The 453669-nt window shown below is 63.8% G+C and carries 418 protein-coding genes, 5 tRNA genes, 3 rRNA genes, 4 pseudogenes and 1 CRISPR repeat array (2 of these 431 only partly in view); of the genes and pseudogenes, 162 read left to right on the top strand and 268 right to left on the bottom strand.

Going from position 1 to position 453669, the window contains the following annotated elements:
• Nucleotides 1-519 (bottom strand): IS5 family transposase gene (locus ACZ46Y_RS03785; RefSeq protein ID WP_407650536.1). Its coding sequence is split into 2 segments (ribosomal slippage): nt 1-204 and nt 204-519, totalling 753 coding nucleotides (it extends 233 nt beyond the left edge of the window); the frame shifts between segments, so codons are not numbered across the junction.
• 207 nt (nt 520-726) lie between these two features.
• Between ACZ46Y_RS03785 and ACZ46Y_RS03780 the strand changes: the two genes are divergently transcribed.
• The 3 genes from ACZ46Y_RS03780 to ACZ46Y_RS03770 all read left to right on the top strand — a co-directional run bounded on the left by ACZ46Y_RS03780 (nt 727) and on the right by ACZ46Y_RS03770 (nt 3345).
• A complete protein-coding gene (locus ACZ46Y_RS03780) occupies nt 727-1731 on the top strand; it encodes a glutathione S-transferase family protein (RefSeq protein WP_311957667.1) in 1005 nt (334 codons plus the stop codon).
• Nucleotides 1732-1837: 106 nt separating this feature from the next.
• Nucleotides 1838-2266, top strand: a complete 429-nt coding sequence (locus ACZ46Y_RS03775; RefSeq protein ID WP_311957669.1) for a DoxX family protein — start codon at nt 1838-1840, stop codon at nt 2264-2266.
• Between the two features lie 113 nt (nt 2267-2379).
• A complete protein-coding gene (locus ACZ46Y_RS03770; protein WP_311957671.1) occupies nt 2380-3345 on the top strand; it encodes a pirin family protein in 966 nt (321 codons plus the stop codon).
• 573 nt (nt 3346-3918) lie between these two features.
• Here ACZ46Y_RS03770 and ACZ46Y_RS03765 read toward each other — a convergent pair.
• The 3 genes from ACZ46Y_RS03765 to ACZ46Y_RS03755 form a co-directional block, all read right to left on the bottom strand.
• Entirely contained in the window at nt 3919-5166 is a 1248-nt protein-coding gene (locus ACZ46Y_RS03765) for an NAD(P)/FAD-dependent oxidoreductase (protein WP_311957673.1), read from the bottom strand.
• Entirely contained in the window at nt 5163-5957 is a 795-nt protein-coding gene (locus tag ACZ46Y_RS03760) for an aspartate/glutamate racemase family protein (RefSeq protein ID WP_311957675.1), read from the bottom strand. Before ACZ46Y_RS03760 ends, ACZ46Y_RS03765 begins: the two co-directional genes overlap by 4 nt.
• Nucleotides 5958-6195: 238 nt before the next feature.
• Nucleotides 6196-7596 (bottom strand): sodium:solute symporter family protein, encoded by a 1401-nt coding sequence (locus ACZ46Y_RS03755; protein ID WP_311957678.1) that lies wholly within the window; start codon nt 7594-7596, stop codon nt 6196-6198.
• Between the two features lie 108 nt (nt 7597-7704).
• On the opposite strand from ACZ46Y_RS03755, the gene ACZ46Y_RS03750 reads away from it, so the two are divergent.
• On the top strand, nt 7705-8658 hold the full coding sequence (locus ACZ46Y_RS03750; protein ID WP_311957679.1) for a LysR family transcriptional regulator: 954 nt from the start codon (nt 7705-7707) through the stop codon (nt 8656-8658).
• Between the two features lie 88 nt (nt 8659-8746).
• On the opposite strand, the gene ACZ46Y_RS03745 is transcribed toward ACZ46Y_RS03750, so the two are convergent.
• Nucleotides 8747-9498, bottom strand: a protein-coding gene (locus tag ACZ46Y_RS03745; protein WP_407650536.1) for an IS5 family transposase whose coding sequence is annotated in 2 segments (ribosomal slippage) — nt 8747-9183 and nt 9183-9498 — 753 coding nt in all. Because the reading frame shifts where the segments join, the coding sequence is not laid out codon by codon here.
• Between the two features lie 526 nt (nt 9499-10024).
• On the opposite strand from ACZ46Y_RS03745, the gene ACZ46Y_RS03740 reads away from it, so the two are divergent.
• Nucleotides 10025-10774, top strand: coding sequence for an IS5 family transposase (locus ACZ46Y_RS03740; RefSeq protein WP_464380033.1), 750 nt, complete (start codon nt 10025-10027; stop codon nt 10772-10774).
• Between the two features lie 117 nt (nt 10775-10891).
• Here ACZ46Y_RS03740 and ACZ46Y_RS03735 read toward each other — a convergent pair whose 3' ends face one another.
• The 8 genes from ACZ46Y_RS03735 to ACZ46Y_RS03700 are packed head-to-tail and all read right to left on the bottom strand — an operon-like array spanning nt 10892 to nt 19216.
• On the bottom strand, nt 10892-12301 hold the full coding sequence (locus ACZ46Y_RS03735) for an NADH-quinone oxidoreductase subunit N (protein WP_311954351.1): 1410 nt from the start codon (nt 12299-12301) through the stop codon (nt 10892-10894).
• The gene (locus ACZ46Y_RS03730; protein WP_311954348.1) at nt 12301-13797 is read right to left on the bottom strand and encodes a complex I subunit 4 family protein; all 1497 of its coding nucleotides are present in this window, start codon (nt 13795-13797) and stop codon (nt 12301-12303) included. The genes ACZ46Y_RS03735 and ACZ46Y_RS03730 overlap by 1 nt, the downstream gene beginning before the upstream one ends.
• A 15-nt stretch (nt 13798-13812) precedes the next feature.
• On the bottom strand, nt 13813-15741 hold the full coding sequence (locus ACZ46Y_RS03725) for an NADH-quinone oxidoreductase subunit 5 family protein (RefSeq protein WP_311954345.1): 1929 nt from the start codon (nt 15739-15741) through the stop codon (nt 13813-13815).
• A 4-nt stretch (nt 15742-15745) separates the two neighbouring features.
• On the bottom strand, nt 15746-16051 hold the full coding sequence (gene nuoK, locus ACZ46Y_RS03720; RefSeq protein ID WP_311954342.1) for an NADH-quinone oxidoreductase subunit NuoK: 306 nt from the start codon (nt 16049-16051) through the stop codon (nt 15746-15748).
• A 12-nt stretch (nt 16052-16063) separates the two neighbouring features.
• Nucleotides 16064-16693, bottom strand: coding sequence for an NADH-quinone oxidoreductase subunit J family protein (locus ACZ46Y_RS03715; RefSeq protein WP_311954339.1), 630 nt, complete (start codon nt 16691-16693; stop codon nt 16064-16066).
• Nucleotides 16690-17628: a complex I subunit 1 family protein gene (locus ACZ46Y_RS03710; protein WP_311954336.1), complete on the bottom strand. Its 939-nt coding sequence runs from the start codon at nt 17626-17628 to the stop codon at nt 16690-16692. Before ACZ46Y_RS03710 ends, ACZ46Y_RS03715 begins: the two co-directional genes overlap by 4 nt.
• Complete coding sequence (locus ACZ46Y_RS03705) at nt 17613-18878, bottom strand: NADH-quinone oxidoreductase subunit D-related protein (protein ID WP_311954333.1); 1266 nt, start codon at nt 18876-18878, stop codon at nt 17613-17615. Before ACZ46Y_RS03705 ends, ACZ46Y_RS03710 begins: the two co-directional genes overlap by 16 nt.
• A complete protein-coding gene (locus tag ACZ46Y_RS03700; RefSeq protein ID WP_311954329.1) occupies nt 18869-19216 on the bottom strand; it encodes an NADH-quinone oxidoreductase subunit A in 348 nt (115 codons plus the stop codon). The genes ACZ46Y_RS03705 and ACZ46Y_RS03700 overlap by 10 nt, the downstream gene beginning before the upstream one ends.
• Before the next feature lie 341 nt (nt 19217-19557).
• Between ACZ46Y_RS03700 and ACZ46Y_RS03695 the strand changes: the two genes are divergently transcribed.
• The gene (locus ACZ46Y_RS03695) at nt 19558-20043 is read left to right on the top strand and encodes a cytochrome c (protein ID WP_311954327.1); all 486 of its coding nucleotides are present in this window, start codon (nt 19558-19560) and stop codon (nt 20041-20043) included.
• A gap of 107 nt (nt 20044-20150) precedes the next feature.
• Here ACZ46Y_RS03695 and ACZ46Y_RS03690 read toward each other — a convergent pair whose 3' ends face one another.
• Nucleotides 20151-21023 carry an ATP-binding protein gene (locus ACZ46Y_RS03690; protein ID WP_311954322.1) on the bottom strand — a complete coding sequence of 291 codons (873 nt, stop codon included), beginning with the start codon at nt 21021-21023 and terminating at the stop codon, nt 20151-20153.
• 129 nt (nt 21024-21152) lie between these two features.
• On the opposite strand from ACZ46Y_RS03690, the gene ACZ46Y_RS03685 reads away from it, so the two are divergent.
• Together ACZ46Y_RS03685 and ACZ46Y_RS03680 are read left to right on the top strand one after the other, a co-directional pair.
• Nucleotides 21153-21965 carry a M48 family metallopeptidase gene (locus tag ACZ46Y_RS03685; RefSeq protein WP_311954316.1) on the top strand — a complete coding sequence of 271 codons (813 nt, stop codon included), beginning with the start codon at nt 21153-21155 and terminating at the stop codon, nt 21963-21965.
• 61 nt (nt 21966-22026) lie between these two features.
• Nucleotides 22027-22287 carry a hypothetical protein gene (locus ACZ46Y_RS03680; RefSeq protein ID WP_311954313.1) on the top strand — a complete coding sequence of 87 codons (261 nt, stop codon included), beginning with the start codon at nt 22027-22029 and terminating at the stop codon, nt 22285-22287.
• A 16-nt stretch (nt 22288-22303) separates the two neighbouring features.
• Here the strand turns inward: ACZ46Y_RS03680 and aroE are convergent, their stop codons facing one another.
• From aroE to ACZ46Y_RS03655, 5 genes are all read right to left on the bottom strand, one after another.
• A complete protein-coding gene (aroE, locus tag ACZ46Y_RS03675; RefSeq protein WP_311954311.1) occupies nt 22304-23125 on the bottom strand; it encodes a shikimate dehydrogenase in 822 nt (273 codons plus the stop codon).
• A gap of 3 nt (nt 23126-23128) precedes the next feature.
• Nucleotides 23129-24082, bottom strand: coding sequence for an oxygen-dependent coproporphyrinogen oxidase (gene hemF, locus ACZ46Y_RS03670; protein ID WP_311954308.1), 954 nt, complete (start codon nt 24080-24082; stop codon nt 23129-23131).
• Between the two features lie 66 nt (nt 24083-24148).
• The gene (tsaC, locus tag ACZ46Y_RS03665) at nt 24149-24733 is read right to left on the bottom strand and encodes an L-threonylcarbamoyladenylate synthase type 1 TsaC (protein WP_311954303.1); all 585 of its coding nucleotides are present in this window, start codon (nt 24731-24733) and stop codon (nt 24149-24151) included.
• A gap of 68 nt (nt 24734-24801) precedes the next feature.
• On the bottom strand, nt 24802-25923 hold the full coding sequence (dprA, locus tag ACZ46Y_RS03660) for a DNA-processing protein DprA (protein WP_311954297.1): 1122 nt from the start codon (nt 25921-25923) through the stop codon (nt 24802-24804).
• 44 nt (nt 25924-25967) lie between these two features.
• Complete coding sequence (locus ACZ46Y_RS03655; protein WP_311954294.1) at nt 25968-27044, bottom strand: LysM peptidoglycan-binding domain-containing protein; 1077 nt, start codon at nt 27042-27044, stop codon at nt 25968-25970.
• Between the two features lie 174 nt (nt 27045-27218).
• Here ACZ46Y_RS03655 and def point away from each other — a divergent pair, with 174 nt between their 5' ends.
• The 8 genes from def to ACZ46Y_RS03615 all read left to right on the top strand — a co-directional run bounded on the left by def (nt 27219) and on the right by ACZ46Y_RS03615 (nt 35569).
• On the top strand, nt 27219-27731 hold the full coding sequence (def, locus tag ACZ46Y_RS03650; RefSeq protein WP_311954286.1) for a peptide deformylase: 513 nt from the start codon (nt 27219-27221) through the stop codon (nt 27729-27731).
• Nucleotides 27732-27842: 111 nt separating this feature from the next.
• Entirely contained in the window at nt 27843-28829 is a 987-nt protein-coding gene (gene fmt, locus ACZ46Y_RS03645) for a methionyl-tRNA formyltransferase (protein WP_311954275.1), read from the top strand.
• A complete protein-coding gene (gene rsmB / locus ACZ46Y_RS03640) occupies nt 28826-30157 on the top strand; it encodes a 16S rRNA (cytosine(967)-C(5))-methyltransferase RsmB (protein ID WP_311954272.1) in 1332 nt (443 codons plus the stop codon). Before fmt ends, rsmB begins: the two co-directional genes overlap by 4 nt.
• A 45-nt stretch (nt 30158-30202) precedes the next feature.
• Entirely contained in the window at nt 30203-30406 is a 204-nt protein-coding gene (locus tag ACZ46Y_RS03635; RefSeq protein ID WP_311954269.1) for a dodecin, read from the top strand.
• Nucleotides 30407-30514: 108 nt separating this feature from the next.
• The gene (gene trkA / locus ACZ46Y_RS03630) at nt 30515-31888 is read left to right on the top strand and encodes a Trk system potassium transporter TrkA (RefSeq protein WP_311954267.1); all 1374 of its coding nucleotides are present in this window, start codon (nt 30515-30517) and stop codon (nt 31886-31888) included.
• Nucleotides 31889-31951: 63 nt separating this feature from the next.
• Complete coding sequence (locus tag ACZ46Y_RS03625) at nt 31952-33400, top strand: TrkH family potassium uptake protein (RefSeq protein ID WP_311954265.1); 1449 nt, start codon at nt 31952-31954, stop codon at nt 33398-33400.
• A gap of 37 nt (nt 33401-33437) precedes the next feature.
• Complete coding sequence (locus ACZ46Y_RS03620) at nt 33438-34673, top strand: TraB/GumN family protein (RefSeq protein ID WP_311954262.1); 1236 nt, start codon at nt 33438-33440, stop codon at nt 34671-34673.
• A 5-nt stretch (nt 34674-34678) separates the two neighbouring features.
• Nucleotides 34679-35569 (top strand): DMT family transporter, encoded by an 891-nt coding sequence (locus ACZ46Y_RS03615; RefSeq protein WP_311954259.1) that lies wholly within the window; start codon nt 34679-34681, stop codon nt 35567-35569.
• A 24-nt stretch (nt 35570-35593) separates the two neighbouring features.
• On the opposite strand, the gene ACZ46Y_RS03610 is transcribed toward ACZ46Y_RS03615, so the two are convergent.
• Nucleotides 35594-36547 (bottom strand): bile acid:sodium symporter family protein, encoded by a 954-nt coding sequence (locus ACZ46Y_RS03610; protein ID WP_311954358.1) that lies wholly within the window; start codon nt 36545-36547, stop codon nt 35594-35596.
• Nucleotides 36534-37277, bottom strand: a complete 744-nt coding sequence (locus tag ACZ46Y_RS03605) for a tRNA-uridine aminocarboxypropyltransferase (protein ID WP_311954255.1) — start codon at nt 37275-37277, stop codon at nt 36534-36536. The genes ACZ46Y_RS03610 and ACZ46Y_RS03605 overlap by 14 nt, the downstream gene beginning before the upstream one ends.
• A 193-nt stretch (nt 37278-37470) precedes the next feature.
• Between ACZ46Y_RS03605 and bioB the strand changes: the two genes are divergently transcribed.
• The 6 genes from bioB to bioA all read left to right on the top strand — a co-directional run bounded on the left by bioB (nt 37471) and on the right by bioA (nt 43263).
• Nucleotides 37471-38532, top strand: a complete 1062-nt coding sequence (bioB, locus tag ACZ46Y_RS03600) for a biotin synthase BioB (protein WP_311954251.1) — start codon at nt 37471-37473, stop codon at nt 38530-38532.
• A gap of 106 nt (nt 38533-38638) precedes the next feature.
• Nucleotides 38639-39697, top strand: a complete 1059-nt coding sequence (gene bioF / locus ACZ46Y_RS03595; RefSeq protein ID WP_464380084.1) for an 8-amino-7-oxononanoate synthase — start codon at nt 38639-38641, stop codon at nt 39695-39697.
• Entirely contained in the window at nt 39694-40467 is a 774-nt protein-coding gene (locus tag ACZ46Y_RS03590) for an alpha/beta fold hydrolase (protein ID WP_311954246.1), read from the top strand. The genes bioF and ACZ46Y_RS03590 overlap by 4 nt, the downstream gene beginning before the upstream one ends.
• Nucleotides 40464-41261, top strand: coding sequence for a methyltransferase domain-containing protein (locus ACZ46Y_RS03585; protein WP_311954243.1), 798 nt, complete (start codon nt 40464-40466; stop codon nt 41259-41261). Before ACZ46Y_RS03590 ends, ACZ46Y_RS03585 begins: the two co-directional genes overlap by 4 nt.
• Nucleotides 41258-41965: a dethiobiotin synthase gene (bioD, locus tag ACZ46Y_RS03580; protein WP_311954240.1), complete on the top strand. Its 708-nt coding sequence runs from the start codon at nt 41258-41260 to the stop codon at nt 41963-41965. The genes ACZ46Y_RS03585 and bioD overlap by 4 nt, the downstream gene beginning before the upstream one ends.
• Nucleotides 41962-43263: an adenosylmethionine--8-amino-7-oxononanoate transaminase gene (bioA, locus tag ACZ46Y_RS03575; RefSeq protein ID WP_311954237.1), complete on the top strand. Its 1302-nt coding sequence runs from the start codon at nt 41962-41964 to the stop codon at nt 43261-43263. The genes bioD and bioA overlap by 4 nt, the downstream gene beginning before the upstream one ends.
• Here the strand turns inward: bioA and ACZ46Y_RS03570 are convergent.
• Complete coding sequence (locus ACZ46Y_RS03570; RefSeq protein ID WP_311954233.1) at nt 43260-44159, bottom strand: prenyltransferase; 900 nt, start codon at nt 44157-44159, stop codon at nt 43260-43262. The two genes, bioA and ACZ46Y_RS03570, sit on opposite strands and share 4 nt — an antisense overlap.
• Before the next feature lie 220 nt (nt 44160-44379).
• Between ACZ46Y_RS03570 and ACZ46Y_RS03565 the strand changes: the two genes are divergently transcribed.
• Both ACZ46Y_RS03565 and ACZ46Y_RS03560 read left to right on the top strand, forming a co-directional pair.
• Entirely contained in the window at nt 44380-45519 is a 1140-nt protein-coding gene (locus ACZ46Y_RS03565) for a NapC/NirT family cytochrome c (RefSeq protein ID WP_311954230.1), read from the top strand.
• Nucleotides 45519-47984, top strand: a complete 2466-nt coding sequence (locus tag ACZ46Y_RS03560; protein WP_311954228.1) for a molybdopterin guanine dinucleotide-containing S/N-oxide reductase — start codon at nt 45519-45521, stop codon at nt 47982-47984. Before ACZ46Y_RS03565 ends, ACZ46Y_RS03560 begins: the two co-directional genes overlap by 1 nt.
• Before the next feature lie 27 nt (nt 47985-48011).
• Here the strand turns inward: ACZ46Y_RS03560 and ACZ46Y_RS03555 are convergent, their stop codons facing one another.
• The 3 genes from ACZ46Y_RS03555 to ACZ46Y_RS03545 form a co-directional block, all read right to left on the bottom strand.
• Nucleotides 48012-48740 carry an SIR2 family NAD-dependent protein deacylase gene (locus tag ACZ46Y_RS03555; RefSeq protein WP_311954223.1) on the bottom strand — a complete coding sequence of 243 codons (729 nt, stop codon included), beginning with the start codon at nt 48738-48740 and terminating at the stop codon, nt 48012-48014.
• Nucleotides 48741-48775: 35 nt separating this feature from the next.
• Nucleotides 48776-50524 carry a bifunctional isocitrate dehydrogenase kinase/phosphatase gene (gene aceK / locus ACZ46Y_RS03550; RefSeq protein ID WP_311954220.1) on the bottom strand — a complete coding sequence of 583 codons (1749 nt, stop codon included), beginning with the start codon at nt 50522-50524 and terminating at the stop codon, nt 48776-48778.
• A gap of 78 nt (nt 50525-50602) precedes the next feature.
• Nucleotides 50603-51118, bottom strand: coding sequence for a CIA30 family protein (locus tag ACZ46Y_RS03545; RefSeq protein ID WP_311954217.1), 516 nt, complete (start codon nt 51116-51118; stop codon nt 50603-50605).
• Nucleotides 51119-51399: 281 nt separating this feature from the next.
• Here ACZ46Y_RS03545 and ACZ46Y_RS03540 point away from each other — a divergent pair, with 281 nt between their 5' ends.
• Both ACZ46Y_RS03540 and ACZ46Y_RS03535 read left to right on the top strand, forming a co-directional pair.
• On the top strand, nt 51400-52587 hold the full coding sequence (locus tag ACZ46Y_RS03540) for a DcaP family trimeric outer membrane transporter (protein WP_311954213.1): 1188 nt from the start codon (nt 51400-51402) through the stop codon (nt 52585-52587).
• Between the two features lie 186 nt (nt 52588-52773).
• Nucleotides 52774-53406 carry a class I SAM-dependent methyltransferase gene (locus ACZ46Y_RS03535; protein ID WP_311954209.1) on the top strand — a complete coding sequence of 211 codons (633 nt, stop codon included), beginning with the start codon at nt 52774-52776 and terminating at the stop codon, nt 53404-53406.
• Here the strand turns inward: ACZ46Y_RS03535 and ACZ46Y_RS03530 are convergent.
• The 5 genes from ACZ46Y_RS03530 to ACZ46Y_RS03510 form a co-directional block, all read right to left on the bottom strand.
• Nucleotides 53372-53539, bottom strand: a complete 168-nt coding sequence (locus ACZ46Y_RS03530; RefSeq protein WP_311954205.1) for a hypothetical protein — start codon at nt 53537-53539, stop codon at nt 53372-53374. The two genes, ACZ46Y_RS03535 and ACZ46Y_RS03530, sit on opposite strands and share 35 nt — an antisense overlap.
• A gap of 35 nt (nt 53540-53574) precedes the next feature.
• Complete coding sequence (locus tag ACZ46Y_RS03525; protein WP_311954201.1) at nt 53575-53790, bottom strand: DUF1653 domain-containing protein; 216 nt, start codon at nt 53788-53790, stop codon at nt 53575-53577.
• A 2-nt stretch (nt 53791-53792) separates the two neighbouring features.
• Entirely contained in the window at nt 53793-54674 is an 882-nt protein-coding gene (gene tcdA / locus ACZ46Y_RS03520; protein WP_311954198.1) for a tRNA cyclic N6-threonylcarbamoyladenosine(37) synthase TcdA, read from the bottom strand.
• Nucleotides 54675-54698: 24 nt separating this feature from the next.
• On the bottom strand, nt 54699-55466 hold the full coding sequence (locus tag ACZ46Y_RS03515; RefSeq protein ID WP_311954196.1) for a pseudouridine synthase: 768 nt from the start codon (nt 55464-55466) through the stop codon (nt 54699-54701).
• 72 nt (nt 55467-55538) lie between these two features.
• Complete coding sequence (locus ACZ46Y_RS03510) at nt 55539-56612, bottom strand: alpha/beta hydrolase (protein WP_311954194.1); 1074 nt, start codon at nt 56610-56612, stop codon at nt 55539-55541.
• Nucleotides 56613-56797: 185 nt separating this feature from the next.
• Here ACZ46Y_RS03510 and sodC point away from each other — a divergent pair, with 185 nt between their 5' ends.
• Nucleotides 56798-57331, top strand: coding sequence for a superoxide dismutase [Cu-Zn] SodC (sodC, locus tag ACZ46Y_RS03505; protein WP_311954191.1), 534 nt, complete (start codon nt 56798-56800; stop codon nt 57329-57331).
• A gap of 127 nt (nt 57332-57458) precedes the next feature.
• Here the strand turns inward: sodC and bfr are convergent, their stop codons facing one another.
• The 5 genes from bfr to lptF form a co-directional block, all read right to left on the bottom strand.
• Nucleotides 57459-57944 (bottom strand): bacterioferritin, encoded by a 486-nt coding sequence (gene bfr / locus ACZ46Y_RS03500; RefSeq protein ID WP_311884627.1) that lies wholly within the window; start codon nt 57942-57944, stop codon nt 57459-57461.
• Nucleotides 57945-58182: 238 nt separating this feature from the next.
• The gene (locus tag ACZ46Y_RS03495) at nt 58183-58389 is read right to left on the bottom strand and encodes a (2Fe-2S)-binding protein (RefSeq protein ID WP_311954188.1); all 207 of its coding nucleotides are present in this window, start codon (nt 58387-58389) and stop codon (nt 58183-58185) included.
• 90 nt (nt 58390-58479) lie between these two features.
• On the bottom strand, nt 58480-59040 hold the full coding sequence (locus ACZ46Y_RS03490) for an RDD family protein (protein WP_311954186.1): 561 nt from the start codon (nt 59038-59040) through the stop codon (nt 58480-58482).
• Nucleotides 59041-59069: 29 nt separating this feature from the next.
• A complete protein-coding gene (gene lptG, locus ACZ46Y_RS03485; protein ID WP_311954183.1) occupies nt 59070-60134 on the bottom strand; it encodes an LPS export ABC transporter permease LptG in 1065 nt (354 codons plus the stop codon).
• On the bottom strand, nt 60134-61210 hold the full coding sequence (gene lptF / locus ACZ46Y_RS03480; RefSeq protein ID WP_311954181.1) for an LPS export ABC transporter permease LptF: 1077 nt from the start codon (nt 61208-61210) through the stop codon (nt 60134-60136). Before lptF ends, lptG begins: the two co-directional genes overlap by 1 nt.
• A 108-nt stretch (nt 61211-61318) precedes the next feature.
• Between lptF and ACZ46Y_RS03475 the strand changes: the two genes are divergently transcribed.
• The 11 genes from ACZ46Y_RS03475 (at nt 61319) to ACZ46Y_RS03425 (ending at nt 76847) form a co-directional block, all read left to right on the top strand.
• Entirely contained in the window at nt 61319-62839 is a 1521-nt protein-coding gene (locus ACZ46Y_RS03475) for a leucyl aminopeptidase (RefSeq protein ID WP_311954178.1), read from the top strand.
• 159 nt (nt 62840-62998) lie between these two features.
• Entirely contained in the window at nt 62999-64078 is a 1080-nt protein-coding gene (locus tag ACZ46Y_RS03470) for a branched-chain amino acid aminotransferase (RefSeq protein ID WP_376717575.1), read from the top strand.
• Between the two features lie 23 nt (nt 64079-64101).
• Nucleotides 64102-64533 carry a DNA polymerase III subunit chi gene (locus ACZ46Y_RS03465; protein WP_311954172.1) on the top strand — a complete coding sequence of 144 codons (432 nt, stop codon included), beginning with the start codon at nt 64102-64104 and terminating at the stop codon, nt 64531-64533.
• Nucleotides 64534-64575: 42 nt separating this feature from the next.
• Complete coding sequence (locus ACZ46Y_RS03460) at nt 64576-65775, top strand: MFS transporter (RefSeq protein ID WP_311954169.1); 1200 nt, start codon at nt 64576-64578, stop codon at nt 65773-65775.
• A gap of 102 nt (nt 65776-65877) precedes the next feature.
• Nucleotides 65878-68724, top strand: coding sequence for a valine--tRNA ligase (locus ACZ46Y_RS03455; RefSeq protein WP_311954167.1), 2847 nt, complete (start codon nt 65878-65880; stop codon nt 68722-68724).
• 223 nt (nt 68725-68947) lie between these two features.
• Entirely contained in the window at nt 68948-69967 is a 1020-nt protein-coding gene (locus ACZ46Y_RS03450) for an aminoglycoside phosphotransferase family protein (RefSeq protein WP_311954164.1), read from the top strand.
• Nucleotides 69968-69995: 28 nt separating this feature from the next.
• A complete protein-coding gene (locus tag ACZ46Y_RS03445) occupies nt 69996-71243 on the top strand; it encodes an ABC transporter substrate-binding protein (protein ID WP_311954160.1) in 1248 nt (415 codons plus the stop codon).
• 2 nt (nt 71244-71245) lie between these two features.
• Nucleotides 71246-72943, top strand: a complete 1698-nt coding sequence (locus ACZ46Y_RS03440; protein ID WP_311954157.1) for an ABC transporter permease — start codon at nt 71246-71248, stop codon at nt 72941-72943.
• Nucleotides 72936-73520: a TIGR04283 family arsenosugar biosynthesis glycosyltransferase gene (locus ACZ46Y_RS03435; RefSeq protein WP_311954154.1), complete on the top strand. Its 585-nt coding sequence runs from the start codon at nt 72936-72938 to the stop codon at nt 73518-73520. Before ACZ46Y_RS03440 ends, ACZ46Y_RS03435 begins: the two co-directional genes overlap by 8 nt.
• A 40-nt stretch (nt 73521-73560) precedes the next feature.
• Nucleotides 73561-75705, top strand: a complete 2145-nt coding sequence (locus ACZ46Y_RS03430; protein WP_311954151.1) for an FAD-dependent oxidoreductase — start codon at nt 73561-73563, stop codon at nt 75703-75705.
• Entirely contained in the window at nt 75702-76847 is a 1146-nt protein-coding gene (locus tag ACZ46Y_RS03425) for an FAD-dependent oxidoreductase (protein WP_311954149.1), read from the top strand. Before ACZ46Y_RS03430 ends, ACZ46Y_RS03425 begins: the two co-directional genes overlap by 4 nt.
• Nucleotides 76848-76850: 3 nt before the next feature.
• Here the strand turns inward: ACZ46Y_RS03425 and ACZ46Y_RS03420 are convergent, their stop codons facing one another.
• The 9 genes from ACZ46Y_RS03420 to rho form a co-directional block, all read right to left on the bottom strand.
• Entirely contained in the window at nt 76851-77336 is a 486-nt protein-coding gene (locus ACZ46Y_RS03420) for an META domain-containing protein (protein ID WP_311954146.1), read from the bottom strand.
• A gap of 21 nt (nt 77337-77357) precedes the next feature.
• Nucleotides 77358-77798: a lactoylglutathione lyase gene (gene gloA / locus ACZ46Y_RS03415; RefSeq protein WP_311954137.1), complete on the bottom strand. Its 441-nt coding sequence runs from the start codon at nt 77796-77798 to the stop codon at nt 77358-77360.
• 64 nt (nt 77799-77862) lie between these two features.
• Nucleotides 77863-78615 (bottom strand): MliC family protein, encoded by a 753-nt coding sequence (locus tag ACZ46Y_RS03410; protein WP_311954131.1) that lies wholly within the window; start codon nt 78613-78615, stop codon nt 77863-77865.
• A gap of 69 nt (nt 78616-78684) precedes the next feature.
• Nucleotides 78685-79200, bottom strand: coding sequence for a DUF3087 family protein (locus ACZ46Y_RS03405; RefSeq protein WP_311954126.1), 516 nt, complete (start codon nt 79198-79200; stop codon nt 78685-78687).
• A 30-nt stretch (nt 79201-79230) separates the two neighbouring features.
• Nucleotides 79231-80334, bottom strand: a complete 1104-nt coding sequence (locus tag ACZ46Y_RS03400; protein ID WP_311954121.1) for a 3-deoxy-7-phosphoheptulonate synthase — start codon at nt 80332-80334, stop codon at nt 79231-79233.
• Between the two features lie 532 nt (nt 80335-80866).
• On the bottom strand, nt 80867-80992 hold the full coding sequence (locus ACZ46Y_RS03395; RefSeq protein ID WP_311954118.1) for a hypothetical protein: 126 nt from the start codon (nt 80990-80992) through the stop codon (nt 80867-80869).
• A 107-nt stretch (nt 80993-81099) separates the two neighbouring features.
• Nucleotides 81100-81843: an FAD-binding oxidoreductase gene (locus tag ACZ46Y_RS03390; protein ID WP_311954114.1), complete on the bottom strand. Its 744-nt coding sequence runs from the start codon at nt 81841-81843 to the stop codon at nt 81100-81102.
• A gap of 49 nt (nt 81844-81892) precedes the next feature.
• The gene (gene ubiD / locus ACZ46Y_RS03385) at nt 81893-83392 is read right to left on the bottom strand and encodes a 4-hydroxy-3-polyprenylbenzoate decarboxylase (RefSeq protein ID WP_311954110.1); all 1500 of its coding nucleotides are present in this window, start codon (nt 83390-83392) and stop codon (nt 81893-81895) included.
• Between the two features lie 68 nt (nt 83393-83460).
• Nucleotides 83461-84720: a transcription termination factor Rho gene (rho, locus tag ACZ46Y_RS03380; protein ID WP_311954106.1), complete on the bottom strand. Its 1260-nt coding sequence runs from the start codon at nt 84718-84720 to the stop codon at nt 83461-83463.
• Nucleotides 84721-85301: 581 nt separating this feature from the next.
• Here rho and ACZ46Y_RS03375 point away from each other — a divergent pair.
• Entirely contained in the window at nt 85302-86336 is a 1035-nt protein-coding gene (locus ACZ46Y_RS03375; RefSeq protein ID WP_311954102.1) for a Ppx/GppA phosphatase family protein, read from the top strand.
• On the opposite strand, the gene tilS is transcribed toward ACZ46Y_RS03375, so the two are convergent.
• The 18 genes from tilS to rpsB all read right to left on the bottom strand — a co-directional run bounded on the left by tilS (nt 86263) and on the right by rpsB (nt 106982).
• The gene (gene tilS, locus ACZ46Y_RS03370; protein WP_311954095.1) at nt 86263-87588 is read right to left on the bottom strand and encodes a tRNA lysidine(34) synthetase TilS; all 1326 of its coding nucleotides are present in this window, start codon (nt 87586-87588) and stop codon (nt 86263-86265) included. The genes ACZ46Y_RS03375 and tilS overlap by 74 nt on opposite strands.
• A complete protein-coding gene (locus ACZ46Y_RS03365; protein WP_311954092.1) occupies nt 87569-88525 on the bottom strand; it encodes an acetyl-CoA carboxylase carboxyltransferase subunit alpha in 957 nt (318 codons plus the stop codon). Before ACZ46Y_RS03365 ends, tilS begins: the two co-directional genes overlap by 20 nt.
• Nucleotides 88526-88645: 120 nt before the next feature.
• Nucleotides 88646-92146: a DNA polymerase III subunit alpha gene (gene dnaE, locus ACZ46Y_RS03360; RefSeq protein ID WP_311954089.1), complete on the bottom strand. Its 3501-nt coding sequence runs from the start codon at nt 92144-92146 to the stop codon at nt 88646-88648.
• 45 nt (nt 92147-92191) lie between these two features.
• Nucleotides 92192-92827, bottom strand: a complete 636-nt coding sequence (rnhB, locus tag ACZ46Y_RS03355; protein ID WP_311954087.1) for a ribonuclease HII — start codon at nt 92825-92827, stop codon at nt 92192-92194.
• A complete protein-coding gene (lpxB, locus tag ACZ46Y_RS03350; protein ID WP_311954082.1) occupies nt 92820-94025 on the bottom strand; it encodes a lipid-A-disaccharide synthase in 1206 nt (401 codons plus the stop codon). The genes rnhB and lpxB overlap by 8 nt, the downstream gene beginning before the upstream one ends.
• 52 nt (nt 94026-94077) lie before the next feature.
• Nucleotides 94078-94845, bottom strand: coding sequence for an acyl-ACP--UDP-N-acetylglucosamine O-acyltransferase (gene lpxA, locus ACZ46Y_RS03345; protein ID WP_311954079.1), 768 nt, complete (start codon nt 94843-94845; stop codon nt 94078-94080).
• On the bottom strand, nt 94842-95285 hold the full coding sequence (fabZ, locus tag ACZ46Y_RS03340; RefSeq protein ID WP_311954074.1) for a 3-hydroxyacyl-ACP dehydratase FabZ: 444 nt from the start codon (nt 95283-95285) through the stop codon (nt 94842-94844). The genes lpxA and fabZ overlap by 4 nt, the downstream gene beginning before the upstream one ends.
• Before the next feature lie 137 nt (nt 95286-95422).
• Nucleotides 95423-96454 (bottom strand): UDP-3-O-(3-hydroxymyristoyl)glucosamine N-acyltransferase, encoded by a 1032-nt coding sequence (gene lpxD, locus ACZ46Y_RS03335; RefSeq protein WP_311954072.1) that lies wholly within the window; start codon nt 96452-96454, stop codon nt 95423-95425.
• Nucleotides 96455-96500: 46 nt separating this feature from the next.
• On the bottom strand, nt 96501-96998 hold the full coding sequence (locus tag ACZ46Y_RS03330) for an OmpH/Skp family outer membrane protein (RefSeq protein WP_311954070.1): 498 nt from the start codon (nt 96996-96998) through the stop codon (nt 96501-96503).
• A gap of 78 nt (nt 96999-97076) precedes the next feature.
• The gene (gene bamA, locus ACZ46Y_RS03325) at nt 97077-99422 is read right to left on the bottom strand and encodes an outer membrane protein assembly factor BamA (protein WP_376717573.1); all 2346 of its coding nucleotides are present in this window, start codon (nt 99420-99422) and stop codon (nt 97077-97079) included.
• Between the two features lie 99 nt (nt 99423-99521).
• Nucleotides 99522-100880: an RIP metalloprotease RseP gene (rseP, locus tag ACZ46Y_RS03320; RefSeq protein WP_311954068.1), complete on the bottom strand. Its 1359-nt coding sequence runs from the start codon at nt 100878-100880 to the stop codon at nt 99522-99524.
• Nucleotides 100881-100909: 29 nt separating this feature from the next.
• Nucleotides 100910-102118 (bottom strand): 1-deoxy-D-xylulose-5-phosphate reductoisomerase, encoded by a 1209-nt coding sequence (ispC, locus tag ACZ46Y_RS03315; protein WP_311954065.1) that lies wholly within the window; start codon nt 102116-102118, stop codon nt 100910-100912.
• On the bottom strand, nt 102115-102927 hold the full coding sequence (locus ACZ46Y_RS03310; RefSeq protein WP_311954063.1) for a phosphatidate cytidylyltransferase: 813 nt from the start codon (nt 102925-102927) through the stop codon (nt 102115-102117). The genes ispC and ACZ46Y_RS03310 overlap by 4 nt, the downstream gene beginning before the upstream one ends.
• Nucleotides 102920-103615, bottom strand: a complete 696-nt coding sequence (uppS, locus tag ACZ46Y_RS03305) for a polyprenyl diphosphate synthase (RefSeq protein WP_376717574.1) — start codon at nt 103613-103615, stop codon at nt 102920-102922. The genes ACZ46Y_RS03310 and uppS overlap by 8 nt, the downstream gene beginning before the upstream one ends.
• A 167-nt stretch (nt 103616-103782) precedes the next feature.
• Complete coding sequence (gene frr / locus ACZ46Y_RS03300) at nt 103783-104337, bottom strand: ribosome recycling factor (RefSeq protein WP_311954058.1); 555 nt, start codon at nt 104335-104337, stop codon at nt 103783-103785.
• A 5-nt stretch (nt 104338-104342) separates the two neighbouring features.
• Nucleotides 104343-105128 (bottom strand): UMP kinase, encoded by a 786-nt coding sequence (gene pyrH, locus ACZ46Y_RS03295; protein ID WP_311954057.1) that lies wholly within the window; start codon nt 105126-105128, stop codon nt 104343-104345.
• Nucleotides 105129-105248: 120 nt separating this feature from the next.
• Nucleotides 105249-106127: a translation elongation factor Ts gene (gene tsf / locus ACZ46Y_RS03290; protein ID WP_311954054.1), complete on the bottom strand. Its 879-nt coding sequence runs from the start codon at nt 106125-106127 to the stop codon at nt 105249-105251.
• A 90-nt stretch (nt 106128-106217) separates the two neighbouring features.
• On the bottom strand, nt 106218-106982 hold the full coding sequence (gene rpsB / locus ACZ46Y_RS03285; protein WP_311954052.1) for a 30S ribosomal protein S2: 765 nt from the start codon (nt 106980-106982) through the stop codon (nt 106218-106220).
• Between the two features lie 401 nt (nt 106983-107383).
• Between rpsB and map the strand changes: the two genes are divergently transcribed.
• Genes map through dapE form a run of 4 tightly spaced genes read left to right on the top strand, consistent with a single transcriptional unit; the run spans nt 107384 to nt 113073 of the window.
• Entirely contained in the window at nt 107384-108175 is a 792-nt protein-coding gene (map, locus tag ACZ46Y_RS03280; RefSeq protein WP_311954049.1) for a type I methionyl aminopeptidase, read from the top strand.
• On the top strand, nt 108175-110847 hold the full coding sequence (locus ACZ46Y_RS03275; protein ID WP_311954047.1) for a [protein-PII] uridylyltransferase: 2673 nt from the start codon (nt 108175-108177) through the stop codon (nt 110845-110847). The genes map and ACZ46Y_RS03275 overlap by 1 nt, the downstream gene beginning before the upstream one ends.
• Nucleotides 110848-110891: 44 nt before the next feature.
• Nucleotides 110892-111917, top strand: coding sequence for a 2,3,4,5-tetrahydropyridine-2,6-dicarboxylate N-succinyltransferase (gene dapD, locus ACZ46Y_RS03270; RefSeq protein WP_311954044.1), 1026 nt, complete (start codon nt 110892-110894; stop codon nt 111915-111917).
• Nucleotides 111904-113073, top strand: coding sequence for a succinyl-diaminopimelate desuccinylase (gene dapE, locus ACZ46Y_RS03265; RefSeq protein ID WP_311954041.1), 1170 nt, complete (start codon nt 111904-111906; stop codon nt 113071-113073). Before dapD ends, dapE begins: the two co-directional genes overlap by 14 nt.
• Nucleotides 113074-113243: 170 nt before the next feature.
• On the opposite strand, the gene pdxR is transcribed toward dapE, so the two are convergent.
• A complete protein-coding gene (pdxR, locus tag ACZ46Y_RS03260) occupies nt 113244-114740 on the bottom strand; it encodes a MocR-like pyridoxine biosynthesis transcription factor PdxR (RefSeq protein ID WP_311954038.1) in 1497 nt (498 codons plus the stop codon).
• Between the two features lie 122 nt (nt 114741-114862).
• On the opposite strand from pdxR, the gene ACZ46Y_RS03255 reads away from it, so the two are divergent.
• Together ACZ46Y_RS03255 and pdxK are read left to right on the top strand one after the other, a co-directional pair.
• A complete protein-coding gene (locus ACZ46Y_RS03255) occupies nt 114863-115672 on the top strand; it encodes a YggS family pyridoxal phosphate-dependent enzyme (protein WP_311954035.1) in 810 nt (269 codons plus the stop codon).
• The gene (pdxK, locus tag ACZ46Y_RS03250) at nt 115669-116592 is read left to right on the top strand and encodes a pyridoxine/pyridoxal/pyridoxamine kinase (RefSeq protein WP_311954032.1); all 924 of its coding nucleotides are present in this window, start codon (nt 115669-115671) and stop codon (nt 116590-116592) included. Before ACZ46Y_RS03255 ends, pdxK begins: the two co-directional genes overlap by 4 nt.
• 59 nt (nt 116593-116651) lie before the next feature.
• Here pdxK and ACZ46Y_RS03245 read toward each other — a convergent pair whose 3' ends face one another.
• The gene (locus ACZ46Y_RS03245) at nt 116652-117848 is read right to left on the bottom strand and encodes an IS4 family transposase (RefSeq protein WP_311882096.1); all 1197 of its coding nucleotides are present in this window, start codon (nt 117846-117848) and stop codon (nt 116652-116654) included.
• Between the two features lie 414 nt (nt 117849-118262).
• A complete protein-coding gene (locus ACZ46Y_RS03240) occupies nt 118263-118829 on the bottom strand; it encodes a cold-shock protein (protein WP_311957626.1) in 567 nt (188 codons plus the stop codon).
• Between the two features lie 156 nt (nt 118830-118985).
• On the opposite strand from ACZ46Y_RS03240, the gene ACZ46Y_RS03235 reads away from it, so the two are divergent.
• On the top strand, nt 118986-119234 hold the full coding sequence (locus ACZ46Y_RS03235; RefSeq protein WP_311957628.1) for a SlyX family protein: 249 nt from the start codon (nt 118986-118988) through the stop codon (nt 119232-119234).
• Between the two features lie 26 nt (nt 119235-119260).
• Here ACZ46Y_RS03235 and ACZ46Y_RS03230 read toward each other — a convergent pair whose 3' ends face one another.
• The 5 genes from ACZ46Y_RS03230 to radC form a co-directional block, all read right to left on the bottom strand.
• Entirely contained in the window at nt 119261-120451 is a 1191-nt protein-coding gene (locus ACZ46Y_RS03230) for a class I SAM-dependent rRNA methyltransferase (protein ID WP_311957630.1), read from the bottom strand.
• Between the two features lie 31 nt (nt 120452-120482).
• Nucleotides 120483-121304 (bottom strand): bifunctional DNA-formamidopyrimidine glycosylase/DNA-(apurinic or apyrimidinic site) lyase, encoded by an 822-nt coding sequence (gene mutM, locus ACZ46Y_RS03225; RefSeq protein ID WP_311957632.1) that lies wholly within the window; start codon nt 121302-121304, stop codon nt 120483-120485.
• Nucleotides 121305-121419: 115 nt separating this feature from the next.
• Nucleotides 121420-121575, bottom strand: a complete 156-nt coding sequence (gene rpmG / locus ACZ46Y_RS03220; RefSeq protein WP_189518268.1) for a 50S ribosomal protein L33 — start codon at nt 121573-121575, stop codon at nt 121420-121422.
• Between the two features lie 78 nt (nt 121576-121653).
• A complete protein-coding gene (gene rpmB / locus ACZ46Y_RS03215; RefSeq protein WP_311957635.1) occupies nt 121654-121890 on the bottom strand; it encodes a 50S ribosomal protein L28 in 237 nt (78 codons plus the stop codon).
• A 221-nt stretch (nt 121891-122111) separates the two neighbouring features.
• Nucleotides 122112-122786, bottom strand: a complete 675-nt coding sequence (gene radC, locus ACZ46Y_RS03210) for a RadC family protein (protein WP_311957637.1) — start codon at nt 122784-122786, stop codon at nt 122112-122114.
• 131 nt (nt 122787-122917) lie between these two features.
• Between radC and coaBC the strand changes: the two genes are divergently transcribed.
• The 6 genes from coaBC to ACZ46Y_RS03180 all read left to right on the top strand — a co-directional run bounded on the left by coaBC (nt 122918) and on the right by ACZ46Y_RS03180 (nt 128587).
• Nucleotides 122918-124210, top strand: a complete 1293-nt coding sequence (coaBC, locus tag ACZ46Y_RS03205) for a bifunctional phosphopantothenoylcysteine decarboxylase/phosphopantothenate--cysteine ligase CoaBC (RefSeq protein WP_311957641.1) — start codon at nt 122918-122920, stop codon at nt 124208-124210.
• Nucleotides 124207-124671: a dUTP diphosphatase gene (gene dut / locus ACZ46Y_RS03200; protein ID WP_311957644.1), complete on the top strand. Its 465-nt coding sequence runs from the start codon at nt 124207-124209 to the stop codon at nt 124669-124671. The genes coaBC and dut overlap by 4 nt, the downstream gene beginning before the upstream one ends.
• A 77-nt stretch (nt 124672-124748) precedes the next feature.
• On the top strand, nt 124749-126155 hold the full coding sequence (locus ACZ46Y_RS03195) for a phosphomannomutase/phosphoglucomutase (protein WP_311957645.1): 1407 nt from the start codon (nt 124749-124751) through the stop codon (nt 126153-126155).
• A gap of 34 nt (nt 126156-126189) precedes the next feature.
• Nucleotides 126190-127089 carry an acetylglutamate kinase gene (gene argB, locus ACZ46Y_RS03190; RefSeq protein ID WP_311957646.1) on the top strand — a complete coding sequence of 300 codons (900 nt, stop codon included), beginning with the start codon at nt 126190-126192 and terminating at the stop codon, nt 127087-127089.
• A 20-nt stretch (nt 127090-127109) separates the two neighbouring features.
• On the top strand, nt 127110-127718 hold the full coding sequence (gene slmA / locus ACZ46Y_RS03185; protein ID WP_311957648.1) for a nucleoid occlusion factor SlmA: 609 nt from the start codon (nt 127110-127112) through the stop codon (nt 127716-127718).
• A gap of 119 nt (nt 127719-127837) precedes the next feature.
• Nucleotides 127838-128587 carry an IS5 family transposase gene (locus tag ACZ46Y_RS03180; protein WP_311881913.1) on the top strand — a complete coding sequence of 250 codons (750 nt, stop codon included), beginning with the start codon at nt 127838-127840 and terminating at the stop codon, nt 128585-128587.
• A 131-nt stretch (nt 128588-128718) separates the two neighbouring features.
• Here the strand turns inward: ACZ46Y_RS03180 and ACZ46Y_RS03175 are convergent, their stop codons facing one another.
• From ACZ46Y_RS03175 to ftsY, 5 genes are all read right to left on the bottom strand, one after another.
• Nucleotides 128719-129759, bottom strand: a complete 1041-nt coding sequence (locus ACZ46Y_RS03175) for a group II intron maturase-specific domain-containing protein (protein ID WP_460540356.1) — start codon at nt 129757-129759, stop codon at nt 128719-128721.
• A gap of 542 nt (nt 129760-130301) precedes the next feature.
• Nucleotides 130302-131174 carry an RNA polymerase sigma factor RpoH gene (rpoH, locus tag ACZ46Y_RS03170; RefSeq protein ID WP_311957423.1) on the bottom strand — a complete coding sequence of 291 codons (873 nt, stop codon included), beginning with the start codon at nt 131172-131174 and terminating at the stop codon, nt 130302-130304.
• A 267-nt stretch (nt 131175-131441) separates the two neighbouring features.
• Nucleotides 131442-132494, bottom strand: coding sequence for a permease-like cell division protein FtsX (gene ftsX, locus ACZ46Y_RS03165; RefSeq protein WP_311957431.1), 1053 nt, complete (start codon nt 132492-132494; stop codon nt 131442-131444).
• Nucleotides 132491-133159, bottom strand: a complete 669-nt coding sequence (ftsE, locus tag ACZ46Y_RS03160; protein ID WP_311957434.1) for a cell division ATP-binding protein FtsE — start codon at nt 133157-133159, stop codon at nt 132491-132493. The genes ftsX and ftsE overlap by 4 nt, the downstream gene beginning before the upstream one ends.
• Nucleotides 133156-134463 (bottom strand): signal recognition particle-docking protein FtsY, encoded by a 1308-nt coding sequence (ftsY, locus tag ACZ46Y_RS03155; protein ID WP_311957435.1) that lies wholly within the window; start codon nt 134461-134463, stop codon nt 133156-133158. The genes ftsE and ftsY overlap by 4 nt, the downstream gene beginning before the upstream one ends.
• 138 nt (nt 134464-134601) lie before the next feature.
• Here ftsY and rsmD point away from each other — a divergent pair, with 138 nt between their 5' ends.
• Together rsmD and zapB are read left to right on the top strand one after the other, a co-directional pair.
• Complete coding sequence (rsmD, locus tag ACZ46Y_RS03150; protein ID WP_311957437.1) at nt 134602-135234, top strand: 16S rRNA (guanine(966)-N(2))-methyltransferase RsmD; 633 nt, start codon at nt 134602-134604, stop codon at nt 135232-135234.
• Between the two features lie 203 nt (nt 135235-135437).
• Nucleotides 135438-135626, top strand: coding sequence for a cell division protein ZapB (zapB, locus tag ACZ46Y_RS03145; RefSeq protein WP_311957439.1), 189 nt, complete (start codon nt 135438-135440; stop codon nt 135624-135626).
• On the opposite strand, the gene ACZ46Y_RS03140 is transcribed toward zapB, so the two are convergent.
• The 10 genes and pseudogenes from ACZ46Y_RS03140 to ACZ46Y_RS03095 all read right to left on the bottom strand — a co-directional run bounded on the left by ACZ46Y_RS03140 (nt 135623) and on the right by ACZ46Y_RS03095 (nt 146882).
• Entirely contained in the window at nt 135623-136147 is a 525-nt protein-coding gene (locus ACZ46Y_RS03140; RefSeq protein ID WP_311957440.1) for a GNAT family N-acetyltransferase, read from the bottom strand. The genes zapB and ACZ46Y_RS03140 overlap by 4 nt on opposite strands.
• Nucleotides 136140-136946, bottom strand: a complete 807-nt coding sequence (locus ACZ46Y_RS03135; protein WP_311957441.1) for a hypothetical protein — start codon at nt 136944-136946, stop codon at nt 136140-136142. Before ACZ46Y_RS03135 ends, ACZ46Y_RS03140 begins: the two co-directional genes overlap by 8 nt.
• Entirely contained in the window at nt 136943-137251 is a 309-nt protein-coding gene (locus ACZ46Y_RS03130) for a BolA family protein (protein ID WP_311957442.1), read from the bottom strand. The genes ACZ46Y_RS03135 and ACZ46Y_RS03130 overlap by 4 nt, the downstream gene beginning before the upstream one ends.
• 76 nt (nt 137252-137327) lie before the next feature.
• Nucleotides 137328-138727: pseudogene (locus tag ACZ46Y_RS03125) on the bottom strand (MFS transporter).
• 93 nt (nt 138728-138820) lie between these two features.
• Complete coding sequence (locus ACZ46Y_RS03120; RefSeq protein ID WP_311957444.1) at nt 138821-139207, bottom strand: hypothetical protein; 387 nt, start codon at nt 139205-139207, stop codon at nt 138821-138823.
• A gap of 118 nt (nt 139208-139325) precedes the next feature.
• Entirely contained in the window at nt 139326-140837 is a 1512-nt protein-coding gene (lysS, locus tag ACZ46Y_RS03115) for a lysine--tRNA ligase (protein WP_311957446.1), read from the bottom strand.
• A gap of 50 nt (nt 140838-140887) precedes the next feature.
• Nucleotides 140888-141986, bottom strand: a protein-coding gene (prfB, locus tag ACZ46Y_RS03110) for a peptide chain release factor 2 (protein WP_376717601.1) whose coding sequence is annotated in 2 segments (ribosomal slippage) — nt 140888-141910 and nt 141912-141986 — 1098 coding nt in all. Because the reading frame shifts where the segments join, the coding sequence is not laid out codon by codon here.
• Nucleotides 141987-142120: 134 nt separating this feature from the next.
• Nucleotides 142121-143572: an OmpP1/FadL family transporter gene (locus ACZ46Y_RS03105; RefSeq protein ID WP_311957452.1), complete on the bottom strand. Its 1452-nt coding sequence runs from the start codon at nt 143570-143572 to the stop codon at nt 142121-142123.
• Nucleotides 143573-143801: 229 nt separating this feature from the next.
• A complete protein-coding gene (locus tag ACZ46Y_RS03100) occupies nt 143802-145004 on the bottom strand; it encodes a c-type cytochrome (protein WP_311957455.1) in 1203 nt (400 codons plus the stop codon).
• Nucleotides 145005-146882 (bottom strand): FAD/NAD(P)-binding protein, encoded by a 1878-nt coding sequence (locus tag ACZ46Y_RS03095; protein ID WP_311957458.1) that lies wholly within the window; start codon nt 146880-146882, stop codon nt 145005-145007.
• A gap of 114 nt (nt 146883-146996) precedes the next feature.
• On the opposite strand from ACZ46Y_RS03095, the gene ACZ46Y_RS03090 reads away from it, so the two are divergent.
• The 3 genes from ACZ46Y_RS03090 (at nt 146997) to ACZ46Y_RS03080 (ending at nt 150944) form a co-directional block, all read left to right on the top strand.
• A protein-coding gene (locus ACZ46Y_RS03090; RefSeq protein ID WP_407650535.1) for an IS5 family transposase occupies nt 146997-147748 on the top strand; the annotation gives its coding sequence in 2 pieces (ribosomal slippage) (nt 146997-147329 and nt 147332-147748; 750 coding nt in all).
• Nucleotides 147749-147927: 179 nt separating this feature from the next.
• Nucleotides 147928-148341 (top strand): MerR family transcriptional regulator, encoded by a 414-nt coding sequence (locus tag ACZ46Y_RS03085; protein WP_311954826.1) that lies wholly within the window; start codon nt 147928-147930, stop codon nt 148339-148341.
• Complete coding sequence (locus tag ACZ46Y_RS03080; protein ID WP_311954827.1) at nt 148338-150944, top strand: heavy metal translocating P-type ATPase; 2607 nt, start codon at nt 148338-148340, stop codon at nt 150942-150944. The genes ACZ46Y_RS03085 and ACZ46Y_RS03080 overlap by 4 nt, the downstream gene beginning before the upstream one ends.
• A gap of 141 nt (nt 150945-151085) precedes the next feature.
• Here the strand turns inward: ACZ46Y_RS03080 and ACZ46Y_RS03075 are convergent, their stop codons facing one another.
• The 11 genes from ACZ46Y_RS03075 to ffh form a co-directional block, all read right to left on the bottom strand.
• The gene (locus ACZ46Y_RS03075) at nt 151086-152282 is read right to left on the bottom strand and encodes an MFS transporter (RefSeq protein ID WP_311954828.1); all 1197 of its coding nucleotides are present in this window, start codon (nt 152280-152282) and stop codon (nt 151086-151088) included.
• A 47-nt stretch (nt 152283-152329) separates the two neighbouring features.
• A complete protein-coding gene (locus ACZ46Y_RS03070) occupies nt 152330-154126 on the bottom strand; it encodes a single-stranded-DNA-specific exonuclease RecJ (protein ID WP_311954829.1) in 1797 nt (598 codons plus the stop codon).
• Nucleotides 154126-155514, bottom strand: a complete 1389-nt coding sequence (gene thrC, locus ACZ46Y_RS03065) for a threonine synthase (protein ID WP_311954830.1) — start codon at nt 155512-155514, stop codon at nt 154126-154128. Before thrC ends, ACZ46Y_RS03070 begins: the two co-directional genes overlap by 1 nt.
• 4 nt (nt 155515-155518) lie before the next feature.
• Nucleotides 155519-156835 (bottom strand): homoserine dehydrogenase, encoded by a 1317-nt coding sequence (locus tag ACZ46Y_RS03060; protein WP_311954831.1) that lies wholly within the window; start codon nt 156833-156835, stop codon nt 155519-155521.
• Between the two features lie 107 nt (nt 156836-156942).
• Entirely contained in the window at nt 156943-157677 is a 735-nt protein-coding gene (locus ACZ46Y_RS03055; RefSeq protein WP_311954832.1) for a DsbC family protein, read from the bottom strand.
• A 6-nt stretch (nt 157678-157683) separates the two neighbouring features.
• Complete coding sequence (gene xerD, locus ACZ46Y_RS03050) at nt 157684-158565, bottom strand: site-specific tyrosine recombinase XerD (protein WP_311954833.1); 882 nt, start codon at nt 158563-158565, stop codon at nt 157684-157686.
• A gap of 117 nt (nt 158566-158682) precedes the next feature.
• Entirely contained in the window at nt 158683-159036 is a 354-nt protein-coding gene (rplS, locus tag ACZ46Y_RS03045; protein ID WP_311954834.1) for a 50S ribosomal protein L19, read from the bottom strand.
• 181 nt (nt 159037-159217) lie between these two features.
• Nucleotides 159218-160003 carry a tRNA (guanosine(37)-N1)-methyltransferase TrmD gene (trmD, locus tag ACZ46Y_RS03040; RefSeq protein WP_311954835.1) on the bottom strand — a complete coding sequence of 262 codons (786 nt, stop codon included), beginning with the start codon at nt 160001-160003 and terminating at the stop codon, nt 159218-159220.
• A gap of 2 nt (nt 160004-160005) precedes the next feature.
• The gene (rimM, locus tag ACZ46Y_RS03035) at nt 160006-160575 is read right to left on the bottom strand and encodes a ribosome maturation factor RimM (RefSeq protein WP_311954836.1); all 570 of its coding nucleotides are present in this window, start codon (nt 160573-160575) and stop codon (nt 160006-160008) included.
• 32 nt (nt 160576-160607) lie between these two features.
• Complete coding sequence (rpsP, locus tag ACZ46Y_RS03030) at nt 160608-160856, bottom strand: 30S ribosomal protein S16 (protein ID WP_311954837.1); 249 nt, start codon at nt 160854-160856, stop codon at nt 160608-160610.
• 203 nt (nt 160857-161059) lie between these two features.
• A complete protein-coding gene (gene ffh / locus ACZ46Y_RS03025) occupies nt 161060-162520 on the bottom strand; it encodes a signal recognition particle protein (protein WP_311954838.1) in 1461 nt (486 codons plus the stop codon).
• 237 nt (nt 162521-162757) lie between these two features.
• Between ffh and ACZ46Y_RS03020 the strand changes: the two genes are divergently transcribed.
• Both ACZ46Y_RS03020 and ACZ46Y_RS03015 read left to right on the top strand, forming a co-directional pair.
• Nucleotides 162758-163555 (top strand): cytochrome C assembly family protein, encoded by a 798-nt coding sequence (locus ACZ46Y_RS03020; RefSeq protein WP_311954839.1) that lies wholly within the window; start codon nt 162758-162760, stop codon nt 163553-163555.
• Nucleotides 163556-163659: 104 nt separating this feature from the next.
• A complete protein-coding gene (locus tag ACZ46Y_RS03015; RefSeq protein ID WP_311954840.1) occupies nt 163660-164925 on the top strand; it encodes an HlyC/CorC family transporter in 1266 nt (421 codons plus the stop codon).
• Here the strand turns inward: ACZ46Y_RS03015 and ACZ46Y_RS03010 are convergent.
• Together ACZ46Y_RS03010 and ACZ46Y_RS03005 are read right to left on the bottom strand one after the other, a co-directional pair.
• Nucleotides 164922-165575 (bottom strand): 1-acyl-sn-glycerol-3-phosphate acyltransferase, encoded by a 654-nt coding sequence (locus ACZ46Y_RS03010; protein WP_311954889.1) that lies wholly within the window; start codon nt 165573-165575, stop codon nt 164922-164924. The two genes, ACZ46Y_RS03015 and ACZ46Y_RS03010, sit on opposite strands and share 4 nt — an antisense overlap.
• A gap of 26 nt (nt 165576-165601) precedes the next feature.
• Nucleotides 165602-166216 carry a TetR/AcrR family transcriptional regulator gene (locus tag ACZ46Y_RS03005; RefSeq protein WP_311954841.1) on the bottom strand — a complete coding sequence of 205 codons (615 nt, stop codon included), beginning with the start codon at nt 166214-166216 and terminating at the stop codon, nt 165602-165604.
• Between the two features lie 200 nt (nt 166217-166416).
• Between ACZ46Y_RS03005 and ACZ46Y_RS03000 the strand changes: the two genes are divergently transcribed.
• A complete protein-coding gene (locus tag ACZ46Y_RS03000) occupies nt 166417-167091 on the top strand; it encodes an SOS response-associated peptidase (RefSeq protein ID WP_311954842.1) in 675 nt (224 codons plus the stop codon).
• Between the two features lie 14 nt (nt 167092-167105).
• Nucleotides 167106-169976, top strand: a complete 2871-nt coding sequence (locus ACZ46Y_RS02995) for an insulinase family protein (RefSeq protein ID WP_311954843.1) — start codon at nt 167106-167108, stop codon at nt 169974-169976.
• A 242-nt stretch (nt 169977-170218) separates the two neighbouring features.
• Here ACZ46Y_RS02995 and ACZ46Y_RS02990 read toward each other — a convergent pair whose 3' ends face one another.
• The 6 genes from ACZ46Y_RS02990 to minC all read right to left on the bottom strand — a co-directional run bounded on the left by ACZ46Y_RS02990 (nt 170219) and on the right by minC (nt 176714).
• Nucleotides 170219-171097: a group II intron maturase-specific domain-containing protein gene (locus ACZ46Y_RS02990; protein ID WP_311954844.1), complete on the bottom strand. Its 879-nt coding sequence runs from the start codon at nt 171095-171097 to the stop codon at nt 170219-170221.
• 841 nt (nt 171098-171938) lie between these two features.
• The gene (locus ACZ46Y_RS02985; protein WP_311954845.1) at nt 171939-172982 is read right to left on the bottom strand and encodes an IS110 family RNA-guided transposase; all 1044 of its coding nucleotides are present in this window, start codon (nt 172980-172982) and stop codon (nt 171939-171941) included.
• 277 nt (nt 172983-173259) lie between these two features.
• Nucleotides 173260-174753, bottom strand: a complete 1494-nt coding sequence (gene sbcB / locus ACZ46Y_RS02980; RefSeq protein ID WP_311954846.1) for an exodeoxyribonuclease I — start codon at nt 174751-174753, stop codon at nt 173260-173262.
• An 18-nt stretch (nt 174754-174771) separates the two neighbouring features.
• A complete protein-coding gene (gene minE / locus ACZ46Y_RS02975) occupies nt 174772-175023 on the bottom strand; it encodes a cell division topological specificity factor MinE (RefSeq protein ID WP_311883150.1) in 252 nt (83 codons plus the stop codon).
• Nucleotides 175020-175838, bottom strand: coding sequence for a septum site-determining protein MinD (gene minD / locus ACZ46Y_RS02970; protein WP_311883152.1), 819 nt, complete (start codon nt 175836-175838; stop codon nt 175020-175022). Before minD ends, minE begins: the two co-directional genes overlap by 4 nt.
• 99 nt (nt 175839-175937) lie before the next feature.
• Nucleotides 175938-176714 carry a septum site-determining protein MinC gene (gene minC / locus ACZ46Y_RS02965; RefSeq protein ID WP_311954847.1) on the bottom strand — a complete coding sequence of 259 codons (777 nt, stop codon included), beginning with the start codon at nt 176712-176714 and terminating at the stop codon, nt 175938-175940.
• Between the two features lie 194 nt (nt 176715-176908).
• Here minC and ACZ46Y_RS02960 point away from each other — a divergent pair, with 194 nt between their 5' ends.
• The 3 genes from ACZ46Y_RS02960 (at nt 176909) to ACZ46Y_RS02950 (ending at nt 180368) form a co-directional block, all read left to right on the top strand.
• Complete coding sequence (locus ACZ46Y_RS02960) at nt 176909-179737, top strand: DUF349 domain-containing protein (protein ID WP_311954848.1); 2829 nt, start codon at nt 176909-176911, stop codon at nt 179735-179737.
• Between the two features lie 38 nt (nt 179738-179775).
• Nucleotides 179776-179852 (top strand) — tRNA-Met (locus ACZ46Y_RS02955).
• 249 nt (nt 179853-180101) lie between these two features.
• Entirely contained in the window at nt 180102-180368 is a 267-nt protein-coding gene (locus ACZ46Y_RS02950; RefSeq protein WP_464380072.1) for a proline racemase family protein, read from the top strand.
• A gap of 41 nt (nt 180369-180409) precedes the next feature.
• Here the strand turns inward: ACZ46Y_RS02950 and ACZ46Y_RS02945 are convergent, their stop codons facing one another.
• On the bottom strand, nt 180410-181342 hold the full coding sequence (locus tag ACZ46Y_RS02945; RefSeq protein WP_311954849.1) for a DMT family transporter: 933 nt from the start codon (nt 181340-181342) through the stop codon (nt 180410-180412).
• 384 nt (nt 181343-181726) lie between these two features.
• Here ACZ46Y_RS02945 and ACZ46Y_RS02940 point away from each other — a divergent pair, with 384 nt between their 5' ends.
• Complete coding sequence (locus tag ACZ46Y_RS02940; protein WP_311954850.1) at nt 181727-182161, top strand: universal stress protein; 435 nt, start codon at nt 181727-181729, stop codon at nt 182159-182161.
• 157 nt (nt 182162-182318) lie between these two features.
• Here ACZ46Y_RS02940 and tehB read toward each other — a convergent pair whose 3' ends face one another.
• The gene (gene tehB, locus ACZ46Y_RS02935; protein WP_311954851.1) at nt 182319-182885 is read right to left on the bottom strand and encodes a tellurite resistance methyltransferase TehB; all 567 of its coding nucleotides are present in this window, start codon (nt 182883-182885) and stop codon (nt 182319-182321) included.
• Between the two features lie 239 nt (nt 182886-183124).
• Between tehB and ACZ46Y_RS02930 the strand changes: the two genes are divergently transcribed.
• From ACZ46Y_RS02930 to ACZ46Y_RS02915, 4 genes are read left to right on the top strand one after another with little or no spacing between them, the layout of a single operon-like run.
• The gene (locus tag ACZ46Y_RS02930) at nt 183125-184561 is read left to right on the top strand and encodes a DUF3375 domain-containing protein (RefSeq protein ID WP_311954852.1); all 1437 of its coding nucleotides are present in this window, start codon (nt 183125-183127) and stop codon (nt 184559-184561) included.
• Nucleotides 184562-184618: 57 nt separating this feature from the next.
• Nucleotides 184619-185251, top strand: a complete 633-nt coding sequence (locus tag ACZ46Y_RS02925) for a DUF4194 domain-containing protein (RefSeq protein ID WP_311954853.1) — start codon at nt 184619-184621, stop codon at nt 185249-185251.
• Nucleotides 185251-188628: an ATP-binding protein gene (locus ACZ46Y_RS02920; protein ID WP_311954854.1), complete on the top strand. Its 3378-nt coding sequence runs from the start codon at nt 185251-185253 to the stop codon at nt 188626-188628. Before ACZ46Y_RS02925 ends, ACZ46Y_RS02920 begins: the two co-directional genes overlap by 1 nt.
• A complete protein-coding gene (locus ACZ46Y_RS02915; protein WP_311954855.1) occupies nt 188625-189785 on the top strand; it encodes a DUF3322 domain-containing protein in 1161 nt (386 codons plus the stop codon). Before ACZ46Y_RS02920 ends, ACZ46Y_RS02915 begins: the two co-directional genes overlap by 4 nt.
• A gap of 165 nt (nt 189786-189950) precedes the next feature.
• On the opposite strand, the gene ACZ46Y_RS02910 is transcribed toward ACZ46Y_RS02915, so the two are convergent.
• Nucleotides 189951-190838, bottom strand: coding sequence for a LysR family transcriptional regulator (locus ACZ46Y_RS02910; protein ID WP_311954856.1), 888 nt, complete (start codon nt 190836-190838; stop codon nt 189951-189953).
• A 137-nt stretch (nt 190839-190975) separates the two neighbouring features.
• Here ACZ46Y_RS02910 and ACZ46Y_RS02905 point away from each other — a divergent pair, with 137 nt between their 5' ends.
• The 4 genes from ACZ46Y_RS02905 to ACZ46Y_RS02890 all read left to right on the top strand — a co-directional run bounded on the left by ACZ46Y_RS02905 (nt 190976) and on the right by ACZ46Y_RS02890 (nt 196342).
• Entirely contained in the window at nt 190976-192208 is a 1233-nt protein-coding gene (locus tag ACZ46Y_RS02905; protein ID WP_311954857.1) for a Zn-dependent hydrolase, read from the top strand.
• Between the two features lie 108 nt (nt 192209-192316).
• Entirely contained in the window at nt 192317-193780 is a 1464-nt protein-coding gene (locus tag ACZ46Y_RS02900; protein ID WP_311954858.1) for a sodium:solute symporter family protein, read from the top strand.
• 20 nt (nt 193781-193800) lie between these two features.
• On the top strand, nt 193801-195432 hold the full coding sequence (locus ACZ46Y_RS02895; RefSeq protein WP_311954859.1) for an amidohydrolase: 1632 nt from the start codon (nt 193801-193803) through the stop codon (nt 195430-195432).
• On the top strand, nt 195419-196342 hold the full coding sequence (locus ACZ46Y_RS02890) for a CobW family GTP-binding protein (protein WP_311954860.1): 924 nt from the start codon (nt 195419-195421) through the stop codon (nt 196340-196342). The genes ACZ46Y_RS02895 and ACZ46Y_RS02890 overlap by 14 nt, the downstream gene beginning before the upstream one ends.
• 229 nt (nt 196343-196571) lie before the next feature.
• Here the strand turns inward: ACZ46Y_RS02890 and ACZ46Y_RS02885 are convergent, their stop codons facing one another.
• The 9 genes from ACZ46Y_RS02885 to nhaC form a co-directional block, all read right to left on the bottom strand.
• Entirely contained in the window at nt 196572-197951 is a 1380-nt protein-coding gene (locus tag ACZ46Y_RS02885) for an L-serine ammonia-lyase (protein ID WP_311954861.1), read from the bottom strand.
• A gap of 13 nt (nt 197952-197964) precedes the next feature.
• A complete protein-coding gene (gene purU, locus ACZ46Y_RS02880; protein ID WP_311954862.1) occupies nt 197965-198834 on the bottom strand; it encodes a formyltetrahydrofolate deformylase in 870 nt (289 codons plus the stop codon).
• Between the two features lie 45 nt (nt 198835-198879).
• On the bottom strand, nt 198880-199224 hold the full coding sequence (locus tag ACZ46Y_RS02875; protein WP_311954863.1) for a cupin domain-containing protein: 345 nt from the start codon (nt 199222-199224) through the stop codon (nt 198880-198882).
• Between the two features lie 61 nt (nt 199225-199285).
• Nucleotides 199286-199936, bottom strand: coding sequence for a sarcosine oxidase subunit gamma (locus ACZ46Y_RS02870; RefSeq protein ID WP_311954864.1), 651 nt, complete (start codon nt 199934-199936; stop codon nt 199286-199288).
• Nucleotides 199929-202970, bottom strand: coding sequence for a sarcosine oxidase subunit alpha family protein (locus ACZ46Y_RS02865; protein WP_311954865.1), 3042 nt, complete (start codon nt 202968-202970; stop codon nt 199929-199931). The genes ACZ46Y_RS02870 and ACZ46Y_RS02865 overlap by 8 nt, the downstream gene beginning before the upstream one ends.
• Nucleotides 202967-203389 carry a sarcosine oxidase subunit delta gene (locus ACZ46Y_RS02860; RefSeq protein ID WP_311954866.1) on the bottom strand — a complete coding sequence of 141 codons (423 nt, stop codon included), beginning with the start codon at nt 203387-203389 and terminating at the stop codon, nt 202967-202969. The genes ACZ46Y_RS02865 and ACZ46Y_RS02860 overlap by 4 nt, the downstream gene beginning before the upstream one ends.
• 12 nt (nt 203390-203401) lie before the next feature.
• The gene (locus ACZ46Y_RS02855; protein ID WP_311954867.1) at nt 203402-204652 is read right to left on the bottom strand and encodes a sarcosine oxidase subunit beta family protein; all 1251 of its coding nucleotides are present in this window, start codon (nt 204650-204652) and stop codon (nt 203402-203404) included.
• 24 nt (nt 204653-204676) lie between these two features.
• The gene (gene glyA, locus ACZ46Y_RS02850) at nt 204677-205975 is read right to left on the bottom strand and encodes a serine hydroxymethyltransferase (protein WP_311954890.1); all 1299 of its coding nucleotides are present in this window, start codon (nt 205973-205975) and stop codon (nt 204677-204679) included.
• Between the two features lie 162 nt (nt 205976-206137).
• Nucleotides 206138-207649 carry a Na+/H+ antiporter NhaC gene (gene nhaC / locus ACZ46Y_RS02845; protein ID WP_311954868.1) on the bottom strand — a complete coding sequence of 504 codons (1512 nt, stop codon included), beginning with the start codon at nt 207647-207649 and terminating at the stop codon, nt 206138-206140.
• A 461-nt stretch (nt 207650-208110) separates the two neighbouring features.
• Here nhaC and ACZ46Y_RS02840 point away from each other — a divergent pair, with 461 nt between their 5' ends.
• The gene (locus ACZ46Y_RS02840; protein WP_311954869.1) at nt 208111-209319 is read left to right on the top strand and encodes a M24 family metallopeptidase; all 1209 of its coding nucleotides are present in this window, start codon (nt 208111-208113) and stop codon (nt 209317-209319) included.
• A gap of 86 nt (nt 209320-209405) precedes the next feature.
• Here the strand turns inward: ACZ46Y_RS02840 and ACZ46Y_RS02835 are convergent, their stop codons facing one another.
• Nucleotides 209406-210284, bottom strand: coding sequence for a LysR family transcriptional regulator (locus ACZ46Y_RS02835; protein WP_311954870.1), 879 nt, complete (start codon nt 210282-210284; stop codon nt 209406-209408).
• 185 nt (nt 210285-210469) lie between these two features.
• On the opposite strand from ACZ46Y_RS02835, the gene ACZ46Y_RS02830 reads away from it, so the two are divergent.
• The 3 genes from ACZ46Y_RS02830 (at nt 210470) to ACZ46Y_RS02820 (ending at nt 213343) form a co-directional block, all read left to right on the top strand.
• A complete protein-coding gene (locus ACZ46Y_RS02830; protein ID WP_311954871.1) occupies nt 210470-210604 on the top strand; it encodes a hypothetical protein in 135 nt (44 codons plus the stop codon).
• A gap of 5 nt (nt 210605-210609) precedes the next feature.
• Nucleotides 210610-212070 (top strand): sodium:solute symporter family protein, encoded by a 1461-nt coding sequence (locus ACZ46Y_RS02825; protein ID WP_311954872.1) that lies wholly within the window; start codon nt 210610-210612, stop codon nt 212068-212070.
• A gap of 232 nt (nt 212071-212302) precedes the next feature.
• Nucleotides 212303-213343, top strand: coding sequence for a GlxA family transcriptional regulator (locus ACZ46Y_RS02820; protein ID WP_311954873.1), 1041 nt, complete (start codon nt 212303-212305; stop codon nt 213341-213343).
• A 43-nt stretch (nt 213344-213386) separates the two neighbouring features.
• Here the strand turns inward: ACZ46Y_RS02820 and ACZ46Y_RS02815 are convergent, their stop codons facing one another.
• Nucleotides 213387-214574: an MFS transporter gene (locus tag ACZ46Y_RS02815; protein ID WP_311954874.1), complete on the bottom strand. Its 1188-nt coding sequence runs from the start codon at nt 214572-214574 to the stop codon at nt 213387-213389.
• 86 nt (nt 214575-214660) lie between these two features.
• Here ACZ46Y_RS02815 and ACZ46Y_RS02810 point away from each other — a divergent pair, with 86 nt between their 5' ends.
• The 8 genes from ACZ46Y_RS02810 to hydA all read left to right on the top strand — a co-directional run bounded on the left by ACZ46Y_RS02810 (nt 214661) and on the right by hydA (nt 222296).
• A complete protein-coding gene (locus tag ACZ46Y_RS02810; protein ID WP_311954875.1) occupies nt 214661-215452 on the top strand; it encodes an AraC family transcriptional regulator in 792 nt (263 codons plus the stop codon).
• Between the two features lie 379 nt (nt 215453-215831).
• The gene (locus tag ACZ46Y_RS02805; RefSeq protein ID WP_311954876.1) at nt 215832-216833 is read left to right on the top strand and encodes a TRAP transporter substrate-binding protein; all 1002 of its coding nucleotides are present in this window, start codon (nt 215832-215834) and stop codon (nt 216831-216833) included.
• Nucleotides 216830-217387, top strand: coding sequence for a TRAP transporter small permease (locus tag ACZ46Y_RS02800; RefSeq protein ID WP_311954877.1), 558 nt, complete (start codon nt 216830-216832; stop codon nt 217385-217387). Before ACZ46Y_RS02805 ends, ACZ46Y_RS02800 begins: the two co-directional genes overlap by 4 nt.
• Nucleotides 217384-218664, top strand: coding sequence for a TRAP transporter large permease (locus ACZ46Y_RS02795; protein ID WP_311954878.1), 1281 nt, complete (start codon nt 217384-217386; stop codon nt 218662-218664). Before ACZ46Y_RS02800 ends, ACZ46Y_RS02795 begins: the two co-directional genes overlap by 4 nt.
• A gap of 43 nt (nt 218665-218707) precedes the next feature.
• A complete protein-coding gene (locus ACZ46Y_RS02790; protein ID WP_311954879.1) occupies nt 218708-219463 on the top strand; it encodes an aspartate/glutamate racemase family protein in 756 nt (251 codons plus the stop codon).
• Nucleotides 219464-219593: 130 nt separating this feature from the next.
• On the top strand, nt 219594-220298 hold the full coding sequence (locus ACZ46Y_RS02785) for a GntR family transcriptional regulator (RefSeq protein WP_311954880.1): 705 nt from the start codon (nt 219594-219596) through the stop codon (nt 220296-220298).
• 96 nt (nt 220299-220394) lie between these two features.
• Nucleotides 220395-220805, top strand: coding sequence for an allophanate hydrolase-related protein (locus ACZ46Y_RS02780; protein WP_311954881.1), 411 nt, complete (start codon nt 220395-220397; stop codon nt 220803-220805).
• 60 nt (nt 220806-220865) lie between these two features.
• The gene (gene hydA / locus ACZ46Y_RS02775; RefSeq protein ID WP_464380071.1) at nt 220866-222296 is read left to right on the top strand and encodes a dihydropyrimidinase; all 1431 of its coding nucleotides are present in this window, start codon (nt 220866-220868) and stop codon (nt 222294-222296) included.
• Here hydA and ACZ46Y_RS02770 read toward each other — a convergent pair.
• Together ACZ46Y_RS02770 and ACZ46Y_RS02765 are read right to left on the bottom strand one after the other, a co-directional pair.
• Complete coding sequence (locus ACZ46Y_RS02770; RefSeq protein ID WP_311954882.1) at nt 222293-222742, bottom strand: PACE efflux transporter; 450 nt, start codon at nt 222740-222742, stop codon at nt 222293-222295. The two genes, hydA and ACZ46Y_RS02770, sit on opposite strands and share 4 nt — an antisense overlap.
• 70 nt (nt 222743-222812) lie before the next feature.
• Nucleotides 222813-223526 (bottom strand): haloacid dehalogenase type II, encoded by a 714-nt coding sequence (locus tag ACZ46Y_RS02765; RefSeq protein ID WP_311954883.1) that lies wholly within the window; start codon nt 223524-223526, stop codon nt 222813-222815.
• A gap of 156 nt (nt 223527-223682) precedes the next feature.
• On the opposite strand from ACZ46Y_RS02765, the gene ACZ46Y_RS02760 reads away from it, so the two are divergent.
• The 3 genes from ACZ46Y_RS02760 (at nt 223683) to ACZ46Y_RS02750 (ending at nt 226850) form a co-directional block, all read left to right on the top strand.
• On the top strand, nt 223683-224255 hold the full coding sequence (locus tag ACZ46Y_RS02760) for a hypothetical protein (protein WP_311954884.1): 573 nt from the start codon (nt 223683-223685) through the stop codon (nt 224253-224255).
• 80 nt (nt 224256-224335) lie between these two features.
• Nucleotides 224336-225313 carry an NADPH:quinone reductase gene (locus ACZ46Y_RS02755; RefSeq protein ID WP_311954885.1) on the top strand — a complete coding sequence of 326 codons (978 nt, stop codon included), beginning with the start codon at nt 224336-224338 and terminating at the stop codon, nt 225311-225313.
• 64 nt (nt 225314-225377) lie between these two features.
• Nucleotides 225378-226850 (top strand): phospholipase D-like domain-containing protein, encoded by a 1473-nt coding sequence (locus tag ACZ46Y_RS02750; protein WP_311954886.1) that lies wholly within the window; start codon nt 225378-225380, stop codon nt 226848-226850.
• A 13-nt stretch (nt 226851-226863) separates the two neighbouring features.
• Here ACZ46Y_RS02750 and ACZ46Y_RS02745 read toward each other — a convergent pair whose 3' ends face one another.
• Both ACZ46Y_RS02745 and ACZ46Y_RS02740 read right to left on the bottom strand, forming a co-directional pair.
• Nucleotides 226864-228330: a peptide MFS transporter gene (locus tag ACZ46Y_RS02745; protein WP_311954887.1), complete on the bottom strand. Its 1467-nt coding sequence runs from the start codon at nt 228328-228330 to the stop codon at nt 226864-226866.
• A gap of 246 nt (nt 228331-228576) precedes the next feature.
• Nucleotides 228577-228813 carry a hypothetical protein gene (locus ACZ46Y_RS02740; RefSeq protein ID WP_311954888.1) on the bottom strand — a complete coding sequence of 79 codons (237 nt, stop codon included), beginning with the start codon at nt 228811-228813 and terminating at the stop codon, nt 228577-228579.
• Nucleotides 228814-229004: 191 nt separating this feature from the next.
• Between ACZ46Y_RS02740 and ACZ46Y_RS02735 the strand changes: the two genes are divergently transcribed.
• The 4 genes from ACZ46Y_RS02735 (at nt 229005) to ACZ46Y_RS02720 (ending at nt 231960) form a co-directional block, all read left to right on the top strand.
• Nucleotides 229005-229754 carry an IS5 family transposase gene (locus ACZ46Y_RS02735; RefSeq protein ID WP_311881913.1) on the top strand — a complete coding sequence of 250 codons (750 nt, stop codon included), beginning with the start codon at nt 229005-229007 and terminating at the stop codon, nt 229752-229754.
• 109 nt (nt 229755-229863) lie between these two features.
• Complete coding sequence (locus ACZ46Y_RS02730) at nt 229864-230613, top strand: IS5 family transposase (RefSeq protein ID WP_311881913.1); 750 nt, start codon at nt 229864-229866, stop codon at nt 230611-230613.
• A gap of 105 nt (nt 230614-230718) precedes the next feature.
• A complete protein-coding gene (mgrA, locus tag ACZ46Y_RS02725; RefSeq protein WP_311957563.1) occupies nt 230719-231747 on the top strand; it encodes an L-glyceraldehyde 3-phosphate reductase in 1029 nt (342 codons plus the stop codon).
• Nucleotides 231748-231960: a DUF3565 domain-containing protein gene (locus ACZ46Y_RS02720; protein WP_311957562.1), complete on the top strand. Its 213-nt coding sequence runs from the start codon at nt 231748-231750 to the stop codon at nt 231958-231960.
• Between the two features lie 10 nt (nt 231961-231970).
• Here the strand turns inward: ACZ46Y_RS02720 and ACZ46Y_RS02715 are convergent, their stop codons facing one another.
• Together ACZ46Y_RS02715 and arsC are read right to left on the bottom strand one after the other, a co-directional pair.
• Nucleotides 231971-233281 (bottom strand): arsenic transporter, encoded by a 1311-nt coding sequence (locus tag ACZ46Y_RS02715; protein ID WP_311957560.1) that lies wholly within the window; start codon nt 233279-233281, stop codon nt 231971-231973.
• A 52-nt stretch (nt 233282-233333) separates the two neighbouring features.
• Nucleotides 233334-234086, bottom strand: coding sequence for an arsenate reductase (glutaredoxin) (gene arsC / locus ACZ46Y_RS02710; RefSeq protein WP_446497139.1), 753 nt, complete (start codon nt 234084-234086; stop codon nt 233334-233336).
• Between the two features lie 200 nt (nt 234087-234286).
• On the opposite strand from arsC, the gene ACZ46Y_RS02705 reads away from it, so the two are divergent.
• Complete coding sequence (locus ACZ46Y_RS02705; RefSeq protein WP_311957558.1) at nt 234287-234574, top strand: hypothetical protein; 288 nt, start codon at nt 234287-234289, stop codon at nt 234572-234574.
• Nucleotides 234575-234681: 107 nt separating this feature from the next.
• On the opposite strand, the gene ACZ46Y_RS02700 is transcribed toward ACZ46Y_RS02705, so the two are convergent.
• Nucleotides 234682-235707 (bottom strand): zinc-binding alcohol dehydrogenase family protein, encoded by a 1026-nt coding sequence (locus ACZ46Y_RS02700; RefSeq protein ID WP_311957555.1) that lies wholly within the window; start codon nt 235705-235707, stop codon nt 234682-234684.
• 302 nt (nt 235708-236009) lie between these two features.
• Here ACZ46Y_RS02700 and ACZ46Y_RS02695 point away from each other — a divergent pair, with 302 nt between their 5' ends.
• The 4 genes from ACZ46Y_RS02695 to ACZ46Y_RS02680 all read left to right on the top strand — a co-directional run bounded on the left by ACZ46Y_RS02695 (nt 236010) and on the right by ACZ46Y_RS02680 (nt 237728).
• Nucleotides 236010-236150, top strand: coding sequence for a hypothetical protein (locus ACZ46Y_RS02695; protein ID WP_311957553.1), 141 nt, complete (start codon nt 236010-236012; stop codon nt 236148-236150).
• Between the two features lie 207 nt (nt 236151-236357).
• Complete coding sequence (locus ACZ46Y_RS02690; RefSeq protein WP_311957551.1) at nt 236358-236819, top strand: DUF4870 family protein; 462 nt, start codon at nt 236358-236360, stop codon at nt 236817-236819.
• Nucleotides 236816-237406 carry a cytochrome c oxidase subunit 3 gene (locus ACZ46Y_RS02685; protein ID WP_311883237.1) on the top strand — a complete coding sequence of 197 codons (591 nt, stop codon included), beginning with the start codon at nt 236816-236818 and terminating at the stop codon, nt 237404-237406. The genes ACZ46Y_RS02690 and ACZ46Y_RS02685 overlap by 4 nt, the downstream gene beginning before the upstream one ends.
• A 28-nt stretch (nt 237407-237434) precedes the next feature.
• Entirely contained in the window at nt 237435-237728 is a 294-nt protein-coding gene (locus ACZ46Y_RS02680) for a cytochrome C oxidase subunit IV family protein (protein ID WP_311957549.1), read from the top strand.
• A 130-nt stretch (nt 237729-237858) separates the two neighbouring features.
• On the opposite strand, the gene ACZ46Y_RS02675 is transcribed toward ACZ46Y_RS02680, so the two are convergent.
• The 8 genes from ACZ46Y_RS02675 to ACZ46Y_RS02640 form a co-directional block, all read right to left on the bottom strand.
• Nucleotides 237859-238074 carry a hypothetical protein gene (locus tag ACZ46Y_RS02675; RefSeq protein WP_311957547.1) on the bottom strand — a complete coding sequence of 72 codons (216 nt, stop codon included), beginning with the start codon at nt 238072-238074 and terminating at the stop codon, nt 237859-237861.
• 16 nt (nt 238075-238090) lie between these two features.
• Nucleotides 238091-240034, bottom strand: coding sequence for a nitric oxide reductase activation protein NorD (locus ACZ46Y_RS02670; protein WP_311957546.1), 1944 nt, complete (start codon nt 240032-240034; stop codon nt 238091-238093).
• Between the two features lie 35 nt (nt 240035-240069).
• Nucleotides 240070-240882, bottom strand: a complete 813-nt coding sequence (locus ACZ46Y_RS02665) for a CbbQ/NirQ/NorQ/GpvN family protein (RefSeq protein ID WP_311957544.1) — start codon at nt 240880-240882, stop codon at nt 240070-240072.
• Nucleotides 240883-240970: 88 nt separating this feature from the next.
• Entirely contained in the window at nt 240971-242326 is a 1356-nt protein-coding gene (locus ACZ46Y_RS02660; protein ID WP_311957542.1) for a cbb3-type cytochrome c oxidase subunit I, read from the bottom strand.
• Nucleotides 242327-242344: 18 nt separating this feature from the next.
• Nucleotides 242345-242797, bottom strand: a complete 453-nt coding sequence (locus ACZ46Y_RS02655) for a c-type cytochrome (RefSeq protein WP_311957540.1) — start codon at nt 242795-242797, stop codon at nt 242345-242347.
• A gap of 146 nt (nt 242798-242943) precedes the next feature.
• Complete coding sequence (locus ACZ46Y_RS02650; protein WP_311957538.1) at nt 242944-244098, bottom strand: cytochrome P450; 1155 nt, start codon at nt 244096-244098, stop codon at nt 242944-242946.
• 141 nt (nt 244099-244239) lie between these two features.
• On the bottom strand, nt 244240-244653 hold the full coding sequence (locus tag ACZ46Y_RS02645; protein ID WP_311957536.1) for a MarR family transcriptional regulator: 414 nt from the start codon (nt 244651-244653) through the stop codon (nt 244240-244242).
• Nucleotides 244654-244727: 74 nt separating this feature from the next.
• A protein-coding gene (locus ACZ46Y_RS02640; protein ID WP_464380070.1) for an IS5 family transposase occupies nt 244728-245479 on the bottom strand; the annotation gives its coding sequence in 2 pieces (ribosomal slippage) (nt 244728-245164 and nt 245164-245479; 753 coding nt in all).
• A 191-nt stretch (nt 245480-245670) separates the two neighbouring features.
• On the opposite strand from ACZ46Y_RS02640, the gene ACZ46Y_RS02635 reads away from it, so the two are divergent.
• Nucleotides 245671-246237: a YIP1 family protein gene (locus ACZ46Y_RS02635; protein WP_311956425.1), complete on the top strand. Its 567-nt coding sequence runs from the start codon at nt 245671-245673 to the stop codon at nt 246235-246237.
• Here the strand turns inward: ACZ46Y_RS02635 and ACZ46Y_RS02630 are convergent.
• On the bottom strand, nt 246221-247381 hold the full coding sequence (locus tag ACZ46Y_RS02630) for an NnrS family protein (RefSeq protein WP_311956424.1): 1161 nt from the start codon (nt 247379-247381) through the stop codon (nt 246221-246223). The two genes, ACZ46Y_RS02635 and ACZ46Y_RS02630, sit on opposite strands and share 17 nt — an antisense overlap.
• 123 nt (nt 247382-247504) lie before the next feature.
• Nucleotides 247505-249295 (bottom strand): formate--tetrahydrofolate ligase, encoded by a 1791-nt coding sequence (locus ACZ46Y_RS02625; protein ID WP_311956423.1) that lies wholly within the window; start codon nt 249293-249295, stop codon nt 247505-247507.
• Nucleotides 249296-249506: 211 nt separating this feature from the next.
• Here ACZ46Y_RS02625 and ACZ46Y_RS02620 point away from each other — a divergent pair, with 211 nt between their 5' ends.
• Nucleotides 249507-250553, top strand: a complete 1047-nt coding sequence (locus ACZ46Y_RS02620; RefSeq protein WP_311956422.1) for a GlxA family transcriptional regulator — start codon at nt 249507-249509, stop codon at nt 250551-250553.
• 36 nt (nt 250554-250589) lie between these two features.
• Here the strand turns inward: ACZ46Y_RS02620 and ACZ46Y_RS02615 are convergent, their stop codons facing one another.
• Nucleotides 250590-253157 carry a GcvT family protein gene (locus tag ACZ46Y_RS02615; protein WP_311956421.1) on the bottom strand — a complete coding sequence of 856 codons (2568 nt, stop codon included), beginning with the start codon at nt 253155-253157 and terminating at the stop codon, nt 250590-250592.
• A 266-nt stretch (nt 253158-253423) separates the two neighbouring features.
• Here ACZ46Y_RS02615 and ACZ46Y_RS02610 point away from each other — a divergent pair, with 266 nt between their 5' ends.
• Both ACZ46Y_RS02610 and ACZ46Y_RS02605 read left to right on the top strand, forming a co-directional pair.
• A complete protein-coding gene (locus tag ACZ46Y_RS02610) occupies nt 253424-254620 on the top strand; it encodes a glycine cleavage T C-terminal barrel domain-containing protein (RefSeq protein ID WP_311956420.1) in 1197 nt (398 codons plus the stop codon).
• A 3-nt stretch (nt 254621-254623) separates the two neighbouring features.
• A complete protein-coding gene (locus tag ACZ46Y_RS02605; RefSeq protein WP_311956419.1) occupies nt 254624-255532 on the top strand; it encodes a methylenetetrahydrofolate reductase in 909 nt (302 codons plus the stop codon).
• 29 nt (nt 255533-255561) lie between these two features.
• On the opposite strand, the pseudogene ACZ46Y_RS02600 reads toward ACZ46Y_RS02605, so the two are convergent.
• A pseudogene (locus ACZ46Y_RS02600) lies at nt 255562-256448 on the bottom strand (IS30 family transposase); the annotation flags it as partial.
• A 320-nt stretch (nt 256449-256768) separates the two neighbouring features.
• On the opposite strand from ACZ46Y_RS02600, the gene ACZ46Y_RS02595 reads away from it, so the two are divergent.
• Nucleotides 256769-257152 (top strand): DsrE family protein, encoded by a 384-nt coding sequence (locus ACZ46Y_RS02595; protein WP_311956418.1) that lies wholly within the window; start codon nt 256769-256771, stop codon nt 257150-257152.
• Nucleotides 257149-257616, top strand: a complete 468-nt coding sequence (locus tag ACZ46Y_RS02590) for a glycine cleavage system protein H (protein ID WP_311956417.1) — start codon at nt 257149-257151, stop codon at nt 257614-257616. The genes ACZ46Y_RS02595 and ACZ46Y_RS02590 overlap by 4 nt, the downstream gene beginning before the upstream one ends.
• Nucleotides 257617-257791: 175 nt before the next feature.
• Here the strand turns inward: ACZ46Y_RS02590 and ACZ46Y_RS02585 are convergent.
• The 8 genes from ACZ46Y_RS02585 to ACZ46Y_RS02550 form a co-directional block, all read right to left on the bottom strand.
• A tRNA-Sec gene (locus tag ACZ46Y_RS02585) sits at nt 257792-257887 on the bottom strand.
• Between the two features lie 22 nt (nt 257888-257909).
• Nucleotides 257910-259835 carry a selenocysteine-specific translation elongation factor gene (gene selB, locus ACZ46Y_RS02580; protein WP_311956416.1) on the bottom strand — a complete coding sequence of 642 codons (1926 nt, stop codon included), beginning with the start codon at nt 259833-259835 and terminating at the stop codon, nt 257910-257912.
• Nucleotides 259832-261271, bottom strand: a complete 1440-nt coding sequence (gene selA, locus ACZ46Y_RS02575) for an L-seryl-tRNA(Sec) selenium transferase (RefSeq protein ID WP_311956415.1) — start codon at nt 261269-261271, stop codon at nt 259832-259834. The genes selB and selA overlap by 4 nt, the downstream gene beginning before the upstream one ends.
• Complete coding sequence (fdhE, locus tag ACZ46Y_RS02570) at nt 261268-262200, bottom strand: formate dehydrogenase accessory protein FdhE (protein WP_311956414.1); 933 nt, start codon at nt 262198-262200, stop codon at nt 261268-261270. Before fdhE ends, selA begins: the two co-directional genes overlap by 4 nt.
• A 76-nt stretch (nt 262201-262276) precedes the next feature.
• Entirely contained in the window at nt 262277-262903 is a 627-nt protein-coding gene (locus ACZ46Y_RS02565) for a formate dehydrogenase subunit gamma (RefSeq protein WP_311956413.1), read from the bottom strand.
• Between the two features lies 1 nt (nt 262904).
• Nucleotides 262905-263828, bottom strand: a complete 924-nt coding sequence (fdxH, locus tag ACZ46Y_RS02560; RefSeq protein ID WP_311956412.1) for a formate dehydrogenase subunit beta — start codon at nt 263826-263828, stop codon at nt 262905-262907.
• A gap of 1 nt (nt 263829) precedes the next feature.
• The gene (fdnG, locus tag ACZ46Y_RS02555) at nt 263830-266265 is read right to left on the bottom strand and encodes a formate dehydrogenase-N subunit alpha (protein WP_464380069.1); all 2436 of its coding nucleotides are present in this window, start codon (nt 266263-266265) and stop codon (nt 263830-263832) included.
• A 48-nt stretch (nt 266266-266313) separates the two neighbouring features.
• The gene (locus tag ACZ46Y_RS02550; protein ID WP_464380068.1) at nt 266314-266904 is read right to left on the bottom strand and encodes a molybdopterin-dependent oxidoreductase; all 591 of its coding nucleotides are present in this window, start codon (nt 266902-266904) and stop codon (nt 266314-266316) included.
• A gap of 340 nt (nt 266905-267244) precedes the next feature.
• On the opposite strand from ACZ46Y_RS02550, the gene modA reads away from it, so the two are divergent.
• The 8 genes from modA to ACZ46Y_RS02510 all read left to right on the top strand — a co-directional run bounded on the left by modA (nt 267245) and on the right by ACZ46Y_RS02510 (nt 276057).
• Nucleotides 267245-268072, top strand: coding sequence for a molybdate ABC transporter substrate-binding protein (gene modA / locus ACZ46Y_RS02545; RefSeq protein WP_311956410.1), 828 nt, complete (start codon nt 267245-267247; stop codon nt 268070-268072).
• A 44-nt stretch (nt 268073-268116) separates the two neighbouring features.
• A complete protein-coding gene (gene modB / locus ACZ46Y_RS02540) occupies nt 268117-268827 on the top strand; it encodes a molybdate ABC transporter permease subunit (protein WP_311956409.1) in 711 nt (236 codons plus the stop codon).
• Nucleotides 268824-269915: a molybdenum ABC transporter ATP-binding protein gene (gene modC / locus ACZ46Y_RS02535; RefSeq protein WP_311956408.1), complete on the top strand. Its 1092-nt coding sequence runs from the start codon at nt 268824-268826 to the stop codon at nt 269913-269915. Before modB ends, modC begins: the two co-directional genes overlap by 4 nt.
• Nucleotides 269916-269960: 45 nt before the next feature.
• Complete coding sequence (locus tag ACZ46Y_RS02530) at nt 269961-270806, top strand: TOBE domain-containing protein (RefSeq protein ID WP_311956407.1); 846 nt, start codon at nt 269961-269963, stop codon at nt 270804-270806.
• Between the two features lie 99 nt (nt 270807-270905).
• Nucleotides 270906-272174 (top strand): imelysin family protein, encoded by a 1269-nt coding sequence (locus tag ACZ46Y_RS02525; protein ID WP_311956406.1) that lies wholly within the window; start codon nt 270906-270908, stop codon nt 272172-272174.
• A gap of 95 nt (nt 272175-272269) precedes the next feature.
• Nucleotides 272270-273697, top strand: a complete 1428-nt coding sequence (locus tag ACZ46Y_RS02520; RefSeq protein WP_311956405.1) for a di-heme oxidoreductase family protein — start codon at nt 272270-272272, stop codon at nt 273695-273697.
• 203 nt (nt 273698-273900) lie between these two features.
• Entirely contained in the window at nt 273901-274950 is a 1050-nt protein-coding gene (locus ACZ46Y_RS02515; RefSeq protein ID WP_311956404.1) for an imelysin family protein, read from the top strand.
• A 3-nt stretch (nt 274951-274953) separates the two neighbouring features.
• Nucleotides 274954-276057 (top strand): DUF1513 domain-containing protein, encoded by a 1104-nt coding sequence (locus ACZ46Y_RS02510; protein WP_311956403.1) that lies wholly within the window; start codon nt 274954-274956, stop codon nt 276055-276057.
• A gap of 37 nt (nt 276058-276094) precedes the next feature.
• On the opposite strand, the gene ACZ46Y_RS02505 is transcribed toward ACZ46Y_RS02510, so the two are convergent.
• A complete protein-coding gene (locus ACZ46Y_RS02505; protein ID WP_311956402.1) occupies nt 276095-276967 on the bottom strand; it encodes a LysR substrate-binding domain-containing protein in 873 nt (290 codons plus the stop codon).
• A 120-nt stretch (nt 276968-277087) separates the two neighbouring features.
• Here ACZ46Y_RS02505 and ACZ46Y_RS02500 point away from each other — a divergent pair, with 120 nt between their 5' ends.
• Entirely contained in the window at nt 277088-277963 is an 876-nt protein-coding gene (locus ACZ46Y_RS02500) for a DMT family transporter (protein ID WP_311956401.1), read from the top strand.
• On the opposite strand, the gene ACZ46Y_RS02495 is transcribed toward ACZ46Y_RS02500, so the two are convergent.
• The gene (locus ACZ46Y_RS02495) at nt 277960-278673 is read right to left on the bottom strand and encodes a TVP38/TMEM64 family protein (protein ID WP_311956400.1); all 714 of its coding nucleotides are present in this window, start codon (nt 278671-278673) and stop codon (nt 277960-277962) included. The genes ACZ46Y_RS02500 and ACZ46Y_RS02495 overlap by 4 nt on opposite strands.
• Nucleotides 278674-278792: 119 nt before the next feature.
• Between ACZ46Y_RS02495 and ACZ46Y_RS02490 the strand changes: the two genes are divergently transcribed.
• A complete protein-coding gene (locus ACZ46Y_RS02490) occupies nt 278793-281042 on the top strand; it encodes a glycosyltransferase (protein ID WP_311956399.1) in 2250 nt (749 codons plus the stop codon).
• Here ACZ46Y_RS02490 and ACZ46Y_RS02485 read toward each other — a convergent pair.
• Nucleotides 281039-284092, bottom strand: a complete 3054-nt coding sequence (locus ACZ46Y_RS02485; RefSeq protein ID WP_311956398.1) for an efflux RND transporter permease subunit — start codon at nt 284090-284092, stop codon at nt 281039-281041. The two genes, ACZ46Y_RS02490 and ACZ46Y_RS02485, sit on opposite strands and share 4 nt — an antisense overlap.
• On the bottom strand, nt 284089-285237 hold the full coding sequence (locus tag ACZ46Y_RS02480) for an efflux RND transporter periplasmic adaptor subunit (protein WP_311956397.1): 1149 nt from the start codon (nt 285235-285237) through the stop codon (nt 284089-284091). Before ACZ46Y_RS02480 ends, ACZ46Y_RS02485 begins: the two co-directional genes overlap by 4 nt.
• 240 nt (nt 285238-285477) lie before the next feature.
• Here ACZ46Y_RS02480 and ACZ46Y_RS02475 point away from each other — a divergent pair, with 240 nt between their 5' ends.
• Entirely contained in the window at nt 285478-286449 is a 972-nt protein-coding gene (locus ACZ46Y_RS02475) for a tetratricopeptide repeat protein (protein ID WP_311956396.1), read from the top strand.
• Between the two features lie 3 nt (nt 286450-286452).
• On the opposite strand, the gene ACZ46Y_RS02470 is transcribed toward ACZ46Y_RS02475, so the two are convergent.
• Complete coding sequence (locus ACZ46Y_RS02470) at nt 286453-287622, bottom strand: MalY/PatB family protein (RefSeq protein WP_311956395.1); 1170 nt, start codon at nt 287620-287622, stop codon at nt 286453-286455.
• 167 nt (nt 287623-287789) lie between these two features.
• Here ACZ46Y_RS02470 and ACZ46Y_RS02465 point away from each other — a divergent pair, with 167 nt between their 5' ends.
• The 4 genes from ACZ46Y_RS02465 (at nt 287790) to ACZ46Y_RS02450 (ending at nt 290282) form a co-directional block, all read left to right on the top strand.
• The gene (locus tag ACZ46Y_RS02465) at nt 287790-288092 is read left to right on the top strand and encodes a hypothetical protein (protein ID WP_311956394.1); all 303 of its coding nucleotides are present in this window, start codon (nt 287790-287792) and stop codon (nt 288090-288092) included.
• A gap of 71 nt (nt 288093-288163) precedes the next feature.
• A complete protein-coding gene (locus ACZ46Y_RS02460; RefSeq protein ID WP_311956393.1) occupies nt 288164-288685 on the top strand; it encodes a DUF501 domain-containing protein in 522 nt (173 codons plus the stop codon).
• Between the two features lie 52 nt (nt 288686-288737).
• Nucleotides 288738-289286: an LOG family protein gene (locus ACZ46Y_RS02455; RefSeq protein WP_311956392.1), complete on the top strand. Its 549-nt coding sequence runs from the start codon at nt 288738-288740 to the stop codon at nt 289284-289286.
• A gap of 24 nt (nt 289287-289310) precedes the next feature.
• The gene (locus tag ACZ46Y_RS02450; RefSeq protein WP_311956391.1) at nt 289311-290282 is read left to right on the top strand and encodes an NAD(P)H-quinone oxidoreductase; all 972 of its coding nucleotides are present in this window, start codon (nt 289311-289313) and stop codon (nt 290280-290282) included.
• Here the strand turns inward: ACZ46Y_RS02450 and ACZ46Y_RS02445 are convergent.
• Complete coding sequence (locus ACZ46Y_RS02445) at nt 290266-290772, bottom strand: 3'-5' exonuclease (RefSeq protein ID WP_311956390.1); 507 nt, start codon at nt 290770-290772, stop codon at nt 290266-290268. The two genes, ACZ46Y_RS02450 and ACZ46Y_RS02445, sit on opposite strands and share 17 nt — an antisense overlap.
• Before the next feature lie 59 nt (nt 290773-290831).
• Nucleotides 290832-291320: a tetratricopeptide repeat protein gene (locus tag ACZ46Y_RS02440; RefSeq protein WP_311956389.1), complete on the bottom strand. Its 489-nt coding sequence runs from the start codon at nt 291318-291320 to the stop codon at nt 290832-290834.
• Between the two features lie 257 nt (nt 291321-291577).
• On the opposite strand from ACZ46Y_RS02440, the gene yaaA reads away from it, so the two are divergent.
• Nucleotides 291578-292366 (top strand): peroxide stress protein YaaA, encoded by a 789-nt coding sequence (yaaA, locus tag ACZ46Y_RS02435; protein ID WP_311956388.1) that lies wholly within the window; start codon nt 291578-291580, stop codon nt 292364-292366.
• A 9-nt stretch (nt 292367-292375) separates the two neighbouring features.
• On the opposite strand, the gene ACZ46Y_RS02430 is transcribed toward yaaA, so the two are convergent.
• From ACZ46Y_RS02430 to tyrS, 6 genes are all read right to left on the bottom strand, one after another.
• On the bottom strand, nt 292376-292951 hold the full coding sequence (locus ACZ46Y_RS02430; protein ID WP_311956387.1) for an isochorismatase family protein: 576 nt from the start codon (nt 292949-292951) through the stop codon (nt 292376-292378).
• 154 nt (nt 292952-293105) lie between these two features.
• Nucleotides 293106-293300 carry a hypothetical protein gene (locus tag ACZ46Y_RS02425; RefSeq protein WP_311956386.1) on the bottom strand — a complete coding sequence of 65 codons (195 nt, stop codon included), beginning with the start codon at nt 293298-293300 and terminating at the stop codon, nt 293106-293108.
• Nucleotides 293301-293694: 394 nt separating this feature from the next.
• Nucleotides 293695-293810 (bottom strand): 5S ribosomal RNA (gene rrf, locus ACZ46Y_RS02420).
• Between the two features lie 104 nt (nt 293811-293914).
• Nucleotides 293915-296904: ribosomal RNA gene (locus tag ACZ46Y_RS02415) — 23S ribosomal RNA — on the bottom strand.
• A 235-nt stretch (nt 296905-297139) separates the two neighbouring features.
• Nucleotides 297140-298672: ribosomal RNA gene (locus tag ACZ46Y_RS02410) — 16S ribosomal RNA — on the bottom strand.
• The 16S, 23S and 5S rRNA genes sit together here, the layout of an rRNA operon.
• A gap of 508 nt (nt 298673-299180) precedes the next feature.
• The gene (tyrS, locus tag ACZ46Y_RS02405) at nt 299181-300380 is read right to left on the bottom strand and encodes a tyrosine--tRNA ligase (protein ID WP_311957065.1); all 1200 of its coding nucleotides are present in this window, start codon (nt 300378-300380) and stop codon (nt 299181-299183) included.
• 120 nt (nt 300381-300500) lie between these two features.
• On the opposite strand from tyrS, the gene ACZ46Y_RS02400 reads away from it, so the two are divergent.
• Nucleotides 300501-301640, top strand: coding sequence for an anhydro-N-acetylmuramic acid kinase (locus ACZ46Y_RS02400; RefSeq protein WP_311957066.1), 1140 nt, complete (start codon nt 300501-300503; stop codon nt 301638-301640).
• On the opposite strand, the gene ACZ46Y_RS02395 is transcribed toward ACZ46Y_RS02400, so the two are convergent.
• On the bottom strand, nt 301637-302806 hold the full coding sequence (locus ACZ46Y_RS02395; RefSeq protein WP_311957068.1) for a PilT/PilU family type 4a pilus ATPase: 1170 nt from the start codon (nt 302804-302806) through the stop codon (nt 301637-301639). The genes ACZ46Y_RS02400 and ACZ46Y_RS02395 overlap by 4 nt on opposite strands.
• Before the next feature lie 65 nt (nt 302807-302871).
• On the bottom strand, nt 302872-303906 hold the full coding sequence (locus ACZ46Y_RS02390) for a type IV pilus twitching motility protein PilT (RefSeq protein WP_311957069.1): 1035 nt from the start codon (nt 303904-303906) through the stop codon (nt 302872-302874).
• A gap of 31 nt (nt 303907-303937) precedes the next feature.
• Here ACZ46Y_RS02390 and ACZ46Y_RS02385 point away from each other — a divergent pair, with 31 nt between their 5' ends.
• From ACZ46Y_RS02385 to ACZ46Y_RS02360, 6 genes are all read left to right on the top strand, one after another.
• Nucleotides 303938-304630, top strand: coding sequence for a YggS family pyridoxal phosphate-dependent enzyme (locus ACZ46Y_RS02385; protein ID WP_311957071.1), 693 nt, complete (start codon nt 303938-303940; stop codon nt 304628-304630).
• Nucleotides 304631-304660: 30 nt separating this feature from the next.
• Nucleotides 304661-305488, top strand: coding sequence for a pyrroline-5-carboxylate reductase (proC, locus tag ACZ46Y_RS02380; RefSeq protein ID WP_311957072.1), 828 nt, complete (start codon nt 304661-304663; stop codon nt 305486-305488).
• 67 nt (nt 305489-305555) lie between these two features.
• Nucleotides 305556-306149: a YggT family protein gene (locus tag ACZ46Y_RS02375; RefSeq protein ID WP_311957074.1), complete on the top strand. Its 594-nt coding sequence runs from the start codon at nt 305556-305558 to the stop codon at nt 306147-306149.
• Between the two features lie 43 nt (nt 306150-306192).
• The gene (gene metX / locus ACZ46Y_RS02370) at nt 306193-307392 is read left to right on the top strand and encodes a homoserine O-succinyltransferase MetX (RefSeq protein WP_311957076.1); all 1200 of its coding nucleotides are present in this window, start codon (nt 306193-306195) and stop codon (nt 307390-307392) included.
• Entirely contained in the window at nt 307392-307988 is a 597-nt protein-coding gene (gene metW / locus ACZ46Y_RS02365) for a methionine biosynthesis protein MetW (protein WP_311957115.1), read from the top strand. The genes metX and metW overlap by 1 nt, the downstream gene beginning before the upstream one ends.
• A 58-nt stretch (nt 307989-308046) precedes the next feature.
• The gene (locus tag ACZ46Y_RS02360) at nt 308047-308499 is read left to right on the top strand and encodes a DUF4426 domain-containing protein (RefSeq protein ID WP_311957078.1); all 453 of its coding nucleotides are present in this window, start codon (nt 308047-308049) and stop codon (nt 308497-308499) included.
• Here the strand turns inward: ACZ46Y_RS02360 and sfsA are convergent.
• Nucleotides 308496-309254 (bottom strand): DNA/RNA nuclease SfsA, encoded by a 759-nt coding sequence (sfsA, locus tag ACZ46Y_RS02355; RefSeq protein ID WP_311957079.1) that lies wholly within the window; start codon nt 309252-309254, stop codon nt 308496-308498. The two genes, ACZ46Y_RS02360 and sfsA, sit on opposite strands and share 4 nt — an antisense overlap.
• A gap of 175 nt (nt 309255-309429) precedes the next feature.
• Here sfsA and dksA point away from each other — a divergent pair, with 175 nt between their 5' ends.
• From dksA to ACZ46Y_RS02330, 5 genes are all read left to right on the top strand, one after another.
• The gene (gene dksA / locus ACZ46Y_RS02350; RefSeq protein ID WP_311957081.1) at nt 309430-309867 is read left to right on the top strand and encodes an RNA polymerase-binding protein DksA; all 438 of its coding nucleotides are present in this window, start codon (nt 309430-309432) and stop codon (nt 309865-309867) included.
• A gap of 90 nt (nt 309868-309957) precedes the next feature.
• The gene (gene gluQRS, locus ACZ46Y_RS02345) at nt 309958-310887 is read left to right on the top strand and encodes a tRNA glutamyl-Q(34) synthetase GluQRS (protein ID WP_311957082.1); all 930 of its coding nucleotides are present in this window, start codon (nt 309958-309960) and stop codon (nt 310885-310887) included.
• Nucleotides 310888-310889: 2 nt separating this feature from the next.
• Complete coding sequence (locus ACZ46Y_RS02340; RefSeq protein WP_311957085.1) at nt 310890-311066, top strand: hypothetical protein; 177 nt, start codon at nt 310890-310892, stop codon at nt 311064-311066.
• Complete coding sequence (locus tag ACZ46Y_RS02335; RefSeq protein ID WP_311957090.1) at nt 311056-313992, top strand: ATP-binding protein; 2937 nt, start codon at nt 311056-311058, stop codon at nt 313990-313992. The genes ACZ46Y_RS02340 and ACZ46Y_RS02335 overlap by 11 nt, the downstream gene beginning before the upstream one ends.
• Nucleotides 313970-315373 carry a sigma-54-dependent transcriptional regulator gene (locus ACZ46Y_RS02330; RefSeq protein ID WP_311957093.1) on the top strand — a complete coding sequence of 468 codons (1404 nt, stop codon included), beginning with the start codon at nt 313970-313972 and terminating at the stop codon, nt 315371-315373. The genes ACZ46Y_RS02335 and ACZ46Y_RS02330 overlap by 23 nt, the downstream gene beginning before the upstream one ends.
• A 225-nt stretch (nt 315374-315598) precedes the next feature.
• Here the strand turns inward: ACZ46Y_RS02330 and ACZ46Y_RS02325 are convergent, their stop codons facing one another.
• A complete protein-coding gene (locus tag ACZ46Y_RS02325; protein ID WP_311957094.1) occupies nt 315599-315961 on the bottom strand; it encodes a hypothetical protein in 363 nt (120 codons plus the stop codon).
• A 457-nt stretch (nt 315962-316418) separates the two neighbouring features.
• On the opposite strand from ACZ46Y_RS02325, the gene pcnB reads away from it, so the two are divergent.
• From pcnB to ACZ46Y_RS02295, 6 genes are all read left to right on the top strand, one after another.
• Nucleotides 316419-317750, top strand: a complete 1332-nt coding sequence (gene pcnB / locus ACZ46Y_RS02320; RefSeq protein ID WP_311957096.1) for a polynucleotide adenylyltransferase PcnB — start codon at nt 316419-316421, stop codon at nt 317748-317750.
• A 9-nt stretch (nt 317751-317759) separates the two neighbouring features.
• Nucleotides 317760-318245 (top strand): 2-amino-4-hydroxy-6-hydroxymethyldihydropteridine diphosphokinase, encoded by a 486-nt coding sequence (gene folK, locus ACZ46Y_RS02315; protein WP_311957098.1) that lies wholly within the window; start codon nt 317760-317762, stop codon nt 318243-318245.
• Nucleotides 318246-318405: 160 nt separating this feature from the next.
• On the top strand, nt 318406-319197 hold the full coding sequence (gene panB / locus ACZ46Y_RS02310; protein ID WP_311957101.1) for a 3-methyl-2-oxobutanoate hydroxymethyltransferase: 792 nt from the start codon (nt 318406-318408) through the stop codon (nt 319195-319197).
• 44 nt (nt 319198-319241) lie between these two features.
• Complete coding sequence (gene panC / locus ACZ46Y_RS02305) at nt 319242-320093, top strand: pantoate--beta-alanine ligase (protein WP_311957103.1); 852 nt, start codon at nt 319242-319244, stop codon at nt 320091-320093.
• A 128-nt stretch (nt 320094-320221) separates the two neighbouring features.
• Nucleotides 320222-320602 carry an aspartate 1-decarboxylase gene (gene panD / locus ACZ46Y_RS02300; RefSeq protein WP_311957106.1) on the top strand — a complete coding sequence of 127 codons (381 nt, stop codon included), beginning with the start codon at nt 320222-320224 and terminating at the stop codon, nt 320600-320602.
• Nucleotides 320603-320652: 50 nt separating this feature from the next.
• On the top strand, nt 320653-321828 hold the full coding sequence (locus ACZ46Y_RS02295; RefSeq protein ID WP_311957108.1) for an acetyl-CoA C-acetyltransferase: 1176 nt from the start codon (nt 320653-320655) through the stop codon (nt 321826-321828).
• Here ACZ46Y_RS02295 and ACZ46Y_RS02290 read toward each other — a convergent pair.
• From ACZ46Y_RS02290 to rlmE, 17 genes are all read right to left on the bottom strand, one after another.
• Entirely contained in the window at nt 321825-323021 is a 1197-nt protein-coding gene (locus tag ACZ46Y_RS02290) for an MFS transporter (protein WP_311957111.1), read from the bottom strand. The genes ACZ46Y_RS02295 and ACZ46Y_RS02290 overlap by 4 nt on opposite strands.
• A gap of 132 nt (nt 323022-323153) precedes the next feature.
• Nucleotides 323154-325304 carry a polyribonucleotide nucleotidyltransferase gene (gene pnp, locus ACZ46Y_RS02285; RefSeq protein WP_311957113.1) on the bottom strand — a complete coding sequence of 717 codons (2151 nt, stop codon included), beginning with the start codon at nt 325302-325304 and terminating at the stop codon, nt 323154-323156.
• 190 nt (nt 325305-325494) lie between these two features.
• A complete protein-coding gene (gene ltrA, locus ACZ46Y_RS02280) occupies nt 325495-326883 on the bottom strand; it encodes a group II intron reverse transcriptase/maturase (RefSeq protein ID WP_311947021.1) in 1389 nt (462 codons plus the stop codon).
• A gap of 535 nt (nt 326884-327418) precedes the next feature.
• Nucleotides 327419-327688, bottom strand: a complete 270-nt coding sequence (gene rpsO, locus ACZ46Y_RS02275; RefSeq protein ID WP_311956426.1) for a 30S ribosomal protein S15 — start codon at nt 327686-327688, stop codon at nt 327419-327421.
• Between the two features lie 70 nt (nt 327689-327758).
• Nucleotides 327759-328727, bottom strand: coding sequence for a tRNA pseudouridine(55) synthase TruB (gene truB / locus ACZ46Y_RS02270; RefSeq protein WP_311956427.1), 969 nt, complete (start codon nt 328725-328727; stop codon nt 327759-327761).
• Nucleotides 328727-329146 carry a 30S ribosome-binding factor RbfA gene (gene rbfA / locus ACZ46Y_RS02265; RefSeq protein ID WP_311956428.1) on the bottom strand — a complete coding sequence of 140 codons (420 nt, stop codon included), beginning with the start codon at nt 329144-329146 and terminating at the stop codon, nt 328727-328729. The genes truB and rbfA overlap by 1 nt, the downstream gene beginning before the upstream one ends.
• A 17-nt stretch (nt 329147-329163) precedes the next feature.
• Nucleotides 329164-331686, bottom strand: coding sequence for a translation initiation factor IF-2 (gene infB / locus ACZ46Y_RS02260; RefSeq protein ID WP_311956429.1), 2523 nt, complete (start codon nt 331684-331686; stop codon nt 329164-329166).
• A 27-nt stretch (nt 331687-331713) separates the two neighbouring features.
• Entirely contained in the window at nt 331714-333231 is a 1518-nt protein-coding gene (nusA, locus tag ACZ46Y_RS02255) for a transcription termination factor NusA (protein ID WP_311956430.1), read from the bottom strand.
• A 66-nt stretch (nt 333232-333297) separates the two neighbouring features.
• Nucleotides 333298-333759 (bottom strand): ribosome maturation factor RimP, encoded by a 462-nt coding sequence (gene rimP, locus ACZ46Y_RS02250; protein ID WP_311956431.1) that lies wholly within the window; start codon nt 333757-333759, stop codon nt 333298-333300.
• Nucleotides 333760-334036: 277 nt separating this feature from the next.
• Nucleotides 334037-334113 (bottom strand) — tRNA-Met (locus ACZ46Y_RS02245).
• Nucleotides 334114-334261: 148 nt separating this feature from the next.
• Nucleotides 334262-334348: transfer RNA gene (locus ACZ46Y_RS02240), tRNA-Leu, on the bottom strand.
• A gap of 44 nt (nt 334349-334392) precedes the next feature.
• A complete protein-coding gene (secG, locus tag ACZ46Y_RS02235) occupies nt 334393-334767 on the bottom strand; it encodes a preprotein translocase subunit SecG (protein WP_311956432.1) in 375 nt (124 codons plus the stop codon).
• Nucleotides 334768-334771: 4 nt separating this feature from the next.
• On the bottom strand, nt 334772-335521 hold the full coding sequence (tpiA, locus tag ACZ46Y_RS02230) for a triose-phosphate isomerase (RefSeq protein ID WP_311956433.1): 750 nt from the start codon (nt 335519-335521) through the stop codon (nt 334772-334774).
• Nucleotides 335522-335594: 73 nt separating this feature from the next.
• Nucleotides 335595-336944: a phosphoglucosamine mutase gene (gene glmM, locus ACZ46Y_RS02225; protein ID WP_311956434.1), complete on the bottom strand. Its 1350-nt coding sequence runs from the start codon at nt 336942-336944 to the stop codon at nt 335595-335597.
• Nucleotides 336941-337840 (bottom strand): dihydropteroate synthase, encoded by a 900-nt coding sequence (gene folP, locus ACZ46Y_RS02220; protein WP_311956435.1) that lies wholly within the window; start codon nt 337838-337840, stop codon nt 336941-336943. Before folP ends, glmM begins: the two co-directional genes overlap by 4 nt.
• 109 nt (nt 337841-337949) lie before the next feature.
• Entirely contained in the window at nt 337950-339944 is a 1995-nt protein-coding gene (ftsH, locus tag ACZ46Y_RS02215; RefSeq protein WP_311956436.1) for an ATP-dependent zinc metalloprotease FtsH, read from the bottom strand.
• Nucleotides 339945-340195: 251 nt separating this feature from the next.
• A complete protein-coding gene (rlmE, locus tag ACZ46Y_RS02210) occupies nt 340196-340843 on the bottom strand; it encodes a 23S rRNA (uridine(2552)-2'-O)-methyltransferase RlmE (RefSeq protein ID WP_311956437.1) in 648 nt (215 codons plus the stop codon).
• 115 nt (nt 340844-340958) lie between these two features.
• Here rlmE and yhbY point away from each other — a divergent pair, with 115 nt between their 5' ends.
• A complete protein-coding gene (gene yhbY, locus ACZ46Y_RS02205) occupies nt 340959-341285 on the top strand; it encodes a ribosome assembly RNA-binding protein YhbY (RefSeq protein ID WP_311956438.1) in 327 nt (108 codons plus the stop codon).
• Between the two features lie 243 nt (nt 341286-341528).
• On the opposite strand, the gene greA is transcribed toward yhbY, so the two are convergent.
• The 8 genes from greA to grpE all read right to left on the bottom strand — a co-directional run bounded on the left by greA (nt 341529) and on the right by grpE (nt 352686).
• The gene (greA, locus tag ACZ46Y_RS02200; protein ID WP_311956439.1) at nt 341529-342005 is read right to left on the bottom strand and encodes a transcription elongation factor GreA; all 477 of its coding nucleotides are present in this window, start codon (nt 342003-342005) and stop codon (nt 341529-341531) included.
• Nucleotides 342002-345232, bottom strand: a complete 3231-nt coding sequence (gene carB / locus ACZ46Y_RS02195) for a carbamoyl-phosphate synthase large subunit (protein ID WP_311956440.1) — start codon at nt 345230-345232, stop codon at nt 342002-342004. The genes greA and carB overlap by 4 nt, the downstream gene beginning before the upstream one ends.
• Before the next feature lie 93 nt (nt 345233-345325).
• Nucleotides 345326-346474, bottom strand: a complete 1149-nt coding sequence (carA, locus tag ACZ46Y_RS02190) for a glutamine-hydrolyzing carbamoyl-phosphate synthase small subunit (RefSeq protein ID WP_311956461.1) — start codon at nt 346472-346474, stop codon at nt 345326-345328.
• Between the two features lie 338 nt (nt 346475-346812).
• Nucleotides 346813-347622: a 4-hydroxy-tetrahydrodipicolinate reductase gene (gene dapB / locus ACZ46Y_RS02185; protein WP_311956441.1), complete on the bottom strand. Its 810-nt coding sequence runs from the start codon at nt 347620-347622 to the stop codon at nt 346813-346815.
• 88 nt (nt 347623-347710) lie between these two features.
• Nucleotides 347711-348592, bottom strand: coding sequence for a DMT family transporter (locus tag ACZ46Y_RS02180; RefSeq protein ID WP_311956442.1), 882 nt, complete (start codon nt 348590-348592; stop codon nt 347711-347713).
• A gap of 83 nt (nt 348593-348675) precedes the next feature.
• Nucleotides 348676-349824: a molecular chaperone DnaJ gene (dnaJ, locus tag ACZ46Y_RS02175; protein ID WP_311956443.1), complete on the bottom strand. Its 1149-nt coding sequence runs from the start codon at nt 349822-349824 to the stop codon at nt 348676-348678.
• A gap of 112 nt (nt 349825-349936) precedes the next feature.
• Nucleotides 349937-351865, bottom strand: a complete 1929-nt coding sequence (gene dnaK / locus ACZ46Y_RS02170) for a molecular chaperone DnaK (protein WP_311956444.1) — start codon at nt 351863-351865, stop codon at nt 349937-349939.
• A gap of 152 nt (nt 351866-352017) precedes the next feature.
• The gene (grpE, locus tag ACZ46Y_RS02165) at nt 352018-352686 is read right to left on the bottom strand and encodes a nucleotide exchange factor GrpE (protein ID WP_311956445.1); all 669 of its coding nucleotides are present in this window, start codon (nt 352684-352686) and stop codon (nt 352018-352020) included.
• 212 nt (nt 352687-352898) lie between these two features.
• Between grpE and recN the strand changes: the two genes are divergently transcribed.
• Entirely contained in the window at nt 352899-354572 is a 1674-nt protein-coding gene (recN, locus tag ACZ46Y_RS02160) for a DNA repair protein RecN (protein ID WP_311956446.1), read from the top strand.
• A gap of 199 nt (nt 354573-354771) precedes the next feature.
• Here the strand turns inward: recN and ilvN are convergent, their stop codons facing one another.
• The 5 genes from ilvN to rluD all read right to left on the bottom strand — a co-directional run bounded on the left by ilvN (nt 354772) and on the right by rluD (nt 361915).
• Nucleotides 354772-355263 (bottom strand): acetolactate synthase small subunit, encoded by a 492-nt coding sequence (ilvN, locus tag ACZ46Y_RS02155; RefSeq protein WP_311956447.1) that lies wholly within the window; start codon nt 355261-355263, stop codon nt 354772-354774.
• Entirely contained in the window at nt 355263-356987 is a 1725-nt protein-coding gene (locus ACZ46Y_RS02150) for an acetolactate synthase 3 large subunit (RefSeq protein WP_311956448.1), read from the bottom strand. Before ACZ46Y_RS02150 ends, ilvN begins: the two co-directional genes overlap by 1 nt.
• A gap of 453 nt (nt 356988-357440) precedes the next feature.
• Complete coding sequence (gene clpB, locus ACZ46Y_RS02145) at nt 357441-360044, bottom strand: ATP-dependent chaperone ClpB (protein WP_311956449.1); 2604 nt, start codon at nt 360042-360044, stop codon at nt 357441-357443.
• 121 nt (nt 360045-360165) lie between these two features.
• Nucleotides 360166-360939: a peptidoglycan editing factor PgeF gene (gene pgeF, locus ACZ46Y_RS02140; protein WP_311956450.1), complete on the bottom strand. Its 774-nt coding sequence runs from the start codon at nt 360937-360939 to the stop codon at nt 360166-360168.
• Between the two features lie 16 nt (nt 360940-360955).
• Nucleotides 360956-361915, bottom strand: coding sequence for a 23S rRNA pseudouridine(1911/1915/1917) synthase RluD (gene rluD, locus ACZ46Y_RS02135; protein WP_311956451.1), 960 nt, complete (start codon nt 361913-361915; stop codon nt 360956-360958).
• 138 nt (nt 361916-362053) lie between these two features.
• Here rluD and ACZ46Y_RS02130 point away from each other — a divergent pair, with 138 nt between their 5' ends.
• Nucleotides 362054-362857: an outer membrane protein assembly factor BamD gene (locus ACZ46Y_RS02130; RefSeq protein ID WP_311956452.1), complete on the top strand. Its 804-nt coding sequence runs from the start codon at nt 362054-362056 to the stop codon at nt 362855-362857.
• Between the two features lie 108 nt (nt 362858-362965).
• On the opposite strand, the gene ACZ46Y_RS02125 is transcribed toward ACZ46Y_RS02130, so the two are convergent.
• Nucleotides 362966-364600, bottom strand: coding sequence for an NAD+ synthase (locus ACZ46Y_RS02125; protein WP_311956453.1), 1635 nt, complete (start codon nt 364598-364600; stop codon nt 362966-362968).
• A gap of 183 nt (nt 364601-364783) precedes the next feature.
• Here ACZ46Y_RS02125 and ACZ46Y_RS02120 point away from each other — a divergent pair, with 183 nt between their 5' ends.
• Both ACZ46Y_RS02120 and ACZ46Y_RS02115 read left to right on the top strand, forming a co-directional pair.
• Complete coding sequence (locus tag ACZ46Y_RS02120; RefSeq protein ID WP_311956454.1) at nt 364784-365050, top strand: PP0621 family protein; 267 nt, start codon at nt 364784-364786, stop codon at nt 365048-365050.
• A gap of 178 nt (nt 365051-365228) precedes the next feature.
• Nucleotides 365229-365750 (top strand): GspH/FimT family protein, encoded by a 522-nt coding sequence (locus tag ACZ46Y_RS02115; protein ID WP_311956455.1) that lies wholly within the window; start codon nt 365229-365231, stop codon nt 365748-365750.
• A gap of 18 nt (nt 365751-365768) precedes the next feature.
• Here ACZ46Y_RS02115 and trxB read toward each other — a convergent pair whose 3' ends face one another.
• Nucleotides 365769-366719, bottom strand: a complete 951-nt coding sequence (trxB, locus tag ACZ46Y_RS02110; RefSeq protein WP_311956456.1) for a thioredoxin-disulfide reductase — start codon at nt 366717-366719, stop codon at nt 365769-365771.
• 353 nt (nt 366720-367072) lie between these two features.
• On the opposite strand from trxB, the gene acnA reads away from it, so the two are divergent.
• Complete coding sequence (acnA, locus tag ACZ46Y_RS02105) at nt 367073-369838, top strand: aconitate hydratase AcnA (protein WP_311956457.1); 2766 nt, start codon at nt 367073-367075, stop codon at nt 369836-369838.
• 115 nt (nt 369839-369953) lie between these two features.
• On the opposite strand, the gene ACZ46Y_RS02100 is transcribed toward acnA, so the two are convergent.
• The 16 genes from ACZ46Y_RS02100 to rpsT all read right to left on the bottom strand — a co-directional run bounded on the left by ACZ46Y_RS02100 (nt 369954) and on the right by rpsT (nt 386108).
• The gene (locus ACZ46Y_RS02100; RefSeq protein ID WP_311956458.1) at nt 369954-371630 is read right to left on the bottom strand and encodes an NAD-dependent malic enzyme; all 1677 of its coding nucleotides are present in this window, start codon (nt 371628-371630) and stop codon (nt 369954-369956) included.
• A 218-nt stretch (nt 371631-371848) separates the two neighbouring features.
• Nucleotides 371849-373072 (bottom strand): YeeE/YedE family protein, encoded by a 1224-nt coding sequence (locus ACZ46Y_RS02095; protein WP_311956459.1) that lies wholly within the window; start codon nt 373070-373072, stop codon nt 371849-371851.
• A gap of 61 nt (nt 373073-373133) precedes the next feature.
• Nucleotides 373134-374156 carry a tryptophan--tRNA ligase gene (locus ACZ46Y_RS02090; RefSeq protein WP_311956460.1) on the bottom strand — a complete coding sequence of 341 codons (1023 nt, stop codon included), beginning with the start codon at nt 374154-374156 and terminating at the stop codon, nt 373134-373136.
• Between the two features lie 241 nt (nt 374157-374397).
• Nucleotides 374398-375149 (bottom strand): IS5 family transposase gene (locus tag ACZ46Y_RS02085; protein ID WP_407650536.1). Its coding sequence is split into 2 segments (ribosomal slippage): nt 374398-374834 and nt 374834-375149, totalling 753 coding nucleotides; the frame shifts between segments, so codons are not numbered across the junction.
• Between the two features lie 52 nt (nt 375150-375201).
• Nucleotides 375202-376263, bottom strand: a complete 1062-nt coding sequence (locus ACZ46Y_RS02080; RefSeq protein ID WP_311955954.1) for a PilX N-terminal domain-containing pilus assembly protein — start codon at nt 376261-376263, stop codon at nt 375202-375204.
• A gap of 63 nt (nt 376264-376326) precedes the next feature.
• Nucleotides 376327-376767 carry a PilW family protein gene (locus tag ACZ46Y_RS02075; RefSeq protein WP_311955950.1) on the bottom strand — a complete coding sequence of 147 codons (441 nt, stop codon included), beginning with the start codon at nt 376765-376767 and terminating at the stop codon, nt 376327-376329.
• Nucleotides 376764-377207 (bottom strand): type IV pilus modification PilV family protein, encoded by a 444-nt coding sequence (locus tag ACZ46Y_RS02070; protein ID WP_311955947.1) that lies wholly within the window; start codon nt 377205-377207, stop codon nt 376764-376766. The genes ACZ46Y_RS02075 and ACZ46Y_RS02070 overlap by 4 nt, the downstream gene beginning before the upstream one ends.
• 164 nt (nt 377208-377371) lie before the next feature.
• Nucleotides 377372-377656, bottom strand: coding sequence for a pilus assembly FimT family protein (locus tag ACZ46Y_RS02065; RefSeq protein ID WP_311955945.1), 285 nt, complete (start codon nt 377654-377656; stop codon nt 377372-377374).
• Nucleotides 377656-378066 (bottom strand): type IV pilin protein, encoded by a 411-nt coding sequence (locus ACZ46Y_RS02060; protein WP_311955941.1) that lies wholly within the window; start codon nt 378064-378066, stop codon nt 377656-377658. The genes ACZ46Y_RS02065 and ACZ46Y_RS02060 overlap by 1 nt, the downstream gene beginning before the upstream one ends.
• A 75-nt stretch (nt 378067-378141) precedes the next feature.
• Complete coding sequence (ispH, locus tag ACZ46Y_RS02055; protein ID WP_311955933.1) at nt 378142-379158, bottom strand: 4-hydroxy-3-methylbut-2-enyl diphosphate reductase; 1017 nt, start codon at nt 379156-379158, stop codon at nt 378142-378144.
• Nucleotides 379159-379178: 20 nt separating this feature from the next.
• A complete protein-coding gene (gene fkpB / locus ACZ46Y_RS02050) occupies nt 379179-379664 on the bottom strand; it encodes an FKBP-type peptidyl-prolyl cis-trans isomerase (RefSeq protein WP_311955930.1) in 486 nt (161 codons plus the stop codon).
• Nucleotides 379665-380198: a signal peptidase II gene (lspA, locus tag ACZ46Y_RS02045; protein WP_311955927.1), complete on the bottom strand. Its 534-nt coding sequence runs from the start codon at nt 380196-380198 to the stop codon at nt 379665-379667.
• A complete protein-coding gene (ileS, locus tag ACZ46Y_RS02040; protein WP_311955926.1) occupies nt 380191-383031 on the bottom strand; it encodes an isoleucine--tRNA ligase in 2841 nt (946 codons plus the stop codon). Before ileS ends, lspA begins: the two co-directional genes overlap by 8 nt.
• A 7-nt stretch (nt 383032-383038) precedes the next feature.
• Nucleotides 383039-384091 carry a bifunctional riboflavin kinase/FAD synthetase gene (gene ribF / locus ACZ46Y_RS02035; protein WP_311955925.1) on the bottom strand — a complete coding sequence of 351 codons (1053 nt, stop codon included), beginning with the start codon at nt 384089-384091 and terminating at the stop codon, nt 383039-383041.
• Nucleotides 384092-384183: 92 nt separating this feature from the next.
• Nucleotides 384184-385764 carry a murein biosynthesis integral membrane protein MurJ gene (gene murJ, locus ACZ46Y_RS02030; RefSeq protein WP_311955921.1) on the bottom strand — a complete coding sequence of 527 codons (1581 nt, stop codon included), beginning with the start codon at nt 385762-385764 and terminating at the stop codon, nt 384184-384186.
• 77 nt (nt 385765-385841) lie between these two features.
• Entirely contained in the window at nt 385842-386108 is a 267-nt protein-coding gene (rpsT, locus tag ACZ46Y_RS02025; protein ID WP_311955919.1) for a 30S ribosomal protein S20, read from the bottom strand.
• 538 nt (nt 386109-386646) lie between these two features.
• Between rpsT and nhaD the strand changes: the two genes are divergently transcribed.
• Nucleotides 386647-388119: a sodium:proton antiporter NhaD gene (gene nhaD, locus ACZ46Y_RS02020; protein WP_311955917.1), complete on the top strand. Its 1473-nt coding sequence runs from the start codon at nt 386647-386649 to the stop codon at nt 388117-388119.
• A gap of 22 nt (nt 388120-388141) precedes the next feature.
• On the opposite strand, the gene ACZ46Y_RS02015 is transcribed toward nhaD, so the two are convergent.
• From ACZ46Y_RS02015 to ACZ46Y_RS02000, 4 genes and pseudogenes are all read right to left on the bottom strand, one after another.
• Nucleotides 388142-388807: a glutathione S-transferase gene (locus ACZ46Y_RS02015; protein WP_311955914.1), complete on the bottom strand. Its 666-nt coding sequence runs from the start codon at nt 388805-388807 to the stop codon at nt 388142-388144.
• Between the two features lie 52 nt (nt 388808-388859).
• Nucleotides 388860-390011 (bottom strand): annotated as a pseudogene (locus ACZ46Y_RS02010) (metallophosphoesterase family protein); the annotation flags it as partial.
• Nucleotides 390012-390139: 128 nt separating this feature from the next.
• Entirely contained in the window at nt 390140-391513 is a 1374-nt protein-coding gene (locus ACZ46Y_RS02005; RefSeq protein ID WP_311955912.1) for an IS1182 family transposase, read from the bottom strand.
• A 35-nt stretch (nt 391514-391548) separates the two neighbouring features.
• Nucleotides 391549-392400 carry a hypothetical protein gene (locus ACZ46Y_RS02000; protein ID WP_311955911.1) on the bottom strand — a complete coding sequence of 284 codons (852 nt, stop codon included), beginning with the start codon at nt 392398-392400 and terminating at the stop codon, nt 391549-391551.
• Between the two features lie 51 nt (nt 392401-392451).
• On the opposite strand from ACZ46Y_RS02000, the gene ACZ46Y_RS01995 reads away from it, so the two are divergent.
• Nucleotides 392452-393456 carry a DUF1853 family protein gene (locus ACZ46Y_RS01995; protein ID WP_311955909.1) on the top strand — a complete coding sequence of 335 codons (1005 nt, stop codon included), beginning with the start codon at nt 392452-392454 and terminating at the stop codon, nt 393454-393456.
• 9 nt (nt 393457-393465) lie between these two features.
• On the opposite strand, the gene proB is transcribed toward ACZ46Y_RS01995, so the two are convergent.
• The 4 genes from proB to rplU form a co-directional block, all read right to left on the bottom strand.
• Complete coding sequence (gene proB / locus ACZ46Y_RS01990) at nt 393466-394614, bottom strand: glutamate 5-kinase (protein WP_311955907.1); 1149 nt, start codon at nt 394612-394614, stop codon at nt 393466-393468.
• A 43-nt stretch (nt 394615-394657) separates the two neighbouring features.
• Nucleotides 394658-395848 carry an Obg family GTPase CgtA gene (cgtA, locus tag ACZ46Y_RS01985; protein WP_311955906.1) on the bottom strand — a complete coding sequence of 397 codons (1191 nt, stop codon included), beginning with the start codon at nt 395846-395848 and terminating at the stop codon, nt 394658-394660.
• A gap of 192 nt (nt 395849-396040) precedes the next feature.
• The gene (rpmA, locus tag ACZ46Y_RS01980; RefSeq protein WP_311955905.1) at nt 396041-396298 is read right to left on the bottom strand and encodes a 50S ribosomal protein L27; all 258 of its coding nucleotides are present in this window, start codon (nt 396296-396298) and stop codon (nt 396041-396043) included.
• A 31-nt stretch (nt 396299-396329) separates the two neighbouring features.
• Entirely contained in the window at nt 396330-396641 is a 312-nt protein-coding gene (rplU, locus tag ACZ46Y_RS01975) for a 50S ribosomal protein L21 (RefSeq protein WP_311955903.1), read from the bottom strand.
• Nucleotides 396642-396996: 355 nt separating this feature from the next.
• Here rplU and ispB point away from each other — a divergent pair, with 355 nt between their 5' ends.
• Complete coding sequence (gene ispB / locus ACZ46Y_RS01970) at nt 396997-398010, top strand: octaprenyl diphosphate synthase (protein ID WP_311955901.1); 1014 nt, start codon at nt 396997-396999, stop codon at nt 398008-398010.
• A gap of 99 nt (nt 398011-398109) precedes the next feature.
• Nucleotides 398110-398186 (top strand) — tRNA-Pro (locus ACZ46Y_RS01965).
• Nucleotides 398187-398251: 65 nt separating this feature from the next.
• On the opposite strand, the gene ACZ46Y_RS01960 is transcribed toward ACZ46Y_RS01965, so the two are convergent.
• The 16 genes and pseudogenes from ACZ46Y_RS01960 to ACZ46Y_RS01885 all read right to left on the bottom strand — a co-directional run bounded on the left by ACZ46Y_RS01960 (nt 398252) and on the right by ACZ46Y_RS01885 (nt 411171).
• Nucleotides 398252-399367 carry a tyrosine-type recombinase/integrase gene (locus tag ACZ46Y_RS01960; protein WP_311955899.1) on the bottom strand — a complete coding sequence of 372 codons (1116 nt, stop codon included), beginning with the start codon at nt 399365-399367 and terminating at the stop codon, nt 398252-398254.
• A gap of 116 nt (nt 399368-399483) precedes the next feature.
• Nucleotides 399484-399591, bottom strand: a pseudogene (locus ACZ46Y_RS01955) (hypothetical protein); the annotation flags it as partial.
• A gap of 12 nt (nt 399592-399603) precedes the next feature.
• Nucleotides 399604-400107, bottom strand: a complete 504-nt coding sequence (locus ACZ46Y_RS01950) for a siphovirus Gp157 family protein (RefSeq protein WP_311955897.1) — start codon at nt 400105-400107, stop codon at nt 399604-399606.
• Nucleotides 400108-400147: 40 nt separating this feature from the next.
• Nucleotides 400148-400438 (bottom strand): hypothetical protein, encoded by a 291-nt coding sequence (locus tag ACZ46Y_RS01945; RefSeq protein WP_311955896.1) that lies wholly within the window; start codon nt 400436-400438, stop codon nt 400148-400150.
• 123 nt (nt 400439-400561) lie between these two features.
• Nucleotides 400562-401383, bottom strand: a complete 822-nt coding sequence (locus ACZ46Y_RS01940) for a hypothetical protein (protein ID WP_311955890.1) — start codon at nt 401381-401383, stop codon at nt 400562-400564.
• Nucleotides 401373-401552, bottom strand: a complete 180-nt coding sequence (locus tag ACZ46Y_RS01935) for a hypothetical protein (protein WP_311955888.1) — start codon at nt 401550-401552, stop codon at nt 401373-401375. Before ACZ46Y_RS01935 ends, ACZ46Y_RS01940 begins: the two co-directional genes overlap by 11 nt.
• Nucleotides 401553-401618: 66 nt before the next feature.
• Nucleotides 401619-401963, bottom strand: a complete 345-nt coding sequence (locus ACZ46Y_RS01930) for a hypothetical protein (RefSeq protein ID WP_311955885.1) — start codon at nt 401961-401963, stop codon at nt 401619-401621.
• A gap of 1386 nt (nt 401964-403349) precedes the next feature.
• Nucleotides 403350-403826, bottom strand: coding sequence for a hypothetical protein (locus tag ACZ46Y_RS01925; RefSeq protein WP_311955882.1), 477 nt, complete (start codon nt 403824-403826; stop codon nt 403350-403352).
• Nucleotides 403827-403934: 108 nt separating this feature from the next.
• A complete protein-coding gene (locus ACZ46Y_RS01920) occupies nt 403935-404888 on the bottom strand; it encodes a hypothetical protein (protein ID WP_311955880.1) in 954 nt (317 codons plus the stop codon).
• 359 nt (nt 404889-405247) lie between these two features.
• On the bottom strand, nt 405248-406024 hold the full coding sequence (locus ACZ46Y_RS01915; protein ID WP_311955879.1) for a DUF4417 domain-containing protein: 777 nt from the start codon (nt 406022-406024) through the stop codon (nt 405248-405250).
• Between the two features lie 84 nt (nt 406025-406108).
• Nucleotides 406109-406345: a hypothetical protein gene (locus ACZ46Y_RS01910; RefSeq protein WP_311955878.1), complete on the bottom strand. Its 237-nt coding sequence runs from the start codon at nt 406343-406345 to the stop codon at nt 406109-406111.
• A gap of 101 nt (nt 406346-406446) precedes the next feature.
• Nucleotides 406447-407136, bottom strand: a complete 690-nt coding sequence (locus ACZ46Y_RS01905; protein WP_311955877.1) for a hypothetical protein — start codon at nt 407134-407136, stop codon at nt 406447-406449.
• Nucleotides 407137-407152: 16 nt separating this feature from the next.
• Nucleotides 407153-408220: a helix-hairpin-helix domain-containing protein gene (locus ACZ46Y_RS01900; protein ID WP_311955875.1), complete on the bottom strand. Its 1068-nt coding sequence runs from the start codon at nt 408218-408220 to the stop codon at nt 407153-407155.
• 17 nt (nt 408221-408237) lie between these two features.
• On the bottom strand, nt 408238-408741 hold the full coding sequence (locus ACZ46Y_RS01895; protein ID WP_311955874.1) for a hypothetical protein: 504 nt from the start codon (nt 408739-408741) through the stop codon (nt 408238-408240).
• Between the two features lie 21 nt (nt 408742-408762).
• Entirely contained in the window at nt 408763-409764 is a 1002-nt protein-coding gene (locus ACZ46Y_RS01890; protein WP_311955872.1) for a restriction endonuclease, read from the bottom strand.
• Between the two features lie 309 nt (nt 409765-410073).
• Nucleotides 410074-411171: a DNA cytosine methyltransferase gene (locus tag ACZ46Y_RS01885; RefSeq protein WP_311955870.1), complete on the bottom strand. Its 1098-nt coding sequence runs from the start codon at nt 411169-411171 to the stop codon at nt 410074-410076.
• Between ACZ46Y_RS01885 and ACZ46Y_RS01880 the strand changes: the two genes are divergently transcribed.
• Both ACZ46Y_RS01880 and ACZ46Y_RS01875 read left to right on the top strand, forming a co-directional pair.
• Complete coding sequence (locus ACZ46Y_RS01880) at nt 411170-411547, top strand: helix-turn-helix domain-containing protein (RefSeq protein WP_311955868.1); 378 nt, start codon at nt 411170-411172, stop codon at nt 411545-411547. The two genes, ACZ46Y_RS01885 and ACZ46Y_RS01880, sit on opposite strands and share 2 nt — an antisense overlap.
• On the top strand, nt 411528-412610 hold the full coding sequence (locus ACZ46Y_RS01875; protein ID WP_311955866.1) for a restriction endonuclease, SacI family: 1083 nt from the start codon (nt 411528-411530) through the stop codon (nt 412608-412610). The genes ACZ46Y_RS01880 and ACZ46Y_RS01875 overlap by 20 nt, the downstream gene beginning before the upstream one ends.
• Nucleotides 412611-412612: 2 nt before the next feature.
• Here the strand turns inward: ACZ46Y_RS01875 and ACZ46Y_RS01870 are convergent, their stop codons facing one another.
• The 9 genes from ACZ46Y_RS01870 to ACZ46Y_RS01830 are packed head-to-tail and all read right to left on the bottom strand — an operon-like array spanning nt 412613 to nt 417877.
• A complete protein-coding gene (locus tag ACZ46Y_RS01870; RefSeq protein WP_311955864.1) occupies nt 412613-413167 on the bottom strand; it encodes a thermonuclease family protein in 555 nt (184 codons plus the stop codon).
• Between the two features lie 5 nt (nt 413168-413172).
• Complete coding sequence (locus ACZ46Y_RS01865; RefSeq protein WP_311955862.1) at nt 413173-414297, bottom strand: metal-dependent hydrolase; 1125 nt, start codon at nt 414295-414297, stop codon at nt 413173-413175.
• A complete protein-coding gene (locus tag ACZ46Y_RS01860) occupies nt 414297-415238 on the bottom strand; it encodes an AAA family ATPase (RefSeq protein WP_311955860.1) in 942 nt (313 codons plus the stop codon). The genes ACZ46Y_RS01865 and ACZ46Y_RS01860 overlap by 1 nt, the downstream gene beginning before the upstream one ends.
• Complete coding sequence (locus ACZ46Y_RS01855; protein WP_311955858.1) at nt 415184-415816, bottom strand: TolC family protein; 633 nt, start codon at nt 415814-415816, stop codon at nt 415184-415186. The genes ACZ46Y_RS01860 and ACZ46Y_RS01855 overlap by 55 nt, the downstream gene beginning before the upstream one ends.
• The gene (locus ACZ46Y_RS01850) at nt 415813-416076 is read right to left on the bottom strand and encodes a hypothetical protein (protein WP_311955856.1); all 264 of its coding nucleotides are present in this window, start codon (nt 416074-416076) and stop codon (nt 415813-415815) included. Before ACZ46Y_RS01850 ends, ACZ46Y_RS01855 begins: the two co-directional genes overlap by 4 nt.
• A 14-nt stretch (nt 416077-416090) precedes the next feature.
• Nucleotides 416091-416534, bottom strand: coding sequence for a VRR-NUC domain-containing protein (locus ACZ46Y_RS01845; RefSeq protein ID WP_311955854.1), 444 nt, complete (start codon nt 416532-416534; stop codon nt 416091-416093).
• A complete protein-coding gene (locus tag ACZ46Y_RS01840) occupies nt 416531-416842 on the bottom strand; it encodes a hypothetical protein (protein WP_311955851.1) in 312 nt (103 codons plus the stop codon). The genes ACZ46Y_RS01845 and ACZ46Y_RS01840 overlap by 4 nt, the downstream gene beginning before the upstream one ends.
• A complete protein-coding gene (locus ACZ46Y_RS01835; protein WP_311955849.1) occupies nt 416784-417686 on the bottom strand; it encodes a helix-turn-helix domain-containing protein in 903 nt (300 codons plus the stop codon). Before ACZ46Y_RS01835 ends, ACZ46Y_RS01840 begins: the two co-directional genes overlap by 59 nt.
• Nucleotides 417686-417877: a helix-turn-helix domain-containing protein gene (locus ACZ46Y_RS01830; protein ID WP_311955847.1), complete on the bottom strand. Its 192-nt coding sequence runs from the start codon at nt 417875-417877 to the stop codon at nt 417686-417688. Before ACZ46Y_RS01830 ends, ACZ46Y_RS01835 begins: the two co-directional genes overlap by 1 nt.
• A 121-nt stretch (nt 417878-417998) precedes the next feature.
• On the opposite strand from ACZ46Y_RS01830, the gene ACZ46Y_RS01825 reads away from it, so the two are divergent.
• Complete coding sequence (locus ACZ46Y_RS01825) at nt 417999-418409, top strand: helix-turn-helix domain-containing protein (RefSeq protein WP_311955846.1); 411 nt, start codon at nt 417999-418001, stop codon at nt 418407-418409.
• 341 nt (nt 418410-418750) lie between these two features.
• Here the strand turns inward: ACZ46Y_RS01825 and ACZ46Y_RS01820 are convergent, their stop codons facing one another.
• The 5 genes from ACZ46Y_RS01820 to argE all read right to left on the bottom strand — a co-directional run bounded on the left by ACZ46Y_RS01820 (nt 418751) and on the right by argE (nt 423090).
• A complete protein-coding gene (locus ACZ46Y_RS01820; RefSeq protein WP_311955844.1) occupies nt 418751-419749 on the bottom strand; it encodes a diaminopimelate dehydrogenase in 999 nt (332 codons plus the stop codon).
• Between the two features lie 54 nt (nt 419750-419803).
• Nucleotides 419804-421006, bottom strand: coding sequence for a nicotinate phosphoribosyltransferase (gene pncB, locus ACZ46Y_RS01815; protein WP_311955842.1), 1203 nt, complete (start codon nt 421004-421006; stop codon nt 419804-419806).
• 157 nt (nt 421007-421163) lie between these two features.
• On the bottom strand, nt 421164-421496 hold the full coding sequence (locus tag ACZ46Y_RS01810; RefSeq protein WP_311955840.1) for a hypothetical protein: 333 nt from the start codon (nt 421494-421496) through the stop codon (nt 421164-421166).
• A gap of 95 nt (nt 421497-421591) precedes the next feature.
• A complete protein-coding gene (locus ACZ46Y_RS01805; protein WP_311955839.1) occupies nt 421592-421912 on the bottom strand; it encodes a GIY-YIG nuclease family protein in 321 nt (106 codons plus the stop codon).
• Nucleotides 421909-423090 carry an acetylornithine deacetylase gene (gene argE, locus ACZ46Y_RS01800; protein WP_311955837.1) on the bottom strand — a complete coding sequence of 394 codons (1182 nt, stop codon included), beginning with the start codon at nt 423088-423090 and terminating at the stop codon, nt 421909-421911. The genes ACZ46Y_RS01805 and argE overlap by 4 nt, the downstream gene beginning before the upstream one ends.
• 213 nt (nt 423091-423303) lie before the next feature.
• On the opposite strand from argE, the gene ugpB reads away from it, so the two are divergent.
• The 3 genes from ugpB to ACZ46Y_RS01785 all read left to right on the top strand — a co-directional run bounded on the left by ugpB (nt 423304) and on the right by ACZ46Y_RS01785 (nt 426193).
• Nucleotides 423304-424632, top strand: a complete 1329-nt coding sequence (ugpB, locus tag ACZ46Y_RS01795) for a sn-glycerol-3-phosphate ABC transporter substrate-binding protein UgpB (RefSeq protein WP_311955834.1) — start codon at nt 423304-423306, stop codon at nt 424630-424632.
• Nucleotides 424633-424746: 114 nt separating this feature from the next.
• Nucleotides 424747-425274, top strand: a complete 528-nt coding sequence (locus ACZ46Y_RS01790; RefSeq protein WP_311955833.1) for a YqiA/YcfP family alpha/beta fold hydrolase — start codon at nt 424747-424749, stop codon at nt 425272-425274.
• 34 nt (nt 425275-425308) lie between these two features.
• A complete protein-coding gene (locus tag ACZ46Y_RS01785; RefSeq protein WP_311955831.1) occupies nt 425309-426193 on the top strand; it encodes a ChaN family lipoprotein in 885 nt (294 codons plus the stop codon).
• Here the strand turns inward: ACZ46Y_RS01785 and ACZ46Y_RS01780 are convergent.
• From ACZ46Y_RS01780 to cas8c (ACZ46Y_RS01750), 7 genes are all read right to left on the bottom strand, one after another.
• The gene (locus tag ACZ46Y_RS01780) at nt 426190-426699 is read right to left on the bottom strand and encodes a DUF4124 domain-containing protein (RefSeq protein WP_311955830.1); all 510 of its coding nucleotides are present in this window, start codon (nt 426697-426699) and stop codon (nt 426190-426192) included. The two genes, ACZ46Y_RS01785 and ACZ46Y_RS01780, sit on opposite strands and share 4 nt — an antisense overlap.
• A gap of 22 nt (nt 426700-426721) precedes the next feature.
• Nucleotides 426722-428128 carry a glutamate--ammonia ligase gene (glnA, locus tag ACZ46Y_RS01775; RefSeq protein WP_311955828.1) on the bottom strand — a complete coding sequence of 469 codons (1407 nt, stop codon included), beginning with the start codon at nt 428126-428128 and terminating at the stop codon, nt 426722-426724.
• A gap of 554 nt (nt 428129-428682) precedes the next feature.
• A CRISPR array of direct repeats spans nt 428683-431149; the repeat unit is 33 nt; unit sequence GTTTCTATCCGCGCGACCCGAGCGGGCCGCGAC.
• A 188-nt stretch (nt 431150-431337) separates the two neighbouring features.
• Nucleotides 431338-431628: a CRISPR-associated endonuclease Cas2 gene (gene cas2, locus ACZ46Y_RS01770; RefSeq protein WP_311955825.1), complete on the bottom strand. Its 291-nt coding sequence runs from the start codon at nt 431626-431628 to the stop codon at nt 431338-431340.
• A gap of 138 nt (nt 431629-431766) precedes the next feature.
• Complete coding sequence (gene cas1c / locus ACZ46Y_RS01765; protein ID WP_311955823.1) at nt 431767-432807, bottom strand: type I-C CRISPR-associated endonuclease Cas1c; 1041 nt, start codon at nt 432805-432807, stop codon at nt 431767-431769.
• Between the two features lie 5 nt (nt 432808-432812).
• On the bottom strand, nt 432813-433451 hold the full coding sequence (gene cas4, locus ACZ46Y_RS01760; RefSeq protein ID WP_311955809.1) for a CRISPR-associated protein Cas4: 639 nt from the start codon (nt 433449-433451) through the stop codon (nt 432813-432815).
• A 9-nt stretch (nt 433452-433460) separates the two neighbouring features.
• Nucleotides 433461-434330, bottom strand: coding sequence for a type I-C CRISPR-associated protein Cas7/Csd2 (gene cas7c, locus ACZ46Y_RS01755; RefSeq protein ID WP_311955806.1), 870 nt, complete (start codon nt 434328-434330; stop codon nt 433461-433463).
• Entirely contained in the window at nt 434330-435082 is a 753-nt protein-coding gene (gene cas8c, locus ACZ46Y_RS01750; RefSeq protein WP_311955802.1) for a type I-C CRISPR-associated protein Cas8c/Csd1, read from the bottom strand. The genes cas7c and cas8c (ACZ46Y_RS01750) overlap by 1 nt, the downstream gene beginning before the upstream one ends.
• Before the next feature lie 64 nt (nt 435083-435146).
• Between cas8c (ACZ46Y_RS01750) and ACZ46Y_RS01745 the strand changes: the two genes are divergently transcribed.
• Complete coding sequence (locus ACZ46Y_RS01745) at nt 435147-436160, top strand: IS630 family transposase (protein ID WP_464380050.1); 1014 nt, start codon at nt 435147-435149, stop codon at nt 436158-436160.
• Here the strand turns inward: ACZ46Y_RS01745 and cas8c (ACZ46Y_RS01740) are convergent.
• The 3 genes from cas8c (ACZ46Y_RS01740) to cas3 are packed head-to-tail and all read right to left on the bottom strand — an operon-like array spanning nt 436083 to nt 439808.
• On the bottom strand, nt 436083-437207 hold the full coding sequence (gene cas8c, locus ACZ46Y_RS01740) for a type I-C CRISPR-associated protein Cas8c/Csd1 (RefSeq protein WP_376717589.1): 1125 nt from the start codon (nt 437205-437207) through the stop codon (nt 436083-436085). The two genes, ACZ46Y_RS01745 and cas8c (ACZ46Y_RS01740), sit on opposite strands and share 78 nt — an antisense overlap.
• On the bottom strand, nt 437204-437872 hold the full coding sequence (cas5c, locus tag ACZ46Y_RS01735) for a type I-C CRISPR-associated protein Cas5c (RefSeq protein WP_311955958.1): 669 nt from the start codon (nt 437870-437872) through the stop codon (nt 437204-437206). The genes cas8c (ACZ46Y_RS01740) and cas5c overlap by 4 nt, the downstream gene beginning before the upstream one ends.
• A 34-nt stretch (nt 437873-437906) precedes the next feature.
• Complete coding sequence (cas3, locus tag ACZ46Y_RS01730) at nt 437907-439808, bottom strand: CRISPR-associated helicase Cas3' (RefSeq protein WP_311955960.1); 1902 nt, start codon at nt 439806-439808, stop codon at nt 437907-437909.
• 80 nt (nt 439809-439888) lie between these two features.
• Between cas3 and ACZ46Y_RS01725 the strand changes: the two genes are divergently transcribed.
• Nucleotides 439889-440906, top strand: a protein-coding gene (locus tag ACZ46Y_RS01725; RefSeq protein WP_311955963.1) for an IS630 family transposase whose coding sequence is annotated in 2 segments (ribosomal slippage) — nt 439889-440278 and nt 440280-440906 — 1017 coding nt in all. Because the reading frame shifts where the segments join, the coding sequence is not laid out codon by codon here.
• Here ACZ46Y_RS01725 and ACZ46Y_RS01720 read toward each other — a convergent pair.
• Nucleotides 440862-441248 (bottom strand): CRISPR-associated endonuclease Cas3'', encoded by a 387-nt coding sequence (locus tag ACZ46Y_RS01720; RefSeq protein WP_311955967.1) that lies wholly within the window; start codon nt 441246-441248, stop codon nt 440862-440864. The genes ACZ46Y_RS01725 and ACZ46Y_RS01720 overlap by 45 nt on opposite strands.
• Nucleotides 441249-441498: 250 nt before the next feature.
• Between ACZ46Y_RS01720 and ACZ46Y_RS01715 the strand changes: the two genes are divergently transcribed.
• The 4 genes from ACZ46Y_RS01715 to ACZ46Y_RS01700 are packed head-to-tail and all read left to right on the top strand — an operon-like array spanning nt 441499 to nt 444235.
• Complete coding sequence (locus tag ACZ46Y_RS01715) at nt 441499-441666, top strand: hypothetical protein (RefSeq protein WP_311955969.1); 168 nt, start codon at nt 441499-441501, stop codon at nt 441664-441666.
• The gene (locus ACZ46Y_RS01710) at nt 441666-442376 is read left to right on the top strand and encodes a metal ABC transporter ATP-binding protein (RefSeq protein ID WP_311955973.1); all 711 of its coding nucleotides are present in this window, start codon (nt 441666-441668) and stop codon (nt 442374-442376) included. The genes ACZ46Y_RS01715 and ACZ46Y_RS01710 overlap by 1 nt, the downstream gene beginning before the upstream one ends.
• A complete protein-coding gene (locus ACZ46Y_RS01705) occupies nt 442369-443256 on the top strand; it encodes a metal ABC transporter permease (protein ID WP_311955978.1) in 888 nt (295 codons plus the stop codon). The genes ACZ46Y_RS01710 and ACZ46Y_RS01705 overlap by 8 nt, the downstream gene beginning before the upstream one ends.
• A 31-nt stretch (nt 443257-443287) precedes the next feature.
• Nucleotides 443288-444235 (top strand): metal ABC transporter substrate-binding protein, encoded by a 948-nt coding sequence (locus ACZ46Y_RS01700; protein ID WP_311955982.1) that lies wholly within the window; start codon nt 443288-443290, stop codon nt 444233-444235.
• A gap of 18 nt (nt 444236-444253) precedes the next feature.
• Here ACZ46Y_RS01700 and ACZ46Y_RS01695 read toward each other — a convergent pair whose 3' ends face one another.
• From ACZ46Y_RS01695 to ACZ46Y_RS01685, 3 genes are read right to left on the bottom strand one after another with little or no spacing between them, the layout of a single operon-like run.
• A complete protein-coding gene (locus ACZ46Y_RS01695; RefSeq protein WP_311955985.1) occupies nt 444254-444625 on the bottom strand; it encodes a DUF6164 family protein in 372 nt (123 codons plus the stop codon).
• Between the two features lie 2 nt (nt 444626-444627).
• Nucleotides 444628-445161, bottom strand: a complete 534-nt coding sequence (gene gloA / locus ACZ46Y_RS01690) for a lactoylglutathione lyase (protein ID WP_311955986.1) — start codon at nt 445159-445161, stop codon at nt 444628-444630.
• A gap of 53 nt (nt 445162-445214) precedes the next feature.
• A complete protein-coding gene (locus ACZ46Y_RS01685; protein ID WP_311955987.1) occupies nt 445215-445739 on the bottom strand; it encodes a hypothetical protein in 525 nt (174 codons plus the stop codon).
• Between the two features lie 177 nt (nt 445740-445916).
• Here ACZ46Y_RS01685 and ACZ46Y_RS01680 point away from each other — a divergent pair, with 177 nt between their 5' ends.
• From ACZ46Y_RS01680 to thiE, 3 genes are all read left to right on the top strand, one after another.
• A complete protein-coding gene (locus tag ACZ46Y_RS01680) occupies nt 445917-446192 on the top strand; it encodes a hypothetical protein (protein ID WP_311955988.1) in 276 nt (91 codons plus the stop codon).
• A 140-nt stretch (nt 446193-446332) separates the two neighbouring features.
• Nucleotides 446333-447151 (top strand): hydroxyethylthiazole kinase, encoded by an 819-nt coding sequence (gene thiM / locus ACZ46Y_RS01675; protein ID WP_311955990.1) that lies wholly within the window; start codon nt 446333-446335, stop codon nt 447149-447151.
• Nucleotides 447141-447797, top strand: coding sequence for a thiamine phosphate synthase (thiE, locus tag ACZ46Y_RS01670; RefSeq protein ID WP_311955993.1), 657 nt, complete (start codon nt 447141-447143; stop codon nt 447795-447797). The genes thiM and thiE overlap by 11 nt, the downstream gene beginning before the upstream one ends.
• On the opposite strand, the gene ACZ46Y_RS01665 is transcribed toward thiE, so the two are convergent.
• From ACZ46Y_RS01665 to rpsD, 6 genes are all read right to left on the bottom strand, one after another.
• A complete protein-coding gene (locus ACZ46Y_RS01665; RefSeq protein ID WP_311955996.1) occupies nt 447794-448666 on the bottom strand; it encodes a DMT family transporter in 873 nt (290 codons plus the stop codon). The genes thiE and ACZ46Y_RS01665 overlap by 4 nt on opposite strands.
• Before the next feature lie 49 nt (nt 448667-448715).
• Nucleotides 448716-450032 (bottom strand): D-alanyl-D-alanine carboxypeptidase, encoded by a 1317-nt coding sequence (locus ACZ46Y_RS01660; protein WP_311955999.1) that lies wholly within the window; start codon nt 450030-450032, stop codon nt 448716-448718.
• 253 nt (nt 450033-450285) lie between these two features.
• Nucleotides 450286-451461: an RNA-guided endonuclease InsQ/TnpB family protein gene (locus ACZ46Y_RS01655; RefSeq protein ID WP_311956002.1), complete on the bottom strand. Its 1176-nt coding sequence runs from the start codon at nt 451459-451461 to the stop codon at nt 450286-450288.
• A gap of 235 nt (nt 451462-451696) precedes the next feature.
• Nucleotides 451697-452080: a 50S ribosomal protein L17 gene (gene rplQ, locus ACZ46Y_RS01650; protein ID WP_311956005.1), complete on the bottom strand. Its 384-nt coding sequence runs from the start codon at nt 452078-452080 to the stop codon at nt 451697-451699.
• A 39-nt stretch (nt 452081-452119) separates the two neighbouring features.
• Nucleotides 452120-453115: a DNA-directed RNA polymerase subunit alpha gene (locus ACZ46Y_RS01645; protein ID WP_311956008.1), complete on the bottom strand. Its 996-nt coding sequence runs from the start codon at nt 453113-453115 to the stop codon at nt 452120-452122.
• Between the two features lie 106 nt (nt 453116-453221).
• Nucleotides 453222-453669, bottom strand: the 3' portion of a protein-coding gene (gene rpsD / locus ACZ46Y_RS01640) for a 30S ribosomal protein S4 (RefSeq protein WP_311956011.1). The gene runs 173 nt beyond the window's last position; the window shows 448 of its 621 coding nt (coding positions 174-621); its start codon lies beyond the right edge, outside the window; the stop codon is at nt 453222-453224.

Below are 453669 nucleotides of genomic sequence, written 5' to 3'. Positions count from 1 at the left end.
TGGAGTCATACCCCTTGTCGCCCAGCACCGCTTGCGGGGAAAAACCTTCCAGTAGAGCGGGAGCAGCACCATACTCCGACGCCTGGCCCGGTGTGAGAACCAATCGTACTGGGTTACCTAACGCATCGACTGCGGCATGAATTTTGGTGCTCAATCCGCCTCGAGATTTGCCCATGGCTTCGACGTCTTGCGTGTTTTTTTTGACGCTCCATGCTGGTGCACCCTGACGATGCTACCGTCGATCATCAGCTGCTCTAGATCGGGATCGTCGGCTACTGTGTCAAAAATACGCTGCCAAACGCCCTTTCGTGACCAACGGTTATACCGCATGTAGACGGTGTGCCAGCGCCCAAAAGATTCGGGAAGATCACGCCACGGGGCGCCGGTCCGAGCGATCCAGAGCACGGCTTCCACGAACAGGCGATTGTCCTTGGCAGTTACCCCACAGTCTGAGGCTTTGCCGGGGAGCAGGTGCTCGATTCGCTCCCACTGATCATCGCGTAACTTCAACCGACTCATGGCCCACCAAAATCTATGAATACTAAATCAGTTTAAACGAAACTAATGATTGTTAACACACCCTAAGTTCAGTCGCTAAGTTCAGTCGCTAAGCTCAGTTTCTAAGCTCGGCCGCTAAGTCCGAGTGGTGGAGGGAGGGCAGCGCTCTCCCTCACGGCTTCTGGCCTGACACCCCACCCAGATAATTTGCATACGGAGTGAATCACCATGGGTCTTTTGATCAACGGCGAATGGCACGATCAGTGGTACGACACCAAAAAGCACGGCGGCGAGTTTGTGCGCGAATCCGCCAAGCTGCGCGACTGGGTGACGTCGGACGGTCAACCTGCGGCGGATGGTCACCCTGGTGTGGCAGCCGAGGCGGACCGCTTTCATCTTTATGTGTCACTGGCCTGCCCCTGGGCGCATCGCGTGCTGATCATGCGCAAACTCAAGGGGCTGGAGCCGCTGTTCGGCGTCTCCCACGTAAGCCCGCTGATGCGAGAAAAGGGCTGGACCTACCACCTGGACGAAGGCTCCAGCGGCGATGCGGTCAACGGCGTTGACTATCATCACCAGCTCTACACCCTGACCAACCCGGAGTACACCGGGCGGGTGACAGTGCCGGCGCTGTGGGACAAGCGCGACGGGCGCATCGTCAACAACGAGTCGGCGGAGCTTGTGCGCATGCTCAACGGGGCGTTTGACGGGCTCACCGGTAACCGGCTCGATTTCTATCCGCAAGAGTTGCGCGAGACCATCGATGGCGTCAATGCCGATGTCTACGATCACATCAACAACGGCGTCTACAAGGCGGGTTTTGCCACCGAGCAGGACGTTTACGAGACGCACGTCGTGGCCCTGTTCGAGGCGCTGGACCGCATGGAGGCCCGGCTTGCCGAGCACCGTTATCTTGCCGGCGAGTGGCTGACCGAGGCCGATATTCGCCTGTTTACCACCCTGGTGCGCTTTGACGCCGTCTACCACGGCCACTTCAAGTGCAACCTGCGCCGGATTGAAGACTACCCGAACCTGTCCCACTACCTGCGCGAGCTGTACCAGTGGCCGGGGGTCAAGGAGACGGTGAACTTCGATCATATCCAGCGCCACTATTACATGAGCCACGACACCATCAACCCCAACGGCATCGTGCCCAAGGGGCCGCTTCTTGACCTTGATCGTCCCCACGACCGCGAGCGCCTGACGGGGCGGGGCGTGCGCACGAAGACCTGAGCTATCAGTGGTGATAGCAGCCTTGCACCATCGGCGGGCCCGGGCTGAGCAAGGCCCGGGCACACCAGCGTTTCTTAACCTATTTCAACAGCATAAGGAAAAGATAATGACCACCTTCTTCTCGACGTGGCAACCGCATGTTCTGAGCCTGCTTCGCGCCGTGACCGGCCTTCTTTTCATGCAGCACGGGGGCCAGAAAATCCTTGGCTTCCCGGTCGATCAGCGTGCCCCCTTCGATCTGTTCTCGCTGAGCGGAGCTGCCGGCATACTCGAGCTGGTGGGCGGCTTTTTGATCCTCATCGGCCTGCTCACTCGCCCCACCGCTTTTGTGCTTTCGGGCTTCATGGCGGTCGCCTATTTCATGGCGCATGCACCGCAGGATTTCTGGCCATTGGCGAACGGTGGTCAGCTGGCAGTCTTTTACTCTTTCGTGTTTCTCTACCTGTTCATCGCCGGCGGTGGTGAATGGAGCCTGGATCGACTGCGGACCAAACATGACCCTGAGTCCAGGGCTGCCAAACCGAACGCTGGCTGACTGTTGGGTTATCGACTGACGATAAGTTCTTAATACGAAGCCCTTAATACATGGTTGAGCCAATCATCCGGGTCGGCAGCTGAGCTGAGCGATCTATCCAGGACACCGATGCCATGAGCAACACCGAATCAAACCCTGCGCTGTTCGAATCGCGCGAGTGCCCCGTCATTGACGGTCAACGGCTGATTCAGCACCTCGCGTCGCGTACGGCTGAGGTAGGCGGCATTCCCATCAATCGGGTTCTGCCCCAGCGCGGGCGACGCCTGATCGGGGCCTGGTGCTTTCTGGACCACGCCGGGCCTGCGGTATTTTCCGTGGACAGTCAGGGCATGCGCGTCGGCCCGCATCCGCATACCGGGCTGCAGACCTTCACCTGGATGCTGGCCGGCAACATCCTGCACCGTGACAGTCTCGGCAGCGAACAGGTCATTCGCCCGGGCGAAGTCAACTTGATGACCGCCGGTCGCGGCATTGCGCACACCGAAGAATCGCTCGCGAGTGAATCCCGGCTGCACGCGGCGCAGCTATGGGTCGCGCTGCCCTACGCCCATCGGCACACCCAGCCCCGCTTCGATCATTATGCCGACCTGCCACGGTGGCAGGAACAGGGCGTCGATATTACCCTGCTCACCGGCGCGCTCAACGGCCGGGAAGCGCCTATCCTCGCCTTCTCGCCGCTGGTTGGCGCCGATCTGTTCGCTGACGCCGAGGCGACCGTCCGCCTGAACCTGCACAGCCACTACGAATACGGCGTGCTCGTGCTCGAGGGCGGGCTGCGCATCGGTCAGGATAGATTCGCGCCAAACGAACTGGCCTATCTGGGCTGCGGGCTCGACGATATCGCGCTGGAACTCGACGCCAGTACCCGCGTGCTGCTGCTGGGCGGCGAGCCGCTGAACGAAGAGATCTTCATCTGGTGGAACTTCGTCGGGCACAGCAAAGTCGAGATTTCGCAGGCGCAGCAAGAATGGGTGGCCGGCGCTGCGCGATTCGGCGAAGTTCCCGAATTCGACGGCGACCGGCTGATGCCGCCGCCCCTTCCCTGGCGCTTGGCAGCTGACAAGAGGACCAAGCGATGAAACTGACCATCATTCTAACCAGCACTCGTCCCGGCTGGGTCGGCAAGCACGTTCACGCCCCCGGCGCTTCATGAGCAGAGCGCGCAAACCCTGCTTGAGACCCTGGCCCGGTGGGCCAAAGCGCTGAAAACCATGCGCTGAGGCTATATCACGCGCTTGTAATTGTTATAAATAAGCACCCTGAATAATGTCAACAGGAAGAGGATGCTAATGCTTAAAAAGCTGCCCGCTGTGTTCGCGTCTGCTACCGTGCTAACAGCTTGTGACGCCATGGCCCATCAGGACGACAGCCGTACCTCGAGCAACCCGCATCACCACGGCCACGATAGCCAGCACCAGCATCACCACAATGACAGTCGGCACAGGCAGCATCGTAATCACCACTGGCAGGAAAATAACACAGCACAGGCACCAAGACCGCGGCGGCGACCGCTTCTAGCTGCATGGTCCCGTCAGTGATGGAAGGGGTCATGCACGTTGGTCCTCGGACCACAGCCTTCTGCCACAACTTGCTATTTGGCACCAAAGCACAACACCCAGAAAATACCGTTTAGTATTTGCTGGTCATTTCGCCTAGTGTGGTCCCAGGAATCGCGTGGGTGATAGTGCTTGAGCATATTCCGGCAGGGCTTCACCATCAATTAGCCCTCCTACCAGCCGACCCGTTTGAGCCGACAAGGTAAGACCCAGATGACCATGGCCGTAAGCCAGGATCAGTCCTGGATGCCCTGGTACTTCTCCAATAACCGGCAGACCATCCGGCGTCGAATGACGCACCCCTACCCACTCCTGCTCAACCTCAACCGATCGGCCGAACAGCGTGGTTCCCCAGTCAGCGAGCTGAGACCAGCGTCGGGCGTTCGGCGCCTTATCCGGTCGGCAGAACTCCGTAGTACCGGCCATCCGTATTCCTTCCTGCATGGGCGTAGCATAGAAATGGTGGGTCAACCAACCAACCGGTCGGTTGAGGGACGGTGGTGTCTTAAGCATAATGTGATAACCACGTTCACTAACCACAGGCAGCCGGGTGCCAAGTTCCTTGAGCAGGCCATTATTGGCGATACCGGCACATAGCACCACGCGGTCTACGTCTAAGTAGCTCTCTCCAGCTTTCAAGCGCCATCCTCCCTCCTTAAGAGGCGTTAGCGATTCGAGACGTGCGACCATATGGGTTAGACCCTCGCCTCGCAGGCGCTGGTACAGGCATTGACTTAGGCTCAACGGGTCGCGTAGTGAGCGTATCTCGGGAAAGTAGAGCGCTCCTCGGAGACCTTTGCTTTTCAGCTCAGGCTCCAACTCTCGCACTTCCCCAGGTGAAAGAGCCTCACAGGCTATGCCATCAGCCCGCTTTGTTGCAGCCATGGCCTCTAGCGTCGACGCTTGGCATCGGCTGTCACGGACAATCTGCAGGCAACCATTTGCGTGGTACAGACGCTCGCCACCCAAAGTGTCAAGCAATGTATGCTGGGCGGCGACCGCCTCACGGATCAATTGCACCAAATCGGCCTTGTGGCGCGCGAAATTCGCCGGTATGGCGGCTCGCAGAAACCGCCAACCGAAGCCGGCCAAGGTCGGCATATACCTGGGATCAATAGCGATAGAACGGTCAGGTTGCGCTAACATAGCCGGCATCTGTCTGAGAGTCTGCAGACTAGCCATAGGCGCTGTGGCGTAGTTGGCGATCAGTCCGGCATTGCCGAATGAGGCCCCTCCCCCCGGCGGCTCGGGATCAATAAGCCTGACGTCATGCCCTCGAGCTCGTAGCGACCGACTAACGGCAAGACCAACGATACCGGCACCAATCACGGCGATAGTGGTCATATAGAATAATCCTTGTGAACCGCTGAATGCCCCAGGCTTGCAGCTATCAAATCAATTGCCTGGATGATGTCATATACTGGTAAACCAGAGACTTTCCTGACCACGCCCGAGAAGGCAGAAAGATCCGTGCACTCAAGCACGATAGCGTCAAGAGGGCCACTTGCCAGCAGCCGGCGGGCAGCCGCAGCGACCTCGTTAATCATAGCTTCCATGTTAAGATCATGGCGTCTTCCTTTCAGGATGACCTCACGAAACTCGGGAGCTTGTTGCAGCCCCTCGATACTGAGCGCCGACATTTCTCGCTCCCATCCTATACCTCGCAGATGTTCCTTACCGAGTGCATTAGCATCCGCAGTCAGGAGCCCCAGCCCTGCCGTGCTGCCATACACGAGTTCCAGCCAAGGCAAAAGAGCCAGACTAGATAGCACAACTGGCACAGATACTGCCTCGGCAACCTGCCATTGATAACGCGCCATGAAGCCGCAACTCCCGGCTATTATCTTAATACCCTGGCTTTCAAGACAGAGCGCGCGATCAATCATTGATTTCAGCAACTTATCGTTAGGAGCATGCAGGAGTTCTGGAATACCGACACCCCCCATGACTTCATAGACCACTGGGTAGTTAAAGCTTTGTGGATTACGTAGGTGGCCGCGTGGCTTAGTAAACCACGACTCTAGGCAAAGTACGCCCAATGGCGTATCGCCGTAGTGATGCCCGCTGGAGTGGTTTCTATGTTGCATTCTCAAAATCCCAACAAAGTTCAAGGCACTGAGCAGAAACCTGGCCATAACGCTTATCTATTCTCACGATGGCCAATTCAGCGGTCGTTGCGAGGCTATACAGCGGCGCATTACGGCATGGGGAAAAGTGTCGTGGCTGCTGCAAAGTGCCTAGCGGATAGAACTTAGTTGTCACGATAAAAGCGCCAAGAGGCGATACCTACGCCAACCGCGGTCATCATGATGATCCCGCTGGCGGCATAGAGAGCGAAGGCATAAGCAGTCATAGTTATCACCTTTAATGATATTAGTGATTAGTGTCGGGCATGGTGCCGCGGAAGCGGCGATATACAAGGGTGAATACCGCAAGGTTGGCGATCACGCCAGCAATCAGAGCGGTAAGTCCAGTGATAGCCTGAAGATCCAAGGGTCCCCACTCCCAAACGATGGTCACCAAGGCCCCGCTCAGCATAGCGGCAACTGCCGAGCGCGAGCATCGCAGGTCGAAGAGTACGGCAAACACAAATGGTAGTAAGATAGTCGGCGCCCAAAGGGAATAGCTCATCAGAAGCGCATCAATGATAGAGGTAGCATAGAGAGCAAAGACTATTGCGCCGATGCCGATTAATAAGTTTACCAACCGTTCTATCCACAACCGTTTCTTATCGCTAACGCCTGGCTCAATAAAGGGCTTGTAGATATCACCAACGAAAATAACTGCCGCTGAGTTGAGATAGGAGTCTGCAGTAGACATAACTACAGCCAATAAGGATGCTAGTACTAGGCCGGTAATACCGATTGGCAATGCATCACGAATCAAAGCCGGCATAGCCTGATCGGGAGAAATATCCGGATACAGCACTAGAGCAATTAGCCCAATAGTGGCACTGACGAAGTAAAACAGTAGACCGAAGCCACCAGCTACCGAATAGCCGATGCGGGCATGACGGGAATCCGGTGCCGACAAAGCTCGCTGAGTATAAGGTGGCACCAAGGACTCGCCGAGCAAAAAAGCGACGAAAATGCCCACAAACATACCGACGGAATAGTCACCCATCAGGCTGAAGTGCGCATCGGGTAGTTGCTCCACTAAGGCCGAGGGCCCACCCAGATCGTGGATGCCAATTAACATGGTCAGCGGCAGGAACACCGCTAACATCAGAAACTGCACAACGTCAGTCTGAATTACTGCCCACATACCACCGACAGTGGAGTACAAAAGCACCACCGACATACCCAGAAGAATGCCAGTGGAGACCTCAATGCCGAGGATAGTATGGAAGACGGTGCCCACGGCCAGCGCCTGAGCACCGAGAAGGCTGACACAGAATATCAGCGAAAAGATACCGGTAAACAATCGCGCACCACTACCAAAATGATGCGCCATGATATCACCCATTGTTTGGGCATTTGCGTAACGCTTTAAACGTGGCGCAACAAAAAGACCGGCTAAAGCTGTAGCTATAGGAAAGGCCGATGCTGCGAACATAAAAGCGTAACCTTCTTTAAAGGACTCGCCAGCACGGCCCATAGAAGCACCGCCACCCAAAAAGGATGCGGCCAGAGTAGCAAATAACACTGGCCAAATAATTTTATTACCTGCCACAGCGAAATCGGCACTATCGGAGACTTTTCTGGCGCTACGATAACCAATCGCGATTAGTATTGCGAAATACACTAGAAGCCCGAGGAGGTCAATCGGATTCATGGAGCCACCTTTATTACTGTTGTAGGTTTTCCCAGCATCGTTGGGCTATGCTATAAAAACAACTGAATCAAACCTATGAAGTCATAAACAGCATTTAGAGTCTTTACCATGGAAATTCGGCACAACCTGCGGCAGCTACAGATTTTCCAGGCGGTGGCGCGAACCGGCAGCTTATCCAAGGCAGCACGCCGATTAGACCTCAGTCAGCCAGCGGTCAGTATCGCTATTGCCAATCTCGAGCAGGAGGTGGGCTTCCTGCTCTTTCGGCGCAACCACTACGGCACCGAGTTGACGCCGGAGGCCCGGCACCTAGCCGAGGGGGCAGATAAAGTACTGGCCTCAGTAAAGCATCTCGGCGAACTATCAGAAGGCCTACGTCAAGGACAGGCTGGCAAATTAATGCTTGGATGCATGCCTGGGCTCTCGCCCTCAGCCATGCCGCAGATCATGGCCAACTACCTCCACGATCATCCCACCAGCCAGCTCTCCCTGCAGACCTTCAGTTCGACAAAGGTCCGCGACTGGGTAGCCGAGGGCCAATTCGACCTAGGAGTCGTCGAGTTTCAGGACGACCTACATGCGCTGGATGTCACTCCTTACCAACTCCGTATGCACATGGCCTTGCCGCCCACAAGCCCCTTGGCCGAGCATGGCGTAGTAACGGCGGCTGACTTAAATAACCTGCCGCTGATTACCTTGGATGAGCACCACCAAAGCACCCTCAAACTGAGACAAATCTTTCACGCTGCAGGCGCACGCTTTCAGGTCATGATTGAGACCCATCTGTTCCCCTCGGCCATCAGCTTGGTCAATGCTGGTCTCGGTCATGCCCTAGTGGATCCAGTATCAGCTGACAGTTTTCTCCAACGGCGCGATTGCCACGTAACGATAGTCCCCTTCGAACCAGCCATTGACCTAGAGATTGCCCTGATTACCTCACGCTTTCACCCACCATCACGACATTGTCAGCGGTTCATTCCTTATCTGGACGCGGGGCTCAAAGCCTGGCAACAGCGCTCGCGCCAGCGTCTCTTTCAAGTCGATATAGATGGCAAATGCTGAAAACTGAATCGCCTAGTATTATATTTTTAGATTAATAAGATATAGCGAATATTATTGATATGAAGGCAGCCCTAGGGGGCGTTAACAATTAGGCCAGCCATATGGCGGCTGACACGAGGCAGAGGAGTGACTGGTAGTTTCTTGCCAGTCGCTCATAGCGTGTAGATAACCGCCGGAACTTCTTGATTTTCTGAAAGAACCTCTCCACCAGATTGCGATCTTGGTAACAGTGCCAGTCTACTTCAATGCGCGCCAAACGATTCTTTTTCGGAGGAATCACCGGCTCGGCACCTGCGGCCTGAATCATGTCCCGCAGAGCAGTGGAGTCATACCCCTTGTCGCCCAGCACCGCTTGCGGGGAAAAACCTTCCAGTAGAGCGGGAGCAGCACCATACTCCGACGCCTGGCCCGGTGTGAGAACCAATCGTACTGGGTTACCTAACGCATCGACTGCGGCATGAATTTTGGTGCTCAATCCGCCTCGAGATTTGCCCATGGCTTCGACGTCTTGCGTGTTTTTTTTGACGCTCCATGCTGGTGCACCCTGACGATGCTACCGTCGATCATCAGCTGCTCTAGATCGGGATCGTCGGCTACTGTGTCAAAAATACGCTGCCAAACGCCCTTTCGTGACCAACGGTTATACCGCATGTAGACGGTGTGCCAGCGCCCAAAAGATTCGGGAAGATCACGCCACGGGGCGCCGGTCCGAGCGATCCAGAGCACGGCTTCCACGAACAGGCGATTGTCCTTGGCAGTTACCCCACAGTCTGAGGCTTTGCCGGGGAGCAGGTGCTCGATTCGCTCCCACTGATCATCGCGTAACTTCAACCGACTCATGGCCCACCAAAATCTATGAATACTAAATCAGTTTAAACGAAACTAATGATTGTTAACACACCCTAGGATTGAGGTTTATCGTTGTCACCAGCGCCCTGTTGCATCAGATCCTTCAGTATTGGCACCACGCTCCGCTTGAGCATGCGATGCAGTCCAGATATGACGACGAGGGGCAAAGCTCAAGCGCTACGATGAGGAGATCATCCAGGCCAAGACGAAAGAATTGAAGAGCCGCAAGCAGCACCTTCCCCTACCCAAAAGTGAGCGTGGTCAGTAGATATGTGGCGTGCATGCGGTCGGCCATGGACGTCGTCACGGCACCGCCAGCGCCGTTTTACCGAGCGTACGGAGAACTTTCACACCCAGGTTATCCCGAGGCACCACCCTCGGGAACAGCATCCGTCAGGCACTGGAGCCATGTCTAACGCAGGCTAGGGTCTGTTGACGTTTCATGGCAGGGGTATTGGCAGGATAGGGGCAAGCTCGCAGAATAAAGGTTCCTACGCCAACAAACTGCAAGCCTGCCATGCCCCGACAAATGCTCACGGATGAACACTGGTCGAAGCTGAAACTTATCCTGCTTCAACAAGGTATTTATGACAAGGCCGACTTGCGTACCACGGTGGAAGGCATCCTTTATCGGATGCGCACTGGCTGCCCGTGGCGAGACCTACCAGAGGTGTTTGGCCTTTGGAACACGGTCTACAAGCGTTTCAACGCCTGGTCAGCGAGTGGAAAGCTGATGAGGATTTTCAGCTCTCTGGTGGAAGATCCTGATGTTGAGTGGCTGTTCATTGATGGCTCCTACGTCAAGGCTCACCAAGACAGCACTGGAGCTGCCACGGAAGACGCAGAAGCCATTGGCAAAAGTCGTGCAGGCAATACCAGCAAGATCCACTTGGCCGTGGATGCTTATGGGTTGCCGATCGCCTTCAGAATAACCGGGGGTGAAGTGCACGACAGCACGGAAGCCCAGGCATTGATTGACGGTTTGCCGGCAGGTGACGCGCTGGTGGCTGACAAAGGCTATGACAGTGAACGTATCCGTGAGCAGGTCGAAGCCAAAGGAATGGCTGCCGTCATTCCACGCAGGCGTAACTCGAAAAAAGGAAATGCCAATCTGGACAGAGGGTTATATCGCTACCGGCATCTGGTTGAGAATGCCTTTGCTCGATTGAAACCGTATCGCGCCATTGCGACGCGCTACGATAAGCTCAAACGAAATTACGAAAGCATGGTGGCCTTGGCATGCGGCTTTTTATGGCTACCAATGTGAAACGTCAACAGGCCCTAAATGAAAATTTCTTATTTTTTTCATTGAAGTGTAAATTAAGAGCTCTTCGACGTTTCATGTGGGTTTAGCCTGAACCTCCGGCACCCTACATATAAAAACCTATGGCGCAGCCAGGGCTATCGGCTCAAGCGCATCAAGCACCCATTCAAAGCCCAGGCTTATCACCACCAAAAGCGCTAGCGTGATAAATAGCGTCACCCCGGACCAGCGGCCCAGCACATGCACCTCGCCCCGGGGCTCCTTGAACACGGTCACCGCTATCACTCTGAGGTAGTAGTAGAGAGATATCAGCGTATTAAGCGCCGCCGCCACGGCAAGCCAGATATATCCCGCCTCGATGGTGACCTCGAAGAGCAGAAACTTGCCGAAAAAGCCGACCAGGGGCGGGATGCCGACCAGGGACAGCAGAGAGACAATCAGTGCGGCGGTAACCAGCGGCCGGCGATAGGCCAGGCCGTGATAGTGCTCGATGTCCGTCCGCCCCCTAAGGTGGGTGACAATAGCAAAAGCCAGCAGGTTGGCCAGCGCATAGGCCACCAGAAAAGCCAGCAGTGCCGGCAGCGCGCCGCCACCGCTTCCGACGACGACAATGGCCATTAACATATAGCCGGACTGGGAAACGCTCGACCAGCCCAGCAGCCGCCTGAGGTCTGTCTGGGCAAGCGCCGCCAGGTTGCCCAGCGTCATGGTGGCCGCGGAGATCAGCGCGACAACGCCCGGCCACATCAGGGTGTCAGGCAATAGCATCACAAACCGCGCAAGGGCCACCGCCGCCCCGATTTTGGGCACCACGGTTAGAAACGCCGCCACGGGGGCCGGTGCCGCCTGGGCCACATCCGGCATCCAAGCGTGAGCCGGCACCGCCCCGAGCTTATAGGTCAGCCCCATGATGATGCAGGCCACCGCTACGCTGAGCGCTATCGAGTCCGTGCCGGCTTGAAAGACCTCTGCGGTCTGAACATAGTCGGTATCCCCCACCAGGCCAAACAGAATCACCACGCCAATGGTCAACAGCGCATTGGCCAGAGCCCCAATCAGAAAATACTTCATCGCCGCTTCCAGCGCCGGGGTGAAGCCACGATGGTAGGCCGCTAGCGGATAGCTGGCGGCGGAAGACAGCAGCACCCCCACCACCAGCTCCATGGCGTCATGGGCAGACGCCATCATGATCGCACCCAGCAGCGAAAACAGGCACAGCGCGTAATATTCGCCGTGGCGAGGATCGCTTCGCATCCAGTCCGGCGACAGCGCCACCACCACCGCGGCGCTGAAAAGCATCAACAGCTTGGCGAAAATGGCCATGCCGTCCAGCGCCCATACGCCGGAAAATATCAGCCCGGCCGGCGACTCCCACTGGGCAAGCGTCGTCACTCCTGCCACCAGCAGCGTCGCCAACGCCAGCGCTGCCGCCCAGACCTGACGGTGCCGTGGAGCAAAAGACGCCAGCAGCACAATCGCCACCGCGCCCAGCAGCAGCGCAATTTCGGGAAGCAGACTACCGAGGGGCATTAGCGGCCTCCGGTCAGTAGCACGCTGGCGCTATCGATGACTTCCAGCAGAAAACCGGGATACACCCCGATCGCAACAACACCCAGCCCCAGCACGCTAAGTACCGTGAACTCAATGCGGTCGAGCTCCTTGAACTGGTCCAGAGAGGCAGGCAGCTTGCCGAAAAACAGCCGGCGCAAAATGTCCAGAAAAAGCGCGGCGGTCACCAGAATCCCCACTACTGCCGGCACGGCAAGCCAGGGATAGACGGCAAAAGTGCCGGCAAAGATCTGAAATTCCGCCACAAAACCGGCCAGGCCGGGCATACCCAGGCTGGCAAACGCCAGCAGTATGGTCAGCCCCGCAAGCCTGGGGGCCCTGTGCGCCAGACCACCGTAGCCGTCCAGATCATAGGTGCCGGTGCGATACCAAAAGCTTCCACAAATGAGAAATAGACCGCCGGTGATCAGGCCGTGGGCGACCATTTCCACCGTGGCCCCGGTCAGCGCCAGCTGCTTCGCCATCAGGTTGTCGCTGAAGCTGGCGGCTATCGCAATGCCCAGCACCGTATAGCCCATGTGATTGATGGACGTGTAGGCAATACGCCGTTTGAGATTACGCTGGCCAAGCGCCACCAGGGCCCCGTAGAGAATCGCCACCAGCGCGAGCAGACCGACAAGTAACGCATAGCGCTCAAACGTCGCCGGCAGCATGGCCAACGGCAGGCGTATCATGCCGTAGGTGCCCATCTTCAGCAGTACGCCGGCAAGAATCGCGGAGGCAGGGCCTGGCGCATCCACGTGCGCCTGGGGCAGCCAGGTATGTAGCGGCACCAGCGGTGTCTTGATCGCCAGCCCCAGCATCAAACCGAAAAACACGAGTCCCGCATAGAGGCCGCCGCCCGCCAGCGGCTGCTGTTCGATGAGCAGGCGTATATCAAAACTGGGCGAATCCAGCGAGAGATACAGGCCAATGATCGCCAGCAGCAGCGCCAATGAGCCGGCAAAAGTAAACAGAAAGAAGGTCAGGGCAGACAGCTGCGGCCGACCGTGCCCCCAGCGCCCGATGAGGAAATACATGCCCACCAGGCTTAAATCAAAAAACACGTAAAACAGCAGCAGGTCCAGCACCACAAATACCGCCAGGGACGTGGCCATCAAAAACAGCATCCAGCCGTAGTACTGATGCGCTTGCGACCGCTGACTGTCTTCCCGGGTATCGAGCGGATAGGCAATGGCCGCCACAAAAATCAGAGCGCTCATGGTCACCACCGCCAGCGCGATACCGTCGACCCCGACCCGATAGGCAACGCCGATGGACGGCACCCAGGGGACTTCCCACACGTGCTGAAACAGCGGGCCGTCGGGGTCGAAGCCAAACCAGGCCCCTATCAGGATCAGCAATGAGATTACGGCGATGAGGGTCGCAAACGCGCGTGCGTTGCGCTCCGTCCAGCGCGGTACAAACGCCAGCAGTAACGCACCCAACAGCGGTAAGCACCAGGCCAATGTCAACATCGCGGGGTTTGCTCCTTACAGCGCATCGCCGAGTAACAGCAGGGTCAATAAAACGGCAAAGCCGATGGCCATACCGGCGTAGTAATGATGGGTCTGTCCGGACTGGGCCTGGCGCGCCCGGCCGCCCCCGCGATTCACCAGCCCGGAAAGGGAACCGGGCAGCCGCTCCGACAAGGCTTCGCCGGCGGTGGCACCAAAATCTGCTATCCGCGTTACGGCAGAAGCGCTGCCGTACAGGCTGGCATCGACGCCGTCCGCATCGCGCCGGGCCAGGGCAGAAGCGGTCTGCGACGCTTGCCTCGATAAAAGGAGCGTGGCCCTTTCCAGCACGTCGCGATCAAAGCGCGCCAGGCGAGCGCTCAGCTTCACCAGGGTGGCACCCACGCCAAGCGTCAAGGGTTCAAGCCCCCACCAGCAAAAAGCGGAGCGCCGCCACCCCTGATGCCCGTCAAGCTGACCACGCTGAACCAGCACCGCGCCGAGGGCCATGCCCAGCACAACCAGCACCAGCGACGCCGCCAGCAGCCAGAGATGAACGTCGGCAAGCTCCCACCCCGGCTGCTGCTGTAGCCAGCGCTGGACCCCGGGCCACCAGAAAAGCGATAGCCCCAGCGTCAGCGCGGCGAGACCGCTCAGCGCCAACAACTCAAGCCGGCAAGCGCCTGACAGCGGCGGCCTGCGCTGCTGGGTACGCCCGAACCGAACGGGGCCAAACATAGCGAGCTGAAACCGGGTGGCATAGACGGCACTTAGCCCGCCGGCCAGCGCCACGCCGGCCGTCAGCCACGGCGACGCCGCATAAGCCACCGAAATAATCTGCTCTTTGGTCCAGGCAGCCCCCAATGGCACCATCCCGGCAAGCGCCAGAGCAAAGATGCCGCCAAGCAAGGCGCTACCCGGCAAGCGGCCCCCTAAACGCATATCCTCAAGCTGATAGCTCTCCGCCTGCCGCTCGGCTACCCCGGCGGTCAGAAACAGGCCGGCCTTGAAAAAGCCGTGGCTCAGAAAATGCAGCAGGGCCACGCCGGGAAATCCGGCACCTATCGCCACCCACATCAGCCCGTACTGTGCCGAGGTCGACGCCGCCAGCAGCTTTTTGGCGTGGCCCTGCACCAGGCTTACCACCCCTCCCAGCAGCGCCGTCGTCAGCCCGATCAGCATAATCGCCGGCATGAGCCAGGCGACGTCTGCCAGCAGCGGCTGCAGCCGTGCCAGGACGTACATCCCGGCGGCCACCAGCGTGGCCGCGTGCAGCAGAGCGGATACCGAGACCGGGCCGGACATGGCGGCAAACAGCCAGACCGAGAAGGGCACCTGCGCCGACTTGGCCATGGCGGCCAGTAAAATACCCGCGGCCGCCACCTGCATCAGGCTGCCGTCCAGCCCGGCAAGCTGCGAATAGCCAAAGCCACCGCTACCCGCAAACACGGCCGCGGCCGCTATATAAAGCCCCAGGTCGCCAAAGCGCGTGACCAGAAATACCTGAACGGCATTTTTCACCGTATCCCTGTCCCGCCAGTAATGAGACACCAGCGCCCACGAACAGGCCCCTATCAGCTCCCAGGCGACCAGCAGGGTCACCATATCCTGCGCCAGCACCAGCAGCTCCATGGCACCGACAAATGCCACCATGATCGCCAGTAGCCGCCCGAGCGGGGCCTGTTCATGTACGCCGGCGAAGAGCAGCACCGGAAGCGCCATGATGGGTATGGCCAGCGCCACGAATTGACTTGACGGTACCAGCCCCACCTGCAGCACCAGCGCGGCGTTCAGCGCGTAGCTCCCCTGCCAGTCATTGGCCATCGCCAGGGCTAGCGCACCGATAACCGCTATCAGCGCGGATAGCGCCAGCAGCGTCACCCCGGTACACCCTTCCCGGCGGCCGCTCAGATAGATCAGCGGTGCCATGAGCACCGGCAGTAATGGCACTATCCACAGCATCATGTTTTCAGCCCTTCAAGTCCGCGATAGACTCCGTGACATCCGCCTGCTTGCCCCGATAAACCGCCACCACCAGGGCAAACCCCATGGCCATTTCAATCGCCATCACCGCCATGACCACAATGGCCAGCAGCTGCCCTTCGGGCGCGCCGGCACCGCTCATGGCCCAGAAACCGATAGCCGCCAGCATCACGCCGTTAAGCATCAGCTCAAGCCCCATCATCAGCATCACAAAGGACTGCTGGGAAAGTGCGCCGTAAACGCCGATACCGATCAGGGCGGCTGCCAGCAGCAATACCGCGGTCAAGGTCATGGTCAGCTCCTTTTAATGGCAGTGGTGATGGCCGTGGTGGTGATGCCCGCCGGCTTCTTCATCGTCGTCGGGCATTCCCGCCGGATCACCGCCGGGTTCGAGCCCGGGCGGCATCGAGCCGTGCTCGGCCGAGCCAAAGCGCCCTCGCTGGCTCGATAGCACCACCACGCCAATCATGGTGGCCAACAGCACCACACCGGCGGACTCAAAGATCAGCATGGAATCTCCCAGCAGCTCATTGCCCAGAGCCACCACGGGCTCCAGGTCATCCGGCAGGGGGCGCTGGGGGAAGCCGGCCAGCAACGCCATCGCCGCCAGTATCACGAAGCTGGCAATGCCCGCACCGATGGAAAGCCTGTGCTGGTGCACCATCATCATGGGGTTGAGGCCTGCCGGGTTCATCATGAACATCACCATGAACAGCGCCATGACCATCATCTCGACGCCCATCATGAAAAACATCGCCACGCCCAGGTACACCGCCGACAGCAGCAGCATGATCACGCCGACGGCAATAAAGGAAAGCAGAAGAAAAAACGAGGCTCGCACCATGGAGTCGGTGCGAAATACCCGCCACCCCGTATAGACGGCAAACACCGCGAGCAGCCAAAAGGCCACATCAACAACGACGGACGTATTCATAAAAGCGCCACCACTCCCGCCCAGATAAGGTCGATAAACGCCAGCGGCAAAAGAATGAGCCACATCAGGCTCAGGCAGCGGGACGGCGTGATGACGGCAAACCAGCGCCCGAGCCAGGCCTGCACGGCGAGTATCGCCAGCATCTTGAGCATGACCCACAGCGGCCCGGGCAGCCACGGCCCCAGCCAGCCGCCCAGAAAGACGGTGGCCGCGATGCCGCTAAAGGCCACCAGCATGGCGCTGCGCGCCAGCTCCCAGACCAGGCGCGGAGGGCCCGAGACCTCGACGCTGGTACCGCCGGCAAGATCCTGGCTATCGGCCAGATTGAACGGGCCGCGAAAGGTGAGCGCCAGCCCCACCAGCAGAAACAGCGGCAGGCCCAGCGGCTGGCGCACTACGTTCCAGACGTCCTGCTGAGACGCCACTATCCGGGTAATTGCCAGCGACTCCGCCGGCAGCGCCACCCCAATCAGAACGAACATGCTGATGAGAATATAGGAGAGTCCCAGCGCCACGTAGCGGTAGGCGCCCATCAGGGCAAAATGGCTGTTGGCTGACCAGCCCTGCAGAAAAATCACCACGGTGGCAAGCGCCTCCACGCTCCCCCACAGCACCAGGCTGGTTGCCAGATCCGTTGCCACCCAGTCCCGGGACCAGGGCACCAGCGCCAGCCCTACCGCTGCCAACGCCAAATAGAGCGCCGGCGCCAGGCGCCAGCCCCAGCGGTCAGGTGCCTCGGTATTATTGGACTGCTGGATCAGCAGCCAGGCGCCTCGGCTCAAGGGCCGCTGCCAGACGCTTTGCGCCCGGGGCAAACCGAAAGAGCGCGCTGCCAGGCCGTCGAGCACCGCCCAGAGATAGACCCCGCCACCCAAAGCGGCAAACACCATCGCCAGCGGCCAGACCAGCTGCTCAAGCATCACGGATGCGGCCATGGGGACACCTCCGCTACGTCAAGACTTGCCAGGGTGGCCAGCGCTTCGCTCCACTCAAGCCCCGGCAGCAGGTTTTCCAGCAGGTTATCGGCATTACCGGCACCGCGGGGCAGTTCTATCGCCTCGGTCGAGGCCGTGACGGCGTCGCTCTGCTGCGCGCGGGCGATCAGCGCCAGCGACTGCTCCACTTCGGCCAGGCGCTGCCGCCACCGCGCCGGCACGTCGCCGGCCTGCTGGGTAATCACGGAGAACCCCAGGCGGCGATAGCCTTCGTCCGCCTGGCGCGCATCGTCTTCTACGCCGGCCGCCCGGGCAGCAAAGCCGGCCAGGGTACGGGCGTGCTCGCTATCCAGCGTGCCGCCTTTCGGCAGGTAGAGGGCAAAAAAGCCGCGGCGGGCAAGCGCGCGCGCAAATGCCTTAAAGGCCTTGCCCAGCTTCTCCACCGGCCGGCTATCGCACTCTTCCGCCAAGCCCAGCGCGCGCCAGGCAAGATCCGGCAGGTGCGCCAGGCGCAGGGCGTGAAATAAAGCGCGCAAATGGTATTGCATGCGCTTGCGTTCCAGCCGCGCAATGGCAACCGGCCTGCTTTGCGCCTCAAGGAAGACCGACGGCACGGCGCGGGGATACGGCGCCGAAAGCACGGAAAACTGCTGCACGATATCGCCCTGCAGCGTCACCTCGGCTTCGAGCCCCGCCGGCCAAAGCGGAAAAAACGGCCCCAGGCGAACCGTCAGAATATCCAGCGCCAGGCCGTCACGCAGATCCGGCGCCGGCGGCATGGCCATGGGCCGGCCGTAAGGCACCCCGCCCATCATGCCCTCGCCGCCGCGGCCATCGTCTCCCAGCCCCTGCCACGGGTTGGGCGGCGTGTCCGGCAGCAGCCGGGAAGCCGTGCCCTGCTCGCCCGCTATTACCCGGCGCCAGGTATCCATGACCGCACCGGGCAGAGCTTCCAGATCATCCATTTTCCCGATGCCCGGCTGCTGCAGCTCCAGCAGCGGCTCGCTTTGATACCAAAGCGTGGCAAACGGGGCCGGCAGCTGGTCGTGCACCCGGCGCAGTGAGTCGTGGAAGTGTGGCGGCACGCCGCCGGCCACCAGCAGAATCGTGGCGTGGCGCGGGGTGTCAACCAGCGTTATGCCAGGCGCCTGTGCCAGCCGGTAAACGGCCTCTTCCCCGTGCATTCCCAGGGCAGGAAACACCGTTGCCGGGCCGCGCATGGCCAGACGCGAAAGCCAGCCTACTGCCACTTGAACACCCCCTCTCGCCAGCCATAAAGAATGCCAACGCCGAGGATGGAGAGAAACATCCCCATTTCCGCCACCGCTATCAGGCCCTGCTCTACATACACTACCGCCCACGGGTACATGAACATCATTTCCATCTCGAAGGCGATCAGCAAAAGCGTCATGGGATAGTAGCGAATATGATAGCGGCTCCAGGCGTGGGTATCTGGCGTGCCTCCGCCCAGAAAAGGAGCGCGTTGCGGATACGTAGGCACAGTTTGACGGTGGCCTGGCCACCGCTGAATCAACAAACCACCACCCAGACTCATTAACAATATAAGTAGAAGGGCGAACAGTTCCATGATAATGCCTTCTCCCTGAATAAGTGGCTCTTTTATATATAGCCTGTTTTACTTAAATCACCACGGGAGGCACCCTAGCACCTGTGAGCCGCCCCAAGGTCAAGGCATTAATGGGAGGATATCTGGCGCATGGCGCCTGATACCTGACAAGAGAGCTATGCGGCAAGGCCGAGCCAGAGCGCTAACGGTACTTTTCCTGTCTTATCGCCTCGCAAGCAGTTTGATCCGGCGCATATCGCGCCCCCTGCCAGGCTCATGCTATAACTTTGACAACTATGCCCACGCCTAATAGCTTTATTTTTAATCATGACCGCTGGTTCATTAACCAAAAGGTGAGCAAGATGAGAACGACGCTATTAGCCATTGCCTTGGCGATACCGGGGCTGGGCACTTTTACCGCCGCCAGTGCCGAAGATACCACCACCGATGCCGAAGAATCGGGCGGGATTAACGTTGGGGAACAGCTGCCGCCAAAGGTTCGGGGGCTGCTGATCGAGGAAATGCAGGGAATCCTTGCTGCCAGCCAGGAAATTCAGGCGGCCATTGTCCAGGGCGACCACGAAACCGTGGCCCAGGAAGCCCAGGCGATTCATGACAGCTTCATCATGGAGCAGGAAATGACCGAGGAGGACGAGCAGGCCCTCCTCGCCGCCGTGCCGGATGAGTTTCTCGAGCAGGACCAGGCGCTCCATAAACTCAGCGAGACGCTGGCCGAAGCCGGCCGCGACCAGAATACAGCGCTTCAGCTGCAGCAGTTTAATGAATTGATGGAAGGCTGCGTACGCTGTCACGGCGACTATGCCTCTGCGCGTTTTCCCGACTTATAAATAGCGCATCACAAGCATTCTTCGCCCGCGACGCGAATACGTGAAAGCCGGAGACAGGCACCTCGTCTCCGGCTTTTTTCATGATTAAGCCAGGAACAGCCGAAACCTTACCGCTCTGCCGCGTGCAGGCGACGGGTGCCGATCCAGTGGTTGGCAAACTGCCAGGCCACCCGGCCGCTGCGCCCGCCGCGCAGGGTGGCGTAGCGTACGGCTTCGGCCCGGGCGGCGTCGTCCCAGTCCGCCGGCGTTCCCAGCTGGCTCACCCAGTGCGCGCAGGTCTGCAGGTACATATCCTGGTTGAAAGGGTGCAGCCCCAGCCACAGGCCGAAGCGGTCGGACAGCGATATGCGCTCTTCCACGGCGTCGCCGTGGTGCAGCTCGTCTCCCACCAGGTGCGACTCGCGGTTGTCATCCATGGATTCCGGCAGCAGGTGGCGACGGTTGGACGTGGCGTACAGCAGCACGTTTTTCGGCGGGCCGGTAAGCGCGCCGTCGAGCACGCTCTTGAGCGCCTTGTAGGCGTCGTCGTGGCCTTCGAACGACAGGTCGTCGCAGTACACTACAAAGCGGTGCGGCAGCGTGCGCAGCTCTTCCACCAGCGCCGGCAGGCGGCCAAGATCGTGACGGTCGACCTGAATCATGCGCAGCCCCTCGGGCGCCAGCGAGTTGAGCAGCGCCCGCACCAGCGACGACTTGCCGCTGCCCCGCGCGCCCCATACCAGGGCGTGGTTGGCCGGCAGGCCCTGCAAAAAGGCCCGGGTATTATCCACCAGCGCCAGCTTCTGGCGCTCGATCCCCAGCAGGTCGTCCAGGGTCACACCGTCGCGCACGGGCACCGGCACCAGCCGCCCGCCCAGAGGGTGGCGCTGCCACAGGGCGGCCACGTGGATGTTCCAGTCTACCTGCTCGGGGGCCGGCGGCAGCCAGTGCTCGACGCGGTCCAGCAGCTGGGTCAGTCGATGCGTCAACTCGGCATCCATCGAATTTCCTCCGTTGTCGATTATGCTAGCGTTACACTCGCTGATTGGTATCCTGCGAGTCTGTTCGTATCTGGCAACTGCTGATAGGGCCCACCCGCCCACCGTTTACTGACCGAGAAGGAAACGTTTATGCGCTGGTTTCGTCCCCTTGCCGTCACCGCCCTTTGTACCACCCTGCTGACGGGGCTTGCCGCCTGCACCACCTCACCCACCGGCCGCTCCCAGCTATTGCTGATGTCCGACGACCAGCTCGGCGAGATGGGCGCCAAGGCGTTCGACCAGTATCAGCAGAAGCTGCCCGCCGCCGACGCGCAAAGCCAGCGCTACGTGCAGTGCGTGGCCCAGGCGATCGTCGCCGAACTGCCCGCCGAGCAGCGCCGGCAGAACTGGGAAGTGGAAGTGTTTCAGGCCGATGAACCCAACGCCTTTGCTCTGCCCGGCGGCTACATGGGCGTGAACAGCGGCATGCTCAAGGTCGCCGAGAACCAGGCCCAGCTGGCCACGGTGCTGGGCCACGAGGTCGGCCACGTGCTGGCCAACCACGCCAACGAGCGCGCCTCCACCGAAAATGCCACCGAGCTTGGCCTTTCGGTCCTGTCGAGCGCCTCCGGCGTGGAGTCCGCCGGCGGCGAGCAGCTGATGGGCCTGTTGGGCATGGGCGCGCAGTACGGTATCCTGCTGCCCTTCTCCCGGCGCCACGAAAGCGAAGCCGACACCATCGGGCTTGAGCTGATGGCCAACGCCGGTTTCGACCCGCGGGAAAGCGTGACGCTGTGGCAAAACATGCAGCGCGCCGGCGGCGGTGCCCCGCCCGAGTGGTTGTCCACTCACCCAAGCCAGGGAAGCCGCATCAGCGGGCTTGAAGCCAGCATGCCCCAGGCGCTCGACGCCTACGAAAACGCCCGTAGTGCCGGGCGCACGCCGGACTGCCCGCGGCCCTGAGCCGGCCCGGGCTCGGCCGCTCGGCGCTGGCAGCGTCGCCCGCTCTTGATTCGAGGACCTCATGATTCGCTTAGGTTTACTGCTACTGATTGTGCCGCCGCTGCTGATGCTCGGCCTTTATTTCTGGGAGCTGGCTGACGTTCGCGCCTGCGAGCTCGACGGCGGCCACTGGGACTACGTGGCCAGCGTCTGCCGCGACTCGGCCCAGGACTTTGCGCCCTGGGTCGAGCGCGCGCCGTTTTTGGTCAACGGCGGCATGATGACTTCAATCGTCGGCCTGCTCTTGTGCATGGTCGGGCTCGCCCAGCGGCGCAAGCGGTAACCCCAGGGTTCAGACGTCAGGCCTCTGCCAGCGTCCGGCGCAGGGTGGCGCGTACGGCGGCGGTCTCCGGGCGCACGCTGCGCCACAGGAAAAACGACTCCGCCGCCTGCTCGACCAGCATCCCCAGCCCGTCCACGGGTCGTGCCCCCCGGGCCTCGGCCCAGCGCAAAAACACCGTGGACGCGGCGCCGTACATCATGTCGTAGGCGGTGGCGCCCTTGGCGAAGAGGGTATCCGGCAGCGGCGGCATGTCGCCGGCAAGGCTTGCGCTTGAGCCGTTGATGACCACGTCAAACGCGCCATTGATCTCTTCAAAACCGCCGCCGCTCACGCGCCCGGCGTCGCTGAACGCCTCCGCCAGCGCCGTCGCCTTTGCCGCCGTGCGGTTGGCAATTACGACCTCCCCGGGCTTTTCGGCCAGAAGCGGCGCGAGTACCCCGCGCACTGCACCGCCGGCCCCCACTATCAGCACCCGCTTGCCCTTCAGCGCCACGTCGTGATGAGCAAGGTCCCGCGCCATGCCGACGCCGTCGGTGTTATCGCCGTAAAGGCGCCCGTTGCCGCCCACGATCAGCGTATTCACCGCCCGGGCCTGGCGCGCGCGATGGCTTACCGTATCGCACAGGGCGTAGGCATCGCCCTTGAACGGCACGGTGATGTTGGCGCCGCGCCCGCCTTCCCGGGCAAAGCGCTGCCAGGCGCCGGCAAAGTCATCCGCGGGGGCCTCGACGGCGGTATAGGTCAGCGCCTGGCCGGTCTGCTCGGCAAAGGCAGCATGGATCAGCGGCGACTTGGAGTGCGCCACCGGGTTGCCGAATACGGCGTAGCGATCGGCCATGATTTACTCCGAATCCTGAGGGGTCTGGTCAAAAGAGCGGCCGGGCGCTTCCGCCAGCCAGTCCCGGGGGGTCAAAAACGCTTCCAGCTCGGCTTCTGCGCTAGCTTCTTCGGGGGCGTAGGCGTATTCCCAGCGCGCCAGTGGCGGCATCGACATCAGAATCGACTCGGTGCGTCCGCCGCTTTGCAGGCCAAACAGGGTGCCGCGGTCCCATACCAGGTTGAACTCTACGTAACGCCCCCGGCGATACAGCTGAAAGTCGCGCTCGCGCTGGCCGTAGGGCGTACCCCGGCGGCGCTCGACAATGGGCAGGTAGGCGTCGAGGAAGCTGTCGCCCACCGCGCGCAGAAAGGCGAAGCACTCGTCAAAGCCGCCGGCAGTGACGTCGTCGAAGAAGAGCCCGCCCACGCCCCGGGTTTCGTCGCGGTGCTTGAGGTAAAAGTAGTCGTCGCACCACGCCTTGTAGCGCGGGTAGACGTCCTCGCCGAACGGCTCGCAGGCGGCCCTGGCCACCCGGTGCCAGTGGCATACGTCCTCGAGTACGGGGTAGAACGGCGTCAGATCGAAGCCGCCGCCGAACCACCACACCGGCGTTTCGCCGGCCTTCTCGGCGATGAAAAAGCGTACGTTGCCGTGGCTGGTGGGCACGTGGGGGTTTTCCGGGTGCAGCACCCAGGACACGCCCACGGCGTGAAAGCTGCGCCCGGTAAGCTCCGGCCGGGCCGCGGTGGCCGAGGGCGGGAGCGTATCGCCGTAGACGTGGGAGTAGTTGACCCCGCCCTTCTCGAACACGGCGCCGTTTTCGACCACCCGGGAACGGCCGCCGCCGCCGGCTTCGCGGTTCCAGCTGTCTTCCTGGAAAGTCGCCCCGCCGTCGGCGTCGGCGATGCCGTCGCACAGGCGCTCCTGCAGGTCGAGAAGGTAGCGTTTTACGTCGTCAAGGTGTTCATGAGCCACGGTTTGCTCCAGGGAACTGGCAGAATGAAACGGAAAGGATAGCCGGTAACGGCAAGGCGCCGGGCGTCAGTCGCGCAGCACGCGCCCGCTTGCCAGATCGCGGATCTGGCTGGGGCGCTCGTGCCCGCCGAGCCTGCCGGGTACAACTCCACCCAGCGCCTCGCCAAACATCGCGCCCGCCTCGTCCGCGGTCATGGCCGGGGGCTCGCCGGCGCGGTTGGCCGAGGTGGACACCAGCGGGCCGCCGAAGGCGTCGCACAGCGCCTGCATGCCGGGGTGGTCAGTCACCCGCAGGGCCACGCTATCGTGCTCGCCGCGCACCAGCTTGGGCGCCGTGCCGTTATCCGGCACCAGCCAGGTTACCGGCCCCGGCCAGCTCGCCCGCAGGGGCGCATACAGCGCCTTGTCGAGCCCTTCAAGCCAGGGCGCCAGCTGGGCCATCCTGGCGGCCACCACGATCAGCCCCTTGGCCGGATCCCGGGCCTTAAGCCGCAGCAGCCGGGCGACCGCCGCCTCGCTGTGCGGATCGCAGCTAAGCCCCCATACGGCCTCGGTGGGGCAGGCAATCACCTGGCCCGCGCGCAGGGCGCCTGCGGCCTTGGCAAGCGCGGTGGCGTCAGGGGTATCAGGGTGGCGGTCAGCCGTTGGCATGGGCTCTCCTCGCGGCATCAAACGGGCGGCGGCCATCGTATCATAGCAGCACCCGCCATCGCCTCGCCTCAGCGGCGCGCCCAGCCGCCGGCCTGGTGGCCCACCAGGCCGTCAAGTTCGAGCATTAGCAGCCGCTGCTGGCATTCGCCCACCGTCAAACCGACCTGCTCCACCAGCACGTCGATAGGCACGGGATTCGCTCCCAGCGCAGCCAGCAGCGGGTCGGCCGGTTCTGCGGGTGTTGCCGGCGCCTGGGGCGCCTGCTTCAGCAGCGCGGGTCGCCCCCCGGTATCCGGCCGGCAGGCGGCGTAGTGCCCGCCCCAGTGGGATAGCTCGGCGACGATATCTTCCGCGTCGCGCGCCAGGCTGGCGCCGGTACGCAGTAGCTGCAATGACCCTCTGGCCTGGACGTTATTGAGCGAGGCCGGCAGGGCAAAGAGCTCGCGCCCCTGCTCCAGCGCCAGCCTGGCGCTTACCAGCGAGCCGCTTTTTTCGGCGGCCTCCACCACCAGCGTGCCCAGCGAAAGACCGGTCACGATTCTGTTGCGCCGGGGAAAAAACGCCGGGTGGGCGCGCGTCCCCGGCGGGTGCTCGGCCAGCAGCAGCCCGCCGGGCGTATTGCCCAGCTGCTGATAGAGCTCCCGGTGGCGAGCGGGGTAGATGACGTCGATGCCGGTGGCGAGCACGGCAATGCTGGCCCCGCCGGCGTCCAGCGCGGCGCGCTGGGCCTCGGCGTCGATGCCCAGGGCCATGCCGCTGGTCACGCAGAATCCGCGCCGGGCAAGCTCCCGGGCAAAGGTGCGCGCGTTAGCCGCGGCTTCCCCCGTAGGCCGGCGGCTGCCCACCACGGCAATGCCGGCCTGGCTCAGCGCGCCGAGATCTCCCTGGGCCCAAAGCACCGCGGGCGGGTCGGCAATCTCGCCCAGCAGCGGCGGGAAGTCCGGATGATCGCGGTGCAGGATCGCCCGCCCCGGGGCCGCCCGCTCCCAGTCAAGGTTCGCCTCGACGGCGGGCGTCAGGGGGCTTCTCGCCGGATGATCCAGCCACAGGCGCAGCGCAGCCGCCGCCTGGCGCGGTAATAGCGCCAGCCAGCCTTCGGGCCACGCCGGCGCTCGCTCCTGCAGTTTGGCCAGGCCCTGGGGGCCCAGCCCCGGCAGGAAGAACACGGCAAGCCAGTCCCGGGTATCCACTGCGGCTCCTTGCGGGCGCTACCCGCTCAAGTTTTTCGCCCCAATCAGCGCGGTGGGTGGACAGCATCCCCCACCGCCAGCGTGCTGGTGGCTTCCATGACGATAGCGTAGCTCACCCGGTCGTAGGGGCGGAACACTACCAGCGTGCCCTCTACCTCACCGGGCAGGCGAACCTGCTCTTCCGTGCGCGGGTCCACAACGCGCTCGCCCTGCTGTTCGATACTCAGCACGTGCCCGGGCTGAATGCCGTCTTCGGTCCCCAGGTCAACGGCGACCACCTGCAGCCGGCCGATAAAGCGCACGCCGCCGGGCACGCCAACGATATGGCCGGCCACGTCACGCTGGGGCACCCGGGGGTCCATCTCTGCCGCGTCGAGGCGCGTTTCCAGGGGCAGGATGATGTCGTTGCTGCGCACTTCCTGAGAAGATTGCTTCACGTTCATGCGCATCATGTCAGCGCTTTTACTGGCCAGCACGCCCTCGCCGATGCTGATCAACTCAAGCCCCAGGGGCTCGCCGGCGGCGTCGCGGTACACCTCGCCCCGGCGGAAAATGCCCAGCCGCTGGCCGCTTTGAAGCTCGGCCGTCGCCGAGGCCTCCACGGGTCGAACGAATATCTGATCCCCGGCGCCGCTGATCAGGCGCTTGTTTTCCGTACCGACGACGTAGGCCAGCTCGTCCAGCGACTCCGGCTTGTCGACCACGCGGTGCTCGCGCAAAAAGGCCTTCAGCACGCTCATGGGCAACGGCAGGACTGCCTCACGGCGCGGCAGCGCGCGCATTTTCGGCGTCATTTTTACCACGTCCTGGCCGCGCTCGAGACCCAGGCAGGGGCGGCCGTCGCAGTCGCGCAGCGTGATCCGGTCGCCGGGGTAAATCAGGTGGGGATTGTCGATCTGGGGATTTTTCTGCCACACGCCGGGCCAGCGCCAGGGGGCGTGCAGAAAGTGGCCGGCGATGTCCCACAGGGTATCGCCGCTTTTCACCGTATAGCGCGCCGGCGCGTCCTGGCGCCAGCGCACCTCGTCCGCCACGGCCGTACCGCCTACCAGCAGGGCGATGACGGCGGCAGCCGCCAGCCTTAGCACCCGGCCGCGGCGCGCTCCCTCAGATCCTTTCATGCTTCTGCTTCTCCCTGTGATGGCTCATGCGGCGCCTGGCGCCCGCTGTCGGCATGCCCGGACGACCGTGATATAATGGCCGGCAGCAAAGCGCCCCAACCGGCCTTCCCCCGGACAGCAACGCACAGCGCCTGGGCGCCTTACCCGAATCAGCATAACGGTACACATAACGCTATGGCTAAACTACCTATATTGACCTTTCCTGACGACCGGCTGCGGACAAAAGCCGCGCCCGTCGAGGCCGTCGATGACGAGGTGCGCGCGCTGGTCGACAGCATGCTGGAGACCATGTACGACGCCCGCGGCATCGGCCTTGCCGCCACCCAGGTGGACGACCACCGCCGGGTCATCGTGATGGACGTCAGCGAGTCGGGCAACGAGCCCTTGGTGCTCATCAACCCCACCTACGAGCCGCTGGGCGATGAGCAGGCGCCGATGTCTGAAGGCTGCCTGTCCATCCCCGAGTACTACGCCGAGGTGCCCCGCCACCTGCGCGTCAGGCTGAGCGCCACCGGCCGCGACGGCGAGCCCTACGAGCTCGAAGCCGACGACCTGCTGGCCCACTGCATTCAGCACGAATGCGACCACCTGGAAGGCGTGCTGTTCGTCGACTATCTGTCGCCGCTCAAGCGCGAGCGCGTGCTGAAGAAAATGCAGAAGCGCCAAAAACAGCTGCTGGACGCTTAGCCCGCGCCGTCTCGCCGAGCCGGATCACCTCGCACCGCGCGGTTTTCCGGCTTTTCGCCGTCGGCCCCGGCGGCCGAATCTATCCGCACCTTTCGCTTCAGGGACATCACCATGTCATCACTGCGCGTCGTCTTCGCCGGTACGCCGGACTTTGCCGCCTCGAGCCTGCGGGCGCTGCTGCAAAGCCGCCACCGCGTGGTGGGCGTTTATACCCAGCCCGACCGCCCTGCCGGCCGCGGCCGGCGGCTGGCCCCGAGCCCGGTGAAAGCACTGGCTCTGGAGCAGGGGCTGGACGTCTACCAGCCGGCCACGCTGAAAGACGCCGACGCCCAGGAAGCGCTTGCCGCGCTCGACGCCGACGTCATGGTCGTGGTCGCCTACGGCCTGCTGCTGCCCCGGGCGGTGCTGGACCTTCCGCGGCTTGGCTGTGTCAACGTCCACGCCTCGCTGCTACCGCGCTGGCGGGGCGCCGCGCCCATTCAGCGCGCCATCGAAGCCCAGGACGCCGAAACCGGGGTGGCGATCATGCAGATGGACGCCGGGCTTGATACCGGCGCGGTGTTCGCCGAGGCGCGCACGCCGATCACCGATACCACCACCGGCGGCGAGCTCCACACCACCCTGGCCGACCTCGGCGCCGAAACCCTCGCCACCACCCTTGACGCCATGGCGGAAGGCCGCGCCAGCGCCACCCCCCAGCCCGAGGAGGGCGTGACCTACGCCGCCAAGCTTTCCAAGGCCGAAGCCGAGCTCGATTTTACCCGCCCCGCCGCCGAGCTTGCCGCCCGGGTGCGCGCCTTCAACCCCTGGCCGGTGGCCTGGTGTACGCTTGGCGATGACGACGCCCGCCTGCGGCTGCTGATGGCAAGCGCCGATAAAGCCGCCGGCACGGCCCAGCCGCCGGGGACGCTTTTGCCCCCGGACGCCGACGCCCTGCGCATCGCCTGCGGCGAGAACGGCGATCAGGTGCTGCGCGTAACCCGGGCCCAGCTGCCCGGCGGCAAGGCGCTTGCGGTGCGCGAGCTGCTCAACGCCCAGTCCCCGCGCCTGGCCGAAGGCAACCGCCTGGGCCGCTACGCCAAAGGAGCCACGTCATGACTCGGGAAACGCCCGCCGGCGCTACCGGCACGGACGTTCGCGCCGCTGCCGCCCGCGGGCTGGCGCCGGTGCTCAAGGACCAGGGCTCGCTTGCCGGCCTCAACGAGGCAAGCGTTGCCCCCCGGGACCGCGCCCTGCTCAAGGAGCTGTGCTTCGGCACCTGCCGCCACCTGCCGCGTCTGGAGGCGCTGGCCGGCGAGCTCTTGCGCCAGCCGCTAAAAAAGCGCGATCAGGACGTCCAGGCGCTGCTGCTGCTGGGGATTTACCAGCTGTTGTACATGCGCATTCCCGCCCACGCCGCCGTGGGCGAAACCGCCGGCGCGGCGAGGCTCCTGGGCAAGGCCTGGGCCACCCGGGTGCTCAACGGCTGCTTGCGCCGCCTGCAGCGCGAGTCCGCCGCGCTCCAGGCCAAGGTCGACCGCACGCCAAGCGTGGCGCTGGCTCACCCCGAATGGCTGCTGGACGCCTTCAGAAGCGCCTGGCCCGAGCAGTGGCGCGCCCTAGCCGAAGCCAACAACCGGCCCGGCCCTATGACGCTGCGCGTCAACGCCCGCCACGGCCACCGCGAAGCCTACCTTGCCGCGCTTGCCGAGCGGGGCATGACAGCGCGGGCCTGCGCCCACGCCCCGGACGGCATCACCCTGGTCACCCCCTGCGACGTCGCCGCCCTGCCCGGCTTCGAGGCAGGCCATGCAAGCGTCCAGGACGAAGCCGCCCAGCTCAGCGCAGTGCTGCTCGGGCCTACGCTTGCCCCGCGCCCGGGAGCCCGGGTGCTGGACGCCTGCAGCGCCCCCGGCGGCAAGACCGCGCACCTGCTCGAACAGTTCGACATCGCCCTGACCGCGCTCGACAGCGACGGCGAACGCCTGGCCCGGGTCGACAACACCCTGGAGCGGCTGGGGCTCAATGCCGAACTGCACCACGCCGATGCGACCCGGCGCGGCGACTGGAGCCAGACCGAATTCGACGCCATCCTGCTCGACGCGCCCTGTTCGGGCACCGGCGTCATCCGCCGCCATCCGGACATCAAGCGCCTGCGCCGCCCCTCGGACATCGTCAAACTTGCCGCCCTGCAGGCGCGCATTCTCGACAACCTCTGGCCGCTGCTGGCCCCCGGCGGCACCCTGCTCTACGCCACCTGCTCAGTGCTGCCGGAAGAAAACGCCGACCAGATCAGCGCCTTTCTTGCCCGCACCCCGGACGCCCGGAACACCACGCCCGACGACGTGGCCTGGGGGCAGCCCAGCGGCGGTGGCCGCCAGCTGTTGCCGCTCGATGACGGACACGACGGCTTTTTCTATGCCAGACTCGTGAAAGCGGCCGCCTGAGCGGCCCATCACCAAGCGCTATTCGGTTCGTAAAGGAGAGTAGAAATGAGCAACGTTTACAAACACGTCGAGCTGATCGGCACCTCGGAAAAAAGTATCGAAGACGCCGTCCAGCGCGCCCTTACCAAGGCCGCGGAAACCCTGCACAACATGCGCTGGTTCGAAGTCGTCGAAACCCGGGGGCACATCGAAGACAACCGGGTCGCGCACTGGCAGGTTACCGTCAAGGTCGGCTTCACGATTGAATAACCGCCCCGCCAGGGCGGCCTGCTCTTTCCTCCGCGGCCGGTTCAGGCCGGCCGCCTTACCCGGGACGGCGCGAAAGCGCCGTCCTTTTGCTGCAGACGCTGAGACGCGATGAAGATCATCATTCTCGGGGCCGGCCAGGTCGGCGGCACCCTGGCGGAACACCTGGCCCGCGAAGAAAACGACATCACCGTGGTGGACACCGACGGCGAGCGCCTGCGCGGGCTGCATACCCGGCTCGACATCCGCACCGTGGTCGGCCCCGGCTCCTACCCCAACACGCTGCGCGAGGCCGGCTGCGAGGACGCCGACATGCTGATCGCGGTGACCAACACCGACGAAATCAACATGATCGCCTGCCAGGTGGCGCACACCCTGTTTCGCACCCCGACGAAGATCGCCCGGGTGCGCACCACGGCGTACCTCACGCGCAAGGGGCTTTTTGCCCACGAGGCCATTCCCATCGACGTGCTGATCAGCCCCGAGCAGGTGGTCACCGACCACGTCCGCCGGCTGATCGAGCATCCCGGGGCGCTTCAGGTGCTCGAGTTTGCCGGCGGGCTGGTCCAGCTGGTGGCGGTCAAGGCCTTCTACGGCGGCCCGCTGGTGGGCCAGAACCTGGGCTTTTTGCGCCGCCACATGCCCAACGTCGATACCCGGGTGGCCGCCATCTACCGGCGCAACCGGCCGATCATCCCCCGGGGCGACACCGTCATCGAGGCCGACGACGAGGTTTTCTTTCTCGCTGCCCGGCGGGATATCCGCGCGGTGATGAGCGAGCTGCGCCGCCTCGAGCGTACTTTCCGCCGTATCGTCATCGCCGGCGGCGGCAACATCGGCGAGCGTCTGGCCGAACATCTCGAGCACAACCACCAGGTCAAGATCATCGAGCATAACCTCAAGCGCTGCACCCAGCTCTCCGAGCGCCTGGACCGCACCGTGGTGCTTCACGGCGGCGCCACTAGCAAGCGCCTGCTGGAAGAAGAAAACATCGAAGACTGCGATATCTTCTGCGCGCTGACCAACGACGACGAGGTCAACATCATGTCGTCGCTTCTGGCCAAGCGCCTGGGCGCCAAGAAGGTGCTCACCCTGATCAACAACGCCGCCTACGTCGATCTGGTTCAGGGCGGCGAAATCGACATCGCCATCTCGCCCCAGCAGGCCACCATCGGCAGCCTGCTCACCCACGTACGCCGGGGCGACATCGTCAACGTCCACTCCCTGCGTCGGGGAGCGGCCGAGGCCATCGAGGCCATCGCCCACGGCGACAAGCAGTCGTCCCGGGTGGTGGGCCGCAGCATCGGCGAGATCGACCTGCCCGAAGGCACCACCATCGGCGCGGTGGTGCGCCGCCGCAAAGTGATGATTGCCCGGCGCGACGTCGTGATAGAGTCAGGCGATCACGTCATCCTGTTCGTCATCGACAAGCGCCGCATCCGCGACGTCGAGCGCCTGTTCCAGGTCGGGCTGACCTTTTTCTGACATGCCGTTTTCTGCCATGCCACACGTGCTGCGCCACCGCGATCACAAGGAGCCGCGCCGACCATGAGCCTGCGGGTGATTCTGCGTATTCTGGGGCTGTTGCTGATGCTGTTCAGCCTTACCATGCTGCCGCCGATGCTGATCTCGCTGTGGTTTCGCGACGGCGTGTGGAATGCCTTCAGCCTGGGGATCGCGATCACCGTGTTCACCGGCCTGGTGCTGTACCTGCCCAACCGCCGCGCGCGCAAGGAGCTGCGCATCCGCGACGGCTTTCTGATCGCGGCCATGTTCTGGGCGGTGCTCGCGCTTTTCGGCTCGCTGCCGCTGATGCTGTTCGGCGAAGGGGCGCTGTCGTTTACCGATGCGGTATTCGAGTCGTTTTCCGGGCTCACTACCACCGGCGCCACGGTGATCACCGGGATCGACTTTCTGCCCGAGTCCGTCCGCTACTACCGCCAGCAGCTGCAGTGGCTGGGCGGCATGGGCATCGTGGTGCTCGCCGTCGCCATTCTGCCGACCCTTGGCGTGGGCGGGATGGCGCTTTATCGCACCGAAATACCCGGCCCGCTGAAGGACTCCAAGCTCACCCCGCGCATCACCGAGACCGCCAAGGCGCTGTGGTACATTTACGCCACCCTGACCGTGGCCTGCATGCTGGCCTACATGGCCGCGGGCATGGGCTGGTTCGACGCCCTGGGGCACAGCTTTTCTACCGTGGCCATCGGCGGGTTCTCCACCCACGATGCCAGCATCGGCTTTTTCGACAGCGCCGCCGTGGAGCTGATCTGCGCCGGCTTCATGCTGATTTCGGCGTTCAGCTTCAGCCTGCACTTTATTGCCTGGCGGGAAAAGCGCCTGCTGCACTATTTTCAGGATCCCGAAGCGCGGTTTTTGATGCTGTTCCTGCTGGGGCTGGTCAGCATCACGGTGTTCACCCTGTGGCTGACCCAGACCTACCAAAGCCCCCTGGGGATGCGCCACGCGCTGTTTGAGGTGGTATCGGTTGCCACCACCACCGGCTTTTCCGTGGCGGACTTCTCCACCTGGCCCGGGGCGCTGCCGTTTCTACTGTTCGTGGCGGCCTTTGTCGGCGGCTGCTCCGGCTCCACCGCCGGGGGGATGAAGGTCATCCGCATCATCTTGATCCTGAAGCAGGGCATGCGCGAAATCATGCGGCTGATTCACCCCAACGCGGTGATTGCGGTGAAGGTGGGCAAGGTCAGCGTTCCCGACAGCGTGGCCCAGGCGGTATGGGGATTTTTCTCGGTCTATGTGATGCTGTTTTTTCTGATGATGGTGGGCGTCATGGCCACCGGAGTCGACCAGATTACCGCCTGGTCCGCCGTGGGCTCGGCGCTCAACAACCTGGGCCCGGCGCTGGGCGAGGCCAGCACCCACTACGGCAACCTGCCCGGCTTTGCCAAGTGGGTGCTGGTGCTGGCCATGCTCCTTGGCCGCCTGGAAATCTTTACCGTCCTGGTTTTGTTTACCCCCGCTTTCTGGCGCCGCTAGCGGCGTCGTTCATTTGTCGACGATTGAGACCTCCTGCATGAGCGAAGATCACGTTCTGTCACCCGCGCCAGAGGCGCTGCCCGCGACCAGCGGGCCGCTGCACACCGTCACCGTGGGCAACACGCACTACACGCTGCTGGGCACCGCCCACGTCTCCCGGGAAAGCGCCGACGACGTCGAGGCGCTGCTTGCCACCGGGGCCTTCGACGCCGTGGCCATCGAGCTGTGCGCCGCCCGCCACCAGAGCCTGACCCAGCCCGACGCCATGGGCGAGCAGGATCTCTTCCAGGTATTCAAGCAGGGCAAGGCCGGCATGGTGGCGGCAAGCCTGGCGCTGGGCGCCTTCCAGCAGCGCATTGCCGACCAGTCGGGCATTCAGCCCGGCGCGGAAATGCGCGCCGCCGTGGAGCAGGCCGAGCGCACCCGGCTGCCGCTGCTGCTGATCGACCGCGACGTGGGCACCACACTCAAGCGGGTGTATCACAGCGTGCCCTGGTGGCAGCGTTTCGGCCTGCTGTCGGGGCTTCTCGGCAGCGTGCTGTCGCGCCAGAAAATTTCCGGCGAAGAGATCGAAAAGCTCAAGGAAAGCGACGTGCTCGAGGCCACCTTCAGCGAGTTCGCCGCCGAGTCCGAGGCGCTCTACACGCCGCTGATCCGCGAGCGCGACCGCTACATGGCCCTGCGCCTGGCCGAAACCGCCCCGCCCGGGCGCTACGCTAACGTGCTGGTGGTGCTGGGCGCCGGCCACCTCCAGGGCACCGAAGAGCACCTCTCGGCGCCGCTGCCGGAAAGCCCGGCGGAAGAGCGCGAAACCCTGGAGGCCACTCCGCCGCCGTCGAAGCTCTGGAAAGCGCTGCCCTGGGTGATCTCGGCGCTGGTGATTGCCGGCTTTGCGCTGGGCTTTTCGCGCAATACCGAGCTTGGCTGGCAGCTGGTCAGCGAGTGGTTTTTGATCAACGGCGTGCTTTCTGCCGGCGCCACCGTTGCCGCCCTTGCCCACCCGGTGACCGTGGTGGCGACGTTCTTCGCCGCGCCGCTCACCTCGCTCAACCCCACCATCGGCGCGGGCTTCGTTGCCGCCGGGGTGGAGCTCTATATGCGCCGGCCCAAGGTGCGCGACTTCGCCACCCTGCGCCACGACGTCACCCGGCTCAAGGGCTGGTGGCAAAACCGGGTCTCGCGCACCCTGCTGGTGTTTCTGCTCGCGACCCTGGGCTCCGCCGCCGGCACCTGGATCGCCGGCTTCCGCATCGCCGGCGCGCTGTTCGGATAACGCTGATGCAACGCCCCCGCACGCTATGGCAGGCCGATGCCCTGCTGCTGCTCGTCACCATGATTGCCGCCGCCGGCTGGATTTTTTCCAAGGAAGCGCTGGCCGGGATGCCGCCGGTGGGCTTTATCGGCACGCGCTTTTTACTGGCGGGCCTCCTGCTGGCCGGCATGGCCTGGTCGGGGCTGCGGCAGCTGTCCCGCTCCGCGCTTTATCGCGGGCTGCTGGTGGGGCTTCTGTTCAGCGCCGCCATTGGCTTCTGGGTGCTCGGGCTTGCGCACTCGAGCCACCTGGGCGAAAGCGCCTTTATCAACAGTTTGGGCATCCTCATGGTGCCCGTGGTCGCCCTGCTGCTGTTCGGCGAGAAGCCGCCGCGCCCCACCTGGGTCGCGCTGCCGGTGGCCCTCCTGGGTTTTTCGCTGCTGTCGCTCAACGCCGGCTTCCGGCTCGAGGCGGGCCAGCTGTTCATGCTGTGCTCGGCAGCGTGCTTTGCCCTGTTGATCAACGCCAACATCCGCGTGGTGCGCCACCTGCCGGCGCTGCCGCTCACCGCCCTGCAGCTGCTGGTGGTTGGCGTGGTTCTCACCCCGACGTCTCTGCTCCTGGAGCACGGGAGCTACCAGCTGACGCCGGCCGTTCTGGGCTGGTTTCTGGCTAGCGCCATCCCCGCCACCGCGCTGCGGTTTTTCCTCCAGATCAAGGGGCAAAGCCTGACCACGCCAAGCCATGCCTCGGTCATCCTGATGCTGGAAGCGGTGTGGACGGCGCTGTTTTCCGCCCTGTGGTTCGGCGAGACCATGACTGCGCTGCAGCTTGGCGGCTGCGGGCTGATTTTTGCCGCCCTGCTGATCAGCCGCTGGCGCCGGATCGTCTCGGCGCTGCGCCGCAGCCCGGCGTAAAGCACTGCTCGGCGCTGGCTTTGCTCACTCCCCCGGCGCGCCGGCGCCCGGCTCCTCTGCTTTAGGCACCGGGCGACGCTTCCACCAGCCGGCGAGCACCGAACCCGAGACGTTGTGCCACACCGAGAAAATGGCCCCCGGCAGCGCCGCCCCAGCGGTAAAGAACTGGCTCGCCAGGCTGACCGCCAGCCCCGAATTTTGCAGTCCAACCTCAAAGGCAATGGTGCGCGCGGTGCGTTCGTCAAAGTGCGCCGCCTTGGCCATGCCGTAGCCGCCGGCAAGCCCCACGCCGTTGTGCAGCACCACCGCCAGCGCCACCGTCGGCCCCAGCGTTAGCAAGCGGTCGGCGTTCAGCGCCACCACAATGGCGATAATCAGCACGATGGAAAGCATGGCAAGCGTCGCAAGGCCCGGCTCTACCGCCCGGATACGCGCCCCCAGAAAGTGGTGCACCACCACCCCGGCCGCCACCGGTATCACGACCAGCTGGGCGATGCTCGCCAGCATCCCCAGGGTCGGCACGTCGACGCTGTGCCCGATCAATAGCAGCGTCAACAGCGGCGTAGCAACCACCGAAACCAGCGTTGACACCATGGTCATCGATACCGATAGTGCCACGCGCCCGCCGGCAAGCCAGGCCATGACGTTGGACGAGGTGCCGCCGGCCGTGGCGCCCACCAGCACCATGCCCAGGGTCAGCTCGGGCGAGAGCGAAAGCAAAAGCGAGATTAAAAGCGCCGCCAGCGGCATGATCAGAAACTGCAGCGCCACGCCCACCAGAATCGGCGCGGGGGATTTCACCACCCGGGCAAAGTCGCACCCGGAAAGCGTCAGCCCCATGGAAAACATGATCACCGTCAGCAGCAGCTGGATCTGCCCCGACATGCCCGTAAACCAGTCCGGCACTACGGCCGCAACGGCGGCCAAGAGCACCGCCCAGACGGGGAAAAGCCGGTTAAAGCGCTCAAAATACTGCATTATTGCTGTCATCCTCTACTCGGGTTTGCCTCGCCAGCAGCCGCTGCATGGCGGGGCTGGGCGCGTCGATTTTGCGGTGGCCGCGGCTGGCGGCGTAGCTTTCGTTAAACGCCTCGAAGTAGTCGTCGAGGGCGCTGGCGGCCTCACTATCGCCGTTCTGGCGCAACAGCTCCGCGGCGACTTCGGCGGTGCTTAAATGCTCGGCCAGGGCGGATTTGCGCAGCCGGTAGCGGCTTTGCCGCGCGGTGCGCAGCGGCAGCACCGGCAAGGCGTCCAGATAGGGGCTTTTGCGAAAGATCCGCCGGGCCTGGCGCCAGGTGCCGTCGAGCAGGAGATACACCGGCACGCGGCCCTCTCTCTGCGCCTTGCCGACCGCACGATTATCCACCATCCGGTCATTATCGTAGTCGGGCTGATCGTCGGGAAATACCACAAAGGGCGCGTAGCGCTCGTCTTGCAAAAGCGCCAAAAGCTCGGCGTCGGGCTCGGTACGATGCCAGGTAAACACCCGGGTATCTTCCAACACGTCGCCGATCAGCCGGCCGGTGTTGGTGGGTTTGTAATGCTCCATGCGGTGGGTTAAAAGCCACACCCGAGCACGGCTTGGGGCGCTCACCCGGTAGGGGCAGAGGCAGTTGAGCGCCGGCAGGTTGCAGCCCTCGCAGCGCACCACGAAGCTGCCCCGCGCCTTGAATTCGCCCCGGGTAAAGGTGGCGTCGGGCGTATTCATACGGCCTCCGAGTCGGCAAAAGACTCGCAGTATAAAGCAGCCGCCCCAGCGTGACGACGCTATTAGCACGCGGCCTGTTCGCATCAGCCGTATCCATGGCTCGCTATGTAAACCATTTTATTTTTTCGGGTTGACACGGAATACGGCGCATCGCTAAAGTTCCGTCAACTTTAAATACGAAAAAGGTTTACTCATGCCCGCAACCGCCTCCCGGCAGCGCCATGACTGGTCGATTGACGAGATCAGCGCGCTGTTCGCCCTGCCGTTTAACGATCTGCTGCTGCGCGCCCAGCAAACTCACCGCGCCCACTTCGAGCCCAACGCGGTGCAAATTTCCACGCTGCTGTCGATCAAGACCGGCGCCTGCCCGGAAGACTGCAAGTACTGCCCCCAGTCCGGCCACTACAACACCGGGCTGGGGAAGGAAAAGCTGATGGAGGTGGACAAGGTCGTGACCCAGGCACGGGCGGCCAAGGCGGCCGGCGCCAGCCGTTTCTGCATGGGGGCAGCGTGGAAAAGCCCGCGCGAGCGCGATATGCCGGCGGTGGAAGAAATGGTCCGCCAGGTCAAGGCGCTGGGGCTTGAGACCTGTATGACGCTGGGTAGCGTCAGCGACAAGCAGGCCGAAAAGCTCGCCGCGGCGGGGCTCGACTACTACAACCACAACCTCGACACCTCGCCGGAATACTACGGCGAGATCATCACCACCCGCACCTTCGGCAAGCGGCTGGAAACCCTCGACCACGTGCGCAGCGCGGGGATGAAGGTCTGCACCGGCGGCATTCTGGGCATGGGCGAAAGCCATCGCGACAGAAGCGCTTTGCTTCAGCAGCTGGCAAGCCTTAACCCGCACCCGGAGTCCGTGCCCATCAACATGCTGGTCAAGGTGCCGGGCACGCCGCTGGAAAACGTCGAAGACCTCGACCCGCTGGAGTTCGTCCGCGCCATTGCCGTGGCACGGATCATGATGCCGCAAAGCCACGTGCGGCTGTCTGCCGGGCGCGAGAACATGAGCGAATCGACCCAGGCGCTGGCGTTTATGGCCGGGGCCAACTCGATCTTTTACGGCGACAAGCTGCTGACCACCGACAACCCTCAGGCCGACCGCGACCGCGCGCTGTTTCACAAGCTCGGCCTGCACCCGGAAACCCGCGACGCCGTCCACGCCGGCGCAGACGACGCCGAGGCCGCCCAGCTGGCCCGGCAGCTGCACCTGGCCAAAGCCAACGCGCTAGCGGTGGACGCCAGTGCCTGAGCCAGTCGCAGAACGCCCCGCTAGTGCCCCGCAGCCGTGGCATGAGCACCTCGCAAACGCCCGACACCAGCGCCAGCAGGCCAACCGCTGGCGCACCCGCCGGGTGATGCTGGATGCCGCGCTGGACTTTGCCGGCAACGACTACCTCGGCCTTGCGCTTGAACCGAGAGTGCGCGAAGCCACCGCCGAGGGAGCCCGCCGCTTTGGCGCGGGCGCGGGGGCCTCGCACCTGGTCAGCGGGCATTTGGCCGTACACGAAACCCTTGAGCGCAAGCTGGCCGAGTGGCTGGGGCGCGAGCGGGCGCTTTTATTCTCCACCGGCTACATGGCCAACCTCGGCGTGATTCAAGCGCTGGCCGACCGCGACACGGCGATTTTTCAGGATCGGCTCAACCACGCCTCCTTGATCGACGGCGCGGCCCTTGCCGGCGCGCGCTCGCGGCGCTTTCACCACCGCGACGGCAAAGATCTTGAGCGGCTGCTGTCGCGCAGCGGTGCCGCACGCAAGCTCGTCATCAGCGACGGCGTGTTCAGCATGGACGGCGATATCGCCAACGTGGCCGAGCTGGCCGCCACCGCCAAGCGTCACTCAGCCTTGCTGATGGTCGACGATGCCCACGGCGTCGGCGTGCTGGGGGAGTCCGGCGGCGGCTGCACCGAAGGTATGGGTGCGGCTGAGGTGCCGCTACTGGTGGGCACCTTCGGCAAGGCGCTGGGCACCGGCGGGGCCTTTGTCGCCGGCGACGCCGGGCTGATCGAGCATATTACCCAGTTCGCCCGCAGCTACGTGTACACCACCGCCCAGCCGCCCGCCGTCACCGCCGCCACCCTTGAGGCGCTGAATATCGTGCGCGGCGAGCCCGAGCGTCGGGCGCGCCTTGAGGCCAACGTCGCGCTCTTCCGCCGCGAAGCCGCGCGCCTGAACCTGCCGCTGGCCGACTCCATCACGCCCATTCAGCCGCTGATGCTGGGCGATGAAGCGCGCACCCTGCGCTGGGCCGCCGAACTTGAAGCCGCCGGTTTAGCGGTCGGCGCGATTCGCCCGCCCACGGTGCCAAAGGGCCAGGCGCGGCTGCGCATAACCTTAAGCGCGCGGCACACCGGGGCCGATATCAAGCGGCTGCTTGACGGCCTTGGGCGCTGCCGGCGGGAGGACGCCCCATGAGCCAAGGCTTAACGCTTACCCTACTCCACGGCTGGGGCGTGGACGCCCGCGTCTGGCAGCCTTTGCAGCCCCACTGGCCAGAAGGCGTGGGCGTCGCTGCCCCCAACTGGCCGGGATACGAAAGCCACCCTGCCCTTGCCGACCCGGCCGAACTTTCTACCACGGCCGATCTTTCTGCCAGCGCCGATATTGCCGCCACGGCCAGCGCCATGGCCGCGAGCCTTCCACAAAACAGCGTGTGGGTGGGCTGGTCGCTGGGCGGGCTTTTGGCCGTGGCCATGACCGACCACCTGCCGCCGCCCCAGGGCATTATTCTGCTCGGCGCCGGCGCACAGTTCTGCTCGCCTAACGGCGTTACCCCCCAAGCCCTTGCCGAGTTTACCTCCGCCTTTCAGCGCAGCCCCAGCGCCGCCTGGCGGCACTTTCTGCGCTGGCAAAGCAGCGGCGAGCCCGAGCCCCGCACCGCCCTAAAACGATTGCACGCGCTTTTAGGCAAAACCCCGCCGGCGGATACCCCCACCCTTGCCGCGGGGCTTGGCTTTCTGGAAACGTTGGATAACCGCGAACGGCTGCAAACGCTGCCCTGCCCCGTGGCCACGCTTGCCGGGGAAAACGACCCCTTCCTAAATCAGCCGCCCGCTGGTGAGACGACGGCAGGCGAGCAAATGGCTCAAGCCGGCCACTGCCCGATGGTTTCCCAGCCCGCGGCATTAGTGGACGCGCTGTGCCGCATCGCGGCTGAAATGACCCAGCCTGGGGAGGCCTCATGAGCACCCTTGCCTTATTGGACAATACCACCAACGCACCCAGCGGCGACTGGCAGGCGCGCGTGGCCCGGGCGTTTTCCCGCGCGGCCGAGCTCTATGATGAACGCGCCAGCGCCCAGCGCCGCATCGGCGAGGGGCTGTGGCAGCGCCTGCCGGGCACGGCTCAAAGCGTGGTGGACGTGGGCTGTGCCACCGGCGGCTGGACGCGAAGGCTGGCCGAGCGCTACCCAGCGGCAACCGTGACCGGCGTGGACATCGCCCCGGGCATGCTCGCCCAGGCGCGCAAGCGCGGCGGGCGGGTACGCTTTCGCGAAGGCGGCGCCGAGGCCCTGCCGGCAGGCGACCAGAGCGTCGAGCTGATTTTTTCCAACCTCGCGCTGCAGTGGTGCCGGGACATTGACGCGGTCATGGCCGAGTTCGCCCGGGTGCTCGCCCCCGGCGGGCGTGCGGTATTCACTACCCTGCTGGCCGGCACGCTTGAAGAAATCGGCGCGGCCTTCAATCGCCCCGGCGCATTACTCGACTATACAAGCCGGGCCGACCACCGTTGTGCCGCCGATGCCGCAGGGCTCAGGCTGACCCGCGAGCGCACCCACCTTGAGCGCTTTTACTACCCGGACATGGCCGCGGTGATGGCCTCGATCAAGGGCGTGGGCGCGCAAATCGCCCGCCCGCAAAGCAAGGGACTAACCCGTCGGGATCTCAAGGCGGCCACCCAACGCATGGAGCAGCGGCGCACGCCCGAAGGTCTGCCCGTCAGCTACCGCTGCTTAACGCTTACCTTGGAGCGCCCGTGAACGCCTACTTTGTTACCGGCACCAACACCGACGCGGGCAAAACTCTGGTCACCAGCGCGCTGCTGTGCGCCGCTCGGCAACAGGGTTTGAGCACGCTGGGGCTCAAGCCCGTGGCCTCGGGCAGCGACGCCACCCCGAGCGGCCTGCGCAACGCCGACGCGCTGGCGCTGCAGGCGCAAAGCGTGCCGGCGGTGAGCTATGACACCGTCAACCCCCACGCCTTTGCGCCGGCTATTGCCCCGCATCTGGCGGCGGATGAGGCCGGCTGCACGCTCAGCGCCGGCGGTTTGGCCAACGGCCTACACAGCACCCTTGAGCGCCACCCGCGGGACTTGTGCCTGATCGAAGGCGCCGGCGGCTGGCGGGTGCCGCTCAACGAGGCCGAAGACTTCGCCGACCTGGCCGCGCGGCTGGATCTTCCGGTGATTCTCACCGTGGGGCTAACCCTTGGCTGTATTAACCACGCGCGGCTCACGGCGGAAGCCATCGCCGCCGACGGTCTGACCCTTGCCGGCTGGGCGGGCAGCGTATTGGAAGCCGATTTTGCCGCCGACACGCCGCGCTTTAGCGCCAACCTTGAGCTGCTGGAAGACCGGCTCGGCGCGCCGTGTCTCGGCGTGATTCCCCACCTTGACGCCCCCGGCGCCGAGGCGGCCTCTCACTATCTCAGCCTTTCTTGTCTGACCGCACAGGAGCCCGCATGACCTCCCCCGTTTGGCACCCCTACCAACGCCTGAGCCATTCCACCGATCAGGCCGCTACGCCACCCAAGGTAGTCGGCGGCGACGGCGTCTATTTTGAGCTTGAGGGCGGCGAGTGGCTGCTGGACGCCTGCTGCTCCTGGTGGTGCATGATCCACGGCTACCGCCACCCGCGGCTAACCCGCGCCATCGCCGAGCAGGCCGAGACGCTAAGCCACGTGATGCTCGCGGGGCTGACCCACGATCCCGCCGAACGGCTCGCTCGAGCGCTGGTGCGCGTCACGCCCGCGGGGCTCCACCACGTATTTTTCATCGACAGCGGCTCGGTGGGCATGGAAGTGGCGATGAAAATGGCGCTGCAGTACCACATCCTCACCGGCAGCCCGCAAAAAACCCGCATGCTCGCGCTCAAGCGCGGCTACCACGGCGATACCAGCGGCTGCATGGCGGTGTGCGATCCGGACAACGGCATGCACAAGCTGTTCAGCCCGCTGCTGCCCCAGCACCATTTTGCTCCCGCGCCCACGGCCCCCTTTGACGCCGCGCCCGAAGGCGTCGAGAGCGACCTGGCCGCGCTGCGCGAAGTGCTGGAATCCCACCATCACGAGATCGCCGCGCTGCTGATGGAGCCTTTGTTGCAGGCCGCCGGCGGGCTCAACATGACCTCGCCGCACTACCTGCGCGGCGCGCGCAAATTGTGCGACGAGTTCAACGTGCTGCTGGTGTTTGACGAGGTAGCCACCGGCTTTGGCCGCACCGGCAAGCTGTTCGCCGCCGACCACGCCGAGGTGACGCCGGACATCATGGTGCTGTCCAAGGGGCTCACCGGCGGCTATCTCGGCCACGCCGCGACCCTGGCCACCGACCGCGTACACGACGCCTTCAGAGGCGAAAGCGACATCCACGCCTTGATGCACGGGCCGACCTTCATGGGCAACCCGCTGGCCTGCCGGGTGGCGTTGGAGAGCCTGGCGGTGTTTGAGGAGGAGAACTATCTGGAGAAGATCGCCCGGCTAAGCGCGGTGCTAACCCGGGAGCTTTGCGAAGACGCCGAGCTTGCCGCGAATCCCGCGGTAGCGGACGTGCGCGTGCTGGGCGCGGCGGCGGTGATCGAGGTCCACGACGCGGCGGATCTCGACGGCCTGCGCGACTTCGCTCGAGCGCGCGGCGTGTGGCTGCGGGCCTTTAACCGCTACCTCTACACCATGCCCGCCTACATCACCACCGAAGCGCAAATGACGACCATTACCGACGTGATGAAAGCCTGGTTTTTGGCGCACCGCGATCGACCGGCCGGCTAGACAAAGCCGAGCACGATCCCCAGGTTCAGCAGCGCCAGCGTGCCCAGCAGCGTGGCCACGTTGATGCCCATCCAGAACGGCAGCCGGGACGGCGCGTCGCAGTCGGCGCTGATCCCGTGCCCCAGCCACACGGCGACCGGCAGCGGCAGCAGCGCGACGGCTGTGGGCCACGGCAGCCACCCCAGCAGCAGCCCCAGCGCCACCACCGCATAGCTTGCCAGCAGCATGGCCGTGACCCAGCGCGAGGCCCGCCGCCGCCCCAGCAGAATCGGCAAGTGGCGCCGCCCGTGATCCTCGTCGGCTTCGACATCGGGAAACTGGTTGACCAGCAAAAGCTCGCTGGTCAAAAGCCAGGCCACCAGCGCCACGCAGGCAGCGGTGGCGTCGAGATGCCCGCCCAGCGCCAGCACGGTACCGACGACCATGACCGGGCCAAAGCCCAGCCCCGGCGCCAGCAGGCACAGCGCCGGCGAGCGCGTCAGCCAGCGGGTATACGCCACCACCAGCGCAATACCCAGCACCCCCGGGTAAAGCAGCGCCGCCCCGCGCAGCCAGATAAAATAGACGCCGATCAGCACCACCCCCAGCAGGCTGAGCGCGCCGGCCGCAAGCACCCAAACGGCCGCTGACGGCATTGCCGGCAGGGTCCCGCTGCCCCCGGAAAACGGCGTGCGCGCGGTGGTGAAGTCAAGCCCCGAACGATAGTCGTCGTACTCGTTGAGCCAGTTGACGGCGGCGTGCCCCAGCAGACCGCCCAGCATCACCAGCGCTATCTTCTGCCCGGCGGGGGCCGCTCCCTGGGCCACCGCCACGACCACTCCCAGCAGCACGCACAGCGGGGCCAACACAAGAAAGCTGGGGCGCGACGCCTGCCAGATGGCGGCAATGTTTTGCATGGACTCTCTCCGGTTGCGGCCGCGATAAAACGGTATTCAATCCGCCCAGGGCGGAATCGGCGTGGCAGGATATCCCAATAAACAACGCCCAACCGCTTTTAACGTCGGGAATACGCCGTGTTACGACGCAAGTCTGACATAAATCAATCTATATTTTCATATAAGCTGATATATTGTTAATAAACAGAGTCAGTCCGTGGCACAGCATGAAGGAAAACACATGAAAGAAAAAAAACCCCGCCGCAAGAGCTTCGTGTGGGGGGCCGGCCTGCTCGCCATCGGCGCCTGCATCGGTGCAGCAGCCCTCTACGGCACGCAGTGGTCGCTCAAGGCGACCTCGACCAACGAGTTCTGCGTCAGCTGCCACTCCATGGACGTTCCCTACGAGGAGTGGCAAGGCACCAACCACTTTGCCAACGCCAAGGGCATCCAGGCCGGCTGCGCCGACTGCCACATTCCCCACGAGGGCTTCGCCTATCTGGAAAAGAAGATGACCAGCGGCATCAGCGACGTGATCGCTGAAATGAGAGGCGGCATTTCCGACGCCGACGCTTACGAGCAAAAGCGCGCCGAGATGGCGAAAAAGGTGTGGGCCGAGATGGAGGCCAACGACTCGCGCACCTGCCGCAGCTGTCACAACAGCGAGCACTGGGATCTCTACGAACAGAGCCCCAAGGCGGCAAGCGAACACCGCTCCATGGCGGACAGCGGCGACACCTGCATCAGCTGCCACCGCGGCATCGCGCACTTTCCGCCTGATCTGGGCGACGAAGCCAAGGCAGCGTCGGGCAAGCTCAGCCAGCTGGCCGCCAACCTGCCGAAAAGCCCGGATACGCTCTATCCCATCCGCCAGCACGCGCTGTTCGAGCACCGCGATGACAACGCGCCAATGGCCCGCATCCTGCCGAGCACACCGCTTGACATCCTCGAGCAGGACGGCGACTGGCGCCAGGTTCGCCTCAAAGGCTATCAGCCGCCGGATGCCGACCGGGTTCTTTATCGCCACCCCGGCAAGCGCATTCTTTCGGCCTCCATCGCCGATGCCGGGCAGCAGCGCCTGAGCGTTGAGGCGGATGACAACGACGCCGGCTGGAAGCACGCGCAGCTAACGGGCTGGGTCCAGCCCGACGCCATGGTCGCAGACGCTCAGGCGATCTGGGACTACGGCGAAGAGCTCAACAACGCCTACTGCGGTAGCTGCCACTCCGTCAAGGGGCCCAAGGACTACACCGCCAACCAGTGGCCAAGCATGGTTGACGCCTACGCCGATCGCACCTCGATCAGCGACGACGACAAAGCCCTGTTGACGTTCTATCTGCAAATCCATGCCAACGACATGCCCAAGCAGGAGACTCACTGATGAATACCCTCTGGAACATGAAGCGACGCACTTTTCTCAAGGGCGGCAGCAGCTTCGTCGCCGCGGCCGCGCTTGTATCACCCGCCAGCGCCCTGCGCGCCTTTGCCCAGGAGCCGGCAAAAACCGTCATCACCGCCGCGCACTGGGGGCCGCTTAAAGTCACCGTCGAAAACGGGCGGATCACCGAGTCGGGGCCGGCGCTGGCTGACCGCCGGGAAAACTACCTGCAGAGCGTAGTCGCCGACCAGGTACACCACCGCGTGCGCGTCAAGCAGCCGATGGTGCGCAAGGGCTTTCTCGACGGCCTCGACGACGTCGAAAACCCCGATGGAAAGCGCGGCAAGGACGAGTTTGTCGCCGTGAGCTGGGAGCGCGCCTACGACCTGGTCGAGCAGCAGCTGCGCCGCGTACGCCAGGAGCACGGCGCCAAATCGATCTGGGGCGGCTCCTACGGCTGGTACTCGTCGGGCAGCCTGCACGCCGCCCAAACGCTCCTGCAGCGTTTTCTGCGGCTCACCGGCGGCTACGTCGACCGCGTCAACTCCTACTCCACCGGCGCGATCAGCGTGATCATGCCCCACGTGATGGGCAACGCCGAAACCACCGTGCCGCAAACCACCTGGCCGGTGATCCTCGAGCACTCGGACGTGGTCATGATCATGAGCGCGAACCCGATGAACACCCTCGAGATCGCCTGGACCAGCTCCGACGAGAAAGGCCGGCTGTATTTCGAAAAGCTGCGCGACAGCGGCAAGCGCATCATCATCGTCGACCCCATGTACTCGGAAACCGCGCGCTTTTTCGGCGACCGCGCCGAGTGGATAGCGCCCAACCCGACCACCGACGTGCCGCTGATGCTGGGCATCGCCCACGAGCTTTTGACCACCGAGCGCCACGACCCGGCCTTCCTCGACGAATACACCGTGGGCTTCGAGCGCTTCGCCGCTTACCTCCGCGGTGAGGACGATGGCACCGAGAAAACGCCGGAATGGGCCGCGGCCATCTGCGACGTGCCCGCCGACAAGATCCGCGAGCTGGCCGCGCTGTTTGCCGACAACCGCACCATGCTCATGGCCGGCTGGGCGATGCAGCGCGCCGACAAGGGCGAGCAGCCCCACTGGACGCTGGTGACGCTTGCCGCCATGCTCGGCCAGATCGGCCTGCCCGGCGGCGGCTTCGGCTTCAGCTACCACTATTCCAACGGCGGCGTCCCGCCCCACGAAGCCATCGTCGTACCGGGCATCAGCGCCACGCCCGACGCGCCGCACCTGGCCGACCAGATCGAAGACACCAGCGAATACACGCTGCCGGTGGCGCGCATTGTTCACGCCCTGGAAAACCCCGGCGAGCAGATGGACTACAACGGCGGCAAGGTGACGCTGCCCGACCTCCGTCTGATCTGGTGGTGCGGCGGCAACCCCTTCCACCACCACCAGGACACCAACCGCCTGCGCCAGGCCTGGCAAAAGCCCGAGGTGGTCATCGTCTCCGAGCCCTACTGGACCGCCACCGCCAAGCACGCCGATATCGTGCTGCCGATCACCACCAGCTACGAGCGCGACGACATCACCATGACCGGTGATTTCTCCAACATGCACATCGTGCCGATGAAAAAGGTGGTCGAGCCCCAGCACGAAGCCCGGGACGACTACGAAGTGTTTCGCGAGCTTTCCGCGCGGTTCGGCGTTGAGCAGGAATATAGCGAAGGCCGGACGCAAATTGGCTGGGTCAAGCACTTCTATGAACAGGCGGCAGACGTTGCCCGCGCCCAGCGCGTGCGGATGCCGCGCTTCCAGCAGTTCTGGGAAGAAAACGCCATTATCAAGAACCCGGTCGATTCGAGCCGCGCCGACTGGGTGCGCCACGCCGATTTCCGCGAGGACCCTATCCTCAATCCGCTGGGCACGCCTTCCGGCAAGATCGAGATCTTTTCCGAGACCATCGACGCCATGAACTACGACGACTGCCTGGGCCACGCCTCATGGCTCGAGCCGGTGGAGTATCTGGGCAATGCCACGCCGGAGCATCCGGTCCACCTGATGACTCCGCACCTGGCGTATCGGCTGCACTCCCAGCTCAACTACACCCGCCTGCGCGACGAGTACGCCGTGGCCAACCGCGAGCCGGTGTTCCTCCACCCGGACGACGCCGCCGAGCGGGACATCGCCGACGGCGACCTGGTGAGGGTGTACAACGACCGCGGCCAGATCCTCTGCGGCGCGGTGCTCGATGAGGGCATCAAGCGGCGCGTGATCGCCATACACGAGGGCGCCTGGTACGACCCCGCCGACGACAGCGACAACGCGCTGTGCAAGAACGGCAACATGAACGTACTGGTCGTCGACCGCGGCACGTCCAAGCTCGCCCAGGGCACCTGCGGCTATACCGCGCTGGTGGAGTTCGAGAAATTCACCGGTACCGCCCCCGAGCTTACCGCCTTCGACCCGCCGACCGGCGCGGCCTGACCCCGGCACGCCCTGGAAAAGGGCGTGCTACTTCCCGTCTGCTGTTGGCAGCGCCAGGCTTCCCGCGCGCTGCCACTGCTCAACGAGCGCCGGCACGCCCTGCCCGGCGGCGGCGCTTATCGGCGCCACGCCCGGCGGGCTCAGCGCGTCGGCGCTCGGGTCCACCAGCGCGCAGGGCACTTTCGGTCCCAGGTAGTAAAGCAGCGTGGCCGCCGGCATCACCGCCAGGGAGGTGCCCACCACCAGCAGGAAATCTGCCTCGGCCACCAGCGCGCAGGCCTCCTCAAACAGCGGCACGGCCTCGCCGAACCACACCACGTCCGGGCGCAGCTGGCTGCCCTTGTCGCACAGATCACCCAGAGCAATGCCGCCCTTGGCGAGCGGATAGCGCATGCGCTCGTCCACGCTCGAGCGCGCGTTCAGTATCTCGCCGTGCAGGTGCAGCACCTGCTGCGAGCCGGCACGCTCGTGCAGATCGTCGATATTCTGGGTAATGACGCTGACGCGAAACCCCGCGGCCTCAAGCTCGGCAAGCGCTCGGTGGGCGGCGTTGGGCTGCGCCTTGCGCACCTGCTCCCGGCGGCGGTTATAAAACTCGAGCACCAGGGCCGGGTCGCGCTCGAAGCCCTCCGGGGTCGCCACGTCTTGCACGTTATGCTCTTCCCAGAGGCCGTCGCTTGCGCGAAACGTCTTGATGCCGCTTTCCACGCTGATCCCCGAACCGCTGAATACCACCAGATGCGGCGCTTTGCTCATGGTTATCTTACGCTCCCGTTGATGGTTGACGGCGGTCAGTGTACCAGCGCGTCAGCGCCGCCGTTAAACCGCTGCTTGTTGCGGTAGGGGTATACGTCGATCACCCGGCCGTCGCGCACGTCCTGCTGCAGCCCCTGCCAGTAGGCCGGATCAAAAAGCTCCGGGTGCAGGCGGTAGAAAAGCGCCCGGCGCTCCGGGTTGGCAATCATGAAAGGGCCGAACTCTTCAGGGAAAATATCGTAGGGGCCGATGGACAGCCCCGAGGCGTCGGCCAGCTGCCCGCCGGGGGTGCGCGGCATGGCGCGGAAGCAGCAGTCGGTGAGATAGCTGATTTCGTCGTAGTCGTAGAAGATGACCCGGCCGTGGCGGGTCACGCCGAAGTTTTTCAGCAGCATGTCGCCGGGGAAGATATTGGCCGCCGCCAGCTGCTTGATGGCGTTGCCGTAGTCGTTGAGCACGGTGCGCACCTCCTCTTCGTCGCACTGCTCCAGGTAGAGGTTGAGCGGCGTCATCATGCGCTCGGTATAGCAGTGGCGGATCAGCACCTTGTCGCCCTTCATCGAAACCTTGGAGGGGGCAGTTTCCAGCAGGTGGTCAAGACACTCCGGGTCGAAGTGATCCTTGCGGGTAATGAAGTTGGAGAACTCCTGGGTGTCGGCCATGCGCCCGACCCGGTCGTGGCGCTTGACCAGCCGGTATTTTTCCCGGACCCCCTGATGGGTAATGTCCTTGGCCGGATCGAAGACGTCGCGGATAATCTTGAACACCGTGCGGTGGGACGGCAGCACAAACACCGCCATCACCATGCCGGGGATCCCCGGGGCGAGAATAAAGCGGTCTTCGCGCCGGGCTACCTGGCGGTTGAGCGTGCGGAAAAACTCGGTCTTGCCGTGCTTGAAAAAACCGATCGCCGCGTAAAGCTCGCTTGCCGACTTGCGCGGCATCAAATCCTGCAGGTAGCTGACGAACTCGCCGGGCACGGGGACGTCGACCTGGAAATACGCCCGGGTGAAGGAAAACAGAATCGAGACTTCGTCGGGCTCGATAAGCACGGTATCCAGCTTCAGGCGGTGCTGCTCGTTGGGAGCCCCATCGTGGAGCACCGGCAGCGCCAGCGGCACCTGCTCGCCGCCGCCGCGGATCCGCCCCACCAGGTACGCGCCCTTGTTGCGGTAAAATACGCTGTGCAAAAGCTCAAGCTCGGCATCGTCCGCCCCGAGAATGGCCGGGGGCAGATGCTCGCGCAGAAAGGCCGCGCCAAGGCCGGTATCCCGGGAAAGATCGGCAAAGGGCAGCGCCAGCGGCGCCTCGTCAAGCGCCCAGACCAGCGCCGCCTGCCAGTCGCCGTCGACCCGCCGCCGCCGGCAAAGCTCGATCCCCGAGCGCCGCGCCGCATCAACCCGGGAACTGTAGACAAACACCCAGTCGTTGCGGATGTGGCGATGCTTGAAAACGGCGCAGAACAGCGAGTTGAAAAACGTTTCGGCAAGCTCGTAGTCAAGCCGCTGGCTGATCAGCTCAGCGTAGTGGCCGCGCGCTTCGCGCCAGTATTCGCAGTCGGTCAGCACGTCCCGGCTGAAGGTGCGCTGCAAACGCTCCCGGGTGCCGTCCACCTTCTCTCTGTACAGGTTGATGCGCTCGGCGCTGGCGCGCTGGGTTTCCTGCCAGGCGGCGGTGCAAAAGCGCCGGCTGGCGTCCCGGGTAATGGCCTGAAAGCGCGCGCGGTATTCGTCAAAGCCGTGGAGCACGGTCGCGGCAAGGCGATAGGCAGCGGAAAGTTTCACGGGCGCCTCCTGTGCGTTTCCTAAAGCTTCGCCGAAGCGGCGCTCGCGTACGAGACGACTTTGGTGGCACCGAAAGCGTCAGGCCACAGCCGCGATGTGCGCCAGGCGCAGGCAGAACGCGCCGGCCCGGCGGTCGGCGATCAGCAGACCCAGCTGATAGATGTCGCCCGGCGCCAGCGCCGGCGCATCGCTTAGGTGCTTGCCCCGGCGGACGGCTTCGAACTCGTGCCAGGCAAAGCGCCACGTCTGCCATTCGCCGGCCTCCGGGGTAAACGCCACGCGGTAGGCGCTGCCCTCGTCCAGGGCGCGGCTTTTCAACCGCAGCTGGTAGGTGCGGCCGTCGCCGTAGACGCGTAGTGCCACGCCGCCGGCGCCTGCCAGCGACGGCTCGAAAGCCGTCGGCTCCCGGCGGATCGAGGCAAAGCCGCCGCCGTTGGCAAGCGAGGTTTCGCCCACAAAGCGCCCCTCCCCCTGTGCCACCTGAAAGCCGCTTTTCGATTCGCCGCCCATCACGCCGTCGTTGACCGCGTACCAGCGCCGGGCCTCTTCCTCAGCCGCTTCCCCGGCTAGCGGGGCAAAATGCAAGTCGCTCATGCGGCCTCCTCGCCGTCTATTTACGTTCGCGCCGATGCTATCGCAAGCGGATAATAATCGGCGGTTAACGTCGCCTTTATCGGCGCCTTCTTAAAACAAAGTCGTAAAACAGTTTATAAAAACACGATTTGTAAAACATGGGATAAAAAAACGGCTTTTAAAGCGTTTGTTAAAACACGACCCTTGAAACATAAAAAAACTTCGTTAGGCTATCTATATTACAAAAAGACATAATAAATCATTCTAACTCCACAAAACAGAAGGAAAAGGGAACGATAACCATGCCAAAGACCATGCCAAAGAAGAACACGCTCAAGTTCGCCATCCAAACGGCCGCTGTTGCGACGGCACTTGGTTTCGCCGGCCAGGCCAGCGCCGTTGACCTGAACGTCACCGATGACACGGAGGTCAGCCTCTACGGCTTCGCGCGCCTGAACATGAGCTACGACTTTGACGGCGACAACGCGGTAAGCACCCGCGCCGGCACCTTCGACATGGACAACGACGACAAGGGCCACTTCGGCGCTGACGCTTACCAGAGCCGCCTGGGCGTCAAGGTCAAGCACGCCACGGGCGTCGACCTCACCGTAGAGGGTGGCTTCCGCGGCGGCGACGGCGGTGACTTCCGCCTGCGTCACGCCTACGGCGAATACCGCGGCTTCCTCGCGGGCCGGACCTGGTCCAACTACAACAGCTTCGTCGGCGCTACCCCCACGCTGGACTTTGACAGCCTGGCGGGGCTTGCCGGCCTCCAGGACCGTACTGAGCAGGTCCGCTATACCACCGGCCCGCTGTCCTTCTCCCTGGAGGACGCCGTACGCGGCCCCGATATTGCCGCCGGCACCCCAGGCCCGGATAGTGAACTGGACCGCGAAGGCGTTGCAAACTTCGCCGACACCCGCCAGTCGGCGCCGGTGCTCACCGCGCGCGTTGAAGACTCCGCCGGAGCGGTGTCCTACTCCGCCGCGGGCCTGGTCAACCGCGTAAGCGCCGACGACGCTACCAGCGACGACAGCGCCATCGGCTACGGCGTCTTCGGCGCCCTGACGCTCGACCTCAACGACATGATCGCGGTGCACGGCGCGGTGAACGCGACCGACGGCGCCAACGACTACCTGTACCGCTCGGGCAACAACTTCTACGGCTCCAGCGCCTACGTTGACGGCAGCGACATCGAAACCATCAAGGGCTACGGCGGCTCGCTGGGTACCAGCCTGGATCTTGGCCAGGGCCGCAGCATCAACCTGGGCTACGGCATGACCAAGCTGGATCTGGACGACGCGGTGTCCGCCGGCGCCATGACCAATGAGGCCGCCGAAAAGAACCAGAACGCCATGCTCAACTACCAGTGGACGCCGGTGAACAACGTCATGATGGGCGTCGAGTACGGCTACTATCACCAGGAAACCCGGGGCGGCGATACCAGCGAAGCCAACCGCGTGCTGTTCGCCACCCAGTATGACTTTTAAGCGGCAAACCGCCTGACAGGGCGCTAGCCTGCTGTTTGACGTAGCAAGATCGAATGCCTCGCAGCAAGACACCCCGCTAGCCGGACGCCCCGTTCGGCCTTCGGGGTTTTTTACGTCTGGGGTTCACCCCGACGCTGGGCTAGACTCGACCCGACGTCACACTTCCGGCCTTGAGGGTCTCCTGCCATGTTCAACACCACCGCCTGGAATCGCCTGCGCTATACCGCCTACGCCCCGGTTTACGACGCGGTGGCGGCGCGGGTGCTGCAAAAGCCCCGGGAAGCGGCGCTGAGCCAGGTGGCCTGGGAGCCGGGCATGCGCGTGCTGCTCACGGGCGCGGGCACCGGGCTCGATCTGCCGCTGCTGCCGCCAGATACCCGAGTGCACGCCACCGACCTGTCGGCGGCCATGATCAAGCGCACCGCCGACCGGGCGGCGCGCCTGGGCCGCGACCTGGACTGCGAGGTGATGGACGCCGAGGCGCTTGACTATCCCGACGCGTACTTCGACGTCGTGGTGATGCACTTTATCCTCGCGGTCATGCCCGACCCGGCCCGCGGGCTGGCGGAGGCGTACCGGGTGCTCAAACCCGGCGGCCAGCTTTGCCTGCTGGACAAGTTCCAGCCCGATCACCGCCCCGCCGGGGCCGGACGGCGCCTGCTCAACGCCGCCACCTCGGCCATCGCCACCGACATTACCCGCCGGGCCACGCCGCTGCTCGAGGACGCCGGCTTTACCGTCAAGCGCGACACGCCGGTGCTGATGGGCTCGGTGGTGCGCGCGCTTATCGCCACCAAGGCGCCGCCGGCAGCGCGCTAGCGCACGCCGTCGCGTCGGCTATCGCCATGCCTGCTCGGGCGTCGCTGTCCTCGGCAAAGAGGCTTAACAGCACCATGATGACCAGAGACACCAGGATGTAGAAGGCAAGGCGCTTCCAGAAGCTGATCCGCATGACAGAATCCTTGATAAAAATCGGGGCCAAAGCCGTTAAAACGCCTTTTCCAGAGCAAAGCGCGGCTGCCGCCTGCCGTCTTTTTCCACCGTTTCGTTGAACATGGCAAGCGGGCGCACCCAGAGGCCGTAGTCGCCGTAAAGCGCGCGGTAGACCACCAGCCGCTCTTCGGTTTCGCTGTGCTGCGCGCCGCCCAGCACTTCGTACAGCGGCCCCTTGTAGTGACGATAAATACCGGGAACCGGGTTCATGGCTACCCCTCTACCGACAGAGTGGATGAAGCACCGGCCGTCGCCTCGCCTCGGGCCCGGGCGTTTTTGGCCAGCCGAGCAAGCACCCGGGAGGCGGCCGTAAAGCCGAAGGTGCCGGTCACGAAAGTAGCGGCGCCAAAGCCGCTGGCGCAGTCAAGCCGCATGGACTCCCCGCCGGCGGGCTTTTGCCCGCACACCTCGCCGTCCGGGGCCGGGTAGGTCAGCTGCTCGTCGGAGTAGACGCACTCGACCGCAAAGCGCCGCTTGGGATTGCGCGAAAAGCCGAACTCCCGGCGCAGCCGGGCGCGGGTTCTGGCCAGCAGAGGGTCTTGCTGAGTGCGCGCCAGATCCGCCACCTGAATCCGCGTGGGATCCGTCTGCCCGCCGGCCGCGCCGGTCACGGTCAGCGGTATTTTGCGCCGCTTGCAAAAGGCAATCAGCGCGGCCTTGGCGACCACGCTGTCGATGGCGTCGACCACGTGGCTGGCGCCTTGGGGAATGCGCGCTTCCAGGTTGGTCGGCGTGGCAAAGGCGGCATCCGCCACCACTTCGATCTCGGGAGCGATCAGCCGGCAGCGCTCGGCGAGCACCTCGACCTTGGGCCGGCCCACGGTGCCGTCCAGGGCATGCAGCTGGCGGTTAACGTTGGACACGCAGACGTCGTCCAGATCAATCAGGGTGAGCTTGCCCACCCCGGAGCGGGCCAGCGCCTCGACCGTCCAGCAGCCGACGCCGCCCACGCCGACCACGACCACATGGGCGTGGCGAAAGGCCTCGGCGGCCCGGGTGCCGTAAAGCCGGCGGATACCGCCAAAGCGCAGGCTATAGTCATCGGCCGGCGCCGGCGCTTCAACGGGCGCCGGTATTGTCTCGGTTGCAGCCATTGGGGTTCTCATGACGTAGTGACGTTAAACGTGAAGGTCGCGGGCCGGTATCGGCGCCAGGCGCTGGCGGTCAACCGGCAGGTGGCCGGCCCAGCCAAAGTGCGCAAACAGCGCGGCCATGGGGGCGTCCAGGGCGCACTCAAGTATCAGCTGCTGCTTTAATACCGGGTGTTCAAACGCCAGCCGGGTCGCCGCCAGCAGCAGCCGGGGCGCCTCCAGGTGGCGGGCAAAAAAGCGGTTGTGCACGCTTTTGCCGTGCTTGGTATCGCCGATGATCGGATAGCCGCGCCGAGACAGGTGCCGACGGATCTGATGATGCCGCCCGCTCAGCGGCCGCGCCTCCACCAGCGAATAGCGCGCCTGGGGGTAGCGATCCACCTGCACCGGCAGCTCGACGCTGTCCAGCCGGGTGATATCGGTCACCGCCGGCATCGCCGGCATTTCCGCCTTGGGGCGACTGCCGTTTTCCTCGCGCAGCGCGTAGTCCAGCCGCTCGCTCTCCGGGGCCACCCCGCGCACCACCGCCAGATAGCGCTTGTCGAGTTGCTGCCCGGCAAAGGCCTCGCACAGCCGCGCGGCGATGTCTGACGTCAGCGCAAACACCATCACCCCGGACGTCGGCCGGTCCAGCCGGTGCACCGGGTAGACGCGCTGGCCGATCTGGTCGCGCAGACGCTGGAGCAAAAACTCGCGCTCGCCCCGAGCCAGCGCCGTGCGGTGGACCAAAAGCCCCGCCGGCTTGTGCACGGCAACAAGGTATTCGTCCTGATACAGCAGCGTCAACGAGGGCATGGCAACTCCGGGAAAGCAGAGGGCTATTGTCGCGGCTTGGCGAGCGGATGTCACCTCTGCGCCGGCGGCTAGCTACGCCTGCTTCGCCTCCATCTGCGCGACAAAGGCGGCCACCTCGGCAAAGGCCTCGTCGGCCTCGGGCAGCAGCGGGGCAAAAATCTGCCAGACGTGCACCATGCCGGGCCAGAGCTGCAGCGTGACAGGCGAGCCCTCAGCGGTAGCCCTGGCGGCGTAGCGCCGGGCGTTATCCACGAGCATTTCGTCGGCGCTTGCCTGAATCAGCGTCGGCGGCAGGCCGGCCAGCCTACCGCGTAGCGGCGACGCCTGAGGGTGGGTCGGCGACACGCGAAACAGCGCCAGTACGGCCCACCACACCAGCGGCCGGGGCAGCCTGGCGAAGCGGCCAAACATCGGCCCCAGCAGCCAATCGGTGGCAATATTGCGGCGGTTGCTGGGCGCGGTCAGCGTCAGGTCCGTGGAGGGGGAAAACGCCACGGCGCCGTCGGCCTGGCGCAGGCCGCTGTCGCGCAGCCAGGCCAGCAGCCCCAGGGTGTGGCTGCCGCCGGCGGAGTCGCCGGCGACCAGCATGAATTCGGCCTCGGCGGCGCCCTCGGGGCCGTTGTCGAGCAGCCAGCGGTAGGCCTCGCGGCAGTCTTTCACGCCGTCCATGAAGCGGTGCTCCGGCATCAGCCGGTAGTCCACGGCGAACACCGCGGCCCGAGTGGCCCGAGACAGCCGATCGGTGATCGCCCGGTGGCTGCGTGGGCTGCCGGCGGTCCAGCCGCCGCCGTGAAGATACAGCACTCGCCGCCGGGTATCCGCCTCTGGGGCAACCATCCATTCGCCTTTCGGCGTTTCCTGAAGCCGCAGCGCCGAGTGCAGCACCAGGTCATCGCTCAGCGCGTCCATATGGTCGCGCAGCGCCACTATTCCGGCTTTCCCGGCGCGGCTTTTGGCGACGCCGTGCGCCTGTTCGACAAGCTCGCGCACCCGTTGATTCTCGGGGCCCGGCGACTGCTGCCGGACGGCATACGCCTGCCGGTCCAGCGCCGACAGATCCTTCAAACGAAACGTTAGCCGCGTGGCAAGCGCGGCAACCGCCGCCAGGCCAGCCAGCGCGGCCAGGGTAAGATACAGCCAGAACATTGAGCACCTGTTTGCTTGAATGGCAGGACCGCCGGCAGCCGCAGGGGGATTCGCCCGGGGGAAACCGGCTCCGGCATTTCGGTGCGGCATTGGGTCACGGAGCAAAACTTTGCTAGGCTCGAAGCAGGCTTTCAAGCCAACGCTGCCCCCTGCGGGCAGTATTTTATCAGCAAGGAGGTAACCTCATGCGCTACATTGCACCGCTTACCGGTATTGCCGCATCGCTGCTGCTCGCTGCCTCGGCCCACGCCGCCGATACGCTCGACGTTGACGTTCACAGCGTCAGCGCCGACGGCGTTGGCGACGCTATGGGCACCGTCACCCTCGAGCAGACCGATCACGGCCTGCTGCTGACGCCCTCACTTGAAGGCCTGGAAGCCGGCATCCACGGCTTTCACGTCCACCAGAACGCCAGCTGTGACCCCAAGGAAGACGACAACGGCGAAACCGTTGCCGCGCTGGCGGCGGGTGGCCACTACGATCCTGAATCCACCGAGACCCACCAGGGCCCCTACGGCGACGGCCATCTGGGCGACCTGCCGGCACTCGCCGTCGATGACAGCGGCGAGGCCAACCTGCCCACCCTGGCACCGCGCCTGAGCCTTGACGACATGGACGGCCGCAGCCTGATGATCCACGCAGGCGGCGATAACTACTCCGACGAGCCCCATCTGGGCGGCGGCGGCTCCCGCGTCGCCTGCGGCGTAGTGGAACAGTAAGCGTAGAACAGTAACTCACGCCGTCATCGCCGGCCCGCCGGCGGTCGCACTACGCAAAAACGGGCAGGCCCCATAGCGGCCTGCCCGTTTTTTTGATCCTTTGCTGCGCGCAGCGCAGCAAAGAAAATTACTCTTCGTCGCCGGCCATCTGCATCTGGCGCTGCAGGTAGTTCTGGATACCTACCTGCTCGATCAGGTGCAGCTCGGTTTCGATGTGGTCGATGTGGTCTTCTTCTTCGGCCAGCAGGTCGCGCAGCAGATCGCGGCTAACGTAGTCCTTGACGCTTTCAGCGTAGGTAATCGCTTCGATGTAATCGCGGCGACCGTCGTGCTCGATCTTGAGATCGCTCTCGAGCATTTCCTTGACGTTCTCGCCGATGTAAAGCTTGCCCAGGTCCTGAAGGTTGGGGATGCCTTCGAGGAAGAGGATGCGCTCGATCAGCTTGTCGGCGTGCTGCATCTCTTCGATGGACTCGTCGTACTCCCACTTGGCCAGCGCCTTGAGGCCCCAGTCCTTGTACATCTTGGCGTGCAGGAAGTACTGGTTGATCGCTACCAGCTCATTGCCCAGCGCAATGTTCAAATGTTCGATAACTTTCGGATCGCCTTTCATGACACACCTCTTGGTTGAACGTTGCAGGTCATAACGCCGTCGATAACGCGCCTGACGGAGCATGACACCGCCGTCAAGGCTTAAGCAACCAGGAGACAGGGCGCAACAAGCCTACTCCCGGAGATGCCGAGAGTATAGGCTAAAATAACGAAAACTCAACTAAATCAAAATGTTGCTAAAGGCAACAAAAACAAGAAAGATTCGCGTCACAGGGCGTCGGGATCAGCGCCCCCAACTGTCAAATGGCGTAGGCCAGCCCCATGTCGGCGTCGGCCCGCGCATCGCTTAGCGCCTCACGGGTAACGGCCTTGGCCGTACAGGCGCACTTGCCGCACTGGGTGCCGCAGCCGGTGGCTTCGCGGACTTCCCGCCAGCTGCGCGCGCCGTCATCGACCTCACGGCGGATCCGGTGATCCGTGACTCCCTTGCACATACAAACGTACATGGCACACCTCGCTCAATACACGAGGTTAATGTAAATGATTCCCATAGTTAATCGCAATAGCAACGGCTCTTATTTTTACCCTCCGCCTTTTTACCCTCCGCCGTTGTTCTGCCCCTTTTGCGCTGCCTGCCACTGCTTTTTTCGCCGCCCGCCGGCCTTTCTCGGCGACTCGCCCTGCCCTTTCTTGGGCAGCACCACCGTTTGCGTCCCGGAAGCGATATCCGGCCAGCTCCTTTTCTGGGGGTCAAACAGCACCCACCAGTACCCGAGCCCCAGCGCGGCAAGCGACACCCAGGCCGCCATGCAGCGGATCAGGCTCTGAGCCAGGCTGATCGGCGCTCCCTGGGCGTCCTGCACCCGGAGCCGCCAGGCCTGCATCCCCAGGGTCATCCCCCCCCGGCGCCAGCAGTAGGCAAAAAATGCCGCCGTCGAGCACACCAGCAGCAGCCGCAGCGTTGCCACAGCCAGGCTTCCGGTGCCGATGCTTTCGGCGCTGCGGCCGAGCACGAAGCGCATGAAAGCCGTGTGCGCCACCGTGACCAGCAGCCAGATGGCGAGCACCAGAAAGCCGTCGTAAAGCATCGCCGCCAGCCGCCGGGGCAGCGTCGCCGGGGTTACGCTATCCAGCTGGGTAAAACGTCGTTGGGTCATGGGTCTCTCTCGAAAAACGTGGCGTCGCCTCAGCCGTTGCGGCGCAAAAGGAAAAGCCCCGCCGCCGCGCAGGCCAGAATGGGCACCAGCACCGCCCATACCGGCGAAAAGCCGAAGATGGTCGACGCCGGGGCGAGCAGGTCCTGGGTATATTTGAACAAAAGCCCGGTAATCACGCCGTAAAACACCCGGGTGCCGGCGGCTACGGTGCGCAGCGGGCCAAACACGAAGGAGGCCGCGATCAGCACCAGCGACCCCATAGTCAGCGGCAGCAGCATTTTCTGCCAAAAGTACAAAAGCGGCTGCTCGGCGCTGCGCCCCTGGGACTCGAGAAACTGCGCATAGGCATAGAGCTCGCTTGGCGACTGGCTTTCGACGTCGCGCAGCAGTCGCTCAAGCTGCTTGGGCGTGAGCGCGGTCTCCCAGCGCTCGCTTGAGCGGTTAGCGGCCTCGGTATGGTCGGGATAAAACCGCGTGGTCGAGACGTTGCTCAGGCGCCACTCGCCGTTTTCCCAGTAGGCGCGCTCGGCGTAGGACGCCTCGACCAGCTGGCGGTCGTCAAAGCGGTAGCGCAGCAGGTCGAGCACCACGTTGTCGGCACGGATGGCCCCGAAGCGATAAATGCTGTCCTCCTCGATCTGCCAGGCGCTGCGGCTGGTCAGCAGCGCGCCCTCGCCCCGGCGCTGCTCGAACTGCCAGGCCTCGGCAAACTGCTCGGTGCGCGGGCTGACGAACTCCGCCACCAGCAGCACCGCCACCACCACCAGCAGCACCGGCTTCATCACGCCCCAGACAATGCGCGATAGCGAACGCCCGGCGGCGCGCATCACGGTCAGCTCGTTGCTCGAGGCCATGCTGCCAAGGCCGATCAGCGCGCCGATCAGCACCGCCACCGGGGCGTACTGGTAAAACCGCCAGGGCAGGCGCATGCTCAGATACAAAAGCACGTCCAGGCTTGAGTAGGCGCCCTGGACGTCGTCCAGGTCGTCGATATAGGCGATGATCAGGTCAAGCCCCAGCAATACGACCTGCACCACCAGAATGGAGGCCAGCACGTTGCGTGCGATATAGCGGTCCAGACGATCCATCAGCATTAGCGCATCCCCTTGCGTTGCGAACGCCATAAAAGCCCCAGCCCCAGCGCCAGAAAGGCGCCGTGAACCGGCCAGACGCCAATCGCGGCGGGCAGGGTTGCGTTACCCACGGCGTCCACCGCAGCCAGCAATAAGCTAAGATAAGCGACATACAGAAACACCGCCGGCAGCAGTTTGGCAAAGCGCCCCTGGCGGGGGTTGACCCGGGAAAGCGGCTGGGCGATCAGCCCCAGCACGAAGACCATCAGCGGCACGCCCATGCGCCACTGCCATTGGGCCATGGCCTCGGGCTCGCCGCTTTGCCACAGCGAGGCGGTGCTCTGAAACTCCGCCGCATCCAGCTCCTGACGATCGCCGCTTACCCCCAGCCGGATGGTATAGCGCTCAAAGGCCAGGTGTTCGGCCTGGTGCTCACCCGGCGTCACGCCAAAGCGATCGCCGCTTTCCAGCACCAGAAAGCGGCTGCCGGTCTCGTCGCGCACCTCCTGATGGCCCTGCTCGGCCCGGGTCACGTAGTTGGGCACCTCTTCGCCGCGGCTGCCGAGCTGATGGACGAACACGTTCTGCATCTGCTGGCCGTCCCGGGAAAAGCCGCTGATGTAGGCCGTGCGCCCCTGGCCGAAGTTCTGAAAGCGGCCCGGCGCCAGTATCGAGGCATCCAGCCGGCTGCGCTGCTCCTGAATCACTTCCTCGTTGAGCATGCTGCCCCAGGGCGTCAGCCAGATACTGCACAGGCCCACCAGCAGGGCCACCAGCAGCGAGGGCAGCAGGGTAATCTGTAAAAGCTTCCCCGGGCTTACCCCGCAGGCCACCATGACGGTGATTTCGCTGTTCATGTAAAGCTGGCCGTAGGCCAGCAGTATCCCCAGAAAAAACGCCAGCGGCAGCACCAGCTCCATGAACCCCGGCAGATGAAAGAGCATCAGATTGCCAAGCACCGTCACCGGGAAGTCGCCCTCTGCCGCCTTGCCAAAATAGCGGATAAAGCGCCCGCCCATGACCACCAGCAGCAAAACGCCGGCCACTGCCGACATGGTGAGCAGCACTTCACGGGTCAGATAGCGAAATAAAATCAACGTGATCTCCGGCCAGTCTTGCGGGATGCCATGCAATGCGCCCACGGCTTGGGTACACTGGCGGGCATTATCCTGAATCTCTCGATGCTTGTCTTGTTTGGAGACGCCATGCAATTTTCCGTTCAGACCGCCAACCCCGCCAAAGCCGAAACCGCCTGCGTCGTCGTCCCGGTGTTTAAGGACGGCGAGCTGCTGCCCGCCGCCGCCAGGCTGGACGACGCCAGCGAGCGGCTGATTGGCCAGCTGATGGAGCGCGGCGACTTCGACGCGGCCCTGGGCAACGTGCTGATGGTGCCTTTCGCCCCCGGCCTTTGCACCGAGCGGCTGATGCTGGTGGGTCTCGGCGAGCGGAAAGACTGCCGGGAAGCGGCCTTCCTCAAGGCGCTGGACGCCGCCAGCGAAGCGTTGATCAAGCTGCCCGCCGACGACGCCGTGATCGCCTTTGCCGACGTGCCGCTCGACGAGCGCGACAGCGCCTGGAAAGCGCGCAAGGTGCTCGAGGCCGTGCTCGGCGCCGGCTACCGCTTCGACCGCTTCAAGACGTCGCCGGCCGAGTCTCCCGTTCTTGAACGGGTCGCGCTCTGCGCCCGGGACAGCGACGAAGCCGCGCTCATCGAACAGGGAGCGGCCATCGGCCGCGCCATTGGCGAAGGCATCAACCATACCCGCACGCTTGCCAACCTGCCCGGCAACGTCTGCACGCCGCGCTACCTGGCCGCCGAGGCTGAAGCCCTGGCGGCCGAGTCCGACGGCGCGCTCACCGCCGAGATCCTCGACGAAGACGCCCTTGAGGCCCTCGGCGCCGGATCGCTGCTTTCGGTGGGGCGCGGCAGCGTCGAGCCTACGCGGCTGATCGTGATGCACTATCGGGGCGCCGACAACCCTGACGAGGCGCCCCACGTGCTGGTAGGCAAGGGCATCACCTTCGACTCCGGCGGCATTTCGCTCAAGCCCGGCGCCGGCATGGACGAAATGAAATTCGACATGGGCGGTGCGGCAAGCGTATTCGGCACGGCCAAAGCCATGCTCGGCATTCGCCCCGCCATGAACCTCGTGTTCATCGTCGCCGCGGCGGAAAACATGCCCGGCAGCGCGGCCACCAAGCCCGGCGACATCGTCACCACCCTCAAGGGGCTCACCGTCGAAGTGCTCAATACCGACGCCGAAGGCCGCCTGGCGCTGTGCGACGCCCTGACCTACGCCGAACGCTTTGAGCCGGCAAGCGTCGTGGACATCGCCACCCTCACCGGCGCGGCGATCATCGGCCTTGGCCACCACGCCAGCGGGCTTCTGGCCAACGACGACGACGTCGCCCTGGACGTGCTCGACGCCGGGGAAACCGCCTGGGACCGCGCCTGGCACCTGCCGCTGTGGGACGAATACCAGGAGCAGCTGGACTCCAACTTCGCCGACCTGGCCAACATCGGCGGCAAGCCGGCGGGCACCATTACCGCAGGGTGCTTTCTCTCGCGCTTCACCCAAAGCTACCCCTGGGCGCACCTGGACATCGCCGGCACCGCCTGGCACTCCGGCAAGCAGAAAGGCGCCACCGGCCGCCCGGTCGGGCTTTTGACCCAGTACCTGCTGGATCGGCAAAACGAGGCTGACGTGGAAGACGTCGAGCGCTAACATGGAAAGCCCCAGGGCTTGCCGGTCCTCTGTGCCGGCAAGCCCGCGCCGGCTTTTCACTCCGGTTTTACGCCCGTCTTTTATCCGCCAGCCCCGCGCTGGTTTTCAGCGGAGAACACGCCCGTGCCTTCAGACTCATATCCTGCCGACGCCTTTCAACTGGTACCGTCCAACCAGCCCGTGCCCGACAACGTCCGCGACAGCATTCTTCAGGCCCCGGGGTTCGGCACCCACTTCAGCGATCATATGGCGCACATCCGCTGGACGCTGGAGGCCGGCTGGCACGCCCACGGCATTTCTCCCTACGGCCCGCTGACCCTGGACCCGGCCGCCGCGGTGCTGCACTACGGCCAGGAAATCTTCGAAGGCATCAAGGCCTACCGCCACGCCGACGGCTCGGTGTGGACCTTCCGCCCGGAGAAAAACGCCGAGCGCTTTCGCAAAAGCGCCCGCCGCCTGGCGCTGCCGGAGCTCTCCGACGACGACTTTATCGGCGCGCTCAAGGCGCTGCTCGCCCAGGATCACGCCTGGGTGCCCACCCCGGCCGACGCCGCCGACGAGTGCAGCCTTTACCTGCGCCCGTTCATGATCGCTACCGAAGCGTTTCTCGGCGTGCGCCCCTCCCACGAAGTGGACTTCTACGTCATCGCCTCGCCGGCGGCGGCCTACTTCAAGGGCGGCGTGGAGCCGGTGTCGATCTGGCTTTCCAGCCACTTTAAGCGCGCCGCCCCGGGCGGCACCGGCTTTGCCAAGTGCGGCGGCAACTACGCCGCCTCGCTCGCCGCGCAAAAGCAGGCCGAAGCCCAGGGCTGCAGCCAGGTGGCGTTTCTCGACGCCGCGGAGAACCGCTGGATCGAAGAGCTGGGCGGCATGAACCTGTTTTTCGTCTTCAGCGACGGCCGCCTGGTGACCCCGCGCCTGACCGATACCATCCTCGAAGGCGTCACCCGGGACTCGGTGCTGACCCTTGCCCGGGACGAGGGCCTGACCCCGGAAGAGCGCCCGGTGAGTCTCGACGAATGGCGCGAAGGCGCCGAGTCCGGCGAGATTACCGAGGTCTTTGCCTGCGGCACGGCGGCGGTGATTACCCCGGTCAGCGAGCTGGTTACCGAGCACGAGCGCATCCGCCTGACCGCCGGCGGCGACAACGCCGTGGCCAAGCGCCTGCGCACCCAGCTGCTGAACCTGCAGTACGGTCGGAGCGAAGACACCCGCGGCTGGCTGACCCGGCTGGTATAAGCGCCGGCAGCGCAGGAGCCCCTATGGCGCGTATCGACTTCTACATTCTGCCGGACACCACCCTGGACGCGCGGCTGGCGTTTGCCTGCAAGCTTTCGGATACTATCTGGCGCCGAGGCTACCGGCTGCACCTGCACTGCGAAGACCGCGCCCTTGCCGAGCAGGCCGACGCCGCGCTGTGGGACTTTCGCCCGGACGCCTACCTGCCCCACGCGCTGGAAGACAGCGAAATGGCGGCAGAGGTGCCGGTCACCCTGGGGTGGGGCAACCTGCCCGCCCCCAAGGGAGAAACGGCGCTTTTAAACCTGCACCCGGATATTCCCGAGGGCTTCGAGCGCTACGCCCGGGTGGCCGAGATCATCAACCAGCACCAGGCCGTGCTCATGGCCAAGCGCGCCTGCTGGCAGCGCTACAAGGCGCTGGGCCACGAGGTGGTACCGCACCAGCTGGGCTAACGGCCGGCTGGGACGCCATTCGCTTTTCTTTGCGGTGAACCTATGCTGCGGCTTGCTCGCTTTCCGCTGGTGACCATCGTCATCGCCCAGCTCTTCGGCACCTCGCTGTGGTTCAGCGTCAACGGCGTCGGCGAGGCGCTGAAATGGGCCGCGGAATTCACCGACGGCGACCTGGGGCTTTTGACCATTGCGGTGCAGGCGGGCTTTATTAGCGGCACCCTCGCCATTGCCACCACGGGCCTTGCCGACCGGGTGCGCGCCAGCCGCCTCTTCGCCAGCGCCGCGCTTGCCGGCGCGCTGGTCAACGGTGCTTTTATCCTCACCGCCCACCAGCTGGCGCTCGGCGTGCTGCTGCGCTTTCTCACCGGGCTGTGCCTGGCTGGCATCTACCCGCTGGGCATGAAGCTGGTGGTCAGCTGGACGCCCCGCCAGGCGGGTGCCGCGCTGGGCTGGCTGGTCGGCATGCTCACCCTGGGCACCGCCTCGCCGCACCTGCTGCGCGGGCTCACGTTGGCTCTCCCCTGGCAGTGGCCGCTGCTGCTGGCCTCGCTGCTGGCGGTGGTCGCCGCCGCGCTCATCCTGGCGCTGGGCGTGGGGCCGCACCTACCGGAAAAGGCGCCCGCCGGGCCGCCCTGGGCCGGCGCGCGCGCCTTCAAGCAGCGCCCTTTTCGCGCCGCGGCGCTGGGCTACTTTGGCCACTCCTGGGAGCTTTACGGCTTCTGGGCGCTGGTGCCGCTGCTCGTCACCCGGGAGCTTGAGCGCCTTGACGCTCCGCTGGCGGGCGTGGCCTGGCTCAGCTTCGCCGTTATGGCTCTGGGCACCCCGGGGTGCATTCTGGCCGGCCGGGCCAGCCGCCGCTACGGCAGTCCGGCGGTCGCCCGCGCGGCGCTGGCCACCTCCGGCGCGCTGTGCCTGAGCTATCCGCTTCTGGGCAGCGCCCCGCCGCTTTTGCTGATCGCGCTGCTCGGCGTCTGGGGGATCAGCGTGATTGCCGACTCGGCGCAGTTTTCCGCGCTGGCCTCCCAAAGCGCCCCGCCGGAGCGGCTGGGTGCGGCCCTTGCCGGGATGAACGCCATCGGCTTTGCCCTGACCATCCCCGCCATCGCGCTGGTCACGACGCAGTGGGCCGATCACGGCCCGGCCGTGCTCTGGTGGCTATTGCCCGGCCCGGCGTTCGGGCTTCTCGCTATGGGCGGCAGCGCCCGCCGGCCGGGAAGCCACTGCCGCGGGGGCGAGGCCTGACGCCGGACGGCCTCAGGGGTTATACTCGACGCCATTTTTCGCCTGCTGCCCCACAACATCAATGCGATGCCCCGGCGCGGCATCCTTGCTATGAGTGAACCCATGGAAAAGACCTACCAACCCGAAAGCATCGAAACCCGCTGGTATCAGCGCTGGGAAGCCGACAACCGCTTTGCGCCCTCCGGCAGGGGCACGCCGTTTTCCATGATGATCCCGCCGCCCAACATCACCGGCAGCCTGCACATGGGCCACGCCTTCCAGGACACCATCATGGATACCCTGGCCCGCTACAAGCGCATGCAGGGTAACAACACCCTGTGGCAGATCGGCACCGACCACGCCGGCATCGCCACGCAAATGCTGGTCGAGCGCAAGCTCGCCGCCGAGGAAGGCAAGACCCGCCACGACCTCGGCCGCGACGCCTTCATGAACAAGGTCTGGGAGTGGAAGAAAGAGTCCGGCGGCCACATTACCCGCCAGCTGCGCCGCATGGGTGCAAGCGTGGACTGGTCCCGGGAGCGCTTCACCATGGACGACGGCTTCTACCAGGCCGTCCAGGAAGTCTTCGTTCGCCTGCACGAGGACAACCTGATCTACCGCGGCAAGCGGCTGGTCAACTGGGACCCCACCCTACACACCGCGATTTCCGACCTGGAAGTGGAAAACCGCGACCAGCAGGGCAGCTTCTGGCACTTCCGCTACCCGCTGGCCGACGGCGTCAAAACCGACGCCGGTCAGGACCATCTCGTCGTTGCCACCACCCGCCCGGAAACGCTGCTGGGTGACACCGGCGTGGCGGTCAACCCGGAAGACCCGCGCTACGCCTCGCTGGTGGGCAAGTTCGTCGAGCTCCCGCTGGTGGGCCGGCGCATCCCCATCGTCGCCGACGAGCACGCCGACATGGACAAGGGCTTGGGCTGCGTGAAGATCACTCCGGCCCATGACTTCAACGACTACGAAGTCGGCAAGCGCCAGGGGCATCTTTTGATCAACGTTTTCTCCCAGGACGCCACCGTCCTTGAGCGCGCCGAGATCTACGATCTCAAGGGGCAAATCCAGCCCGGCGAAGACTCAAGCCTGCCGGCCAAATACGCCGGGCTCGACCGCTTCGAGGCACGCAAGCGGATCGTCGCCGACATGGACGCCGCGGGCCTTCTGCAGGAAGTCGAAACCGTCAGCAACACCCTGCCCTTTGGGGACCGCTCCGGCGACCTTATCGAGCCGCTTTTGACCGACCAGTGGTTTGTCGCCGTGGAGGAGCTTGCCAAGCCCGCCATCAAGGCGGTGGAAGACGGCGATATCGAGTTTGTGCCCAAGAACTACGAGAACATGTACTTCTCGTGGATGCGCGACCTGCAGGACTGGTGCATCTCCCGCCAGCTGTGGTGGGGCCACCGTATTCCCGCCTGGTACGACGAAAGCGGCCGCGTCTTTGTCGCCCGCACCGAGGCCGAAGCCCGGGAGAAGCACGGCATCGCCGCCGATGTCACCCTGACCCAGGACGACGACGTGCTCGACACCTGGTTCAGCTCGGCGCTGTGGACCTTCGGCACGCTTGGCTGGCCCGAGCAGACGCCGGAGCTTGCCACCTTCCACCCTACCAGCGTGCTGGTCACGGGCTTTGACATCATCTTCTTCTGGGTCGCGCGGATGATCATGATGACGCTCAGGTTCACCGGCGAAGTGCCGTTCAAGACGGTCTACGTCCATGGCCTGGTGCGCGACGGCCAGGGCAACAAGATGTCCAAGTCCAAGGGCAACGTGCTCGACCCCATCGACCTGATCGACGGCATCAGCCTCGACGAGCTCGTTGAAAAGCGCACCGGCAACATGATGCAGCCGCAGAAGGCCAAAGCCATCGCCAAGGCTACCCGGGCCGAGTTCAAGGACGGCATCGAGCCCCACGGCACCGACGCGCTGCGCTTTACCTTCCTCTCCCAGGCGACCACCGGGCGCGACATCAAGTTCGACATGAGCCGTCTCGACGGCTACCGCAACTTCTGCAACAAGCTGTGGAACGCCTCGCGCTACGTGCTGATGAACGCCGACGGCGAAGACTGCGGCGTGGATGGCGGTGAAGTGACGCTGTCGCTGGCCGACCGCTGGATTCTCTCGGCGCTGCAAAAAACCACGGCCAGCGTCACCCGCTACATCGACGACTACCGCTTCGACCACGCCTCCCAGGCGCTTTACGACTTCGTCTGGAACGAGTACTGCGACTGGTACCTGGAGCTGTCCAAGCCGGTACTTTGGGGTGAACAGGAAAGTATTGAGGCCAAGCGCGGCACCCGCCAGACGCTGGTGCGCGTGCTCGAAGCCGTGCTGCGCCTGGCGCACCCGATGATGCCCTACATCTCCGAAGAGATCTGGCAGCGCGTGGCCCCGCTCGCCGGCACCCACTCAGGCGACGGCGATTCCATCATGGCCAAGGCCTGGCCCGAGGCCGACGAGGGCCTGATCGATGACGCCGCCGCGCGGGACATCGAATGGCTCAAGGGCGTGATCGTCGCGGTGCGCAACGTCCGCGCCGAGATGAACATCGCCCCGGGCCGGCAGATCGACGTACTGCTGACCAAGGGACGCGCCGAAGACGCCGCGCGGCTTGAGCAAAACCGGCCGTTTCTGATGAAGCTGGCCAAGCTTTCAAGCGCCACCTGGCTTGACAACCCCGACGACGCGCCGCTTTGTGCCACCCAGCTGGTAGGCCACATGGAGGTGCTGGTGCCCATGGCCGGGCTCATCGACAAGGACGCCGAGCTTGCTCGGCTGGACAAGGAAATCGCCAGGCAGAACAAGCAGATCGACGGCATCGAGAAAAAGCTCGGCAACGAGGGCTTTATCGCCAAGGCCCCCGAAGCCGTGGTGGAAAAGGAGCGCGGCAAGCTCGCCGAGGTGCGCGCCGCCCGGGCTCTGCTGGAAGAGCAGCGGCAGAAAATCGACTCGCTCTAACCCTCTCGGCCACAGCTGCCCAGGCACAACGCCCGCTCCGCGCGGGCGTTTTACCGTCCCCCGAGCCAACGGGTGGCGCTTTCGGCGGCGCCGTGACGAAAGCGTTGAAAGCCCGGGCGCCGCCCGGCGCCTCAGCGTGTATACTATGTGCAACTCTTGTATCATAATCGTCAAGCCATAAAAGCCTCGCCGGACACGCTCAACCCCCTGCCAGGGAGCGCTTATGACTATCGCCATCAAGCCGCTTGAGGCGGCGCTGGAGCACGCCGGAATCGCCTGGCATCACCTTGAGCCCATGGCCGATACTGGACTTGCCCACGATCACGTTTGGCTTCGCGACGACGGCGTCGACGACCGGGTGATACGCCTGCCCAAACCGGGCCGGCTGGATTCCACACCCGAGGCCCGCCTGGCGCACCAGGCCGCGTGCTACCGGCGAGCCGCGGAAAGCGGGCACGCGCCGCATCTGCATGCGGTACTGCCCCCGGACGACCACCTGCCCCAGGGCGGGCTGGTGGTCGACGCCGTGCTCGGCCGGCCGGCCGCGCTGCCCGACGACCTGCCCCGCATTGCCGCAGCGCTTGCCGCGCTTCATAACCTGGCACTGCCCGCGCCCGAGCATCGCCCGCCGCTGCCCGCGCCGGCCAATCCGTGGCGCGCCCTGTACCGCGAGATCGCCGAGCAGTCGCTGTTCGTGGATACCGCCCAGCTGCCCGACGCCGTCAGCCGGCGCATACACCGCGCGTTTAAGGCGCTGCCAACGAAGCTTTACTACGCCACCCCCTGCCTGATCAGCTTGGCAGCCCACCCGAGCAACTTTCTCATCGACGAGCGGGGGCGCGCCCTGTTCCTCAACCTGGACAGCTGCCGCTACGGCCTCGCCGGGTTCGACCTGGCCCACGCCAGCCTGGCTACCTCGACCCCCTGGGATACCGCCAGCTACGCCGTGCTCACGCCGGAAGACGTCGCCGACTTTTATCAGCGCTGGCAGCGCAAAATGAGCGCCACCCAGGGCGAAAATATCCCCAGCGTCGAGACCCTGCTCGCCTGCCGCCGGGCCATGTGGCTGCGTTCGCTGACCTGGTGTGCCAAGTGGCGCACGCAGCGTTTACAGGCGCGCGGCAGCCCGCACGATCCGGCGCAGGGCGAAGACGTCCGCGATCGCGTGGAGCACTATCTGTCGCTGCCGGCCATTGACGCCGCGGAGAACGAGCTCGCCTACCTGGACGACGTGCTCTATTGACTGCTGCCGCTAATACCAAGGACCCCGCATGACCGAGCCTTACCGCCGCCGCTCGCTGGCCACCGCCGGCCTGCTGGCCATGCTCTCGCTGCCCGCTTTTGCCGCCGCGCCGGCGGCACCCGACCCCGACGACTGGCGCGCGGTGCTCAAGCGCGCCGAGGGCCAGACGGTGTACTGGAACGCCTGGGGCGGGGACTCCCGCGTCAACCGCTACGTCGACTGGGTCGCGGGGCAGATGCAAGCGCGCTTCGGCGTTAACGTCGAGCACGTCAAGCTTGAGGACACCGGCAGCGCCGTTGCCCGGGTGCTGGCGGAAAAGCAGGCGGGCAACGACGAAGACGGTAGCATCGATGCCATCTGGCTCAACGGCGAAAACTTCGCCGCCATGCGCGAAAGCGGCCTGCTGTTCGGCCCCTTCGCCGAGTCACTGCCCCACTTTGCGCTGACCAACCCCGCGGACAACCCCGAGGTGGCCACCGACTTCACCCTGCCCGTTGATGGCTTTGAGTCGCCCTGGGGCCGCGCCCAGATCACCTTTTACTACGATAGCGACGCGCCGGGCTTTAGCGCGGATCAGGCGCCGCCGGGCAGCATGCACGAGCTGCTCGGCTGGGCCAGAGAAAACCCCGGGCGCTTCACCTACCCGCGCATTCCGGACTTCACCGGCAGCACTTTTCTGAAGCAGGCGCTGATCGAGCTCACCGATAGCGCTGAGGCGCTCTATGCGCCGGTGACGGAAAGCGACTTTGACAGCGTCACCGCGCCGCTGTGGGACTACCTTGACGCGCTGCACCCCACCCTGTGGCGCGAAGGGCGGAGTTTCCCCGCCTCCGGCCCCCGGCTGCGCACTCTGATGAGCGACGGCGAGCTATCGCTGGCGTTTTCCTTCTACCCTACCGACGCCGCCGTTGCGGTGAAGGAATATCAGCTGCCGCCGAGCGTGCGCAGCTACGTCTTCGACGGCGGCACCCTGGGCAACGTGCACTTCGTCGCGATCCCCTACAACGCGCCGCACAAGGCCGGCGCCATGGCGCTGGCCAACTTCCTGCTCTCCCCGGACGCCCAGGCGCGAAAGCAGTCGCTGGACGTCTGGGGCGATCGCACCGTGCTCGACCTCACCCGGCTGAGCGAAGACGACCGGGCGCTATTTCGAACGCAAAACGATAGCCCCGCCCTGCCGCCTCCTGGCGCGCTGGCCAACACCCTGGCCGAGCCCCACCCCAGCTGGACGGGCGCGCTGCAGGACGCCTGGCTTAAGCGCTACGGAGTGAACTAGCCGTGCTGCGGCTGGCGCCCGTGCTGGTGATCGCCCTGCTGACGCTACCGGTGGTGGCGGGACTTACCATGATTGTGCTCCCGGCCTTTGGCTACCTGCCGGCGCTGGGCGGGGAAACGGTCAGCCTCGCGCCCTGGCGGGAGCTGCTTGACCAGCCGGGGCTCGGGCGCTCGGCGGCGCTGAGTCTGGCAAGCGGGCTGGTCACGCCGGCCGTCGCCCTTGCCGCCGTGGTGCTGTTTCTTGCCGCCGGGCAAAGCGGCCGACTGGCGCGCAGCGTGCGCCGGCTGGTGTCGCCGCTGCTCGCCGTCCCCCACGCCGCGCTGGGCTTTGGCCTGGCGTTTCTCATCGCGCCGTCGGGGCTTGCCATGCGCCTGGTATCGCCCTGGCTTACCGGCGCCGAACAGCCGCCGGACGCGCTGATCGTCAACGACCCGCTGGGGCTTTCGCTGATGGCCGGGCTGATCCTCAAGGAAATCCCGTTTCTGCTGCTGATGAGCCTTGCCGCCCTCGAGCGGCTGCAGCCGGAAAAGCGCGTGGAAATCGCCCGATCGCTTGGCTATGCGCCCACCCTTGGCTGGCTCAAGACCGTACTGCCGGCGCTCTACCCGCTGATCCGCCTGCCGCTGTATGCGGTCATCGCCTACGCCACCGCCAACGTGGACATGGCGCTGATCCTCGGCCCGGCGCTCCCGCCGACGCTTGCGGTGTCGATCCTTGAGTGGTTCAACGACCCGGACTTAAGCCAGCGCTTTATGGCCTCGGCGGCGGCGGTGCTGCAGCTGGGCGTAACGCTTGTCGCCCTTGCCATCTGGTGGCTCGGCGAGCGGCTTGTCACCCGGCTTTTGCGCCCCTGGCTGACCGGGGGCGGCCGCCGGCGCGGCGAGGCGACGCTGCGCGTGATCGGCCGCGCGGGGTTAGCCGGCGCGAGCCTTACCGCCGTAGCCGCTCTCGCCGGGCTGGTGCTGTTTTCCTTCGCCGGATTCTGGCGCTTTCCGGATGCCCTGCCACAAACGCTGACGCTTGATCACTGGCGGCGCTTCACCCCGATGCTCGGCGAGGCGCTTGTTAACACCGCCGGGATTGCGCTGGCGGCCACGCTGCTGGCCACCCTTTTGGTACTCGCCGTGCTGGAAAACGAGCACCGGCGCAACATAAAGCCCTGGCGAGCGCTGTGGCTTTTGTACGCGCCGCTGCTGGTACCGCAGATCGCCTTTCTCTTCGGCCTGGTGGTAGCCGCCGAAAGCGCCGGCATCGGCCCCAATCTCGGCCTGGTGATTGCCGGGCACCTGCTGTTTGTGCTGCCCTACGTCTACCTGTCGCTTGCCGAGGCCTACCGGCGGCTCGACCCGCGCTGGCTGGAAATCGCCCGCACGCTCGGCGTCTCGCGCAACGCCGCCTTCTGGCGGGTGCGCCTGCCGCTGCTGGCCGCCCCGCTTGCTACCGCCTTCGCCGTGGGGCTTGCCATCAGCATTGGCCAGTACCTGCCCACCCGGCTTCTCGGCGCGGGGCGGGTCGAGACCGTCACCACCGAGGCCGTGGCGCTGGCGTCGGGCGGCAACCGGCGGCTGATCAGCGTCTGGGCGCTGGTGCAGGCCGCCCTGCCGCTGGTGGGCTTTACCCTCGCCGCCACGCTGCCCGGGCGCCTGGGCGCGGCAAAGCACACGACACAGACTGTTAAAGAGGACGCTACGCTTGGCTGACACCGCGACACTCAACCCGGCCCACCTCAGCATCGTCATCCCGGTGCTCAACGAAGCAGCGACCCTTGCGGCAACGCTTGAAGGCCTGCAGCCTCTGCGCCGCCGGGGTGCGGAGCTGGTGGTGGTCGACGGCGAAAGCACGGATCGCAGCGCCGCTCTGGCCCTGCCGCTGGCCGATACCGTGATGACCGCTCCGCCCGGCCGCGGCGCGCAGATGAACCTCGGCGCCAGCGCCGCAGGCTTCGACACGCTGCTGTTTCTCCGCGCCGACACCCGGCTGCCGGACGGCGCGCCGGAGCGGATCCAGCAGGCGCTTTCTACCCACCGCTGGGGCCGCTTTGACGTCTCCCTGACACACCGGCCCGGCGTCATCGCCGCGCTGATCAACGCGCGCTCGCGGCTCACCGGCGTTGCTACCGGAGCCCAGGCCATGTTCATGACCCGGGCAGCCTTCGCCGCCGTCGGGGGCTTTCCCGAACGGCCGCCACGAGAAGACATCGCCATGAGCCGACAGCTGAAAAAGCAGGGCAGGCCCGCCTGCCTCAAAGCCCGGGTCACAAGCGCGGGCCACCGCTGAATACGCCTTACCCACGACACCCCACTCGCCGGAGATATCCGTGAACCGACAACGCCTGCTGATCGCCGCCCTGCTTTTGCTCGCCATCGGCGCCTTTTTTGCCACCGGCGCCCACCAGTGGTTCAGCCTGGATACGCTCAAGGCCTACCAGAGCGACTTCCAGGCGGCGTTTGACCGCCGGCCGTGGCAGATCGCCGGGACCTTTTTTGCCGTCTACGTGATCATCACCGCGCTGTCGCTGCCGGGGGCGGCGATTCTTACCCTGCTCGGCGGGGCGCTTTTCGGCCTGCCCCTGGGCCTTTTGCTGATCTCCTTTGCCAGCGCCATCGGGGCGACGCTTGCGTTTCTGATTTCGCGCTACCTGCTGCGCGGCCCCATCGAGCGGCGCTTTCCCCGCCGTCTGGCGGCGATCAACCGGGGGGTGGACCGCGACGGCGCGTTTTATCTCTTCAGCCTGCGGCTGGTGCCGGCGTTTCCGTTTTTCGTCATCAACCTGGTGATGGGGCTGACGCGAATCAAGGCGCGGACGTTTTACTGGGTCAGCCAGGTGGGCATGCTTCCCGGCACCGCGGTGTTCGTCAACGCCGGCGGCCAGCTGGGCGAAATCGAGCGCCTGGGCGACGTGGTCTCCCCGGGGCTTCTCGCCTCCTTTGTGCTGCTGGCCTTCTTTCCCTGGATCGCGCGGAAAATTATGCGCCTGGTTCAGCGCCGCCAGGTCTATCGGGGCTTTACCCGCCCAAAGCGCTTTGACTACGACATCCTGGTCATCGGCGCTGGCTCCGCGGGGCTTGTGAGCGCCTATATCGGCAGCGCGGTCAAAGCCAAAGTGGCGCTGGTGGAAGCCGGCGACATGGGCGGCGACTGCCTGAACACCGGCTGCGTGCCTTCCAAGGCGCTGATTCGCGCCGCCCGCGCCGCGCACGAGGTGCGCCACGCCGAGCGCTTTGGCATTCTCGTAGGCCACGCCGGCACGCCCGCGGTGGATTTCTCCCGGGTGATGGGCCACGTACGCAAGGCTATTGCCACCGTCGCCCCCCACGATAGCGTCGAGCGCTATACCGCGCTCGGCGTCGACGTGCACAAGGCGCACGCTACGCTCGCTACGCCCTGGGAGGTCGAGGCCGGCGGCAAGCGCCTGAGCGCCCGGCATATCGTCATCGCCACCGGCGCGCGGCCGGCCATCCCGGCGCTTCCCGGCATCGACGAGGCCCGGGTGCTGACCTCGGAAAACCTCTGGCAGCTTGAAGAATTGCCCGGGCGGCTGGCGGTGCTCGGCGGCGGCGCCATCGGCTGCGAGCTCGGCCAGAGCTTTGCCAGGCTTGGCAGCCGGGTCACGCTGGTCGAAGGCGGCGAGCAGCTGCTGGGCCGCGAAGACGCCGAGGTGGGCGAACACATGGCCAACACCCTGGAGCAGGACGGAGTGGCCGTGCTGACCCGCGCCCGCGCCGAGCGCATCAGCCACGACGGCGGCCAGCGGCTGCACCTGAGTACCGCCGCCGGCGGCGAACAAAGCGTCGAGTTTGACTATCTGCTGGTGTGCGTGGGCCGCCGTGCCAACGTCGAAGGGCTGGGGCTCGAGGCGCTGGGGATCGCAACCGATACTGGCACTCTGGCGCTCAACCGCCAGCTGCAAACCCGCCTGCCCAACGTCTGGGCCTGCGGCGACGTCGCCGGCCCTTACCAGCTCACCCACGCCGCCGCCCACCAGGCCTGGCACGCCGCGGTCAACGCGCTGTTCGGCGAGCTCAAGCGCTTCAACGTCGACTATCGATTTATCCCCGCCGTGGTCTACACCCAGCCGGAAATCGCCCGGGTGGGGCTCAACGAGCGCGAGGCCAAAGAGCAGGGCATCGCCTATGAGCTGACCCGCTACGCCATGAATGAGAGCGACCGCGCCATTGCCGAGGGCGCCACGGAGGGCTTTATCAAGGTGCTCACCGTCCCCGGCCGGGACAAGATTCTGGGCGCGACTATCGTGGCCGAAAACGCCGGCGAATGGCTCGGCGAGTTCAGCCTGGCGATGAAGCACAACCTGGGCATGAACAAGCTGTTGGGCACGGTTCACCCCTACCCCACCCTGAGCGAGGCGGCCAAGGCCACCGCCGGGGCATGGAAAAACGCCCACAAGCCCGAGCGCGTGCTCAGCCTGCTTGAGCGCTACTTCGCCTGGCGTCGCCACGTATGAACGCAGGAGCGAAAAAAGAGCTGGTGCTGATCGGCGGAGGCCACGCCCACGCCTTGGTGCTCGAAGCCTTCGCCCGCCGCCCGGAACCCGGCGTTCGCCTGACGGTGATCAGCGAAGGCCGCTTCGCGGCGTATTCCGGCCGGGTGCCCGCCTGGCTTGCCGGGAAATGCACGCTTGCTGATACCCAAATCGACCTCGCCGCGCTGTGCCGCCGGGCCGGCGCCCGGCTGATCGAGCAGCGCGCGACGGCGTTCAGCGCCGAGACGCGGGAAGTGACGCTTGCCGGCGGCGAACGCCTGGGTTTTGACGCGGCCTCGATCAACGTCGGCGCAACGCTTTATAAACCCGAAACAGCGGCGCAGGCGCCCAACGTGCTCGCCCTGCGCCCGCTTGCCAAACTGCCGTCGCGCTGGCAGGCGCTGTGCGCGCGGGTTGACGCCCTGCCCGCCGGCAGTCGGCAAAGCGTCGTCAGCGTTGGTGGAGGCGCCGCCGGGTGCGAAACCCTGCTCGCGGTGCTCGCGGCGCTGCGCGCGCGCCGCTCGGACGTGCGCTTTGACGGCGCGCTGATCAGCGGAGGGCAAACGCTCTTACCCGACGCGGGCCGGCTGCCCCGAGCGCTTTTGGCTCGGGCGCTGAAAAAAGCCGACGTGACGCTGCGCACCGGCGTGCGCGTAAGCGAGCTTGGGGAAGAGGCAGTGATGCTTGAACAGGGCGCGCCGGTGCCGGCAGATATCGTGCTCTGGGCCACCGGTGCCATCGGCCACGGCTGGCTGAAAGAGAGCGACCTTGCGCTTAACGAACGGGGGTTTATTGAGGTGGGCAAAAGCCTTGAGGCGCGGGGCGCGCCCGGGGTGTTCGCCGCCGGAGACGGCGCGGCGTTCACCCCCGCCCTGCCCAAGGCCGGCGTCTACGCGGTGCGCATGGGCCCGCCCCTGGCGGCCAACCTGCGCCGGGCGTGCCGGGGCGAGGCCCCGAAGGACTGGCGGCCGCCCCGGCGCGTGCTTTCGCTGATCGGCACCGGCGACGGCCGCGCGGTGGCAAGCTACGGCCCGCTCGGGGCGGCCGGGCGCTGGGCGTGGCGCTTAAAAGAGCGCATCGACGGGCGCTTTATCGCCCGCTTTAACCCTGACCCGAAGCGCTGACGGCTAGTTTGCCTTGCGCCAGCCGCCGATGACCCGGCTATCCGGGCCGAAGAACACCAGCCGGTCGTGGTCGATCAGGTAGCGGTAGGCGTTTTCCAGCATATCGGTCACGCGCTTTGCATCGTCAAGCTGGGGGCAGGCCTTGCGCGTGGTGGCAAGCTCCTCGATGCTGATGCGCTGCTTGTCGCCAAGCGATGCCTTGCCGGTAAAGCGGTTGCAGCCGTCGCTGCCGCTGATGCGGCCGTCCGGCGCGATGCGAAAGTGCGCCGATTCGGGCAGGTCCAGGCGCTCGTGGGTGCCGATGAGCAGCAGATTCCAGCGCTGGTCGACCACCTCGCCGCTGAGCGGTTTGCCGCCGCCCGCCTCATCGGGCGTTGATGCCGGCGGGGTGCTGGAACAGGCGGCCAGCAGCGTGACGGCCGCCGCCAGGGCGCCGGCGGCCGACCAGCGGCGGGTAAAAAAGGAAGGCTTCGAGACGGGGGGCGTCATGTGGTTTCCTCGTTGCGGCGCCTACCAGGTGCCGGTGTTGTCCATGGAGGCCCAGGGCTCGGCGGGCGCCAGCGGCTCGCCCTTTTGCAGAAGCTCTACCGAAATGCCGTCCGGGGAGCGCACGAAGGCCATGCGGCCGTCCCGGGGCGGGCGGTTGATGGTGACGCCGTTATCCTGGAGGTGCTGGCACAGGGCGTAAACATCGTCCACCTCATAGGCCAGATGGCCGAAGTTGCGCCCGCCGTCGTAGGTTTCCGGGTCCCAGTTGTGGGTCAGCTCGATTTCCGGCGCCTGCTCCTCAGCCGAGCGGGTTTCGTCTTCGGGTGCTGCCAGAAATACCAGGGTAAAGCGGCCCTTGTCGTTGTCCTTGCGGCGCATTTCCTTGAGCCCCAAAAGGTCGCAGTAGAAATGCAGCGCGGCGTCCAGGTCGCTGACCCGGACCATGGTGTGAAGATATCGCATGACTCTCCTCAACGATAAAGTGCAAACGCTTAAAGGCTAACGCCGCGGCCGATACTTAACAAGCTCAGGGCGCGATGCCTTCGCCGCAGCCGCTGTACTGCTCGCCGTCGATGGAGAGCGTCACCCGGGCCGGATGAGGATTGCCGCTCATGTCGTCAAAGCAGGCGGCGGCCTCGATGCGCACGCGGAAAAACCGCCCGGCGTTGGCGTTTTCCAGCACTACACGACCGGCGTCGTTGTCCATGACGCTCATCATATAAGGCAGCGTTTCTGTGGTGTCGCCGTAGTCGGTGGAAAGCGTCAGCAGCGGCTCGTGGTTGTCCAGCTCGACGGTCCAGCCCGGCTCGTTGCCGTGGGCGAAAAACATCACGCCGGGGTGATTGTCCCGGGTGCGCGCGTCGCGGCTGTGCGCCAGCTGGCATTTAAGCTGGCCACGGGGCGTTTCCACTTGGGCCTTGTCGCCGCGGTTCCAAAAGCTGATCTCGCCATTCTGGTAGCGCGCGCCGCTGGCGACGACCGCCTGGGGCAGCTGCCAGGCGCCGTGCAGCGACCAGAGTTTGAGCGTCTCATCGCCGAAGGCGGTGACCATATGCTGGTTGGCCGGCGCACACCGCCAGGCCTCGAAGCCTTCGCCCTCGCCGGGAAAGAGCGCCGGCGGCAGCAGCGGCGCGGTGGAGACGTCGGCGCCCAACGGCTTGCCTGACGTGCTCTCCGCCGACCCACCGGTAGCAGACGGCCCGGCGCCCGGGGCAGCACAGCCGCCAATGAGCAGCGCGCCGGCCACGGCCGCCGGCCAAAAGTCGCGATAGGTTCCCATCCAGTCTCCCTGATCCTTGGTTTTACAAACAGTTTTACAAACGGTTTTGGTAACGCGCGCGGCCGGCGTTCACGCGCGCCGGTAGCGCCGCAGGTCGTCGGGGTTGAAGCTTGCTACCGCCTCGGGCAGGTCGAGGGCTTCGCGCTTGAGCCTGACCTGCATCTTTTCCGCCAGCCTTTCGGCGTCGTCGTCGGTGGTACGGCCGTTGAGCTCGGCCAGCTGCTCCATGCCCTGATGATAAAAGGTGAGGATATCCAGCGCCGTGGTGTCGTCCTGCTCAACGGCCGGGCGCAGGGTGACCAGATATCCGCTGACCTGGCCCAGGTGGTGCTTGAGCTGCCAGGCATAGCGCACTTCGTTCATCCAGGGGCGATCCTTGAGCACGGCAAACATCGCGCTGGTGGCCAAAAGCCCCAGCACCATGCCCAGGGCATTCAGCGCCAGGCTTGAGCCGAAGGCCGCCGTCAGCAGCATTGCAAACAGCATGCCCAGCACGGCAAACTGCCCGGCCATGACCAGGCTGATGATACGCGATTTGCGCCGGTAGGCGTGGGCATCCTGGTGCTGCAGTGTAAAACGCGCCATGGGGCGGCCTCTTGTGTCATGCGTAAAACGTTATGCCAACCGTTCGGCGGCGGTTTTGAGCAGCCGCTCGGTGGTCTCCCAGCCGATGCAGGCATCGGTGATGGAGACGCCGTGGCGCAGCGCGCCGGGGGTCAAGGGCTGCCTGCCTTCGTGGAGAAAGCTTTCCAGCATCAGCGCGGCCAGGTTCAGGTTGCCCGCCTCGCGCTGGGCGAGCACGTCAAGCATCACCTCGCTCTGGCGGCGGTGGTCCTTGCGTGCGTTGGCGTGGCTGCAGTCGACCATCAGTCGCGGGTTCTGCCCGGCGCTTTCCAGCGCCGCCGTCGCCGCCCGAACGTGCTCCGCTCGGTAGTTGGGCTCGCCGCTGCCGCCGCGCAGTACCAGGTGGGTATCCGGATTGCCCGGCGTCTGCGCCACCACCGGGCGGCCGGCGGCATCCATGGCGAAGCGCTGGTGCGGGTGGGCCGCCGCGCCCATGGCGTCAACGGCAACCTGAACGCCGCCGTTGGTCGCGTTCTTGAAGCCAACCGCGGCGTTGAGACCGCTGGCAAGCTCGCGGTGCAGCTGGGACTCGGTAGTCCGGGCGCCAATGGCCACCCAGCTCAGCAGGTCTTCCAGGTACGGCGCCAGCATGGGCTGCAAAAGCTCGGTGGCGACCGGCAGGCCGCATTCGGCTACGTCGCGCATCAGCTCCCGAGAAAGCGCAAGCCCCCGGGCGATATCGCCGCGGCCGTCGAGGTCCGGGTCATAGGCAAGGCCCTTCCAGCCAACGGTAGTGCGGGGCTTTTCCACGTAGACGCGCATCACCGGCACGATCTGCCCGGCGACTTCGTCGGCCAGGCGCGCCAGGCGCTCGGCGTATTCCCGCACGGCGCGGGGATCGTGGGCGGAACAGGGTCCGACCACGAGCAAAAGGCGCGAATCTTCGCCCGAGAGGATGCGCTTGACCGCCGTGCGCCGGGCTTTGATGCCCTCGCGCAGCGCCGGGCTTAGCGGATACTCGGCGTGCAGCGCGTCCGGGGCGGGCAGCGCCCGCGGGTCGGCCGGCGCGGCGGGCTTACGGGCGGTGACGGCGTCGGGCGCCGTCGCCGTTTGCGGGGCAGTGGCGGTCTTGAGGATAGTGGCAGTCGCATTCATCGGTTATCGCTCCGTCGGCAAGGGACATCGTGGGCTCTCGCCACCGCGGTGAACACGGCCGGAGGTGGCAGCTGCTGCCGGCCGCGCGGGGCTAAATCGCCACCCGTAGCCATACGCCGGATAGCCGTACAGGGCGGGGGTAGCGATGTTGGCCGGTGCGCGGTAACTCATGGTGCAGCTCCTGTGTAACGTAAGCGATCTAGCGTGATAGCGGCTCAACTGCCGCAATGAACCGGGATTCTTAAACGCGAAAAGCCCCGGCGGGGGTTTACCCACCGGGGCTTTTCGCGGCAGGCAACCCGGCGGGATGCCCGTTGGCGCGGCTCAATCGCCGGCCACGGCCATCCCCTGGCTAAACCAATCACCATAGCCATAACCGCCGCCAGGCGCGGTGCCGTGCACCGATGAAATGCCTGCCGTGTAGGGAAATGCTGCGGTATGCATGGGGTTTGCCTAATCAGCCGGGTTGTCGTGATATATCGTGTAGCGAAAGTCAGGGTAGCCCGATAACGGGCTGCCTGACAAGCGGCCATCAGCCGGTGAACGTCTGGATCCAGGCGATGGTCGCCGGAAGGCAAGCCATGCCGACCAGCACGACCAGCCCGGCCAGTATGGCCAGAAAGCCGGTATCGTCGTAAGAGTTTTCGTCGCGGGCCATACAAACCTCCTCGGTGTCCTGTCATGCGCGAACTGCGTAGCGCGTAGACGCAATCGGCGTTGATATCGTCAATACACGCCCAGTCTAGCAAATTCCCCGCCGCCGTTTCAGGCTTTATCCCGCGGGGCATAGCTGAAGACGTCGGAAAACACCCGGGCCTCGTCGATGCCCTTGTCTTCCAGAATATCCAGACAGGCGTATACCATGCCCGGCGATCCGGAGAGATAAATATCGCACTCGACGGGATCCAGGTCCGCCGCTTCCAGCGCTTCGTCGATGCGGCCCTGGTGGTGAATCAGGCGCTCGCCTTCCGCCAGCGGCTCGGCAAGCGGAAACTCGGTCACCGCATGAAACGTAAACTGCGGATACGTCTGCGCCCAGTGCGTGGCGAGCGGCTCAAGATACAGCTCGCGATGCTCCCTTGCGGCCCACCAGAGGTCAATCCGGCGCTCGGGATGGCGCGCCAGCGCCGCCTCAATCAGCGCCTTCATCTGGGCAAAGCCGGTGCCGGCGGCAATCAGCAGAAGCGGCCGGGTGCTGTTTTCCTCCAGCACGCAGTCGCCGCCGGGCAGGCGCACGGTCAGCTGGCCGGTTTCCCGGAGCAGCTCGCGCAGCCGCGCGGAGTTACTGCGCTCGGGCCAGTGCTGCACGTGAAGCTCCAGCCGGCCGTCGTCGCGGTTGCCGCTGGCAATGGAAAACGGCACCCAGGTGGACTCGTCCAGCTCAAGCTCCAGATACTGTCCCGGCGCGTGCGCCAAGGCCTCGGCACGCCCTTCCAGGGTAACGCCAAAGACGTCGGGATTGAGATCCTCCACTTCGGTGACCCGGCAGGTCATCGTCCTTGCGCTCATGCAAACCTCTTGTTCAGCGTCCCATCGAGGCGATGCGACGGGGTGAATGTCAGTTGCCGCCGCTTCGCGCCGGCGGCAGCGGTATACCGATGCCAAGCGATTCCCAGCGCTCGTCGACCCGCGCCTTGACCGCGCTGTCCATGGCGATGGGCTCGCCCCACTCGCGGTCGGTTTCGCCGGGCCATTTGTTGGTCGCGTCAAAGCCCATCTTGGAACCCAGCCCCGACACCGGCGAGGCGAAATCCAGGTAGTCGATGGGCGTGTTCTCCACGGTGACGGTATCCCGGGCCGGGTCCATGCGCGTGGTCATCGCCCAGATGACGTCTTCCCAGCGGCGGGCGTCGACGTCGTCGTCGAGCACCACCACGAATTTGGTGTACATAAACTGACGCAAAAAGCTCCACACCCCCATCATCACCCGTTTGGCGTGGCCGGGGTACTGCTTTTTCATGGTCACCACCGCCATGCGGTAGGAACAGCCTTCCGGCGGCAGGTAAAAGTCGACGATCTCGGGGAACTGCTTGCGCAGGATGGGCACGAAGACTTCGTTGAGCGCCACGCCCAGTATCGCCGGTTCGTCGGGCGGGCGGCCGGTGTAGGTGGAGTGATAGATGGCATCCCGGCGCCGTGTCAGGCGAGTGACCGTGAACACCGGAAACGTCTCCACCTCGTTATAGTAGCCGGTATGGTCGCCAAAGGGGCCTTCCGGGGCCGTGTCGTCGGGGTAGATGTAGCCCTCAAGGATAATTTCCGCCGATGCCGGCACCTCAAGCTCGGCGTGGCCGCACTTGACAAGCTCGGTGCGCGAGCCGCGCAGAAGCCCGGCGAAGGCGTACTCCGAGAGCGTATCCGGCACCGGGGTGACCGCGCCGAGGATGGTGGCCGGGTCCGCGCCCAGCGCCACCGCCACGGGGAAGGGCTCGCCGGGGTGGGCCTTCTGGAACTCCTGAAAGTCCAGCGCGCCGCCGCGGTGGGAGAGCCAGCGCATGATCAGACGATTCTTGCCGATCTTCTGCTGACGATAAATCCCCAGGTTCTGGCGCTCCTTGTGCGGGCCTTTGGTCACCACCAGCGACCAGGTCACCAGCGGGGCGGCGTCACCGGGCCAGCAGTGCTGAATGGGCAAGCGGTCCAGGTCGACGTCGTCGCCCTCTTCCACCACGTCCTGCACCGGCGCGCGCTTGACCGTTTTCGGCCCCATGCTCAGCACCTGGCGGAAAATCGGCAGCTTTTGCCAGGCGTCCTTCAGGCCTTTGGGCGGGTCGGGCTCCTTGAGAAACGCCAGCAGCTTGCCGATCTCACCCAGCGCTTCGACCGAGTCTTCGCCCATGCCCATGGCCACCCGTTCGGGCGTGCCGAACAGGTTGCCCAGAAGCGGCATGTCGTGGCCCTTGACGTTGTCAAACAGCAGCGCCGGCCCCCCGGCGCGCAGGGTACGATCGCAGATTTCGGTGACTTCCAGATAGGGGTCGACCTCGGCGCTGACACGCTTGAGCTCGCCCCGAGCCTCAAGCGCCTGGATAAATTCGCGAAGATCGCGGTATTTCACGGCAGGTCTCCCTTGTCCTCGGCACTTTTCTCAGCACTCATCTAGGCACTCACCGGCAGCTCAGCGCCCTAGCGGCGCTTCATGGCCTCGAAGAATTCCAGGTTGGTCTTGGTATCCTTCAGGCGGTCGATCAGGAACTCGGTGGCGCCGATATCATCCATCGGGTGCAGCAGCTTGCGCAAAATCCACATGCGCTGCATTTCCTCTTCCGAGGCGATCAGGTCTTCCCGGCGGGTGCCGCTGCGGCGGATGTTGAACGCGGGGAAGACGCGTTTCTCGGCCAGCTTGCGGTCCAGGTGGGCTTCCATGTTGCCGGTGCCCTTGAACTCTTCGAAGATGACTTCGTCCATCTTCGAGCCGGTATCCACCAGCGCGGTGGCGAGAATCGTCAGGCTGCCGCCCTCTTCGATGTTGCGCGCGGCGCCGAAGAAGCGCTTGGGCTTTTCCAGCGCATGGGCGTCAACGCCGCCGGTGAGCACCTTGCCCGAGCTTGGCACCACGGTGTTGTAGGCCCGGGCCAGGCGGGTGATGGAGTCGAGCAGAATCACCACGTCCTTTTTGTGCTCGACCAGCCGCTTGGCCTTTTCGATGACCATTTCGGCCACCTGAACGTGGCGCGCCGGGGGCTCGTCGAAGGTCGAGGCCACCACTTCGCCGCGCACGGTGCGCGACATCTCGGTGACCTCTTCCGGGCGCTCGTCGATGAGCAGCACGATCAGGTGGCATTCGGGATTGTTGCGCGTGATCGAGGTGGCGATGTTCTGCAGCATCAGCGTCTTGCCCGCCTTGGGCGGCGATACCAGCAGGCCGCGCTGGCCCTTGCCGATGGGCGCGGTGAGGTCGATGATCCGCGCGGTCAGATCCTCTTTGGAGCCGTTGCCCATTTCCATGCGCATGCGCTCGTCGGGAAACAGCGGCGTGAGGTTTTCAAACAGGATCTTGTGCTTGGCGTTTTCCGGCCGGTCAAAGTTGATCTGACTGACCTTGAGCAGGGCAAAGTAGCGCTCGCCATCCTTGGGCGGGCGGATCTTGCCGGCGATGGAATCGCCCTTGCGCAGGTTGAAGCGGCGGATTTGCGACGGCGAGACGTAGATGTCGTCGGGGCCGGCCAGATAGGAGCTGTCGGCGCTGCGCAAAAAGCCAAAGCCGTCTTGGAGAATTTCCAGCACACCGTCGCCGTAGATGTCCTCGCCGCTCTTGGCGTGCTTTTTGAGGATGGCGAAAATGATGTCCTGTTTGCGCGAGCGGGCCAGATTATCGATCCCCATCTGGCGGGCGATATCGAGCAGCTCGGGAACGGATTTTTGCTTGAGTTCGGTAAGATTCATCGGTGTGTTAGAACGTTGCTCATGAAAGCGAGCGCCAGGCGCCGCAAAGAAGAAAGGAGGCGTGGCAGTAATGCGCCGTATGATGCGTTCAGATCCCGACAAGACACGCGCTCGATATGCAGGAAGCCTGACTGACCCGAACGCATCGGATTCAGCTCGACGGCTCAACTCCTGATTTCAAGGCCGGCACCGGATGGGCCGGACAAACGGGCTATCTGACGACTTGGACAGCTGGCGGACTTTACCCCCCGTACAACACCCCCGTGCCAAACCGCCGAACGGCTCGGCGCGCCGGGAACGTCACGACGTCGACGCCATGCTGCATCAACGTCAGGCGCGTAGCGACGCCATGGGAAACGAGAAAACGCCCGGCTCGGCGTGGATGAGGTTGGGTAAAGCTTGAGAAGGACGAAAGTAACGCTGGCGTGCTGCCGGTGGCTAGCCATGCCGTATCACGGCGTCATTTCGATTCAAGCCAGTAAACGGATGGTAGTCAAGCCCTGAAGTAAACGCAAGCCTTGCCAATTGACAATCCGGCAGGGGCCACGCAACCTTGCCCGGACCACCCGGAAGGACTGCCCATGCCCAAGGATACGCCTTTTTCCGCCGCTGCCGGACGCGCCGTCTCCCGCCACCCGGGCCGGGCCGCCCGGCGGCTCGCCGCCATTGATCTTGGCTCCAACAGCTTTCACCTGCTGGTGGCAAGCGTGGTCAACCAACGCCCGCACATCGTCACCCGACGCGGCGTCAAGGTGCAGCTGGCCGCCGGGCTCGACGCCGACGGCAACCTCGACCGCGACGCCATGCAGCGCGGCCTTGAGTGCCTTCGGCAGTTTGCCGCCATGCTGCACAAGGCGCCCTGCGCGCAGCTGCGCATCGTCGGCACCAGCGCGCTGCGCGATGCCGGCAACCGCCACGCCTTTCTCGACCGCGCCGCCGCGCTGCTGGGCCAGCCCGTCGAGGTGATTTCCGGGCGCGAGGAGGCTCGTCTGATCTACCTCGGCGCCGGCCACGCGCGCGCGTTCAGCGGGCGCCGGCTGCTGGTGGATGTCGGCGGCGGCTCCAGCGAATGCGTGATCGGCGAGGGCATGGCGCCGCAGCTGCTGGAAAGCCTGGCCATGGGCTGCGTGACGTTTTCCCGGCGCTTTTTTCCCGGCGGCGTGCTCAATCAGGCCAACCTCCAGGCCGCCGAGCAGGCCGCGCTCGAGCAGCTGTCGCCCGTCCAGGCGCGCTACCGCCGCGCCGGCTGGGACGAAGCCGTCGGCACCAGCGGCACGCTCAAGTCGGTGGCGCGCGTCCTTTACGCCTACGGCGATAGCCGCGAAAAAGGCCTGATCACCCGCCCGGGGCTCGAGCAGCTGCGCGCCCGGGTGCTGCGCTACCGCCACCTCGATGACCTGGCGCTCAAGGGGCTTAAAGCCAATCGAGCCGGCATTTTCCCCGCCGGCATCGCCATTGTCAGCGCCATTTTCCAGGCTTTTGACCTTCAGCAGCTGCGCTTTGTCGACGGCGCCCTGCGCGAGGGCATGCTGCACGACATGCTCAGCGCGCTGCCGGACGAACCGCGGCAAACCGCCAGCCCGCTGCCTGATAGAGTAGCGTATCGGGCGCCTTGATCGCCGCCACGCACGCCTCTTCTGCCCGGACGACAATGACCGCATGGCGCTCCCAGGGCGGCACCCCGGCCTCGGCCAAAAGCCGCTTGAGATCCCGCCGGCCGCGCCCGGCGAGGCGGATGACTTCGCCGCCCCGGCGCCAGCCGACGGTCAGCGGTAGCGTCGCCCCTGCCGCCTTTGCTACCAGCGCGACGTCCACGTCGCCCAGCGGCGTAGCGAGCGGCGCGCGGCCGTCCCAGGTCGTGTCCCAGTCGAGCTCTGCCGCTTCGCGCGCTTCGGGTAAAAGATACAGCCGCCCCCGCCATAGCCGGGCACAGCCGCCGGGCCAGGCCACGTGCGCCTGCGCATCCGCCGCGGCGCCCAGCTGCTCGAGCAGTGTGTCAAGCCGGCGCTTGGGCGGCGTGGCAAGCCCCAGCCGGCGGCAAAAGGTGCGCACCAGCAGCCGCTGACGGGCCCGGGAGCGCCGGTAAAGCGCCGCGGCGTCAAGCTGTTCTTCGCCGACCTGCAGCGTGGCAAGCTCTTCAAAAGCGTAGGCCTCAAGCAGCGCGTCGGCGTCCTGCATATGCCCGGCGGCAGCCGCCAGCGAGCGCTCGGCGTGCGGCCAGCGCGCTTTCAGGGCAGGAAGAATCCGGTGGCGCAGATAGTTGCGCTCAAAGCGGGTATCGGCGTTGGTGGGGTCGTCGCACCAGCCGAGCCGGCCCTCCTCCGCTAGCGCCCGGGCCACGGCGGCAAGCTCGGCATGCCCCGCGTCGAGCCAGGGGCGGGCCAGGGTAATATCGTGCAGTACCCGGCGCTCGGGCATCGCCCCGAGCCCGCGCACGCCGCTGCCGCGCATGGCGGCCAACAGCCAGGTTTCCGCCTGGTCGGTACGGTGCTGGGCGAGCATTAGCGTATCGCCCGACGGCACCTGCTCGGCAAAGGCGGCGTAGCGGGCCTTGCGGGCCGCCCCTTCTACGCCGCGGCCCCGGGCGTCGACGCTCACCCGGGTTACCGTCAGCGGCACGTCAAGCCACCGGCACAGCGCGCGGCAATGGCCCTCAAACGCCCCGGCGGCCTCCTGCAGGCCGTGGTTGACGTGCAGGGCGCGAAGCGCGCGCTGGCGGTCGCGGCAAAGCTTGGCGGCAAGCGCAAGCAGCAGCGAAGAATCCATGCCCCCGGAAAGCGCCACCCAAACGCAGCGCCCCGGCGGGACCTCCGCCAGGGCGCGTTCAAGCAGGGTTAGCAGCCGTTGACTATGCGGCGGGCGCGCCATAGCTCATCAGCCGTTCGTAGCGACGCTCCAGCAGCGTCTCGGTATCCAGCCCTTCCAGCCGCTCAAGGCTCTGACCCAGCGCTTCCTTCACCCGCTCGGCGGTTTGCTCGTAGTAGCAGTGGGCGCCACCCAGAGGCTCTTCAATCAGCGTATCGACGAAGCCCAGCTCCTGCAGGCGCTCGGCGGTAATGCCCATGGCCTGGGCGGCTTCGGAGGCTTTATCCGCGCTCTTCCACAGAATCGAGGCGCAGCCTTCCGGCGAGATCACCGAGTAGGTGGAATACTGCAGCATAGCGAGTTCGTCGCATACGCCGATGGCCAGCGCCCCGCCGGAGCCGCCCTCGCCTACCACGGTGGAGACGATCGGGGTTTTCAGCCGCGACATCACCGCCAGGTTGTGGGCAATCGCCTCGGACTGGCCGCGCTCCTCGGCGTCGATGCCCGGGTAGGCGCCGGGGGTGTCGATAAAGGTCAGCACCGGCATGCGAAAACGCTCGGCCATTTCCATCAGCCGGCAGGCCTTGCGGTAGCCCTCGGGGCGCGGCATGCCGAAGTTGCGCCGCACCTTCTCCTTGACGTCGCGGCCTTTCTGGTGGCCGATGACCATCACCGGCTTGTCGTTGAGGCGCGCCACGCCGCCAACCAGAGCGTCATCGTCGGCAAAGCGGCGATCGCCGTGGAGCTCGTCGAAGTCGGTAAAGACGTGCGCCAGGTAGTCCCGGGTATAGGGACGCTTGGGGTGGCGCGACAGCTGGGATACCTGCCAGGGAGTGAGATCGCGGAAAATGGATTCGGTCAATTTGCGGTGCTTGACTTCCAGACGTTCGATTTCGTCGGCAAGATTGACCTGGCTGTCGGAGCTGACCAGCCGCAGCTCTTCAATTTTTGCCTGTAGCTCGGCAATCGGCTGTTCAAAATCGAGGTAGTTGGGATTCATGGACGTTGCCTGTAAAAAACCTGTAGGGAAAAAGCAAACCTTGTCGATCGAGCGTATCCGGGTGGCATTATCGCAGCTTGGTGCGGCCACGCAAGGCAGCCGGCGGTCGCTGCCGCCAGGCTAGTCGTAGCGCAGTTTGACGCCGACCTGGCCCTCAACGTCGCGCAATGCCAGCAGCAGCTCGTCGTTCGGCGCTACCCGCCAGCTGTCGTCGAGCTTAAGCCAGCCCGTGGCGTCGGGGTGGCGATACTGCAGGCGCACCGGTAGCCCCTCGGCGTCGCGGTGTGGGCTCAGGCTATCACGCAGGCTGTCGACCAGACGACCGTTGATCCGAGTGGCGTCCAGCGCCAGATCCACGGACTGGCCGTAGCGCACCCGGGCCGCCGTCATCGGAGTGACATCCTTGCCGCGCAGCTTGACGCCGCCCGAGTAGTCGTCGGTGGAGACCTCCCCCTCGACGATGATCACCTCGCCGGTGTCGATCTGGCCGCGCAGGGCGTCGTAAAGCTCGCCGAACAGCGACGCCTCGATGCGCCCGGTACGGTCGTCCAGGGTAATGAACGCCATGGTATCGCCGCGCTTGGACTTCATGGTGCGCACGCCGATCACCAGCCCGGCCACGCGCTGGGGCTCCCGGGAGGGGTTAAGATCGCTGATGCGTGTCGACACAAAGCGCTTGAGTTCGCGCTCGTACTCGTCGATGGGATGGCCGGTGAGGTAGAGCCCCAGGGTGTCCTTCTCGCCGGCCAGCCGCTCGCGGTCGCGCCAGTCGCGCACGCCGCGGTAGTCGGCGTAGACGTCGCGGTCTTCGACCGGGGCAAAGGCCTCGCCGAACATGTCGAGCATGCCGGCGTTCTGGTTGGTGTGGTTCTGCGCGGCGGCCTTGAGCGCGTCTTCCATGGCCGCGGCCAGCACCGCCCGGCTGGGGCCCAGGTTATCCAGGGCGCCGGCGCGGATCAGCGCCTCCAGGGTGCGCTTGTTGATGCGCCTGGGGTCGAGCCGGCGGCAGAAGTCGAACAGGTCGGCGAAGGCGCCGCCCTCCTGGCGCGCCTCGACGATGGCGCCGATGGGGCCTTCGCCCACCCCGCGAATCGCGCCCAGGCCGTACACCACGCGGCCTTCTTCATCCACGCTGAACCGGTAGGCGCCGACGTTGACGTCCGGCGGCGTCACGGTCAGCCCCTGGTGGCGGCACTCTTCGATCAGCGGCACCACCTTGTCGAGGTTATCCATTTCGGTGGACATCACCGCGGCCATAAAAGGCCCCGGGTAGTGCGCCTTGAGCCACGCCGTCTGGTAGGACACCAGCGCGTAGGCCGCGGAGTGCGACTTGTTGAAGCCGTAGCCGGCGAACTTCTCCACCAGGTCGAAGATGTTGCCCGCGAGGTTCTTTTCGATGCCGTTGGCCGCGCAGCCCTCCATGAAGCCGGCGCGCTGCTTGGCCATCTCCTCGGGCTTTTTCTTGCCCATGGCCCGGCGCAGCATGTCCGCCTGGCCCAGGCTGTAGCCGGCCATGACCTGGGCGATCTGCATCACCTGTTCCTGGTAGAGGATGATGCCGTAGGTCGGCGCGAGCACGGGCTTCAACAGCTCGTGCTGGTAGTCCGGGTGGGGGTAGGACACCTCGGCGCGGCCGTGCTTGCGGTTGATAAAGTCATCGACCATGCCCGACTGCAGGGGCCCCGGGCGAAACAGCGCCACCAGTGCGATCATGTCGTCCAGCGAGTCCGGCTGCAGGCGCTTAATCAGCTCTTTCATACCCCGGGACTCGAGCTGGAACACCGCCGTGGTTTCGGCCTTCTTGAGCATCTCGAAGGTGGGCTTGTCGTCAAGCGGGATGGCGTCGATATCCAGCGCCGCCTCGCCGTCCACGGCGCGCACCTTGTCGACCATTTCCAGCGCCCAGTCGATGATGGTCAGGGTGCGCAGGCCGAGAAAGTCGAACTTCACCAGCCCCGCATCCTCGATGTCGTTCTTGTCGAACTGCACCATCAGTCCAGAGCCGTCCTCGTCGCACAGAAGCGGCGAAAAATCGGTGAGCTTGGTCGGCGCGATCACCACCCCGCCGGCGTGCTTGCCGGTACCCCGGGTGATGCCCTCGAGCCTTTCCGCCATCTCCCAGATTTCTTCGGCCTCGTCGTCGGCGTCGATAAACTCCTTCAGCGCGGGCTCGGCTTCGATGGCCTTGGCAAGGGTCATGCCCACGTCGAAGGGGATCAGCTTGGAGAGCTTGTCGCCCAGCGAATACGGCTTGCCCTGGGCCCGGGCGACGTCGCGCACCACGGCCTTGGCCGCCATGGTGCCGAAGGTGACGATCTGGGACACGGCGTCGCGCCCGTAGCGGTGGGCGACGTACTCGATCACCCGGTCGCGCTTCTCCATGCAGAAGTCGACGTCGAAGTCGGGCATGGACACGCGCTCGGGGTTCAAGAAGCGCTCGAACAGCAGGTCGTAGCGCAGCGGGTCAAGATCGGTGATCTTCTGCGCGTAGGCCACCAGCGACCCGGCGCCGGAGCCGCGCCCCGGCCCCACCGGCACGTCGTTGTCCTTGGCCCACTGGATAAAGTCCATGACGATCAGAAAATAGCCGGGAAAGCCCATCTGCAGGATGATGTCGAGCTCGAAGTCGAGCCGCTCGCGGTAGCGGGCGTCGATCTCGCGGTAGGCCTCGCCATCCCGGGGGTAGTCTGCCTGGGGGTAAAGAAAATCCAGCCGCTCGGTGAGGCCGTCGTGGGACACCTTGCGGAAGTATTCGTCCTGGGTCATGCCTTCGGGAATGCCGAACTCGGGCAGAAATATCTCGCCCAGGCGCACGTCCACGCTGCAGCGTCTGGCAATCATCACGCTGTTTTCCAGCGCCTCGGGGATGTCAGCGAAGAGCTCGGCCATTTCGTCCGGGCTTTTCAGATACTGCTCTTCGCTGTAGCGGCGCTCCCGGCGCGGGTCGGCAAGCGCCTTGCCTTCGCCGATGGCCACCCGGGTCTCGTGGGCCCAGAAGTCGTCGCGCTCGAGAAAGCGCACGTCGTTGGTGGCGACCACCGGCGTGCCGGTGGCAAGCGCCAGCTCGACGCTTTTGTGCACGCAGTCTTCCTCGAGCGCCCGGCCGGTGCGCGTAAGCTCCAGATAAAAGCGCCCGGGAAACGCCGCCTGCCACTCGTCCAGCTGCCGGCGAGCGTCGCGCTCGTGGTCGGCGAGCAGGTGGCGGCCGACGTCGCCTTCGCGGCCGCCGGACAGCGCAATCAGCCCCTCGCTTTGCTCGAGCACCCAACTTTTTTGCAAAAGCGCCCGGCCCTGGTGCTGGCCTTCGGTCCAGCCCCGGGAAATCAGCTCGGTGAGGTTGCGATAGCCCGTCTCGTTCATCGCCAGAAGCGTGATGCGGTACGGATGAGCCTCGTCGTGGGCGTTGGCCAGCCACAGATCGGCGCCAATGATCGGCTTGAGCCCGGCCCCCTGGGCGGCGGTATAGAATTTAACCAGGCCAAACAGGTTGGCTTCGTCGGTCAGCGCCACCGCCGGCGCCGCGCGCTCGGCGGTGGTGCTCACCAGCGACTTGAGTTTGACCAGGCCGTCCACCAGGGAAAACTCGCTGTGGACACGCAGATGTACAAAGGGAACCGTCATGGCAATCTCGGTAAAACGCGGGAAAAGAAAACCGTTCGGCGCCGGCTACCATAGCGCCAGCTGCCGGGCCACCGGGGCAAAGCTGCGGCGGTGCTCAGGCACCGGGCCGTGCCGTTCAAGCGACGCCAGGTGGGCCTTTGTCGGGTAGCCCTTGTGGCGGGCAAAGCCGTAGGCCGGATAGCGGGCGTCCAAAATAAGCATCTGGGCGTCCCGGGCCACCTTGGCCAGTATCGAGGCGGCGGCGATGGCGTCGTGGCGGGCGTCGCCCTTGACCACGGCCTGGCCCGGCAGGGCATGCCCCGGCAGGCGGTTGCCGTCCACCAGCAGATACTCCGCTTGCGGTGCCAGGGCGTCAATAGCCCGGCGCATGGCCAGGTGTGTGGCGTGATAGATGTTGAGCGTATCGACTTCGGCGGCGCTCGCCTCGGCCACGGCAAAGGCCAGCGCCCGCTGGCGAATTTCCCCGTCCAGCGCCTCGCGGCGCCGGGCGGTGAGCTTTTTGGAGTCGGCAAGCCCGTCGAGCGGGCGCGCCGGATCGAGTATTACCGCGGCGGCGACCACGCTACCAACCAAGGGCCCGCGCCCAACTTCGTCGACGCCGGCCAGCCGCTCGCCGGCATAGGCGATCTCAAGGGGCACCGGCTCGGCGGCCTTTTTCGCGCCGGTTTCAGCCTTACCCATCGGTTTTCTCATCGGCTGGCTCCTCGACGCTCGCCTCAACGCTGTGCCCGGCGGCCAGCGCCTCGATGGCGTCCGCTGCGCGGGCGCTGGCGCCGCGCCGAAGCTCGGCGTGCATAGCGGCAAAGCGGGCTTCCAGGGCGGCGCGCTCGCCGGCGCCGTCAAGCATCGCGCCCAGGGCATCGCTGATAGCCTCCGGCGTGGCGGCGTCCTGGATCAGCTCGGGCACCAGCGTCTCCCGGGCGATAAGGTTGGGCAGCGAAATCCACGGGGTCTTGACCAGGCGGCGCGCCAGCCAATGAGTGGCCGGCGCCATTTTGTAGGCCACCAGCATCGCCCGGTGGCAGAGCATGGCTTCGAGCGCGGCGGTGCCCGAGGTCAGAAGCACGGCGTCGCTAGCCACCATGGCCTGGCGGGACTGTCCGTCAATCAGCGTTATGCGATCGCGTGCCGGCGAATCCGTCGGCAGCGTTTCAAGCAGGGCCTCAAGCTCGTCGCGCCGGGCCGGCGTGGCCGCAGGAATCACTACCTGCAGCGACGCACAGCGCCGGCACAATCGCTCGGCGGCGGCGAGAAAGGTCGGCCCTATAAAGCCGATTTCGCTTTTGCGCGAGCCCGGAAGCACAGCAAGCGTCGGCGCTTCCGGGTCCAGGCCCAGCGCGCTTCGAGCCGCCGACCGGTCATTTTCCAGTGCCATCTCGTCGGCCAGGGGGTGGCCGACAAAGGCCACCGGCACGCGGTGCTTTCGGTAAAAATCGGCTTCAAACGGCAAAAGCGTCAGCATGGCGTCCACCGAGCGGGCAATGCCTTTGACCCGGCCCCGGCGCCAGGCCCAGACCGAGGGGCTGACGTAGTGCGCGGTGGTAATGCCGGCCTCGCGCAGGCGGCGCTCAAGGCCCAGGTTAAAGTCCGGGGCGTCGATGCCCAGCATGACGTCGGGCTGGAAGGCAAGCGCGTCGGCGGTGAGCTCGCGGCGCACGCGCAGAAGCCTTGGCAGGTGCTTGACCACCTCGACCAGGCCCATCACCGAAAGCGTTTCCAGAGCAAAGTAGCCGTGCATGCCTTCGGCCAGCATGCGCGGCCCGCCGATGCCGCGAAACTCGACGCCCGGATGGCGCTGCTTAAGCTCGCGCATCAGCCCCGCGCCGAGGATATCGCCGGACAGCTCCCCGGCCACTAAGTAAATTCGCCTGAGCATCATGGCAAGCCTCGCCAAAGCGGTCGATTAACGCGCGCCGTCGGGCGGGCGGTTACTAGCGGATAATGCCCCGGGTTGAGCATTCGATGGACGCGGCAAAGCGCTCCACCGCATCGAGGGCATAGCGCTTGCGCATGGTGACAAGCGCCTGGTCCACGGTCAGCCCCTGGCGATAAATCAGCTTGTAGGAATCGGTCAGCGCCTTGATCGCCTCGCGGTCAAACCCGCGGCGCTTGAGTCCCACGGCGTTGAGCCCGTGGGCCTGGGCGGGGTTGCCGTTGATCATGATGAAGGCGGGAGTGTCCTTGGTGATGATGGACCCGCCGCCGGCCATGGCGTGCTCGCCGAAGTGGCAGAACTGGTGCACGGCGGAAAGCCCGCCGATGATGGCAAAGTTCCCCAGGTGAACGTGGCCGGCAAGCGTTACCTGGTTGGCCAAGATGCAGTCGTCGCCGATCACGCAGTCGTGGCCCACGTGGACGTAGGCCATGAAGAGGTTGCGCGACCCGATGGTGGTTTCCCCGCGGTCCTGGACCGTGCCTCGGTGTAGGGTCACGCCCTCGCGGATGACGTTGTCGTCCCCCATTACCAGGCGGGTAGGCTCACCGGCGTACTTCTTGTCCTGGCAGTTCTCACCCACCGAGGCAAACTGGAAGATACGCGTCCGCGCCCCGAGCACCGTGGGGCCCTTGATCACTACGTGGGGCCCGATAACGGAGCCGGGGCCGATCGTAACGTCGGGGCCGATCACGCTGAACGGACCGACCTCGACGTCTCCGGCAAGGCTCGCCGACGGGTCAACCAGGGCAGTCGAATGAATCAAGCCACCTTCCTCTCGGCACAGGTGATCTCGGCTTCGCAGGCCACTTCGCCGTCTACTGTCGCCCGGCAGGCGAACTTCCAGATGCCGCGCTTGCCGCGAATCACGTTGGCTTCCAGTACCAGCATATCACCGGGCATGACCGGGCGCTTGAAGCGCACCTTGTCGCTGCCCACCAGGTAATACACGTAGCCGTCGGCGGGGCGTTTGTTGACGGTCTTGAATCCGAGGATGCCGCAGGCCTGGGCCAGCGCTTCGATGACCAGCACGCCGGGCATGATCGGATGATGGGGAAAGTGGCCGTTGAAAAACGGCTCGTTGATGCTGACGTTCTTGTAGGCAACGATGGTTTCGCCTTCCACCAGCTTCGTTACCCGGTCCACCAGTAAAAACGGGTAGCGGTGGGGCAAATATTCGCGAATTTCGTTGATATCCATAGCCATCGTAGCGACCTCTGTATGACAAGATACCCGGGAAGATCCCGGGCGCTCCAGCGCTCCCGCCGGTAAAAAAGCAGTGGATTATACCGCGCTAATCGAGAGCCTCAAGCGCGCCACCGTATCAATGCGCCGACGGCCGTTCAGTCGCGACGCTTTTCCAGCCGCGACAGCCGCTTGGCGATGTCGTCCAGCTGCTTGAAGCGCACCGCGTTCTTGCGCCACTGGTGGTTGTCCATGGCGCCGGTGCCTGAGGAGTACACACCGGGCTCATGGATGGAGTTAGTGACCAGGCTCATGCCCGTCACCTGAACGCCGTCGCACAGAGTGAGATGGCCGGAAAGCCCGACGCCGCCGCCCAGCATGCAGTGCCGGCCCACCCGGGTGGAGCCGGCGATGCCTACGCAGCCGGCAAGGGCGCTGTGGTCGCCGATCTGAACGTTGTGGGCGATCTGGACCTGGCTATCGATCTTGACGTCGTCGCCGATCAGGGTGTCGCCAAGCGCGCCGCGATCGATGCTGGAGCAGCTGCCCACCTCCACGTCGTCGCCGAGCACCACGCCGCCGAGCTGGACGATCTTGTGCCAGGCGCCGCCGTCGTGGGCAAAGCCGAAGCCGTCGCCGCCGATCACGCAGCCGCTTTGCAGAATGACCCGCTTGCCGATCACCACGCCGTGGCAGACGGTGACGTTGGCGTGCAGGCGAGTGTCCTCGCCAAGCACGCTGTCGGCCCCGATGACGCTGCCCGGGCCCACTACCACGCCGCTTTCCAGCACCGCGCCGGCCTCGATCACGGCGTTGGCCGCCACGCACACGCCCTCGCCCAGCCGGGCGTCGTCAGCCACCGTTGCCGCGGGGTGAATGCCCGGCCGGTCCCGGGACGGCAAGGGGTCAAACAGCTGGGAAAGCCGGGCATAGCCAAGGTAGGGATTGTCCATCTCCAGGCGCGGCACCGGGCAGCTCTCGCCGTGCTCGGGATGCAGCAGCACGGCGCCCGCCCGGGTCGCCGCCAGATCCTTGAGGTAGGCGCGGTTGGTCAGAAATGCCACCTGGTCGGGCCCGGCGTCGCTGAGCGTCGCCAGGCCGCGAATGGGCGCCTGCCCGCGGCCATCAAGGGTGACGCCCAGGTGGCGGGCAACATCGGCCAGGGTCAAAAAGTGAGGAGCGTGCGTCATAAGAGCCCAAACATGCTGGCAGTGCGGCACCCCGCACTGAATAAGGTTAATTCAGCGAATTGAACTCCTGCGTGACCTCGTCGGTGAGGTTAGGCAGGTCCATGGAAGAGTGAAGAACGCCCTGAGGCTCCACCAGTATATCAATGCCGTGGCGCTCGATGACCCGGTCAACGGCCTGCTCAAGCGTTGGCTCGGCCTGCTCAAGGAACTGCTTTTCCGAGCGCTGCTGAGCGGTCATGACTTCCCGGCGCAGGCTTTCAAAGCGGCTGCCCTTCTGCTGCAGCTCTTCGATCAGCCGCTGGCGCTCGGCATCCGACATCACGTCGCCTTCGTCCTGCAGGCGCTGCTGCAGGCGCTTAAGCTCATCGCCCAGCCGTTTGGCCTGGCTTTGCTGGGAGCCCACGTCGCTCTCCAGCCGGCTCAGCGAAGACTGGGCGGAGTCGGTGTTCATCAAGGCGGCACGCCAGTCAAGCACGGCCACCTCTGCTGCGTACGCCGGCGCCGCCATGACGCACAGCGTAACGGCCGCTATCAGTTTGCGCATGCTTGTCTCCTCGTTAATACCGCTTGTTATTACCGGCCGGCGTCATGACGGACTGCCTGCATGCGCCGTTTCAGCCCGTCAGAACGACTGGCCCAGCGAGAACTGGAAGAACTGGGTGTCGTCCCCGCTTTCGTCGTTGATCGGCTTCGCCACGCTGAAGGTCAAGGGGCCTACCGGCGTCAGCCAGGAAAGCCCGATACCCGCACTGTAGCGCAAGTCGCCCAGATCCACGCCCGAGCTGCAGTTCTGCCGCCCGGCATCGACCTCGAGCACGTCGTAGCAGGACGTCAGGAAGGTGTTGCCGCCGTCCACGAACAGCGAGGTCTGCATGGAGTCCTGGTTTTCCACGAACGGCATCGGGAACAGCACCTCGGCGCTGCCTTCCATCAGCACGTTGCCGCCCAGGGTGCGGTCGCGCCCGCCGACATACTTGGGCGTGGTGCGCTGCCCCAGGGTGTTGGAAGTAAAGCCGCGCACCGAGCCCAGGCCCCCGGCGTAGAAGTTTTCGTAGAAGGGGAACGGGTCGTCGCCAAAGGCCTCGGCATAGCCGAGGTTACCGGAAAACTTAAGCGACCAGAGATCGTCGTCGTCCAGGGCAAAGAGCTTCTGGGCCCGGCCGCGCAGCTTGTAATAGCTGACGTCGCTGCCCGGTGCGGCGGCCTCCAGCGACAGGCGCTGATAGCTGCCGTCGGTGGGCATGATGCCGCGGTTGAGGTTGTTGCGCGTCCAGCTGGCGGTGAGCTTCACGGTCTGGGCACTGTCGCCCTCGTCCTCGACGTAGCGCTCGATTTCCGAGGCGGTATCGTAGTAGGTCTTGACCTTGAGGTCTTCGGCGCTGGCGCCGAAGTTAAGCCTTGAAAGCTCGCTGATCGGGTAGCCGAAGTTGATGCCGGCGCCGTAGGCGTCGGTGGAGTAGGTGGAAATATCCGAATCTTCGTAGTCGGTTTCGCGATAGAAGACGTTATAGCCCCGGGAGATGCCGTTGATCGTCCAGTAGGGGTCGGTGAAGCCGAAGTTGACGCTGGTGAAGGTGTCACTGCGCTGAGCACCGAGGTTGACGCGGTTGCCCGTGCCCAAAAAGTTTTTCTGCGACAGCGAGGCGCCGTAGATGACGCCGGCGCTCTGGGAAAAGCCGATGCTCGCCGACACCGAGCCCGAGGGCTGCTCTTCCACTTCGTAGGTGACGTCGAGCTTGTTGGGCTCGCCGGGAACGCGCTGGGTGTCCACCTCGACCTGGCTGAAAAACCCGAGGCGGTTGAGGCGCTGGCGCGACTGGGTGATCTCGTCGGTGGAGGCCGGCGCGCCTTCCATCTGGGTCATTTCCCGGCGCAGCACCTCGTCCTGGGTGGTGGTGTTGCCCTTGAACTCGATGCGGCGCACGTAGGTGCGCTCGCCGGGCTCGACGTCAAGAATCAGGTCCACGGTGCCGTCGTCGTGCATCTCGGGCCGGCCGTTGACCTCGGCAAAGGCGAAGCCTTCGGCGCCCAGCCGCTTGCGCAGGGCTTCGGTAGAGGCGTTGAGCTTGCTGCGCGAAAACTGCTGGCCGGACTGGATCTCGAGCAGGTTGCGCGCCTCGCGCTGGGAAATGGCCATGTCGCCGGCGAAGCGGATGTCGCCCACCCGGTACTGCTCGCCCTCGTCCACGTTCAGGGTGATGTAGATATCGGTCTTTTCCGGGCCGATGGAGACTTGGGTCGAGGTCACCTCGAAGTTGGCGTAGCCGCGGTCGAGATACCATGAGCGCAGCCGCTCGATGTCGCCGCCCAGCGCCTGGCGGGAATATTCGTCGCTTGAGAACCAGCCGAAGAACATCCCCGGCTTGTCCTCGAGCTCGAACAGATCGCGCAGGGTGTCGTCGTCGAAGGCGCGGTTGCCGACGATGTTAATCTGGCGGATCTTGGCGACTTCACCCTCGTTGATGTCGATATTGACCTTGACCCGGCCGGTATCGATTTCCTCGACGCTGGCGTCGATGCGCGCGCTGTAGCGCCCCTGGGCCTGGTACACGCTTTCCAGCTCGCGCTGGATTTCTTCCAGGGTGGAAAGCTCGAGCACCTGGCCTTCGGACAGCCCGGCCTCGGTCAGGCCCTTGCGCAGGTCGTCTTCGGCAATCTGGTCGTTACCGCTGATGTCCAGCCGGGCGATGGTGGGTCGTTCAACGACCTTGATCACCAGCACGTTGCCTTCCCGGGCCAGGGAAACGTCGTCAAACAGGCCGGTGGCAAACAGCTCCCGGGAGGCACGGGCCAGCTCGCGCTCGGTGACGGTATCGCTTGCGCTTACCGGAAAGGCGTTAAAGACCGAGGCGGCAGAAACCCGCTTGAGTCCTTCTACACGTATATCGGAAACGTCAAAGGGTTGTGCCTGGGCGCTGCCGGCCGTGGCCAGCAGGAATACCGCCATTCCAAGGGACTTTATTTTCATGCAGTCAGTTCGCTCGCGTTGGTCTGCCCACCGTATCAGACAGGCACCTTATACATTTGTGCGGGCAGATGACAAGGCACGCTACCACGACACACGTCATTACCACAGGCGCATCAGATCAAAGTACAGCGCCATCAGCATCAGCGTTCCTACCATGGCAAGGCCGATTCTGAGCCCCAGAGCCTGGGTCCTTTCCGACACCGGCCGCCCCCGCACCAGCTCGACGACGTAGTACATCAGGTGGCCGCCGTCGAGCACCGGGATGGGCAGCAGATTGAGCACCCCAAGGCTGATGGACAGATACGCCAGAAAGCCGACGAAGGCGTCCATCCCCGCCCGGGCGGAATCCCCGGAGATCTTGGCAATGGTCACCGGCCCCGACAGGTTCGACGGCGAGATCAGCCCCACCAGCATCTTGCGGATGGAGTCCAGGGTCAAAAGCGTCATTTCGCCGGTGCGCGCCACCGCCCGGCCTACCGCGGCCACCGGCCCGAAGCGCACCTCGCGGCGCATCTCCTCGGGCCATTCGGCGGGGGCGACGCCGGCGCCGATATAGCCGATCCGGGTATCGCCGGAAAGCGTCTGCTCGCCGGGCGTCAGGGACGTTTCCCGGGTGTCGCCGCCGCGCTCGAAGCGCAGCGCCAGGTTCCGGCCCGGGCTTTGGCGAACGACCTCGACAAAGCTCATCCAGTCGTCGACCGGCTCGCCGTCGACCGCGACGATGCGATCGCCGGCCTCAAGCCCGGCGCGCGCCGCCGCTTCATCGTCGATGACCTGGCCAAGCACCGGGGGAAACGCCGGCTGCCAGGGCGTAATGCCCAGGGTCTTGAGCGGCTTTGGCGGGTCCTGGCGGACCAGGTAGCGCTCTACCGCCAGCGTGTAGCGCCGGGAGGCGCTCGCCCCTTCCGGCCGCGCCTTGACGGCAAGCTCGCCGTCAAGGCCAATTTGGCCCACCAGCGCCAGGTTGACGTCTTCCCAGGAGCGCACGGTCTCTCCGGCCACGCCGGTCAGCTCGTCGCCCTGGCGCAGCCCGGCCTCAAAGGCCGGCGACTCGGGCGCCACCGCGCCAACCTTGGGTACCACTACGCTGGTGCCGACCACAAACAGCGCCCAGTAGGCCACGATCGCCAGCAGGAAGTTGGCCGCCGGCCCCGCCGCCACCACGGCGATACGCTGCCAAACGCTCTTGCGGTTGAAGGCGCGGTGCTGCTCTTCCGGCGCCACCGGCGCTTCGCGCTCGTCGAGCATCTTGACATAGCCGCCCAGCGGAATCGCGGCCACGGCAAACTCGGTGCCGTGGCGGTCCACCCGGGACCACAGCGGCTTGCCGAACCCCACGCTGAAGCGCAGCACCTTGACCCCGCAGCGGCGCGCCACCCAGAAGTGGCCGAACTCGTGGAAGGTAACCAAAAGCCCCAGCACCACGATGACCGCAAGAATGTTCTGTACCAGACCCATCGGCTGTGTCTCCTGCGCTTGCTGCGCGGTTAAGCTTGCGGCGCGCCGGCGTGGCGCTGAAGCTGCCGGCCGGCTCTCTCGCGTGCCCGCCGGTCGGCGTCGATAATCGCGTCAAGGCTTTCCGCGGCGGCCACCGGCTGGCTTGCGAGCACGTCTTCCACCACCCGGGCAATGGCGGCGAACCCCAGCCGGTGGTGCAGAAAGGCGTCGACGGCCACTTCGTTGGCGGCGTTGAGCACCGCGGGCGCCGTACCGCCGGCGAGCATGGCCTCCCGGGCCAGGCGCAGGCAGGGAAAGCGCGCCTCGTCGGGGCGTTCGAAGTCCAGCCGCGCGACCTGGAAAAGATCAAGCGACTGCACCCCGGCATCGATGCGTTCGGGCCAGGCCAGGCCGTAGGCAATGGGCGTGCGCATGTCGGGATTGCCCATCTGCGCAATCACCGAGCCGTCGTCGTAGGCCGCCATGGAGTGCACCACGCTCTGCGGGTGTACCACTACCTGCACCTGGCCAGGCTCGGCGTCGAACAGCCAGCAGGCCTCGATGAGCTCAAGGCCCTTGTTCATCAGCGTGGCGCTGTCCACCGAGATCTTCCGGCCCATGGACCAGTTGGGGTGGGCGCAGGCCTGCTCGGGGGTCACCTGCTCCAGGGCGTCGCGGCTCAGGTCGCGAAACGGCCCGCCCGAGGCGGTGAGCAGCAGCTGCGAGACGCCGTGGCGGGAAAGCCCCCCGCGATGCTCGGCGGGTAGACACTGGTAGATGGCGTTATGTTCCGAGTCGATCGGCAACAGCGTCGCGCCGGACGCCGCTACGGCGTCCATGAACAGCGCCCCGCTCATCACCAGCGCTTCCTTATTGGCCAAAAGCACGCGCTTGCCGGCTCGGGCCGCGGCGAGCGAGGGCAAAAGCCCGGCGCCGCCGACGATCGCCGCCATGACGGTGTCAGCGGCGCTGTCCCGGGCGACGTCGCACAGCGCCTCGGCGCCTGACGCCACCTCGGTTGCCAGCCCGGCGGCGGCAAGCTCGCGGCGAAGCCAGGCGGCGTCTTCTTCGCCGCCGAGCACCGCCACCGCCGGGCGATGCACCAGGCACTGGGCGAGAAGCGCCTCCCGGGAGCGGTGGGCGGTCAGCGCATGCATCCGGTAGCGCTCCGGGTGGCGGGCGATCACGTCTAACGTGCTTTGGCCAATGGAGCCCGTGGCGCCAAGCACGGTGACCCGGCGAACGGCGGCGTCGGTCATAGCGGCAGCACCTGCAGATACAAAAGCGCAAATATCGGCACCGCCGCGGTCAGGCTGTCGATGCGGTCGAGCACGCCGCCGTGGCCGGGCAGCAGCGTGCTTGAATCCTTGATGCCGCGGTGGCGCTTGAGCATGCTCTCCAGCAGATCGCCGAGCACCGATACCAGGGTCACGCCGGCGGCGATCACCAGCAGCATGGCCGCGGCAGCGGCCTCCAGCGACTGCCAGACGGCAAAGCCGAGCGCCAGCAGCGCCGTGGCGCCCATGCCGCCCCACACGCCCTCCCAGGTCTTGCCCGGGCTGACGCCGGGGGCGAGCTTGCGCCGGCCAAAGCGCCGGCCGGCAAAGTAGGCGCCGATATCCGCCGCCCACACCAGCAGCAGCACAAACAGCAGCCAGACGCCGCCTGGCTCGGTGGCGCGCAGCACGTTAAAGCCTACCCAGCACGGCACCAGCACCCAGAGGCCCATGGCGAGTCGCCGGGGCGTCGAGCCCCACCGGGCGGTGCCCACGGGATAGCGCGACACCCAGTAAAAATTGAGCGCCCAGCCCAGCGCCCCCAGCGCCAGCGGCCAGGCGGCGCGGGCCGCGCCGGCAAACCACAGCGCCAGCAGCACCCCGGCCAGGCCGGCTACCGTAAGCCCGCGCCCGAGCGACGTCGTGACGCCGGCCAGATTGGCCCACTCCCGGCCGGCCAGCAGCACAATGGCGCCGGCAAACAGCGCAAAAGCGCCGCCGTCAAGGCCGAACAGCCCGGCAAGCGCCAGCGGCGCCAGCCAGGCGGCGGTAATAATGCGCTGTTTAAGCACCCCGGGCCTCTATCTGTTCGTGAGTCTTGCCAAAGCGGCGCTTGCGTCCGGCAAAGTCGTCAAGGGCGGCATCCAGCGCCTCGGCGCCAAAGTCCGGCCACAAAAGCGGCGCAAAGTACAGCTCGGCGTAGGCCAGCTGCCAGAGCATGAAGTTGGACAGGCGCTGCTCGCCGCTGGTACGGATACACAGGTCAACCGGCGGCACGCCGGAGTGCCCCATGGCCTGGTCCAGGCGCTCGGCGTCCACTTCGGAAGCATCGAGTTTTCCGGCCGCCACCTGTTCGGCCAGGCGCCGGGCGGCGCAGGCGATATCCCACTTGCCGCCGTAGTTGGCGGCAATCACCAGGTGCATACCGGTATTGTCCCGGGTCAGCGTTTCGGCCCGCTGGATCTGCTGCTGGATGGCGTGGGAAAAGGCCCCGCGATCACCCAGCACGGTCAGGCGAACGCCGCGCTCGTGAAGCTTTTTGACCTCGCGCTTGAGCGCCATCAAAAAAAGCTCCATGAGCGCGTTGACCTCTGACGCCGGGCGCTTCCAGTTCTCGCTGGAGAAGGCGAACAGGCTAAGCGTGGCGACGCCCCGCTCGGCGGCGCGCTTGATGACCGCGCGAACCGACTCGACGCCGGCCCGGTGGCCGCGCACGCCGGCCAGGCCGCGCTGCTTGGCCCAGCGGTTGTTGCCGTCCATGATCACGGCCACGTGGGCAGGCAACGGCGGTGCGCCCGAGGGTGCGCCGGAGACGCCGGCGCTGGCCGGCCCTGTATCATCAGCAAGCGGCTCATCAGAAAGCGGCGGTGGCGTCATAGCGTCTCGGCCCCGTAATCGTGCGTAAAAAAACGGCGTGCGGCCGCATGTCATACCTTCAGCAGGTCGTCTTCCTTGGAAGCCAGCGCCTTGTCGATTTCGGCGATGTGCTTGTCGGTCAGCTTCTGGATCTCTTCTTCGCCCAGGCGCTGGTCATCTTCGCTGATGTCCTTGTCCTTGAGCCGCGTCTTGAAGGTGGCGTTGGCATCGCGACGCACGTTGCGCACGGCAACCCGGGCGTTTTCCGCTTCGCTGCGCGCCTGCTTGATATAGCCCTTGCGCGTCTCCTCGGTCAGCATCGGCAGGGGCACGCGGATCACGTGGCCGGCGCTTGCCGGGTTGAGCCCCAGATCCGAGGTCATGATGGCCTTCTCGATCTTGGGCACCATGCTGCCCTCCCAAGGGCTCACCGCCAGCGTGCGCGCGTCTTCCACGTTGATCGACGCGACCTGGTTGAGCGGCACCTCGCCGCCGTAATAGTCTACGGTGACCGAGTCGAGAAGGCTCGGATGAGCGCGACCGGTACGGATCTTGTTGAAGTTGGTGTGCAGCACATCCACGCTTTTCTTCATGCGGGCTGCGGCATCTTTCTTGATGTCTTCCATTACGTCTACCCTCTGTTAATCAGCGTGCCTTCCCGGCCCCCGACGACCAGATTCAACAGGGCCCCGGGCTTATTCATGTCAAATACCCGCACCGGCATATTATGGTCACGTACCAGGCAGATAGCGGTCAAATCCATAACGCCAAGCTTCTGCTCCAGGGCGTCATCGTAGCTCAGCTGCTCGTACTTCACCGCATCGGCGTGTTTTACCGGGTCCTTGTCGTAGACGCCGTCGACCTTGGTGGCCTTGACCACGACGTCGGCGTCGACCTCGATACCGCGCAGGCAGGCGGCGGAATCGGTGGTGAAAAACGGATTGCCGGTGCCGGCGGAAAACAGCACCACGTCGCCCGACGTCAGGTAGCGAATCGCCGAACGGCGGTCGTAGTGCTCGACCACGCCGCTCATCTGGATGGCCGACATGACCCGGGAGCGGATGTTGGAGCGCTCCAGGGCGTCGCGCATGGCCAGGGCGTTCATCACCGTCGCCAGCATGCCCATGTGGTCGCCGGTGACGCGATCCATCCCGGCCTCGTTGAGCGCTGCGCCGCGGAACAGGTTGCCGCCGCCGATGACGATCCCCACCTGGACGCCGATACCGACCAGCTGGCCGATTTCCAGCGCCATGCGGTCAAGCACCTTGGGATCAATGCCGAATTCGTGATCTCCCATCAGCGCCTCGCCCGACAGCTTGAGCAAAATACGCCTGTAGTTCGATTTGGCATCGCTCGCCTTCGAGCTTTCAGCCGGTTGCGCGGCGGGGGTCAGCGGTTCGTTCGTCTCGTTGGGCATGGCAACTCTCCTGCAGCAGGCCTGAACACCGGATGGTATGGCAATGGCTCCCGGCTGAGGGGAGCAGATACACGAAGGCGTGCGCCGAGACGCACGCCTTGCGCGTTGAAACGTCTGACCTTACGCGCGGCCAGCCTGTTCCATCACTTCCTGGGCAAAATCGACTTCCTCGACCTCAATGCCTTCACCCACTTCAAAACGGGTAAAGCTGGTCACTTCGCCGCCGGCTTCCTTGACGTATTCGGCCACGGTCTGGTCGGGGTTCTTGACGAACGCCTGTTCGGTCAGGCTGTTTTCCGCCAGGTACTTCTTGAGACGGCCCTGAACCATTTTCTCGGCGATGTTCTCCGGCTTGCCGGCCATGTCCGGCTGGGCCATGATAATCGCCTTTTCTTCGTCCAGCTGCTCTTGGGGCATGTCTTCCGGACGCGTCGCTGCGGGGTTGATCGCCGCCACGTGCATGGCAACGTCCCGAGCGGCGTCAACGGTGCCGCCCTTGAGCACGGTGAGCACGGTGAGCACGCCAATGCGGCCGCCGTGGACGTACTCGCCTACGATGCTGCCTTCGCCGGGATCCACGACCACGGCGCGACGTACGCTGATGTTCTCGCCGATCTTCTGCACCAGCTCTTCGCGAGTCTTTTCCAGCTCGCCGTCCATGACCGCGGCCACGTCGTCGCTTTTCGCGGCGAAGAAGGCATCAACGATGGTGCTGGCAAAGCCGGTGAAGTTATCGTCCCGGGCGACGAAGTCGGTTTCCGAGTTGATCTCGACCATGACGCCGTAGCTGCCGTTGTCGGCCACCTTGGTCACCACAGCACCTTCGGCGGCGGTACGGTCGGCTTTCTTGGCGGCTTTGAGGCCGGAGTTCTTGCGCAGGTTTTCGATCGCGACGTCGATATCGCCGTCGGTTTCGGTGAGTGCTTTTTTACACTCCATCATGCCAAGGCCGGTGCGCTCGCGCAGTTCCTTGACCTGAGAGGCACTGATAGCTGCCATGGAAATTCACCTCTAATGAGTCTGACTGAATGATGAAACGCCAGGGCCAGGGAGCCTAAGCCCCCTGGCCGGTACCACGGGCGAGCCGTCTTACTCGGCGGCGGCGCTCTGATCAGCGGCGCCCTCTTCGGCGGCGGGCGCTTCGTCGGTCACTTCGACGAACTCGTCCGGGTCCCCTTCCTTGGCGCTGGCGCAGGCATCGGCAATGGCCTTGACGTAGATCTGGATGGCGCGGATGGAGTCATCGTTGCCCGGGATCACGTAGTCGACACCGTCGGGGTTGGAGTTGGTATCCACCACGCCGATGACCGGGATGCCCAGCTTGTTGGCTTCGTTGATGGCCAGGCGCTCGTGATCGACGTCGACCACGAACAGCGCGTCCGGCAGGCCGTTCATGTGCTTGATACCGCCGATGGAGCGCTCGAGCTTTTCCTGCTCGCGGGTCGTCATCAGCACTTCTTTCTTGACCAGCTTGTCAAAAGTGCCGTCTTCACGCATGGCTTCCAGATCGTGCAGGCGCTTGATCGACTGCCGGATCGTCTTGAAGTTGGTCAGCATGCCGCCGAGCCAGCGGTGGTTGACGAACGGCTGACCCACGCGGTTGGCTTCTTCCTTGATGATCTTGCTGGCGCTGCGCTTGGTGCCCACAAACAGAATTTTGTTGTTGGCCGCGGCCATCTTGGTCACCACGTCGATCGCTTCGTTCAGCGCCGGCAGCGTGTGCTCAAGGTTGATGATGTGAATCTTGTTGCGTGCGCCGAAGATGTACTGCCCCATCTTCGGGTTCCAGTAACGGGTCTGGTGGCCGAAGTGGGCGCCTGCCTTGAGCAGGTCACGCATATTGACATGTGCCATGGTAAAACTCCTGAAACTCGGGTTAGGCCTCCACGCACCCCATGGATCCGACCGGTGACGCCAAGTGGCGCTCATCGGCACCCGGGACCATGTGCCGGTGCATGTGTGTTTTCAAGGCTTGCTGTTAATGTAGTGGTGGCAGCCGCGCACGGCGCGAATTGCCGCTGCGCTTCTCTTCAGCCGCCAGCGACCGGACATGGTATCCCATCAGGGCCTTGCCGACAGGCGGACGATTGCAGGAAAGCGCGCGGCTTTATACCATAGATCCCCGTCAAGATGAAGTCGCTGCGCCTTTGTAAACCGGCTGACAAGGCACGCCATATAGCGCGCCGGGCCGGGCAGCACGCGGCCCCCGCCGTTTATCACCTTGCGTTTTCCACCCTTACTGCAACCGAGTGTCCATGAACGTTCCGATTAAAACGCCCGCCGAAATCGACAAGATGCGCGAAGCCGGCCGCCAGGCCGCCAGCGTGATTGAAATGATCACCCCCCACGTCAAGGCGGGCATCAGCACCGGGGAAGTCGACCGGCTGTGCCACGAGTATATCGTTGACGAGCTGGGCTCCACCCCGGCGCCGCTGAACTACCACGGCTTTCCCAAGGCCACCTGCACCTCGATCAACCACGTGGTCTGCCACGGCATTCCCGATGACGCCAAAAAGCTCAGGAAAGGCGACATCATGAACCTCGACATCACCGTCAAGACCGCCGACGGCTACCACGGGGACTCAAGCGTCATGTTCATCGTCGGCGAGTCGATCCAGGGTGAGCGGCTGAGCCGCGTGACCCAGGAATGCCTGTATAAAAGCATGGCGGCGATCAAGCCCGGCGTGCGCCTGTCACAGCTTGCCCGGGTCATCCAGGACCACGCCGAGGATCACGGCTACTCGGTGGTACGCGACTTCTGCGGCCACGGTATCGGCGCGGGCTTTCACGAAGAGCCGCAGTTTCTCCACTACGACGGCTACGCCCCGGAAGCCGACATCGAGCTTGCCGCCGGCATGTGCTTTACCATCGAGCCCATGATCAACGTCGGCAGCTACAAGACCAAGGTGCTGCGCGACGGCTGGACGGCGGTCACCCGGGACCGCGGCCTTTCCGCCCAGTGGGAGCACACTCTGCTGGTCACCGACACCGGCGTGGAAGTGCTCACCGCGCGCGGCGACGAAGACCTGAGCTTTCTCGAGCGCTGATGCTACTCCACCATTACCGCTTCGTGCCGGACACCACCCTGCTCGACCTTGACACCTTTCGCGCCGAGCTTGCCGGCTCGCGCTCGCCGGTAGCGCCGTTCAAGGCCGCGCTTGAATCCCTGCAGGAACGGCTCGACGCGCGGTTTCGCGCAGGCGCGGATATCCGCGACCTGGTGCGCGGCCGCGCCTGGCACCTCGACCGGCTGCTGGCCATTGCCTGGGAGCAGCACGCCTGGCCCGACGACGGCATCGCCCTGCTCGCCGTGGGCGGCTTTGGCCGCGGCGAGCTGCACCCGCATTCCGACATCGACCTGATGGTGCTGCTCGAAGGCGACGACGATCGCGCCTACCGCGAGCCGCTCACCGCCTTTATCACCTTTCTCTGGGATATCGGCCTGGAAATCGGCCACAGCGTGCGCTCGCTCAACGACTGCGAGCGCGAAGCCGAAGCCGACGTCACGGTCATGACCAACCTGCTGGAAACGCGCCTGATCAAGGGCCCCGAGCGCCTGCGCAAGGCCATGCGCGAGCGCCTGGGCGCCGAGCGCCTGTGGCCGGCGGACCGCTTTTTCGCCGCCAAGCGCGACGAGCAGATCGCCCGTCACCAGCGCTACAACAACTCCGAGTACCATCTCGAACCCAACATCAAAAGCTCCCCCGGGGGGCTTCGCGACATCCAGATGATCGGCTGGGTGGCCAAGCGCCACTTTGCTACCGAATACTACGCCGACATCGTCGCCAAAGGCTTCATGAACGACGCCGAGCTGCGCATTGTCAGCCAGGGCCAGGCGTTTTTGTGGCAGGTGCGCTACGCCCTGCACATGCTGGCCGATCGCGCCGAAGACCGGCTGCTGTTTGACCACCAGCGCCGCATCGCCGAGCTATTTGGCTTCAGGGACACCGCCGAGCGCCTCGCCGTCGAGCAGTTCATGAAGCGCTACTACCGCCACGTAACGGCGCTTGCCGGGCTCAACGACATGCTGCTGCAGCACTTTGACGAAGTCATCCTGCGCGGCGGCGAGGCGCTCGATACGGTCACGCTTAACGCGCGCTTCGAAACCCGGGGCGGCTATATCCAGGCGCGCTCGCGTGGCCTTTTCCGCGAGCACCCCGAGGCGCTTCTCGAGCTCTTCCTGCTCATGGCCGAGCACCCCGAGATCGAAGGCGTGCGCGCCGACACCATCCGCCTGATCCGCGACCATCGCCACCTGGTCGACGACAACTACCGCGACGCCCCCGAGCACCAGCGACTGTTCATGGCGCTTCTACGCTCGTCGGGCAACGTCCCGCGCCAGCTTAAGCGGATGAACCGCTACGGCATTCTGGGCAAGTACCTGCCCGACTTTGGCCGGGCGGTGGGGCTGATGCAGCATGATCTCTTTCACCTCTACACCATCGACGCCCACACCCTGAAGCTGCTCAAGCTTTTGCACCGCTTTCGCAAGCCCGAAGCCCGAACGGACTTCGCCGTGGCCGCCGAGCTGATGCCCAGGCTGCCCAAGCTCGACGTGCTGTGGATCGTCGGGCTCTTTCACGATATCGGCAAGGGTCGCGGCGGCGATCATTCGATCATCGGCGCCCGGGACGTGGAAGCCTTTTGCCAGCGCCACCGGCTGTCCCCCCACGACACCCGCCTTGCCGCTTGGCTGGTGGAGCATCATTTGTTGATGTCGATGATCGCGCAGAAGCGCGACATTACCGACCCCGAGGTCATCCGCGACTTCGCCCTCACGGTGCAAAACGAAACCCGGCTGAACTATCTTTACGTGCTCACCGTGGCCGACATCAACGCCACCAACCCGTCGCTGTGGAACGGCTGGCGGGCCACGCTTTTGCGCCAGCTTCACGCCGAAACCAAGCGCGCGCTGCGCCGGGGGCTGCACAACCCGCCGGACCGCGACGACTGGGTCCGCGAAACCCGGGACGAAGCCCGCGCGCTGCTCCACGACGCCGGCATCGACGACGCGCACATCGACCCGCTGTGGGCGTCGCTTGGCGAAGACTACTTTCTCCAGTACGCCCCCGGCGAGATCAGCTGGCAGACCCGGGGTATTCTTGCCCACCGGGAAACGCACCTGCCGCTGGTGCTGATCAGCGCCCCCGACGGCACCGCCGAAGGCGGCACCCAGGTGTTCATCCACACCCGCTCGGTGGACGATCTCTTTGCCGCCACCGCCGCGGCCATGGAGCAGCTGGGGCTTTCGATCCACGACGCCCGCATCGCCACCTCGCGCAACGACTGGACGCTGAATACCTTCATCGTGCTGGATAACCAGCACCAGGCCATCCGCGACGACGAGCGCATCGAAGAAATGCGCCGCCATCTGGTCGAGGAGCTCGACGACCCGGACGACTATCCGCGCATCGTCACCCGGCATACGCCGCGCAAGCTCAAGCATTTCAAGGTGCCCACCACCGTGCTCATCGAGCAGGACCCGGCCAACGAGCGCACCCTGCTCGAGCTCACCGCCCCGGACCGCCCCGGCCTGCTGGCCCGAGTGGGGCGCATTTTCATGGAGCAGGACATCGCCCTTTCCGCGGCCAAGATCGCCACCCTCGGCGAGCGCGTGGAGGACGTCTTCTTCATCACCACCAAAGCCGGCGAGCCGCTGACCGACCCTGAACGCCAGGATCAGCTGCGCGAACGCCTGACCGAGGTGCTGGGCGTATAGCCCGCCACCCCAGCCCCTGACGACCCGCATGGAGGATGACGCACATGCTCAGCTTTGCTCTCGGCATCGGCACCCAGAACACCCGGGGGGACTGGCTGGAGATCTACTACCCGGCGCCGCTTGTGCATCCCGACGCCAGCCTGGTCGCCGCGGTGCAAAAAACGCTCGACGCACCAAAGGGCACCGCGGCCGTAAGCTTTCTCCCCGAGGACTGCGCGGCCCTGGCCGAGGCGCTCAAGGATGCCGGCCACCCCGAGCAGGCCGACCTTGCCGAGGCGCTGGCCGCCAGCCGGCGCCCGCTGGTGGCCATGCTGGTGGACGCCAACCGGCCGCCGCAGACGACCCCCGAGGTCTATCTCAAGCTGCACCTGCTGTCCCACCGCCTGGTCAAGCCCCACGGCGCTGACCTGACCGGCATGTTCGGCCTGCTGCGCAACGTGGCCTGGACCAGCGAAGGCGCCATCGACGTCGACGAGCTGCCCGCCCGCCGGCTGAAGGCCCGCCTCGAGGGCCGCGCCCTGAGCGTAGCAAGCGTGGACAAGTTCCCCCGCATGGCCGACTACGTAGTGCCCGAGGGCGTGCGCATCGGCGACGCCTCCCGGGTGCGCCTGGGCGCCTACCTGGGCGAGGGCACCACGGTCATGCACGAAGGATTTGTCAACTTCAACGCCGGAAGCGAGGGCCCAAGCATGATAGAAGGTCGCGTGTCCGCCGGCGTCATTGTCGGCCGGGGCTCGGATCTCGGCGGCGGCAGCTCGACCATGGGCACGCTCTCCGGCGGCGGCAACCTTATCATCAGGGTGGGCGAAGACTGCCTGATCGGCGCCAACGCCGGCGTCGGCATACCCCTCGGCGATCGCTGCACCGTCGAAGCCGGCCTCTACGTCACCGCCGGGGCCAGAGTCACGCTGATCGACGCCGACGGCGAGGAGGCCGGCGTCGTCACCGCCCGGGAGCTCGCCGGCCAGAGCGACCTGCTGCTGCGCCGCCACTCCCAAAGCGGGCGCATCGAGTGCCTGACCAACCAGAGCGCCGTGGCGCTGAACGAGGCGCTGCATGTGCATAACTGAGCCGGCCGGCCTCTCGCCGACGCTCAGGCTCGCCTTTGAGCTGATACGCCGGCCGTCGGTCACGCCCGACGACGAAGGCTGCCAGGCCGTGCTGATCGAGCGCCTGGAAGCGCTTGGCTTTCACGTCGAGCGCCTGCCCTTCGGCGACGTCGATAATTTCTGGGCGGTGCGCGGCCACCACGGTCCGGTGCTGGCCTTTGCCGGGCACACCGACGTGGTGCCCAGCGGCCCGGAAAGCGCCTGGGAACACCCGCCGTTTGCGCCCTGCGTTGACGCCGACCGCATGCTCTGCGGGCGCGGTGCGGCGGACATGAAAGGCAGCCTTGCCGCCATGGTCATCGCCGTCGAGCGTTTTATCGCCGAGCACCCGGACCACGACGGGCGCATCGCCTTTCTGATCACCTCGGACGAGGAAGGCCCCGCCGTTGACGGCACCCGAGCCGTGGTCGAACACCTGCGCGAACGCCACGAGCGCCTGGACTACTGCCTGGTCGGCGAACCCTCGTCCACGGCGCGGCCGGGGGATGTGATCAAGAACGGCCGGCGCGGCTCGCTTGGCGGCACGCTGCGGGTCAAGGGCGTTCAGGGCCACGTGGCCTACCCCCATCTGGCGCAAAATCCCATCCATCAGGCCATGCCGGCGCTGGATGCGCTAGCCCGGGAGCACTGGGACAGCGGCAACGACTTCTTCCCTGCCACCAGCTTTCAGATCGCCGGCCTGCGCGCGGGCACCGGCGCCACCAACGTTATTCCCGGCGAGCTTGAGGCGGTATTCAACTTCCGTTTCTCCACGGAGATCACCCAGGAGGCGCTCCGGGCGCGCACCGAGGCGCTGCTCGACGCCCACGGGCTGACCTACGAGCTTGACTGGGCGCTCAACGGCAACCCCTTCCTCACCGCCGAAGGCGCGCTGGTGGACGCCACCGTCCGGGGCATAGAAGCCGTGACCGGCGAGCGCCCGCGGCTTTCCACCTCCGGCGGCACCTCGGACGGGCGCTTCATCGCCACCCTCGGCGCCCAGGTGGTCGAGCTCGGACCGCCCAACGCCACCATCCACAAGGTCAACGAGCGCGTTCGCGCCGACGACCTGGAGACGCTCGGGGACATCTACACGGCCATTCTCGAAGCGCTTTTCGTCCCGGCTCAGCGCGGATGACGGGGGGAGGCGGGGCTGGCTGCGAACGCAGCATGGCCACCTCGGGGTTTTCTACTGTCCCCCCGCAACTACGAGATCGCCACGTCGCTGCGCGACTCGCGATGACTGCAGCGGGGAAAGCGCCCATGCCCACTATGTCATAGCAGCGATAGCCCTGCGGGGCATTCCGCTCACCTTCTGAGTGAGTCGGACAAACTCAATATGGCAGACTCAATTTCGTGACTGGTCAACGAGGCATAACCCAATAGCCATCCCTGCTGCTTCTCCTTTCCCGCATACAAGCGGCTGAGCCCGGGTAACAGCACTCCAGCGGTGGCTGCGCGGCGGATGGTCTCCAGCTCCGACCATCCTGAAGCCAGAAAACAAGGAATCTGCAATCCGCCGGCGGGACGTAAGGCGGTGACAATCCCATCCAGATGGTTGGCAATCGCATCAAGAATTACCTCTCTGCGATCCGCGTAGAGCTTACGCATGGCGCGAACGTGGGAGGTATAATGGCCCTCGTCCATAAATCGCGCCAGGGTTAACTGAAGGATCTGTGGCGTGTGCCCGTCCATGATGCTTCTCGCGTAGGTGAAGGCGCTTACCAGCTCCTCCGGCAAGGCCATGTAGCCTATTCTGAGGCCGGGATAGAGGGTCTTGCTGAACGTGCCCAAATAGATAGTTCTATGATGTTGATCAACACCTTGAACGCAGGCGGTGGGTAAACCCTCATAGTGAAACTCGCTGTCGTAATCGTCTTCGATGATCCAGCCGCCGTTTTCTACGGCCCAATGGGTCAAGTCCAACCTGCGCTCCAGCGAAAGTATCGCCCCGGTAGGATATTGGTGTGACGGCGTGACAAACACACAGTTTGCACCGCTCCGATCCGCTCGCAGCTGATCGGTTCGAATGCCCTGAGCGTCAACGTCGACGGGGACCGTTTTGGCCTCGGCCGCTTCAAATGCCCGCTTGGCGCCCAGGTAACCCGGATTCTCCATCAGGATGGACTCGCCGGCGTCAACCAATAGCTGGGCGCATAAAAACAGTGCCTGCCGGGTGCTGCTTAACACGAGAATCTGGCTGGCAGAGACCTTCGCGCCCCGCTCGAGGCTTAAATAAGTAGCGATGGCTTTACGCAGCGGCTCGGCACCTTGCGGATCCCCGTGCAGCAATACATGGGACCGATAGTCCTTCAGGGCCTTTCGCTGTAAGCGCTCCCAGACACCGGTGGGGAAGTTTCGCGTTTCGGGCAACCCTGTGGCGAACGCCCTGATGCTCTGCTGGTCAGTAACGCCCCCGCTTTCGAAAATCATCCGGCCCCGCTGGCTGAGGCCTGCGCCAGCCGCATCGATAGCGCCGCTGTAAGATGGTAGCTTCCTGCGTCCTTGCGCTATCCCGCGCAGCTCGGTACCCAGGGTCTCTAACACATAGCTTCCTGACCCGCCGCAGCGCACGATGAATTCGTCACGCTGCAGTTGCACATAAGCGTTTTCCACGGTATCCCGAGAAACGCCAAGCGATCTGGCCAGAGCGCGGGTCGCCGGCAGCTTGACCCCGGGATCAAGTGCGCCGTCAAGAATCAGCGTGCGCAGGGCACGCTGAATTCGCTGGTGCAGAGTCAAAGGCTGAAGGTCGGCATCGTTCATCCGCATCTTCAGCGTTTCAAGCTCGAATTGTCGGGTCATAGGTGCCCCAAGTGGTCTGGTTGTCTTACTGAAAGCGTACTGACTAAACGGACCAAAAGCATGTTACAAAGATAGCTCCCATGCGTAGTTATCCGTCCACTTTAAGGAGGCCCAGTACCGCCATGCCGACTCCTTCCGATATACAGACCCACCATGACCGGCACGGCCGGTATCCAGAGGCCGTCACGGTCGAGGACTTCCGGCGCAACCTGGCAGCGGTACAGGCACGTATCGATGCAGCCTGCCATCGCGTTGGCCGTGATCCGGCAACGGTACGTCTGCTGCCGGTCAGCAAGACCAAGCCCGAGGCCAGCCTGCGCATGGCCCATGCGGCGGGCTGTCGGATGCTGGGCGAGAACAAGGTGCAAGAAGCCTATCGCAAGTGGGAGGCCATGCAGGATTTGACCGATCTGCAGTGGTCCGCTATCGGCCACTTGCAAACCAACAAGGCCAAGCTGGTGGCACGCTTCGCTACTGAGTTTCAGGCGCTGGACAGTCTGCGCCTGGCCAGAGCGCTGGATCGTCGCCTGCAGATGCAGGGACGCTCTCTGGACGTGTTCGTACAGGTCAACACGTCCGGCGAGGAGAGCAAGTACGGACTGGCCCCCGAGGACGTGCCCAGCTTTATCCAGGCCTTGCCGGCGTTTTCCGCGCTTCGCGTGCGCGGTCTGATGACGCTTGCGCTGTTCTCCAGCGAGGCCGAACGGGTGCGCCAATGCTTCGTGCTGCTGCGCACCCTGCGTGATCGACTGCGGCAAAGCGCGCCTGCCGGCATCGAGCTGGACGCGTTATCCATGGGAATGTCCGGCGATTTCGAAATCGCCATCGAAGAAGGCGCCACGGTAGTGCGCGTCGGTCAGGCCATCTTTGGTGCCCGCGACCTGCCGGATAGTCACTACTGGCCGGGAGAGCCCACTGGGGACCAATCATGACCGAAGCAGCCTCTGTATCCGCACTGCACCCAATGCAGCTGGATGTGGTCTCGGTGCAGTCCCAGGTGGTTTATGGGCGGGTGGGCAACAACGTTGCGGTTCCGGCCCTGGAGGCGCTGGCCTTGACGGTGGCCGCTGTACCCACCGTGATATTCAGTAACACGCCGCACTACCCGACGATACACGGCGGCGCGGTGCCCATCGAATGGTTCGATGGCTATTTGCAGGATCTTTCCGCGCGCGGAGCCTTGAATGCGCTACGCACCATTCTGGTCGGCTATCTTGGCAACCCGGCGCAGGCGCAGGCCCTGGAGCGCTGGGTGCGAGGGCTGCTGATAGAGCATGCCAACCTGCGCATCGTGATCGATCCGGTGATCGGCGATCACGACCACGGTATCTACGTCGATCCGGAGCTGATCGACTCCTACCGCAGCCTGCTGCCTCTGGCCGATGGGTTAACGCCGAACGGCTTTGAACTGGGGCATCTGACCGGGTTGGCGGTGAACGACGTTGACAGCGCCATTACCGCTGCCCGCACGCTGCTGACGGGGCGCACGCAGTGGGTCGCGGTAACCAGCACTGCGCCCGATACTCGGGTTGGGAATGAGGTGCAGGTGGTGCTCGTGACCCGCACGCAAGCCGAGGTTATTGCGCATCCCTTCATTCACGCCTCACCCAAGGGCATTGGCGATCTGTTCTGCGCCACCCTGACCGGGCACTGGATCAAGGGTGCCGGCCTGCCAGAAGCCACTGCGCAAGCGTGCCGCCAGGTCATGCGCGCATTGCGCCATACGGATCAGAAGCGCTGCGCCGAACTCCTGCTGCCACCGAGGGCAAAGGGCCACGGCAACGACGCAGGACAGAGGCATGAATACATACGCCACTTTACCTATCGGATCCAATCCGGGGATACCTCATGAAACCAGCAACCTCTCCCCTGATGCGGGCTTATGCCTGACGAATCCCCACGAATATGTTGCTACTCGCCGCATAGGCTCTGCTCCCTGACTTCCTCGCGAAGTCGTGCTCGGAGGGTTGTCCAAGCAGGCCAAGGCACGGCGTCGGGTTGATGACGACGAAGACATTCCAAGCCCAGGCGCCACACGGAAAGCACGCTCCGGTGCCGGATACTGTTGCTCTGATAGCGCCGCTGTTGCCCCCGGGCTCGGACATCCAGGCCGGCCACCATCATGGCCACGTTCGCCAACATGGCGATCAGCAGCAGGACCTCGATGCGCTTGCCCTGGCGAGACTGATGCATGCCGAAGCCCAGCCCGAACAAGGGACTTTTGACATCGCGGAACCCTTCCTCAATCTGCATGCGCTGTCGGTAGATCGTTACCACTTTATTCGCCAGCGTTGAGCGGTCCGGCAGATTGCTGACCAGCACCCAGGGCTCCTGCTGACGCCGGGCGATCGTCCGGCTGCCGCCGTCCCGAGAGATCCGGCCTTGTTTATTGCGATGCTTACGTCCCCGTGGCGGTCGATAATAGAGCACCATCTGAGCGCGGAACGGATGGTTTTCGGCGATCCGGACGGAGCCCCACGCCTGCGGTTCCGATGTCGCGTGTTGAAACAGGGTCTTCACGGGTTGCCATGCTTCGCCTGACGCCTGGTAACGGGCGGGCTGACGGACCCGTCCAACGATATACCAGCCGCGCGCTTCAACGGCCCGAAACCACGGGTTACGAAAGCCGGCATCGGTCACCAGGATCGGCGTGGCCTTGTCGGGCAGGATCCTTGCCAGCGCATCCAGCAGATAGGCTTCACAGTATGGGCATCCTTCCTTGTGATGAACCTTCTCGAAGATGGGCAGCGATCGCCCGGCGAAGGGCACCGCCGCACGCAGCAGGAAATGCCTGCCGCGGTCATCAATCGGCGACCAGTCCACCAGAATCAGTGGGCGCGTTGTATGGCCGATCAGCAGCGAGGCCATGAGCCAATAGAACAGCGGTCGTTCCTGATGAAGGTGAGGGTTGCCTAATAGTCGATCGACTCGTTTGATGGCGTGCTTGGCATCCGTCGAGCTCGGCAACGCACGGCCAATGGCCGTTAATCCCAGACGTCGCTCGCCCAGCAGAGCGCCAACGGTATCGAGGACGGTCTGTAGCCGCTTGGCATGGATCACGGAGAGTGAAGACGTCAGCAAGTTATGCAAGAATCGAGGGGCCTGCATGGGTCTCCTTCGCATGTTGTTGTGTGTCGTAACTCACAACATGCATGACTCATGCAGGCTTTTTCAATCCTATCATGCTGATTTTATTACCCATTTCATGGGGATTCCTCAGGGCTTATGCCCGCCAACCCGTGTCATTTGTCCGCAGCAGCGGCGCCCTCCTGTGGGACGAACAGGGCACGAATACCTGGACGCCATTGCCGGTGTTGCGATCACCAGCCTGGGGCACAGTCAACAGGCCCTAATAAAAACAAGAATTCTGTCAATTACCTCGCTGCAGTGAAGCCGTATGTCGGGCTTCATTCGCAACTGACGCTTAAAAAAATCCGGGCCGCCTAGCAACGCAAAAACCCCGCCGGAGCGGGGTTTTCGTCTTGGGGCACGTCTTTTTTATGACGTGTGCTATGACGGGCGCTATTCGATGATGCTGACGTCGTCGGCCTGCAGGCCCCGCTCGTTGCGGATCACCTGGTAGCGTACCACCTGGCCCTCATGCAGCATTCGCGGGCCGCGCCCGCGAATGGCGCGGAAGTGGACGAAAACGTCTTCGCCGCTGTCCCGGGTAATAAAGCCGTAGCCCTTGTTGGTGTTGAACCATTTGACGTCGCCTTCTTCGCGCCCGTCGTCGGGGTCGATGACGTTATCTTCATGATCGAACTCGTCTTCCTCGACCGGCTCGGGCGCCGATGGGTGCGCGGCGGGCGCCGGGCTCGCTGCCTCCTTCACCGAGGCGGGAGGCGCCCGCACGACCATGGGCGGCGCCAGCGCGGCAGCGGCGACGGTGCCCACGCAAAGCAGCACAAAACAGCTCAGCGCGGTGGCAAAATACACGCCGGCACCGCCAACCAGGGCAAGTTCGGCAACCCACTCATTGATGAGCGGCGCGCTGACCAGCTGAAAAATGCCCGTCAGCAAAAACGGCGCCGGCGCGGCCAGTAACAGGCTGATGAGAATACAGCGCAACACGACTTTTGGATTCATGGATAGAAAAAGCTCGCTTGTTGTATAGATGACAAAGGAAGGACAATACGTCGTCCCGATACGCGACATTTACCGCTTTACACGGCGGCCAATGCCGTTTTCGACCGGCGGCGTAAAGGCGCCGCCGGCCATACTCTACAAGACTGCGATGTTATCATGCCCCACGACCTGTCGCCTGCCGCCCTGGGCGCACGCCTTGACGCCCTGGAGTCCCGCCTTGCCTTCCAGGAGGACTGGCTCGACACCCTCGACCAGGCCGTTATCGAACAGCAGCGCCGGCTGCAGGCGCTGGAAGAGCTTAGCGCTCTGATGCGCGAGCGGCTGCGCGAATACGGGCGAGCCGATAGCGACGCGGCGGGCACCGCCGGGAGCGGCCCCGAACACGAGGTGCCGCCGCACTATTAGCCAGCGGCCGCCCTATCAGAGAGGGGCTAGTCGCGGAACACGCGCACGCCCAGCGCCTTGAGGGCCGACGTTTCCGCAATGGCCGGGTGCACCGGATGGTCGGCCGCCTGATGCCCCTGGAAGATCACCTGGCCGTGGCGGTCCTGATGGCGCACCGCGCCGCGCACCACGTCCATCAGCCGCTCCGGCGCCAGGTGCATCGACGACGAGGCCGACAGCAGCAGCCCGTCCCGGCCCAGCAGGCGCATGGCTTCGCGGTTGTAGCGGGCGTAGGCACGCTCGCCGCTGTTGCTGTCCCGGCGCTTTCTGATCAGCGCCGGCGGGTCCACCACCACCACGTCGAACTGCTCGCCGTCGGCCTTCAGCGCGGCCAGCGCCTCCAGAGCATCGCCCTCGCCGATGGCCACCTGCTCGTGCACGCCGTTGAGCTCGGCGTTATGCGCCGCCTGCTCCAGGGCACTTCCCGAGGTATCCACGCACAGCACTTCCGAAGCGCCGCTGGCGGCGGCCTGGACGCCAAAGCCGCCCGCGCCGCTGAACAGGTCGAGCACGCGCTTGCCGGCCACGTGGCGGTTCAGCCAGGCGCGGCTGTCGCGGTGGCCGAAGAACCAGCCGGTGCTATCGCCGTCGAGCACCGGCACGGCAAAGCGCACGCCGTTCTCCTCGATCAGCACCTCGTCGGGAAGCGTGCCCCTGACGACTTCCACTTGGGCGTCTAGCCCTTCCTGGCGGCGCTCGCCGGTGTCGTTGCGAAACACGATGGCGGCAGGCTTGATGACCTTCTCCAGGGCATCGACGATCGCCTCGCCGAGCGCCTCCATCCCCGCAGTATTGAGCTGCACCACGACCACGTCGCCGAAGCGGTCGATCACCAGCCCCGGCAGCAGGTCGCCCTCGCCGTGAATCAGACGATAAAACGGCCCGGCATAAAGGCGTTCGCGCAGCGCCAGCGCCTGCTTGAAGCGGTGGACAAAAAGCGAACGGTCCACCTCCATCGCCGGATCCCGGGACATCACCCGGGCGCAGATCAGCGAGCCGGGGTTGACGTAGGCCACGCCCAGGGCGCGGCCGTTGGACGCCTCGACCCGGGCAAGCTCGCCGGCCTGAAAGGCCTTGAGCGGCGTTTCGCGGGTGTCCACTTCGTTGGAATAGATCCACAGGTGCCCCGCCTTCAAGCGGCGGTCGGCGTTTTTCTTGAGTCGCAGGGGTTGGCTCACGGGTGTCTCCCGAACAGAGGTGATACGGGGCCTAGCGCTGGCAGACGGGGCAGTAGACGCTTGCCCGCTGGCCCAGCGCTACGCGCTTTAGCAAGGCGCCGCAGCGCCGGCAGGGTTTACCCTCACGGCCGTAGACGTTGAGCCGCTGGGCAAAATAGCCCGGCTCGCCCTGGCCACTGACGAAATCGCGCAGGGTGGTACCGCCTTGGGTAATGGCTGCGGCCAGCACCTCCCGGGCGGCGCCGGCAAGGCGCTCGTAGCGCACCCGGGCAATGCGCCCGGCGGCCCGGCGCGGGTCGATCCCGGCAATGAACAACGCCTCGGCGGCGTAGATGTTGCCCACGCCCACCACCACGCGGTTGTCCATCAAAAACGGCTTGACCGCCATGCGCCGGCCGCGCGAACGCTGAAACAGCCGTTCACCGGTGAAGGCAGCCGAGAGCGGCTCCGGGCCCAGGTGCGCCAAGCGCGAGTCGTGCGCTTCGTCGGCCTGCAGCCAGTCGACAAAGCCGAAGCGGCGCGGGTCGTGATAGCGCAGCACCCGGCCGCTTTCAAGCACCAGGTCGATGTGGTCGTGCTTTTTCGGCGCGTCTCCCACCCGGGCTATGCGCAAACTCCCCGACATCCCCAGGTGCCAAAGCAGCGTGCCCTGGGCGCTTTCAAGCGGCAGCAGCAGGTACTTGGCCCGGCGTCGGGGCGTGCCCAGGCGCGCCCCTGTCAGCCGGTCGGGCAGATCCGCGGGCACCGGTACGCGCAGGCGCATATGGCGCAGGCGCACCTCGGTGATTTCTCGCCCCGCGATAAAGGGAGCAATCCCGCGGCGGGTGGTTTCCACTTCGGGCAGTTCGGGCATGGCGTCAGGCCGGCACGGCAGTGGTGGGTGACAAGGCGGCAGGCATGCAAAAACCCGGCACGAAGCCGGGTTTTGCAACAGGTCCTCGCCTGCGGAGAAAGCCGATCAAAAGCGCTTACTTGATCTTGGCTTCCCGGTAGATCACGTGCTTGCGTACCACCGGATCGTACTTCTTGAACTCGAACTTGTCGGGGGTATTCCGCTTGTTCTTGTCGGTGGTGTAGAAATGGCCGGTACCGGCGCTGGATACCAGCTTGATCTTGTCGCGCATGGTGTAACTCTCCCAAAAAATCCTGACTCAACACGTCTGGCCGGAAAAGGGCCGGCCCAACCCCGGGTTAAAGGCGTATCAGAACGCTTCGCCGCGCTTGCGCAGATCGGCAAGCACGCTGTCGATACCCTTCTTGTCGATGATGCGCATGCCCTTGGAGGAAACGCGCAGCTTGACGAAGCGGTTTTCCGACTCGACCCAGAAGCGGTGCGAATGCAGGTTAGGCGCGAAACGACGACGCGTTTTACGCTGGGAGTGAGAAACGTTGTTACCGTATACCGGGCGCTTGCCGGTAACTTGACAAATATTGGACATGAGAGTCTCCAACCGCTTGGCGAGTGGTGCAAAACCGTTTTCAAAAACGTCGGGCAGACCGGAGCAGGGCGGCAGCCGGCGCTTGATCGCCTCGACTTTCCCAGGCCCGCTATTCAACCCAAGTTCTTTCAACCTAAGTTCAAAGGGGGCACTTTATACCAGAGACCGCCAGCCGCGGCAAGGAAAACCGCGTTTTCACCGCGACGGTCACGAGCCTGAAGCTACATCCAGCCGCGCTCGGCAAACGATACCACCTCGCCGTCGCCCACCACAAAGTGATCGAGCACGCGGATGTCGAGAAGCTCCAGCGCCTCCTTCAGCCGCCGGGTGATGCGCCGGTCGGCGTCGCTTGGCTCGGCCACCCCCGACGGGTGGTTATGCGCAAGGATCAAGGCCCCGGCGCCAAGCTCCAGCGCTCGCTTTGCCACCTCCCGCGGATACACCGAGGCGCTGTCCAGGGTACCGCGAAACAGCGACTCAAAGCGGATGATCCGATGCTGGGTGTCAAGAAACAGCGCGGCGAACTCTTCGTGGCCCAGGTGGCGGAGCTGGGCGGTCAGGTAGTGGCGCACCAGCGCCGGCGACGTCAGCGCGTTGCCCCTAGCCAGCTGGCTTGCCAGGTGGCGGCGCGAGAGCTCAAGCGTCGCCTGCAGCTGGGCGTAGGTGGCGCTACCCAGGCCCTTGACCGCACAAAACGCCTGCTGGTCGGCCTCAAGCAGCGGCCTCAGCCCGCCAAACCCGGACAGCAGATCCCGAGCCAGATCCACCGCCGAGCGCCCGGGCACGCCCACCCGCAAAAAGATCGCCAGTAGTTCGGCGTCCGACAGCGCCGGCGCGCCCAGCTGCAACAGCTTTTCCCGCGGCCGCTCGCCTTCCGGCCAGTGATTGATCCCCATACCCCCTCCCCGCCGCTTTCCCTGGCGCCGATCCATGGCAATGCCCCGGCATTACCCTTGCGCTCAGCATGCCAAAGCGGCGACGCAAATGGTATGGTAGCCCCCTTGAAAGACAAAGGTGTATTCCTGCCATGGCTGCTTTGACCCTATCGGGCAAGCGGGTGCTGCTGGGCGTCAGCGCCGGCGTTGCCGCGTATAAAAGCGCGCTGATCACGCGCCTGCTCAAACAGGCCGGTGCCGAGGTGCGCGTGGTCATGACCGCCGGCGCCGAGGCCTTTATTACGCCGCTGACGCTACAGGCGCTATCTGGCGAGCCGGTACGCACTTCCCTGCTCGACCCCGACGCCGAAGCCGGCATGGGCCACATCGAGCTTGCCCGCTGGGGCGACGTGCTGCTGATTGCTCCGGCCACCGCCGACCTGATGGCTAAGCTTGCCCACGGCTTCGCCGACGATCTGCTCACCACTCTGTGCCTGGCAAGCGACGCCCCCCGGCTGATCGCCCCGGCGATGAATCAGGCCATGTGGCGAAGCCCTGCCACCCAGCGCAACGCCGCCACGCTCATCGAAGACGGCTGGCAGCAGGTGGGCCCCGACGCCGGCGACCAGGCCTGCGGCGACACCGGCTTTGGGCGCATGAGCGAGCCCGAAGCCATCGTTACCGCCGTGGAAGGCTGCCTGGCTCTGACCCCGCCGGCAGCGGGCGTCGACCGCCCTGCCGGCACCCGGCACGTCGTCATTACCGCCGGCCCCACCCGGGAAGCCCTTGACCCGGTGCGCTATCTTTCCAAGCACGTTTTATCCAACCGTAGCTCGGGAAAAATGGGCTTTGCGCTGGCCGCCGCCGCGCTTGAGCAGGGAGCGCACGTTACCCTGATCAGCGGCCCGGTGGCGCTTGCCACGCCCCCGGGGGCTCAACGCATCGACGTCGCCTCCGCCGCCGAGATGCACCGGGAAGCCCTGCGGCTGGCCCCAGAGGCCGACGTCTTCGTCGGCTGCGCGGCGGTGTCTGACTACCGCGCCGCCGAGGCCGCCGAGCACAAGCTCAAGAAAACCGCCGACGAGGCGACCCTGACGCTGACGCTTGAGAAAAATCCCGACATCATCGCCGACGTCGCCGGGCTTGAGCCCGCACGGCGCCCGCCGGTGGTAGCGGGCTTTGCCGCCGAGACCCGGGACGTCAGGCGCTACGCCGAAGACAAGCTCGCCCGCAAGGCGCTGGACATGATCGTGGCCAACGACGTCTCCGCCGCCGGGCTGGGCTTTGGCAGCGACGACAACGCCGCCTGGCTTTTATGGCGCACGCCCGAGGGCAGCGCAAGCGAACATCAGCCGCCTCAACCCAAGACACAGCTGGCTCGGACCGTAATTCAGCGCGCCCTTGCGCTGCTCCCCGGCCGGCCAGACACTCGGGAGACCCCATGACCGCTGCCCCCCGCTCGCGCCTGGAATGCCGGCTGCTCGACGAGCGCCTGCGCGACTACATGCCCGCCTACGCCACCCAAGGCTCCGCCGGCATGGATCTGCGCGCCCTGCTCGACACCCCGCTGACCCTCAAGCCCGGCGACTGCCAGCTGGTCCATACCGGCCTTGCCATTCATCTTCGCGACCCGGGGCTCGCCGGCATGATCCTGCCGCGCTCGGGGCTCGGTCACAAGCACGGCATTGTGCTGGGTAACCTCGTGGGGCTGATCGACGCCGACTACCAGGGCGAGCTGATGATCTCGGTGTGGAACCGCGGCCCGCGCGCCTTCATCGTCGAGCCGTTCGAACGCCTGGCCCAATACGTGGTGGTCCCCGTGGTCCAGGCCGAACTCGACGTCGTGGACGACTTTACCCCCAGCGAGCGCGGCGCCGGCGGCTTCGGCAGCACCGGCGCGCACTAGGCTTTGGCGCGCTTTATCGCGCCCCGCTACCTATTCAAGCCCTGTTTTTCAAGCCCAGCTTTCAACCAGAGACGACCATGCCCCACCCCACGCTGAACGCCTCCATTTTCCGCGCCTACGATATCCGCGGCATCGTTGACGACACCCTGACCGATGAGGGCGTAACGCTAATCGGCCACGCCATCGGCAGCGAAGCCGGCGCCCGGGGCGAGACTACCGTGGTCGTCGCCAGAGACGGCCGCCTCTCCGGCGAGCGCATGCAGGCCGCGCTGATTCGCGGGCTGACCGCCGCCGGCCAGAACGTGATCGATATCGGCATGGTGCCCACTCCGGTGCTCTACTTTGCCACCCACGTGCTCGACGGCACGGCCTCCGGCGTCATGGTCACCGGCAGCCACAACCCGTCGAACTACAACGGCTTCAAGATCGTGCTCGGCGGCGAAACCCTCTCCGGCGAGGCCATCACCGCGCTGTACCGGCGTATTGTCGACGGCGACCTGGCCTATCCTCACACAAACCACGGCGAAGGCCGGGTGAGCGAAGACGACCTCCGCGAGGCGTATCTTTCCCGGATCGTCGGCGATATTAGCATCAAGCGCCCGCTCAAGGCCGTAGTGGACTGCGGTAACGGCGTGGCCGGCGAGCTCGGCCCCGAGCTCATCCGCCGGCTGGGCGTGGATACAGTACCGCTGTTCGACGACATCGACGGCACCTTTCCCAACCACCACCCCGACCCCGGCAAGCCGGAAAATCTCAAGGACCTGATCGCCAAGGTAAAGGAGACCGACGCCGACATCGGGCTGGCCTTTGACGGCGACGGCGACCGCCTGGGCGTGATAACCCCGAGCGGCAAGCTGATCTACCCCGACCACCTGCTCATGGCCTTTGCCACCGACATGCTCGGCCGCAACCCCGGGGCGAAAGTCATCTTTGACGTCAAGTGTACCGGCAATCTTACCGGCGTCATCGAACGCGCCGGCGGCGAGCCGGAGATGTGGCGCACCGGCCATTCGCTGATCAAGGCGCGGATGAAGGAAACCGGAGCGGCGCTGGCCGGGGAAATGAGCGGCCATGTCTTCTTCCGGGAACGCTGGTACGGCTTTGACGACGGCCTCTACGCCGCCGCGCGGCTGGTGGAAATACTCGCCGGCCAGAACGCCGATGCCGACACCTTCTTCGCCGGTTTCCCGCTGGACGTGGGCACCCCGGAAATCAACATCGAGGTCACCGACGACACCAAGTTCACCCTGGTCGACAAGCTTGCCCGGGAAGGCGACTTCGGCGAAGGTATCAAGACCACCCTCGACGGCATCCGCGTCGACTACCCCGACGGCTGGGGACTGTGCCGCGCCTCGAATACCACGCCGGTGCTGGTGCTGCGCTTTGAAGGCAAAACCGAGGCGGCACTTGCGCGCATCAAGGGGCAGTTTGCCGCCGCGCTGCAGGCGCTCGACCCAACGCTTGTTCTGCCCGCCAGCCGTTAGCGCCGCCATTACCGTAGCCCCAAAGAGAACGCAGATGAACGCAGCCAGTCACGATCCCCAGGTCGTTGTGGAAGTGCTAACCGAGGCGCTTCCCTATATTCAGCAGTTTTCCGGCAAGACCGTGGTCGTCAAGTACGGCGGCAACGCCATGACCGAAGACACCCTGATCGACTCCTTCGCCCGCAACATCGTGCTGATGAAGGAAGTTGGCATCAATCCGGTGGTGGTTCACGGCGGCGGCCCGCAGATCGGCGAGCTGCTGGGCAAGCTCAACATCGAATCGCGCTTTATCAACGGCATGCGCGTCACCGACGATGAAACCATGGACGTCGTTGAGATGGTGCTCGGCGGGCTGGTCAACAAAAGCATCGTCAACCTGATCAACCAGTGCGGCGGCAAGGCCATCGGCGTGACCGGCAAGGACGGCGCCCAGATCCGCGCCCGCCAGCTCCAGGTCAAGCCCCAGGAGCCCGAACACAGAGCCTCGGAAATCATCGATATCGGCCACGTCGGCGAGGTGGAGTCGATCTCCACCGACCTGATTGAAATGCTCGCCGCCCGGGACTTCATCCCGGTGATCGCCCCCATCGGCGTCGACGACAGCGGCAAGAGTTACAACATCAACGCCGATCTGGTGGCCGGCAAGGTGGCCGAGGCGCTCGCCGCCGAAAAGCTGATGCTGCTGACCAACGTCGCCGGGCTTTTGAACGCCGACGGCGAGGTGATGACCGGGCTTGCCACGGAGCAGGTCGACGCGTTGATTGCCGACGGCACCATCCACGGCGGCATGCTGCCCAAGATCCGCTGCGCGCTGAACGCGGTCAAGGGCGGCGTGCAGAGCGCGCACATCATCGACGGCCGCGTTCCCCATGCGGTACTGCTGGAAATCTTCACCAATGCCGGGGTGGGTACGCTGATTACCGATACCGAATAAGGGCCAGGGAGGGCACGAGCATGAGCGGGAAACCCAAGCCAAATCGCCACGAGCAGATTCTTCAGGCGCTCGCCCAGATGCTGGAAGACGACCGCGGCAAGCGCATTACCATCGCCGCGCTGGCTCAGCAGGTGGGCGTATCGGAGGCCGCGCTGTACCGCCACTTCCCCAGCAAGGCGCGCATGTATGAAGGCCTGATCGACTTTATCGAGCAGAGCCTTTTTACCCGGGTCACCCGGATCACCGCTGAGGTGCCCGACGCCGAGGGCCGCTGCGGCGCCGTTGTCTCGCTTTTGCTGGGCTTTGCGGAAAAGAATCCCGGGCTTGCCCGGGTCATGGGTGGCGATGCGCTGACCGGCGAAACCGCCCGGCTGCGCCTGCGCATCCACCAGCTGTTCGAGCGCCTCGAGCTTGCGCTCAAGCAGACGCTGCGCGAGGCCGAGCTTAACGAAGGCCGCCGCCCCGGCATCCCCGCCGCCGCGGCGGCCAACCTGCTCATGGCCCACGCCGAAGGGCGGATCTCCCAGTACGTGCGCAGCGACTTCAAGCACCTGCCCACCGCCTACTGGGACGACCAGTGGGCGCTGCTCTCGGCCAGGCTCATGCAGCCGGCGGCGCGAAGCGCTTAAGCCCTCTCCGCCCTGGGCCAACTTCTAGGGTCTGTTGACGTTTCATGGCAGGGGTATTGGCAGGATAGGGGCAAGCTCACAGAATAAAGGTTCCTAAGCCAACAAACTGCAAGCCTGCCATGCCCCGACAAATGCTCACGGATGAACACTGGCCGAAGCTGAAATCTATCCTGCTTCAACAAGGTATTTATGACAAGACCGATCTGCGTACCACGGTGGAAGGCATCCTTTATCGGATGCGAACCGGCTGCCCGTGGCGGGACCTACCGGAGGCGTTTGGCCCCTGGAACACGGTCTACAAGCGCTTCAACGCCTGGTCAGCGAGTGGAAAGCTGATGAGGATTTTCATCTCTCTGGTGGAAGATCCTGATGTCGAGTGGCTATTTATTGATGGTTCCTACGTCAAGGCTCACCAAGATAGCACTGGGGCTGCCACGGAAGATGCAGAAGCCATTGGCAAAAGTCGTGCAGGCAATACCAGCAAGATCCACTTGGCCGTGGATGCTTATGGGTTGCCGATCGCCTTCAGAATAACCGGGGGTGAAGTGCACGACAGCACGGAAGCCCAGGCATTGATTGACGGTTTGCCGGCAGGTGACGCGCTGGTGGCTGACAAAGGCTATGACAGTGAACGTATCCGTGAGCAGGTCGAAGCCAAAGGAATGGCTGCCGTCATTCCACGCAGGCGTAACTCGAAAAAAGGAAATGCCAATCTGGACAGAGGGTTATATCGCTACCGGCATCTGGTTGAGAATGCCTTTGCTCGATTGAAACCGTATCGCGCCATTGCGACGCGCTACGATAAGCTCAAACGAAATTACGAAAGCATGGTGGCCTTGGCATGCGGCTTTTTATGGCTACCAATGTGAAACGTCAACAGGCCCTAGCGCCTTCGTTGGCCCTTTCACGCTTTTCCTCCCCCTCATGTAATTGGGTAGGGGCCGGAGTTACCCCCGGCGCCCTCCCACACCCCCGTACGTACCGTTCGGTATACGGCGGTTCATGAAGAACGGCTAAGCCCTCTTACCGTATCGAGTACCGAGATCAGGCCCTGCCGGTCGAACCACTTGCGTGGCAGGGCCTGATTCATGTGCGAGGCGCCGGCATTCCACCAGGGACCTCGTCCATTCCCCGCTGACTTCCAGGCACGTTGGCTACCCAGACCCAGCGCCAGAAGCTTGCGGCGCCGAGTTTTCGGACGTTTCCATTGCCGCCAGATCACGCAGCGCAGTCGGCGACGTATCCAGCTATCCAGCGCTTCCAAGGGGCGCTTCACGTCGACGAGACTGAAGTAGCTGGCCCAGCCCCGCAGGACGGGAGCCAGCTCTTGGGTGATACGCCGAATGTTGCGCCCCCTGCCGCGCTTGAGGATATCGCGGACACGCTGCATCAGGCGCTGCAGGCTGGCCTTGGCGATGGTCAACTTCGGCAGCCTGTGCCGAGTCAGCGTATAGCCCAGATACCCCCGGTTCCACGGCCGGTCCACCGCGCTCTTGTCGTGATTGACCGTCAGCCGGAGCGAATTCTCGAGAAAATCACTCAGGCTGGCCATCAGCAGGTCGTGATTCACTCGGTCGAAGAAGGCTTTCAGGTCGAGGTCGACCACCCAACGGTGGCCGGCGGTGACGTGAGCCTTCATGGCCGAGGCGGCCTGCTGGATCAGCCGGTCGCTGACCGTGGGGATGCCGAGCTGGCGTGTCCCGCCCTTGGGCTTGGGGATCTCGACGGCTCGAACTGGACTGGGGTAGTACTCTCCGGCCAGCAGCCGCTCGCGCAGCGTCGGCCAGTATTGCTTCAGGTGATCGGCCAGCTGGTCCACCGGCATGCCATCGGCACCCGGTGCCCCCTGGTTGGCGACCACCCGACGGCAAGCCTGCTGCATGTTGTCGGTGGCGACCACCGCTTCCATGAGCGAGGCGGGCTCCGCGTTCGTCCACGATGACGACGCCGGGACCGTCTCGACGCCCACCGGCTGGAGCTCGGAGTACTGCCCCTGCCCCTCTGGGTGGGTGACGGTATTAGCGCCAGTTGCTGTCTTCATGATCGGTCCTCGAGACGTCATCGCCTACTCGCGGTTCTTCATGTGCGGCCCTTGGTGCCGCGGTGAACCGGCACGTGCTATGGCCTCTGCTGACGTCTGGCGGTCCATCCCGTCGCCTTTCGACGCCGGTAGCACCGTGGCAGACCGCCAGACCTCCCAGGGTAAGACGCGCGACCTTCCTCCCATCTACCCGCCGCATTTACCTCCACACCTTCCGGATGGCTATTGGGCTTCGAGTCTCATTGCCCTCTCGCCCAGATGTGGCTGCCTCATATGCGATTCCTGTTCGTCGGGCCGGGAGTTTGCCTTCAGCTTCCTTCAGATTCCGCCTCGCGGCGGACACCCTTGCTGTTCGGCTAGCGGTTTCCGCTATCAGGGTCCGCAGGGGACTTTCACCCCCAAGTCATCCCGAGGCACCACCCTCGGGAACAGCTCCTATCGGTGCTACGCGCCATGCCTGGCGCACAATAAAAACGGCGCCCGAGACGGGCGCCGTTTTGCGGTGGGCTTACTACCTATTTGCTATCGGCTTTGCGCCAGGCTCAGGCGAAGATCGTATCGCCCATTTTATGCCGCAGCTTTTTCATGGCGTTTTTTTCCAGCTGGCGGATGCGCTCGGCGGAGATGCCGTAAACGTCGGCCAGGTCGTGCAGCGTGGACTTGTGCTCGGCCAGCCAGCGGCGCTGGAGAATGTCCCGGGAGCGCGCGTCCAGCCCACGCAGGGCGGACTGCAGCCGCTGCGAGGCGTCCTGCTCGTAGTCGCTGTCTTCCAGCTGGGTAGCCGGGTCGGCGGCTTCGTCGTTGAGGAAGTTGACCGGTGCCCGGTACGCGCTGGCGCTGTCCTCGTCCTCGCCCGGCGAAGCATCAAAGCCTGCGTCAAACGACGACAGCCGCCCTTCCATGTCGCGCACCACCTCGGGTTTGACGTCGAGATCCTTGGCAATCGCGCTCACTTCGTCGTTGTTGAGCCAGGCCAGACGCTTTTTCGCGCTGCGCAGGTTGAAGAACAGCTTGCGCTGGGCCTTGGTCGTCGCGATCTTGACGATGCGCCAGTTGCGCAGCACGAACTCGTGAATTTCCGCCTTGATCCAGTGTACGGCAAAGGACACCAGCCGTACCCCCTGGTTGGGATCAAAGCGCTTGACGGCTTTCATCAGCCCGACGTTGCCTTCCTGAATCAGGTCGGCCTGAGCCAGGCCGTAGCCGGAATAGCTGCGTGCGATGTGTACCACAAACCGCAGGTGCGAAAGCACCAGGCGGCGCGCCGCTTCCAAATCGCTGTCGTCGTAGAGGCGCCAGGCGAGCGCGCGCTCTTCGTCGGCGGTCAGCACCGCAATGCTGCTGACCGCGTTGATATAACCGCCCAGATCATTACCCGGAGAAAGCTGACCCACCGGTAGAAGACTGTTGCTCATGTGCAGATGGTCTCCCTGATAACCCCAATATACGTGACGCTGACTGTATGAACCCTGATACTATAACTCGTGCTATATAAAACGCAGTCGCTGTGATGGATGCCGCTGAACATAGTGGCGCTTAATATAATAGACCTCGGCGGGGTTGAAAAGTTCCGTTTCGCCCCGGCCACAGCGCGCTATCATCGTGTTTTTCGATGTTTTTAAGCGACATTAACGGCTATTCAAGAAAAGTATGCGTAGCGCAAAGGAGTTTTCCGAGCCGCATCATCGCGGCCCGATGCTTGCCAGATGCCGGCTCACCGCAACCCAGGCGCCCAGCCAGCCAAGTATGGTACTACAGGATAGAAGGATTGTAGAGCCGGCAACGCCCAGCGCCGGCAGCGTGAAAGTGGCGCCGTAGCTTGCCGCCAGCGCCTGAACCGGCAGCGCCAGCCAGTGCCCGCCGAGGGTCAAAAGCCCTAGCGCCAGCACCCCGCCGCCCAGGCCATACCAGGCGCCGCTGTACAGAAACGGCCGGCGCACAAAGGCGTGGGTGGCGCCGATCAGCGTGACCACTTCAATCTCCCGCCGCCGGCTTTCCACCGCCAGGCGGATGGTGTTGCCCACCACCAGCAGCACGCCCAGGCTAAACAGCATCCCCAGCGCCAGGGTGATCCGCCGGCCAAGCTCGGCCAGATGGCGCAGGCGCTCGACCCAGGCGAGGTCCAAGCGCACTTCGTCGACGCCGGAAACCTCGCCCAGCCGGGCGGCGAGCGCCTCCATGGCCTCCGGCGAAGCGTCCTTCGGCGTCACCACGATGCTTGCCGGCAGCGGGTTGTCCTCGAGGCCGTCAAGGGCATCGTCGAGCCCCAGCGACTGCTGAAAGTCGGCCATGCCCTGCTCGGCGCTGATCAGCCGGGTTTGCTGCACGGCGGTATCCGCGGTCACCGCCTGCTCGACGCGCCCGGCCTCCTCGGCGGCGACGCGGGGCTCGAGGTAAACCGTCAGGGTGGCGCCGTCGTCCACCTCGGCGTCGAGCAGGCGTGCCCCGGACAGCGTCAGCCACAGCGCGGCGGGTAGCACCAGCGCGATAGCAATGGCCAGCATGGTCAAAAGGCTGCCCACGGGGTGGCGCACCAGCCGTCGGCTGCTGTCCAGCGCCATGGCGCGGTGGTGCCGGCCCCAGGCGCGAAAGCGGCTGGAAGCCCCCGGCCCCGCCGCCGCTGAGCCGGCTGCCCGGGGCGGCGGGGCGTTCGCAGCGGCCTTGGCCTGGGCGCCCCGGCGCGGCGTAGCGGCCCGGCTGCGGGACGTCGCACCCGGTTTGCGCGGTGTGTTCATCGTGCCCCCTCGTCGGCCACCAAGCGTCCGTCGGCGAGGCGCAGCATGCGATGGCGCAGCCGGGTAATCAGCGCCAGGTCGTGGCTGGCAATCATCACCGTGGTACCGATGCGGTTAAAGTCTTCAAACAGCGCCATGATATCCGCCGACAGCTGCGGGTCGAGGTTACCGGTCGGCTCGTCTGCGAGCAGCAGGGCCGGCTTGTTGACCACAGCCCGGGCAATGCCCACGCGCTGCTGCTCGCCGCCGGAAAGCTCAATGGGGATCGCACGCTCGCGGTGCAGCAGGCCGACCTTGTCCAGCGCCGCCCGCACTCGGCGCGCCGACTCCCGGGGCGGCGCGCCCTGAATTTCCAGCGGCAGCGCCACGTTATGAAAGATGGAGCGATCGAAAAGCAGCTGGTGATCCTGAAATACCACGCCGATCTGGCGGCGATAAAACGGCACCTGGCTTGCGTGCAGCCGAGCGATATCGTGGCCGGCCACCACCACGCGCCCTCGGCTTGGGCACTCAAGCCGCATGACCAGGCGCAACAGCGAGCTTTTGCCGGCGCCGGAGTGGCCGGTGAGAAACACCATTTCGCCCCGCCTGACGTGAAAACTCAGGTGGGACAGCGCCTCGAAGCGCCCGCCGTAGCGCTTGCCCACGCGCTCGAAGGCGATCATCCGCGGGCGTCGTCGTCCGGACGATCAAACAGCGCGCTGACAAACTCCCGGGCGACAAAGGGGCGCAGGTCGTCCAGGGTTTCACCCACGCCGATAAAGCGAATTGGCGTTTCCAGCTGGTTGGCCAGGGCAAAAATCACCCCGCCCTTGGCGGTGCCGTCGAGCTTGGTCAGCGTAATGCCGGTCACCGGCACCGCTTCGTTGAAGGTGCTGGCCTGGCTGATGGCGTTCTGACCGGTGCCGGCATCCAGCACCAGCATGACTTCGTGGGGGGCGGTCGCATCAAGCTTCTGCATGACCCGATGGACCTTTTTCAGCTCTTCCATCAGCGGCCCCTTGTTGTGCAGCCGCCCGGCGGTATCGGCAAGGACGACGTCCACGCCGCGGGATTTGGCCGCGGCAACGGCATCGTAGACCACCGAGGCGCTGTCGGCCCCGGTGTGCTGGGCGATGACCGGAACGCCGTTGCGCTCGCCCCACACCTGGAGCTGCTCTACCGCGGCGGCGCGGAAAGTGTCCCCGGCGGCGAGCATTACGCTCTTGCCCTCGCGCTGGAAGCGCTGGGTAAGCTTACCGATAGTGGTGGTCTTGCCCACGCCGTTGACCCCGACCACAAGAATCACAAAGGGACCGTCGCCGGATTTCTCCAGGCTCAGCGGGGTAGCGACGGGCTCCAGCATGGCGGCAAGCTCTTCCTGAAGACCCTGGTACAGCGCCTGAGGGTCGCTGATTTCCTTGCGCGACACCCGCGCTTCCAGCCGCTCGATAATCGTGGTCGTGGCCTCGATCCCCACGTCGGCCATGAGCAGCTGAGTCTCAAGATCCTCCAGCAGCTCGTCGTCGATCTGTTTTTTACCCAGAAAGAGATCGGCCACGCCGTCGGTAAAGTTGGCCCGGGTTTTCCCCAACCCCGCCTTGATGCGCGAAAGCCAGCCCTTTTTCTCCGGACGGTCGGCGGGAGCCGGCTGAGGTTCGGGTTCGGGTTCGGGTTCGGGTTCGGGTTCGGAAACAGGCTCCGGCGCCGGCGCGGCCTGCGCATCAGCGGCCGGCTCGGAGGTCGACGCCGGCTCGGCGTCGGGCGCCAACTCGGCCTCAGGATCCGGCTTGGCCTCGGCTTCGGGGACCGGCGTCGCGTCGAGGTCACCGGCATGGCTTTCCTGACGAACGCCACCCTCTTCATCAGCGGGCGGCGCGGGGGCTTCGTCGGCCTCATCCGGCGCCGGCTGCCGGTCAAGCGCGCTGTCGTCTTCGGGCACCGTTTCGCGGTTATCGTGTTTCTTCTTGCGCTTTAAAAAACCAAACATGGGCACTAACTTCCGCACAGAGCATGATAAAAAGAAGGTAAAAAACGATCGCCGACGGGATCCGGGCGGCCAGGCTGGCCTCTATCCTACCACCGCCCATCAAGACTTTGGACACGCGGGGCGCTACAATCCCCGCCCATGAAACGAAAACGCTCCTCGCGTTCGGGCCGCCCGGACGCCAGACACGCCGCCGCCCGCCAGGGCGGCAAGCTGCGGGTGATCGGCGGCGAGTTTCGCCGTCGCCAGCTGCCCGTGCCCGACCGCCCGGGGCTGCGCCCGACGCCTGACCGCGTGCGCGAAACTCTGTTCAACTGGCTGGGCCAAACGCTTGCTGGCGAACGCGTGCTCGACGCCTTTGCCGGCACCGGGGCGCTGGGTATCGAGGCGCTGTCGCGCGGGGCTACGCAGGTGACGTTCATCGAGCAGGACGGCCGCGCCGCGACCCAGCTGGAGCGCAACCTGGCCACCCTCAAGGCCCTCGGCGGCCGGGTGCTGAGCGTTGACGCCCGGGCGTTTCTCGCCGCCGGCAACGCCGGCGAGCCCTTTGACCTGGTGCTGCTCGACCCGCCCTTTCACCAGGGCTGGATCACCCCCTGCTGCGCCGCGCTTGAGCGCGGCGGCTGGCTGGCGGAAGGCGCGCGGATTTACCTGGAGGCGGAAGCCACCCTGACGCCGGCAGTGCCCGGCAGCTGGCTGCTGCACCGGCAGGCCGGCGCCGGCGACACCACGGCGCGGCTCTATCAGCGCCTTAGCCCCAGCCACCCGAATTAAGCCGTCAACAGGTCTGCGAGGGGGCGCTATGAATCCATCTCTGGCGTAGAACCCCCTCTTCGACCTGCTCCCGGCTCCTCCGGACATAGCCCACTGCAACTGCTCTACCGAGAGATCACAGCTTGCCGCCGCGCCGCCCGGGCGTTACGCTCAGGCGCTGGCCCAGACCAGCCTTGTCTATTTGTTTATTGTCGGAGAGATCCATGAGCCAGGAACTGTTCAATCAGCTCGAGCAAAAAGTTACCGCCACGGTAGAGGCGCTCGAGCTTTCCAAGCTGGAAAACGACGAGCTGCGCGAAGAAAACCAAACGCTCAAGCAGGAGCGTGAAGAGTGGGAGCGCCGGCTCAACGGCCTGCTGCAGAAATTCGACGACTCCAGCAGCAGCAGCTAACGGCTCGCGGCCTGAGCGCCGAAGGCGCGCGACATCAGCAGCGCATCTTCCCGCCCGCTGCCGGCGGCCGGAGACAGGGGCGGATAGTAGTCCCGACGCCGCCCGTCCACGCCAAAGCCGTGGCGCTTATAAAGCGCAATGGCGGCGGCGTTGCCGGCGCGCACTTCCAGCAGCAGGCGCTCGCTCTGCCAGTGCCCGGCCGCCTCACAAGCGGCGCGCACCAGCGCATCCCCGACGCCCCGGCCACGATAGTCGGGCACAACGCCTAGCGCCTGGATTTCGGCGTCAAACGGCAGCCGCGCCAACCAGAGATAGCCGGCCAGTAAAGGCGCCTGCCCGGAAGCGCCGGCGGCCATGACGCCCAGTACCCGACCGTCTTTCGTTTCCATGGCCTCGCACAGGGCGGCTGCCACGGCACCGCTGCCGGCAATGCTGCCCCCTGACATGACGTTGCCGGCATCGCGGGCGCTGAGCGTCTCGACCCGCCATGGCGCACACTTTTGCGCTCCGTTTTCAGCCATCGGCCGTTTCCTTGCGCCACTGCGCGCCCAGCGCCGCCAGCGCCGGCCATAGATCGCGCTTGGCCGCCCCGTCTTCCAGCAGCGTCTCAAGGGCCGGCCCCTGCCACAGCGGCAGCGATAGGGCCTGGGAGACGGCCCGGCCGCGCTCCTCTTCCGGGGCCAGCACCCGGGCAAGCGGCGAGGCGTCATCCCCGCCCCACCACAGCACTCGGGTCGGCTTCCAGCCGTTGCGGCTTGCCGCGCCGTCGACAAAGGCGCAGAGCCCCTCCCGGGCTTCTTCAAGCGGCGCTTCCGGCGCGGGGCCGCCGACAAGCGGCGGCCAGCTCAGGGTGTGCCAGGCCGAGAGGCTGGCCACATCGATACCCGCCGCGCGGCAGAGATTGCTAAGCAGCCGGCGCGCGGCGTCCCCCGGCTCGCCTTCGTGCAGGCTTAGCCAGCGCCCGCCAAGGCATACGCAGGACAGCGTAAAGCGCAGCGGCGCGGCGGGGGCAGCGGGCGCCTTCGGCGGCGCTTCTACCGGCGCCGAAGGCGGGGCCGGGCGCTCCTCATTCAGCAGCGCCTTGAGCGCGGCGGGGTTAGCCGAGGGCTCGGCCGGCGGCGCCGCCCGGCGGCTGGCTTCAACCTGCTGGGCATCGTCAAGCAGCGCGTGCAGGCGCTTTCCCGGCGACTCGGGCTCCGGCGGCGCATCGTCCCACTCGCAGGCCTGGGTGGCCAGCGCGTTGGGCAGGCGGTAGCGCGACGCGTAGGCGGTAATGCCCATGGCGTCGAGATACTGCCGGCGAACGACCTCCGGATTCACTTGCCGCCGCCGCGACAGTCCGGGGAGTCCGGGCGTTCGCCGCCCCGGGCCTCCCACTCCTCCGGGGTATAAAGGTGCAGCGCCAGCGCGTGCACCGGCCCCGACATCTCGTCGGCCAGCAGCTTGTACACCTGCTGGTGGCGCTTGACCGGCAGCAGGCCGTCAAACCGCTCGCTGACCAGCGTGACCTTGAAGTGGGTTTCGGAGTTGGGCGGCACGCTGTGCCGATGGCTTTCGTTTTCCACCTCGAGCACCGTGGGTGAAAGCGCCTTGAGCTTTTGCCCGATCTGTTCCTGCAGTGTCACAGTGACCTCCTTGGCTGACTCGACAACGTCCGGCCGCAACGACGCCGCCGGAAGCGACAAAGCCAATTGTACGCGCTTATGCGACGCGCGACGATGTGCGCTCCTGCATGGCGCGCCGCGCCAGCGGAATGCGCGCGGCGCTGACGACAAGCGAGAGCAGCGAAGTCACCGCCCCAGCCACAGCGTCACCTGCACGGCAAGCCCCAGCGCCAGCACCGCGCCCACCAGCGCCACCCCAAGCGACTGGCCCACGGTGCGCGTGGTGCTCATCACTCCGGACACGTTGGCGCTGCGCGCGGCGGGGAGGCTGGCCATCATTTCGCGGTTGTTGGGCGGCTGAAAAAGGCCAAAACCAAGGCCGCACAGCGCCACCCGCCAGAGGCTTCCGACGATGCCGGTGTTTTCATCCACCAGCGCAAGGGCAACGAAGCCCGTGATCACCAGCACCAGGCCGGTGGTCGAGAGCACGCTGGGGTTAACGCGGTCGGCCAGGCGGCCGGCCATCGGCCCCACCACCATCAGCGCAAGCGGCCAGGGGGTAAACAGCCAGGCGGTGAGCAGCGGGCTGAAACCCATTTTTTCCTGATACAGAAACGACAGCGCGACAAACGCCAGCCCCTGGCCGATAAACGCAAGCCCCGAGGCCGACACCGCCAGGGTGAAGCGTCTTTCGTTAAACAGGTAAAGCGGCAGCAGCGGGTACGGCGCCCGGCGCTGGCGGCGGATAAACGCGGCAGCCCCCGCCAGCGCCGCGGCGCCAAACCCGGCCCACTGCCAAAGCGGCGCGCGATGGCCGATAGCGTCCATGGTGAGAAACAGCCCGGCGAGCGTGAGCATGGAAAAAAGCGCGCCGGGAAGATCGAAGCTACCCTGGCGCGGCGCCTCTTTGGGCAGCGCGCGATAGGCAAACAGCAGGGAGACGAGCCCCAGCGGCACGTTGAGGGCAAAGAGCCAGGGCCAATGGGTGAACGACAGCATCAGCCCGCTAAGCGTGGGGCCGGCGGCGTAGCCCCCGCCCACCACCAGCGCGGAGAGGCCCAAAGCGCTGCCCAGCAGCCTTGAAGGGAAAATCAGCCGGTAGAGAGAGGCGCCGATGGATAGCGTCGCCGCCGCTCCCAACCCCTGCAGCGCGCGAAACGCCAGCAGGAGCTCAAGGTGTCGCGACAGCGCCGAGCCAAGCGCGGCGAGCACGAAGGTGCCCAGCCCGAACAGATAGATCCGCCGGCGGGTTACAAGCTCGCTTAAGGCCGCAAAGACCAGCAGAAAAGCGGCGCTGACCACCTGGAAAATCGTGGTCACCCACACCACGTCGGCGGACGCCACCTCAAGATCGGCGGCAATGGAGGGCAGCGCGAGATTGATCATGGTGGTATCCACCACCGCCATCAGCGTGCCGCTGACCAGCGCCAGTACGGCAAGCAAGCGCTCCGGGCCGGGCAGGCCGTCGTCGCCTTCGCGCGTTTCAAACAGCCACATGGGAAAGTCCTCGGGGGAACACAGCAAAACCGGCCGCAGCCGGTTTTATCTACGCTGGCGCTGCCCCGTTACGGGCGCCTGGTCTACGGGCAGCTAGTCGGGATCGTTGTCGAGCAGCAGCGCATCGTCCACTTCGGAGATTTCCAGCGCCGTCTCGTCGTCAAGATCTACCGCCAGGAAGCTGTGCTCGATGCGCAGGAAGTCCTCAAACAGCGCCCAGTCAAGGGACTCGGGCCACTGGCGCTCGTCCTCTTCCCAGGCGCGCAGCTCGATTTCAAAAATCTCCACGTAGCGCTCGCGGATGTAGGCATTCAGCGCTTCGGGCGTGTCCATTTCGGGAATCAGGTAGACGGTGCTCTCACGGTCAACGTCGTCAAGCGTCAGGTCATCGTCTCCCATGGTGGGCTCGAGCGCGTTGATCCAGTCCACGAATTCCTGGGTCGGCCGAACGCTCAGGGCGGAGCGGTTAAGCAGTTTCATGGGGTTCTCCTCACAGAACGATGCCTCACGGGACGATCACAGGCATGCAAACGGAAACATTATGGGCGTTTGCGCGCCGACTTGCCAACGCCCGGCACTGCCTATTGCCGGGCTCAGCTCACGCTTCCGCTTCCGGGCGCATGGCCGGGAACAGCAGCACGTCGCGGATGGAGGGGCTGTCGGTAAACAGCATCACCAGCCGGTCGATGCCGATGCCCTCGCCCGCCGTGGGCGGCAGGCCGTACTCCAGCGCGCGCACGTAGTCGGCGTCGTAGTACATGGCTTCCAGGTCGCCGGCGTCCTTCTCCGCCACCTGCTCCCTGAAGCGCTCGGCCTGGTCTTCGGCGTCGTTGAGCTCGGAGAAGCCGTTGGCGATCTCGCGGCCGCCGACGAAAAACTCGAAGCGGTCGGTGACGAAGGGGTTGGCGTCGTTGCGCCGGGCCAGGGGGCTGACCTCGGCCGGGTATTCGATGATGAAGGTGGGCTGATCGAGCCGGGGCTCGGCCACCTCTTCAAAAATTTCCGTCTGCAGCTTGCCAAGCCCCCAGCTGTCTTTGGCCGGAATGCCCAGCTTGCCGGCCAGCGCCCGGGCCGCCTCGGGGGAATCCAGGTCGGCCGCGGTGATGCCGTCGCCGTGGCGGAGAATGGCGTCGCGCAGGGTGAGCCGATCAAACGGCTTGCCAAAGTCGTACGCCTCGCCCTGGTAGGTCACCGTGGTGGTGCCCAGCACTTTTTCTGCGGTGGTGCGCAGCATGGCCTCGGTGAGGTCAAGGAGGTCGTGGTAGTCGGCGTAGGCCCAGTAGAACTCGACCATGGTGAACTCGGGGTTATGCCGGGTGGAAAGCCCCTCGTTTCTGAAGTTGCGGTTGATTTCAAAGACTTTCTCGAAGCCGCCCACTACCAGCCGCTTGAGATAGAGCTCGGGGGCCACGCGCAGGTACATGTCGATATCCAGCGCGTTGTGGTGGGTCATGAACGGCCGCGCGGTGGCACCGCCGGGGATCTGCTGGAGCATGGGGGTTTCCACCTCCATGAAGCCGCGATCCTCGAAGAAGCGCCGCATGGCGCTGATGATCGCCGCCCGGGTTTCGAACACCCGGCGCGACTCCGGGTTCATGATCAGGTCCACGTAGCGCTGGCGGTAGCGGGCCTCCTGGTCGGTCAGGCCGTGAAACTTGTCCGGCAACGGGCGCAGGCTCTTGGTCAGGAGCGCGGCCTCGTTCATCTTGACGTAAAGGTCGCCCTTGCCGGACTTGTGCACCGGCCCGCGGCCGGCCACGATATCGCCGATGTCCCAGCTCTTGATATCGTCGAGCACCGCTTCCGGCAGGCCTTTCTTGTCCACGTAGAGCTGGATCTGCCCGGCCGCGTCCTGAATCACGATAAAGGGGCCGCGCTTGCGCATGATGCGCCCGGCCACCGCCGCCTGGCGGTCCAGCGTCTCGAGCTCGGCCTTGTCCCTGTCGCCCAGCGCCTCCTCCAGCTCAGCGCTCAGGCTGTCCCGGCGGAAGTCGTTGGGAAACGCGCTTTTCCCCCGGGCTTCGGCCTGCTCGCGGCGCTCGGCCAGCTTGGCGCGGCGCTCGGCGATCAGGTGATTTTCGTTGTCAAAAGACGCGTCCTGGTTGGCCATTCGGGCACCCTTGCAATATGAACCTTGAAAAGTCGATGAAGCGGAAAACGCTACAGGCCCTGCTTGAGGCTGGCGACGATAAACGGATCCAGATCGCCGTCGAGCACCTTGTCGCAGCTGCTTGACTGCACCCCGGTGCGCAGGTCCTTGATGCGCTGGTCGTCCAGCACGTAGGAGCGAATCTGGCTGCCCCAGCCGATATCTGACTTGGCGTCTTCCGCCGCCTGCTTGGCCTCGTTGCGCTTGTCCATTTCGTGCTCCCAGAGCCGGGCCCGGAGCTGCTTCATGGCAAAGTCGCGGTTGGCGTGCTGGCTGCGCTGGCTCTGGCAGGCCACTACGATCCCCGTGGGCTCGTGGGTGATACGCACGGCGGAATCGGTGGTGTTGACGTGCTGGCCGCCGGCGCCGCTGGAGCGGTAGGTATCGGTGCGCAGGTCGGACGGGTTGATGTTCACCTCGAAGCTGTCGTCCACTTCGGGGGAAACAAACACCGAGGTAAACGACGTGTGCCGCCGGCCGCCGGAGTCAAACGGGCTCTTGCGCACCAGGCGATGCACGCCGGTTTCCGAGCGCAGCCAGCCGAAGGCGTAGTCGCCCTGGACGTGAATCGTCGCCGACTTGACGCCCGCTACGTCACCCGCCGATACCTCGAGCAAGTCCGTTTTGAAGCCGTGGTGCTCGGCCCAGCGCAGGTACATGCGCAGCAGCATGTTGGCCCAGTCCTGGGCTTCAGTACCGCCGGAGCCGGACTGGATGTCGAGATAGGCGTTATTTTCGTCCATTTCGCCGGAAAACATCCGCCGGAACTCGAGCTTCTCCAGACGCGCCTGCATGGCGTTAAGCTCCTTGCAGACCTCGTCCACCGTGTCCTGGTCGTCTTCCATCTCGGCAAGCTCCAGCAGGTCTTCGCTGTCACCCAGGCTCTGTTCGAGCGTGTCGATGGTGGAGACGATGGTATCCAGCGACGCGCGCTCCTTGCCCAGTTTCTGGGCGCGCTCCGGATCGCTCCAGACGTCGGGATCCTCAAGCTCTCGGGTTACTTCTTCCAGCCGATCCTTGCGTTCAGCATAGTCAAAGATACCCCCTAAGAATGCCTGTCCGCTCCGACAGATCCTTGATTTGTTGATGGATCGGGTTAGTTTCCAACATGGATTCGCCCCAGCTGTATGTCGTTGGCAAAACCGGCATTGTAGCGAAACCCTGAGCGCACCGCATCCATCGCCGCCAAGGCGGAAAGAAAAACCCGGCCTGATGGCCGGGTTGCGGGGGCTTTTCGCCAGCGTTTAGAAGCGGTAGGTCAGCTGGGCGCCAAAGCCGTGGGCTTCGTTTTTGTAGTCGGCGCTGTAGTTCGACGTCACCGGGGGCGTTTGCTGGCCGGCCACGGTGAAGCTGTCGGTCTTGGTCTGGCTGATTTCCGTGCGCCGCTCGGTGAGGTAGGAATACGCCACGTCGACGGTCAGATCATCCACGGGCGTCCAGCCCGCGCCCAGCGAGAAGATCCGCCGGTCGTCGGACGGAATGCGCACGCTGCGGTGCTCATCGCTTGTCGGCGTGGAATCCAGCGTCAAACCGGCGCGCAGGGCAAGCGCCGGCGTTAGCTGATACTCGCCGCCGGTGGCAAACGCCCAGGCGTTGGAATAGTTCTGCGTCTCGTTGGTCACCTCCCCGCGGTCGGCGCCCTCGACCAGGATCCGCTCGAACTGGCTCCAGCGCGTCCAGGAAGCGCCGAACATCAGCTTGAGCTTTTCGCTCATCTGCTGGGTCACGGAGAAGTTGACGGTTTCCGGCGTGGTCAGATCAAGGGTGGCATCGTCGGTCACGGTGCCGATACCCAGCTGGTCGAGCGCCGGCGACGAGGCGGTGAAATCCCCCTCCAGGGTATAATCCACCTTGGAGCGATAGGTCAGCCCCAGGGTGGTTTCCGGCACCGGCTGATACATCACCCCGAGGTTATAGCCCCAGGCCTCGTCGTCGCCCTCGACCCGGGAGTCCACCTCGGCCGCGCCCAGCGGCGTCACCACCGGCACCTGGCGGCGCAGCTCGCCGTCCACGCGGTTGTAGCTGACGCCGGCACCCACCGACCACTGGTCGTTGAAGCGGTAGGACACCGTCGGCTGGGCGCTCTTGACCTCTACCGAGGTGTAATCGCCCTGGTTGCGCCCCTGAAAGCCGCCTTCGTAGTCCGTCTTGGAGCCGAACGGCGCATAGACGCCAAAGCCAAAGGCAAGCCTTTCGTTGACCGGGTGGGCATAGAAGGCAAAGGGCACAAAGGTACCCGGCACCATGTCACCCTCGTTGGAGCCCGCGACCGGCAGCGTATCGGTAGCGCCGCCGGTGGCTTGCAAAAAGGCCGGGCTGCTTTGCGACGCCCGGGCATTGCTGATGTCGGTTTTCGCCTTCAGATAGGTCCCACCCACGGAAATCTGCGCGCGGTCAAGAAACGACATCCCCGCCGGGTTGCCAAACACGATAGTGGCATCGTGGACGTTGGAGCTGCGCCCGGCGTGACCGTAGCCCTGGCCGCTCACGCTTTGCTCGTTGAGTTGAAACCCGCCTGCCTGGGCCTGCCCGGCCGTCAGCGCCGCGGCCGCCACGGCGGCCGTCAGCGCGAGGGTTGCGGTATGTCTGGCAGCACCCACGCCAACGAAGGCATCGTTATTAGCACTGGCGTTATTCGCATTAATTTTATTGGCATTGATTTTATTGGCATTGATTTTATTGACATTGTTATTCATGGCCGATCCCTTTTCCCCGAGAAGCCTACGGACGCTGCCGTAAGTGAGGCGCGCCGGCCGTTAAGCGATAAAGGCTGGCGCGGCATACGCCGGGCCGGAAAATCACCCGACTCATACGTACGTTTAACGTAGCTCCTTTTTCTCGCACCCGGCACCCGGGTTCAAGGGCAAGCGCTGATTTTGGGGCGTTTGTGGCTTATCCATTGGTCGTATGCCGGCGGGCAGGCGCTTAGCGATGCTTACCGACAAAACCGGACGACACCGGATCCGCGGCGTTGCCCCAGCGGCTGCGCATGAAGGTGATGAGCTTGGCAATCTGCTCATCGCTTAGCTTCCAGCCATAGCCGGGCATCAAGCGCTGAGTGTGCCCGGGGCCTGCGAGCGGCGTTTCAATGCCCTCCAGAATAATTCGCGCAAGCGAGCTTGGGCTGTCGGCATTGACGGTGGCATTGCCGGCAAGCGTTGGCGTGACGTCCGAATAGCCCGAGCCGTCATCGCCGTGGCAGGTAGCGCAGTATTCGTTATAAAGCTCGGCGCCGTTCTGGGTAGGCTGATCGACGTTGGTGGCCAGGCTCTCCTTGTCCGGCGCCAGCGATTTTAGATACACCGCGATGGCCAGGCGATCCTCATCGCTCAGATACTGGGTGCTATGGCGCACTACCTCCGCCATGCTCCCGGACACTGATACCTGTCCGCCCATGCCGCTTGCCAGCAGCTGGCTAATGTCGTCAACCGATAACGAGCCGATGCCCGTTTGCCAGTCGCCGCGCAGGCTAGTCGCCCACCAGCCGTCCAGCTCCGCACCGGCAAGAAAGGCGTCATCGCTTTCGTCCAGGCCTTTTTGCTGAAAACCGATGCCTCGAGGCGTGTGGCAGGAACCGCAGTGCCCGGGCCCCTGGACCAGATAGGCGCCGCGGTTCCACTCCTCCGTGCGCGACGCATCCGGCTGAAACTCGCCCTCGTCGAGATAGGCGGCTTTCCAGGCGTGCAGCGGCCAGCGCATGCTCAACGGCCAGGTAATATCGGACGGCTGGTTCTCCCGGCTGACCGGCTCAACCGCGTTCATGAAGTAGGCATAAAGCGCTTCGATATCGCCATCCGACATCTTGGTATAGCTGGTATAGGGCATGGCCGGATACAGGGGCCCGTGGGGCGACTGCCCCTCGCGCAGCGCGGCGGTAAACTGCTCGAGCGTATAGTCACCGATGCCGGTATCAGCGTCAGGAGTGATGTTGGTGGTGTAGATGTCGCCCACCGGGGTTGGCATGGCCAGGCCCCCGGCAAAGGGCTCACCGCCGGGGGCCGTATGGCAAGCGGCGCAGTCGCTCGCTTTGGCCAGGTACTCGCCATGCTCAATTTGGGCATCGCTTGCCGCCCAGGCCTGAGTGCTCAAGGCGGCGGCGATCATGAAGGTAGCAGGTTTCATCATCATTCAGCCCTCTTCACCGGTCAGTTCGTCAACGGCGCGAAACGCCTGGTCAATGGCAGCGTGCATATAGGGGCTCCAGCCGGCGTCCGAGTTGGCAATGGCTATGCGGCCATGGCGCTGACGCGCCAGCTTGATGGTGCGCTCCGCTTCGGGCGTGGTATCGAACAGGCTGGTTTCTTCATAGCTGTAGCCGTGAGACCAGCGGTTAACGGTGATGGCGCTGATTAACTCGTCAAGCTCGGCGTCCGATACTGCCAGGGTTGCCGCCAGCTGCTGGCGAACCTCGGCTTCCATATCGGCAAACGAGCGTCCCAAAAGCTCGGCCCGCCCCATACGCAGCTGCTGGCGGACGGGCAAGCCGGTATTGGCCGCAGTGGGCACCTGCACCATATGCACCACAATCGGATCGTCCGGGCCGGAGGCGTGCTCGTAGCCCCCCATGCTGACCGGATAGTCCAGCTTGACCAGGCTGTAAGGGGCCGTCGGGGCATACATGGAATGTATCCCCAGGCGCTTGAAGGCCCGCCAGTTCTTCAGCACTACCTTGGTGTACACCAGCGGCGCCTTGACGTTGCGATGCAGCGCTTCCTTTTGCCGTGCGGGCAGCGACGGCACCATGGCGGGGATCATCATGTTGTAGCAGGCCATGATGCAGTTTCTGCCCCGTACCCGCCGCAGCTCTCCCTCGTTGAGGTAGCCCACATCCACCGGCCCATCGGGGTTGTCGACCCGCACCACGGTGCTGTTCAGGCGCAGGCGAACGTCGCTGCCGGGCCGGTCCAGCTTGCCGTAGTCAAAGGTTGCCATCACCACGTCTTCCATGGTGCTGCCGGACGCCACCTCGGGGATCATGTCCCGCACCAGAAGCCGGGCCACCGAGGCATTACCGTCGGGGAAATGGTAGATGTAAGGATCATCCAGCTCGGCCTTCACGTCTTCGCCGGGCTCGGGCAGGTCCATGGCGGAAAAGCCGGGATAGCGCACCTCGTGAGCGTCGATTGCCGCAATGGCATCAACGCCGTAGCCGTAGAACTCATTGCTGGTGGAGCGGAAATACAGCAGCGCCTCGTCGCTCAGGCCGACCGTATTTTTCAGGAAATCGTAATAGCTGATGCCGGACAGGTAGTCGACTTTTTCATCCATCGACATCTGCGGTAGGTAATCCGGCGGATCCAGGTGCAGCTCGAGCAGCTCTTTCGTGGCTTCCTCCGACAAGGGAAAGTCGCGGATATAGGCCTCGAGCGAACGACCGTTGAGCAGCTCCGGGCGCAAATCATCGGCCACGCTCATTTCGGGATTGCCGCCAACAACCTTATCGACACCAAAATGCGCCTTGTCGAAGAAGACCCCACGGCTCATGCCCTGCCGGTAGTAATAGCCCCGGTCAAAGTAGGCACGAAAGCGCTCGTGCTCAACGCCGAGTGCTTCCAAGAGCCCGTTGACCTGGTCGCTGAAAAGCGAATCCGGCGACTGAAACGACTCGCTGCCGCCGTAGCTCAGCAGGGTTTGGTCGCCCACCTCGAACTCGTTGCGCTTGGCGTGGCCGCCAAAGTCATCATGATTATCAAGGATCAGGATGCTCGCGTCGGGATGGCGCTTCCGGTAGACCCAGGCTGCCGCCAGACCGCTGATGCCGGCGCCCACCACGACAAGATCGTAGGCATCCTGCACCTCCAGCCCACCCAGGGCGAAACGGTGGCCCTGGCGGGCCAGTTTGTGCGCCGCTTCAAAAGAGCCCGGATGGTTGCCCCGCATGCCCGTACGCAGGGGCGGATAGCGGTGCTCTGACTGCGGACTGGCTTTTAGCAGGCTTAGCGGCGTTGCGCCTGCGGCAATAGTGATCGCAACGCCATTTAGAAAATCCCTGCGCGTAATCGCCATGGATACCCCTTTCAAGTGGATAGAACCGCTTCCGGCCCGGTGTTTTCACTAGGGTGTGTTAACAATCATTAGTTTCGTTTAAACTGATTTAGTATTCATAGATTTTGGTGGGCCATGAGTCGGTTGAAGTTACGCGATGATCAGTGGGAGCGAATCGAGCACCTGCTCCCCGGCAAAGCCTCAGACTGTGGGGTAACTGCCAAGGACAATCGCCTGTTCGTGGAAGCCGTGCTCTGGATCGCTCGGACCGGCGCCCCGTGGCGTGATCTTCCCGAATCTTTTGGGCGCTGGCACACCGTCTACATGCGGTATAACCGTTGGTCACGAAAGGGCGTTTGGCAGCGTATTTTTGACACAGTAGCCGACGATCCCGATCTAGAGCAGCTGATGATCGACGGTAGCATCGTCAGGGTGCACCAGCATGGAGCGTCAAAAAAAACACGCAAGACGTCGAAGCCATGGGCAAATCTCGAGGCGGATTGAGCACCAAAATTCATGCCGCAGTCGATGCGTTAGGTAACCCAGTACGATTGGTTCTCACACCGGGCCAGGCGTCGGAGTATGGTGCTGCTCCCGCTCTACTGGAAGGTTTTTCCCCGCAAGCGGTGCTGGGCGACAAGGGGTATGACTCCACTGCTCTGCGGGACATGATTCAGGCCGCAGGTGCCGAGCCGGTGATTCCTCCGAAAAAGAATCGTTTGGCGCGCATTGAAGTAGACTGGCACTGTTACCAAGATCGCAATCTGGTGGAGAGGTTCTTTCAGAAAATCAAGAAGTTCCGGCGGTTATCTACACGCTATGAGCGACTGGCAAGAAACTACCAGTCACTCCTCTGCCTCGTGTCAGCCGCCATATGGCTGGCCTAATTGTTAACGCCCCCTAAGAAAGCGCCAATAATAAAGATTATTCGCCTCATTGTCATAAACTAAAAACCTGCAGGTATCGATGGCCATGGCACATCTCGCCGCCATCCTTTGACCTTTGTGTAACACAAGGGTTTTATACTACGAGCACACTTAGCTTGATGCCGCCAGGAGGAACGCCAGTGAAAGTCAGCGAACTTGCCCGCAGGGCGGACGTTACCGCCGAAACCGTGCGCCACTACGTGCGCGAGGGGTTGCTTTCGCCCGAGCGTCATCCGGATAACGGCTATCAGCTGTTCAACGACTACGATCTTGAACGCCTGGGCTTCATCCAGCGGGCGCGTATGCTGGGCTTCAGCGTCGCGGAAATCCGCGACATCCTGGCCCACGCCGACCAGGGCGACTCGCCCTGCCCGCTGGTGCGCGACCTGCTGGCCTCGCGCCTGCCGCGCATCCGCGCCCGCATCGCCGAGCTCGAGGCCCTGGCCACGCGCATGGAGGCGGCCCTTGTCAGCTGGCAGGATATGCCCGACGGCACCCCGGACGGCCACAGCGTATGCCGCCTGATCGAAAGCTTTCCCGAGGAGACGCCATGAAGTCGCAAACACTAACGCGCTACGTGCCCGGCATGAACTGCCAGGGCTGCGTCAAGCGCATGCGTGAGGCTATTGAGGCCCACGATGACTGCGCCGAGGTGGTCGGCACCCCGGCCGAAAAGCGCCTGGACGTGACCGCCGCCCTTGACGGTGACGCTCTCGACCGCGCCCTGGCGGACGCCGGCTTTCCGCCCGGCGACCCTGATGTCCCTGTGGCCAGCGACGCTGATCGCGCCGAAGCGCCGGCCAAGGACGCCGCCGGCACTGCCGACAGCCACGGGAAATCCGCCGACGGCGCGACAACGCGCCTGGCGGTCAGCGGCATGACCTGCGCCAGCTGCGTGAAAACCGTGCAACAGGCGCTCGAGCGCACTCCGGGCGTGACTTCGGCCGCGGTCAACTTCGGCACCCACACCGCCGAGGTGACGGGCAGCGCCGAAGAAAGCGCGCTGATCGATGCCGTCCAGGGCGTCGGCTACGACGCCGAGCCGATAGTGAACGTGCGCGACGCCGAAATCACCCGGGCGGAGCAGGAAGCTCGGGACTACAAAAAGCGCCTCAGGGGCAGCATCGCTTCCCTGGCCCTGGCCGTGCCGCTCATGGCCAGCATGTTTGTCTACCACCCCGACCCGGTCGGCGGCGGACGGCTTTACTGGCTGGTGATCGGCGCGCTGACCCTGGCCATCATGGCCTTTCCCGGCCGGCACTTTTTCACCAGCGCGTGGAAAAACGCCCAGCGCCACCAGGCCAACATGGATACCCTGGTGGCCATGGGGACCGGCACCGCCTGGCTTTATTCCATGGTCGTGGTGCTGCTGGGCCCCTGGCTCCCCGAAGCCGCCCGAGGGATCTATTTTGAAGCTTCGGCCATGGTCATCGGGCTGATCCTTCTGGGCAACGCCATGGAGCTCAAGGCCCGGGGACGCACCAGCGACGCGCTCAAGCGCCTGCTGGACCTGCAGACCCGCACCGCCCGAGTGATCCGCGACGGCGAGGAGCAGGAAGTCGATATCGACGCCGTGCAGGAAGGCGATCATATCCGCGTGCGCCCGGGCGAGCGCCTGCCGGTGGACGGCGACGTCACCGAAGGCCAGAGCCACATCGACGAGTCCATGCTCACCGGCGAGCCAATTCCCGTGGCCAAGAACGAAGGCAGTGAGGTCAGCGCCGGTACGGTCAACGGCAAGGGCGGGCTGGTCTACCGCGCCACCCGGGTGGGCGACAATACCCGCCTGGGACAAATTACCCAGCAGGTGGCAAGCGCTCAGGGCTCGCGCCCGCCCATCGGCGATCTGGCCGATCGGGTCTCAAGCGTCTTTGTGCCCTCGGTGATGATCATCGCCGTACTCACCGCTCTTGCCTGGTTCAACTTCGGCACGGACGAGCGGGTGATCCACATGCTGGTGGCGGCCACCTCGGTGCTGATCATCGCCTGCCCCTGCGCGCTGGGGCTGGCCACGCCGATTTCCACCATGATCGGCGTGGGCAAGGCCGCCGAGCACGGCGTGCTGGTGAGAAACGGCGAAGCGCTGCAAACCGCAAGCAAGCTCACCGCGCTGGTGGTGGATAAAACCGGCACCCTGACCGAAGGCAACCCCCGCGTCACCGAGGCGGAAGTACTTGATACAGGCCGCGCCGGCAACGAGCAGCAAGTCCTCGGGCTGGTTGCCGCACTTGAGCAAGGCTCCGAGCACCCGCTGGCCACCGCCCTGCTCAGCTACTGCCAGGAAGAAAAAGGCGCCGAAGCCGCCGCCATCTGCGACTTTGACAGCGTTACCGGCGGCGGCGTCAAGGCCCAAAGCGATGAGGGCGAGCTCTTGCTGGGCAACGCCCGGCTGCTGGAAGACTCAGGCATTGACCTCAGTGCCGGCAGCGACAGCGCCCGGGCGCTCGAGCACAAGGCGCGCACTATCGTCTACCTTGCCGTGGGCGGCGAGCTCGCCGCGCTGTTCGGCATCAGCGACCCGGTGCGCAACGATGCCAAAAGCGCCATTGCAAGGCTTAAGGATGACGGCCTGCACGTGATCATGCTCACCGGGGACAATCGCCACACCGCCCGCGCCGTGGGCGACGAAGTGGGCATTGAGGACTGCCGCGCCGGCCTCAAGCCCGAGGACAAGCACGAGGAAATCGAGCGGCTGCAAAAGGAAGGCCACATCGTCGGCATGGTCGGCGACGGCATCAACGACGCCCCGGCGCTGGCCCGGGCCAACGTCGGCTTTGCCATCGGCCAGGGCACCGACGTGGCGATTGAAAGCGCGGGCATGACGCTGATGCGCGGCTCGCTGCACGGCGTCGCCACGGCGATCGAGCTCAGCCAGGCCACGCTTACCAACATCAAGCAGAACCTGGCCGGGGCCTTTGGCTACAACGCCCTGTGCATTCCCATTGCCGCCGGGGTGTTCTACCCGCTGACCGGCATGCTGCTCTCGCCGATGATCGCCGGTGCCGCCATGTCGCTTTCGTCGATCACCGTGGTGAGCAACGCCAACCGCCTGCGGCTGTTCACCCCGCGCGGCGAGGAAAGCGCCGCTAGCCAAGGCGCTGCCGACGGCAGCACCGGCAACGGCACCGAGACTCGGGAACAGAAGGAGGCCGCATGAACGTCATCGTTAACCTTGCAGGCCTTGGCCTGATCGGCTTTATCGTCTACTGGTTCTGGCTGAGCCAATCGACATAGGCCGCGGTCAGGGCGACCACGGCGGGGTAAAAATCGCTCGCAAAGCAACTTCACGCTGAAGGGGTCAGGTATCGCCACGCGGGATGCGCAGCACCAGCACCAGCGCCACGCCGCACAGGAGCGCGGCCAGCCCGGCAAACCCGGTGCCGGTGGCCACCAGCCCCAAACGGCTGGTGGCAAGGCCGATGCCCACCACCGGGATCGACAGCGCCACGTAGGCGACGACAAAAAACGCCGACGTCACCGCGCCGCGCTGGTCCGCCGGCGAAGCCGCCGCAATGGCCCCCATGCCGGCGCGAAAGCCGATTCCCTGGCCGGTGCCGGCCAGCAGCGCGCCGCCGCAAAACGTCGCCATGCTGGCGGCAAAAATCCCCGCGCCGATCAGCGAAGCACCGATCAGCAGCGTCATGCACCCAAGCGGCAGCCGCCACTGGGGCGCCACCCGTCCCTGCAGCGACTGCCCCACCGTCGAGGCGATAAACACCAGGCACACCACCAGGCCAATGAGCGCCAGGTTCGGCTCGCCCAGCACTTCCTGCATGAAGGCCGGCGCCATGGAGTTGAAAAACCCGAGCACGGCGAAGCCGGCAAAGCCCACCAGCGCGGCGGGCACAAACACCCGGCGCACCTGGGGCGGAATGCGCAGGCGCTGCACGCGCAGGTCCAAAGATGCCTTGCGGGCCACGGTCTCCGGCGCGCGCCAGACCAGCAGCATACCGACGGCCAGCAGCGCCAGGTGCAGCGCGTAGGAGAGCGCAAGCGGCGCCGGCAGCCAGGTCACCAATATGCCGGCAACCAGCGGGCCAAGCCCCAGCCCGCCCATGTTAACCGCGGTAGCGGCCAGGGTTGCTCTGGGCTTCCACGCCTCGGGGGCAAGCTCGATCACCGCCACCGTTGCGGTGCCGGTAAAAATCCCCGCCGACACCCCCGAGATCATTCGCCCCGCAAGCAGCATGCCCAGACTATCGCCGACCAGAAACACCAGGTCGCTCGCCGCCGCGATCAGCATCCCCGCCAGCAGCATTGGCCGGCGGCCCAGCTGATCGGACCAGCGCCCGGTCACCACCAGCGCGCCGATCACGCCGATGGCGTAGACGGCAAAAATCACCGTGATCACCAGCTGGGAAAAGCCGTATTCGGCCTGATAGATCGGGTACAGCGGCGTGGGCAGCGTGGTGCCCAGCATCACCGCCAGAAAGGCAAACGCCGGGCCCAGAAAGGCCAGCGGCGACGGCGCATGAGTATTCGACAATACGGGCATCAGCCGGTCCTTGAGTCAGTCAATACGTCGCTTGGCACCGTGGGAGCTCAAAGCGGCTCGGCGTGCTCGACCATCAGCTGCAGGCTCTCGCGGCCGCGGAAACGGTTGCGGTTGAGCTTGTAGGCGCAGTGCAGGGTATCGCCCATGGCGAAAGCCGGAAGCTCCCCGGGAGTCAGCGCGCGAAACCAGATGGCCTTGAGCGTGATGGGGCCAGCAGAAAGCTCCATCATCAGGTGGGTGCCGTCGGCGCCCACCGGGCGCAGGGAGTCGACGATAAAGCGCCCTTCAAACAGCGGCGGGTCGAACTCGCGCCCGTAGGGGCCGAGCGCCTCCAGCTCGCCAAGGGTGGCAAGGTCCAGCTGGCCGGCCTCAAGCTCGCCGTCGGTCCAGAGCCTGGGATAAAGCGGCGCATCGCCCAGCTGCTCTTCCACCGCGCGCAAAAACGCCGCCTTGAACTCGGCCAGCCGCTCTTCGGGCAGGCCGATGCCCGCCGCGCCGCTGTGCCCGCCAAAGCGCGGCAGCGCCTCGGGGGCGAGCTCAAAGGTGCGCTGGAGCGCGTCGCGCAGGTGCAGGCCGTCAATCGAGCGCCCGGAGCCGGTGAGCATGCCCGGCGCCGATGCCCGGGTGAGCACCAGCGCCGGGCGGCCGTAGGCCTGCACCAGCCGCGAGCCAACGATGCCTTGCACTCCCGGGTGGCCGTCTTCGACAAACACCACGATGGCTTTTTCATCGGCGGCGAGCGACTCGGCGGCAAGCGTCCGGGCCTCGGCGGCCATCTCCGCCTCGATGGCCTTGCGCGACTGGTTGTCGTCTTCAAGGATGCCAAGCTGGCGGGCCGCCACGGCGTCGCTTTCGGCGAGCATGAAGTGCAGCGCGGCGTAGGGGTCGTCCAGGCGCGAGCGGGCGTTGATGCGCGGGCCCATTTGAAACGCCAGGGTTTCGGCGTCGAACGGCACGCTGTCCGGTCCCAGCCGCTCGGCCATGGCGCGAAAGCACGGCGCCTCCATGCGGTTGATCAGCTTGAGCCCTTGGGTAACCACCGCGCGGTTGGCCGGGCTTGCGCCGAGCGACACGCAGTCGGCCACGGTGCCCAGCGCCACGTACGATAGCCAGGGCGAGAGCTTGGGCGTGGCGGCCGGTAGCGCGCCCCATTCGATGAGCACTCCACGGGCAAGCGACACCACAAGCCAGGCGACCATGCAGCCGGCGATGGTGGCATCGGGGTAGTCGCAGTCGCTGCGGGTGGGATTCACGCAGGCGTAGGCCGAGGCCGGCGGCCCCTCTTCGGGCAGGGCGTGGTGGTCGCTGACCACCACGTCGATGCCTTCCGCCGCCAGGCGCGCAATGCGCGGCTCGTCGGAGCTGCCGCAGTCGGCGGTGATCACAAGCGTCGGCCGCGGCGTCAGGTTCAGCGTGCGCTCGACAAGCGGCAGGCTGATGCCGTAGCCGTCGTGAATGCGGTGGCCGATCAGGCTGTGGAGCTTGCTTTCCGGCACGCCAAACAGCTCAACCAAAGTGCGCCGGATCACCACGTGGGAGGTAATGCCGTCGACGTCGTAGTCGGTAAGAATGCCGATGTGCTCGCCTTCGGTCACCGCCTGGGCGATGCGCTCGGCAGCCCGGCGGCCGTCGGCGAGCTTTTCCGGGTGCGCCAGATAGCGCAGCCCCGGGGTCACCAGCGGGCCCAGCGGCTCGGCGTAGCCCGGCAGCCGCGAGGCCAGAAGCCGGGCCTGAAGCGCGGTGAGCCCTTCGGCCTTCGCCCGGGCGTAGACGTCCGGGTCCTGGGGTCGCGGCTCCAGGCGCGGCCGGGCCATGCTCTGGGGTAGCTCTGCCAGTACGCTCATCAGCGGCGGTTTTCCGCAACGAAGCGCTGCACGGCGGCAAGCTCGGCGGGCAGCACCGCGAAGCGCTCTTCGCGCTCGAGCAGACCTTCCATGTGCGGCGGCAGCTCAACGCCGGGGAAGCCGGCCTCGATCACGGCGTCGGCAAACTTGGCCGGGTGCGCGGTGGCAAGCGTAATCATCGGCGTGGCGGCGTCCGCCCGGGCGCGCTCGGCGGCGCGGTAGCCGGTGGCGGTGTGCGGGTCGAGCAGCTCGCCGGTGCGCCGGTGGGCCTCGCGGATGACCTCAAGGATCGTGGCGTCGTCCACGCTGTGGCTTGAGAACTTCTGGCGCAGCTTGGCCAGGGGCGCGTCGGCAAGGGCCGCGGGCTCGTGCTGGAAGCGCTCCAGCAGCGCGGCCACCGCGCGGCCGTCGCGGTCGTAGGCGTCAAACAGCAGGCGCTCGAAGTTCGACGACACCACGATGTCCATGGACGGCGCCAGGGTCGCCGCCAGCTCGCGCTTGGAGAAGTCGTTGTCGGCAAGGGTGCGGTGCAGAATGTCGTTGGCGTTGGTGGCAACGATGAACTGCTTCACCGGCAGCCCCATCTTGTAGGCCATATAGCCGGCAAAGACGTTGCCGAAGTTGGCCGAGGGCACGCAGAAGCTCACCTCGCGGCGGGGCGCGCCCAGGGCGACGCCGGCGGCGACGTAGTAGACCATCTGCGCCATGATGCGCGCCCAGTTGATCGAGTTCACCGCCACCAGCCGGGTGCCGTTGAGGAACGTCTGATCGGCGAAGCTTGCCTTCACCATGGCCTGGGCGTCGTCGAAGTTGCCCTCGATGGCGACGTTGAAGACGTTGTCCGCCAGCACCGTGGTCATCTGGCGGCGCTGCACTTCCGACACGCGGCGGTGCGGGTGCAGGATGAAGATATCGAGGTTGTCGCAGTGGCGGCAGCCCTCGATCGCCGCCGAGCCGGTATCCCCGGACGTTGCACCCATGATCACCGCGCGCTCACCGCGCTTTTTGAGAAAGTGATCGAGGATACGGCCGAGCAGCTGCAGGGCGACGTCCTTGAACGCAAGCGTGGGCCCGTGGAACTGCTCGAGCAGGAAGTGGTTGGCGTCCAGCTGCCTGAGCGGCACCACCGCGTCGTGGCTGAAGGTAGCATAGGCCTCCGCCACCAGCTGGTGCAGGGTGGTGTCGTCGATTTCACCGCCGACGAAGGGCTTGATCACGCGAAAGGCAATGTCGGCGTAGGACAGCCCGGCCATGTCGGCCAGAGCGTCACGGGTAAACGACGGCAGCGTTTCCGGCACGTAGAGGCCGCCGTCGCTTGCCATGCCGGTGAGCACGACCTCCTCGAAGGAGAGCGCCGGGGCCTCGCCCCGGGTGCTGATATAGCGCATGGCGTTATTCTCCTTCGTCCAGGCTCTCCACCCGGATACGGGTAACCGCGCCGGCGATATCGGCCATGGACTCGATCTCGCGGATGGCGTCGTTCATCTGCCGCTCCTTGGTGCGGTGGGTCATCATGATGATCGGCACCAGCTCGCCTTCGGTGATTTCCTTCTGGATCAGCGCCTCGATGGAGATGCCGTGCTCGGCAAGGATCGTCGCCACCCGGGCCAGCACGCCGGGGCGGTCCACCGCCAGCAGGCGCAGGTAGTAGGCCGTGGTGATCTCTTCCATGGGCATGATCGCCGGGGCGTCCATGTCTTCATTGACGCCGCTGAAGGCAAGGTACGGCACGCGGTACGGGTGCGCGGTGTTGATGTCGCGGGCGACGTCGAGAATGTCCGCAATCACCGCCGAGGCCGTGGGCTCGGCGCCGGCGCCGGCGCCGTAGTAAAGCGTCGGGCCGACGGCGTCGCCCATCACCGCAATGGCGTTTTTCACGCCGCTAACGTTGGCCAGCAGGCGCTCCTTGGGCACAAGCGTGGGGTGCACGCGCAGCTCCAGGCCGTTATCGGTGCGCTTGGCGATCCCCAGGTGCTTGATCATGTAGCCCAGGTTATCGGCCTGCTCGACGTCTTCAGCGGTAATGCGGCCGATGCCTTCGGTGTAGGCCTTGTCAAACTGCAGCGGTACGCCGTAGGCGATGGAAGCCATGATGGTCAGCTTGTGCGCAGCGTCGATGCCTTCGACGTCGAAGGTGGGGTCGGCTTCGGCGTAGCCCAGCGCCTGAGCCTCGGCGAGCACGTCCTCAAAGGCGCGGCCTTCGTCGCGCATGTGGGTGAGGATGTAGTTGCCGGTGCCGTTGATGATGCCGGCTACCCACTCGATGCGGTTGGCGCCCAGGCCTTCGCGCAGCGACTTGATCACCGGAATGCCGCCGGCGACGGCCGCTTCGAAGGCGACGATAACGCCCTTCTCGTGAGCGGCCTGGAATATCTCGTTGCCGTGAACGGCGATCAGCGCTTTGTTCGCGGTGACCACGTGCTTGCCGTTCTCAATCGCGGTGAGCACCAGCTCTCGGGCGAGGTCGTAGCCGCCGATGAGCTCGACAATGACGTCGATGTCAGGGTTGGCGGCCACTTCAAAGACGTCGCCGGTGGCCTTGATACCGGTGATGTCGCAGTCCGGATGAATGCTGCGATGCCCGACCTGCTCCACCACAATCGGCCGGCCCGCCCGGCGCGCAATATCCTCGGCGTTGCGCGTCAGTACGTTGAAGGTGCCACCGCCCACGGTGCCCAGACCACAGATGCCTACTCTCACCGGTTTCACAATAAATCCCCTTTTTTGTTGCGCACCGGCGCCTGATAAGGCCATCGACCGGTGCAGTCAGCATGATGTCACGTTGCGTTTGGTTAGCGCTGTGGCCCAGGGCCTGGCTAGCTGTCAAGCCCCAGCATGGCGGCCAGCCGCTCGGGCGGCACAAAGCCCGGCACCATGGTGCCGTCGGGCAGAACGATCGCCGGGGTGCCTTTCACCCCGAGCTCCAGGCCCAGCTGGTGCTGCTTGGCCACCGGATTGTCGCAGCCGGCACCGGCGCTGAGCGTTTCATCGTCAAACGCCTGGCTGAGCGCCTCGCTTACGTTGTCGCTGCACCAGGCCTGCTGCATGACCCGGGCCGCCGCGCTTTGCATGCCGCCCCGCGGAAAGGCCAGGTAGTCGACCTCAATGCCGCGCTCGTTGAGCTCGGGGATGCTTTCGTGCAGCCGGGTGCAGTACGGGCAGCTGGTGTCGGTAAACACCGTGACGGTGGCGCGCGGCTCATCCACGCCGCGATAGATCGCGCGTTCGCTGTCCGGCACGTCCGCCAGCGCCTCGGCGCGCTCCTGGTTTTTTTCCTGCTCGCTGAGGTTGGTGAGCTTGTCGCCCTCGTTATGGTACAGATCGCCTACCACGAAGTAGCTGCCGTCGGCGTTGGCGTAAAACGACTCACCGCCTTTGAGCTCAACGTGGTAAATGCCGTCCAGCGGCGTGTCGCTTACGCTTTCCACCGGCACCTTCTGGCCGTTGATGCGCAGCGAATCGGTCAGCGTATCGGGCGCGGGGGCAGCGGCGGCAAGTCCTGGGAGCAGCGCGCCGGCAAACGCCAGACGGAAAAGAAAATGTCGACCCATTATCGTTCAACCTCGTGGATGGTGTTCAGCGTGCAGCTGCTCAAGACGCGCCTGGGCAACGTGCGTGTAAATCTGCGTGGTGGACAAGTCGCTATGCCCCAGCAGCAGCTGTACGACACGCAGATTGGCGCCATGATTCAATAAATGCGTGGCGAAAGCGTGGCGCAGGGTGTGCGGCGACAGCGGCGTGGCGATGCCCGCGCGCAGCGCATGGGCCTTGATGCGGTGCCAGAACGTCTGGCGCGTCATGCTTTTATCGCCGCGCCCGGGAAACAGCGCCGGGCGCGTGACGTCCTGCATCAGCGCCGGCCGCGCGGCGTCGATGTAGCGCTCAAGCCAGTGGGCGGCCTCGGCGCCCAGCGGCACCAACCGGTCCTTGTCGCCCTTGCCGCGCACCCGCACAACCCCCTGGCGCAGGTTCACGGCGTCAACGCTCAAGCCTACAAGCTCGGAGACGCGCAGGCCACAGGCATAGAGCAACTCCAGCATGGTGCGATCGCGCAGCCCAAGCGGCGCGCCGGTGTCCGGGGCGGCCATGAGCCGCTCGACTTCGTCTTCGTCGAGCACGTTGGGCAGGCCCGGCCGCACCGGCGGCAGGCGAATGCCCGCCAGCGGATCGCTTGCTACCTGCCCGGTCAGCCGCGCCCAGCGGTAAAAACTGCGCAGGGTCGAAAGCAGACGGGCGTTGCTGCGCAGCTGGTAGCCTTCGGCGCTGCGCGCCTCGAACCACGCCACCAGCCTCTCCGGCGGCGGCGCCCTCAGGGACTCTTCGGCGTCGTTCAGCACCCGGCACCACGCCGTCAGGTCGCGCCGGTAGGCGGCCAGGGTATGCTCGCTGGCGCCGCGCTCCAGCCACTGGGCATCGAGGAAGGCATCAATCAGATCCATGGGCACCGGCCTTTGGCTTGGGGGAGTCATGCCCCAGGCGGGCAGACAAGCAAAACCCCGCCCCGCAAAGCGGTGACGGGGTCATCAAGCGGCCCGAAGGCTTGGCGAAAGGCGGGCTTACGCCAGCTTTTCCTTGATGCGCGCGGACTTGCCGCTGCGCTCGCGGAGGTAGTAGAGCTTGGCCTGACGCACGTCACCGCGGCGCTTGACGTGGATGGAATCCACCAGCGGGCTGTAGGTCTGGAAGGTACGCTCGACGCCAACGCCGTGGGAGACCTTGCGCACGGTGAAAGCGGAGTTCAGGCCGCGGTTGCGCTTGCCAATCACCACGCCTTCAAACGCTTGCAGGCGCTCGCGGCTGCCTTCTTTTACCTTGACCTGCACGGAGATGGTATCCCCCGGGGCAAAGGCCGGCATTTCCTTTTCCATCTGCTCGGCTTCAAGCGCCTGGATCACCTTGTTCTTGCTCATCGTCTTGCTCCTGATATGTCGTGGTGGCCTGCCGCGTACTGCTGTGGGTGGGCAAACCGTGATCCCGGCGCTCGATGCGAGTGCGCGGGAGTCGTCATGGGTGACGCAGGTGCGTGGCTACCGGCCTTCGCCCTGCACCGCCGCGCGCCCCCTCCGGCCGGCCGTTTAGCTGGCCAACCGTCTAGCGGGGGGACAACGCGTTCTCTTCGATGAATTCATCCAGCAGCCGGCGCTGCGCTTTCTCCAGGGTCTGCCGGTCGACCAACTCCGGTCGCCGCAGCCAGGTACGCCCGAGCGACTGCTTCAGCCGCCAGCGCCTGATGGCTTCGTGGTCACCGCTTAGCAGCACTTCGGGCACGCGCGCGCCGTCGATCACTTCCGGGCGCGTGTAGTGCGGGCAGTCCAAAAGCCCCTGGTTGAATGAATCCTCGACGGCGGAGTCCTGATGCCCGAGCACCCCGGGGATCAGCCTTGCCGCCGCGTCAATCAGCACCATGGCCGGCAGCTCGCCGCCGCTCAGCACATAGTCGCCGATCGACCATTCCTCGTCGATGTCACGCTCGACCACGCGCTCGTCGATGCCCTCGTAGCGCCCCGCCACTACCACCAGCGGGCTTTGGGCGGCCAGCGCCTGCACGCCCTGCTGGTCGAGCTTCTTGCCCTGGGGCGAGAGGTAGATCACCGTCGGCGCAAGGCCGGTGGCCTCTTCGGCGCGGGCGCGGGCATCGGCAATGGCGCCGCGCAGGGTGTCGACCTTCATTAACATTCCCGGGCCGCCGCCGTAGGGGCGGTCATCGACGCTGCGATGGCGGTCGGTAGCGTAGTCCCGGGGGTTCCAGTACTCAAGCGCCAGCCGGCCCTTTTCCACCGCCCGGCCGGTCACGCCGTGGCCGGTCAGGGCGCCGAACATCTCGGGGAACAATGACACTACGCCGACCCATAGGCCCGGCGCTGCGGCATTAGCCAACGTCAAAAGTCCGGATCCCAGTCGACGTGCATCTCGCCGGCGTCCAGATCCACTGCGGTGATAACGTCACCGGGCAGATACGGCAGCAGGCGTTCGCGCCGATCAATGGCGTCGCGGTCGCCGCGCACCATCATGACATCGTTGGCGCCGGTCTCGAACAGGCCGGCAACCCGCCCCAGCCGTTCGCCGGCACGGGTGAAGACCGCAAGGCCCTCAAGCTCGTGCCAGTAGTACTCGTCGTCGGCAAGCTCGGGGAGCGCGTCCTTGGGCATGACGATGTCTGCGTCCACCAGCGCTTCTGCCGCGCTGCGATCATTCACGCCGTCAAGCTGAACCGCCAGCCCCTTGCCCTGCCGGCGCCCCTGAATGACGCGGTAGCATAAAAGGCGACCGCCTTTTCGCACCCACCATTCGGGGTAGTCAAAAATGCTGTCAGCGGGGCTGGTGTAGGCGTACACCTTAAGCCACCCCTGAATACCGTGGGGGCTTGTCAGCTGGCCCAGCACCACGCAGTCCTCCGATGCCACGCGACTTGCGTCGGACGGGGATGTAGGGCGCGCGGGATCAGACATCAAGCACCTCACCTAACAGCACGGCAGCGCCCTCAGGCCTGCTTGCCGGCTTCCTTGACCAGCTCGGCCACGCGGTCGGACAGCTGCGCGCCGTGGCCCTGCCAGTAGGAGATGCGGTCCAGATCGATGCGCAGACGCTCTTCCTGGCCCCGGGCGACGGGGTTGAAAAAGCCCACGCGCTCGATGAAGCGGCCGTCGCGCGCGCGACGCGAATCGGTCACGGACAGGTGATAAAAAGGACGCTTTTTGGCGCCGCTGCGTGCCAAACGAATGGTAACCATACGAACAATATCCTTCGGTTGAGGTGACTAGAGCGCGCCGCCGCGGGGTATGCCCGTACCGGACACGCGCGCTCTGTCGGGATATAAGTGCTTGTTAACGCCTTCACGGGCGGCGCCAAAGCGCATCACCCACGCATGAAGAGGCCGCATTCTACGTAACCGCGCCGGTTTTGGAAAGCCTGCGCGGCGAAAAGCCGGCAGCGTCAGCGCCGGGGTACACCGCCCGGGCCGCCGCCCATGCCGCCGGGGCCACCCATGCCGCCAGGACCGCCCATGCCTCCGGGGCCGCCCATGCCACCGGGGCCGCCCATACCTCCGGGCATGCTGCCACCGCCGCCCATGCCGCGCATCATCTTCTGCATGCCGCCTTTCTTGCCGGCCTTTTTCATCATTTTCTGCATCTGCTTGTGCTGCTTGAGCAGGCGGTTGAGGTCCGGCACCTGCAGCCCGGCGCCGGCGGCGATGCGCCGCTTGCGCGAGCCGTTGATGATCTCGGGCTTGTGGCGCTCCTTGGGCGTCATCGAGTTGATCAGCGACTCCAGCTTGCCAAGCTCCTTTTCCGGCCCCGGGCCCTGGGCCATTTCGGCCATCTGCCCCATACCCGGCAGCTTGCTCATCAGACCGCCCATGCCGCCCATTTTCTTGAGCTGCTGGAGCTGCTCGCGGAAATCTTCCAGATCAAAGCCGCTGCCCTTCTTGACCTTCTTGGCGAGCTTTTCGGCCTTGTCCTTGTCGACGGTGCGCTCGGCTTCCTCGATCAGCGAGAGCATGTCGCCCATGCCAAGGATCCGCGACGCCACCCGGTCAGGGTGGAACGGCTCCAGTGCGTCGACCTTCTCGCCCATGCCCATGAACTTGATCGGCTTGCCGGTAATGTGGCGCACCGACAGCGCCGCCCCGCCCCGGGCATCGCCGTCGGCCTTGGTCAGCACCACGCCGGAAAGCGGCAGCGCCTCGTGGAAGGCCTTGGCGGTGTTCACCGCGTCCTGGCCGGTCATGGCGTCGACCACGAACAGGGTTTCGTCCGGTGTCACCGCCTGGTGCAGCGCCCGGATCTCTTCCATCATCGCTTCATCGACGGCCAGCCGGCCGGCGGTGTCGATCAGCACGACGTCGTGGAACTGGATTTTGGCGTGGTGCATCGCCGCCTTGACGATATCCACCGGCTTTTGCCCGGAGTCCGAAGGGAAGAAGTCCACCTCAACTTCCTTCGCTAGCGTCTCCAGCTGGTCGATGGCGGCGGGCCGGTAAACGTCGGCGGACACCACCAGCACCTTTTTCTTTTCGCGCTCGCGCAGAAAGCGCGCCAGCTTGGCCACCGAGGTGGTTTTACCCGCGCCCTGGAGGCCGGCCATCAGCACCGAGGCCGGCTGGCCCTTGAGCACCAGGCTCTCGTTGGCCTCGCCCATGATCGCTTCCAGCTCCTGCTGGACGATCTTGACGAACTGCTGGCCCGGCGAGAGGCTTTTCGACACTTCCTGGCCCACCGCCCGCTCGCGCACGCGGTCGACAAAGGCCTTGACTACCGGCAGGGCGACGTCGGCCTCCAGCAGCGCGCGGCGCACCTCGCGCAGGGTATCCTTGATGTTATCGTCGGTCAGGCGCGCCTGACCCTTGATCGACTTCAGCGTCTGCGATAGACGGTCGCTAAGATTTTCAAACATGGGCGTTAGTCCCCCTTTTGGTCACCAGACGCAAGCGCCCTGGACAAGATGGCGGCCATTATACGCGCTGGCGCCGCGAGTCTCCATCCGCCACCGCTGTGCGAGACTGCAAGGATTCGTTATAGTAGGCGATCAGTTACCGTAAGCTGGCGGCATACCTCTATGATTGCCCGCGCGGCGCAGCGGTTGTCCCTTTCGTTCCCACTACACTGCGCCACCGAGCGCACGGATGGCATCATGCAGGCGCTGCCTTTCGCCACGATTGCTCTTGTTCTCTATCTCGCTGCCGCCATTTGGCAGGGCATGACGCTTCTGCGTCGGGTGCCCCCGCGCCAGGGCATTGTCCGCCTGCTGGCCGTGGTGGCGCTGCTTTTGCACATCCCCGCGATTATCGAACTGCTGAGCCGCACGCCCGGCTTTCTGCCCGGCTTTACCACCAGCGTGGCGCTGTTCATGGCGGTGGCCGCCAACGTGGTGCTGGTCGCCAGCCTGTTCAAGCCGGTGCTCAACGCCGGCATTGCGCTTTTTCCGCTGGCCGGGGTGGCGCTGGTGCTCGCCGCGGGGCTGCCAAGCCACGGCATTCAGGGCGACATTACGTCGGGCATCCTGCTGCACATCGTCACCTCGACGCTAGCCTTTGCCGTGCTTGCCATCGCCGCGGCCCAGGCGGTGCTGGTGGGGCTGCAGAACCAGGCGCTGCGCCATCACCATATCCGCGGCATCGTCCAGTCGCTGCCGCCGCTAACCACCATGGAGCGGGTGCTGTTTGAGCTGATCTGGGCCGGCATGGTGCTGCTCAGCATCTCCATCGTCAGCGGCCTGATCTTCATCGACAACATGTTTGCCCAGCACCTGGTGCACAAGACCGTGCTTTCCTTTGTCGCCTGGGGCGTGCTGGCGGTGCTGCTGACCGGCCGCTATCGCTTCGGCTGGCGGGGCATGCGGGCGGTGAAGTGGACGCTCTGGGGCTGCGGCTTTTTGCTGCTCGCCTACTTCGGCAGCAAGTTCGTCCTTGAAATCCTGCTCACCCCCTGAGCCGCTGACTCCCGCCTTGATACCTTGCTTGACACCCCGCAGCGGGGCTTTTAACAATCAAGCTTGAAACGCGACCCTGAAACGGCGACAGAGGAACCTTCCACTTGAACGACGACTTCCCTCTGGGGTTACTGTTCGGCCTGCTGGCGCTGCTGATCCTGCTATCGGCGTTTTTCTCAAGCTCCGAAACCGGCATGATGTCGATCAACCGCTACCGCCTGAGCCACCACGCCAGCGCCGGCGATAGCCGCGCCCGTCGCGTTGTTCGCCTGCTCGCGCGCCCGGACCGGCTGATCGGCATGATCCTGATCGGCAACAACTTCATCAACAACCTGGCGGCCTCCATCGCCACCATCATCGCCATCCATTTTTTCGGCGAAGTCTCGGGGCCGGCCATAGCCACCGCGCTTCTGACCATTGCCATCCTGATTTTTTCCGAGGTCACGCCCAAGACCTACGCCGCGATCCGCCCCGAGCGCATTGCCTATCCGGCGTCTTACGTACTCGAGCCGCTGCTCAAGCTGCTCTACCCGCTGGTGTGGCTGGTCAACATGATTTCCAACGGCCTTTTGCGACTGGTCGGCGTCAAGCGCGTGGACGGCGGCGGCGACAGTCTCACCCAGGAGGAGCTGCGCACCGTGGTCCACGAAGCCGGCACGCTGATTCCCTACCGCCACCAGGCGATGCTGCTGTCGATTCTCGATCTGGAAAACGTCACCGTGAACGACATCATGGTGCCCCGCCACGAGGTCATCGGTATCGATCTTGATCACAGCCTCAAGGCCATCCTGACCCAGATCCGCACCAGCCAGCACACCCGCCTGCCGGTCTACAAGGGCGACATCAACAACATCATCGGCATGCTGCACCTGCGCAACGCCGCGCGCTTTCTATCGCGCGCCGAAATCACCAAGGCGGCGATTGTCCAGGAGGCGCGGGAGCCCTACTTCATTCCCGAGTCCACTCCGCTGCATACCCAGATGCTCAATTTCCAGCAGCAAAAGCGCCGCATCGGCATCGTGGTGGACGAGTACGGCGACGTGAAGGGGCTGGCGACGCTTGAGGATATTCTCGAAGAGATCGTGGGGGAGTTCACCACCGACGTGTCCGAGGCCCGGGAGATCTACCCCCAGGACGACGGCAGCCACATCATCGAAGGCACCGCCAACATCCGCGAGGTCAACAAGGCGCTGGGCTGGGATCTGCCCACCAACGGCCCCAAGACGCTCAACGGGCTGATCCTTGAGCACCTGGAGTCGTTTCCCCAGGGCCCAGCCAGCCTGCAGATTGGCAGCGTGCGGCTGGAAATCATCGACATCCGCGGCAACCTGATCACCGCGGCGCGCTGCTGGCAGCCGGCGCGGCGCTAGTCGACCCCGCCGCGGCGGATCTCCTCGTCGGCGCCGGCCTTGAGCACGCGCACCCGGGCTTCAAAATAGCGGCACAGCGCCTCGTTCTGCACCGCCTGAGGATCAACCGGCTCGCCAAAATGCAGGCTGACCCGAGCGCGAAAGCGCCCGGGGGGGTGGCTCAGCGCCGGCCCGCCGCAGTGCGACGTCCAGGAGCCCCAGAGGCCGGCAAGCCCTGCCGGGATCACCGGCACCGTATTGCGCGCCAGAATCGTCTCCAGCCCGCGGCGAAACGTCTGCACCTCGCCGTCGGTGGTCAGCTTCCCCTCGGGAAACACCATGACCACTTCGCCGTTGGCGAGCGCCTCGCTGATGTCGTCCAGCGCCCGGCGCAAGGAGCCGGGGTTGCGCCGCTCGGACTCGATGGGAATCGCCCCCACCAGCAGGAACAGCCACTTGAGCCAGGGCGAGTCGTAGATTGGCTGATCCATGACAAAGCGCAGCGGGCGCGAGCAGGCGCCGCCCAGCACCAGCGCGTCCATGTAGCTTACGTGGTTGCACACCAGAAGCGCCGCCCCTTGGCGGGGCACGTGCCGGCGGCCGCGCACCGTCAGCCGATAGCAAAGCCGCACCAGCGCCAGGATCACGTAGCGGATGAGTCGGCGCACCACCAGGCGCTGTCTTCGCGGCCTGGGTGTCACTCGGCCGGCCCCCGATCGCGCAGCCCGGCCAGTACCGTGGTCAGCAGCTGGTCCAGCAGCTCGTCGATCTTGAGCTGCTCGCCCTGCCAGTAGCCCAGCCGCTCGTTGAGCCCGAGCTGCACCAGGCCGTGGACGCTGCCCCACAGCATGCGCCCCAGCTGGCGCGCCTCGAGCTCGCCAAGCGCCGGCTGGAAGTTGCGCAGGCAGGTTTCCACCTCGACGAACAGCGCCTCAATCAGCCCGCTCTGGCGCTGGTCGAGCTCGCCGCCGTCGGCCAGCGGATAGTCAAACAGCAGCTGCCAGCGGAAGCAGTCCTCGGCGGAAAACTGCCAGTAGGCATGGGCCAGCGAGCGCAGCCAGGGCTCCGGCGCGTCGGTTTTGAGGTTGCTGATGATATATTGCAGCCGCGACAGGGTTTCGACGTTGACGTACTGCAAGAGGTTGTGAAAACTGCCGTACAGCTTGAGCAGCGTACTCGGCGCGCAGCCGACTTCCCGGGCAATGGCACGCAGCGACAAATCGTGAACCGGCCGGGAGGCTAACCAGCTATCGCAGACCGCCATCACCTGCGCATGGAGGGTATCGGGCGCATGCTGTCTTGGACGGGCCATGGCAATCTCATCGGGTTGGCGTAAGGGCGTTGGCGACAACGGCGAAACCGGCACGTTGATCCGTGCTCTGGCGTTTGCGCTTTAACACGGACGAACGAGGGCTTAGGATACCCCAGATCGAACAGCGTTTTCGAGTCGCTTTACCGCCTAACCGCGTGCTGTCATCGGCACCGGCGCCATCCACTACCGCTGAGGCGCACATGACCGGACGCCTTTATGTTCCCCCGCTGGACCTGCCTCGGCTGCTGCCCGACCTGGCCGCCGCCGACACGCTGACGACTTCGCCCAACCTGGCCCCGCGCCGGGCGGTCTCGGCCGTGCGCCAGGAGCAGGGCGAAAATCGCCTGTCGCCGCTGTTCTGGGGGCTGACGCCCCCCTGGCTCGAGGTGCTCGACCACGCGCCCCACTGCGCCCGGGCCGAGTCGCTTGAGTCCCGCGCCATGTTCCGCGATGCCTTTCACGCCCGGCGCTGCCTGATCCCCGCGGGCGGCGTTTACGTGTGGAAGCCAAGCCCTCGGGGCAAGCAGCCGTATATGATCACCCAGGTCAGCCGCGCGCCGCTGCTGCTCGCCGGGCTGTGGTGTCGCTACCACACCACGCTCACCGCGTTCAACGACTCCGCGGCGCTGATCACCGTGCCCGCCAGCCCCTGGCTTGCTCCGCTGAGCGACCGCCTGCCGGCGGTGATCGACCCGGCCGACGCCGGATGCTGGCTGAACCCGGATACGCCTGTTGAGCAGGTAAAAACCTTGCTGACCCCGGCCCCGCTGGAACTATTGGGCGCTTTCCCGGTATCAAGGCAGGTCAATAACCCCGCTAACCAGTCTCCGAGCTGCGCCCATCCCGTCGGCCCGATGCTGACCTGGCAACCCTGATTACAGGAGACACGATGCTGTCACGCTTTTGTTTTCTTCCCCCCTCTCTAACGCGATCATTGACGCGCCGCGCCCCGCTGGCGCTGGGCGCTGTGCTCGTTGTCGGTACCGCCGGGCTGCCTGCCAAGGCCGACTCGTCGTCGCCGGACTCGCGCATTGCCGAGGTCCAGGCGCCGATCACCAGCCCCTTTGACAGCCGCGACTACCGCGTACTCACGCTGGAAAACGGCCTGACCGCCCTGCTGGTCAGCGACCCCGAGGCCGACAAGGCCGCCGCCTCGATGAACGTAAGCGTAGGCAGCGCCCAGGACCCCGACGACCTCCAGGGCCTGGCCCACCTGCTCGAGCACATGCTGTTTCTGGGAACCGAGCCCTACCCCGAGCCCGAGGCCTACCAGACCTATATCACCCGGCACGCCGGCGCGCACAACGCCTTTACCGCCCCCCAGGACACCAACTACTTCTTCGACATCGAGCCCTCTGCCCTGCCCGGGGCGCTTGACCGCTTCAGCGCCTTTTTTCTTTCGCCGCTGTTCAACGCCGACAAGCTCTCAAGCGAGCGCAGCGTGGTGGATTCCGAATACCAGGCGCGCCGGCGCAACGAAAGCCGGCGGGAAAACGACGTGCTCAACCAGGTGCTCAACCCTGATCATCCCGGCACGCAGTTCTCCGTGGGCAGCGTCGAGACCCTGGCCGATCGGCCGGCAGGCGAGCCGTCGCTGCGCGAGCGGGTCATCGACTTCTATCGCGGCTACTACGACGCCAACGTGATGCACCTAGCCGTAGTCGCGCCCCAGCCGCTGGACGAGCTTGAACAGATGGTCATCGACCGCTTTGCCGCCATTGCCGACCACGAGCTCGAAAGTCCGACCATCGACGAGCCGCTGATCGACAAGGACTCGCTTCCCGTCTATCTGGAGCGCCAGACGCTGACCGACAATCGCCAGCTGCGCTTTCTCTTCCCGGTGCCCGACCCGCTGGAGGAATACGCCCACAAGCCCGCCCAGCTGCTGGCCCACCTGCTGGGCGATGAGGGCGAAGGCAGCGTGCTGGCCGCGCTGCGCGACGCCGGGCTTGCCGACGGCCTGTCGGCCGGCGTGGGCCGCCGCGACGGCAAGGACGCGCTGTTCACCGTCAGCATAAGCCTCACCCCCGACGGCGCCGAGCGGCTGGACGACGTTCAGGCGACGCTCTTTGCCGCGATCGACAACGTCGCCGCCGAAGGGCTGGAAGCATGGCGCTACGACGAGCAGGCCGCCCTCGAGCAGCAGTCGTTCCGCTTCCAGCAGCACGGCTCGCCCCAGCATGAAGCCTCCGAGCTTGCCATGCGCCTGTCGCGCTACCCGGTCAAGGACGTGCAGTACGCGCCCTACCGCATGGACGGCTTTGACGCCGAGCGCGCCCGCACTTACCTGGACGCGCTGACCCCGGACCGCATGATCCGCGTGTACTCCGGCCCCGAGGTCGAAAGCGAGCGCGTCTCGCCCTGGTTCGATACCCAGTGGCAACAAACCCCGGCCGCCGAGGGCGGTACCGCGTTACAGGGGCTGGCGCTGCCTGAGCCCAACCCTTTCATCGCCAAGGATCTGACCCTGCAAAGCGGCCACGATGACGCCCCGAGCATTGTGGAAGACACCCCCCGCTTCACCGCCTGGCACCAGCAGGTCGAACGGTTCGATACGCCCAAGGTGGAATGGCGCGTTAGTCTGCAGCACCCAAGCGTGCGGCGCTCCGCCGAGGAAGCCGTGCTCGACCGCCTGCTGGCCGGCTGGCTCAACGATAGCCTGAACGAGGCGCTCTACCCCGCGCGGCTCGCCGGGCAGTCGTTCAGCGCCTACGCCCACGCCCGGGGCATGACGCTCGCCTTTTCCGGCTGGCGCGACGGCCAGGCGCCGCTGATCACCCGGGTGATCGAGCAGATACAGCGCGGCGATATTACCCCGGGTAGCTTTGAGCGCGTGCAGCATCGGCTCGAGCGCCAGTGGCGCAATGCCCCGGACTCGGCGCTGTTTGGCCAGGCGCGGCGCACCCTGAACCAGGCGCTGCTGGCCCCGCAGTGGTCCGTAGAGGAGCTGCTTGCCGCCAGCCAGCGCCTTGAGCGCCACCATCTGGAAGACTTCCGCCAGCGCTTTCTCGGCGAGCTTTACGTTGACGCCATGGCGGTGGGCAACCTCGACGCCGATCAGGCCCGGGAACAGGCCCAAAGCATCAAAAAGCAGCTGAATCCGCGCCTGACCCGCGAGGCCATTCCCGCGCTTGAGCCGCTGGCCGTCAGCGCCGACGACGGCGTACTGCGCCCCCACAGCACCCGAGACGAAGCGCTGGTGCTGCGCTACCTCCAGGGCGACAACGCTACCCCGCGCCAGCAGGCTGCCGTCAGCGTGCTGGCCCAGTGGCTGCAGACGCCGTTTTATCAGCAGCTGCGCACCCAGGAGCAGCTGGGCTACATCGTCAACGCCGGCTACTACCCGCTGCTGGATGCCCCGGGCCTGGCCCTGGTGGTGCAGTCCCCGGGCAGCGACAGCGCCACCGTTGCCGAGCGCATGGGCACCTTTATGGCCGACGTGGACGAACGCCTGAAGTCCCTGGACGATGAGGCCCTTGCCCCCTACCGCCAGGCGGTGCACAGCAAACTCAGCGAGCGCGCCACCGGCCTTGGCCAGCTGGCCGACCGCTACTGGCAGGCCACCGCCCTTGAAGACGTCCGCTTTGACCGCCGCGAGCGCCGCGCCGAGGAGGCGCTTGAGGTAAGCGTCGAGGAGCTGCGCAACCTCTGGGCCAAGCTGCAAAAGCGCCGCCTGGACATCCGCTTTGACCCGGGCGACGAGCCCAGCGACGTCGGCGCCTACCGCGACGAGCTGAAGACGTTTACCGCTGACGACTAATCGCTTAGCGCTATAGAATTGGGTAGGGGCCGGGGTTACCCCCGGCGCCCTCCCACACCACCGTACGTACCGTTCGGTATACGGCGGTTCATGAAGAACGGCTAAGCCCTCTTACCGTATCGAGTACCGAGATCAGGCCTTGCCGGTCGAACCACATGCGTGGCAGGGCCTGATTCATGTGCGAGGCGCCGGCATTCCACCAGGGACCTCGTCCATTCCCCGCTGACTTCCAGGCACGTTGGCTACCCAGACCCAGCGCCAGAAGCTTGCGGCGCCGAGTTTTCGGACGTTTCCATTGCCGCCAGATCACGCAACGCAGTCGGCGACGTATCCAGCGCTTCCAAGGGGCGCTTCACGTCGACGAGACTGAAGTAGCTGGCCCAGCCCTGCAGGACGGGAGCCAGCTCTTGGGTGATACGCCGAATGTTGCGCCCCCTGCCGCGCTTGAGGATATCGCGGACACGCTGCATCAAGCGCTGCATGCTGGCCTTGGCGATGGTCAACTTCGGCAGCCTGTACCGAGTCAGCGTATAGCCCAGATACCCCCGGTTCCACGGCCGGTCCACCGCGCTCTTGTCGTGATTGACCGTCAGCCGGAGCGAATTCTCGAGAAAATCACTCAGGCTGGCCATCAGCAGGTCGTGATTCACTCGGTCGAAGAAGGCTTTCAGGTCGAGGTCGACCACCCAACGGTGGCCGGCGGTGACGTGAGCCTTCATGGCCGAGGCGGCCTGCTGGATCAGCCGGTCGCTGACCGTGGGGATGCCGAGCTGTCGCGCCCCGCCCTTGGGCTTGGGGATCTCGACGGCTCGAACTGGACTGGGGTGGTACTCTCCGGCCAGCAGCCGCTCGCGCAGCGTCGGCCAGTATTGCTTCAGGTGATCGGCCAGCTGGTCCACCGGCATGCCATCGGTACCCGGTGCCCCCTTGTTGGCGACCACCCGACGGCAAGCCTGCTGCATGTTGTCGGTGGCGACCACCGCTTCCATGAGCGAGGCGGGCTCCGCGTTCGTCCACGATGACGACGCCGGGACCGTCTCGACGCCCACCGGCTGGAGCTCGGAGTACTGCCCCTGCCCCTCTGGGTGGGTGACGGTATTAGCGCCAGTTGCTGTCTTCATGATCGGTCCTCGAGACGTCATCGCCTACTCGCGGTTCTTCATGTTCGGCCCTTGGTGCCGCGGTCAACCGGCACGTACTATGGCCTCTGCTGACGTCTGGCGGTCCATCCCGTCGCCTTTCGACGCCGGTAGCACCGTGGCAGACCGCCAGACCTCCCAGGGTAAGACGCGCGACCTTCCTCCCATCTACCCGCCGCATTTACCTCCACACCTTCCGGATGGCTATTGGGCTTCGAGTCTCATTGCCCTCTCGCCCAGATGTGGCTGCCTCATATGCGATTCCTGTTCGTCGGGCCGGGAGTTTGCCTTCAGCTTCCTTCAGATTCCGCCTCGCGGCGGACACCCTTGCTGTTCGGCTAGCGGTTCCCGCTATCAGGGTCCGCAGGGGACTTTCACCCCCAAGTCATCCCGAGGCACCACCCTCGGGAACAGCACCTATCGGTGCTACGCGCCATGCCTGGCGCACAACGCAAAAGGCCGCTACCTCCGGGTAGCGGCCTTTTTTATTCCAACTCTGTTTATCCATGCCCTTGATACGCTATGGCGAGCACTTACTCTCTTGCGTCATTGCGTATAGGGACTCCTCCCCGGTTGCAAGCCTCGAAAGCCTGAAAAACACAGCCGATGCGTGCGTATAGTCGGTCTTTATACGGGGTCGCTATCCCCTGACCCTGATGAACGTCGCGCACCTTCTCTCCTCAACGAGCATTAGGCCTTTCAGCCATCGCAATGATCAGGTTTTGAGAAGGTCGGTCTGACCTGTTTTTCATCCCTCGTGGCTCGGCAACAAGGTGATGGCACTAGCGTGCCAGCATCCCCTGTACTGGTGGCCAACCGGCCATCAGCACTGGAATTCGGTGTCTACATCATCCGCCCGGTACGTCGTGTTGCCGTGCAGCAGCGCCCAGGCCACTCGCACGGTTTTGTTGGCCAGGGCAACGGCCGCCTTGTTCTTGCCCACGCGGTCGACCAGCGCTCTCAGCCAGTGGCTTTTGCTGTCCTGCTTGTCGCCCAGCCGCTGGATTACCGAATGCGCCCCGCGGATCAGCGCGGCCTTGAGGGAGATCTGGCCGGTTCGGCCTATCCCCGTCATGGCCACCTTGCCGCCGCTGCTGAACTGGCGCGGTGTCAGGCCCAGGTAGGCCGACGCCTGTCGTCCTTTGCTGAACGCCTTGCCGTTACCCAGGGCGCTGTAGAGCTGGGTGGCAACGACGGGGCCGACGCCTTCCACGGCCTGCAGCCGCTGACACGCCGGAATGGCGCGGCTCAGCTGCTCCATTTGCTTGTCCAGGCGGTGAATGCGCTCATTTTGATGGTCCAGCTCGGCCATTTGGTCGGCCAGCAGCTCGCGTATCGTGAACGTCAGTTCGTTCTCCGCGTCCTCCAGCACACGCCACAGGGTCCGCTTCAGGGCCGCCTGACCGCGCCCGGAGACAATGCCGTATTCCTGCAGCAGGCCATGTACCTGGTTGATCAGCTGGGTGCGCTGTTTGATGTAACGATCTCGGATGCGATGCAGGCTCTGCAGGTCCTGCTGCTCCAGGTTTTTCTGAGGCACAAAACGCATGTGGGGTCGCAACCCGGCCTCCACGATCGCCAGCGCATCGTTGGCATCGGTCTTATGCCCCTTGCGAAACGGGGTGACAAACTGCGGTGCAATAAGCCGTACCTCATGCCCCATGGCCTGGAACTGCCGCGACCAGTGATGCGAGCCGCCGCAGGCCTCCATGAAGACGCGACAGCTTGGCTGACGCCGCAGGTAATCCAGCAGCTCCGCGCGCTTCAGCACTTTGTTGGTACGAACGCGTTGTTGACGGGTATTCACGATGCACACCTGAAACGCCTGCTTTGCCAAATCAATGCCAATCGCCGTATGCTGGTTCATGACTCTTCCCCCTCTTTTGGTGGTCTCAACGCCATTCTGCCCGATGAGGCATCGGAGTGGGGAGGAGTCCCTTTCATTGAGCGCAGCGAAGCAATCTCGGGGTTTCCTGTTGCCGGCAGAGTAAGGAGATCGCCGCGCGAAGTTTATGCCCGCTTTCCGGGTACTTGCGATGACTCGATTTCAGGTGCGGCAGCTGGTTCAGGCAACCCTGCGGTCTGCATCGCCCGGCACAGCCGGCCTCCTACGAAAACCTGCTGTAGAGCCTGCCTGGTTTTGCTTACCCCTCAAACGCCTGGGCGGGCAGCATGGCTTCCACAAACATCACCAGCTCTTCGAGGATCTGCCGGGCGCGGTCATCCAGCGGCTGCTGGTTGTACTGCTCGATCTCCCGGGCAAAATCCTTGAGGGTAAAGCCGGCAAGCGCCGGGTCGTTCAAACGTTCCCAACGGAACGCTTCCCACTGGGCAAGCTCTTCGCCTTCCAGGGTTTCCGGGTAGCTGCGCGCCCGGTAGCGAAACACCATCTCCTCAAGCCGCGAGTCCTGAAAGGCAAAGCGCTCGCCCACCAGGTCCCAGGCCGGGGTCTGGCGCACGCGCTCCATTTGCTGGCGGTCGGACTTGGAGAAAAAGCCCCCGGAATACAGCATCAGATCCGGATCCTGCACCTCGTCAGCGTAGGGCGCGTTAAACACCTCGGCTGCCTTGGCGGCAACGCCGGAGGCCTCGTACAGCGTCTTCCAGTGGCGGCGACAGAGGGGCAGGTCGATCCCCAGCCGCGCGACGATATCGCCGTACTCGCCCTTTTTCGGCCCGTCGATATCCTTCAAAAAGCTCGCCGGGAACAGCACCGGGCAGCGGTTGATATGAATCACCTTGAGCGGAATGCGCGTTTCCCCCTCGCTCAGGTCCGCCTGGCTGACAAACACCCGCTCGCGGATCTGCTCGGCGGAAAGCTCGAGCATGGCGGTCGGCTCAACGCTCAGATCGTAGACGATAACGCCGTTGGGGTTGGTGGGATGCTCGGCCAGCGGCATCACCAGCGCGCTGCAGCCGCGGCTGGCCGGGTAGCGCCTCGAGATGTGTAAAAGCGGCTTGGCACCGGGCAAATCCAGCTCCCGGGATACGGCCCGCTTGCCGCGCCGGGCCAGCAGGTAGTCAAACAGGCCGGCGTTTTTCTCGCGCATCAGCCGCGCCAGCGCAATGGTCGCGCGCACGTCGGCAAGGGCGTCGTGGGCGCCGGCGTGCTCGATGCCGTTGGCCGCGGTCAGGTCTTCAAGCTTGAAGCTGGGCGCGCCGTCGTCGCGCAGCGGCCACTCGATGCCGTCGGGGCGCAGCGCGTAAAACGCCCGCACCACGTCGATCAGGTCCCAGCGCGAGTTGCCGTTCTGCCACTCCCGGGCGTAGGGGTCGATCAGGTTGCGGTAAAACAGCTGGCGGGTGATTTCGTCGTCGAAGCGCAGGCTGTTATAGCCCAACGCGCAGGTGCCGGCCTCGCTCATATGGCGCAGCACCTCGCCGGCAAACTCGGCTTCCGGCAGGCCGTGACGGCGCGCCTTTTGCGGCGTAATGCCGGTAATCAGGCACGCCACGGGGTGCGGCAGGTCGTCATCGGCGGGCTTGCAGTAAAGCTCCACCGGCTCGCCGATTTCGTTGAGCGCGGCATCCGTGCGGATGGCCGCAAACTGGGCCGGCCGATCCCTGCGCGTATCGGCACCAAAAGTCTCGTAGTCGTGCCAGAGAAAACTGGCCGGGGCGGCAGTGGATGGCGCCATGAAAAATCAGTCTCCCCCTCAGGTTTTGGGCAGGGTCACGTTAAGCTCCAGCACCGAGCAGCTGTCCTCGCTGTCCATGGAAATCTGCACGGCATCGTCGTCGATATCGACGTAGCGGCGGATGACTTCGACCAGCTCGCGCTCCAGCTTGGGCATATAGTCCGGCTGGCCACGCTGATTACGCTGGTGGGCCACGATGATTTGCAGGCGCTCTTTTGCCACCGGCGCCGACTTTTTACGCTCGCGCTTTAAAAACTCCAGCAGTTTCACCGGCGACCTCCTCCGAACATGCGGTTTAGCAGGCCCTTCTTCTGGGCTTCATGGAAACGTAGCGGGATATCTTCACCCAGCAGACGCGACACGGTATCAGTGTAAGACAGGCCGGCATCGCTGGACGAATCGTGGGTGACCGGCACGCCCTGATTGGACGCCCGCAGCACCGCTTCGGACTCGGGAATAAGCCCCAGCAGGTCAATCGCCAGAATTTCGCGGATATCGTCAAGGGTCAGCATGTCGCCGCTGGTCACGCGGTTGGGGTTATAGCGAGTGATCAGCAAATGCTCCTTGACCGGATCTCCCCCCTGCTCGGCGCGCTGGGTCTTCGCCGCCAGCAGCCCCAGAATACGGTCAGAGTCGCGCACCGACGAGACCTCGGGGTTAGTCACCACGATAGCTTCGTCGGCATGATACATGGCCAGCTGGGCGCCGCTTTCGATCCCCGCGGGGGAGTCGCAGATAATGTAGTCGAACTGCTCCTTGAGCTTGTCGAACACCTCTTCGATACCTTCCCGGGTGAGCGCCTCCTTGTCGCGGGTTTGCGACGCCGGGAGGATAAACAGGTTTTCCACGCGCTTGTCGCGAATCAGCGCCTGATTGAGCCCTGCCTCGCCCTGGATGACGTTGACCAGGTCATAAACGACCCGACGCTCGCAGCCCATGATCAAGTCCAGATTGCGCAGGCCCACGTCAAAATCGATGACCACGGTTTTCTTGCCGCGCATCGCAAGCCCGGTAGAAATGGCGGCCGCGCTGGTGGTTTTGCCGACCCCTCCTTTGCCTGAGGTCACTACAATGATTTTGGCCAAGGTTACTGTCCTTTAGGTAACGCCCATCGCATACGCAGATGGCAACACATCGTCTGCCGCGCAGGCTGCTGCGCACGGCTCACACGACAAGCGCCTGCGCTATGCAAGGGGCTTGATCTCAAGTTGCTGATGATAAAAACGCACTTCGGCGGGCGCATCCAAAAGCTGCGGGTCAATGTCTTCCAGGCGCTTGTAATTGCCGGCAACGGACAACAGCTCCGCCTTCAGCTCGCGACAAAAAATGCCCGCTTCCAGATCGCCGTGAATGCCGGCCAGCGCCCGCCCGCGCAGGGCGCCGTACACATGAATATTGCCGGCGGCCAGCACTTCTGCCCCGGCGTTGACCGCCCCGATCACGACCAGATCGCCGTCGGCCGAGCTGACCTGCTGGCCGGAGCGCACCGTGCCGCGGTACAGCCGGGCCCCCACCACCGGCGCCATGTCCGGCGGCGGCTCGGCGGCCGCGGGCTCCACCGGTGCCTCGGCAGGCGCCTCGGTGGGGGCGGCTTCGGGGGTTTTCTCCACGCTGGTCAACCGCCGGGCGCGCTGCTCTTCGACCGGCGCAAACCAGCCAAGGCCCAGCGCCCAGGCCGACTGGCGTACCGGGTCAGCGCCGCCGCGTACGGCAACCGGCAACAGCTTGTGGTCCCGGCACACCGCGCAAATGCGCTCCAGGGCCAGATGCGGTTCATCCAGTTTTTCCACGCCAAGCACGACCGGTGTATGCTGAAAGAAAGCGGGCGACTGGTTACGCTTGCTTTCCAGCTGCTGGCGGATACGCTCGGGGTCGGCGCTGCCAAGCTCCATCACGGTCATGGGCAGCATGCCGCCTTTAAACGTAAAGGCCTCTTCGGCACCATCCACATTGAGGCTCATGGCCGAAACTCCATGTTGGGATCGGTAAAATAAACGGTAGCGCACCCGTCACATGCGCCGGACGGTGGGGCGATACTCCCCGCAACACCGACCATGCCACCGCCAAAGCTAAGCGACAGCGTGGGCAACTGCAACCACCAACTGCCAATGGCTTGTTTTTTTCACGTTCGGCCCTTTTTTATGCAGGATGAGACATGCAAGGACTGTTACGTCGCCTGTTTGCCCCTCGCTGGCAGCACCCTAGCTCCGACGTCCGCCGCCGGGCGCTCGAGCAACTCGACCCTAGCCGCCCCGAGGACCGCCGCGGGCTTGAAACCCTGACCCGGGACAGCCACGCCGACATCCGCCTGGCGGCGCTGTGCGCCCTGGACGACCTCCCGGGCCTGGCGCACGCCTTTGCCGAGCGGTCCGACGATGACGCCTGGCGGGAAGCGCTAATCGCGCGGCTGTGCGGCCGCGAGGGCCAAAGCCCGCTTGCCGAACGCCAGCGCCAGCTGGAACAGCTTGACGATGCCCGGCTACTGCGCGACGTCGCCTTTCAAGGGGACAATCTCGATTTACGCCTGGCCGCCCTTGCCCGCCTCGACGACGAAAGCGATCTGATTGACCAGGCCTGCCACAACCGGGTGGCCACGGTTCGCCACCGAGCGGCGCAGCGCGTATCGAGCGAAGCCGGGCTCAAGCGGCTGATGAAAGAGTCGCGCCGGGACCGCCAGGTGGCCCAGCGGGCACGCGAGCACCTTAATCGCCTGAAGGCCGATGCTCAATGGGTGCGCGACCAACAGCAGCGCCGCGACGCCCTGCTTCAGCAGCTGGAAAGCCTCGCCCGCTCGGTGTGGGAGCCGCACTACCAGGCCCGCCTGCGCCACCTGCAAAAGGAGTGGGAGGCCCTTGCCCACCCGCCGGGCAGCGACGCCGAGGCGCGCTACCAGCACGCCGTTACGCGCGGCGAAAAAACGCTCCACGATCACGCCGCCGAAGAGCACGCCCGGGAACAGCATCAGCACCGTCAACGGTCCGCAGAAGACGAGCGCGAAACGCTTCTTGTGGCGTTTGAAAACAGCCTGGACGAGCTCTGCCAGGGCCAGGCACCGAGCGCCCAGAACTTCGATAGCCTGCGCGCCCAGCGCCGGCTCGCCGGCCAGCAGTGGCAGGCGCTCTCCGACATTCACCCGCCCGACGAACCCGCCCGCCAGCGCTACGCCCGGGCCATGAAGCGCTACGAGCGCTATAGCGCCGCCTGGCAGCGCTACCTCGACGCCGCCGACGGGCTTCAGAACGCGCTGGATAACGCCGATAGCGGGGCGCTTACCGAGCAAGCCGACGCCTGCCAGTGGCCGGATGAGCTGCCGCTGCCGCCGCTGCTTGCCCAGGCCCGGCGGCAGGCACAGCAACAGGACGCCCCCAGGACCGATGCCGAGCCGCACACCCTGGGCCAGGCGCTTAGCACCCTGGAGCAGCACCTCGAGCGCGGCGAATTCAACGAGGCCAGCCGCCTGCACCAGCAGCTCAAGCCCCGCGTTCAGGCGCTTCGCGGCCCCGACAGCGAATCGCTCCAGGCACGCCTGAGACAGCTCGGCGCAAGGCTTGCCGAGCTGCGCGACTGGCGCGGCTTTGTCGCCGGCCCCAAACGCGAGCAGCTGTGCACCAGCATTGAAACGCTGGCGGATAACGCCGACCTCACCGACACCGCGCTGGATCGCCGTCACCGCCAGCTGGTCAAGGAGTGGAAGGCCCTGGGCGACGCCGCCGCCACCCGGGAGATGTCGCACCGCTTCCGCGCCGCCTCGGACCGTATTCACCAGCGCCTCAAGCCCTGGCGCGAGAGCCTTGACCAGCAGCGCAGCGCCAACCTGGCCGCCCGGGAAGCGCTCTGCGAACAGCTGGAAATGCTGCTGGAACAGCCCGCCGACAACGCCGACCCCGACGCGCTGCGCCAGATCCGCGACCGCTCGCGCTATCAGTGGCGAGAATACTCCCCGGTCCCCCGCCAGCACTCTGAAGCCGTGGGCCGACGCTTCGGCCGTGCCCGCCACCGCCTGCAGGCGCTGATCGACCGGCGCGCCCGGGACATTGCCGCGCAGAAACGCGCCCTGGTAGAGCAGGCCCAGGCGCTTGAGCACGGCACAGAGCCGCTCGACGCGCGCATCGAACAGGCCAAGGCCCTGCAGCAGGAGTGGCGCCAGCTCGGCCGCGCGCCCAAGGGCGAAGAAAAGCCCCTGTGGCGCACCTTCCGCCGCGCCTGCGACCGTCTGTTCGCCGCGCGCGACGCGCACAGGACCGAGCGCGCCGAGCGCCAGCAGCAGCGCCTGGACGCCATGCAGGCGCTGCTTGACCGCATGGATGCCTGGCAGCCCCAGCACAGCACCGACGCGCCGACGCTGGAGGCTTTTTTACAGGAAGCCGAAGCGCTTGAGCCCCTGCCCCGGGGCCGGCGCAGCGACGGCATGCGAAAGCGTCTGACCGGCATCACTCGCGCCCGGCGCGAGCGGCTTGATCAGCTCGAAACCGATGCTGTCATTACCCGCTGGCAGCAAAGCGTCCCGCTGCTCAATGCCCATCTGGCGGCCGACCAGGCCGCGCTGGACGGCGACGCCGTCCGCGAAGTAGACGCCGCGCAGGCGCTCGACGCCCCGCTGTTCGAGCGCTTTACCGAGGCCCACCGCCAGCGCAACGCCAGCCGCCACCGGGCGGAGCGCTTTGACGCCCGCGCTCATGAATCTCAGCGCGATAGCCTCGCTCGCCTGCGCGTACACCTCTCGCTGCTGGCCACCGGCCAGGTGCGCCAAAGCGATGAGCCGCTGCGCCTGGCCATCCAGGTGGAGCGCCTCAACGAGGGGCTAGGGCTGGGTCACGAGCGCAGCACCGCCGACGAGCTGGGCAGCCTCCTCGCTGACCTGCTCGCCCTGGGCCCCATGCCGCGGGAGCTCTGGGGCGCCAACGTCAACGACTTCGACGCTCTGGTGCATCAGCTCTCCGGCGGCCAGGGCAACGAAGCGTCCGCTGAACATAAAGATGTTTGACATCTCACAAAAACCCACTATACTGTGCCCCACGTTGATGCGGGGTGGAGCAGTCTGGTAGCTCGTCGGGCTCATAACCCGAAGGTCATCGGTTCAAATCCGGTCCCCGCTACCAATATTTCGAGAGGCAGATCAGTAACTTACTGGTCTGCCTTTTTTGTGCTGGGTGAAAGAAAAACCGCCTGTGACATATATGTGACACCGGTGTGACCCAGCGCTCGTATTTTGCTTGGCAGCGGGATATTGGTTAGGGGCTTGACGCACTTATGAAGTATTTGGGCTATGGATCCTCCTCGGACAATGGTTCATACCATGGACCATTACACTTCGGGACTGAACACCTAACGCCGACAGCCGCAACTTCGTGCTGTGCCCGGGCAAGCAATATGACCGCTCGCCCTGCGGCACTGGAACCAGTGCCAAACTGGCCTGCCTAGCTGAAGATGGCAAACTGGCGCCTAGACAAAACTGGCGGCAAGCGAGCGTCACGGGCAGCCAGTTTGATGCGTATTACGAGCGGGAGGAGAACTCTGTGCGCCCCTACATCCGCGGGCAAGCTTATCTGAGCGCCGATACAACGCTCATCATCGATGAAAACGATCCTTTTGCCTGGGGAATAAACGCCTCGTGAGATACGCGCGGCGCTTACTGTTTACCGACGGCAAGGTAATGTCACGCTTGGCGCGACATCCCGAGTAGCACAATGCCAGCCATCACTATGCCGCCCCCGACAAGCTGGATGCTGGAAAGCGCCTGTCCCAGCACCAAAAACCCCAGCACCAGCGCAGCCACGGGCTCTGCGTTCATGGCCGGAGCGTTACGCGCGATATCGAGGCGCGGCAGGCAAATAAACAGCACCGAAAAGGCCACGCCGTAAAGCAAGGCCAGCGTGACGAGGCTCCACAAGCCCCGGGCTGATTCCGGCAGCGCCATGCCGCTCGGCACCAGCCCTAACCCGCCTGCCAGCACCATGACCAGCAGCACCGTGGCCATGGTTAACAAGCTTCGCAAGGTACTGCTGACTCCACCGAGCCGGTGCTCAGTGAGCCATAGCGCACCAGCATAAGCCGTCGCCGACCCCAACCCGAGCCCAACACCACTCAGCCAGCCGGGTCCCATGGCCTCCGAATTGGCGAGCCATGCCGGCACCTCAAGCACCACCACCAGCCCTGCCAGAATAATCGCCATGATCAGCGCCATTCGCCCGCTCGGCCTTGGTCCGCCCAGCGCCCAAGTCAGCACTCCCAGCTGGATAGGAAAAGTATTCATCAACAGCAGCGCCACAACGACGGGAATCCGCGCGACTGCCGAATACAGGAATAGGCTTTGTACCGCAATCAACAACCCTGCCAGCATCAGCCAGGGTCGACTCTGTGTCGGTAACACCAAGCTTTTGCGCTGCACGACCACAAGGGCGCCCAACACCATCACCGCGACAGCAGCGCGCACAAGGATCGCCAACAAGAGTCCCGTTCCATTATCGAAAGTGACCCGCGCTGCCACATGATTGCCGGCAAACATCGTCGCCACGCCCATCAACACCAGCAAAGCCAGCGGACGAGGAAAGAAACGCGGAGCTGCCGCAGCGGTAGAGAAGGAAGACATGAAACACTTCTATGTGGCAAATAGGCGAGACAATATTGGCGCCCTCAATGGGCAAGTGCAACATCCACCCATCCGGTATGATTTGGTCCCAATGAACAACCGACATGCAGGAGATGGCACGCGTCAGAAAAATTCTGATCAAAAAATAAAAAATGACGGCAGTTTCTTAAGTGTCGGGTCCCGCGTAATTAATCAGGCGGGACCCGACAGCATAACGAGTTCCATAACTCGTTGGACCTGGAACTTGAGACCGCCGTCTTTTCTGAAGCTTCCCTGCCCCCTGCCTGAGCGCATTTGTGATCCAGGTCAGGCAGGAACCCCCTTGCTATGGTAGGTTGGTTTGCAATATTAGCTACCATAATTTGAGATATTTCGGAGGCCATTATGTACCAGTCTATCCTGGTGCCCGTTGACGGCTCAGATCAGTCCCGCGCAGCGCTCGAAGTAGCTACCAAGCTTGTTGCTGCCGATGCAGGGGGCCTGTACGTGCTGAATACTCAGGAGGCGCCTCCCGCCGAGGATGGCATAGGCAAAGTAGTAGGGGTGCCCGCGCTCAATGCGGAGGAACTCGTGCAGCGGAAAGGGCTGGACGTCATCGAGCAGGTCTGCCAGCAGGTCGAGATCGATAGCCCCCAGGTGCAGCCCATCGTGCGTGCAGGCAAGCCGGCGCAGGTCATCCTGTCGGAAGCGAAGCGCCTGGGCGTTGAGGCCGTCGTGATGGGAAGCCGGGGTAATAGCAACATCAAAAGTCTGGTGGTAGGCAGCGTTTCCTACCGGGTGATGCATGTGGCGTCCTGCGCCGTGATTGTCGTTGGCTAGCCCGTGCGCTTTGACGGAAAGAGCCAAGCGCTAGGCGTATGGCCCCGGAAAGTAGAGAATAGAATCTTCATGAAAACTCTCGGGCTCATCCTGCCCGCATTCAAGAATAAAACCAACGGGCGTTTTGCCCTTCAGCGCCCGTTTCAAGCTGAAGCCCCTACGCCGGCTTACGCGCCAGCATGGTGGAAAATTGCAGCTGCGCGCCGTTGTGCATGGTGCCCAGAGCTTCGTTGTATTTGACCAGCTCCCAGCCGTCATAGGCCTCGCGTAGCTGGCCTTCCTGCAGGGTAAAGGGGAAAGGCATCGGGCAAGGGTGTTCCTGGGTACTCATGGCGCAGACGATGAGGTTGTAGCCGCCGGGCTGGGTGTGTGCCTGCATGTCGGCCAGCACCGCGGGAACGCTTGCCGGGTTGAGAAACATCAGCGTGACGGTACAGGCGATAAAGCCGTAATCGGCGTCAAGGGCAGCGGTGCTGATGTCGTATACCTGCGCCTTGACGTTGGTGATGCCTTCCGCATCAACCATTTGCTGCAGGCTACTGATCGCACCGGGGTTACTGTCCACCGCGGTAACGTCAAAGCCGAGCCCGCTCAGATATAGCGCGTTGCGTCCGCTGGAGCAGCCCATGTCCAGGGCATGGCAGGGCTCAATCACCTTGCACGCTTCTACCACTTCGCTGTGGGCAGGGTTCAAGCCGTAGCGGCTGTTCAAATCGGAGGTCATGGTGTCCACCTGGAGCTGTTGAAAAGGTGCACCTATATTACCACTTTGCTCGCAGGAGCAGGGTGCACTATCCGGGCATTTTCGCCAGTGTATTGCTTCAGGTCATCCAATCAGCTCCGCTATACAGAAAGCCGGAGAAAGTCATGATTGATGGCAGAGTCCACACCATCGGCCGGCTTTAACCCGACGCCCGTCTGCCCTATCATCCGATGTTTGTCACCGCCTTTAAGGTACGCGCCTTGGATTACGCCTCTCTCAGTCAGCTACGCCGCCTCCACCCTGCCTGGCGGCTTTTGCTGGCCGACCACGCTGCGCTGATCATCAGCTTTCTCGACGCGGCTTTTATCCAGCCCAATGCGCGCACCCTGGCCGAGGCCGGGCTGCGCTCGCAGCTGGAAGACCTGCTGTTTCAGCTGCGGGAAACCCACGGCGAGGCGGCCTTTCCGCGTAGCGCCGGTGACTACCTGAATGATTGGGCAGACAACGACAAGGGCTGGCTGCGCAAGTTTTACCCGCTGGGCAGCGACGAGGCCCACTTTGATCTGACCCCGGCCACGGAAAAGGCTCTCGGCTGGCTGGAAAGCCTCACCCAGCGCCAGTTTGTGGGCACCGAGTCGCGCCTGCGCACCGTGTTCGACCTGCTCCAGCAGATGATCGCCGGGACCGAGACCGACCAGCAGGCCCGGCTGGACGACCTGCACTCGCGCCGCGCGGCCATTGACCGTGAGATCGCCCGGGTGGAAGCCGGCGAAATCGCCATCATGGATGACACTGCCCAGCGCGAGCGCTTCCAACAGCTGAGCGGTACCGCCCGGGAGCTGCTGGCAGACTTTCGTCAAGTGGAACATAACTTCCGCCAGCTGGACCGCGAAGCCCGGGAGCAGATTACCGCCTGGGAGGGCAGCAAGGGCGAACTGCTGGAGCAGATATTCGGCGAGCGCGACGCCATTGCCGACACCGACCAGGGGCGGACCTTTCGCGCTTTCTGGGAGTTCCTGATGTCGCCTACGCGCCAGCAGGAGCTGTCTGAGGGCCTTGCTCGCGTCTTCGAGCTGGACGCGGTGCAAAGGCTCCGGCCGGATGCACGCTTCAAGCGGATTCACTTTGACTGGCTGGACGCCGGCGAGCAGACCCAGCGCACCGTGGCTCGTCTCTCCCGGCAGCTGCGGCGCTTTCTGGATGACCAGACCTACCTGGAAAACAAGCGTATCATGCAGCTGATCCAATCGCTGGAAGGCCGGGCGCTGGAGCTGCGCGAGACGCCGCCCGAGGCCACGCTGATGACCATGGAATCGCCCCAGGCCGGCATACACCTGGCCATGGAGCGACCGCTGTTTTCGCCGCCGCTAAAGCCGGTGATCGAGTCCGAGGTCGACGTCGGAGACGAGTCGGATGTGGATCCCGACGCCCTGTTCAATCAGCTGATCGTGGATCGCCAGCGCCTTGAAAGCCATATCCGCGATACCCTGCGCAATCGCCCCCAGGCCACGCTCGCCGACGTGATCCAGCGCCACCCCCTGCAGGTAGGGCTCGCCGAACTGGTTACCTATCTCAGCATCGCCAGCGAGGATAGCCATGCAAGCTTTGACGACAGCCGTCAGGATAGCATCCGCTGGATGGATGATACCGGCACCGGACGCCTGGCGCGAATTCAACGCGTCATCTTTACCCGTTAGGCCGGGTATTGGCGTTATCTTATCCTTACCTCCCCCTGCCGTGGAGACCCTGCTGACATGACCGCGCCCGAACCTCACGACACCGCTTCAGATAACGCGCTGTCCCTGGCCGTGATCAAGCTGCTCAAGGGAGTGGTCTACCGGGATGACGATCCCGACCTGTGGCAGCAGATCATGACGCTGCAGCCACGCATCCGCGATTACGTGGCCGTGCTGGGGCTCGCCTTCCAGCTGGACGAGGCGGAGGGCTACGCCTGGCTTGCCACCCGGGAGGACGATACCGGCACCGCGGCGCTGCCCCGGCTCATGAGCCGCCGCCAGCTTTCCTATCCGGTCAGCCTACTGATCGCCCTGCTGCGGCGCAAACTGGCCGAGGCGGATACCTCCGGCGGCGACGTCCGGGTCATTCTGGACCGCGAGGAGGTAGTCAGCCTGATGCGCACCTTCCTCCCCGAAAGCTCCAACGAGGCGCGCCTGGTCGACCGGATCGACAGCCACCTCAACAGGGTCGCCGAGCTGGGGTTTATCCGCCGCCTGCGCGACCAGCCGGATAAAATTGAAATCCGCCGGATCATCAAGGCCTACGTCGACGCCCAGTGGCTGAACGAATTCGACCAGCGCCTGGCGGACTATCAGCGCCACATCACGCCGGCAGGCGACCCGTCAGCGACACAAGAGGGCCAGGACTGATGCAGGAACAGCTGCTTGACATGGTGGAGAGCGACACCCGCGCCGGCTTTCGGCTGCAATACCTCGAGGTGCTCAACTGGGGGACTTTTGATTGCCGGGTCTGGCGGGTGGAGGCCAACGGCGACAACGGCCTGCTCACCGGCGATATCGGCTCCGGCAAGTCTACCCTGGTGGATGCCATGACGACGCTGCTGGTGCCCACCCAGCGCGTAGCCTACAACAAGGCCGCCGGGGCGCAGCACAGGGAGCGCTCGCTGCGCTCTTACGTTCAGGGCTACTACAAGTCCGAGCGCAGCGACAGCGGCCACACCGCCAAACCCGTCGCCCTGCGCGACCACAACAGCTATTCCGTGCTGCTCGCCGTATTCGGCAACGAAGGCTACGACCAGCAGGTCACCCTGGCCCAGGTCTTCTGGCACCGGGACAAGCACGGCCAGCCCGACCGCTTTTACCTGGTCGCCGAAGACGCCCTGACGATCCGCGAGCATCTGGCCCACTTCAACAACGACCTCGCCACGCTGCGCAAGCAGCTGCGCACCCGCCCGGGCGTTCAGCTGTTCGATAGTTTTCCGCCTTACGAGGCGACCTTCCGCCGGCTGTTCGGGCTGAAAAACAACCAGGCGCTGGAGCTGTTTCACCAGACCGTGTCGATGAAGTCCGTGGGCAACCTGACCGACTTTGTCCGCGAACACATGCTCGAAGCCTTCGATGTGCAGCCGCGCATTGACGGTTTGCTCCACCATTTTGACGACCTGAGCCGGGCCCATGCCGCCGTGCTCAAGGCCCGCCGCCAGATTGAGGCGCTGACGCCCCTGGTGGCCGACGGCGACCGGCACGCGCAAAGCGTTAGCCTGCGCCAGCGCTGGGAAAACAGCCGGGATGCGCTGAAAAGCTATTTTGCCTGGCATCGCCAGCAGCTGCTGAAAAAGCGTCTTGGCCATCTGGAAACCGAGCACGAGCGCCAGCGCCGTCGCCTGCAGCAGCAGGCCGACGCCCTGACCGAACAGCGCGGCCAGCGTGACCAGATCAAGGAAGCCATTGCCCAGCAGGGCGGCGACCGCCTGGAGCAGCTGGCTGCCGACATCCACCGGCAGGGCCAGGAACGCCAGCGGCGCCGGCAAAAAGCCGACGACTACGCGCGCCTTGCCGACGGCCTGGACATGACACGCCAGCCCGACCTGGACACCTTTACCCGCCAGCTGGGCACGCTCAACGCACGCAAGGACGAGCTTCAGGATCTGGCCGCCGAGCTGGACAACCGCCGCACGGAGCTTGAGGTATCGCGCCGAGCGTACGGCAAAGAGCACGAGGCGCTGGAAAACGAGCTGTCCTCCCTGCGCCAGCGCCGCTCCAATATTCATTCGCACCAGGTGGGGATTCGTGACGCCCTGTGCCAGGCCCTCGAGCTGGACGCCGACAATCTGCCCTTTGCCGGCGAGCTGCTTCGCGTGCGCGAGCAGGAAAGCGCCTGGGAAGGCGCGGCCGAGCGCGTGCTCCACGGCTTTGCGCTGTCGCTTTTGGTCGCCGACGAGCACTACGCCAGCGTCGCCCGCTGGGTCGAGTCCACCAACCTGCGCGGGCGGCTGGTCTACTTCCGGGTGCGCCGCCCCCAGGCGACCGCGCCGCCTGAGCGGCACGCCCGGTCGCTGATCGACAAGCTCGATATCCGCCCCGATTCGGCCTTTTTCCCCTGGCTTGAGCAGGAGCTGGCCCGCCGGTTCGACTACGCCTGCTGCGACGACCTGGAGCAGTTCCGCCGTGAGCCTCGGGCCCTCACCGCTTCCGGGCAGATCAAGTCCGGCCATCACCGCCACGAAAAGGACGACCGCCACCGCCTGGATGACCGCAGCCGCTTTGTCCTCGGCTGGAGCAACGAGCAGAAAATCGCCGCCCTGGAAAACCGCCAGGCCGAACAGGAAAAAGCCCTCGAAGCGTTGGCCACACAGCTGACCGAGATCGACACCCGCCGCCGTGAGCTGACCGCCCAGCGGGACGCCATCACCGCCCTGCTGCAGGTGCAAAGCTTCAGCGAGATTGACTGGCACACTCCGGCACAGCGCATCGCCGAGCTGACCCGGGAAAAGCAGGCGCTGGAGTCCGCCTCCAGCCAGCTGCAGATGCTGACCGAGCAGCTAACGGCGCTGGAAACGCATATCCGCGAAGAGGAAGACGCCGAGCGCCAGCTCAACCGCGAGCTGGGCCGCACCGAAGACAAGCAGCGCAATGCGCAGCAGGCGTTGGAAGAGGCCCAGGCGCTTTTAGAACGGGAGCCCGGACAGGCCGAGGCTCTCAAGGAACTGGATGCCCTGCGCCCCGAAGCGCTGGGCGAGCAGCAGCTGACGGTGGAGTCGTGCACCAACCGCGAGCAGGAGTTTCGCGAATGGCTGCAGCGAAAAATCGACAACGAAACCGGGCAGCTGGGACGTCTGGAAGCGCGCATTCTCAAGGCCATGAGTCGGTTTCAGCACGACTGGCCGCTGGATACCCAGGAGGTGGACGCAAGCCTCGACGCCGTGCCCGAATACCGCGCCATGCTGCACGCCTTGCAGGCCGACAACCTGCCCCGCTTCGAGCAGCGCTTCCAGGAGCTGCTGCAGGAAAACACCATCAACGAAATTGCCAGCTTTCAGGGCCAGCTGCACAAGGAACGCCAGCTGATTCGCGAGCGTATCGACCAGATCAACCGCTCGCTGGCCGATATCGAATACAACCCCGGGCGCTACATCCTGCTGGAAGCCCAGCCCAATACCGACGTGGACATCCGCGAGTTTCAGGAAAGCCTGAAGGCCTGTACCGAAAACACCACCCTGGGCGTTGAAGACGACCAGTACGACGAGCGCAAGTTTCTCCAGGTCAAGGCGATTATCGAACGCTTTCGCGGCCGCGAAGGCACGACCGAGCTGGACCAGCGTTGGACCCGCAAGGTAACCGACGTGCGCCAGTGGTTCACCTTTGCCGCCTCCGAACGCTACCGTGAGGACGGCAGCGAGTACGAGCACTACACCGACTCCGGGGGTAAATCCGGCGGGCAGAAAGAAAAGCTGGCCTATACCGTGCTTGCCGCCAGCCTGGTCTACCAGTTCGGGCTGGAGTGGGGAGAAGTGCGCTCGCGCAGCTTCCGTTTCGTGATGATCGATGAAGCCTTTGGCCGCGGCTCCGACGAGTCGGCCCGCTTCGGCCTGGAGCTGTTCCGCCAGCTCAACCTGCAGCTGCTGATCGTCACGCCGCTGCAAAAAATTCACATCATTGAGCCCTACGTCTCCCACGTCAGCTTTGTGGCCAACCCCGAAGGCCGGGAGTCGCTGCTGCGTAACCTCACCATCGAGGCCTTTCGCGAAGAGCGCGCGGCAAGGGAAGAAGGCAGGCCCCACTCATGAGTCAACCCCGCTGGACCCGCTTATCCGATATACGCCGGCAGCTGGAAAGGCGCTGGCAAAAAGGCGATCTGCTGCGCGCCGGCGAGCAGCCGGACGATACCTTTCCGCTTCGCCTGGTGCTGAACAAGCCCACGGCGGGCGGGCTGCTGGAGCACTTCCACGACGCCCGGCGCTGGGCCACGCACTGGCAAAACGCTGCCGGCCAGGACCTGGTGCCGGAATGGCGCACCGTCAACCACCGCCAGCTGGGGCGTAATACGCTGCCGGTGGCCGTGGTCATCCCCACGCTTGACGCCGCCCTGCGCCAGATCGGCCGGCGGGACGACGCTCGCCGATATCAAACGCTCGCCGCCGATATCATCCGGCGTTTTCCGCTGCTTGCCCACTGGTGCCGACGCAAGCCGCTGAAAGTGCTGGCGCTTGAGGCCCAATGGCCTGCCCTGCTGGCCACGCTGGAATGGATGGCGCAGCACCCCAGGCCAGGGCTATATATTCGCCAGCTGGAAATCCCCGGCGTGCACACCAAGTTTATTGAAGGCAACCGCGGGCTGCTCGGCGAGCTGCTTGATCAGCTCCTGCCGGAAGAGGCGATTGACCGTGACGCGACCGGCGCGCGCCGCTTCGAACAGCGCTACGGCTTTCGCCGCCGGCCTTCCCGCCTGCGCCTGCGCCTTCTGGATAGCGCGCACCGCCTGGCCGGACTCGACGATATCGAAATTCCCGTTGAGCAGTTTGCCGCGCTCCGCCTGTCGGTCAGCAGGGTGTATATCGTGGAAAACGACATCACCGCCCTGGCCTTTCCGCCTACGCCGTCGGCGCTGGTGATCTTCGGTCAGGGCTACGGCATCGGCCACCAGCTTGCCGATGCCCACTGGCTCAAGGACAAGGAGGTGCTTTACTGGGGCGACATCGACACCCACGGCCTGCGGATTCTCAGCCAGCTCCGCAACACCCTGCCCCACAGCCGCTCTCTGCTGATGGACACCGCCACGCTGACAGACCACCGCCATCTCTGGGGCACCGAGCCCTCACCGTACACCGGCGAGCTACCCAACCTGACGGCCGACGAGCAGACCGTTTACTACCTGCTTGGCACCCTGGAGCCCGGCCGCCACCTGCGCCTGGAGCAAGAGCACATCAAGTTCTCGGCGCTATAGCGCGCTGGCAGCAGTTGTCTCTGGTCTGTGCCCTTAGGCCAGCGGATCCATGCACCGGCTCAACAACTTACGCTCATCTTGAACTCTCACGATCAAGGCCACAAAGCGGCTCCTACACCTAGCGAGTCCAGTAAACCAAGCCCAGATACCAAGGGTAAGCCGCTCTTATTCCAGTAGTGCCCTGGTTATCTCGATGAACCGATATACCGTCGGATTTGTGCTATTTGATAACCAGGCCATCTCTGTGATGAGCTTCGTATCGTTATCCGCGAGCGGCCGTATAACAACACCCGGTCTGTCATAATTGAGATGGCAATCCGGATAAAGGGTAACCCCCATCCCTGCAGCCACCAGACCAAAAATACTATCGCTGTTAGGGGCCTCCCGGGCGATTTTGGGCACGAATCCGGCCTGCAGACATAAAGCCTGGATCTGTGGCACCAGGTGCCGCCACTGATATATTTCCCCCAGCACAAAATGTTCTTCAGCTAACGCCTTGACCGGCACGGCTTTTAAAGCGGCGAGTCGATGATTAGCAGGCAAAACTGCAACAAATGGCGTTTGATGAACGGGGTAGTGCTGCAGTTCATTTCCGCTGACTGACCCCGTCAAAAACCCCATGTCCAGGCGTTCGCTGGCGATATCTTCAAGCTGCTCATGGGAATCTCGCCGAACCAAGTCGATATCTACCGCAGGCAAGGCGTCATGAAAAGCCGCCAGGATCGAAGGTAAACGGCCATTGATGGCGAAATCGGTATAACCAATCACTAATTTTCCCATCTCTCCAAGGTGCGCTTTGACTGCCCGCCTTTCCGCGCGCTCCATGATCCGCTGGGCAGCACGGCACTCTTCCAGAAAAAGTTTTCCAGCGGCAGTCAGGGCGACGTGCCGACGGCTGCGCTGCAGCAGTACCACCCCTACTTTTTCCTCAAGCTGCTGAACCGCTCGACTCAGTACCGGCTGCGCAATATGCAGACGTTCCGCCGCGCGACGGAAATGCAGCTCCTCCGCTACCGCAACAAAATGACGAACATACGGCTGGAAATGTCTCATCACTGATACCTTAAAAACATCAAAGGATAGAATATTGATATTATACGTATCAGCAAACCTTCTACTACTGTCATTAAAGCGGTAATCGCTTTATCGCCCCTTTGGTAATAGCAAAAACAATTGACAAGAGAAGCTTTATGGCCGAAGAAATCAAAGTTAATCAGGATCGTCTTTGGCAGCGGTTGATGCGCATGGCGGAAATCGGCGCCACGCCTGCAGGCGGCAGCTGCCGGGTTGCGCTCACCGAGGAGGATCGTCAAGGCCGCGATCTGTTCATCGAGTGGTGCCGCGCGCTTGGCTGCGAAATTCGCATTGATCGCATGGGCAACATTTTCGCCCGACGCCCCGGTACTGATCCGCAGCGCCTGCCGATCGCCTGCGGCAGCCATCTCGACACCCAGCCCCACGGCGGAAAATTCGACGGCGTCTATGGCGTGTTAGCCGGCGTGGAAATTTTTGAAACGCTAAACGATCAAAATATTGAAACCGCCGCTCCGTTGGAAATCTGCGTCTGGACCAACGAAGAAGGCGCCCGCTTTGCTCCACCCATGATTTCCTCGGGGGTCTTTGGCGGCACCTATGAACTCGACTATGGTCTCAGTCGGGAGGATGCCGATGGCATCACGCTTGGCGAAGCATTGGAAAATATCGGGTATACGGGAACGCTACCCTGTGGCGATCACCGTTTCGGTGCCTTCATCGAGGCGCACATTGAGCAGGGTCCAATCCTTGAGCGACAAGAGGAAACTATCGGTGTGGTCACCGGTGTCCAGGGCTCTCGCTGGTATCGGGTGACTTTTCACGGCCAGGACGCGCATACGGGCTCCACTCCCATGGTGGGCCGTCGTGATGCCCTGCTCAGCGCAGCTCAAACGATTGATGCGGTCAGGAAGATCGCAGAAAGGCAGGCGCCATCCGCCGTTGCGACCGTAGGGCGCATCGATTGCTTACCCAATTCCCATAACACCATACCTGGTGAAGTAGCGCTTACCGTCGATATGCGCCACGCCACCATCGAAACGCTCGATATCATGGAGGCCCAACTTCATGAAGCGGCTAATACGGCCGCGCATCAGGAAAGTACGGAAGTCGAGATACAGCGGATAATGGATACGCCATCCGTTTACTTCGATACGCTTTGCATTGATGCCGTCTCATCAGCTGTCCGTCAACTGGGTTATCCCCATCGGCGCATGCTTTCCGGTGCGGGCCACGATGCTTGTCATGTAGCTCGCGTAGCGCCTACCAGCATGATCTTTGTCCCTTGCGCTGGGGGGCTCAGTCACAACGAAGCAGAAAGCGCTACCCCTGAAGACCTTTCCGCTGGCGCTAATACACTGCTTCTTGCATTGCTCAAGTTAGCTCGTTGAACCTTTCAACAAAACCAACAATTTTCATTGTTACACAAGCAGGATAAAAACAGCAAAATCAATAATGAAAACTATTAATCATAAAAATAAACACAATGGAGAAACTCTATGGCTTGGTATCTAACTTATACAGTTGCATACTTTATATTCATGTTCTCAATTGCAATCTACTATTTTACCAAGATAAAAACATTTGATGACTACCTGATTGCTGGCTGGAACATGGGCTTCTGGAGCATAGCCGGAACAATCATAAGCACTTGGTGTGGCGCTGCCGTTTTTATTGGCTGGGTTGGCATGGGATTTAGTGTTGGCATGTCAGGTTATTTTAAGTTTGCACTCCCCGGAATACTTGTCAGCATGCTTCTCATTTATTTTTTCAGCAAACCGCTTAGACGGCAGCGACTTTACACATTGGCCGACTTATTTAGCGAACGATTTGGGCATAAAGCAGGAATACTTCCCTCTATATTTTCTGCCATAGTATATTCCATTCCTACTACTGCACTACAAATTGTTGGAATGAGCACAATCTTCAATATTGTCTTCAACATCCCTCTCAATTACGGAATTGCGCTTTCTTTTGCACTCATCCTGGGATTTACTATACTAGGCGGACTGGTTGCTACTATAGTAACCGATGCAATGCAAAGCATCATCGTTTTTTCAGGGATAATCATTTTGGCAGTTGCCGCCGTATCCTTTGGCGGAGGCCTTAATAATATTATAGCCAACACGCCTAAAGAATATTTATCCCCTACAGGAAAAGAAGGCTTGGGTGAAATACTTATCTTCGCTCTGACCGTAGCGCCTTTTTACCTAGTATGGCAGTCAACATGGCAGCGTATTTTTGCTTCCCGCACCGAAGCCGTGGCAATAAAGGCCGGAATGACTGGCTTTGGAATAGTATTGGGTATCTCTTTATTGCCGTACATGATAGGCGTTATTGCAAGACAGTTTGTTCCCCTGGATATGCGCGCTGATTTAATTTTTTCCTATGTCACGGTAGAGCTATTACATCCCGCCATCGGCGGCATTGTGATAGTAGGCCTGTTGTCAGCATTAATGACCGGCGCGGACTCTTTTATTCTTCAGGGAAGCTCCAATCTCGCCCAGGACTTCTATCATCGCATGATCAACCCCGGCGCAGATGAAAAAAACAAGATGTTCGCTGCTCGGCTTAGCGTGATACTGATATCCTTATCAGCAGTGTTATTAGCATACTTGGTGACAGACATTATCACCATGTATCAGTGGGCCCTGCGGATAACCGCTACAACGTTGGTTATCCCCTTTCTTGCCGTCATGTTTTGGCGTCGGGCTACCGGTACCGCCTGCTTGATGAGCATGACATTAGCAACCATCACCACTATAGCTTGGCCCTTCCTTGGTACAAATATCGATCCTGTTATCCCTGGGTTTCTTGTCTCACTAGTGTTCCTTGTTGGCGTGAGCCTCGTCACTGACCACGCTAGGGACGAAAGTGTTAAAGCTATTTATTGGGAAGACCTTCCTACTGCAAAATCAAGACTTCACCCTAGTGAAAAAAATGCTGATAAAGATCAACTGTGATGTATGGGAAGGCTAGTATAATGAACATGACGACAATCTATTCTGCCAAACGCATCATTACCATGAACCCCTCCCAGCCGGAGGCCACCCATATCGCTGTACGCGACGGGCGTATCCTAGCCGTTGGGACCCAGGATTCCATGCAAGATTTTAAGGGCGCCCATCACGACGCGCGGTTTGCCAACGACATTCTTCTACCGGGCTTCGTCGAAGGGCATAGCCATGCGTTGGAAGGCGCCTTATGGAACTACGGTTACCTGGGGTATTTCGGACGCACCGATCCTGATGGGCGCTATTGGGAAGGCTTACGCAGCATCAAAGCGATGCAGCAGCGGCTAAAGGCATATGCCGCCACGGTGGATGAGGCATCGCCGATCATCACCTGGGGGTTCGACCCGGTCTACTTCCCCGGCGAACGACTGGATCGGCATGTGCTGGATGCCGCCGTCAGCGAACGCCCGGTCGTGGTGTTTCATGCCAACCTTCACGTTCTGACGGTCAATACTGCCATGCTTAAGCTGGCCGGTATCGAGCAGGTAGAAGATACCCAAGGCATTCGCCTGGGAGAGGATGGCAAACCCGATGGCGAGCTACAGGAAATGGCCGCCATGCATGTGGTATTCGACGCTTTGGGCTTCAGTATCTTCGATCTGGTGGCCTCCACCGAAACCTTGCAACGCTACGCGCGCATCGCGCGACACAGTGGCATTACCACGATTACCGACCTATACAACCCGCTTTCCGATGAAGGAATAACTGCTCTGGAAGTGGCCACTGCTGATACCGCCTACCCGGTACGGATGGTACCTGCCATGGCGGCTTTGAACTGGTCTCCGGAAGAGGGCGTGGCGAGACTACGCGATTGTCAGCACCGCGGCAGCGACAAGCTCCACTTCGGCCCCGTCAAGCTAATGACCGATGGCTCCATTCAGGGCTACACCGCACGGCTGAAATGGCCCTATTATCATGATGGCAGCCCCAACGGCATTTGGAACGCACCGCCGCAGCAGTTGAAAGATATCGTCCATCATTACCATCAAGCCGGTATTCAACTGCACATCCACTGCAACGGCGATGAGGCCGTAGAGCTGATGCTCGATGCCATTGAGGAGGCCCAGGAGCTCTGGCCACGTTTCGATCACCGTCACACCTTGCAGCACTGTCAAATCATGGATCATGCGCAACTGCGGCGTGCTGCCCGGCTTGGCATCTGCCTGAACATTTTCGCCAACCACCTTTATTATTGGGGCGATATCCACCTTTCCCGCACGCTGGGCTTTGAGCGCTGCCAGCGCCTCGAGCCTCTGGCTTCCACCAGGCATTTGAATATTCCCCTGGCTATTCACAGCGATGCACCCGTCACGCCGCTCGGACCGCTTTTCACGGCCTGGTGTGCGGTCATGCGGCGTAGCGCCTCGGGAGTTCAGCTTGGCGAACAGGAGAAGCTCACGGTTCCGCAAGCGCTGGAGGCGATTACCCTTGGCGCTGCCTATACGCTGCGGCTGGATCATGTGGTCGGCAGTCTGGAAATCGGCAAGTTTGCTGATATTACTGTCCTCGAGGAGGATCCGCTGGCCTGTGAGCCAAACCATCTAAAGGATATCCGTGTGAAAGCCACCGTCCTGGGGGGCGAGGTACATGCCGACGACTAAGTGCGCGCCGATTCCTGTAACGGTCATCGGAGGCTTCCTCGGCACGGGCAAGACCACTTACCTCAACCGCCTGATCCAAGGCGGTTTGCCCCCGGATGCCCTGATCGTCGTCAACGACTTCGGCGACATCAATATCGATGCGGCGCTGATTGAATATCGTGATGACAATGTCATGCAGCTCAGCAATGGTTGTATCTGCTGTACCCTGGGCGGCACTCTGGCAGAGCAGCTCGCTCAAGCGTTGCGTATCCGTACAGAGCCCGGAGCGATCATCATCGAGGCAAGCGGTGTCGCGAACCCGGCACGTATTGCCGATATTGCTCGTGTTTCTCATAGGCTGCGCCTGGCCGAGGTAGCGTGCATCGTCGATGGCTCCCGGGCGCGGCAACACGCAGCAGACCCGCTGGTAGGTGATGCCTGGCACGACCAGGTCAAGGCCGCGGATACCCTGCGAATCAACCGTCTGACTCCCCACGGGAAACGCGAATTCGAACAGTGGTTAAGGCAGTTCAACCCACACGCCCTTATCCAGTACGAGGCAGAAGAAACACCGAGCAGCCCACCTGCCCAGCCGTCCATTTCTTCTCGCCCTCCAGGCCCATCCAGCCACCACGCCGCGTCGCACAGTCAGTGGCATACCTTCAGCCTGTCCGGCCAGGAACAAATCGACAAGACACGTCTCTCGGCGCTGCTTGAGGCATACCAGGACGTACTTTTTCGTGCCAAGGGCTTTATGCTTGTCGAAGCCAGTGGCGATATCGAACTATTGCAATTCACCGGAGGGAGGCTGCATTGGCAACCCGCGCTGCGCGCGCCCAAGGAAACCAGGCTCGTCTTTATCGGCCTATCCGGTGAACGCTTCAGCGCCTTTGAACAAGCCGTGAGATTGTTATTAAAGGGCTCATCATAAACAGTCCATTAGAGGTGGTTATACATGTCCAATCCAGGCACATAAACGACGTCGCACTGCACCATCACTCAGCGCTCATAGCTCAGCCATGTGGCCTACGTCTACTTCTGTGGGGCGACCTGGGTAGCCGCATTCAATGACCACGGCAGCCTCGTAGGCTTTTGAACCATTGCGCAAGCACGGCGCAACGCAATCCAACAATACGCGCGAGCGTGCCCCGCTCTTTGCCTCAGCATTCGATAGTATTCACCGCCAGGCCGCCCCGAGAGGTTTCCTTGTATTTGTCCTTCATGTCGTTACCGGTGTCGCGCATGGTGCGGATCACCTGGTCCAGGGAGACGAAATGCTTGCCGTCGCCGTGCAGCGCCAGCTGGGTGGCGTTGATCGCCTTGACCGAGGCCATGGCGTTGCGCTCGATACAGGGCACCTGCACCAGGCCGCCCACCGGGTCGCAGGTCAGCCCCAGGTTATGCTCAAGACCGATCTCGGCGGCATTTTCTACCTGGGCCGGAGCCCCCCCGAGTACTTCGGTAAGGCCGGCGGCGGCCATGGCGCAGGCCGAGCCCACCTCGCCCTGACAGCCCGCCTCGGCGCCAGAAATGGAGGCATTCTTCTTGCATAGGGTGCCGACCGCCGCCGCGGCCAGCAGAAAGTCCACCACACAGCGCTCGTCGGCATCGGCCTGGAACTTCATGTAGTAGTGCAGTACCGCCGGGATGATGCCGGCCGCGCCGTTGGTCGGCGCAGTGACCATACGCCCGCCGGCGGCATTTTCTTCGTTGACCGCCAGGGCATAGACGTTGACCCAATCCATGGCCGAGAAGGTGGTAGAGATCAGACTTTTATCGCCTTCTGCTGCCTCCAGATGGCGATACAGATCGCTCGCACGGCGCTTGACATTGAGTCCGCCTGGCAGCACCCCTTCACCTAGAAGCCCTTGCTGGACACAGGCCTGCATGGCTTCCCATATTTGCCACAGGCCATCGCGCACCTCCGCCTCACTGCGCCACGCCTTCTCATTCTCCAGCATCAATTCACTGATGCTCAGATCATGCTGTCGGCACAGTGCCAGCAGTTCATCACCGCTGTTGAATTCATAGGGCAACTCGGTGGTAGTCGTATTGAGGTTGCCCTGGTCGACCTGAGCCTGGTCCACGACAAAGCCTCCGCCCACCGAATAGTAGGTATTGCGGTACAGCTCGCCGGTATCGCCATGGGCGATCAGGCGCATGCCGTTGGGATGATACGGCAGGCTTTCCTCCAGCAGTTGCATATCGCGATCCCACAGGAAGGATACGTTGTAGCGGCTATCCAGACGTAGCGTAGCGGACTGCCGAAGCTCTTCTATACAAGGCCCGATGTGGGCGGGGTCAATGCTGTAGGGCCGCTCGCCCATCAGCCCCATTATGACAGCCCGGTCGGTGCCGTGGCCGATACCCGTGGCCGACAGGGAGCCGTAGAGCTGGATCTCGAGACGAACAACGCGCTCGAGCAAATCCTGATTCTTTAACTCATCGATAAAGTCATAGGCCGCCTGCATGGGGCCCACGGTATGCGAGCTCGACGGCCCGACACCAATCTTGAACAAATCGAAAACGCTGATTGACATGTTTTCTTACCCCTTAACGGTCAAACACCACTGTTCGCCTGGCGTGCAGAAAGACCCGGCGCTCCACGTGCAGGGCCACCGCCCGGGCCAGGGTCAGGCACTCGACATCACGCCCCTTGGCCACCAGGTCTTCGGGGTAGTCCGCGTGGCTGACCGGCTCCACGCCCTGACTGATGATCGGCCCTTCATCAAGGTCTTCATTGATGTAGTGGGCCGTGGCGCCAACCAGTTTGACGCCCTTCTCGAAGGCCTGGTGGTAGGGCTTGGCCCCCTTGAATCCGGGCAGCAAAGAGTGGTGAATATTGATGGCGCGTCCGGCCAGCCGGGTGCACATATCGCTGGACAACACCTGCATGTAACGCGCCAGGATCACAAGCTCGGCCCCACTCTCCTCGACCACCTGCCAAACCCTCGCCTCCTGCTCGGTCTTGGTAGCGGGGGTAATGGGCAGGTGGTGGAAGGCAATCGCGTGCCACTCGGCCAGTGACTCCAGGTCCGGGTGGTTGGAGATAATGGCGCGAATATCGATGGAAAGCTGTCCGGTGCGATAGCGGTAAAGCAGGTCGTTGAGGCAGTGATCGGCCTTCGAAACCATGATGACCACTGGCATCCGCCGTCCCGGCGGGGTCAGCTCGAAGGTCATGCCGAACTCGGCGGCCCGCGCCACAAAGCCGGCCCGAAAGGCGTCGGCATCGAAGTCAGCGTCACCTTCAGGCCAAAACTCGGTACGAATAAAGAAGCGACTGCTCAGACGGTCGTCGAACGACTGCTGCTCGGTAATGTAACAGCGGCTCTCTTTGAGGAAGCGTGTTACCACGTCCACGGTGCCGAGCCGGCTAGGGCACTGGGCAGTCAGAATCCAGCTGTCCGTGCGACGACCCATGAGCTTAACTCCTTTGAACGTAAAAGGTGGGAGCGACGAATGCGTTTAGGCAAAAACGAAGTACTTGCGCACCGTCTCTACCACTTCCCAAGTCCCCTTAAAGCCGGGCTCGACAATGAAGATATCGCCGGCCTTGAGGTGAATAGGTTCGCCGCCTTCCGGCGTGAGAATGCAGTAGCCTTCGCGGAAATCGCAGTATTCCCACTTGTCATAGTCCACTGCCCATTTGCCTGGCGTGCAGATCCAGGTTCCCATAGTCTTGGTGCCGTCTTCCGACGCATAGGCGTTGAGATTAACGGTATGCGGCTCACCCGAGAGCTTTTCCCACGGCGTAGCGTCCAGCAGTACGTCCGGCTGTGCATCACGCAGTGCTTTAATCTTGATAGACATAATCTTTCCTTCTTAAGAGTCATAACAGGGAACGGCTTCCGCGCTCAGCGCTTGCCCAGCCTCAGCGCGTGACGCCGATGCCGTACTCCTCACCGGCATCCAGCAGCCAGCGATAGCAGTAGTCGGCAAAACTTCTGCGCAGCACCAGTTCAAAGCGGTCTTCGCTGGGATGACGCAGAATGGCACTGGCCTTGGCGAACTGCACACTGACCGCCTTGCCTACCGGGAAATTGCTGGGATGAACGTCATAGGTCACCGATTTCATGAGTAGTTCAAGCGCCTTGTCACCGGTCAGCTCGATGAGGGTCTGGCCGCCGCTGCCGTTGAGAATAGCGAAGTGGGCATCGCCAAGTTTCTCGCGGAGGCGATTTTCCAGCTCAAACTCCTCGCCGCCGGGCACAATCACCAGCCACTCGTCCGGCGACAACCACTGCACACTACGCTCGCCGCTGGCATCCAGCGCCAGCCCCAACGGCTGGCCAGGCAGGCTGATACCCAGCACATCGCGCACCGCCTCATCAAGGACGATAGCGCCGCCGCGCAGGATAAGATGACCAAGGAAAGGCTTCTCCTCGAGAACGACCTGGCTGTCCTGAGCCGGCATTGGGGCGCTGCCCCGGTGGTAGGCCACGGACAGCGGTGACTCCATGGGAATCGAGGTAGCCGGGCGGGTATCAAAGGTCGCGACCTTGCCGTAAGTAATATCAGACATGCTGGCGCTCTCCCTTGGGATCGATGAATACAGTGCTGACGATCTCGGCTTCATGAGCCTGACCGTCCCTCGTGGGCAGATAGATCTTCTCGCCCATGCGATCCCGGCCACCTTTGACCACCGCCAGGGCAAAGCCACTTTCCAGATTCGGGCTGTAATAGCTCGAGGTCACATGCCCCAGCATATCCATGGGAATGGGCTGGTCTTTATCGAGAACGATATGAGCGCCCTCCTCCAGCACTACCTTGGGGTCGGTAGGCCGCAACCCCACCAGCTGCTTACGGTCCTTGCGCGCGGTATCGGGGCGCGTTAAAGCGCGCTTGCCAATCCAGGAATACGGCTTGTCGTAGCCAATGGCCCAGAACATGCCCAAATCTTCCGGTGTCACCGAGCCGTCGGTATCCTGCCCGGCGATAATCAGGCCCTTTTCGGCGCGCAGCACGTGCATGGTCTCGGTGCCGTACGGCGTCAGGTCGTACTTCTTGCCGTGCTCGAACAGGGTCTTCCACACGTGCATGGCATAGTTCGCCTGGACGTTGATCTCATAGGCCAGCTCGCCGGTGAAGGAGATGCGGAACACCCGGGCCGGCACATCAGCGACCTTGCCGTTACGCCAGTCCATGAACTTGAACTGTTCTTTAGCAAGATCGATATCAGTGATCTCGGAGAGTAGTTTGCGAGCATCGGGGCCAGTCACGGTCATCGTCGCCCAGTGGTCGGTCACCGAGGTGAAATACACCTGCATGTCCGGCCACTCGGTCTGGTGCCACAGCTCCAGCCACTCCATCACGCCGGCAGCGCCGCCGGTAGTGGTGGTCATCAGGAAGTGGTTCTCGCCCAGGCAGCTAGTCGTGCCGTCGTCCATCAGCATGCCGTCGTCCTTGCACATCAGCCCGTAGCGTACTCGGCCCGGCGCCAACTTGGCCCACTTGTTGGTATAGATACGACCCAAAAACTCCCGGGCATCCGGGCCCTGGATATCGATCTTGCCCAGGGTCGAGGCGTCCAGAATGCCGACGCCGGTGCGCACCGCCAGGCTCTCACGGGCCACGGCGTCATCCATGGACTCCGTCTTGCCAGCCTGCTTTTTGGGGAAATACCAGGGCCGCTTCCACTGACCGACATCCTCGAACTCGGCGCCGTTTTCCACGTGCCACTCGTGCATGGCGGTGTAGCGCTCCGGCTCAAACAATTCACGGGCGTGACGACCCACAATGGCGCCGAAGGTGATCGGCGTATAGTTGGGGCGAAACACCGTAGTGCCCACTTCCGGAATGGTGCGCTTGAGCATCCGCGCAGCGATAGCCATGCCGTTGATATTGCCAAGCTTGCCCTGGTCGGTGCCGAAGCCCATGGCGGTATAGCGTTTGACGTGCTCGATGGATTCAAAGCCTTCACGGGTCGCGACTTCAATACCCGCCGCGGTGACGTCGTTCTGCTGATCGACGAATTGTTTGGGCGCACGCAGGGTCGTTTTCTCGTGGGGCACCTGATAAAGGGCACAGGCCGGCGAGTCCAGATGTGCCTCTATCTGCGGCAGTGTTGGCTCAACGACGGAATCAATGCCGCTGGCCTCGGCCGCCTGCGCGCCGTATTGTTTACCGTCGGCAAACACATCGCTCAGCGCGTAGATGCCATGAGCGCCGCCCACCGGGTACATGCCCTTCACCTCGCCGGGCACAAAACCCAGCAGGTCGTCTCGCCAGGTGGGACGCGATCCGGTATGCGACGCCAAGTGCACCACCGGGCTATAACCGCCGGACGTAGCAATGGTATCGCAAGCAAGCTCTTCTACCTGGCCAGTAACGGCAAAGCGTTCCAAATCGACCTGCGCGACTCGGGCTCCTTTGACACGTTCGGCCCCCTTGGCCTCGATCACGGCGGAGCGGGTGATCACGCGAATGCCTTTGGATTTGGCTTCCTTGACCAGATCGCCCTCCGGATTGGCCCGCGCATCCACAATCGCCACCACCTCGCGCCCGGCATCGAACCAATCCAGCGCCGCGCGATAGGCGTGGTCATTGCTGGTGGACAGCACCAATTTACTGCCCGGCACCACCGCGTAGCGATGAATATAGTTAGACACGGCACCGGCCAGCAGATTGCCGGGTACGTCGTTGTTGCCATATACCAGCGGGCGCTCGTGCGCGCCGGTAGCCAGCACCACCCGGTTGGCACGCACCCGATGCAAACGCGCGCGCGCTTGGCGGCGATTGTTGACCAAAGGTGCGGTATCTGCCAGATGCTCGGTACGCCGTTCGTGCAGGGTCACAAAATTATGGTCGTGATAACCGTTGGCAGTAGTACGCGGCAGCAGGGTCACGTTATCCCAGCCGGCCAAGGTTTCCAGAGTCGTCTTCACCCATTGAGCCGCTGGCGCACCGCCCAGGGTGTCGCGGCTGTCCAAAAGCGAGCCGCCCATTTCTTCCTGCTCGTCGCAGAGGATAACCCGGGCGCCGCTGTTAGCCGCCGTCAGCGCCGCCGCCAGACCCGCCGGGCCGGCGCCTACCACCAGGACATCGCAGTGCTGGTTAAGGTGGTCATAAATGTCCGGATCAAGTTCACTGGGCGCACGCCCCAGACCCGCCCCCTTGCGGATATACTTCTCATAGGTCATCCACATGGAGGCCGGGGCCATAAAGGTCTTGTAATAGAAGCCCGGCGGCATGAAGCCACCGCCCAGCTTGCCGACCCAGCTCATCAGGTCGCGCTGGACACTCGGCCAACCGTTGGTCGAGCGCGCGCTCAACCCCTCATAAAGCCCCTGCTGAGTGGCGCGCACGTTGGGCACCTGGGCGGCTTCCGTATTGCCCAGCTGGACAATCGCATTGGGCTCCTCCGCACCGGCGGCGACGAGGCCGCGAGGGCGAGAATACTTGAAGCTGCGGTTAATGATATCGATGCCGTTCGCCAGCAAGGCCGAGGCCAGGGTGTCGCCTTCGTGCCCGTGATAGGTCTTGCCGTTGAAGGTAAAGCTGAGTGAGCGGGAGCGGTCGATACGACCGCCCTGCTGCAGACGATTTGCCTGGGTCATGCCGTTCCCTCCTTGCTGGTCGCATCGGATGTATCGCTGCTTTTGTTGAGCGTTTCGTTTTCAGGGCGTGAACCAACGGTCTGCCAACCGCCGTCCGCCGCCTGTGCGCCAGACTGTTTGGCCTTATCCGCCAGGCTTTGTGCCGTAACCTGGGGCTGCTCGCCCATGCGGTAGGTCTCGAAGATCTCGTAGCTTGCCGAGTTACGCGTGATGTTGAAGAACTTGCGGCAGCCCAGCGCGTGCACCCACAGCTCATGATGCACACCCCGCGGATTGTCGCGGAAGAATAAATAAGCACCCCACTCCTCATCCGAGCAGCTCTCCGGCTCCGCCGGGCGGGCAATATGCGCCTGCCCCTTGGGGGCAAACTCTTCTTCGTCGCGATATTCGTCGCAGTAAGGACAGTTAATGTAGAACATATAATTTTCTCCTTAGTGCGCAACGCCCGCGGCGCCATGCTCATCCACCAACGCGCCGGTATTGAAGCGATCGATGGAAAATGGTGCAGCCAGGGGATGCATCTCGCCTTTGGCAAGACTTGCCGCGAATACGTGTCCTGAGCCCGTCGTTGCCTTGAAGCCGCCGGTACCCCAGCCGCAGTTGAAGAACAACCCCTTGACTTTGGTCTTCGAAAGGATGGGGCACGCATCCGCGCAGGTGTCCACAATGCCACCCCACTGGCGATTCATGCGTACTCGAGAAAGGGTCGGAAACATTTCCACAATGGCCTGCAGCGTATGCTCTACGGTGTAGTAGCTGCCCCGCTGGCCGTAGCCAAGATAGCCGTTGATACCGGCGCCGATCACCAGGTCACCTTTGTCAGACTGGCTCATGTAGCCGTGTACGTGGTTGGACATCACCACGGTATCGAGGATCGGCTTCATCGGCTCAGAGACCAGCGCCTGTAGCGGGTGCGACTCCAGCGGCAGCTTGAGACCGGCCATTCCCGCGACCACGCCGGAGTTACCCGCCGTCACGCAACCGATGGTCTTGGACTCAATGTCGCCACGATTGGTGTGTATGCCGTACACCTGTCCATCGCGGATCTTGAAGCCGGTGACTTCGGTGTTCTGCAGGATATCGACCCCTAGAGCATCTGCCGCCCGGGCGTAGCCCCAGGCCACCGCGTCGTGACGCGCAACGCCGGCGGTTTTCTGCCATGAAGCCCCGAGTATCGGGTAGCGAGCGCGCTTGGAGGTGTCAATAATCGGCACGATTTCCTTGATCTGATCGGCGAGAATCACCTCGCTATCGATGCCGTTCAGCCGATTGGCATGCACCCGGCGCTGAATATCGCGCATATCCTGAAGATTGTGCCCCAGGTTCATCACGCCACGCTGAGAAAACATGACGTTGTAGTTGAGCTCCTGAGACAGCCCCTTCCACAGGTCCAGAGAGTGATCGTAAAGCCGCGCCGACTCGTCCCACAGATAGTTGGAGCGCACGATAGTAGTGTTGCGGGCGGTGTTACCGCCGCCCAGCCAACCTTTCTCCACCACCGCGACATTCTTGATGCCATGGTTCTTCGCCAGATAGTAGGCGGTGGCCAGGCCATGGCCGCCGCCCCCAACGATGATCACGTCGTACTGCTTCTTGGGCGTGGGGTTGCGCCACTGACGCTGCCAATTCGCATGATGGCTTAGCGCATGCTTGACCAACCCGAAGCCGGAATAACGTTGCATAGGAAGTCTCCCAGACGTTTGTGCTTAGGCGCCAGCGGTTTCGCGAACGCTATCTGTTTGTCCGGCATAGACCGGATGACGCTCGCATAGCGCGGCCACTTTTTCCCGGACCTCGGCCTCGACCGCGTCGGTATTACCCTGGTCGGCCAGAACGTCAAGAATGTCGCAAATCCAGCCGGCAAGCGCCTTGCAGTCTTCTTCGTCGAAGCCGCGACTGGTAGCTGCCGGCGTCCCGATGCGCAGCCCCGACGTTACGAAAGGACTCTGCGGGTCGTTGGGCACCGCATTCTTGTTGACGGTGATATGGGCGCGCCCCAGGGCAGCGTCTGCATCCTTGCCGGTTACTCCCTGCTGGATCAGCGACAGCAGGAACAGATGGTCATCGGTGCCGCCGGAAATCACTTCGTAGCCGCGCTCGATGACCGTTTCCGCCATGGCGCGGGCGTTATCGATCACGCGGCGCTGATACTGCACAAACTCTTGGCTCATGGCTTCCTTGAAGGCCACCGCCTTGGCGGCAATCACATGCATCAACGGCCCCCCTTGCTGGCCCGGAAACACTGCGCTATTAAGCTTTCTGTACAGTTTCTCGTCACCGCCGGCGGCAAGAATCAAGCCACCCCGGGGCCCGCGCAGGGTCTTGTGGGTTGTAGTGGTAACCACATGGGCATGGGGAACCGGGCTCGGGTAGTAACCCGCCGCCACCAGACCGGCGACATGCGCCATGTCCACCAGCAGCCAGGCGCCAATCTCATCGGCAATGGCACGGAAACGCTGCCAATCAACAACGCGCGCATAGGCGGAGAAGCCGGCGATGATCATTTTCGGCTTGTGACTGCGCGCCAGACGCTCGACCTCTTCATAGTCGATTTCGCCGGTTTCCGGGTTCAGGCCGTACTGTACCGCGTGGTAATGCTTGCCGGAGAAGTTTGGCGCCGCACCGTGGGTCAGGTGGCCACCGTGGTCCAGGCTCATGCCCAGCACCGTATCGCCGGGTTTGATCAGCGCCATAAAAACCGCGGCGTTGGCCTGGGCGCCGGAGTGCGGCTGGACGTTGGCATAGTCTGCACTGAACAGGTCGCAGGCACGATCAATGGCCAGCTGCTCAGCCACATCGACGTACTCGCAGCCACCGTAGTAGCGCTTGCCGGGATAGCCTTCCGCATACTTGTTGGTCAGCTGGGTGCCCTGAGCCTCCATAACTGCCTTGCTGGCATAGTTCTCGGAAGCGATCAGTTCGATATGCGCCTCCTGGCGCCCCTCTTCATCCCGAATCGCAGCGGCAATCCGTGGATCGAAATCGCTCAGCCGCTGGGTATTCATGGAAGGTTTCATAGTCGTCATGACGTGCTCCTTGTTGTTGGGCGAAACGCTGGCCGGTGACGCCTTATGATGGCCGCGTAGTCAATGGGCATATGCTTTCATGCAAGTTAACGGGACCGTCCCGCGGGTACCAATCAGTAATCCAAATGCGAACATTTGATGCTAGTTGACGCGATACACGCTGCTTCGCGTCCGATTCATCTCATCATGAACCTGGTCGACATCCATGACCTCCTCGCCCTGCTCGACCCAGCGGGCCTGCTCTGCTTCACCGGCCTTGGGTGAGAACCAGCCAGTCCAGCCGTAGAGGATGCCGATCAAAGGCGATAGCCAGCAGACGAAGGCCAGTGGGATATACAAGAGATTTTCCATATTGCCGCTGTAGATACCGAGGCCCAGCGAGGTGATAACCACGGCCCCTCCGGCGTTCCAGGGGATCAAGGGCGATACCAGAGTGCCGCCCTCTTCCGTCGCTCGAGACAGATTAAGCATTGAGTATTTCTTGCCGCGATAGACGGGACCGAACATGCGCCCGGTCAGGGCGATCGACAGGTAGGGGTCGCCGGCTACCAGGTTGGTGGCGATGGAACTGCCGATGGCGGAGGACTGCAGGGCGCCGAAGCTGCGCACGCGCTTGACCACCGCCTCGATAATCGCCCTCATGCTGCCGGTACTTTCCAGGATGCCGCCGAAGGACAACGCAATCAGCAGCAGGGTGATCACCCAGGTCATCGACTGAATGCCGCCGCTGTTCAGCAGGCCGTCGATCTCGGCCACACCCGTGGCGATTTCATAGCCGGAAAAGGCGTAGGCAAAGACCTCCTTAACGGGAGCATCCTGGAACCACACCGCCGTCAGGCCGCCCAGCACTACACCGGTAAACAGCACCGGCATGGCAGGCATGCGCATCACCGCAAACCCGATCACCAGCACCACCGGCAATACCGTCCATAAGCTAAGGGTGAAGCTGTCCGCCAGGCCCGTATTGATAGCGGCAATACGCTCAAAGGAGGCGGCCTCGTCACCTACCAGGTTAAAGCCGACGACGGTATAGATGACCAAGGCGATCAGCATGGCCGGCAAGGTGGTCGGCATCAGGTTGCGAATATGGTCGAACAGGTTCACCCCGGTCACCGCCGGCGCCAGGTTGGTGGTATCCGACAGCGGTGAGACCTTGTCACCGAAGAAGGCACCAGACACCACGGCGCCGGCGGTCCAGTAGGCGGGAATGCCGAAGCCCGCACCGATACCCATCAGCGCCAGGCCCACCGTGCCCACGGTGCCCCAGGAGGTGCCCAGAGATACCGAAACTACCGCACACAGCAGCGCTGCCGCCGCCAGGAACACCTGCGGGCTGAGCACCTCCAGGCCGTAATAGATCAGCGTCGGCACGGTACCGCTGGAAATCCATACGCCGGTGATCATGCCCACCAGGATCAGGATACCCACCGCCGGCAGGCCCACGCTGACCACGTGCAGCATGCCCTCCTCCATGTCCTTCCAGGTGCAGCCCAGATAGCGACCCATCACCGCGGTGATGGCGATACCGATCACCAGGGGCACATGGGGCGTGAAGGTGTCGAACACGAATAGCTGTGTACCCAGCACCAGGAAAGTAAGCGCGATGGGAAGCAAAGCCAAAAGCAAGCCAGGCTTGCGGCAGGTTGCAATCATGGTGGCTGCCCTCGGGTATATGTCGTAGGGGATAAATGAAGACTTGCGCCTTTTGCCTGGCACCGTTGTATGGAGCCTCTGCTAGTAATAGCGGAGCACTACGCGCATAGATTGAATAAACGCGCCAAATTTATTGAACAAGCTTTACAAAATAAATCGCGATACGTTTTTCAATGGCTTAACACCGCCCCATTAGCGCAGGTGACAGACGAGCGCTGTGAAGCGGCCGAAAGGTCGGGAACGCCGGCCCATCGCCTGCCGCAATGCGGCAGGCGCCGCTGGAAAATCGATGTAATCTATTGATATTTAATATTTTTATTTATTCCAAATGAGGGCATTTGGAGTTGTAATTTGCCGTGGCCTGCCTCACTGCCGATAGTCATCAGTGCCAGCCCTCAATTCACCCGCCAGGAATCGGGGCGCTATCGACAATCCCCAACAAATACCTTCAGGAGAATAATATGCAGATGCCTTCTCTTATCGATATCCCCAACGGCGACAAAGTCGTTCCCACTTTCTCCGATGCCGAGATGAAAGGGCGTCTTGAGCGTCTTCGCGCCTACATGGCCGCCGAAAATGTCGAAGCCGTAGTATTTACTTCCTACCACAACATCAACTACTTCAGCGATTTCGTCTACTGCAAGTTCGGGCGCGAGTACGGCCTGGTCGTAACCCAGGACAGCTTTACTACCGTGACGGCTAACATCGACGGCGGTCAGCCCTACCGGCGCAACCGGCTGGGCGACAACATCGTCTACACCGACTGGCAGAAAGATAACTTCTTCAAGGCCGTCAAGCAGCTGTGTGCCGGCAAAAAGCGCATCGGCGTGGAATTTGATCACCTGACTCTGCAGTACCAGCAGAAGCTGCTGAATGCGCTCGGCGACGTGGAGCTGGCCGATATCGGCGAACCCACCATGAAGATGCGCATGGTCAAGTCGGCGGAGGAAATCGCGCTGATCCGCCAGGGCGCACGCGTTGCCGATGTGGGCGGCGTCGCGGTGCGCGATGCCATCAGTGCGGGCGTGCCCGAATATGAGGTGTCGCTGGCCGGCCAGCGTGCCATGGTACGTGAAATCGCCAAGACTTATCCCCACAGCGAGCTGATGGATACCTGGGTGTGGTTCCAGTCCGGCATCAACACCGACGGTGCGCACAACCCGGTGACCAGCCGCCGCGTGCAGCCCGGCGATATTCTCAGCATGAACACCTTCCCGATGATCTCAGGCTACTACACGGCGCTGGAACGTACCCTGTTCCTCGGGCATGCCTCCGACGAACACCTGCGCATCTGGGAAGCCAACTGCGAAGTGCATACTCGTGGCCAGGAGCTGATCAAGCCGGGCGTGCGCTGCTGTGACATTGCCCATGAGCTTAACGAAATCTTCGCCAAGCATGACCTGCTCAAGTATCGCACCTTCGGCTACGGCCACTCCTTTGGCACTTTGAGCCACTATTACGGCCGCGAAGCGGGTCTCGAGCTGCGCGAAGACATCGACACCGTGCTCGAGCCCAACATGGTGGTCTCCATGGAGCCGATGGTCATGTTGCCCGAGGGACTGCCGGGTGCCGGTGGCTACCGCGAGCACGATATCCTGGTGCTCAACGAGCACGGCGCCGATAACATCACCGGCTTCCCGTATGGGCCTGAGCACAACATCATCAAATAAATGAAGGGATTATAGAAGCCATATTAAAAGCCATATGAGTCAATATTTAAGCCTGCCGGCGGAAGTTATTGTCCGGCGGCAGGTTTCTATAGGTGCTCATTTTTTTCAAGGTTGGCGATGCCGGAACGCAGGAAATCAACCACGCGTTGAGCGGCGGCATTAAGCGCTTCTTTATTGTAGTAGAGCCCAATACTGACGTTGGCAAGCGGAGGGAGCTCAGACGTTCCGAGCGTTCCCTTCAGGCGCTCTGGAACCGTAGACTGGGCCATTACCGTGATACCTAGGCCGGCTTCTACTGCTGACAGCAGGCCCAGCAGGCTGGTGCTGGTATAGGTCGTTCTATAGGGTCGACATTGAGTGGAAAGCGCCTCTTCCGATATTTTCCGATAGAGGCAACCCTGTGGATGCGTAATCAGGGACAAGGCTTCGCCTTCCAGGATGCTGTAGTCGGGTGACATGACCCATTCGAGCGGCTCGATACGATAATCTCTGCTGTCTCTCTTTTCCTGGCTATTCACCTCTTCCATAACCAGGATAATATCGTAGAAATTCTGCTGGTATTTTTTCTGGATAACCCTGCTAATATCACAGCCAACCTCTACGGATATACTCGGGTATATTTTGGAGAAGCTGCGTAGGGCCTTGGGTAGAAAGGTTAACTCAAGATCGTTGGGTATACCTATCTTGACTTTACCCTTGACATTCTCGCCGGTAACTCTATTGACGATTTCGTCATTGGTTTCCAGCATTTTTTTTGCCAAGTGATATACATAGTCCCCGTTTGATGTCAGTGCCAGGGTCGACCCCCTCAGGAACAGCTTGGTATTCAGTGTCTCCTCGAGCTTCTTGATCTGAAGACTGATGGCAGGCTGCGATCTTCCCAGAAACTCACCAGCACTGGTGAAGCCGCCAAGATCCTGTATCGTAACGAAAGTTCTTAACAAGTCGGTAGGAATATTTTTCATTTCCTCCCCTCATTTGGATGTGTGATGGGTGCATTTGCCTTACTGATTGGCAGCCGAGTGTAGCACGACATACCCTCATTTTTGAGGTGAAACATAGCCTTTTACCTCTTCGCCGGATCACTTCAACACACCCAACTAATCCTTTCCATTCAACTATTTCCATTTAACAACAAGAGGAAAAGTCCATGGATTCCTGGGTACTGTCCACCTTTCTGGTGTTGACTGCTTATACGCTGGTGCACGCTGGCGCCGCCTACCTGCGCCGCGAGCTCAAGCGTAAGAGAAAAGAACAACGTGAACAACAGAGACAGAGAGGGTAAGCGTTATGGATGGCTATCAAATTTTCAACTGGGGCCTTTTGTTTATCACCTTCGGTCTGATGATCTATCTGGGCTTTCTGTCCTCGAAGATGATGAAGAAGGATGATGAAGGAGGCTTCCTGCTGGCAGGGCGCTCCCTGGGGGCGTTTGTCGGTGCCGGAACGCTGGTGGCTACTGGCTACAGCGGCTGGGGCTTCGTGGGCTCACCCGGCGCCACCTATCAGTTTGGTGCGATCGAAATACTGGGTAATTTCTTTTTCGCACCGGCGATCATGATTGCGGTGCTTTACTTCGCAAGCTTCCTGCAGCGCAGGGCGGAGCATATGGGCAGCAACACGATTCCGGAGTATATCGCCCAGATTCATGGCGGCGGCTCCCTGGGGCGTGTCGTACAGGGTGTGGCTGCCCTGATCACCATCGTGTTGCTGCTGGTATTTCTGACCAGTCAGATCAAGGCGGTGGCGCTGCTGGGAGCCAGCTGGCTGGATATCGAACTGACCAACAGTGCGCTATTGATGATCGGCGTCATCATCATCTACACCATGCTGGGCGGGCTTGCCGCGGTGGCCTGGACGGATACGGTGATGGTCATCGGCATGAGCCTTTCCGCAGTGATCATCGTTATACAGGTATTGACCACTGTTGACCTGACCGAATGGCAAAATGCCCTCAATACCATCGATCCCGAGCTTTTGAACCCCACCACCGGGGCCCATTATGGCGACAGCCCGGCGGCGGTATTCCTGGTCTTGCCCTATGCGTTTCTGTTTGCAGCGGTGCTGCCCTTCATGGCAGTGCGCTTTCTGGCTTTCAAACCAGGTGTCAAGCTGCACAAGATGGCGATTTATGTAGCTATATTCGGCGCTTTACTTAGCCTGGTGCCGATCGTCGGGCTTTATATGCGCATGCAGATGCCCGAACTGACGGATCCGGACAGCGCCATGCCGCTCTACCTTCAACATTTCATGCACCCCGCTCTGGAAGGCTTGATCACGCTGTTTATCCTCTTTGCCATGCAGTCCACTGCCAACTCTCTGCTGCATACTGTGGCCTCGGCGACTTCTCACGATCTACGCCTGGCGCTGTTCCGCGATGCCATCCAGAGCCCTTCGCTGGTGCTGTGGATCAATCGCTTCGCGGTCGTCGCCCTGGGGATCGTGGCGCTGCTGATGATGCTGTACGCACCGCCCTTCATGCTCTCCTGGCTGGGCATCCTGGGCACCGGTACGCTGCTGGCCAGCTTAATCGGCCCCGTCTTCATTTCGACCTTCTGGCAGGGCTCCGCCTGGGGCGCGCTGGTGGCCATGCTGGTCGGCTTCGTCACCAGCGGCTACATGATGCTGTTCGCCGATGTGGGCTGGCTGATCGGGCCGCTGACCGGCTGTGCGGTATCCTCGGTATGCTACGTGGGGGTTTCGTTCTTTACCCACCGTGTACGCCTGGCCACGGTCCCAGCCCACCAGTGAACGGATATCGATGGAAGGACGGGCCACGGCGGAATATTCCTGCCGTGGCCCGTGCCCGTTAGCGCTCCACCAGCGCCTCGCTTTTTTTGCGCCAAGCATAACTCAAGCATAACTTAGGCGTTAAGAGCCTGGTTTGCTTACTGGCAGGAGTGCGCTAGAGTCCGAGAGGCACGTCATCCATGCGTACCCATGGCGGGCTGCGCCTGCGCGTGGGTGCCGCAAGGAGCCTCCCATGACCGATTCCGTTCCGGGTCCACCGCTTGCCGTCGGCTTCGTTCTGCTGCAGCGTTTTACTCTGCTGCCCTTCGCGGCCTTCGTCGACTGCTTGCGTCTGGCGGCCGACGAGGGTGACCGTAGCCGACAGCTGCGCTGCCACTGGGCCTTTATGACCGGCGGCGCGCAGGAGGTGACTTCCAGCTGCGGTGCGACCACTGCCTGCCAGCCTTTCCGGGATCCGGGCGAGTTCGACTATATCGTGGTGATCGGTGGCGTCCTGGAGCGGGGCGAGACGAGGGACGAGGCGGCGCTCGACTACCTCCGGGAGGCGGCGAGCCGCGACGTTCCCTTGGTCGGCGTCTGCACCGGGGTGTTTTCGCTGATTCAGGCCGGGCTGATGAAGGGCCGTCGCTGCTGCATCAGCTGGTACCACCACCGCGACCTGGTGAGCCGCTTCCCCGAGATCGACCCCGTCGCCGACCGGCTGTTCATCGATGACGGTGATCGACTTACCTGTGCCGGCGGCATCGCCTCGGCGGATCTTGCTGCCTACCTGGTGGAGCGCCACCTGGGGCGGGCGTGGGCCAAGAAAAGTCTGCATATCATGTTGATCGACGAGGCCCGCGAGGGGGCCCACCCTCAACCCCAGCCGGTCGTCTTCGAAAAGGTTACCGACCGGGTCGTTCGCCGCGCCATTACGATCGTCGAGCAGCACCTCGGTGAAATGATCTCGGTCGACGAGCTGGCCCGACGCGTGGGCACCTCGCGGCGCAATATCGAGCGCAAGTTCCGCGAGGAGCTGGGCGTCGGCCCGCAGAAGTTCGCGCGAGACCTGCGCCTGCGCTATGGCCTCTGGCTGCTCAGCTATACCGGGAAGAGCGTGACCGACATCGGCGAGCGCTGCGGCTTCGCCGACACGGCACATTTTTCACGCCTGTTTCGCGAAACCTTCCAGATAACCCCGACCGATGCCAGAAAGCGCGCGGGCGAGCTCCAGGCGGAGCTCGCCGACCCCTTCTTCTTGCATATCGACCCCAAGCCCGGTCTCGCGACATGATGACCGGGAAGTTATGGGGGCGCTTATAGCAGCTCAACCTTCATCACACTTCGATTCGCCGATCCCGTCCGGCGAGCATACCCATCACGGCAATCACCAGGGCCAGCACGGCGCATATGCCCAGCGATAGCTGCCAGCCACCCTGGGCGTCGTGCAGCATGCCCATGAGCGGCGGCCCGGCAGCGGCCAGCGTATAGCCGACGCTTTGCGCCATGCCCGAAAGCGAAGCCGCCTGCCGAGCGCTGCCGGTGCGCAGGCCGATAAACGAAAGCCCCATGATAATGCCCGCCCCGGTGCCCAGGCCGAACAGCGACGACCACCAAAGCGCCTGCTGCGGCGCCAGCATCAGCCCCAGCAGGGCAACGGCTGACATCAGCGCCGAGCCGGCGGCGGGCAGGCGCTGATCCTGGATGTGGCGCAGCAGTAGCCCCAGCACCAGCCCGGGCACGGCGGTGGCAAACTGCAGCGCGCCGTGAACGGTGCCGGCGCGTTCCGGCGACATGCCCGCTTCCGCCAGAATCGACGGCAGCCAGCCAATGCCCACGTAATAGATGGTGGAGTTAAGCCCGAAGAACAGCGTGACCTGCCAGGCCAGGCCCGCGCGCCAGATGCTCACGCCTTGAGCCGGCGCGGTGGCCTGACCTCCTGCCTGCGGCGCGGGCGCCGCCTTCAGCTGGGTGCTCCAAACGGCCAGCGCCGCCAGCGGCAGCACCATAAAGGCCAGTAGTGCACCGTTCCAGTTCCACCGCTCAGCCAACGGCACCGCCAGGCCCGAAAGCAGCGCGGCGGCCACGCCCATGGAAAGCGCATAGGCGCCGGTGACCATGGCGATATGCTGGGGGAAGTCGCGCTTGATCAGGCTGGGCAGCAGCACGTTACCCACGGCAATGCCCATGCCAATCAGTACAGTGCCGGCGTATAGCCCCCATAGCGGGCCTGATGAGCGCAGTCCAATGCCGGCCGCCACGACGACCAGCGCCACAAACAGCGCGCGCTCGATTCCCAGCCCGCGCGCTACTCGGGCACTAAACGGCGACACCACGGCAAACGCCAACAGCGGCAGCGTGGTCAGCGCGCTGGCGGCCATGGTGCTTAGGCTAAACGCCTCGTTGAGGTAGCCCAGTATCGGCGGCAGGCCCGTGAAGGGCGCACGCAGGTTGGCGGCGATTAGAAGAATGCCTGCCAGCAAGACACCGTTGCCGGCCACTTTACGGTCTATCGAGTGAGTCATGACACGCTCTGTTGCGACAAAGGGCTGCACTGTAGCCAGCATTTTCATGTTTTAATATCACAACAATGACCATCGATCGCTAAATCATGACAAAAAGCACCGGACTGACCGACTTACTGCAGCATTTCAAGCCGGATCCTCATGACCGGCCGGTGGTGGCGCTGCAGGTAGAGGTTACGCAGAACGACGTGGAGCAGCCGGTACACTGGCACCGCAAGGGCCAGCTGGTACTGGCGCTGCGCGGCGGCGTCACGTGCGACGTGCCCAATGCCATCTGGATAGTACCGCCGCACCATGCGGTGTGGATCCCCGGCGGCATGCCGCATAGCAACCGCGCCACGGAAAACGCGCATATTTACTTTCTGTTCATCGAGCCCGGCGGCGCCGCCCTGCCGGACGAATGTTGCACCCTGGCGATCAGTCCGCTGGTACGCGAACTTATCCAGCACCTTGCGCAAACGCCGGACTACCCGCACGAAGGCCCCACGGCGCGCCTGGCGGCGGTACTACTCGAGCAGCTGCCCCGGGCTCCCGTTCAGCAGCTGCACTTTCCGGTATCGGACCACCCCAAGATCCGTCTGATGACCGATGCCCTGGAGCAGAACCCCGCCAATCGCGCCACCGCGGCGCAGTGGGCCAGCCGGCTTGCCATGAGCGAACGCTCGCTTGCCCGGCTGGTGCAGCGGGAAACGGGGCTGACCTTCGGGCGCTGGCGCCAGCAGCTCCATTTACTTGTCGCCCTGAGCGAGCTTGCCGGGGGCGCCACGGTGCAGCAGGTCGCCGGCACCCTTGGCTATGATTCGGTCACGGCCTTTATCACCATGTTCAAAAAATCCCTGGGCAAGCCGCCCGCCCAGTATTTTACGGCGCTGCGTTAGCCCGACTGACTCGCCTCTTGCCAGCGGACATTCACTTTGCGAATTAGGGGTCCCGATGCTGATTTTCCTCACCCGGCTTCCCGGAATTCTGAAGCTAGCTTTTGTGTCCCCCTTCGGTCAGCGGGGCTCCGCAGCCACGCCCATCTTACGCCTAAAGTTTAACAAATATGCGAATTAATTTTTAAAGGAATATATAAATTCCTAAAAAATATACAACTTATGCTTATATAAAATATTAAGTGCTTGTTTTAAAAGATATTATAAAAAAACAGTATTTTGTATTTTGTATTTTTCCAAAACTCGGCTACGGTTCTGTGAGGCATCCCTTCATGCCTTGAATCGCGCAACACTGAATAAATCGCACAGCGAGGAAGCCGTCATGATGACAACAACAACACGCCTAACCCGCCACTGCTGCACGGCCCTGCTGGCCCTGGGGCTCAGCGCCCCGGCGTTTGCCAGCGCCGATACCATGCGCTTTGGCGGCAACTTTCCGAACGACCACTCCAGCAGTAAAGCCATGGAAATCTTCAAGGAGGAGCTGGACAGCCGCACCGAGGGCAACCTCACGGCCCAGCTTTTCCCCGGCATGCAGCTCGGAGGCGCGGGCGAAAACATCGACCAGGTAAGTTCCGGAGCAATCATGGGCACCTGGGTAGGTATCGCCTACCTGTCGCGCATCGTGCCGGAATTCGAGGCGATGAGCCTGCCCTTTGCCTTCGACAGCCGCGAGGATGCCTTTCGCGTCATCGACGGCGAGGTGGGTGAAATGCTCGACGAGAAGCTGGCGGAAAAGGGCTTCACCGCCCTTGGCTATATGGAACTGGGGTTTCGCAACGTGACCAATAATGAGCGCCCGATCAAGGAAATCGGCGACTTTGAAGGGCTCAAGATTCGCCTGCAGCCCAACCAGACCCACCTGGATACCTTCCGTGATCTGGGCGCCAACCCTGTCTCCATGGGCATCAAGGAAGTCTACGGAGCGCTCCAGCAAGGCGTCATCGACGGCCAGGAAAACCCCTACAGCGTGATCGCCACCCGCCGCCTCGACGAAGTGCAGAAATACCTGTCGGATAGCCGCCACTTTTACGACTACATCGTTATCATCGCCAACCTGGACAAGTTTGAGAGCCTGAGCGACGAGCAGCAGCAAGCCGTAACCGAGTCCATGGACGTTGCCGTCGAGTGGCAGCGCAGCAAGGCCGCCGAGGAAGCCAAAACCGCACGCCAGACGCTTGTCGATCGCGGCATGGAATTCACCTCGCTCTCCGACGAGACCCGCGAAGCGCTGCGCGCCGCAACCCAAGGTGTCGTCGATGACGTCAAGAACAACATTGGCGCAGAGTTCGTGGAAACCGTTCAGGCGGAGCTGGACAAATGAAACCCAGAGCGCCATGGCTGGAAGCGCACGCTTCCAGCCCCGCCAAAAAGCGTTTTCTTGTCACGATGCTGGCGATCGATCGCACGTCCTACTACGCCATCATCCTGGCCATGGCGTCGATGACAATCCTGGTCACCGCCCAGGTGTTTGCCCGCTACGTCCTCTCGGCATCGATCGACTCGGCGGATGAGCTGTCGCGGCTGTTCTTCGTCTGGGCGATCTTTCTGGCCATCCCTCACGGGATAAAAATAGGCATCCACGTCGGCATCGACGTCTTCGTGGGCCTGCTGCCCCGGGCGGTTCAGCGCCAGCTCGCGCGGCTGATGGCCCTGGCCAGCGCCCTGGTGATGATCGCTCTGGTGTGGCTGTCGCTTGGCGCCGTCGCGGATAAATGGCAGCAGCTGATGCCCACCATCCCCGTGACGGCGGCCATCTTCTATATCGCCGTGCTGATCAGCGCCGGCCACAGCCTCTTGCACCTGATAGCGCAAATGCTGCTGATTGAGCCGCTGCCCAGCGCCCCCGCGGCGGTCAAGGAGGGAGCAACCTCATGACCCTGTCCATCGTCATTACTTTTCTGGTTTTTGCCTTCCTGCGCATGCCGCTTGCCTTTGCGCTCGGCCTGGCGTCGCTGGTAGGGCTTTTTGTCGGCGACATGGATTTTTCCGTCATGCCCCAGCGCATGATGCACTCCATCGACAACTTCCCCTTGATGGCCATTCCGCTGTTCATGCTGGCCGGCGAGCTCATGGTGGCCGCGGGTATTCTTCAGCGCCTGGTCGACTTCGCCAACTCCCTGATCGGCCGGGTACACGGCGGCTTGGCCCACGTGGCCATTCTTGCCGGCATGGTGCTCGCGGCCGTCAGCGGCGCCGCCGTTGCCAGCGCTAGCGCGCTGGGCAGCTCGCTGGTGCCGTCAATGCGCGAGAAATACGGTACCGGCTACAGCAGCGCAGTGGTGGCTTCTGCGGCCAACCTCGGGGCGATTATTCCGCCGAGTAACGCCATGATCGTGTATGCGCTGATGGCCGGTTCCAGCGTCTCCGTCGGCGGGCTGTTCATGGCCGGCGTAGTGCCGGGGATCATCCTTGCCGTGGGCTTTATGGGGCTGGCCTCCTTTATTTCGGCAAAGCGGCGCTATCCGCTCACCGGCGGCAGCCTGGGGCTGAAGCACGTGCTGGTTCAGACCTGGCGCGCCCTGCCGATCCTGCTGATGCCCATTGTGGTCGTCGGCGGCATCGTGGCGGGGGCTTTCACGGCCACCGAAGGGGCGGCCATCGCCGTGGTTTACGCCATATTCATGGGCTTTTTCGTCACCCGCAAACTGCGGCTGTCGGATATTCCCAAGGCCATGTTCAACGCCGCGGTCACCGCCGCCATGGTCGGCGCGCTCATTGCCTTTGCCTCAACCATGACGTTTGCCTTCACTATCGACCTGGTGCCGATCCAGCTGGCCAACTGGCTGCAGGACTTCACCTCCGACCCGCAGGTCTTCCTGCTGCTGGTGATGGGGCTATTGATCCTGGTGGGCATGTTCATCGAGTCCAACGCCGCCTACATCATGCTGGTGCCGCTGCTGGCGCCGATTGCCCTGGCCTACGGCATCGACCCGCTGCTCTTCGGTTTCCTGTTCGTCATGAACCTGGTGGTCGGCATGATGACGCCGCCTGTCGGGGTGCTGCTGTTCGTCATGTGCGGCATTTCGAACATTAACCTGAGCGAGCTGATGAAAAGCGCCTGGCCGTTCATTGTCTTCCAGTACGCCGTGCTGGCCGCCTGCTTCCTTTTCCCCGGTATCGTGACCTGGCTGCCCAGGGCCCTTGGCTACTGAGCCAGGCGCGACGCCGTCTTTTATTCACGCGAAAGAGTTTGCCATGAAACTACTGGTCATCAATCCCAACATTTCCCAGGACGTAACGAACCTGATCGAGGCGGAAGCCTCGCGCAGCATTCGCCCCGCCACCGAGCTTTCCATGGCCACCGCACCTTTTGGCGTGGCCTATATCGAGACCCGGGCAGAATCGCTGATCGGCGGCTACGCCACCCTGCAGATTGCCGCGCAGCACTACCGCCAGTACGACGCCATCGTGGTCGCCGCCTTTGGCGACCCGGGCCTCAACGCCCTGCGCGAGATCATGCCGATTCCGGTGGTCGGGATGACCGAGGCGGCGTTGATGAGCGCCTGCCAGCAAGGGGGGCGCTTTTCGATCATCGCCATTTCCCAGCGCATTCAGGCCTGGTACCGCGAACGCGTCGCGGCTTACGGTCTTGAGGGGCGCCTGGCGAGCATTCGCGCCCTGGATGAGCCGCTACAGCATATCGGTCAGGTACAGGAAAACCAGGGCGAGCGACTGATCGAGCTGGGCCGGCGCGCCGTAGAAGAAGACGGCGCCGACGTGCTGATTCTGGCCGGCGCCCCCCTGGCCGGGCTTGCCCGTTCCGTGGCCGACCAGATGCCGGTACCGGCCCTGGACGGCGTAACCTGTGCCGTGATCCAGGCGCAGGCCATGGCCGACATGGCCGCCAAAACCCCCACCGCCGGCAGCTATGCCCAACCGCCGACCAAACCGTGCCAGGGGCTTGAAGCCTCGCTTGCCGAACTGGTTGGCCGCCAGCCGATCGGTACTTAAGGTTGAACAAACACCGCTTAGATAAAACACTGATATAAAGTATAAAGCATGCCCTAAGGCGTTGGTCCGCCCACGCCTTAGGGAAAGCCACCGGCCTCTGAACATCATGTTGATCAGGAGATTCTGCGCAATGAGCAATGCCACCGGCTCCCCTACGGCATCCGATATGGCCGAAACCCCGCCCCCGCAGCGCCGCGTTCAGTCCAGATCTCTGGCCCAGGAGGCCTATCAGATACTTCAGCGGATGATCGTTCACGGTGAGCTGGCCCCGGGCAAGCGCATCGTCGAGCCGGAACTGTGCGAACAGCTGGATATCTCGCGGACCCCGCTGCGCGAAGCGCTGCGCATGCTGGCAAGCGACCGGCTCGTGACGATCCGGCACAACCGCAACGCCGTGGTGACGCTGATCGACTCCCAGGAACTGCAGCATCTGTTCGAGGCCGAGGCGGGCATTGAAGGCTTCGCGGCGGGGCTTGCAGCCAGCCGCCTGACCAATACCGAACTCAAGCGCCTGGAAACGCTACAGGAGCGCCTGGAAAAACTCCATGTCCAAGGCGATCAAACGGGCTATTTCGAGCTCAACCAGCGCATTCATGCTTTGCTCGTGGCCGGTGCCAAGAACCCGGTGCTGGAAGAAACTCACCGCCGCCTGCTGGGACGCCTTGAGCGGGCACGCTACCTGGCGCTGAACAGCATCGGCCGCTGGCAGGAGTCCACCGAGGAGCACCGTGCCATTCTCGAGGCGCTCAAGGCACGGGACGGCGAGCAGGCTCAACGGCTGCTATCCGATCACGTGCGCCATACCGGCGAAGCCATTACCAATAGCGCCCGCTAAGCGGGCCTGGCGGGGCGTATCGGCGGCCCGAACGGGCGCACCGCCACTTTTTCCCTGAACATTTCCCCTAAATTTTTCCCCTGAACAGAGGCAGCTATGCAGAACAATAAGGAACTCAAGGTGCGGATGTTTGTAAACGGCCAGGCGCTGGCCGGGGGCTCGATCAGCTTTGCCCTGGCCGGCAGCACCTTCCTCGGCCAGGCCAACACCGCGCCCAGCTACCGCTTTTATGCCGTGCGCGACGAGTTCCCCGGGCTGGTGCCCGCCCAGGATGGTGGCGCCAGCATCCCCGGTGAGCTTTATGAGCTGCCTTACGCCCAGCTGCGGGAAAGCCTGCTGCCCAATGAGCCGGTGGAGCTGGAGCTGATGGTCATCGAGCTGGAAGACGGCTCGGGCTCGTTGAGCATGCGCCTGAGAGAGTCGCTGATCGACGGGCCGGACGTCGTGGACATCACCCACAGCGGCGGCTGGCTTGCCTACCAGGCGGGCCGGCAGTCCCAGAGCTGACGGCCGGCTAACAGACAGTAAAGCGACAGCAAGATACAACGACAAAAAAGGAGCAGCGAGATGCCGCGCTTTGACACCCTGATCACAAACGGCCTGATCACCACCGCCGTCGACGCCTTCTACGCCGACATCGGTATTAAGGACGGCCGCATTGCCGCCCTCGGCCACGAGCTCGGCGACGCCGCGGACACCATCGACGCCGACGGCCTTCGGATCCTGCCCGGCGGCATTGACGCGCACTGCCACCTGGACCAGCCCATGGGCGACGGCGCAGTGATGGCCGACGGCTTTTACAGCGGCACCCGCTCGGCGGCCTGCGGCGGCACCACCACGGTGATCCCCTTCGCCGCCCAGCACAAGGGGCAAAGCCTGCGCGCCGCCGTGGACGACTACCACCGGCGAAGCGATAATCAGGCCTGCGTCGACTACGCCTTTCACATGATCGTCACCGACCCTACCGAGGCGGTGTTGAAAGACGAGCTCCCGGCGCTGATCGAAGAAGGCTACAGCTCCTTCAAGATCTACATGACCTACGACGACCTCAAGCTCAACGACCGCGAGATCCTCAACGTGCTGGCGCTGGCCCGGCGCGAAGGCGCCATGGTCATGGTCCACGCCGAAAACGCCGACTGCATCGCCTACCTGACCGAGATCCTGACCGAAAGCGGCAACACCGGGCCCTACTACCACGGCGTGGCCCACTCCCGCATCGGCGAGCGCGAGGCCTCCCACCGGGCGATCTCGCTGGCGGAGCTGATCGACGTCCCGGTGCTGATCGTCCACGTCTCCGGCGCCGAGGCCATCGAACAGATCCGCTGGGCCCAGAGCCGAGGCCTGCGCGTCTACGCCGAGACCTGCCCCCAGTACCTGATGCTCACCGCCGAGGACCTGGACCGCGACGGCTTCGACGGCGCCAAGTACGTGTGCAGCCCGCCACCCCGGGACCCGGCCGCCCAGGAGGCCGTCTGGGAGGGGCTCGAGTCCGGCGTCTTTCAGATCTTCTCCTCGGACCACGCGCCGTTTCGCTTCGAGGATCCAAAAGGGAAAAAGCTGCGCGGGGAAAACGCCCATTTTGAGCACATCCCCAACGGCATCCCCGGGCTTGAAACGCGCCTGCCGATCCTGTTCTCCGAAGGCGTGGTCAAGGAGCGCATCGACATTACCCGCTTTGTAGCGCTGACCGCGACCAACCCCGCCAAGATCTACGGCTTGTATCCGCGCAAGGGCACCATCGCTATCGGCAGCGATGCCGACCTCACGCTGTGGGACGCATCGGCCAAGAGCACCGTTCGCAACGCCGAGCTGCACCACGACGTGGACTACACGCCCTACGAAGGCATCGAGCTCACCGGGCGCCCGGTGCTGACGCTATGCCGCGGCCGCGTGGTCGCCCGCGACGGCAAGCCCGAGATCGACGCCGGCTACGGCGAGTTCCTCGAGTGCGACAAGCCCCAGCCGGCGCGCCCGCGCGGCCAGGCCAAAGGGTTTTAATGCGTACAGGGTTTATGCCCGGCGGCCCCACTCTCCAACCCCACGGGGAAGAGAGCATCGTAGGCCCAGTTGAAGACAAAGGCGTAAACGACATAGAACACCGAGAAAGAGATATCCATCTGGAACGCCTGCAGGAGGGAAATGCCGAGGTACCACGCAAAGAACGGCAGCAGGGCAATAAGCAGGCCGGTTTCAAACAGCAGCGCGTGCACCACGCGGATCAGCAGCGTTTTACGCACGCTTCCAGAAAGGCGCAGCATGGCGTGGTCAAACCCCAGGTTGTAGACGTAGTTCCAGCAGGTAGCTATGGTCGCGCCGACGATGGCAAGGACGCCAATATCGTTTACCGGCTTGTCGAACGCCCAGGCGCCAAGCGGAATCACCAGCAGTATGCCGATGACCTCAAACGACAGCGCATGGCGGATACGATCCTTGACGGTGCGCATGGCACGCTCCTTGGTTGAACCGGTGCGGGGAGCATAAGATACGGGCAGCGCCTAACCGCTTCAAGCGGCGCTAGCCGCGGCGGTCCGCCGGCGCGATCAGCTGATCGGCCAGGGAAGAAAGCCCCGAGGCGACGATATCCGGAAGCGGCACGCCGGGTGCCGGTAGAATGGCGTTGTGGGAGCGGGCGACCCAGGCACCGCGACAGCCCACCGCCTGGGCGCCGATGGTATCCCACAGGTGACACGCCACCAGGCACAGGTCAGACGTCTCGACGGCCAGCGCCTTAGCCACCAAGCGGTAGGTGTCGGGCGCCGGCTTGAACTGCTTGACCGCGTCAACGCTGAACGAGCGCTCGAAAAATTGGCTTAGCCCGGCGGTGGCCAGCGGGGTCGGCGAAGCGCCGCCGGCGGAGTTGGTCAGGGTGACCAGGCGAAAGCCGGCATCGCGCAGCCGGGCAAGGGCCGGGGCCGCGTCGGCGTGGGCCGGCATGGTGCTCAGCCGCTCTTTCAGCTCGGCGATATCGGGCTCGGCCAGGTTCACCTTGTGAATATCGGCAACCATCCGTAGCGCGCCCGCTCCCAGCTCGCCGAAGGGCGTATAGAGGCCGGCAAGCGTGAGGGCCTGCGAGTAAAGAACCAGCTGGGCAAACCACTCCCTCAGCACCGCTTTGTCACCGAAGACGCGATCAAAAAGCGGCGCCAGGTGGGTAATATCCAGCAGCGTCTCGTTTACGTCGAATACGATCACCGCCGGCGATGTTGACTCCTGCGCTGTCTCCGCCATGGTGTCTCCTTGGTTGATGTGGCCAAAATAGTGAGTCGGCGGGCGGGCGCCTGTCTCCGCCCCGTCTGTGCTAGGCTCTGCCTGTTTTCCCCGTCGTTTTTCGCGACGTATCGGCAGTCAGGCGCGTGCCGGGCACGCTCAGGAGATAAGCAAACCATGCGAGTGATTCAGGTCAATGAACCCGACCAGCGCGAGGCCTGCCTCGCGCGGCTGTGTGCCGACACCTTCGGCAGCGATGCCGGCCTGACGCCACTGCTGCGCTTTGCCGGCGTCGCCGGCGTGCTGTTTGACCAGCAGGCGGCCCGGGTTCTGGCGCTAGTGGACGCTAATGCCCACCCCCTTGCGCTGGCGCTGTTGGTACTGGACAAGGCCAACCAGGGCATGACGCCGATGCTGATGGCGGACCTTGACGCCCGGTCGGATAGCTCTCCGACCCTGCGGCTGATCAGTGAGCTTGCCCTGCGCGCCCCGCTGCGTATCGAAACCGGCGACGGCGCCGAACGGGAGCGCTTCAAGCGCGCCGGTATCAGCCGCTGGTTTGCCGGCCCCGAAGGGACCCACATCGGCCTGAACGAACGGCACCCGGCCACCGGCCTTGACGACCTGTCGCCGCCGCTGGGCGTAGACGACGACGCCGTGGCCCAGAGCCTCAAGCGGGACCCAACGCTGTTCGAGAGCTATAAGCAGCGCTTTACGGACGGTCTGGCGAATTTCCCCGCGACGCTGTAAGGCCGCCGCCTTGATCCCGCGCCTTCCCCGCGATTGACTGGACGATGCCCTGCCCGTCTTTTATACGAGGTTTTTTTACCATGTCCCAGCGTATTCAGTTTTCGCGCCCCGGCGGCCCCGAGGTTCTCGAACTCGTGGAAACCACCCCGGCGGATCCCGGCCCCGGCGAAGTGCGCGTGCAGAACAAGGCCATCGGCCTGAACTTCATCGATATTTACGTGCGTACCGGCCTGTACCCCGCGCCTTCGCTGCCCTCGGGGCTGGGCACCGAAGGCGCGGGCGTGGTCGACGCCGTGGGCAAGGGCGTCACCCATCTGCGCGAAGGCGACCGGGTCGCCTATGCTCAGGGGCCGCTGGGCGCCTACTCAGACTACCACACCCTGCCCGCCGACAAAGTGATTGCCCTGCCCCGGGCGGTGAGTTTTGAGACCGCCGCGGCCTGCATGCTCAAAGGGCTTACCGCCCAGTACCTGCTGCGCCAGACGTACCCGCTTCGGGGGGGTGAAACCGTTCTCTGGCACGCTGCCGCCGGCGGCGTCGGCTCGATTGCCTGCCAGTGGGCGCAGGCGCTGGGCGTGCGCCTGATCGGCACCGTCAGCTCCGCGGAAAAAGCCGAGCTTGCACGGCGCAACGGCGCCCAGGAAGTCATCGACTACCGCAGTGAAAACGTCGTCGAGCGCGTGCGCGAGATCACCGACGGCGCCATGTGCGACGTGGTCTACGACTCGGTGGGTAAGGATACCTGGGAGACTTCTCTGGACTGCCTCAAGCCTCGGGGCCTGATGGTGAGCTTTGGCAACGCCTCGGGCCCGGTAGAAGGCGTCAACCTGGGCATTCTCAACCAGAAGGGCTCGCTGTTTGTCACCCGCCCGAGCCTCAACGGCTATGCCACGACCCGAGAGCGCCTAGAGACCATGGCAGGCGAGCTGTTCGCTATGCTGGAAAGCGGCCGGGTGAGCATCGATATCGCCCAGCGCTATCCGCTCAGCCAGGCAGGCGATGCCCAGCGGGCGCTGGCCGAGCGGCGCACCACCGGCTCGACCCTTTTACTTCTTTGAACAGGCACCCCCGATGCCCCAGCTGAGGATGAGCCATGACCGGCGCCGGCGAGGCAAACGCATAATGCTCTGGGCGCTGCTGCTACTCGCGGCTGCCTGGCTGGCCATGGGGCTGTGGCAGCGCTACAAGCCGCTGCCCGACGGCGTCGGCGTGGCCTGGCCCGCGCGGCCGGCTGACGACGTGCGCCTGCTGACGGATGAAACCTGGTACGACGCCGACGGCCGCCAGCACCGCCGCCAGGCCATTTTTGACGAGGTGATGGGCATGATCGCCCAGGCCCGACGGCTCATCGTCGTGGATATGTTCCTGTTCAACGACTTTGCCGCCGGCGCCGATAACGACGACGTGCGCCCGCTCTCCGACGAGCTGGCCAATGCCCTGATTGCGCAAAAGCGCCGGCACCCCGGGATGACCGTGCGCCTGATCACCGACCCGCTCAATACGCTTTACGGCGCCCTGCTGCCCGAGCACCTGGCGCGGCTGAAAGACGCCGGCGTGGAGCTGATCATTACCGATCTGTCCCGGCTGCGCGCCTCCAATCCGCTGTGGTCGGGCCTTTGGCACCTGGGGCTGAACCGGCTGGGCAACGATCAAGGCGGCGGCTGGCTGCCCAACCCCCTGGGTGACGGCCGCATCACCCTGCGCAGCTACCTGACGCTGGCCAACTTCCGCGCCAACCACCGCAAGACCCTGGTGGTCGACCAGGGCAACGACTGGGCCGGGCTGGTGACCAGCGCCAACCCCCACGACGCCAGCAGCCGCCACGATAACGTCGCCCTGCGCTTTAGCGGCCCGGCGGCGCTCGATCTACTGGCCTCCGAGCGCCTTCTGGCCGGCTGGTCGAAGAGCGGAAAAGCGCCTGACGCGAACGCCTGGCCGGCGGCCTCGGCCAAAACCGCCAGACAGCGGGCGGAAACCGCGCCGGAAGGCACCGAGAGCGCGCGCCTGCGCCTTCTCACCGAAGCGGCGATCCGCGATGCCGCGCTCGGCCACATCCAACAGGCCGGCGACGGCGATCGTCTGGATATCGCGATGTTCTACCTTTCCCACCGCGCCACCGTCGAGGCATTAAAAGCCGCCAGCGCCCGGGGCGTGGCCGTGCGAGTGCTGCTGGACCCTAACCGCGAGGCCTTCGGAATCAAGAAAAGCGGCATTCCCAACCGGCCGGTGGCTGCCGAACTTGCCGGGGCCGGCACCCAGGTGCGCTGGTGCTTTACCCAGGGCGAGCAGTGCCACACCAAGCTGCTGCTGCACCGACAAGCCACGGACACCTCGCCGGCGAACGCGACGCTGATCCTGGGCTCGGCCAACCTCACCCGGCGCAATCTCGACAACCTCAACCTGGAAACCAGCGTGTCGCTTGCGGGCAGCGACGCCACCCCGGCGATCGCCCGGGCCGCCGAGCTGTTTGAACGCCAGTGGCTTTCCCCGGCGTCACGGCGCACCAGCATAGCCCTGGCGGAAGACCCCGCCGCCAGCCCGTGGAAGCGCTGGCGCTACCGGCTGATGGAGGCCACCGGGCTTTCCAGCTTTTAGCCGCGTCCGGGCGTCAGTCCACCCCCCGCATGGTCTTGCGGATAAACGGCAGGCAAACCAGCAGCAGCGCCCCGCTCCCCAGGGCAATGGCCGCCATGGTAATGAAATAGGTCACTTCGGTTTCCGGGGTGTAGAGGCCGCCCAGCTCTCCGCCGGAGGCAAAGCCCAGCGACATCGACATAAAGAAAAGCGCCAGCATCTGCGTCTGATACGCCTGGGGCGCAAGCTTCGTCGAGACCGACAGGCCAATCGGCGAGAGGCACAGCTCGGCGCAGGTAAAGCCGAGCAGCAGCACGACCAGCACGGCCAGCGGCATGCTGTCCGCCAGGCTACCCAAAAACGGCACATAGCCGAGAAAGGTCAGCCCGATGATGCCCATGGCCAGCACGAACTTGCCCGCGGACGAGGGCTGGCGCTTGCCGAGCCTGGTCCACAGCCAGGCAAACACGCCGGAAAAGACAATGATGGTCAACGCCTGCACGGACACCAGCCAGCCCACCGGCACCGTCCAGCCCCCGAGGTCGCGATTCACGCGCTGGTCGAAAAACGCGGTAATGACGGTATAGAACTGGCTGTAGAGCGCCCAGAAAACCGCGCTGGTCAAAAACAGCGGAATAAAGGCGTAAACCCGACGCTTTTCCTCGTCGGTCACCCGATCGGAGCGCAGGATCACATAGAAGTAGGCAACGGACACGCACGCAATGATGCCCAGCAGCACAGCGGCAAGGTTGTCGGCGCGAACCCAGCCCGCGGCGATGGCTAGCGCGAGACCGGCAACGACAGCAACGCCGGCAATGGCATAGCGCTTGGCGCTACCTTCGGCCAGCGGCGTCGGCGCGGCCTTCTGCGCCTCCGGCAGCCGTTTGCGCCCCTTGGCATACTGCAAAAGGCCAATGGCCATGCCGAGGGCGGCGATGCCGAAGCCGTAATGAAAGCCGGCGCTTTGCTGCAAAAACCCGGTGAGCAGCGGCCCGGCGAAACCACCGACGTTAATGCCCAGATAGAAGAGGGAAAACCCCGCGTCCCGCCGCGGGCTCCCCGGCGCGTAGAGCGAGCCCACCAGCGACGAGCAGGTCGCCTTGACCCCGCCGCCGCCCGCCGCGATGCACACAAGCCCCACGGCCACGCCGTGGACGCTGGGAATAAGCGCCAGGGCCGTATGCCCCAGCATGACAATAATGCCGGAGTAAAAAAGCGTGCGCTCGGCGCCGAACACCCGATCGGCAAACCAGCCCCCGAGAATCGCCGCCAGATACACCCCGCTGCCGTAAGCACCGACGATGCCAATCGCCACCGGCTGGCTGATATCCAGCCCGCCGCGGGACGTCTCGTAATACAGGTAGATCAGCAGGATCGCCTGCATGCCGTAGAAGGAAAAGCGCTCCCAGACCTCCATGCCGAACAGCGTCGCAAGCGGCCAGGGGTGGCCAAAGAAAGTGCGTTCGCGTTGGGCACGGCCGTCGTTTGGCAGGTCGTTCATGTTGGCTCCACATCACTATGCGGCTAGTGATCGGTTAAGGCATTAAGCGGACTCGCCGTCGAGCAAGCGGCAGGGCTCGCCGTGCTGTTCAAGCGCGGGGCTCTGTATAAAGCATACGCAAACGGCTTGGCAAGGCATCCGCTCAAATTTTACGACATGAACTCAGGCAATAGGGGCAGGGCTGCAGCGCCTGGCCGGAGGCAGGCAGCAAAAAAGCGGCACGCCAGAGGTGCCGCTGGAGGGACATCATTCAGGGGTACCGGTATTGCCGCCGCCTGCTGAGGGTTCGCTGCCGCCCATGCCGCTGTCGGCAGGATCCTGGTTCATTTGATCATTTTGCATTGGGTCATCTTGCATCTGCCCGCCATCGGGGCTGCCCGTTTCGGGCTCTGCGGGCATGTCCGAGCCGCCGTCGCAGGCGGCCAGGCCCAGCGCCGTTACGATAAAAACGGGCGCCAGCAGCGACTGCTTGATATTACTCATAAAGCTCTTCCCTACACATTGGATAACGTCGACAACGGAGAGTGTTACGCGGTGGGCATATCACCCCCGGCTTCATGCTTCGTGTTACAGCTGACACTAGGGTCTGTTGACGTTTCATGGCAGGGGTATTGGCAGGATAGGGGCAAGCTCACAGAATAAAGGTTCCTAAGCCAACAAACTGCAAGCCTGCCATGCCCCGACAAATGCTCACGGATGAACACTGGCCGAAGCTGAAATCTATCCTGCTTCAACAAGGTATTTATGACAAGACCGATCTGCGTACCACGGTGGAAGGCATCCTTTATCGGATGCGAACCGGCTGCCCGTGGCGGGACCTACCGGAGGCGTTTGGCCCCTGGAACACGGTCTACAAGCGCTTCAACGCCTGGTCAGCGAGTGGAAAGCTGATGAGGATTTTCATCTCTCTGGTGGAAGATCCTGATGTCGAGTGGCTATTTATTGATGGTTCCTACGTCAAGGCTCACCAAGATAGCACTGGGGCTGCCACGGAAGATGCAGAAGCCATTGGCAAAAGTCGTGCAGGCAATACCAGCAAGATCCACTTGGCCGTGGATGCTTATGGGTTGCCGATCGCCTTCAGAATAACCGGGGGTGAAGTGCACGACAGCACGGAAGCCCAGGCATTGATTGACGGTTTGCCGGCAGGTGACGCGCTGGTGGCTGACAAAGGCTATGACAGTGAACGTATCCGTGAGCAGGTCGAAGCCAAAGGAATGGCTGCCGTCATTCCACGCAGGCGTAACTCGAAAAAAGGAAATGCCAATCTGGACAGAGGGTTATATCGCTACCGGCATCTGGTTGAGAATGCCTTTGCTCGATTGAAACCGTATCGCGCCATTGCGACGCGCTACGATAAGCTCAAACGAAATTACGAAAGCATGGTGGCCTTGGCATGCGGCTTTTTATGGCTACCAATGTGAAACGTCAACAGGCCCTAGGGTCTGTTGACGTTTCATGGCAGGGGTATTGGCAGGATAGGGGCAAGCTCACAGAATAAAGGTTCCTAAGCCAACAAACTGCAAGCCTGCCATGCCCCGACAAATGCTCACGGATGAACACTGGCCGAAGCTGAAATCTATCCTGCTTCAACAAGGTATTTATGACAAGACCGATCTGCGTACCACGGTGGAAGGCATCCTTTATCGGATGCGAACCGGCTGCCCGTGGCGGGACCTACCGGAGGCGTTTGGCCCCTGGAACACGGTCTACAAGCGCTTCAACGCCTGGTCAGCGAGTGGAAAGCTGATGAGGATTTTCATCTCTCTGGTGGAAGATCCTGATGTCGAGTGGCTATTTATTGATGGTTCCTACGTCAAGGCTCACCAAGATAGCACTGGGGCTGCCACGGAAGATGCAGAAGCCATTGGCAAAAGTCGTGCAGGCAATACCAGCAAGATCCACTTGGCCGTGGATGCTTATGGGTTGCCGATCGCCTTCAGAATAACCGGGGGTGAAGTGCACGACAGCACGGAAGCCCAGGCATTGATTGACGGTTTGCCGGCAGGTGACGCGCTGGTGGCTGACAAAGGCTATGACAGTGAACGTATCCGTGAGCAGGTCGAAGCCAAAGGAATGGCTGCCGTCATTCCACGCAGGCGTAACTCGAAAAAAGGAAATGCCAATCTGGACAGAGGGTTATATCGCTACCGGCATCTGGTTGAGAATGCCTTTGCTCGATTGAAACCGTATCGCGCCATTGCGACGCGCTACGATAAGCTCAAACGAAATTACGAAAGCATGGTGGCCTTGGCATGCGGCTTTTTATGGCTACCAATGTGAAACGTCAACAGGCCCTAATCCTGCACTGTTTTTTCTCTATTGCGCCCGACGCATAATGGTCCCGTGCTTTGGCTTCACGGCCTTTTACGGCAAGGAGATGTCGCAATGCGCTATATGCCCGATGAACACCGCTACGAACGCATGCCCTACCGCCGCTGCGGAAGAAGCGGCTTGAAGCTGCCGGCGATTTCGCTGGGCCTGTGGCAGAACTTCGGCGAAAACGCCCGCGCGGACAACGCCCGGGCCATCTGCCGCACGGCCTTTGACCACGGCATTACCCACTTTGACCTGGCCAACAACTACGGCCCGCCGCCGGGCAGCGCCGAGGAGCAGTTCGGCCGCATCCTCAAAACCGACTTTGCCGGCCTGCGCGAGGAAATGGTGATTTCTACCAAGGCGGGCTATTACATGCACCCTGGCCCCTACGGCGAATGGGGCAGCCGCAAGTACCTGCTCTCAAGCTTGGACAACAGCCTGAAGCGGATGAGGCTGGACCACGTGGATATCTTCTACTCCCACCGCTTTGACCCGGAGACGCCGCTTGAGGAAACCATGGGTGCGCTGGATCACGCCGTGCGTCAGGGCAAGGCGCTGTACGCGGGGATCTCCTCCTACAATACTCAGCGCACCCGGGAGGCGGTAGCCATTCTGCGCAAGCTGGGCACGCCCTGTCTGATCCACCAACCGAGCTACTCGCTGGTCAACCGCTGGATCGAGGACGACGGCCTGCTGGACACCTTGGATGACCTGGGCATGGGCTCCATCGTGTTTTCGCCGCTGGCCCAGGGGCTTTTGACCGACAAGTACCTCAAGGGCGTGCCCGAGGGCAGCCGGGCGGACCGGAGCCAGACCATCCGCGCCGGGCACCTGTCCGAGGAAAACCTGGAACACGTGCGCGCGCTCAACGCCATTGCCGAGCGCCGAGGCCAGACGCTTGCGCAAATGGCCATTGCCTGGGTGCTGCGCAGCGGCCGGGTAACTTCGGCGCTGATCGGCGCCAGCCGCCCGGAGCAGGTCACTGACTGCGTGGGCGCGCTGGAGGCGCCGGATTTCACGGAAGACGAGCTTGCGGAAATTGACCGCTACGCCGTAGAGGGCGGGGTGAATATCTGGGCGCCGTCGTCGGAGGCTTAAATGCAACAACCGATTGTCGGCTATCACAAGGACGAGGAGGACCACTGGGTGGCCAAGCTCGCCTGCGGCCACAACCAGCACGTGCGCCACCAGCCGCCGTGGACCGAGCGGCCCTGGGTGATGACCGAGGCCGGCCGGCGCTCGCGGCTGGGGTTGAAACTTGGCTGTGTAAAGTGTGATCGCGGCGAGCCCCGCGACTGGTTTGACACCTGATGTTCAGAGATTACACGTCGGTAATAACCGGCAGCCATAGCGCCAACGCGGCAAGCGTAGCCAGCAATACCGGCGTGGTGATGACCACGCCGATTTTCATGTACTGCCCCCAGCTAATGCGATACCCCTTGCCCGCCAGCACGTGCAGCCACAAAAGCGTGGCGAGGCTGCCGATGGGGGTAAACTTGGGGCCCAGGTCATTACCCACAACGTTGGCGTAGACCATCAGCTCTTGGGTCATCGCCGGCACCTGCGCCTGATCGATCGCCAGCGCGCCGATCAGCGTGGCCGGCATGTTGTTCATGATTGAGGCCAGCAGCGCGGCGGCGCTCCCCGTGCCCAGCGTGGCGATGATATCGCCCTGGCGTGACAGCCATTCCAGCACCCCGGACGCTGATGCCGTTAGCCAGGCGTTGCCCAGTCCGTAGACCACTAGATACATCCCCAATGAAAACAGCACGATCTGCCACGGCGCGTTTTTAACTACCTTACCCAGCGCTACCGGCCGCGGCCGGGTCGGTGCCCAGACACGCCCGGCAATCGCCATCAATACCAGCGCCGCTGCGCCCATAATGACGCTGAACGGCAGCGGCCAGCGGGCAGTAATAAACAGCGCCGCCAGCAACAGGCCCAACAGCGGAAACGCCGCGCGAAACACGTAGTAATCGCGGATAGCGCTGGCCGGTGCTTCCAGCCGATCAACATCGTAGCGCTTAGGGATATCCCGGCGAAAGTAGACGCCCAGCACCGCAAGCGTAGCGCCAAGCGACACCAGGTTCACCGGCACCATGACTTCAGCGTAGCGGTCAAAGCCGATGTCGAAGTAGTTGGCGCTGACAATGTTGACCAGATTGGAAATCACCAACGGCAGGCTGGTGGTGTCCGCCACAAAGCCCGTGGCGATAATGAACGCCAGCGCCGCGGCGGGGGTGAACGACAGCCGCAGTAAAATGGCCACCACAATGGGCGTCAACAACAGCGCCGCGCCGTCGTTGGCGAATACCGCAGCAATCAGCGCGCCCAGCAGCACAATCAGCGGAAACAGCAGCCGCCCGCGTCCGTTGCCCCAGCGGGCAATATGCAGCGCCGCCCAGGCGAAAAAGCCGGCTTCATCGAGTATCAGCGAGATAATGATCAGCGCGACAAAGGTAAAGGTGGCGTCCCAGACGATGCCCCACACCACGCCGACGTCTGCCCAGCTGACCACGCCGACGGCCAGCGCCACCGCCGCGCCGCCCAGCGCGCTGACCCCGATACCGAGCCCCCTGGGCTGCCAGATGACCAGCGTGAGCGTGGCTACAAATATTGCCAGCGCGAGCATGGCGAACTCCTTTTGTTGGCCTTGCGTTACCGGCCATCAACGGCCGACGTGGCTAGCGGTTAGCGTCATCAAGGCACACGGTTTCGCCATTTTCCTTGGTGAAGCTGGCCACCGGCGTGGCCAGAAGCGTTAGCACGGCCTCGGAGGGACGACACAGGCGTGTGCCTTTGGGCGTCACCACGATCGGGCGGTTGATCAGCAGCGGATGTTCCAGCATGACGTCGATCAGCGCGTCATCGTCGAGCGCAGGATCATCTAGCTTCAACTCGACACGCGGGGCGTCCTTGCCGCGCAGCAGCTCGCGCGGCGCGATCTGCATAGCCGCGATCAGCTCTACCAACTTCTGCCGCGACGGCGGCGTTTTCAGGTACTCGATGACGTGGGGCTCTTCGCCGGACTGGCGCATCATCGAAAGCGTATTGCGCGAAGTGCCGCAAGCGGGGTTGTGGTAAATAACGCTGGTCATGGGGGAACCTCCCTGCAGGTCAAGTGGTGCAGCAGGCAAGGCGCAGCGCTCGGGGGCGCCGGCGCAGCAGTCCTGCAGCAAAAATGTCAGCGTCTCGTTGAGGCTTTCGAGCCGCGCGCGGTAGATGATCGATCGGCTCTGCCGCCGCGAGGTGACAAGCCCCGCGCGCTGCAGCGTGGCCAAGTGCGCCGACATGGTGTTGTGGGGCACGCCCTGCTGCCGGGCTATCTCTCCTGCTGATAGCCCGTCGGGTTCATGGCGCATCAGCAGACGAAATGCATCAAGCCGCGTGGGCTGCGAGAGGGCGGCGAGAACGTCGAGGGTGTGTGTTTTATCCATCTGTCTAGAATTACAGACACAATACTTCAAGGCAAGCTTTGGTTTTTATACAAAGCATGTATTTCGTATCGCTATGGGTCACTATTAATTAGCCTGATAAATAAACTTCATTCGCCACGACCCCGTACGCAAGCGCAGTATATGGCCACCACACGGGCGGCGCGGTCATCCAAGCGCCCCCATCGTTACGGAGTTACACCATGAAGAAGTCACTGCTTTTTTCCCTCGTTATTGCCGCTACCCTACCCGCTGCGGCCAGCGCCAGCGTCGTCATTCAGCAGGCCAACCAGAATATCCAGGAACCGGTTGCCACTACTACCACGGCGACCCAGCACGTCAAGGCCGGCGTTGATGCCGCCAACATCCTGGGTCACAGCGCGGCAATGACCGAAACCACCTTTGCCCTGATGCAAAATACCCAGCATAAGACCGAGCTGCCCGTGACCGACCACAACCTTGCCAGCCCCGAGCAGCCTTCAGACTGGTAAGACGCTACACGCGCTAACCTAACGGCCGGCGTCGTTAGCCGGCCGGCATAAAAAAATCCCCGCCCTGCAAGCTCTGCAGGGCGGGGATTTCTGTTTGGGCAACTCCGTCAGGCAAATATTTCGACGACCACCTTGCCTCTGGCCGTGCCGGTTTCAATCAGCGCGTGGGCCTTGAGCACATTCTCGGCGTTGATCGGGCTCAGCACGGTCTCGAGCGTCGTGCGAATACGGCCGGCGTCGACTTCCCGGGACACGCGGCTCAGCAGCCGGTGCTGCTCGACCATGTCCGGCGTCTTGAACATCGGCCGGGCAAACATGAACTCCCAGTGCAGGCTCGCCGCCTTGGTCTTCAGCCCGGCCATGGGCATGGGCTGCTCGGTATCGTCGATGCTGACAATGCCGCCCTGGGGGCGGATCAGCTCCACGGCGGCGTCCCAGTGGCCCATGTCGTTGAAGATCGCGACGTGATCCAGGTGCTCGAAGTCCAGCGCGCGCACCTGCTCAACCATAGGTTCGCGGTGGTTGACCACGTGATCGGCGCCAAGCTCTTTCACCCAGCGGGTGGTTTCTTCCCGGGAGGCGGTGGCGATCACTTCGAGCCCGGCGGCTTTCGCCAGCTGGATGCCGATGGAGCCCACGCCGCCGGCCGCGCCGACGATCATCAGGCTTTCGCCCTTATTGGCGCCGTCCGGGTCAATACCCAGCCGCTCGAAAAACGCCTCGTAGGCCGTAATCGTCGTCAGCGGCAGCGCGGCGGCCTCGGCAAAGCTCAGGGAGGTTGGCTTGGGGCCGACAATGCGCTCATCCACGCGCTGGTATTCGGCGTTGGAGCCGGAGCGGGTGATATCGCCGGCGTAATACACCTCGTCGCCGGGCTTGAACAGCGTCACGTCCGGGCCCACGGCCTCGACCACGCCGCTGGCGTCAAAGCCCAGCACCCGGGGCGAGCTTTCTTCCTGTTCGGCGCCTTTACCCTTGGGGCCACGCAGCTTGGTGTCGATGGGGTTGACCGAAACGGCCTTGACCGCGACCAGCAGATCGTGGCCCAGCGGCTCGGGTTTGGGCAAATCGACGTCCAGCAGCGCCCGGGGGTCGTCCACGGGCAGGTGTCGCGTTAGCGCAACCGCTTTCATTACGTCTGACTCCTTTGATCAATGCACTGACGTGCGTTGGGGCTACCGTTTATGGCCGGTAGTGCTGCAACGTCCCAGTGTGCCCATGACGCGCCGGGAAGTTAATCCCCAGGCGCCACTTCGGCGCTTTTCCGCCAACGCCATTGTTTTTACAACATTTTATTCGTACAATCACGCGTGAAACATGCTCGATGGCTTTTCTCAAGGCGAGTCGTTTTTACACCAACGCCCACTCCGCACAAGCAAAGCCACTCCCGCAATATGCAACGTCTTTATTTGATACGTCGACGTCAGGAGCCATCATGCTACGCACTGTCCTACTTACGCTGTTTTTCGCCGCCGCCCTTACCCTTGTCGGCCTCTCCCAGGCGCAGGCGAACCTCGCGCCGCATGCGATGCAGCAGGCTGAATCGATGCAGCCCATTCCAGGGGCAGTGCAATAACAGAGTGGCCGACGCTAACGCGGCATATCTCACCGTCAAGGCCGGCGCTTACGCCGGCCTTTTCTTTATGTGCCGTCCCCGAGTTTTATCCGCCCGGGTGCGTCAATATGGATCCAGGCCAAACTACCGAATGGCGCCGCCTATATAGTAGTATATGGAATACATCATTAGGCCGGCAGCGCCGGCCGCTGACCCGCGAGGTGACCCATGGCTGACGCCCCCGATAGCGCTTACGCTGCTTCTCCGGATACCGACCATCCGACGCTTGATAAAAACGCGCCCGGCCGCGGTATCGCAGTGATTGTCTACTGGCTGCTGCTGGGCAGCATCATGACGGTGATCACCGCGCCTATCGGCGCGCTGTTGGCACACCGCCACTACCGCCACGCCGCGCCCTGGGTGCAAAGCCATCTGCAGTTTCAGCTGCGCACCTTCTGGCTGGGCGTGCTGGGCGGCGTCGCCTTTATCCTTGCCTGGGAGCTGCTGGGCGTGATCGGCATTTCTCCGCTGACGCCCTGGGCCATGGGCTACGCCTTCTTTACCGTCTGTCTGATCTGGCTGGTGGGCCGCTGCGGCGTCGGCGTCTCGCGGCTGATGACCAACCGCCCCATCCCGCACCCCAAAAGCCCGGCCTTTGGCGGCGCCGGTATTACCCTGGCTGACTCATGAGTCAGTACGACCAGCCCCAACCCGGCCGCCCGCTGCCCAACCCCGGCTGGGGGCCGCTTTCCGCCCTGCCCGGCAACCCCCTGATGTGGGTGCTGATCCTGAGCGAGCTGGTAGTCTTCATGGCGTTTTTCGTGCTCTACATCACCGAGCGCGCCGCCCAGCTGTCGCTGTTTGATTCCTCCCAGCAGCAGCTGGATCCGCTCATGGGCGGGCTCAACACCATGGTGCTGCTGACCAGCGGGCTCTTTGTCGCCTTTGCCGTGGAAGCCGTTGATGCAGGGAAGATACGCCGTACCCGCCAGTGGCTTGCCTGCGCGGCAGGGCTCGGGGTGCTCTTCGGCGCTATCAAGGTGTTCGAATATACGAGCAAGTTTGCCGTCGGCATTACCCCGGAGACCAATACGTTTTTCGGCTTTTATTTCGGACTCACCGCCTTCCACTTTGCCCACGTGCTGTTCGGGCTGGTGCTGCTGGGCCTGGTCAGCTGGAAAACCAGCCTGGAAAACGTCGAAACCGCGGCCGCCTTCTGGCACATGGTCGACCTGATCTGGATTTTGCTCTATCCGCTGCTGTATTTGCTGCGCTGAGCGACAGCCTTTTTCAAAGGAGAGTGTCATGGCAACGCTGCCCGGCAAACGCCACCTGCTGATCACCTGGGGCGTACTGATAGCGCTGACGGTGGTCTCCATGGTCTCGGCCCGGCTGGACCAGGACGGCTGGCAGGCGCTGCCGCTGTGGTCGGCGGCGCTGGTGGTGCTGGTCACCGGCTTCAAGGCCCAGCAGATACTGCTGGTCTACCTGAACCTGCGCCAGTCCACCGGCGCCTGGAAAGGCGCCTTTATTGGCATCATTACGCTAACGCTTGTGCTGATCAGCGCGGGCTATCTCTACGCCCGGCTGATGGTGTAGGTGTTGGTAATATAGTCACTGTGTCATCACGAGCTTGCGAAGTGAACTCGGGGTGTCTTGCACTCAGCACGGTAGGGAGATTGCCACGGCGCAAGCGCCTCGCAATGACGCAGGGCGCGAGGCGCCTCGTCTAAGCCGGCACTCTGGCCCAGTGCTCCAGCCGCCGGGCTAGCCGCATCAGGCCGTACACCACCACAGGCATGATCAGCATCAGCGCAATGCCCCAGTCGCGGTTGTTGATCAGCCACACCAGCGGCAGCATCACCGCCACCGCGCAGGCCAGCCACCCCGCCAGTGCCAGGCACAGGCGCGAACGACTGAACGATTGAATCCATGATGGACGCAAAGTGCTTTCCTCCCCCTCAGGTGGCAATGATCTGGCGATAAATCCCCGGCAGCGCCAACGCTAAATGCTCCGGCCGCTCGACAATGGCATAGCCGCCGCGACCGAACAGGCGCGGTATATACTGGCCGGCCTGACGATCGATGGTCACGCCAAACACGCGCACCTCTTCACGCCGGGCCTCGAGCACCGCCTTGCGGGTGTCTTCGATGCCGTAGCGGCCTTCGTAGTAGTCGTTGTCGTTGGGCTTGCCGTCGGTGAGCATCAACAGCAGCCGATGGCGGTTGGGCCGCTTGGCCAGCCCCCCGGTGAGATGGCGGATGGCCGGCCCCATGCGCGTATAGCTGCCGGGCTTCAGCGCCGAGATGCGCCGGGTCACCCTGTCGCCCATGGGCTCGTCAAAGTCCTTGAGCGTATTGACGAAGACCTTGTGGCGCCGCTGGGAGGTAAAGCTGTGGATGGAGTAGTCGTCGCCGCAGCCGTCCAGGCCATGGCCCAGCACCAAAAGCGCCTCCTTGGCCACGTCCAGCACCCGGCGGTCGTCAAGCCAGGCCTCGGTAGAGAGCGAGACGTCCACCAGAATCGACACCGCCAGATCCCGGGCCTGGGTGCGGCTATCCACGTAGAGCCGGTCGCTGGATTCCCCGGTGGCGGCCAGGTCGCAGCGCGCGCGGATCACCGCGTCCATGTCCAGGTCGCTGCCGTCCAGCTGACCGCGCAGCAGCTCGCGCCGGGGCCTTAGCGCCTCGAACTCCCGGCGCACCCGGCGGATGCGCCGGCGGGTAAGCTCGTCCGGCGTCCAGTCCTCGCCCTCTTCGCTCTGCTCTTCGCTATAGACCACGCAGTGGTCGGGAAGGTAGGCCTGCTTGCGATGGTTCCACTCCGGGTAGACGTGGCGGCCTTTCAGCCGGCCGCCGGTGGCCTCGTCCGGCGCGAGGTCAAGGTCGAGCTTGAGCTTGGACGCCGCCTTCTTGCGGTTGGGCGAGAGCACGATCTCTTCCATCTGGTCGGCGGCCTGGCGGGCATCCTCGTCTTCGTCGTCCACGTCGCGGTTGAGGTTGACCATCTCGGCCCAGGAGAGCATTTTTTCCGAGGCGTTGAGCATGAAGGGGTCGTCGCGGTCGGCCTGGTCCTGTTCGCGACGGTCGGCCTGGCGCTTGCCCTGATCGTCCTCGTCCTCATGGCGGGTCTTGAGCTCGGCGCCGTCGTCGTCTTCCACGGCGTCCTCCTCGGCGTCCCGGGTGCCCATGTGCATGGCCTGCCCCCAGAGCGGCACCGGCAGCGGCGGGCGGTAGCCCTGAGGCGCGCGGAACGTGTCCAGCGGCATGTCCGGGTCGCGAATCGCGCGCTGGAAGTCGAGCGCCTGCCCGCTTTCCGGATCCGGCGCGCCGAGCTCGGCGCACAGCGCGGTTTCCAGCGCCGCTTCCACCGGCGGCAGCCGCCGGCGCCGCGGGCGGATCGCCAGCAGCCCCGCGCACAGCGCCATGTAGCGATGCTGCAGCCCGGGAAAGCGCGTAAGCGCCGCCTGCCAAGTGCGCCGAGCCTCCTGCAGCCGGCGCAGGTCCGCCTGCAGCGGGTCGTCGGGCAGCGCCACCGGGCGCACTTCGGCCAGGTAGGCCGTGAGCCACAGGTACAGATCGCGATTCAGCTCGGCGTCGGGAAACAGCGCCAGCCGGGGCGGCAGCAGCAGGTGCTCTTCGTCCCGCCGGGCCTGGTCCAGGGCTTCTTCGTCCAGCCCCAGCCGCTGGCGCAGGCTCAGCCGATGGCGGGAGGCGCGACGCTTGATCGCGGCGACCTCCACCCCGGCATCGCCGCCGGCGGCGCGGAAAAACACGCCGAGCAGGTGCTGCATGTCGTCCAGCAGCACCGCGGCGTCGGGGTGATCCGGATAGCTCTCCGCCCGAGACGCCCAGCGGTGCCAGTGACGACCGACAAACTCCTCAACTTCAAGAAAATCCAGCATGGCGGCCTCCTGGTCGCAGGTTCCTGAGCAAAAGATCAGCCGAAGGTGGCGCGAACGGCCTCCATCAGCCCCTCCTGGACGTCGGCGTCGTCGGAAAGCGGCTCGACCAAGGTTGCCCGGGCGGCGTCGACGATGGGCATACCGGCGCGAATCAGGGTGGCGCAGTAGACCAGCAGACGGGTGGAAATGCCCTCTTCCAGGTCCTGGCCCTTCATCCCCCGCAGGCTGGCGGCGAGGTTGACCAGCGCCGCGCAGCGCTCCGCGGACAGGCCGCTTTCCCGGGCAACGATGTCGCGCTCGACCGAAGGCGGCGGAAAGTCAAACGACATGGCGACAAAGCGCTGGCGGGTGCTGGGCTTGAGCGATTTGAGAATGTGCTGGTAGCCCGGGTTGTACGACACCACCAGCATGAAGTCGTCCGGCGCTTCGAGCAGCTCGCCGGTGCGCTCCAGCGGCAGCACTCGGCGGTCGTCGGTGAGCGGGTGAAGCACCACGGTCACGTCCTTGCGCGCCTCGACGACTTCGTCGAGGTAGCAGATGCCGCCTTCGCGCACGGCGCGGGTCAGCGGGCCGTCCACCCAGCGGGTTTCGCCGCCCTGGAGCAGGTAGCGGCCGGTCAGGTCAGCGGCGGTCAAGTCGTCGTGGCAGGACACCGTGTGCAGCGGCTTGCCAAGCTTCGCCGCCATGTGGCTGATAAAGCGGGTCTTGCCGCAGCCCGTGGGGCCCTTGAGCAACAGCGGCAGGCGCTGGGCAAAGGCCTGCTCGAACATCTCGGTTTCGTTGCCCACGTTCTGGTAGTACGGCACCGCGGCATCAGCCTCGGGGGCAAAAGCGGTAGATAAAGACATGAAACACTCCCGGCAACAGGAAAAACTTGGACGAGTCTGAAGGCGTAGCCCAAAAGGCCCCGCGAACGGGGCCCTTTATTTATTGGCTTCAGGCGCTTTCGGGGCCTGCGGTCATTTGCGTTCCGCTATCCGGCACCTGGAGGCGCCGGGGGCCGAAGAAGGCGTAGATCAAGAGCCCGGCACCGATCGCCACGGCCACGCCTGCGCCCAGACGCATGGCGTAGAACAGGCCGAGCTGGTCCTGAACTTCCATGTAGTTCATACCCAGCACGCGCTGCAGGTGGGTCTGCACCACGCCGGCAAAGGTCAGCGTAAAGGTCATGAAGCACATGGCGCCGGTCATGATCCAGAAGCCCCACATGTTCATCACCTGGTTATACGGCTGGCTGCGACGCAGCGACGGCATGGCGAAAGTCATCACGCCAAGGATGATCATCACGTAAGCGCCGTAGAACGCCAGGTGGCCGTGAGCCGCGGTGACCTGGGTACCGTGGCTGTAGTAGTTGACCCAGTGCAGCGTGTGCATGAAGCCCCAGACGCCGGCGCCGAAGAAGGCCACGGTCGGGCAGCCCAGCGTCCACAGCATGGCGGCCTTGTTGGGGTGGTTGCGGCGGCCTTTCCAGAACATGGTAAAGGCGAACAGCACCATGGTGAAGAACGGTGCGATCTCAAGGGTGGAGAAGATGCTGCCGATGGGCTGCCAGTAGCTCGGCGCGCCGATCCAGTAGTAGTGGTGCCCGGTGCCCAAAAGGCCGGAGAACAGCGCCAGGCCGACGATCACGTAGAGCCACTTTTCGATTACCTCGCGGTCCACGCCGGTCATCTTGATCACCAGGTAGCCCAGCAGGGAAGCCATGATCAGCTCCCACACGCCTTCCACCCAGAGGTGGACGACCCACCACCAGTAGAGCTTGTCCACGGCGAGGTTGGAGGGGTTATAGAAGGCGAAAAGCCAGAAGATCGCCGCCAGCCACAGCCCCAGCATCAGCACCATGTTGATGGCGGTCTTGCGGCCCTTGGCCAGAGTCGCGCTGGTGTTGAACAAGAACAGCAAAAACGAAATGGTGATCAGCACCTTGACCCAGAACGGCTGCTCGAGGAACTCGCGCCCTTCGTGGATGCCAAACTGGTAGCCGATCAGCGCGGCCGCGCCGGCAAAGGCGAAAATAGCCAGCTGCAGGTAGGCAACGGTCGGGCTGGCGATTTCATGCTCGGCTTCTTCGGGCATGAGGTAGTAGGTGCAGCCCATAAAGCCGATCAGAAGCCACACGATCAGCAGGTTGGTGTGGCTTACCCGCATGATGTTGAAGGGCATAATGCCGGTCATGAAGTCCGGCCAGGCATAGACCGTCGCGGACAGCAGCCCGAAGATGATCTGCAGGGCAAATAGCGCCATGGCGACCATGAAGAACGGTAGCGCTACCTTTTGCGTTTCGTATTTCATTGATGGGTTCTCCTTGGATCAGCCGGCAGAGTTCGGCGGCCAGTCTTGCGCATTGATGCCGTCGGTCCATTTGAGGAAATCAATCAGCGACTGCATTTCCTCGTCGCTAAAGTCATAGGCCGGCATCTGACGGCGCCCGGGTATTTCCAGCGGCTGCGCGCGAATCCAGGCTTCGATCCCGGCACGCGCGGCCTCGGCGCTTTCATGTCCGCCGTAGCGCTCCCACACGTTGGAAAGCTCCGGGGCAAAGTAGGCGCCCTCGCCCAGAATGCTGTGGCAGTTGATGCACATGTTCTTTTCCCACACCTCTTTGCCGTGCTTGACCGAATCGGTCAGCCCGGCGCTGTCGGTGGAGGTATTCACCATGTACCAGTGGCTGTGCGCGGTCAGCGCCGCAAACAGCAGAAAGAAGAACAGCGACCCGCCATAGAAAATATTGCGGGCCGCCGACCTGGTGAGTCCTTCGGCCATGAATCATCCCCCCTTTGCTCGCCTGGCGGTAGCAGTAGCCGCCGGCCTTCGGTTCTTAAGATGCACCTTGAATGCATCTTTATTATAAAGCATATGCCTTTCGGAAAACGTTGATAAAGATCAAAAAGGCGCGATAAATCGCCGCATCAGCGGCGGACGTAAAGCGGCACGCGATCGTAGCCGCCGGCAGGATAGCGCGCGCGCACTGCCGGATCATCGTCTACCAGGCGGATTTCCCGGGTCGCGCCCATCAGCGCCTGGATGAAATACACAAGCTCCATGCGCGCAAGCCGTGCGCCGGGGCAGACGTGAACGCCCGCACCATACAGCAAATTGCGCTTGGGGTCGCGGTCCAGCCGCACCTGGCCGGGCTCGGGGAAGACATCGGCATCGCGGTTGGCCGAGCCCCACAGAATCGTCAGCCTCTCGCCCTGATCGATCTTGCGGCCGCCGACTTCCACCGGGCAGGTGGCCACACGCCGGTTGGACATCAGCGGCGCGTCCAGGCGCAGGATTTCATCGATCAGCTCAGAGACGATCGCCGGCTCGTCGCGCAGGCGCTGCTGCCAGTCCTGGCTGGCGGCGAGAAAGCGCATCAGGATGCCGATACTTGCCGAAATGGTGCCAAGCTCCCCGACCGTCCAGTTGCGCATCAGGCTGACCAGCTCTTCATCGGTGAGCGGGCGGTCGTCGACGGTTTCGTTCATCAGCCGGGTAGTGACGTCGTCCGGCGGCGTATCCATGGCGCGGCGCACTTCCAGGCGTTCGCGGATCACGCCGTCGAACTCCAGCGCCAGCTTGCCCAACGCGTCGCGGTCGCCGGCAAGGGTCGCTGCCTGCTGGCGCTTGACCCAGTCGCGCAGCGGTTCGTGCAGGCTCGAGGGCCAGCCCATGAAAGCGCACTGGATTTCCAGCGCGAAATCCTGGCCCATGGCCGACATGGCCTCGACTTCGCCGTCAGCCGGCAGGCGATCAACCACGCCTTCGGCGATGGCTCGACAGCGGGGCGAGAACTCCTCCATGGCTGCCTTGTTGAAATAGGGCTCGATGATCCGGCGAAACCCGGTGTGCTCCGGCGGATCCATAGCGTTGGGTACGGACAGATGCCGGCTGGCGGCGTTGCTGAAGGTGGCGTGGTCTTCCAGCACGCGCATGACGTCGGCGTGGCGCAGCAGCGACCACTGCAGATAGTCGCTGAAGGCCACCGGGCAACGGCTGCGCATCTCGTCGTAGGCTTGTATCTGGTCGGCTTGGACCGCGTCGGAGTGCGGGTCCCAGTCGTTCTGACGGGGGGTATTCATATTGCCTCCTGAGCAGTGAGTGAGAGACATGGGGTGAGAGACGTTGATGAAAAACAACGTTGTTGAGAAACAGGCAAGGCTCAGGGAACCACGCGCCGGCCGCTGCCCGTTTGACTCAGGTCAAAGCGGCCTGGGGTCCGGTCAATCGCCTCCGGGAGGGTCGGACAGGCAAAACGTGTCCCTGAACTGGCGCAGCTCCGGCTGGTGCTGCGCGGCGATCGCGTGGGCCAGGTCAGCGCCGCGGGGCAGCAGGTGAACTTCGCTGCGGCGGCGGTCCTCACGGCCTTGAGCGCGCCTGACCAGGCCGGACTGCTCGCAGCGATCCACCAGCATCACCGTGCCGTGATGCTTGGCCTGGAGCCGCTCGGCAAGCTCGCCGACGGTAGCCCACTGGCGGCCTTCGGCGGCCAGCAGGTGCAAAAGCAGCTGGTACTGCAGCGGGGTCACGCCGTGCTCACGGCAGACATCCTCGCTGTGGCGCAAAAAACAGCGCAGCTGATAGCGAAACGCCGACAGCTGCTGAAAATCCTGCGGGGAAAGAGATACATCACTCATGGCGCTGTCCGCGGTTGCCGCCCCGGCTCGCCGCCTTGACAAACGAGCGGGCTCGGCCTAGGGGGCGTTAACAATTAGGCCAGCCATATGGCGGCTGACACGAGGCAGAGGAGTGACTGGTAGTTTCTTGCCAGTCGCTCATAGCGTGTAGATAACCGCCGGAACTTCTTGATTTTCTTAAAGAACCTCTCCACCAGATTGCGATCTTGGTAACAGTGCCAGTCTACTTCAATGCGCGCCAAACGATTCTTTTTCGGAGGAATCACCGGCTCGGCACCTGCGGCCTGAATCATGTCCCGCAGAGCAGTGGAGTCATACCCCTTGTCGCCCAGCACCGCTTGCGGGGAAAAACCTTCCAGTAGAGCGGGAGCAGCACCATACTCCGACGCCTGGCCCGGTGTGAGAACCAATCGTACTGGGTTACCTAACGCATCGACTGCGGCATGAATTTTGGTGCTCAATCCGCCTCGAGATTTGCCCATGGCTTCGACGTCTTGCGTGTTTTTTTTGACGCTCCATACTGGTGCACCCTGACGATGCTACCGTCGATCATCAGCTGCTCTAGATCGGGATCGTCGGCTACTGTGTCAAAAATACGCTGCCAAACGCCCTTTCGTGACCAACGGTTATACCGCATGTAGACGGTGTGCCAGCGCCCAAAAGATTCGGGAAGATCACGCCACGGGGCGCCGGTCCGAGCGATCCAGAGCACGGCTTCCACGAACAGGCGATTGTCCTTGGCAGTTACCCCACAGTCTGAGGCTTTGCCGGGGAGCAGGTGCTCGATTCGCTCCCACTGATCATCGCGTAACTTCAACCGACTCATGGCCCACCAAAATCTATGAATACTAAATCAGTTTAAACGAAACTAATGATTGTTAACACACCCTAGTGGTTTCAACATAAAACATCATAATATGATACTTTTAGCCGCCTGACGAGCCACCTTCATTGTGTTATGTGTGGTGCTAGCCCTTGTTGCCATCCTCTTCTCCACCCACCCTCGAGGACACCGCCATGAACCCCACTACCGTGATCAAGCTGCCCTTCACGCGCCGGGCGGGCTGGAAAGAACTGCAGCGCCGCCGGCCGTCCATCGCCAAGCTGGCCTTTGGCCTGGTGCTGCCCATGTCGTTGATTCCGCCGGTGCTTTTGTACTACGCCGGCACTCACTACGGCGACGCCTTCGTCGCCGGATTCGGCGACCGCCAGTGGCGCTTTATTACCACCATCCTGTTTTTGTCCGAGCTATTGACGTTCTTCGTCATGGGCTGGCTGATCCATACCGTGGTCAACATCGCCGATGACATGACCATCGACTACCAGGACGCCTATCTGCTGGCAGCACTTGCGCCGCTGCCGCTGTGGTCATCCGCCGTGGTGCTGCTCATCCCCAGCCTGCTGCTCAACGTGCTGGCGGTACTGGTGGCGCTGGGCATCTCCTGCAGCCTCGTTTATCAGGGGCTGGGCGCCCTCTGCGAGCGCCAGGGCCAGGACATGACTACCCTATCGGCCACCTACACCATCATGGCCGCCGGGGTGCTCGCCTGGGGCCTGCTGATGGCCATCATCTGGTCGTATTGACCCAGCGCAAAAGCCGCCAGGCGTGCGCTAGCCAGGCCGTACTCCAGCAAAGCGCCGCGCCCCAGAGCGCGGCCTGACCGCCGCCGAACCGCAGCCCTGCCGCGGCGGCAAACAGCAGCGCCAGCGGCATGAACGCCCGCTCGCTTTCCGGGCGGGCTTTTGCCCGAGATACCGCCTGGCGCAGCATCACCGAACTTGCCAGCGTGCCCAGCGCCCCCACGGTAACTCCGTGCAGCGCCGTGCTCACCGGAAGCGCGCCCGCCACCGCTGCGGCGTATAGCCAAAGGCCCGCGCCAAGCCAGGCATAGCCCGCCATCAGCGCCAGCAGATCTGCCCGGGCTCGGCACTGCCAAGGGGCAAAGCACCACAGCCGATATAGCACCAGCGTTCCGGCAGCCGCGGCCATCAGCGCCGCCGGCACCCGCCCGCCGGGCAGCCAGAGCGTTGCCGGAAGCGCCCCCAGCAGCACGATCAGCGCCGCTTCGAGCCTTGGCTGCACCCCGGCGCCGCTTTTGTTGAAGCGGCGCTTCAGATAGCCGTTCACCGCCGGGGCAATCAGCCGCCCGCCCATGAACGCCATCAGCAGCGTAAGCCAGAGCACGCCCTGCTCGAGCAGCAGGAAAGCCGGCCAGCCGGCCAAATAGCGCGACCCCAGGGTGGCCACGGCCAGCAGGCAGATCAGTCCGATGAGCGGCGCCAGCACGCGGTTGCGCCACTTCCTGGCGGCGAAAAAGCGCGGCACCACCAGCCACGCCACGGCGGCGGCAAAGAGCGCATCGGCCAGGCTCGCCACCACCAGCCAGCCGCCGCCCACTATGCCCAGCCGGCCGATGAGCCACAGCGTCGCCAGCGCTGCCAGTTGCCTTTTGGCCAGCGGGCCCAGCAAATAGCCGGCAATCACCGCCAGAGCAAAGCCGAACAGCAGCTCCCGGGCGTGCCCGGCCGGCGTGGCCAGCGGCGTAAGCCAGGGCAGCATGCCGTACATTGCCGCAAGCGACAGCGGCACGAACACCGCCGCGTGGCAGGCCGCCAGCGGGAAAAACGCCTGCCAGGCCGGTACGCGGTCGCCCCGGCGGGACGCCGGAGCGCCGCGCTGGCCGGCCCGGGGAGCAGAAAAACGGCGGGAAATGCGTTTTGATAACATGGAGTTAAAATACGTTTTTATCGGCTTCGATACCAGCGCCGCAGGGCTATCAATGAAAGGCACATCAAACAGCGTACCCAGTTGATCAACCAGATAGATGGGCGATGGCAAGGACTGCAGGCCCTAGAACAGCCCCGTGATCTCGCCGTTGTCGTCGATGTCGATATGCGCCGCGGCGGGGTCGCGGCCAAGGCCCGGCATGGTGCGGATGTCGCCGCACAGCGCATAGACGAAGCCCGCTCCGGCGGAGAGCCGCACTTCGCGAACCGGCAGAGTCCAGCCGGTAGGAGCGCCGCGCAGCGTCGGATCGGATGACAGCGACAGGTGGGTCTTGGCGATGCACACCGGCAAATGGCCCTGGCCCTGCTGCTGGTAGGCGTCAATCTGGCGGCGGGCCTCGGGGCTGAAGGCGACGTCGGCGGCGCCATAGAGCCGGGTGGCGATACGCTCGATCTTGGCGTCCAGGGGCATCTCGTCCGGGTACAGGAAATGGAAACTGCTGCCGTCCTCGGCCGCATCGGCGACGGCCTGGGCCAGTTCGAGGGCGCCGGCACCGCCGTCGCGCACGTGAGTCGAGACGGCGGCGCGAACCCCGGCGGCCTCGGCGATATCGCGTATCACGGCGTGCTCGCTGGGGTGGTCCGAGGGGAAGGCGTTGATGGCCACCACCGGGGTGACGCCGTGGGCACGCAGGTTGTCGATCTGCTTGACGAGATTGGCGGCGCCGGCGCGAACGTCCTCGGGGCTTTCGGTCAGCATCTCGGCGGGAAGCGGTTTGCCCGGAGTCACGACGTAGCGCCCGGTGTGGAACTTCAGTGCCCGGACCGTGGCCACCAGCACCGCGGCGTCCGGCGTCATTCCCGAGGCGCGGCACTTGATGTTGAAAAAGCGCTCCGCGCCCATGTCAGCCCCGAAGCCCGCCTCGGTGACGAGATAGTCCCCGCCATGGAGACCGATGCGATCGGCGACGATGGAGGAGTTGCCGTGGGCGATGTTGCCGAAGGGCCCGGCATGGATGAGCGCCGGGGCGTGCTCGACGGTCTGCAACAGGTTGGGCTTGATCGCCTCCTTGAGCAGCGCCGTCATGGCGCCCGCCGCGCCGATGTCGTCGGCGGTGACCGGCTCGCCGGCGCGCGTATAGCCCACCCGTATCCGCCCCAGGCGGCGTCTGAGATCGGCCAGCGAGGTCGCCAAGGCGAGCACCGCCATGACCTCGGAGGCGGCGGTAATCTCGAAGCCGCTCTGGCGCGTGGCGCCGTCGGCGGCCGGGCCGAGCCCGGTGACGATGTGGCGCAGGGCGCGATCGTTGATATCCATTACCCGCTGCCAGCGTATGTTCTTGGGATCCAGGTCGCAGGCGTGGCGATGGTGGAGGTGGTTGTCCACCATCGCCGACAGCAGGTTGTGGGCGGCGGTGACCGCGTGGATGTCGCCGGTCAGGTGCAGGTTGATACGCTCCATGGGGACCACCTGACTGTAGCCGCCGCCGGCGGCACCGCCCTTGGTGCCCAGCGTCGGGCCCATGGAGGACTGGCGCAAAGCGGCGCTGGCGCGGTGGCCAAGCTGCTGCAGGCCCTGGACGAGGCCGATGGCGGTGGTAGTCTTGCCTTCGCCGGGCGGGGTGGGCGTGATGGCCGAAACCACCACGTAGCGCGCCCGCGGCTCCTCGGCGGCATCCGCGGCGGATAGGTCCAGCTTGGCGATCCCCCGGCCGTAGGGTTCTACCGCCTCGCCGGGCACTCCCAGGCGGTGGGCGATCTCCTCGATGGGCCAGAGCCGCACGCCGCGGGCGATCTTGAGGTTATCCGGCATCGGCTGCCGAGGCTCCTGGCCGAAGTCTTGCGGTTGAATCGTCATCGCCACCTCTCCTGCGCCGTTCAGCGGGTCATCAATAAGCGAGTCATCGATAGCCACAGTGTTCGCCTTTGACAGAGGGCGGGCTTGCTTGCCGACGTCGGCGGGCTTGGCCACAGCGACACCGGGACGGGCAACGACGCGGCAGGGTCGTCGGCGCCTGACGCTGCGAAAAACAGTCCCGATCGCGGGCGGGCAAGTCGCGCCGCTGTCGCCACGTCGAAATTTTGGCTAGAGTCGAGGGAGAGGGTTGTCGCGAGGAGGGTGAACGATGGCTCCCATACCCACAGCGCCGGATAGACTTCACGATATCGGCTTTGTGCTGCTGCCCGGCTTTTCCCAGCTCGCCTTCTCCTCGGCGCTGGAACCCTTCCGCATGGCCAACCATCTTGCCGAGCGCCGGCTCTATACCTGGCACCTGATCAGCCGCGACGGCCACCCGGTGGCGGCCAGCAGCGGCCTGACGACGGCGGTGGACTGCGCCATGGAGGAGGGACTGACGCTGGACCTGATGGTGGTTTGCGCCGGCGCGGGGGTCCAGCACTGCTGTGACCGCGACACCCTTGGCTGGCTGCGGCGGCTGGCCGGGCGCCGCATCCCGCTGGGCGGTGTCTGCACCGGCGGCTATGTGCTCGCCCAGGCCGGCGTCCTCGACGGCTATCGCGCCACCCTGCACTGGGAGCATTTCTCGAGCATTCACGAAGCGCTGATGTTCCCCGCCGTGACCTTTACCCACCAGCTGTTCGTCATCGACCGGGACCGCCATACCAGTTCCGGCGGCGTCGCGCCACTGGACATGATGCTCAACCTGATCACCCGGCAGCAGGGGCTGGCGCTGGCCGAGTCGATCGCCGAGGAGTTCATCCACGAGCGCATCCGCGACGTCGGGGATCGCCAGCGCATTCCGCTGCGGATACGACTCGGCCGCAGCCACCCCAAGCTGGAGGAGGTGGCGACCCTGATGGAAGCGAACCTGCAGGAGCCGCTGCCCCTGGATGAGCTGGCGTCCTACGCCGAACTCTCGCGGCGCCAGCTGGAGCGGCTCTTCCAGCGCTACGTGGAGTGCCCGCCGCTGAAGTACTACATGGACCTGCGCCTGCTGCGCGCGCGCCTGCTGCTGCGCCAGACGCACATGCCGGTCACCGACGTGGCCCTGGCGTGCGGCTTCATCTCGCCATCGCATTTCACCAAGTCCTATCACGACCGCTTCGGCCACTCTCCCAGCCGCGAGCGGACACGGCGCAGCGAGCGTCTGGCCGGGGATGCGACTGCCGAGGACGAGACGCAGCTTCCTGCCCCGGCGTCCGACGAGGCCTGATAGCGAAGCGGTTCAGGCCTTCTATTGGCCTTTCATTCATCCCTTCGGCCGCCGGTTCTCGGGGTCGTACAGCGCGCGGTAGCCGACGGCCTCGACGGTCAGCGGATAGTGCTCGCCGAGGTATTCCATGGCGAAGACGGCCCCGACCCGCGCCTGCGCCGCCGGCAGGTAGCCCAGAGCGATGATCTTGCCCACGCTGGGACCATAGGCGATGCTCGTCACGTAGGAGCGACGCCCCAGCGTATCCACCAGCACCTCCCTGCTATCCGGGTCGAGGATCGGCGAGTGGCCCACGGGGTAGCGAGCCACGCCCCGGGCGTCGTGATGGTCTCCCAGGGTCAGGGTACACAGGTAGGCGGGCTGGTGCCGGCGTTCGCGCTGCTCCAGGTGGGCGGCCTTGCCGTGGAATGCCGCCGGCTTGACCCTGGGACGCGCCAGGCCCGCCTCCAAAAGGTTGTACTCGGTGAGCAGGTCGACGTTCTGCAGCCGCAGGCTCTTCTCGAGTCGGCGGCTGCTGGCGTAGGTCTCGATGCCCACCGGCGTCACCCCCTGCTCAAAGAGCCGATCCCAGAGGGCGAGACCGACGCTGAAGGGCGTGTAGAGTTCCCAGCCCAGCTCGCCCACATAGGAGATGCGAAAGGCCCAAACCGGCAGGCCGCCCACCCGGATCTCACGGGCCATGGCGAAGGGGAAGCGCTCGGCGTCCAGCTCCCGGGGGTCGTCGGCGACCGCCTGCAGGGTGCGGCGGGCCTCGGGCCCCCAGAGCCCCAGGGTGGCCAAGGTGTCGGTGCGGTCTTCAACGTGCAGGCGGGCCAGCCCCCGATCCTCGGCCATCCGCGTCATCCACACGTAATCGCGATGGCCGGTATCGCCGCCGCAAACCACCCGGAAGCCGTCCGCGGCGAGGCGGATCACGGTAAGATCGGCGCGCACGCCGCCGGCGTCGTCCAGGAAGTGGGTGTAGACTCCCTTGCCCAGCGGTGTCTTGCCGCCTACACGGGCCACCGAGAGGTACTCCAGCAGCGCCTCGGCGTCGGGCCCGACGACGTCGAAGATGGCGAAGTGGGAAAGATTGACCATGCCCACGCCCTCGCTCAGGGCGAGGTGCTCGGCGTTGGAGACCTTCCAGAAATGACGGCCGTCCCACTCCTCGGGGCGTTCGGGCACGCGGTCGCCGAAGCGCTCCAGCAGCGCCTCGTTGGCCGCGTAGCCGTGGGCGCGCTCCCAGCCCGCCGCCTCCATGAAGTAGCCGCCGAGCTCCTTCTCGCGCGGCCAGAAGGGGCTGCGGCGCAGGTTGCGCCCGCTCTCGAAGGGCTCGCGGGGATGCACCGGCGGATCGTAGATCTTCCGGGCGACCTCCGCACAGCGCCCGTAGACGTAGTCCGGCGTCTTCTGCAGCGGATAGAGGCGCGCGATATCGATGGCGTGGGGATCGAGCGCCGGCCGGCCCTGAGTGATCCAGTCGGCCAGCACCTTGCCCATGCCCGGGCCGTCCTTGACCCAGACCGCTTCGCATAGCCATAGGCCGCGGGTCTCGGGCGCCTCGCCGACCAGGGAGCCGCCGTCGGTGGTGACCGACAGCAGGCCGTTGAAGGAGTGCTTCTCGTCCCAGCCCAGCTCACCGAGCACCGGTGTCAGCTCCACTGCGCGGGTGAAGGCGTCCATGACCTGATCAAGCTCGAGGTCGCGCATGGAGGGCGAGAGCCGGGCCTGATCGCGCTCGAGAATCTCGCCGGGGGGAACGAGACGCGGGGCGGTAGTCTCGTAGTAACCCCACTCGAGCTGCCCGCCCTCGGTTCTCCTGGGGTCGCCGGTGTCGCGCAGGTAAGCCGAGTTGCCCTGGTCACGGAACAAGGGATAACCGATCTCCACGCCGGTGTCGGCGAAGGCCCCGAAGGGACCGAAGAACAGCAGCGGATGCTCGACCGGCATCAGCGGCAGGCGAACACCGCCCATGGCCGCGGGGATCGGTCCCCAGATGCCCGAGGTCACGATCACCACCGGGGTCGCGATATAGCCTCGGGCAGTCTCCACGCCGCACACGCGGCCGTCCCGGACATCGATGTCGAGCGCCGGAGTGTCGGCGAAGGCCTGGAGCCGCCCCGAGGCGACCGCCTGCTCGACCAGCTCGCCGGCGACCTGCTGCGAGCGCGGCACGATCAGCCCGGCGTCGGGGTCCCAGAGGGCGGCCTGGACCAGCTCCTTCTGGACCAGCGGGAAGCGCTCGGCGACCTCGTCGGGGCCGATGAGGCGCGCCCGGGAGCCGAAGGCCTTGCCCGAGGCCACCTTGCGCTTGAGCTCCTGCAGCCGCTGGTCGTCCCCCACCCGCGCCACCTCGAGGCCGCCGATCTTGGCGTAGCGGCCCAGGCGCTCGTAGAAGCGGCGGCTGTAGATCGTGGTGTAGCACGTCATCTTGTCGTGGGACGTCATGTAGCAGAAGTCCGAGGCGTGGGAGGTGGACCCGATGTCCGAGGGGATGGCGGACTTCTCGAGCCCCACCAGGTTGTCCCAGCCCAGCTCAATCAGGTGGTGGGCCACCGAGGCGCCAACGATGCCGCCCTGACCGATGATTACCGCATCCGCGCGCTTGGGTAGTGTTGCCATGTCGCCCTCCGATACTCTATCGCCCCTTTACCGCTTCACCATAAGCCAGGCGAGAGCCCGCCCTTGCCCCGGGCCGACAGGGACTTGCCTTGCAGCGACCGCCGCCGGTACCCGAGAGGGCGAGGTGTCGTAAACAGCAAAGTGACCGTCGTCGGCGGCGCCACGAAGAGGAGACGGCAGGGCTAGCTTCGGAGTCAAGGGCGGTCTGCAGACCGCCGTCCGAGGCACTACGCCACGGCCCAGGAGCCTGCAAAGGAGACATCGCCATGTCACAGGTCATCGAAAGCATCGAGCATACCCAGGCGGCGCCGGAGATCCTGCTCTATCCGCGGATCCGCAAGTCGCCGTTCTTCTACGCGTCCCGGCGGCACGGGGTGCGCAAATACAGCGTCTACAACCACCACTATCACCCGCGTCTCTACACCGACCCGGTCGACGAGTACTGGGCGCTGGTGGAGGGCGTCACCCTGTGGGACGTGGGCGTGGAGCGCCAGATCGAGATCAGCGGCCCCGACGCCTTCGCCTTCACCCAGCGGCTGGTGCCCCGCGACATGCGCCAGTGCCAGGTCGGCCAGTGCAAGTACGTCTTCGTCACCGCCGCCGACGGCGGCATCATCAACGACCCGGTGCTGCTGCGCCTCGAGGAGAACCGCTTCTGGCTGTCGCTGGCCGACAGCGACGTGCTGCTGTGGTGCCAGGGGCTGGCCTACCACGCCGGCCTGGACGTCAGCATCCGCGAAGTCGACGTGGCCCCGGTGCAGGTACAGGGACCGCATGCCAAGCCGGTCATGGTAGACCTCTTCGGCGAGCGGGTTCTGGAGATTCCCTACTATCATCTCATGGAGGCGGAGCTCGACGGCATGTCGGTGGTGATCTCGCGCACCGGCTACTCCGGCGAGATCGGCTACGAGATCTACCTGCGCGAGGCGAGCCGCTACGGGGAGGCGCTCTGGCAGCGGGTCTTCGAGGCCGGACGTCCTCACGGCATGCAGGTGATCGGTCCCTGCCATATCCGCCGCATCGAAGGGGGCATCCTGGCCTTCGGCTGCGACATCTGGTACGACACCAACCCCTTCGAGGTGGGCATGGGCTACGACTGGATGGTCGACCTGCGCGGCGACGACGACTTCGTCGGCCGGACAGCCCTGGAGCGCATCAAGGCTGAAGGCGTCTCGCGTCGTCTGGTGGGCGTAGAGATCGAGGGCCCGAACATCGGCTACTTTACCGACGGCTCGATGATCGACACCTTCCCCGTCCATGACGACGCTGGGGAGCTCATCGGCGAGGTGACGTCGGCGACCCACTCGCCGCGCCAGGAGCGCAACATCGGCTATGCCATGCTGCCGGCGACTCACGCCGAACTCGGCACGCCGCTGCGCATCGAGGCCAACACCGGCATGCAGGACGCGGTGGTGGTGCCCAAGCCGTTCCATGATCCGCGCAAGGATATTCCCAAGGGCTGAGCCATGAAGGAACCACTGAAGGCAGAAGTGCGGGAAGCCACGGCATCGGAGCCGCCCATCGGGCGCTGTGCGGCCCTGGCTGACCCGCGCTTTGAGCTGCTGCCGCTCAGCGAGATGCGGGAGGCGGCGCGCCGCCTCCCGACCGGGGCCCGAGTTACCGTGACCTGCTCGCCGCGCCACGGCATCGATCGCACCCTGGAGGCAGCAGAGTGGCTGGCGGCGGCCGGGTTCCGCGCGGTGCCCCATCTCGCCGCGCGGCTGATCCGCAACAAGTCCCAGCTGGCGGACATCGTGTCGCGCCTGGCAGCCGCCGGCATCGAGGACGCCTTCGTGGTGGGCGGCGACGCCAGCGAGGCGGCGGGCGAGTATACTGGAGGCCTGGCCCTGCTGGAGGCGCTGGCGGCGATGCCTTCACGGCCCTCGCGGCTCGGGGTTCCCGCCTATCCGGAGGGGCATCCGCGACTCGATGACGCCGTCCTGCAGCGGGATCTCGAGGCCAAGGCACGGCTGGCCGACTACGCCGTCACCCAGATGTGCTTCGAGTCGGCGCCGCTGCTGGCGTGGCTGGCGGCACAGCGCCAGCGCGGGCTGACGCTGCCGGTGCAGGCGGGTATTCCCGGGGTGATGAGCCAGGCGCGGCTGCTGTCGGTGGCCATACGCATCGGCCTGGGGCCCTCGATCCGCGCGCTCGGGCGCCACAGGACGCTGATCGGGCGCCTGCTGCGTCCCGCCCCCTACCGCCCCGACGACCTGGTGCGAGACCTGCTGCCGACGCTGGGCAGCGCGGACGGCTTCGCCGGCCTGCACGTCTACACCTTCAACCAGACAGACGCCACCTGCGCCTGGCTGGAAGGGCTACGCGCCACCCACTGCCAAAATCGGGACAGCGCGATAGCGGGGCAGCGTCCGTGACGCTTTCTCGACAGCTTGGCTTCCCGGATTCAAGTAATAAGCGCAGCACCTGCGGTATTCAGTGCTCCAGAGTACTCCCCCAGAAACACCTGTGCCGATGTTCGATAGCCGAGTCGTTTTCGTGGTCGGTCATTTAGCTTTCTCACCACCCTGCGTAGCTCGGCATCAGTGACTTGGCGGAAGCTGGTTCCCTTGGGAAAATACTGCCGAATCAAGCCGTTGGTGTTTTCATTGGTTCCACGTTGTCCCGAGCAGTAGGCGTCGCAAAAGTATGTTCTCGCTGCTACGGCTTTTGCCACGGTCTGGTGCTCCGAAAACTCCGAACCATTATCCAGCGTGATGGTTGTCACCGCACCTCGACGAGGCTTCAGCAGGCGGATCATGGCCGTTTTCGTCAACGCCGCTGTAATGCTGGGTAGCCGTGCCGCCAGCAGATAGCCGCTGCGGCGCTCAACCAGCGTGACGATGCCTGATTGCTTATCCCCCTGCAGTACCGTGTCACCCTCCCAGTGGCCGATATAGCGCCGCTTCTCAACCTCGGCCGGGCGATGCTCGATACCCACGCGATCAGGTATCTTGCCAAGCCCTGCGCTTTTGGCGTGAGCACGGTGCTTGCTGCGTCTCTTGGGCTGCCGGAGATGCTGCCAAAGAGTGCCGCGCGGGCCCTGTCATCCCAGACCAGGGAGTAGATCCATTGATGGCTGACGCCTACGCCGGCTAATAGTGCCATGAATCCGCTGATCTGCTCTGGGCTCCACTCCTCACGCAGTCGGTCCGCCACCGCAGCGACCAAGCTGGGCAAGCGCTTCGTCCATTTCCGGGCGGCGCGTCGTCGGTAATCGCTACAAGCCTGAGCCTGTTCGGGATCATAGCCACTGGCCGTCGCGTTGCGGCGCAACTCACGGCTAATCGTGCTGCAGTTATTCTATGAATTCAGGCTTCAAAAAGGCAGACATAGCCAACCGCAAGACGATTGCAGTTAGCTCCAGTCGCCTGGGTTGAGCCGTCAACAGGTCTGCGAGGGGGCGCTATGAATCCCTCCCTGGACGCTATCTACGCCGTCCTTAGCGTAGAACCCCCTCTTCGACCTGTTCCCGGCTCCACTGGATTACCAACTGCGATGGCCCTATAGCCAACCGGCCGGCGCTTGCCGGCGCGGGGCAAGTTGCTCAAAATGGCGGTCTGCCCGGCATTCGCCCGGCGTTAACCGGCACGTTTTTGATAGCGGAGGTGGCCATGGCCGAAACGGCCCGACGCGTTTTAATTCTGGTCGTCAGCGGCCCGAGCACGCCGGCGCGCTGCGCAGCACCCTTTCATATTGCCACGCTGCTGGCCTGCCTTGACGCCGAGGTGACGCTCTACCTGACCGGCGAAGCCGCCGAGCTTTCCCGCCCCGGCGTTGCCGAGGCGCTATATGCCGAGCCCGACGGCGCGCCGGTGATCCATTTCATGCGCCAGGCCAAACAGGCCGGCGCCGGGCTTTATCTCTGCCGCAAGCCGCCGGCGCCGGGCCGGGCGCCAGCGGCGCCCGAGGCGCTGATTGAGGAAGTCGACGACTACGGCAGCGGCGGCGAGCTGGCGGCCATGATTCTGGAATACGACAAGGTGCTTTCCCTGTGAAACTCGACGGTTTGACGTTTCCCGACGATCGCCTTTACGCCCCCGAACACAACCTGTGGCTGCGTGAAGAGCCCGACGGCCAGATTACCCTGGGCCTGAGCGACTACGGCGTGGCGCTTTACGGCGAGATTTTTGCCTTTACCCCCAAGCGGTTAGGTCTGCGCATCGAAGCCGGGCGCAGCTTCGGCGTGGTGGAGTTTGCCAAGGCGGCGGCGGCGGCCAAAAGCCCGTTTTCGGGCACCGTGAGCGCGCACAATTCGCTGCTGGACGAGCGCCCGGCGCTGGTTCACCTGGACCCTTACGGCGAGGGCTGGATGATCCGCCTGACGCCGGAAGACTGGCCCGCCGCCCGGGCCCGGCTGCTGCGCAGCGACAGCGCCGTTGCCGCCTTCGAACGTGAGGCCGAACGCGACGGCTTCGACCCCGACGATACCAGCGTGCAGGCGTACCGGCGCGGGGAGTGAGCGCTTGCTGCATCGCCAACGCTCACGCCGGGCGACCGTAAGGGACAGGCAAGAAAAGATAAAAAGAGGGGAAGAGAAAGCGGCAAGGGAAAAGAAGAAAAACGCGGAAAGGGTGGAAGAAAGTGGTGGAAGAAAGTGGTGGAAGAAAGCGGTGGAAGAAAGTGGCGATAGAAAGTGGCGGAAGGCAGTGGGAGTCGAACCCACCCGGGAGCGGCTGCCGCCCCCAACCGGATTTGAAGTCCGGCCGCACCACCGGATGCGATTGCCTTCCTCGATACGCGTTGTCGCCTACTTTAACGCGTTCTAACGCGCTGAACCATGCTGCTTTCCTCGCGGAGGCGGCGCAGGTTGCCAAACCGGCGCGTCACGCCGATGTGATCAAGGTATTCCAGCAGCTGCACGCAGCGCTTGCGCCCCAGTTCCAGCCGGTCGCGGAACGCCACCACGCTCAGGCCCGCGTCGCTTTCGGCAAGCGCCACGGCCTCTACCGTCAGCGCATCCACGACCGCGGCGGGGTAAAACAGGTCTCGCACTACCTGGTGCAGCTCGCCCATGCGCGCAAGCTTGCGCAGCAGCGCGCGCACCCGGGCTTCGTCGACGTTTTCACGGCGCGCCAGGTCGCGCACCCAGGGCGGATTGCTGCCGCCCGCCTCGAGCAGCGGCCACAGCCGCGCCCTGAGCGCTTCTTCCTCGGCGCTCAGGCGTATCCGGTGGTCCGGCAGGTGCAGCCAGGGGCCGGACGCCCGAATCGCGCCGGCCGCCAGGGCCTCGTCCACCAGCGCGGTATACACCGCCGGCTCCAGGTACGCCAGGCCAAAGCGGCGCAGCCGCGCCCGGTCCGGCCCCGGCTCGTCGGGCTGCTGCTCGTGAAACGCCCCCAGTGCCGCCGTCAGCGCCTCGCCCAGCGCCTGCCAGCGCGCTTCGGCAAACAGCCGCTCGCCGCGCCGGGTGGTCACCGAACGCACCTCGGCGGGCAGCTGCCGCAGAGCTCCGGGGCGGTTGTACTGGCGCACCAGGGCGTCGGGGTCGAGGCCGTTGCGGGCGGCTTTTAGCCTGGCAAGCAGCGCCGCTTCCAGCCCGCCGCTGGCCAACCGCTCAAGCTCGGCCAGCCGCGCCGGGGTACGCCGGCCCCTGGCGGGCGCCTGGGGGTCCAGCACGCGCCCGCCGCCCAGGGTGAACCAGGCCGACTGGTCGCGCAGCACCACGGCGTCGCCGTGCACCGCATGCACGTGGCCTTCGAGCACCAGCTGGGCCGGCGCTTCCTCACCCGGCGCCAGCGTCTTGCCCGCCAGCAGCGCCACCCGGCCCATCAGCCGCTGGGCGCCGAGGTGAACGTGCACCGGCGTCCAGTGGGCCAGCGCCCGGGGTGCGTCGTCGAGCACCCGCAGCTGGATATCCAGCCGCCGACCGGTGCCGCGCAGGGCCTCGCCCACCAGCCAGCTGCCCCGGGGCACGTGTTCGGGGCGCAGACGCTCGCCGGCGAGGTTGAGCGCGACGCGCTGCCCCGAGGTGGCCGTTTCTGCCGGGCGATTCTGGGCGTGCAGGCCGCGCACCCGGAGCCGGCGCGCCCGGCCGTCCTCGTCTTCGCTCCACAGGCTATCGCCGACGCTTATGCGCCCGGCAAGCGCCGTGCCGGTAACGACCACGCCGGCCCCGGCCACGCTGAAAGACCGGTCCACGGAAAGCCGAAACTCGCCCTCGTCGCTTCGCGCGGCCGTCTCCCGGGCCTGCCGGGAAAGCGCTTCGCGCAGCGCATCGACGCCGTCGCCGGTGTGGCTCGACAGCGCAAAGCACGGCGCGTCCTGATACCCGGCCTCGGCCAGCAGCCGGCGAACGTCGGTTTTGACGGCCTCGCCGCGGACGGCGTCGACGCGATCCGTTTTGGTCAGCACGACCCACAGCCGGGCAATACCCAGCAGCCCAAGAATGGCCAGATGCTCCCGGGTTTGCGGCATCACGCCGTCGTCGGCGGCCACCACCAGCAGGGCGATATCCACACCCCCGGCGCCGGCCAGCATATTGTGGACAAACTTTTCGTGCCCCGGCACGTCGATGAAGCCAAGGGTGGTGTCGGCGTCCAGCGCCGCGTAGCGGTAGCCAAGATCGATGGTCATGCCGCGCTCGCGCTCTTCCCGGCGGTGGTCGCCGTCGGCCCCGGTCAGGGCGGCGAGCAGCGCTGTCTTGCCGTGGTCAATGTGTCCGGCGGTAGCCACGATCATGCGTTGTCCACTCCTTCCTCGGCAGGGTGCGGCGCCTGCTTTGCGGTCAGCTGGTAGAGAAACGCCGCTTCGTCATCCAGCTGGCGCAGGTCGAGCCACAGCGCCCCGGCCTCGATGCGCCCAACGATCGGAATCGGCAGGCCGCGAAGCGAATCCGCAAGCGCGGCCAGCTTTCCGCCGACTTCTCGCCGGGGGCAGTCCGGCGTCAGGCACAGCGCGGCGCTGGGCAGCCGGGCGACCGGCTGGGCGCCGCTGCCGATCATGCCCTGGGCGTCGGCGACGTCCACCCGCCAGCCCTTCCCCAGCCAGCCGGCCAGCCGCGGCGCCAGGCGCTCGGCCTGGGCACGAATGGCCTGGGCCGGCCGGGCCAGCAGCGCAAGGGTGGTCAGGCGCTCGGCCAGGCGGTCGGGGTCGCGGTAGAGCCCGAGCACGGCTTCCAGGGCGGCCAGGGTCAGCTTGTCCACCCGCAGCGCGCGCTTGAGGGGGTGGCGCTTGATCCGTTCGATCAGGTCGCGCCGGCCAACGATCACCCCGGCCTGGGGGCCGCCGAGCAGCTTGTCGCCGCTGAAGGTCACCACGTCGGCGCCGGCGGTAAGCGACTCCTGCACCAGCGGCTCCCGGGGCAGGCCGTAATGCGACAGATCCACCAGGCTACCGCTTCCCAGGTCTTCCACCAGCGGCACGCCGTGGCGGCGAGCCAGCTCCGCAAGCTCCTCGTTGGGCACGCTGCGAGTAAAGCCTTCGATACGGTAGTTGCTGGGGTGCACCCGGGCGATCAGCCCTGTCTGCTCGCCCAGGGCATCGGCGTAGTCGTGGGGGTGGGTGCGGTTGGTCGTTCCCACCTCGCGCAGGGTGACGCCGGCCTGCTCCATGATATCGGGGATGCGAAAGGAGCCGCCGATCTCGACCAGCTCGCCCCGGGAAATCACGCCTTCGCGCCCGGCGCCCAGGGCGCTGAGCGAAAGCAGCACCGCGGCGGCGTTGTTGTTGACCACGGTGGCCGCCTCGGCGCCGGTGAGCTCGCACAGAAGCGGCTCGACCAGGCTATCGCGGTCGCCGCGCCGGCCGTCGGCGAGGTCAAATTCCAGGTTGAGCGGGTAGCGCGCCGCCTGTACCACCGCCTCGACGGCGGCGTCGGGCAGCAGCGCGCGCCCAAGGTTGGTATGCAGCACGGTGCCGGTGAGGTTGAAAAGGCGCTGCACCCGGGGCCTCTGGCGGGTATCGAGCCGGCGCGCCAGCGCTTCGACCAGACCGGGAAGTTCCACGGCTTCCGCCGTTAGCGCGCCGCGGCGAAAAGCGGCGCCGAGGTCGGCAAGCTCGCCCCGGGCCGCGTCGCGCACCGCCTGACGGCCAAAGCGTGCCTCAAGCTCGGCCATGCCATCGGCCCCCAACAGGCGATCCACCGCCGGCGGGCGCGGCCCGGGCGGTGCGCTCATGGCGTCTCCTGGCCGCCGGGAATCAGCATCAGGTTGGGCGCGCGCCGCCGATAGCCCTGCTCGTCCAGGCGCAGGTCCAGATCCAGGCTCGCAAGGTCCGCAGACACCACTTCACCTTCCGGTGCCTGCTCCAGATACAGCTGTTTGAGATAGGTATGGCACTCCGGGCAGGCCTCGGCCTTCATGCCGTAGGGGGCGTCGTCGAAGTGCAGGTAGTCAAGCTCCTTGGTGCTCAGGCAGTGGCTGCACTTGAGGCGCACGTAGTGCCACTCGGTCGAGCACAGCGAGCACAGCAGATAGCGCACGCCGTCGATGGGGCGGCGATGGCGAATAACGCCGGCCACGGGCAGCGAGCCGCAGCAGGGGCACAGCGTCTGGTCTTCGCGCTCGCGGATGCCCTTGGCATCCACCTGGTTGAGCCAGTAGCGCCAGGCGAGCTGCAGCGCCGCCCCGATAAAGGGCGCCATCGCCGCAGGCACGTCGCCAAAGCGTCCGCCCAGCAGCGCCTGGGCCCAGGCTTTGCGCGTTTCGCCGTCGGCATCGCGAAGCGCAGCAAGCGCCTCGCTCACCGCGGCAGCGGGTGTGGGCTGCTCGGCGTCAAAGGCGTCGAGCCAGGCATCCAGCAGGGTTTGCCAGCCGGGATTTTGCACCAGCGTATCCACCGCCAGCGGCGGCATGTCGTGGCGATACGCGGCGTCCAGGTCACCCGCGGCAAGCGCTGGCACGTCGGGCGGGTCGTCCAGCACCTGCTGCTGGGCCCGGGCCACGCTTGCCATGAGCGCCAGGTAGTCGCCCATGGCGTGGCCGTCGGCCAGCTTGTCCAGCCGTTCGGCGCGAAAGCGGAACTGCGCTTCCGGCGGCAGCTGGACAAAGGGTGGCGTGGTAGCCGAGGCTTCAATCTGCCCCGGCTCGAGAATGGGGGAAGACACGGCGGCCCTCCTTATCAGATCGGCATGCGGATTACACCCCGCCGCCGGCATTGCGCCGGCGGCGGGGCGTAGCGTTTCAGCGCTCTTTCTTGCGCATTTCCTCATCGTGCCACAGGGAGTGATGCTTGCGCGCCCAGGCCTGGCTGACCTTGCCGTGAAGCATCGCGCCCACCGAGTCCTTGACCCAGATGGCGGCGTAGATGTGCACGATAATGGACGTGACCAGCACAAAGGCGGCGAAGGCGTGCAGCAGGCTCGCAAAGCGGATCAGCCCCACGGCAAAGGCGCCGCTGAAGTACTCGCGCCAGATCACGATCCCGGTCAGCAGCAGCACGGCAAGGCTTGCTAGCAGCACCCAGAACAGAAGCTTCTGGCCGGCGTTGTACTTGCCTACCGGTGGCAGCTCGTCGTCGCGCTTGGCCACCACGTCGCGCCAGCGGGAAAGCCACTGGCGATCCCGGGGGTGAATGCGGTTGCGCCCGGCGAAGCGCCAGGCCATCAGCGCAAACAGCACGCTCATCGCCACGCCGATAAAGGGGTGGAGAATCCGCGTCCAGGGGCCGCCGCCAAAAAGGTGGCTGAGCCAGAATAGCGCCGGATGAAACAGCGCCATGCCAGAGAGCGCCGACAGTATGAACAGCAGCGCGACCGCCCAGTGGTTGCTACGCTCGTTGGCCGTATACCGCTGGATATCCCGTTTCATGTCAGTGCCCTCCTCGGTCAGCGTCGTGGCGCTCGTCACGCTCGGCAGCCGGCGGCGGCGTTGCGTCGTCCACGTCATCTTCCTCGACGCGGTTGGGGCCCACCCGCACATAGTGGAAGAACCCGGCGAGCGCCGTGGCGCCCATGGCCAGCATGGCCAGCGGCTTGGTCAGCCCCTTCCAGGCGCCGACCATCGGGCTGATGCTCGGATCCTGGGGCAAGCCGCTATAAAGCCCCGGCTTGTCGGCGTGGTGCAGCACGTACATCACGTGGGTGCCGCCTACGCCGGCCGGATCATAAAGCCCGGCGTTGTCGAACCCGCGCGACTGCAGGTCGGCAATGCGCCCGTCGGCGTGCTCCTTCATGTCGTCCTTGGAGCCGAAGACGATGGCGCCGGTGGGGCAGGTTTTCACACAGGCCGGCTCCAGCCCCACGCTCACCCGGTCGGAACACAGGGTACACTTGTACGCCTTGTTGTCCTTCTCGGAGAGGCGCGGCACGTCAAACGGGCAGCCGGTGATGCAGTAGCCGCAGCCGATGCAGTTGTCCTGGTTGAAGTCGACGATGCCGTTGGCGTACTGGATGATCGCGCCGGGGCTCGGGCAGGCCTCCAGGCAGCCCGGCTCGACGCAGTGCATGCAGCCGTCCTTGCGGATCAGCCACTCCAGATCGCCTTCGTCGGTTTCGTGCTCGGCAAAGCGCATCACCGTCCAGGAGTCGGCCGTCAGATCGTCGGGGTTGTCGTACACCCCGACGGTGCTGCCGATCTCGTCGCGGACTTCGTTCCACTCCATGCACGCCACCTGGCAGGCCTTGCAGCCGATGCACAGCGAGGTGTCGATGAGCTTGGCCACGTCCTGCTGTTCGCGCACCGACGGGCTGGGCGTGGTGGTGGCCGAACGCGCGATAACGTCTTGAGTCGCCATATCAAACCCTCTCCACGTTCACCAGGAACGACTTGAACTCCGGCGTCTGGGTATTCCCGTCGCCCACGAAGGGGGTCAGGGTGTTGGTGACGTAGCCATTCTTGGCCAGCCCCACATAGCCCCAGTGCAGCGGAATGCCCACGTGGTGCACGGTCTTGCCGTCCACCTCCAGCGGCTTGATGCGCTTGGTGACTACCGCCACCGCCTCGATGTAGCCGCGGTTGGACGATACCCGCACCCGGTCGCCGGCCTTGATCCCCAGCTCGTTACCCATGACCTCGCCGATTTCCACAAACTGCTCGGGCTGCATGATCGCGTTGATCCGGCAGTGCTTGGTCCAGAAGTGGAAGTGCTCGGTCAGCCGGTAGGTAGTGGCCGCATGGGGGAACTCCTCGGCGTTGCCGAATAGCTCCATGTCGTTGCGGAACACCCGCGCGGCGGGGTTGCTGGTTACCTCCGGCTTATCCGGGTTCAGCGGGTTACGGCCGATGGGCGTTTCGAACGGCTCGTAGTGCTCGGGGAAAGGCCCTTCGACCATGTTATCCCGGGCAAAGAAACGCGCCACGCCTTCGGGGTTCATGATGAACGGACTCATTTCCTCTTCCGGCGCCGAATTCACGGGGAAGTCCGGCACGTCGGTGCCCGTCCACTTGCTGCCGTCCCACCACACCAGGCGCTTGTCATCGCTGTCCCACGGATTGCCGGCGACGTCCGCTGAGGCGCGGTTGTAGAGGATCCGACGGTTGGCCGGCCACGACCAGGCCCAGCCCAGGGTTTGGCCCATGTTATAGGGGTCGGCGTTGTCGCGCCGAGCCATCTGGTTGCCTTCCTCAGTCCAGGACCCGCAGAACAGCCAGCAGCCGCTGGCGGTGGAGCCGTCGGCGCGCAGCTGGCCAAAGCCTGAAAGCTGCTTGCCGGCGCTCACCTCGACCTCATCGCTGTCCTCGTTGCGCAAATCCTCAATGGCGTAGCCGTTGAACTCCTTGGCCACTTCGTCCGGCGACGGCTCGTCGGGGCGCTGGTAGGACCAGTCGAGGTTGATAATGGGCTCGGGGAAGACCCCGCCCTCGCGCTGATACAGATCGCGCAGACGATGGAACATCCCGCCCATGATGGTGATGTCCGGCCGCGCCTCGCCCGGCGGCTCGCCGCCCTTCCAGTGCCACTGCAGCCAGCGGCCGCTGTTGACCAGCGAGCCGTCTTCTTCGGCAAAGCAGGTCGTCGGCAGACGGAACACCGTGGTCTGGATATTGGCGGTATCGACGTCGTTGTACTCGTCGACGTTCTGCCAGAACTCCGAGGTTTCGGTCTTCAGCGGATCCATCACCACCAGGTACTTCAGCCGCGACAGCGCCGCGCTGATCTTGGCCTTGTTGGGGAAGGCGCTGATGGGGTTGAACCCCTGACAGAAATAGCCGTTGACCTTGCCCTCATACATCATGTCGAAGAACTTGAGCACGTCGTAAAGCGGCTCGTCGAGCTTGGGCAGCCAGTCGTAGCCCCAGTTGTTGTCCTCGGTGACAGCGTCGCCGTACCAGGCCTTCATCAGGCTGACGTGGAAGCTTTCGTAGTGCTGCCAGTAGGACATCTGCCCCGGGCGCAGCGGCTGCTGGGCACGGCTGGCGATGTAGTCCTCGTAGCTCTGCTCCTCGTCCCGGGGCAGGGTCATGTAGCCCGGCAGCAGGTTCGAGAGCAGCCCCAGGTCGGTCAGCCCCTGGATGTTGGAGTGACCGCGCAGGGCGTTGACGCCGCCTCCGGGCATGCCGATGTTGCCAAGCAGCAGCTGCAGCATGGCGCCGGCGCGGATCATCTGCGAGCCCACCGAGTGCTGAGTCCAGCCCAGCGCATAGAGGATGGTCATGGTCTTGCCGGGCACCGACGTCTCGGCAATATCGTCCCACACTTTCATCATGCGCTTGAGCGGCGTGCCGCAGATGCTGCTGACCATTTCCGGCGTGTAGCGGCTGTAGTGCTTTTTCATCAGCTGGTACACGCAGCGCGGGTGCTCGAGGGTCATGTCGACTCGGGCATAGCCGTCGTCGTCAAGCTCATAATCCCAGGAGCTCTTGTCCGGATAGGCGCGCTTGTCGGCGTCGTAGCCGTTGAACAGGCCGTCTTCGAAGGTGAAGCCGCGCTGCACGATGAACGGCATATCGGTGTAGTTACGCACGTATTCGTGCTGGATCCGCCCGTGTTCCATCAGGTAATGGATCAGCCCGCCCAAAAAGGCGATGTCCGTACCGGTACGGATCGGCGCATAGGTATCCGCCACCGAGGCGGTCCGGGTAAAGCGCGGATCCACCACCAGCAGCTTGGCCTGGTTGTGCGCCTTGGCCTCGGTCACCCACTTGAACCCGCAGGGGTGAGCCTCAGCGGCGTTGCCGCCCATTACCAGCACCAGGTTGGCGTTCTTGATGTCGCACCAGTGGTTTGTCATGGCACCACGGCCAAACGTCGGGGCAAGACCTGCCACCGTCGGGCCGTGTCAAACGCGCGCCTGGTTGTCGAAACCAAGAATCCCCAGGGAGCGCACGACCTTGTGGGTCATGTAGCCGGCTTCGTTGGACGAGGCGGAAGCCGCCAGAAAGCCCGTGGAAAGCCAACGGTTGACGGTATCGCCGCTGTCGTTCTTTTCAATGAAGTTGGCGTCGCGGTCGTCCTTGGTCAGCCGCGCGATGCGGTTAAGCGCCTCGTCCCAGCTGATGCGCTTCCATTCGTTGCTGCCCGGCTCGCGCACCTGGGGATAGTGCAGGCGGTTGGGGCTCTGGATGAAGTCGACAAGCCCGGCGCCCTTGGGGCACAGCGTGCCGCGGTTCACCGGATGGTCGGCGTCGCCTTCGACGTGAAAGATATCCTGGCTGACGTTCTTGCCGCCGCTGCCGCGGCTGTAGAGGATGATGCCGCAGCCTACCGAGCAGTAAGGGCAGGTATTGCGCGCTTCCTTGGTGTTGGCCAGTTTGAAATGGCGGATCGACTCGGCATAGGCCGGTTCCGGCGCCATGCCCAGCGCGGCAAGGCTGGATGCCCCGATCCCCGCACCGCAAAACTTGAAAAATTCCCGACGATTCATTTCCATCGCGGACTCTCCTCTCGTTGCTCCCGGTATGCCAGTCCCTGCCGCTCTCTTGGGGGAGCCTGGGCGCAGCGGCCCACCGGATATTGCAACTGTCACTGCCGGGCACGGCGCACCTTGCCGGCATGAACATGAATAGGATGCCGCACGCGCGGCCCTGCTGGTTTGCACATTCAGAATAGCATGCGCTAACGGCTGACACATCGCCCGTTTCGCGCTGGCGTCTCATGCCTTCGTCGTAAAGGGTGCATATTTTACCCGCTTGACGCGACCCCGCTTGCAACTCGCCAACCACCGCGTTAGCTTCGCTATATACTTCACTACATAACGGTACGCTTTCCCCATGCATAACGCGTCTTCGCTGACTTCCCCGCTCCTTTCTTCCTCGCCCTTTTCTTCACTCAAACCGCTGCGCCTGGCGGCCGTCCTCACGGCGCTGGGCGTGGCCGGCGCGGCCCAGGCGGGCACGCTGCACGTCGCCGCCGCGGCCTCCATGACCGACGCCATGAATGACGCCATCGAGGCCTACACCGCCGAACACGAGGCGGTAGATATCGTGCCGGTGTACGCCTCGTCCTCGACGCTTGCCCGCCAGATCGCCAGCGGCTCGCCGGCCGAGGTGTATATCTCCGCCAACCAGAAGTGGATGGACTGGCTCGAAGACGAAGGCGTTGACGTTGCCCAGCGCGTCGACCTGTTGCAAAACCGCCTGGCGCTGGTCGCCCCGGCGGACGAAGCCGGCGACGATTTCACCCCCGGCGAAAGCGGCGAGCTTGCAAGCCTGCTGGATGACGGCGAGCGCCTGGCCGTGGGCGACCCGGCCCACGTCCCCGCCGGCATCTACGCCAAGCAGGCTTTTGAGGCGCTGGGCGAATGGGACGCGCTTGAGCCGCGCCTGGCCCGGGCAAGCGACGTGCGCAGCGCCCTTGCGCTGGTCGAGCGCGGCGAAACCCCCGCCGGCGTGGTCTACCAGACCGACGCCCGGGCAAGCAACGGCGTCGCCACCCTGGGGCTCTTCCCGCTGGAGACCCACGACGCCATTGTCTACCCGGCGGCGCTGATTGACAGTGGAGATAACGACGATGCGGCGGCCTTCCGCGCCTGGCTTGAAGGCAGTCAAGCCATGAGCATCTTTGAAGAACACGGCTTTGCCTCGGCGCTCGATGATTAATCGCTCATTGTTGACCACTCACCTCTAAACCGGGACAAGACCTGATGCTTTCACCGGCGGAATGGGACGCCATCCAGCTCAGCCTGCGCATTGCGCTAAGCGCGGTGGGCTGGATATTGATTCCCGGCATTGCCGTGGCCTGGCTGCTCGCTCGGCGCGAGTTTCGCGGCAAGGCGCTGCTCGACGGCGTGGTTCACCTGCCGCTGGTGCTGCCGCCGGTGGTGATCGGCTATTTGCTGCTGGTCTCCATGGGCCGGCGCGGCGTTATCGGCCAGTGGCTCCACGAGTTTGCCGGCATGTCGCTGCCGTTTACCTGGCAGGGCGCAGCGGTGGCCAGCGGCGTGATGGCCTTTCCGCTGTTTGTCCGCGCGGTGCGGCTTTCGCTTGAAGCGGTGGACCCCAAGCTTGAGGCCGCTGCCCACACCCTGGGGGCCAGCCGCTGGCGGATTTTTCTCACCGTCACGCTGCCTCTTTGCGTCCCCGGGCTGGTCACCGGCACCATGCTGGCCTTTGCCCGGGCGCTATCCGAGTTTGGCGCCACCATCACCTTCGCTTCCAACATCCCCGGCGAAACCCGCACCCTGCCGCTGGCGCTTTACAGCCTGATCCAGACCCCCGGCCAGGAAGCCGCCGCCGCGCGGCTGTGCGTGATCTCGGTGATTATCGCCATGATCTCGCTGGTGGCGTCGGAGTGGCTTTCGCGCAACGCCCGCCGGCGGATGAGCGAGCGCGACGGCCAGGAGGCGACGCCATGACGACCACCGGACTTCAGATCAGCGTTAAAAAGCGCCAGGGCCGCTTTACCCTAGACGCCGATCTCAACCTGCCGGCGAAGGGCGTCAGCGCGCTGTTTGGCGCCTCGGGCAGCGGTAAAACCAGCCTGCTGCGGCTGATCGCCGGGCTGGACAAGCCCGATGCCGGCCACGTCACGCTCGGCGCCCGAGCGCTGGTGGACACCCAGGGCGGCACCTTTCTCCCGCCCAGCCGGCGCCGCATCGGCGTGGTATTTCAGGAGCCCCGGCTGTTCCCCCACTACCGGGTGCGCGGCAACCTCACCTACGGCATGCCGGCCTCGGCCCGCCCGCGCTTTGACGCTATCGTCAAGCTGCTCGGCATCGGCCATCTGCTCGAACGCATGCCCGGCACGCTCTCCGGCGGCGAGGCCCAGCGGGTGTCCATCGGCCGGGCGCTGCTGACCGACCCGGAGCTTTTGCTCATGGACGAGCCGCTTTCGGGGCTTGACGGCGCGCGCAAGCAGGAACTTTTGCACTTCATCCTGACGCTGGTGCGCGACGTGAATATTCCCATCGTCTACATCAGCCACGACCCCCAGGAGCTCACCGCCATTGCCGACCATCTGGTGGTGCTGGAAGACGGCGGCGTGCTGGCAAGCGACGCGCTAGAAAAGGTGCTGCTGCGCGTGGACCTCACCCGCCAGCTGGGCGGCTTTGACGCCGCCTCGATGCTTAACGCCCGGGTGGTCGGCCACGACCGCGACTACGGCCTGACCGAGCTTGCCCTGGACGACGAGCGCCGCCTGACCGTGCCCTTGCACGACGCCCCCGCGGGCACCGCGCTGCGCCTGCGCCTCCCCGCTCGGGACGTAGCGCTGGCGCTCGCCGCCCCGGAGGGCACCAGCTACCGCAACCGGCTTGCCGCCCGGGTGGAAACCATCGCCCCACTCCCCGACGACTCAACCGCCGTCGAGGTGGTCCTCGCGCTTGGCGAGCAGCGCCTGCGCGCCCGGCTGACGCGCAAATCCCGAGACGACATGGGCCTTGAAGAAGGCCAGGCGGTCACCGCGCTGATCCGAAGCGTCGCCTTTGATACGCGCTGGCGATAGGCTGGTGGCCCGTTTTCATTTGCTTGCCCCTGCCAGGAGACTGCCATGGCGGCCACCTCTTCTCACGACACGCCCGCTTCCAACACCCCTGTTCACGAGCCCCTGACGCTTGAGGGCCAGCTGTGGTTCAACGCCGGCGAGCAGCGCTTTGCCAGCCACGGCCGCATGCGGCTGCTGGCCGCCATCGCCGAGACCGGCTCGATTTCCGCCGCCGCCCGAGCCATCAAAATGAGCTACAAGGCCGCCTGGGACGCCGTGGACCAGATGAACAACCTCGCCGGCGAGGCGCTGGTTGAGCGCCACGCCGGCGGCAAGGGCGGCGGCACCACTCGGCTCACCCCCGCGGGCACCAAGCTCGTCGAAGACTTCAAGACCCTCGACGCCCTGCACCGGGACTTCGTCGAACGGCTCAACCGCGAGGCCGAAGGCCTCAGCGAAAACCTGCCACTGTTAAGGAAACTCAGTATGAAAAGCAGCGCACGCAACCAGTTCAGCGGTACCGTTTCCGCCCTCCGCCAGGGCGCGGTCAACGACGAAGTCGAGCTGACCCTGCCCGGCGGCCAGCGGCTTGTCGCCGTAATCACCCAGGAAAGCGCGGCCTCCCTTGGCCTGGCCGAAGGCAGCGAGGCGTTCGCGCTGATCAAGGCGTCATCGGTGATCCTCGCCGTGGAGACCGAGGGCGCCAGCCTGTCAGCGCGCAACTGCCTGGCCGGCACCGTAGAGCGGCTGGTGCCGGGGGCTGTCAACAGCGAAGTGGTGCTTGCGCTTGACGGCGGCGAGCGCCTGGCGGCGATCATCACCAACTCAAGCGTTGCGCACCTGGGCCTTGCCGAAGGCTCACCGGCAAGCGCGATGTTCAAGGCCTCGAGCGTGATTGTCGGCACCCGCTAGCGCCGCCGCCGCGCGGATGTGTCGAATAGTATTGAATATCATTTGCCTCATGCGGTAACGTGCGCAAACATTCCGACTCGAATACCGAGGAAGCGTCGCATGAACCGACACCCGCTCGTTGCCACCGTTTCGCTTGCCGCTTTGATGCCGTTGGCCGCCCAGGCGGCCAACGAGGCCACGCCTGACGCGGTCGTTTCGCACTACGCCGACATCGCCCACGCCACCTACCAGGATTCGCTGACCGCGGCGAAAACGCTCAACGAGCGCATCGATGCGCTGCTGGAAAACCCCACCGTCGAGACCCTGGCCGCCGCTCGCAAGGCCTGGCTTGCCGCCCGGGAGCCCTATCAACAGTCCGAAGTGTTCCGCTTCGGCAACGCCGTGGTCGACGACTGGGAAGGCCAGGTCAACGCCTGGCCGCTGGACGAAGGCATGATCGACTACGTCGAGACCGACGACTACCAGCATGAGCTGGGAAGCGAGGGCGCCACCGCCAACATCGTCGCCAACGACGCCGTCACCGTGGGCAGCAAGGACGTCGACGTAAGCGAGCTGACCCCCGAGGTGCTGGCTGATTTGAACGAGATCGGCGGCTCCGAGGCCAACGTCGCCACCGGCTACCACGCCATCGAGTTTCTCCTTTGGGGCCAGGACCTCAACGGCTTTGACGCCGGCAGCGGCGACCGCCCGGCAAGCGACTACGCCGCCGGCGACGACTGTACCAACGGCCCCTGCGACCGCCGGGGCAAGTATCTCGACGCCGTATCCGACCTGCTGGTCGAAGACCTTGAGTGGATGACCGGGCAGTGGGCCGAGGACCAGGACGACAACTACCGCGCCGAGCTGCTCGCCGAAAGCGACGAAGAAGGCCTGCGCCGCATCCTCTTCGGCTTGGGCTCGCTGTCCCTTGGCGAGCTTGCCGGCGAGCGCATGAAAGTCGCGCTTGAAGCCAACTCCTTTGAAGACGAGCACGACTGCTTCAGCGATAACACCCACAACTCGCACTACTACAACGGCCAGGGCATTCAGAACGTCTACACCGGCACCTACGAGCGCATCGACGGCAGCGTCGTCTCCGGCCCGGCCGTTGCCGACCTGGTGGAACAGGAAAACCCTGAGCTTGCCACCACCCTGCGCGGCCAGCTGGAAACCAGCATGGACAAGCTTAACGTGATCAAGCAGGCCGCCGAAGCCGAGCAGTCGCCCATGGCCTTTGACATGATGATCGCCCCGGGCAACGAAGAAGGCAGTGCGATGATCAACGACGCCATTCTTGCGCTGGTCACCCAGACCGCCTCGCTGGAAAAGGCCGCCGGCGCGCTTGATGTCACCTCGCTGCAGCCGGATACCGCCGGCCACCGCTTCTAGGCGCCGCCTGACTCCCGCTTACTGACAACCGCCCGGTGGCCCCGCCGCCAGGGCGGTTTTTGCCGTCAAGGCCTATACCTCCTGCGAGACAGCCCATGACACCGCACTCTCTGACGCTTCTGGCCGGGCTTGCGCTATCCGGCCTGACGCTCGCCGCCCCCGCTTCCGCTGCCGACGCCGACAAGGCCGGCGGCTACCCGCTGCAAAAGGCGCGGCTCTCCGGGGGCGCCGGCTCGGTGGAGCAGTTCGACCACAACGCCTACTCGCTGCCGCTGGACAACCTGGCGATGACCAAGCGTCTCGACTTCAGCGTGGGCAACAGCTTTTTCCGCAACCCCTGGGTGGTGGCGCCGTCGAGCACCACCGCCCGGGACGGTCTGGGGCCCTTGTTCAACACCAACAGCTGCCAGGGCTGCCACCTGAAGGACGGCCGCGGCCACCCGCCCGAAGGCGACGAGACGCCCATTGCGCTGTTTTTGCGTCTCTCGCTGCCCGCCGACCGGGGCGACGAGAAAACGCTCAGGCAGCTCGGCGTGGTGCCGGTGCCGAGCTACGGCCGCCAGCTGCAGACCGCCGCCATCCCCGGCGCCGAGCCCGAAGGCAAGCTGGTCATCGAGCACGAACCCCGCGAGGTAGCGCTTGAAGGCGGCGAAACGGTCACGCTTCAGGCCCCGCGCTACCGCATCGATAACCCGGCCTACGAGGGGCTTCCCGAGGATCTGGAAACCTCACCCCGGCTGGCCCCGACCATGGTCGGGCTAGGGCTTCTATCCGCCGTTCCCGAAGACGACCTGCTGGCCGCCGCTGACCCGGACGACGCCGACGGCGACGGTATCTCCGGCCGGGTCAATCATGTCTGGGACGAGCGCCGCCAAAAGACCGTGGTGGGCCGCTTCGGCTGGAAGGCCGGCGAGCCCAGCGTCGAGCAGCAGAGCATGCACGCCTTCGCCGGCGACATGGGGCTGACCTCGAGCCTGGCGCCGGCCACCGACTGCGCCGCCGCGCAGAGCTGCGATGAATTCGAAAGCGGCGGCGAGCCCGAGGTCAGCGACAAGATCGCCGACTTCATCACCTTCTACGCCGAAAGCCTGGCCGTGCCCATGCGCCGGAACATGGGCGACGAGGCCGTGGCCCAGGGTGCCAAGCAATTCAACCGGCTGGGCTGTGCGGCCTGCCATACCCCGCGCCAGCAAACCGCCGACGACGCGTCGCGCGCGGCGCTTGCCGGCCAGACCATCTGGCCCTACACCGATCTGCTGATTCACGACATGGGCGAAGGCCTGGCGGACAATCGCGCCGAGTTCGAGGCCTCCGGGCAGGAATGGCGCACCCCGCCGCTGTGGGGCATTGGCCTTGCGCAAACGGTAAACCCCCGAGCGCGCTTTTTGCACGACGGCCGCGCCAGAACGCTACAGGAAGCGGTTCTTTGGCACGGCGGCGAGGCCGAAAACGCCCGGGAGCAGTATCGTCAGCTGCCAAAAGACAAGCGCCAAAGCGTGCTGCGCTTTCTGGAATCTCTGTAACCCCCAGAGCCATTGCAGTTGGAGATAACCAATCGAACCGGGAGCAGGTTAAAGAGAGGGTTCTACGCCATGGATGGCGTAGGTAGCTTCCAGGGACGGATCCATAGCGCCCTCTCGGCGACCTGTTACCGGTTCAATCAACGTAATTAAACCAACTGCGATAGCCCTGCTTTAACTGTCCCCCTTTTTATCAAGGAACCTGCATGGCTCATCCAAGCTCTCTATATCGCGCCGGGCTGGCCGCTGCGCTGCTGCTGGCCGCCGGCACGGCCGGCGCCGACCCGTCCACCCCGCGCGAGCATTGGCACCAAAGCGCCGCGCAGCAGTACGCCGCGTTGACCGACGCCGCCGAAACCCTCGAGCAGGGCGCAGCCGACTACTGCGCCAACCCAGACGACGAGGCCCGCGCGGAGCTCGAAACCGAGTGGCTTGCCGCCTACCGGCGCTGGCAGGCGGTACGCTATATCCAGTTCGGCCCTATTGAGCAGCAAAGCCGGGGCTGGCAGCTGCAGTTCTGGCCCGACGGTAAAAACCTCGTCGGGCGCAAGGTCAAAACCCGGCTGAACGCCGATACGCCGGCGACGCTCGAGGACGTGGAGCAGGCCGGCGTGGCGCTGCAGGGCTTTCCCGCCCTTGAGTACCTTTTGTACGACGACGCCATGGAGAGCGATGCGCTTAAAAGCCCCAACGCCTGCGGGCTTTACCAGGCGGTGAGCACTAATCTGGTAAGCGTCACCCGGGCGCTGGAAGACGACTGGCAGGCGTTCGGCGAGCACTTTGTCGAGACCGACAGCTACACCCATACGCTTTTGCAAAGCGCGATCCAAAGCGTGGAGCTGCTGGAGGAAAAGTGCCTGGCAAGCCCCTTGGGGCTACGCGGCAAGCCGGCCAACCGCTATCGCGCTGAGGCCTGGCGCAGCGGCGAAAGCGTGGCGCTGATGCGGGCAAGCCTTGAGGGTCTGAAAGATGGCCTGATGCGGGGCTTGACGGCGCTGCTCGAAAGCCGCGGCCACGCCGAGCTTGTGCAAAAGCTGGAAAAGCAGATGAACGAAGTCATCGCCCGGGCAAATACGCTGCCCGACGGCCTGGCTCCGGCTATCGAGGACGAGGCCTCTGACCTTGATAAAAAAGCCGCCTTTGCCGACTTCCAGGGCTTTTACGTCCAGGTAAGCCAGCTGCGTCGGCTGCTCGCCCGGGACGTCGCCGCCGCCACCGGGCTGCGCCGGGGCTTTAACTCAAGCGACGGAGACTGAACCATGGCCGTCAATCAATCACGCCGCCGCCTGCTCGCCGCCGGTGCCGGGGCGCTCGCGCTGCCGGCGCTTCCGTCTATTGCCTGGGCGCTGCCCGGGCGGGAAAGCGCCGACTGGCTGTTCAGCGCGGTGGATGACGCTAAGGGCCGCCACTGCATCGCCGGCATTACGCCAAACGGCGAACGCCACTTTACCCTAAGCATTCCCGAGCGCTGCCACGGCGGCTGCCTGTCGCCCACGGCGTCCCGGGCGGTGGTGTTTGCCCGCCGGCCGGGGCAGCACTTCTACGTGGTGGACGGCGAGGCGCAAGAGGTGAGCCATCGAGTCGCCGCCGGCGAGGGCCATCATTTTTACGGCCACGGCGTGTTCGAGCCCACCGGACGCTACCTTTACGTCACCGCCAACCGGCTGGAAGACGCCATGGGGCTTATCCGGGTCTACGACGCCGAGGACGACTACCGCCACCGGCGCGATATCGAGCTTGACGGCATCGGCCCCCACGAGATCCGCCTGCTGCCCGACGGCAACACTCTGGCGGTGGGGCTTGGCGGTATCAAGACTCACCCGGACTACGGCCGGGTCAAGCTCAACCTGGGTGAGATGGACCCGGCGCTGTTGCTGGTCAACCGCCACAGCGGCAAGGTCACCGCCCGCCACCGTCCGACCCACCACCAGCTCAGCTGCCGGCACCTGGACGTCGCCGCCGACGGCACGGTGATCGCCGGCTATCAGTTTCAGGGGCCGGAATGGGAAACCCACCCGCTGCTCTGCCGGCTGGGGTCTGACGGCACCTTTAGCGAGCTTTCGCTTGATGACGCGCTGACCGCGAGCCTTCAGCAGTACACCGCAAGCGTCGCCGTTAGCCGAAGCCGGCCGCTGGCGCTGGTGACCGCCCCCCGAGGCCACAAGGTGCTGCTGCTCGACCACCAGAGCGGCGAGCTTTTGGCCGCATACACCCTGCCCGACGCCGCCGGCGCCCGCTGCGACGGCGCGGGTGGCTTTATGGTGTCGTCCGGGCGCGGCGGGCTTTACCGCATTACCCCGGGCGATCCCGAGGCCAAAGCGCTTGCCGATTTGCCCCTGCACTGGGACAACCACCTGACCTGATCCCGCCTTTCTTCCTCCCTCCGACCTCGCCGAGGCGTCAATCGTCCGCCGGCTGCTCGGCCAGCTGGCGGCGGATAAGATCGCCCAGCCGTCGCGCCGGCTCCGAGGGGCGGTGGGGCGCCCAGTGCAGCGCCAGCTCAATGCTCGGCAGCGCCGGCAGGCCGCTCGACTCATCCAGCGGCTTGAGCATGGGCGTGAGCATGCTGCGGGTAATCACCACGATAGCAAGGCCCGCCATTACCAGCGGCGCAAGACCGCTCATGGACTGGCTGGTATAGGCCACCTGCCACTGCCGCCCGGCGGCTTCCAACGACTGCTCGGCCACCTCGCGAAAAACGTCCGCCCCGCGGGAATACAGCGCCAGCGGCAGCGGATCGCGCAGCAGCGGCTGGTGCTGCAGCCCCACCGCCCAGAGAAGCGGCTCCCGACGGATTACCTCGCCGCCCGGCGAGTTGCGCTGGCGGGTGACCAGCACTAGATCCAGCTCGTCGCGTTTCACCCGGGTCACCAGATCCGCGCTGGTGCCGCAGATCACCTCCAGCGTCACGCCAGGATAGAGCTGATGAAAGTAGCTGAATACCGCCGGCAGCAGCAGCGCGTAGTCTTCGGGGATCCCCAGACGCAGCCCGCCGCTCACCTGGCGGGCCTGCATGTCCTGCCAGGCGTCGTCGTTCACCGCCAGCAGGCGCCGAGCGTGGGTCAGCAGCCGCTCGCCTTCGGCGGTCACCTTGAGCGTGCGCCCCACGCGCTCGTGCAGCGTCACGTCGAGCTGCGCTTCCAGGCGCTTTAGCTGCATGCTCACCGTGGACTGGGTGTAGGACAGCCGCCGCGCCGCGGCGGTAACGCTGCCGGTATCGGCCACCGCCACCAGGGTACGCAGCAGGGTGAGATCAAACGTAGGGGCACGCATGGTGTCTCCTGGTCAACAAACATCACAAAGCTTGATCAATACTATCAAAAACTATCGATTTTATGATGTTTTCTTCAGGGCTATGCTACGAGAGTAACGTTCAAGGCAAGGAGCTTTCGTATGCATCAAATTCATCTCTTTACGCTTCGTCATTTCAGCGTTGCCGCTGCGTTAGTTGCCGTTGTGCTCTGGAGCTCTGCCCCGCTGCTGGCCGAGCAGGCGCTTGACCTTGCCCCGCTGCCACTGGCCGCGCTGACGCTGCTGGCCGGGGCGCTTGCTACCCTGCCGCTCACCCGGCGCGAGCCCACCGGCCACCTGAGCCCGAGCTGGCGCGCGGCTATCTGGCTTGGGCTTCCGCTGCTGACCACCGGCGCGGTGAGCAGCTACTTCATCGGCATGCGCCTGGCGCCGGCGTCAGACGCGGCCCTGATCACCTACACCTGGCCGGTGCTGTTTATCCTGCTCAGCCAGTGGCTCACCTTCGGCAAAGTCCGCTTTGCCAGCGTGCTGGGGGCCATGATTGCCTTTGCCGGTGCCGCCCTGCTGATGGTCCCCGAAGCGGGCAGCGGCCAGAGCGGCTCGCTCGCCGGCTACGGCTTTGCCCTGCTGGCGGCGGTGTGCTGGGCGCTGTATTCCTGGCTCTGCCAGGCCACACCGGTCACGCTGACGCCTTTGATGCCGCGCATCCTGCTGATCGCCAGCGTCATTACCGCGGCGGCAGCGCTGCCGTTTGCCCAAGGCAGCTTTACCCTGCCCGACCACGGCACCCTGCTGGCCGGCATCGCCATCGGCCTGGGGCCGTTCGGCATCGCCATGGTGGCCTGGGACAAGGCCCTGCGGTTGGGCAAGGCGAGCGTCATCGGTAGCCTGGCCTACGGCGTGCCGGTGCTGGCCGCGGCGTTTCTGGTGCTCGCCGGCATGAGCGTGCTCGACTGGCGCCTGCCCATTGCCGGGGCGCTGGTGGTCGGCGGCTGCCTGCAGGCGAGCCGCCGCTAGTTCGGCTTTCGAGACGCGGGGCGGCTGCCGCGACGTGAAGCGCTGCGGGCCGCCGAGTAGCGGCGCAGGGCATAGAGCAGCACAGCCCCCAGCGCCAGCCCGCCCAGCGCCCAGAGTATGTCGCTATGATCCTTGGCGGTAGCCAGCGCCCCGAGCTGGCTGCCCAGCAGCGTCACCCCGGCAAGCCCGGGTACGATACCCAGGATCGAGCCAAACATGTACTCGCGAAATCGCAGATGAAAGGCGCCAGCCATCATGTTGGTCAGGGTAAAGGGCGCCAGCGGCAGCAGATTGACGATGACCATGGCGCGCACGCCGCGCCCGGCCAGATAGCGCGACAGGCCGTTCAGGCGCCGGCCGCCGTAGTGCAAAAGCGCCTCCCGCCCCAGCCAGCGCCCCACCGCGTAAGACACCACGGACGAGCACAGCGTCCCCAGAGCGGCATAGGCAAAGCCCCACAGCGGGCCAAACGCCAGGCCGGTGACCGCTACCAGAATACTCAGCGGAAACATCACCAAAAGCGCTGCCACGTAAACCCCGGCCACGGCGATAAACGCCCAGGGGGCATCTCGCCACTGCGGCGTAAGCGCCACCCAGTCGCGCACCCGCGACACCGTCAACACGTCGTGCATCGCCAGCCATTGCCACAGCCCGGTAAGCGCCAGCAGCAGCAGCAGCGTACCCAGCGCGATGGTGAGCGATCGTTTCATGGTGTCTCTACCTCAGTGGCCGTGGCGTGGATCGCCGGGGCCGCCCGCAGCGGGCAAGCCCACGGCATTTCATGCTATGTTTTGCGGCATTATCTGCCCGCTCGAGGAGACCCAAGCGCGTGCGACGCCAGCGACTCATCCCGTGGATTTTCTATCTTAACCTGACGCTGATTGCGGCTCTGCTGGGCTACAAGGTGTATCTCAATTTTTTTGAGCAGAATTTTGCCGCCAACCATGCGGTCCAGGTCGAGGAAATAGAAGCGCTGCTGGATAACAAGGCGCACTACCGCTTTGCCGTGCTGGGCAATATCAACAATTCCGTGGGGATTTTCGAGCGCAAGATCGTGCCGCTGCTCAACGACGGCAACTACGACTTCGTCGTCTCGGCGGGCAATGCCGTCTCCAGCGGCGGCGAGGACAAGTACCGAGCGCTGTTTGGCACCCTTTCCCGGCTGGACATGCCCTACCTGCTGACGTTTGGTCCCCACGAAGAAAGCCGCATCGGCGGGTTCCGCTTCTACGACCACTTCGGCCCCTACCACTTCAGCTTCGCCGCCGGCAACACGCGCTTTACCTTCCTCGACAGCACCGGCACCACCGGCTACGGCTGGCAGCAGCGCTGGCTCGACGAGCTGCTTGGCACCTCGCGCGCGGCCAACCACTTCGTCTTCAGCGCCTATCCGCTGTATCCGGTGGACTATTCCGGCCTGTTGCGCCTGGACGACGACTACCTGTTTCCCGACTCCCTGCGCCGGGCCTTTACCCGGCTGATGGAAGACGCCGGCGTCGACGCGGTGTTCTCAAGCGAACTTGCTCTGTTCGACCGCCAGACCCACAGCGGCACCGACTACGTGGTCACCGGCGGTGCCGGCGGGCTGGTGCTCAACCGCGGACGCAGCCGCTACCACTTTGTCGCCGTGGAGGTGGACGGCGAGCGCGTTACCATCGAGGAAAAGCCCCTGGATATCGGCCAGCACCCGTTCTGGCGCACCGTCGAGAGCCTGTGGTTTTTCATCTATTCGCTGTTTTACGTGGGCTACCTCAATTTCATTCTGCTGGTGGCCGTACTGGTGGCCGTCGCGCTCTGGCTGCACCGGCGGATTTTCACCGAACCCGACTACTACCCGGACTTTGACATCGACCCGGACGCCGACGACGGCACGCCCCTGCGCACGGCCATGTTCACCAACAACTACCTGCCGTTCATCGGCGGCGTGCCCATTTCCATCGAGCGCCTCAAGCGCGGGCTTGAGGCCCTGGGGCACCCGGTCATGGTGGTCGCCCCGCGCTACGGCAGCCCGCCGGCGGAAGGCGAAGACGACGTGCTGCGCCTGCGCTCCCTGCTACCGCTGGGCAAGCACCAGGAGTTTCGCCTGGCCAATATCTTCAGCCCGCGCATGGCGTCCCGGGTGCGCGCCTTTACCCCGACTCTGATCCACGTCCATCACCCGTTCTGGATCGGCCGGGCCGGCCAGCTGCTCGGCCGACTGCTCGGCGTGCCGGTGGTCTACACCTACCACACCCGCCTGGAGCACTACGCCCACTACGTGCCGCTGCCCGGGCCGCTGTTTCGCAACTTCATCTCCCACGCGCTGGTCAAGCGCTTTGCCAACGGCTGCGACGTCGTCATCGTGCCGACAAGCTCGGTGGAAGAGTACCTGCGCCTCATCGGGGTGAAAAAGCCGATTTTCGTCCAGCCTACGGGTATCGAATACGAGCGCTTTGCCCGTGTCGACGCCGAGGCGGTGACGGCGCTCAGGGCGCGCCACAGCCTTGCCGGCAAGCGCGTGCTGGTGTCGATTTCACGCCTGAGCCAGGAGAAAAACGTCGACTTTCTCCTCGACGGCCTGCGCCTTTTGCACGATAGCGGCGAGCACGACGCCCACCTGCTGCTGGTGGGCGAAGGCCACGACCGCCGCCGCCTTGAAGCCCGGATTGACGCGCTCGGCCTCACCGAACACGTCACCCTGGCCGGTGCGGTGCCCCCGACGGAGATTCCGCTGTACTGCCACGCCGCCGAGCTGTTCGTCTTCGCCTCGCGCTCGGAAACCCAGGGCATGGTGGTGCTTGAGGCCATGGCCGCCGGCCTGCCGGTGGTGGTGATCCGCTCAAGCGGCATCGAGGATATCGTCAGCCAGGGCAGCAACGGCCACAAGACACCGCCTGACCCCCAGGCCTGGAGCCGGGCGGTGGCCGAGCTACTGAATGATGCCGACAAGCGCCGGCGCATGGGGCGCCAGGCGGCGGACTTTGCTGCCGGCCACCGCATCGAGCACTTCGCCCGGAGCGTGCTTCGCGCCTACCGCTACGCGCTGGCCGTCAAGCGCAAGCGCGATCGCGATCACCGCGGCTCGGACAGCAGCCGCTAGTCCGCTTCGGAGTCGGCGGCAATACGGAACCAGACCGCATACAGCGCGGGCACAAACAACAGCGTGATCAGCGTGCCCGCGGCCACGCCGCCGATGAGCACAAAGGCCAGCGGCCCCCAGAAGCTGTCCAGGGTCAGGGGGATAAAGGCAAAGATCGCCGCCAGCGCGGTGAGCACCACCGGCCGGGCGCGCTGGACGCCGGCCTCTACCACGGCGTCGTGCAGCGCCATGCCGTGCTGCTGATTGTCCGCCACCTGCTGGGTCAGAATCAGGGTGTTGCGCATGAGGATGCCGGCAAGCCCAATAAGCCCCAGCATGGCGACAAAGCCGAAAGGCTGGCCAAACAGCAACAGCGCTCCCACCGCGCCGATCAGCCCCAGCGGAGCCGTCGCCACCACCATGAAGGTCCCGGCGAAGGAGCGCATCTGCAGCATGATGAACGTCAGCATGAGAATGACCATCAGCGGCTGCAGCACGGTGATCGAGGCCTCGGCCTTGTCCGACTGCTCCACCGAACCGCCGATCTCCAGCCGGTAGCCCTCGGGCAGGCCGGCGCGCAGCTCGGCAAGCGACGCCCAGACGTCACCGCTGACGTCCTTGGCCTGGGCCCCTTCCACCTCGGCGTAGACCGCCACAAACGGCTCGCGGTTGTAGCGCTTGATCACCGGCTGCTCGAACGACACTTCCAGCTCGCCCAGCTGAGCCAGCGGCACGCGCTTGCCGTCCCGGGTCTGCACCTCGAGGCTTTCCAGCGTTTCCACGTCGCTCGCCGCCGCGCGGCCCACGGCCGGCGCCAGGCGAATGCCGTCGCGCAGCTGGGTAATGGTGACGCCGTCGAGCTGGAACTGCAGCTGGCGTGCCACGTCGTCCGGGGAAAGCCCCAGCAGGCTCAGCCGGTGGCTGTCCATGCCTAAGCGCACTACCGGCACCCGGCCGTCCCAGGCCAGGTGCGGGTCCCGGGTCGCCGGATGGTGCGCAAAGACGTCGCGCACGTCGTGGGCGATATCGCGCAGCCGGTCGGGCTCGGGCCCCAGCACGCGCACGCTCACCGGCCACTCCACCGGCGGGCCGTAGAGCAGGGTTTGCACCCGCACCCGGGCCTCGGGAAACTCGCCGTCATCGACGTGCTGATTCAGCGTCTCGATCAGCGCGTCCCGGGCCTCGATATCATCGGCTACGGCGATCAGCTCGGCAAAGGCCGGGTTGGGCTGCTCGGGGCTTGCGGAGATGAAAAACCGCGGCGCGCCGCGCCCTACGTAGGCGGAAAGCGAGGCTACGCCGTCGGCCTGATCCACCAGCGTTTCCAGCCGTTGCGCGGTGGCGTCGGTGGCCTCGATGGAGGTGCCTTCGGGATGGTCGATGCTCACCAGCACCTCCAGGCGGTCGGAGCTGGGGAAAAACTGCTGCTCCACCGGCCCGAGCATACCCAGGATAGCCAGCAGCAACAGCGCCAGAGTGCCGCCCACCACGGTTTTGCGATAGCGCACGCAGGCGCTAACGCCCCGCCGCAGGCGGCGATAGTGGGCAGACTGGTAGGCGTTTTCCTCGGTAGTGGCGTTTTTATGCCGCGCGGGCATCAGCTTGACGCCCAGATAGGGGGTGAACACCACCGCCACCAGCCAGGACAGCGGCAGCGCGATGGCCAGCACCCAGAAGATATTACCGGCGTACTCGCCGACGTTGGAACGGGCAAAGCCGATGGGTACAAAGCCGGCCACGGTGACCAGGGTGCCGAAAAGCATCGGCGCGGCGGTGACTTTCCAGGCGTGGGCGGCCGCGTTCACACGGTCCCAGCCCTGCTCCATCTTCACCATCATCATCTCGATGGCGATGATGGCGTCGTCCACCAGCAGCCCCAGGGCGATAATCAGCGCGCCCAGGCTCACCCGGTCGAGGTTGATGCCCATAGCCTTCATCACCACAAAGGTCATCGACAGCGTCACCGGAATGGCGATGCCCACCACCACGCCGGCGCGAAGCCCCACGGCGATCATGGTCACCAGCATGACCACCACCACCGCGACGAAAAACTTCACCTGGAAGAGATTGACCGCTCCGGCGATGGCGTCGGCCTGGTTGGTCATCACGTCAAGCGAAATGCCCAGCGGCAGGCGCGCGCGCTCCCGGGCCCAGAAGTCGTCCAGCCGCTCGCCGAGCTCCAGGCCGTTTTCGCCCTCGCGCATGACCACGCCCAGCAGCAGCGCGTCCTTTTCAAAGGCGCGCACCATGAAGTCCGGCGGGTCTTCATAGCCGCGCGACACCTCGGCGATATCGCCCAGGCGAATCAGCTCGTCGTCGATGCGCAGCGGCACGTCGGCAAGCACCTCGGGGTCGGAGACGTCGTTGCCCAGGCGCAGATATACCCGGGGCCCGGCAGTTTCCAGATAGCCCGCGGGCAGCAGCTTGTTATGCGCCTCGATAGCGTCAAACACGTCCTGGGGGGCGATCCCCAGGCTCTGCAGCCTGCCGATGTCAAAATCGATCTGCACGCGCTCGTCGCGCTCGCCCAACACCTCGGCGCGGTTGACCCCCTCCACTCGCTGCAGGCGGTCGCGGATGCCCTCGGTTTCGCGCAGCATCTCGCGCATGGAAAGCTCGGGCGCGGTGAGCGCCACCAGCGAGAAGTAGACGTCGCCGAAGTCTTCGTTGATGATCGGCCCGACCACGCCATCGGGCAGGTCGCCGGCGACGTCCTGCATGCGCCGGCGCACCTGATAAAAGCGCTGGGGAACGACCTCGCCGGGGGTGGATTCCTCGAATTCGATCTGCATGTCCGCCCGCCCCGGGCGAATCGTGGTTTCCACCCGGTCGACGTTATCCACGGCCTGGATCTGCTTTTCCAGCGGGTCGGCGACGTGGTTTTGCACCTCTTCCGGGGTGGCGCCGGGCCACACCGCGGACACCATCATCACGCGCATAGTGAAGTCCGGGTCTTCCGCCCGGCCCATGGAAACGAAGGCGTAAAGCCCCGACGCCAAGGCAATCAGCAAAAAGAACAGCGTCACCGAGCGCTCGCGCACCGCAAGCGCCGACAGGTTGGGAAAGCTCACGGCGCCGGCTCCTCTATCTCCCCTTTCTCTTCTTTCTGCCCTTTCTCTACTACCGCTTCGCGCCTGGCGGCGGCGCTCTGCTCAAGCGCCCTGACCGGCATCCCCGGGCTCAACAGATGGGTGCCCAGCGCAATGACCGCCATGCCTTCCTCCAGCGCCTCGCCGCTGATCAGCGCCCGGTCGCGCCCCACCCGGGCGACGCTTACGTTAAGTGCGCGGGCCTTGCCGTCCACCAGGTGCCACACCTGGGCGCCTTCGCCGCGCTCGTCCACGGCGGCTACCGGCACGCGGTATAGCCGGGGCGAGTCGGACGCCGTCGCCAGCCGGGCGGCTGCGGTCTCAAAGCGGGTTTTGACCACCTCGCCAAGGCCTACTGCCTCGGGAAGCTCGTCTGCCAGCCGGTAGCGCGCCTGCCAGGTACGGCTGGCCGGGTCCACCGAGCCGGAAACCTCGCGGCGCTCAAGAGCAATACGCCGGTCATCCAGCAAAAGCTCGCCGGTGGCCGGCGGGCGCACGTCCGAAGGAAACGCCACCTCGACTTCTCGGGGGCCGGCCTTGGCCAGCCGCGCCACCGGATGGCCGGCGTCCACTACCTGACCCGGCTCGCCGCTGACCCGGGTGAGCAGGCCGTCGGCTTCGGCGCGCAGGGCGGCGTGCTCAAGCGCGGTTTTTGCCTGCTCCACCCGCGTGCGGGCGGCCGCCTGCTCGGTGTCGGACTGCTTGGCCGAGAGCTTGGCGCGATCAAACGCCTGGCGGCTGAGATAGTCGCGCTCAAACAGCTTGCGGTCGCGCGCTAGATCAGACTGAGCGACCGCTGCCGAGGCGCTGGCCGAGGCCAGCTCGGCCTGGGCGGCGGTCAATGACTGGCGCAGGTCGCTGTCGTCGAGGGTAAAAAGCACGTCCCCCTGGGCTACCCGCTGGCCCGAGTCCACTCGGCGGGTGACGATCTGGCCGCTGACCCGAAACGCCTGGGGCGTTTCGTAACGGGCGCGAACCACCCCGGTCAGGCGGATAACGGGCGCGGTCACCGCGGCGACCGGTGCGGTCTTGACGCGCCGGACAGCGGCATCGCCACCGTTTGTCGTCGCATCACCGCAGCCCGCCAGCAGCAGCGCGGCACACAAAAAAGCAGCTAGTTGGCGCATGGAAATCTCTCGGGGCTGGCTTGAGTCGAAGGCTCAAGAATAAATCAAACGCTTGTTTATTGACATGCTCAAGGGCCATACCCGGCCGGGCAAGTCAGGCGCACGCCCGGGGTGGTTCGAAGATAAAAGCCTGGCCGGAATCGGATAGCACTTTGAAGTAGTACTTTGCAGTAGCACCTTGAATACCCCCGGGCTCGCCTGCATATCCTAGCCAAACTTCCCATTAAGTAGAGAGTCGCCATGTCGATTATTGATCCGCGTACCGGCGAGGCGCTGACGGCGCCGGTTGACCAGACCACGACGGCACCCGCCGACGCCGCTGCCCAGCCCGGCGCCCAGCAGGGCGAAGCGGCCGAAGTGCGCCCGGAGGACGTGATTATCGACGCGGACGCCGGCAATATTCAGCAGATTCTGGAAGCCTCGATGCGGGTGCCGGTGCTGCTCGACTGCTGGGCGCCCTGGTGCGAGCCGTGCAAGACGCTGACGCCGGTGCTGGAAAAGCTCGCGGTGGAATACGGCGGCGCCTTTATCCTGGCCAAGCTCGACGTCGAGGCCAATTCGGATATTTCCGGCCAGCTGGGCGTACGCTCGGTGCCCGACGTCAAGCTCGTAAGCCAGGGCGGGCTGGTCGACAACTTTACCGGCGCGCTGCCGGAGAAAGAGATCCGCGAGTGGCTCGGCCGCTATTTTCAGCCGCCGGAAGACGCTCCGGCAAGCCCCGAGGAGCTGGCCGAGGCCGCCCTTGACGCCGGCGACGCGGCCACCGCCCGGGAGATCTATCAGACCCAGGTGGAGCAGTATCCCGAGCACTACGCCTACCAGGTCAGCCTGGCCCGGGCGCTGGTCGCCGAAGGTCGCGCCGAAGAGGCCCGCCGCGTCATCGACAACCTGCCGCCGGAGGAGCGCGACGCCGCGCCGGCCCGGGGCGTGCGCTCAAGCATCGAGTTTGGCGACCGCGCCCTGCCCCACGCAGAGATCGAGGCGCTAGGCGAGCGCGACGACAGCGAAGCCCGCTTCCAGCGCGCCCTGCGCCAGCTCGCCGACGGCCAGTACGAAGCCGGGCTCGAGGGCCTTCTGCGCCTGATGCAAAGCGACCGCGGCTACGGCGACGACGCCGCGCGCAAGACGCTGCTGCAGGTGTTCGACGCACTGGGCGCCGAGCATCCGCTGACCGTGGCCTACCGCCGCCGGCTGTTTGCGCTGCTTTATTAAGCGTTAAGCGTCAGCCTTGAGCAGCGTATCCATACGCTCGAGGGCGGCTTCCAGCTCGGCGGCCGTAGTGCCGAAGTTGAGGCGTACAAAGCCGGGATTGCCGAAATCCGCGCCGTCAGAAAGCGCCACCCCGGCGCGCTCTAAAAGCGCCTTCTGTGGCGTTTCACCGAGGCCCGCGTCACGCATGTCAAGCCAGGCGAGGTAGGTGGACTCGGGCGCGCTCATGCTCACCCCGGGCCAGCGGGCGACGTACTCGGCAATCCGCGCGCGGTGGCCGCGCAGGGTATCAAGCAGCGCCTGGCGCCATGGCTCCCCCCTGGCGTAGGCCGCCTCGGCCGCGCTCAGGCCCAGCACGTTGCACTCGGGCACCAGCCCCGCTGCCGCGGCGCTGAAGCGCTGGCGCAGGGCCGGGTCGGGAATCACCGCGCAGGCCGTGGAAAGCCCCGCCAGATTGAAGGTCTTGGACGGCGCCCAGAGCGTCACTGTTCGCGCGGCAAGATGGGGGTAGGCCGCCGCCAGCGGCCGGTGGCGCGCGCCTTCGTCGAGCAGCAGGTCGCAGTGTAGCTCATCGGAGACCACGTAGAGGTTGTGGCGCACCACCAGCTCGGCCAGCCCGGAAAGCTCGTCGTCGCGCCACACCCGCCCGGTGGGGTTGTGCGGCTGGCACCACAGCAGCAGGCGGGTTTCCGGGGTAATCGCGGCTTCCAGGGCCTCGAGATCCAGCCGCCAATCGCCGCCGGGCGCCTGCGGCTCGGCAAGTGCGGCCTGCTGAGCCAGCCGCCCGGTATGCTCCGCTACGCTCAAAAACGGCGGATAGATGGGGGTGACGGTCAGCACGCCGTCGCCGGGGTGGGTCAGCGCCAGGCTCGCCAGGTGCAGCGCCGGCACCACGCCGGGCAGCCACTGCTGCCACTCGGGCTCGATGGCCCAGCCGTAGTGGCGCCGGCTCCAGTCGCACAGCGCCGCTTGCAACCCGTCAGGCACATGGGCGTAGCCGTAAACGCCGTGGGCCACGCGCTGCTCAAGCGCGTCGATGACCGCCGGCGGCGAACGAAAATCCATATCCGCCACCCAAAGCGGTAGCACATCGTCGCCGTAGCGATGCCATTTTTTGGACGACCAGCCGCCGTCGGGGTGGCGCCGCTCGATCGGCGTGGCAAAATCAAACGCCATGTTAGCCCTCTGCTGTTGTGTATCGCTGATGCCCTGAATCACCAACAAGGATTACCGACAAGGATCACCGACATGCGTCATCATGGGAGTATCATCGTGCCCGCAGCATGCCGCGGCGACCGGCGCCGGGCAACCCGAGGAGTCAAGAACGCTCAGGAGCCATCCGTATGGCCATTCGTTACAACCTCTGGCTGGATCCGGATAATACGGCCCAGCACCGCGCCATGGAAGCCGAGCTGGAGCGCTATTTCATGGCGCGCTTTGCCGACTACCCGCATATCTCTCTGGCCGATGACGACCCCTACGACTATGATGCGCCGTTCAACCGGCTCTACGACGTGCTGTTCGCCCGTGCCGCCGAGCACTGCGAAAGCCACTGGGGATATGTGGCTACGCCCGCCCAGCTCAGCCGCTGCTTCTTCCGCGCCGTGGGCCGCTCCAACAAGATCCTGACCGACACGCCCGGCTAGCGCTGCCTTACTGCGCTCGGCGAGTGCCCATACGCCACGCTCAACCCATACGCCCCGCAAGAGATACCGCCATGCTGATCCGAACCGCGCACGCCCCCTCGGCGTCCGAGCTTGATATCATCACCTGCCAGCTGGGGCGTGCGCCCCGCGGCCTCGAGGCCATTGCCGCGGTGGACGGCGAAGGCACGCCGCTGGCCCTGCGCATGGCGCCGATGGTCAACGACGCGCCGTTTCCCACGCTCTACTGGCTGTGCAGCGGGCAGCTGAAAGTGGAAATCTCGCACCTGGAAGCCGCCGGCGTGATCAAGCAGCTGGAGCAGCGGCTCCAGGAAGACGCCGATTTTCTCGCCGCCTACCATCAGAGCCACCGCGACTACGTGGCCGAGCGCTGGTCGTGGATGAGCGAGGCGCAAAAGGCCGAGGTGGCCCGCCGAGGCTATACCCAAGTGCTCACCGAACGCGGCGTGGGCGGCATCAGCAACTGGGACCAGGTGCGCTGCCTGCACACCCAGTACGCCCACCACTTGGGCAGCCACAACGTTATCGGCCAGTGGCTGGACGATACCTATCAGCTGGATCGCTGCCTGCCCTGAGCGCTTGCGTCCCTCTACCTACCCACAAAACTGATACGACAAGGATTCCGGCATGGCACGTTTTTGCGCTTATCTTGGCTCCCGCCCGGGCAACCACCCCGCCTTTCGCCAGGCGGCGATAACGCTAGGCACCGCTATCGCCCGGCGCGGCCATACGCTGGTCTACGGCGGCGCGCGCATCGGCCTGATGGGCGAGCTTGCCAACGCCGCGCTTGACGCCGGCGGCGAGGTCATCGGCGTGATGCCCGACCACTTGGTGGAGCGCGAGCAGGCCCACTTCGGCCTGACCGAGCTTATTCGGGTGCGCGACATGCACGAGCGCAAGGCCACCATGGCCGCCAACGCCGATGCGTTCATGGCGCTGCCCGGCGGCATCGGCACGCTCGAGGAGCTGTTTGAAATCTGGACCTGGAGCTATCTGGGCCTGCACGACAAGCCGCTGGGCGTGCTCAACGTCGAAGACTTTTATACCCCGCTGCTGACCTTTCTCGACGCGACCGCCGGCCACGGCTTTTTGAACGCAGCGACCCGCAAGATGCTGCTCGACGCCGACGCGCCCACGACGCTGCTTGACGCCCTGGAAGGCCGGCTGCAAGGCTAAAGCCCCGTCCACAAGGAGTTTGCCATGTACGCCGTTAATTTCAGCCAGAAGCAGGCCCGCTGGCAGTCAGTGCCCGACCTCGCCCCGCCTGGGCCGGGCGAGGTGCAGATCCGGGTCGCCTACGCCGGAATCAACCGCGCCGATCTGATGCAGCGCGAAGGCAACTACCCGCCGCCGCCGGGCGTCACCGACGTCCCCGGCCTTGAGGTCAGCGGCACAATCGCCGCCGCCGGCCCCGGCGTCGATTCGCTGGCCGTCGGCCAGGACGTGTGCGCGCTGCTGGCCGGCGGCGGCTATGCAGAATACGTCAACGTCGACGCCCGTCAGGCGTTGCCGCTGCCCCAGGGACTGTCCCTGCGCGAGGGCGCCGGGCTGCCCGAGGTCTTTGCTACCGCCTGGCTCAACCTGTTCATGGAAGGCCGCCTGATACAGGGCCAGCGCGTGCTGCTCCACGCCGGAGCCAGCGGCGTGGGCCGAGCGGCGATTCAGCTGTGCCGGGCTTTCGGCCATCCCTGCTTTGTCACCGCCGGCAGCCAAGCGAAGCTCGACGCCTGCTCCGCGCTGGGCGCTGAAGCCGGCTTCAATCGCCACGACGGCAGCTTTGTTAGCGCGGTAAAAGCCTGGGACGGCGCCGACGTGATCCTGGATCCGGTAGGCGCAAGCTACCTGTCCGACAACCAGCGCGTGCTCAACGCCGACGGGCGTCTGGTGCTTATCGGCCTCATGGGCGGGCGGCACGCCGAGCTGGACATGGGACGGATGCTGATGAAGCGTCAGCGCCTGATTGGCTCTACCCTGCGCGCCAAGTCGTCGGCGGCCAAGGGCGACGTCATGCAGGCGTTATACGCCCACGTCTGGCCGCGGCTGGAGAGCGGCGAGATCAGCGCTCAGGTCGACCGCTGCTGGCCAATCGAGCAGGCCGATGCGGCCCACGCCTGCATGGCCGACAACGCCAACGCGGGCAAGATGCTGCTGGCGGTCAGCGCGTCGTCGTGAGCCTGAGGGTATAGGCGTAGGTCAGCTGCAGCAGGCGGGCGTCGTCGCCGGCGCGATGGCGCTGGATGCCGCGCTCGGCCATCAGCGCCTCTCGGGTCTGGCTCCACAGAGCCAGCTGATCTTCGCTGAGCAGCAGGTGCAGCGCCTCCAGGCGAAACGCCGGCAGCATGCCGGCATGGTGAAACAGCAGCGCAAGCCAGGTGTTATCAAAGCCCCAGCTGTCACTGTATACCTTGTCAAGGCCGCCGAGCTCCTCGTTGAGCCAGACGGCTACCTGGCCTACAGGAAGGCCTTCGCGCGCAAGGCGCGCGCGCGAGATGCCGTGGAGCCGCTCGGCCTTGGGGTCCCAGTGGGTCCACTCCGGCTGGGGACGAATCAGCAGCGCGCAGCGGCTACCGTCGCGGCGGGCAATACCCACCTCGATCGGATAGCTGCCGCGCCCGAAGCCGGACGCTTCGATATCCAGCAGTGTGGGTAGCGTCTCGGTCACGGGCGTTGGCATCCTGTGAAGCGCGCGATGGGGATAAAAAGAGGGGCAGGCCCTCGGGCTTACGCAGCGCCGGCCGGCAGCGAGTCCTCGGCCAGCTGCTGCCAGTATTGTGCCTGTTCGGGGTCTACCGCAAGGCCTAGGTCGCCCTCCCGGTAGGCCTGCATCAGCCGCTCGGCGGCGAGATAATGGCCGGCCTTGGCCGCCCGGGCGTACCAGGTCACGGCGTACTCGTCCCGGCGCGGATACTGCGCGCAGCCGTATTCATAGATGCGCGCCACCTGGTACTGGGCCTTGAGGTCGCCGGCGTGAGCGGCTTCTACCACGTAGCGGGCGCCGCGGGCCTTGTCCTGGGGCGAGGCGCTGCGATGGAACAGCATGTGGCCATACACCGAGAGCGCGTCCGGATGGCCGGCCTCGGCACAGTGCTTGAACAGCCTGAGCGTCAGTCGCTGGGTGCGCTTTGAGCGCGGCAGCAGCCAGCGAGTGTGAAACAGCCTGTCGGCCAGACGATATTCAAGACGCGTAAACAAAGATGATGCCTGCAGCATGGCGAACCACCTTGCCTTCAAGTTGAACCCGGAAAAGCCGCCAACAAAGGGCTTGCGGCTACCCTATTCTGCCATAGTCCGGCCTCTGGCCGGCTAACGGGCTGGCAAGCATACGCCGGGCACGTCAAGGACTCAACCCCCGGCATTTATCGCCTGCCGGCACCGCCGCTATCAGGATAATAGCCCCGGGCCAGGCCGAGGCCTGATAGCATAACGCCAAGCGTTTACTGCTTTCTTCAACGGTTCACGGAGTGCCCATGCTAAGCGTTGTATCCCCTGCCAAAAAGCTCGACTTTGAGACCCCGGCCACCACCGCCGAGCACAGCCAGCCCGACTTTCTCGACCACAGCCAAACGCTGATCGATATCCTGCGCGAATATTCACCGCAGCAGATCAGCGAGCTGATGAGCATAAGCGACAAACTCGCCGGCCTCAACGCGGCGCGTTTTGGCGAATGGCATACCCCCTTTACTGCGGATAACGCCAAGCCAGCCGCCCAGGCGTTTCAGGGCGACGTCTATGCCGGCCTGGCGGCGGCAAGCTTCAGCGACGCCGACAACCGCTTTGCTCAGTCGCATCTGCGTATCCTCTCGGGGCTTTACGGGCTGCTGCGCCCGCTGGATCTCATCCAGCCCTATCGTCTGGAAATGGGCACCAAGCTGGCCAACCCCGCGGGCAAGGATCTCTATGCGTTCTGGAAGCCCACCGTTACCCGAGCGCTGGATGACGCCATTGCCCAAAGCGGCTCCAAAGTGCTGGTTAACCTGGCCTCCAACGAGTATTTCAAGGCCGTGGATCACCAGGCCCTTGATGCCCGGATCGTCACGCCGGTGTTCAAGGACGAGAAAAACGGCCGCTACAAGATCATCAGCTTTTACGCCAAGAAGGCGCGGGGGCTAATGAGCGCCTGGATGATCCGCGAGCGGCTGGACGACGCCGAGGGGCTCAAGGACTTCAACGTCGCCGGTTACGGCTTTGATGCGGCGGCGTCAGAAGGCAATACCCTGGTGTTTACCCGGCGCGAAGAGGATCGTCCCCGAGGGTAGCGGCCACGGCTAGAAAAACGTCAGCGGGCGCGCCGAGCGCTGCTTCAAAAACCGCCGGTGCGCCTGGCTGAAGATCTGCGTATCGCAGCGCTCGATCCACTCATAGGCGGCCATGTCCGCCGTGATACTTACTGCGCCGCCGGTAACGGCGCGCTCCCTGGCAAGCCAAGCCTCATCCGGCCGACGGCTTGCCGTTGCCTCGCTCAGCCAGTAAACACGGTAGCCTGCCGCCAGCAGCCCAAGCGCCGTTTGCAGTACGCACACGTGCGCTTCGCTACCGCAGATCACGATTTGCGATGCATCCGCTGCCGCCAGGGCATCGCGAAAGCCGGCGTCCTCCATGGCGCTGAAATGCTGCTTGTGGAAAAGCTCGTAGTCTCCCAGGACATCCAGCAGTTCGGGTGCGCTCGCGCCGATTTTTTCCGGTGCCTGCTCGGTCACCCAGACCGGCACGCCAACAAGCTCTGCCACACCGGCCAGCCAGCCGGCCTCGCGTACCGCCTGCATCCCACCATCCACTACCGGTAGCAAACCGGCCTGCAGGTCAACGATCAGCAACAGGCTATCCTTACGATTCAGGCGCATATCGAACTCCGCTGACAGGCTCGAACCAGCGTGCCGGGCAGGCCGGTCGTCGCCAAGAGACAAAAAAAGCCACTCTGTAAGCGGCTTTTTCCTTCAACACTTTCCCTCAACGTTTCTTCAAGAACGTCAGGGTTAAAAGCCGTTAGGCAAAGCGTTATTCGGCCGCGTCTTCAGCCGAGTTTTGAATCTCGTCACCGGCCTCTTCCAGGCTTTCCCCGGCGTTTTCCATGCTTTCATCGATGCTTTCACCGGCTTCCTCCGCCGGGCCCTGATCTTCGCATGCCGCCAGACCGCCCGCCATCATCAATATGCCAAGCACTACCGCCAGTTGCTTCATCGTTACCTTCATAACCTGCTACTCCTTCGGGCGTTAAAAACAATCCGTTTGATGAACCTCTCTTGAAAGATACCAGAGCGCGCCTGAAGCGTCATGCCACCCCTGATGCTTTCATATTACCTGCACCGCCTTTCCTTGCGCGCGACTCCCCGGGGGTAGCTCTGCTGCACGCACCGACCAACCACGAGATGGCCACGCTTCGCTCGCCATGACCCAGGGGGTCGCGATGACGTGGCGGGTGCGGTCCTCACAGCCCGCTACCGTCGTCGCGAGGCGTTTTAACGCCGTGGCGATCTCGTATGGGCGGTGGCGCCGTCGGCAAACCCCGAGATGGCCACGCTCCGCTCGCCATGACACAGCCGCACACAAAAAACCCGGCGCTTGGCCGGGTTCTTTGCGTATTGGTGCCTGACGATGTCCTACTCTCGCATGGGGAGGCCCCACACTACCATCGGCGCTGAGCGGTTTCACTGCTGAGTTCGGCAAGGGATCAGGTGGTTCCCGCTCGCTATGGCCGTCAGGCGTAACCGGTGATATATCATGCTGTTCGTGATCGTCTCGCGTATCCGTCCTGTCTTGTTTGACATCTTCATCGTTGTCCTGCGACCCGACCCCTTGGGTGTTATAGGGTCAAGCCTCACGGGCACATTAGTACCGGTTAGCTCAACGCCTTGCAGCGCTTCCACACCCGGCCTATCAACCAGCTCGTCTTGCTGGGCCCTTCAGGAGGCTCAAGGCCTCGGGGATGTCTCATCTTGAAGGGGGCTTCCCGCTTAGATGCTTTCAGCGGTTATCCCGTCCGCACTTAGCTACCCGGCAATGCCACTGGCGTGACAACCGGAACACCAGAGGTGCGTCCACTCCGGTCCTCTCGTACTAGGAGCAGCCCTTCGCAAACATCCTGCGCCCACGGCAGATAGGGACCGAACTGTCTCACGACGTTCTAAACCCAGCTCGCGTACCACTTTAAATGGCGAACAGCCATACCCTTGGGACCGACTTCAGCCCCAGGATGTGATGAGCCGACATCGAGGTGCCAAACACCGCCGTCGATGTGAACTCTTGGGCGGTATCAGCCTGTTATCCCCGGAGTACCTTTTATCCGTTGAGCGATGGCCCTTCCATACAGAACCACCGGATCACTAGAACCTGCTTTCGCACCTGCTCGACGTGTCTGTCTCGCAGTCAAGCACCCTTGTGCTCTTGCACTCACTGCACGATGTCCAACCGTGCTGAGGGTACCTTCGTGCTCCTCCGTTACGCTTTGGGAGGAGACCGCCCCAGTCAAACTACCCACCACACACGGTCCTCGATCCGGATCACGGATCGGAGTGAGAACGCCAATGATGCCAGGCTGGTATTTCAAGGGTGGCTCCCCCCGGTCTGGCGACCGGGGTTCCAAGCCTCCCAGCTATCCTACACAAGCAACATCGGCGTCCAGTGTGAAGCTATAGTAAAGGTTCACGGGGTCTTTCCGTCTGGCCGCGGGTACACCGCATCTTCACGGCGATTTCAATTTCACTGAGTCTCGGGTGGAGACAGCGTGGCCATCATTACGCCATTCGTGCAGGTCGGAACTTACCCGACAAGGAATTTCGCTACCTTAGGACCGTTATAGTTACGGCCGCCGTTTACCGGGGCTTCGATCAAGCGCTTCGCCAAAGCTAACGCCATCACTTAACCTTCCGGCACCGGGCAGGCGTCACACCCTATACGTCCGCTTGCGCGTTAGCAGAGTGCTGTGTTTTTAGTAAACAGTTGTAGCCACCTGGTATCTTCGACCGCCTTCCGCTCCCCCCGCGTGGGGGTTCACGTACCGGCGGCGTGCCTTCTCCCGAAGTTACGGCACCATTTTGCCTAGTTCCTTCACCCGAGTTTTCTCAAGCGCCTGGGGATTCTCACCCTGACCACCTGTGTTGGTTTGGGGTACGGTCTCGCAGTATCTGAGGCTTAGAGGCTTTTCCTGGAAGCGTGGCATCGATGACTTCCAGCCCGTGGGCTGTTCGTCTCGTCTCTCGGCCTTGAACCACCGGATTTCCCTGATGGTTCAGCCTACGGACTTTCACCAGGACGACCGTCGCCTGGCTCACCTAGCCTTCTTCGTCCCCCCATCGCAATACTGTGAGGTACGGGAATATTGACCCGTTTCCCATCGACTACGCCTTTCGGCCTCGCCTTAGGGGCCGACTCACTCTGCTCCGATTAGCGTCGAACAGAAACCCTTGGTCTTCCGGCGAGGGCGTTTTTCACGCCCTTTATCGTTACTCATGTCAGCATTCGCACTCGTGATACCTCCAGCAGGCTTCTCAGCCTCCCTTCATCGGCTTACACGACGCTCCTCTACCACGTATCTAAAAAGACACGTCCGTAGCTTCGGTATCTGGTTTAGCCCCGTTACATCTTCCGCGCAGGCCGATTCGACTAGTGAGCTATTACGCTTTCTTTCAAGGATGGCTGCTTCTAAGCCAACCTCCTAGCTGTCTAAACCTTCCCACATCGTTTCCCACTTAACCAGAATTTGGGGACCTTAGCTGACGGTCTGGGTTGTTGCCCTTTCCACAATGGACGTTAGCACCCACTGTGTGTCTCCCACGCTGGCACTCACCGGTATTCGGAGTTTGCCTCGGGTTGGTAAGTCGGGATGACCCCCTAGCCGAAACAGTGCTCTACCCCCGGTGGTGATACGTGAGGCGCTACCTAAATAGCTTTCGAGGAGAACCAGCTATCTCCGGGCTTGATTAGCCTTTCACTCCGACCCACAGCTCATCCCCGCATTTTTCAACATACGTGGGTTCGAGCCTCCAGTTGATGTTACTCAACCTTCACTCTGGCCATGGGTAGATCGCCCGGTTTCGGGTCTATTCCCCGCAACTTGTCGCCCTGTTAAGACTCGCTTTCGCTACGCCTCCCCTACACGGTTAAGCTCGCTACGGAAAATAAGTCGCTGACCCATTATACAAAAGGTACGCGGTCACCCCATCACTAAGCCACCTCTGCTTGATTTTTGGGTTGAACGTTGCAGGCAACGTTAACCCTCAAGCGGATGTGATAATGATGAGCTCATCACGAAGAAGCTTAGTGATGGGGCTCCCACTGCTTGTACGCACACGGTTTCAGGATCTATTTCACTCCCCTCACTGGGGTTCTTTTCGCCTTTCCCTCACGGTACTGGTTCACTATCGGTCAGCCAGGAGTATTTAGCCTTGGAGGATGGTCCCCCCGTCTTCAGTCAAGGTTTCTCGTGCCCCGACCTACTCGATTTCACGCGATCGGATTTTCGACTACGGGGCTATCACCCACTATGGCGGCCCTTCCCAGGGCCTTCGTCTAATCGGTCACGCGCTTAAGGGCTACTCCCCGTTCGCTCGCCGCTACTGGGGGAATCTCGGTTGATTTCTGTTCCTCGGGGTACTGAGATGTTTCAGTTCCCCCGGTTCGCCTCGTATCCCTATGGATTCAGGATACGATACTCATCTTGTGATGAGTGGGTTGTCCCATTCAGAGATCGCCGGGTCAAAGGGTGTTTGCCACCTCGCCGACGCTTATCGCAGGCTTCCACGTCTTTCATCGCCTCTGGCTGCCTAGGCATCCACCGTGTGCGCTTCATTGCTTGACCCTATAACCCGAAGGAGTCGGGGTCGCAATGACAACGATATTGCCGGATACGCTTGAGACGTATCACATGATCTTCTCAAGGAAGATCGTTTTATCAGCATGATATATCTTGTTAAAGAGCACTGCCTGAAAGCAGTCATAAGCGTCGTGGCATTTCACGGGGCTTATGACTGCTCAGGGGCACATCGATCAGGTAATTCATTGTGGGCACTTGCCGGGCGGGTAGACGCATCGGTTAAGGAGGTGATCCAGCCGCAGGTTCCCCTACGGCTACCTTGTTACGACTTCACCCCAGTCATGAACCACACCGTGGTGATCGCCTTCCGAAGTTAGGCTAACCACTTCTGGTGCAGTCCACTTCCATGGTGTGACGGGCGGTGTGTACAAGGCCCGGGAACGTATTCACCGTGCCATTCTGATGCACGATTACTAGCGATTCCGACTTCACGGAGTCGAGTTGCAGACTCCGATCCGGACTGAGACCGGCTTTATGGGATTCGCTCACTCTCGCAAGTTAGCAGCCCTTTGTGCCGGCCATTGTAGCACGTGTGTAGCCCTACCCGTAAGGGCCATGATGACTTGACGTCGTCCCCACCTTCCTCCGGTTTGTCACCGGCAGTCTCCCTAGAGTTCCCACCATTACGTGCTGGCAAATAGGGACAAGGGTTTCGCTCGTTACGGGACTTAACCCAACATTTCACAACACGAGCTGACGACAGCCATGCAGCACCTGTCACTGCGCTCCCGAAGGCACCCCGAGATCTCTCTCGGGTTCGCAGGATGTCAAGGGTAGGTAAGGTTCTTCGCGTTGCATCGAATTAAACCACATGCTCCACCGCTTGTGCGGGCCCCCGTCAATTCATTTGAGTTTTAACCTTGCGGCCGTACTCCCCAGGCGGTCGACTTATCGCGTTAACTTCGCCACAAGGGTCTCAAAGACCCCAACGGCTGGTCGACATCGTTTACGGCATGGACTACCAGGGTATCTAATCCTGTTTGCTACCCATGCTTTCGCACCTCAGCGTCAGTGTCAGTCCAGAAGGCCGCCTTCGCCACTGGTATTCCTCCCGATATCTACGCATTTCACCGCTACACCGGGAATTCCACCTTCCTCTCCTGCACTCTAGCGCGACAGTTCCGGATGCGATTCCCAGGTTGAGCCCGGGGCTTTCACAACCGGCTGATCGCGCCGCCTACGCGCGCTTTACGCCCAGTAATTCCGATTAACGCTTGCACCCTCCGTATTACCGCGGCTGCTGGCACGGAGTTAGCCGGTGCTTCTTCTGTGAGTGATGTCTCCCTGCCGGGGTATTAACCCGACAGCGTTCTTCCTCACTGAAAGTGCTTTACAACCCGAGGGCCTTCTTCACACACGCGGCATGGCTGGATCAGGCTTCCGCCCATTGTCCAATATTCCCCACTGCTGCCTCCCGTAGGAGTCCGGGCCGTGTCTCAGTCCCGGTGTGGCTGATCATCCTCTCAAACCAGCTACGGATCGTTGCCTTGGTAGGCCGTTACCCTACCAACCAGCTAATCCGACATAGGCTCATCCGATCGCGGGAGCCAAGGCCCCCTTTCTCCCGTAGGACGTATGCGGTATTAGCCTGAGTTTCCCCAGGTTATCCCCCACGACCGGGCAGATTCCTATGCGTTACTCACCCGTCCGCCGCTCGACGCCCAGAAGCAAGCTCCTGTCGTTTCCGCTCGACTTGCATGTGTTAAGCCTGCCGCCAGCGTTCAATCTGAGCCATGATCAAACTCTTCGGTTTACGATCATTGTGATCCTTGCTTTCCGCTGCCCGAGGGCATTGGAAAAAGCGGATCAAACTTGGCTCAAGGTTTCAAACGTTCTCAAAAAATCCAGAAATCGAGATTTCCAAATTCTGACGAGTCGCTTGCCTTGATAGCAGGTGATTTGTCACCCACCCAGGCAAGCGCCCACATGAATTACCTGATCAACTTGTTAAAGAGCGTCTCGCTAACACCACTCGCCGGCGATGACCTGCCGCGGCGGCTGCGAGGAAGGCGTATTCTACACGCCTTGAAGCGCTTGTCAACGGCTGAATGCTTTCTTTAGCCATTCGGCTTCGGCAATAATACATTTCTGCCGATCGCTAACCTGCTGACAAACAAGGCCTTTTCGGGCCCCTTCACCGCCGGTGACGCTTGGCGTCGTCGGCAGCGGATGCGTACTATAGGATCTGACAGGGTGTTTGACAAGGGGTCTGGGCAAAAAGTTTTGCCCAGACCTTTTATATGGCTATCGGGAAGCCGTACCTACTTGAGCGTGACCCGAGCGTAGCGCTTTTTGCCGGCCTGGATCACGTAGGCCTGGCCGGTCGCCAGCATAGCGTCCTGGGCAGCGATTTCGCCGTCGACCCTGACGCTGCCGTTTTTCAACATGTCCTTCGCCTGGGCGCTGTTTTTGACCAGCTCGGCGCGATTAAGCACCGAGGCCAGGGGCGCTTCCGGACTCCCCTCGAAGTCAACCTCTACCTCGGGCAGGTCGTCCGGCAGCTCGCCGTCGGCCAGCTGGTTGCCCGCCGACCTGTGCGCCGTGGCGGCGGCCTCTTCGCCGTGATAGCGGGTGATCAGCTCCCGGGCCAGCTCCATCTTGATATCCCGGGGGTTGGCGCCCTCGTCGACCTGCTGCTTCAGCGCGTCGATGGCCTCGTTGGACTTGAGCGAAAGCAGGTCATAGTAGCGCCACATCAGGCTGTCGGGCATGGACACCAGCTTGTTGAACATGGTCCCCGGCGCCTCGTTCACGCCGACGTAGTTACCCAGCGACTTGGACATCTTCTGCACGCCGTCGAGGCCCTCAAGCAGCGGCATGGTCATCACGACCTGCGATGCCTGACCGTAATGCTTCTGGATTTCGCGCCCCATCAGCAGGTTGAACTTCTGGTCGGTGCCGCCAAGCTCGATGTCGGCTTCCAGCGCCACGGAGTCGTAACCCTGCACCAGGGGATACAAGAACTCATGGATGGCAATGGCCTGATTGGCCCGGTAGCGTTTTTCAAAGTCGTCGCGTTCGAGCATCCGCGCCACGGTGCTCTGGGCGGCAAGCTCGATCATCTTGGCGGCGCTGAGCTCGCTGAACCACTCGGCGTTGAAGCGCACCTCGGTTTTGGCCGGGTCAAGAATCTTGAACACCTGCGCCTTGTAGGTCTCGGCGTTACGCTTGACCTCCTCTTCGGTTAGCGGCTTGCGCGTCACATTCTTGCCCGACGGGTCGCCGATGCGGCCGGTAAAGTCCCCGATCAGAAAAATCACCGTATGGCCCAGATCCTGAAACTGGCGCATTTTGGTCAGCAGTACGCTATGGCCCAGGTGCAGATCCGGCGCGGTGGGGTCAAACCCCGCCTTGATGCGCAGCGTGCGGCCGGAGGCGAGCTTCTCCCTGAGCTCGTCTTCCAGCAAGATTTCGTTAGCGCCACGCGCCAGCAGCGCCAAGGCCTGATCCACCTCACTCATCTGTTTCTCTCCACTGACTGTTCAGGCCGCCTGATAGCGGGCGACGATGATAAACGGCGCACGATGTTATCATGCCCAGCCTTTGTGGTTAAGCTTTCGCCCGGGAGAAAGGACCGCCTTATGGAAAACCCTCCAGCCCTCTACGCCGGCCTGATGTCCGGCACCAGCCTCGACGGCGTCGACGCCGCGCTAGTGGCCCTGGCGCCGGACGCGCCGCCGCGCCTGCTCGCCACCCACGCCGAGCCCATGCCCGCCGCGCTTCGCGGGCAGCTGCTGGCACTGTGCCACGCCGACTCCGTCAGCTTTGCCGAGCTGGCCGCCGCGGAGCATGCGTTCTGCCACCTCCAGGCGCGCGCCGTAACGGCGCTGCTTGGGCACCACGGCGTTGCCGCCGACGCCGTGACGGCCGTTGGCAGTCACGGCCAAACCGTCGAGCACGCTCCCGGCGGTCATCGCGGTGGGCCGGCGTATACATTGCAGCTGGATAACCCCAGCCTGTTGGCCGAGCTCACCGGCTGCCGGGTGGTGGCGGACTTTCGCCGTCGCGACCTGGCCGCCGGCGGGCAGGCCGCGCCGCTGGCACCAGCGTTTCACCGGGCGCTATTTCATGATCGCCGGGAAGATAGAGTGGTACTGAATCTGGGCGGCTTTGCCAATATTACCTGGCTACCCCAGGACGGCGGCGCGCCGCTGGGGTTTGATACCGGCCCGGCCAATGTGCTGCTGGATGCCTGGTGCCAACGCCACGGGCACGGCCATTTTGATGAAGGCGGCGCCTGGGCCGCCTCGGGAAGCGTCAACTCGGCACTGCTCGAACGCCTGTTGGCGGAGCCGTTTTTCCACCAGCCGCCGCCGCGCAGCACCGGGCGCGAGCTGTTTCATCCGGGGTGGCTGGAAGCTCATCTAAGCGGTGGGGAAAACCCGGCGGACGTGCAGGCCACGCTTGCCGAACTTACCGCCGCAAGCGTCGCCCAGGGCATTGGCCAGCTACTGGATAACCGGCCGCTTACGCTGATAGTCGGCGGCGGCGGCGCGCATAACACCCACCTGCGCCAACGGCTGGCCGCCCACCTGCCGCGCGCCACCCTGCGCTCGGCAAACGACTGGGGCTGGCCCGCCGACTGGATCGAGGCCGGCGCCTTTGCCTGGCTGGCCTACCGCCGCCTGCACCACCTGCCCGGTAACCTGCCGAGCGTAACCGGCGCGGCCGGCGAGCGGGTGCTCGGCGGCGTTTATGCTCCCCGAACGTCGTCTACCTAAAAGTCGTCGGCGTCGCGCAGGGAAAGGCCGCTCGGCACCCGGCTTTCCAGCGTCGTGCCTTTTTGTACGGCGTCGGGCTCGGCGCCGAACGTCAGCATCAGCCGCAGATTGTTGGCCGAGTCGGCGTGGACCAGCGCCACGCTCTCGCTGACTTTCCCGGCGCGCGCCAGGTCGCACAGCGCCTGATCGAAGGTTTGCATGCCGCCATCACGCGAGGAGGCCATAGCATCCTTGATGTCACCGATTCGCCCCTTGCGGATCAGGTCGGCAATGCGCGGCGAGCGCAGCATGATTTCAATGGCCGCACAGCGCTTCTCCTCCGGGGTGGGCAACAGCTGCTGCGCCACAATCGCGTGCAGGTTGAGCGATAAATCGGTGAGGATCTGCTCGTGCTGCTCGTAGGGGAAAAAGTGCAGGATACGATCCAGCGCCTGATTGGCGTTGTTGGCGTGCAGCGTGGCCAGGCAGAGATGGCCCGTCTCGGCAAAGGTCAGCGCGTGCTCCATGGTTTCCCGGGTGCGGATCTCGCCGATCAAAATCACGTCCGGCGCCTGGCGCAAGGTGTTTTTCAGCGCTACCTCAAACGACTCGGTATCGATGCCTACCTCGCGCTGGTTGACGATACCGCGCTTGTGAGGGTGCATGTACTCGATCGGATCCTCGATGCTGATAATGTGCCCGCCGACGGTTTCGTTGCGCTCCTGAACCATTGCCGCCAGGGTCGTCGACTTGCCCGTGCCGGTGCCGCCTACCACCAGCACCAGCCCGCGCCTTTTTTGCGCCAGGCCGGCAAGCGAGCCGGGCACCCCGAGCGTCGCAAGCCGGGGGACTTCCAGCGCAATGCGCCGCACCACCATTGCTACCTGGTTGCGCTGCTGAAACGCATTGACCCGAAAGCGACCCGTGCCGCTCAGGCTCAGCGCAAAGTTGATCTCCCGGGTCTGCTCAAACTCATCGCGCAGCCCCGCGGGCAAAACGTACATGACAAGATCGGTCACCTGCTGGACATCCAGCGGCTGCTCGGTCACGGGCTCAAGCCCGGTAGGCATTTTCAGCGTTGGCGGCACGCCGACCGAAATCAGCAGGTCCGACGCCTGACGCTCGATCATGGTCGTCAGCAAAGTGTGAACAAACTGTGCCGCTGACGCGCCGGCGGTACTTTCCATACGCGCTCTCCCCTTACGCACTCTTGCCTTGCGCCTTCCCTGGAAGCCGTCCTTGCCCGGTGGTCTTACAGCGCCAGCGGCGCCTTGGCCTGGGACTGCGCCTGCTCGCGGCTGATAACGCCGTGCCGCACCAGGTTGATCAGCGCTGCGTCAAGCGTCTGCATTCCCAGGCTGCCGCCGGTCTGCATCGCCGAGTAAATCTGGGCGATCTTGTCTTCGCGGATGAGGTTGCGCACCGCCGGCGTGGCCACGAGGATTTCGTGGGCGGCCACGCGCCCGCCGTCCTGGCGCTTGAGCAGCGTCTGGGAAATCACCGCCTGCAGCGATTCGGACAGCATCGAGCGCACCATGCCTTTCTCCGCCCCGGGAAAGACGTCGATGATACGATCAATGGTCTTGGCCGCCGAGGTCGTGTGCAGCGTGCCGAACACCAGATGGCCGGTCTCGGCCGCGGTCAGGGCCAGGCGAATGGTCTCCAGGTCGCGCAGCTCGCCCACGAGAATAACGTCGGGGTCTTCGCGCAGGGCGCTGCGCAGGGCACTGGCGAAGCTGCGGGTGTCGCGGTGCACCTCGCGCTGGTTGACGAGGCAGCGCTTGCTGGTGTGGACAAACTCCACCGGGTCTTCAATGGTCAAAATATGCTCTTGGCGATGACGGTTGACGTGGTCGACCATGGCCGCAAGCGTTGTGCTCTTGCCCGACCCGGTGGGGCCGGTGACCAGCACCAGCCCCCGCGGCAGCATGGCAAGCTGCTCGAAGACCTGTCCCATCCCCAGGTCCTCCATGGACAGCACTTCGCTTGGGATGGTACGAAAGACCGCGCCTGCCCCGCGCGCCTGGTTGAAGGCGTTCACGCGAAAGCGCGCCACGCCGGGCAGATCGAACGAGAAGTCCGTCTCCAGATGCTCCTCGTAGTCGCGGCGCTGGTTATCATTCATGATTTCGTAGATCAGCTGGCGCACCGCGGTATTATCCATTTCCGGCACATCCAGCCTTCGCATGTCGCCATCAACGCGTATCATGGGCGGCAAACCGGCCGACAGGTGCAGGTCAGAGGCGTTCTGCTTTGCCGCAAATGCCAGCAGTTCAGTAATATCCATCTTTTTCCCCAGCTACGGTAATGTGTTGAGCATGACAAACGACGCCCTTCCCGACTCTCTTGCCAGCGTGCGCCAGCGCCTGGCTCGCGCGCTGGCAAGCGCCGGGCGGCCGCCGAACGATGCCTGCCTGCTGGCGGTGAGCAAGACACAGCCGGCAGCGGCGATCCGACATGCCCACCGGCTCAATCAGCGCCACTTTGGCGAAAGCTACCTGCAGGAAGCCATGGACAAGCAGGCCGAGCTTGACGACCTGGATGACATCGTCTGGCACTTCATCGGCCCGCTGCAGTCGAACAAGACCCGCGCCGTCGCCGAGCGCTTTTCCTGGGTACACAGCGTGGATCGCCTCAAGGTCGCCCGCCGCCTAAGCCAGCAGCGCCCGGACGCCCTGCCGCCGCTCAATATCTGCCTGCAGGTCAACGTCAGCCACGAGGCCTCCAAGTCCGGCGTCATGCCCGAAGCGCTCGGCGAGCTTGCCCGGGCCGTGGCGGAGCTGCCCGGCCTTTCGCTTCGCGGCCTGATGGCCATCCCCGCCCCGGCCGAGACGTTCGACGCCCAGCGTAAGCCGCTGGCCGAGCTGCGCACCTGCCTGCATGACCTCAAAAAAACGCTCGATGCCCCCCTGGATACGCTATCCATGGGCATGAGCGGCGATCTTGAGGCCGCCATCGCGGAAGGCGCTACGCTGGTGAGACTCGGCACCGCCGTCTTCGGCACCCGCTAACGCTTCGGATAATGACATCAGGATAACCACATGGACACACAAATAACATTCATCGGCGCGGGCAACATGGCCGGCGCCATCATCGGCGGGCTAACCCAAGGCGGCACTTCCGCAGGCTGCATTACCGCCACGGCGCCCGACCAGAAGCAGCTGGCCGACATCGGCGCGCGCCTGAGCATTCACACCACGACCGACAACGCCGCCGCTGCGGACGCCGCCGACGTGCTGGTGCTGGCGGTCAAACCCCAGCTCATGCGCGAGGTATGCCAGGGGCTTGCCGACAGCGTGCAGCAGGCGCGCCCGCTGGTCATTTCCATTGCCGCGGGGCTTGATGCCACCACCATCGACGGCTGGCTCGGCGGCGGCAACGCCCTGGTGCGCTGCATGCCCAACACCCCATCGCTGGTCGGCCAGGGCGCCAGCGGCCTGTACGCCAACGACCGCGTCAGCGACGCCCAGCGCGACACCGCTACCCGGCTGATGCAGGCCGTGGGCCTGGTCGAGTGGGTCGACGACGAGTCGCTGCTCGACGCCGTCACCGCGGTGTCCGGCAGCGCGCCGGCCTACTTCTTCCTGATGTTTGAGGCCATGGAAGACGCCGGCGTCCGGCTCGGCCTGCCCGCCGACACCGCCCGCCGGCTGGCCATACAAACGGCGCTGGGTGCGGCCACCATGGCCGGGCAGAGCGAGCACGACCCGGCCACGCTCAAGCAGAACGTCATGTCGCCGGGCGGCACCACCGAGCGCGCCATTGCCACGCTCGAAGATGCCAACCTGCGCCAGGCCATGGATGACGCCATGCAGGCCTGCGCCGAACGCGCCCGGCAGATGGCCGCAGAGCTGAGCGGCGAACGCTGATTGCCGAAAGCCGTGCCGATACACCCGACAACCCCCTAGCACCATCCACCACCACGGAGATTTCACCATGGGCAACCAACTCGGCAACGCCGGGCTGATGCTGATCAACACGCTCATCGGCATTTACCTGTTTATTCTCATGCTGCGCTTTTTGCTGCAGGCATCAGGGGCCGATTACTACAATCCCATGAGCCAGTCGGTGGTCAAGATCACCCAGCCGGTGGTGCAGCCGTTCCAGCGTTTTCTCGGCCCGGTGGCCGGGCGTTTTGACCTTGCCACCCTGGCCGCCGGCTTTGTGCTCAAGGTGCTCAGCATCATCGCCATTTTTATGATCATCGGCATCGGCATGCCGCCCCTGGCCGGCGTGCTGATTGCCGGGGTGGCCGCGGTGCTCGGGGCCATCCTCAAGATCTACTTTTTTGCCCTCATCGTGATGATCATCCTCAGCTGGGTCGCGCCCAACGCCAGCCACCCGGGCGCGCTGCTGGTGATGCAGCTGGTCGAGCCGATCATGGCGCCGGTGCGCCGGGTCATTCCGCCGCTGGGCATGATCGACCTTTCGCCCATTGTGGTCTTCATCGGCATCAACCTGCTGGACGGGCTGGTCGTGGGTGCGCTGACCCGCGCCGCCGGCATTTCCGGTAGGCTGGTCGGGTTATAATGTCCCGAGTCACGATTTCCTTTGCCTAATACGACGATCTTTCATGCCTGATTCACATTCGGCCGACCCGGACAGCCAGCTGCCGCCGGACTCGGTGGGGCTGGTCATCCCCGAGGTCGCCCACTTTGATACGCCGCTCGAGCTTGCCTGCGGCAAGGCGCTGCCCGCCTACGACCTGGTGTATGAAACCTACGGCACGCTCAACGCCGAGCGCAGCAACGCCGTGCTGGTCTGCCACGCGCTGTCCGGCCATCACCACGCCGCCGGCTATCATCACCCGGACGACCGCAAGCCCGGCTGGTGGAACGCCTATATCGGCCCGGGCAAGCCGGTGGATACCAACCGCTTTTTTGTGGTGTCGGTCAACAACCTCGGCGGCTGCCACGGCAGCACCGGCCCGCTGAGCCACAACCCGGAAACCGGCCGCCTCTGGGGGCCGGACTTCCCCGTGGTCACGGTGCGCGACTGGGTGAAAAGCCAGGCGCGGCTGGCCGACCGGCTGGGCATCGAGCGCTTTGCCGCCGTGATTGGCGGAAGCCTCGGCGGCATGCAGGTCATGCAGTGGAGCATCGACTACCCCGAGCGTATCGCCAGTGCGGCGGTGATTGCCGCCACGCCCCGGCTGTCGGCGCAGAATATCGCCTTCAACGAGGTCGCCCGCCAGGCCATCCGCTCGGACCCCGACTTTCACGCCGGCTGGTACGCCGAGCACGACGCCGTGCCCAAGCGCGGGCTGAAGCTGGCGCGCATGGTGGGCCACATCACCTATCTGTCGGAAGACGCCATGGGCTCCAAGTTCGGCCGCGACCTGCGCAGCAACGACCTGCACTTCGGCTTCGACGTGGAGTTCCAGGTGGAATCCTACCTGCGCTATCAGGGCGACACCTTCTCCACCACCTTTGACGCCAATACCTACCTGCTGATGACCAAGGCGCTGGACTACTTCGACCCGGCCGCCGCCCACGACGGCGATCTGGCCCGGTCGCTGGCCCCGGCGCAGTGCCCGTTTCTGGTGCTGAGCTTTTCGTCGGACTGGCGCTTTCCGCCGGCGCGCTCCCGGGAGCTGGTCGATGCCCTGATCCACGCCGGCAAGCGGGTCAGCTACGCCACCATCGTCTCGCCCTACGGCCACGACGCCTTCTTGCTGCCCGAGCCGCGCTATCTGGCGATCTTCAGCGCCTTCATGCGGCGCGCAGCGCCGGCGTCCGGCCCCGAGGATACTGCAGAGGAGCCCCAGCCATGATGCGCGCCGACCTCACCATCATTTACGACTGGATAGCCCCCAACGCCCACGTGCTCGACCTGGCCTGCGGCGACGGCGTGCTGTTGGAGGCGCTTGCCCGGCACAAGGGCGTCACCGGCTACGGGCTGGAAATCGACACCGACGGCATTACCGGCTGCGTGGCCCGGGGCGTGAGCGTCATCGAGCACAACCTCGACGACGGCCTGGCAAGCTTTCACGATCAAAGCTACGACCAGGTGATCATGACCCAGGCGCTTCAGGCCCTGCGCCGACCGGACCTGATGCTTCACGAAATGCTCCGCGTGGCCGACGAGGGCATCATCACCTTCCCCAACTTTGCCTACTGGCGCCACCGCGTGCACCTGGGGCTGCGCGGCTACATGCCGGTGTCCAAGTCGCTGCCCCACGCCTGGTACGACACGCCCAACATTCATCTATCGACCTTCAACGACTTCGAGCATCTGTGCCGGGATCAGGGACTGGTCATCGTTGACCGCGCGGTGGGCGTGGGCAACCATCGGGGCCACTGGACGTCCCGCTGGTGGCCCAACCTGTTCGGCGAAATCGCGATTTTTCGCGTCCGCCGGCAGCCATAAGGCCCGGGCGCCGCAGGCGGGAATCCCGAACATTGCTTTATTGAGGAGGTACGCTGTCATGGCGAAACGCTGGCTGATCCGCATCACCGCCTGTCTGGCACTGAGCCTGGTCGCCCTTGGAGCTTACGGCGAGCAGCAGCAGCGCGCCGGCAACTACGTCATCCACTACAGCGCGATCGGCACCCGCTTTCTGGCCCCGGAAGTCGCCGAGGACTACGGGATACAGCGCAGTGCCGGGCTGGGGCTGGTCAACGTAAGCGTCCGCGAATACCGGGATGACGGCACCATTCGCCCGGTCAACGCCGAGGTCAAGGGCCAGGTCGGCCTGCTGGAAAAGGCGCCCGACACGCTGGACTTTCGCACCGTGCGCGATGACGGCGCGGTCTACCAGCTGGCCACCTTCCGCCTGGAGCACGACGCCCCGATGCACTTCTCCCTCAAGGTGCGCGCCGACCGCAACGCCGAGCCCGATACCGTAAGCTTCATCCAGCGCTTCTACCTCGAGCGTTAAAGCCGCACCTTCAGGCGCCGCTCGAGCGCCACCGCTACGGGCACGCCGCCTGCCCGAGTAAAGCGCACGCCGTAGGCCAGCACCTCCACGCCGCTGGCGGCAGCCTCCGCCAGCGCTTCGGCGTAGGCGGAGTCGATATGCGCCGCCGCGCCGACGCTGGCAATGCCCTCGTGCGCCACGCAAAACAGCAGCACCGCCCGCTGGCCTTCCCTCGCTAGCCTGGCCAGGGTGCGCAGGTGCCGGGTGCCGCGCACGCTCACCGCATCGGGAAAGTAGCCCAGGCCATCGGCTTCCTTCAGCGTCACCTGTTTGACCTCGACGTAGGCCTGCCCCCGGGCCGGGTCGTCGAGCAAAAAGTCCAGCCGCGCCTCCTCTACTTTTGCCTCCCGCTTCAAGCGGGCGTAGCCGGCAAGCGGTTCGATCAAGCCCCCAACGAGCGCCTGCTCGGCAATGCGGTTGGCCCGCCCGGTGTTTACTGAGGCCGTGGCCACGCCGTCGCCTTCAGCGGGCAGCTCGATCAGCTCCCAGGTCCAGGCCAGCTTGCGTTTGGGGTTGTCGTTTGGCTCAAGCCACACCCGGCAGCCGGGCTTGTTGACCGCGGTCATCGCCCCGGTGTTGGGGCAGTGGGCCACCACCTCGCGGCCGTCGTCGAGGCGCACATCGGCGAGAAAGCGCTTGTAGCGGCGTAGCAGCGTGCCGGGCTCAAGCGCCGGATAGCGCCATTCGCCGGGCTTCCCGGGCAAGGGATTTGTCATGCCGTTCTCCTTTACGTATCGGGCGCAAACGCCCGGGCGCGCTATCCTGCCACGGTTTCCCCGCGGCATCATGCTTGCATTCCCCCTGATTTTGCGCTAAACAAGCATGCCTTTGGCGCGACATCATTAGATCACCTGATGGTCGTTCAGCAGTCATTTACGTAAGGGGCACTCCATGCCAGTAGCGGACAACAATACGGAAGCGTCCAAGACTTTCACCCCGTACGAACCGGCGGCGGGTGAGGAATATATGAACGAGCAGCAGCTGGCGCATTTCCGCCAGCTGCTCCTGGACTGGAAACAGGAGCTCATGGAAGAGGTGGATCGTACCGTTCGCCATCTTCAGGAAGAGGCCAACAACTACGCCGACCCGGCCGACCGGGCCACCCAGGAAGAAGGCTTTAATCTGGAGCTGCGCACCCGGGATCGCGAGCGCAAGCTGCTGAAAAAAATTAACGAAACCATCGAGAGAATCGACGATGACGACTACGGCTTCTGCGAAGCCTGCGGCATCGAAATCGGCATTCGCCGCCTCGAAGCGCGGCCCACCGCCACGCTGTGCGTGGACTGCAAGACCCTGGACGAGCTCAAGGAAAAGCAGCTCGGCAGCTAAAAGCGCCACGTTCACAATAGGCGATAGGCGGGCACTTGCGGGTGCCCGCCGGCGTTTTTACCCCCTCACTCGGGCAGCGGCGCTGTTATCATGGCCGCCATGACACCTTCTTCATCATCCCCCGGCCCGGGCGCGGGCTATCGCGGCCGCTTTGCGCCCACGCCCTCGGGCCCTTTGCACTTTGGCTCGCTGGTCGCGGCGCTGGGTAGCCACCTGGACGCCCGGGCGGCGGGCGGCGAATGGCGGGTGCGCATTGAGGACATCGACCCGCCGCGCTGCCCGGCGGGGGCTGGCGATACCATCCTGCGCCAGCTCGAGGCCTTCGGCCTTGAGTGGGACGGCGAGGTGCTCTGGCAGCATAGCCGCCACGGCGCCTACCAGGCCGCCCTTGAACGGCTGGCAGAGGCGGGGCTGGCCTACCCGTGCAGCTGCTCGCGCAAGCAGTGGCGAGACTACGCCGTTTACCCCGGCTGGTGCCGCCACGGCGTTTGCCGTCCGGACGCGCCGGTTGCCTGGCGGCTGCGAAGCGACCTGGGCGAGCATCCGGCGCGCTTCGACGATCGCCTGCTGGGCCGCCTGACCTTTGATCCGGCCGCCCTTGGCGACGTAGTGCTCAAGCGCAAGGATGCGCTTTTTGCCTACCAGCTGGCCGTGGCGGTGGACGACACCGACCAGGGCATGACCGACGTGGTACGCGGCGTGGACCTGCTCGACAACACCCCCTGGCAGCGCCAGCTGCAGCAGGCGCTCGGCTACCCGCACCCGCGCTATCTGCACCTGCCGCTGGTCGTCGCGCCCAACGGCCAGAAGCTTTCCAAGCAGAACCTCGCGCCTACGCTTGCCACACGCCCGGACGGCATTCGCCGGCAGCTTTCGGCCGCCCTTGAAGCGCTGGATCAGGCGCCGCCGGCGGCCCTTGCCGAAAGCCCTGTCGCCGAGCAGCTGGCCTGGGCCGTTTCCCACTGGTCAACCGCGCGCCTGGCCAAGGCCCCCACGCGCCCCGCCCCCGAGGAGGTATAGCCGTGTACGTCTATCGCATCATGCTGTTTCTGGTCTTCGGGGGCTATCTGCTCTCGCCGCTGTTGATGAGCGGCTGGGGCGACCCCGACGTTGCCTGGTACCGGCCCTTTCTGATCTGGGGCGGGCTGATTGCCCTGACCGTGTGGCTCGAACAGAAAAGGAAGCTCGATGAACGTTGAGTTGGCGGCAATCGTCCTGCTGGGGCTTGGCTATCTTGCCCTGCTGTTTGGCTGCGCCGTCGCCGTGGAGCGCGGCTGGGTCTCCTCCCGGATAACGCGCCATCCGGCGGTGTATACGCTTGCGCTCGGCGTTTACGCCAGCGCCTGGGCGGTCTACGGCAGCGTCGAATTTGCCGCCGGCGCCGGCTTTGGCTACCTGGCCTATTACCTGGGCGCGGCCGGCGCCTTCCTGCTCGCCCCGGTGCTGCTGGTGCCCATTCAGCGCATTACCCGCACCTATCAGCTGGCCTCGCTGGCCGACCTGTTCGCCTTCCGCTTTCGCACCCGCTGGGCGGGCACCCTGGTGACCCTGGTCAGCACCCTCGCCGTGATGCCGCTGTTGGGCATTCAGGTCAAGACCCTGAGCGAGGCGATCAACGCCATAACCGGGAGCGGGGCGGGAAGCTCGGTCGCCCTGCTTTTCTGCCTGGGGATTGCCGCCTTCGCGGTGCTGTTCGGCGCCCGCTCGAGCCACCTGCTTACGCGCCACAACACCCTGCTGGCTACCATCGCCCTTGAGTCATTGATCAAGCTCGGGGCGATGCTGGCGCTGGGCGCGGTGGCGCTGTGGGGGGTCTTTGACGGCCCCCAGCAGCTGCAGCAGTGGCTTGCCAGCGCTGACGGCCAGGCGCTGGTTGCGCAAACGCCCACCCTCGACCCGGCGCACTGGCGCACGCTGCTGCTGCTGTTCTTCGCCGCCGCCTTCATGATGCCGCACCTGTTTCACGTCACCTTTGCCGAAAGTCTGTCGCGCCACACCCTGCTCCAGGCCAGCTGGACGCTGCCGCTTTACCTGCTGCTGATGGCACTGCCCGTGCCGCTGATCTGGTGGGCCGCGCAGAAAGTGGCCGGCGCGCCGATCAGCGCCACCGCCTACGCCGTCTACCTAATGAGCGAGCACCCGGGCGTCGGCGCGCTGGCGTTCATCGCCGGGCTGGCCGCCGCCAGCGGCACCATGGTCATGATTGCGCTGGCGCTGTCGGGCATGATCCTCAACCACATCGTGCTGGTGGCGCGCCCGCCAGAGGCCCGGGCGGATCTTTACGGCTGGCTGCGCTGGCTGCGCCGGGGGCTGGTCGTCGCGGTGATATTTAGCGGCTGGCTGTTTCATGCAGGCGTCGGGCGCCACGACCTCATGGCGCTGGGGCTCGCCGCCTTTGCCGGCATGGTGCAGTGCCTGCCGGGCATGCTCGCCCTGCTCTACTGGCCCGGGGCCAACCGCAAGGGGCTTGTTACCGGGCTTGCCGTCGGCAGCGCCGCGTGGCTCTGGGGGCTATGGCTGCCGCTGTTTATCCCGCTGCCGGCGCTTTGGTCGCCGCTGCCCGGCGAGCCTACGTGGTATCAGGTAACGCTCTTGTCGCTTGCCGCCAATATTCTTGCGCTGATCGTCGTGTCGCTGTTCAGCCGCACCTCCGACGGCGAAAGCGCGGCGGCCGAGGCCTGCTCGGTGGACGCCGTCATCCGCTCCAAGCGGCTGCCGCTCCAGGCCGCCACGGTGGCCGACTTTACCGCCCAGCTGGCCGAAGCGCTGGGCGACGAAGCCGCCGACCGCGAAGTCAACCGCGCGCTAACGGCCCTCAACCTCACCCATCAGGAATACCGCCCCTACGCTCTGCGCCGCCTGCGCGACCGTATCCAGGCCAACCTCTCGGGGCTGATGGGGCCGTCGGTGGCCCGGGACATCGTCGACCGCTACCTGCCCTACCGCCACGACGACGCCCCGGTCACCGACGACATCCACTTCGTCGAAAGCCGGCTCGAGGCCTACCGCTCGCGGCTGACCGGGCTTGCCCGGGAGCTTGACGGCCTGCGCCGCCACCACCGCCAGACGCTGACCAACCTGCCCGTGGGGCTCTGCCTGTTTGGCAACGATGACGAAATCGTCATGTGGAACCGGGCGCTCGCCGAGCTCTCCGGCATCAGCGGCGAAAGCGTCATCGGTGCCCACCGCGACAGCCTGCCCGAGCCCTGGCCGACGCTGATGCAAAACGCCCTGGAGAGCTCGAGCGTCACGCTTTACCAGCAGGCCGCGCGCCTCCACGAGCGCGACTACTTTCTCACTCTGAACAAGGCCACCCTGGACGGCGACGACAGCCACGGCGGTAGCGTAGTGCTGATTGAAGACCATACCGAAATGAAATGGCTCGAGGACGAGCTGGTCCACGCCGCCCGGCTGGCCTCCATCGGCCAGCTGGCCGCCGGTGTCGCCCACGAAATCGGCAATCCGGTCACCGCCATCTCGTCGCTTTCGCAAAACCTGCGCTACGACACCGACGACCCGATCGTGCTGGAAACCGCCGAGCACATTCAGACCCAGACAGAACGCATCACCCGCATCGTCAATTCGCTGGTGGAGTTTGCCCACGGCGGCCGCCGCTCGGTGGCCCTGCCACGCTCCCCGGTCGAGCTTGCCCGCATCAGCGAAGAAGCCCTGCATTTGTTACACTTGGCGCGTACCGACGAAGCCGTCCGCTTCCACAACGACTGTCCGGCAGACCTGATCGTGCGCGGCGATGCCCAGCGGCTGATTCAAGTCATGCTCAATATCCTCGGCAACGCTCGGGACGCCTGCGCCCCGGACGGCACGGTCACCGTCAGCGCCGGCCGCCAGGGCGACTACGCCTGGTGGTGCGCCACCGATAACGGCCACGGCATCTCCGAGACCGTACGCCACCGCCTGTTCGAGCCGTTCACCACCACCAAATCTGCCGGCGAAGGCACCGGGCTCGGGCTCTCGCTTGCCTATCAGATCGCAAGCGAGCATCAGGGCAACATCGAGGTTGCCTCGCCGCCCCCCGGCCATTCCCGCGGCACCGCCATCACCCTATGGCTACCGCTTTATCAACAGGACGAGCCGCCGCCCCATGCAACAGATTCTGATTGTTGAAGATGAAGCGATCATCCGCAGCGCGCTCAAACGCCTGCTCGAACGCCACGGCTACGCCGTCAGCGAAGCGGAAAGCGCCGAAGAAGCCGAGCCCCTGGACCCGCAGCGCTTTGACCTGGTGATCACCGACCTGCGCCTGCCGGGCGAAGAAGGCACGGTGCTGATCGAGCGCGCCGCCCCGGTGCCGGTGCTGATCATGACCAGCTACGCCAGCATGCGCTCGGCCATCGACTCGCTCAAACAGGGCGCGGTGGACTACATCGCCAAGCCGTTTGATCACGCCGAACTGGTGGAGACCGTCTCGCGTATTCTCCATCAGCAGGCCATGCGCCAGGGCGAGCCGCCGGAAATCACCGACGAAGGCGGCAGCCAGCAGATCATGATCGGCGACTGCGACGCCATGCAGCAGGTCTATACCCGCATTCGCAAGACCGCCCCGGCCGACGTCACCGTGCTGATCCTGGGCGAGTCCGGCACCGGCAAAGAGCTTGTCGCCCGCGCCCTGCACCAGCAGAGCAAGCGCGCCGCGGCCTCGCTGATCTCGGTCAACTGCGCCGCGATCCCGGAAACGCTGATCGAGTCGGAGCTGTTCGGCCACGAAAAAGGCGCCTTTACCGGCGCCAGCGCCTCGCGCACCGGCCTGGTCGAAGCCGCCGACGGCGGCACCCTGTTTCTGGATGAGATCGGCGAGCTGCCACTGGACGCCCAGGCGCGGCTGCTGCGCGTGCTGCAGGAGGGCGAAATCCGCAAGATCGGCTCGGTGGAAACCCGCCACGTCGACGTCCGCCTGATCGCCGCCACCCACCGCGACCTGGCGGCGCTGTCCAAAACCGGCGAGTTCCGCCTGGATCTTTACTACCGGCTCAACGTCATGCAAATCGACCTGCCGCCCCTGCGCGAACGCGAAGACGACGTCCTGGCGATCGCCGACATTCTGCTCGACAAGGCGCTCAAGCGTCACGACCGCGAAGGCCTGCGCCTGTCCCGGGCGGCGCGCCAGGACCTGCGCGACTACCCCTGGCCGGGTAACGTGCGCGAGCTGGAAAACGCCCTGGAGCGCGGCGCCATCCTCGCCGAAGGCCACCTGATTCATCCCGACGACCTGGGCCTGGCTCCGGCCGCCACGCGCCCCCAGCCCGCCCCGGCTACGCCTGCGGACACGCCAGCCGACGACGCGCCCGCCGAGGCCCCCCACCCCGGCGACACCGCCGAAGGCGTATCGCTCGAGGACTATTTCCAGCACTTTGTGCTCGAGCATCAGGATCACATGAGCGAAACCGAGCTGGCGCAAAAGCTCGGCATCAGCCGCAAGAACCTCTGGGAGCGCCGCCAGCGGCTGGGCATACCGCGCAAGAAAAACGCCCGGCGCGCCTCCTCCTGACGCCCCTTTTTCCTGTCTCCCGGGCGCCTCGCCCTACCGTTTGACACAGGTGCCGCCCGCCGCCTTCGACGAATGTCCCATTGGCCGGCGGCGCTCTGCCTGTTCTCGCACCGGCGCCTCTGACCGCCCTGTTACCCCAGCACACAGAGGCCTCATCCGCACCCCCTCAAAGCGGTAACACTCGGCGGTAACGCTTTTTCCTTTTTCTCTACATAAAACGATAACTCACTGATAAAAATAGAAATACCAGAAACTGGCACGAGACATGCAACGTATAGGGTAAGAAAAATAAACCAACACACTGGGCCAGGCGACCCAAACGCTCAACCGCAGCGCTAACAACAACAATGCGATCGCCGCCTTCGCTTCTGCCCTGAACAACAACAACACGGCAGAACACGCAAAAATAAAGAGACGGACCCGCACAATAACAACAACGGGTACTTTCTCGCCTTGCCCCCGGCACCGCCAACAATAACAACAGGTGCCGATGAGCAAGACGCCCGGTAGGAGGACGCGAAGCACGCGACGGCCAGCGGCAAAAAAGACAATAAAGCAGCCAACAACAACAAGAAAGACAGCGGCCATCGACGTGGCCCCGGCAACAATAACAATAGCCGGGGGAAGGTATTCGCGATTGGATTATTGCTTTGAATACGAGGCGGTCGGGATCACCATGACTCTCACACCTGCCGACTGCGGTGCGTATTCAGGGCGATGCGCCAACACGAAGAAAAACAGCCGAAAAAAAATAGCGGCAAGGACGCCTACGCATCCACCTCCAAGGGGAGCCCCACCGGGCTCCCCTTTTTGTTGCCTGCGCACACGGCCCCTGGCCCGTAAGCCCTGCGGTGTCGGCGCCGATGCTTTGCAAGGCTCCGAGCGTCGGCTACACTTGAGCGTTTGTTAGGTCATGTCTTGTATCCTGCGAGACAAAACCGCCGCCTGTGCACGGCGCAGCTTTCCAGCCGCCGCGCTCAAGGAACGCGTTTCCAGACCGCTTTTTTAAAGAACGTATTACGCTATTTTAATTCCCGGAGACCCTTTGAAATCCCGCCACGATGAAGACGGCCAGCCCGGCCTGCCAGCCCCCCGCATCATTCCGCGCGCTGAGCACCCCATCTCGCGCCAGCACATCAGCGACGCCGCGCTGAAAGTACTCTACCGCCTTGACGGTGCGGGCTTTGAGGCGTATCTCGTAGGCGGCTGCATTCGCGACGCTCTGCTGGGCAAAATGCCCAAGGACTTCGACGTCGCCACTAACGCCACGCCGGAGCAGGTGCACGACCTGTTTCGCAATTCGCGGCTGATCGGGCGGCGCTTTCGCATCGTGCACGTGCGCTTTGGCCGCGAAATCATCGAGGTCACGACCTTTCGCGGCAAGCCCCAGGACGAACACGCCGACCATATTGCCCGCCAGTCCGATGCCGGGCTGCTGCTGCGCGATAACGTCTGGGGCAGCATCGAAGAAGACGCGCTGCGCCGCGATTTTACCGTCAACGCCCTCTACTACAGCATTGCTGACTTCAGCCTGCACGATTTTGCCGACGGCGCGCGCGACATCGAAACCCGTACGCTGCGCCTGATCGGCGACCCGGCAACCCGCTACCGCGAAGACCCGGTGCGCATGCTCCGCGCGGTGCGCTTTGCCGCCAAGCTGGACTTTCTGCTGGACGAATCCAGCGAAACACCGATTTATGACCTGGCGCCGCTGCTGCTGCAAATTCCGCCGGCGCGGCTGTTTGACGAAGTGCTCAAGCTGTTCATGGCCGGCCACGGGCTGATGACCTTCCGCCTGCTCAGCCACTACGACCTGTTCGGCATGCTCTTCCCCGAAGCCGAAGAAGCCATGGCCGACGCCGCCTGGGCCGAGGAGCTGATCGAAGCAGCGCTTGCCAACACCGACCGTCGCATTGCCGAGGGCCGCCCGGTCACCCCGGCCTTTCTGCTGGCGGCGTTTCTCTGGCCGGCGGTGGCGCAGCGCAAGGCGGCCCTGGAGCAGGACGGCATGCCCGGCGTCCCGGCCACGCACGCTGCCGCCCAGCAGGTCGTTTCACGCCAGCTGCAGCACGTCTCGATTCCCAAGCGTTTTGGCATGCCCATGCGCGACATCTGGGACCTCCAGGAGCGCCTGACCAAGCGCCAGGGCAAACGCGCCTTCCAGACCCGGGAGCACCCGCGCTTTCGCGCCGCCTACGACCTGCTGCTGCTGCGCGAAGAGGCCGGCGAAATCCCCAGCGGGCTGGGCGACTGGTGGACGGCCTTCCAGCAGGGCGACGAGCACGAGCAGCGCCGCTTGCTGAACAAGGTCGGCAGCGACCCGGCAAGCCAGGGCAAGCGCCGCAAGCGTCGCCGCAAACCGAGTAAAACGGAGTAGAGGCCCTGTATGTCGCGCTCACCGTCGCTTGCCTACATCGGCCTGGGGAGCAACCTGGCCACTCCCCGCCAGCAGGTGGCCACCGCCCTTGACGAACTCGACGCGCTGACGCTTGGCCGCGTGACCGCCGCCTCCCGGCTCTATGCCAGCCGCCCGGTGGGGCCCCAGGACCAGCCCGATTTCGTCAATGCCGTCGCCGCCCTGGAAACGCCGCTTTCGCCGCTGGCCCTGCTCGACCAGCTCCAGGCGCTGGAGCAACGCCACCGCCGCCGGCGCGAACGCCGCTGGGGGCCGCGCACCCTGGATCTCGACATCCTCCTCTTCGACGCCGCCACCGTTACCCGTCCGCGGCTGCAGGTGCCGCACCCCGAAATGCACCGGCGCGCCTTTGTGCTGCGCCCGCTTTTGGAGATTGCCCCGCACCTCACGCTTCACGGCCAGCCGCTCGGCCGCTGGCTGGACGCCCTCGACGACGACGTCACGCCGCTGGACTGAGCCACGGCTTTTGCTACCGTTCGCCACACCTCTCGACACCGGTAGCGTATTCGGGTAACAATTAGCGCCCGTATCCTATGCGTTCGAGCCCGTGTTGATACCGCCCCGTGCCCGCTGCGGGCGCCGGCTAACTGGCTCCATTAATCATCGAGAGCACGCCATGAAAACCGTCACCCTGAACACCCTGCGCGCGCACAAACGCAGCGGAGAAACGTTCAGCTGCCTGACCGCCTACGACGCCTCCTTTGCCCACGCCGCAAGCCAGGCCGGCATTGAGGTTCTGCTGGTGGGCGACTCGCTGGGCATGGTGCTGCAGGGGCACCCGAGCACCCTGCCGGTCACGCTTGCCGACATCTGCTATCACACCCGGGCCGCCGCCGCCGGCAAGGGCGCCAGCCTGCTGATGGCCGACCTGCCGTTCATGAGCAACGCCACGGTCGAGCGCACCCTGGAAGACGCCGCGGCGCTGATGCGCGCCGGCGCGGAAATGATCAAGGTCGAAGGCGAGGCGTGGATGGCCGACGGCGTACGCGAAATGAGCCGCCGGGGCATACCGGTATGCGCCCATCTGGGGCTGACGCCGCAGACCGTCCACCAGCTGGGCGGCTACAAGGTGCAGGGCCGCGATGCCGCCCACGCCGAGCGTATTATCGAAGACGCCCGCACCCTGGTCGACGCCGGCGCCTCGATCATCCTGCTCGAATGCGTCCCGGCAAGCCTCGGCCGCGCCGTTACCGAGGCGCTGGACGTCCCGGTTATCGGCATCGGCGCAGGGCCCGATACCGACGGCCAGATACTGGTCATGCACGACGTGCTGGGCATCAACACCGGGCATACGCCGCGCTTTGTCAAGAACTACCTGGCCGAGGCGGACAGTATTCAGGACGCCTTTACGCGCTATCACCGCGAGGTAAAGCAGCGCACCTTCCCCACCGACGCCCACTGTTTCTGAAGTCCGGGGCTTAAGCCCCGGCTTTCCCGCACACGGTTTTAACTATGCATACCCTGCAAACCGCCGAGGCCCTTGACGACGCCCTGGCCGAGCCGCGCCGGCGCGGCCAGCGCATCGCCTTGGTGCCGACCATGGGCAACCTGCACCCCGGGCACCTGGCGCTGGTGCACCACGCGCGCCAGCGCGCCGAGGTAGTCGTCGCCAGCCTATTCGTCAATCCGCTGCAGTTCGGCCCCGGCGAAGACCTCGACGCCTACCCCCGCACCTTCGCCGACGATCAGGCGGCGCTTGCAGAGGCGGGCTGCGACGTGCTGTTCGCCCCCGACGCCGCGACGCTCTACCCCCGGGGCCTGGAGAGCGCCACCCGCATCCACGTCCCCGGCGTCAGCGAAGGCCTTTGCGGCGGCTCGCGCCCCGGCCACTTCGACGGCGTGGCCACGGTGGTGGCCATGCTGCTCAACCTGGCCGCTCCGGGGCTTGCCTGCTTCGGCGAGAAGGACTACCAGCAGCTCGCGGTGATCCGCCAGATGGTGACCGACCTGCACCTGCCCGTGGAAATCCACGGCGTGCCCATTGTGCGCGCCGACGACGGCCTGGCGCTTTCCTCGCGCAACGGCTATTTAAGCGGAGACGAGCGCGCTCGGGCGCCGGCGCTTTACCGCACGCTGTGCGCCATGCGCGACCGGCTCGCCGCCGGCGAGGACCAGGATACCGTGCTGGTACACGGCCACCAGGCGCTGCAGGAGGCCGGCTTCACCCCGGACTACCTGGCCCTGCGCGATCGCCATCTCGAACCGGTCACCGCGCGCACCCGCGAAGCGGTACTGCTGGCCGCCGCCCAGCTGGGCGCCGCCCGCCTGATCGACAACCTCAGCCTTGAACTCCCGGCTTCCTAGGCCGCGCTTTTCCGGCAGGCGCGGGCCGCCGGCTTTTCTGCCGATGCGGCCATTGTTTACACTGGTCTTTTGCTTACCCCTGAAGGCTTTTACCCCCAAGGGCTTTCCCCGCTTCAAAGGATGTTGCCATGCACACCGTCATGCTCAAGGCCAAGCTGCACATGGCCCGCGTTACCCACGCCGTGCTCCACTATGAAGGCTCCTGCGCCATCGACGGCGAGCTGCTGGACATGGCGGGGATCCGCGAAAATGAACAGGTGCAGATCTATAACGTCGCCACCGGCGCGCGCTTTACCACCTACGCAATTCGCGGCGAAGCGGGCTCGAAGATGATTTCCATCAACGGCGCCGCCGCCCACCACGGTAAGCCCGGGCACCGCGTTATCATCTGCAGCTACGCCCACTACGAGGAAAGCGAGCTGGACTCGCACCGGCCCTCGCTGGTTTATCTGGCCGAGGGCAACGAGGTCAGCCACACCAGCAACGCCATTCCCGTACAGCTGGCGTAACGCGGCGTGGCTTAGGTCAGACATCACCCAACGAAGCCCAGGAGGCGGGTATGCAAGAAGTCGTTATCGTGGCAGCCAAGCGCAGCGCCATCGGCACGTTCGGCGGTTCGCTGGCGGATATGCCGGCAAGCGAGCTTGGCGCCCAGGTTATTGAAGACGTGATGCGCACCACCGGCGTCGCCCCGGCGGAAGTCGACGAGGTGCTCCTCGGCCAGGTACTCACCGCCGGCACCGGGCAGAACCCCGCGCGCCAGGCGGCCATCGGCGGCGGGCTGCCCCACGGCGTGCCGGCCATGACCATCAACAAGGTCTGCGGCTCGGGGCTCAAGGCGCTGCATCTGGCCACCCAAGCCATTCGCTGCGGCGACGCCGAGGTGGTGCTGGCCGGCGGCCAGGAAACCATGTCCGCCGCCCCGCACCTGCTGCCCCACTCGCGCCACGGCCAGCGCATGGGCAACTGGACCGCAGTGGACTCGATGATCCACGACGGCCTCTGGGACGCGTTTAACGACTACCACATGGGTATCACCGCCGAGAACCTGGCCGAGCAGTACGACATCAGCCGCGAGGCCATGGATGCCTTTGCCGCCGCTTCCCAGCAGAAGGCCCGCGACGCCATCGCAAACGGCCGCTTTGCCAGCCAGATTACGCCCATTGCCGTGCCCGGCCGCAAGGGCCACGTCACCCACTTTGAGACCGACGAAGGACCCCGGTCGCTGACCGCCGAGAAGCTGGCCGGTCTGCGCCCGGCGTTCAAGCCCGACGGCCGCGTCACCGCGGGCAACGCCTCGGGCATCAACGACGGCGCAGCCGTGGTCATGCTGTGCTCGGCCGCCAAGGCCGAGGCGCTGGGCCTTGAACCGCTGGCGCGCATCGCCGGCTACGCCAACGCCGCGGTGGATCCGGCGGTCATGGGCATCGGCCCGGCACCGGCCACCCGGCGCTGCCTGGAAAAAGCCGGGTGGCAAATTGGCGAACTTGACCTGATCGAAGCCAACGAGGCCTTTGCCGCCCAGGCGCTGGCGGTCAACCAGGAGCTTGGTTGGGACACCTCGCGCATCAACGTCAACGGCGGCGCCATTGCCCTGGGCCACCCCATCGGCGCCTCGGGCTGTCGCATACTCGTCACTCTGGTGCACGAAATGCTCGCCCGGGAAGCGCACCGGGGCCTGGCCACCCTGTGCATCGGCGGCGGCCAGGGCGTGGCGCTGGCCATTGAACGCTAGCCGGTCGCTTTCTGCTCACCGTCCAGCAGCTTCGACGGCGTGGCAATGATTAGCAGCGCCCCGGCCAGAAACAGCGCTGATGCCGCCCAGAGGGTGCCGGCCAGGCCAATGCCGTCGACCAGGCGGCCGCCGAACAGCGCCCCGGTACCGATGGAGAAGTTGAACACAAAAGCCATCAGCGCATTGGCCGCCTCGGTGTTGGGGGCGGTGCGCAGCAGCCACGTCTGCATGCTCACCGCCACGCTGCCAAAGATCGCGCCCCATAGCATCAGCAGCGCGATGCCGCTGGCCGGCACCACGCCTGCCAGCGGAAAGCTGCCCACCACTGCCAGCAGCGCGCACGGAATCACAAGCACCGCGGTGTAGGGGTGCCGCCCGGCAAACAGTCCCGCGGCGACGTTGCCGATAATGCCCGCGGCGCCGTACAGCAGCAGCAGGCTGCCCACCTGGCCGATCCCGATACCGCTGATTTCCTGAAGCACCGGGCTAATAAAGGTGTAGGCGGCAAAATGGCCGATCACCACAAGCCCGGTGGTCATCACCGCCACCCGCACACCCCGGGTTGCGAGCTGCTCGCCCAGGGTGGCGAGACGCACCGGCTCCCGGGGCGGCAGGCTTGGCAGCCAGCACCAGAGGGCAATAGCGGTCGCCAGGCTGAGCCCGCCGAGGGCGGCAAACGCTACCCGCCAGTGGGTCCACTCGCCGAGCAGCGTGCCCAGCGGCACGCCCAGCACCGAGGCGGCGGCGATGCCGCCAAAGATGACGGTCATCGCCCGGGGCACCTGCGCAGGCGCCACCAGCCGGGGCGCCAGGCCGCCGGCAATGGCCCAGAAGCCGCCAATGCTCATGCCCACCAGCGCTCGGGCAGCGAGCAGCAGCCAGAAGTTGCCGGCCATCGCCGACAGCGCGCTTGCGATCACCATCAGCAGCAGCATCAGCGTGAGCATGATCCGGCGGTCAAGCCGGCCCACGGCCACGGGTAACAGCGGCGCGGAAAACGCCGCCACCACCCCGGGCACGGTCACCATCAGCCCGGCCGTACCCGGAGTGACGTCCAGCGCCACGGCCACCTGGGAGAGCAGCCCGATGGGCAGCTGCTCGGCGGTGACCAGCAAAAAGATGCCAACCATCACCGCCGCCACGCCCCACCAGGGGTTGGCCGCAGCGCTAGCCTCGGGTAGTGGTTCTTTCATGGTGCGCTTTCCCGTCCGGTTCCCCGCCGCGTCGCCTTTGCGCTACGCGGCGAAAGTATTTTACGCCGCCTGAAACACCACCGCCCCTGCAGCGCGGCGCTACAAGGGCGGCAAGCGAGGCGCAGGCGCTAATCAGTCGTCGGCGCTGGCCTCGGCTTCAGCGGCGGCCAGCGCCGCCTTGTCTTCTTCGGTGATTTCCTTGATCGAGAGCTTCACCCGGTTGCGGTTGTCCACGTCCAGCACCTTGACCACGACTTCGTCGTTTTCGTTGAGGTGATCGCGGACGTTCTCTACCCGCTCGGGTACGATCTGGGAAATATGCACCAGGCCGTCGGTCCCCGGCATGATGTTGACGAAGGCGCCGAAGTCGGCGATGCGCACCACCTTGCCGCGGTACAGCTTGCCGATCTCCGGCACCGCGGTGATCTCGAGCACGGTATCCATCGCGGCCTTGGCGGCCTTCTTGTCCTCGGCGTAAATGCGCACGGTGCCGTCGTCATCGAGGTCGACGGAGGCGCCGGTGTCTTCGGTGATCTTGCGGATCGTCGCGCCGCCCTTGCCGATCACGTCGCGGATCTTTTTGGCGTCGATCTGCAGGGTGAGCATGGACGGCGCGTTGTCGGACACCTCCTCGCGGCTGGCCCCGATCACGGCGTTCATCTGCCCGAGAATCTCCAGGCGCGCCCGGTGCGCCTGCTGCAGCGCGGTTTCCATGATCTCTTCGTTGATGCCCTCGATCTTGATGTCCATCTGCAGGGCGGTCACGCCCTCTTCGGAACCGGCAACCTTGAAGTCCATGTCGCCCAGGTGGTCTTCGTCACCGAGGATATCGGTGAGCACGGCGAAGCTGTCGCCGTCCTTGACCAGCCCCATGGCGATGCCCGCCACCGGCGCCTTGAGCGGCACGCCGGCGTCCATCAGCGCAAGCGAGGTGCCGCACACCGAGGCCATGGAGCTTGAGCCGTTGGACTCGGTGATTTCCGACACCACGCGAATGGTGTAGGGGAAGGCGTCTTCGTCCGGCAGCATGGCCTGCACGCCCCGGCGCGCCAGGCGCCCGTGGCCAATCTCGCGGCGCTTGGGCCCGCCCATGAAGCCGGCCTCGCCCACGCAGTACGGGGGGAAGTTGTAGTGCAAAAGGAAGCGATCCTTGCGCTCGCCCTCCAGCGACTCGACCAGCTGGGAGTCGCGCAGGGTGCCCAGGGTCGCCACGGCGATCGCCTGGGTTTCCCCCCGGGTGAAGATCGCCGAGCCGTGTGTCTTGGGCAGCGCGCCGACGTCAATGGCGATGGGGCGCACGGTCTGGTTGTCGCGCCCGTCGATGCGCGGCTCGCCGTCCACCACCCGAGCGCGCACCACGCGCTTTTCCAGCGCGGCAAAGGAGCCCTTGATCTCGCCTTCGGGGAAGCGGCCTTCTTCAGGCCCGGCGTCGCCCTCACCCAGCGCCTCGACGGCCTCGTCCTTCAGCGCGGAAAGCGCGTCCTGGCGGGCCATCTTGTCGGTAATGCGATAGGCATCGCCGATCTTGTCCCGGAAGCCGTCGGCAAGCGTGGCGGCCAGAGTGCGGTTGCCCGGCACCGGCTGCCAGTTCCAGCGCGGCTTGCCGGCCTCTGCCACCAGCTCGTTGATGGCGCCGATGGCGGTCTGCATTTCCTGATGGCCGTAAAGCACCGCACCGAGCATTTCGTCTTCGAGCAGCTCCCGAGCCTCGGACTCGACCATCAGCACGGCGTTTTGCGTGCCCGCGACCACCATATTCAGCTCGGAAGCGGCGAGCTCCTCGACGCTTGGGTTGAGGAAATAGCCCCGATCTTCGTTAAACGCCACCCGCGCCGCGCCGATGGGGCCGTTGAACGGCACGCCGGAAACCCCCAGCGCCGCCGAGGTGCCAAGCATCGCGGCGATATCCGGATCCTGGTTGCGGTCGGCGGACAGCACCGTGCACACCACCTGAACCTCGTTCATGAAGCTTCGGGGAAACAGCGGGCGGATGGGCCGGTCGATCAGCCGCGAGGTCAGGGTTTCCTTCTCGGTGGGGCGCCCTTCGCGCTTGAAGAAGCCGCCGGGGATCTTGCCCACCGCGTAGGTTTTTTCCTGGTAGTGCACCGACAGCGGAAAAAACGGCTGGGCGGGGTTGGCGTCTTTTTTGGCTACCACGGTGCACAGCACCACGGTGTCGTCCATGGTCACCATGACGGCGCCGGACGCCTGGCGGGCAATACGCCCGGTTTCGAGCGTAACGGTGCTGTCACCGTACTGGAACGTCTTTTTAACCGGATTCACGGCAGCTTCTTCCTTTCGCGTTGAAATCTACTTGTCGATACATCGTCTTTTCAGTCTCCCGGCCATTCTAGGCGCTGGGCCGCGCGGCGACCACCGCTGGCGCCCTTTCAAGGCGGGAAATTGGGTAGGGGCCGGGGTTACCCCCGGCGCCCTCCCACACCACCGTACGTACCGTTCGGTATACGGCGGTTCATGAAGAACGGCTAAGCCCTCTTACCGTATCGAGTACCGAGATCAGGCCCTGCCGGTCGAACCACTTGCGTGGCAGGGCCTGATTCATGTGCGAGGCGCCGGCATTCCACCAGGGACCTCGCCCATTCCCCGCTGACTTCCAGGCACGCTGACCATCCAAGCCCAGCGCCAGAAGCTTGCGGCGCCGGGTCTTTGGACGTTTCCACTGCCGCCAGATCACACAACGCAGTCGGCGACGTACCCAGCTATCCAGCGCTTCCAGCGGTCGCTTCACGTCAACGAGACTGAAGTAGCTGGCCCAGCCCCGCAGGACGGGAGCCAGCTCTCTGGTGATACGCCGAATGCTGCGCCCCCTGCCGCGTTTGAGGATATCGCGGACACATTGCACCAGGCGCTGCAGGCTGGCCTTGGCCAGCGTCAACTTCGGCAGCTTGTGCCGAGTCAGCGTGTAGCCTAGGTATCCCCGGCTCCAGGGTCGGTCCACCGCACTTTTGTCGCGATTGACCGTCAGCCGGAGCGAATTCTCGAGAAAATCACTCAGGCTGGCCATGACGCGCTCGCCCGCTCGCCGACTCCTGACATACACCTGTATGTCGTCGGCGTAACGGCAGAAGCGGTGGCCGCGGCGTTCCAGCTCCTTGTCCACGTCATCCAGCAGGATATTCGCCATCAGCGGACTCAGCGGTCCGCCCTGAGGTGTTCCCTGCCGACGTGGTGAGACCAGGCTGTCCTGGAACATGCCGGCCTCCAGGTAGCGGCGAATCAGGCGCAGCACCCGCTTGTCGCGGACGCGACGCGCGACCCGCGCCATCAGCAGGTCGTGGTTCACCCGATCGAAGAAGGCTTCCAGATCGAGATCGACCACCCAACGGTGGCCAGCCGCGACATGGTCCTTCATGGCCGAGACGGCCTGCTGAGCACTGCGTTGGGGGCGGTAACCGTAGCTCGATGCGGAGAAGCCCGGATCGAAGAGCGGCGTCAGCACCTGCAGCAGCGCCTGTTGGATCAGCCGGTCACTGACCGTGGGGATGCCGAGCTGACGCGTCCCGCCCTTGGGCTTGGGGATCTCGACGGCTCGGACCGGGCTGGGGTGGTACTCTCCGGCCAGCAGCCGCTCGCGCAGCGTCGGCCAGTATTGCTTCAGGTGGTCGGCCAGTTGGTCCACCGACATGCCATCGGCACCCGGTGCCCCCTTGTTGGCGACCACCCTCCGGTAAGCCCGCTGCATGTTGTCGGTGGCGACCACCGCTTCCATGAGCGAGGCGGACTCCGCTTTCGTCCACGATAACGACGCCGGGACCGTCTCGACGCCCACCGGCTGGAGCTCGGGGTACTGCCCCTGCCCCTCTGGGTGGGTGACGGTATTAGCGCCACTTTCTGTCTTCATGATCGATCCTCGAGACGTCATCGCCTACTCGCGGTTCTTCATGTTCGGCCCTTGGTGCCGGGGTGAGTCGGCACTTACTATGGCCTCGGCTGACGTCTGGCGGTCCATCCCGTCACCTCTCGACGCCGGTAGCACTGTGGCAGACCACCAGACCTCCCAGGGTAAGACGCGCGACCTTCCTCCCATCTACCCGCCGCATTTACCTCCACACCTTCCGGATAGCTATTGGGCTTCGAGTCTCATTGCCCTCTCGCCCAGATGTGGCTGCCTCATATGCGATTCCTGTTCGTCGGGCCGGGAGTTTGCCTGCAGCTTCCTTCAGATTCCGCCTCGCGACGGACACCCTTGCTGTTCGGCTAACGGTTCCCGCTATCAAGGTCCGTAGGGGACTCTCACCCCCAAGTCATCCCGGGGCACTACCCCCGGGAACAGCACCTGTCGGTGCTACGCGCCATGCCTGGCGCACAACAAAACGGGCAGCCCCGCAAGGGGCTACCCGTTTGGAAACGACCTGGGAAAGGGGGTGACGCAATGCTTAGCGGCGCAGGCCCAGACGCTGGATGATGGAGCGATAGCGCTCGTAGTCCTTGCGGTGCAGGTAGTCCAGCAGCTTGCGACGCTGGTTGACCATGCGGATCAGGCCACGACGGGAGTGGTGGTCCTGGCTGTTGGTCTTGAAATGATCCTGCAGGCCGTTGATGTTGGCGCTCAGCAGGGCCACCTGAACCTCGGGGGATCCGGTGTCGTTTTCGCCGCGGCCGTATTCGTTGACGATGTCGGCTTTCTGTTCAGCGGTTAATGCCATCTGTCTCTCCAGTAAGCAATATGCCTGAAAATGTAAGGGGTGAGACCACGCATATTTGCAGTCTCGATTTTTAGCTGCGCGGCGTTTCCGCCGGGTGGCTTATCAGCCGTTGTGGCGCCACCGTGGCAGCGCCGTCTGCCTGCCGGACGACACGCCCAAGGCCAATAAAGGCCCCCTGGTGGTAAAGCCTTGCCGTCGCCGCCTCGGCCAGCTCACTTTCCAGAGTGGCCTGCTGGCCGTGGATCAGCCGCCCGTGGGCGACGTCATCCAGCGCAAGCGCCGGCAGGTGTGCCACGAGCACGTCCGGCGACATCAGCACCGCTTCCCGCGCGGGCTGATCCGCCAGCGCCTCAAGCGCTTCGAGCGTCCACATGCCGCCGGCGTCGAACGCGCCGGTGGCAAGGCGCCTGAGCGCGCTGATGTGGGCGCCGCAGCCCAGCTCAAGGCCGATATCCTCTGCCAGGGTACGTATATAGGTACCCTTGCTGCAGCGGATGTCCAGTTCAAAGGCGCGGTTTCCCGGAACGGTATCATTGCCCGGGACGGTATCCAACGCCGTGAGGCGGGCATCATACACGCTTATGCGCCGAGCTGCACGCTCCACGTGGCGGCCCTCCCGGGCCAGCTCGTAAAGCTTGCGCCCCTGGTGCTTGAGCGCCGAATACATCGGCGGCACCTGGTCGATCTCGCCGCGAAAACGCGCGAGCACCGCCTCGATCGAGGCTTCGTCGAGCGCGGGCACCTCGCGACGCTCCACGACGTCGCCTTCGGCGTCGCCGGTGTCGGTGATCACACCAAGCTCCACCCGGGTGCGGTAGGCCTTGTCGGCTTCAAGCAGCCAGGCGGAAAACTTGGTCGCCTCCCCCAGGCAGATCGGCAACAGGCCGGTCGCCATCGGGTCGAGGGTGCCGGTGTGACCCGCCTTTTGCGCCTGGAACAGCCGGCGCACGCGCTGCAGGGCATGGTTGCTGGAAAGCCCTGCGGGCTTGTCCAGCAGCAGCACGCCGTTGACCGGCAGCCCGCGACGACGACGCGCCATCAGCTACGCTCTCCGTTGCCGCTTTCGTCGTCGCCTTCGCCCTCCTGGCCGGCATTGCGCTCGCGGTCGGTCTGCACCGCCTCGTCAATCAGCGACGACAGGTGCTGGCCGCGGACCACGCTTTCATCGTAGTGAAAGCGCAGCTCGGGCACGTGGCGCAGCTTGATCCGGCGGGCCACCTGGCTGCGCAAAAAGCCGCCCGCGCGCTTGAGCGCCTGCAGGTTTTCCTTCACCCGTGCCGGGTCCTGCTCGCCAAGCAGGGTGAAATAGACGTCGGCGTAGCCCAGATCCCGGCTAACGCTGACGCCGCTCAGCGTGACCATCCCTAAGCGAGGGTCTTTCACCTCGCGCTGGATGAGCACCGCCAGCTCCTTCTGGAGCTGGTCGGCTACCCGGTCGGTGCGCTTGAATTCCCGCATGTTGCCTCCTAAGCGCCTTAGAGCGTGCGCTCGACCTTGACCTGGTCGAAGACCTCGATCTTGTCGCCGACCTGGACATCGTTGTAGTTCTTCACGCCGATGCCGCACTCCATGCCGTTGCGGACTTCGTTGACGTCGTCCTTGAAGCGGCGCAGCGACTCAAGCTCGCCCTCGTAGATGACCACGTTGTCGCGCAGCACGCGGATCTTCTTGTGGCGGTGGACGTTGCCTTCGACCACCATGCAGCCGGCCACGGCGCCGATCTTGGGCGCGCGGAAGACGTCGCGGACTTCGGCCACGCCGACGATCTCTTCCTTCCAGTCCGGCGCGAGCTTGCCGCTCATGGCCTGCTTGACCTCGTCGATCAGGTGGTAGATTACGCTGTAGTAGCGCAGATCCAGCCCCTCGCGCTCGATGATGTCGCGCGCGGCGACGTCGGCACGGACGTTAAAGCCGACCACGATGGCCTCACTGGCCAGCGCCAGGTTGGCATCGGTGCCGGTGATGCCGCCCACGCCGGAGGACACCACGGCCACCTCGACCTCGTCGGTGGAGAGCTCTTCAAGCGCGCTGCGGATCGCTTCCAGCGACCCCTGGACGTCGGCCTTGAGCACCACGTTGACCTTGGCCGCCTCGTCTTTCTCCATCTGGCTGAACATGTTCTCCAGCTTGGATTTCTGCTGGCGAGCCAGGCGCACTTCGCGGTATTTGCCCTGACGGAAGTTGGCCACTTCGCGGGCCTTCTTGTCGTCGTCTACCACCATGAAGTCGTCGCCGGCTTCGGGCGTGCCGTCGAGCCCCTGGATTTCCACGGGCATGGCCGGACCGACTTCATCCACCTGCTTGGCGAGCTCGTTGGTCAGCGCGCGTACGCGGCCGTAGTGCAGGCCGGCGAGCACGATGTCGCCTTTTTTCAGCGTCCCGTTCTGTACCAGCACGGTGGCGACCGGGCCGCGGCCCTTGTCCAGGCGCGACTCCACGACCACGCCCTTGCCGGGCGCTTCGGGGACGGCCTTGAGCTCGAGCACTTCGGAGACCAGCTGTACGGCCTCGATCAGCGCGTCGATGCCCTCGCCGCTTTTCGCCGAAACGTGAACGAACTGGGTGTCGCCGCCCCATTCTTCGGAGATAACCCCGTGCTGGGACAGCTCGTTTTTCACTCGGTCCGGGTCGGCCGCCGGCTTGTCGATCTTGTTAACTGCGACAACCATGGGCACTTCGGCTGCCTTGGAGTGCTCGATGGCCTCGATGGTCTGGGGCATCACGCCGTCGTCGGCGGCCACCACCAGAATTACCACGTCGGTGGCCTTGGCACCGCGGGCGCGCATGGCGGTAAACGCCGCGTGGCCGGGCGTATCCAGGAAAGTCGCGCCGCCGTTGTTGCCAACCACGTGGTAGGCGCCAATGTGCTGGGTAATCCCGCCGGCTTCGCCGGTGGCAACCTTGGCCTTGCGGATATAGTCCAGAAGCGACGTCTTACCGTGGTCGACGTGGCCCATTACGGTGACGACCGGGGCACGGGTGATTTCTTCCCCTTCGTAGGACACGCTCTCGAGCACTTCGGCTTCCAGGGCGTCGTCCTTGACCAGCTTGGGCTTGTGGCCCATTTCCTCGACCACGATCACCGCGGTGTCCTGGTCGATGGTCTGGTTGATGGTGACCGCCGCGCCCATGGTGAACATGGCCTTGATCACTTCGTTGGCCTTGATCGACATCTTGTCGGCAAGCTCGGCCACGCTGATCGACTCGGGGATCGACACTTCGCGCACGATCGGCTGGGTCGGCTTCTGGAAGCCGTGCTTGCCGCCGCTCTGGCCGCCGCCGCGGCGGCTGCCGCCACGACGCTCGGCGCGCTTGGCCTTCTTGCCGCCGCGACGGCGCTCTTCGCGGTCGCTGCGGGAATCCTGCTCGTCGCGACGGCCCTTCTTCTTGGCCGCCTTTTTCGCCGGTGCCGAGCGGCGATCGGTACGGCCTTCCTTGGGCGGCGCCGGGGGCGCGTCCTCGCCCGAGGTGCTGCCGCTGTCAAAGTCGGGTACCGGAATCTCGAGATCGGTGGGCGTCTCGGCGCTCTTGGCCTTTTCTTCGGCAAGCTTGCGCTCGGCCTCATCGGCGGCGTGCTTGGCGTCGGCGGCTTTCTGCTCTTCGGCTTCGCGCGCCTTGCGCTCCGCCTCGGCTTCGGCCATATCGCCGACCAGCTGGCGCGGGCCGGTGTGCGCGGGCTCCGGCGCCTTGGGCTTCTCGGCCTCGGCGCGCTTGACGTAGGTTTTCTTCTTGCGCACCTGGACGTCAATGGTCTTGCCGCGCTCGCCGGTCTTGATCCGGCTGCGGGTCTTGCGCGTCAGGGTGATGCGATTCTTGTTGGCATCGCCGCTGCCGCCGTGGTTCTTTTTCAGCGAGTTAAGCAGCGTCTGCTTGTCCGCTTCGGAAACCACGTCGCTTTCCGAGGTGTGCGAAAGCCCGGCGTTTTTCATCTGTTCGAGCAGGCGGGACGTATCGCGGCCCACCTTTGCTGCAAAATCTTTTACTGTCATGTCTGACATTATGACCCTCCTCAGCCCGTGACCTGTTTACTGTGTGTTCGAATCCGATTCGCTGTCGCCGTCTTCGAACCAGGGCGCACGGGCAGTCATGATCAATGCCGCTGCGCGCGCTTCGTCCAACTCTTCGATATCGACCAGATCGTCGACAGACTGCTCGGCAAGATCTTCCATGCTGACAATGCCGCGGCTGGCCAGGGTAAAGGCCAGGTGCCGCTCCATGCCCTCCATGGCGAGCAGGTCGTCGGCCGGCTGGGCACCGTCCAGCGCTTCTTCCGAGGCAATGGCCAGCGTCAACAGCTCGTCTTTTGCTCGCGCGCGTAGCGCGTTGATAAGTTCTTCGTCGAACTCTTCAATTTCCAGCATCTCTTCCAGGGGCACGTAGGCCACCTCTTCAAGCGTGGTAAAGCCTTCATCCACCAGCAGGCGCGCTACGTCGTCATCCACGTCAAGGTGCTGGATGAACGAGTCGACCAGGGTGTCGATTTCCTGTTCGTGCTTGGAATCGGCTTCGTCTTCGGTCATGACGTTGATGTGCCAGCCGGTAAGCTCGGAGGCCAGCCGCACGTTCTGGCCGCTGCGCCCGATGGCCTGGGCAAGGTTATCCTCGGCGACGGCGACGTCCATGGACACCGCGTCTTCGTCGACCAGAATGGAGGCGACATCGGCCGGTGCCATGGCGTTGATCACCAGCTGGGCGGGGTTGTCGTCCCACAGCACGATATCCACGCGCTCGTTTTCAAGCTCGCTGGACACCGCCTGTACCCGCGAGCCGCGCATGCCCACGCAGGCGCCCACCGGGTCGATGCGCCGATCGTTGGTCTTCACCGCAATCTTGGCCCGGGAGCCCGGGTCGCGTGCCGCCCCCTTGATGTCGATCAGCTGCTCGGCGATTTCCGGCACCTCGATCTTGAACAGCTCAATGATCAGCTCCGGGCAGGTACGCGACAGCTGCAGCTGGGCCCCCTTGGCTTCGGGGTCTACCTTGACCAAAAGCGCCCGCACCCGTTCGTTCATGCGGTAGCGCTCGCCGTGGATCATCTCGTTGCGCGGCAGGAAAGCCTCGGCGTTGTCGCCAAGATCGATGATCAGCCCGTCCCGGGTGGTGCGCTTGACGATGCCGGCGACCAGCTCGCCTTCGCGGTCGGCGTACTGGCGCACCACCTCGGCCCGCTCGGCTTCGCGCACCTTCTGCACGATCACCTGCTTGGCGGTCTGGGCGGCAATGCGGCCGAACTCGGCGTTTTCGATCGGCTTTTCCACTTCGTCGCCCAGCGCCAGCGGCGGCGTGCGCTGCTCGGCCACGCTCTGCTTGATTTCGTAGTCGGGGGTCTCGAACTCGTCGTCCTCGACGACCGTCCAGTAGCGGAAGGTTTCGTACTCGCCGCTGCGACGGTCGATACGCACCCGCACGCTGGCTTCTTCACGATCAAAGCGCTTGCGCGAGGCGCTGGCCAACGCGGCTTCGACCGCCTCGAAAATCACGTCCCGGGGGACGCCCTTTTCGTTCGAGATCGCGTCAACGACCATCAAGATTTCTTTACTCATGCGTTTGCCTCGCCAAAACCTGTCCTTATGTGCTCGAGCCGGCCAAGCGCCGGTTGCGTCGCCCGGTTATTTGTCGAACCGGGGCACGATGTTCGCCTTATCAATGCTTTCGATGGGAAAGCAGTACTCCTCACCGTCCATCTGCAAGAGCACCTCGTCGCCCTCGATACCGGCGAGCAGGCCGCGAAACTTGCGCTGGCCGTCAAACGCCGACCGCAGCTTGAGCGCTACCTGGTGACCCTGAAAGCGGCGGAAATGATCAAGGGTATAGAGGGGGCGGTCCATGCCCGGCGAGGAAACCTCCAGGCGGTACGCCTCGGCGATGGGATCTTCCACGTCCAGCACGGCGCTGATCTGACGGCTGATATCGGCGCAGTCATCCACGCTGACGCCGTTTTCACCCTCGATATAGATGAGCAGGCGCGAGTGCTTGCCCTGGGAAAGATAGTCGATGCCCCATAGTTCAAAGCCCATGGCGGCAACCACCGGCTCAATCAGCGCGTGAAGCGCGGCGTGTTTCGTGGCCACAGACAAAGCTCCTATAGCCGTTGCATCAGGCACCTGGCCAGGAGTCACAGGAAAAGCTAGGTGGCTGATCGGCGTTGACCGGCAACGTGCCTCCGGTAACCCGGTAGACATCCGCTAGTGAGACATACCCTTCATCAGCGCGCCGGCACGCCAAGGATTACCGCTGCGGCGGCGACCGGCGACCAATAAAAGGGCGACTAACAAAAAGCCCCTTCACAGGAAGGGGCTTTTTGCAAGAAAACCTGTAATACCATTTATGGCGCAACGCGCCTAAAAATGGTAGCGGGGACCGGATTTGAACCGATGACCTTCGGGTTATGAGCCCGACGAGCTACCAGACTGCTCCACCCCGCATCAATCTGGAGGGACGATACTAAGCGCTTGCTGGTTCTGCGTCAAGCGACTTTTATGTCCCGCACGCGATGCGTGCTTCAACTTCAGTGCTGCCTTGCTGCTTGCCACTGACTCACTGCTCAACGCCTAAGCCTTGGCGGTTTATCAATGGTGCCGAAGGCGGGACTTGAACCCGCACGACCGTTAGGTCACTACCCCCTCAAGATAGCGTGTCTACCAATTCCACCACTTCGGCAACAGGGGAGGCTAAAAGGGCCGCTGATTCGCTTGCCGTGCAAGCTACTCGCCGCTCTCCTCTAGCACTGGCGCTGCATTATCCACGTCATCTTCGGACCCGTCAAGGGATTTTGTCGAGTCGTCGTCCGCGGCGTTTTGCTGCTCGACGAGCTTGGCATCGGGAATGCCCGCGTCCGGGGCGTCACCCGCCTGGCTGGCAAAGTAGGCAAGCGTCAGCGAGGTGACAAAAAAGCAGGCCGCGAGCACGCCGGTAAAGCGCGCCAGGAAATTGCCGCTGCCCTGGGCGCCGAATACCGTTTGCGACGAACCGCCGCCGAAGGAGGCGCCGGCATCGGCGCCCTTGCCCTGCTGAAGCAGGATAAGGACGACCAGAGCGATCGCCAGAACTACGTGAATCATGAGAATTGCAGCTTGCATGAAATTATCCTGCTGATTGGCATATAGCGTAAAATTCATCGACCTGGAGCGACGCACCGCCGACCAGACCGCCATCAATATCGGGCTGGGCCAAAAGCGCCGCCGTGTTGTCGGCCTTCATGCTGCCGCCGTAAAGCAGCCGCAGCGACTGCGCAAGCTCAGCGTCCCGCGTTTCCAGCCAGGCGCGTATGTCGCCCATGGTGGCCTGGGCCTCTTCGGGCGTGGCGGTAAGCCCGGTGCCGATGGCCCACACCGGCTCGTAGGCGACAACCAGGCGCTTACGCAGCGCCGCCTCGAGCGGGTCCAGCACGGCGGCCACCTGCCCCAGCACCACCTCCCGGGTCGCCCCGGCCTCGCGCTGCGCCAGGGTTTCCCCCACGCACAGCACCGGGGTCAGGCCGAAAGCCAGCGCCGCTTCTACCTGGCGGCAGGCATCGGCATCGGTTTCGCCGTAATGCTGGCGGCGCTCGGAGTGCCCCACCAGCACGTAGGCCACGCCGAACTCCGCCAGCATGGCGGCGTTGACCTCGCCGGTATGGGCGCCGGCAGGCTCGGGGTTCAGCGCCTGAGCGCCCAGCGCCAGCGGCGTGCCGGCAAAGGCGTGCTGGGCGGCCTGCAGATAGGGGAACGGAGGCATCACCGCGACGTCCAGCGCCGCGGGCAGCCGGTCACCGGCAAAGGCGTCGCCGAACGCACGGATCCGCTCGGCGGAGCCGTTCATCTTCCAGTTACCGGCGATGAGGGGCGTACGCATCCAAGCTCCTTTTCAAGATTGCGCAAAATGGTATAGGAGCGGCCGGGGCAAGACAACCGCCGACCGCGGGGCATCAGGCCAGAAGCGCCTGCACCTTCTCGGCAAGCTCGCCGGCCAGGCTGTCCACGTCCAGATAGGCGCGGCCCTCTACCATGACCCGGATCAGCGGCTCTGTGCCCGACGGGCGCAGCAGCACCCGCCCCTCTTCGCCCAGCCGGCTTTCCGTATCGGCCACGGCGCGGGCCAGCTCGGGCTTTTCCAGCACCGCCCGGGCATCGGTGCCGGCCGGCAGGCGCACGTTGACCAGCGCCTGGGGCACTTTCTCCAGGATGCTTAAAAGCTCGGGTAGCGTGGCCTTATCGCGAATCATGATGGCCACTACCTGCAGCGCCGACACGATGCCGTCGCCGGTGGTCTGGGTGTGGGCGCACACCACGTGGCCGGAGGGCTCGCCGCCAAGCGTCCAGCCGTTGGCCGCCATGCGCTCCATGACAAAGCGATCGCCGACCTTGGCCCGTTCGAAGGGAATGCCGAGCTTTTCCAGCCCCATGGCCAGGCCGAAGTTGCTCATCAGAGTACCCACCACGCCGCCGTTGAGCAGGCCGCGCTGCTGGCGATCCCGAGCGATGAGGTAGAGGATATCGTCGCCGTCGACCTCGTGGCCGTCGTGGTCCACCAGCAGCAGCCGATCGCCGTCGCCGTCAAAGGCAATGCCCAGGTCCGCCCCGCGGTGAATCACCGCCGCGCGCAGGGAGGCCGGATGGGTTGAGCCGACGTCGCGGTTGATGTTCATGCCGTCGGGGTCGGCGCCGATCACGCTGACGTCGGCGCCCAGCTCGCGAAATACGTTGGGCGCAATGTGGTAGGTCGCGCCGTGGGCGCAGTCGAGCACGATACGCAGTCCGTGCAGGCTGAGCCGCTCGGGGAGCGTCGATTTACAGAACTCGATGTAGCGCCCCGGGGCGTCGTGAATACGCATGGCCTTGCCAAGCTCAGCGGCTTCAGCGGTGGTCAGCGGCTGCTCCAGCATGTCTTCGATGCGTGCCTCGACGGCGTCGGGCAGCTTGGTGCCGTCGGCGTCAAAAAACTTGATGCCGTTGTCGTCGAAGGGATTGTGCGAGGCGGAAATCACTACGCCGGCGTCGGCGCGAAAGGTGCGCGTCAAATAGGCGATGCCCGGCGTGGGCATGGGGCCCAGCAGGGCGACGTCGACGCCGGCAGCAGAAAACCCCGCTTCCAGCGCCGACTCGAACATATAGCCGGAAATGCGCGTGTCCTTGCCGATCAGCACGCGGGTGCGGCCGTCGTCACGGTGCAGCACCTGCCCCGCGGCCCAGCCCAGCTTGAGCATGAAGTCGGCGGTAATGGGCGCGCGCCCTACCCTGCCGCGGATCCCGTCGGTACCAAAATAGCGCCGTGTCATGCGTTTCTCTCCCGAATGTTATCGCTGCCGCTTTCATTGATCACGGCCCAGGCCATGCTGGCCGCATCCACCGTTGCGGCCACGTCGTGCACCCGCAAAATCTTCGCCCCGCGCTCAACGGCAAGGGCCGCAAGCGCCAGCCCGCCGGCCAGCCGCTGGTCGACGGGGCGGTCGAGCACCTTGCCGATCATGCTTTTGCGCGACATGCCCACCAACAGCGGCAGCTCAAGCTCGTCAAGCGCCTGCAGGCGATTCAGCAGGCGCAGGTTATGCTCGACCGTCTTGCCGAAACCGAAGCCGGGATCCAGCAGCAGCCGCTCGCGCTCAAGCCCCGCGCCTTCGCAGGCGGCAATGCGCTCAAGCAGAAAGTCGCCGACCGCCTGTTCGATGGGCTGATCGTAATGCGGCGCGTCCTGCATGGTCTGCGGCTCGCCCTGACGGTGCATCAAACAGACCGCCAGGCCACTCTGGGCGGCGGCTTCAAGCGCTCCTTCGCGCTCGAGCGAGCGCACGTCGTTGAGCATGCCGGCGCCCAGCGCGCCCGCTTCGCGCATCACCTTGGCACTGCTGGTGTCCACCGAGACCAGCGCGCCCAGCTCCCGAGACAGCGCCTCGATCACCGGGGCCACCCGGTCAAGCTCCTGCTGAGCCGTTACCGGCGCCGCCCCGGGTCGGGTAGATTCGCCGCCCACGTCGATAATCGTCGCCCCCTCGGCCAGCATGCGCTCGCCCTGGCGCAGCGCTTCGTCCCGTGCGGTATAGCAGCCGCCGTCGGAGAAGGAGTCCGGCGTCACGTTGAGCACGCCCATCACGCGGGGAGCGGAAAGATCGAGCCGATGAGGCCCGCAGATAATCGGCGCAGCATCGCCGGGCGGCGCGGCAAAGGGTGGTTGCATGGAGGGCTCAGTTAACAGGTAAGGATGAATGAAGCGACATGGTGACCGGCAGAATAGCAAAAAAGGCGCCTCAAAGTGAGGCGCCTGTTACGCAATCTCCGCCGTGTTGTTACGAGCCTGCCGGGCCTCCCAGCGGGTCGGACGGACGGCGCCGGCGGCTATCGTCATCCTCGTCGCCGTCGTCCTCGGGCCCCTTGGGTGCCTCACCGGCGGCCCCCGCGGCGGGCGTGCGGCTATCCACGGGGGAGCCGCCGCCGGGCGCATCGTCGTCGTGCCAGCCCTCGGGCGGACGCGGATCGCGGCCGTCCATGATGTCCTTGAGCTGGTGCGCATCGATGGTTTCGTACTTCATCAGCGCCTCGGCCATGGCGTCCAGTTTTTCGCGGTTGTCTTCCAGTATCTGGTAGGCCTGCTCGTAGCAGCCGTCGATGATCTTGCGCACTTCCTTGTCGAGCCGCGTGGTGGTGTCGCCGGACTTCAGCATACCGCCGCTTTGTCCGCCGCCCATGAACTGATGGGACTCGTCCTCATCGTACATGATCGGGCCCATTTCCTCGGACAGACCCCACTTGGCCACCATGTTGTGGGCAAGCTCGGTGGCGCGCTTGATGTCGTTGGACGCGCCGGTAGTCACGCCGTTGGGGCCCAGTGTCATTTCCTCGGCAATACGGCCGCCGAACAGCGAGCAAATCTGGCTGATGATCTGCTGGCGCGAGAAGCTGTAGCGGTCTTCTTCCGGCAGGAACATGGTCACGCCCAGCGCTCGGCCGCGGGGGATGATGGTGACCTTGTACACCGGGTCGTGCTCGGGCATGACCAGGCCGATGATGGCGTGGCCGGACTCGTGATAGGCCGTGTTGAGCTTTTCCTTGTCGGTCATGACCATGGACTTGCGCTCGGAGCCCATCATGATCTTGTCCTTGGCCTCCTCGAGCTCGTCCATGCCCACCAGGCGCTTGTCGCCACGGGCGGCAAACAGCGCCGCCTCGTTGACCAGGTTGGCCAGATCGGCACCGGAGAAGCCCGGCGTGCCGCGGGCGATCAGCGACGCCTTGACGTCCTCGGCCAGCGGCACCTTGCGCAGGTGAACGCCGAGGATATGCTCGCGGCCGCGGATATCGGGCAGGGGCACGGTGACCTGACGGTCAAAGCGGCCCGGGCGCAAAAGCGCCGGGTCAAGCACGTCCGGACGGTTGGTAGCGGCGATGACGATAACGCCTTCGTTGGCCTCGAAACCGTCCATTTCCACCAGCAGCTGGTTGAGCGTCTGTTCGCGCTCGTCGTTGCCGCCGCCCATGCCGGCGCCGCGCGAACGGCCCACGGCGTCGATCTCGTCGATGAAGATGATGCACGGCGCCTGCTTCTTGGCTTGCTCGAACATGTCGCGCACGCGAGAGGCGCCCACGCCGACGAACATCTCGACGAAGTCGGAGCCGGAGATGGAGAAGAACGGCACCTTGGCCTCGCCGGCGATGGACTTCGCCAGCAGGGTTTTACCCGTACCCGGCGGGCCCACCATCAGCACGCCGCGGGGGATGGTACCGCCCAGGCGTTCGAACTTGCTCGGGTCGCGCAGGAAGTCCACCAGCTCTTCGACTTCTTCCTTGGCCTCGTCGCAGCCGGCGACGTCAGCAAAGGTGGTCTTGATCTGGTCGTTGGACAGCAGTTTGGCCTTGGACTTGCCAAAGCTCATGGGGCCGCCCTTGCTGCCGCCACCGCCGCCCTGCATCTGGCGCATGAAGAACATGAAGATGGCGAGTATCAGCAGGATCGGGAAGCTGGCGATCAGCAGCCGCGACCAGATGCTCTGCTGTTCGGGCTCCTTGCCGACCACGGTAACGTCGTTGGCCAGCAGGTCATCCATCAGCTTGGGGTCCTCGGCCGCGGGCCGCACGGTCTGGAACCGCGTGCCGTCCGAGCGCTCCCCCTCAATGGTATAGCCATCGATGGTGACGCTGCGTATCTGTTGATTTTGCACCTGCTCCACAAACTGCGAATAGTTCGTGGACTGAGGCGAGCTTTCCGTACTGAAGTTGTTGAACACGGTCAGCAGAACGGCCGCGATGACCAACCACAGAACCAGGTTCTTTGCCATATCGTTCAAGGGGCTACCCTCATTACAAGAATCCGTCAGTTAACGCTGCTAGTTGAGACATCGTCTGCGCAGCATGCGTTCATTCATTTTCTATAAGCGGTTTGCTGCCTACTGTGGCACACCTTGCCGCGGCGTGTCCGGCAATTACCCTGATAAATCCTTACTATTTACCCTCGCTTTTGCCCGCATTGGCGATACCTTGCCCTATTCGCGACACCCTATTCGCGACACCCTATTCGCGACACCCTATCCGCGACACCCTATCCGCGAAACCCGCTGGCCAGCAGGTAGACTTCCCGGGAGCGCGCCCGGGAGGCCTCGGGCTTGCGCGTGACCACCCGGGTAAACTGCTCGCGCAGGGTCTTTAAGTACTCATCAAAGCCTTCGCCCTGAAACACCTTGGCCACAAAGCGCCCGCCGGGCGCCAGGGTTTGCTGGGCCAGATCCAGCGCCAGCTCTACCAGATACATGGCCCGGGGCTGGTCGATACCCGCCATGCCACTCATATTGGGGGCCATATCCGACATCACAAGGTCTGCGTTTTTACCGCCCAGGCGTTCCAGCAGCGCGTCGAGCACGTGATCTTCGGTAAAATCGCCCTGGACGAAGTCCACATCGGCCAGCGCGTCCATGGCGAGAATGTCCGAAGCGATGACCTTGCCCGCCGGGCCGACCTTCTCCGCGGCGACCTGGCTCCAGCCGCCGGGCGCGGCCCCCAGGTCCACCACGGTCATGCCGGGGCGAAAAAGCTGATCCTTTTCGTCCAGCGCCAGCAGCTTGTAGCTGGCCCGGCTGCGGTAGCCGTCGGCCCAGCTCTGCTTGACGTAGGGATCGTCGAAGTGCTCCTGCATCCAGCTGCCGCTGGACTTGCTGGCCTGGCGTTTACGGCCTTTCGGCTTGTGCTGCATGAAGAGAATCTGGCGCTTGAAAGAGAACGTGAAAGAGAAAGCGGGCGCTTTCACCCGGCGGCGTTTCGCCGTAAGATGGAGCGTTAAGCGCAAACTTGGGATACCGCAAGATACCATGAGCTTGTCACAGGCACAAAAGAAAGCACTGCGTAGCATCGGTCATCATTTAAAGCCGGTGGTTACCGTATCGGAAAACGGCATTTCGGAGAACCTGATCGCCGAGCTCGACCGCGCCCTGCGCGACCACGAGCTGGTCAAGGTGAAGCTGGCCCTGCCCGACCGCGAAGACCGCGCGCTGATGATCGAAGAGCTCACCGCCGACGGCCGCGCCGAGCTTGTTCAGTCCATCGGCAAGACGGCGCTGCTCTACCGCAAGAACCCCCAGGCCAATCCCAAACTGTCCAACATTGCCCGTTTCGAGAACCACCACGGCCGGCGCTGATCACCGAATGTCAGGCAGTTAACGTAAAAACGCCCCCGCAGGGGCGTTTTTTATGGGCAGGCCAGAACCGGACTGGGTCATTGCGAGCCTGCGAACATGTCCTTGCGACTCTCACCCCCGCGTCATTGCGAACGTAGTGAAGCAATCTCGGGGTTTGTTGCCACCCCACCGCAAGGAGACCGCCACGCTATCGCTCGCGGTGACGCATTGCGAGGACGGAGGCAATCACGAAGCATTCGCGCGCTACAGGTGCTCGACGCTTTCGATCTCGTACTCGACGTCGCCGCCGGGGGTTTTCACGACGGCCACGTCGCCTTCTTCCTTGCCGATCAGCGCCCGGGCAATGGGCGACGTCACGGAAATGCGACGCTCCTTGATGTCCGCCTCGTCCTCGCCGACGATGCGATAGGTAAACGACGCCTCGTCTTCCACGCGCAAAAGCTCAACGGTGACGCCAAAAATCACCTTGCCCGTCTTCGGCAGCTTGGTCACGTCAATCACCTGGGCGCCGGACAGCTTGCCCTCAATCTCCTGAACGCGCCCTTCAATAAAGCCCTGCTCCTCGCGCGCGGCGTGATACTCGGCGTTTTCCTTCAGATCGCCGTGCTCGCGCGCATCGGCGATGGCCGCAATCACCCGAGGGCGCGCTTCGCTCTTCAGCTCTTCGAGCTCCTGGCGAAGCTGCTTCTCTCCCGCAACCGTCATCGGGACCTTGTTCATTCACTGGCTCCTGCGTGCAATTCCTGAAGACGCCGTACCGTAATCTCCCGACCATACGCCAGCGCCATGCATACAGCATTAGCGCCCGCCAAGGTGGTTGCATAGGCCACCTTGCGGGCAAGAGCGGTGCGGCGGATGACCGAAGAATCGAGAATCGCCTGGCGACCTTCGGTGGTATTCACGATATAGGCAATGTCGTCGTTCTTGAGCAGATCGACGATATGCGGACGTCCTTCGTAGACTTTATTGACGCGCTCAACGTCAAGGCCGGCGGCTTCCAGCGCGGCCGCCGTACCTCGCGTAGCGCATAGCGTAAAGCCCAATGTTAGCAGAGAACGGCCCACCTCGATAATCCCTGCCTTGTCGGGCTCGCGCACGGAGAGGAACGCCTTGCGCGGCCCGTCAATCGGGGGAATGGCTTCGCCGGCGCCCAGCTGCGCCTTGTAGAACGCCTCGGCGAAGGTGTCACCCGAGCCCATGACTTCACCGGTGGACTTCATTTCCGGCGTCAGGATCGGATCCACCCCGGGGAACTTGTTGAATGGGAAAACCGCCTCCTTGACGCTATAAAAATGCGGCACGATCTCGCGCTCGAAGCCCTGCTCGGCAAGCGTGGTACCCGCCATGCAGCGCGCGGCCACCTGGGCAAGCGAGGTACCGATGCACTTGGAGACAAACGGCACCGTGCGCGAGGCCCGGGGGTTGACCTCGATGACGTAGATCTCGCCGTCCTGCCAGGCGAGCTGCACGTTCATCAGACCCTTCACGCCCAGCTCCACGGCCATGCGCTTGATCTGATCGCGCATCTGATTTTGCACCTCAGCGGGCAGCGAATACGGCGGCAGCGAGCACGCCGAGTCGCCGGAGTGCACCCCGGCCTGCTCGATGTGCTGCATGATCCCCCCGATCACCACGTGCTTGCCGTCGGATACCGCGTCGACGTCGATCTCGATGGCGGCGTTCAAAAAGTGATCGAGCAGTACCGGGGAATCGTTGGAGACCTTGACCGCGTGGGTCATGTAGTTCTCAAGCTCCGAGGCGTCGTAGACGATCTCCATGGCGCGCCCGCCGAGCACGTAGCTGGGGCGCACCACCAGCGGGTAGCCGATGGCCTCGGCCTTGGCAAACGCCTCCTCGAAGTTGCGCGCGGTGGCGTTGGGCGGCTGCTTGAGCCCCAGCTTATCGATCATCTGCTGGAAGCGCTCGCGGTCTTCGGCGCGGTCGATAGCGTCCGGCGTGGTGCCGATGATGGGCATCCCGGCGGCCTCAAGCTCGCGCGCCAGCTTGAGCGGCGTCTGACCGCCGAACTGCACGATCACGCCCTCGGGCTGCTCCTTGTCGGCGATTTCCAGCACGTCCTCGAGCGTCACCGGCTCGAAGTACAGCCGGTCAGAGGTGTCGTAGTCGGTGGAGACGGTTTCCGGGTTGCAGTTGACCATGACGGTTTCATAGCCGTCGTCGTGCATGGCAAACGCCGCGTGCACGCAGCAGTAGTCAAACTCGATGCCCTGGCCGATACGGTTGGGCCCGCCGCCGAGCACCATGATCTTGGGTTTGTCGGAAACGTCCGCCTCGCACTCTTCCTCGTAGGTGGAGTACATGTAGGCGGTGTCGGAGGCGAATTCGGCAGCGCAGGTATCCACCCGCTTGTACACCGGGCGAATCCCGGCCTTCTGGCGGGTCTTGCGAAATTCCTTTTCCGACACGCCAAGAAGCTTCGCCAGCCGCGCGTCGGCAAAGCCCTTGCGCTTGAGGCGGTAAAGCTCATCGGCGGAGAGCTCGGAGAGCGAGCGCTTGGCCAGCGCCGTTTCGGTCGCGATCAGGTCTTCCAGCTGCACCAGGTACCAGGGATCGATCCGGGTCAGCTCGTACAGCCTGTCGACGCTCATGCCGGCGCGCAGGGCGTCGGCCACGTAGAAGATACGGTCGGCGCCGGGCGCCTGCAGCTCGCCCTTGATCCGGGCCATGGCCTCGTCGGTGAAGTGGGTGACGATGGGATCCAGGCCGTCGACGCCGGTTTCCAGCCCGCGCAGCGCCTTCTGCAGCGACTCCTGGAAAGTCCGGCCGATGGCCATGACCTCGCCCACGGACTTCATCTGGGTGGTCAGGCGGTCGTTGGCCTGGGGGAATTTCTCAAAGGTGAACCGCGGAATTTTGGTGACCACGTAGTCGATGGACGGCTCGAACGACGCCGGGGTGCGTCCGCCGGTAATGTCGTTGGAAAGCTCGTCCAGGCTGTAGCCCACCGCCAGCTTGGCGGCGATTTTGGCAATGGGGAAACCCGTCGCCTTGGAGGCCAGCGCCGAGGAGCGCGACACCCGGGGGTTCATCTCGATGACCACCACGCGGCCGGTATCGGGATCCACGCCAAACTGCACGTTGGAACCGCCGGTTTCCACGCCGATCTCACGCAGCACCGCCAGGCTTGCGTTGCGCATAGCCTGGTATTCCTTGTCGGTCAGCGTTTGCGCCGGCGCCACGGTGATGGCGTCGCCGGTGTGCACGCCCATGGGATCGAAGTTCTCGATGGAGCAGACGATGATGCAGTTGTCGCGGTGATCGCGCACCACCTCCATTTCGTACTCTTTCCAGCCCAGCAGCGACTCGTCGATCAAGAGCTCGTGGTTGTTGGAGAGGTCGAACCCGCGGTGGCAGATCTCCTTGAACTCTTCCTTGTTATAGGCCACGCCGCCGCCGGATCCGCCCATGGTGTAGGACGGGCGGATAATGGTGGGAAAGCCAAGCTCCGCCTGGATCTCCCAGGCCTCGTCCATGGTGTGCGCGACCTTGGCCTTGGGGCATTCGAGGCCGATGTTCTTCATCGCCTTGTCAAACAGGTCGCGGTCTTCGGCCTTGTTGATGGCGTCGGCGTTGGCGCCGATCATCTCTACGCCGTGCTTGCCCAGCACTCCCTGCTTGTCCAGCTCCAGCGCGCAGTTGAGCGCGGTTTGGCCGCCCATGGTGGGCAGGATGGCGTCCGGGCGCTCGGCCTCGATGATCTTCTCCACCGCCTGCCAGGTAATCGGCTCGATGTAGGTGGCGTCGGCCATGACCGGGTCGGTCATGATGGTGGCCGGATTGGAGTTGACCAGAATGACGCGATAGCCCTCCTCGCGCAGCGCCTTGCACGCCTGGGCGCCGGAGTAGTCGAATTCGCAGGCCTGGCCGATGACGATCGGGCCAGCGCCAATGATCAAGATACTGTTGATGTCGGTACGCTTAGGCATAACGGTTCCCGCAGAAAAATGACGATGAGCAACAAGATAACGGCGTAAACAGCAGCGGCGCCGGTCAGGGCGCCGGTCAGGGCGCCGCGGGCCCTAGCGGCGCGCCTGCATCATGGCGATGAAGCGATCGAACAGCGGCGCCACGTCGCACGGGCCGGGGCTCGCCTCCGGGTGCCCCTGAAAGCTGAACGCCGGGCAGTCGGTGCGCTCAACGCCCTGCAGCGTGCCGTCAAACAGCGACCGATGGGTGGGCCGCAGGGTATCCGGCAAAGTGGTTTCGTCCGAAGCGAAGCCGTGGTTCTGGCTGGTGATCATCACCCGCCCGGTGGCCAGGTCCTGCACCGGATGGTTGGCGCCGTGGTGGCCGTGGTTCATCTTCACCGAGCGCGCGCCGCTGGCCAGCGCCAGCAGCTGGTGGCCAAGGCAGATGCCAAACAGCGGAATGCGGGTGTCCAGCAGCTCTTCGAGCGCCCGAATGGCGTAGTCGCAGGGCTCGGGGTCGCCCGGGCCGTTGGATAAAAAGATGCCGTCCGGCTCAAGCGCCAGCGCCTCGGAGGCCGGCGTCTGCGCGGGCACCACGGTCACCCGGCAGCCGCGCGATACCAGCATGCGCAGAATGTTGCGCTTGACGCCGTAGTCGTAGGCAACCACGTGGAACGGCCGCTCGATGCTCTCGCCGGCCTGATAGCCTTTTCCCGGCGACACCCACTCGCCCTCGCTCCATTCGTAGGACGACTGGCAGCTGGCCACCTTGGCCAGATCCATCCCCGCCAGGCCGGGAAACGCCCGGGCGGCGGCCAGCGCGCGCTCCACCGCGTCGTCGCCTTCGGCTTCCCGGCCCGCGAGAATGGCGCCGTTCTGGGCGCCCTTGTCGCGCAGCAGGCGCGTCAGCCGGCGGGTGTCGATCTCGGCAATGCCCAGCACGTTCTGGCCTTTCAGGTAGTCGGAAAGGCTCTGCTCACAGCGGAAGTTGCTGGCGGCAAGCGGCAGGTCGCGGATGATCAGCCCGGCGGCGGCAATGGCGCCGGACTCCACGTCGTCGCTGTTCACGCCGGTGTTGCCGATGTGGGGGTAGGTCAGCGTGACGATCTGGCGGGTATAAGACGGGTCGGTGAGGATTTCCTGATAGCCGGTCATGGCCGTATTGAAGACCACCTCGCCGCTGGTTTGCCCCTCGGCGCCAATGGCGATGCCGCGGAACACGCTCCCGTCCTCAAGCGCCAGAATCGCGGGTTCGTTCAATGCGGGGTTATTCAAGACAAGTCCTCCCAAGGCTGGTGAAAACACCCCTGTCACGACAGCGGCATCCGTCATAGCGGCGTTTGCGTTACAAACGTCGGGTCGTAAAAAAGCGGGACGAAGCCGATTGGAAATAAACCGGTTTCATCCCGCTTGCTGTTCTTCGCCAAAACGGCCCGGCCGCGGCGACCTCTTCTCCGGCCGCCAGGCCGGCCTGCGCAACAAGCGCGGCTGTGTGAACCACTCGACCAAAATCTTAGGGATGCTACAGGATATGAGCCAAAGACGCTAGCCCCGGATACCCCCGATGAAGCCATTGCAGTAAAGCCACGGCAGCGCGGTTATGCCTCTAAGGCAAGCACATCCTGCATACCGTAGCGGCCGTTGGGCTTTTGGGCGACCCAGCGGGCGGCGCGGACGGCGCCCTTGGCGAAGGTCATGCGGCTGGAGGCCTTGTGGGTGATTTCGATGCGTTCGCCTTCGGTGGCGAACATCACGGTGTGCTCGCCGACGATGTCGCCGGCGCGGACGGTAGCAAAGCCGATTTCCTCGTCGCTGCGCGGGCCGCACTGGCCGACGCGCTCGAACACGCCGTGCTCTTTCAGGTTGCGGCCCAGGGCGTCGGCCATGACCTCGCCCATCTTCAGCGCGGTGCCGGAGGGGGCGTCGACCTTGTGGCGGTGGTGGGACTCGATCACTTCGATGTCGTAGCCCTCGTCGCCAAGCGCACGGGCGGCGGTTTCCAGCAGTTTGAGCGTGAGGTTGACGCCGACGCTCATGTTCGGGGCAAACACCATGGGCAGGCGCTCGCGGTAGCCGTCGAGAGTGGCGATATCATCGTCGCTCATGCCGGTGGTGCCGATGACGATGCGCTTGTCGTGCTCGGCGCAGAACGCCAGGTTCTCAAGCGTAACGGCGGGCGCGGTGAAGTCGATGAGCACGTCGAAGTCGTCGACGCAGGCATCGAGGCTGTCCACGGCGGTCATGCCTTTTTTGCCCAGCCCGGCAAGCTCGCCGATATCCGTGCCGGCAAGGGAGCTTCCGGAGGCAACAATGCCGGCGGCAAGAGTGGCGTCGGCGTCCTGCTCGACGGCGTTGACCAGGGTGCGGCCCATGCGGCCGGCGACGCCGACAATGGCAATACGGGTCATGTAGGCTCCTGCAAAAAGGTAAACAAGAAGGAAACGGCAGCGGGTAAAAGCGTCTGCCCAGTGTAACAAAACCCGGCGCCTGGCCGGGTCAGCGCGCCGCCCTGCCGCTGGCGAGCAGCGCGATGGTCAGCACTACCAGCGCGCTTCCGGGCAGCCATACCCAGCTGATCGTCTCCGGCGACTGGGCAAACAGCAGCAGCATGGAAACAAAGGGCACCAGATAGCCGTAGGCGGTAACCGCTCCCGGCGTCAGCGCGGCGGTGGCATGCTGCATCAGCCAGAAGGTCAGCGCGCTGGAGCCCAGGCCCAGATAGATCAGCAGTAGCGCATCGCTCAGGCTCATAAGAGCAAGTGCGCCAACGGGCTCAAGCGCCAGCCCCATGGCTCCGACCAGCCCCCCGCCAAGCACCAGACTCCAGAAGGTACGCACCGCCGCCGATGCCGACAGCCGGCCGCTGGCAAGCCCCCATTTGCTGATGACCGGATACAGCGCCGAGGCCACGCAGCCGAGAAAGAACACCGCTTCACCCTTGCCAAACTGCAGGGCGCCGCCCTCGATCACGGACTCGGCCACCGCCAGCAGCAGCGCGCCGCAGGCGCCCAGCAGCAAAACGGCGAGCATGCGCCAGGCGCGGCGCTCCACGCCGAGCACAAGCCCCATGGCGTAGGCCTGCAGAGGCACGGTGACGTAGAGCGTGGCCATGGAGAGCGCCGTGGCGTGATGCGCGGCCCAGAACATGGCGCTGAAAAACCCCGCCAGGCAAAGGCCCATCACCGCGTAGAGCGGAAGCGTCCGCCACGCCGGCCAGAAATCCGGCGAGCGCCGGGCCAGCCACCAGAGCCCCGCGCAGGCGACCGCAAAGCGCAGCGCGGTGAGCAAAAGCGGCGGCAGCGCGTCAAGCCAGCCCACCACCGGAAAAGAGAGCCCGACCAGAAAGGCCCACAGCAGCATGCCCGCATGTTCACGCATCATCCGCTCCCGGCAAGAATCAATAAAAAATGCCGGCACATCCGGTGCCGGCATTCAAGCGAGGATAGCATGTCAGGCTATCGTCAGGACTTCATGTCCTCGAAGAACTTTTTCACGCCGTCGAAGAAATTGGTCTTCTTCGGCGAGTGATGGTGGCTATTGCTGCTATCAAGGCTTTCCTGAAGCTTGCCCAGCAGGTCTTTCTGCTCGTCGTTGAGGTTGACCGGGGTTTCCACGACCACCTTGCACAGAAGGTCCCCCTGGGCGCCGCCGCGTACCGGCTTGATGCCCTTGCCGCGCATGCGAAACAGCCTGCCGGTCTGGGTCTCGGGCGGAATCTTGAGCTTCACCCGGCCTTCAAGCGTAGGCACTTCCAGCTCGCCGCCGAACGCCGCGTCGACAAAGTTGATCGGCACCTCGCACTGCAGGTGGCGGCCGTCGCGCTCGAAGATGGGGTGCGGCTTGATCGCTACCTGAACGTACAGGTCCCCCGGCGGGCCGCCGTTGATGCCGGCTTCGCCTTCGGCGTTGAGGCGGATGCGATCGCCGGTATCCACGCCGGCAGGAATCTTCACCGAGAGCGTGCGGGTCTCGCGAACGCGGCCTTCGCCGTTACACTTGTGGCACGGCACCTTGATGTGCTCGCCGCCGCCGTGGCACGTGGGGCAGGTTTGCTGCACGGCAAAGAAGCCCTGCTGCATGCGCACCTGGCCAATGCCGTGACACGTCGGGCAGGTCTCCTTGGTGGAGCCGGGCTCGGCGCCGTCGCCGTCGCAGCGGTCGCAGTTGATGTGGCGCGGCACGCGGATATCCACGCTGGTGCCGGCCACGGCCTGTTCGAGGTCCAGCTCCAGGTTGTAGCGCAGATCGGAGCCGCGCGCCGGCGCGTTGGGGCCGCGGCGCCGGCCGCCGCCGCCGAAGATATCGCCGAACACGTCGCCGAAGATATCGCTGAAGTCGCCGGCGCCGCCGCCAAAGCCGCCGCCGCCGAAACCGCCGCCCTGGCCGTCTACGCCGGCATGGCCGAACTGGTCATAGGCGCCGCGCTTTTCGCTGTCGGACAGCACTTCGTAGGCTTCAGACACCTCGCGAAACTTCTCGGCGGCGGTGTCATCGTCCGGGTTACGGTCGGGGTGATACTTCTGCGCCAGGCGGCGGTAGGCCTTTTTGATCTCTTTCTGATCGGCCCCTTTATCGACCCCCAGGACTTCATAATAATCGCGTTTGGACATGCGTCCCACGCCTCCTGGTTAGCTTGAGCACTGGTTAGCTTGAATACGGCCTGCGCAAACAGCAACGCGGGAGTTGCCCCCCGCGTCGCCGCCTGCTTTTACAGAAAGCGCATTACTGCTTTTTCTGGTCGTCGTTGACTTCTTCGTACTCGGCGTCAACCACGTCGTCTTCCTGCTTGGCGCCGGCGTCTTCAGCGCTTTCACCGCCGGCCTGCTGGCCTTCCTGCTCGGCGTACATCTTCTGCGCCAGCTCGCCGGAGGCCTCGGTCAGCGCGTCGAGCTTCTTCTGGATCTCGTCCACGTCGTCACCCTTGCTGGCTTCTTCAAGCTCGGTGATCGCGGTCTCGATCTTCTGCTTCTCGTCGTCGGTGGCCTTGTCGCCGGCTTCTTCAAGCGTCTTGCGCGTGGCGTGAACCATGCCGTCGGCCTGGTTGCGCAGGGTCACCAGCTCCTCGAACTTCTTGTCCTCGTCGGCGTTGGCCTCGGCGTCCTGGACCATCTGATCGATCTCTTCGTCGGTCAGACCGCTGGAGGCCTTGATGACGATGGACTGTTCCTTGCCCGTCGCCTTGTCCTTGGCGGAGACGTTCAAAATGCCGTTGGCGTCGAGGTCGAAGGAGACTTCGATCTGCGGTACGCCGCGCGGCGCCGGCGGAATGTCGGCCAGGTCAAAGCGGCCCAGCGACTTGTTCTGCGACACCTGCTTGCGCTCACCCTGCACCGCGTGGATGGTCACGGCGGTCTGGTTGTCATCCGCGGTGGAGAAGGTCTGGGTCTTCTTCGTCGGGATGGTGGTGTTCTTCTCGATCAGCGGCGTCATCACGCCACCCATGGTCTCGATACCCAGCGTCAGCGGAGTGACGTCGAGCAGCAGCACGTCCTTGACGTCGCCGCCGAGCACGCCGCCCTGGATCGCGGCACCCATGGCTACGGCTTCGTCCGGGTTGACGTCCTTGCGCGCGTCCTTGCCGAAGAACTCGGCCACTTTTTCCTGGACCTTGGGCATGCGGGTCTGGCCGCCGACGAGGATGACGTCGTCGACTTCAGACGCGGACAGGCCGGAGTCCTTGAGCGAGATCTTGCACGGCTCCAGCGAGCGGGCGACCAGGTCTTCCACCAGCGCTTCCAGCTTGGCCCGGGTCACCTTGACGTTGAGGTGCTTGGGACCGGTGTTGTCCGCGGTGATGTAGGGCAGGTTGACGTCGGTCTGCTGGGCGCTGGAAAGCTCGATCTTGGCCTTCTCGGCGGCTTCCTTGAGGCGCTGCATGGCGAGGTTGTCGCCGGACAGATCCATGCCGCTGTCGCTCTTGAACTGGTCGACCAGGTAGTTGATCAGCGCCAGGTCGAAGTCCTCACCGCCGAGGAAGGTGTCACCGTTGGTGGCCAGCACCTCGAACTGCGTTTCGCCGTCGACGTCGGCGACTTCGATGATGGAGATATCGAAGGTGCCGCCGCCGAGGTCGTAAACCGCGATGGTGCGGTCGCCGCGGGACTTGTCCATGCCGTAGGCAAGGGCTGCCGCCGTGGGCTCGTTGATGATGCGCTTGACCTCAAGCCCGGCGATGCGGCCGGCGTCCTTGGTGGCCTGGCGCTGGCTGTCGTTGAAGTAGGCCGGCACGGTGATGACCGCTTCGGTGACGTCTTCACCGAGGTAGTCTTCGGCGGTCTTCTTCATCTTCTTGAGAATTTCCGCGCTGACCTGGGGCGGCGCCATCTTGTCGCCCTTCACTTCTACCCAGGCGTCGCCGTTGTCGGCCTTGGCGATCTTGTAGGGCACCATCTTGATGTCTTTCTGCACGACCTTATCGTCAAACTGACGGCCGATCAGGCGCTTGATGGCATAGATGGTGTTTTCCGGGTTGGTCACGGCCTGGCGCTTGGCCGCCTGACCCACAAGAATCTCGCCGTCTTCGGCGTAGGCGACGACCGACGGCGTGGTGCGGCCGCCTTCAGCGTTTTCGATGACCTTGGGGCTGTCGCCGTCGAGTACCGACAGGCAAGAGTTGGTAGTACCCAGGTCAATCCCGATTATGCGTCCCATAAGAAACCTCGAATTTGTTGATGACGCGCCGTCGCGGTGGGCGGCGTCGTGACAAAAAATGGCGTCAGCCAATCTGTGCGTTGGCGATTACCGCCGGGCTGCTGTGTTATTTGGGGGTCGCCGGCGGCATTTCAAGGGCTGTTTTAGCCGCATCACTCGGCTTTTTTGCTCACCACGACCATCGCCGGGCGCACCAGGCGGCCGTTGAGCAGATAGCCTTTCTGGATGACTTCCATCACCGTATTGGGCTCCATCTCCGGATTGGGCACCATGGTCATGGCCTCGTGGACCTGGGGGTCAAACGGCTCGCCGTGGGGGTCCACCGGCTCGACGCCGAACTTGCCGAGCACGTCCAGCTGCATCTTGAGCGTCATGGAAACGCCTTCGCGGTGGGCCTCGGTGGCGTCTTCGCCCATGGCGTCGAGGGCTTTCTCCAGGCTATCGATGACAGGGAGCAGCTCCTTGACGAACTTCTCCAGCGCGAACTTGCGCGCCTTCTCGGCGTCCTGCTCGGCCCGGCGGCGCACGTTCTGCGCCTCGGCCGCGGTGCGCATCGCCTGGTCCTTGGTATCGGCCAGCTCCTGCTCAAGCTCTTCCACCCTGGCGGCGAGCATTTCCGCTTCGGGGTTGTCGCTTTCCGCCTCGGTGCTGACGGTGTCGCCTTCGTCGTCGATCACGCTGTCAAGCTCCGCCTCAGCGGGATACGGCTCGGCCTTCTCGGCAGCTGCGCGAGCCTCGGCTTCGCCTTCCGGCGTCTGGGCGTCGTCCTGGTCGTGGCGTTCCATCTCGTCGTCGAGCGGGGTCTGGGGATCTTTAGCCATCGGTGTCTCCTGAGGAAAGCGGCTGTGATTCAGCCCATTCACGTCTTGGGTCTGAGCGGTATATGGGGATCATGTGCGTCATCTCAAGTGCCGTCTTGCGTGGTATTGCGGGCAAACTTCATCTACTGTATAAAAAACCAAATACTGAATGTTCATCCACCTCTTGCCTTCTTCCGCGCTGGCAACCGCGCTCACCGGCACCCGGAGGCCCCATGCTCACCCAGCTCGCAATCCAGGATTTCGCCATCGTTGACCGCCTGGAGCTCGATATCCAGGGCGGCATGACCGCCATCACCGGAGAAACCGGGGCGGGCAAATCCATCCTTCTGGGCGCGCTGGGGCTCTGTCTTGGGAGCCGCGCCGACACCGGCAGCGTGCGCCACGGCTGCGAGCGCGCCGATATTTCTGCGCGTTTCGACATCAGCCGCCTGCCGGCAGCCAAGGCCTGGCTTGCCGAGCGCGAGCTGCCCACCGACGAATGCCTGCTGCGCCGAGTGGTGAGCGCCGCGGGGCGCAGCAAGGCGTGGATCAACGGCCAGCCCGCCGCCATCAGCGACCTGAAGGCGCTAGGCGAGCGGCTCATCCAGATCCACGGCCAGCACGCCCATCAGGCGCTGCTGCGCGAAGAGACCCACCTGGCGCTGCTCGACGACTACGCCGGCCTCAATGACGACGCCGGCGCGCTGGCCGCGGCCTTTCGCGACTGGCAGGACGCCCGTCGCAAGCTGAAAAAGCTCCGCGATCAGGGCGACGAGGTGGAAGCCCGGCGCCAGCTGCTGCGCTATCAGGTTGAGGAGCTCGACCAGCTCGCCCTGGCCGACGACGAACTGCCAAGCCTGGAAGACGAGCAGCAGACGCTGGCCCACGCCGGGGATATCCTTCGCGATACGCAGTTCGCCGCCGACTGCTGCGAAAGCGAAGACGGCGGCGCCCTTGCACTGCTGCAGCAGGCCCAGGGCCGGCTAAGCGACCTGCCGGGCAGCGACCGCGGGGCGCTGGCCAACACCCTGACGATTCTCGATGACGCCCGCATTCAGCTGGAAGAAGCGGCCAGCGAGCTCAACCACCTGGCCGCCAGCACCGAGCTTGACCCCGAACGGCTGAACTTTGTGGAAGACCGTCTGGGCGATGCCCACCGCATTGCCCGCAAGCATCAGGTGGCCCCGGAAGAGCTGCCCGGCCTGCACGCCGCGCTGCGCGCCGAACTGGACAAGCTCGACGCCGGCGACAACGACCTGGATACCCTGAGCGAAGCGGTCAACGAGTGCGGCGAGCGCTACCGGCAGCTGGCCAAGGCGCTGGGCGAGGCCCGGCGCCGCGCCGCCACGGCCTTTGCCAGCGAGGTCCAGCAGCAGCTGGCGTTTCTGGCCATGGACAAGGCGCGCTTCGAGGTGGAGCTCGAGGCCCGGAACACTCCCTCTGCCGAAGGCCTCGAACGGGTGCAGTTCTACATCAGTGCCAACCCCGGCCAGCCGGCGCGGCCGCTGGCCAAGGTGGCCTCGGGCGGTGAGCTTTCGCGCATTAGCCTGGCCATTCAGGTGGTTGCCGCCAGCCACTCGACCATCCCCAGCCTGATCTTTGATGAGGTAGACGTCGGAGTCTCCGGCGCCACGGCGGAAATCGTCGGCCAGCTGCTGCGCCGGCTAGGGGACAGCGGCCAGGTGATGACCGTGACCCACCTGCCCCAGGTCGCCGCCCAGGCCCACTCTCATCTACACATCGAAAAGCGCGCCCGGCGCAACACCACCCGCACCGAGATGGCCCTGCTGGACGAAGGCGGGCGGGTCAGCGAGCTGGCGCGCATGCTCGGCGGCGTCAATCTCTCCGACCAGACCCTGGCCCACGCCCGGGAGATGCTCCACTCAAGCCAGCGCCCGGCGCATTGATTAATCTCAACGCGACGCTGTGCGTTCTTCTCCTGTCATAGCGAGCGAAGCGTGGCTATCTCGGTTTCCTTGCTAGCGGCACAGTGAGGAGATCACCACGTCGCTTCGCGACTCGTGATGACATCGCACCAAACGTGATGTACATGCGCATGAAAAAGGCCGCTAAAAAGCGGCCTTTTGTCTACGGGGAAAGGGCTCGCTACAGCGTCAGCACCTTTTCGCCCCGGGCAATGCCGGAGACGCCGGTGCGCGCCACTTCCAAGATGCCTACCGGGGCCATGGCCTGGAGGAAGGCATCAAGCTTGGTGGCATCGCCGGTGATCTGCACGGTGTAGAGACTCGGCGTTACGTCGACCACCTGGGCGCGGAAGATGTCCGCGGTGCGCTTGACCTCGTCCCGGGCAGCGCCCAGCGCCTTGACCTTGACCAGCATCAGCTCGCGCTCGATGTGGTTGCCCTCGGTCAGGTCCACCAGCTTGACCACGTCGATGAGCTTGTTCAGCTGCTTGGTGATCTGCTCGACCACGCGGTCGTCGCCGACGGTGGTGACCGTCAGCCGCGACAGCGACTCGTCATCGGTGGGCGCTACGTTGAGCGTTTCAATGTTGAAGTTACGCTGCGAAAACAGACCGACCACACGCGACAGGGCACCCGGTTCGTTTTCCATCAGAATCGAGATGATATGACGCATCAGGTACGCTCCGTTTTAGACAGCAGCATGTCACGCATGGAGCCTAACGGCACCTGCATCGGATAGACGTGCTCGAAGGGGTCGACTTTGACATCCAAAAACACCAGCTCGTGCTTGTCGGCAAACACCCGCTCAAGGGCCGGCGCCAGCTCATCCAGGGTGTTCACCGTAATCGCGGTGAAGCCGTAGGCCTGGGTGAGCAGATGGAAGTCGGGCATCGACTCGACGTAGGAGTGCGCGTGGCGGGACTTGTAGTTCAAGTCCTGCCACTGGCGCACCATGCCAAGCGAGGCGTTGTTCAAGTTGATGATCTTGACCCCGATGCCGTACTGCTTACAGGTGGACAGCTCCTGCATCATCATCTGAAAGCTGCCCTCGCCGGTAATGCACACCACGTCGTCGTCCGGGTAGTTAAGCTTGATGCCCATGGCCGCGGGGAAGCCAAAGCCCATGGTGCCAAGCCCGCCGGAGGTGATGAAGCGCCGCGGCTTATCGAACTTGTAGTACTGCGCGGCAAACATCTGGTGCTGGCCGACGTCGGTGGTGACAAACGCCTCGCCGTGCGTCTTTTGGCAGACGGCTTCGATCACTTCCTGGGGCTTCAGGATCTCGTCGTCCCGGGACGGCTCGTAGAGCTTGCCCGCGCGCTCGGCGCGCCAGTCCTCGATCTGCTCCCACCAGTCGCTGATAGCGTCAGGGTTGGCGATATCCTTGCCCTGGACCAGGCTGATCATCTCGTTGATCACGCTTTGGGCCGGCCCGACGATGGGCACGTCGGCGTGCACGGTCTTGGAGATCGAGCTTGGGTCCACGTCCACGTGAATGATCTTGGCCGTGGGGCAGAACTTGGAGACGTTGTTGGTCACCCGGTCGTCAAAGCGCGCGCCGATGGCGATCACCACGTCGGCATGGTGCATGGCCATGTTCGATTCATACGAGCCGTGCATGCCAAGCCACCCCAGGCACTGATTATCGCTCTGGGGGTAGGCGCCCATGCCCATCAGCGTGGTGGTAATCGGGTAGCCGAGCTTCTGCACCAGGTCGGTCAGGCCGTCGCCGGCGTTGCCCAGCACCACGCCGCCGCCGGTATAAAACACCGGGCGGCGGGCCTTGAGCATCAGCTCCACGGCCTTTTTGATCTGGCCGGTGTGGCCCCGGGTGACCGGGTTGTACGAGCGCATTTTGACCTTTTTGGGGTAAACGTACTCGTAGCGCTCGGTGGGCGCGGTCATGTCCTTGGGAATGTCCACGACGACCGGGCCCGGGCGGCCGGTCGAGGCCAGGTAATAGGCCTTTTTCAGCACCTCGGGAATCTCGGACGGGTGGCGGATCGCAAAGCTGTGCTTGACGATGGGCCGGGTCACGCCAACGATGTCAGTTTCCTGAAAGGCGTCCTCGCCGATCAGGTTGCTGGCCACTTGGCCGCACAGCACCACCATGGGAATCGAGTCCATGTAGGCGGTGGCAATGCCGGTGACCGCGTTGGTCGCGCCGGGGCCGGAGGTGACCAGCACCGTGCCTGGCTCGCCCGATGCCCGAGCGTAGCCGTCGGCGGCGTGGGTGGCGGCCTGTTCGTGACGCACCAGGATGTGCTTGACTTTGTCCTGACGGAAGAGCGCGTCATAGATATGCAGCGCCGCCCCGCCTGGGTAGCCATAAATGTATTCGACGCCCTCATCTTGCAAGAAGCGGGCGATCATATCTGCGCCGGAAAGCAGTTCCACAGTGTTTCTCCCCTGAAGGTCTCGAGTGCCATCGGCAGGCAGTTGCCCACCATGTCGAGTGCGGCGATATGCCGCTGCCGGTTACGCCGGCACCTGATGCCAAACCCTGGCATGTGACCCGGTTAGGGTCTGCACTCTCTCACGGCGGTTTACCGCGTCGGGGCGTTGGCCAGGTCGGGCGGTCAGCCCAAGCCCGGAAGTCCTTCGGCGGGTAGAGGCGTTAACGCCTACCCTTCGCGCGGGGATAGGGGGTTGCCCGTGGGTTCCGCGCCCGCAAATCAGGAACCCTCAAGATTCCATTAGCGCTCTGGCTTGTCAACCGCCGGGGCCCGCCACGGCGGGAAAACGAGCACAAAAACGCCCTGTCGCAGCAGGCGACAGGGCGTTTGACGAAAGCGCTCCGACGAAAGTGGCACCGCGGCGTGAGATTCCGCAGCGCCGCCTTCACCGTGCTCAGGCGGTGGTGAAGCGCAGCGCGCCGTCTTCGGCGGTCACGCGGATGACGCTGCCGGGGACAAACTTGCCCGCCAGCAGATCCTGGGCCAGCGGGTTTTCGATCCGGCTCTGGATCGCCCGCTTGAGCGGCCGGGCACCGAATACCGGGTCAAACCCGACCACCGCCAGCTGGGCCATGGCGTCATCGCTGACGTCAAGGCCCAGGTCGTGCTCGGCCAGCCGCGCGCGCAGGCGCTCAAGCTGAATGCCGGCAATGGCCTGAATCTGCTCTTGCCCCAGCGCGTGGAAGACCACGACTTCGTCGATACGGTTAATCAGTTCCGGGCGGAAGTGGCTGCCCACCACCTCCATCACCGCGCTGCGCATGGCGTCGTAGTCGCCGCCGCCCGCATCGCTCTGGTCGCCGCCCATGCGCTGGATGATGTCCGAACCAAGATTCGAGGTCATTACGATCACGGTGTTGCGAAAGTCCACCGTGCGGCCCTGGCCGTCGGTGAGGCGGCCGTCCTCCAGCACCTGGAGCAGGATGTTGAACACGTCCGGGTGGGCCTTTTCCACCTCGTCGAGCAGCAGCACCGAATAGGGCTTGCGGCGCACGGCCTCGGTGAGGTAGCCGCCCTCCTCGTAGCCTACGTAGCCCGGGGGCGCACCGATCAGCCGGGCCACGGAGTGCTTCTCCATAAACTCGGACATGTCCACCCGCACCATGGCTTCTTCGGTGTCGAAGAGGAAGTGCGCAAGCGACTTGCAAAGCTCGGTCTTGCCCACCCCGGTGGGGCCAAGGAACAGAAACGAACCGTTGGGCCGATGCGGGTCGGCAAGCCCCGCCCGGGAGCGGCGCACGGCGTTGGACACCGCCTGCACCGCCTCGGCCTGACCGATCACCCGCTCGTGCAGGGCGTCTTCCATGCGCAAAAGCCGGTCGCGCTCGCCTTCAAGCATCTTGGCCACGGGGATACCCGTCCAGCGCGACACCACCTCGGCGATTTCCTCCTCGGTGACGTTGGAGCGCAAGAGCTGGTGGGTGGAGGTATCAGCCTCTTCACTCTCGCTGCTTTCGGCGATCTTTTTCTCAAGCGCGGGGATGGTGCCGTACTGGATCTCCGACATCCGCCCGAGATCGCCCTGGCGCCGGGCCTGCTCCATGTCCAGCCGGGCCTGCTCAAGCTCGGCCTTGAACTGCGCCGCGCCCTGGATGCTGGCCTTTTCCGCCTTCCAGATTTCGTCGAGGTCGGCGTACTCGCGCTCCAGCTCGTGAATTTCCTCGTTGAGCGCGTCGAGGCGCTTCTGCGAGGCGGCGTCGGTTTCCTTCTTCAGCGCTTCGCGCTCCATCTTGAGCTGGATCAGCCGGCGGTCGAGGCGGTCCATCTCTTCGGGCTTGGAATCCAGCTCCATGCGGATGCGCGAGGCCGCCTCGTCGACCAGGTCGATGGCCTTGTCGGGCAGCTTGCGGTCGGTGATGTAGCGGGTGGAGAGCTTGGCCGCGGCGATGATCGCCGAGTCGGTAATGTCCACGCCGTGGTGGACCTCGTAGCGCTCCTTGAGGCCGCGCAGAATCGCCACGGTGTCTTCCTCGTTGGGCTCGTCGACCAGCACCTTCTGGAAGCGGCGCTCGAGCGCGGCGTCCTTTTCGATGTTCTGGCGGTACTCATCGAGAGTGGTGGCGCCCACGCAGTGGAGCTCGCCCCGGGCCAGCGCCGGCTTGAGCATGTTGCCGGCGTCCATCGAGCCTTCCGCCTTGCCCGCGCCCACCATGGTGTGCAGCTCGTCGATGAAGAGGATGATGCGCCCCTCTTCCTCGGACAGCTCCTTGAGCACGGCCTTCAGGCGCTCCTCGAACTCGCCGCGGAACTTGGCCCCGGCCAGCAGCGACCCCAGGTCCAGCGACAGCACGCGCTTGTCCTTCAGCCCTTCGGGCACTTCGCCGTTGACGATGCGGCTGGCCAGCCCCTCAACGATGGCGGTCTTGCCAACGCCGGGGTCGCCGATCAGCACCGGGTTGTTCTTGGTGCGCCGCTGGAGCACCTGGATGGTGCGGCGAATCTCGTCGTCGCGGCCGATGACCGGGTCGAGCTTGCCGTCGAGCGCCCGCTGGGTCAGGTCCTGGGTGTACTTGTCCAGCGCCTCCCGGGACTCCTCGGCGTTGGGGTCGGTGACGTTTTCGCCGCCGCGCACGCCGTCAATGGCGGTCTCCAACGCCCGGCGGGCAAGGCCCGCCTGCTTGAGCGCGCGGCCGGTCTCGCCGCCGGCTTCAAGCGCGGCGAGCAGCACAAGCTCCGAGGCGATAAACTGGTCGCCGCGCTTCTGGGCCTCGCGGTCGGTGAGGTTGAAAAGCTTGATCAGCTCCTTGGACGGCTGCACGTCGCCGTCGAACTGGCCCACTTTGGGCAGGTCGTCCAGCTGGTCGGTCAGGGTATCGCGCAGGGTTGAAGCGCTGCCCCCGGCTTTTTCCACCAGGGACTTCATCCCGGTATCGGCGTTGTCCAGCAGCGTGAGCAGCAGGTGAACCGGGGCAATCTGGTTGTGGCTCTGCCCAACGGCCAGCGACTGGGCATCGGCAATGGCGTTTTGCAGCCTGGCAGTAAACTTGTCGAATCGCATCTGTGCCATCCTCTTCTTAAAGCATTGTCCGCCGGGAAAACGCCGTCACGCGGCACCTTGCGGCGGTATCGGTATGCTTGACTAGATGGCGGCTGTGGGCGGGCGTTTCAAGAGGACGGCGCTAGCTTAGCCAGATGACGCTGGCCATGCGTCCGGTCTGGCCGTTGTCCCGGCGGTAGGAGTAAAAACGCGATTCGCTGGCGGTGCAAAAATGCCCGCCGCTGACTTCGTCGATGCCCAGCCGCTCAAGGCGCAGCCGGGCCAGCCGGTAAAGGTCGGCCATGTAATGGCCCAGCCGGTAGGGGCTCAGGTCGAAGGCGTCTTCGGCCTCGGGGTGGACGGCGACGAAGGCCTCGAATACCTCGGGGCCGACCTCGAACTGGGCGTTGGAAATGGCCGGTCCCAGCCAGACGATAACGTCCTCCGCCCGGGTATTGAGCGCGGCGACCGTTGCCTCGAGCACGCCGCCGGCAAGCCCGCGCCAGCCGGCGTGAGCCACGGCCACCCGGGTGCCGGCGCGGTTGCAGAAAAACACCGGCAGGCAGTCGGCGGTGAGCACCACGCAGGCGTAGTCGGCGCTGTCGGCCACGGCGGCGTCGGCCTCGGGGATCTCGCTTTGCAGGGCGGTGCGCCGCGGGTAGTGCTGCTGCACCCGGGCGCCGTGGGTCTGGTTGAGCCACAGAAACGGCCGTTCGTCGCCGGTTTCCCTGGCCAAAAGGCGCCGGCACAGGGCCACGTGGTCGGCGTTATCGCCGACGTGAGTGGCGACGTTGAAGGCGGCAAAGGCGCCCTGGCTGGGGCCGGTCTCCCGGGTGGTGGCAAAGGCGTGCACGTTGGCCGGCGCCGGCCAGTCGGGGGTAATCAGGGTTGGCGTCAAATCCGGCGCGTCGCTCATCTCGTGCCCTCCCGGCTCATCGCATCGTCTCGTGGTCTTCGCGCAGGTAGTCGAGCAGCATCAGCAGGTCATCCGGCAGCGGTGCGCGGAAGGTCACCTCCTGGCCGCTTTCGGGGTGCACAAAGCCCAGCCGGCGGGCGTGCAGCGCCTGGCGGGGGAACTCGCGCAGGATCTCCTTGAGCGTATCCGACGCCCCCGGCGGCAGCTTGGGCCGGCCGCCGTACAGCGCATCGCCGATCAGCGGGTAGCGGGCGTGGGCCATATGCACCCGTATCTGGTGGGTGCGCCCGGTTTCCAGGGTACAGCGCACGTGGGTGTGGGCGCGAAAGCGCTCGACCACGCGAAAGTGCGTCACCGCCGGCTTGCCCGAGGCGTTCACCGCCTGACGTTTGCGGTCCTTGGGGTGGCGACCGATGGGCGCGTCCACGGTGCCCCCGGCGACCGGCGTGCCGATCGCCACGGCGTCGTACTGGCGGGAGACCGTGCGCGCCTGGAGCTGCTCGACCAGCGACGTTTGCGCGGCCAGCGTCTTGGCCACCATCAAAAGCCCCGAGGTGTCCTTGTCCAGGCGGTGGACGATGCCCGCCCGGGGCACTTCGGCCACGGGCGAATGATGGTGCAAAAGCGCGTTTAACAGCGTGCCGTCGGGGTTGCCGGCGGCGGGATGGACCACCATGCCCGCGGGCTTGTTGACGATCAGCAGGTGGTCGTCTTCAAACACCACGTCAAGGGGGATGTCCTGGGCGACGAAGCGCTGCTCCTCTTCCAGAGTGGCGCTAAGCGTCAGGGTTTCATCGCCGATGAGCTTGGCTTTGGGCTTGGCCCGGGCGCCGTCCACGGTCAGCTCGCCGCGGTTGATCCAGGCTTTCAAGCGCTCGCGCGAATAGTCGCTGAACAGCTCGGCCGCCGCCTGGTCCAAGCGGGCACCGGCAAGGCCGGTCGGCACGCGCGCGGTGGCGTCAACGGTGCGGGTCATAAGAATTCCTTGCCCCCGAGCACGCCGGCGATGCCTGCGTTTTGCCTCGAGGTGTTTTATAGTGTATCAACTGCGTCCATTCTACCACGGCCATCGCCGCATTTCGGTGATCACGGCTTGATTGTCACGAGGAACTTCATGCGCGCTTTTTCCGCAGCGACCCGGCTTGGCGCCGTCGCGCTCAGCCTTACGCTACTCGCCGGCTGTGCCAGTAACGCTACCGACTCTTCCGTTGACGAGGGGAAATACGCCAACACCGGTGAACGCGAACTCTACGAGCTTGCCCGGGACGCGCTCGACCGCAGCCTCTACACCACCGCCATCGAGCGGCTGGAAGCGCTGGATTCGCGCTATCCGTTTGGCAAACACGCCGAGCAGGCCCAGCTGGAGCTGATCTACGCCTACTACGAAAACAGCAAGTGGGAAGAAGCCCGCGCCGCGGCGAGCCGCTTCGTGCGCCTGCACCCTGACCACCCCCAGGCCGACTACGCCTACTACCTGCGCGGCCTGGCGGCCTGGCAGGCCGGGCGCTTCAGCCTCGAGCGGATGCGCGTGGTCGATATTTCCAAGCGCGACCTCGGCGCCACCCGGGACGCCTACAACGACTTTCGCGACCTGCTTACCCGCTATCCGCAAAGCGACTACGCCCCGGACGCCCGCCAGCGCGTGGTCTACCTGCGCGACCTGCTGGCCCGCCACGAGCTGCACGTCGCCGACTACTATCTGCGCCGGGGCGCCTTTGTCGCGGCGGTGAAGCGCGGCCGCTGGGTGCTGGAAAACTATCCCGAGTCCAGCGCCGGCGCCGACGCCCTGGCCACCATGGTGGAAGGCTACCAGGGGCTGGGCATGGACGATCGCGCCCGGGAGGTGCTCAAGGTACTCAAGGACAACGCCCCGGACCACAAGCAGCTGAAAAACGGCGCGTTCAAGCCCAAGCATTGATAACTTATCGTGGGAGCACAACTTATTGCGCGAACGCTGTGTCAAGGCAGCCTCTTCGCGGACTGAAGTCCGCTCCCACTTCCTGGCGGAATACTTGCCCCGCCGGATCTAGTCGCCGGGCTGCCAGCCGTTGACCAAGGGGTAGCGCCGGTCGCGGCCAAAGCCCCGGGGCGTCACGCGCACGCCCACCGGCGCCTGGCGGCGCTTGTATTCGCAGCGGTCCACCAGCTTGACCACCTGATAGACGTCGTCGCGCTCAAAGCCCAGAGCGATAATCGCCTCGGCGCTCATGTCGCCTTCGATGTAGCGCTCAAGAATAGCGTCGAGCACGTCGTAGCCGGGCAGCGAGTCGCTGTCCTGCTGGTCCGGCGCCAGCTCCGCCGACGGCGGACGCTCGATGACCCGCTCGGGGATCGCCGGCGACTCGGTGTTGCGCCAGCGCGCCAGGCGGTAAACCCAGGTCTTGTAGACGTCCTTGATGGCGTTGTAGCCGCCCACCATGTCGCCGTAAAGCGTGGTGTAGCCCACGGCGATTTCGCTCTTGTTGCCGCTTGCCAGCACCATCAGGCCCTTCTTGTTGGAAATCGCCATGAGCAGCACGCCGCGGCAGCGCGCCTGCAGGTTTTCTTCGGTGGTATCGCGCTCGGTGCCCTCAAACACCCCGGCAAGCGAGGTCATGAAGGATTCCACCATAGGCTCGATGGGCATGACGTCGTAGTGCACGCCGAGCATATCGGCCTGCCGGGCGGCGTCCTCCCGGGAGATATCGGCGGTGTAGTGGTAGGGCATCATCACCGCCTGCACCCGCTGCGGGCCCAGCGCATCCACGGCGATGGCCAGTGACAGCGCCGAATCGATGCCGCCGGAAAGCCCCAGCACCACGCCGTCAAACCCGCTCTTGTTGACGTAGTCACGCAGGCCGGTCACCAGCGCGCAGTAAAGGCTCTCTTCGGGCTCGACGTCGGGCTCGACCTCGCCGGACATCACCGTCCAGGCGCTGGCGCTTTGCTGGCGCAGCGCCACCGGCATCAGCCCCGGCTGCCAGTAAGGCGCCAGCACGGCAAGCTCGCCTTCGCCGTCCAAACAGCAGGAGCCGCCGTCGAACACCAGCTCGTCCTGGCCGCCAATGGCGTTGACGTACACCAGCGGGCACTGCGCCTGGGCCGCGCGGGCTTCCATCAGGCGCAGGCGCTCGGCGGGCTTTTGCTGGTGGTAGGGCGAGGCGTTCAGCGTCACGATCACGTCGGCGCCGGCGTCGCGCACGGCCTCCAGCGGCGCCTCGTCCCACAGGTCCTCGCAGATTAAAAGGCCAAGCGACACGCCCCGGTGCTCGTGAACCAGAGGCTTCTCGCCAGGCGTGAAATAGCGCTGCTCGTCGAACACCTGATAGTTGGGCAGCACCTGCTTGGCGTACTCGGCCTCCCACTGGCCGTTGTACAGCACGCCGGCGAGGTTATAGCGCTTGCCTTCGCGCACGCCGGGGTAGCCGATGATCACCATCACATCCGGGGAGACCTTTTCCGCCATGACGGCCCGAGCCTCGCGCAGGCGCGCCTCCATGGAGGGGCGAAGCAGCAGGTCCTCGGGCGGATAGCCGGACAGAAACAGCTCCGGGAAGACCACGATATCCGCCCCATGCTCGATGCGCGCCTCGCGCACGGCTTCAACGGCCCGGGCGGCGTTACCCGGAATGTCTCCCACCAGGGGGTCGAACTGCGCCATCACCAGCGTCAAATCTTGCATGGGCGTTGAAATCTCTTGAAAATCTGAAGTCGGGAGAACCGGAAGGCCGAGCGCAAGCAGCGCCAACGGCGGCACCGGCTCAGGCGTTCACCGCTGTTTTTACACGGCGTCTTGTGGCATTGTCCCGCAAGCACTGCCGGCTGGCAAAGGCCAGGCGCGCACGACTCTCGGGAGACACTAAGGATGAACCTCTTGATCATTCGGCTGATTCTTTTTGGCGTCATATTTTTCGCCGGCCTGAAGCTTTACGGCATCTACCGCGAATGGAAACTCGAACGCGAGGCGCGCCTTGAGCGCGAAAACCGCCACGAAGGCGGGAAGATGGTGCGCTGCCGCTGGTGCGACGTCCACGTGCCGGAAAACGAAGCCCTGCGCGAACGCGCCGAATGGTTCTGCTGCCCCGCCCACCGCGATCGCTTCCTCGCCGAGCAGGACAAGCCCTCGCCCTGAACGCCCGCTGCGCCTGTGCCTTGAGTCTTGTGCCCTCCACAGCCTGCCTCAGCCGCCCGCCGGCGCCGGGCGATGTCCTACCGCCCTTATCCGCTTTGTCTTACGCCCGCCCGACCTTGCGCTCCTAGCATGACCCCATGGCCCGAGATTCGGGCCACGGCAAACGGGGAGGTGCGCCATGGCAGCGAGCGCTCAGCGGGGGACGATGCTACTCGAGCTGCTGGTAGTGCTGGCACTGGTCGTGCTGCTGGCAAGCGTGGGCTATCCGCAAATGCGCGGCCTGGCAGAGCGCAGCGCCCAGCGGGCGGCGCTAGGCCAGCTGCAGAGCGCGCTGGCGCTGGCCCGGCATACGGCCATCACCCGCAGCGAGCGCGTGTTTGTCTGCCCCCGGGCCGGCAGCCGCAACGCCTGCGGTCTTGACTGGGGCCGCACCCTGCTGGTCGTCACCGGCGACACCCGCGCGCCGCTGCCGGCGGAGCGCATTGTGCGCGTGTTTCCCAAGGTGGAAGCCCGGATTACCTACAACCGCGGCTGGCGGCGCGTGCGCTTCAGCCCGCTGGGCCACAGCAGCGGGCACAACGGCACCTTTACCCTGTGCCCCGCGGGCAATGTAGCTTCCGGCGGCCACAACACCCTGGTACTCAGCCAGCTCGGGCGCACCAGCGTGAGTCACACCCCCGGCGTCTGCGCTGCCTCCTAGCCGGGCCCAAGCGGCGCCTTAAGCCAGGCCGTCCAGGTAGCGCTCGGCGTCGAGTGCCGCCATGCAGCCGCTGCCCGCGGAGGTGATGGCCTGGCGGTAGACGTGGTCCATGACGTCGCCCGAGGCGAACACCCCGGGCACGCTGGTCGCGGTGGCGTTGCCGTTAAGCCCCGAGGTCACCTCGATGTAGCCGCCGTTCATCTTCAGCTGGCCTTGGAACATGTCGGTGTTGGGGCTATGGCCAATGGCGATGAACACGCCCGGGACGTCCAGCTCCTTGGCGCTGTCGTCCCGGGTGGATTTGAGCCGCGCGCCGGTAACGCCGGTGTTGTCGCCCAACACCTCGTCCAGGGTGTAGTTCCACTCCAGCACCACCTTGCCTTCTTCAGCTTTCTCAAACAGCTTGTCCTGGAGGATTTTCTCCGCCCGCAGCGAGTCGCGACGGTGTACCAGGGTGACTTTCGAGGCAATGTTGGTCAGGTACAGCGCTTCTTCCACGGCGGTATTGCCGCCGCCCACCACGATGACTTCCTTGTTGCGGTAGAAAAACCCGTCGCAGGTAGCACAGGCCGAGACCCCCTGGCCCATGAACTGTTGCTCGGAGGGCAGGCCCAGGTAGCGGGCGCTGGCGCCGGTGGCGATGATCAGCGCATCGCAGGTGTAAACGCCGTTGTCACCGGTCAGGGTGAAGGGCCGCTCGCCCAGGCTTACCTCATTGATGTGATCGAACAGCACCTCGGTATCAAAACGCTCGGCGTGGGCCTTCATGCGCTCCATCAGCGCCGGGCCCTGCACGCCCTCGGCATCGCCCGGCCAGTTATCCACGTCGGTGGTCGTGGTCAGCTGCCCGCCGGCCTGCATGCCGGTAATCAACAGCGGCTTCAAGTTGGCACGCGCCGCGTACACCGCCGCCGTATAACCGGCCGGGCCGGAGCCGAGAATGATCAAACGTTCGTGCCGCGTTTCCATGAAAACACCTTTCTTCGTCAACAGGGTAATGAGTCCAACAGGGCCATGAGCCAACCGGGCTCGTGAGCCGGCCCGGGCGCTGCGCGCCGGGCCCGTGCAGGGTGCGCCCGGCGCCGCAGATACGCAAGGCCGAGGCCGGTTGGACCTTAGCCATTGGGCGTAGATCCTTGAAACCGCCCTCGCCAGCACCCATCTACTATGGCTAGGATGAGCCATATTAAAGGAAAGCCGCTAAAGAAGAACAACGGCCGCCGCGCCGGACGCCGTGCCCGTGCCAGCCCCATAGCGTAACGGGCAACGCGAGCGCCTGTCGCGCCAGGCCATCCGTGGTCTAGTCAGCAGAGGAGAAAGGCATGAGCCAGATACCCGATACGCGCCAGACACTCGATGTCGGCAGCCAGACGTATCATTACTACAGCCTTCCCAAGGCAGCTGAGGCGCTGGGCAACATCGACCGTCTGCCCAAGACGCTCAAGATTCTACTCGAAAACCAGCTGCGCTTCGCCGACGACGAAAGCGTCGAAGCCGCCGACCTCCAGGCGCTGGTCGACTGGCAGAAAGAGGGCAAGTCCAGCCGCGAGATCGGCTATCGTCCTGCCCGGGTGCTGATGCAGGACTTCACCGGCGTGCCCGGCGTGGTTGACCTGGCCTCCATGCGCAACGCGGTGCAGGCGCTCGGCGACGACCCGGCACGTATCAATCCGCTATCGCCGGTGGATCTGGTCATCGACCACTCGGTGATGGTGGACGAATTCGGCAATGCCCAGGCCTTTACCAACAACGTGGAAATCGAGATGCAGCGCAACCGCGAGCGCTACGAGTTTCTGCGCTGGGGCCAGCACGCCTTTGACAATTTCCGCGTGGTGCCGCCGGGCACCGGTATCTGCCACCAGGTCAACCTTGAGTACCTGGGCAAGACCGTCTGGTCCAAGGAAGTCGACGGCAAAACCTACGCCTTCCCCGACACTCTGGTGGGTACCGACTCCCACACCACCATGATCAACGGCCTGGGCATTCTTGGCTGGGGCGTGGGCGGCATCGAAGCCGAAGCCGCGATGCTCGGCCAGCCGGTGTCCATGCTGATTCCCGAAGTCGTCGGCTTCAAGCTCGACGGCAAGCTGCGCGAAGGCATCACCGCCACGGACCTGGTGCTGACCGTGACCCAGATGCTGCGCGACAAGGGCGTGGTGGGCAAGTTCGTCGAGTTCTACGGCGACGGCCTGAAAGACCTGCCCCTGGCCGACCGCGCCACCATTGCCAACATGTCGCCGGAATTCGGCGCCACCTGCGGCTTCTTCCCGGTGGACGAAGAAACCCTGCGCTACCTGCGCCTGACCGGCCGCGACGACGAGCAGATTGAGCTGGTCGAAGCCTACAGCAAGGCCCAGGGCCTGTGGCGCGAGCCCGGCGCCGAGCCGGTCTTCAGCGACACCCTGGCGCTGGACATGGGCGACGTAGAAGCCAGCCTGGCCGGCCCCAAGCGCCCCCAGGACCGGGTGGCACTGGGCGACATGAAGAAAACCTTCGAGCGGATCCTCGAAGACGAGAAGAAAACCAAGGAGACCACGCCCGGGGTCAAACGCACCGCGTCCGAAGAGAAAGGTCGCCTGTTTTCCGAAGGCGGACAAACCGCCGTGGGCGTCGAGCGCAGCTACGAGGAGCCCGAAAGCCAGCCGGTGAACTACCGCGGCCAGGAGTTCAAGCTCAACCCGGGTGCCGTGGTCATCGCCGCGATCACCTCGTGCACCAACACCTCCAACCCCAGCGTGATGATGGCCGCCGGGCTTCTGGCGCGCAACGCCCGGGAAAAGGGCCTGGCAACCCAGCCCTGGGTGAAGACCTCGCTGGCCCCCGGTTCCAAAGTGGTCACCGACTACCTCGCCGCCGCCGGACTCAACGACGACCTGGACGCCCTGGGCTTCCACCTGGTGGGCTACGGCTGCACCACCTGTATCGGTAACTCCGGCCCGCTGCCCGACGCAATCGAGAAGGCCGTCGACGACGGCGATCTGACCGTCGCTTCGGTGCTCTCGGGCAACCGCAACTTCGAAGGCCGCATCCATCCCCAGATCAAGACCAACTGGCTGGCCTCGCCGCCCCTGGTGGTGGCATACGCGCTGGCTGGCAACGTGCAGGTCGACCTCAGCACAGAGCCGCTGGGCCAGGACAGCGACGGCAACCCGGTCTACCTCAAGGACATCTGGCCGTCCCAGGCCGAGATCGCCAAGGCCGTAGAGCAGGTCAACACCGAAATGTTCCACAAGGAATACTCGGCGGTGTTCGAAGGCGACGAGACCTGGAAGGCCATCGACGTGCCCCAAAGCCAGGTCTACGAATGGCCCGATTCCACCTACATTCAGCACCCGCCCTTCTTTGACGGCATGAAGCGCGAGCCCGACACCGTCGAAGACGTGAAAAACGCTCGGGTGCTGGCGATGCTCGGCGATTCGGTCACCACCGACCACATCTCGCCGGCCGGTGCCATCAAGCCCGACAGCCCGGCAGGGCGCTACCTGCAGGATTACGGCATCAAGCCGGTGGACTTCAACTCCTACGGCTCCCGGCGCGGCAACCACGAAGTGATGATGCGCGGCACCTTCGCCAACGTGCGTATTCAAAACGAAATGCTCGACGGCGTGGTTGGCGGCCAAACTCGCCACGTGCCCAGCGGCGAGCAGATGGCGATTTACGACGCCGCCATGAAGTACCAGGAGGAGGATACCCCACTGGTGGTCATCGCCGGCAAGGAATACGGCACCGGCTCCTCCCGGGACTGGGCGGCCAAGGGCACGCGCCTGCTGGGCGTGCGCGCCGTACTCGCCGAGTCCTACGAGCGTATCCACCGCTCCAACCTGATCGGCATGGGCGTGGTACCGCTGCAGTTCCCCGAGGGGCAGGACCGCAAGGCGCTGGGCCTGACCGGCGACGAAGAGGTCTCCATCGAGGGGCTCTCCGACCTGACCCCGGGCGGCAACGTCAAGGTCACCATCAAGACCGCCGACGGCAAAGAGCACAAGCTCGACGCCAAATGCCGCATCGACACCGACAACGAGCTTGCGTACTACCGCCACGGCGGCATCCTGCACTACGTGCTGCGCAAGATGATCGGCGCGGCGTAAGCGTATCGCTGCCACGGCTTGAATGCCGTCATGCAAAAGCCCCCGTTAGCTTGGCTGGCGGGGGCTTTTTTTTGCTTCATCGCAGACTGGCGCGCCGCCTCAAAGCGCCGAGCGCTTATACGGCGCTACGGCGGTAGGTGCGATACTCGGGCTCCCAGCAGTTGTGCTGAATGGCCTCGCGCAGCCGGTTGCCGTCGGTTTTCAGCGCCACGCCGTCGTGCTGGGCCTGGGCGGCCACCTCGAAGGCAATGGCCATGCTGATCTCGCGGATGCGCGACAGCGGCGGCAAAAGTGCCCCTTTGCCCTCCTTGACCAGCGGCGCTTCCCGGGCAAGCGCTCTGGATGCGCTCATGAGCATCTCGTCGGTGACCTTGGAGGCGTTGGCCGAGACCACGCCAAGGCCGATGCCGGGGAAAATATAGGCGTTGTTGCACTGGGCGATGGGAATGCTGCGGCCGTTGTGCACGATCGGTTCAAAGGGGCTTCCGGTAGCGACCAGGGCAGCGCCGTTGGTCCACTCAAGGATATCTTCGGGCACCGCCTCCGCCTGGGAGGTGGGGTTGGACAGCGGGAAAATCACCGGGTTCTCGCAGTGCTCATGCATGGTGCGAACCACGCGCTCGGTGAAGATGCCCTTCTGCCCGCACACGCCGATCAGCACGGTCGGCTTGACCTGGGCGACGGTCTCGTCGAGCCCCTGACCCTGCCATTCGGCGGCCACCGAAGGGTCATGAGCCAGCCGGCGCTGGAAGTCCCGATGCCAGTCCTGGTCGGTGGTCATCAGCCCGTCGCGGTCGACCATGTAAACCCGCTCCCGGGCCTTTTCTTCGCTCATCCCCTGGGTCTGCATGGCGACGATCACCTGCTCGGCGATGCCGCAGCCGGCGGAGCCGCCGCCGACAAACACCACGCGCTGGTCGGCAAGCGTCTCCTGGCGCGCCTGGCAGGCGGCCATCAGCGTGCCGACTACCACAGAAGCGGTGCCCTGAACGTCGTCGTTGAAGCAGCACAGCTCGTCGCGGTAGCGCTCCAACAGCGGCACGGCGTTGGCCTGGGCAAAGTCCTCGAACTGGACCAGCGCGTCGGGCCAGCGACGCTTCACCCCGGCGATGAATTCGTCCATGAAGGCGTCGTACTCTTCCTGGCTCACGCGCTTGTGGCGCCAGCCCATGTACATGGGGTCGTCGAGCAGTGCCTGGTTGTTGGTGCCCACGTCGATCGTGATCGGCATCGTATAGGCCGGGCTGATGCCGCCGCAGGCGGTATAGAGGGCGAGCTTGCCGATGGGAATGCCCATGCCGCCGATGCCCTGGTCGCCAAGCCCCAGGATGCGCTCGCCGTCGGTCACCACAATGACCTTGATCTTTTCCTTGGTCGCGCTGCGCAGGATGTCGTCCATGTACTCGCGGTCGGGGTAGTTGATGAAAAGCCCCCGGTGGTTGCGGTAGATGTTGGAAAACTCCTGGCACGCCTTGCCCACCGTCGGGGTGTAGATGATCGGCAGCATTTCTTCCAGGTGTTCCGTCACCAGGCGGAAGTACAGCGTCTCGTTGTCGTCCTGAATGGCGCGCAGGTAGATGTGGCGCTCCAGGTCGCTGTTGCACTGCTGGTACTGGCGATAGGCGCGCTCCACCTGATCCTCGATGGTCTCCCGGTCCTGGGGCAAAAGTCCGATGAGGTTAAAGGCCACGCGCTCTTCCCCGGAAAACGCACTGCCCTTGTTCAGCAGCGGCATTTCCAGCAGGGACGGACCGGCGTAGGAGATATATAATGGGCGCTTGCTCATGGTCATGGCTACTCTCTACCAGATGAATCGACTAACCGTTGCGGCCGGCAGTGGCGGCCAGGGCGCATTACGACGCCCTTGGCCGGAGCGGCCCACCAGTCTTGAATACCGGCTGTGAAAACCGATTGTGGAAAACGTTTTTGAAAACAGTCTCGCTTAATGTAACACGCCGGCGACGCAAAAACCGGGGTCATCCTCAGTTGGCATAGCGTATTGGTGACAGGCTAGGACGTTTTGGCCACGGGCCGCCGCGCCGCCTCGCCGGTGAAGAACAACGGGCGCAGTTTGACCCCCAGCATATTGCCGGCAAAGGCGGCCACCAGCCACAGCCAGCCGTGCAGGCTGCCCGAAGCAATGCCGCTGAAATAGGCGCCAATGTTGCAGCCAAACGCCAGCCGCGCGCCGTAGCCCAGCAGCAGGCCGCCGATCACCGCCGCCACGACCGAACGCAGCGGAATGCGAAAGTTCGGCGCAAAGCGCCCGGCAAGGCTTGCCGCCGCCAGCGCGCCGAGCATGATGCCGACGTTCATCACCGTGGTAATGTCGCCCCAGACGCTTGCCTCGAGGGCGGCGGCGTTGCCCGGCGACTGCCAGTAGCCCCACTGGGTAACGTCGCCGCCGAGCAGCGAGAAGCCCTTGGCCCCCCACAGCGCAAACGCCGCGGTAATGCCCCAGGGCCGCCCGGCAAGGGCCAGGGTGGCAAAGTTCAAAAGCGCCAGCCCAACCGCCCCCGCCAGCAGCGGCCAGGGGCCGGCCAGCAGCCGCTCAAGGCCACGCCGCGGCGCCGGGGCAGTGCGCTCCAGCTCGCCGTAGCGGCGCTTTTCCAGCACCACCGTGGCCGCAGCAATGGCGGCGAACAGCAAAAGGCTTATCGCCATGCCGCCGTAGGCGCCGCCAACGTCGACAAGCGACACCGGCGGCAGCGCCGGAAGCTCCGTCCAGAAGCGGAAATGCGCGGTGCCGATCACCGAGCCGACGATAAAAAATACAAGCGTGATCAGCATGCGGGCGTTGCCGCCGCCGGCGGTAAACAGCGTGCCCGACGCGCAGCCGCCGCCCAGCTGCATCCCCAGGCCGAACAGGAAAGCGCCCACCAGCACCGAGATGCCCAGCGGGGCGACAAAGCCCTCCACCGCGACGCCGTTCAGGCTACCCGCCCCCAGCGCAGGGAAGAACAGCACCACGGCCACGGCCAGCATCAGCATTTGCGCGCGCAGCCCGCGGCCCCGGCGCCGGGTAATCAGCACCCGCCAGGCCGAGGTAAAGCCAAAAGCGGCGTGGTATAGCACCGCGCCAAAGAGCCCGCCGACAATCAGCAAAAGGCCGACGTTGGCAGCAAACAGCGCGCCGAGCAGCACGCTGCCCAGCACCACCGCGGCCGTTGCCAGCCCGGCGATGCGGTAGCGCGCCACCGGCGGACGGGGCTCGCCTACAGAAGCGTCACTCATCGCATTCGTCCCGTTGTTGACTGCACCATTGTGGATGGAGCAGTGATGAATCGAGCAAGCGTCAGATAAAGCGGCCAAGCCCCGCGGCGTGGCGCAGCTTGTCCATGGTCACGGCGGCCTCTTCTCGGGCGCGCTCGGCGCCCTTCTCAAGCACTGCCTCAATATGGCCGGGATCTTCCATCAGGGCATTATAGCGCTCCCGGGGGCCGCTTAAGTGGGCGTTGAGGTGCTCGAACACCGCGTTCTTGGCGTCGCCCCAGCCGATGCCCTCGGCGTAGCGTTCGCGCATGGCGGCGGTCTCCTCCGCCGTGGCAAAGGCCGCGTAGATCTGGAACAGCGTGCAGCTCTCCGGGTCCTTGGGCTCGCCGGGCTCAAGCGAGTTGGTCTTGATCTTGCGCACCAGCTTCTGCAGCTTTTTCTCGGAGACGAACAGCGGAATGGTGTTGTTGTAGCTTTTGGACATCTTGCGCCCGTCGAGCCCGCCCAGCACCTCGACGCTTTCGTCCACCGCCGCTTCGGGCAGGGTGAAGTACTCGCCCTTGTAGAGGTGGTTGAAGCGCCCGGCGATGTCCCGGGCCATCTCGATGTGCTGGATCTGGTCGCGGCCCACCGGCACGCGGTTGGCGTTGAACATCAGGATATCCGCCGCCATCAGCACCGGGTAGCCGAAAAGCCCCATGGTGATGCCCTTGTCGGCGTCCTGGCTGCCGGCCTCCTGGTTCTCGGCCACCGCCGCCTTGTAGGCGTGGGCGCGGTTCATCAGGCCCTTGGCCGAGACGCAGGAGAGCATCCAGGTGAGCTCGGGGATTTCGCGAATGTCGGACTGGCGGTAAAAAATGGCGTTGTCGGTATCCAGCCCCAGCGCCAGCCAGGTGGCGGCGATTTCCAGCCGCGACTGCTGCACGCGCCTGGGGTCCTGACACTTGATCAGGGCATGGTAGTCGGCGAGGAAGTAGAACGACTGCACGCTGGGGTCCTGGCTTGCCTCGATGGCGGGCTTGATGGCGCCCACGTAGTTGCCCAGGTGCGGCGTGCCGGTGGTGGTGATGCCGGTCAGCACGCGGGTTTTCGGTGAATCGGTCATGGTTACGCACTTATTGTCAACGAAGTCAGGCGGCTATTATCACACAGTTAACCGTAAACCTTGAGCCGAGCCGGGGACAGGTCTGCACGGGGCGCTGTAAATCCATCCCTGGACGCTACCTACGCCATCCTTGGCGTAGAACCCCTTTGCGACCTGTCCCGGCTCTGCCATACGCTGCGGTACTCCTGCCCGGCGGCGGTCAGTGCCAGTAAAGTTTATCCCCCCTAGGGGGCGTTAACAATTAGGCCAGCCATATGGCGGCTGACACGAGGCAGAGGAGTGACTGGTAGTTTCTTGCCAGTCGCTCATAGCGTGTAGATAACCGCCGGAACTTCTTGATTTTCTGAAAGAACCTCTCCACCAGATTGCGATCTTGGTAACAGTGCCAGTCTACTTCAATGCGCGCCAAACGATTCTTTTTCGGAGGAATCACCGGCTCGGCACCTGCGGCCTGAATCATGTCCCGCAGAGCAGTGGAGTCATACCCCTTGTCGCCCAGCACTGCTTGCGGGGAAAAACCTTCCAGTAGAGCGGGAGCAGCACCATACTCCGACGCCTGGCCCGGTGTGAGAACCAATCGTACTGGGTTACCTAACGCATCGACTGCGGCATGAATTTTGGTGCTCAATCCGCCTCGAGATTTGCCCATGGCTTCGACGTCTTGCGTGTTTTTTTTGACGCTCCATGCTGGTGCACCCTGACGATGCTACCGTCGATCATCAGCTGCTCTAGATCGGGATCGTCGGCTACTGTGTCAAAAATACGCTGCCAAACGCCCTTTCGTGACCAACGGTTATACCGCATGTAGACGGTGTGCCAGCGCCCAAAAGATTCGGGAAGATCACGCCACGGGGCGCCGGTCCGAGCGATCCAGAGCACGGCTTCCACGAACAGGCGATTGTCCTTGGCAGTTACCCCACAGTCTGAGGCTTTGCCGGGGAGCAGGTGCTCGATTCGCTCCCACTGATCATCGCGTAACTTCAACCGACTCATGGCCCACCAAAATCTATGAATACTAAATCAGTTTAAACGAAACTAATGATTGTTAACACACCCTAGCACACCCTTCGAAATTTCTTGAGTCATCCATCTTAATTTCCCCTTCCGCAATTATTGATCCACAAAATTCTCCGGAAGTGCTTCCATATTTGATTTCTATTTCTTCACCAGCATAAAAATAGCCGTGATCGATGGACAAATCCCCCTTAAAATACGTATAAATCTTGCTTTTATTTAAAATATAGGAATTTTTAATAACGGAATCACTTCCCTCTGAGGAAAACTTAATCTCGCCTTTTGATGCAAACACCACATCCGAAAGATTAACGGACCCCTCTATTTCCACGCCTTTAGGGAAAATAACAGTCCCATTTTTTATATCAAGATGCTTAATTGTTTTTTCTGAACACTTATACACTTTACCTTTCAAGTCGTTCGGCGGAGTGTCACAGCTAATCCCTCTACTACTCAAGTCATTAAAAAAATACCCGTAATTCTTACGAAGGACATCGCTACAACCACCTTTAACTCCATATACCTTAGAGGTTTTATTTGAGCAAAAAATATAATTAGAAAAGACCTTTCCCATCTCGCCGGGGATGATATCAGGAACTTGCTTTTTATTTTCAATCAATATAACTCGGCTTGCCAGCAGCTTTCCCGCTTTATCTTTTACTGCCCCCACGGCGACCACGTAGTTGCCGGGATTATGCGCACCTGTCACCTTCAAGGGGAAGTAGAAGCAGGTTTGAAAACCCGGAATATCTTTATCGTTGCACAGATTGCCACTTTTTTCTTTTTCAAGGTTTCCGTAACTTACTTCTTTTACTTCTTCTCTCCAGCCATCCCCCCAACTGTCTTTCTTGAACCATTCTGGTAAAGATAGGTCCGTCCAGTTTGTTGAAGCGAAAACACCTTCGGCAAGCGCTTCGGCTACCGCTTCCTCGGCGTTCATCTGCGCCTGGGCGGAGGCGCGGTAGTTGCCGGCGAGCCGCTCGTCGATCAGCGAGCTTTGCAGACCGGAAGCGCCCACAATCAGCGCGCCGGCCAGCAGCGCCAGCACGACGACCAGCGCAGCGCCCCGCTGCCGTTGTATTCCCTGGTTCATCGCGTCACCTCGCGCGGCTGCTTTCTAGTTATCATCGCCTTGTGCATGACTCTTAATTTGTTTTTAGAGCTCATCAATAACCGGCTGCCGTGGAGTTACCTGAAAAGTAAGTTTTTCGCCGTTCTGCTCTAGCGGCAGCGAAATTACAAATTTTGAACCTTGCTTATTAATCAAGTCGCTCTCGGCACAGCCGCTTCCGGATGGTCGATGGAACGTTACCACTGGCTCCTCTTCTTCGGTATTATCCAACGTACATTTGCACTGGCTGTCTTTGACCTTGCATGTCAGCTCGTAATTGTCCTTCTCAATTCGTATACGCTCGCTTAGGGTATGGGCGGCAAAGATCACCGCCTCTTGCTTGCGGCTGAGCTCGTCTACCTTCTGGAAGGTCTGCAGGGTGGTCAAAAACAGCGAACCGGCGCCCAGCACGATAACGCTGCCGATCAGCAGGGCGACCATCAGCTCCACCAGGGTAAAGCCGGCCTGTCGGGAAGCACGCATCATCCCCCACCTCCCGATTGTGACGGCAGGCGGACCTTATACTCCACTTTGCCGTAGCCGTCGTCCCCTTCATTACCCAGCGTGACGGAAACGTCGTATACGCAGATCCCACTCCCTGGTTCAATCTGCAAATCAGCATGATGAAGTGGCGGAGGCGATTGAGTAGTGCTTGGCGGTTTCCAATGATCCTTCCAATCGGATTTAACTTGACTCAGGTCGAGATTGGTACAGTCATTGCCACTTTCCAGTAGTACCTTCCCAAGCTCTTCCCAAAGCCGTTCCTGGGCGTCCACGGCGGCCAGCGTCGCAACCGAGTGCTGGTAGCTGCGGGTCGCGCTGTGCAGGGCTTTGAGCTGCAGGGCGGCGCTGCCCATCAGCCCGAAGGCGAGAATGGCCAGCGCTACCAGCGCTTCGATTAGCGTAAATCCGCCCTGCTTAAGCATCGGCACCGTCCTTTACTTTTAGCCTACCAGCACTGTTGATCTCGATAGTGCGCGGCTTACCTGCCCCGCTACCGGCAGGCTCAATCTTCAGCTCGCACGGACAGCCTTCGCCTTCCGCCATGCCCAAGGGGCCATACGTTACCGTCATCTTAGCCGGGTCAAAGCTAACGTTCGCGCCGCCCGCGCCGGACTTTATCGCCTGTTGCATCCTTTATATCAATAAGCCAGCCGTCACCGTCCGATTGCCACTCGACGGTCATCTCGGCCCGGCGTTTGATCGCTTCGCTGCGGGCGAATTGAAACGCCGAGGTCACCTGGTTTACGTCGCCCGCCATCTGCTGGCGAGCAAGCAGACCGGTAAAGCCGGGCACCGCCACCGTGATCAGCAGTATCGCCACGGCCAGGGCGACCAGCAGCTCGATCAGGGTAAAGACGCGCGCTCGCCGCATTACCAGCACTCTTTAGGTATTTTCTCGCCTTTGGCATTGAGCGTCAGGTCTTTATCGCAGCCGTCGCTATTGCTGCTGCCTTGAAGCTTGGCGGTTAGCGTATAGCCCCCGTCCTCCGATTTCTTTTCCTGGGTAATGATGTAGTGTTTTGCTTGGGACTTTTCTTCCGAAAGACAGCCGCTGTAGCTATAGCTTTTGGTATAGCAGCTTTCCATCATGGAGGCAGCCTCAAACAGCCCCGCCTTGCCATCGCTCAGCACGGAGCGCTCGACGTATTTCGTATAGGAAGGATAGGCGATAGACGCCAGAATGCCGACGAGGGCCAGCGTCACCAGCGCTTCGATCAGAGTAAAGCCGCGCTGGCCGTCATCCGGACAGCCAGCGCGGGGAAAAGCGAGGCGATAAAGCACGATAAAGGCTCCCTGCGGTCGGCTTATACGCTGTCAGTATGTCCCAAGCCGCGGCGCATTGCATCTGCCCGGCGGTCAGCCTTTGGCAATGACCTCTTCTTCGCGCAGCTCCCGGGGCATGGAGAAGGTGACGTCCTCCTCGCGGCCGGCGAGCTCCTCGGGCAGGCTGGCGCCCAGCTCGCGCAGGCGTTCGATAACGCCCTTGACCAGCACTTCCGGGGCGCTGGCGCCGGCGGTGACGCCGATCTGGTCGATACCGTCGAGCCAGCCCGCGTCGATCTGCTCGGCGTTGTCGATCAGGTAGGCCGGCGTGCCCATGCGCTCGGAAAGCTCGCGCAGACGGTTGGAGTTGGAGCTGTTGGGGCTGCCCACCACCAGCACCAGGCCGCTTTCGGCGGCGAGCTCGCGCACCGCGTCCTGGCGGTTCTGGGTGGCGTAGCAGATGTCGTTCTTGCGCGGGCCCTGGATCTCGGGAAAGCGCTCGCGCAGGGCGTCGATCACCTTCGCGGTATCGTCCATGGAGAGCGTCGTCTGGGTGACGAAAGCCAGCTTTTCGGGGTGATTCACTTCGAGGCTGGCGACGTCGCCTTCGTCTTCCACCAGGTAAATCTGCCCGCCGTGGGTGGTGTCATAGCGCCCCATGGTGCCTTCCACTTCGGGGTGGCCGTGGTGGCCGATGAGCACGCACTCGCGGCCGCGCTTGGCGTAGCGCAGCACTTCCATGTGCACCTTGGTCACCAGCGGGCAGGTGGCGTCGAAGACCTTCAGCCCCCGGCGCTCGGCGTCCTGCTGCACGGCACGGGAAACGCCGTGGGCGGAGAAGATGACGATGACGTCGTCGGGCACTTCGTCGAGCTCCTCGACGAACACCGCGCCGCGCTCGCGCAGGGTTTCCACCACGTAGCGGTTGTGCACCACCTCGTGGCGCACGTAGATGGGCGGGCCGAACACGTCCAGCGCCCGGTTGACGATATCGATGGCCCGATCCACGCCGGCACAAAAGCCGCGCGGATTGGCCAGATTGATGGCCACCGGCTGCGCCTCTGCCGCGCCGGACTGTACCGGATGACTCTGCACGGAATCAGTTTGCATGGTCTCGCCTTGATGAAAACTCAATGGGTAGTCGCAGGCCTTACGTTGATGACTTCGACCTCGAAGGTCAAGGTGCGCCCGGCCAGCGGGTGGTTGAAGTCGACCTCCACGCGCTCGCCCTCTATTTCTTTGACCACGCCGGGCAGTTCGGTTCCCGCCTTGTCGGCAAAGGAGAGCATCAGCCCCTCTTCGGGCTCCTGATCGCCGAAGTCTTCGCGCTTGAGAAACTGGATGTTCTGCTCGTTGTGCTGGCCGAAGGCGTGCTCGGGCGGAATGGTGAAGCGCTCGTGGGCGCCCGCGGCAAGGCCCTTGAGCGGATGCTCGAACCCCGGCGGCAGGTTGCCGTCGCCGAACTCGAAGGTGGCCGGGTCCTTGTCCTTGGTGGAATCCACCACCGTCTCGTCTTCAAGCTTCAGGGTGAAGTGCAGGGTCACTTCCATGCCCTCGCCAATCGTATAGGCGTGGCTGGCAGGGTCGTGGCTCGCTTGGTTAAGGTCGTCACTCATTTAATGCCTCGCTTGTTGGATGCGGCGTCGGCGATCGCCCATGACCGACTCCCAGATCAAACCGATGGCTCCCAGCGTAATGGCGATGTCGGCTACGTTAAACGCCGGGTAGTACCAGCCGGCGGCGTGAAACGAGAGAAAGTCCACCACGTAGCCGTGGACCACCCGGTCATAAAGGTTACCAAGGGCCCCGCCGATAATCAGCGCAAGCGCGCAGGCCAGGCGTTTCTCGTCGGCCTTCAGGCGCGTAAGCCACACGCCAAGCCCGATGCAGGCGGCCACCGCAATGGTGGCGAACAGCCAGCGCTGCCAGCCCGGGTGGCTCGCCAGAAAGCTGAACGCCGCGCCGGTGTTATGCAAAAGCGTCAGGTTGAAAAACGGCAGAACTTCCACCGGACGCGCATAGCCCAGCAGGTGGCTGGCGGCATACTTGGTGGCCAGGTCCAGCACCACCACGGCAAGCGCCAGCCACAGCCAGCGTTGGGGGCGGCGCATGGGCGCCGCCGATGCGGGGGAGGCGGCGGTATCAGGCATAGCGGCGGGTCTCGCCTTCGCCCTCGGGCAGGTTGGCGATGCAGCGCCCGCAGAGGTCGATATGTTCCGGGTGGCTGCCCACGTCCGGGCGATGGTGCCAGCAGCGCTCGCACTTGGCGTGGGGGCTTTCGCTGACCGCGACCTTCAGGCCGTCAAGGACGGTTGCCTCAGTCTGCTCTACGCCTTCGGCCTGCGCCAGCGGCTGCAGGTGCACTTCGCTTGTCAGCATGACAAAGCGCAGCTCGTCGCCCAGCCGGGCAAGGGTAGCGTTCAGCGCGTCGTCCACGTAGAGCGTGACCTCGGCGGCCAGGCTGCCCTTGATGATCTTGGCGTTGCGCGCGTCTTCCAGGCACTTGTTCACCGCGTTCTTGACGTCGAGGAGCTCGGCCCAGAACGCCCGGCCCATCTCGGCGTCATCCTCGAGCGTGGAAAGCTCGGCGTAATACTCTTCCAGCAGCACGCTGTCGCTACGCTCGCCGGGGATGTGCTCAAAGATCTCCTCGGCGGTGAACGAAAGGATCGGCGCGATCCAGCGGGACAGCGCCTCGACCACGCGATAAAGCGCCGTCTGGGCGCTGCGCCGGGCGAGCGAGTCCGCCTGGGTGGTGTACTGGCGGTCCTTGATCACGTCGAGGTAAAAGCCGCCGAGCTCTCCGGCGCAAAAGTTGTGCACCTGCTGGTAGACGTCGAGGAAACGGTATTCCTCATAGGCCGTATGGATGCGCGCCTGGAGCCGGGCGGCGCGATCGACTACCCAGCGGTCCAGCGCCAGCATATCGGCAAAGGGCACGGCGTCTGCGGCAGGGTCGAACCCGGTGAGGTTCCCCAGCAGAAAGCGCGAGGTGTTGCGGATGCGGCGGTAGACGTCGGCGGTGCGCTTGAGGATTTCGTCCGACACGGCCATTTCGCCGGAGTAGTCGGTCGAGGCGACCCAGAGGCGCAGGATATCCGCGCCCAGCTTGTCCATGACCTGCTGGGGGGCGACCACGTTGCCCGTGGACTTGGACATCTTGCGGCCCTTGGCGTCCACGGTGAAGCCGTGGGTCAAAAGCTCGCGGTACGGCGGCTGGCCGTCGATGGCGCAGCCGGTCAGAAGCGAGGAGTGGAACCAGCCGCGGTGCTGGTCCGAGCCTTCCAGGTACAAATCCGCACGCGGGCCGGTCTCGTGCCCGTGGGGGTGCGAGCCGCGCAGCACGTGGCGGTGGGTAGTGCCGGAGTCGAACCAGACGTCCAGGGTGTCGGTGACCTTTTCGTAGTCGTCGGCCTCCGCGCCCAGAAGCTCGGAAGACTCGAGGTTGAACCAGGCGTCGATGCCGCCCTGTTCGACCCGCCTGGCGGCCTCTTCGATGAGCGCCACGGTGCGCGGGTGCAGCTCGCCACTTTGCTTGTGCAGAAACAGCGGCAGCGGCACGCCCCAGTTGCGCTGGCGGGAGATGCACCAGTCCGGGCGGTTGGCGATCATCGCGTGCAGCCGCGCCTGGCCCCAGGCCGGGGTGAACCGCGTGGCGTCCACACCTTCAAGCGCCCGCTGGCGCAGGGTCTTGCCGTCCTTGCCAGCCAAATCCATGCCCACAAACCACTGGGCGGTGGCGCGGTAGATCACCGGCGTCTTGTGCCGCCAGCAGTGCATGTAGCTGTGGATGATGGGGATGTGCGCCAAAAGCGCGCCCGCCTCATCGAGCTTGTCGACGATGTGGGGGTTGGCCTTCCAGATCATCTCGCCGCCGAAGAACCCGAGATCGTCGGCGTAGACGCCGTTGCCCTGCACCGGGTTCAGCATGTCGTCAAAGTCCATGCCGTAGTCCCGGCAGGTGTTGAAGTCGTCCACCCCGTAGGCCGGCGAGGAGTGCACGATGCCGGTGCTGCCTTCTTCGCACTCGACGTAGTCGGCCAGGTACAAAGGCGACGACCGGGCGTAGAGCGGATGGCGAAAGCGGATCAGCTCAAGCGCGCGGCCCTGGGCGGTGGCGATGGCTTCCCCTTCCAGGCCGAAGCGCTCGAGGCAGCTTTCCACCAGCTCTTCAGCGACCAGCAGCAGGCGTTCGCCCACGTCGACCAGGGCGTAGGTGAAGTCCGGGTGGACGTTGAGCGCCTGGTTGGCGGGAACGGTCCAGGGCGTGGTGGTCCAGATGGCCACGGCCGCGGGCTTGCCAAGCGCCTCAAGGCCGAAGGCGGCGGCGAGCTTGTCGGCATCTTCCACCGGAAACGCCACGTCGATGGCGTCGGACTGCTTATCAGCGTACTCGACCTCGGCCTCGGCCAAGGCCGAGCCGCAGTCGAAGCACCAGTTCACCGGCTTGAGTCCCTTGAACACATAGCCGGCTTCGACCATGTCGCCAAGCGCCCTGATCTCGCCGGCTTCGTTGGCGTAGTCCATGGAGCGGTAGGGGTTGTCCCAGTCGCCGACCACGCCCAGGCGAACAAAATCCGTCAGCTGGGTCTCGATCTGGGCGCCGGCGTACTCCCGGCACAGTTCCCGGGCGTGGGCGGGCTCCAGGTGCTTGCCGTGGGTGGTTTCCACCTTGTGCTCGATGGGCAGACCGTGGCAGTCCCAGCCCGGCACGTAGGGGGCGTCGAAGCCCGCCAGGGTCTTGGACTTGACGACGATGTCCTTGAGAATCTTGTTGACGGCGTGACCGATATGAATGCTGCCGTTGGCGTAGGGAGGGCCGTCGTGGAGCACAAACAGCGGCTTGCCCGCGCGCGCCTCGCGCAGGCGCTGGTAAATATCCAGATCCTGCCACTGCGACACGCGCCCCGGTTCACGCTTGGGCAGCATGCCGCGCATGGGAAAATCGGTTTCAGGCAGATTCAGCGTGTGCTTATAGTCCATAGTCCGGTCAGCCGTCGTTAGCGTCGGCGGCACTACCCGCCGAGGAAGAATCAAAAGGGATGGGGTCGGAGCCGGCCGCTTGGCCGCCGGGCGGAGCCGAGGCCAGGGGTAGCGCGCGGTCGTCATCGATGGCGGTGGCAGCGAGATAGCGCCGGGCGCTCGCCTGATCCCGAGCGATCTGCTCCTTGAGCGCGGCGAAGTCATCGTACTTGACCTCGCCGCGCAGCCGCGCGCAGGGGTACACCGTCATCCGCTGGCCGTAGAGATCGCCGCTGAAGTCAAACAGGTTGACTTCGAGTATCGGCCGCGTGCTGCCTACCGTAGGGCGAAAGCCGACGTTGGCCACGCCCCGGTAGCGCTCGCCGTTTTCCCGCTCGGCCACCACGGCAAACACGCCGCGCAGGGTCAGCGGCTGGGAAAGCAGCGGCAGGTTGGCAGTGGGGGCGCCGATGGTGCGGCCCAGCTGCTGGTCGCGCACTACCCGGCCATCAAGGGTATAGGGCCGGCCTAAAAGCCGGGCAGCGGCGCGGAAGTTGCCGCTGGCAAGCAATGTGCGCACCCGGGTGCTGGAAACGCGCTGGTTCTCTATCTCGAAGCTGCGGGTATGCTCGACGCTAAAGCCGCTCTCTTGGCCTACGGCTTCGAGCAGGGCGAAGTCGCCCTGGCGGTCGCAGCCAAAGCGGAAGTCGTCGCCCACCACCAGATGGCGCACGCCGAGGCCGGCGAGCAGCACCTGGTCGATAAATTCGCGCCCGGTGAGGCTGCGCAGGGCCTCGTTGAACGGCAGGCAGAGCACCTGGTCGACGCCGTGGCGGCGCAGCAGGCGGACCTTTTCGCGCAGCCGGGTCAGCCGCGGCGGCGCCTGCTCCCCGGCAAAATACTCGCGCGGCTGAGGCTCGAACACCACCACGGCCAGGGGCACGCCAAGGCGCGCGGCGTGCTCGCGGCACTGCTGCAAAATCGCCTGATGGCCGCGGTGCACGCCGTCAAAGTTGCCGATGGTTGCCACGCAACCCCGGTGGGACGCCTGTAAATTGTGCAAACCTCGTATGACGCGCATACCACTCAAGCCTTTGATTGTTGCCGAATACGCTTTCCGGCGCCCAAACCGGGGAGTATAACCCACCGCACGCCGGGTTGTAGGCCCTGCGGCTAGCCGCGCATGCGCAGATGCCCGGGGCGCAGCCCCAAAAGTCCCAGCCAGGCAAAATAGGCGCCGGCCCCGGCCGCTACCAGCAGCGCCACCCAGGCTGCTCGCCAGACAAGCTCGGCGTCGAACCAGACCGTCACGCCGGGCGCCAGCAGCCCGAGCACCGCCACCATCAGCGCGCAGCCGCCCAGCAGCTGTACGGCAAAGCGCCCCCAGCCGGGCTGCAGCACCAGCACGCCCTGGCGGCGCAGCAAAAAGGCCAGCAGCCCGGCATTCAAGAAGGCCGACAGCGACGTGGCCAGCGCCAGCCCTGCGTGGGCCAGCGGCCAGATCAGCGCCAGGTTGAAGGCCATGTTGGCCACCATGGCGACAATGCCCACCTTGACCGGCGTCTTGGTATCCTGCCGGGCAAAAAACCCCGGCGCCAGCACCTTGATCAGCATGAACGCCGGCAGGCCCAGCGCATAGGCCCTAAGGCTCATGGACGCCATGTGAATATCCTGATCGGTCATGGCGCCATAGTGGAACAGCGTAATCAACAGCGGCTCGGCGAGCACCGCCAGGGCCAGGGCCGCCGGCAGCCCCAGCAGCAGCACCAGGCGCACGGCCCAGTCGAGCATGGCGGAAAAGTGCGCCGTTGACTGCTCGGCGTGGCGGCGGGACAGCGCCGGCAGAATCACCGTGCCGATGGCGACGCCGAACACGCCCAGCGGCAGCTCCACCAGGCGGTCGGAGTAATATAGCCAGGACACGCTGCCCGCGGCCAGCAGCGAGGCCAGCACCGTATCCAGCAGCAGGTTGATCTGGGCCACCGAAACGCCGAACAGCGCCGGCGCCATCAGCTTCAGGATACGCTTGACGCCCGAATGGGCAAAGTTCGGCCAGGGGACCGGTAAAAGCCCCAGCCGCGACAGAAACGGCACCTGAAAGGCCAGCTGCACCGCCCCGGCAATGAGCACCCCCCAGGCCAGCGCCATGGCCGGCACTTCCATCAGCGGGGTCAAGAACAGCGCCGCGCCGATCAGCGAGAGGTTGAGCAGCACCGGGGTAAACGCCGGCACCGCAAAGCGCCCCCAGGTGTTGAGCACGCTGCCGGCAAACGCCGTCAGCGAAATCAGCAGCAGATAGGGGAACGTCAGCCGCAGCATGTCCACCGTCAGCGCCAGCTTTTCCGGGTCGCGGCCAAAGCCCGGAGCAAACAGCCAGGCAAGCCAGGGCGCGGCAAAAATAGCCAGCGCGGTGAGCAGCGCCAGCGCCGCCCCCAGGCTGCCGGCGGTGGCGTTGAGCAGCTCGCGCACGTCCTCCCGGGTGCGCCGGGCGGAGTATTCCGACAGCACCGGCACAAAGGCCTGGTTGAACGCCCCTTCGGCGAACAGCCGGCGCAGGAAGTTGGGAATCTTGAAGGCGACGAAAAACGCGTCCGCCCCGCTGCCGGCGCCCAGCAGCGTGGCGATAACCACGTCGCGCACAAGCCCCATGACCCGGGAGAGCATGGTCATGGTGCTGACCACCAGCCCTGAGCCCATCAGCCCCTTGCGCGCCGGCGGCGGAGCCGTATCGTCTGCCGATGTTTGCGTGCTCATAGCTGGCTTCCCACACCCGTTGGCTGGTCAGACACAAAAAAACCGGCCGCAGCCGGTTTTTTCAGGCGCCTGCCGGCTTACGCCGCCAGTGCCTTGACGCGCTTGTTCAAGCGGCTTTTCAGGCGCGCGGCCTTTTTCTTGGACAGCGCATCCTTGTCGGCGATGCGGTCGATGACCGGCTGCGCCTTCTGAAACGCTTCCATGGACTTGGCGTGGTCGCCGGTTTCCACGGCCTTGAGCACGCGCTTGACGTAAGTGCGGACCATGGTGCGCTGGCTGGATTTCAGGGCACGACGCTTCTCGGCCTGAAGGGCGCGCTTGCGGGCTTGCTTGCTGTTCGCCACAGGGTATCTCCTTGGAGAAATAGGGTTGCCGTTCAACGACAACGGTTTAACGCGATATTTGCCGCTTGTGCAGCGACGTGACATCCGCGACACGGCCGGCCTGCGATGCGCAGCAGACCGCCGTTCGCCAAAAAGGTCAACAGGGCCGTTTGGCCGCCTGTCGATACGGGCATGTCTGAGAGGATGGCGCAGTCTATCACGCGCTTTATAGGCTGGCTAGCATGCGCGGAAAACCTCAAGCTCATTGCCATTAGCCCCCATCACCCGGATCGAACCGGCAACAGGTCTGCGAGGGGGCGCTGTGAACCCATCCCTGGACGCTACCTACGCCATCCCTGGCGTAGAACCCCCTCTTACGACCTGTTCCCAGCTTCTCTGGACATAGCCAGCTACGATAGCCCTGTCTCGGCAGGAATAACTGCCGCTTCACTGATCTATCTCACTTTTGGTCTATATAGCGCCGCCCCGCGAACTGGTAAAATGCCGATGTACTTATCCACCCTTCCTCTTGACGAGCACGCCCAAGGAAACCGTCACCATGTCCCAGCTATATACAGCATCCGGCCAGCTGCGATCCTCTCGCCGCTGGCTTTTTTTGCTGGCTATTCCCCTGCTTCTTGTCAGCCTGCCCGGCCAGGCCATGACCGGCGAGCTTGATCTGACCGATACCCGCGTGGGCGTGATGGCCATCGCCGTGTTTGTCCTGGCGTACCTGCTGGTCATTGCCGAAGAAAAGATTCACATGCGCAAGTCCAAGCCGGTGCTGGTAGCCGCGGGGATCATCTGGGCGCTGATCGGCTGGGTATACGTCAGCAACGGCATGTCCGAGACGTCGGAGCAGGCGTTTCGCACCACGCTGCTGGAATTTACCGAGCTGATGCTATTTTTGCTGGTGGCGATGACCTACATCAACGCCATGGAAGAGCGCCGCGTGTTCGACAAGCTGCGCTCGTGGATGCTGCTCAAGGGGTTCAGCTATCGCTCGCTGTTCTGGCTGACCGGGGGGCTTGCCTTCGTGCTCTCTCCGGTGGCCGACAACCTGACCACGGCCCTGCTGATGTGCGCCGTCATCACCAAGGTGGCCGAAGGCGACAAGCGCTTCATCAACCTGGCCTGTATCAACATCGTGGTAGCGGCCAACGCCGGCGGCGCTTTCAGCCCGTTTGGCGACATCACTACGCTCATGGTCTGGCAGGCGGGGATCCTTGAGTTCCATACGTTTTTCGCCCTCTTCGTCCCGGCGCTGGCCAACTTTCTGATCCCCGCGGCGATCATGAGCCTGTTCATCAAAAGCGACAAACCGTCGAGCATCCACGAAGACGTCTGGCTCAAGCGCGGCGCCCGGCGCATCGTGCTGCTGTTTCTACTGACCATCGCCACGGCCGTCATCTGCCACATGCTGCTCGGGCTGCCGCCGGTGCTTGGCATGATGACCGGGCTTGGCTACCTGCAGTTTTTCGGCTACTTCCTCCGCCAGAGCCTGCCGCGCTCGCTCGAGCGCAAGCGCGAACGCTACAGCCGCCGGGGCGACCAAAAGAAGCTCGCCCAGCTGGGCAGCGTAGTGCCGTTTGACATCTTCAGCCGGGTGGCGCGCAGCGAATGGGACACGCTGCTGTTCTTCTACGGCGTGGTGATGTGCGTCGGCGGACTCGGCTTCATGGGCTACCTGGGCCTGCTGTCGGAAGCCTTGTACGGCGGCTGGGACGCCACCTGGGCCAACGTCACCCTGGGCGCGCTATCCGCGCTGGTGGACAACATCCCGGTGATGTTTGCGGTGCTGACCATGGAGCCCGATATGTCCCAGGGCCACTGGCTGCTGATCACCCTGACCGCGGGCGTCGGCGGCAGCCTTTTGTCGATTGGCTCGGCGGCAGGCGTGGCGGTCATGGGCCAAGCGCGCGGCGCCTACACCTTCATGGGCCACCTGCGCTGGATGCCGGTCATTTTCCTCGGCTATGTCGCCAGCATCCTGCTGCACATGTGGATTAACGCCGGCAGCTTCGCTGCTTGACCTCTCCTCTCTGCCCGGCGCCTCAGCCGGGCAGGCTGACCGGCCCGGCACGCTCCACCACCCGCTGCCAGGCCGCATCCTCCTCGATCCGCCGAATAAACGCGGCAATGCCGGGGTAGTCGTCAAGCGAACGCGACAGGGCCAGCGCCTGCAGCGGAAAGCTCATCTGGATATCCGCCCCGCTCGGCCAGCCCGGCGCAAACTCGTCGTGGCGATCCAGGTGCGTTTCGATCATGGCCAGGTGCTGCTTGAGCCGGGGCGCCAGAAAGCGCTGGTTGACGGCCTTGTTGATGCCCTTGGCCACGGGGCGAACCGGCCACGGCGACTGCGCGGGCAGCTGGCCGAACACCAGCTGCATGACCAAAAGCGGCATCAGCGAGCCTTCGGCGTAGTGCAGCCAGTAGCGGTAGTTCACCCACCCGGCGGTGTCGTCCGCCTCGGGCTGGCAGCGACCCTCACCGTAGCGCGCCAGCAGGTACTCGATGATCGCACCGGACTCGGCCAGGGTCTGCTCGCCGTCGGTGATCACCGGCGAGGCGCCCAGCGGATGAACGCGCTTGAGCGACTCCGGCGCCAGCCCGTCGCTGTTGCGCGGGTATTCCACCAGCTCGTAGTCGAGCTCGAGGGTTTCCAAGAGCCAGAGGATGCGGTGAGAGCGGGACTTTTCCAGGTGATGAAGGCGAATCATGGTGGGACTCCGGTTTTGCGGGGGCGCGTACGACAAGCGTAGCAGCCAGCCGCTAGGGCGGCGGGAAATCCACCTCGTCGCCGCGGGTGTCGAGCTGGATGATCCGCTCCGGGCGGCCCCGATCGTCCAGCGTCACCAGCCCCAGGCCGCTTGCGTTCCACAGCCGTTCGCCGGCCTTGCCGCGGTCGGGGACGCGCGGATAGATGCGCAGCCGGCGGCGCTTGGTGAGAATGTTCAGCGGCGACCAGGGCGCATACAGCCAGCGGTTGAGCCGGTCAAACACGTCCAGCAGCGTATCGGGGAAGGTGTTCTTGATGCCGCTCGAGGTGATTTGCCACAGCCGCGGCGAGCGCTGCCGGTGGCGCAGCACGATGTCGTAGGCGAAGGAATAGTGGACATCGCCGGAGAGGATCACGTAGTTGCCCGGAGTGCGCGAATGCCGCCAGATATTCAGCAGCACGTTGGCCGCACCGCGGTGGGCCATCCAGTTTTCGGCGTCCACCATCAGCGGCTTGCCAAGCCAGGTAAACACCTGCTGCACGCTTTCGATCAGCTTGACCCCGAACATCGGCGTCGGCGAGACGATCACCGCACCCGGGGCGTCCAGCAGCATCTGCTGCAGCTCCGTCAGTGCCTCCCAGTCCATCAGCCCCGAGGGGCGCTTGGGGTTGCGCTCGCTGCGCCAGCGCCGAGTGCGCGTATCCAGCACGATCAGCGGCGGCGTGGCCTCGTCTACCTGATAGGCATAGCCCTCGAAGTTCAGCAGCGCGTTGATCAGCGCATCCTGGCGCTCCGGGTCCAGCCAGCCGCCGGAGGCCGCGGCGTTTTCCAGCAGATCGCGGCCCTGCTCGGCTAGCGGCGCCATGCCGTCGGGGTCGTTGCCCCAGCCCTGGCACAGCACATAGCCGATCAGGGCGTTGCCGATAATCCGCCGGGAAAACGCGTGCCCGTAAGCATTGTGCTCCCAGTCGGCGTGGAGGTTCCAGTCGTCGGTGACGTCGTGGTCGTCGAAGATCATTAGCGCCGGCAGGTGGGCCATCAGCCGGGCGCACTGACCAAGCCCGTCGCGAAAGCCGTCGATCGCCTTGCCTTCCCGGCGATAGCGCTCGGTATCCTCCTCGCTCAGCGCGGGCATATCGCACGCCGCCAGCTGCCAGGGCGTAGGCGACCACGCCAGGCAGTACATGGCGAGTATTTCGCCTAGCAGCCTGTCGGGCTTAGCGTCGGCAGGCAATTAACCCCACCGGCCCTGACAGATTTTTGCACCATCATGATGCATTTTTTCGGCCTTCAGCGCCCAACAACCTCAAAATGAGCAGATTTCCCCGCCTTTCATGCCCATTGGGCGGATTTCGGGCGCAATACGGCCATGCGTTTCAGATTCCAGGCCAGACAAACCAGTGCCCATTCACCGCTCACGCTGTTCAGTCCGCGCAGCGAGAACTGACGAAAGCCGAGCACCGATTTGATGATGCCGAAGACCGGCTCGACCGTTTGCTTGCGCAGCGCATAGGCGGCGCGTCCCGATTGAGTCTTTAGCTTGTGCGTCATCCGCATAACCGGCGAGCTACCCTCGGCTAGCGGCATCGGCTCGGCGAACCGCACCAGCGGCGGCGGGTGGTGACGTTCCCGCTTGACGGCGATGTGCGGATCCATACCGGCCTGTTCGCAGGCGGCCACATTCGTGGCACTGAAATACCCGGTGTCGGCCAGCAGCGTGTCGGCAGTGCCCAACGCGTCCGGCAAGGCGGCCAGCTGCTCAAGCATCGGCTCGACTTGTTCCTTGTCGTTACAGGCTTGGGTAACCGCCGGCGCCATCACCAGCATGCTGTGCGTATCGACCGCGGCCTGGGCATTGTAGGCCTGCTCGAAGCCACCGCCTGACACCGGCATGATGCGCGATTCTTCATCGGTGAGATTGATCTGGTCCTGCGCCTTGGGGCCGGCGGTGGGTGGCTTGGGCGGACGGCCGCCCGGCTTCTTGCCGGTCTTCTTCTGCTTCTCTTCCCGGGCGGCAAGCTTGGCCTGGTAGTCGGCTTGCTCACGCTCGAAGCGCGCTTTCGCCCGGGCTTCGATCTTCGCTTTGGCCTCTGCCATCGCCTTAAGCCGATCTTCCCGACGCTGAATTTCTGCCGGCAGGCTGACCCCGTCCGGGACAGGGGATTGGTCGGCCTGCTCGGCCAGCGCGAGCAGTTCCTGCACTTCCCCCTGGAGTTGGGCTTCCAGCTTCTCGATGTGGCCATGGGACAGGGCGCTATGGCGGGAGGCGTTGGCCTGAATCTTGGTGCCATCCAGGCTGATGGTGCCCAGCGTGAGCAGCTTCATCTCCTGCGCGACTTCGAGCACTTGAACGAACAGGCCGGCCAGATCGTCGAGAAAGCGCCGGCGGAAGGTGGCGAGGGTGTCGTGGTCGGGATGCGAGCCGGCGGCGATGAAGCGGAAGGCCACCGAGTCATACGTTGCCCGCTCGATCTTGCGGCTGGAAAACACGCCGGTAGCGTAGCCATAGATCAACAGCGACAACAGCAGTGACGGGTGATAGGCCGCACTGCCGCGCCCGCCATAAGCGCTCACCATCGCGCGCAGATCAAGGCCGTCCACGACCTCGACGATAAAGCGAGCCAGATGGTCCTGGGGTAACCACTCGTCAACGGATGGCGGAAGCAGGTAGGCCGTGTGACGATCGACAGAACGAAAGTGGCTCATGGCGGGTCCGTGGTCAGGTTGATGTCAGCATTATCTCATGTCTGGGGGTGGAAAGTCCGACAGGCTGCTAGCGTCATCAGGTGGTTGTGCGCGTTGGCCGTGGTAAACACCGGCTTTCTCGCGCCGCCGAAAAAGCCCTTGCGCAGCGCCGCGCTGCTCTCCACGTCGGGCAACAGAAGGTCGCGGTGGTAATAGGTGTCGTCCGCGGCATAAAGCGCCGGGCTGTCCGGAAGCGTAGCGCCGCTCAGATCTTCGTCCCAGAGGCCCAGCCGCGCAATCAGCGCGTGAATGTGGCAGAGCATGGGTCCGGCGACGTCGTCGGCGTAGATCTGATCGCCGGTCATCAACAGCCAGGCCGGGCGCCGGGCCGGGTCGTCCACGTCGTCGGCCAGCCAGTCGTCCCCGCGCACCAGGCCGTCAGCCACCGGATGGTGCGGCTTGCGACACGAGCCGTGCATCAGTCGACGGTGGCTCGAGGCAATCGCCACGCTTGGCATGGCGGCGCCTGTATGGCAAAGCCACGGCGCCCACTGGGCAATGCCGCTTTGGATACCGTCGTCACGGCAGATGCTGACGTCGTAGTCGATCAGCGTATCCTGGGGCAGCGGCTCGTCCAGGGCGACATCCACCGGGTAAATAAAGGCGTGGCGCCCTATCGCCAGGCACGGCTGGTCCGCCAGGGATATGCGGCGGGATTTGCCACCGCGCGGAGCGAGCGTCAACATCAGATCAAGCGGCCGGCAGGTGACCAGCCACATCACCCAGCGGCGGGGCGATATCCGGCGCAGCAGCGGGCCGACCAGCACGTCGGGCAAGCCGCTCTCGTCGGCATTGCCGGCGGCCGGCGCATCCGGCTGCTCGGCGATATCTGCTGGAGAATACGACATGGCACATCCCTGGTGACAAAAAACTTTAGTATTGAAAACAAAGGAGAACAGTTGACAGGACGGAACGCCACAGGTTCAAGGGTCTCGGCACCGGCGTGCCTTGAAGGCGTCGACGAGGCGCTTGCCGCCCCGGCGCTGCGCGACCTGGCCTGGCTGTGCCAAGCGCCGGACCTGGTGGCCCTGCCGGGCTACCCCGGCCGGCCGAACGGCGCCGCGCTGGGGCTTGCCACGCCCGCGGCGGTCTCCGACTGGCTGGCGCAACAGGCGCCCAAGGCCGGCGAAGCGCAGTGGTCGCGGCTGCGCCTGGCGCGCCTGGGGCACTACCACGAAAGGCTCTGGCACTATCTGCTGGATCACGCGCCGCAGACGCGGCTGCTGGCCCACAGCGTGCGGGTGGTGGAGCGGCGCCATACCCTGGGCGAGATGGACATGATCTATCGCACCCGCCGCGACCCCGCGCCCATCCACATGGAAGTGGCGATCAAGTTCTATCTGGGGCTGCCCGAGGGCCCGAGCGCGGCGACAAGCCAGAGCCGCTGGATCGGCCCCGGCGGCTTTGACAGCCTGGCGCTCAAAAGCACCCACATGGCACGCCGTCAGCTGGCGTTTTCCGCCACCCCGGCGGCACGCAGGGCGCTGCGCCACTGGCTCGCGCCCCGAGATGCCGGCGAAGCCCTGACCCCGCCCGGGGCGCAGTTCGCCATGCCGGGCGCTTTGTTCTACCCCTTTCACGCGGCGCTGCCGGCGCCCGAAGGCAGCACCGCGGAGCACTACCGCGGGCTCTGGTGCTATGCCCGGGACTGGCCGGCGCTCAAGGCCACCCTGGCGCCGTCCGCCCTGGGCGCCTGGCTGCCCAAGCCCTGCTGGCTGGCCCCGCCGCCGCTTGCCTCCTTTGTCCCGCTTGGGCAGGCCGCCGACGCCGCGCTTGCCCGGCTGCAACAGGCGCCGGTGGCGCAGCAGCTGATGGTTTATCTGCCGCCTCGGGGCAAGACCCGGCGGGTGTTTATCGTCCCCGACGACTGGCCGCGGCAGATTCCGCTGCCGCCGACCGGCTGAGCTAAACGGCTACTGCGCTGTCCGTATGACTACCAGGTTATCCCGGTGGATCAGCGAGCGCGCTTCAACGTAGCCCAGCAGCGCCTCGATCTGGTGGCTCGGTTTACCGGCAAGCTTGCGCGCCTCGTCGGCGCCGTAGTTAACCAGCCCCTTGGCTACCAAGGTGCCCTGCTCGTCCACGCAGGCCACCACGTCACCCCGGCGGAAAGTGCCCTGCACCCGGCGCACGCCCACAGCCAGCAAGCTGGAGCCGCGCTCGCGCAGCACCTTGACCGCCCCGGCATCCAGGGTCAACGTGCCGCGCACCTGGAGCTGTCCGGCCAGCCAGCGCTTGCGTGCGGCCAGCGGCGCCTGCACCGGGCGCAACAGCGTACCCAGCGTTTCGCCGTCCATCAGACGGGTGAGCACGTCCGGCTGGCGGCCGCCGGCGATGACCGTCACCGCCCCCGAGCGGGCGGCAAGCCTCGCCGCGCGCACTTTGGTACTCATCCCGCCGCGCCCCAGCGCCCCGCCGTCGCCAGCGACGGCTGCCAGCCGCGGGTCGTCGGCGCGGCCTTCGGCAATCAGCGCGGCGTCGGGGTTGTGCCGCGGGTCGTCGTCAAAAAGCCCTTCCTGGTCGGTGAGCAGCAGCAGCGCGTCGGCTTCCAGCAGGTTGGCCACCAGCGCGCCCAGGGTGTCGTTATCGCCGAAGCGGATTTCGTCGGTGACCACGGTGTCGTTTTCGTTGATCACCGGCACCACGCGCATGGCAACCAGCGTGCGCAGGGCTGACAGCGCGTTCAGGTAGCGCTTGCGGTTGGAGAGGTCGTCGTGGGTGAGCAGGATCTGCGCGGTGAGGATATCGTGGCGGGCAAAGTGCTGCTCGTAGCTCTGGGTCAGGCCGTTCTGCCCCACGGCGGCGGCGGCCTGCAGCTCGTGAACCTCGCCGGGGCGCGCCTGCCAGCCCAGTCGTAGCATGCCCGCCGCCACCGCGCCGGACGACACCAGCACCACTTCCACGCCGCGCCGGTGCAGCGCGGCGATCTGGTCGACCCAGCCACCGATCGCCGCTTCATCGAGCCCGCGGCCGTCGTTGGTCAATAACGAGCTGCCGATTTTGACCACCACCCGTCGCCCTCGGGAAAGCGCCTCGCGCCCCGGCTCCTGCTCATTGTTCACAGCAAAGCTCCTTGCCTGTCACCCGGCGTTTTAGAGCGCCCGGTCAGGGCGCGTATTCCACTTCGACATCGTAGTCGTCGTCAAAGTCGTCGTCATCACCGTCTTTGTCCCGGGGCTTGCGCTTGCGGCCCAGGCGGGCTTCGGTGCGCGCCACGGCTTCTTCTTCCATGCGCCGACGCATGGCCTGCTCCTCGGCGTAGGCGGTTTCGTCCTCGTGCTCAAGACGCTGCTGCTCTTCGAGCCAGCGGTAAGCCGCCTGGACCAGCGGCTGAGTACCGTCCTGGCTGATGGCCGAGAGGGAAAACACCGGCCCTTCCCAGCCGAGCGCCTCGACGATCTCCCGGGCCCGGGCCTCGCGCTCGTCTTCGGGCAGCAGGTCAAATTTGTTCAGCACCAGCCAGCGCGGGCGCTCGGCAAGGGCCGGGGAGAACTCTTCAAGCTCCCGGGCAATGGCCTTGGCCGACGCCACCGGGTCGGTTTCATCGAAGGGCGCGACGTCGACCACGTGGAGCAGCAGGCGGGTGCGCGTGAGGTGTTTCAGGAAACGCAGCCCGAGCCCCGCGCCTTCCGAGGCGCCCTCGATCAGCCCGGGAATATCCGCCATGACAAAGTGCTCGTGCAGGCCGAGCTTCACCACGCCGAGGTTGGGCACCAGCGTGGTGAACGGGTAGTTGGCGACCTTGGGCTTGGCTGCGGACACCGCGCGGATCAGCGTGGACTTGCCCGCGTTGGGCAGGCCCAGCAGGCCCACATCGGCCATCACTTTCATCTCGAAGCGCAGGTTGCGCCGCTCGCCGTCGGTACCCGGCGTGGTCCGGCGCGGCGCGCGGTTGGTGGACGATTTGAAATGGATGTTACCCAGGCCCCGGCGGCCGCTTTCGGCCACCAGCACCACCTGGCCGCCCTCGGTGACGTCGGCGATGACCTCCAGGGTGTCTTCGTCGATCACCGTGGTGCCCACCGGCACCTTGACGTGCAGATCGTGGCCGGCGCGGCCGCTCATCTGGCGGCCCTGGCCGGGGCGACCGTTTTCCGCCTTGTAAAAGCGCTGGTACTTGAAGTCGATCAGGGTGTTCAGCGAGTCGTCGCCGATCAGGTAGACGCTGCCGCCGTGGCCGCCGTCGCCGCCGTCCGGGCCGCCCTTGGGCACGTACTTTTCGCGGCGAAAGCTCAAGCAGCCGTTGCCGCCATTTCCCGCCTCGACAATCACCGAGGCTTCATCGAGAAATTGCATGGTTGTTGCTCCTGGCCGCTCTCGCCGCCGTTTATCCCAATGGATGCCCTGCGAGCACCCCTTGTGCATTTTGTGGCGCTCTGCGCCGTGCTGCAACAGCTGCCCTGACAGAAAGCCAAGCTGCGCAGACAAAAAAGCCCCGCCGTGGCGGGGCCTGTCGTTCGTAGCGGTCGTTCGGGGAAGCGGTGTCGCTTACGCGGAGACGACGCTGACGAACTTGCGGTTCTTCGGACCCTTGGTCTCGAACTTGATCACGCCTTCGTCGAGCGCGAACAGAGTGTGGTCCTTGCCAATGCCCACGCCGGCGCCGGCATGGAACTTGGTGCCGCGCTGGCGCACGATGATGTTGCCCGGCGTTGCCGCCTGGCCACCAAAGAGCTTCACGCCAAGGCGCTTGGATTCACTGTCGCGACCGTTACGCGTGGAACCGGCGGCTTTCTTATGTGCCATGGTTAATACCTCCTAGCAGGGAAACAACCGCTTACGCGGTAATTCCGGTGATCTTGACTTCAGTGTACCACTGGCGATGGCCCTGGCGGGTCATGCTGTGCTTGCGGCGGCGAAACTTGATGATCTTGATCTTGTCGCCACGGCCGTGATCGACAATCTCTGCCGCCACCTTGGCACCGCTGAGCAGCGGCGCGCCAATCTGGACGTCATCACCGTCGGCCACCAGCATCACTTCGTCAAACTCGATGGTTTCGCCGGTAGGGATTTCCAGCTTCTCAAGCTTGAGCGTCTGGCCTTCCTGAACGCGGTACTGTTTGCCACCGCTTTTGATTACTGCGTACATGTCTTTCTCCGAAACGGATTCTAGTGGCGGCGCCCGGCGCCGCCTTGCTCATCGCGCCTGGCTCTTGTTCGATACGCGCACAATCGACCTGCGGCGAGTGGCGCCCCTTTTGGCAACCATCTGACAGGGAGCATGACAAGCGGCCGCGTATTATAGCGACCCCCGCGCGGGCGCACAACCGCCGATTAAAATCAACCGCGGCGGGCCGTTACCTTGACGACCACCCGGCGCCCCCATAGCATAAGCGGCGTTATCAAGCTTTGGCCCCCGGCGTGTGCCTGCTCATTAGCTTCGTGTTGTCACCGGCATGATTCGCGCGCGTCTGCCTCCACCTCTGCCGCGATGAATGGATCCCATGACCACCGAGACTCCCGCTTCCACGCCTGCCAGTTCATCGCCGCTGCACGCCGCGGTGGCCGATGACTTTGCCGCGGTCAACCGCACCATCATCGAGCAGCTGAGCTCCCGGGTGCCGCTGGTCGAAGCCATCAGCGGCTACATCATCGAAAGCGGCGGCAAGCGCCTGCGCCCGCTGCTGGTGCTGCTGGCCGCGCGCTCGCTGGGCTACGGTAGCAAACAGCACGGCGGCGACAAGCACGTGACCCTTGCCACGCTGATCGAGTTCATGCACACCTCGACGCTTCTGCACGACGACGTGGTGGACGAGTCGCACCTGCGCCGGGGCAAGCAGACCGCCAACGACGCCTGGGGCAACGCACCCTCGGTGCTGGTGGGGGACTTTCTCTACTCGCGCTCGTTCCAGATGATGGTCGACGTGGGCTCCATGCGCATCATGGAAATCCTCTCCGCCGCTACCTGCATCATCGCCGAAGGCGAGGTCCGCCAGCTGACCAACATCGGCAACCCCTCGGTGAGCGAGGACGACTACTTCGCCACCATCCAGGGCAAGACCGCCCAGCTGTTCGAAGCCGCCTCGCAGACCGGCGCCATCATCGCCGAGGCCACCCCGGAGCAGGAAGAAGCGCTCAAGCTCTACGGCCGTTACCTGGGCCTTGCCTTCCAGCTGGTGGACGACCTGCTCGACTACCAGGGCGACGCCGACGCCATGGGCAAGAACGTCGGCGACGATCTCGCCGAGGGCAAGCCCACCCTGCCGCTGTTGCGCGCCATGGAAAAGGGCACCCCGGAGCAGGCCAAGCTCATCCGCCAGGCGATTCGCAAGGGCGGGCTCGACCAGCTCGACGCCGTGCTCGAGATCGTACGCGCCACCGGCGCGCTGGACTACACCCGGGAGCGCGCCGAAGCGATGGCCGAAAAGGCCCTGGCCCAGCTGGCCGCCCTGCCGGAAAGCGAGTTCCGCGACACCATGGAAACGCTCGCCCGCGCCGCCATAGAGCGCAAGGCCTGACCGCCGCCTTCCATACCGCGCGGCCAGAAAAAGCTTGAAACGCCGCCGCAAGCGGCGTATGATCTGCCACCAGTTGACGGCCCACGGCCGACAGCGCTTCGGAATATAGCTCAGCTTGGTAGAGCGCTGCCTTCGGGAGGCAGAGGTCGTAGGTTCGAATCCTGCTATTCCGACCAAACATTTCAATGACTTAGGCCATTCTCTCTTGTCGCACCTGAGTCTAACGTGACCAAAACGTGACTTAAGACCCTCGGAAAATCCGGGGGTTTTTTGTTTCTGCATCCTCCTTTTCATCCAATCGGGCAACGGCAGAACGTATATTCTCCGGTGCCAAATGCGCGTAGCGCTCGGTCATCGTGATGCTAGAGTGACCTAGCAGATCTCGCACTTCTGCCAACGGCACTCCTGACGTAACCAGCCAAGCTGCGCAGGTGTGGCGCATGTCGTGGACACGAAAATCCTGAATACCGGCTTTACGGCATACGGTAGCCCAGGTCTTTTTGATGTCCGCGATACGCTGACCGTTCTGGTTGCAAAATACCCATGGCGTATCCGCACAGTACCGCATGCGAAACTGCAACAGCGACAGCATCGCTTGCCGTGCAGCATTGTTCATCGGCACGCTGCGCCGGCGCTTGGCCTTGGTATGCTCGGCCTCCAGATGAATAAGCTGCGCCTTTAGATCAACACGCTCCCACTCCAGGCCAAGCAGCTCACCACGTCGGCACCCCGTATTCAGCGCCAAGGCAATAAAAGGCTCAAGATAGTGGGGCCTTTCGGGATCGCGGGCAGCAGCCAGCAAGCGCCCCGCCTCTTTCCGCGTGATCCACCTTATACGGCCTTCGGGTTCCTTGAGTCGCCGCTTCTCGCATGGGTTCGGTACTTCCCAGTCCCACTCCTTGCGTGCATGGTTCAACGCGGCGGACATCAACCCGATTTCACGGTTGATCGTCCCGGCGCTCACGCCTTCCTTACGGCGACCGACGATATAATCCCGGATATCGCGTGCCGTCAGCTGCTGCAAATCACACCCCGTAAATACGGGATACAGCTTCTTCAAGCTCCAAGTGTGCCGCTCCGTCGCTCGCCCCATGTTGTCCAGCTCATCCAGATAGGCCAGCATCAGCTCATCGAACGTGCGCGACGGCTGCTCATCCCACTGCTTCTCCATGTGAGATTCCAGGCGCCACTTGCTCAGCAGCGCCTCGGCCTCTTTCCGGCCGGCTGCCGATTTTTTGATGCCAGTCGAGCACCTAACTCGCTTGCCGCGTGCGTCGATGTACGAGGCCCAATAGCACGAGGAGTCCTCACGTTCATAGATGCCGTCTTTACCACGGCTAATTTTGCGCTTCGGCATTTGTTACCTCCTTGCGCACCCAGTCCCGTGCCGCTGTCATTATGCTCAGGTGCCATCTGGCGTGCTACCCAGGCATTGGCTACTGCTACGGGCACGGTGATGCGTCGGCCAACGTGTACGGCGTCCAACTCGCCGCGCTCGATCATCCTGCGAACCGTGCGTGGCGACACGCCACCCAAGCGGCGCGCCGTCTCGTCCAGGCTCAATAGAATCTCGTCTGCCATGACTGCATCCTCTTATCGAATAGCCAGCCGCGTCCCTGCGGTCAGCGTGGCCCCGGGCACCGCCTCACCGGCCTTCAATGCCGCCTTGATCGCGTTGCGGTCCACTTTGATCGTCGTCACCTCCTGCTTGAACCGATCCGGCAGCGACTGCTCGTCTTCCACGGCTACCGCCGGCGGGTTGTTCTGGATCTTCAGCTCAAACCACGGCGACTCGATCCTGCTGATGCCTGCCGCCTCCATGTTGTCGTGCAAATAGTCGCGCAGGCTCGCGGCGCGGTTCTCGATTGCCCGGCGGCGCTTCGCCATCTTCGCTTCGGCCTCCTTGATCGCCTCAGCCGTGGCTTTCAGGTGCTGCATGAAAGCCGCGACGTTGGTGGCTTTCTCCTGCAGCTGGCCTTCCAGCCCTTCCAGCGTGTCGGCGACGGCCTCGGCCGGCAGATCAAGCTCGGGATCGGTCAGGGTTTCCAGCGCTTCCAAGTAATCGGCGCGGATATCGTAAAGTGTGGGCAGTGCCATGTTGCTCTCCTGGCCCCGGCAGCGCCGGGGCGGCTGAGTATTAATAGCGGGGATTCTGGTTGAACTGCTGCGGCGGCATCTGCCCGCTGTAGGGCGCTTGGCCGGCTTGCGGCTGCTGATAGCCCTGCGGCTGGCCCTGGTCGCGCGGGAACATGCTGACCCAGCCATCCCAGTCCTGACCGACCGGCACGCAGTCGAGCTTGATAGATAGCCCGCCGTCATCGTGCTGAAACGCGGTACCGATGCGCTGCCAGCGGTTCTTCATTTGCCCGGTCTGTCGATCCTGGTATTCGCCGGTTTTAACGCTGAGGTCGTGGGTTGCTTGTGCCATGTCGAAGCTCCTTTCGCGGTTGGCGTATCAAGTGCGGCCTGCCGGCCTCCAGCACCAGATAACAGCGGTGCCGGGCTGCCAGCCGCACCGCGGCTGACAGCTTTTTCTCGGGATTAAGATGAATCAATGGGTGGCCCACTGGGTTAAGCGCTTGTCCAGCTGCCGGTACATTTCCGGCGTCAGCTCCGTAAAGCTGCTGATTTGGCCGTGACTGGCACGCTGCAACCAGCTCTTCACGCGCTCACGGTCAAGCTGCAGCTCGGCAATACGCGCTTCTAAGCGTTTGTGCTGCGCTTCCGTGATGCATTTTTGCGACGGTGCTGCCGCCTGGTGCGCCGCTGGTGTTGGATTTTTCGCCGCACCTTGGTGCGCGTTGCCGGCCGCTTTTTCCACGTTTTGCCCATGTGCCATGTCCTCCAAATCTTGCGTAAACACCTCACTTAGCCCCGCCATTCGCAGGGTCGCGTCAATGTGTGCCGATTTCGCGGCCATCTTGAGCGCCTTGTTCAAGTCGTTCCCGTCCTGCTTGAGACTGCGCGCGCCCACGCCATCGGCAACGACGTTGCCGGCGGCATCTTGGATCTCACAGCGCAGAATGACGTGAACCAGGGCCACGCCGTGAAGCGCGGCCTGCTCGTAGTCGCCAAGCGTCGGGTAGTGAATCGTCACGCCGAGCATGCCGCAGATTTTTTCAGCGCCGGGCTTCCAGAGTGACGGCTTCGACGGCCCGCGCCGCGTTGGGATGCGGCCAAAATCGACGTTTTCGATCAGCGCCGAGCGTACCCACTCCATAAGCGCCCGGCGGTTCTCGCCGCGACGATCCAGCCCGGCCTTGAACATTTCAGCCGGCAGATCCAGCGGCGACGCGGCGGCAGTGGCGACGACGGCCGCTTGCGCAGCGGCCGCCTGCGGTTGCGCGGTGTGCTCAATGACTTCATTCGACATGGTGCTGCCCTCCCTGGCGAAACGCCTGACTCCATTCGCGTTCGATACGGTCGGCTTCGCGGCAGTAACGCTGCGCCGCCAGGCCGATCAGCTTTTCGGGCCGGAATACGCCTTCTTCACGCCAGTCTTGGCGCGCTTGCCATTCCGGTGATACGTGTCTAATATCCATGATGTGATCCTCGCACTGGGTCATACCCGGCCCGTAGCCAGCCCCTACACTGACCACGGGCCACTCTCACGCAAGCCTGCTGCTACGTTGACTCTCCAGCTGCGTGACCTCGCCTTCCATCTGACTGATTCGCGCCAAGTCCTGGCTATACGCGCCGTGATCCGCATACGGCAAAAGCGCTTGCGTCTCGCTGATTGCCGCTTTTAGCCCCTTGATTTGCCGCTCCTCGGCTTCTCCGGGCAGCTCTAGCGCCTCCCGAGTATCGGCAAACAACGTGTGGCTAATTTCATCCTCAGCGATCCAGATTTGCAGCTTGCGCGTGTAATAAATCCTTCCGTCATCCATATGGTGTTTCCGTATGGCTTCGGGCACGACTTTTTTCACGCGGTGAAAATTGCTTTGAATATTCATTTCCAGACTCCTTCTAGTGGGTAGTAGCCCCTTCGGGGCGCATGGCGTGGCCGTCCAGCCAGCACAGCAATATGCGTAAATGCTCCGGCGTTGCAGGTTCCTGTGATTGCCCAAGTGCGATTTCGCGCGCCTGGGCTACAAGCGCCGGCTCATACTGCGCGACGCTTTGGCGTACTCGGCTGGCAGCTACACTGCCCCGCTCCAAGCCAGACATAAAACACCTCCAAATTCCGTATGTGAGTGCAGTTACAGGCCCCGGTTTTTCCCTTTATCGCGCCCGAACCGACCGGGTAAAAAAACGCGGAGAGATAATCACTACGTTGTGTAATATATTACTCTCGTTAGTAATATTAGCCTATGCAGGGCCATCTGCCAGGCATTTATGCCCTTTTTGCATACCGTTTTCGCATAGTTAAATGTCTTTTTATTATGATAAAAACGATTCAAGCCTATGTTTTTATTGATTATTTTTGGAAATAAAAACGGTCGCTTTGCGCGACCGTTGATAGTTTCTAAAAGATTAGCCAGCTTAATGCTTGACGCAGCTGAGATGCCGACCAGCCGGGCGGCACGGCAACTTTCAACTCGATGTTGGCACCGGTGCGCTTGCCTGGCCGTGGCCAGCACTGCCAACCCTGGCGGCGCAGCACCCAGCTAGCCGCCAGCGCCGCCGCTTTTGACCGGAGCGGCACGCACACGCAAGCCGGCGCAGGATTTAAGCCGCGCCGTGCCATGCGCTGTGACCACACCCAACCACGCGGCCCCTGCTGCTGAACCACGCCGCCACCGTAGGCAAAACCACCCGACTGAAACGACATAAAGCACCCCCTCGAAAAGCCAATTTACTGTATATAAGTATAGTAAAATTACCGATTTTTTCGAATAAAACAATGCCTTGGGAATGCACTAGAGTTTGGGCGCAGGACAAGCGGCAAATCGCGGGGGCCCCGCGCGGCGGTTTGCGTGGGGTTCCGATTTGCCGCTTGCCGGCGCTGAGCACCGAATGCTGACCCCGGCCAGGGCCGGCCGCGGGGGTTTGCGGACCGGCCCCTGGCTGCCCGCTGGCGAGGCAGGGTTTGACCTTCTCGATGAGGCCACGTAGGCACGGTCATCTGCTGCGGCGGGAAAAGGCAGCCGGGGCAAATAAAAGCGGCGCTTGCGCCGGCATCTTTGAAGGGGTTGGGTTCAAGGGGCGGGCGAAGCCTGCCCCATCAGGGCGGTGAGGGACGAGCCGGCACGTATTAGCGCGCGGAGCGCAAGAGTGCCAGGGATGCAGAAGGCGCGTAAGCGACCGGCTTTGCCGGTTGAAGCGAAGCGGAACCTGTAGCAGCCCGACCGCGAGCGAAGCTGGCGGGGGCACACGGGTGGTCGTTAAACCTCCCGCACCTATTCATGCGGCCCGCTGATTTCCGGCAGGCGGGTGAGCGGCCCCGTAAAAGCGATAGTCGCCTTATCAAGAATGGCGTCTGTCCCACGCTGGAGCCCTTCATCATCGCCGTCGTTTTCCACCATCATGTCGATCAGCTCGCAGGCAATGACAGCAAGCGCATCGCGCACGACATTGTGCTTGTATTTGAGGTCATCGACACCGTAGGTAATCGCCAGCGCACAGAAAATGCCTTCCCGGGAAGCCCAGTCCGGCACACGCTGGTAGCCTCTGGCAACACCGGAGAATATCCCAGCCACACGATCAATCAGCAATGATGCCTCATGCTCAGTTGAGCAATCGGTGAAGTCGGCCAAAAAGCGTCCGAGGATGCGCCGCACCACCTCCGTAGAGGCCAGATCCCTGTTGTCTTCTCCGGGGCCGGCGAGTCTCCGGTAGCTCGCTGACGCGCCTTTTCGTTCCTGATTGCTGTCCATGCCTACCTTTCCTCTTATTGGTTGAAATCTTGTACTTTCGCTGGAGATTCTTTGCAGAAAAGCGCATCCAGTGCGCCCTCGTGTCACGGTCGGCTGCTACCTTTACTCTTACGCACGCTCAACACCTACCGTCCTCTCGGCTCCCACCTCGTAGCCGCTGACCAGCACGTAGCGGCTACCGGGACGCTGCTCCGCCCACTTGCCGCGATAAAAGCGCTTGTCGCGCAGCTGCCGCCAGTAGGGAGCGACGGTGCGCGGCGCGGCCATGGCCGCCGTCAGCTCGCGGTCGGCTCGATCAGCGCTAACCTGGGCAAACGGCACGCCGCTTCTCGCCGCGGGGTGCTTGTTCTTCATCCACTCGGGTATGCCGGCCGTCTGCGCTTCGGGGTAGGCCGACAGGTACATGCCCAGCGACAGCACATAGCGCACCACGGCGCGTAATACCTGCCCTTCCTCATCGTCCATCATTCGCGCGTAGTCGCCGGCGTGATCGACCGCCTCACGGTTGATAAAGCCGCTGATCTGGCTTGGGGTAAAGGCACCGCGAAGCATGGTGGGATTGGTGCTGGTATTGGTATCCAGCGGATTGTGAATCGCCACCACCAGCCACGGCTCCCCCAGCTCCTTCATCTCCATCAGGTTCGGGCTACCGTGAGCACGCAGTAACGCTTCATAGCGGGCCGGCAGCGTGGTCGAATCCACCCACGCCACCAGCGCCCCTTCGACGGGATGCCCGTTAAAGGTCTGCCCGGTGGGAAACGATACCGTGCTGAACTCCCAGGGCCACGCCCAGGCATCCCCTTGTACTCGGCTCAACTGCACCGACTGCAGCCACTGAGACAGCGCAGGCTCGGGCACCACCACATGACCCTCACGCGCGTGGTGCCATTCGAGCATCAAGATTTCGCCGTTGATCGAGCTGATAACACGCTCATCGTGCAGCATCTGGACCAACACTTCGCGCTCTGTTGCTGCCTTTTTCGGCAGGCCAAGCATTTTCACCACCGAGCGCACGTAGCGGCGGGTAAAGCTGGGATAATGGCGGTAAGCGGATTGCGTCATACGTCATCCATGAGTCGCGGCGGCAATTCAAGCAGCATGCCACGAAGCGCAAAAATTGGCATCAGAGCAGCCGCCGGCTTCGCCGGGGGCGGTGGGAGTGACGGCACGGCAGCGGCCATGCGCACGGTGGCGGCGCTTTGCGCGGCCACTTCCACTGAGCCAGCGCCGTGCTGTTGGCATGCGCGGCTGGCCGGGGGTTTGGCGAGCCCGCATGACAACGGCGCAAGCGAGCTACGGGGCCACACTCGCTACGCGCACGATGCCAGCGTCGTGCCGGCCGGGCAGCCGCCAGGCGGCGGTATGCGTGGCGCTGCCCGAGACGGCGCGAGCGGTGAAGTCCGGCACGGGGCAGCATGGCGTCAGCCGTGCGGGCCGGGGTCAAGCCGACGCGGCAGCGTGGGCGCGGTGGATGGCACTGCACGATGCGGGCTGCACCTGACTCTTTCTGAGCAGCTTCGCTTCTCCTTCGCCCGGGGGCGGCGACTCACGCCGCGCAGGCGATGCCAGTCAGGCTCGATCTCAAGCACCGGCGCGTCGATCTCCACGGGGCTGTCGCCGTACACCAGCACCAAGCGCGGCTGAAGCCGCTCGCACATGGCCTCAACGCCGGCACGGTAACGCTCCACCACATGCGCCCGGCGGGCATCCGGCACGCCGATACTCACGATCTGGCCGGGCGGGATGCCGTCGAAACAGTAGGCAAAGCTCGCCTCGTCGCACCAGTTCACCGTGGGTATCACGCGCAGACCCTGGCTCTGCCACCAGCGGCCCAGCCATCGGCTGCGGTAGGTATTCCACTGATTCACCACGGCGGGCCACTGCGGGTAAAGGCTGAAGTCCGGCGTCAGCGCGGCCCAGTAGCGGCGCAGGTGATTCGCCGCGGCGTTGGGCCGGTTCCAGGCCGTCTCGAAGCGGTAGTCATCAAGGTAGAAATGGCAGACATCGCGCAGCTCGAAACTGCGTTTGCTGCGGTACGGCAGCAGCCGAAATGCGGGTGGCAGCTCGGTGAAGTCTTGGGGAAGAATGTCGGGAACCCCCAACGGCGATGCGCTGGGGAATATCTCGCGGGTGCCGGTGGTGTCCCAGCCGCCGGGCTTGCACGTCCACTCGGGCGGCTGGGTGAATGAGCGCGGCACGGGCGCTACGCTTTGGGCTTGGCGTCGTTGCCGCGCCCGCCGTCAAAGTGGGTCATGGCGTTTCTCCTTGTCCCTGGAATAAACCTACCACCAGCAACGCTTCCACTCGATCCATGAGCTTTTGATCTCCCCCAGACCGGGGTTGGTATCCGCGTGGTAGTAGATCTTGCCGTCAGCCCGCCGGATGGCCTTGCTTATGGCATTGGGTCGGCCATGCAGGCCATATAACGACGTTTCCATTTCAGGATGGTAAAACCGACAAATGATGGGCACGTCAACGGGTGGCTGGGTTTGGCTTAGTTGGATGTAACCAGTAGCCATAATTGCTCTCCTGTCGCTTCTCAGCGAGTGGATGGTTAGGTGCTGCACAAGCTACTGTAGACGCAAACAGGTATCAGCGCCAAGTATGGCGACACGCTGGTTTAAAAATCCTCAACCGGCGCATCCTTCGCCTTCTCTATGGCACGCCCCAGCTGACGCTCAGGTAGATAAAAGGAAGTCTCCACCAGCGGCCCCCAGTCGTCTTCGTACACAGCAATCTCAGCCACGCGCACTCCTTCTGGGGCGTTCATCATCAATTCTTGCGCGTTCTGTATATCTTGCTTCGCTTCCAGGATTCCTTCTTGCTCCATCAGCGTCATGCCGAAATAGCCCTGCCGGTGCTGCTCTGCCTCGAACGCGACCAGCGCCGCCTGCATTTCCTCCTCACTGCTGAACGCACCGGCCTTGGCCCGCTCGATAATGTCCAGCGTCTCATACGGCCCCTCGGCGGACACGATTGCAAAGCTGCGAGTCAGGGCACCAATAACGGTGACGTATAGATCGTCACTGTAATCCGCCACCACGGTTGCGTGCGTCAAGCGGTTGTCGTCACCAAAAAAAAGCTGCCCCTGGAATGGATATTCCAGAAACGTCACACCGTCATGGCACAGCGCGAAAACGCCAAGATCGCCCGAGCAGTCATAGTAGCCCTGGCTGCGGGGAAAATCGTCTACATGCTGGCCGTAGTGCCAGTCCTTGAATAGCCGCGTGCTGTCTTCGGCGGCGAAGGCCGGTACGGTAGCCAGTGCCATGCTGGTCAGCACAGCAGTAGTCAGCCCTTGCTTTTTCATGTCGTTCCCTTTTTTGTCACGGGCATACCAGCCCGTTATTTCTTATCATTTTTACGCTGCCCGCTCCCAAGCCGCTCACCCGGGTCAACTCATCCACGCTGCCCCAAGGCCGCATCTCGATAATCTGCTTGGCGCGGGCAGGTCCGACGTTGTGCAGCTCCGCCAGCTGCTCGGCGCTGGCTTCGTTCAAGTCAATGCAGTACGTCGCATCGTTGGCGGCCTCGCTGGCGGCTTCGTAGTCGCTACCGTCAAGCGTCATCAGCTCCATGTCAGCATCACCCAGCGCGATCCAGACCGGCGCGTGATCCGATACGGCATCCCGTGCTTTCACATGATCGCCGGGCAGCAGATCCGTGAAGCGGATAATGCCGCTGTCGGTGATGTTCAGCCTGTCGCTGTGCCAGATGTTGTCGTACAGGTTGCTCCAGGTGCCGTTGGTGGTGCCGAGCGTCGTAGCACCGTTGGTAATCGCCGGTGATGCCCCCAGCTTGCGCAGGGCTGCCCAGCCGGGATGATCCGGCGACAGGTTGAAGTCGCCCATCAGCAGACGCGGCGTGCCGGGATAAACTTCCTCAAGCCAGCCCCAGTAGTCGGCCAGCGCCTCGATCTCTGGCAGCCGGTCGCTGATTCCGTCGCCGTAGGTCACATGCACGGTGGCCGCTACAAACTGCTGACCGCTATCCAGCTCGATGAACTGAGCCGAGTACGGCTCCCGCGCAAAAATATCCTGGCTGTCCAGAAAGACCACCGCGCCTCTATCGTACTCGATCTCACTGTCTCGCCACAGGAAGCCATAACTCTCGCGGTACGTGCTGCGGCCAAGCGCATCGCTAGCCATGCTGGACCATGATTCGCCGCTGGCGGCTTCGACGGCTCGCTCAAGCTCGGCCAGTGCGGCGGGGTCCATCAGCTCCTGAATAGCCAAAAAATCCGCATGCTGGGCGACATGAGCCACCTCAGCCATGGCCTTGTCGTTATTCCAGCCAAGGTGCTTGATATTCCAGCTGCCGATGATGGTATCTGCCAGCGCAACGGGCGGCACGAGGGCTAAAGCGGCAACCAGGGCCGTGGACGCTTTTTTCATGCAGTGCTCTCATCGAGTCATTTACATTCAGCTTCCCGCATAATCAACGCCTCTACAAGCGCATCCGGCTTGGTGCCTGCCTTCTTCGCTATGCGCTCAAGCTCGCGCACGGTATCGGCCTGCAAGCGCAGCGTGATCGTCTCATCCATCGGATACTCAGCCTGGGAGACGCGATATGGCTGCACCGGCTGGTTCAGCCACTCCACGATGCGGCGCCGAAGATGGGCCGTAATGCTTCTGAACGCATTTGGATGGCCGCGTGTGAACAGCCCATCGCGGTAGCCCTGCTCAACATCAGCACGGCTGTGCATGCCCTGCTCCTGCAGGAATACCCGCGTGTGGGGCGAAAGCCCGTGCCACCAGGGCTGCTGCGGCTCGGCAGGCTGCTGTTTCTGGTAGGCTGCGATCAGCTGGGAGACGCGGTCGTCGCTGGTGTCCAGCTCAGCGGCGATTTGCTGCAGGCTGAGGCCCTGCTGCTGCAGCTCATGGGCTTTGCGGGATTGATCGCGGGGTATGGTCATCTGCCCTCCTTGGCAAGTTAGTCATTCTGTAGGCCAATAAACATGCATCAGTGGCAGCAGCGCGCGGCCTTCTGTGTCGAAATGCTGATAGTTTTCTACCGCTAGATTTGCCAAGTCGTCGATATCAACCAAGGCAACAGGATTGGGAGCACGGTCGGCTTCATAGCGGGCTTCGCGTGTAAAACCACCAGTGCTGATGAATATTCCATTTTGACCGCTACGCACCACGCTAATGAAACTGCGCACGGTAGCTGATCCCATGCTGCCAGCACGATGCTTTACCTCTACCTTGATGTGCGGCTTGGTCAGCCCAAGGCCATCCGGCGATGCTTCCACGTCAACACCACGGTCAGGACCACGGGGAGAAACCTTGGTGTGGTAGCCCATTGCGCGAAGGATAGCTGCGGCAAAATGCTCCATTTCTTCCGGTGACAGTTGCTGAATACGGTCCTTAATCAGCTCATGGCTCTGCGCACGGATATTCTCGCTGAGCTGAACATAGTCTGCTTCAACTTCTTCCGGCTCTTGGGCTGGTTCGGCGGCCTTACCTGTCAGCACTGCGCGCATGTCTTCAATAACTGCATCAGACAAGCGGAAAACAGCCAAGGTCGAGCCAAGGGAGCTACGCGTTGCTTGAGTAAGCGCATCACGGGGAACCTTGCCCTCCCATTTCACCCAGCGCACATGGGCGTAATCTTCGACCTGATTGTCTGCCGAGAGAAACTCGTAATGCCCTTTGTCAATGCCTACTAGGTACTCACGATGCTCCGGGCTATAAGTGATGACGGTATCGCCCGCCTGAACCACATCGCAAAACTTGCGGATCATAGCCACAGCATTACCGGTGCGGCCGGGTTTGGCGTTGCCGTGGTGCTCTATATATGCCTGGCGCAGCTCATCATCGGTGCTGTATTGGCCGAGGTCACCGAGCGCGTTCCACCCCACAGCCACGCAGCTACGGGACTCAAAATTATCGAAAAGCCGGCCACCCTCACCGGCGCGAATCATCCATCCTTGTTTCATGCTGACTCCCAAATGTAAAAGACCAAGGCGATAACCGTACACTACGTCAGTACGGCCGTGCATGAGGTGACACCCCCGATTACCAGCACAGTGATTACTCATCTAGCTGCTGTTCATAGGCTACTATCAGCTGGGAGGCGCGGTCGCCGCTGGTGTCCAGCTCGGCGGCGATTTGCTGCAAGCTGAGGCTCTGCTGTGCAGCTCATGGGCCTGGCGGGATAGATCTTGAGGTGTGGTCATGCGCCCTCCTTGGCTACAGCGCATGCAAAAAAACCGGCATATCAGCGCCACTTCACTTATGCACTTCAGTCAAATCGCCAGCGGCAATGTTTGAACTTCATCACGATTAAGATTTAGCCTCAAATTACCGTTCAAGGCATCCATAACCATCTCGGCCACTGACTGGGCCAGATTGCATGGCACCGCATTTCCTATTTGGCGAAAGACTGAGCTTTGCTTGCCGGCAAAATGAAAATTTTCAGGGAATGTCTGAAGCAAGTGGGCCTCGTCAACAGTCATTCTTCGTAAGAAGTTTGGTGCCTCATCTTTTTCAAAAGGCGCGCCACCTTCCATAAGATGCTGGTGATACTTAATCACCCATCCTTCCGCACCTTCGTACAACTGTTTCTCATCAATTATTGGTGTTCTATTACCACCCATACTTGCATGCAAAGTGCTTGAATAGCAGTCGGGGTCTACTGGTCGGCCTTGACCATTGAATAACATCCCTGCATAAGGTGACTTCCTGAGCACCGGGTTTTTAGCTAGAGAAATTCTTGCCTTGACGGTTTTAGGGTTATTTTCGCTACCCGCAGGACCCAAACGTGCAATAACATCCCTCACAACGGGACTCTTTCTATAAAAACCACCCAAGAAATCACTTAAACTACCTACATATTTCTTACTCTTAAAACCCACTATAAACATTCTCTCTCGGGACTGCGGAACTCCAAAATCCTTAGAGTTAAGAATAAGCAACTCAACATGATAACCCAAGCTCTTCGCCTGTTTAAAAATCGACTCTCTTACCAGCTTAAACTTATCGAGAACGCCTAAGGACTTCACATTCTCCATAACAAAAGAAGAAGGTTGAACTTTTTCTACCACCTCCATAAAGCTCATCACTAATTTACTTCTTTCATCTGCTGGATCCATCCTGCCTGCTACAGAAAAACCTTGGCAAGGAGGGCCACCAAAGACACAGTCCACACCCTGAAAGTCATCGAGATCTGAGATAAGGCCATTAATATCACCGCAGACAACATGCGAGCCTAAATTTTCCCGATATGTTGCGCATGCATCGCTATCAAAATCATTTGCCCACAACACTTCAAAGCCAGCTTTCTTAAAGCCAACATCCATGCCGCCGGCGCCACAAAAAAGAGATATAGCAGTTTTATTCTGCATGTCCATGTCAGCTTTACCAAGCAAAATCAATGCATTTATTCGATTTTGGCATATTTTGTACAAAATGTCAAGATCCGTTCAACAACAACATTCTGAGCCAAATGATCATCCAATGCCTAAGCCTTCAACTATACACGACCAAAGATATCAAAAAGCGATTCAAACTATAATAAATGCCAGAAAAAAAGCTGGCCTTTCTCAGTCTGATTTAGCTCAACTAGTTGGCTTCACGCAACCAGATATTTCAAAGATTGAGCGTTTAGAACGCCGCCTAGACATTACGGAATGCATAGATATATTAAACGCCATATCATCTGGCGAAAAGGATTTTTTTAACAAAATATGGAACAGCATACATGAATGTCACTATAGATAAAAACTTAGCTGAAAGCATTTTGAGAGAAGTGATACATGAGGTAAAAAACAGCAACTGGCAACCTTCTGGACGCCGATCGGAAAAAATAAAAAGTGTTATACTAGGAACTCATAAAACCTATAGATACATACTCACCAACGCCATTTTAGCCAAAGTAGCAAATCCAACCTGCAATCCTTTATCCTTACAGTCCGGTGCAAAATTAAACGGTGCTTTCGACGCAAGATCACTATGTCACAATGTTATTGTCCCTATAGAGCGCGAGCTTCTTGCAGGTAGGCTTGGCGAGTCTAACGAACCATTCTTAAACAAACCTGCACGATTCACAGAACTTTCAGAAGAAAACTCCGTAAGGAAAGGCAGAGACACATTTATTTTATCGCAATCCATAGCGATTATACAGAGCCTCCGTAATAATCGTGAAGCGTCACTAGCACTAAAAGAATGCATATATTGGATTCTTCAACGCCAGCCTAGAGAACTAATATCAAGCGTGAAGCATAAAGAAGGCCATTTTTATCCAGCATCTCTAGCAATTTTTTCACAAAATTTGACCCAACAATCTTTTGAAGGCGAGACAGCTGCAATATTGGCTGGAATAACCTTCAACATTTTGGGAGACGTATCAAAAAGATCCTTAAATGTCATAACCCACAAGGTAAACCAATCCGGCGCTTCTTCCAGAGAAGTCTCAGACATAGACGTTTTTGAAAACGAAAATTTGGTGTTCAGCGCCGAAGTTAAAGATAAAGAATTTAATTTTAGCGATGTACAGCATGCGGTAAATAAAATATCTCGAACCAATCTAGATACATTGATATTTTTAAAAGGACCTAATGGCAAGCTTATAAAAGATACTGAAGAGTCCATCATCCATTACTGGCTGAATAAAGGCATCAACCTACATTTTATTAACGTGAATGATTTTTTTTCGAGCATTGTTGCTGCAACAAACGGTATAGAGCGACACATGATTATCCAATGGGCACACAGCCATATTAGCTCGGCCAAGGTTAAAGACGAAACATTCAATCATATTGTTCGCTGCATAAACGATCTTTAGCGCTACCGCCACTCCCACGGTCGCTGCTGTAGCCCCGGCTCAGCCCACACGCCACGGCCCGCTTCCCGCGCCGCCTCATTCGCGCGGCGGTAGCGGGCTTCGCTGCAATACTGCGGGTACATAGCCGCCTGCCCGGCCTCGACCATCGCCAGATTCAGGCTGGTCTGCCCTGCCATCACTTCGCCTACCAAGCGGCCGTACTGGTCGCGGTCGTGTTCGATAATACGCACGCGCTGCGGCATCATCTGTCGCAAGTGGTCACGGCTGCGCTGCCCCCAGGGCCGCTGCTCCATCTCGGGGGTGTCGATGCAGTACAACCGGACGCGCTCTTGTTTGCCGCTGCAGCTCACGGTGATGGTATCACCGTCATAAATCTTGAGCACGCGGCACTCACCGCTGCCTGTAGCCACCTGCTCACCGGTGGCCGCGAACTCCGGCCAGATCCATGGCAGGCTCAGGCTGGCGGCAGCCACGCCCCAGAACAGCACGATGCGCCGGTGCCGGATATACCGCACTCCTCTCTGCACGGAACGGTATATTGTGCGTGTTTTATCCATGTCTCCTACCTGTCACGAGAAATCTTGCCATTTTGCAGCATCCACGGGCGCAACTCAGCGGGAATCAGATCCACGACCTCATCATTCAATGCCAGATTCGGCACCCCAACGCCGGGGGCGTGGCGCACCTGAACCGTCAGCAGCACGTCACGCAATGGCCGTGCGCCCCAGGTCTCCAGCATTTCCGGCGCAGCGTAAGTCAGGCTGACCGTATCACCGCTGACTGCCACGCTGGGCAGCTGCTCCTTGAGCCCTTTCGCGGTCAGGCTGCCAATCAGGTAAACCTCTCCCAGCGGCTGCAGCGGTTCCAAAGCGGCCACCAACGCCGCCGGCGAGGTGTGCGATGCCGTCAGCTCGCGGGTCGTCGTGATCTGCGCCTCACCCTTTACCGCTACGGCGCTATCCGCGTACCAGTCACAGCCACCACCACGGCACACCGTCTGCGGCCCGCTCGATGTCGCTACCAGCAGCCCACTACTTTGCCATGGACCAATAATCGGATAGTCGCCGCCCACATCTTCCAGCGTCAGGTTATCGCGCCCGGCCAGCCGCAGCTCCCAACGATGCTCGCCCTTCTCCGCATCGTAGCGGGCGCGAGCGGCGGCCATGTCACCAATCGCGGCGGTAATCACCCCGCCGGTGCCTGGCTTACTCTGCGCAAGTCCAATCATCGGCACCGTTGCCACGATCAGCACCACGGCAAACACCAGCTCCCCCCAGCCCATCGCGCGCATGCGGTAGCGCTCGTTACCGGGCAGCACGCAACGCCATCGCGCCGGCCAGAACCACTCCACACCGGCCGGCGTCAGCATGTCCGCCGCAGCATGCGAGGCATAGCCGGCCACCACGGCCAGCCATGCGCCGCGCGGCAGCAGCGGCCACAGCAGCAATGCCAGCACGACGCAGGCGAGCAGCGAATGAGTCAGGGTGCGGTGGCCGAAGCGATATTCCAGCGGCTCGGATATCCACGGGAACAAACGGCCAATATGGCTTTGTCGCTTGTCGAGGTCGGGTAGCAGCGCGGCAGTCGCGGCCAGACACGCCTCCGGCCAGCTGGGCGCGTGGCTCACGGCCAGGCTCACGGCAACAAAGGTGGTCTGCCCGATAACAAGGTGTGTGGGAGTCAGCATCAGCGCCGGCTCCGCATCTGGAAGAAAAAGAATCGCAGCCCCATGAACAGCGCAGTGGCCACGCCAGACAACACCAGCATTTCCACCTCACCTACGCCACGGGCGATGTAGCGAGTTGCCATGAAAATCACCAGTATCACCACCAGCAGCGGCGTCATGTCCACGTATTGAATGCCTGCCTGGTGGTACAGCGAGCGTGCCTTGGCCGGCGTGATTTCCGGCTCCTTGCTGGCCTCCTCCATCAGCCCCCGGATCGCCGCCGGCACGCCGCCGCTGGCCTGGGCAACGTGGCGCAGGAACCGGTCACGGGTAGGCTCGTCGGAAAATCGCAGCGGATGATGTGCCATCCAGCGCTCGGCCAGCTGGCGGCTTTCGGCCAGCGGCAGCGGCTTGAGCTCAACGGTAGTCTGGAAGCGCCACACCAGCTGCTCAATGCGGCTGCGACGGTTGCTTTCGTCCATGCAGGCCACCATCTGGGCGCAGTCGAGCAGCACTGTAAACAGCTCCGCCTGACTGGGCGGCACCTCCAGCGTCTCCAACAGAACCAGAAAGCGCCGCTTGCGCAGGCTGGTTTCCAGCAGCGCCATGGTGTCTGCCACCGGCAAGCGACGCAGAGGCCGCACCAAATCCGTCCACGGCAGGCTGCCCTCGCGCCGGGCACGCGCCAAAGTGCGCGGCGGCAGCAATGCCGCCGGCACTTCAAGGCCACAGGATTCATGGATCTGGCCGGCCAAGGCCAACAGCGTGCTTTTCGTTGTGCCGGCAGGCACGAACAGCACCGGCAGTTCGCTGTCTCCAAGCCGGCTACGCAGGTGCCGCAAGAACGCCGACTTGCCGATGCCGGCGCGGCCGGTTATCAGGACATTGGCGCCACGCCGGATGGCATCTAGTGCAGCGTCGGCGTCGTGTGCGCGGCCAATAAATCCCGTAACGTCATCCATTGACGGCCTCCGTATTCTCGCGCCACGCGGTCCCGGGCGGCGTTGAGCGCCTGCTGCGCTTTCTGATACTCCATCTCGGTGCGCTGGGCGGTTTCCGTCGCGCTCCACAGCGTATCCGGCTCGCTGATGCCCTCCTCAACCTGCCGCTGCCGGTACTCCAGCTGATCGCGGTAAAAATCCCGCATGGTCTCGGCTTCAAGTGCCGCAGCACTCAGCGTTTCCAGCTCAGCCAGTGCGGCCATGAAGGCCGTGGTGATCAAGGCCCGCTTCTCTACCCAGGCACTACGCGCCGTGGCGCTGCGCAGCTCATGGCTACGGTCAAACAGCGGGATGGTGACACGAATACCGGCGTTGGCTCCGGCGGCACCGCCTTCAGTCGTGCCTCGCTGAGTCCAGCCCAGCGTGATGTCGCTGGACCAGTCGCGCTGCCGCGTCGTCTCGCGGTATTCGCTGCGATGTGCCTGCAGCACCGGGTGGGCTTTGTGTACCAGCGCCAAGGCATCATCCAGCGGCGCGGCATGAGCGAAAAGTGGAGCGGCCAGTGCAACGGCGGCCGCCATGCCTGCCGGGCGGATCATCCGAACATATCCTGCTGCGTGGGCTGCATGCTGACCAGAACCAGCGACGACTGCTGCAGTACCAGCAGCTCTTTCACCTGGGCCAGCGCGTCGTTATCCATGCCTTCGGATTCCAGCACGATTTGCAGCTTGCCTTCGTCGGTTGTGGTGATCTTCTTGACCTTGGTGGTCAGCTCGTCCACCCGCGACTCGACGGGCAGCGTCTGGCCGTCCGGGCTGATGTGAATCATGTTGCCTTCATGGCGCGATGTAGCGGTCATAATTAGCGTCCTTTCTAATGTAAAACGGCTTGTTGAGCGGTATGGCCGGGCAGCATGTGCGGACTCGGCACGGTATCCATCAGCGGCTCGCCTTCATCGCCGCCCAGGTATTCAACAATCACCTGCTGCGCTTCCTGCCAGCCTCGGCACACCTCGGCTCGGTAGCCCTGCGCGATAAGTGCCAGCAACCAGCTGCGCTGCGTCGATGACAGCCGGCCGGTGCCGGTTTTCATCTCGATATACAGCCCCGACCAGGGCGGGCGTGTGACGGGCAGGCAAATGTCCGGCACGCCCGGCTTGACGCCTTCGGCCTTGAGCATGGCGGCGGTGATCTTGTTGCGCTTGCCGCCGTTTGGAATGGCAAACATCAGGGCCAGCTCCGGCCAGCGGTGCGTATGAAACTCCGCCCAGCTGAACAAAGTCGCCTGCTCCTGATGTTCCGTTGCCCTGTTTTTCATGGTCGATGAACCTCCGTTTTCAATGCCTGTAAAACAGACCGGGCATACGCGGCGTCCTGCCGCTTGGGGCGTGGTAGCCGATACACCTGCACCTGTGGGGCACAGGCCTCGCGGTAACGCTCACGAATCTCTGCCACCGTAGGGAAAAAGCGCTGCTGCGCGACAATGGCCTTGGTCACGCCGAGAAACGTCTGGTCGTCCAGCTGCCGCAGCTGGTCCCAATAAACCGCCAGGCGCTCGCGGCTCAGCTCAGTGCCATACGCGGCCGCCAGATATGCCATGCCTTTTTGAAACGTCGTGCTCTGCATACTCCTGCCCTCCTGCAAACAGCGAGTCCAGCGCTTCCAACGTGCCGCCAATTCGCTGCGCTTCACCGTGTCGCGGCCGCTGGGCGGTGGCCGCCAACGGCTCGATATCCGTTTCCAGTTCATCCTCCCACCCGCGCCGGCGCAGCCAGGTTGCCGGGTACGGGATAAACTGCCCGCTCTCCTTGCGCCAATCCGGTGACGCCCGGGCCATCGCCACGGCGTGCAGGATTCGCTCGGTCAGCGCGTCATCAGGCTGCAGCCGTTGCCACGCCTTGCGCGCATCCGACTTGCCACGGCGCTTCGGGTACGCCGCCCAGAACACCGCAAAGGACTCTTCCTGAGCAGCTTTGCCGCTTTTCGCCTGCGGCTCGGCTGACGCATTCAGCTCAATCTCCGGTGAAGCGCAAGACAGGGGTTCTCTGTTCTTGCTCTGTTCCTGGTATGTTCGGGTGGGCATTTCACCCGCCGTTTCGGGGGTAAAACACCCGCCTTTTTGTGGCGATTCACCCGCCCTTTCCTGCGTTTCAGCGGGTATATTGCCCGCCCTTTGTGGCGATTCACCCGCCGTTTGCATTACCTGCCACAGTCGGTAGCGTGACGTTGCGGAGCGTCCACCGCCGGCCTCAATCGTCAGCCAGCCAAAGCCTTCCAGACGCCGGAGCGTGCGCTGTACGTCGCGTCGGTCGATGCCGGTCAGCTGCGCAAGCGTTGCCACTGCCGGCCAGCAGGCGCGGTCAGCATCGGCGTGGGCGTACAGCACGCCCAGTACGCGCAGATCCCGAGCGCCCAGCCGGCGATCAGTAAACGCGGCCGTTGGCATCCAGGCATGCGCCGGGACAGCCATCAGGCTACCTCGTCGGCAATGAGCGCAGACAGCGGCACTTCCAGCGCTGCTGCAATGCTCCGCAGACGCTCCAGCGTGACCGAGCGCTCTCCCCGTTCGATCCGGCTGATAATGCTTTGGTCACAATCAAGGCGGTAGGCTAATTCCGTCTGGGACCATCCTTTGGCCCGCCGTATTTCGCGCAGCATCATGGCCTCACCTCCTCCATGGTAGTAATATTATCGAGTAATGCAGTAATTTTTTTGGGCGCAAAATATGATTCGCCCGCATAATGCAGCACTTTCTCTCTCTCACTTTGAAGCATGCAGACCCATGAACGTCGATCCGCACAGTTTTCGTACCGCCCGGCGAAATAGCCAGCTGACACAAAAGCAGCTGGCAGAGAGAGCTGGCATCCAGCAAAGCCACGTCTCACACATCGAAAAGGGGCTTCGGGGACTCTCCGACGACCTTCTCGACCGCATCGCCGGCATTCTCCATGTCACCACCGAATACCTACGCGGCGTTGACCAGGAAGCCAGCATCCAGCATCACATCATCATCGGCCCTGATATTCCGGCTGGCCTTCGCGCACTGGCCTGTGACGATGCCTTCGTCAAAGCCATAGGTGTCACCGATCAGGAATGGCACGCACTGCTGTCCATCGACCTGCCCAAGCCGACAAATCGGGACGGCTATATGCAGCTTCTGCTCACCATCCGGGCGATCTGCCAACGTGACTAAAACGTGACTTACGTCAGTCACGTTCTGGCCACTATTGTCACGAAGGGTCACGTTTTCACGGGAAGGGGCGCTATAAGATGTTGATTTTATAGGCTTACAAGAGAGGGAAATGGATTCGGGAGGCAGAGGTCGTAGGTTCGAATCCTGCTATTCCGACCAACATCAGAAAAAGGGCTTACGCTGCGGCGTAAGCCCTTTTTTGTGGGTCATCGTTACCATAATGGGTAGCTAGGGCAGCCATAAACCGGCGGGAATTGGCGTATTAAACGGCAGGCCTACGGCCTGCTTTCGCGCAATAAATTGCGCTCCCACCGGCACGGTACTCGACTTACGGCACTTTCTTAAAGCAGCTCTTTACGCAGCTGGGCGGGATCCTTGGGCGAGAGGAGACCCGGGGCGATGTCGAACACCGAGCGGGCGCCGGATTCGCCTTTGCTCGCCAGCCGATGCGCGGCGCGGGTGTAGGCGACCAGCGCGCTGGCAGTGAACTCGGGATTGCTGCCAAGCGCAAGCGAATATTCGATCGATTGCTTGTTGCCGTCACCGGTGACCCCGCTGCGGATGACAAAGCCGCCGTGGGGCATGGCGCTGTGATCCCGGGCGAAGGTTTCTTCATCGATGAAGTGGACCTCGGTGTCGTAGTCGGCGAAGTAGTGGGGCATGGTGACGATGGTTTCGCGCACGGTGTCGGCGTCGGCGCCCTCTTCCAGCACCACATAGCATTCGCGGACGTGCTTTTCCCGGGTGCTGAGCGTGGGCTGCTCGCCGTTGCGCACCCGGGCAATGGCGTCGTCGGAGGGCAGGGTGTATTGCACGCCCTGTTTCACGCCGTCGACGCTACGCACGGCCTGGGAATGCCCCTGGCTCAGGCCCTTGCCCCAGAAGGAGTAGGTTTCCCCCTCGGCCAGTACGGCTTCGCCGAAGGCGCGGTTGAGCGAGAACAGGCCCGGGTCCCAGCCCACCGACATCAGGGCGATAGTGCCGGCTTTTTTGGCCGGGGCATCCAGCGCGGCATGGTACTCGTTTACCGTGGCGTGGGTGTCGAAGCTGTCCACGGTGGTGAAAAACTGCGCCAGGTACGGCCCCTGCTCGGGCAGATCGGTCTTGGAGCCGCCGCAGAGCACCATGACGTCCACTTCGTCCTTGAACTGTTCCACGTCGCTCATGGAGTACACCGGCACCTGGCTGTCCAGCAGCGTGACGCTTGCCGGGTCCCGGCGGCTGAACACGCCTACCAGTTGCATGTCGGGGTTTTGCCCCAGGGCGGCTTCAACGCCGCGCCCGAGGTTGCCGTAGCCGGCAATGGCGACTCGGATGGTCTTGGCATTTGTCTCGGCCATGTAACACTTTGCCTTTTTGTCGATGAATGAAGACGTCGGTATGACTCCGCTACGTTACTCCGCTACGTTGAACACGCTTTTCAGGTAGTGGACGTATTCCGGATCGTGGGTGGCGGCCTTGCCCGGCTCGTCGGATATTTTAGCGACCGGCTGGCCGTTGCACGAGACCATCTTGATGACGATATTCATGGGCGTCACCCCGGGAAGATCGCAGGTCAGGTTGGTACCGATGCCGAAACTGGTGGAAATGCGGCCCTCCAGTGCGCACTTGGTCGCCATGGCGCTATCAAACGTCAGCCCGTCGCTGAAAATCAGCGTTTTGGTTTTGGGGTCAATGCCCAGCTCTTCATAGTGGCGTATGCATTTCTCGGCAAAGACCAGCGGATCGCCGCTGTCGTGGCGCAGGCCGTCAAACAGCTTGGCGAAGTAGAGATCAAAATCCTCGAGGAAGGCATCCAGCGTCACGGTATCGGTCAGCGCTATCCCAAGGTGCCCGCGATATTCCTGCACCCAGGACTCCAGCGCGGCGCGCTGGCTGTCCACCAGCCGGCTGCCCAGCTGCTGGTGCGCCATGACCCATTCGTGGGCCATGGTGCCCATGGGGGCAAGGTTGTAGCGCCGGGCCAGATCCACGTTGCTGGTGCCCACGAACTGGCCGGGAAACTCCTCGGCCAGCACGTCGACCACGGCCTCCTGCACCGGCTGGGACAGCCGCCGGCGGGTGCCGAAGTCCGCAAGGCGGAAGTTTTCCAGCTGGGTCGGCGTATAGTCCCGGCGCAGCGCGGCGAATTTACTCCGCAGCCGGGTAACCGCCTGGTCCACGGTGGCGTGGGGGTAAAGCACCTGGTTACGCACCTCGCTGATGATCGCCAGAATCGCGATTTCAAACAGGATGCTGTGGGTCCAGGGGCCATCAATGATGATGCACAGGTCGCTGCCCTCCATGTACATGGACACGTACTCGGGGCAAAAGCGGTACAGCTCGAGAAAGCGGATGAAATCCGGCGACATGTAAGCAAAGCTGCCCAGATACTCGGACTCGGCTGAGGTCAGCGACAGCGAGCGCAGGCTTTCCACCTGGGCACGTATCTCGTCCAGATAGGGGCTTAAGTCCTCGGCGTTGCGGCAGCGAAACTCCCACACCACGCTGGCGTTGGCGTATTTGTGATGCACGCCCTGCATCATGGTGAGCTTGTACCAGTCGGTATCCAGAAGCGAAGTAATGACCTGTTCCGGCGCGCGGTAGGTGGCCGCCATGCAAGAGACTCCTGACAGTAATAATTGACGGTAACGGCGGCAGTGGCGGGCTGCCGTTACTCTGACCCGCTGGCGTCATGATAGACGTGCCGTCGCGGTATAACGTGCGGTAACGGTATGACGTACGGTAATAACATAGCGTAAGGAAACGCGGCGGCTAGCCGACGCGGTGGCGCCTTGGCGCCTCGGGGGAGGCATCGCTGTGATCGGCGGCAGACGGGTCGTGACGCTCGCCGGTGAGGCGGTACCACTCGGCTTCGTCCAGATAGTGCAAACACCAGCGGGAAAGCGCAGCGGCGGCGGCGTCAGCGCTTTTCTGGTTGCTGCGGTAGCAGCCGGCAATATCCAGCAGGTCCTGACGGGCCGTTCGCGCCCGGGCACAGCCGCCGTGAACGCTGGCCAGCGGGCGGCGCGGGTCATAGGCCGCGTTGGTCAACGCAGTCAGCCAATAGCCCAGCTCGTGGGCCTGTATCCCACCGTAAACTGCCACCTGCCTGCTCTCCTTTGCCATTAACGTTGCCAGGCATATTCTTATGGACGCTGTTCTGAACATGAGTATACGCCCGGCACCCTAGCCTGCCCGATTCAGGCGCTATTGTCATCTACCCCGCGGCCGCTAGCCGTCAACGCCGGCGCCTGCCAGCGCTGCGCCCAGCGGCGCTTCTCGGCGGGGCTTTGCTGCTTGAGCGCGTATTCAGCCCGGCTGGCCTCGGCGCGCCCGGCAAAGGGCTGCGCCCCCAGCAGCGCCACCGGCGGATTGGCCCGGGTATAGCGTGCGCCCTTGCCGGCGCAGTGGGCGCGGTAGCGCCGGGGCAAATCGTTGGTGATACCGGCGTAGGTGCCGCGCCGGCACTCCAGCAGGTAAAGGTACCAGGGCGCCGCCGCGGGCGCGCCAGCCTGGCTCATGCCTCGCCCCCGCTTTCCTGCTCAAGCGCCCTGCCCATGCGCCCCAGAAACTCGAGGCAGGCGGCGAGCTGCGCCTTTTCGACGTATTCGTCAGGCTGGTGGGCCTGGGCGATGCTGCCCGGGCCCAGAATCAGCGTCTCGAGCCCCGCTCCCTGAAACTGCCCCGCCTCGGTGGCGTAGGCCACGGCGTGGCGCCCGCAGGTTTCGGGCAGGTTGGCCTCGACCAGCGCCAGCACCTGGCGGTTATCGCGGTCGGCAAGCCCCGGCACGGTCACGTTGAGCGCCTTCGTTTCGATCGTCAGCGGCTTATCGGCGGCTTTCACCTCGCGGATCAGCGCTTCGCAGCGCGCCTCGAAGCGCCGGTAAAGCGCCTCGAAGGTATCGCTTGGCAAATGGCGAATCTCCCACTCGAAGGTGCACTCCCGGGCGGTAATGTTGATCGCGGTGCCGCCCTCTATCTTGCCTACGTGCAGGCTGGAATGCGCCACGTTAAAGGCCTCGTCCACCCGGCCTTCCGCCACCAGCTCGGTCATGGTGTCCTCAATAAAGGTCACCAGCCGGGCGGCCACGTGAACAGCGGATACGCCCTGATCCACCTGGCTGCTGTGGGCCTCGCGCCCGGTCACCGTGGTGCGCAGGTTGGTCGCCCCTTTTTGCGCCACGACCGGCCGCATGTCCGTCGGCTCGCCGACGATGACGTGAGCGCTTGGCGCATGGGGATAGCGCTTCATGAAGCCTTCGATCAGCGCCGGCGCGCCGACGCAACCGACTTCCTCATCGTAGGAAAACGCCAGATACACTGGCCGCTTGAGCGCGGCCCTCGTCCACTCGGGCACCCGGGACAGCACGCAGGCGATAAAACCCTTCATATCGCAGGTGCCGCGCCCGTAAAGCCGATCGCCGCCGCCTTCGCGCAGGGTGAAAGGGTCGCTCGACCACGGCTGGCCCGCCACCGGCACCACGTCGGTATGGCCGGACAGCACCACCCCGCCCGGCGCTTCGGGGCCGATGCGCGCCATGAGGTTGGCCTTTTCCCCGCAGGGGCTCGTCACCCGTTCGGCGGTCACGCCGTAGCGCGCCAGGTACGCTTCGACGTACTCGATCAGCGCCAGGTTGGAACGGTGCGACGTGGTATCGAACGCCACCAGATCCTCAAGCAACGCCACTGCCTGCTCCATGCCTCACTCCGATTTAATGGCCAATGTCTTCGCCAGAGCCTACCATTCGCGCATCGGTGCGCCTACGCTGGCCGCGGCCGGCTTCTTTCTTCTCGCACCCGACAAAATATCGCCTACACTATCGCCTACACCATTGCCTACACTGCTTATGGGACTGTTTCCCCGGCGCGCCTCGCGACTCATTGCGCTCGATACCACCGAACAGGACACACCATGCCCCGCTTTTCACTTCATGCCGCTACCGCCGGGATCGCCCTCGCCTGCCTCAGCCTGCCGGCCCAGGCCGTGACCGACATTCAATGGTGGCACTCCCTGAACGGCAAGCGGGAGGCCATCCTCGAGGAAATAACCGAGGCGTTTAATAGCTCCCAGGAGGAATACCGCGTCTTCACCAGCTTTCGCGGCACCGGCAGCAAGACCGTCACCAAGGCCATTGACGCCGTTAGTGGCGACGGGCAGCCGCACATCCTTCAGGTGCCCGACGCGGGCACGGGCACCCTGATGCGAAACAATGAGGGCATCGTTTATCCGCTGCATGAGCTGATGGAGGAGCACAGCCAGCCCCTCGATACAGAAGCCCTTCTCCCGGCGATTGCGGCCTATTACCGCGACGCCCAGGGCAAGATGCCGTCGTTTCCGCTGAACGTTGCCACGCCGGTCATGTATTACAACCGCGACGTATTCAAAGAAGCGGGGCTCGACCCCGACGAGCCGCCCACCACCTGGTACGGGGTTGCCCAGGCCGCCACGGCCATTACCAACGCGGACGCCGCCGAGTGCGGCTTCACCGCCGCCTGGCCCAGCTGGATCATGCTGGAAAACTTCTCCGCCGTGCATAACCTGGCGATAGCCACTCAGCAGAACGGCTTTGGCGGGCTGGACGCCAAGCTTGCGTTCAACAACGAGGAGGTGGCACGCCACTGGGAGAACCTGCACATCTGGCAGGGCAGCGACGTCTTCCGCTGGAGCGGCGCCGACGACGGCCCCAATGCCGAGCCGATGTTTTACGCCCAGGCCTGCGCCATGTTTCTCGGCTCCTCGGCGGCCCGGGCAGACGTGTTGAACAACGCAAGCTTTGACGTGGGCTACGCCAGGCAACCCTATTACGACGACGTCGAAGGTGCGCCGCAAAACGCCATCATCGGCGGCTCGTCGCTGTGGGCACTGCGCGGCCACACCGACGCGGAATACGAGGCCGTCGCGGCTTTTTTCGACTATTTGTCAAAGCCCGCCGTACAGGCCAAATGGCACCAGAAAACCGGCTACCTGCCCATCACCAAGAAAGCTCAAGAGCTTAGCGAAGAGCAGGGGTTCTATAAAGCCAACCCCGGCGCGTCAGTGGCCCTTGAACAGCTGACCCTCAAGGCGCCCACGGCCAATGCCAAGGGAACACGCCTGGGTAACTTCATGGAGATTCGCAAGATCATCACCGAAGAGATGGAAGCCGTCATGAACGGTAAAAAGAGCGGCGAAGAAGCCACCGATGACGCCGTGAGCCGCGGCAATCAGCTATTGCGCGATTTTGAGGCCGCCAACTCATAAGGCCCGCTTGGCAGCCGTCGGCGAACCCGCTAGGGTTTATGTTAAAGGCTGAAACGCGCCGGCGGCCCTTGGCCCCGGCACCCGGCTCATCGGCTTTCACTGCGCGGAGCGACCATGATCACCGTTTACCTCTCCCACGGCCTGGAAAGCGGGCCCGGCGCGCTCAAGGTGCAGGCGCTCAAGGGCGTCGCCGAGCGGCTCGACAACGTCGATACCGTGGTAATGGACTACCGCCAGCAGCCCGACCCTCGCGACCGCCTCGAACACCTGCGCCGCACCCTGGCCGAGCGCGGCGACGACCCCGCCCGCTGCGTCATGGCCGGCTCCAGCCTCGGCGGCTGGGTCAGCGCCATGCTGGGGGCCGAGCACGCGGTGCTTGGCTGCTTTCTGCTGGCGCCGGCGCTGGGCATTGCCGGCTACCCGGAGACCTCGCCGGTGCTCAAGGCCCAAGCCTGCCACCTCATCCACGGCTGGCAGGACGACGTCGTGGCCCCCGGCCCGGTAATTGACTACGCCCGGGATCAGCGCCTGTCCCTGCGGCTGCTCGACGACGATCACCGCCTGCACGCGAGCCTTTCGATCATCCTTGGCGATTTCGAACGCTTCCTACACCACTGTGAAGCGCTTGCCGGCTGCGAGTGAACCCGGCTCCGCCTTTTTGCCTACAGGACGCCCCATGCGCCGACTGCGCCTTTTAACGCTGGGACTCATGCTCGCGGCCCTTACCGTACCGGCCCATGCCAACGACTGCCTGGCCCCCGGCGACTGGTGGCAGCTCGGCGCCGTCACCCCGGCATCTCGCGTACTGAGCCGGGCCGCCGACCAGGACGTGGTGCTGATCGGCGAGCGCCACGACCAAATGGCCGACCACCGCTTCGAGCTCAACACCCTGGCAGGCCTCGCCGCCCACCGCGACGACATGGTAATCGGCCTTGAGATGCTGCCCCGCCGCGCCCAGCCGGTGCTCGATGCCTGGGTCAACGGCGAGCTGAGCGAAGACGAACTGCTGCGCCAAAGCCGCTGGGACGACGTCTGGGGCTTTGAAGCGGCCATGTACCTGCCGATCTTTCACTTCGCGCGGATGAACCGCATTCCGCTGGTGGCGCTGAACATTGCCCCCGAGCTGCGCCGCCGACTGGCGGACGAAGGCTTTGACGCCGTACCCGCCGCCGAGCGCCACGGCATTGCTCCGCCGGCCACTCCCAGCCCGGCCTATCGCCGGCGCCTGCGCGCGGTTTACGACGCCCATCCGCTGGAGCAGCCGTTCGCCACCTTTCTGCGCGCCCAGCTAGCCTGGGATACCGCCATGGCCGACGCCCTTGCCCGAGCCAGCGCCGGCGGCAAACTGGCCGTGGGACTCATGGGCAGAGGGCACATGCAGTACAGCGACGGCGTGGCCCACCAGCTCGACAAGCGCGGCGTACACCGCCAGATGACGCTGCTGCCGGTGCCCGCCGATACCTGCCGGCCCCAGGCACCGGGGCTTGCCGATGCGCTCTACCTGCTCGAAGCCTCGCCCGCGCCGACGGCCGGTTTCATGGAGCAGCTGGACACCGGCTAGCCGCCCGGCGCCACGCGCACCTCAAGTTCCGGCGTGCGGTGGCGAACGCGCTTTTGGGCATCCAGCAGCTCGGCCTGCAGCCGGTGCCTGCCGGGTGCCAGCCGCGGCACCCAGAACGCCTCGCTGCGCAGCGCCGACTGGCTCAGGCTGCCGTCTACCAGCAGGCGGATCTGATGGTCGGCACGCAGCGCCGGGAGCACCTCCACCTCTACGGGAAACGGCGCTTCCGGCAGAGTCGCCGCGCTGGCCGGCCGGTCAATGACAAAACGGTCGTAAGGCATGAACGGTGCGCCCGGCGACGCTTCCGAAGGCGTGTTCGACGTCGAGGCACTGCCCCCCTGCAGCGGCTTGAGCGCTACCTCGCTGCCGCCACTCTCGGCATCGTCGGTAAACGTCACGTTACCCGCCTCGTCTACCACCCGGTACACCGTTTGCGCCTGAAGCGGCCCCCAGGCAAGCGCTGCCATCAGCATGCCGACAAGCCACCCGACTCGCTTTCGCCTCATTGCGTCCCCGGTAGTGAAAACCTTAACAGCTGTAATACAGCTCAAACTCCACGGGATGGGTGGTCATGCGCAGGTAGTTCACATCCTCCATCTTGAGCGCGATGTAGGCATCAATCATCTCTTCGCTGAACACCCCGCCCTCGGTCAGGAAAGCCCGGTCCTCATCCAGCGCTTCCAGCGCCTGCTCCAGGCTCGTGGCCACGGTTGGCACCTGCTTGCCCTCTTCCGGCGGCAGGTCGTAGAGGTTCTTGTCCATGGCATCGCCGGGGTGAATCTGGTTCTTGATGCCGTCGATTCCCGCCATCAGCATCGCGGCAAAGCACAGGTAGGGGTTCGCCGTGGGGTCGGGGAAGCGCAGCTCCACCCGCTTGCCCTTGGGGTTGGCGGTATAGGGAATGCGGATCGACGCCGAACGGTTGCGCGCGCTGTAAGCGAGCATCACCGGCGCCTCGAACCCCGGCACCAGCCGCTTGTAGGAGTTGGTCGAGGCGTTGGTAAAGGCGTTCAGCGCCCGGGCGTGCTTGATGATGCCGCCGATGTAATAAAGCGCCATTTCCGAAAGCCCGGCGTATTCGTCCCCGGCAAACTGGTTGTCGCCGTCTTTCCAGAACGACTGGTGCACGTGCATGCCCGAGCCGTTATCGCCCACCAGCGGCTTGGGCATAAAGGTCGCGGTCCGGCCGTAGGCGTGGGCCACGTTGTGGATCACGTACTTCATTTCCTGAACTTCATCGGCCTTCTTCACCAGGGTGTTGAACTTGACGCCGATCTCGTTCTGCCCGGCGGTGCCCACCTCGTGGTGGTGCACTTCCACGCTCTGGCCGATGGCCTCCAGGGTGTTGCACATCGCTCCGCGGATGTCGTGGAAGCTGTCCACCGGCGGTACGGGGAAGTAGCCGCCCTTCACCCGCGGGCGATGGCCCAGGTTGCCGCCCTCGATGGCGTGATCGGCAGACCATGCCGCCTCTTCCGAGGTGATCTTGTACATCGAGCCCTGGATATCGGTCTTCCAGTGCACCTCGTCAAAGATGAAGAACTCCGGTTCCGGGCCAAAAAACGCCGTATCGCCAAGGCCGGTGGACTGCAGGTAGGCCTCGGCGCGCTTGGCGATGGAGCGCGGATCGCGGTCATAACCCTGCATGGTGGCCGGCTCGATAATGTCGCAGCGCAGCACCAGGGTCGCATCTTCGGTGAACGGATCCAGGTAGGCCGTGCCGTCTTCCGGGCGCAGCACCATGTCGGACTCGTTAATGCCCTTCCAGCCGGCCATCGACGAGCCGTCGAACATCTGGCCGTCTTCAAAAAAATCATCGTCCACGTCACGCGCCGGAATGGTCACATGCTGCTCCTTGCCGATGGTGTCGGTAAAGCGCAGGTCGATCCATTTCACATCGTGCTCTTCAATCAGGGCGAGCGTCTTGGCTGACATCGTAGCCTCCGGGTAAGCGTCACTTGGCTTGAAAACGTGCCGGCGGGCGCGGTGACCCGCACGGAAAAACTGTGGCCATTTTGTAGCACATGGCTACCGAGCGCCTAACACATTTCCAGGCGGCGAAAACCCGGACATTGTTTCAGGTGCTCAAAAGAATTGCACGTGGGAGGGTTAATGGTGGAGGTACAGCGGCCTACCTAAGCAACCAAGCTTGCGTAAGAGGCCGGCTATGCCGGGCGAAGCAGGCCGGAGGCCTGCGGAGTAGGGCCCTGCATAAGCTGCCTGGGCGGCAGCGAACATAGCGGATCATCCCCGCGGGTGCGGGGATCGTTTCTGAGCTGCCTGGGCGGCAGCTAATAACAAAAGGTGCAAGGCGGCTCCGTACAGGTCCGCTGTCGCCCCGGCAGTTCAGAGTTTCAATCCACACAACCTTGTTATAGGCTGCGACAAGCTCGCTTCAATAGGAAAACTAGCCGATATTATTGTTTAGATCCACGCGGCCCGAGCGGCCGCGACCTGAGTGCCAGGTTATCGGCTTGCACCCACTGGCAGTCTCTATCCGCGCGACCCGAGCGGGCCGCGACCCGGGCGGCGGGCGTGCAGAGCTTGAAGTGGTAGTTTCTATCCGCGCGACCCGAGCGGGCCGCGACTGCGTCGTGTACTGTACGGACTCGTCGAGCGTGAGTTTCTATCCGCGCGACCCGAGCGGGCCGCGACCGTCCAGGGCGGCGGCATCGCCGGCATCGACCGTGTTTCTATCCGCGCGACCCGAGCGGGCCGCGACCTGGGTCTGGTTGATTGCCTGGGTCTGCTGGCGCTGTTTCTATCCGCGCGACCCGAGCGGGCCGCGACCTGCTTGAGACGGTCGGTGGGGTCGATATCGGCGTGTTTCTATCCGCGCGACCCGAGCGGGCCGCGACGCTCATGTAGCGCTGGACGTCACCGGGATTGGTGAGGTTTCTATCCGCGCGACCCGAGCGGGCCGCGACGCGGTGACGGTGCCGTCCAGCCGGTGCTGGGCGCGGTTTCTATCCGCGCGACCCGAGCGGGCCGCGACCGCACCATGCTGTCGGCGTTGCCGCCGTTATCAAGTTTCTATCCGCGCGACCCGAGCGGGCCGCGACCAAATGCGTTGCGCGGCATAGCGCCTCCATGAAGTTTCTATCCGCGCGACCCGAGCGGGCCGCGACTTGGCCGTATCGAGCGGCAGGGCAACCAGCTTTATGTTTCTATCCGCGCGACCCGAGCGGGCCGCGACCTCGGTGCCAGGCTGGATAGGGTCGCCGTGTTGGTCGTTTCTATCCGCGCGACCCGAGCGGGCCGCGACTCTGCCGAGGGGTCGGCCAAGGCGCTGAGGGATGGTTTCTATCCGCGCGACCCGAGCGGGCCGCGACAAAAAAGCCCGCGCGGGATGGGCAAGACAGGATCGTTTCTATCCGCGCGACCCGAGCGGGCCGCGACACGAACGTGTAGTCCGTCTCGCCGTCGCCGAGCGTGTTTCTATCCGCGCGACCCGAGCGGGCCGCGACGATCTCCTTGAGGTTGATCGAGTTGCTATAGGTGGCGTTTCTATCCGCGCGACCCGAGCGGGCCGCGACTTGTGCGGACTGGCTGCGCTGGGCCTGCGGCGTGAAGTTTCTATCCGCGCGACCCGAGCGGGCCGCGACCCGGGTGGAATCGTGACGGCGTGGTCATGGTGTAGTTTCTATCCGCGCGACCCGAGCGGGCCGCGACGCGACACCTACGAGCTCTACATGCGCGGGCTTTACGTTTCTATCCGCGCGACCCGAGCGGGCCGCGACGTTTTTGTGATCAACGAGCTTGAGCCGCTACAGGCCCGTTTCTATCCGCGCGACCCGAGCGGGCCGCGACCGGGTCAGCGCTGGGGGCCGAGTGCGCGGACTGAGTTTCTATCCGCGCGACCCGAGCGGGCCGCGACCGTCTGCCGCTGCCATGCGGTAGTAAGCTGGTTGTTTCTATCCGCGCGACCCGAGCGGGCCGCGACGTTATCAGGGGGCATCGAGGATGTCGTCCGCCAAGTTTCTATCCGCGCGACCCGAGCGGGCCGCGACTCGGCTTTCATCCGCGCATCACGCCGGGCGAGGGTTTCTATCCGCGCGACCCGAGCGGGCCGCGACCAGCTGAGTCTTGCATCATCATCAGCATGACATCGTTTCTATCCGCGCGACCCGAGCGGGCCGCGACTCGGTGTAGTGGGTGCGCTCGATGTCGCCGTCGAGGTTTCTATCCGCGCGACCCGAGCGGGCCGCGACACCTGCAAGCAGTCGGCTGTCTTCATCTGCGTGCCGTTTCTATCCGCGCGACCCGAGCGGGCCGCGACCCTGTTGATCAGCGCGACGACGTATCCGCCACGCTGTTTCTATCCGCGCGACCCGAGCGGGCCGCGACGCTACCCTGGTTGCCGCCGACATAATAGACGCTGGCGTTTCTATCCGCGCGACCCGAGCGGGCCGCGACCGCTGTCTATCGCCAGTTCGGTACCGGCATCATCGTTTCTATCCGCGCGACCCGAGCGGGCCGCGACGCGCATCAGGTTGACGATCTCGCGGTTACGGATGCCGTTTCTATCCGCGCGACCCGAGCGGGCCGCGACCCGAGCCCGCCATCAAGGCTGAGCGCAAGCGCGCTGTTTCTATCCGCGCGACCCGAGCGGGCCGCGACTTGTCCAGCAGCACCTCGACGGCGTTATCAGCGGTGTTTCTATCCGCGCGACCCGAGCGGGCCGCGACCCGAATGGACGGCGCTGGGGCACTACCTGAGCGACGTTTCTATCCGCGCGACCCGAGCGGGCCGCGACGAGGCGAGGTCGGCAGCTTGCCAACCTTGGTTGATGTTTCTATCCGCGCGACCCGAGCGGGCCGCGACCTGTCCGACCGGCTGCAATGGCCAGCCGATGACGTTTCTATCCGCGCGACCCGAGCGGGCCGCGACGTGAACATGCTACGGTGGCAGCGGAAGACGCCGGTTTCTATCCGCGCGACCCGAGCGGGCCGCGACTGCTCCGTTATAACGCGTTGTTAAATAAAAGGAAATACCTAAAAATTCGCGAAACACGTCAATCATGAAGCACAACTTGCTGCATAAATAATGCCAGAGATAAAAAACCAACAAAAACAAGTTATTAAAGATCTGCGAACCTACCGGCAATATGCGAGACGCTAAGGGTTCGCAAGCCAAGTGTTTTGCTAAAACACAAGGGGTCCGTGCATATCCAAAGCAGGTTTGGCACCAATATGCTCAATGCGTTTTTGCCAGTTCCGGCCCAAAAAATAAAAACGCAGGCTATCAAGGTCTTCATCAATCAGACCAATCAGCTGCTGGCGAAGACGTACCCACTGATCAGGATCAACTTCGATCTCAAATACGGAAAATTGTACACGCTGGCCAACATCCCGACAGGCTTTGGCCACCCGACGCAGTCGCCTATTACCACCTTCCGATGAGGTGCTAACATCGTAGCTAACTAGAACCAGCATGGCCCGTTCTCCCTAGAGTTAAGTGGCTGCTCAGATATTTTGACGCGTAATAGTAGACCCACCGATCGCCTGGAAGCGTCTGTGGCTGTTCAAGTGCTACGTCAATAATGCACGATTAGTTATGAACAGACACTCATCTCATTTCCACAAAAAAGGCGGATAAGCATCTAGGTCGCCTCTAAGGTGGCGCGCCAATAGCTGAGCCTGCAATATTGGCAACATACCTATCGGCACTTTTTCATTTATAAAAGCATGATATAGCTCTTCTCGTTTCCGCTCCTGGTAGGCTGTTAGCACCTTTTTGCGTGCATCCTCGGTCAGCACTACCCCACCGCTCTCAGCCACCACAAAATCTTTCTCGCGAAGTTGACGACGATTCACGAGCGATAATGCTAAACGGTCTCCCAAAAGCGGACGAAATTCCTCGGCCAGATCCAGCGCCAAGCTAGGACGCCCAGGGCGGTCACGGTGCAAAAAACCTACTGCAGGATCCAGCCCCACGCTTTCCAGTGCGGAACGACAATCATGAGTCAGCAGGGTGTAGAAAAAAGACAGCAGCGCATTGATACGATCACGCGGTGGGCGACGGTTGCGCCCGGTAAAACGAAAGGCTTTACTATCGTTACGCACCAGGCTGTCAAAAATGCTGAAATACGTTTGCGCAGCTTCGCCTTCCAACCCACGCAAGCCATTCGTCAAAGGCTCGTTTAGCAAGTCGCGTGCAACTCGCCCCAGCCGCGTTTTCGTTCTCTCCAGACGTTGGCGCTCTGAGATCTCCAGCTTAGAGCCATAATCACGAAGTCCCCGAGCAACGACTGCTCGCTGATTATGTACTTTCCCGGCCAGCACGTGACGAACAACACCTGCACAGCCGTTTTCATCATCGGTAATACGGTACTGAGCGCGCCGTAAAAGAACGTTGCCGGATACCGGCCCTTCAACACGCGCGAGAAATTTTCCGTTTGGTGACAAATGTGTAATGGTGATGCCTTCCTCGGCACAGAAACCCATTAGCGGTGGAGACACCAGCACGCGGCCAAAGCAGACCAGTGACTCGAGCATATGGACCGGCAGTCTTGCCCGCTCTTTACCCTCGGCCATCATGACGATATTGGCGCCGTGCTTCTTTAGCCACGCTCCTTCCGTAGTAATATATAGCGTATTTAGCTGACGACGCATAAGGCTTACTCATCTAACGATTGCAGCTGGCGCACCAGCCATTGGCTCGCTGAACGCTGCTTTCCCATCACTTGTGGCTGACAAATATCTATCAGCGAACAGTGATCGCAGCGCTTGGCTTCATAGATAGCGGCTGGGGTACGATTGCTATCAAAAAGTGCGAGAGTATCGGCAATGACCCGCAATGTCAGATCTCGTAAAACATCGTCAAACCCGATGGTTTTACGGCGTCGCGTTTTACCATAGTAAAGCGCTCCGTGCTCTATGGTGAGATCCAACATCTCCTCCAGGCAAAGTGCCTGTGCACAAAGCTGAACTTCATCAGCACGGTGCGCCTTGGGTCGCCCACGTTTGTACTCAACCGGAGTGACAGTGGTCTTTCCGGAGGTCTCGTCGAATTCAACGACATCTGCTACTCCGGTTAAACCCAAGGCTTTATTGGATAATGGCAGCGCCATAGCTGTGTGGATACCACGCCGCCGCTCATGCCCGAAATGGTCGGCACGCTCATGGAGAATACGCCCTTCCGCCGTATAGCGATTTTCTGCCCACTGCTGTTCAAGGTGAATCAGTGCACACTGGCGTGGACAAAAAAGCATATGCTGCAGTGCTGATAGAGGAACTAAGCGAGCATCATTCTCCATTTTCCTATCCTATAATTTTTCTTCGACGCTAACGCCCTTCGGCAAGCGCTCAGTATTGATAGAAACGCGATAATCACTATAATCGCGGGCCGGAGATTCATTCTCGCCATTGGCGCGTTCGACTTTCACACTATCGAACAGCAGATGAGCCGGCGCGTTACCCATGGGGTTATCATGCTTAAAAATAATCAGCTTCCGTGCCGACATCTCACCCCGAGATGCAGAACGATCATGCTCAAACATATTGATTAATGAGCGCCATAAAAGCTCAAGATCCTCGTCAGAGAACCCTGTACGCTCAGCAAGTTTGGCAGAGATGTATCCATGAGCCCGGTATAGGCCATAGGGTATGATATGTTTACGCCCCATAGTGCGCTCCTTCTCAAGGTCACGCTCGTTAGTTACCGCCATACGCGTGATGGAAACTTCCATGGGCACAACAGGGTCAATGGAGCTGGCAAACGCCATCTGCACCGGCCCACGCACCTGGCCGGAGTTAACTTCAGTCGTCATAACGGCGCCAAAAGTGCGCACATCAAAAAAGTTGTTACACATCCATTCGGTCAGTGCGTGGGCCTTCTCCGCCTCTTTAGGAAGCTTCTTCGGCGTAGGCTTGATCCCCAGCGCCTCATAGGCTTTTTTGTGCTGGTTATTAAGAACAGACTTTTCCTTCATGTAAATCGAGTAACCAGCATCGTTTTCTTTTTCTAGCTCGACGTAATTGCGGATTTTTCTCTTGAGGCATACGTCTGTAACTAGCCCCTGGTTGGTTTCGGGATCAAGCCGTGGAAGATTTCCCGCATCTGGATCACCATTGGGGTTGCCATTATTCACGTCAAACAGCAGTACAAATTCATAACGATTAGCAATGGCGCTCATTATTCATCTCCTTGTGCAACTTCGGATTCTTCCAATTTTTTAGCCTTTTTTGAGAACCTAGCCTGCGACTGATGGTAATAGCCAATTGCAAATCTTCCTTGGTCTTCGATATGCAGGCTTTTAGGAAATTTTTCTCCCAGCCCATCAATAATGTCAGCCATTTCACTTTCTATAGTGTGCGCCAGCCCGCCTTTTTCTTTCTTGCGCATATTTGACAAATGGTTTTGTACATTGCGCAGCAGCATGGGAAAAATACTGGCCGGTGTTGCGGAGGCAGCGCCATAGTAACGATCACGGATAGGGGCATTAACCTGCCCTCCTAGCGCACCGCGTTGGGCATTTTCCAGCTCGGCAAAAAGCCTGCCGAGCAGATAGCCGGGATGAGTGGAATATCGATCAAGACTCACGGGCACCTCCTGAGTAGTTGCGTTCGAATACGCGGAAAGACGTCCTTTTCGCGCCAGTACGGCTTTGCAAAGTGCGACACGAACACCATCGATATCGCCATCATTACGCATCCGCATGATGATGTTGGAAAGCAGAGAGTATGGATAACGGCTGCCGGTCAAAATAGCTCTAGCTAACTCTCCCGCTAGCTGCGGTGGAATATCTTCTGCTTTGGCTTTTCCATTACGGCTCGGTGCCGTAGCGTATAAAAGCCGCCAAATCGCGGGTGCAACACCTTTCCAGGGAGCAGGTTCAAGCTTCAAATCCTGATGATGCCAAGCGTAATGCTGCGCCAAGCGTTCCAAGCTAAGTGCCTAGGCAAATATTTTCATGCATAATGTCGGTATAATATCAGCTTAGGACGGCAGCATGGTAAGGCGCTTCATCTCTCCTCTGACAGAAACCGACCGACAGGCGTTGACCCATGTCCATCAGTACGGGCAGAAACGCGCCTCGCGCCGTCGCGCTCATGCGATCCTCTTGAGCGACCAAGGCTACACCATCGCCCAGATCGGCGACATTTTAGTGGTCGGAAGAAATACCTTGACGATCTGGTTCAAGAAGTGGGAAGCCTCCGGTCTCGAAGAGCTCGTTGATAAGCCCCGTAGTGGCCGCACCCCAATTCTTGATGACAGCGATCGAGAGCGGCTACAGACCTTGGTGGAGGAGCATCCTCATCAGCTACGCACCCTGCAGGCTAGGCTTCAGGAGGAAACAGGAAAAACCTTCAGCACGGACACCTTGCGCCGGGCATTGAAAAAAAATCAAAATAGCTTCAAGCGCATTCGGCACTCACTAAAGGGCCGACGCGATGAGACGGATTTTCGCAATACCCAGGGCCTTCTGAAAGTGCTCCAAGAGCAAGAGGATCGAGGCGAACACGAGCTTTACTACTTCGATGAATCCGGCTTTTCCCAGTCGTCATCGATACCTTATGCATGGAGCTCCGTCGGCAAGCCATGGGAAGTGACGGCGTACTCACATAGCCATAGGCTGAACGTGCTGGGCTTTGTGAGCCGAAAAGGGAAGCTGGTCTACCATACGACCACCAAGTCGGTCACCACGGAGACCGTCATCGAGGCGTTTGATCAATTTGTGGCTCAGAAAGACCCCGAGGCCTTCGCCATCGTCGTGCTGGACAATGCCAGTATGCATCGCTCCAAAGCGTTTAAGCGCAAGATTCTGGAATGGATGTCGCATCGCGTGCATCTGGTTTACCTATCCGCTTACTCGCCAGAGCTGAACTTAATCGAGATCCTTTGGCGGCAGGTCAAATACCACTGGCTGCCCCTCGATGCCTATCTATCATTTGATCGGCTCTGCGATGAAGTCCATCGACTGCTCAAAGGTTACGGGACGGAACACACGATTAATTATGCGTAAGCACTTATCGACATACCAGAAGCGCACGGAAAGACGCGCTGCGTTGGGTGCCAACCCCAGCACAAAAAACTGCGTGTCAGCGTCCAGCATCGGATCCAGCTCTGCCAGTGGTCGACCCTGGGCAACCTTCAACAGCAAGCTTGCGAGCTTAGCCGACTCTTGCTCATCGCTAGGCGGTTCGTTGAGCATAGCAAAAAAGCCCTCGGCAGCTTCCGCATGCTTGCTATCGTGTGACTTGGCCCAGAATACTGTCGTAGTATCACCGAGCTGTAGACGTTGATGGTTCTCTGCATCGCCGCGTAGTAAATAATTCAGTGCCGTTGAATAACCAAAAATAGCCTCTTTGGAAATCGCTGCATTCGCTTGACCTTTATGGCCATAGGATTCATATGCATCGCTGTTAAATGAAACCAACGATGCACCTGACGACTGAGACCCTCTAACTCCTCGAATGGCAGGGTGGCCCACACCTAACGGTGCTTCTTTTCCCGTAACCAGGCACTCGCCGATCGTCTCATCATCATTTTCTAACGTGATGCTCCATAGTTGGCGTGCATTTTTATTATCGTGTAAATAGTGGTGCGTGCCATCCAAGCGGAAAACAATATTGGCATCTAGAACGTCTTCACTATACCCGGGTAGCCTAGTCAGCTTTTCGGGCGACCACTGCGTTAAAAACGTTAAAAATGCTTGCAGCTCGAAGTCATCGCTAGAACTAAAAAGGTCAGCCTGCCGATCTTTAAATGCCGCGTGCTCATCGGTAAGCCGCTTGCCTTCACCTGCCGTTGCGCCAAGAGCATAGGCAGTTTTATCCCACAGCGGGTAGGCATGAATACCCGAAGTCCGACGTTTATCCACAGGCACCTGATAGGGCACTGACTTGGGCTTCTTACCGGAAGTATCGCGGAGATCTACAATTTGAAGTGGCACCCCCTTCTCTGAGAACACCAGGCAGAAACTGATTCTTTCACTACTGAAACCCGGTGGCGGTACCTTCTTTTCTTCTGCCAGCCGCTGATAGTACTCATTGAGCGCAGATAGAATCATGCCAAAGCCTCCTGAAAAGGCGGTACCTCAATGACACCATCCTGCATACTCGCGCGAAAGAAGTGCGGCACCTTACCGTTGGCAAAATCAATATCGTGCAGCATATAGCCCAAATCAAATTGACCGTTTAATTGATCATCAGCTGTCGGCATTTCAGCATCGTCTTCAATCAGCGAGAAGTTGGCAGGAAATTCACGCGTGCCCATGCATGGCATGTGAAAACACTGTCCCTGGCGGGCACGACGGTTGAAAATATCCAGATGTTTACCGGGTGTATCGCTCTTGTCGGCTCGCTCAGTGAACTCGAAGTGTGCTTCAATCACATAGCCCACGTCGCGCAGGATGGTAGCGGCACGCTGCTGGCGATGCTCATCAACATAATAAGCGACATCATCAACGCGGTCTGTCTTCATTGCCTTGCTAACCGTTGAGGCAGGAAGCTTTCCTGCTACCTCGTTACGCCTCAGCGACTCAAAGCGAATCGGTTTGAGAACATGGATACGATCCACACACCAACGGATCGCTGGCTTCCAATGGATGGCTTCCAAAATACCACGGGCGGCAGAAGGTGTGATCACATCATAGGAAACGCGCTCAACTTTCATTTCGGGACGCGTAAAACATGCCCGTTCTCCCCAAATATGTAAGCGAACTCCGTATGTCATGCCCCTCTCCTTTTCTCTTATTCGTACGGCCTGCTTACCAGATATTGGATTCACCGGCACGAAACGTTGGATTATTCCAGTCCAGTCCCATGCGCTCGTCGTAGAGATCTTCGTTGATCAACTGCATAAACTGGTCGCCGAACTTATCAGGCTCAAGGGCCGCCACGGCCCCCACCTGCTCCAGCGCTGAGAAACCTTGTTGCGGTACCTGCACCGTATATGGCTGGAGTTTTCGCGAGATACCGCCGACGCTTTCTGAAAATGACAAGTCTTCCAAAGCTTTACGCGCAATGCCGTCCTCATCGGTGGCGATAATGATGGCACGCTGGGTATTCTCGATCATGCGAAATTTCTGTTCGATGGTTTCAAACGGCAGTCCTTCCAAACGGCTATTCTCAACCAACGTTAGCAGGCCATGACGATCCAATTTCTGCGGTCCTTGCTGCCAATACAAAAGCTGGAAATAAGCCTCAATGGCCGATAGCGACAGGGGGTCACCGCCGCGTTGCCGCAGCACTTCCCTGGTTACCTGGGCAAACTGCTTTAATTCCGGAGGCGGAGCCCAGTCGTCGTTGGCGGTAGCAAAAATAGCCACCTCGCTGTCACTCACCTCATATTTGCCTTCCCTATTGCAGCGTCCGGCTGCCTGGGCAATAGAGTCCAGCCCTGCTTCGGCACGCAATACCCGCGGAAAGTCAACGTCAACCCCCGCCTCTATCAGCGATGTGGATATCACCCGGCACGGCTTACCGTCTTTCAGCACTTGCCGTATCTCGGCCAATACTCGGCGTCGATGAACCGCATACATGGATGTAGTGAGATGATAAGAACCGGGGTCATCAGCAATAGATTCGAATAGCGCTCGCGCATGGCGGCGGTTATTGACAATGCATAGTACCTGCTGGGTTCTCAGCAGCTCATCGTGCAGTGCTTCATCATCCAAAGTGCCTATATGACGCACGGTAACGCGCTTGAGGTCGCGATAAAGTGTTTCAGGATTCGGCGCCAGCTCGCGCATATTGCGCAAGCCACCCTCAAAGCTACGCTCGGAATCATCGCTTTCGACCAGCGCCGGCTGGGTTGCCGTGCACAACACAATGCTGGTGCGATAATTCAGTGCCAGCTCATCCAACGCCGTCACGCTGGGGCGCAATAGCGGCAGCGGCATGGTCTGTGCTTCGTCCAGAATCACCACGCTATTGGCAATATTATGCAGTTTGCGGCAACGCGATGTTTTCGCGGCAAACAAGCTTTCGAAGAACTGCACAGACGTGGTAACCACAATCGGCGCATCCCAGTTATCACTATCGCGACGCAGCTTATCGATCGTTTCACGATCACGGTGATTGCCGGCATCAAAGGAGCTGTGGTGTTCCAGTACCGCCGCCTCGCCATATTCACCCAGCGCTTGGCGAAATACGGCGGCGTTTTGCTCCACGATGCTGGTGAACGGAATCACGTAAATAACTCTGTCCATGCCGTGGGCAATGGCATGATCCAGCGCGAAGGCCAGGGAAGCTAGCGTTTTGCCACCGCCGGTGGGCACCGTGAGTGTAAACCTACCAGGCTGTTTCTCAGATTGAGCGCGCACATGGGTCAGGATCTGGCTACGCTGACGATTCACTTCAGTGTCGACCTTGAACGTAGCCAGATGTTGATTCAGGGAGTCACGCAGTACCGAAAGCGACGGCCCGCCGCCACGTATATGGGCTGCGCCATGCCCATGCACAGCATAAAACGCTTCCGTATCGATAAAATCGGCATCAACCAGGCAGGAAAAAAGCATCCTGGCTAAAAAAGCATACTGGAAAAACGCCCTATCGCGACGCGATTGGAAATGAGCCGGAGGCAGCAGCCTATCCGGCAACAGCTCGCCTACCTCTTGCTGCCAGATACATTCTAGCGAGGGCAATTCAGCTTCCAGACGATTTTTCAATGGCGTTCGCTCACCACTAAGTGCTTGGCCTTAAATTTTCGTGTAACGTAGCGGTTTGAATCACTGACACGGATGACCCCATGGCAAAGCGTCGCTTCGTTGCCCCTCTAACCGAGCCTGAGCAGCAGAGATTGACCTCGGCTTATCACCACGGTGACAAGCGAGCCCTACGCCGGCGTGCGCACGCCATTCTGCTGAGTGACCAGGGTCATACGATCAATCAAATCAGTGAGATACTGCAGGTACGCCGAGATGCTGTATCACGCTGGCTCAAGCAGTGGGAAGCGTCGGGCCTCGACGGCATCATCGACAAGCCGCGGAGTGGTCGGCCGCCCCTTCTGGACGAGCACGACCACCAGCGATTGAAGGAGTTGATCGCCGAGCATCCCCATCAAATTCGATCCTTGCAGGCTCGCCTGCAAGAAGAGACCGGCAAGACGGTTAGCTCGGTGACACTTCGCCGAGCGTTGAAAAAAAAATCGCCATAGCTTCAAGCGCATTCGGCATTCACTGAAGGCACGACGTGACGAAACGGATTTCCGCAATACACAGGGCCTCCTCAAGGCGCTTCAGCAGCGGGAAGACCGGGGTGAACACGAGCTCTATTACTTTGATGAATCGGGCTTTTCACAGTCATCGTCGGTGCCGTACGCGTGGAGCCCCGTTGGTAAGCCCTGCGAGGTGAGCGCCTATTCCCATAGCCGAAGGCTGAACGTACTGGGGTTCCTCAGCCGAGCCGGGAAGCTGGTTTACCACACCACCACCGAGTCGGTTACGACGGAGACCGTCATTGAGGCATTTGATCAGTTGGTGGCTCGGAAAGCCCCTGACACCTTTGTTGTCGTGGTGCTCGATAATGCCAGCATGCATCGCTCCAGGGCCTTCAGACGGAAGATACTGGAATGGATGTCACATCGTGTGCACCTGGTCTATCTATCTGCCTATTCGCCGGAGTTGAACCTGATCGAAATTTTGTGGCGGCAGATGAAGTATGCCTGGCTGCCCTTGACCGCCTATCGCTCGTTCGGTCGTCTCTGCGATGAGGTTCATCGCCTACTCGAAGGTTATGGAGTGGATCACGCGATTAATTTTGAATAGCCACTTATCGCGTCCATTAGCAAGACCCGCATGATGGCCGGCAATCAGATAAGCCAACAGATAGCCAAGCTGTGGATAGCGTTCAATAGCTATATGCGCTCCGGCGGTCGAGTGATCGACTCGCTCACTAACACCTTCAAGACGACGCTGAAACGGTGTTGTATATTTCCCCAGGTCATGCAGAAGGCCTGCTGCCTGCCCCCAAGGCTCAGCGCCAAATCGATCAGCGCGCTTACCGGCCATTTGTCCGACGGCGGTTAAATGGTTTGCCAACGTTTGCCAGTCAGACTTATCGAGCTCACTTGAGGCATTGAGAGTCGTTGTTGAGTGTGCGTAATACATTGCGTTCCTGCGATATAATTTTTATCTGTCCCAGCTAAGCACCCCAGCCTGAGCTTTACAAACTGTAAACTATATAGCCCACGTTCATTCAGCCATTCCATGACGTCAATCATGCTTTCGCCGCGGGTAGCCTCTGATCCGAGGCGGTAGAAAAAAGCGCGGGGCAATTCCCTCCTCAGGATTTGTTATGTTATAACAATCGTCTTTTTTCACGCCGCCTTTTATTTACGCGCCACAGCCGGGAGGCGCCATGCCTGCGCACCGCTCAAGCCCTCAACAGCACGCCCATCAGCACAACCGCGAGGGCCCCTGCCACTTTTCTCTGATGTCGCTGTCGGCGGGGCGGCGGATTTTGCTGTGTGCGCTGCCGCTTTTGGCGCTGTGGGCGCTGGTGGCCTGGGCGGCGGGGTGGCTGTAATGGCCCAGGAGCCAGCGCTTCGGCTGGAAAACCTGCATTTGGCCCAGGGCCAGCGCAGCGTTTTGGAAGGCATTGACGGCGAGGTGCCCGCCGCCGCGGTCACCGCACTCATTGGCGTTAACGGGGCGGGCAAAAGCACCCTGATCAAGGCGTTGATGGGCGAGCTGCGCCCGCTTGCCGGTAAGGTGCATTGCACGGTACCCAGGGCGTGGCGGGCCTGGCTACCCCAGCAGCTGGCGCTGGATTTAACCTTCCCCATGAGCGTGGAGGAACTGGTGATGACTGGCACCTGGCCCAGCCACGGGGCGCTTAAAGGCTACTGCGCGGCGCACTATCGCCGGGGCCGGGAGATCATGGCGCGGCTGGGGATTTCTGCCCTGGCCCACCGGCCGCTGGGCGAGCTTTCCGGCGGCCAGCGCCAGCGCGCGCTGATCGGCCGGACGCTGATGCAGGAGGCAGCGCTTTTGCTGCTCGACGAGCCGTTTGCCAACGTCGACGGCGAAACGGTGGATATCCTGATCCCCATTGTGCGCCAGATGGCCGACGACGGCGCCACGGTGATCGTGGTGCTTCACGACATGGAGCACTTGAAGCGCCTGGCTGATAGCGTCCTGCTGCTGCGCGCCGGCGGCGGCGAATGGCTATCGCCTGGCGCCATCGCCTCGCCGGCCGCCTCCGCCCATGTCTGCGCGGGAGCGTCCCATGCTTGATCTGTTACACGCCTGGCTGATCGCGCCGTTCGACTACGGCTTCATGCGCCGGGCGGTGGTCGGCGGGTTGGCGCTGTCGCTGGCCGCACCGCCGCTGGGCGTTTTTCTGGTGCTGCGCGGCATGAGTCTGATCGGCGATGCCATGGCCCATGCGATTCTGCCCGGGGTGGCGCTGGGCTTTTTGCTCGCCGGGTTTTCGCTGCCGATGATGAGCCTGGGCGGCGTATTGTTCGGCCTGGCCATGGCGCTGCTGGCCGGGGCGGTATCGCGGATGGGCGGGCAGCGCGAAGACGCGGCCATGGCGAGCTTTTTTATCATTTCGCTGGCCGCCGGCGTCATGCTGATTTCGCTCGGCGGCAGCAGCGTGGACCTGACCCACGTGCTGTTCGGCTCGGTGCTGGCGATCAACTCGACCGCGCTTTTGCTGATCGCCGGGATCAGCAGCGTCATTGTGTTAACGCTGGCGGTGATTTTTCGCGCGCTGGTGGTGGAGTGCCTTGACCCGCTGTTCCTGCGTGGCCAGAGCCGGCGCGGGCGCAGCGGCTGGGTACACAGCGTGTTTCTGGGGCTTTTGGTGCTTAACCTCACGGCGGGCTTTCAGACGCTCGGCACGCTGATGGCGGTAGGCCTGATGATGCTGCCGGCCACCTCGGCGCGCTTCTGGAGCAAAAGGCTGGAGGGGCTGATGGGCATCGCCGTGGTGCTGGCCATGCTTGCGAGCACCGGGGGGCTTTTGCTCTCGTTTCATCTGGATTTGCCGTCCGGGCCGAGCATTATTCTGCTTGCCGGGGCGGGATACTTTTTCTCGGCGCTGTTTGGCCGCTACCACAGCCTGGCCGCACGCTTTCGCCGCCGGGCCGCGCCGCTTGTGCGGGACTGATGTGAGGATACCGTCTGTGAAGAGATCACCCATGCGTTTATCGGCTGCTTGGCGCAGTGCCTACGCGCTGGCGCTATCGGCTACGCTGTTCGCTACGCTCGCCCTTCTCCCGCCCGCGGCGGCGGCCACCGAGGTGAGGGTCGTGGCGAGCTTTTCCATCCTTGCGGACATGGTCAAGCAGGTGGGAGGCGAGCACGTCGAGGTGACGCCGCTGATTGGCACGGACAGCGACGCTCACAGCTATTCGCCGAGCCCCGGCGATGTGCGCACCCTCTCCCAGGCGGACGTCGTGGTGTTTAACGGCCTGAACTTTGAGGGCTGGATGGAGCGGCTGCTGAAAACCAGCGACTATCGGGGCAGGAAAGTCGTCGCCACCGAGGGGATTGAACCGCTGGAGCACGCCGGCCACAACGATGGCCACGACCGGGACAGCGCCGACCCCCACGCCTGGCAGGACATGAACCGGGCAAAAACCTACGTGGCCAACATCCGCGACGGGCTGGTGAGCGCCGACGGCGATAACGTCGCCGACTACCGCGCCAACGCCGACGACTACCTGGCCCGGATGGACGAGGCCGACGCCGACATACGCCAGCGGCTCGAGGCCATTGACGAAGATACCGCCGTGATTACCGGCCACGCCTCCTTTGGCTATTTTGCCGACGCCTACGGGTTGCGCTTTCTGGCGCCGGAGGGGCTTGCCACCAGCTCCGCCCCCAGCGCCGCGCGCATGGCGGAGCTGATCGACGTAATCGAGGCGCAAAACGTGCGCGCGCTGTTCTACGAAAACATGGCAAGCCCTAATACGATCGACCAGCTCGCCGAAGAGAGCGGCCTCTCTATCGCCGGCACGCTATACGCCGACGCCCTGACAAGCGAGGGCGAGGCGGCAAGCTACATCGGCATGATGCGCCACAACGCCCGGGTGCTGCATGAGGCGCTGGCCGGTAGAGCCGATAAAGGCCCGGCCGACGACTAAGCGGCGGCCCGGGCCGATTCAGGCAGGATTGATGCCGCTGACAAACGGCGCCAGGGTGATAAGCACGATCAATATTACTGCCACGATCACCAGCGTGACCTGCAGCGGATGCGCCAGAAACCGGCGCCATTGCGTCGGCTGCTCGCCGCGCTGCACCGCGTCGGCATATTCCTGCCTGGCCCGTGCCAGGCGCTCGCGCTGGTAGTCAGCCAGCGCTTCTTTGGCCGCCTCAAGCTGGTGCTCGTTACGCAGCCAGATGGCATCCACGCCCATACGGAAAATGCCCGCCTGGGTCTCGTAGGTGTCGAAACCGCGATCGCCCAACAGCTGGCGCACTTCGCGGGCTTCCTCGTCGGTGACGTGGCGCAGGTGAAACAGCAGTCGCGCCACGCTCAGTCGTCCTTGGCGGCCATGCGGTCGGCCTGGACAATCTCGATCCAGTAGCCGTCCGGGTCCTTGATGAAGATAACGTCTTTCATCTTGCCCTGATCGGCGCGCTTGACGAAGGTAACGTCGTGGGAGTCAAACCAAGCCTGGGCGACTTCGAGGTTGGGCACGCTAATGCAGATGTGGCCAAAGCCCTGGGGCTCGGCGTTGCCGTCGTGGTAGGCGAAGTCTTCCTCGTCTTCGGTGCCCCAGTTGTGGGTAAGCTCGAGAATGCCGGTCTGGCTGAAGGTCCAGGCGGTGCGCGCCTCCACGTCTTCGGGCACGCTGCGCGCCTCGTCCACGTGGGCGAGGAAATACAGCGAGAAGTTCATCTCTTCGAAATCCAGCCGGCGCATCACCTGCATGCCAAGCACGCCGGAATAAAACGCCAGCGCGCGCTCGGGATCCTTGACGCGTAGCATGGAGTGGTTGAAGCGAAATCCTTCGGTCTCGGGCGGCGTGGGGACAGCGCCGGGTTGCGACTCACCGTGAAACGACATGCGTTTTCTCCTTTACCGTCGTACGGGAAAACAGGCGGATTGAAGGTATGGCTTTACAGCGTTTGCGCGCTATGGCCTATGGTATCTTTTACCCGGTCTCTCTGCTCGTTATCGGCACAGTGCACCACCACCGTCCACTGGCCTGCCTCTGTCGCCGTCCGCGTTTTGTGCAGCACGCGATCATGGTCGGGGCGCATCGAGATCGCGCCGGCCAGCAGCAGCGCCAGCACCGTACACAAGAATCCCAGGGCAATAAACGTCATGAGCGGGCTTGATTGGGTGGCCGTCGGTCCGAAGACGACCAGCACGCCGGCAAGCGCCACCCCTAGGATCAGCCCCGCCAGCCCAAGCCGCAGGTGCGACTTGACCAGTGACTGCCTTATTCCCCGCGACTCCGGCTCCATCTTGCGCGCCATGTCGGCGCTGCCGTGGGGCTGCACGATCCTTACCTGGGCGGGCGGTACCCCCGCCTGATCCGCCAGCGCCTTGACCGCCCGGTCTGCGTCTGACTGATTATCGTATTCCGCCGTTACCTTGTGGGGATACTCTTCACCCAGCACTGCGTCTTGATTCGCCATACGGACACCTCCGGTCATGTAGTTTGCGCTGATGTAGCCCTAACATAGCCAAAAAAGAGGGGTTTGCCGACCGGCCTCTTCCTGGTATATAAGTCAAGAATCCAATACGGTTAAGTGGAGCCGGAGTCCTGAACGGGCCTTGATGGCGCCCGAGTCTACTAGAAAGGAGGACAAGGAATGGAAATTACCATCCTGAACAACGGCCTGGAAGACGATGCCTTCCATGATCTGGCAGCCGGGGAGCAGGGAACCGCGCTGCGCAAGGCGGCAAAGGATCACCTGGGCGAGAAAGAGTATACCGAGAACACGCTGTACAAGCTGCGCCAGGAAGACCCGGCCGCTTTTGAGCATCTGGAAACCGAAATGACGATGCATGCGCTGGAAGTGGCCAACCTTTCCCAGTCCACCGCGATAGCATTGCGCTTGAATCTGGCAGGCGACAAGAAGACTTGAGCAAGCTAACTGCCCCCACAGGTAGCCATTACGCTGCCTGCCAAACAGCATGCCACGCTCCTTCGTGGCATGCTGTTCGTCGATGCCCGTCGCGCCCATCAGGTATCCTTCCCTGACAGCCACCCTGACGGGAGAATGACATGGCGTTACTCACCTCCGGAGGCTACCTGCAGACCCTGCAGGCGCACACGCCGCTGGTGCACTGCATTACCAACTTTGTGGCGATGAACTCAAGCGCCAATATCCTGCTTGCCCTGGGCGCCTCCCCGGCAATGCTCCACGCCCGGGAGGAAGCCGGCGAATTTACCGCCCTGGCCGATGCGCTGTCGATCAACATCGGCACGGTCAGCCCCGACTTTGCCGACGGCATGCGCGCGACCACCCGTGTCGCCTGCGACAACGGCACGCCCTGGGTGCTCGACCCGGTAGCCGTGGGCGCCACCGCCTACCGCCGGCGGCTGTGCGCCGAGCTGATGGAGCGCTCGCCCACGCTGATTCGCGGCAACGCCTCGGAAATTTTATGCCTGAACGGCATGGCCAACCCCGGGCGCGGCGCGGACAGCACCGCCAGTACCGCTGAGGCGCGCGACGCCGCCGTCGAGCTGGCCCGCCGCCAGGGCTGCCTTGTCGGCGTCAGCGGCGAAGTGGACCTGATCACCGACGGCGAGCGCATCACAAGCGTCTACGGCGGGCACGCGCTGATGCCGCGCATTACCACCCTGGGCTGCGGACTTTCCGCCACGGCGGCGGCGTTTCTGGGCGTGGCCGACGCGACTCCCGAAAGCTGCTTCGCCGCCGCCACCACGGCCTTTGGCAGCTTTTCCCTCGCCGGGGAGCGCGCCGCCGCCGGGGCAGACGGCCCCGGCAGCTTTACCCCGGCGTTTCTGGATGCGCTTTACCACCTGCAAGCCGAAGACCTTGACCACCACCTTTCGCTGGAGATCCGCCATGGATTTTGACTTATCCGTTTATTTAGTGACCGATACCAACCTGTGCCATGAGGCCGGCGTGGAACACACTGTGGAAGAGGCGATACAGGGCGGCGTGAGCATGGTACAGCTGCGCGACAAGCTCGCCTCCGACGAGGCCATGATCGAGCTTGCCCGGCGCCTGAAAGAGGCCCTGGACGATCATAGTGAGCTGACCGGCCGGTACGTGCCGCTGATCATCAACGACCGCCTTAACGTAGCCCTGGAAAGCGGCGCCGACGGCCTGCACGTGGGCCAGAGCGACACCGCCGTGCACGATGCCCGCAAGGCCATGGGCGAAGAAGCCATCATCGGGCTTTCGATCACCAACGCCGAACAGCTGGCAGACGCGCCGCTTGAGCTACTCGACTACGTCGGATTTGGCCCGGTGTTTGCCACCCAGAGCAAGGCCGATCACTCGGCCCCCATCGGCTTTGACGGCCTGGCCGCGCTGGTCAGGGCCTGCCCGATGCCGGGCGTTGCCATTGGCGGGGTCAAGGCGGAGCACGCCGAGGCCATCAAACAAAGCGGCGCCGAGGGCATGGCGGTGGTATCGGCCATTTGCGGCCAGCCCTCCCCCCGAGAAGCGGCCAGAGCGCTTGCCAAAAGGTGGCAGGCGGCGCCGGAAGCGCCCTAGGTGGGGCGGCGGCTCAGGCTGGTGCGGCGGTCGTGGTAGGCGATCGCCAGGCCGCTTGAGATGATCAGCACGCTGCCGACCAGCACCCAGACATCCGGTAGCTCCCCCCAGAACAGCCAGCCCAGCAGCACCGCCCAAAGCAGCGCGGTGTAGTCAAACGGCGCGGCGATGGCCGCAGGTGTATAGCGAAACGCCAGAGTAATAAAAGCCGCGGCGCCCACGCTGAATATTCCTGATGCCAGAAAGCCGAGCCAGTGCCACGGCTGCGGCGTTATCCAGACCCAGGGTAGCGTGGCCGCGGTGATCAGCGCCGGCACCAGCGCAATATATAGCACTAGCGCCCAGAAGTTCTCTCGTCCGCCGTAACGGCGAGCGGTGATCATCGTCAGCGCATAGCAAGCCGCCGCGGCCACCATGGAAAGCGCGCCGGCGTTGAAGGCGTCTCCTCCCGGACGCACCACGATCATCACGCCGACAAAACCCAGCAGCGAGGCGGCCATCACCGGCGGGGCGATCCGCTCGCCCAAAAGCGGTACCGACAGCAGCGTGACAAACAGCGGGGCGACAAAGGCAATGGCGGTAGCCTCGGCCAGCGGCAGAAGCGTCAGCCCCAGCACAAAAAAGCCCATGGTGCCGGTATAGATCAGCCCGCGCAGCAGATGCACGCCGGGTCGCCGCGTGCCCAGGTTGCGCAGCCCGCCGCCAAAGTAGGCAAGCATAGCAATCAGCGGCACGGCGACCAGATTGCGGAAGAAAACGATCTCAAGCGGCGAATGCACCTCGCCCAGCCATTTGGATACGGCATCGCCAAGCGCCAGAAACAAGACGCCAGTGCACATATAGCCGATGCCCCTGAGCGAGGCTGACATAATGCCCTCCTTGTGGTTGACCCGCTTGTGCCTTTGACAAAACCTGCCGCTACAGGCTGGCGTTAACCACCATGCAGTCCATGCCGTTGGCTTTCAGCCGCTGGCAGGCCTGGCGCGCCTGAGATTCACCCAGCGCTACCAGCCGCGCGCGAAACACCTGCTCGGGGCCGTCGAGGGCGTCAATCGAAACCTTGCCACTGGCGCCCCCGGATAGCTGATTAGCAGCCTGATTGGCCAGCCGGCGGGCGCTGGCCTGTTCGCTGAACGCGCCTACCTGAATGCCCCAGCCGCCGGCGGCGTCGCCAACGGCGGGGGTGGCATCGGCCATCAGCGGCTCGAGCGGATCGTCGTTGTCAGCCGTCGCTTCTCGGGGGGCGGGGCGGCGCTCGGGCTCAAACGTCGATCGGGCCTTCGGACGGGACGCGGCCGGCGGAGCGGAGGCCTCTACCGTATCCACGGCGGCGAGCATCGGCCGCAGCGACCGCGGATCGGTTTGGGTCGGCTTGTCGGGCGAGACCAGCCCGCCAAAGGCCATGAACTCCTGAGAAAAACGCGTATCGGCAAGCCAGGTTCCCCGGTCGCGCAGCGTCGAGCGGGCGAAACTGCGGTCGAGCAGATCCGTCATGTGGGTATCCCGGGACTTGGAGCTAAACCCGCCCATGACGACCCCGACCATGCGCCGGCCGTCGTGCACGGCGGTGGTCGCGACGTTAAAGCCCGAGGCACGAATAAAGCCGGTCTTGAGGCCGTCGGCACCGGGGTAATTTTTCACCAGTCGATTGTGGCTGGAGTGGGTCTTGCCGCGGTAGGCAAAGGTCTGCAGACCGAAGTAATGATAGTACTGGGGAAAATCCTGCATGACGTGGACCGCCAGGGTGAGCAGGTCCCGAGCGGTAGTGGCCTGCTGGCTGTCGGGCAGGCCCGAGGCGTTGCGGAAGGTGGTGTCGTGCATGCCAAGCTCACGCGCCTTTTGCGTCATCTTGCGGGCAAAGCGCTCCTCGCTGCCGCCCACCGCTTCGGCCAGCACCACCGCCACGTCGTTGGCGGATTTTACCGTCAGCGCGCGGATGGCCTTGTCCACGGTGATGGTACTGCCCTTGGCCAGCCACAGCTTGGAGGCCGGCATGGCGGCGGCCGCGCCGGATACCTTGAGCGGCTGCTCCAGCGAGAGGTCGTTGTCCACCAGCGCTTCAAACGTCAGGTAAAGGGTCATCATCTTGGTCAGCGAAGCGGGATAGCGGCGGGCGTCGGCGTTTTCCGCGTACAGCACCTCGCCGTTGTCCATATCGACCACGATGCCCGCGTAGCGCGGGTTGGCTGCCCTGGCCTCCGTCATCAGGGTGGCGGCACACAGCGCCGCGAACATAACGACGACGGCCAGGGCCCTGCGTCCAGGAGATCGGCAGCAGCGGGCAGACGAAGCAGAAAGCGGCGCGTATGGCATGGAAGTTCCCCCAATGTTGGCGCAGACGGTGTTGATCCAGAAGCAAGCCAGCGTAAACGATAGCTAGGCGTAAACGTTAGATAGTAGTGCAAACGGTGCAATAACCAAGCAGATACTGTATGTGACTGCTCTCCTCCCTAAGCGCTGACGCGCCACGGGCGGAGCTTCCCACTTCTTAGGCAGCAGCCGGCGACGCACCGGACTTACGCGAGCCTCCATGGGCAGAGACGGACAGCCCTTCCGCCTTCAATCGGATGATGCCTTGATGCTTGATGTTCTGTGCCGCATTGATATCGCGGTCGTGGTGCGCGTGGCAGGCGGGGCATTCCCACGATCGGATAGTTAGCGGCATGGCATCCACTTTGTGCTGGCAAGCATGGCAGGTTTTGGTGCTGGCAAACCAGGGATCAATCTTGACCAGATGTTTGCCCTGCTCTTTGGTCTTGTAGGTCAATTTGGTGACCAAGGCATGCCACGACGCATCGCCGATATGTCTGGCGAGCTTGCCGTTTTTCATCATGTTCTCGACCTTCAGCGTCTCGACGATCACCGCTTGGTTGTCGTCAACGATCTGTCGAGAGAGCTTGTGCTGGAAGTCATTGCGGGCGTTGGCCACCCGTTCGTGAGCCTTGGCGACGAGCCGCCGCGCCTTGGCCCGGCCGGCGCTGCCTTTTTGCTTACGCGACAGCGCCTGCTGCTTTCGCTTGAGGTTCTTCTGCGCCTGCTTCAGAAAGCGCGGATTGGCAACCTTGCGGCCGGTGGAGTCGATGGCGAGGTGCGACAAGCCCATGTCGAGGCCGACAACTTTATTCGCGGCAACGTCCTTCAGCGGCTCCGGGGCGTCTTGTGCGGTTTCAAACAGCAGCGCCGCGTAGTGTTTGCCGGTGACGGTGCGCGACAGGGTGATGCTTTTCAGCTTGCCCTCGATGGGCCGGTGGATGCGGGCCTTGATGGGGCCGAGCTTGGGCACCTTGACCCAGCTATCGCCGGCCTTGACCCCAACGCAGTGATAGCTGGACTGCTTGCCGCGTTTGCTTTTGAAGCGCGGATAGCCGGCTTTCTTCCTGGGGTCAAAGAAGCGCTGGAACGCCTGGTCAAGATTGATGCATGACTGCTGGAGGGCTATGGAATCCGCTTCTTTTAGCCAGCCATACTTACGTGACTTCTTGGCGACGGGGAGCAGCTTTTTAATATCGTGCTTGGCACTCAGCGACTGACCGTGGCGCCGATAGCGGTGCGACATAATGCGAAGGCCAGCGTTGTAGCAAAAACGCACGCTGCCGAACTGGCGATTCAAAATATCCGCCTGTTCAACAGTGGGGTAAATGCGTACTTTTGTGGCTTTCAGCATGGGTATTGCACAGCCTAGTGTAATTTTATCCACTATACGCCAGCTTTGCCTTGAAGCAACAGCCAAGCAAGACACGAACCGCGCTGCGGTTCCCGCTTGTATCCCCGCCCGCACTGGGCGAGGGTCTACGCGGATGTTCGCTAAACGCAAAAAAACCGGCTGGACAATCCACCCTGATCAATTTACAGGAGGAAGTCCGGCCGGTTTTCGCTTGTGGCAGGCCAAACGCAGCACGTTATTCGTCTGCGGCGGCCTCTACTGCGGGACGGTCGACAAGCTCGACGTACGCCATGGGCGCGTTGTCGCCAGCGCGGTAGCCGCACTTGAGGATACGGACGTAGCCGCCTGGACGCTCGGCGTAGCGCGGCCCCAGTTCGCCAAACAGCTTGCCCACGGTGTCTTTTGACCGAGTGCGGGCAAACGCCAGACGGCGATTGGCGACGCTGTCCTGCTTGGCCAGGGTGATCAGCGGCTCGATGACGCGACGCAGTTCCTTGGCCTTGGGCAGGGTTGTCTTGATGATTTCATGCTCGACGAGCGAGGCTGACATGTTCTTGAACATGGCCTTGCGGTGCGAGCTGGTGCGGTTTAAATGACGACCACTCTTACGATGACGCATGGTTGTGATTCCTTACCAAACTGGGACTTAAGGCGACGCTCACGCGGAGGTCTTGTCGTCCTTCAGGCTAGCGGGCGGCCAGTTTTCCAGCCGCATGCCCAGCGACAAGCCGCGCGCTGCTAGAACATCCTTGATTTCGTTCAAGGACTTTTTGCCGAGGTTGGGTGTTTTCAACAGTTCCACTTCGGTGCGCTGAATCAGATCACCGATGTAGTAGATGTTTTCGGCTTTCAAGCAGTTGGCGCTGCGGACGGTCAGCTCAAGATCGTCTACGGGGCGCAGAAGAGTCGGATCCACCTGATCCTCTTCTTCCTCGACTTCCTGCTCTTTATCGGCTTCCAGATCGACGAAGGCGGCCAGCTGCTCCTGCAGAATGGTCGCGCTGCGGCGGATAGCCTCTTCCGGATCCAGAGTGCCGTCGGTTTCCAGGTCGATGATCAGCTTGTCAAGGTCAGTACGCTGCTCGACACGGGCGGCCTCGACCGCGTAGGAAACGCGACGCACCGGGCTGAAGGTAGCATCCAGCTGCAGGCGGCCAATGGCGCGGGTCTCTTCGTCGGAGTCGCGCACGTCGGCCGGCTCGTAGCCACGCCCCATCGCCACCTTGAGCTGAATATCCAGCTCCGCCCCTTCGTTGACGTGGGCAATGATGTGATCCGGGTTGACGATGTCGACGCTATGATCAAGCGCAATGTCGCCAGCGGTGACGACGGCCGGGCCCTGCTTGTTCAGCGAGAGCACCGCCTCATCCCGGCTGTGCATCTTGATCGCGACATCTTTCAGATTCAGGAGGATCTCGATGACATCTTCCTGCACCCCTTCAAGCGCACTGTATTCGTGCTCGACGCCCTTGATCTCGGCCTCTACCACGGCAGCGCCGGGCATGGACGAGAGCAGGATGCGGCGCAGCGCGTTCCCCAGGGTGTGGCCAAATCCGCGCTCAAACGGCTCGAGCACGATCTTGGCGTGATGTGCGTTGATTTCTTCGACCTTGATATCGCGGGGACGGAGAAACTCTGTCACTGAACGCTGCATAAGAACACCTTTCAGGCTGCCAAACGGTTACGTGGTACTCGACTGCCCGGGCAGAGCGCACAAGGCGCTGGCCCGGGCAACGAACGCGTGCAATAAGGCACCGCGCTTACTTCGAGTACAGCTCGACGATCAGGTTTTCGTTGATGTCGGCAGACAGGTCACCGCGTTCAGGCAGAGCCTTGAAAGTGCCTTCCATCTTCTTGGCGTCGGTTTCGATCCACTCCACATCGCCGCGGTTGGCCGAAATGGCCAGCGCGTTCTGGATGCGCGCCTGGTTCTTCGCCTTTTCGCGAACGGAAACCACGTCGCCAGACTTCACCTGGTAGGAAGCAATGTTGACGGTCTTGCCGTTCACGGCGATCGCCTTGTGGCTCACCAGCTGACGCGCTTCAGAGCGCGTGGAGCCAAAGCCCATGCGGTAGACGACGTTGTCCAGTCGGGCTTCCAGCAACTGCAACAGCACCTCGCCGGTCGCGCCCTTGAGGCGAGCCGCGTGCTTGTAGTAGTTGCGGAACTGCTTTTCGAGTACGCCGTAAATGCGACGTACTTTTTGC

The sequence above is a fragment of the Halomonas garicola genome, assembly GCF_055382465.1.
Note: the sequence above shows the minus strand (reverse complement) of the source record. Positions and strands in the feature narration are given on the sequence as shown.

What these genes read in the sequence shown, in the direction of transcription:
- ACZ46Y_RS03780 (WP_311957667.1), top strand. Translation starts at nt 727, where the DNA reads ATGGGTCTTTTGATCAACGGCGAATGGCACGATCAGTGGTACGACACC.
- ACZ46Y_RS03775 (WP_311957669.1), top strand. Translation starts at nt 1,838, where the DNA reads ATGACCACCTTCTTCTCGACGTGGCAACCGCATGTTCTGAGCCTGCTT.
- ACZ46Y_RS03770 (WP_311957671.1), top strand. Translation starts at nt 2,380, where the DNA reads ATGAGCAACACCGAATCAAACCCTGCGCTGTTCGAATCGCGCGAGTGC.
- ACZ46Y_RS03765 (WP_311957673.1), bottom strand. Translation starts at nt 5,166, where the DNA reads ATGACCACTATCGCCGTGATTGGTGCCGGTATCGTTGGTCTTGCCGTT.
- ACZ46Y_RS03760 (WP_311957675.1), bottom strand. Translation starts at nt 5,957, where the DNA reads ATGGCCAGGTTTCTGCTCAGTGCCTTGAACTTTGTTGGGATTTTGAGA.
- ACZ46Y_RS03755 (WP_311957678.1), bottom strand. Translation starts at nt 7,596, where the DNA reads ATGAATCCGATTGACCTCCTCGGGCTTCTAGTGTATTTCGCAATACTA.
- ACZ46Y_RS03750 (WP_311957679.1), top strand. Translation starts at nt 7,705, where the DNA reads ATGGAAATTCGGCACAACCTGCGGCAGCTACAGATTTTCCAGGCGGTG.
- ACZ46Y_RS03740 (WP_464380033.1), top strand. Translation starts at nt 10,025, where the DNA reads ATGCCCCGACAAATGCTCACGGATGAACACTGGTCGAAGCTGAAACTT.
- ACZ46Y_RS03735 (WP_311954351.1), bottom strand. Translation starts at nt 12,301, where the DNA reads ATGCCCCTCGGTAGTCTGCTTCCCGAAATTGCGCTGCTGCTGGGCGCG.
- ACZ46Y_RS03730 (WP_311954348.1), bottom strand. Translation starts at nt 13,797, where the DNA reads ATGTTGACATTGGCCTGGTGCTTACCGCTGTTGGGTGCGTTACTGCTG.
- ACZ46Y_RS03725 (WP_311954345.1), bottom strand. Translation starts at nt 15,741, where the DNA reads ATGATGCTGTGGATAGTGCCATTACTGCCGGTGCTCATGGCACCGCTG.
- nuoK (WP_311954342.1), bottom strand. Translation starts at nt 16,051, where the DNA reads ATGACCTTGACCGCGGTATTGCTGCTGGCAGCCGCCCTGATCGGTATC.
- ACZ46Y_RS03715 (WP_311954339.1), bottom strand. Translation starts at nt 16,693, where the DNA reads ATGAATACGTCCGTCGTTGTTGATGTGGCCTTTTGGCTGCTCGCGGTG.
- ACZ46Y_RS03710 (WP_311954336.1), bottom strand. Translation starts at nt 17,628, where the DNA reads ATGGCCGCATCCGTGATGCTTGAGCAGCTGGTCTGGCCGCTGGCGATG.
- ACZ46Y_RS03700 (WP_311954329.1), bottom strand. Translation starts at nt 19,216, where the DNA reads ATGGAACTGTTCGCCCTTCTACTTATATTGTTAATGAGTCTGGGTGGT.
- ACZ46Y_RS03695 (WP_311954327.1), top strand. Translation starts at nt 19,558, where the DNA reads ATGAGAACGACGCTATTAGCCATTGCCTTGGCGATACCGGGGCTGGGC.
- ACZ46Y_RS03690 (WP_311954322.1), bottom strand. Translation starts at nt 21,023, where the DNA reads ATGGATGCCGAGTTGACGCATCGACTGACCCAGCTGCTGGACCGCGTC.
- ACZ46Y_RS03685 (WP_311954316.1), top strand. Translation starts at nt 21,153, where the DNA reads ATGCGCTGGTTTCGTCCCCTTGCCGTCACCGCCCTTTGTACCACCCTG.
- ACZ46Y_RS03680 (WP_311954313.1), top strand. Translation starts at nt 22,027, where the DNA reads ATGATTCGCTTAGGTTTACTGCTACTGATTGTGCCGCCGCTGCTGATG.
- aroE (WP_311954311.1), bottom strand. Translation starts at nt 23,125, where the DNA reads ATGGCCGATCGCTACGCCGTATTCGGCAACCCGGTGGCGCACTCCAAG.
- tsaC (WP_311954303.1), bottom strand. Translation starts at nt 24,733, where the DNA reads ATGCCAACGGCTGACCGCCACCCTGATACCCCTGACGCCACCGCGCTT.
- ACZ46Y_RS03655 (WP_311954294.1), bottom strand. Translation starts at nt 27,044, where the DNA reads ATGAAAGGATCTGAGGGAGCGCGCCGCGGCCGGGTGCTAAGGCTGGCG.
- def (WP_311954286.1), top strand. Translation starts at nt 27,219, where the DNA reads ATGGCTAAACTACCTATATTGACCTTTCCTGACGACCGGCTGCGGACA.
- fmt (WP_311954275.1), top strand. Translation starts at nt 27,843, where the DNA reads ATGTCATCACTGCGCGTCGTCTTCGCCGGTACGCCGGACTTTGCCGCC.
- rsmB (WP_311954272.1), top strand. Translation starts at nt 28,826, where the DNA reads ATGACTCGGGAAACGCCCGCCGGCGCTACCGGCACGGACGTTCGCGCC.
- ACZ46Y_RS03635 (WP_311954269.1), top strand. Translation starts at nt 30,203, where the DNA reads ATGAGCAACGTTTACAAACACGTCGAGCTGATCGGCACCTCGGAAAAA.
- trkA (WP_311954267.1), top strand. Translation starts at nt 30,515, where the DNA reads ATGAAGATCATCATTCTCGGGGCCGGCCAGGTCGGCGGCACCCTGGCG.
- ACZ46Y_RS03625 (WP_311954265.1), top strand. Translation starts at nt 31,952, where the DNA reads ATGAGCCTGCGGGTGATTCTGCGTATTCTGGGGCTGTTGCTGATGCTG.
- ACZ46Y_RS03620 (WP_311954262.1), top strand. Translation starts at nt 33,438, where the DNA reads ATGAGCGAAGATCACGTTCTGTCACCCGCGCCAGAGGCGCTGCCCGCG.
- ACZ46Y_RS03615 (WP_311954259.1), top strand. Translation starts at nt 34,679, where the DNA reads ATGCAACGCCCCCGCACGCTATGGCAGGCCGATGCCCTGCTGCTGCTC.
- ACZ46Y_RS03610 (WP_311954358.1), bottom strand. Translation starts at nt 36,547, where the DNA reads ATGCAGTATTTTGAGCGCTTTAACCGGCTTTTCCCCGTCTGGGCGGTG.
- ACZ46Y_RS03605 (WP_311954255.1), bottom strand. Translation starts at nt 37,277, where the DNA reads ATGAATACGCCCGACGCCACCTTTACCCGGGGCGAATTCAAGGCGCGG.
- bioB (WP_311954251.1), top strand. Translation starts at nt 37,471, where the DNA reads ATGCCCGCAACCGCCTCCCGGCAGCGCCATGACTGGTCGATTGACGAG.
- bioF (WP_464380084.1), top strand. Translation starts at nt 38,639, where the DNA reads ATGCTGGATGCCGCGCTGGACTTTGCCGGCAACGACTACCTCGGCCTT.
- ACZ46Y_RS03590 (WP_311954246.1), top strand. Translation starts at nt 39,694, where the DNA reads ATGAGCCAAGGCTTAACGCTTACCCTACTCCACGGCTGGGGCGTGGAC.
- ACZ46Y_RS03585 (WP_311954243.1), top strand. Translation starts at nt 40,464, where the DNA reads ATGAGCACCCTTGCCTTATTGGACAATACCACCAACGCACCCAGCGGC.
- bioA (WP_311954237.1), top strand. Translation starts at nt 41,962, where the DNA reads ATGACCTCCCCCGTTTGGCACCCCTACCAACGCCTGAGCCATTCCACC.
- ACZ46Y_RS03570 (WP_311954233.1), bottom strand. Translation starts at nt 44,159, where the DNA reads ATGCAAAACATTGCCGCCATCTGGCAGGCGTCGCGCCCCAGCTTTCTT.
- ACZ46Y_RS03565 (WP_311954230.1), top strand. Translation starts at nt 44,380, where the DNA reads ATGAAAGAAAAAAAACCCCGCCGCAAGAGCTTCGTGTGGGGGGCCGGC.
- ACZ46Y_RS03560 (WP_311954228.1), top strand. Translation starts at nt 45,519, where the DNA reads ATGAATACCCTCTGGAACATGAAGCGACGCACTTTTCTCAAGGGCGGC.
- ACZ46Y_RS03555 (WP_311954223.1), bottom strand. Translation starts at nt 48,740, where the DNA reads ATGAGCAAAGCGCCGCATCTGGTGGTATTCAGCGGTTCGGGGATCAGC.
- ACZ46Y_RS03545 (WP_311954217.1), bottom strand. Translation starts at nt 51,118, where the DNA reads ATGAGCGACTTGCATTTTGCCCCGCTAGCCGGGGAAGCGGCTGAGGAA.
- ACZ46Y_RS03540 (WP_311954213.1), top strand. Translation starts at nt 51,400, where the DNA reads ATGCCAAAGACCATGCCAAAGAAGAACACGCTCAAGTTCGCCATCCAA.
- ACZ46Y_RS03535 (WP_311954209.1), top strand. Translation starts at nt 52,774, where the DNA reads ATGTTCAACACCACCGCCTGGAATCGCCTGCGCTATACCGCCTACGCC.
- ACZ46Y_RS03530 (WP_311954205.1), bottom strand. Translation starts at nt 53,539, where the DNA reads ATGCGGATCAGCTTCTGGAAGCGCCTTGCCTTCTACATCCTGGTGTCT.
- ACZ46Y_RS03525 (WP_311954201.1), bottom strand. Translation starts at nt 53,790, where the DNA reads ATGAACCCGGTTCCCGGTATTTATCGTCACTACAAGGGGCCGCTGTAC.
- tcdA (WP_311954198.1), bottom strand. Translation starts at nt 54,674, where the DNA reads ATGGCTGCAACCGAGACAATACCGGCGCCCGTTGAAGCGCCGGCGCCG.
- ACZ46Y_RS03515 (WP_311954196.1), bottom strand. Translation starts at nt 55,466, where the DNA reads ATGCCCTCGTTGACGCTGCTGTATCAGGACGAATACCTTGTTGCCGTG.
- ACZ46Y_RS03510 (WP_311954194.1), bottom strand. Translation starts at nt 56,612, where the DNA reads ATGTTCTGGCTGTATCTTACCCTGGCCGCGCTGGCTGGCCTGGCGGCG.
- sodC (WP_311954191.1), top strand. Translation starts at nt 56,798, where the DNA reads ATGCGCTACATTGCACCGCTTACCGGTATTGCCGCATCGCTGCTGCTC.
- bfr (WP_311884627.1), bottom strand. Translation starts at nt 57,944, where the DNA reads ATGAAAGGCGATCCGAAAGTTATCGAACATTTGAACATTGCGCTGGGC.
- ACZ46Y_RS03495 (WP_311954188.1), bottom strand. Translation starts at nt 58,389, where the DNA reads ATGTACGTTTGTATGTGCAAGGGAGTCACGGATCACCGGATCCGCCGT.
- ACZ46Y_RS03490 (WP_311954186.1), bottom strand. Translation starts at nt 59,040, where the DNA reads ATGACCCAACGACGTTTTACCCAGCTGGATAGCGTAACCCCGGCGACG.
- lptG (WP_311954183.1), bottom strand. Translation starts at nt 60,134, where the DNA reads ATGCTGATGGATCGTCTGGACCGCTATATCGCACGCAACGTGCTGGCC.
- ACZ46Y_RS03475 (WP_311954178.1), top strand. Translation starts at nt 61,319, where the DNA reads ATGCAATTTTCCGTTCAGACCGCCAACCCCGCCAAAGCCGAAACCGCC.
- ACZ46Y_RS03465 (WP_311954172.1), top strand. Translation starts at nt 64,102, where the DNA reads ATGGCGCGTATCGACTTCTACATTCTGCCGGACACCACCCTGGACGCG.
- ACZ46Y_RS03460 (WP_311954169.1), top strand. Translation starts at nt 64,576, where the DNA reads ATGCTGCGGCTTGCTCGCTTTCCGCTGGTGACCATCGTCATCGCCCAG.
- ACZ46Y_RS03455 (WP_311954167.1), top strand. Translation starts at nt 65,878, where the DNA reads ATGGAAAAGACCTACCAACCCGAAAGCATCGAAACCCGCTGGTATCAG.
- ACZ46Y_RS03450 (WP_311954164.1), top strand. Translation starts at nt 68,948, where the DNA reads ATGACTATCGCCATCAAGCCGCTTGAGGCGGCGCTGGAGCACGCCGGA.
- ACZ46Y_RS03445 (WP_311954160.1), top strand. Translation starts at nt 69,996, where the DNA reads ATGACCGAGCCTTACCGCCGCCGCTCGCTGGCCACCGCCGGCCTGCTG.
- ACZ46Y_RS03425 (WP_311954149.1), top strand. Translation starts at nt 75,702, where the DNA reads ATGAACGCAGGAGCGAAAAAAGAGCTGGTGCTGATCGGCGGAGGCCAC.
- ACZ46Y_RS03420 (WP_311954146.1), bottom strand. Translation starts at nt 77,336, where the DNA reads ATGACGCCCCCCGTCTCGAAGCCTTCCTTTTTTACCCGCCGCTGGTCG.
- gloA (WP_311954137.1), bottom strand. Translation starts at nt 77,798, where the DNA reads ATGCGATATCTTCACACCATGGTCCGGGTCAGCGACCTGGACGCCGCG.
- ACZ46Y_RS03410 (WP_311954131.1), bottom strand. Translation starts at nt 78,615, where the DNA reads ATGGGAACCTATCGCGACTTTTGGCCGGCGGCCGTGGCCGGCGCGCTG.
- ACZ46Y_RS03405 (WP_311954126.1), bottom strand. Translation starts at nt 79,200, where the DNA reads ATGGCGCGTTTTACACTGCAGCACCAGGATGCCCACGCCTACCGGCGC.
- ACZ46Y_RS03400 (WP_311954121.1), bottom strand. Translation starts at nt 80,334, where the DNA reads ATGAATGCGACTGCCACTATCCTCAAGACCGCCACTGCCCCGCAAACG.
- ACZ46Y_RS03395 (WP_311954118.1), bottom strand. Translation starts at nt 80,992, where the DNA reads ATGGCCCGCGACGAAAACTCTTACGACGATACCGGCTTTCTGGCCATA.
- ACZ46Y_RS03390 (WP_311954114.1), bottom strand. Translation starts at nt 81,843, where the DNA reads ATGAGCGCAAGGACGATGACCTGCCGGGTCACCGAAGTGGAGGATCTC.
- rho (WP_311954106.1), bottom strand. Translation starts at nt 84,720, where the DNA reads ATGAATCTTACCGAACTCAAGCAAAAATCCGTTCCCGAGCTGCTCGAT.
- ACZ46Y_RS03375 (WP_311954102.1), top strand. Translation starts at nt 85,302, where the DNA reads ATGCCCAAGGATACGCCTTTTTCCGCCGCTGCCGGACGCGCCGTCTCC.
- tilS (WP_311954095.1), bottom strand. Translation starts at nt 87,588, where the DNA reads ATGGCGCGCCCGCCGCATAGTCAACGGCTGCTAACCCTGCTTGAACGC.
- ACZ46Y_RS03365 (WP_311954092.1), bottom strand. Translation starts at nt 88,525, where the DNA reads ATGAATCCCAACTACCTCGATTTTGAACAGCCGATTGCCGAGCTACAG.
- dnaE (WP_311954089.1), bottom strand. Translation starts at nt 92,146, where the DNA reads ATGACGGTTCCCTTTGTACATCTGCGTGTCCACAGCGAGTTTTCCCTG.
- rnhB (WP_311954087.1), bottom strand. Translation starts at nt 92,827, where the DNA reads ATGGGTAAGGCTGAAACCGGCGCGAAAAAGGCCGCCGAGCCGGTGCCC.
- lpxB (WP_311954082.1), bottom strand. Translation starts at nt 94,025, where the DNA reads ATGATGCTCAGGCGAATTTACTTAGTGGCCGGGGAGCTGTCCGGCGAT.
- fabZ (WP_311954074.1), bottom strand. Translation starts at nt 95,285, where the DNA reads ATGGCTATGGATATCAACGAAATTCGCGAATATTTGCCCCACCGCTAC.
- lpxD (WP_311954072.1), bottom strand. Translation starts at nt 96,454, where the DNA reads ATGACGCACGCTCCTCACTTTTTGACCCTGGCCGATGTTGCCCGCCAC.
- ACZ46Y_RS03330 (WP_311954070.1), bottom strand. Translation starts at nt 96,998, where the DNA reads ATGCGCAAACTGATAGCGGCCGTTACGCTGTGCGTCATGGCGGCGCCG.
- bamA (WP_376717573.1), bottom strand. Translation starts at nt 99,422, where the DNA reads ATGAAAATAAAGTCCCTTGGAATGGCGGTATTCCTGCTGGCCACGGCC.
- rseP (WP_311954068.1), bottom strand. Translation starts at nt 100,880, where the DNA reads ATGGGTCTGGTACAGAACATTCTTGCGGTCATCGTGGTGCTGGGGCTT.
- ispC (WP_311954065.1), bottom strand. Translation starts at nt 102,118, where the DNA reads ATGACCGACGCCGCCGTTCGCCGGGTCACCGTGCTTGGCGCCACGGGC.
- uppS (WP_376717574.1), bottom strand. Translation starts at nt 103,615, where the DNA reads ATGGACGGCAACAACCGCTGGGCCAAGCAGCGCGGCCTGGCCGGCGTG.
- frr (WP_311954058.1), bottom strand. Translation starts at nt 104,337, where the DNA reads ATGGAAGACATCAAGAAAGATGCCGCAGCCCGCATGAAGAAAAGCGTG.
- pyrH (WP_311954057.1), bottom strand. Translation starts at nt 105,128, where the DNA reads ATGCCCAACGAGACGAACGAACCGCTGACCCCCGCCGCGCAACCGGCT.
- tsf (WP_311954054.1), bottom strand. Translation starts at nt 106,127, where the DNA reads ATGGCAGCTATCAGTGCCTCTCAGGTCAAGGAACTGCGCGAGCGCACC.
- rpsB (WP_311954052.1), bottom strand. Translation starts at nt 106,982, where the DNA reads ATGGCACATGTCAATATGCGTGACCTGCTCAAGGCAGGCGCCCACTTC.
- map (WP_311954049.1), top strand. Translation starts at nt 107,384, where the DNA reads ATGAACGTTCCGATTAAAACGCCCGCCGAAATCGACAAGATGCGCGAA.
- ACZ46Y_RS03275 (WP_311954047.1), top strand. Translation starts at nt 108,175, where the DNA reads ATGCTACTCCACCATTACCGCTTCGTGCCGGACACCACCCTGCTCGAC.
- dapD (WP_311954044.1), top strand. Translation starts at nt 110,892, where the DNA reads ATGCTCAGCTTTGCTCTCGGCATCGGCACCCAGAACACCCGGGGGGAC.
- dapE (WP_311954041.1), top strand. Translation starts at nt 111,904, where the DNA reads ATGTGCATAACTGAGCCGGCCGGCCTCTCGCCGACGCTCAGGCTCGCC.
- pdxR (WP_311954038.1), bottom strand. Translation starts at nt 114,740, where the DNA reads ATGACCCGACAATTCGAGCTTGAAACGCTGAAGATGCGGATGAACGAT.
- ACZ46Y_RS03255 (WP_311954035.1), top strand. Translation starts at nt 114,863, where the DNA reads ATGCCGACTCCTTCCGATATACAGACCCACCATGACCGGCACGGCCGG.
- pdxK (WP_311954032.1), top strand. Translation starts at nt 115,669, where the DNA reads ATGACCGAAGCAGCCTCTGTATCCGCACTGCACCCAATGCAGCTGGAT.
- ACZ46Y_RS03245 (WP_311882096.1), bottom strand. Translation starts at nt 117,848, where the DNA reads ATGCAGGCCCCTCGATTCTTGCATAACTTGCTGACGTCTTCACTCTCC.
- ACZ46Y_RS03240 (WP_311957626.1), bottom strand. Translation starts at nt 118,829, where the DNA reads ATGAATCCAAAAGTCGTGTTGCGCTGTATTCTCATCAGCCTGTTACTG.
- ACZ46Y_RS03235 (WP_311957628.1), top strand. Translation starts at nt 118,986, where the DNA reads ATGCCCCACGACCTGTCGCCTGCCGCCCTGGGCGCACGCCTTGACGCC.
- mutM (WP_311957632.1), bottom strand. Translation starts at nt 121,304, where the DNA reads ATGCCCGAACTGCCCGAAGTGGAAACCACCCGCCGCGGGATTGCTCCC.
- rpmG (WP_189518268.1), bottom strand. Translation starts at nt 121,575, where the DNA reads ATGCGCGACAAGATCAAGCTGGTATCCAGCGCCGGTACCGGCCATTTC.
- rpmB (WP_311957635.1), bottom strand. Translation starts at nt 121,890, where the DNA reads ATGTCCAATATTTGTCAAGTTACCGGCAAGCGCCCGGTATACGGTAAC.
- radC (WP_311957637.1), bottom strand. Translation starts at nt 122,786, where the DNA reads ATGGGGATCAATCACTGGCCGGAAGGCGAGCGGCCGCGGGAAAAGCTG.
- coaBC (WP_311957641.1), top strand. Translation starts at nt 122,918, where the DNA reads ATGGCTGCTTTGACCCTATCGGGCAAGCGGGTGCTGCTGGGCGTCAGC.
- dut (WP_311957644.1), top strand. Translation starts at nt 124,207, where the DNA reads ATGACCGCTGCCCCCCGCTCGCGCCTGGAATGCCGGCTGCTCGACGAG.
- ACZ46Y_RS03195 (WP_311957645.1), top strand. Translation starts at nt 124,749, where the DNA reads ATGCCCCACCCCACGCTGAACGCCTCCATTTTCCGCGCCTACGATATC.
- argB (WP_311957646.1), top strand. Translation starts at nt 126,190, where the DNA reads ATGAACGCAGCCAGTCACGATCCCCAGGTCGTTGTGGAAGTGCTAACC.
- slmA (WP_311957648.1), top strand. Translation starts at nt 127,110, where the DNA reads ATGAGCGGGAAACCCAAGCCAAATCGCCACGAGCAGATTCTTCAGGCG.
- ACZ46Y_RS03180 (WP_311881913.1), top strand. Translation starts at nt 127,838, where the DNA reads ATGCCCCGACAAATGCTCACGGATGAACACTGGCCGAAGCTGAAATCT.
- ACZ46Y_RS03175 (WP_460540356.1), bottom strand. Translation starts at nt 129,759, where the DNA reads ATGAAGACAGCAACTGGCGCTAATACCGTCACCCACCCAGAGGGGCAG.
- rpoH (WP_311957423.1), bottom strand. Translation starts at nt 131,174, where the DNA reads ATGAGCAACAGTCTTCTACCGGTGGGTCAGCTTTCTCCGGGTAATGAT.
- ftsX (WP_311957431.1), bottom strand. Translation starts at nt 132,494, where the DNA reads ATGAACACACCGCGCAAACCGGGTGCGACGTCCCGCAGCCGGGCCGCT.
- ftsE (WP_311957434.1), bottom strand. Translation starts at nt 133,159, where the DNA reads ATGATCGCCTTCGAGCGCGTGGGCAAGCGCTACGGCGGGCGCTTCGAG.
- ftsY (WP_311957435.1), bottom strand. Translation starts at nt 134,463, where the DNA reads ATGTTTGGTTTTTTAAAGCGCAAGAAGAAACACGATAACCGCGAAACG.
- rsmD (WP_311957437.1), top strand. Translation starts at nt 134,602, where the DNA reads ATGAAACGAAAACGCTCCTCGCGTTCGGGCCGCCCGGACGCCAGACAC.
- zapB (WP_311957439.1), top strand. Translation starts at nt 135,438, where the DNA reads ATGAGCCAGGAACTGTTCAATCAGCTCGAGCAAAAAGTTACCGCCACG.
- ACZ46Y_RS03140 (WP_311957440.1), bottom strand. Translation starts at nt 136,147, where the DNA reads ATGGCTGAAAACGGAGCGCAAAAGTGTGCGCCATGGCGGGTCGAGACG.
- ACZ46Y_RS03120 (WP_311957444.1), bottom strand. Translation starts at nt 139,207, where the DNA reads ATGAAACTGCTTAACCGCTCCGCCCTGAGCGTTCGGCCGACCCAGGAA.
- lysS (WP_311957446.1), bottom strand. Translation starts at nt 140,837, where the DNA reads ATGGCCAACCAGGACGCGTCTTTTGACAACGAAAATCACCTGATCGCC.
- ACZ46Y_RS03105 (WP_311957452.1), bottom strand. Translation starts at nt 143,572, where the DNA reads ATGAATAACAATGTCAATAAAATCAATGCCAATAAAATCAATGCCAAT.
- ACZ46Y_RS03100 (WP_311957455.1), bottom strand. Translation starts at nt 145,004, where the DNA reads ATGATGATGAAACCTGCTACCTTCATGATCGCCGCCGCCTTGAGCACT.
- ACZ46Y_RS03095 (WP_311957458.1), bottom strand. Translation starts at nt 146,882, where the DNA reads ATGGCGATTACGCGCAGGGATTTTCTAAATGGCGTTGCGATCACTATT.
- ACZ46Y_RS03080 (WP_311954827.1), top strand. Translation starts at nt 148,338, where the DNA reads ATGAAGTCGCAAACACTAACGCGCTACGTGCCCGGCATGAACTGCCAG.
- ACZ46Y_RS03075 (WP_311954828.1), bottom strand. Translation starts at nt 152,282, where the DNA reads ATGCCCGTATTGTCGAATACTCATGCGCCGTCGCCGCTGGCCTTTCTG.
- ACZ46Y_RS03070 (WP_311954829.1), bottom strand. Translation starts at nt 154,126, where the DNA reads ATGAGCGTACTGGCAGAGCTACCCCAGAGCATGGCCCGGCCGCGCCTG.
- thrC (WP_311954830.1), bottom strand. Translation starts at nt 155,514, where the DNA reads ATGCGCTATATCAGCACCCGGGGCGAGGCCCCGGCGCTCTCCTTCGAG.
- ACZ46Y_RS03055 (WP_311954832.1), bottom strand. Translation starts at nt 157,677, where the DNA reads ATGGGTCGACATTTTCTTTTCCGTCTGGCGTTTGCCGGCGCGCTGCTC.
- xerD (WP_311954833.1), bottom strand. Translation starts at nt 158,565, where the DNA reads ATGGATCTGATTGATGCCTTCCTCGATGCCCAGTGGCTGGAGCGCGGC.
- rplS (WP_311954834.1), bottom strand. Translation starts at nt 159,036, where the DNA reads ATGAGCAAGAACAAGGTGATCCAGGCGCTTGAAGCCGAGCAGATGGAA.
- rimM (WP_311954836.1), bottom strand. Translation starts at nt 160,575, where the DNA reads ATGTCTGATCCCGCGCGCCCTACATCCCCGTCCGACGCAAGTCGCGTG.
- rpsP (WP_311954837.1), bottom strand. Translation starts at nt 160,856, where the DNA reads ATGGTTACCATTCGTTTGGCACGCAGCGGCGCCAAAAAGCGTCCTTTT.
- ffh (WP_311954838.1), bottom strand. Translation starts at nt 162,520, where the DNA reads ATGTTTGAAAATCTTAGCGACCGTCTATCGCAGACGCTGAAGTCGATC.
- ACZ46Y_RS03020 (WP_311954839.1), top strand. Translation starts at nt 162,758, where the DNA reads ATGCAGGCGCTGCCTTTCGCCACGATTGCTCTTGTTCTCTATCTCGCT.
- ACZ46Y_RS03005 (WP_311954841.1), bottom strand. Translation starts at nt 166,216, where the DNA reads ATGGCCCGTCCAAGACAGCATGCGCCCGATACCCTCCATGCGCAGGTG.
- ACZ46Y_RS03000 (WP_311954842.1), top strand. Translation starts at nt 166,417, where the DNA reads ATGACCGGACGCCTTTATGTTCCCCCGCTGGACCTGCCTCGGCTGCTG.
- ACZ46Y_RS02995 (WP_311954843.1), top strand. Translation starts at nt 167,106, where the DNA reads ATGCTGTCACGCTTTTGTTTTCTTCCCCCCTCTCTAACGCGATCATTG.
- ACZ46Y_RS02990 (WP_311954844.1), bottom strand. Translation starts at nt 171,097, where the DNA reads ATGAAGACAGCAACTGGCGCTAATACCGTCACCCACCCAGAGGGGCAG.
- ACZ46Y_RS02985 (WP_311954845.1), bottom strand. Translation starts at nt 172,982, where the DNA reads ATGAACCAGCATACGGCGATTGGCATTGATTTGGCAAAGCAGGCGTTT.
- sbcB (WP_311954846.1), bottom strand. Translation starts at nt 174,753, where the DNA reads ATGGCGCCATCCACTGCCGCCCCGGCCAGTTTTCTCTGGCACGACTAC.
- minC (WP_311954847.1), bottom strand. Translation starts at nt 176,714, where the DNA reads ATGAGCCTCAATGTGGATGGTGCCGAAGAGGCCTTTACGTTTAAAGGC.
- ACZ46Y_RS02960 (WP_311954848.1), top strand. Translation starts at nt 176,909, where the DNA reads ATGCAAGGACTGTTACGTCGCCTGTTTGCCCCTCGCTGGCAGCACCCT.
- ACZ46Y_RS02945 (WP_311954849.1), bottom strand. Translation starts at nt 181,342, where the DNA reads ATGTCTTCCTTCTCTACCGCTGCGGCAGCTCCGCGTTTCTTTCCTCGT.
- ACZ46Y_RS02940 (WP_311954850.1), top strand. Translation starts at nt 181,727, where the DNA reads ATGTACCAGTCTATCCTGGTGCCCGTTGACGGCTCAGATCAGTCCCGC.
- tehB (WP_311954851.1), bottom strand. Translation starts at nt 182,885, where the DNA reads ATGACCTCCGATTTGAACAGCCGCTACGGCTTGAACCCTGCCCACAGC.
- ACZ46Y_RS02925 (WP_311954853.1), top strand. Translation starts at nt 184,619, where the DNA reads ATGACCGCGCCCGAACCTCACGACACCGCTTCAGATAACGCGCTGTCC.
- ACZ46Y_RS02920 (WP_311954854.1), top strand. Translation starts at nt 185,251, where the DNA reads ATGCAGGAACAGCTGCTTGACATGGTGGAGAGCGACACCCGCGCCGGC.
- ACZ46Y_RS02915 (WP_311954855.1), top strand. Translation starts at nt 188,625, where the DNA reads ATGAGTCAACCCCGCTGGACCCGCTTATCCGATATACGCCGGCAGCTG.
- ACZ46Y_RS02910 (WP_311954856.1), bottom strand. Translation starts at nt 190,838, where the DNA reads ATGAGACATTTCCAGCCGTATGTTCGTCATTTTGTTGCGGTAGCGGAG.
- ACZ46Y_RS02905 (WP_311954857.1), top strand. Translation starts at nt 190,976, where the DNA reads ATGGCCGAAGAAATCAAAGTTAATCAGGATCGTCTTTGGCAGCGGTTG.
- ACZ46Y_RS02900 (WP_311954858.1), top strand. Translation starts at nt 192,317, where the DNA reads ATGGCTTGGTATCTAACTTATACAGTTGCATACTTTATATTCATGTTC.
- ACZ46Y_RS02895 (WP_311954859.1), top strand. Translation starts at nt 193,801, where the DNA reads ATGAACATGACGACAATCTATTCTGCCAAACGCATCATTACCATGAAC.
- ACZ46Y_RS02890 (WP_311954860.1), top strand. Translation starts at nt 195,419, where the DNA reads ATGCCGACGACTAAGTGCGCGCCGATTCCTGTAACGGTCATCGGAGGC.
- ACZ46Y_RS02885 (WP_311954861.1), bottom strand. Translation starts at nt 197,951, where the DNA reads ATGTCAATCAGCGTTTTCGATTTGTTCAAGATTGGTGTCGGGCCGTCG.
- purU (WP_311954862.1), bottom strand. Translation starts at nt 198,834, where the DNA reads ATGGGTCGTCGCACGGACAGCTGGATTCTGACTGCCCAGTGCCCTAGC.
- ACZ46Y_RS02875 (WP_311954863.1), bottom strand. Translation starts at nt 199,224, where the DNA reads ATGTCTATCAAGATTAAAGCACTGCGTGATGCACAGCCGGACGTACTG.
- ACZ46Y_RS02870 (WP_311954864.1), bottom strand. Translation starts at nt 199,936, where the DNA reads ATGTCTGATATTACTTACGGCAAGGTCGCGACCTTTGATACCCGCCCG.
- ACZ46Y_RS02865 (WP_311954865.1), bottom strand. Translation starts at nt 202,970, where the DNA reads ATGACCCAGGCAAATCGTCTGCAGCAGGGCGGTCGTATCGACCGCTCC.
- ACZ46Y_RS02860 (WP_311954866.1), bottom strand. Translation starts at nt 203,389, where the DNA reads ATGTTCTACATTAACTGTCCTTACTGCGACGAATATCGCGACGAAGAA.
- ACZ46Y_RS02855 (WP_311954867.1), bottom strand. Translation starts at nt 204,652, where the DNA reads ATGCAACGTTATTCCGGCTTCGGGTTGGTCAAGCATGCGCTAAGCCAT.
- glyA (WP_311954890.1), bottom strand. Translation starts at nt 205,975, where the DNA reads ATGAATACCCAGCGGCTGAGCGATTTCGATCCACGGATTGCCGCTGCG.
- nhaC (WP_311954868.1), bottom strand. Translation starts at nt 207,649, where the DNA reads ATGATTGCAACCTGCCGCAAGCCTGGCTTGCTTTTGGCTTTGCTTCCC.
- ACZ46Y_RS02840 (WP_311954869.1), top strand. Translation starts at nt 208,111, where the DNA reads ATGCAGATGCCTTCTCTTATCGATATCCCCAACGGCGACAAAGTCGTT.
- ACZ46Y_RS02835 (WP_311954870.1), bottom strand. Translation starts at nt 210,284, where the DNA reads ATGAAAAATATTCCTACCGACTTGTTAAGAACTTTCGTTACGATACAG.
- ACZ46Y_RS02830 (WP_311954871.1), top strand. Translation starts at nt 210,470, where the DNA reads ATGGATTCCTGGGTACTGTCCACCTTTCTGGTGTTGACTGCTTATACG.
- ACZ46Y_RS02825 (WP_311954872.1), top strand. Translation starts at nt 210,610, where the DNA reads ATGGATGGCTATCAAATTTTCAACTGGGGCCTTTTGTTTATCACCTTC.
- ACZ46Y_RS02820 (WP_311954873.1), top strand. Translation starts at nt 212,303, where the DNA reads ATGACCGATTCCGTTCCGGGTCCACCGCTTGCCGTCGGCTTCGTTCTG.
- ACZ46Y_RS02815 (WP_311954874.1), bottom strand. Translation starts at nt 214,574, where the DNA reads ATGACTCACTCGATAGACCGTAAAGTGGCCGGCAACGGTGTCTTGCTG.
- ACZ46Y_RS02810 (WP_311954875.1), top strand. Translation starts at nt 214,661, where the DNA reads ATGACAAAAAGCACCGGACTGACCGACTTACTGCAGCATTTCAAGCCG.
- ACZ46Y_RS02805 (WP_311954876.1), top strand. Translation starts at nt 215,832, where the DNA reads ATGATGACAACAACAACACGCCTAACCCGCCACTGCTGCACGGCCCTG.
- ACZ46Y_RS02800 (WP_311954877.1), top strand. Translation starts at nt 216,830, where the DNA reads ATGAAACCCAGAGCGCCATGGCTGGAAGCGCACGCTTCCAGCCCCGCC.
- ACZ46Y_RS02795 (WP_311954878.1), top strand. Translation starts at nt 217,384, where the DNA reads ATGACCCTGTCCATCGTCATTACTTTTCTGGTTTTTGCCTTCCTGCGC.
- ACZ46Y_RS02790 (WP_311954879.1), top strand. Translation starts at nt 218,708, where the DNA reads ATGAAACTACTGGTCATCAATCCCAACATTTCCCAGGACGTAACGAAC.
- ACZ46Y_RS02785 (WP_311954880.1), top strand. Translation starts at nt 219,594, where the DNA reads ATGAGCAATGCCACCGGCTCCCCTACGGCATCCGATATGGCCGAAACC.
- ACZ46Y_RS02780 (WP_311954881.1), top strand. Translation starts at nt 220,395, where the DNA reads ATGCAGAACAATAAGGAACTCAAGGTGCGGATGTTTGTAAACGGCCAG.
- hydA (WP_464380071.1), top strand. Translation starts at nt 220,866, where the DNA reads ATGCCGCGCTTTGACACCCTGATCACAAACGGCCTGATCACCACCGCC.
- ACZ46Y_RS02770 (WP_311954882.1), bottom strand. Translation starts at nt 222,742, where the DNA reads ATGCGCACCGTCAAGGATCGTATCCGCCATGCGCTGTCGTTTGAGGTC.
- ACZ46Y_RS02765 (WP_311954883.1), bottom strand. Translation starts at nt 223,526, where the DNA reads ATGGCGGAGACAGCGCAGGAGTCAACATCGCCGGCGGTGATCGTATTC.
- ACZ46Y_RS02760 (WP_311954884.1), top strand. Translation starts at nt 223,683, where the DNA reads ATGCGAGTGATTCAGGTCAATGAACCCGACCAGCGCGAGGCCTGCCTC.
- ACZ46Y_RS02755 (WP_311954885.1), top strand. Translation starts at nt 224,336, where the DNA reads ATGTCCCAGCGTATTCAGTTTTCGCGCCCCGGCGGCCCCGAGGTTCTC.
- ACZ46Y_RS02750 (WP_311954886.1), top strand. Translation starts at nt 225,378, where the DNA reads ATGCTCTGGGCGCTGCTGCTACTCGCGGCTGCCTGGCTGGCCATGGGG.
- ACZ46Y_RS02745 (WP_311954887.1), bottom strand. Translation starts at nt 228,330, where the DNA reads ATGAACGACCTGCCAAACGACGGCCGTGCCCAACGCGAACGCACTTTC.
- ACZ46Y_RS02740 (WP_311954888.1), bottom strand. Translation starts at nt 228,813, where the DNA reads ATGAGTAATATCAAGCAGTCGCTGCTGGCGCCCGTTTTTATCGTAACG.
- ACZ46Y_RS02735 (WP_311881913.1), top strand. Translation starts at nt 229,005, where the DNA reads ATGCCCCGACAAATGCTCACGGATGAACACTGGCCGAAGCTGAAATCT.
- ACZ46Y_RS02730 (WP_311881913.1), top strand. Translation starts at nt 229,864, where the DNA reads ATGCCCCGACAAATGCTCACGGATGAACACTGGCCGAAGCTGAAATCT.
- mgrA (WP_311957563.1), top strand. Translation starts at nt 230,719, where the DNA reads ATGCGCTATATGCCCGATGAACACCGCTACGAACGCATGCCCTACCGC.
- ACZ46Y_RS02720 (WP_311957562.1), top strand. Translation starts at nt 231,748, where the DNA reads ATGCAACAACCGATTGTCGGCTATCACAAGGACGAGGAGGACCACTGG.
- ACZ46Y_RS02715 (WP_311957560.1), bottom strand. Translation starts at nt 233,281, where the DNA reads ATGCTCGCGCTGGCAATATTTGTAGCCACGCTCACGCTGGTCATCTGG.
- arsC (WP_446497139.1), bottom strand. Translation starts at nt 234,086, where the DNA reads ATGGATAAAACACACACCCTCGACGTTCTCGCCGCCCTCTCGCAGCCC.
- ACZ46Y_RS02705 (WP_311957558.1), top strand. Translation starts at nt 234,287, where the DNA reads ATGAAGAAGTCACTGCTTTTTTCCCTCGTTATTGCCGCTACCCTACCC.
- ACZ46Y_RS02700 (WP_311957555.1), bottom strand. Translation starts at nt 235,707, where the DNA reads ATGAAAGCGGTTGCGCTAACGCGACACCTGCCCGTGGACGACCCCCGG.
- ACZ46Y_RS02695 (WP_311957553.1), top strand. Translation starts at nt 236,010, where the DNA reads ATGCTACGCACTGTCCTACTTACGCTGTTTTTCGCCGCCGCCCTTACC.
- ACZ46Y_RS02690 (WP_311957551.1), top strand. Translation starts at nt 236,358, where the DNA reads ATGGCTGACGCCCCCGATAGCGCTTACGCTGCTTCTCCGGATACCGAC.
- ACZ46Y_RS02685 (WP_311883237.1), top strand. Translation starts at nt 236,816, where the DNA reads ATGAGTCAGTACGACCAGCCCCAACCCGGCCGCCCGCTGCCCAACCCC.
- ACZ46Y_RS02680 (WP_311957549.1), top strand. Translation starts at nt 237,435, where the DNA reads ATGGCAACGCTGCCCGGCAAACGCCACCTGCTGATCACCTGGGGCGTA.
- ACZ46Y_RS02670 (WP_311957546.1), bottom strand. Translation starts at nt 240,034, where the DNA reads ATGCTGGATTTTCTTGAAGTTGAGGAGTTTGTCGGTCGTCACTGGCAC.
- ACZ46Y_RS02665 (WP_311957544.1), bottom strand. Translation starts at nt 240,882, where the DNA reads ATGTCTTTATCTACCGCTTTTGCCCCCGAGGCTGATGCCGCGGTGCCG.
- ACZ46Y_RS02660 (WP_311957542.1), bottom strand. Translation starts at nt 242,326, where the DNA reads ATGAAATACGAAACGCAAAAGGTAGCGCTACCGTTCTTCATGGTCGCC.
- ACZ46Y_RS02655 (WP_311957540.1), bottom strand. Translation starts at nt 242,797, where the DNA reads ATGGCCGAAGGACTCACCAGGTCGGCGGCCCGCAATATTTTCTATGGC.
- ACZ46Y_RS02650 (WP_311957538.1), bottom strand. Translation starts at nt 244,098, where the DNA reads ATGAATACCCCCCGTCAGAACGACTGGGACCCGCACTCCGACGCGGTC.
- ACZ46Y_RS02645 (WP_311957536.1), bottom strand. Translation starts at nt 244,653, where the DNA reads ATGAGTGATGTATCTCTTTCCCCGCAGGATTTTCAGCAGCTGTCGGCG.
- ACZ46Y_RS02635 (WP_311956425.1), top strand. Translation starts at nt 245,671, where the DNA reads ATGAACCCCACTACCGTGATCAAGCTGCCCTTCACGCGCCGGGCGGGC.
- ACZ46Y_RS02630 (WP_311956424.1), bottom strand. Translation starts at nt 247,381, where the DNA reads ATGTTATCAAAACGCATTTCCCGCCGTTTTTCTGCTCCCCGGGCCGGC.
- ACZ46Y_RS02620 (WP_311956422.1), top strand. Translation starts at nt 249,507, where the DNA reads ATGGCTCCCATACCCACAGCGCCGGATAGACTTCACGATATCGGCTTT.
- ACZ46Y_RS02615 (WP_311956421.1), bottom strand. Translation starts at nt 253,157, where the DNA reads ATGGCAACACTACCCAAGCGCGCGGATGCGGTAATCATCGGTCAGGGC.
- ACZ46Y_RS02610 (WP_311956420.1), top strand. Translation starts at nt 253,424, where the DNA reads ATGTCACAGGTCATCGAAAGCATCGAGCATACCCAGGCGGCGCCGGAG.
- ACZ46Y_RS02605 (WP_311956419.1), top strand. Translation starts at nt 254,624, where the DNA reads ATGAAGGAACCACTGAAGGCAGAAGTGCGGGAAGCCACGGCATCGGAG.
- ACZ46Y_RS02595 (WP_311956418.1), top strand. Translation starts at nt 256,769, where the DNA reads ATGGCCGAAACGGCCCGACGCGTTTTAATTCTGGTCGTCAGCGGCCCG.
- selB (WP_311956416.1), bottom strand. Translation starts at nt 259,835, where the DNA reads ATGATCGTGGCTACCGCCGGACACATTGACCACGGCAAGACAGCGCTG.
- selA (WP_311956415.1), bottom strand. Translation starts at nt 261,271, where the DNA reads ATGAGCGCACCGCCCGGGCCGCGCCCGCCGGCGGTGGATCGCCTGTTG.
- ACZ46Y_RS02565 (WP_311956413.1), bottom strand. Translation starts at nt 262,903, where the DNA reads ATGAAACGGGATATCCAGCGGTATACGGCCAACGAGCGTAGCAACCAC.
- fdxH (WP_311956412.1), bottom strand. Translation starts at nt 263,828, where the DNA reads ATGGCGACTCAAGACGTTATCGCGCGTTCGGCCACCACCACGCCCAGC.
- fdnG (WP_464380069.1), bottom strand. Translation starts at nt 266,265, where the DNA reads ATGACAAACCACTGGTGCGACATCAAGAACGCCAACCTGGTGCTGGTA.
- ACZ46Y_RS02550 (WP_464380068.1), bottom strand. Translation starts at nt 266,904, where the DNA reads ATGGAAATGAATCGTCGGGAATTTTTCAAGTTTTGCGGTGCGGGGATC.
- modA (WP_311956410.1), top strand. Translation starts at nt 267,245, where the DNA reads ATGCATAACGCGTCTTCGCTGACTTCCCCGCTCCTTTCTTCCTCGCCC.
- modB (WP_311956409.1), top strand. Translation starts at nt 268,117, where the DNA reads ATGCTTTCACCGGCGGAATGGGACGCCATCCAGCTCAGCCTGCGCATT.
- modC (WP_311956408.1), top strand. Translation starts at nt 268,824, where the DNA reads ATGACGACCACCGGACTTCAGATCAGCGTTAAAAAGCGCCAGGGCCGC.
- ACZ46Y_RS02530 (WP_311956407.1), top strand. Translation starts at nt 269,961, where the DNA reads ATGGCGGCCACCTCTTCTCACGACACGCCCGCTTCCAACACCCCTGTT.
- ACZ46Y_RS02525 (WP_311956406.1), top strand. Translation starts at nt 270,906, where the DNA reads ATGAACCGACACCCGCTCGTTGCCACCGTTTCGCTTGCCGCTTTGATG.
- ACZ46Y_RS02520 (WP_311956405.1), top strand. Translation starts at nt 272,270, where the DNA reads ATGACACCGCACTCTCTGACGCTTCTGGCCGGGCTTGCGCTATCCGGC.
- ACZ46Y_RS02515 (WP_311956404.1), top strand. Translation starts at nt 273,901, where the DNA reads ATGGCTCATCCAAGCTCTCTATATCGCGCCGGGCTGGCCGCTGCGCTG.
- ACZ46Y_RS02510 (WP_311956403.1), top strand. Translation starts at nt 274,954, where the DNA reads ATGGCCGTCAATCAATCACGCCGCCGCCTGCTCGCCGCCGGTGCCGGG.
- ACZ46Y_RS02505 (WP_311956402.1), bottom strand. Translation starts at nt 276,967, where the DNA reads ATGCGTGCCCCTACGTTTGATCTCACCCTGCTGCGTACCCTGGTGGCG.
- ACZ46Y_RS02500 (WP_311956401.1), top strand. Translation starts at nt 277,088, where the DNA reads ATGCATCAAATTCATCTCTTTACGCTTCGTCATTTCAGCGTTGCCGCT.
- ACZ46Y_RS02495 (WP_311956400.1), bottom strand. Translation starts at nt 278,673, where the DNA reads ATGAAACGATCGCTCACCATCGCGCTGGGTACGCTGCTGCTGCTGCTG.
- ACZ46Y_RS02480 (WP_311956397.1), bottom strand. Translation starts at nt 285,237, where the DNA reads ATGCGCCAACTAGCTGCTTTTTTGTGTGCCGCGCTGCTGCTGGCGGGC.
- ACZ46Y_RS02475 (WP_311956396.1), top strand. Translation starts at nt 285,478, where the DNA reads ATGTCGATTATTGATCCGCGTACCGGCGAGGCGCTGACGGCGCCGGTT.
- ACZ46Y_RS02470 (WP_311956395.1), bottom strand. Translation starts at nt 287,622, where the DNA reads ATGGCGTTTGATTTTGCCACGCCGATCGAGCGGCGCCACCCCGACGGC.
- ACZ46Y_RS02465 (WP_311956394.1), top strand. Translation starts at nt 287,790, where the DNA reads ATGGCCATTCGTTACAACCTCTGGCTGGATCCGGATAATACGGCCCAG.
- ACZ46Y_RS02460 (WP_311956393.1), top strand. Translation starts at nt 288,164, where the DNA reads ATGCTGATCCGAACCGCGCACGCCCCCTCGGCGTCCGAGCTTGATATC.
- ACZ46Y_RS02455 (WP_311956392.1), top strand. Translation starts at nt 288,738, where the DNA reads ATGGCACGTTTTTGCGCTTATCTTGGCTCCCGCCCGGGCAACCACCCC.
- ACZ46Y_RS02450 (WP_311956391.1), top strand. Translation starts at nt 289,311, where the DNA reads ATGTACGCCGTTAATTTCAGCCAGAAGCAGGCCCGCTGGCAGTCAGTG.
- ACZ46Y_RS02440 (WP_311956389.1), bottom strand. Translation starts at nt 291,320, where the DNA reads ATGCTGCAGGCATCATCTTTGTTTACGCGTCTTGAATATCGTCTGGCC.
- yaaA (WP_311956388.1), top strand. Translation starts at nt 291,578, where the DNA reads ATGCTAAGCGTTGTATCCCCTGCCAAAAAGCTCGACTTTGAGACCCCG.
- ACZ46Y_RS02430 (WP_311956387.1), bottom strand. Translation starts at nt 292,951, where the DNA reads ATGCGCCTGAATCGTAAGGATAGCCTGTTGCTGATCGTTGACCTGCAG.
- ACZ46Y_RS02425 (WP_311956386.1), bottom strand. Translation starts at nt 293,300, where the DNA reads ATGAAGGTAACGATGAAGCAACTGGCGGTAGTGCTTGGCATATTGATG.
- tyrS (WP_311957065.1), bottom strand. Translation starts at nt 300,380, where the DNA reads ATGAGTGAGGTGGATCAGGCCTTGGCGCTGCTGGCGCGTGGCGCTAAC.
- ACZ46Y_RS02400 (WP_311957066.1), top strand. Translation starts at nt 300,501, where the DNA reads ATGGAAAACCCTCCAGCCCTCTACGCCGGCCTGATGTCCGGCACCAGC.
- ACZ46Y_RS02395 (WP_311957068.1), bottom strand. Translation starts at nt 302,806, where the DNA reads ATGGAAAGTACCGCCGGCGCGTCAGCGGCACAGTTTGTTCACACTTTG.
- ACZ46Y_RS02390 (WP_311957069.1), bottom strand. Translation starts at nt 303,906, where the DNA reads ATGGATATTACTGAACTGCTGGCATTTGCGGCAAAGCAGAACGCCTCT.
- ACZ46Y_RS02385 (WP_311957071.1), top strand. Translation starts at nt 303,938, where the DNA reads ATGACAAACGACGCCCTTCCCGACTCTCTTGCCAGCGTGCGCCAGCGC.
- proC (WP_311957072.1), top strand. Translation starts at nt 304,661, where the DNA reads ATGGACACACAAATAACATTCATCGGCGCGGGCAACATGGCCGGCGCC.
- ACZ46Y_RS02375 (WP_311957074.1), top strand. Translation starts at nt 305,556, where the DNA reads ATGGGCAACCAACTCGGCAACGCCGGGCTGATGCTGATCAACACGCTC.
- metX (WP_311957076.1), top strand. Translation starts at nt 306,193, where the DNA reads ATGCCTGATTCACATTCGGCCGACCCGGACAGCCAGCTGCCGCCGGAC.
- metW (WP_311957115.1), top strand. Translation starts at nt 307,392, where the DNA reads ATGCGCGCCGACCTCACCATCATTTACGACTGGATAGCCCCCAACGCC.
- ACZ46Y_RS02360 (WP_311957078.1), top strand. Translation starts at nt 308,047, where the DNA reads ATGGCGAAACGCTGGCTGATCCGCATCACCGCCTGTCTGGCACTGAGC.
- sfsA (WP_311957079.1), bottom strand. Translation starts at nt 309,254, where the DNA reads ATGACAAATCCCTTGCCCGGGAAGCCCGGCGAATGGCGCTATCCGGCG.
- dksA (WP_311957081.1), top strand. Translation starts at nt 309,430, where the DNA reads ATGCCAGTAGCGGACAACAATACGGAAGCGTCCAAGACTTTCACCCCG.
- gluQRS (WP_311957082.1), top strand. Translation starts at nt 309,958, where the DNA reads ATGGCCGCCATGACACCTTCTTCATCATCCCCCGGCCCGGGCGCGGGC.
- ACZ46Y_RS02335 (WP_311957090.1), top strand. Translation starts at nt 311,056, where the DNA reads ATGAACGTTGAGTTGGCGGCAATCGTCCTGCTGGGGCTTGGCTATCTT.
- ACZ46Y_RS02330 (WP_311957093.1), top strand. Translation starts at nt 313,970, where the DNA reads ATGCAACAGATTCTGATTGTTGAAGATGAAGCGATCATCCGCAGCGCG.
- ACZ46Y_RS02325 (WP_311957094.1), bottom strand. Translation starts at nt 315,961, where the DNA reads ATGGCCGCTGTCTTTCTTGTTGTTGTTGGCTGCTTTATTGTCTTTTTT.
- folK (WP_311957098.1), top strand. Translation starts at nt 317,760, where the DNA reads ATGTCGCGCTCACCGTCGCTTGCCTACATCGGCCTGGGGAGCAACCTG.
- panB (WP_311957101.1), top strand. Translation starts at nt 318,406, where the DNA reads ATGAAAACCGTCACCCTGAACACCCTGCGCGCGCACAAACGCAGCGGA.
- panC (WP_311957103.1), top strand. Translation starts at nt 319,242, where the DNA reads ATGCATACCCTGCAAACCGCCGAGGCCCTTGACGACGCCCTGGCCGAG.
- panD (WP_311957106.1), top strand. Translation starts at nt 320,222, where the DNA reads ATGCACACCGTCATGCTCAAGGCCAAGCTGCACATGGCCCGCGTTACC.
- ACZ46Y_RS02295 (WP_311957108.1), top strand. Translation starts at nt 320,653, where the DNA reads ATGCAAGAAGTCGTTATCGTGGCAGCCAAGCGCAGCGCCATCGGCACG.
- ACZ46Y_RS02290 (WP_311957111.1), bottom strand. Translation starts at nt 323,021, where the DNA reads ATGAAAGAACCACTACCCGAGGCTAGCGCTGCGGCCAACCCCTGGTGG.
- ltrA (WP_311947021.1), bottom strand. Translation starts at nt 326,883, where the DNA reads ATGAAGACAGAAAGTGGCGCTAATACCGTCACCCACCCAGAGGGGCAG.
- rpsO (WP_311956426.1), bottom strand. Translation starts at nt 327,688, where the DNA reads ATGGCATTAACCGCTGAACAGAAAGCCGACATCGTCAACGAATACGGC.
- truB (WP_311956427.1), bottom strand. Translation starts at nt 328,727, where the DNA reads ATGGCGCGTCGTCGTCGCGGGCTGCCGGTCAACGGCGTGCTGCTGCTG.
- rbfA (WP_311956428.1), bottom strand. Translation starts at nt 329,146, where the DNA reads ATGCGGGAATTCAAGCGCACCGACCGGGTAGCCGACCAGCTCCAGAAG.
- infB (WP_311956429.1), bottom strand. Translation starts at nt 331,686, where the DNA reads ATGTCAGACATGACAGTAAAAGATTTTGCAGCAAAGGTGGGCCGCGAT.
- nusA (WP_311956430.1), bottom strand. Translation starts at nt 333,231, where the DNA reads ATGAGTAAAGAAATCTTGATGGTCGTTGACGCGATCTCGAACGAAAAG.
- secG (WP_311956432.1), bottom strand. Translation starts at nt 334,767, where the DNA reads ATGCAAGCTGCAATTCTCATGATTCACGTAGTTCTGGCGATCGCTCTG.
- tpiA (WP_311956433.1), bottom strand. Translation starts at nt 335,521, where the DNA reads ATGCGTACGCCCCTCATCGCCGGTAACTGGAAGATGAACGGCTCCGCC.
- glmM (WP_311956434.1), bottom strand. Translation starts at nt 336,944, where the DNA reads ATGACACGGCGCTATTTTGGTACCGACGGGATCCGCGGCAGGGTAGGG.
- folP (WP_311956435.1), bottom strand. Translation starts at nt 337,840, where the DNA reads ATGCAACCACCCTTTGCCGCGCCGCCCGGCGATGCTGCGCCGATTATC.
- rlmE (WP_311956437.1), bottom strand. Translation starts at nt 340,843, where the DNA reads ATGCAGCACAAGCCGAAAGGCCGTAAACGCCAGGCCAGCAAGTCCAGC.
- yhbY (WP_311956438.1), top strand. Translation starts at nt 340,959, where the DNA reads ATGAGCTTGTCACAGGCACAAAAGAAAGCACTGCGTAGCATCGGTCAT.
- greA (WP_311956439.1), bottom strand. Translation starts at nt 342,005, where the DNA reads ATGAACAAGGTCCCGATGACGGTTGCGGGAGAGAAGCAGCTTCGCCAG.
- carB (WP_311956440.1), bottom strand. Translation starts at nt 345,232, where the DNA reads ATGCCTAAGCGTACCGACATCAACAGTATCTTGATCATTGGCGCTGGC.
- dapB (WP_311956441.1), bottom strand. Translation starts at nt 347,622, where the DNA reads ATGACCCGTATTGCCATTGTCGGCGTCGCCGGCCGCATGGGCCGCACC.
- ACZ46Y_RS02180 (WP_311956442.1), bottom strand. Translation starts at nt 348,592, where the DNA reads ATGCGTGAACATGCGGGCATGCTGCTGTGGGCCTTTCTGGTCGGGCTC.
- dnaJ (WP_311956443.1), bottom strand. Translation starts at nt 349,824, where the DNA reads ATGTCCAAACGCGATTATTATGAAGTCCTGGGGGTCGATAAAGGGGCC.
- dnaK (WP_311956444.1), bottom strand. Translation starts at nt 351,865, where the DNA reads ATGGGACGCATAATCGGGATTGACCTGGGTACTACCAACTCTTGCCTG.
- grpE (WP_311956445.1), bottom strand. Translation starts at nt 352,686, where the DNA reads ATGGCTAAAGATCCCCAGACCCCGCTCGACGACGAGATGGAACGCCAC.
- recN (WP_311956446.1), top strand. Translation starts at nt 352,899, where the DNA reads ATGCTCACCCAGCTCGCAATCCAGGATTTCGCCATCGTTGACCGCCTG.
- ilvN (WP_311956447.1), bottom strand. Translation starts at nt 355,263, where the DNA reads ATGCGTCATATCATCTCGATTCTGATGGAAAACGAACCGGGTGCCCTG.
- clpB (WP_311956449.1), bottom strand. Translation starts at nt 360,044, where the DNA reads ATGCGATTCGACAAGTTTACTGCCAGGCTGCAAAACGCCATTGCCGAT.
- pgeF (WP_311956450.1), bottom strand. Translation starts at nt 360,939, where the DNA reads ATGAGCGACGCGCCGGATTTGACGCCAACCCTGATTACCCCCGACTGG.
- rluD (WP_311956451.1), bottom strand. Translation starts at nt 361,915, where the DNA reads ATGACCCGCACCGTTGACGCCACCGCGCGCGTGCCGACCGGCCTTGCC.
- ACZ46Y_RS02130 (WP_311956452.1), top strand. Translation starts at nt 362,054, where the DNA reads ATGCGCGCTTTTTCCGCAGCGACCCGGCTTGGCGCCGTCGCGCTCAGC.
- ACZ46Y_RS02125 (WP_311956453.1), bottom strand. Translation starts at nt 364,600, where the DNA reads ATGCAAGATTTGACGCTGGTGATGGCGCAGTTCGACCCCCTGGTGGGA.
- ACZ46Y_RS02120 (WP_311956454.1), top strand. Translation starts at nt 364,784, where the DNA reads ATGAACCTCTTGATCATTCGGCTGATTCTTTTTGGCGTCATATTTTTC.
- ACZ46Y_RS02115 (WP_311956455.1), top strand. Translation starts at nt 365,229, where the DNA reads ATGGCAGCGAGCGCTCAGCGGGGGACGATGCTACTCGAGCTGCTGGTA.
- trxB (WP_311956456.1), bottom strand. Translation starts at nt 366,719, where the DNA reads ATGGAAACGCGGCACGAACGTTTGATCATTCTCGGCTCCGGCCCGGCC.
- acnA (WP_311956457.1), top strand. Translation starts at nt 367,073, where the DNA reads ATGAGCCAGATACCCGATACGCGCCAGACACTCGATGTCGGCAGCCAG.
- ACZ46Y_RS02100 (WP_311956458.1), bottom strand. Translation starts at nt 371,630, where the DNA reads ATGACCATGAGCAAGCGCCCATTATATATCTCCTACGCCGGTCCGTCC.
- ACZ46Y_RS02095 (WP_311956459.1), bottom strand. Translation starts at nt 373,072, where the DNA reads ATGAGTGACGCTTCTGTAGGCGAGCCCCGTCCGCCGGTGGCGCGCTAC.
- ACZ46Y_RS02090 (WP_311956460.1), bottom strand. Translation starts at nt 374,156, where the DNA reads ATGACCGATTCACCGAAAACCCGCGTGCTGACCGGCATCACCACCACC.
- ACZ46Y_RS02080 (WP_311955954.1), bottom strand. Translation starts at nt 376,263, where the DNA reads ATGAACCAGGGAATACAACGGCAGCGGGGCGCTGCGCTGGTCGTCGTG.
- ACZ46Y_RS02075 (WP_311955950.1), bottom strand. Translation starts at nt 376,767, where the DNA reads ATGATGCGTGCTTCCCGACAGGCCGGCTTTACCCTGGTGGAGCTGATG.
- ACZ46Y_RS02070 (WP_311955947.1), bottom strand. Translation starts at nt 377,207, where the DNA reads ATGCTTAAGCAGGGCGGATTTACGCTAATCGAAGCGCTGGTAGCGCTG.
- ACZ46Y_RS02065 (WP_311955945.1), bottom strand. Translation starts at nt 377,656, where the DNA reads ATGCGGCGAGCGCGCGTCTTTACCCTGATCGAGCTGCTGGTCGCCCTG.
- ispH (WP_311955933.1), bottom strand. Translation starts at nt 379,158, where the DNA reads ATGCAAACTGATTCCGTGCAGAGTCATCCGGTACAGTCCGGCGCGGCA.
- fkpB (WP_311955930.1), bottom strand. Translation starts at nt 379,664, where the DNA reads ATGAGTGACGACCTTAACCAAGCGAGCCACGACCCTGCCAGCCACGCC.
- lspA (WP_311955927.1), bottom strand. Translation starts at nt 380,198, where the DNA reads ATGCCTGATACCGCCGCCTCCCCCGCATCGGCGGCGCCCATGCGCCGC.
- ileS (WP_311955926.1), bottom strand. Translation starts at nt 383,031, where the DNA reads ATGGACTATAAGCACACGCTGAATCTGCCTGAAACCGATTTTCCCATG.
- ribF (WP_311955925.1), bottom strand. Translation starts at nt 384,091, where the DNA reads ATGCGCGTCATACGAGGTTTGCACAATTTACAGGCGTCCCACCGGGGT.
- murJ (WP_311955921.1), bottom strand. Translation starts at nt 385,764, where the DNA reads ATGAGCACGCAAACATCGGCAGACGATACGGCTCCGCCGCCGGCGCGC.
- nhaD (WP_311955917.1), top strand. Translation starts at nt 386,647, where the DNA reads ATGTCCCAGCTATATACAGCATCCGGCCAGCTGCGATCCTCTCGCCGC.
- ACZ46Y_RS02015 (WP_311955914.1), bottom strand. Translation starts at nt 388,807, where the DNA reads ATGATTCGCCTTCATCACCTGGAAAAGTCCCGCTCTCACCGCATCCTC.
- ACZ46Y_RS02005 (WP_311955912.1), bottom strand. Translation starts at nt 391,513, where the DNA reads ATGAGCCACTTTCGTTCTGTCGATCGTCACACGGCCTACCTGCTTCCG.
- ACZ46Y_RS02000 (WP_311955911.1), bottom strand. Translation starts at nt 392,400, where the DNA reads ATGTCGTATTCTCCAGCAGATATCGCCGAGCAGCCGGATGCGCCGGCC.
- cgtA (WP_311955906.1), bottom strand. Translation starts at nt 395,848, where the DNA reads ATGCAATTTCTCGATGAAGCCTCGGTGATTGTCGAGGCGGGAAATGGC.
- rpmA (WP_311955905.1), bottom strand. Translation starts at nt 396,298, where the DNA reads ATGGCACATAAGAAAGCCGCCGGTTCCACGCGTAACGGTCGCGACAGT.
- rplU (WP_311955903.1), bottom strand. Translation starts at nt 396,641, where the DNA reads ATGTACGCAGTAATCAAAAGCGGTGGCAAACAGTACCGCGTTCAGGAA.
- ispB (WP_311955901.1), top strand. Translation starts at nt 396,997, where the DNA reads ATGACCACCGAGACTCCCGCTTCCACGCCTGCCAGTTCATCGCCGCTG.
- ACZ46Y_RS01960 (WP_311955899.1), bottom strand. Translation starts at nt 399,367, where the DNA reads ATGCCGAAGCGCAAAATTAGCCGTGGTAAAGACGGCATCTATGAACGT.
- ACZ46Y_RS01950 (WP_311955897.1), bottom strand. Translation starts at nt 400,107, where the DNA reads ATGGCACTGCCCACACTTTACGATATCCGCGCCGATTACTTGGAAGCG.
- ACZ46Y_RS01945 (WP_311955896.1), bottom strand. Translation starts at nt 400,438, where the DNA reads ATGGCACAAGCAACCCACGACCTCAGCGTTAAAACCGGCGAATACCAG.
- ACZ46Y_RS01940 (WP_311955890.1), bottom strand. Translation starts at nt 401,383, where the DNA reads ATGTCGAATGAAGTCATTGAGCACACCGCGCAACCGCAGGCGGCCGCT.
- ACZ46Y_RS01935 (WP_311955888.1), bottom strand. Translation starts at nt 401,552, where the DNA reads ATGGATATTAGACACGTATCACCGGAATGGCAAGCGCGCCAAGACTGG.
- ACZ46Y_RS01930 (WP_311955885.1), bottom strand. Translation starts at nt 401,963, where the DNA reads ATGAATATTCAAAGCAATTTTCACCGCGTGAAAAAAGTCGTGCCCGAA.
- ACZ46Y_RS01925 (WP_311955882.1), bottom strand. Translation starts at nt 403,826, where the DNA reads ATGGACAGCAATCAGGAACGAAAAGGCGCGTCAGCGAGCTACCGGAGA.
- ACZ46Y_RS01920 (WP_311955880.1), bottom strand. Translation starts at nt 404,888, where the DNA reads ATGACGCAATCCGCTTACCGCCATTATCCCAGCTTTACCCGCCGCTAC.
- ACZ46Y_RS01910 (WP_311955878.1), bottom strand. Translation starts at nt 406,345, where the DNA reads ATGGCTACTGGTTACATCCAACTAAGCCAAACCCAGCCACCCGTTGAC.
- ACZ46Y_RS01905 (WP_311955877.1), bottom strand. Translation starts at nt 407,136, where the DNA reads ATGAAAAAGCAAGGGCTGACTACTGCTGTGCTGACCAGCATGGCACTG.
- ACZ46Y_RS01900 (WP_311955875.1), bottom strand. Translation starts at nt 408,220, where the DNA reads ATGAAAAAAGCGTCCACGGCCCTGGTTGCCGCTTTAGCCCTCGTGCCG.
- ACZ46Y_RS01895 (WP_311955874.1), bottom strand. Translation starts at nt 408,741, where the DNA reads ATGACCATACCCCGCGATCAATCCCGCAAAGCCCATGAGCTGCAGCAG.
- ACZ46Y_RS01890 (WP_311955872.1), bottom strand. Translation starts at nt 409,764, where the DNA reads ATGAAACAAGGATGGATGATTCGCGCCGGTGAGGGTGGCCGGCTTTTC.
- ACZ46Y_RS01880 (WP_311955868.1), top strand. Translation starts at nt 411,170, where the DNA reads ATGTCCATGTCAGCTTTACCAAGCAAAATCAATGCATTTATTCGATTT.
- ACZ46Y_RS01885 (WP_311955870.1), bottom strand. Translation starts at nt 411,171, where the DNA reads ATGCAGAATAAAACTGCTATATCTCTTTTTTGTGGCGCCGGCGGCATG.
- ACZ46Y_RS01875 (WP_311955866.1), top strand. Translation starts at nt 411,528, where the DNA reads ATGAATGTCACTATAGATAAAAACTTAGCTGAAAGCATTTTGAGAGAA.
- ACZ46Y_RS01870 (WP_311955864.1), bottom strand. Translation starts at nt 413,167, where the DNA reads ATGGATAAAACACGCACAATATACCGTTCCGTGCAGAGAGGAGTGCGG.
- ACZ46Y_RS01865 (WP_311955862.1), bottom strand. Translation starts at nt 414,297, where the DNA reads ATGCTGACTCCCACACACCTTGTTATCGGGCAGACCACCTTTGTTGCC.
- ACZ46Y_RS01860 (WP_311955860.1), bottom strand. Translation starts at nt 415,238, where the DNA reads ATGGATGACGTTACGGGATTTATTGGCCGCGCACACGACGCCGACGCT.
- ACZ46Y_RS01855 (WP_311955858.1), bottom strand. Translation starts at nt 415,816, where the DNA reads ATGATCCGCCCGGCAGGCATGGCGGCCGCCGTTGCACTGGCCGCTCCA.
- ACZ46Y_RS01850 (WP_311955856.1), bottom strand. Translation starts at nt 416,076, where the DNA reads ATGACCGCTACATCGCGCCATGAAGGCAACATGATTCACATCAGCCCG.
- ACZ46Y_RS01845 (WP_311955854.1), bottom strand. Translation starts at nt 416,534, where the DNA reads ATGAAAAACAGGGCAACGGAACATCAGGAGCAGGCGACTTTGTTCAGC.
- ACZ46Y_RS01840 (WP_311955851.1), bottom strand. Translation starts at nt 416,842, where the DNA reads ATGCAGAGCACGACGTTTCAAAAAGGCATGGCATATCTGGCGGCCGCG.
- ACZ46Y_RS01835 (WP_311955849.1), bottom strand. Translation starts at nt 417,686, where the DNA reads ATGGCTGTCCCGGCGCATGCCTGGATGCCAACGGCCGCGTTTACTGAT.
- ACZ46Y_RS01830 (WP_311955847.1), bottom strand. Translation starts at nt 417,877, where the DNA reads ATGATGCTGCGCGAAATACGGCGGGCCAAAGGATGGTCCCAGACGGAA.
- ACZ46Y_RS01825 (WP_311955846.1), top strand. Translation starts at nt 417,999, where the DNA reads ATGAACGTCGATCCGCACAGTTTTCGTACCGCCCGGCGAAATAGCCAG.
- ACZ46Y_RS01820 (WP_311955844.1), bottom strand. Translation starts at nt 419,749, where the DNA reads ATGGCCGAGACAAATGCCAAGACCATCCGAGTCGCCATTGCCGGCTAC.
- pncB (WP_311955842.1), bottom strand. Translation starts at nt 421,006, where the DNA reads ATGGCGGCCACCTACCGCGCGCCGGAACAGGTCATTACTTCGCTTCTG.
- ACZ46Y_RS01805 (WP_311955839.1), bottom strand. Translation starts at nt 421,912, where the DNA reads ATGAGCCAGGCTGGCGCGCCCGCGGCGGCGCCCTGGTACCTTTACCTG.
- argE (WP_311955837.1), bottom strand. Translation starts at nt 423,090, where the DNA reads ATGGAGCAGGCAGTGGCGTTGCTTGAGGATCTGGTGGCGTTCGATACC.
- ugpB (WP_311955834.1), top strand. Translation starts at nt 423,304, where the DNA reads ATGCCCCGCTTTTCACTTCATGCCGCTACCGCCGGGATCGCCCTCGCC.
- ACZ46Y_RS01790 (WP_311955833.1), top strand. Translation starts at nt 424,747, where the DNA reads ATGATCACCGTTTACCTCTCCCACGGCCTGGAAAGCGGGCCCGGCGCG.
- ACZ46Y_RS01785 (WP_311955831.1), top strand. Translation starts at nt 425,309, where the DNA reads ATGCGCCGACTGCGCCTTTTAACGCTGGGACTCATGCTCGCGGCCCTT.
- ACZ46Y_RS01780 (WP_311955830.1), bottom strand. Translation starts at nt 426,699, where the DNA reads ATGAGGCGAAAGCGAGTCGGGTGGCTTGTCGGCATGCTGATGGCAGCG.
- glnA (WP_311955828.1), bottom strand. Translation starts at nt 428,128, where the DNA reads ATGTCAGCCAAGACGCTCGCCCTGATTGAAGAGCACGATGTGAAATGG.
- cas2 (WP_311955825.1), bottom strand. Translation starts at nt 431,628, where the DNA reads ATGCTGGTTCTAGTTAGCTACGATGTTAGCACCTCATCGGAAGGTGGT.
- cas1c (WP_311955823.1), bottom strand. Translation starts at nt 432,807, where the DNA reads ATGCGTCGTCAGCTAAATACGCTATATATTACTACGGAAGGAGCGTGG.
- cas4 (WP_311955809.1), bottom strand. Translation starts at nt 433,451, where the DNA reads ATGGAGAATGATGCTCGCTTAGTTCCTCTATCAGCACTGCAGCATATG.
- cas7c (WP_311955806.1), bottom strand. Translation starts at nt 434,330, where the DNA reads ATGAGCGCCATTGCTAATCGTTATGAATTTGTACTGCTGTTTGACGTG.
- ACZ46Y_RS01745 (WP_464380050.1), top strand. Translation starts at nt 435,147, where the DNA reads ATGGTAAGGCGCTTCATCTCTCCTCTGACAGAAACCGACCGACAGGCG.
- cas8c (WP_376717589.1), bottom strand. Translation starts at nt 437,207, where the DNA reads ATGATTCTATCTGCGCTCAATGAGTACTATCAGCGGCTGGCAGAAGAA.
- cas5c (WP_311955958.1), bottom strand. Translation starts at nt 437,872, where the DNA reads ATGACATACGGAGTTCGCTTACATATTTGGGGAGAACGGGCATGTTTT.
- ACZ46Y_RS01720 (WP_311955967.1), bottom strand. Translation starts at nt 441,248, where the DNA reads ATGTATTACGCACACTCAACAACGACTCTCAATGCCTCAAGTGAGCTC.
- ACZ46Y_RS01715 (WP_311955969.1), top strand. Translation starts at nt 441,499, where the DNA reads ATGCCTGCGCACCGCTCAAGCCCTCAACAGCACGCCCATCAGCACAAC.
- ACZ46Y_RS01710 (WP_311955973.1), top strand. Translation starts at nt 441,666, where the DNA reads ATGGCCCAGGAGCCAGCGCTTCGGCTGGAAAACCTGCATTTGGCCCAG.
- ACZ46Y_RS01705 (WP_311955978.1), top strand. Translation starts at nt 442,369, where the DNA reads ATGCTTGATCTGTTACACGCCTGGCTGATCGCGCCGTTCGACTACGGC.
- ACZ46Y_RS01700 (WP_311955982.1), top strand. Translation starts at nt 443,288, where the DNA reads ATGCGTTTATCGGCTGCTTGGCGCAGTGCCTACGCGCTGGCGCTATCG.
- gloA (WP_311955986.1), bottom strand. Translation starts at nt 445,161, where the DNA reads ATGTCGTTTCACGGTGAGTCGCAACCCGGCGCTGTCCCCACGCCGCCC.
- ACZ46Y_RS01685 (WP_311955987.1), bottom strand. Translation starts at nt 445,739, where the DNA reads ATGGCGAATCAAGACGCAGTGCTGGGTGAAGAGTATCCCCACAAGGTA.
- ACZ46Y_RS01680 (WP_311955988.1), top strand. Translation starts at nt 445,917, where the DNA reads ATGGAAATTACCATCCTGAACAACGGCCTGGAAGACGATGCCTTCCAT.
- thiM (WP_311955990.1), top strand. Translation starts at nt 446,333, where the DNA reads ATGGCGTTACTCACCTCCGGAGGCTACCTGCAGACCCTGCAGGCGCAC.
- thiE (WP_311955993.1), top strand. Translation starts at nt 447,141, where the DNA reads ATGGATTTTGACTTATCCGTTTATTTAGTGACCGATACCAACCTGTGC.
- ACZ46Y_RS01665 (WP_311955996.1), bottom strand. Translation starts at nt 448,666, where the DNA reads ATGTCAGCCTCGCTCAGGGGCATCGGCTATATGTGCACTGGCGTCTTG.
- ACZ46Y_RS01660 (WP_311955999.1), bottom strand. Translation starts at nt 450,032, where the DNA reads ATGTTCGCGGCGCTGTGTGCCGCCACCCTGATGACGGAGGCCAGGGCA.
- ACZ46Y_RS01655 (WP_311956002.1), bottom strand. Translation starts at nt 451,461, where the DNA reads ATGCTGAAAGCCACAAAAGTACGCATTTACCCCACTGTTGAACAGGCG.
- rplQ (WP_311956005.1), bottom strand. Translation starts at nt 452,080, where the DNA reads ATGCGTCATCGTAAGAGTGGTCGTCATTTAAACCGCACCAGCTCGCAC.
- ACZ46Y_RS01645 (WP_311956008.1), bottom strand. Translation starts at nt 453,115, where the DNA reads ATGCAGCGTTCAGTGACAGAGTTTCTCCGTCCCCGCGATATCAAGGTC.